The organism is Brucella anthropi ATCC 49188, assembly GCF_000017405.1.
Taxonomy (GTDB): Bacteria; Pseudomonadota; Alphaproteobacteria; order Rhizobiales; family Rhizobiaceae; genus Brucella; species Brucella anthropi.
The window spans coordinates 512,792-971,883 of sequence record NC_009667.1 but is presented as its reverse complement, the minus strand read 5'-3'; the positions used below and the strand labels follow the sequence as shown (position 1 = coordinate 971,883).

Sequence of the window (459,092 nt, the reverse complement as noted above, 5' to 3'; positions counted from 1 at the left end):
GCCTGACCCTTCTGGATATTGTTGAGCGGGATGTAACGGTTCTGGGTTTCCTGATCGTAGAGAACCGTGTGACGCTGCGAGAAGGTGCCGCGTTCGACGTCCTGACCGGACAGGCGGATCGGGCTGCCTTCAGCAACCAGCGAGCCGAATGCCAGCGATTCAGCCGTCGCCCAATCGATCCCTTCGCCCGTTTCCATCATCTTGGCACGGTTGTCGAGGAAGCGCTGGATCGTGCGATGGACGTGGAAGTCCTTCGGTACTTCAACCAGCTTCTTGCCGATTTCCTTGAGCGTCTTCATCGGTACGGCGGTCTTGCCGCGACGCTGTTCGTCGGCATTGTCGGCGGTGCGCAGGCCAGCCCAAGCGCCGTCCAGCCAGTCGGCCTTGTTTGGCTTGTAGCTCTGTCCGGCGTCGAATTCGGTTTCCAGATTTTCGCGCCACTGCGCTTTCATCTGGTCGATTTCTTCCTGCTTGATCAGGCCTTCAGCAATCAGCTTGTCGCTGTAGAGCTGAACCGTGGTCTTGTGTGCACGGATCGCCTTGTACATCAACGGCTGGGTGAAGGACGGCTCGTCGCCTTCGTTGTGACCGAAGCGGCGATAGCAGAACATGTCGATGACCACCGGCTTGTGGAAGGTCATGCGGAATTCGGTCGCAACCTTGGCAGCGAACACCACGGCTTCCGGATCGTCGCCATTGACGTGGAAGATCGGCGCTTCGATCATCTTCGCAACATCCGACGGATAAGGCGACGAACGCGAGAAGGCCGGATTGGTGGTGAAACCGATCTGGTTGTTGATGATGAAATGCAGCGTACCGGCGACGCGGTGCCCCTTCAGGCCCGAAAGGCCAAGGCACTCGGCCACAACACCCTGACCGGCAAAGGCAGCATCGCCATGCAGGAGCAGCGGCAAAACCTTGGCGCGCGTTGCAAGCGGAACCATGTCGTCACGGGTGCGACCAGCCAGCAGGTCCTGCTTGGCACGGGCCTTGCCCATCACGACGGGGTTGACGATTTCGAGGTGCGACGGGTTGGCGGTCAGCGACAGGTGGACCTTGTTGCCGTCGAATTCACGGTCCGACGAAGCGCCCAGATGGTACTTCACGTCGCCCGAGCCTTCCACGTCGTCCGGCGCATAGGAGCCGCCCTTGAATTCGTGGAAGATAGCGCGATGCGGCTTGCCCATGACCTGGCTAAGCACGTTCAGACGGCCACGATGGGCCATGCCGAAGATGATTTCCTTGACACCCATGGCGCCGCCGCGCTTGACGATCTGCTCAAGGGCCGGGATCAGCGATTCACCACCATCGAGGCCGAAACGCTTGGTGCCCTTGTATTTGACGTCGATGAACTGCTCGAAGCCTTCCGCTTCGATCAGCTTCGACAGGATGGCCTTCTTGCCTTCCGGCGTGAAAGCAACCTTTTTATCCGGACCTTCGATGCGTTCCTGAATCCAGGCTTTTTCAGCCGGATCGGAGATATGCATGAATTCGACGCCGATCGTGCCACAGTAGGTACGCTTCAGAATGTCGAGCATTTCCGGCACGGTCGCATATTCGAGGCCGAGCACGTTGTCGATAAAGATCTTGCGGTTGTAGTCGGCAGGCGTGAAACCGTAGTTTTCCGGCTCCAGCTCATTATAGTCGTTCGGCTTTTCGGAGAGACCGAGCGGATCGAGATTGGCGTGCAGATGGCCACGCATGCGGTAGGCGCGGATCATCATGATGGCGCGAACGCTGTCGCGTGCAGCCTGCGTGATCTCTTCGCTGGTAAGAGCCGCGCCGGTAGCACCCTTCGCTTCGCCCTTTGCAGCCTTACCTTTCAGCTTGTCGGTGACGTGCTTTTCAACTTCAGCCCAGTTGCCATCGAGCGCGGAAATCAGTTCGCCATTGGCTGCAATCGGCCAGTTCTTCCTGGTCCAGGACGCGCCTTCAGCGTTTTTCTTCACATCGTCGGCATTGTCGCCCAGCTTCGCGAAGAAATCGCGCCACTGCGGATCGACCGAATTCGGATCGTCCTCATACTTGGCGTACAGCTCCTCAATATAGTCGGCATTGCCGCCATAGAGGAATGAGGTAAGGGCGAAAACGTCGTTGGCTTGTTCTTGCCTTGCCATAGCCTATCCGGAGCAGCGCTCCGTCTCCTTGTCAGTGGCTCATCTTGCGCGGGCCGGAAGTTCGAAACTTCATCCCTCACGCCGCCGGGGAGGAACCGCTACAGACCCCGGCATGACTAAACTCTACGCGTCGGAACGGATATCCGTCCCTCTAATCCGGATCACATGACCCGTTGTATGCTAAACCCGGCAGCGGCTTTCGCCGCCGCCGGGATATTCAGACCGATACGCGATCTCAGCCCTTGAGGACTTCGACCAGCGTCTTGCCGAGCTGCGCCGGCGACGGCGACACGCGAATGCCGGCCGATTCCATGGCAGCAATCTTGTCTTCCGCGCCGCCCTTGCCGCCGGAGATCACGGCGCCAGCATGGCCCATGGTGCGTCCGGCAGGAGCCGTACGGCCAGCGATGAAGCCGACCATCGGCTTCTTGCGACCGCGCTTGGCTTCGTCCTTGAGGAACTGAGCCGCATCTTCTTCAGCCGAACCGCCGATTTCACCGATCATGACGATCGACTTGGTTTCGTCGTCGGCCAGGAACATTTCCAGCACGTCGATGAACTCGGTGCCCTTGACCGGATCGCCGCCGATACCGACAGCGGTGGTCTGGCCGAGGCCTTCGTTCGAGGTCTGGAACACTGCTTCATAGGTAAGCGTGCCGGAGCGGGAAACAACACCCACCGAACCCTTCTTGAAGATATTGCCCGGCATGATGCCGATCTTGCATTCTTCAGGGGTCAGGATGCCCGGGCAGTTCGGTCCGAGCAGTCGCGACTTCGAGCGTTCCAGACGCTCCTTGACGCGAACCATGTCCATGACCGGAATGCCTTCGGTGATGCAGACGATGAACGGGATTTCAGCTTCGATGGCTTCGATGATGGCATCGGCAGCACCTGCTGGCGGAACGTAGATCACCGATGCGTCTGCACCTGTGCGTTCCTTGGCTTCGGCAACGGTTGCGAAGATCGGAAGCTTTTCGCCCTTCTGGCCTTCCCAGGTTTCGCCACCCTTCTTCGGATGGATACCGCCGACCATCTGCGTGCCGTAGTAGGCAAGCGCCTGTTCGGTGTGGAAGGTGCCGGTCTTGCCGGTCAGGCCCTGTACGAGAACCTTGGTGTCCTTGTTGACGAGAATGGACATGCCTTAATTCCCCTTCACTGCAGCGACGATCTTCTGCGCCGCATCGTCGAGATCGTCGGCCGAAATGACGTTCAGGCCGCTCTCGTTGATGATCTTCTTGCCGAGTTCGACATTGGTGCCTTCGAGACGGACAACCAGAGGAACCTTGAGGCCGACTTCCTTGACCGCGGCGATCACGCCTTCGGCAATGACGTCGCACTTCATGATGCCACCGAAGATGTTGACCAGAATGCCCTGGACAGCCGGATCAGCGGTGATGATCTTGAACGCAGCCGTCACCTTCTCCTTGGAAGCGCCGCCACCAACGTCGAGGAAGTTGGCAGGTTCTGCACCGTAGAGCTTGATGATGTCCATCGTCGCCATGGCAAGGCCTGCGCCGTTGACCATGCAGCCGATATTGCCGTCGAGAGCGACGTAAGCGAGATCGTACTTGGAAGCTTCGATCTCTTTTTCGTCTTCTTCCGACAGATCGCGCAGTTCCTGAATGTCAGGATGACGGAACAGCGCATTGCCGTCGAACGATACCTTGGCGTCGAGAACGCGCACGCGGCCATCGGTCATGACGATCAGCGGGTTGATCTCGAGAAGGCTCATGTCCTTTTCGGTGAACGCCTTGTAGAGGATCGGGAACAGCTTGACGCCGTCTTCACGAGCCTGACCTTCAAGCTTCAGCGCGTCGGCGAGCTTGCTGGCGTCTTCGTCCGTTACGCCCTTGGCCGGATCGATGGCGACAGTCACGATCTTTTCAGGGGTTTCTTCGGCAACGGCTTCGATGTCCATGCCGCCTTCGGTCGAAACGACAAAAGCCGGACGACCAACGGTGCGGTCGATCAGGATCGAGAGATAAAGCTCGCGATCGATGTCGGCGCCGTCTTCGATGTAAAGACGGTTGACCTGCTTGCCGGCAGGGCCGGTCTGCTTGGTGACAAGCGTGTTGCCGAGCATTTCCTTCGCATTGGCAACCACTTCCTCAACCGACTTGGCGAGGCGCACGCCGCCCTTTGCATCGGCTGGCAGTTCCTTGAACTTGCCCTTGCCGCGTCCACCAGCATGGATCTGGCTCTTGACGACATAAAGCGGTCCGGGAAGCGTCTTTGCCCATTCTTCCGCCTGTTCGACGGAATAGACAGCCACACCATTGGCGATCGGTGCGCCGTAGGTGTGAAGCAGGCGCTTGGCCTGGTATTCGTGAATATTCATCTGGTTGTCCTCTACGGATTCCCGACCGATTCAGCGAGCCGGTACGGCCCGAATCTTCGACCGATAATTGACAGCCGGAAAAGGCCGGAGCCGCACAAATGCGACAACCCGGCCTTGTCTGGAATTTTACTTCAGCGACGGAGCGATGCCGATGCAGGCTTCGCAAAGACCGGCGACCGAAGCCACCGACTTGTCGAATTCAGCCTTTTCGTTCTTGTCGAGATCAATTTCAATGATGCGCTCGACGCCATTGGCACCGATCACGGTCGGCACGCCGACATACATGTCCTTGACGCCGTACTGGCCCGTAAGCTGGGCAGCAACCGGCAGGACGCGCTTCTTGTCCTTGAGGTAGGATTCAGCCATCTGGATGGCCGATGCAGCCGGAGCGTAGAAAGCCGAGCCGGTCTTGAGCAGGCCGACGATTTCCGCGCCGCCGTCACGGGTGCGCTGGATGATCTTGTCGAGCTTGTCCTGGCTGGTCCAGCCCATCTTGACGAGATCAGGGAGCGGGATACCGGCAACGGTCGAGTAACGGGCCAGCGGAACCATGCTGTCGCCGTGGCCGCCCAGCACGAATGCCGTGACGTCTTCAACCGAAACGTTGAACTCTTCCGAGAGGAAATAACGGAAGCGGGCGCTGTCGAGAACGCCAGCCATGCCGACAACCTTGTGCGCCGGAAGACCGGAGAACTTCTGCAGCGCCCAGACCATGGCGTCCAGCGGGTTGGTGATGCAGATGACGAAAGCTTCAGGGGCGTATTTCTTGATACCTGCGCCAACCTGTTCCATCACCTTGAGGTTGATGCCCAGAAGGTCGTCGCGGCTCATGCCCGGCTTGCGCGGCACGCCTGCGGTCACGATGACAACGTCTGCGCCTTCAATTGCTGCGTAGTCGTTGGCGCCGGTGTATTTCGCATCAAAACCGTCAACCGGAGAAGATTCGGCGATATCCAGTCCCTTACCCTGCGGGATGCCTTCCGCAATGTCGAAAAGGACGACGTCGCCGAGTTCCTTCAGACCAGCCAGATGGGCGAGCGTGCCGCCGATCATGCCGGAGCCGATGAGGGCAATCTTGTTGCGTGCCATGATTGTTTCTTTCCTCACTTTTGATCCAGAGACGCATCAAGCCATCCGGAATCCTCGCCGGAAACGCTCAAGCGTTGGAACTGCGAGATAGGACTCTTTGGCGATAAACTCAACTCATTATTTTGCGACTAATGTTTTCAATCGGTTAGAATTAATGGTTCTTACGTAAACGTAAGATAATTTGTCAATATCAAGGCAAAACCACCCTCTCCTACCGCCGCGAACCATCCCCGGCGAAGCGGTGAAGGAGCGACTGGCAAGCTGCCAATTCCAACAACGTTGTGCACCTGTTCAAAACCGGCCCCGATTTAAAACTGATGCCGTATCAGAAGTCCGGCACGAACGCGCCACCGCCTTCCGCATGAATTGCGTGAGCAACATAGCCCACCGGGCTTATAAGTCCAGTCTGTGGCAGTCTGATGATGGGGCAGTCTGATGATGATAGCGGGAAGGGTCGACTTCAACCGGCCTTGCCGGGTGGCTCCGCCAGATAGTCCGCGCTCTGCATCTCGAAAAGACGGGAAGCGGTACGATCGAACTCGAAGGCCTCCGTGCCCTTGCTGGCGAGATAAAGCTTTTCCGGTTGGGCTTCAGCCGAAATGAACACCCGCGCGTGGTGATCGTAGAGTACGTCGACCAGCAGAATGAAGCGCTTGGCCTCGTTGCGGCGTGAATAGTCCAACACCGGAACATCATCGATGAACAAGGTCGGATAGTGCTTCACGATGGCGATATAGTCCGAGGCACCAAGCGGCTTCGAACAGAGCGCATCGAAAGTGAAGCGCGCCGCACCATGCACGGCACGGGCGACCTCGATGTCGCGCCCCTTGATGCGGATGACATCCGGCTTTTCATGCGCACCGTCCTTTTGCGCCACCCAGGCCGCCTCCATGCGCTTGGTCGTCTCAGAACCCAGCGGTGACAGATAGACCGGCTGGCGGTCGAGCTTTTCGAGGCGGTAATCGGTGCGCGAATCGAGATTGATCACATCGACATGCTGCTTGAGAATATCGATGAAGGGCAGGAAAAGCTGCCGGTTCAGTCCGTCGCGATAAAGATTGTCCGGCGCAACGTTGGACGTCGCCACCAACACCACTCCACGCGCGAACAAGGCACTGAACAGGCGCGACAGGATCATCGCATCGGCAATATCCGTCACGGTGAACTCGTCGAAACACAGCACCCACGCCTGTTGGCTCAAGGCATCGGCGACCGGCGGGATCGGATCGTCCTGCTTGGTCTCGCCACGCTTCAACGCCTGACGATGCGCATAGATGCGCTCGTGCACATCGGCCATAAAATCATTGAAATGCGCGCGACGTTTACGCTCGACGGGCAAAAGCGAAAAGAACATGTCCATCAGCATGGTCTTGCCACGCCCGACCTCGCCGTGCACGTAAAGCCCCTTGATGACGCTCGTTGCCTCCTTGCGCTTGCCGAACAGCCAGCCGAGCGCGCTCGACTTGCGTGACAGGCGTTTGGTGCAGATTTCCTCGATCAGCCGGTCATAACGGACGGTGAGTTCGAGTTGAGCAGGATCGGCTTCCACATCACCCGCCACGACCATCGCATCGTAATGTTCGCGGACGGAGGGGAAGGCTTTCAGATTACCGTCGAAAGACATGATTGCTTCCGTTCAACCTTTCAATTGCAAAAACGGCGGACCATCTCGCGATGATCCGCCTGTCTTTAAGCGAAAGAATGTCTTAGCGCGAAAGCGACACGGCCTGCCCGCCTGAAGTCTGTCCGTCGAAGCGGCTCTGTCCCGAAGAATAGAGCGACGCGACGGTGCCGCCATTCGCATCATAGAGAACGAGCTGCTTGCCGTTGACGGCCCAGGAAGCGAGATTGCCGAGTTCGCCCGGGCAACGCAGCGGACCAGCGCGATAGCCCTGACCATACTTGGTCTGCGGCGTCGCGATCTTGCAGCTCTGGCCGCCAAGCGATGCGTTCCAGACACCGGCGACGGAGCCTGGCGTCAGATCGGGCGCGGATGCCGGCGGCAGGCTTGCAACCTGTGTGCCGGGTTGTGCATTCGGGTCCGTGGTCGGAGCTGTCGGGAACTGCGAAGCATTAGGAGAATTAAGGTTGCCCTTCTGCACCGAGCCTGCTGGAGCCGCATTCACGGGCGGCGGTGGCGGTGGTGGCGAAACCGTATCAAGATTGCCGAACCGGGAGCTCTGGCACCCGGCCAGAACAATGCCAGCCGCCGCGAGGCTGAGCAGACTTGCTTTCGAAATTCCCATCTGGTTCTCCATTTCCGCATTTCTCATCAGGGGTGGGGATGCCCCGGACTTCCTACCGAAGCCCTGCAATGTGACAATATTGGACCGATAAAATGGCTATATGGTTAAAAAAGCAACACCGGCACCTGTCATTTTTGCCCCCCAAACCCTTCAAGAATGCTTGAAACCGCTTAATAATCTTGAAACTGGGACAGGAAGGCCACAGTTTCTCCGATATTGGCGCCTGTCCTGCACGAACATCCGAGCCGCAACTTTTCGCAATCTGTCGCGGGTACTGGCAATTTGCGGGCTTTTCCGCCATATAGACGCTAATTGTCCCATAGGCTTTATCGACCAAAGCCACAGGAAAACGGAACCACGATAGTTATGGCCACCAAGGCAGCCTTCGCCAAGATGAACGGGCTCGGCAATCAGATCATCGTTGCCGACATGCGCGGTCGCGCGGACCGGATAACGCCTGAAGCCGCGATCCGTCTTGCAGGCGACAGCGAAACCGCCTTCGATCAGATCATGGCGATCCACGATCCGCGCACGGCGGGAACCGACAACTATATTGCGATCATCAATTGCGACGGCACGGAAGCGCAGGCTTGCGGCAACGGCACACGCTGCGTCGTTCAGGCGCTGGCCGCCGAGACCGGTCGGCAGGCCTTCACTTTTGAGACCCGCGCCGGAATACTGACGGCGACCGAACACGAAGACGGACTGATTTCAGTCGATATGGGCAAGCCGCGCTTCGATTGGCAGGACATTCCGCTTGCCGAGGAATTTCGCGATACGCGCATGATCGAACTGCAGGTCGGCCCCATCGACGCGCCGGTTCTGCATTCGCCGTCGGTTGCATCCATGGGCAACCCGCACGCAATCTTCTGGGTCGACCGTGATGTCTGGTCCTATGAGCTGGAAAAATTCGGACCTCTTCTGGAACATCATCCGATCTTTCCGGAGCGCGCCAATATCTCCATAGCCCATGTCACCTCGCCCGAGACAATTGATCTGCGCACGTGGGAGCGCGGTGCAGGTCTGACCCGCGCCTGTGGTTCCGCCGCCTGCGCCGCCGCCGTATCGGCAGTGCGCACGCGCCGCACCGGGCGCACAGTCACCGTCAATGTTCCCGGTGGCCCGCTCAGGATCGAATGGCGCGACGACGATCATGTCATGATGACCGGCCCCGCCGAATGGGAATTTTCAGGCACTTTCGATCCTGCAACCGGCGAATGGAGCCGCGACGCCCAGAATGACAAGCCAACTGACAGGGGTGCAGCCTGATGTCGGTGGAAGTCGTAACATTCGGATGCCGTCTCAACACCTATGAATCAGAGGTGATGAAACGCGAAGCCGATGCCGCCGGACTTGGCGAATTGAAGGATGGCGCGATCATCTTCAACACATGCGCCGTGACGGCGGAAGCCGTGCGACAGGCGCGTCAGGCGATCCGCAAGGCCCGCCGTGAAAACCCGGAAGCGCGCATCATCGTCACCGGCTGCGCCGCACAGACCGAAGCGGACAATTTTGCCGCCATGGACGAAGTCGACCTCATTCTTGGCAATGAGGAAAAACTGAAATCCAATTCCTACCGGATGCTGCCGGATTTTGGCGTCAACCAGTTCGAAAAGGTACGCGTCAACGACATTATGGAAGTGCGCGAAACCGCAAGCCATATGGTTGATGCCATCGAAGGTCGCGCGCGCGCTTTCGTGCAGGTGCAGAATGGCTGCGATCATCGCTGCACCTTCTGTATCATTCCCTATGGTCGCGGTAATTCCCGCTCCGTTCCGATGGGCGCGGTGGTGGATCAGGTCAAGCGCCTTGTCGGCAACGGTTATGCCGAAGTGGTGCTGACCGGCGTGGACATGACCTCCTACGGTCCCGATCTTCCGGGAAGCCTGCGTCTCGGCAAGCTGGTGAAGACTGTTCTCAACCAGGTGCCGGATTTGCAGCGCCTGCGTCTTTCCTCCATCGATTCCATCGAGGCCGATGACGATCTGATGGATGCGATTGCCAATGAAAAGCGCCTGATGCCGCATTTGCACCTGTCGCTGCAGGCGGGCGACGACATGATCCTGAAGCGCATGAAGCGCCGCCACTTACGCGACGATTCGATCCGCTTCTGCGAAACGGTGCGTTCTCTGCGTCCAGACATCGTCTTCGGCGCGGACATCATCGCCGGTTTCCCCACCGAAACCGAAGACATGTTCCGGAATTCGCTGAAGATCGTCGAGGAATGCGGACTGTCCCACCTGCACGTCTTCCCCTACAGCGCACGCGAAGGCACCCCCGCCGCCCGTATGCCGCAGGTGCGGCGCGAAATCGTCAAGGAACGTGCAGCACGCCTGCGCGCGGAAGGCGACCGCGCTTATGAAAAACACCTCGGCGCGCTGAATGGCACCTTGCAGCGCCTTCTCGTCGAGAAGGAAGGTATTGCGCGCACCGAAGGCTTTACACTGGCATCGGTGGACGGCGGTGCACCGGGCGAAATCATCGAACGTATCGTGACAGGCCATGACGGTGAAAAACTCCTCACCCGTCAGGCAGAGCCGCAAGCGGCTTAAAGCTTAAGGGCACCAGATTTCATGGCAATGGGTTTCATCAAGAAAATGTTCTCCTTCGGCAAGAAGGAGGTCGAAGAAAAGCCGATCGAACAACCGGCTCCCGATGCCGTGGAAACGGCTTTAGAAACGCAACTTCCTGAAACCGTCGAAGCGCCCAAAGAAATCGAAACAGCCGTCGTTGAAGTGGTCGTTTCCGAACCGGAAGTGCCAGTGATCGCCAGCGAGCCTGAGCCGATTGAAGAGCCTGCGTCTGAAACGGTTGAGGAAGAAAAGACTGAACCGGAGCATCCGGTTGCCGAGATCGAAATCCCGATTGAACAGCCTCCGGTGATGGAACCAATCGCGGTCGAAGCACCTGCGCCAGAGCCGGCTATTGAACCCGTTGTCGAGCCTGTTGTCGAGCCCGAGGCGGAACCCGCTGTCGAACTCGAACAGCCCGAAGTTGCAAAAGCTCCTGATGCACCTGTAGTAGAGGAAGCGGTCGAACCAACACCTCAGCCGGAGCCGGTGAAGCCCAAGAAGGTGAAAGTCGCCAAGGCCGTCGAGGAACATAAGGAAGAAGCGCCGGTTGAGGCAGCGCCTCAGCCAAAGCTGTCCTGGTTCGAGCGGCTGCGTCGCGGCCTGCTCCGTTCATCGAATTCATTGAGCGAATCCATTGGCGGCATTTTCACCAAGCGCAAGCTCGATGACGACACGCTGCAGGATCTCGAAGACGTACTGATCCAGGCAGATCTCGGGCTTGAGACCGCCATGCGCGTGACCGATGCGCTTGCGTCAGGTCGCTACGGCAAGGACGTGACGGGCGAGGAAGTGCGCACCATCATGGGCGCGGAGATCGAAAAGGTTCTAGGCCCGGTGGCAAAGCCGCTGGAGCTTGACCTGTCGCACAAGCCGCATGTGATCCTCGTGGTCGGCGTCAACGGCACCGGCAAGACCACCACCATCGGCAAGCTTGCCGCAAAGCTTACCGCGGGCGGCCTCAAGGTCATGCTGGCGGCAGGCGATACATTCCGCGCCGCAGCCATCGAGCAGTTGCATATCTGGGGCGAACGCACCGGTTCGCCGGTCGTCTCCTCCAAGCTTGGCGCCGATGCGGCCGGGCTTGCCTATGACGCATGGGAAAAGGCCAAGGAAGCGGGCAGCGACGTCCTCATCATCGATACGGCAGGACGGTTGCAGAACAAGGCCGAACTGATGGACGAGCTTGCAAAGATCGTGCGTGTGCTGGGCAAGCATGATCCGGAAGCACCGCATACCGTCTTGCAGACACTCGATGCCACCACCGGCCAGAATGCCCTTAATCAGGTCGAAATCTTCAAGAATATTGCCGGTGTCAACGGTCTGGTCATGACCAAGCTTGACGGCACGGCACGGGGCGGCATTCTTGTCGCCATCTCGGCCAAGCATAAATTGCCGATCTATTTCATCGGCGTCGGCGAAGGTGTCGACGATCTGGAACCCTTTGCGGCCAAGGATTTTGCCCGCGCCATCGCAGGAGTTGCCTGATGGAGCATCCCGTTTTCGAACGCGATCCGTCACAAAAAAGCGAAGCCGAACGCCGGGAAGTCCCGCCGCTGCTCAAGCTGGCGCTTGAGCTGGGACCGCTTCTTGTCTTCTTCTTTGCCAATGCGCGCGGCGAAATGCTGATCGAGCGTTTTCCGGTACTGGCGTCCATTGGCGCACCGATCTTTCTGGCAACAGCGCTATTCATGGGCGCAACCGTAATCGCGCTCGCCATTTCATGGACAATGACGCGCACCCTGCCCATCATGCCGCTTGTCTCCGGCATCGTCGTATTGGTGTTCGGGGCGCTGACGCTCTGGCTGCATAACGACACCTTCATCAAGATGAAGCCCACCATCGTCAACACGCTGTTCGGCGCAATCCTGCTCGGCGGCCTCTTCTTCGGCAAGTCCCTGCTCGGCTATGTGTTTGATTCGGCCTTCCGTCTCGACGCCGAAGGCTGGCGAAAGCTGACGCTGCGCTGGGGTCTGTTCTTCATTTTCCTCGCCGTGGTCAACGAAGTTGTCTGGCGGAATTTCTCAACCGATGCCTGGGTATCGTTCAAGGTGTGGGGCATTATGCCCATCACCATTGTCTTCACGCTTTTACAAATGCCGCTTATCCAGAAGCATTCACTGACGGAAGACAACAAGACCGCATCCTAATAAAAGGAAGGACGCCATGAACAGCATCGCACCACGGCTTGAAATCGAACAGTTCATCTGCCGCAGCGACAATTATGGCGTCCTTATCCACGATCCCCAAAGTGCACTGACAGCATCCATCGATGCACCCGATGCAGCGGCAATAGAAGCGGCGCTGAAGCGACGCGGCTGGACGCTCGATTTCATCTTCACCACGCACCACCATCTCGACCACGTCGAGGGCAACGAAGCGTTGAAAGCGAAATACGGGGTCAGCATCATCGGCCCCAAGGCCGAAGAAACAAAGATTCCCGGTATCGACCGGACCGTTAAGGACGGAGACGAATTCACCTTCGGTCTCTTCCGGGTGAAAGTCATCGCGACACCCGGTCATACGGCGGGCGAAGTGTCCTATTATCTTCCCGATGCGAAAGCCGTCTTCACGGGCGATACGCTGTTCGCACTGGGCTGCGGACGGCTTTTCGAGGGAACGCCGCTCACCATGTTCCAGTCATTGCAGAAGCTGGTTGCGCTTCCCGGCGACACGGCGGTTTATTGCGGCCATGAATATACCGAAAGCAATGCCCGCTTTGCGCTCACCATCGACCCGGCCAATTCCGCACTCAAGGAACGCGCCGCCGAGATCGCACGGCTTCGTGCCGCCGATCGCATGACATTGCCGTCAAGCATCGCGCTGGAAATGGCGACAAATCCCTTCCTGCGCTGGCATGATGCCGGCATTCGCAGCCGCCTCGGCCTGCAGGATGCACCCGACGAAGCCGTGTTTGCCGAAATCCGCAAGCGCAAGGATATGTTCTGACATATGCTATTGCTATTTGAGAGCGCGAATCGTTCCACAGTTCGAGGATAGAAGAATGACGGTGTTTTCCCGTTTCAAGATTGCAGGCTGCGCCGTTTTCCTCGGCCTTTTCCCCATTGGCCTTTCTCTTGTCGCCCTGCCCGTTTCCACCGGCGTCGCGTTTGCCGACGATCTGCTTGATGTCGCGCCGAAACAGACGCCTGCCGAAATCAACAATTTCAAGCTGAGCGAAGATTTCCTGTCGCGCATGGAAAAAGTGCAGGAACAGCTGGGCGGTATGGAACTTTCAGCGACGGAAGAGGAAGGACAGGATGCCACGCCTTCCTTCGACAAGATGGTGAAGAGCGTCGAATCCCGCCCGCAGGTCGTGGAAGTGCTCAAGGCCCAGAACATCACGCCGTCCGATTATATTCTCGGCTATTTCGCCCTGATGAGCAGCCTTGCAGCAGCTGATGCCGAAAGCGAGCCGCAGCTGGTGGACGAGTTGAAGGACATTAATCCTGAACACCTTGCTTTCGGCAAGCAATATAGTGAACGCATCCGCGTCCTGATCGGCGAGTAACACGGCTCCAAGGAAGAGACACGAACCGGCGGTTTCGCCGGTTCTTTTGTTTTATCGCACCGGTTGCCTCAGAAGCCGTAGCGCATTGATTGTCACAAGAACGGTGGCACCGGTATCGGCCAGAATTGCGGGCCAGAGGCCTGTAATACCCAGCACGGTGGTCACCAGAAAGACAGCCTTCAATCCGAGCGCTATGGTAATATTCTGATGGATATTGCGCATGGTTCGCTTGGAAAGGTCGACCATCGCTGCCACATCGCCAACCCGGCCATGCAGAACCGCAGCGTCTGCCGTTTCCAGCGCCACATCCGTGCCGCCACCCATGGCGATGCCGACATCGGCTGCAGCAAGGGCTGGCGCATCGTTGATGCCGTCACCAACCTTGGCGACGATCAGACCTTCTTTACGCAACTCGCCGACAATACGCTGCTTGTCTTCCGGCAGAAGCTCGGCCCGCACTTCGATCCCGAGATCGCGTCCGATTGCTTCCGCCGTGCGGCGATTGTCACCGGTCAGCATGACGGTGCGAATATTGGCCGCTTTCAATTCCTGCAAACCGGCAATGGCATCAGCGCGCGGTTCATCACGCATGGCGATTGCACCGGCAATCTTGCCATTGGCGACAAGGACAGAAACGGTCTTGCCTTCGTCGTTGCAGGCAGCAATGCGGCTCGCCAGTGCATCCGGAATGGCCGCAATATCATTGGCGGCGCGGCGCGACCCCAGAAACAGGTCCATTTCGCCAACCGCCCCAGACACACCCTTGCCGCCATGGGCCTTGCCCTGCGTGATGACAGACAGCTTCAGGCTGCGCTGTTCTGCAGCACCGACAATCGCCAGCGCCAGCGGATGGCTTGAGCCCGCATCCAGAGACGCGGCAAGACGCAGCACTTCATCCTCGGACAAGTCGCCTGCAAGAACATCTGTCACCTTCGGCTTGCCCTCGGTCAGCGTGCCGGTCTTGTCGAAACAGGCCGCCGTGATCTTGCCGATGGTTTCCAGCACAGCGCCCCCCTTCATGAGAAGGCCGCGCCGGGCACCTGACGACAGAGCCGCCGCAATTGCAGCAGGCGTGGAAATGACCAGCGCACAGGGGCAACCGATCAGAAGGATCGCAAGGCCCTTGTAAACCCATTCATTCCAGTCACCACCCGCAACAAGCGGCGGCAGAATGGCGACGAGCGCCGCCACAACCACAACGCCCGGCGTGTAATAGGTCGAGAAACGATTGATGAAACGTTCGGTCGGCGCCTTGGCTTCCTGCGCTTCCTCGACCAGCCGCACAACCCGGGCGATGGTATTGTCCTGCGCGGCAGCCGTGACCCGGACCCGCAACACACCATCACCATTGATCGTGCCAGCAAAAACCGTGTCGCCTTCGGCCTTCCCGACCGGGGTGCTTTCACCAGTAACCGGCGCTTCATCGACAGCGCTCTCGCCCGTCAGGATTTCACCATCCGCAGGCATACGGTCGCCGGGGCGCACGGAAATCACATCGCCGACCGCCAGACTGTCGGCGGCAACTTCCGTGGTCGCACCATTTCTCTCAAGGAAGGCAGTCTTCGGCACCAGCGCAGTCAGGGATTGAATGCTGGCACGCGCCTTACCTGCAGCAACGCCTTCCAAAAGCTCACCGACCAGAAACAGAAAAACGACGGCTGCTGCTTCCTCGGTTGCGCCGATAAACATTGCGCCGATGGCGGCAATCGTCATCAGCATCTCGATGGAGAATGGCGTGCCGTTGATGGCCGCCATATAGGCACGCTTGGCAATCGGCACGAGACCGATCAGCATCGCAGCCGTGAAGGCCCAAAGCGCGATGGACGGATAAAGATGTCCGACAATATAGGCCGCGACCAGCCCGCCGCCACAGGCCAGCATCATCTGACCCTTTTTCGAACGCCACCACGGCTGTGGCTTTGTCGGCCCGGTCGCCTTTGGTGCAGAACCGGCACCGGGGACAACGGTTTTGGCAAGGGCAGTCTTGTAGCCCAGCGCCGTCACTTTGCCGGCGATTTCGTCGCTCTTCGCCGTTCCATCATGATTGACGGTCATTGCGCCATTGGTCACGGAAACGGACACATCCGTCACGCCGGACAGGCGCCGTACGGCAGTATCGATCTTGGCCGCACAGGATGCGCAATCCATGCCATCGACCTGAAAGCGGAAACTGTTGGACGTTACGGCAATAACCTTGTCGTGGGCTTCATGATTGTGTTCATGGGCGTGATCGTGATGATCATGATGGCCGCCGCACGCGCTGTGGTCGTGGTCGTGGTCGTGGTCGTGGTCGTGGTCGTGGTGAGAATGATCGTGCGAATGCTCATGCTTCGCCAGAGCTTTTTCCTTGACGGTTTTTTCGGGAGCCATCGGCTCCACACCATAGCCGAGGCTGCGCACCTTGCTTGCGATCTTGTCGAGATCGCCTGTTCCATCATGGCTGACGGTCATCGTGCCTGCCGTGACAGAGACGGACACATCCTCGATACCGCGCACGCGCCGCACGGCAGTATCGATCTTGGCTGCGCAGGATGCGCAATCCATACCGTCGATGCGAAAGCGAATCTGGTTCAATGTTTCACTCATGATCTGCTCTTTTCAGCACTGCTCTTGAATTGTGTTGAGCAAGGTCTACATCCTCTAGTGACTAGAGGAGCAAGCGGAAAATGATCATGAATGTATCGATCGGAGAAGCATCGAAAGCGAGCGGCGTCAAAGTGCCGACGATTCGTTATTACGAGCAGATCGGCCTGCTACCCTCACCGCCGCGCACTGATGGCAATCGCCGCCTCTATGACCGGCAGGATGTCCAGCGGCTGCTTTTCATTCGCCACGCACGCGATCTGGGTTTCGAGGTGGATGCGATCCGCACGCTTCTTGATCTTCAGGATAATCCCGACCAATCATGTTCGGCGGCCGACGCCATTGCACGCGCACGCTTGAGCGATGTCGAACACCGCATCGCAAAACTGCTGTCGCTTAAAACCGAATTGCAGCGCATGCTGGAATGCACTGCACATGGCCGCATCGACCAGTGCCGCGTGATCGAAATCCTCGGCAACCATGAGGAATGCGTGCACCCGAAGCATTAACTGGGACCGGCTGCCGGTCAGTTCACCTTGGAAAAACGGGTGGCTTCGATCTTGAGCGTGCCGATCTGCGTGCCGATTCGCGCCACGACGGGCGCATAGATGCCCGAATTGCCAAGCGATGCGAAGGAAATCGTGATCCGGCTGCGATTGCTCAGATAATCGATAGCCTTCTTGCCCTTCTGATATCCGGAAATCGGAACGAACTTTGCCGAGCAGACGACCGATTCGCCGGTAAAGCCGTCGGTCGTGAACGATTCGGTGCCATTGAAGGAAAGCTTGATCTCCGCGCGGGTCTGACCGTCGAAAACGCTCAGCGACCGGTCACAGACCGCCCGACCGTTCTTTGCAGGTATCATGAGCGCGCTCAGCGGATCGCTCACATTGAGAAGGTCCTGCGGTGATGTTTCCACCCACGGGTCGCGCTTTTTCACCGGAGGCTGGTTTTCCGCCGCGACGACATTGCCATTGGCGAAGCGGATCGTCGTGCTCTTGTTCTTGCGGCCATGCTTATAGGCGAGATCGAAGCTCTTCGGCACGACCTTGCCCCCAACGGCGCTCCCGGTAACGTGCACGGTGCCGTCCGTATCGTCGAACACACGCGCCAGACCGGAAGTCAGAAAACGGCCATTGAGATTGTAATTGGCGCCATTGACCGTGGTTTCTATGGCAGACCGCGCAATCGAAAGTCCGAAAATGGAAATATCGTATTCGGTCCGATAAAGATCGTTGGCCCTGGCCGGCCCGCTAGCAATCGTTAATCCCGCAAGGATCAGGCCCGCAAAGGTCAACACACCATAATGCGCCAGCCGCTGCCAGACGGGCTTCAACTCATGCGACGGTTCGATCATGCGCGCATTCCTTTCGCTAAAGCACGTCGTGGAAGAGAGAGACCGTTTTCCATAAAGACATGCGTAAAGACAAAAACTCAAAGCAAATTCGCTTTATCCTATCTTGCGACTTGTTTTTCGCCTGGTCGTCTCCTGATGGTTTTCAACCACATTGAAACGCCCAAAAGTTGCGTGGGATTCTTCGATACAGTATCTGTGTAAGCCAAGCAAAACTGGCGAAGTTATGATCGCAAGCTTTCGCGAAGACCGTGCGAAAGCCGGAAAACCGCGTCTTTGCGCGATGGATACGGAATCTCACTTGACTGCAACGGCTGCTGTCACTATAGAAACGCGACTTTCCCAATAGGCCGCCTGTCCGAGATCGCGCGCCAGCAGCATCAAACTGCGTTGATTGCTTGAATTCGGACATTCGGGTCGGGGCCTGAAGAACGTAATTGAAGGTGAGACCAAAATGTCCCGCGCTTGTGAATTGACCGGCAAGTCGGTCCAGTACGGCAACAATGTCAGCCACGCGAACAACAAGACGCGTCGCCGCTTTCTGCCGAACCTCTGCAATGTTACGCTGATGTCCGAAACGCTCGGCCAGAGCTATCGCCTGCGCGTTTCCGCCAACGCTCTGCGTTCGGTTGAACATCGCGGCGGTCTCGATGCGTTCCTCGTCAAGTCTGACGACAAGGAACTTTCGCAGCGCGCTCGCCTGCTGAAGCGTCAGATCGCAAAGAAGCAGGCTGAAGCAGCAGTCGCTGCCTAAGCTTCCGGCCAAAAATTTCGACAAAAAAGGCCGGCTTTTGTCGGCCTTTTTTGCTGGTTCCATCACCCAGGATAAAAAAATGTCAATCGAGACACCTTCTTATTCCCGGCTTATGCCTGCGATACTGGCCATGTGCGTGGCGGTTGCCGCGTCGAACATACTTGTCCAGTATCCATTCCAGCATTTCGGCCTCGGTGAAGTGCTGACCTACGGCGCCTTCACCTACCCCATCGCCTTTCTGGTCAATGACCTGACGAATCGCCGCTTCGGCCCCGCTGCTGCGCGCAAGGTCGTCTATGCCGGTTTCGTGCTTGGCGTCATCATGTCGGTCTGGCTCGCCACGCCGCGTATCGCGATTGCCTCCGGCTCCGCCTTCCTTCTCGCACAGCTGATGGACATCACAGTCTTCGACCGCCTGCGTCGCAAGACCTGGTGGAAGGCTCCCTTTGCTGCCGCCATGTTCGGTTCGGTGCTCGATACAATCCTGTTCTTCTCGATTGCCTTCGCAGCCGGTTTCGCCTGGATCGACAGGCTGACCGGAATGCCCGATTCGTCGCTTGCCGAACCTGCATCCTTCCTCGGCCTTGGCGTGCCGCTCTGGGCCTCGCTTGCTTTCGGCGACTTCTTCGTGAAGGTCATTATGGGAACGCTGATGCTGATCCCCTATGGCGCAATCCTCGCCGTCTTTGCCCCGACGCTTTACGCGCCAAACCGGACAAACGCTGGCTGATATTCTCGAGGATTCACGATCCGTTGAACGCAACGAAAACCGGTTTTCCTCAATAAATATCCCCTGTATGAACCGCTTTCCGACAGACCGCAGCTTTTTCCTGCGGTCTTTCTTTATCGGAACGGATTTCTATATTACGTATAGAAAGCAAAAGACGCCTGAAATTATTCAGGCGTCGGCTTTCCTGTTTCGGTTGACTATATTTATATTTAGGTAAGGATTGATTAGATGTCCTTGAATAAGGAAAAACTTCCACTCGTCATTATTACCGGCGCAAGCTCGGGCATTGGCCTTGCCACTGCAAAAATGTTTGCCCATCGCGGTCATCCATTGCTGCTTCTGGCGCGCCGACTGGACGCGATGGAAAAGCTCAACCTGCCAGACACGCTCTGCAAATCCGTCGACGTCACTGACCGGAAGGCGCTTGTGGCAGCCGTCCAGGAAGCCGAAGCCATGTTCGGTCCTGCCGATGCTATCATCAATAATGCCGGTGTGATGTTGCTGGGTGAAGTGAGCAAGCAGAACCCGGATGAATGGGACCGGATGCTGGAGGTCAATGTCAAAGGCCTTCTCAACGGCATTCATGCTGTCTCCGCTGGCATGGCTGCGCGCAAGCACGGCACAATCATCAACATCAGCTCGGTGGCTGGCCGCAAGACCTTCGCCAATCATGTCGCCTATGTTGGCACGAAGTTCGCCGTGCACGGCATGTCGGAAAACCTGCGCGAAGAACTTTCGCCACATAATGTCCGTGTCGTGACGATCGCGCCAGGCGCCGTGGAAACGGAACTTCTGAGCCATACCAGCGACGCCGGTATCAAGGCCGGTTACGAAGCATGGAAGAAAGAAATGGGCGCGCCTGTGCTTTCAGCCGACGATGTGGCCCGCGCCATTCTCTATGCCTATGAACAGCCCCAGGGCGTGTGCATACGCGAAATCGTTCTGGCTGCAACCAAACAGCAGGCATGAAAAAGGGCGCTTCAAGCGCCCTTTTCTATCCCTGATTTTTATCGTCCGCCAGCGCGGCGCTGTCCCCTGCCCGAGGCTGCAGCACCCTGCTCTTCGAACAGCGAGGCGAGCTGCTCCGTCATCGCGCCTGCCAGTTCTTCCGCATCAACGATGGTGACAGCACGCTGATAATAGCGCGTGACATCATGGCCGATACCGATTGCAATCAACTCCACCGGAGAGCGTGTTTCGATCTCTTCAATCACGGCGCGCAGATGGCGTTCGAGATAGTTGCCCGGATTGACGGAAAGTGTCGAATCGTCGACGGGAGCGCCGTCCGAGATCATCATCAGGATCTTGCGTTGCTCGGGACGCGCCAGCAGCCGCTGATGCGCCCAGATCAGCGCCTCACCGTCGATATTTTCCTTCAGCAGGCCTTCGCGCATCATCAGGCCGAGATTGCGCCGTGCCCGCCGCCAGGGCGCATCGGCGCTCTTGTAGACGATATGGCGCAGATCATTGAGGCGACCCGGATTGGCAGGCTTGCCGCGTCCAAGCCACGCTTCGCGTGACTGGCCACCCTTCCACGCCTTGGTGGTGAAACCGAGAATCTCCACCTTCACGCCGCAACGCTCCAGCGTGCGGGCAAGAATGTCCGCGCAGGTCGCGGCGACCGTGATCGGACGGCCGCGCATGGAGCCGGAATTGTCCAGAACCAGCGTCACGACCGTATCGCGAAAATCCGTATCGCGCTCCTGCTTGTAGGAAAGCGGCTGCGTCGGATCAATGACGATGCGCACCAGACGAGCCGAATCGAGATAGCCCTCTTCCAGATCGAAATCCCAGGAGCGATTCTGCTGCGCCATCAGACGGCGCTGCAAGCGGTTGGCCAGACGCCCCACCACGCCCTGCAGATTGGCAAGCTGCTTGTCGAGGAAGCTGCGAAGGCGGTCTAGTTCCGCCTCGTCGCAAAGATCAACCGCTTCAACCTCTTCATCGAACTCTCGCGTGAAGACCTTGTAGTCGACATGTTCGGCAAAATTGGCGAAAGGCTGGTTCGGACGGCGTGTATCGCCCGGCGTTTCCGCGTCGATATCGTCGCTGTCGTCCATGTCGTCGGCAGAAGCATCGGCGGCATCCATTTCGCCCTGCTCGCCTTCATCGCTCGAACTGTCGGATTCTTCGCTTTCAGCGGAATCGGAACCTTCCTGGCTCTCGTCGCCACCTTCCTCGTTCTCGTCGGAATCCGGCGTCTGCTCGTCGTTCTGCTCTTCTTCGTCGCTCGGTTCTTCCTGCGACAGCTCCTCCGCCATATCCATGGAGGCGAGCATGTCACGCACCGTGCGCGCAAAGGCCTGCTGGTCTTCGAGATTGTCGCCAAGCCGCGCAATGTCGGCTGCGGCCTTCTGCTCGATCCACTCGCGCCACAGCTCGAGCACCTGTCCGGCTTCGGCAGGGGCGGACCGTCCGGTCAGCTTTTCACGCAGCAGAAGCGATACGGCTTCCTCAAGCGGCGCGTCTTCCTTGGCGGTAACTGCAGAGAAATTGGCTTTCGAATATTTGTCCGCAAGCATGGTGGTGAGATTATCCGCCATGCCTGCCATGGCGCGGGCGCCGATGGCTTCCACACGCGCCTGCTCGACAGCGTCGTAGATCGCGCGCGCCTGCTTTCCTTCCGGGGCAAGGGCCGCGTGAATGCGCGGATTGTGACGTGCCTGACGCAGCGCCATGGAATCGCCGAGGCCACGGGTGACGGCGATATCGTGCGCAGTCGGGCGCTTCGGCAGATCGGGAAGACGGGCGCGATTGGCGCTTAATGCCGGGCGGTCGTTGGTGAACGCCACTTCCAGCTCATGCTCACCGGAAATGGCACGGACACAAGCCGTTAGAGCGCGCTTGAACGGTTCGGAATCCACCGGCCCCGGTTTACGCTCGCGCGAATTATCGCCTATTCCTGACTTCTGGCCCGACATATGCCTATCCTGACTTCGCTTTCAAGCAAGGGCGAAGCTCATCGCCCCCGCATCAGACAGTGCGCTGCCGCCGGACACGCTCAGGCGGCAGGCTTCTTCCGCATCAAGCGAGAACGATATTCGCTGCCGATTCGGGCAGCTCAACGCCGAAAGCGCGCTGATAGAACTCGGCCACAATCGGGCGTTCCAGTTCGTCGCACTTGTTGAGGAAGGTCAGGCGGAAGGCAAAGCCGACATCGTTGAAGATCGCGGCGTTTTCGGACCATGTGATGACCGTACGCGGGCTCATGACGGTCGAGAGATCGCCATTGATGAAGGCCTGACGGGTCATGTCGGCCACGCGCACCATCTTGTTCACAATCTCGCGGCCTTCGGCATTCTGGTAATGCTTGGCCTTGGCGAGAACGATGTTCACTTCATTGTCGTGCGGCAGATAGTTCAGCGTCGTCACAATGGACCAGCGGTCCATCTGCGCCTGGTTGATCTGCTGGGTGCCGTGATAGAGGCCGGTCGTGTCACCGAGGCCAACGGTGTTGGCAGTGGCGAACAGACGGAAAGCCGGATGCGGATGGATAACGCGGCTCTGGTCGAGCAGGGTCAGACGGCCCGAAGTTTCCAGAATGCGCTGGATCACGAACATCACGTCCGGACGACCCGCATCATATTCGTCGAAAACGAGAGCCACATTGTGCTGATAGGCCCAGGGCAGGATGCCGTCCTTGAATTCGGTGACCTGCATGCCGTCTTTCACGACGATGGCATCCTTGCCGACGAGATCGATACGGCTGACATGGCTGTCGAGGTTGACGCGCACGCAAGGCCAGTTGAGGCGGGCTGCGACCTGTTCGATATGGGTCGACTTGCCGGTGCCGTGATAACCGGAAACCATCACGCGGCGGTTATAGGCAAAGCCTGCAAGGATCGCGAGCGTCGTCTGACGGTCGAAAAGATAATCCGGATCAAGCTCCGGCACATAGGAATCGCCTGCCGCATAGGCTGGCACCGTCATGTCGGAATCGATCCCGAACACTTCGCGCACCGAAACCGTTGTATCCGGCAAATTGGCTATATCCCGCTCAACCTTGTTCATCATGCCTCCAGAGCGGCAGGCAGCGACCGGCCGCGAATTAATACCGGCAAGCTACCGACCGGCAACTTTCACCCGTGGGCATGTTTTTCCGGCGAGCCGGACGGTATGCCCCTTCCGTAATTCGTTGCGGGCATCCGTGCTTGCGTCCACGCAATCGCGCGGCAGAAGAATGTCCGTCGGAGCTGTCGGCGACAGCCCCATAGTCGGCCTTTCAGACCCAAACAGGCTTTAGCAAAAACCTGCCTGCTTGAGCAATTGATAAGCCTGAATAACATCGCGAAATCTTTCTTCCGATCCGCGATCACCACCATTCGCATCGGGATGGTGCTGTTTTACCAGCTCTTTATAGCGCGCCTTGATCTTATCGCCAGTCGAATTTGGTTCAAGACCGAGTGTCGCCAGCGCCTTTATCTCAAGCGTACGCGGCTTGCGCTGCGCTTTCTGGCCCGGCGCATGTCCCTTGGCTTCCTTGAAAAGGTTGAAGGGATCGCGGATGCGGTTGTGATAGGAAGCCGAACCGGAACGTACCTTCGCCATGTCGGGCGACGTGCGCGGCTTGGCGGTGGAGTTCGCCGTCGTCGACCATGTCGGGCGATGACCCGTGATCGCATCCTTCTGGAATTTCGCGATGTCGCCGTCGGAAAGACCAGAGAAGTAATTGAAATTCTTGTTATATTCCCGCACGTGATCAACACAGAAGCGGAAATATTCACCTTCGCGCATGCGTCCGACAGGCGCGCGATGCGTGCCTGGCTTGTCGCACCCGTCCCACTGGCAGCAAGGCCCCGAAGCCTTGGCTTCCGCGGTCTTCTTGGGCTTGATGCGGATACTGTCGAAAAATTTTGAGTTCGTTGTCATCGAATCGAATTATGCGGATTATGAGTTGCTGAACAAGAATTGACATTTCGTCCAGTCTGGCTTTTGGCCATTTCAACTGGGCGAAATTTTGAAGCAGGTTGCTTTCCTGTGCGGATTTGCCCCACCTTTTGCTGCCGAAGCAACGTTATATGAGGCACAGCGTCTATATGGGGAGAAGTGGTCCAAATGTCCATTCACAATAGCAAACAAAGCGCGATGGAAGCGAAACTGACCACGGCTTTCGCTCCCGAACGGCTTGAAGTCATTAATGAAAGCCATCTCCACGCCGGGCATCATCACGAGGAGCGCGGACATCATGAAGTCTATGACGGCACCGGCGAAACACACTTTCGCATCCGTATCGTTGCCCAAGCTTTTGCCGGAATGAGTCGCATTCAGCGCCACCGCGCCATTAATGAACTTTTGAAGGAAGAACTGGATAGCGGCGTCCATGCACTTGCACTGGAGCCTTCCGCTCCTGGCGAAGCAACGCGGCGCTGAGCAGCTTCACGACTACCCATCACTTGGCATCCGGGCTCGACATGCCGTCCCAGACGGGAACGTCTCTTCCCCTGATCAGATCCGGCGTAAACCCTGGTCTATATTACAAAGGCGCCCGAAAGGGCGCCTTTGTAATATAGACCAGGTAGTTCGAACTTTGCGGAGAAAAGAAATTCCAGAATAGTATCTAGTGCAAGTACCAATAGACCAAGGCTGTATTTCTCTAATTGTAAAACAGGTCGTAGGCGATTTTCTCCGTAGTTTTCGTATCCAAACATAAGTCATATATAATGGATGCCACCGGATTATTAGTAGCCTTATTGTTGCGAAAAACTATTGTATAGAAGCGTATATTTTCAATAATTTCAAATGAATTTTTTTCTATTACCAGTAGTTGTATCCGCCATATATTAGACTAGAATAATATTATACTATAATATCGTTTTATTATTACTTATATTTAATACTGAAACGCGCACAAGAAACCGGAAAAAACAACGCCAGCCCGGCCAGATTTTCCGGCCGAAAACTGGCTTTAGTCTGGGATTAAAATATTCAGAAACAAAGTGTTAGGTGGAAACTGCTCCCGCGATAGCTTTCAGCGCGGCAGCGCCGCAACTATGGGCGCAGGCTTTCCATCGGCATCAAGCGGCACGATGCGCAGCCGTGTCAGGCGATTCTTTTCCTTCTTCAGGACGGAAAAGCGCTTCCCGTAAAAGGTGAAAGCCTGTTTCACTTCGGGAATGGTCTGGGTCTCATGAATGACCAGACCGGCAATCGTTGTCGCTTCCTCATCCGGCAAAGACCAGTCAAGCGCGCGGTTGATATCGCGAATCGGCAGCGATCCGTCGACAATCACCGAACCATCCGGCTGCAGGCGAACACCCTGGATTTCGATATCGTGTTCGTCGGCAATATCGCCGACGATTTCTTCCAGAATATCCTCAAGCGTCACCAGCCCCTGCACGTCACCATACTCGTCGACGACGATGGCAATATGCGCCTTCCGGCGGAGAAACGCGTCGAGCTGGTCCTGCAACGTGGTCGTGTCGGGCACGAACCACGGCTTGCGCGCAACCTTCATGATGTCGATGCGCTTGAAATCATTGTCGACGTCGTAAAGCGCGCGCAGCAGGTCCTTGGTGTGGATAATGCCGACAATATTATCGATATCGTCGCGCCAGAGCGGCATACGTGTATGCGGGCTGGCCAGAATATCGCGCACGATCTCATCCGCCGGAGCATCGGCATTGACGGTGCCCATCGAGGTCCGGTGCACCATGACGTCGCTGACTTCCAGCTCCTTGAGGTCGAGCAGGCCGCCCAGCTGGTCACGATCTTCCTTGATGAGCGACTTGTCGCGATGCAGCACCTCGACCGCACCGCGCAATTCCTCCTGCGGGCTCAACATGGACCGACCGGCGGCAAGATTGATGCCACAGAGCTTCAGGATCGCGCGCACAATGCGGTTCACCGCACTGGAAATCGGGCCGAGGATCAGGACGACCAGCGACACGCCGCGTGCAACGGCAAGCGAAAACCGGTCTGGACCGGAAATCGCCCAGGATTTCGGCAGCACTTCCGCGAAAATGACCAGAATGACCGTCATTGCCAGCGTGGCATAAGCAACGCCCGCATCGCCGAACAGGTTCAAAAAGATGCTGGTAGCAATGGAGGACGCCAGAATATTGGCGAGGTTGTTGCCGATCAGAAGCGCACCGATCAGCCGGTCGCGACGACTGATGAGGCGCTGGACCAGCCCTGCGCGCTCGTCGCCATTATGTTCGAGCGTGTGCATCCGGGCTCGAGACGCCGCCGTCAGCGCCGTTTCGGACCCGGAAAAGAATGCTGAGAGAATGACGCAGAGCAGGATGATGCCGCACATAACCCAGAGCTCGAAAGCCATCCGCCTTATCCTCTTATAGCAGGGCGCTAAGATGCTGACGCATCACGCCCTGAAGTTGCTCAATCGCCGCACGGGCTTAACCAAGTCTTGATGAGCCAAACTCACCGAGACTTGGTATTATTTCGTTTCCAGACGTTCTTTCAAAAATCCCAGCACGGCGGCTGGCGGCACGTCCTTGGCAATAAAGGACTGGCCGATGCCGCGCGTCAGGATGAAGGTGAGCGCACCACGCGCCACTTTCTTGTCCTGCGCAATATAATCCATCAGCTTTTCCGCCGGTGGCAACCCGCCCGGAACATCCGACAGCCTGTATGGCAGGCCGACCGCCTTCAGATGCGCTTCGACACGCTCCGCATCCTCGATGCCGCACAGGTTCATCTTGACCGAAAAGCGATGGGCCAGCGCCATGCCGATAGCCACACCTTCACCATGCACAAGACGGGTCGAATCGTAGCCCGTTGCCGTTTCCAGCGCGTGACCGAAAGTATGGCCGAGATTGAGAAGCGCCCGGTCACCGGTTTCGCGCTCGTCGCGCGCAACAACGGCTGCCTTGCAACGGCAGGATTCAGCGATGGCTTGCGTCCGTGCCGCGCCGCCGGAGAAGACCTCCTGCCAGTTCTGTTCCAGCCATTCGAAAAAATCCGGGCGGTCGATCAGGCCGTATTTCGCAACTTCGGCATAACCGGCCCGGAATTCACGCGGGCTCAGCGTATCGAGAACCTCCGTATCGGCCAGAACCAGCTGCGGCTGATAAAAGACACCGACGAGATTTTTGCCATGTGCCGTGTTGACCCCGGTCTTGCCACCGACCGAGGAATCCACCTGCGACAGGAGCGAGGTCGGCATCTGCACGAAATTCATACCACGCCGCACGATACCGGCGACGAAGCCCGAAAGATCGCCAACCACACCGCCGCCAAATGCCACGACCGCGTCGCCACGCTCCAGACGCGCCGCCAGTACGGCATTGGTGACGGTTTCCAGCGTGCCGAAGGATTTTGACTTTTCACCCGGTGCAACAATCACCGGCGTCACATCGACACCGGCCTTGGCGAAGCTTGCTGTCAGGCGCTCCAGATGAGCCTTGGCAACATTTTCGTCCGTCACCACCGCCACGCGCACGCCTTTCAGACGCTTCGCCAACTCCTCGCCTGCACGATCCACCAGCCCCTTGCCGATCAGAATATCGTAGGAGCGGTTGCCAAGCGACACGGGAACAGTCGTAACATCCTGGGCGATGGAAGGCGCGTTCATGCGTAGTCTCCAATACATGCGGCGAAGACATCGGTGGCTTGTTCTACCGGACCGATTATGCCTCTAATCTTTCGAGATGATCCGCCAGAACATCGAGCAGTTCGGCAGCGATCACTTCCTTCTTGTCATCCCGCGTCATCAGCTGAAGGTCGGCCAACGCATAGACGGGATAACGTTCATTCATCAGCCGCAGCATGACGCCGCGCGGATCGCTGTTTTTCAGCAGCGGGCGGTTCTGGCGGCGCGATACGCGCTCCATCAGAATATCGATTTCCGCATTGAGCCAGACGGAAACACCTGCACGACCGATTGCCGCGCGTGTTTCGGCATTCATATAGGCCCCGCCGCCGGTGGCCAGAACCATCGGTCCGTCTTCGAGCAGGCGCATGATGACGCGACGTTCGAGATCGCGGAACTCGACCTCGCCATATGCTTCAAACAATTCAGGAATGGTCATGCGGGAAACCGCTTCGATCTCCGTATCGGCATCGCGAAACGGCAGGCCGAGCAAGGCTGCAGCCTTGCGTCCGACGGTGGATTTGCCTGCACCCATCAGCCCCACGAGCACCACGACTTTCGAACCGAGAAGATCGCGGATCAGCTCCGCTTTCTCATGTAGATTGTTTTGTTTTGTCGTGCTGCTCATTGACCTCGTCCATTTGCTCCGGTTCCACATGAAAAACAGGGCGGCGTCAATTGCTTTGATTGGTTTTCAGGGCGTGCATGGCCGCAAGCAAGGCTTTTTTGCATGATTGGGCTCTTGTCTCCTCTTTCATTCCTCCTCCTTGCTTTCGTCCCAATGCCACAGCATAAAAGATGAATGCCTACGCTAACGCGCCTCGTCCTCTTTCTCGCCCTTGTCGCCGCCGTCGTTTATGGCGCGATGTATGCACTTGCCAATTTCGTTGAGCCGGACACACGCGAGATCACCGTCGAAATACCGGCTTCGAAGCTGAAACCGGTCACGATTGCGCCTCCGTCAGCTCCCGCAGCCGAGCCTGCCCCTGCGGAGACCGCCGATACGGCGCCCCAATCGCCGCAGACACCGCAGGAATGACAATGCGCGCATCACTGGCGATCGAGAACTTTCTGGAAATGATGAGCGCCGAACGCGGCGCGGCGGAAAACACGCTTGAATCCTACCGGCGCGATCTTGAGGCGGTGGCAGAGGCGCTGTCGGCCCGAGGCGTCAATCTTGCCGAAGCGGGAGCCGACCATATTCGCAGCGCCATCGATGCCATGGCAACGGAAGGTTTTGCCGCAACATCGCAAGCCCGACGTCTGTCGGCGCTACGCCAGTTCTTCCGCTTTCTCTATTCGGAAGGTTATCGGCAGGACGATCCAACCGGCACGGTCGATGCGCCGAAAAAGCAGAAGCCTTTGCCGAAAATCATGAGCGTTGAGAACGTCACAAAACTACTCGACCGCGCAGCACTTGAAACCAGCGAAGAAGCGGAACCGGCAGAGCGCTTCAAGGCGCTGCGTCTTCACGCTCTCATTGAAACACTTTATGCCACCGGCATGCGCGTTTCCGAACTTGTCGGCCTGCCGGTCGGCGTTGCGCGCATCGACCACCGCTTCCTGCTGGTTTGCGGCAAAGGCTCCAAAGAACGTATGGTTCCGCTTTCGCCCAAGGCACGTGAGGCGCTGCAGCGCTTTCTCGCCTTGCGGGATTCCCTGCCTGGCAGCGACGACAATCCGTGGCTGTTTCCGGCTTTTTCGGAAAGCGGCCACCTGGCGCGTCAGGTTTTTGCCCGCGAATTGAAGGGGCTTGCCGCACGGGCAGGATTATCGGCGGCAGCCGTTTCACCGCACGTGCTCCGCCATGCTTTTGCCAGCCATCTGCTGCAGAACGGTGCCGATCTGCGTACCGTGCAGCAATTGCTCGGCCACGCCGACATTTCAACGACGCAAATCTATACGCATGTGCTGGAGGAAAGACTGCATAAGCTTGTCAGCGAGCATCATCCGCTTGCCGATTAGCCTCTGTCCGGTTATGAGAAAGTCGAAAATTTGCAAGATGAGCCAGTAGTGAATATGTAAAGCGCCGTAAAACAGCCTTTTTCAGGCTCGCAATAGCGCTAATCCCTTTGGAAAACGCACGAACAGTCAGGCCCGATGTACAACTATCTCGATTTTGAAAAACCCGTCGCCGACCTCGAAGGCCAGATTCTGGAGCTGAAGAAGCTCGCACAGGAACAAGGCAGCGTCGAGATGAGCGACGAGATTCGTCGCCTCGAGAAGCGTTCGGCCGATGCGCTGAAGGACATCTATCGCAAGCTGACCCCGTGGCAGAAGACGCAGATCGCCCGCCATCCGGACCGTCCGCATTGCCTGGAATATATTGACCGGCTGTTCACCGAATTCACTCCGCTCGCCGGTGACCGCAAGTTTGCCAATGACGAAGCTCTCCAGACTGGTTTTGGCCGCTTCAACGGTCAGGCCGTTGCGATCATCGGGCAGGAAAAAGGTTCCGACACCAAGACGCGCCTGAAGCACAATTTCGGCTCGGCCCGTCCGGAAGGCTATCGCAAGGCCGTCCGCATCATGGAAATGGCGGACCGTTTCCAGCTGCCGCTCATCACTTTTGTCGACACGGCAGGCGCCTATCCGGGTGTCAGCGCCGAAGAACGCGGCCAGGCTGAAGCCATTGCGCGCTCGACTGCAGAATGCCTCCGGCTGCGCGTCCCGGTCATCTCGATCATCATCGGTGAAGGCGGTTCGGGTGGCGCAATCGCCATCGCCGTTGCAAACCGCGTCTATATGCTTGAGCATTCAATCTATTCGGTCATTTCGCCAGAGGGCGCGGCCTCGATCCTCTGGCACGATTCCACCCGCGCCAAGGATGCCGCCTCAAGCATGCGTATCACCGCACAGGACCTGTTTGACCTGAAGGTCATTGACGGTGTCATTCCTGAACCTATGGGTGGCGCGCATCGCGGCAAGGAAGCCGTCATCGATGCGGCTGGCGATATCATCACAGCATCGCTGCGCTCGATGAAGGATATCGACGGCGAAACGCTGAAGCAGGAACGCCGCCAGAAATTCCTCGAAATCGGCCGCAACATCTGATTTTCACCGCGAATTGGAGCGCATCCCGAAAAGTGTAATACGGTTTTCGGGGGTAAGATGCGCGGTTCAGAACAAAAAGAAGACCCGTCCGGGAGGCCTCGCGCCTCCCGGATTTGCATCATGCTGCAAATTCGGCCATATTGCCGACGCGCTGGATTTCAAAGCATGTCGCGGAAAAGTGGAAACCGGTTTTCCGGAACCGACATGCTCCAGAAAATAAACAGCTAAAGCGCATCGCAAAGATATGATAGAACGCGACGCGCTTTAGCTATCTGAGCAAGGATTTATAAACGATACCGTAAGGTTTCGGTTTTAAAATTCGACGTTCAGGAAATTGGCTTTTGCTCATAAAGTCTCTGGCGTAGCTCTAACAGACTCGATGCGACATGAAGATCAGAACCGCAATTCTAGGCTCCGTAATGGCAACCGCGCTCCTCGCCGGCTGTCAGGGTTCGTCCGTATCCGATCTAAGCCTCCGGGCCGAGAAGCCGCTTCCCGAGAAAGTCGTTGCCAAGATGAAGGCGAAGGGCATGACCCGCACCTCGCCAATCATGGTACGCATTTTCAAGGAAGAAGGCACACTCGAGGTCTGGAAGCAGAAGAACAACGGCAAGTACGACCAGATCGCGTCCTACGACATCTGCAAATGGTCGGGCAAGCTCGGGCCGAAATATATCGAGGGTGACCGTCAGGCGCCGGAAGGTTTCTACAACGTCCGCCCCGCCCAGATGAATCCGAATTCGAGCTATTATCTCTCGTTCAACATCGGCTTCCCCAACGCCTATGACCGCGCCAATGGCCGCACGGGCCAGCACCTGATGGTGCATGGCGCATGCTCGTCGTCGGGTTGCTACTCGATGACCGACGAACAGGTTGCCGAGATTTACGCCTTCGGTCGCGACGCCTTCAAGGGCGGCCAGCGCGATTTCCAGATTCAGGCGTTTCCGTTCCGTATGACAGCTGCCAACATGGCGCGATACAAGAGCGACCCGAATTATTCCTTCTGGAAGATGCTGAAGCAGGGCTACGACTCTTTCGAGGTCACCAAGGTGCCGCCGAAGGTCGATGTCTGCGAAAAGCGCTATGTGTTCAACGTCGCGACACCGGACGGCCAGCCTCTGTCCGCAACGGACGCCTGCCCGCCATCGGCTGGCGGCGAGGCCATGTCCTATGCGTCTTACGAAAAGACCTACCAGTCGGCATTCAGCGCCAGCCAGAAGGCACCGGCACCGTCTATTCAGGGCATCGCCGAAGCCAAGCTCGTCTCCGCCTGGAGCGCTGCGCGTGCACGCGGCGAAAAGGTAACACGGGAACCGCCGTCACTCACCGCTTCTTCCGCTGAAAAGGCGGGCGCACCGGACATTCGCCCGGCAACGCCAGCCGCACAGCCGACAGCCATTGCTGCAACGCCGCAACCGGCTGCTGTTCCGGCTCAGCCGACGACACAGACCGCAGCTGTGCCCGCACCACAGCCAAACCCGGCTGCAGCGCAGGCTGCTCAGTCCGTTTCACCCCAAGTCTCACCGATGACGACGGCCAGCACGGTGGCGCAGAATGTCGAACAGCCGGCAGCTGTCGCAGCCCCCGAACCGAAGAAGCCATGGTGGAAGATCATCGGGAACTGATGGCCTTGCAGGATGACATTCCTGTCTACGACCTGAGGGGGCTTAAATGCCCCCTTCCGGTTTTGAAAACCCGCAATCGTCTGGAAAAAATGCCGAGCGAAGCGCTTCTCTGGGTGGAAGCGACCGATCCGCTGTCCGGCATCGACATCCCGCATTTCTGCACGCAGGAAGGCCACGCCCTGGTCGCACAGGAGCACCAAGGGACGTTGCATCGCTTCCTTATTCGAAAGAAATAAGTATCAGTTCCGGGGCGAAAAACCCGGAATAGCCAGCGGATTTTCCATCAGCGCGGCACGGTCTGGCCTATCGAGCGCAGGACGCCCCAAAAACGCATCAAAAAGCTCGCGAACATAGGTTTCCGGCAGATCCTTCACGATCATCACCAGAAGCGTTTCGCGTTTATCCTGCGGCCATTGCGGCAGGCGCGCTGGCGGATGGAATATCTTCTGCACCCCATGAATCACGACAGGGCGATCCGGGTCTTCGGCAATCTGCACGATGCCCTTCACACGCAGAAGCTTCTCGCCATGCGTCGAGCGCAAAAGATCAAGGAACATGTCGAAGGTCGATAGCGGGATCGGCGCATCGTGACGAAGCGAAAAGGACCGGATCGCATCGTCATGGTGATGATGGTCGTGATCGCAATCCGGCCCGCATACATGGTCATGCCCATGATGAGAATGCCCGTGATGGGAGTGGTCATGATAACCGGCCTCATAGGCTTCCGCCTTGAGCCAGCGCTGCACGTCCGCCGATTTCGTTTCCGGATTATAGAGACCGCATTCAAAAAGCGCCGCATAACCCGTGCGCTGTTCACCAGCTTCCAGAATGTCTGCGCCGGGATTGAGCGCATGAAGACGCGCCTTCAATGCCGCCAGTCCTGACTGCGCTTCCGGCAGATCGGTTTTGGTCAGCACGATGCGGTCGGCCATTGCCGCCTGCTTGACGGCTTCCTCGTGATTGTCGAGCGTCGCCATGCCGTTGACGGCATCCACGGTCGCCAGAACACCGTCCAGCCTGAAAGCCTGCATGAGCACCGGATGCCCCATGATCGAATGCAGCACCGGCGCCGGATCGGCGAGCCCGGTGGTTTCGATGATGACGCGCTTCAGCGCCTTGATGCGCCCGGTCTGGAGCCGGTCGATCAGGTCGGCCAGCGTATCCACCAGCTCGCCGCGCACCGTGCAGCACAGGCAGCCGTCGGAAAGCTCGATCACGCCCTCGCTCGCCTGCTCAACCAGCAGATGATCAATGCTGATCTCGCCGAACTCGTTGATGATGACCGCCGTATCGCTCAGCGCCGGATCTTTCAGAAGCCGGTTGAGAAGCGTCGTCTTGCCTGAACCAAGAAAACCGGTCAGCACGGAAACGGGAATGGGATTCGGCATATCAGTTGATCGCGGTGGTATTGGCACCGGCGGAACGCTGCGGACGCGGCATTGGCACCGGAATCTGCGAAATGTCGAGCTGGCTCGGGCGGGTCGTCGGACCCGGTTCGGAAACCAGACCGACGCGAACCGGAACCGGATCGCGATCCATCGCATGGATATAAGGCGAATTGATTTTCAGCTTACCCTCGACATCGCGACCGTCCCAGCGATCGGCCATGGCCTGCTGGCTGCAGATAGCCTTGCGCATATCGACGGCCTGATTGAGATTTCCGCCGGCTGCGGGGCGCAAGGTCGCCAATGTAGCGCCACCGCTCGCATTTGCCCTGAAAGCGTCAGTCATCAGCTGTGCTGCCTGAACCGCGCGCGCTTCCTGCCGGTCCGCACCGAGAACAATTGCCAGCACGGTCCGACCGTTGCGCGTGGCCGAACTTGCAAGATTGAAGCCGGATGCACAGACGAAGCCGGTCTTCATCCCGTCCGCCCCGTCATAGCGGCCAAGCAGGATGTTGTAATTGGCCTGAACTTTCTTGCCCGCGCCCGGATCGATCGCCTCGGTCGCAAAATAATGCGCATATTGCGGAAATTCGCGGCGCAGCTGCACGGCCAGAACCGCGAGGTCGCGAGCCGTTGTGTAGTTATTGGGATTATGCAAGCCGTTCGGATTGGCGAAATGCGAGCCGACCATACCGATACGCTGCGCTTCCGCATTCATGCGCTGCACGAAACCGGATTCCGTTCCGCCCACGGCCTCGGCAACGGCCACCGCAACATCATTGGCCGACTTAACCAGCATGATCTTCAACGCCGTATCGAGCGTCATGACCGATCCCGGCTTGTAGCCCATCTTGCTCGGCGGTTCCTTGGCGGCGTTGACCGTCATGCGCACCGGCGAATCCAGCGTCATCTGGCCCGACTGAAGCGCACGGAATGCCACATAGGCCGTCATCATCTTGGTCAGGGAAGCGGGATACCAGCGCTGAAAAGCTTCCTGCTGCTGGTAGACCTTGCCTGTTGCCACATCCACTGCGATCGAGGGATTAGCGGCGGCGGACGCCAGTGCGGTCGCGGACAAGCCAACAGCTGCAAACCAGATTTTCAATGATTTCGACATCATTCCGTAGTTCCAATCGAAATAGCCTGCAACTTCTGCGGGTTCGAATTGCTCTATAATGGGAGATTAACGCTTTCTTTATCTATGCCATGTGGCGATGAAAAGGCAAACAGGGATTGCCCGCTTTCACCGAAACGTCATATCCTGTTTCCTTCAAATCACGCCCAATCCGGGGAGCCATCAGAAAATGCCAGTGTTGAATCGTGCCGTTGAAACGCAAGCGGAAATTGCCGCATGGCGCCGAAAACTGCACCAGAATCCTGAACTTCTCTATGACGTGCACGAAACTGCACAATTTGTCGAAGACAAGCTGAAATCCTTCGGTTGCGATCTTGTGGAAACAGGCGTCGGACGCACAGGCGTGGTTGGCATCATCAAGGGTCGCCATGGCGATGGCCCGGCAATTGGCCTGCGCGCCGACATGGATGCCCTGCCCATCACCGAAACGAGCGGTGTCGAATGGGTCTCGCAAAATCCCGGCAAGGCGCATTCCTGCGGCCATGACGGACACACCTCAATGCTGCTGGGCGCAGCGCAATATCTCGCAGAGACCCGCAATTTCCGCGGCTCGGTCGCGCTTCTGTTCCAGCCTGCCGAAGAAGGCGGCGCCGGTGGCCTCGCCATGGTCGAGGACGGCGTGATGGACCGTTTCAACATTTCGGAAGTCTACGGCATCCACAATATGCCGGGCCTGCCGGTCGGACAGTTCGCGATGCGAAAAGGCCCGATCATGGCAGCGACGGATGAATTCGATCTCTTCATCACAGGTCGCGGCGGCCACGCAGCGCAGCCGCATCGCACCATTGATCCGATTCTGGCAGGTTCCCAGCTGATGATCGCCCTTCAGGGCATTGTTTCGCGCAATGTCGATCCGCTTGATTCACTTGTGATCTCGGTGACGAAGTTCATTGCGGGCGAGGCTTATAATGTGATCCCGGAAAAGGCGACGCTGTCGGGCACGGTCCGCACGCTCAAGAAGGAAACCCGCGCCTTTGCCGAACGCCGTATCCGTGAAGCTGCCGCCGGTATCGCAGCCGCCACCGGTGCGGAAATCACCGTGCGCTACAAGAACAATTATCCGGTCACCTACAACCACGATGCGCAGACGGAGTTTGCCGCCCGCGTCGCCAGCGCTGTGGCGGGCGAAGGCAAAGTGGATGAGAGTGTCGAGCCGATGATGGCGGCGGAAGATTTTTCCTACATGCTGGAAGCGCGTCCCGGCGCCTATATCTTCCTCGGCAATGGCGATACGCCCGGCCTTCACCATCCGGCCTATGACTTCAATGACGATGCCATTCCCTATGGCGTCAGCTATTTTGTAGCGGTAGCGGAAACGGCGCTTGCCGCCTGATAGCTGAATAAATCCGCCTGCCCCGCTTTTTGCGGGGTTGGCGACCAGCATGAAAAACAGTATGTGTCTGAAAGCATTCGCAATGCTGGAATCACCGGCGAATGCTCATCGGTTGGTCCCGTAGCTCAGTAGGATAGAGCGACAGATTCCTAATCTGTAGGTCACAGGTTCGATTCCTGTCGGGATCACCAACAAAATCAATAAGTTGGCGATTATCATAGAGAATTTTATGTTGCGTTTTGTTGCAGTTTATTGCTGTTGATTATCAACGACTTACCAAGACAAACCGCTAGTCCATGCAACATGAACGTGACACCGCGGACAACTTGGCATTACACGTCATCAAATTCATCGAACGGATTTGGAAAAATCCTTCGCGCAGCAAAAAAGCCCACGGTTCTTACACCCGGAAATCGCTGATTGAGTGTAACGTCCCGATTGCTGCCGCCTTTTGAACCAAGGCCTCGTGGCATAAGACACGTGTTTAACGACGTCGTTAGCGACGTGTCTTATGCGAGGATTGGATGCGAGTTGAGGTTCTTGGCGCGGAACGGCGTCGTCGCTGGGGCGATCAGAAGAAACTGGATATCGTCATGTCGATTGGGATCGGCGGTGCGACGGTCACGGATGTGGCTCAGCGGTACGATGTGACCCGTCAGCAGATTTACACATGGCGACGGGAACTGAAGAAGAAGGGTCTTCTGCTCTCTTCGCGGGAAGCCGTATTTCTTCCTGTTGATATGGGTAGTGAGCAGATCCCTTCTGGGGTTAGCGATGACGCTGATGCTTCGTCCTCAATGATTGAATTGCACTTGCGCTGCGGTCGCAGCCTTCGTTTCACGAGCACGCTGGAGGATACGGTGCTGGCACGGCTCATCCGGACGGTGGAACAGGCATGATTGGACCGGGCACTGGCGTTCGGGTTTACCTTGCCTGCGGCGTGACAGATATGAGGAAAGGTATTGAGGGCCTTTCGATGTTGGCGCAGGATGTCTTGCGCCAGAAGCCGACAGGTGGAGCTGTCTTCGCCTTTCGCGGGCGGCGTGGTGATCGGGTGAAGCTGTTGTATTTTGATGGCCAGGGATTTTGCCTTTACTATAAAATCCTGCAGAAAGGGCGTTTCCCCTGGCCTTCAGCGGCCGATGGGACGGCTCGACTGACAGCAGCGCAGCTGGCGATGCTATGGGAAGGAATAGATTGGAGACGTCCGGACTGGGGTGCTCCGCCCGCCCGCGTCGGTTGATTTTATCTTACTGAAACTACTTGTTTTTATGGCGTTCTGTCCTGACTTATGCTAGTCAGGATCATGTCGAATGCGAGCTCAATTTTTCCTGATGATCCAGCCTTTCTGAAGGCAATAATCACCGCCTTGCAGGCGGAGAATGCGAAGATGTCGGCGGCGTTGAAAGCACACGATCACCTGATCCAGGGTCTGAGGCTACGCATTGCGCGATTGAAGAAACAGGTCTTCGGCAAGTCTTCTGAAAAAATCGAGCGGGAAATTGCGCAACTGGAACTGGCGCTGGAGGATCTGTTGATTGCCAGCGCCGAGCATGAGGCCGGGCCCGTCGAAGAGCTTGAAAACGATACGGCTTGCGGTCCGGAGGAGACTTTAAAGCCCAAGTCATCACGTCGGCGTCCACGTGTGTCGGAAAATGCTGTTCGCGAACGTCGTGAACTGGATCCCGGTCATTGCTGTCCTGCGTGCGGAGGCGAGTTGCGTTTTGTTGGAGAGGATGTCAGCGAAATCCTCGACATGATCGCAGCGACGATGAAGGTCATCGAGATCGCCAGGCCAAAGAAGTCATGCCGTTGCTGTGAGAAGATGGTGCAGGTTCCTGCTCCCAGCCGCCCGATACCGGGCAGTATGGCTGGTGCCGGGCTTCTGGCCTATATTCTGGTCTCCAAATTCGATGATCATCTGCCGCTCTATCGCCTCAACGAGATATTCGCGCGGATGGGGGCCGATATACCTGACAGCACACTGGTGGATTGGTGCGGTCGTGCCATGCAGGTGCTCCGTCCGCTGATCGAGCGCATTGAGATTGAGATCATGAAAAGCGATCTCCTCCATGCTGACGATACGCCGATCCGGGTGCTGGATCGCTCATTGCGCGACAAGGGATTGGGCAAAGGTGTGAAGAAGGGCAGGATCTGGACATATGTCCGCGATCAGCGTCCATGGGCAGGTAGTGCGCCACCAGGTGCGGTTTATTACTTCGCGCCCGACTGGAAGGAAGAGCACGTTCATCGCCATCTCGAAAAGGCGAGTGGCATTCTTCAGGCCGATGGCTACAAAGGCTATACGAAGCTATATGAGCCGGGATCGGACGGAAAGCGTCGGTTCTGGGAAGCTTCATGCTGGGCGCATTGGCGGCGTGACTTTCATGACATCTGGACCGCGAACAAATCCGGGATTGCGCGCGAGGCTCTCGATCGGATCGGTGCGCTGTATGATATCGAACGGGATATTGTAGGCCGGCCCGCCGATGTACGGCTCGCCACGCGTCAAAAGCACAGCAAGCCAAAGATCGATGAACTGCACGCATGGGCAGAAAAGCAGTTGCTTCGCATTCCGGGAAAAAGCGAACTTGCGAAAGCTTTGCGCTATGGGCTGAGCAGATGGCCGTCACTCTGCCTGTTCCTGGAGGACGGACGCGTGGCCATGGACAACAACGCTGCGGAACGAGCCCTCAGACCGATAGGAGTAGGACGCCGGAATTGGTTGTTCGCAGGCGCTGACACCGGCGCGGAAACCTTGGCACGCGCCATGACGATCATTGAAACAGCGAAGATGAACGGCATCAACCCGCAAGCTTATCTGGCCGATGTGCTCGACCGCATTCACGACCACAAGATCAATCGGCTCGATGAGTTGCTCCCGTGGAATTGGAAGCCCCTCGCAGCTGAACATGCAAAGGCAGCCTGATGACCACGGTCAGATTTGTTTACACGCTCGACTATGTCGCCGAAATGCTCGAAGAGGATGTCGATCTTCTTCAGGCGATCATCTACAATGATGACAACTTGACCTATGGCAATATCATCAGTGTCGTGACCGGAGACGACCAGTCTACAAGCGCCCTGACGGACGACGGCATTGATGAGCTAAGACAGATGCTGGCTGACGCCCGTAAATCAGTCCAAAATGGCAAGAATTCCTCGAATGCTTTGTCGATGACGAAGAGATCGTCGCCCGCCTCAAGACATATTCACCACGGTAACAATCGGGCGGTTACGATTGAGTATCGAACACATCGCGCGATAATGGGCCCCGGCAGTCAACATATCGTCAAAAATGGCAATCTTTTTCGGGGTCGGTGAAGCCAGTTTCTCATTAATTTCGTAATTGTTAAGCAAGTCCTCGACGGTGTGACGTAGTCCTTCGTGTGCCGCTGTTAAGGATGAAGTTTGGATCACCAGTTCCCTAACGTCCAAGTCAGTTGCAATCCCCTTACACACACGCGTGATGCGATTATCGTAATCCGGGTGGCTCTCCGTCTTAGATGGAGGCACCGGAACTAGGGTTGCTTCTGCTAGCCAATCTAAATTGATGGATCGGCGAAAATGGATCGCGCATTCGTCAACTGCGCGGCTCTTATAACGAAGTTCAGCCGCACTGCTTCGGCTAGGTTTCTTCTTTAAATTGGAAATGAGGCTATTTGCTTTACCATAGCTATAACCTTTACCAGAAGTGTACTCTAATAGAAAATAACACTCATCGTCAGCGACCAAGTATGAATGATCGCCGATATTGCTATCATCAATTCTGGTGAGCTTGATATTATTGGCCAAGGTTATTCCAAATGTCGTCGATATTTCTAACTCGAATTGCGCCCTGCTTTTCGTAATACGCAGGCCACGTGATATCCGAACGCTCAAAGCAAGAGTTCAAAATAAATAGCTTTCGACCTTGATGTATGGCCGCACGAGCTTGAGTTAACGTTCCGGATGTCTCTCCTGCCTCTACGATAATTGTCGCCTCAGTCAACGCACTCATTGTAACGTTCCGTTCGGGAAAGAATAAGCGATTTTGAGGAACGGCCTGACGTGCGTAACGAAGAACAGGCACCTGCGATATTAAGAGATAGTCCTTAGCAATTTTTTCTTGGAGCGCCTTGTTCTCCTTGGGATAGAAATCTCCCAATGGGGTGCCAATCACTGCGATTGTCCGCCCGCCAATTGCTATCGCTGCTTCGTGGGCTTCACGGTCAATACCAGCAGCCAGACCGGAAACAACTGTGTATCCGTCGCTTCCCGTACCGCTCCGTCCTGCGACTAATCCCTGCGCTAGCTGACGAGCCCGCTTCTTTCCGTCATCAGACGCTTTACGACTTCCAACTATGGCAACTGACGGTGTTTCCGTTAGTTCCCATGTCCCCTGAAAGTACAACATTTCGACGGGGTGACGGGCATCGCGTAATTTTTGAGGATAATCTCCTGCGTGGTGTATACGTACACCGAAGTGATGAACGCCTTTTTGCTTAAGACGCTTGAACACTTCATCCGCGCATTGTTCGGCGATCTTTGGTGAAACAAAATCCGAAGGCATTGCTGTCGGGTCCGCGGCAAAACGCGTCGCAATTGATCTAAAGCTAGCACTCTGTTCAAGCCACATGGCCTCGTACGCTCCAAGCTCATGCTTAGGCGATATCGGTGATAAGGCGGGGCCGTCGTGCTGACGTAGCAAGGACATACTCATAGCTTCGCTCCTGCCTCCTATAATTATTAGTTTAGATTTCTCCGCAAGTTTCAAAACAAGCGATTGACACTTTTTTTGTGAAGCATGAAACTCAGAAAATAGCAAATAAGGCAAAGGGCTCAAATCCCGTGCAACTTCGCCAATTCCCTTGCCCTTGTTAGAAGTTTGTCAATCGCCGGATGGCCGAAGTTCGCCCACACCAGTTGCCGACGGCAAGCGTCGATATCTCCGAGATCAGCACGGTTCTCTAAAAGTACGTCAGCCATTTGGCGGGCGATGAAAGCATGAATGCTGTCACGAGTGTGCTGCGACGGAAGTTGATGAACTATCATGGTATTCCTTTTTGGGTATAGTAACTATTTTTATAGGTTTTTTCACCATAAACAATGAATTTAATTGCGGTCAATACGTTTTTGGGTATCGTACCCAAAAAAATATGGATGATACAAAATGGCTATTACGGGAAACCAGATAAGAGCGGCACGCTCACTACTCGGCTTGGAACAGGTGGCGTTGGCCGAAAAAGCTGGCGTTAGCACCAATACTATACGCAATATGGAAGCGGCTGGAACTGATCGAGTTCGCGTAAGAACCGATACTTTGGACGCAGTGACTGACGCACTAAAGGCAAATGGTGCGGTTTTTATCGATGACGGCGAAACCTCAATCGGCGGCCCGGGCGTTCGATTGCAGGCACGCTGATTAAGATCGGCTCTTGTCGCCTTTGGTGACGGAATGCCACCGCGCGGTGACTTTGGTGTCGTCGTCTTTTCGGCTTGCCCTCTTGGCTGGCAATGGGGCGTCCGCCTTAAGCGGCGGCAGCCCCTTTAGCCACCGCTCGTGATCTTCGATGGCGTCGGCTTTTGCGATCGCGCTGACCAGCTTCAAAAATCGTGGATCAAGAGGAGCTTTTTCTGTCATGATGGGCCTCATGAGATGACTTCGCGCAACAACGGCAGCCCGGTCAGACTATCATGAAAATGCATGTCCAGTTCATCACAACACCGCAGGGAGAGGAAATGGCAGTGCTCGCCAAGGCCGATTATGACAAGCTGCTTGAAGCTTTCGAGGATCGCGAAGATATTGCCGCCGCCCGCACCTTCCGCGAAAAGTTGGCTGCCGGTGATGAAGAATTGATCTCGGCCGAGTTCGTCAATCGCATGATTGACGGCGAGAACAAAATCAAGGTCTGGCGTGATTATCGTGGCATGAGCGCGAAGGCGCTCGCCGATGCTGCCGGTATCAGCGCTGCCTACTTGTCGCAGATTGAAAAGGGCTTGCGTGAAGGCTCTCTCGACGCGATGAAGAAGATTGCAGAAGCGCTCAAGGTTACAATTGACGAATTGGCCTGAAATAGCCGGTTAAAAGTCGTCCCAAGGGTTCGTTGAAACCTGAATTTCGCGATACGGCAGTTCATCAAACGCCAAATCGATTTCCCATCGATCCCAAATCACTCGGCTATCTATCATCTTGGGCGCTGGCATGCGCCCATCTTTCACCATTTCATCGAATTTTGATGTTCCCACGCCAAGGTAAAAAGCTGCATTTGTGCGTGAGAGGCCTCGCGGCACAAAACTAGGTGTCTTCATCTCAAACTCCGTAAATGCCACCTGATGAAATTTGGCAACAGCGTGAAAGCATAAAAAGTTAACGGATTGCCGTTTACGTCAGAGCGTATAAGGGTATGTTAACCACACTGTGGTGTGTTGGCGGAAAAGGAATACCTCTCATGAGCACCATCTACACTATCGGTTACGAAGGCACAGATATCGACAGGTTTGTGCGCACGCTTCAGATCATCGGTGTACAGGTGCTTGCGGACGTCAGAGCGTTGCCGCTCTCACGGAAGAAAGGCTTCTCGAAAAACGCACTCAAGGATCGACTTACCGAAGCCGGTATCGAGTATCATTCGTATCAGGCGTTAGGTGACCCGAAGCCGGGCAGAGATGCTGCCCGGGCTGGTCGATTTGACGAATTCCGCAAAATATATACAGCCCATATCGAAACAGAGGCAGCCAAAGAGAAGGTGCAGGAACTGTCCCTGACAGCATCCAAAAAAGTTACCTGCATGCTATGCTTTGAACGCGATCCAAAGACATGCCATCGCACCATCATCGCCGAAAAGCTCGTTAAATACGGTGTCTCGTCTTTTGATCTTTATGGCGATGACCCAAAAAAATACGAGCGCAATCTCGTCCACCTTCCTTCATCGCGACTGGAAGCCGCCGAATAAACTAAGCGAATAAGTCTGGCGTTTTCGGAATGGGCTGTTTCTTCGGTGGATAGATAAGGCTGATTATCAACCACGTGTCCGGGAAACGATGGATAGTTCCCATCAAGAACATTATTTCCTTATTAGGCAATTCTGTTTCGAGCTTGTTCCGAAATGGCTTTTCCCAATTATCGCCATAGTCGTTTATGCAACGCCAAAATAACGCGCCAGCTTCCCAATCAACAATTTTGTGAGTGTATTCACGTTCTTCACCATCGACTTCACAAATGTATGTATAATAAAAATCAAAAGGAAGTTTTCGTAAAAGCTTTATGTCTTTCGGTTCATCATCAAATAAACCTGCCTGCTTTTGATAGCCAAGAAGCTTGTCCAACTCTTCTTTCGTCCAATCTGGGTCTTTTACCTTACGGATATCCAGTGACTTGATTTTGGTTGGCTTTAAAAGCGCTAATGTGTCGCCGTTAAGCTTGCGGTTATTCTCCAAAGTTTCGAAATCTGAGAAACTTATACCGTCCTTGATCGCCTCTCGTCGAGCCTCCCAATTATTGTCATAGGAAAGTGGGTTGCCGATGCATTCGATTGCATCGATTACCACAGAGTGACTTTCCGGACGATGGTCCTTGCGTGCTTTCACATAATGCACATTCACCCATTGCCATTTTTTGAACTGTTGTTGCGGATTGATTAGGCGAAACGGGATTGGATAAAGCCTGATGAACTTCCCATTTGGCCTAATTCCGGCGACACAGGACGTCTCCGAGTGCTTTCCACTCGGAGAAGGATACGTCTTGCACAGTATCAGGATTTTTTCCTTGTTCCCCGCCATGCCAGCCTCCCACAACTTGCGACAATGAACCAGTTCAACCCTTCATTGCGTGGCGTCGCAATACCGCTTTTGACAATATTCACCAGTTTTATGAAGACGAAACGGACAGCCGGACATTTTGCATGTCCGGCTGTCCGGCGATATGTCCGGTTGCAGGTGGCCAGGCGAAACAGTTGTTGTCAATTCTCTAGGTCTCTGCCTATGTTCTTACCGCATTTGAGGGGCAAAAAGTGACAGGAAGCGACTGGTTAGATTTGGTCAAAATTGTTGTAGGCGCAGGCATCGGCACAGCCGTTGTGCAGTGGCTCGCCTCAATTGCAGCAGACGAAAGGTCGAAGAAGAGCAAGGCTGACTTTTTAGCCTTGCAGCTTGCGATCAACCTCGAAGCGTTCGCGCGTCAATGCATTGAGCTTGATCGCGAAAACGAATTCGCAGAGCACCATCCCGATCAGCAGTTCCCGGATTGGAGCGCCACATTACCCAGTATCAGTCAGACGCCCGATGATATCGACGGCTGGCGCTCGCTGGATCAGAACATGGTAGGTCGTTACTACAACCTATGGGCTGATCGTGACGCAGAGCAGAAATCTCTTTCCGATGCCCTTTACCACGTAGAGGACGATCTAGTGGAATATGTCGCCTTGTCAGTGGAGAAGCTCGGATCACGTGCGCTGAAACTCGCTACCGAAATCCGCACTCGTCACGGCCTCCTCTTGAGCCAGCCTGACATTGGGGAAATGGAAGAACGATTTGTACGGCGGGCAAAGTGGGCGCAGGAACAGCTAGACGCAGAACGTCAGCGAAACGCACGCCTTGCTGCGTCTCTGCTGCCGAAAGATGAGCCTCAAGAGCAATAGCATCGAATACAATTGCCTTTTCAATCCCGCATGTACGGCCGCTTTTCGGCGAATAGCACGGCCGAGAATGAAAAGCTCTCTGTAGCTTCGCCGACAAATTCCAGTGGCGGCCGTCGGCCCATGACTGGCTTCTCGACATAGTCACCGCCGCTATCGCTATCGGTGCCAGTTGGGTTGAGCGGCCAAATCTCAAATGACAGAGCGCCGAGAAGGAAAAGCATTATTCAACTCCTATATCAGCGTGCAGCCCGGAGATTGACGAAGTATCAAGACGCGGTGAAATGACCGGGCTAAGGGTCGTTGCCATCTTCTGTTTGATGCGTGCCATGAACGCGTCAATTTGCTGCTCTGCGGCCGAGAGTTCGGTCGACAGTGCGGCGTTGTATCCATCCATCGTTTGTTTAGCGGCCGCCGCAGCTTCGGCAGGCTGTGCCTGGGGTATTGCTGCGTTGATTTGCTGATCGAGCATTGATCGCTCGGTCTGCAAATTGTCTCGCTCGATGTTTGGCATGTCGCGCATGGCCGGGTGGGTGTTTTTCTCGATCTGCGCAAGTCGGGCATCAATCTCCGCTTGGCGTGCCTGCCATTCAGAAATGTCATGCGCCCGGCCTTCCTCGGGAGTTGCCTCCGGCCCGACCCGCTGACTTCTGCCGACCTTTGACGGATTGATGCCGGTTTTGCTTTCGATCCACGCGTCAATGCCGCTCGTAAGACCCCATAAGTTGCCTTCGGGGTCGACGGCGTCGAGCACTTCCTTGATCGTCCAAGCCGTGCCGATGATGCCGGCACCCTTGGCAGCTTTGCCAAGAAGCGAGCTTCCCTTCGATGCAGCGCCAGCCCCCGCCGCCGCGCCTGCGGCGGCCGCTCCTGCTCCGGTAGCGCCAGCGGCCCCGGAGATACCCATCGTAGCACCGGCAACACCAAGCGCGCCCCGTCCGACGGCAGCAACAGATTTCAAAAGCCCAAGGAGCGACAGGAAAAACGAAAGAACTCCACCACCAACAAGAACAATCGGTCCGAGGACGCCAGCAATCATGAGTGCATAAGTTCCGAATTCGAGGAGCTTCGGGTTCGATTGCGCTAACGATTTCAAGCCGTCAGCGCCAAGCTTGAATGCTTCGGACGCTGTTTTCAGGACGCCGCTTTCCGCGATCGAGACAAAAAGATTTTCGACCGAAGCTTCGAATTCCGCCCAATCTCCGACGATGCCTTTCATCATCGTTTTTGCCATGCGGTCGGTTGCGCCCTTTGCATTCTTCTCGACGTCGGACAGAGCCTTATCAAGGTCGCCAGCGAGAAGTGTAATCAGACGCGAACCCTGTCGGGCGTCGAAGATGCGAGCAATGTCGCCGAGGTCGGCACCCTTTTCGCGCAAGGCACGAATGAAGCCGAAGAAGTCCACTTCCGAACCAGCTGCCGTGAGCACGTCCGTAATAGTTTCGGCGAGTTTCGACTTGTCGACGGCCGAGCCGTCGCCGCCGATGACTTCGGCAAGTTTGGCCGATAGCTTGCTCAAGGACTGGTTGAGGCTCGGGTCGTTGAGAACCTGCTCAATCTGTTTGGTGAACGAGCTTGCATCAATGCCGTCGATTGCAAGCGAGGAAACAACGTCTTGCGCGCTGATCTGTCGGCCGCCCTTAACGAACTTATCAATATCCACGTTGAGGCGGCTTAGAGCTTGCATCATTGGCTTAGTCGGCCGGACCATGCGGACGAGCGCGGATCGCATTGCGACGCCCGCCTCGCTCGCGCGGATGCCGTTCCGTGCCATGACCATCGAAGCGGCCGCAACTTGTTCGATCGACATTCCCGCAGCGGCGGCCATCGGGCCGACGTACTTGAACGTTTCGCCCATCATTCGGACGTCAGTGTTCGAGTTGGACGCGGAGTAGGCAAGGGCGTCATTGACGCGGGTCAGGCTGTCCGACGCTTGCTCGACTGTCTTCATCGGCAAGCGCATCGCGGTCAGGATGTTCGTTGCGATATCGGAGCTTTCCTTGATCGCAATGTCGCCAGCCAGCGCAAGATTGAGCATTCCCTTCATGGAACCCATGATCTGGTCATACTTGAACCCGGCTCGGCCGAGTTCGTAAGCGCCCTTCATGATTTCGGAATTCGTGGCCGGGAAAAGCTCGTTGAGTTCCTTTGCGTAGTTCTGGATCGTCTTGCGCTGTTCATCCGTGAGGTCGGTCACGGCTTGCAGAGCGTTCGACGTCTTTTCAAAGTCATAAACGGCGCGTGCGCCAAAGAAGGTCAGGAAACCAGCGGGCATTGAAAGCCCGGTAGTCATGCTGTGAAGGTTGCGCTTGAGGATTTGAGTTTGCTTGCCGACGTCGGAAACCATCGTGCTAACCGCCCCGCCAATGGCGAGGCGGCGAGCGTTCGTACTGTCAACGGCGTTGCCGATACCCCGAATTGAGTTCGCCGCCGCGCGGGCGGGACCGGCAACGGCGTCAATCAGCCGAACCGTGAGAACGGAAGTCAGATTTGTCATTTTAGCGCCCTCATCGCCACCAATCGGGCGGCGTTTCGTTGTTGCGGGTCAGGCCTTGAGCGACCAAAGACAGAGCTTTGTCGCGTTTTCGATATGCTGTTGCGCGCGACCAGCCACGCGCTTTCAGTTCGGCGTCAAATTTCAGTTTGGTGATGCGGCAACGGAGCCAAAGGGCCAGAACCCGTCCTGCCCCACACTCTCCGAGTAGGTATGTTCCTTGCCAATCGAGAGCGCGTTCAAACAGCGAAACCGCACGTGGTCCATAAGAAGGACGGCGATGCGTCACTTGGTTCGCTTGGATGCTGGACCACCCCTCGGAAAGCCGATCAGCCAGTTCCATAGCAAGTTCCGGCATGACGGATCGCAGGCGGGCCGGGCCTACGCGACCGCCGTGCGTTGCAAGCCAACGAGCCATTTCGACGAGGACTTCCCCGACAAGTTTCGGGGTCCATAGATTGCTGTTCTGAGTGGCATAACTCATTAAAAATCCTAAATTCTGGATACAATTAATGCAAACACCAACTAGGTTTTTCGAAATCCGAAAAACACTCGAATATGGGGCTGCGGCGGCACCGCATGCCTTGGGGGTAGGGTACGGTCCCTTGAGGGGTGGGGGTGCCTCGCCCCGCAGGCGGTCACCCACGCGCACCGTGACCCCGTCGATACCGATTTGACGTCCGCGCAAGAATGCGCTTCTACGGTCAACTATGACGTTTCTGATTGAGCGGGGATCGCGCATGATCACGATCCCCGCTAGTGTGTTCGGGCCGGAGCAAGGGCATGAATGAACCCCATTGGCCCGCACACTGGAGCGGAAGTAGCGGAATGGCTGGTACCACCCCCGCCCTGTCGACGTTATGTTGGTGAAGCAAGCCAACACGATGCCTAAACTCAAGCTTCAATTTCAAGAAACGCGCGCGGATCAACGTCGTGACGACGTGGGATCGTCTGTCCGTTGGCTTCGGCTGACACGATGTAAGCTTCTTCCAAACGCTCTAGGTCAAGCCGCTCGGCCGCAATTGTGCGGAACTCGGCCTCCCGGGCATCGTCGGACAGGCCATCGCCGATCCCTAGATCGTCGATCATTGTTGCAACTATTGATTTCAACTCATCGCGCAGAAGCCAGGTGAAGAAGTGAGCGCCAGCATCGCCGAACAATGCGACGCTTGAACCGTTGGGTACAACGTTGATGCGAAGATTGTCGGCGAGGCGTAAAGGTGCTCCACCACGCGAGCGAGTGTTGATCGAAAGCCGTCCCTTCTCTGCTACAGCATCGATTTCCGCGAAAGCCTGCTCTTTCAATGCATTTACCGGGACGTTCGCCAACTCGACGGCCGATAGCCGCTTATCGAGAGACGCCAATTCTGATCGAATTTTTGTGACGGCAACTACCGGATTGCCTTTCAGTCGAGAGGGATCAACGGCAACCAAATCGAGATTTTCATCCAATGGAGTGCGGTTGAGCCAGCCCTCGACTGTTTCGAGAAAAGCGAACTCGTCTTGCCGCTTGGCGGCTCTCGCCCGGGCATCTGATGCAATACGCAAGGCTCGACGAGCACGCTCTACGGGAGCATCGATACGGGCAAGCCGCTCCTCTTTGCTTTCTCGTGAAGTCTGTGACTGGCCCTCAAAAGAGAGGGTCGATCCCTGAAATTGCTCTTGCGCGCGACGGGCAAAGCCTTCCTGACGCTGAAACTCGAGCCTTGCTTCCTGTTCGCGGTCCGAAGCCGCTGTATATCCGACGTAGGCCGCGCGTTTCTCGGAACGAAATCGCTCAAGTTTGTCCAGCGAGGCGGCAGGTAACACATTCTCTGCGCTCCCCGTTAGTCTGCCGCTCGTCAACTGATTTCCAGTCCTAGCATTTGCCTCGGCGTGTACCTTGTCCCAAAGCTGTTGCGTCTGATCTTTGATACCAAACATGTCAATCCCAATCTCTGATGCTCGTCGGAGTATGGCGGGATTGGCGGGAAAATTCGTCTGACAAGGTATGACACAGAAGCAAAAAAGCAGGCCGAAGCCTGCTTTTACTGACCGAATAGCCGCCTTCGATTGATCCATCGTCGACCAAACACGGTGATTGAAATATCACGCTGTCTGACCCATCGCGCTATCGTTCTTTCATCCACGCGGGCCAAACTAGCAGCCTGACCAGTAGTCACCCATTCACCGTCGGCAAGGTCTACGGTGGTAGGGTCTGGCGGCCATGCTGGGTCCGTCCGGTCAAACAATTCCATAAGGAACCTCCTGCCGTCTAACCGCGCTCGGCATTCATTGCAGCAATAGTTTTTTGCCAAAGGGATTTCGCCCTCCGCTCCGGCGTGGTGCCCAAAAAGCGCGGTTGTTTGTATTAGCTTTCATGCGGTTTTCCTTTCTTGGCGCATGTAGCGGCCATGGATGGCGTGAAAAACGCGCTGACGATTAATCTCTGCGCGAAGGGCATTCGCAAACGCTTGACGCTCGCGGTCGATGATTTTTTCGGAAATGCCGGAAACTGTTTGGATAGAAACGACGGCGGATGAAAACCTATCGATGGCTCCCGCCTGCTCGGCTGATGAAAGGGACAAATACTCGACCGCAAAAATGAAAACCTCTACGCACAGGCGATCGGCGGGAAACATCAAGACTTCAGCGGATCGTCCGGGAGTTTCCAAATTGAATTCAAGCTGCATCGCGCTTCTCCCACTCGAATTGCCGCATGGTTTTCTTTGGCAAATCTGCTTCCATTCGGAGAAGCCCCTGAACGAGAACGCCTTCTGAATTCACTGGGATCAGAGCTAGAGACGCGTCACGGTCCAATCGCACACGAATGAAGGTGGCGTGAGTGTCACGCTTAATTCCCACGTCCACAATCACACATCGCCCGACGCCTTTGATAGATAAACGCTGTCCCGAGCTAAATCCTTGCCGAGCGCCCGACGCGTCATCAGACGCTCGGGAGGGCGCAATATCGTCAAGCTTCGTTACATCAATCAGGTTGGATATATTAGATATTTGGGGAGACCCTCTGAGGGTCTCCCCCTCTATATCTCTATTACTCTTGTCATCGCCCGTTAGATCGCCGCTTTGATTTCGTTCGACTTTTTTCCGTTTAACCGAAGAGTTTTTTCGCGCTTGTACTGAAATTTTTGTGCGATGGGCGATTTCATCCTCAATATATCGAGACCAGATTTTATCCCCGTATTGAACGAGAATACCTGACGTTAAGAACAACTCTATCGCTCGATCGAAAGCAGGTTTCGACGTTCCACACACTCTTGCAAGTCGAGCCGCATCATTGAGCGTAGGCTCGCCGTGCTTGTGAAAGTGAACCAAGAGCTTCATAAGAATGCCAATTTCATTCGCCTTGAGACCAGCAGTCATTCGATCAAACGCGACATAGTCGAAACGAAACCATGGAGACGGTAAGTACGTTTCCCTTGTCATTGTACCCCCCTCCCGCATTTCGAGCGACTGGCGACGGCGAGATCACGCGCCGACGCCGATTGCCAATTGTGCCGGGACATTAGGCAGCCTCTCCAAGAAAAAAGGCTTTGAGTTTACCGCGTTCAACCACCCATCGACCGCCTATTCTCTGGCCTGGGATTTCGCCTTTTTCTAACAGTGCGAATGTTTGGCGCTGTGTGCGCCTGATCTCCAGTGCGATATTTTTCGCGCCCCATATTAGATCGAGCTCATTAGCATTTATACGCTCACCCATCTATCTCTCCTCAGGTAATAAGGGTAACATATGGGTAACATAATGAGGATTATTGCTCAAAGCGGAAATCGCGGATAATTGTCAGTAGAATGATACCCATTGCTGTAGTGAGAAAATATGCCACGCGATAAAGAAGGTTCGATCCGCAAAGTTTTCATGCTTCCTGCCGATCTCGTTGACCGCATTACGACCTTTCAGCGTGAAATGGGGTTGCCCTCAGAGGTCGAAGCCGTTCGCCGCCTCTTGGAAGATGCATTGAGGCATCGCGATGGGTGGTGGGAGATCACTGAGAGGTTTCGACAGAAGCTTGCTGAAGTTCGGACGCTTGCCGACGCTACACGCGAAGTACTCGTCGGCCACCCCTCTATATCTTCAATCTTGCTCGATCGACGGAAACTCACATTTTCGATGATGACGGGTGAAACAATAGAGGCGCATCCAAACGGAAAGATCGAAGTGCGTGACCCGAGTGGCAAAACGCTCGTTGAAGCAATGTCCTTCAAGTTTGATAACGAAGGACATATCCAAAATTTGGAGATGCCGTTTTAGCCATGTCGATCCGCAAGCGAGAATGGACCACGCCAAAGGGCGAACTGAAAACAGCATGGGTTGTCGATTACAAGGACACCCGGGGTAAGCGCCGTCTAAAAACATTCGCCCGGAAGAAGGAAGCTGACGCCTTTGCCGCCACTGCCGCGGTTGAAGTGCGCGAAGGCGTGCACGTAGCAGACAGCGCCAGCGCGACCGTCAAACAAGCCGGCGAACTCTGGATCAAGCGTGGCGAGCAGAACGGGCTTGAGCGCGGTACGATTGTCCAGTACCGGCAGCATCTAGATTTGCATATCACGCCGTTTCTCGGCGACACGCTGCTCTCCCGGTTGAACGTTCCGACCGTCCGGGCTTTCGAGGACAAATTGATCGACGAAGGCCGATCCGTTTCCATGGTGCGCAAGGTACTCGTGAGCCTTGGTTCACTCCTATCCGACGCACAGGAGCGCGGGCTTGTGATACGGAATGCAGTACGTGAGAAAAGCCGCGTTCGTCAAAAAGGCAAGGAAAGACGACTGGAAAGACGCCAGAAGGGGAAACTCAAGCTTGGGGTAGACATTCCGCTCCCGGCGGAGATCAAGGCCATTGTAGGCGCTCTGCAAGGCAAATGGCGGCCTGTCATCCTGACCGCGATCCTCACCGGCCTGCGGGCGTCCGAACTGCGCGGCCTGCGGTGGGCTGATATCGACTTCGACAAGCGCGAAATCCGCGTCCACCAGCGCGCCGATAGGTTCAACGCGATCGGCAGGCCGAAGTCGGAAGCCGGGGAACGTTCCGTGCCAATACCGCCCTTGGTCGCGAATACGCTCAAGGAATGGCGTCTGTCCTGCCCGCGTCCGAAACTCAAGGACGAGGCCGGGAACGGCATACGCGAGGAAATACGGCCCGAACAGCTTGCATTCCCGAACGGTCAGGGCAAGGTCGAGAGCTTGTCGAACATCATGCACCGCGGGTTCCTGCCTGTGCAAGTCGAAGCTGGTATATCGGTCGCTACCGGCGAGAAGGACAAAGACGGCAAGCCGATCATGGCAGCAAAGTATACCGGCTTTCACTCCCTGCGCCATTTCTACGCCTCTTGGTGCATCAATCGCCGTGAGGATGGCGGCTTAGGATTGCCGCCAAAGATGGTTCAGGAACGCCTCGGCCATTCGTCCATTATGCTGACGATGGACACTTACGGTCACTTATTCCCACGCAACGATGATGCCGTCGAACTCGCATCAGCAGAAGCCGCGCTTCTGAGCTAAACGCAACACAGATGCGACATGAAAAATCAACTTACTGAATTTGTTGATGTTAAATCATATTCCTAATCTGTAGGTCACAGGTTCGATTCCTGTCGGGATCACCATTCAATTTCCTTAGTTCGTTGAAAAGCTTTAGTGCTAGAGATCAGATACAAGTCCCTGATTTTGGTGTCTTCCGGCTTACCCCAATCCGTCGCGTTTCCTACGGTCTCTGGTCTCGCTACAGCGTATTCTACATCGTCGTCAGGCCAGCCTGCTTAATCCACAACTCTCGATAAAGCTCACAGGATTGAATAAGATCTTCGTGTGGTCCCATTGCCACGACAGCACCATTGTCTAGAACGATGATTTTATCAAAGTCTCTGACGGTAGAAAGGCGATGCGCAACTGCGATAACAGTTGTATCTGCGTCAAGCGACGCAATTGCATTCTTAATCAAGCTTTCACTATTGGTATCGAGAGCGGAGGTGGCTTCGTCAAGAATAAGAACGGGCCGATTTTGTAGGAAGGCGCGTGCGAGTAAAATGCGTTGTTGTTGACCACCCGAAAGTCTCGCTCCCCTCTCTCCAACGACTACGTCAAAGCCCTTCCCGTCCGGGGCTAGCTCTTCAATAAACGAAGATGCATCTGCTAACTCGGCTGCACGCTTTATCGCTGCATTGTTGGAGATTTCCGCGCCAAACGCGATGTTTTCTTTTATCGACCGATGAAACAGCGCGTCGCTTTGCGCAACGACTGAAAAGACGCCTCGTAGCTCGGAAATCTTCACAGAGCGAATATCCTGCCCATCAAGCGCAATCTGTCCTGCATCAACATCGTATAGTCTCAGCACTAGATCGATAAGCGTAGATTTACCTGCTCCAGAGGGCCCAACGATACCAACCTTCTGCCCAGCCTCTATCTCAAACGAGATATTCCTCAAAGTTTGTTTTATTCCATAAGAGAAACTGACGTTATGCAATGAAATGTGTGGTGGATTGGACACCCGTAGGCGCTCACTGCCGTCTTTAACGATTGGTTTTGCCGTAACAGTCGAACGCGCATCTCTGATAGTGCCAAATGTCTGAGTTAGTCCTTCCCACACCCCTACAAACCAACCAGCATCCGCAGCCATGCCCCCGGCTAAGGTAATTCCTGCAACAAACTCACCAGGCGATATCAATCCCTGTGCTAATCCGTATAAGCCCAATGCGAGAATACTGGAAACCAGACCTGTGTTCAGCACACGAATGAACAGCCCGGCAATCGTTGTTAAACGGTTAATATCGAGGTTTGTTTTGTGTTGCTTATCAATTCTTGAAAGAACAAAACTGTTCTCTGTATCATAAGCAAATAAGGTCTTTATCGCACGAATATTTGAAAAATATTCTGTAATAGCGCCGTTTACGATGCTGGACGTCTCGGAAATTTTTTCAGCTTGAGCATTGAACTTTGGCACAAGATAGATCGCTAACAATCCATTTAGTAAAATCCAAATCAACACTGGAACGACAAATAGAGGAGCAAGATAGGAAATAAGAACGGCAGAACCTGCGAAACGCACAAAGCCGAGTGGGAAACGACCAGCTAGAATTTCTATACCCGATTGCACTGCATTCGAGAGTTGCCCTATACGCCCGGAAATCTGGCCGGCGTGGTGCGAATGGAAATATTCCATACCATGTTGAGAAGCAGCCTTGTGCGACTGCCAAAGGGCAGATGATTTTGTCTGTGATCGAAGCGCCTGCATTCGAAGCATGTAATTGACGAGCCAGAGTGCAGGATCAGCTACCGCATAAGCGACAATCAACGAGCCAAAAAAGGTGATCGTTGCAGAAGTTAAATTGAGCTCGGGCGAATGCGCGACCATATCAACGATATACGCCACAGCCCACATTCTAAGCAGGTCAATCGCCGTAAGGGCAGCACCAGACAGCGCAGATGCCACAATCAGCCACCGAAACGGTTTTATGAGAACAAAGAAAAGTGCGAGCGCAGTACGCGACTGATGCGCCCGCAGACCGTGATGGTGAAAATCAACTAACTGTTCAAAATACTTAAAAACTCTTTGAAGCAAAATCAGTCCTCAACTATCTGACCAACAACTTTACCAGCAATGGAAGCGCTTCGCAGATATGTTCGGGTAACGGGATATTCTTCCATAGGGTTTTCAAAAATATCGCGAGCATGAAACCCGTTCGCATTATTGAGAAGGATAAGCCTCCGGCTTTCCTGCGGAATTGAATAACGGATCGGATTGGTCGAAATAGCTGTCTTGATTTCAGCGGTGACGTCTTCTGCTTGATCGACGCTAGTACCAGCCCGACCTTCAAAAGTACCATTCATAAAAGTTGTAATTGAACCGTCTAGAGCGCGGGTAAAAATTGCCGCCCTTGCGCGCCTATCTACAACCTTAACATCAGATTGGCCGTTATCATAAACAGCGGGAGTGAGACTGAAACAGTATTCCTGCGACAATCCTACCTTTTCGATGATATGAGAAAAACTCGAAATTGTGCTCGTCGGAACCCAATAAAAGTTGCCTCTATCGTGGTAGTTGATAAACACATTAAAAATGGAAATGTGGTCTGGAACTGACAGTTTGCCATCGACAATCGACCCATCAGAATGAAAATCCAGAACATCAGTAGGAGAGAGGCCGCGTATACCTACGCGATCTAGCTTCTTACTATTATCTTTTGACGCAGTAAAAATTGAAAACGGCGTTTTGTTCTCACGATCGGGTAAGCTCGGCATAATTGCTTGTGTAAGTGAGACTGCAATCAAGGAACCTACGATTGCATCAACGGTGGCATCTTCAGACACTTGCGGTACGTCAATAGCAACGATCCCGACCAATGGATGATCAAGCTGATGCCGGATTTCGGGAATTAGATCGGCAAACAAGAGGGAAGCTTGTTCGGTCAACCTGCCCATTACCAATTTGTCTCGCGTATGGGCTAGCGAGAGGGGAGCGTCATCGATCCGTAAATTTTTGCAGGCAAAATCGCGGGCATACTCGACACTTATCGAAAAAATTGGGGCCTGAGATTGAACGGCATTCATCAACATATCCTCTCCCATTAAAAACGAAAGGGGCGATAATAATCGCCCCTGTAAATAAATTTTTATACAGGCTTGTTGCCCGAACCATTTTTATCATTATACCCTAGAGTGGAGTGGCTATCCGTGCACTCTGGTCGCGTTAGCGTGATAGAAAGCCCCTTCGTCAGAGCTTCTATTGATACTTTATCTTTAAGGTCAATGTGCATTGTATTACTCCCATATTGTTTACCTTCCAATGAAGGCCAGTAAACCGTAACCAACACAAAGGATATGAAAAGCGCAATTCATTGGCAGTATTAATTGAGTATTAAGTAATTTTTCGAGATAAAATGCTAGCATTTCTGCCCATCAATAAAGCAGATGGTAGATATGATTGAGGAACGTCCAGTTGGTGCGAAAATTACAGAATACTGGCAATCCGTTACCCTTCATAAGGCCAGTTGGCCTGTGAAAACAGGCCACCATCGACCCAGATCGTCTGACCCGAAACAAATCGTGCTGCATCGGATGCCAGAAACAGCACTGGACCGGAAATGTCCTCCGCTGTTCCCACCCTGCGCAGCGGCGTGATGCGTGCCCAGGTGCCGGCATAGTCGGGCTGTTCTTCTGCTGTGCGTTCATTGAGGATCGCGCCGGGGGCCACGCAATTCACCCGGATGCCGTGCGGCCCGAGCTCCACCGCCGAAGCCTTGGTGAACTGCTCTATGCCGCCCTTCGATGCCGTGTAGGAAACCAGTTTCGGAAAGGCGAGCTTGTTGCAGCCTGATCCGATATTGACGATGGCGCCGCCCTTGTCGGCCTCCACCATGCGCTTCGCGGCAGCCTGCGTATTGAGGAAGCAGCCTTTCAGATTGGTGCGGATGACATCGTCCCAACCATCCTCGGAAAGTTCCAGCAAGGGTGCCCAGGTCTGGATGCCTGCATTGTTTACCAGCACATCGGGCGCATCACCGAACCAGTCGCAGACCTCATCGAAGAAGGCTTCGACCTCGACACGTCTTCCAACATCGCAGCCAAGTCCCAGCGCCTGACCGCCCGCCTCTTCGATGGCTTCGACGAGCGATTGTGCAGCTTCGTCATCGTGCTTGTAGCTGAAGGCCACCGTGTAGCCCGCATCGGCAAAAGCACAAACGAGATGCCTTCCGATGCCGGTGCTTCCGCCCGTGACGACTGCAAATTCACCCATGCCAAATCCCTCCCGGAAGTATTCCCGGTCACGAATTTAATAGGTTTTCAGCGATGGTAAACCGGCAAAAAACAAAATAGCTTCCGTATAAATGCGAGGAGAGAAAATGAACCCTGACATCAAGGAAGCCAATGGCGCGTGCCACTGCGGGACCGTGCGTTTTCGCGTCAAACTATCCAATGGCCTGCACACAGCACGGCGCTGCACCTGCTCCTATTGCCGGATGCGCGGGGCCGTCGCCGTTTCCGCAGAACTCAATGGGGTTGAAATACTGGAAGGCGAAGATGCGCTCACGCTTTACACGTTCAATACCGGTGCGGCTAAGCACTATTTCTGCTCGAAATGCGGGATTTACACCTTCCACCAGCGCCGATCCAATCCGCAGCAATTCGGTGTGAATACCGCCTGTCTCGAAGGCGTCTCGCCTTTCGACTTCAAGGTCATTCCGGTCAATGACGGCGTGAACCACCCATCCGACAATCCGAACCGAAAGGGCTCGGATGTCGTGGGCTATTTGCGTTTTGAACCGGTCGTTGACGGGGACTAAATCCGCGCGCGCCGCTTGTGCTCGTTCTTCTCCCATGAAAACAGAACTGGCGGCAGCGGATCAAGGCCACGAATAATATCCGCACCCTTTTCGCCGATCATGATGGTCGGCGCATTGGTGTTGCAGGATGGAACGCGTGGCATGATCGAGCTGTCGCAAACCCGCAAGCCTTCGAGCCCCCGCACTTTCAGATCAAGATCGACAACGGCCATCGCATCCGTCCCCATCCTGCAGGTGCCGACCGGATGATGATCGGTCTTGGCATTGGCACAGGCATAATCGAACAGATCGTCGTCACTGACGACCTTCGGTCCCGGCAGACGCTCGGCCATGACATAGGGCTTCAACGCATCCTGTTGCATGATTTCGCGCGCGATCTTCAGACCTTCGAGCGACATCTTGCGATCATGCGGGTCACTCCAGTAATTGGGGTCGATCAGCGGTGCCGCAGCCGGGTCACTGGAAGCGAGCCGCACGGTTCCGCGCGAACGTGGATGCAGATAGGCGGAATTGAGTGTCACGCCTGCATTTTTAAGCCTCTCCACACCTGCCTCGATGCCCGAACCAAGCCCCAGATGAAACTGAATATCGGGCGAACGCGCATCCGGGTCCGCATACCAGAAACCGCCGGTTTCAAAGAGGCTCGACGCCACCGGACCGGAGCGCAGCAGAATATATTGCAGCCCCGCGCCCAGTGTTCGGTGCAGCTTTGCCACGCCATCATAGGTGTGATCGCCTGTGCATTCGGCAATGACAAAGAGATCAAGATGATCCTGCAAGTTTTCGCCCACACCCGGCAGATCATGTTTCACATTGACGCCGAGTTTTTTGAGATGATCGGCAGGGCCGATGCCCGATTGCAGCAGGAGTTTCGGCGAGCCTATCGCGCCGGACGAGACAATCACCTCGCGGTTGGCGCGCAAGACCTCACCGCTCATCAGCGTGACCCCGGTTACGCGGGTCTTTTCCAGCTCGATACTGCGTACCGGCGCATTCATGCGGATCGTCAGGTTCTTGCGATCTTTGATCGGCGCGAGATAGGCAAGCGATGCGGAGGAACGGCGGCGATTGCGCTGGGTGAGCTGATAAAAGCCGACGCCCGCCTGTTCGCGACCGTTGAAATCCGGATTATACGGAATGCCCAGTTCCTGCCCGGCACGGATATAGGCATCGCAGATTGGAAGCGGCGCGGATGGCATCGAAACGCCAAGCGGCCCGCCATAGGAATGAAAATCATCGTTGAATCGCTGGTTGTCTTCGGCGCGTTTGAAATAGGGCAGCACATGGCGATAATCCCAGCCGGTGCAACCGTCTTCGCCAGCCCAGAGATCATAATCGGCCGCATTGCCGCGCGTATAAATCTGCGCATTGATGCTGGAGCCTCCGCCGATGACTTTCGCCTGCGTGTATCGAAGCACACGGTTTTTCAGGTGCTTCTGTGGGACGGTTTCCCAGCCCCAACTCGCCACGCCCTTGGTCATCTTGGCAAAGCCGGCAGGCATGTGAAACAGCGGATTCCAGTCGCTTCCACCGGCCTCCAGCAACAGCACTTTTACCGATGCATCTTCGCTCAGACGATTGGCGAGAACACAACCGGCAGGCCCGCCACCCACGATGATATAATCGTATTCCATCACGCTGTTCCTAAAGCTTTGCAATCGACAGGCCACCGTCAGCATTGATCGCCGAGCCCGTCGCAAAAATGAAATCGCCACCGGCAAGCCCGGCCACAATCGCGCCGACATCACCCGCCTCGCCCCAGCGTTTCATCGGCACCAGACCGGCTTCGATCAGCCCGTCATAACGCTCGGCAACTTTGGCTGTCATATCGGTGCGGATGATGCCGGGGCGCACCTCGAACACGCCGATCCGCGCTTCGGCCAGCCGCAGCGCAAGCCCCTGCACGAAGGCAGTCAATCCGGCTTTGCTGATGCAGTAATCAAGCCGCTCCGGCGAAGTCATCACGGAGGAAACCGAACTGATCGTCACGATGCTGCGTGGGAAACGCACTTCGGTTGCGGCCAGCATGACCTTCACCACGGCCTGGGTGAAAAACACCGTGCCGCGCAGATTCACATCCATGATCGTGTCGAAGTTTTCGGGCTTCAGCCCGAGGAAATCGCCGCGCTCAACCGAGCCCATGCCCGCATTGTTGACCAGACAATCGATGCCGCCAAATTCCTTCAGCACCGCGGAGACGGTTGCCTCATGCATTCCAACGGCAGCCAGATCGCTTTCAAAGAAAGCCACTCTTCCACCAAGATCGCGCAATTCATCGATGACGGCCTCATCACGCTCACGGTCGGTAATCGCCAGATCGAACCCCTTGGCAGCGAGCGTGCGGGCAATGCCAAGCCCGATCCCGCGCCGCCCGCCGGTTACCACTGCAACAGGTCTTTGACGGTTCATGCCAGCACCTCCCGGTTAAGACTGTCGGCCACGCGCAAAGCCTGCGCGGCGATGGTCAGCGCCGGATTGACCGCCGCCGATGTCGGCAGGAACGACGCATCGACCACATAGAGATTTGGATGGTCATAAGCGCGGCAATAAGGATCAAGCGGCGCGGTCGCCGGGTCGTTACCGATGCGCACCGTGCCGCATTGATGCGATGGCGTGCGCCGGTCGAAAGCCCGCGACAGCACCACCGGAAAACCTGCCTGCCTGAGCGCGGATTTGAGCTTATCGACCAGCATCAGATGCGCCTTCCAGTTGGAACGCACCCAATGCAGAATGATGCGGTCGCCATCAACTGTCACGCGGCTTTCAGGCGATGGCAGGTCTTCGCTCATCGCGTAAAAATCGATCGTATGACGCGCAACGCGAGTCAGCAGCCATTCCGGCACGCGGGGCATATTGGCTTTCAGGATTTCACCCGACACACGGCCAAGCAGTTGCACATTGCCGAGCGGCGGTCCGCCTGCTCCATCCGACAGATAGTAATCATTGAAACCGAAGGTCTTCTGGTGGATGGAATCGTTGCGATAGCGCGGGTCGAAAGCGATCACCGCGCTGGAATTGTGGTTCATGAAATTGCGGCCCACCTGATCGGAACGATTGGCAAGGCCTGAGCGCAGCAGAAGCGCAGCCGACTGCACCGCACCGGCTGAGAGAATAACGAGCTTTGGGCGCAGAATCAGCGTCTCGCCACTCTTCACATAATGAACCGCTGTGATGGTTTTGCCATCCGGTCCGGTTTCCAGCTTCGTTACCCGCGCCGAGGCTTCCAGCCGGACATTCGGATGTTTGAGCGCAAGTGCTAACGGACAGGATTCCGCATCCATCTTGCCGTCATCGCTATTGGGAAATGCATCCCATGGTGTCTTTGCCTTGGCCAACCAGCGATCAATATCAACCCCAAGCGGCAGGGAAGCCGGGTGAAGCCCCGCTTTCTTCAACCGCGCACGCACATCGGCCATTGGTCGTTCGTCACGGATCGCCGGATAGGGATAGGACTTTGAATGTTCCGGTTCGGTCGGATCATCGCCCAGTTCGCCCCGCACCTGAAACAGCTGTTCGGCACGGCTATACCACGGCTCAAGCTCGTCATAGGCAAATGGCCATGCCGGAGATACGCCTTCCAGATGCGCCATCTCGGCAAAATCCTCGCGGCGATAGCGGATCAGCACCGCGCCAAAGAACTTGGAATTGCCACCGACATTGTAATAATTGCCGGGATTAAACGGCGTACCGTTGGTCTCATACCAGAACTCTTTCGGGCGAAAAAATCCACGCTGGAAAATGGCACGCGGGTCGCGGTTTTCCGGCCTGTCCGGCAAGCGCTCTCCTGCCTCAAGAATAAGAATGTCCGCACCTGATGCGGCAAGACCAGCGGCTATGCTCGCGCCGCCGATACCCGATCCGATGATGACGATATCCGGCTGTCCTCCCAAAGCCGTCACTCCTTACTTGCCTTGTGGCATCCACCAGCCGGTGCGCGCACCGATATGCATGTTGAGCGTCTTGGTTTCGGTATAGTCCTCCACCGCATGACGGCCCAGCTCGCGGCCCAGACCCGACTGACGATAACCGCCGAAAGGCAGTTCCGGCGTGCCATCCATGAAGGTGTTCATCCAGACAGTACCTGCCCGCACCTTGCGTCCGATGGTCATGCAGGTATCGAAATCGCGGCTCCACACGCCAGCCGACAAGCCATAATCAACCGCATTGGCAATCGAAATTGCCTCATCCACCGTATTAAAAGACAGCACCGACAGAACCGGCCCGAACACTTCTTCACGCGCCACGGCCATATCGGCCTTCACGCCCGCAATGATGGTCGGCCCCATATATTGGCCAAGGCCGAGATCCAGCACATCGCCACCGTGGGCAATTGCAGCACCCGCCTTTTTGGCCTGATCGACATAGGTGCCAACCTTTGTCAAATGCTGCGGCGTGATGATCGCGCCAACCTGCGTACTGACATCGAGCGGATCACCAACGATGACTTTCTTCGACAGATCAGCCACGCGCCCGACAATCTCATCGACAATCGAGCGATGCACAATGAGCCGCGAACCGGCATTGCAGCACTCGCCTGCATTGAACCATGCGCCAAAAACGGCAGCATCGATAAAGGCATCCATATCGGCATCAGGAAACAGGATTTGCGGGTTCTTGCCGCCAAGCTCCAGCGATACTTTTTTCAGCGTTTGTGCCGCGTTGGCCATGGTCAGCTTGCCCACGCCGGTTGAACCGGTGAACGAAACCATATCAACATCCGGATGCGTGCTCATATGCTGACCGACATCAGCGCCCGTTCCGGTGATGATGTTGACAACACCGTCCGGGACGCCTGCTTCGGCCAGAATTTCGCCGAGTAACAATGTCGATCCGGATGTGAGTTCCGAAGGTTTTACGACTGCCGTGCAGCCCGCTGCCAAAGCAAATGGCAGCTTCTGACCCACGATCAGGAACGGGAAATTCCACGGCGTGATGATGGAAACGACACCAATTGCCTCGCGCAGCACGACACCAAGGGTGCCATCACCCAGCGTATTATAGCTTTCACCATGCAGATCACGTGCGAGCGCTGCCGCATAGCGCCAGATATCGACCGACCCTGCTATCTCGCCACGCACCTGAGAAATTGGTTTGCCGGCTTCAATCGCATCGAGATAGGCCAGCTCTTCCGCCCGCGCTTCAATCAGATCGGCGGCTTTCAGCAAAATCAGCGAACGCTGCGATGCGGTTTTAGACGACCAGCGCCCATCGTCAAAAGCCTTGCGCGCAGCCGCAACAGCGCGTTCCACATCGGCCTTGTTGCCGGCCGGATAGCGGCTCACCGTCACTCCATGGCCGGGCGCCACACGTTCAATCGTTTGGCCACTTTCACTGCCCACCCATTTTCCATCGATCAGCATGGAGAATTCGCGGACTTCCAGCCCGGTCAACGGCTGCGGTTTTACGACTACGCTCATCACCATTTTCCTTCAAAATTTGCTTCGCGCTTTTCGGTAAACGAGCGCACGCCTTCTTTCAGATCATCGGTCTTGGCGACAAGGATGGACCCCAGCGTCTCGACTGCCGTGCCACTATCCTCGCCATTGGCGACCGACAGCATCAGTTTGGAAATTTCCAGCGCAGCCGGTCCGCGCTTGGCCACCCGCGCCGCATAGTCCTGCGCCGCCTGCAAGGCTGCACCCGTCTCCACCACAGCATCCACCAGCCCATGCGACAGCGCTTCGTCCGCTGTGAACATTTCACCGCCCAGCACCATGCGGCGCACGATCTGCGCACCAAAACGGCGCACAAGACGCTGTGTGCCCGACCAGCCGGGGATCATGCCGAGCGAGGTTTCCGGCAGGCCGATTTTTGCCTGTCGTTCGACAATGCGAATATCGGCGGCGCCTGCTAGTTCCAGCCCGCCGCCCAAAGCATGACCGTTCATCGCGGCGATCAAGGGTACACGCAAAGTCGCCAGACGTTCGAATACACGATGCCCATAGCGCACCCAGGCATGGCCGAATTCCTGCGGTTCCATGCCGCCCCATGCCTTGATGTCACCACCGGCGGAAAAGGCTTTGCCCTCACCGGTCAGGATCGCTACCCGCACGCTGCTGTCCGCTTCCACCTGGTCACAGGCGGCAGACAATTCCTGCAAAAGCTCGATATCAAACGCATTGAGCTTTTCGGGCCGCTTGATCGTCATGACGGCGATGTGGTTCTCGATCGAGATTTCTATCCGTTGGGCCATTTAAGCCTCCAGCTTTCGAGCAGGCTTTTGCGGCAGCGTGAGGCCAATCGGCTCGTCGCGGAACAAGGCTTCATCCATGATTTTAAGCTGATCCGAAACGATCAGCGGAAACTCAGCCTGATCAAGAATATGCGTCTGCAAATCCACACCCGGCGCAATCTCGGTCAGCACAATGCCTTCTGGCGTGAGCTTCAGAACCGCACGTTCGGTGACATAGGTAATGTCCTGTCCCTGTTCGACACCGCGCGGACCGGAGAAGGTGACATGCTCAACCTCATTCACCAGCTTTTTGAGCTTGCCTTCCTTCTCGATCACCAGCTTACCGTCAGCGACCGACAATTTCGCCCCTGCATTGAACATGCCGGAGAAGACAATCTTTTTGGCTCGTGCAGTAATATCGACAAACCCACCTGCTCCCGCCGTCACATGCGGACGGAATGACAGCTTCGACACATTGACTGAGCCGTCGCGTCCGATCTCAAGGAAGGACAAGAGCGAGGCGTCGAAGCCAGCGCCCTGAAAATAGGTGAATTGATAGGGTGACGGCATATAGGCATCAGCATTCGATACACAGCCAAAGGCAAAATCGAGAAGCGGCACGCCGCCAACAGCACCCTGCTCGATCACCCATGTCACCGCGCCATGCAGGCCCTCTTCCAGCAGAATGCGCGGCACATTGGCGGAAATGCCGAAGCCAAGATTGACCGCACTTCCCGCTTGCAACTCCTGTGCGACACGCCGCGCAATCGCTTTCTGAATATTGAATTCGGCCAAGCGGAATGTATCAAGCGGACGGAAAATCTCGCCGGAAATTGCCGGATCATAAAGCGTCTGTGTGGTCTGCTTCTGATCGGGATCAACCACGATATAATCCACCAGCACGCCCGGCACGCGCACATCATGCGGTTTCAGCGTGCCTTCCTTGGCAATGCGTTTGACCTGCGCAATGACGATACCGCCATTGTTGCGCGCAGCCAGCGCCTGATCCAGCCCACCAAGATAAGCACCCTCATGCTCATAGGTGAGATTGCCGCGTTCATCGGCCGTGGTGGCGCGGATGATCGTCACATGCGGCACGATATTGGGGAAATAGAGCCAGTCTTCACCTTCAAAACTGACCTGTTTGACGACGGGCTCTTCGCGCGCCTTATCGTTCATTGCCGATCCCTGACGCTTGGGATCAACGAAGGTATCAAGCCCCACCTTGGTCAGCACGCCCGGACGCTTGGCAGCCGCCTCGCGATGCATGTCGAACAGAATGCCGGACGGGATATTATAGGCCGGAATCTCGTTATTGGTGATCATCTGCCAGATCAGCGGCGGCTCGGCACTCGACGGCCCTGACGGATAGGAACCGCCGATGATCTTTTTCAGAAGCCCTTTTTTGGCGATGTAATCGACACCCTTGATGCCACTCATATCGCCCGCAGCAATCGGGTGCAGTGTGGTGATATTTTGGGGATGACCGGTTTCATCAAACCGTTCACCAATCGCTTTCAGCATCATATCCGGGCAGCCAAGACCGCTCGATGAAGAGACCGAAACGACAGCGTTGTCGGGAATAAGGGCAGCTGCTTCCGCAAAGGAAATATGTTTGCTCATAATTCTCAAAGTCCTGAATGAACGGCGGTAGCCTTGCCGGTCTTTGCGGCCTCAAGCACAGCAAGCCCGGTCGCCAGCGACCAGATGCCGTCCTCCAATGTTGCCGATGGCTGGCCCTTGCCAGCGATGGCATTATGGAAAGCCTGCAAGGCAGTTTCGTAGAGATTTTTCTGATCGAGCGGCAATTCGTGTTCGCCATCCTTGTCACGCAGAATGACGGTCCCGACCGGCTTTTGCGTCATGACATTGCGTGCAATAAGCGAGCCTTCGCTGCCATGTACCTCGAAGCCGGTTTCCGCATATTTGGTGGTGAAAGCATCGTGGAACTGAGCGATGACGCCGGAGGAGAAGCGCAAAACGCCCATCACGCCATCTTCCAGTCCTTCGCCGCTGAGGCCCCCTTGCTGGCTGAAAGCCAAGGCCTCGACTGGGTTTTCACCCAGCACAAAGCGCAATGTATCGGCATCATGCACGGTAATATCGAGGATCACACCGCCGCCCGCGTCAGGGCGTTCAATGCGCCAGCCGTGCAAATGCGGCGGCAGATAAACCGCATGAAAAACCCGCGCGCCCAGCACCTTGCCGATCTTGCCCTTGGCAATTGCATCGTGCATGGCGCGATGGCTTGCAGCATTGCGCAAATGATGGTTGGTGCCAGCCACAACGCCCGCTTCACGCACGGCTTTCAGCATCTGATGCGCGTCGCCAATCGTCAGAGCCAGCGGCTTTTCACAGAGAATATGTTTGTGAGCTTTTGCGGCGGCAATCGCCTGATCGCGATGCAATTCATTGGTGGTGGAGATATAGACTGCGTCGATTTCCGGATCGGACAACAGCGCTTCAAGGCTTGTCACGGAACGGGCAATGCCGTTTTCGCGGGCATAGGTTTCGCCACGCTCAGCATTGGTGCTGTAAACGGAAACGACTTCGCCACCGGTGGCGCGAATGGCTCCGATCACCCATTCTTTTGCAATGGTGCTTGCGCCTATAAGGCCCCACTTTGCCATGCGAATTTCTCCTCATTTTTGAACGGCGCACCACAACTTGCACGCACCGCAAGACGCACCGACAAGCGCTGCGCCTCCGCCTCCACCCGTTCCGAATTGATCTGTTTCAGCAAGAGCTGCGCCGCACGTTCTCCCAAACCTTGCGGATCGACAGATACCGTCGTCAGCGCCGGAACAGCGGTCTTGGCTTCGATCACATCGTCAAAACCAACCACGCCAAAATCCCGGCCCGGCTCCAGATTTGCAGCGCGCAAACCATCGCAGACACCAAAAGCCACGGCATCGTTGAAGCACACCGCAGCGGTCGGTTTCATGCCATGCCGCAGCATCTGTTCCAGCGCTTCCACACCGCCCGCACGTGAAGGTGCTGCGGTAAAGACCAGCGCATCATCAAACAGGATATCCGCCTGCTCAAGTCCCGCACGATAGCCCGCAACTCTTTCAGCAAAAACAGCGGTATCCGCATAACCGCCCATGAAAGCGATAACGCTGTGCCCCAGAGACACCAAATGCTCGACCGCCTTTGCCACGCCGCCGCGATTGTCCGAAACGATGGAAGAAACGCCCGATCCCGGTACATCGCGCACCATCTGTACAACCGGCAGGCCGCTTTTTGCCAGTGGTTTCAGATCATTAGCCTCTGTTCCACGCGCTGGCGAAACGATCAGCCCGGCAATGCCATGTTCACGCATCGAGGCAATCACTTCGCGCTGACGATCAATGCTTTCCGCCGTGTTGGCGAGAAACTGCACATAACCCGCCGACTGCATGACACGATCAACACCAACTGCCAGCTCGGCAAAGAAGCTGTTGGTCAGGTCATTGACCACAAGGCCGATGATTTTCGATTTCGCCTGACGGAGATTGGCAGCCGAACGGTTATAAACATAACCGAGTTTCTCGATTACCTCCTGCACCTTGGCCCGGGTTTCGGCATGAACAAGCGGACTACCACGCAGCACCAGCGAGACAGTCGATTTCGACACGCCTGCCTCGCGCGCAATATCGATAACGGTGACGCTGTTCTTGCTCATACCCTGCTCCGATTTCGATTGCTGATTTAATTGGAACGTTCCAATACTGTCAAGAGCGGAGGCGGAAGCAGCTATTTTCCTTCGCTTCGCCACAATTGAAAGCCGGTTTCTGGACGCATTTTCTGCGAAAGCGTGTACTTTTTGCCTAAAATCACGCAAATCACATTTCTGCCTTAATTTTTGGCCGGATTGTCATTTGGAACGTTCTAAACTAACAATCAGATATTCAGGCGGAGGAACGATAAGGGTATGAGCAACCATCAAGTGACATTGCCGGATAGCAAGGGAAGCCTGCATTCCTACACGCTGACCGGGACACCAACCTCACGTCCAGCAAACCCGCCGCAGTTCAATCGCATTGCCTATGCAGCAGCGCATGTGGTTTCCGATCCGCTGAAAGATGCCCGTCCATGGAACGACCCGGCGATCGACTGGGACACGACAATGGCTTTCCGGCATCATCTGTGGAGCCTCGGTTTCAAGATCGCGGAAGCGATGGATACGTCACAGCGCGGCATGGGACTGAACTGGGCAGGTGCGCAGGAACTGATCCGCCGTTCGCTGGCAGACAGCAAGACCGTAGCGGGTGCTGATCTCGCGAGCGGTGCAGGCACTGACCACCTTGATCCCGCCGATGCAAAAAACCTCGATGATGTGATCAAGGCCTATGAGACACAGGCTGGGTTCATCGAAAAGCATGGCGGGCGTTTCATCCTGATGGCAAGCCGTGCCCTGGCGCGCATCGCCAGATCACCCGACGATTATGCCAAGGTCTATGGCCGAATTCTCGGTCAAGCCCGCGACAAGGTCGTGCTGCACTGGCTGGGCGATATGTTCGACCCGCAGCTTAAAGGCTATTGGGGTTCGGAAAATTTCGACGATGCGCTTGATACGGTAATCGACATCATTGGAGCCCATCGCGACAAGGTGGAAGGCATCAAAATCTCGCTGCTGGAGGAGCGCTACGAGATCGCACTGCGCGACCGCCTGCCGGAAGGCGTGCTCTGTTTCACGGGCGATGATTTCAACTATGCGCCGCTGATCGAAGGCGACGGAAACAAGCACAGTCATGCGCTACTCGGCATTTTCGATGCCGTTGCACCACAGGCATCCAGCGCGCTTTCAGCACTCGCCGCAGGCGACAATGCCCGCTTCCGCGCCATCATTGAGCCAACAGTGCCGCTATCACGGAAAATCTTTGAAGCACCGACACAATATTACAAGGCTGGCGTCGTGTTCCTGGCCTGGCTGAACGGTCACCAGAACCATTTCACCATGCCAGCCGGAATGCAGTCAGCGCGCGGCATCTTGCATTACGCCGACATATTCCGTCTCGCCGATCAGGCCAATGTGCTCGACCAGCCAGACCTCGCCATCAGCCGCATGAAACAGCTTCTGGCGATTTACGGCGTGGAATGAAAACAGGCGACGGTCTATTTCTGCGCATGTCTCCCGAAACCGGTTTCCACTTTCAGGAGACATGCCTGCACCGCCTGTCTTTAAGAGTACTCAGCGCCAGCCAAGTGCTGGCGCAACATGCTTGAGGATCGACTCAATTACATGCGCGTTGTAGTCGACACCAAGCTGGTTCGGCACCGTGAGAAGCAGCGTATCGGCTTCAGCAATCGCCTCATCCTTTTCGAGTTGCTTGATGAGCTTATCCGGTTCAGCCGCATAAGACCGACCAAAGACCGCCCGCAGATCTTCCTCGATATAGCCGATGGAATCCTGCTCGTTGCTTCCGCCACCAAAATAGGCCCGGTCGCGATCATCAACCAGCGCGAAGATGCTGCGGCTCACCGAAACACGCGGCGTGCGCGTATGTCCGGCTTCCTTCCAGGCTTCACGATAGGCGCGGATCTGCTTGGCCTGCTGAATATGCAACGGCTCGCCTGACTCGTCCTTCTTCAGGGTCGAGCTTTGCAAATTCATGCCAAGCTTTGCCGCCCAGATCGCTGTCGCATCCGAGGCGGCACCCCACCAGATGCGATCCCGAAGACCTTCCGAATGCGGCTCAATGCGCAGCAGACCGGGAGGATTCGGAAACATCGGGCGCGGATTTGGCTGGGCGAAGCCCTGCCCCTTCAGCGCTTCGAAGAACACCTCGCCATGCTGGCGCCCCATATCGGCATCGGTCTTGCCCTCTTCCGGCGCATAACCGAAATAACGCCAGCCATCGATCACCTGTTCCGGCGAGCCGCGGCTAATGCCGAGCTGCAGACGGCCTTTGGAGATCAGGTCCGCAGCACTTGCATCTTCAACCATATAGAACGGGTTTTCATACCGCATGTCGATGACGGCCGTGCCGATCTCGATCTTGCTCGTCTTGGCGCCAACTGCTGCAAGCAGCGGAAAAGGCGAGGCAAGCTGGCGCGCAAAATGATGCACACGGAAATAGGCGCCGTCCGCGCCCAGTTCCTCGGCGGCAACAGCAAGGTCAATCGATTGCAGAAGCGCATCGCTTGCGGAACGGGTTCCCGATTGCGGCGATGGCGACCAATGACCGAAGGAAAGAAAGCCGATTTTCTTCATGATGATGTTCCCTGATTGCGGGCAAAAGATAATTGTTATCGCCAAATATGGCGGCGCGCCGCCAGATTGAAAGGGTGCTGAACACAGTGTTCAGCATTTGAACCCCGTCAGAATTCGAGCCGCTTTTTGTTGCGGGCATATCGTGTTCAATCCGGACAGGTTGCCGGACAGGCTGCCTGACAGATTACCCCACACGTTGACAGTCTATCCGGACCCGATTAAGCCTCAAATCTGGCGGATAAACCTTCAATCTGAGGTTATTGGAGAAAAGGTGTTTGCCGATAAGCAACGCACCAAAACAGGGGAGATTTTCATGCGTTCTATGCTTCTGGCCTTGCTGGCCGCAACGGCCATTGCCACCTCGGCACAGGCAAAAGACGTAACCGTCGCCGTAACCGCCATCGTTGAACATCCGGCCCTCGACGCCGCGCGCGACGGCGTGAAGGATGCGCTGGCCGAAGCGGGCTACAAGGAAGGCGAAAATCTCAAATTCGTCTATCAATCCGCACAGGGCAACCCGGCAACTGCAGCGCAGATCGCCCGCCAGTTCGTCGGCGAAGGCCCGGATGTGATCGTTCCGATCTCCACGCCATCGGCACAGGCTGTCGTTTCGGCAACCCGCGATATTCCGGTCGTGTTCACCGCTGTTTCCGATCCGCTCGGCGCGCAGCTCGTCAAGGACATGACAAAGCCGGGCGGCAACGTGACCGGTCTTTCCGACATGTCGCCGGTGGCAGAGCATATCAAGCTCATCAAGGAAGTGATGCCGAACATCAAGAAGCTCGGTTATCTCTACAATTCCGGTGAAACCAATTCCGTGTCGCTTCTGGCCGCACTGAAGGAAGCAGCTTCCGCCGAAGGCATCGAAATCGTTGAATCGGCTGCCACCAAGTCGGCTGAAGTTCAGGGTGCAGCGCGCGCCCTCGTCGGCCGTGCGGACGCCATGTATGTTCCGACCGACAACACCATCGTTTCGGCTCTGGAAAGCGCCGTCGGCGTTGCTGAAGAAAGCAAGCTGCCGCTCTTCACTGCAGACACGGATTCGGTCAAGCGCGGTGCACTCGCTGCCCTCGGCTTCAACTATTACGATGTCGGCAAGCAGACCGGTGCCGTCGTGGTGAAGATTCTCAAGGGTGAAAAGCCAGGCGATATCGCTGTCGATATCGCCAAGGGAACCGATCTCGTCATCAATCTCGGCGCTGCCAAGAAGATGGGCGTCGAATTCCCGCAGGCTGTTATCGACCGCGCGACCAGCAAGATCGACTGATAAAACTCGAAACCAAGATAAAGAAAGGCGAAGCCTCAAAAGGCTTCGCCTTTTTGCTAGTGGATTGAATTTGACGTTTGATACCCGTCCGATACAAATCTCGTCTCAAACGTCAAATTCGAAAAATCCACTAGATTCATAAAGTTATTAGTGGTCTTTTTGCTTCCGACATTTGCCCAGCGCTCATATCCAAGGGATGCAAATGTCGGAATCAGACCACTAGAGCGCATCCCGAAAAGTGGGAACCGGTTTTCGGATAAGATGCACGTTAAAAATAGATGGAACATCTCCAACGGCAGAAATCAGGCGGGAATGCCCTATGTTGCAATTGCCCCACAAAGTGGCGCATTTCGGGGCTCGCCCGGCGATATTGCTTGCACACTGGAACTTGTGGGTTGTATCCCGCCTGAGATATAAAGCCGCAAAAATGCGGTTTCGCATAAACAACCGGGGAATGGTCTGGTACAGCTCGACAGCTGGCGGACGAACTCAAAACAAAACCGGTCGTGACTGAAGCTGGCCGAGCGGAACAGTCGGAATCCCGATTTCCGTAAAGCGACGATTGACGATGCGTTGATGTGCAAGTCTTTCGTTTTGGTCACGGCGAGAAACAAGGAATGACATTGTGAGTCAGATCGCCTTCTGGGGTGCGGTCGAATTGGGCCTCGTCTTCGCATTTGTAGCCATCGGCGTCTATCTGGCGTTCCGCGTCCTCGATTTCCCCGATCTGACGGTTGACGGTTCGTTTCCGCTGGGCGCTGCCGTAACCGGTGTACTAATCCTGGCGGGCATGAATGCCTGGCTGGCGGCAGCCATCGCCATGGTTGCGGGTGCTGCTGCCGGGCTTGTAACCGCGACGCTGAACGTGCGTTTCAAGATTCTCAATCTTCTCGCATCTATCCTGACCATGATCGCGCTGTTCTCCGTCAATCTGCGCGTCATGGGGCGTCCCAACATCGCGCTCATCAATCAGGACACCATGCTGACACCGTTCTTCGGTCACGGCATTCCCGAATATTATGTACGTCCGCTGTTCCTTTTCGTGCTGGTCGCCATTGCGGTATTTGTCGTCTGGCGCTTTCTGGAAAGCGATATGGGTCTTGCCATGCGCGCAACCGGCGCCAATCCGAGAATGGCGCGTGCACAGGGCGTTCGTACCGACAGGCAGATCTATCTTGGCATGGCGCTGTCGAACGCACTGGTGGCGCTCGGTGGCTCGCTCTTCGCGCAGACAAACGGCTTTGCCGATGTGACCTCGGGCGTCGGCACCATCGTGGTCGGCCTTGCAGCGGTCATCATCGGTGAAACGCTGTTGCGCAGCCGTTTCATTCTGGTGATCCTGATTGGCTGTGTGCTCGGCTCGATCATCTATCGTATCGCCATCCAGTTTGCGCTTTCGAATGGTGACATTCTTGGCCTGCAGGCATCCGATCTCAACATTGCCACCGCCCTTCTCGTTACCTTCGCCCTGATATTGCCGCGCCTGCGTCGCGGAGGAGCATCGGCATGATCGAACTTTCCAATCTCGATGTCGTGTTCGGTCGCGGCACTCCGCTCGAAAAGCAGGTCTTGAACAAGATCAACCTGACCATGGACCAGGGTTCCTTCGTCACGGTCATCGGGTCGAACGGCGCAGGCAAATCCACGATGCTGGGCGTTCTTGCAGGCGATGTGATCCCCACTGCTGGCAAAGTGGTCATCAGTGGCAAGGATGTGACCCGCAAGCCCACTGCCGAGCGGGCCGGTCTTGTCGCCCGCGTGTTCCAGGATCCGCTGGCAGGCAGCTGCGGTACACTGTCAATCGAGGAAAACCTCGCTCTGGCTGCTTCGCGCGGCAAGACGCGCGGCCTCACCCACGCGCTCAATTCCAAGCGTCGCGCATGGTTTCGCGAGCGTGTGGCGAGCCTCAATCTGGGGCTGGAAAACCGTATGCAGGACCGCATGGAGCTTCTCTCCGGCGGCCAGCGTCAGGCCCTGTCACTGATCATGGCGACGCTTTCCGGTTCGGAAGTACTGCTGCTCGATGAGCATACAGCAGCGCTTGATCCCGGCATGGCCGAGTTCGTGATGGAACTGACCCGGACGCTGATTGCCGAGAATAAGCTGACCGCGCTGATGGTCACCCATTCCATGCGGCAGGCGCTCGATTATGGCGACCGCACGATCATGCTGCATGGCGGCAAGATCCTGCTCGACGTGACCGGCGACAAGCGCAAGACGCTGGGTGTGGAAGACCTCATCGAAATGTTCCGCAAGGTGCGCGGCCAGACGCTCGATGACGATGCGCTGCTGATCGAATAGGAACCTCGTGTTGACGGCGCGCAGCGCAGTATTGCAACCGATACTCCGCTGCGCATCGCCGACTTCCCTTTTACATTGGGGGCCGGTGCAAAGATGCCTCGCTGCCAGCCATTATATGAATGGACTCGACGCCGGAAAGCATAAGGCTGGCGGCGGCTTCGGACTTGAAGCCGGACATGGAGCAGATGGGCTATTTGATACGACAGAGCTTATTGTCTATCTCACCTTGGTGATGGTCATGACGCCGGTCGTAAAACCGTTTCTCTGTACACCATTTTGAAAACTGTGATTAAATTGACTGCTATTGCCGACGTAAACGGGTTTTCCGTTAACGGAAAACGTCTTTCTGCTATCCAAGAGAGTTAACATGAATGCGTTAGCGTCAGGCATATCAATAGCAATAGTCCCTCTGGAGCTTGCACCAAAATCCAGAATTGCTTCTGGATACGGAGCTGCTTCATTCTGGGTCTGAAGAGCATCTCCTCCACTTGTATGAGCCAGAATATTTAACTGCGGCGAACCATCGGCAAGAGAAATCCGCCATTCCCTCTCGGGTGAGTTGCTTGCATAAATCCTATTCGTAGAGAGATTGAATTCCGATGTGTCATACAGTTTCGTTAGGCCAGTGTAAGGCGTTACGTGTTCTTCGAAGAAATTTAGTCTGACATTGTCATAGACAGAAAACTCTCCCCCCCAGAAAATATTGAGCCCTGAGAAAGTCAGCTGTGAAGCATCATACATTTCAACCCGCACACTACCATACTCACCGCGCGATCTCGTCTCCATTTGAATACCAGGGTGTTCCAAAACCATCGAACCTTCACGCTGTAGAGTTAAGCTAAAAGGACGATCACTTCCCAGGTTTAATGCGCCACTCGTGCGCTGGGTTAACGCAAAATGGCCGGACAAAATGCCAAACTCTGTGACTGTGTCGATGAAAGCATCAGGATCACTTTCGGAGGCAGGCCAGTAAACGTCAGAGTCGGCACTCAGAGTTAATGATTTTCCTTCAGCATCCATGACAAATCCAGCGCCGACATTTTTACTGAAATCATTATCTATTTCTTGATAATCTCCACACGATTGGTCATAAACTTGGGTTTCAAATGGGCTCCACTTGGTATATATTTTCATTATTTCTCCTTCTTTGAAGGAGAATTCATAATTCTTGCTGTTTTACATTAGCCATCAGATAAAACTGTTCAGCTTGGAATAGGTTACCCAGACCGGAATATAGTATTCTTACTCTGTCCTAGGCTTCGATAACCATGCAGCACCAAGTCATCCGGCTTATGAGGCGGATGAAAACTATTGCTCAAGTTGATCATGGTTTCGAGCTGCTAAGCGTAGCAGCTCGCAATTGGGATGTGGCAAACCCGCAATCGAGGCCGATCTCGGCCTATATTAATTGCAACAGAACTTCGAAACAGACTTTAACGCCGAGCGTTTCGAAGTGACTCGACGCTGATTGCCAGCAGACATTGGCGGATGATGGGGATAGCGAGCGCCGCATTTTGGCGGCTTTCGAGAATGGCACGCTGCAAGCGCTCCATAACGCGCGCAAGGCTTTCGCCGGTCCAGCGGCTTACTGAATTCTCGACCAGTTTCTTACGGTTGAAGAAGATTGGCGGACGAGCCGCAGCCACAACGACGGACGCGCTTTTACGCTCGGTATCGGCAATGTGGCGCAAGGTCTGTACCTGCTGAAACTGGCGCATCGCCGTGTTGAGCAGGAGAAACGGCGCGGTGCCGGATTTCACGACACGGTCGAAGGAGACTTCGAAACGCGGAAGATCGCCAGCCAAAACCGCATCGATCACCTCGTCGGTGGAAAGACCGGCAACATCGCCGACTGCTTCACGCACATCGTCTATATCGATCCGCTCCTTGCCGCGCGCATAGAGGCAGAGCTTTTCGAGTTCACCCCGCGTGGCAAGACGATCGCCGCCCAGGCTTGCCCGCAGCAGCTGCCGCCCGTCGAGCGTGATCTGCATCTTCCATTCCGCCAGAACATCGTCAATGACACCATCGATACCGCGGCTGTCGTCGGAATAGCAGGGCAAGGCCATACCTGCCGAAGCGTTCTCGACAGCGCTACGCAGACCTGCGCCCTTCTTGAGATCACCGGCTTCAACCAGCACGAACGTCTCAAGCGGCGGTTCAGTCGCAAGAAGCTTGATCGCTTCCGCCAGCTTCTTCTGGCCTGCGGCATTCTTGATCCAGATCAGGCGCTGGCCACCGAACATAGAGATGGTGCGAGCTTCATCGGCGAGTTTGGCCGGGTCGGCCTCGATCTCATCCGCTTCCATGCGAATGACGGCGAACGGGTCGTCCAGCGGCAGTTTGCTTGCTTCGGCAAAACGGCGCGCACGCTCGCTCACCAGCCCCTTGTCGGGGCCGTAAAGCAGCACGACCGGAAACGAATTCGTCGGCCTTGCCAGAAAACTATCGACTTCGTTTGCTTTCTTCTGCGCCATTGCCACTCACTAGCGCAATTCGCTTCCAAACGAAACAGTCACCGGTCGAAGTGACGAGCGGCTGCGAAACAAAATAGTTCATAAAGTTACGAGTTATGCTGTGGGAGCGCTGTTTGACTGTGGCCTCTAACTTGAAGCGATGACGGATCATAATTGCCTTTTGACGCGGCGGTGAATATCTATCCATGTATTTGTTGGAACGAATAGCGGTGGGCTTTGCAGCCTGACCAAGCCAGTTCTCCGCATCGCGTTACAATATAGGTGTTGTGTTGGTTTGGCTGCTGTAAATGAAAAAGCTCGCCGCAATGAAATGCAACGAGCCTTTATGTTCAAATATTCGTATAATAGATCAGCTCTGAAGCCGGCGGCAAATCTCGTCGAGTTGCTCAAGAGAACTATATCGAATCTTGACCTCACCGCCGCGATCACGATGATTGATCTCAACCTTCATGCCAGTAACATCAGAAAGCAGCTTTTCGAGTGCTTTGGTGTCGGCATCTTTCTCAACAGGTCCTGCTTTACCGGGCTTGGCTTCCGCACCACCGCGTGCTTCCGCCTGCGCAAGCGCTTCCACCTGGCGTACCGACAGACCATCTTTGACAATCCGCTCAGCCAGTGCGGTCGGGTTTTCCATCGTGATGAGACTTCGAGCATGACCTGCCGAAAGCGCACCATCGACAATGAAATCCTGCACGGGTTGCGGTAGTTTCAACAGACGCAACGTGTTGGCGACATGGCTCCGGCTTTTGCCGATGACCTGTGCCAGATCATTCTGCGTATAGTCATGATTATCGATAAGCTGTTGATATCCCAAAGCTTCTTCGACCGCATTCAGGTCGGCGCGCTGCACGTTTTCGATGATCGCGATCTCAAGTGCGACACGATCGTCAACGTCACGAACAATAACCGGGATCGTATCGACACCGGCCCGCTGCGAAGCACGCCAGCGACGCTCACCGGCAATCAGTTCGAACCGGTCCGGCTGCCCTGGCGCCGGTCGCACGACGATCGGCTGCACCACGCCATGTTCCTTGATCGACTGCGCCAGATCCTCCAAGTCACCTTCTGAGAACATGCGACGCGGATTGCGCGGATTGCGCGTGACGAATTCAATCGGAACATTCCGTTCGATGGGAACAGGTGCCTTACGCTCTTCGGCAGGGCGATCAATTTCACCGATCAGCGCCGCTAATCCGCGGCCAAGGCGCTTTTTTGAAGGATCATCATTCATCGTTCGGCTTATTCCTGAATTGTTTCGTCGTCGAATCGATTGGTTTAAGCGGCCTGCAATTGTCGCTCGCGCTGGATAACTTCCGATGCGAGTTGCAAATAAGCCTGACTGCCGGCGCATTTCAAATCGTAGAGAATTGCCGGTTTACCGTGTGATGGTGCTTCCGAGACGCGCACATTACGCGGAATGACAGTACGATAGACCTTCTCACCCATGAAAGCGCGAACATCATCCACCACTTGCGCAGCGAGATTGTTGCGGCTGTCGAACATGGTCAGCACAATACCCTGGATCGAAAGCTCGGCATTGATCGACGACCGCACCTGATCGACCGTCTGCAAAAGCTGGCTCAAGCCTTCCAGAGCAAAGAACTCGCATTGCAGCGGCACCAGAACGGAATCGGCCGCAGCCATGGCGTTCAACGTCAGAAGATTGAGCGACGGTGGGCAATCGACAAGCACATAGGAGAACCGCTCCGACACGGAGGAATCGAACCGCAGAGCATCACGCAAGCGCCGTGTACGATCGGCCGACTGCGCAATCTCCATTTCAATGCCAAGAAGATCCAGCGTCGATGGTACGATATGCAGATTGGGAACATCGGTTGGCATTGCAGCATCAGGAACCGACGATTCCTGCGTCAGCACGTCATAGGAAGACAAAGGCCGGTTGCGGCGATCAATACCCAAACCGGTGCTGGCGTTGCCCTGCGGATCGAGATCGACAATCAGTACCGTCTCGCCGATAGCCGCCAATGCCGTAGCCAGATTGATGGCGGTGGTAGTTTTACCCACGCCGCCTTTCTGGTTTGCAATGGTTATGATTCTGGACATTTTGTTCATCACCGTCGCCTTGCTGCTGCCCGCCCCTTCGAAATTTCCAGCCATCAAGCGACTTTGCGCCGAAGATTGGTGATTTCGAGTATGACCGAAGCCTGATCGATAGCACTTTGATGTTGTACCAGATCGAAACTCCAACCGACACGGCTTTCGTCTATCTCACGCTGATAATCCCGACCTTTTTGGAAGAGAGCTTTGGCACCATTGGTCAGCCACAGCTCCGTCAGACCGAAAAGATCGTTCAGCGACGCCAATGCGCGTGCCGTAACCACTTGTGGTGTTTCAATTTTCTCCCACATCGCTTCAATGCGGGTGGAATGGACCCGCGCCGGTACGTGCAAATGTCCCGCTGCAGTGCGCAGGAACGCCGCCTTTTTCCCTGCGCTCTCAATCAGATCGATAGCGCCTCCTGGTTGCTCAGCGAGGAAACAGGCCGTCACAATGCCCGGAAATCCGCCGCCAGAACCAATATCCAACCAGTGCTTGGCGTCACTCGCCAAGGGAAATAGCTGTGCGCTATCCAGAATATGACGGGTCCACAACTCGTTCAGAGTAGAGGGGGACGCAAGATTGATCGCCTTCGACCATTTGCGGAACAAGTCTTCAAAGGCGATCAGGCGGTTCGCTGTTTCACGTGAAACAGCGGGAACGATTGCTTTCAGACTTTCAAAGCGAGTATCGGCGCTCATGCAGCGCCCTGCCCTTCAGACAATTCCGATGCAGCCCGCTGGCGATATCCGAACTTCTTGATCTGTGCGATAAGGAGCGCCAGTGCCGCCGGTGTCATCCCGTCAACGCGCTGCGCCTCGGCAATTGTTTCCGGCCTGCGTTGCTTGAGCTTATGCTTCAACTCATTGGAAAGACCGGATATTCCATCAATGTCCAACCCTGCTGGAATGAGCAGTTGCTCCTCGCGCTCCATCACTGCAATGTCGCTCTTCTGCCGATCCATATAGACGGCATACTGGGCCTCGATCTCCAGCGCTTCCCGCGTTGCCGGATCAACAGCTCCGAGTTCAGGCCAGATCGATTTCAACCGATCCAGATCAATCTCCGGGTAGGACAGAAGATCATAGGCCGAACGGCGCACGCCATCCTGATTGAGACGCAGATCGTAACGGCTAGCCAGATTGGGCGTAATGGTCAGTGACTGTGTCAGTGACCGCGCTTCATCCAACGCCGTTTCCCGCGCTTCAAATCGTTCCTTACGTGCGTGCCCCAATATACCGAGCTTGTCCGCTAGTGGCGTCAGGCGCTGATCGGCATTATCCGCGCGAAGCGACAGACGAAATTCTGCACGTGATGTAAACATGCGATAAGGTTCGCTGACCCCGCGTGACGTCAGATCATCAACCATGACGCCTATATAGGCTTCCGTGCGCTGGATAATGACAGGATCGCCACCAGAAGCTCGACGCGCGGCATTGATGCCCGCGAGCAAGCCTTGTGCACCCGCTTCTTCATAGCCAGTCGTGCCGTTGATCTGCCCCGCCAGAAACAGACCGGTAACTTTCCGGGTTTCAAGGCTGCGCTTCAACTCACGCGGATCGATGAAATCATATTCAATCGCATATCCGGGCTGCAACATAGCGGCCGTTTCAAGCCCCGGTATGGTCTTCAATATGTCGAGCTGCACATCCTCCGGAAGCGATGTCGAAATGCCGTTTGGATAAACGGTATCGTCGTCCAGCCCTTCCGGCTCGAGGAATATCTGGTGGCCGTCACGGTCGCCGAACTTGACAATCTTATCTTCCACCGAGGGGCAGTAACGGGGACCGATGCCCTCGATCGAACCAGAATACATAGCCGAACGATGCAGATTGGCCCGAATGACAGCGTGGGTTTCCGGCGTTGTGCGGGTAATGCCACAATCAATCTGCGGTATGGTGATCCGATCCGTCATGAGAGAGAACGGCACCGGCTCCTCATCGGCGGACTGCATGTCAAGGCTCTGCCAATCAATGGTGCGTCCATCCAGTCGTGGCGGCGTGCCTGTCTTGAGACGCCCAAGCGCAAAGCCGAACGAGGTCAGGCGTTCGGAAAGACCAAGCGCTGGCTTTTCGCCCATGCGGCCAGCAGGAATCTTCTTTTCCCCAATATGGATCAACCCATTCAGGAACGTGCCGGTCGTCAGCACCACAGCGCCACATGACAGGGTCCGCCCATCGGACAAAACAACCCCGGTGATGCGTCCGTGTTCTTCCCGAAGGTCGTGCGCGCCGCCTTCGACAACAAATAGATTGTCCTGGGCCGCGATCATCTTCTGCATGGCAAGCCGATAAAGCTTGCGGTCAGCCTGAGTTCGAGGTCCGCGAACAGCAGGCCCTTTTCGGCGGTTCAGTAGACGAAACTGGATACCGGCTTCATCGGCGACACGCCCCATCAAGCCATCGAGTGCATCGATCTCACGTACAAGATGCCCTTTTCCCAGCCCACCAATGGCAGGGTTGCAGGACATAACGCCAATAGTATCAAAGCGATGTGTTACAAGCGCAGTTCTGGCGCCGGCGCGCGCAGCTGCAGAAGCAGCCTCGCATCCCGCGTGGCCGCCGCCGATCACAATGACATCAAAGACTGTGGCTTCGGTCGAACTCATTTGGTTCATCCTGACGCAACTCGAATCCGTTTCTGAAAGATGTCTCTTTGACACGAATAGGCTTGAAACGGAAGATCAAATTGGTCGTCGACTTGATCAAATCTCGGCGACGAGCCGACTCACGGATGGAGGAGTGAGTCAATCACCTTGGCGAGATTCCACAGATGTTTCACGTGAAACAATTTTCAGGATCAATCGGCCCGTGTTTCACGTGAATCATTTTCCGATGCAGAACTGAGAGAAAATAACGTCCAAAATTTCTTCCACATCGACATCACCAGTAATACGTCCGAGATACTGGGATGCAAGGCGCATGTTCTCTGCGCGGAGTTCAAGCGGAAGGTTTGTACCGTTTATCGCCCTATCGATCTCGGTGACAGTAGATCGCAGAAGGTTGATATGTCTCTGCCGCGTGGGCACGGCATCCTCTATCTGGCCTATCTGCTCTTCCGCGAAATTCTGAAGATTCGTAAGTAGTTGGTCCAGTCCTTCGCCAGTTTTTGTTGAAATGCGGTAGGTCCAGCAATCGGCAGATTCAGCATTCAGATCAGCTTTTGTGCCGATTTTCCATAAAGCTTCTGGTATTTCGTCGGAAGCGACAGCTATGGGATCGTTCATATCTTCAAGCAGCAGAACCAAATCGGCATCGGCCATACGCGCGCGGGCGCGTTCAATTCCGATTTTTTCGACGGAACTATCGGTCTCCCGCAAACCTGCCGTGTCTGTCACGTAAACCGGGATGCCGCCCAGATCGAGTTTGACCTCCAGAAGATCGCGGGTCGTTCCCGCCTCTTCCGAAATGATCGCTACTTCGCGCCCGGCCAGAAAGTTCAGCAAGCTGGATTTACCGGCATTCGGTGCACCAACAATCACGACATGCAGTCCGTCGCGCAACATCGAAGCGCGCTTGCCGCTCGCTATATGGTTCTCGATCTCACTCTTTAACAGTGCCAGTGACTGCCAGACCTGCTCCGATACGGAACCAGGAACATCGCTTTCATCGGCAAAGTCGAGTTCCGCTTCTATAAAGGCGCGTGCACGCAACAGACGCTGACGCCATTCCGTGTAAAGCTCACGCTGCGTACCAGAAGCGACTTGCAATGCGAGCCGCCTCTGTCCCTCGGTTTCCGCGGCGATCAGATCCGCAAGGCCTTCGGCGATCGTCAAGTCCATCTTGCCATTAGAAAAAGCACGTCGCGTAAACTCTCCAGCTTCCGCTATACGGCAACCATGCAGCTCTCCCATTTCCGACAAGAGCTTCTCAACGACTGCTTTGCCGCCATGCAAATGAAATTCAGCGCAATCTTCGCCGGTAAAACTGTTCGGTCCAGGGAAAAAAAGCGCCAGTCCACGGTCGATTGGATCACCATTTCGGCTACGGAATAGCTTGTAGGCTGCATATCGTGGTGTCGGTATGGAGCCGACTATCGTTTCGAGTACGAATCGAACTTTGGGGCCGGAAATGCGTACCACAGCAACGCCGGATGGCAGACGCCCGCTCGACAAAGCAAAAATCGTATCTTGAAGGGAAGCGATCTCGCTCATTTCATTTCCTGACCTATAATCAATAAGGACGAAAGCAACCAAACGGATGCTGATGGAATGGCATATTCATTCGTGCAGTGAAAGAAAAGCCCTATGACAGAGTTAGACCGCAATCGCCTTGCTGGCAGTAACCGCCTTGCCGAAGAACCGAGTGCCTATCTGCGCCAGCACGCCGATAATCCTGTTCACTGGCAGCCGTGGGGTAAAGAGGCGTTGGATGCTGCGAAGGAGCTCGACCGGCCCATTCTGCTTTCGGTTGGCTATGCGGCCTGCCACTGGTGTCACGTCATGGCGCATGAGTCCTTTGAAAATCCCGATGTGGCGGAAGTGATGAATGCCTTGTTTGTCAATGTGAAAGTGGACCGTGAGGAACGGCCCGACATAGACCAGATATATATGGCAGCGCTTGGAGCGATGGGGCAACAGGGCGGCTGGCCGCTCACCATGTTTCTGAGGCCAGATGGCAAGCCCTTCTGGGGAGGAACCTACTTTCCCCCGCACAAGCGCCACAACATGCCCGGCTTTGTCGATATGCTGCATGCGGTTAATAACCTTTGGAATAAGGATAAAGAAAAAATTAACCATAATGCGCAGGCTGTGTTCGATCATCTCGAAGGCAGGCTGGCAGCGCAGATCGCGCCGGTGGTGAACGAAGTCGAACGATTTGACGAGATTGCGACACGCATCAACAGCCTGATTGATCCGGTCCGGGGCGGAATAGAAGGAGCACCTAAATTCCCCAACGCGCCTTTCATGGACAATCTGTGGCTCTCTTGGCTCTACGGGCGTAATGAGACGCATCGGGACAATTTCCTCCTGTCTCTCAAGGTGATGCTGCAGGGCGGGATTTACGACCATCTGGGTGGCGGACTTTGCCGTTACTCCACCGATGCCAATTGGCTGGTCCCGCATTTTGAAAAAATGCTCTACGACAATGCTCAATTCATTCGACACGCCAACTACGCTTTCGCCGAAACCGGAAATGATTTGTTTCGCTTACGAATCGAAGAAACTATCGATTGGTTGATCCGTGAAATGCGTTTGCCCGACGGAAGTTTTGCATCCAGCCTCGATGCCGACAGCGAAGGGGAAGAAGGACGGTTTTACGTCTGGAGCGAGCAGGAAATCGATCAGGCGCTTGGCAACGATAGCGAAGCCTTCAAGGACTATTACGGCGTCACAGCGGGTGGAAACTGGGAAGGCCAGAACATTCTGAACCGCCTTGATGCCGTCGATGGTGATGCAATCCTGCCGCCATTGATCGAAACATCGCGGCAAAAACTGCTGGCACGTCGTGAATTGCGGGTACGGCCCGGATGCGATGAAAAAGCACTGACCGACTGGAACGGACTTGCTATCCGGGCATTGGCCGAAGCAGGTCGGAGTTTTGGAAGACAGGACTGGATCGACCTCGCGGTTGATGCCTATCGCTCCATAGCGAGCAGTTTTCGTGATGGCCGCATCGCACATTGCCGCATGGAAAACTCTCTTCTCTACCCTGCCCTTTCGACCGATTATGCATCGATGATCAACGCAGCTATAGCCCTCTATGAGGCAACGGGCGAATGGGTTTATATCGATGACGCATTGAAACTCAAAAAGGCGCTCGATGACAGCCATCGCGATGGTGCCGGTAATTATCGCCTGTCGGCGCTGGACGCTGATGACGTCATCCTGCACACTTATGGCGATTATGATGAAGCAATACCGAGCGCGACCAGCCAGATCATCGAAGCACTGACACGACTGTTTCTGGCGACGGGCAATATCGATCTCTATCAAAGCAATGAGAAGCTGATCGAACAGGCGCTTGGCCGAGCCTTCGCACAGCAATATGGGCAAATTGGAATATTGAATGCGGCCCGTTTTGCAGCTGAACCACTTTCTCTTGTCGTGGCCACAGACGATAACGCCGGAGAACTTGTTTCGACAGCGAATCGAAATCCAGACCCAAGACGCTTAGACAAGTTCGTGTGGTTCGAGATTGGCAAGACAGTAGAGCTACCGACCGGGGGAACTGCAGAGCCTGAGCATCCATCAGCCTGGTTCTGCAAGGGACATGTTTGTCTACCACCTGTCCAGAACGCCGATGCTTTGCGACTGCTCCTCGGCAAGGCATCCTGAAATAAGAAGCGCCGCAACGGTTTCCCGCGCGGCGCTTCTCAAACGGTTTGAACCGAGTAATTTTTACGTATTCATCGAATCGAAGAATTCGGAATTGCTCTTGGTCTGCTTGAGCTTATCGATAAGGAATTCGATCGCATCGGTCGTGCCCATCGGCGCGAGGATACGGCGCAGAACGAAAATCTTCTGCAGATCGGCGCGCGGTACGAGCAGGTCTTCCTTGCGGGTGCCGGACTTGAGAATGTCCATGGCCGGGAAGATGCGCTTGTCGGCAACCTTGCGGTCAAGCACGATTTCCGAGTTACCGGTGCCCTTGAATTCTTCAAAGATCACTTCGTCCATACGGCTGCCCGTATCGATCAGCGCGGTTGCGATGATGGTCAGCGAACCGCCTTCTTCGATATTGCGCGCGGCACCGAAGAAGCGCTTCGGGCGCTGCAATGCATTGGCGTCCACACCACCGGTCAGAACCTTGCCGGAAGACGGCACAACCGTGTTGTAAGCGCGACCAAGACGGGTGATCGAGTCGAGCAGGATCACAACATCGCGACCATGTTCAACAAGGCGCTTGGCCTTTTCGATGACCATTTCAGCCACCTGAACGTGACGCGCTGCCGGTTCATCGAAGGTCGAGGAAATCACTTCGCCCTTCACCGAGCGCTGCATGTCGGTCACTTCTTCCGGACGTTCGTCGATCAGAAGAACGATCAGATAGCATTCCGGATGATTTGCGGTGATCGAATGGGCGATGTTCTGGAGAAGAACAGTCTTACCGGTACGCGGCGGAGCGACGATCAGGCCGCGCTGGCCCTTGCCGAGCGGTGCCACCAGATCAATGACACGCGGCGAAAGATCCTTGGAAGTTGGAACTTCCAGTTCCATCTTGAAGCGCTCATTCGGGTAGAGCGGCGTCAGATTGTCGAAATGAACCTTGTGCCGGATCTTTTCCGGATCTTCGAAATTGATCGAATTAACCTTGAGCAGCGCGAAATAACGTTCGCCTTCCTTGGGACCGCGGATCGGACCTTCGACCGTATCACCGGTCTTGAGAGAAAAACGACGCAGCTGCGAGGGTGAAATATAAATATCGTCTGGGCCCGGCAGGTAGTTGGCATCAGCAGAGCGCAGGAAGCCAAATCCATCCTGCAGCACCTCAACGACGCCCTCGCCGATAATTTCGACGTCCTGGGCCGCCAGCTTCTTGAGGATCGCGAACATCAGTTCCTGCTTGCGCATGGCGCTCGCGTTTTCGACCTCAAGTGTTTCGGCAAAAGCCAGCAGCTCCACCGGTGTCTTGTTCTTTAGTTCTTGTAGTTTCATTTCCTGCATGGATGAGGAACTCTTTTTAAAATGTAAGGAGAAAATGCAGTTGTTCGGAAAGGTGGCCACCTGAACGTCGTGACCGGCATCGAAGGCCTGCTGTCTTGAAGGGAAGAGGCTTCCTACATACTGACTTGCAGCATGCAGAGCAAGCCTCATGTAGGGATAGCGCGAAATTTCTGCAACAGAAAAATGGCAGAAACCCGGCGAGCGGGTTTCTTTCTCGAGACTGTATTCCGATTAAAACGGCTTAACGATCACCAGTATGACGATCAGAATCATCAGAATCGTCGGCACTTCATTGATGATTCGCCAGTGTTTGGCCGAGCGCATATTGCGGTCTTCAGCAAAAAGTCGGGTCGACTTGGCGAGGTAGCCGTGCAGGCCGGACATCAGCACGACCAGCAGCAGTTTTGCATGCAGCCAGCCACCCTGGAAACCGAAGATTTCCCAAGCCATCCAGAGACCGGCAATCCAGGTCACGATCATGGCCGGATTGATGATGAAGCGCAGCAACCGTTTCTCCATCACCTTGAAGGTCTCCGATGTTTCGGAACCAGGCTTTGCAGCGCAGTGATAGACGAAGAGGCGCGGCAGATAGAGCATCCCCGCCATCCATGCGATGACGGCAATCACATGCAGCGACTTGATCCAGAGATAGGCGTCGGCTGGATTCACGTGAAACAATGCCCAGACGCCAAGCGCGACCACAACCAGCGAAACAACAGTGCGAATGGCGACTGCCGAGCCGCGATTTTCCGGAGCTGTCTGGCTCATGATTTTCCTCCGCGAATACGGTCGATCATGCGCTGAACATTTTCAATCGGCGCCTGCGGTGTGATTCCGTGACCGAGATTGAAGATCAGCGGACCCTGGCCGAGGCGTTCGAGAATGGTGTCCACGCCTTCATCCAGCGCATTGCCGCCTGCTACAACGCGCAGCGGATCGAGATTGCCCTGTATCGCGCCTTCTTCCTGAAGGGCGGCAGCAAAGGAAAAGGGAACAGACCAGTCAAGACCGAGCGCATCCACACCGGTCTTTTCACGATAGCCTGCATAAAGCATTCCTGCCCCTTTCGGGAAGCCGATGATGCGCGCCTCCGGATAAACCGCCCTCACCTTCTGGACGATCCGGGCAACGGGCCGGATGCAGAAACGCTCAAAGCAGTCCTCATCCAAAACGCCCGACCATGAATCGAAAATCTGAACCGCATCAGCACCGGCATCCAGCTGCTCGATAAGATATTCGGCAGAAACATCGGCAAGATCGTTCAGGAGCTTTTCAAAAGCTTCGGGGAAGCGATAGGCGAAAAGACGGGCGGGTGCCTGATCCGGCGTGCCGTGACCGGCAATCATATAGGTCGCAACGGTCCAGGGAGCGCCACAGAAGCCCAGCAGCGTGGTTTCGTCGGGCAACTGCTCGCGCAGCAGCCGAACCGTCTCGTAGACCGGCTCCAGCCTTTTGGCGACACCTTCCGTCTCAAGCCAGAAAATCTCGTCCGCATCAATCGGTGTCATCAAAGGTCCCTTGCCTTCTTCAAAGCGAAGGTCACGTCCAAGGGCGTGGGGAATGACAAGAATATCTGAAAAGAGAATGGCTGCATCAAAGCCAAACCGGCGGATCGGCTGAAGGGTCACTTCGACAGCAAGATCGGGCGAATAGCAGAGATCGAGAAAGCTCCCCGCCTTTTTCCGCGTCTCGCGATATTCGGGAAGATAGCGTCCGGCCTGGCGCATCATCCAGATGGGAGGTGGAAAGACCGTTTCACCGTCAATCACTCTCAAGACTTTGCGCTTCATCTGATTTTTATCCGCCCTGTTGGTTACCTGATCCGGTTTGGTCTGAAGTTATCCAGTCCGGCTCTCATAAAGAAAGGATGATTCAGGAATCTTTTGATTCTTAGAGTCTGTTGGAATCGGGGATTAAGGTCTGTCCCTGTTTTCCCCACAGTTCCGAATTTGCCATGTCATCCTGTGCAATCATTCACCGATAGTCTGACCAAATACAATGAAAACTCAATTCCCTCTTTTAATATAAAGGGTTACCAATTGACGCAGTTCATGAGGATTTGTGGAAAAGCTGGGAATTACGATGGGATTTCGCGTTTTCATGAGTCTTGTCCACACATGTTGATGACCACTCGCCACATGTTCGCCCGCTGTGGATGACTTGCCAAGTTTCCCACGGCCTGCCATGGCTTGTGGAAGACGTTCGGCCTTTACGCACAGCCGTCAACAGGAGGGCAACAAAACTGTGACCAGACCGCTTTCCTACTTTCATCTTCATCTTATTTCTGATGCGACGGGAGAGACTCTCCTCGCGGCGGGCCGTGCGGCAGCGGCGCAATATGCCAATGCGCGTGCCATCGAGCACATCTATCCGCTGATCCGTACCGAAAAGCAGCTGCGCAAGGTTCTTGAGGGCATCGATGCGGAACCCGGCATCGTTCTCTATACGATTGTCGACCAGAAGCTGGCGGCGATCATCGATGATTCCTGCGCGGAAATGGGCGTGCCGAGCGTTTCCGTGCTGGAGCCGGTGCTGAACACGTTTCAATCCTACCTCGGTGCGCCCGCGCATCGCCGCGCCAGCGCACAGCATGTTCTCAATGCCGATTATTTCCGGCGCATCGACGCGCTCAATTTCACGATGGAGCATGATGACGGGCAATTGCCTTATGACATTGAGGAAGCCGACGTCATTCTTGTCGGCATTTCACGCACATCCAAGACACCGACAAGCATCTATCTCGCCAATCGTGGCATCAAGGCCACCAATGTTCCGATTGTGCTGGGGATTCCCTTGCCCGAAGTCCTTTTCACGGCGAAGCGTCCATTGATCGTGGGACTGGTCGCGACGGCTGAACGGATTTCGCAAATCCGCCAGAACCGGCCACTCGGCAATGTGCCGTCGCTGGATACGGGTCTTTATACGGATCGCGTATCGATCTCGGAAGAGCTGGCCTATGCGCGTAATATATGCAACCGAAACGGCTGGCCAATCATTGATGTATCGCGCCGGTCGATCGAGGAAACCGCAGCTGCCATTCTGGCGCTGCTCCGCGCGCATAACGAAAAGGGATAAACAAGGATCCTGTCATGACGGACAAACTCGTTCTTGCCTCTAAAAGCCCCTTCCGTTCGGCGTTGCTGAAGAATGCCGGCATAGAGTTTTCAACAGCAAGCGCGGATATCGACGAGCGCGCGGTCGAAGCCCCACTTTATAAAACGGGCGCTACGCCGGAAGAAGTCGCACAGGTTCTGGCCGAGGCGAAGGCGCTCGACGTAAGCGAGAAGAACCCCGGCGCGGTGGTGATCGGCTGCGATCAGACATTGTCGCTCGGTGACGAGATTTTCCACAAGCCCGCCGATATGGAAGCGGCGCGCCGCCAGCTTCTGAAATTTTCCGGAAAGACCCATCAGCTCAACAGTGCGGTTGTGCTTGTGAAGGACGGCAAAACCCTGTGGCGCCACGTTTCGATTGCCCGCATGACCATGCGCGATCTGGATCCCGGTTTTGTCGGGCGTTATCTCGGTCGTGTGGGGGACGTCGCGCTTTCGAGCGTCGGCGCCTATCAGGTCGAAGGACCGGGCATCCAGCTTTTCGATAAGATCGAAGGCGATTATTTCACGATTGTCGGTCTGCCGCTGCTGCCGCTGCTGGCTGAACTGCGGAAGGAAAAACTGATCGATGGCTAAGAAGGCGTTTGTCACCGGCTTTCCGATAAGACATTCGCGGTCGCCGCTGATCCATGGTTTCTGGCTTGATGAACTTGGGATCGACGGTTCTTATGAGGCGATAGAAGTGAAGCCGGAAGATTTCAGCTTCTTTGCTTCGTCGCTTGCCGAAAACGGTTTTGCCGGTGGCAATGTCACCATTCCCCACAAGGAAGCAGCCTATGCTGCGGTGGAAAGTCTGGATGAGGCCGCGAAGGCTATCGGCGCGGTCAACACGCTTTGGCTTGAAAATGGCAGGCTCCATGGCGGCAATACTGATGCCTATGGTTTTGCCGCCAATCTCGATGCATCGGCTTCCGGCTGGGATAATGCCGACAGTGCCCTTGTTCTGGGCGCTGGTGGCGCAAGCCGGGCAATCGTCCACGCGCTGTTGTCGCGCGGCTTTAAGAAAGTCGCCATCGTCAATCGCACGGTGAGTCGGGCGCAAGATCTCGCAACCCATTTCGGACCGCGTGTCTCGGCGTATGGCTGGGATGCGGCGCAAAAACTGGTCTCCGACGCCGGATTGATCGTCAACACGACATCGCTTGGCATGAGCGGTCATGACGAGCAGGAGGTATTCCCGCTCGATCTTGGCAAAGCGTCGCGAAAGGCGGTTGCCACCGATATTGTTTATGTACCGCTCAAGACGCCCTTTCTGAAAAAGGCCGAAGAAGCAGGTCTGGTGACAGTGGACGGTCTTGGCATGTTGCTGCATCAGGCCGTTCCAGGTTTCGAGCGCTGGTTCGGCAAAAGGCCGCTAGTGACGAAAGCGCTGCGTGAGCATATTCTGGCGGATATGGCAAAGGCTGGCGCTCTGGTATCTGGATCAAAAAGCGTCAAGCCGCAGTGAAAATGGTGATTTTCGAGAACCGGAGCAGAGTGTACTTAAGTACATGAGCACCGGAAGCGCAGAAAAACGCCATTTGCAGCAAGGCATGGCGACTTTTGGAACAGATACTATGATCGTGCTCGGATTAACTGGCTCCATCGGAATGGGGAAAACAACGGCGGCGAACATGTTCGCCGAAGCCGGTGTGCCGATCTATAGCGCCGACGACACCGTGCACCAGCTCTATTCCGGTCGCGCGGCCCCGCTGATCGAGGCTGCGTTTCCGGGCACTGTGGAAAACGGTGCGGTCAATCGGGAAAAACTTTCCGCTGCCGTCATCGGAAAGCCCGAAGCCCTGAAGAAACTGGAAGCCATCGTTCATCCGCTTGTGCGTGAGGAAGAAGAAGCCTTTCGCCGCACTGCCGAGCAAGCTGGCGCCGCTCTGGCACTGATCGATATTCCGCTGCTTTTTGAAACCGGCGGCGACAAACGTGTGGACAAGATCGTGGTTGTCTCAGCCCCTGCCGAGATACAGCGCATTCGCGTGCTTGCGCGACCGGGCATGACGGAAGAAAAACTCGATGCCATTCTCGCCCGTCAGACGCCGGATGCCGAGAAGCGTGCAAGAGCCGATTTCATTATCGATACGAGCGGGAGTTTCGACAATCTGCGCCGTCAGATTACCGAAATTGTTGCGGAATTGAGTGGAAAGCCGGCGGTCGCGACAGAATAATCGCGGGCGCTGTGTTACAGCTGTTCGAGATATTTTCCGAGAGGTTCTTCAATGCGTGAAATCGTTTTCGATACGGAAACCACCGGTCTGGAAAGGCTCGAGGACCGTGTGATCGAAATCGGCGGCGTGGAACTGATCAACAAGTTTCCCACAGGCCGCACTTTCCATAAATACATCAACCCGCAGGGGCGTCAGGTTCATCCCGAAGCGCTCGCGGTCCACGGCATCAGCAATGAACAATTGCTGGACAAGCCGACATTCGCGGAAGTTCTGGACGAGTTTCTCGAATTTTTCGACGGGGCCAAGCTGGTGGCACACAATGCCATGTTCGACCTTGGCTTCATCAATGCTGAACTGGCAAGGCTCGGACAGGCTGAAATCCAGTCGGAGCGCATCATCGATACATTGGCGCTTGCCCGCCGCAAGCATCCGATGGGTCCGAACTCACTCGACGCCTTGTGCAAGCGCTACGGCATCGAGAATGGACACCGTACCCTGCACGGGGCATTGCTCGATTCCGAGATTTTGGCCGAAGTCTATATCGAACTGATCGGCGGCAAGCAGACAGCGCTTGGGCTCAGCATGGGCGGTGCTGTCAGCGGCAACAATGCCGGAGAGAGCGGCGCTGCCATAGTTCTTGCCGCGCGCCCGAGACCGCTGGCCCCCCGCATTTCGGATGCCGAGCGCGCCGCTCACGCAGCCCTTGTGGACAAGTTGGGCGATAAGGCCATCTGGAAGAAATACTGAACACGTCTTGGACGTGGATATGAAAAAGCCCCGGATGATCCGGGGCTTTTCTGCGATCATTGTTTGAAACGATCAGCTCTTTACAGCGGACTTGGCCTGTTCTTCGGCCATCCGCTGCTGGAACATCTGCGCGAAATCGATCGGGTCGATCATCAGCGGCGGGTAGCCACCGTTGCGCGTTGCGTCGGCAATGATCTGGCGCGCGAACGGGAACAGAAGACGCGGGCATTCGATGAACAGAAGCGGAAGCATGTGCTCCTGCGGGATGCCCTGAATGCGGAACACGCCGCCATAGACGAGCTCGGTGTTGAAAAGGACGTCCTTGCCGTCAACAGCCTTGGCTTCCAGCGTCAGCACAACGTCGAAATCCGTTTCGGAAAGCGGATTGGCGTTTACGTTCACGTTGATGTTGATGGACGGTGCCTTCTCGCGCGGACGCAGCGACAGCGGCGCGCCCGGGCTTTCGAAGGACAGGTCCTTCACATACTGCGCCAGAATGTTGAGGGACGGCTCGGCCGTCGCGCCATTGCCGTTCTTTACTTCGCCCGCGGCCTTATCGCTCATTATCGGTATGCCTTCTATCGGTGATTAAAATTTTTGCGCTTCCAGCGCAGTCTACGCAGACTGCCCCGAAAGGTCGGAATGTTTGGCTAGCATGTGCGCGGGCATGAGGCAAGAAAGGCTTTTTAGGTTAGTATTTGCGTATTCATTGATCTTTACGGTCGTCTTTCCAAGGCGAGTTTTCATTCGGCCTGGTGGTATAATCCTCTGGATCGAGATCGATGACATGGTCCTGACGTGGATTTGAACCGGGACGCTGTTGCCCGTAGCCGTCCGAATAGCGCGCGGATGTCGCAACGACCATGCGGCCGCGCATGAATTTTTCCCACATGAAATCACGGATGAACGGAATGAACAGCAGAATGCCGATGGTGCTGCTGACAAAGCCGGGCACGATCAGCAGGATCGCTGCCAGAACCAGCATGGCGCCATGCACCATTTCGCGATCCGGCACGCGTCCGGCAGCCGTTTCGGTACGGATACGCTGCAAAAGCCCGATGCCCTGCACGCGCAGCAGAAAGAAACCCAGCATTGCGCTCAGAATAACGAGGCCCAAAGTCGCGAAAACGCCGATCTTGCTGCCGATAATGACGAAACCGGCAATTTCGATGAAAGGCATCGCCAGCATGACGAGAGGGGCGAGAGAGGAGGACACGTAAGTTACGACCTTTGTTGTTTGGTTTCAGCGTTTCAATTTAACCTGAATTGTAACTTTTTCAGGTTCGGAACGAAATTGAAACTGTCTGTCATGCAATATCAAATAGGTATGCATGATCGGGATTTGAATGATGACGTAAGCCGATCTATATGTATGAGATACAAACTAGGGATAAGGAAAGGCGAAATGCCTGATCCTTCAATCAGCGGCAGGCGGCATGGAATTTTTTGATTTTGGCACGATATTCTTCTTCATCGCAGCGGTGATCATCTTTCTCCAGCTGAGGAATGTTCTTGGCCGTCGTACCGGAAGTGAAAAACCGCCCTTCGATCCTTACACATCAGCCCGCAGTGCCGATGCTGCACCGGCAAGCGGTGAGACGGATAATGTCGTCTCTCTGCCACGTCGTCCGGGCGAAAAAGATTTCACCGCCATCGACAAGGCCGCTCCGGTCGGCACGCCGGTCAATGATGGCATGCGCGCGATTTACGCTGCCGATCCTTCGTTCGATCCGGCCGGTTTCGTGGAAGGCGTGAAGATCGCCTATGAAATGATTGTGATGTCCTTTGCCGATGGCGATCGCAAGGTTCTGAAAAATCTGCTTTCCAAGGATGTCTTCGAGGGCTTTGTTTCAGCTATCGACGACCGCGAAACCCGTGGCGAAAGCGTGCGTTCGTCCTTTGTCGGGATCGACAAGGCGGAAATCGCCGGTGCTGAGATGAAGGGGTCGGAAGCGCACGTAACGGTCAATATCGTCAGCCAGATGATTTCATCCACCTTTGACAAGGACGGCAAGCTGATCGACGGCGATCCGGAAAACGTGCTCGAGATCAAGGATCTCTGGACCTTTGCCCGTGATACACGATCACGTGATCCGAACTGGAAGCTTGTCGCGACCGAAGCGGAAGATTAAGAGAAAACGTGTGAATCGGGCCGCTGATCCACCTCGGCGGCCTTTTTGTTTGTGCATAGCTAGACGGATGCGGCGATGAACGACTTGGCGAGAATTTTGCGCCCGGTGGCTTTTTCCGATTGTCCGGGCTGGAACCGGGACGATCAGTCCGCGGCATTCGCTGCGTTTCGCCGTTCTGCCGACTATGCGGCCCACCAGACTTACAAAAGCGGCAGTCTCGGCATCTGTTTCGAAGTGCTGGAGCCGATCTTTGCAGCTGCACGCAGCCTCGACAATCCGGGTGTCGAAGAAGCGCGCGCTTTCTTCGAACAGAATTTCATCCCCTGCCGGATCGTTCCCGATCAGGGCAAAGGCTTTGTGACAGCATTCTATGAACCGGAGATCGAAGCCTCCCTTGAGGCCGACACCCGGTTCAAGGTGCCCTTCCTGCGCGAGCCCGATGACCTCGTGAAAGTGACAGATGAAAGCCGTCCAATCGTACTTGATCCGTCCTTTGCCTTTGCGCGCCGGACGGAAAACGGCCTTGCCGAATATGACGACCGCCAGACAATCGAGCAGGGAAGTCTTTCCGGGCGTGGGTTGGAAATCGCTTTTGTCGCCGACCGAGTCGATGCCTTTTTCGCGCATGTGCAAGGTGCAGCACGCCTGAAACTGCGCGATGGCGGGTTGCTGCGCATTACATATGCAGCCAAATCCGGCCATCCGTTTACAGGCATCGGCCGCATTCTGGTTGCCAATGGCGAAATTCCGGCTTCAGAAATTTCCATGCAGTCGATCCGACGCTGGCTGGCCGAGCATCCGGATAAGGCTGACGATCTTATCTGGCAAAACCGATCCTACATTTTCTTCCGGGAAGCTTCTGTGGACGACCCGGATGCCGGACCTATTGCGGCTGCAAAAGTCCCGCTGACCGCCGGGCGTTCGCTTGCTGTCGATAAATTGCTTCACACATTCGGGACGCCGATCCATGTCAGCGCACCCAATGTCGCGGTCTTTGACGGCGAACCCTTTGCACGCCTGATGATCGCGCAGGATACGGGAACGGCCATTGTCGGCCCTGCCCGCGGCGATCTGTTCGCGGGCTCTGGCGACACGGCAGGCGAGATCGCAGGTGGTGTAAAGGACGATGCTGACTTTTATGCGCTGGTGCCGCGCAGGCTTCTGGAGGCTTGAACGGGATGGCGCGTGACACCGACAAGCCGGAAAACGATTATCTGCGGCCCGAAGACCGCATCCTGTGGGAAACGGTCGCGAAGACCGCAAAGCCGCTGATAAAGCCAAAGGCGAGTGAGGACGAACTTCCCGATTTCAAATCCCTGATGGCGGAAGAAGAAAAGCGCCCTGCCAAGGCGAAGGTTCAGCCTGCGGTGGAAGCGAGCAAACCGAAGAAGGGCTTGTCGGCGCTCAGCGAAATGCAGATTCAATCACTCGACAAGCCGACGCATCGAAAGATCGCCAAAGGTCGTGTCGATATTGAAGCCCGCATCGATCTGCACGGTCTCACGCAGGGAGAGGCGCACGGCCTGCTCTACGGATTTCTGGTCAGCGCACATGCACGTGGCCTGCGTCACGTCATGGTTATTACCGGCAAAGGCCGTTCATTCGGCAGCGAAGGGATTTTGCGACAGGCGGTGCCGCACTGGTTTTCCACACCGCTGTTCCGGCTTCTGGTGAGTGCCTATGAGGATGCGGCGCGTCATCATGGCGGGCATGGCGCCCTCTATGTAAGGCTTCGCCGCCAGACGCAAACCATGGCACAGCAAACCGTATTGCCCGGGGGGAGCAGACCGCGATGACGCCATTTGGAATACGCTTGCGCGAGTTGCGGGAAGAACGCGGTGTGACGCAGAAGGATATGGCGGCAGCGCTTCGCGTTTCACCGGCCTATCTGTCAGCGCTGGAACATGGCCGGCGCGGCCAGCCGACCTGGGACCTGCTTCAGCGCATCATCACCTATTTCAATATCATCTGGGACGAAGCGGAAGAGTTGCAGAACCTCGCCGCCGTGTCGCATCCGCGCGTGGTGATCGATACGTCGGGCCTGTCGCCGCAGGCAACAGAACTCGCCAATCTTCTGGCGCGCAATATCCGCATCATCGACCGCGAGACGATCAGGCATCTGAGCGAGGAAATAGAGGCGGCGCGAAAGCGCCGCCGCGGTATCAAGCCTGTTCAAGTTGATTAAAGCGCATCCCGAAAAGTGTGAAACGCCTACGCAGGGAAATCAGTCCAGTGGACTGATTTCTGATCCCGTTTCAAACGTCAAATTCGAAAAATCCACTAGAAAAGCGCTTTCAGCTCATCAAGCTTCGAATTGACCAGCCATCCATAGTAGTTTTCCTGCGGTAGCAAAGGTTCCTGACCGTCCGCCTTTCGCTTGGCGTTTTCGTTGGCAAGCGCTCGTGCGCGTGCTTCGGCGCCGCCCGTATTATAGAGCGTGGCGGTCAGGCCGGGATTCTTCGAAATGTCGAAGTCGGCGATCTGGCGGTAGGAGTTGATCGACTGTTTCAGCGTCGCCGCAATGTAGGGCAGCGTCAGATCGGGGTCCATGATCGTCTTGTAGACGACATTGCCGTCTTCTGCGTTGAGCTTGGGCAGACCGGAAACACGGTTCACCATGTCGGACATCTGCAATGCCGTCAGCGGATTGATCTGACCGAGGCCGAATGTCTGCCCGGCATAGAAGGGCTGGAAGAAGACCGCGCTGAAACGATTGTTGGGATAGGCGTTGCCGCCGACAGATTTGCCGCGGAAGTTCTTATTCCAGACATTCTCGCGGCAGGACCATAGCGAATAGCTGTCCTTATGTTTCAGGCAGTCGGCAAATTCCGGCCGCTTGATGAACTGGCCGATGCTTTCGCCATTGTAGCCGAAGCTCACGCCCTGGTTCACATAGGACATGGCCTTGACGTAATAGGTCTGCAGCCGGTCATAGACGTCGACATTATAGGTATGCTCGCCGACGATGGCGCCGACAATATGAATAGGATCGATGCCATAGGCGGCTGCCGTCGAGCGGATCTTGGAACGCAGCGAGGCATCCTTTTTCAGGAGATTGTAGATCTTCTGATACTTCTTCTCGTACGTGGTGCTCAGCTCACGCGTGCGCTTGGCGGATGCGCCAGGAATTGGCGGCTGTTCTGCACTGCGATTGCCCGGAGGCACGACCGTCGCTGCATAGGCGCTCTGGCTGGCAAGGCTGAGGGCCAGGACAAATCCAACAAAAATGCGTCGCGGCTTTGCGCCCATTATTCTGATCATTGTGTGGAAACGGTCCTGATATGATGAATATTCGGTAAAAGTTGCGGGGAAAATAAAAAACCCCCCGATGCAAGTCGAGGGGTTTTTGCAGTATTTGCGAAAGTGAACTCGCGCCGTGGCTTTATGGCCACTTTTACAAGATGAAGCGCGACAGATCGGTGTTCTTGGCAAGGCTGCCGATCTTGTCCTTTACATAGGCCGCGTCGATGACGAAAGTTGCGCCTGTCTTGTCGGGCGCGGTGTATGAAATTTCATCGAGAACACGTTCCATCACCGTCTGCAACCGGCGCGCACCGATGTTTTCAACCGTCGCATTGAGATCGACAGCGATATCGGCCAGAGCGTCGATGGCGTCATCGGTGATCTCCAGCTTCACCTCTTCCGTTTCCATCAGTGCGATATACTGCTTGATCAGACTTGCCTCGGTCTCCGTCAGGATGCGGCGGAAATCTTCGCGTGTCAGCGCATTAAGCTCGACACGGATCGGCAGACGGCCCTGCAGTTCCGGCAGAAGATCGGACGGCTTGGATACGTGAAACGCACCGGATGCGATGAACAGCACGTGGTCGGTCTTCACCGGCCCGTATTTGGTCGCAACGGTCGTGCCTTCGACCAGCGGCAGCAGATCGCGCTGCACGCCTTCGCGCGACACACCGGCACCCATACCGCCTTCCCGCGATGCGATCTTGTCGATCTCGTCGATGAACACAATGCCTTCGTCTTCGGTGACGCGAAGCGCTTCCTGAACGATCTGGTCCTGATCCAGAAGCTTGTCGGATTCATCGTTGATCAGGATCGGATAGGAATCCTTCACCGTGGTCTTGCGCGTCTTGGTGCGCCCGCCCATGGCCTTGCCCAGCATGTCGGACAGGTTCATGACACCAATATTGGCGCCCGGCATGCCCGGAATTTCAAAGCTTGGGCCGGAACCGGTGTCGGCGACCTCGATTTCTATTTCCTTGTCGTCCATTTCGCCATTGCGCAGCTTCTTGCGGAAGCTGTCACGCGTGGCGGGGCTGGCGGTCTTGCCGACCAGCGCATCCAGCACGCGTTCTTCCGCATTGAGATGCGCCTTGGCCTTCACATCGTCGCGACGCTTTTCACGGACGAGCGTGATGGCAACTTCGACGAGATCGCGGACGATCTGCTCGACGTCACGGCCGACATAGCCGACTTCGGTGAACTTGGTCGCTTCCACCTTGACGAAAGGCGCACCGGCCAGCTTTGCGAGGCGGCGGGAAATTTCCGTCTTGCCGACGCCGGTCGGTCCGATCATCAGGATGTTTTTCGGCATCACCTCTTCGCGCATCTGGCCTTCGAGCTGCTGGCGGCGCCAGCGATTGCGAAGGGCGATAGCGACCGCGCGCTTGGCGTCGTTCTGGCCGATGATGAAGCGGTCGAGTTCGGAGACGATTTCACGGGGAGAGAAATTACTCATAATTATAACCCACTTTGCCACTGCTTGATGAACTCGAACGGATGCAGCAGCATGATCACGTTGAGCGTAAGATTGTCGCGAATGACGATCAGCGCCAGAACTTCAAAGAACAGCGCGATGGCGACGGTTATTTTCGTTGGCAGTTTGGCTGCGATCAGAAAGCCGATCAGGGCGGCAACCGTGTCGGCAACCGAATTCACGATGCTGTCGCCGAAATAGTCCACCGAGGACGTATTGGCGCGATAGCGTTCGATGATGAAGTTCGAATTCTCGACCAGTTCCCATACGGCTTCGATGCCGACCGCAGCTGCAAGTCTCAAGCCGAGCGGGGCTTTGGGTGCGATGACCGTGAACAGCCAGTAGAACAGAAAGCCATGGATGATATGCGACAGCGTATACCAGTCGGATATATGCTGCGAATTTTCGGTCATCAGCGAACCCGACCATAATTTTATGGTCCCGCATTCGCACATGGCGATCCGCCCGTCGAAGTAAAGCCAGGAGGCTTGCACTGCGAGTATGGCGAGAACGATCAGGGCGCCCAGGCCCCAGCGTTGCGCACTCGGTTTTGAGGCCTGCGCGAGCGAACTCATTCTGCGTCCAGGCTTTCCACGATGATATTGTGGTTGGTGTAGATGCAGATATCGGCGGCGATATCCATCGCCTTGCGGGCGATTTCTTCGGCTGACTTGTCCGTATCGACCAGCGCGCGGGCAGCGGCCAGCGCATAATTGCCGCCCGAACCGATGGCCATCACGCCATGTTCGGGTTCAAGCACATCGCCGGTACCGGTCAGCGCCAGCGTCACCTTGCTGTCGGCAACCAGCATCATGGCTTCCAGCTTGCGCAGATAGCGGTCGGTGCGCCAATCCTTGGCGAGTTCGACCGAAGCACGCATGAGCTGGTCGGGATATTGTTCCAGCTTCGCTTCGAGGCGTTCCAGAAGGGTGAAGGCGTCGGCGGTGGCTCCGGCGAAACCGGCAATCACATTGCCCTTGCCGATGCGGCGAACCTTTCGCGCATTGCCCTTCATGACGGTATTGCCGAGCGAAACCTGTCCGTCGCCCGCGATAACGACCTTGTTACCCTTGCGAACGGTGACGATGGTCGTGCCGTAAATTGTCGTGGGATGATGTTCGATCATGGATGCTCCTTTGGCGGCACATGCAATCCCGGAAGGCAATTGCAGGTGCCCCTTCATCTATTGGAGAAACAGGCTCCGTCAGCCATTGGCGGATGAATCGTGCTTCGATGAGAATATTTAAGAACGTACGGACGAATTGCAAATGCCGAATTGCAGCTTGCCAAACCGGCAAAAGGAATTGGCAAACTGGGCAAGCTGTTCTAGAACGCCTCCAAGCTATTGAATGAGGAAAGCTTATGACTGCAGAAAGCACCCGCAAGGCAAGCATCGAGCGCTCGACCAAGGAAACGAGCATTGCCGTTTCCGTCGATCTGGACGGCGTTGGCAAGTTCGACATCACCACCGGTGTCGGCTTCTTCGATCACATGCTGGAGCAGCTTTCCCGACATTCGCTCATCGATATGCGCGTCATGGCCAAGGGCGACCTGCATATCGACGATCACCACACGGTCGAGGACACCGGCATTGCGCTCGGTCAGGCCATTGCCAAAGCATTGGGCGAGCGCCGCGGTATCGTGCGCTATGCCTCGATGGACCTGGCCATGGACGATACGCTGACCGGCGCTGCCGTCGATGTATCCGGGCGCGCCTTTCTGGTCTGGAACGTCAATTTCACGACATCCAAGATCGGCACGTTCGATACCGAGCTGGTGCGCGAATTCTTCCAGGCTTTCGCGATGAATGCAGGCATCACGCTCCACATCAACAATCATTATGGTGCCAACAACCACCATATTGCGGAATCGATCTTCAAGGCGGTGGCCAGGGTTCTGCGCACGGCGCTCGAAACCGATCCGCGCCAGAAGGATGCAATTCCCTCCACCAAGGGTTCGTTAAAGGGATAGGTCCCGAACGGAAGGACAGGTCATGGCGCAATATGTCGTTCTGGAACCGAGCGATAGTAAAGCAATTTCAGGAAAAGTGGACACCGGTTTTCCGTCCGAAATTGCGACTGAAAAAAGCGCTGAAAAGGCCGTCTTCGTGCGCGACGGATTCCATGTACTGGCGCTGGTCTTGCCCTTCGTCTGGCTTCTGATCCAGCGTCTGTGGTTCGAAGCTTTTGCTGTTCTGGGCATCACAATCCTGCTCGGACTTGCCGGAGCTTACTTCGGCATCGCCGATGCGGTTCCGCTTCTGACCCTGCTGGTATCGCTGTTTGTGGCGCTGGAAGGCGTCAACTGGAAGATCGCCAAGCTCAGGCGTCAGGGTTTTGTCGAAAAAGCGGTCATTGATGCCTCCGATCTGGAAGAAGCAGAGATCCGCTATTTCTACAGCCTCGAAGATGCGGCCCGGCCAGCAACCTCTCTTGCGGACAAGCCTGCTCCGGAATGGGCACAGCAGCCCCCTCGTCCCACCTATTCCTCATTTGGCTCGACGATCGGGTTTGTCGGCCATCGCGGAGAAAACTGAAAATGCGTGTTGCAATCATCGATTACGGCTCCGGCAATCTGCGCTCGGCCACCAAGGCTTTTGAGCGCGCGGCGCATGAGAGCGGTATCGCGGCAGAAATAGAACTGACGGCGGATGCCGATCGCGTGGCGACGGCTGACCGTATCGTGCTTCCGGGCGTCGGTGCCTATGCCGATTGCCGTCGCGGCCTCCATGCCGTTCCGGGCATGGTGGAAGCACTGGAAGATGTGGTTCTGAAGAAGGCGCACCCCTTCCTTGGCATTTGCGTCGGCATGCAGCTCATGTCGGAGCGCGGCCTTGAAAAGGAAGTGACCAAGGGTCTTGGCTGGATTGCGGGCGATGTGCGTGAAATGACACCGTCCGATCCTTCGCTGAAAATTCCGCAGATCGGCTGGAACAGGATTCACGTGAAACATTCTCACCCGGTCTTCGAAGGTATCGAGACCGGCGAGAACGGCTTGCACGCCTATTTCGTGCATTCCTATATGTTCGATGCGAAGAACAAGGCTGACGTGCTGGCCGTTACTGAATATGGCGGCGATGTCACTGCAACGGTTGGCCGCGACAATATGGTGGGAACCCAGTTCCATCCTGAAAAGAGCCAGCTGCTCGGCCTTTCGCTCATTGCCAATTTCCTGAAATGGAAGCCCTGACATTATGATCCTTTTTCCCGCCATCGATTTGAAAGACGGTCAATGCGTGCGCCTGAAGCTCGGCGACATGGATCAGGCCACCGTCTATAATGAAGACCCGGCTGCACAGGCCAAAGCCTTTGAGGATCAGGGCTTTGAATGGCTGCATGTGGTTGATCTCAACGGTGCCTTTGCTGGCGAAAGCGTCAACGGCAAGGCTGTGGAAGCGATCCTCAAAGCCACGAAAAATCCGGTGCAGCTCGGGGGCGGTATCCGCACGCTCCAGCATATCGAGAACTGGCTTTCCAAGGGATTGCGCCGCGTCATTCTTGGTACGGTCGCCGTGCGCGATCCGGCATTGGTGATAGAGGCCTGCAAGGCATTTCCGGGTCAGGTTGCTGTCGGCATCGATGCCAAGGGCGGCTATGTCGCAGTTGAAGGCTGGGCAGAAGCGTCTGAACTGGGCGTGATCGAACTCGCGAAAAAGTTTGAAGGCGCAGGCGTTGCCGCCATCATCTATACCGACATCGACCGCGACGGCGTTCTGGCTGGCATCAACTGGGATTCGACGCTCGGCCTGGCAGATAGCGTTTCCATCCCGGTGATCGCATCGGGCGGCCTCGCCTCGATGGATGACATCAAACGTCTTGCCGCTCCTGATGCCCGCAAGCTGGAAGGCGCGATTTCCGGTCGCGCGCTTTACGATGGCCGCATCGATCCGGCAGAAGCATTATCCCTGTTGAGGGCCGCAGCATGACTTTGAAAGCGAGAGTGATACCGTGCCTCGATGTGAAGGACGGACGCGTCGTCAAGGGCGTGAACTTTGTCGATCTGATCGATGCGGGTGATCCGGTGGAAGCTGCCCGCGCCTATGATGCGGCGGGCGCAGACGAACTGTGCTTCCTCGACATCACGGCGTCTTCGGACAATCGCGAGACAATTTTCGATGTTATCGCCCGTACAGCGGAACAGTGCTTCATGCCGCTGACCGTTGGTGGTGGCGTGCGTCAGGTTTCTGACATTCGCAAGCTGCTTCTGGCCGGTGCCGACAAGGTCTCGATCAATACGGCTGCGGTGAAGAACCCGGAATTTGTCGCCGAAGCTGCTGACAAATTCGGTGACCAGTGCATCGTGGTTGCCATCGACGCCAAGAAGGTTTCGGGCGAAGGCGAAGCCGACCGCTGGGAAATCTTCACCCATGGCGGTCGCCAGACAACCGGCATCGACGCGGTGGAGTTTGCGCAGAAGGTGGTGAGCCTCGGCGCTGGTGAAATCCTGCTGACCTCGATGGATCGCGACGGAACCAAGGCCGGTTACGATGTGGCACTGACGCGAGCCGTGGCTGACAGCGTGCGCGTTCCGGTAATAGCTTCGGGTGGTGTCGGCAATCTGGATCACATGGTTGCGGGCATTCGTGACGGTCACGCGACGGCAGTTCTCGCAGCATCCATCTTCCACTTCGGCACCTATACGATTGGCGAGGCCAAGCGCTATATGGCCGAGGCTGGCATCCCGATGCGGCTCGATCCGGTCCGTTAAAGAGTAAGATTTAAGGAAGTCCGATGACTGAGTTCACACTTTCCGACCTTGAACGCATCGTCGCGGAGCGTGCCGGCATGACGGACGGCTCGTCTTATACTGCAAGCCTTGTTGCCAAGGGACAGACACGGGCCGCGAAAAAGCTCGGTGAAGAAGCCGTGGAAACGGTCATTGCCGCCGTTGAGGGCAACCGCGCGGACGTGGTCACCGAAAGCGCTGATTTACTTTATCATCTGCTGGTGGTTCTCAAGATTGCGGATGTGCCGCTCAATGAGGTTCTTGCAGAATTGCAGCGTCGCACGGCGCAGACTGGCCTTGAGGAAAAGGCCGGTCGTCCGAAAGCATAAATGCAAAGCGAATTGAAAGCTGCTAGTGCAGAATTGGCGTTGAGGGAGAGCAGCGACAATATGTGGGAAAAAGTGGACCAGCTAACGCCGTCGCGTTACTCGCCTTACCGTTTCTTTTCGGCTGAGGAATGGGCGGGATTTCGCGCCGACACGCCGCTCACTTTGACGTATGACGAGGTCAAGCGACTGCGCTCGCTGGGCGACCCCATCGATCTCGACGAGGTACGGCGCATCTATCTGTCGCTGTCGCGATTGCTGTCGGCGCATGTGGAGGCAAGCCAGCTTCTGTTCGAGCAGCGCAAGCAGTTCCTCAACATGGAAGAGTCGTTCAAGACGCCGTTCATCATCGGCATTGCCGGTTCGGTTGCGGTTGGGAAATCCACGACTGCGCGTATCCTGAAAGAGCTTCTGGCACGCTGGCCATCGAGCCCGAAGGTCGATCTCGTGACGACCGACGGTTTTCTCTACCCCAATGCGGTCCTGCGCGAGCAGAACATGATGGAGCGCAAGGGTTTTCCCGAAAGCTACGATGTCGGTGCGGTCTTGCGCTTTCTGTCAGCGATCAAGGCAGGCATGAGCCAGGTGCGTGCGCCGCTCTATTCGCATCTGAGCTACGACGTCTTGCCGGGCGAATATCAGATCGTCGACAAGCCGGATATTCTGATCTTTGAAGGCATCAATGTGCTGCAGGTGCGCGATCTGCCGGAAGACGGCAAGATGGTGCCCTTCGTCTCCGATTTCTTCGACTTCTCGATCTATATCGATGCGGAATCGCAGCTGATCCACAAATGGTATATCGACCGCTTCATGCGGCTGCGGGAGACTGCTTTCGTCAATCCGGAATCCTTCTTCCATCGCTATTCGCAGCTTTCGGAAGATGCGGCGCGTTCGATTGGCGAAGGACTGTGGAACAATATCAACCTGAAGAATCTCAAGGATAATATCCTGCCGACGCGCCCGCGCGCCGATCTGATCTTGCGCAAGGGCAGCGATCACCTGATCGAGGAAGTTGCGCTGAGAAAAATCTAGAGCATTTCCAGCAAAAGTGCGAAGCGGTTTTGCGTAGGATAATGCGACGAAACAAGTACTTAGATATGAAAAAGGGCCGGTTATCCGGCCCTTTTTGTCTTTTGGTGATTGCAGTAGGTCAGGCCGTGCAGTCGCGCATGAAGCGCTGCAGATAATCATCGAAAACAGCTGGTGTCTCGCGGAAGGGCGCATGCCCTGCCCCGTCGATGACATGGGTTTTACCTTCCCAGAGATTGCCGAAACGGACTTTCGAGACGAAATCAAGTTCAACAAACGGCTCGTCGCGACCGTTGACGACTGCAATCGGGAGCCTTGCTTCGGCAACAATATCGCGCTGGTTGCCGCCGGTTCCGGCTGCAAATTTTTCGAACATGATGCGCCGCGCGCGCCCATCCGTGCGGGCGACAATCTCAAGCAACTGGTCTTCGAACGGTTCGCCGCAGGTACTACGCGCATAGGATTCGACATTGCGGTCGGAAAAGACTTCTTGCCCGGCAAGTGCCATATCCGGACCGCTCTTGAATCCTTGCCCAACTTCCTCACGCGCTACAGGCGGCGTGCCGGTAATCATCAGGCCGCGCATGCCGGGAAAGCGTGAAATCATCTCGATGCCGATATGGCCGCCAAGCGACCAGCCGAAAACGACTGTATCCGAAATGCCGAGCTTCGCCAGCACTTCCGTCATCGCGTCGGCATAGCCTTCCATGGAATAGCTGCGATCCGGATCAAGGGCGTCGCCGGACTGGCCATGCCCCGGCAAATCTGGCGCGATCACCCGCCAGTTTCTACCGATTTCGCCCTCAAGCTGGGGCGCAAAGATGGCGCCTGCGCTGGAGTTGCCATGGATCATCAGCAAGGGCGTTCCGTTACCCCTGCTTTCACGGATGGCAATGCGACCGTGGCTGGTCTCGATTTCATGGGATTTCATGGTCTCGCGTTTCCCTGTGTGGAGTCTTTTGGGATCAGTCGTAAGAAACCTTGCCGCGGCCCTTCTTGATGTCGGATCGTCCGGACTTGGCCTTGAGGCGGCGTTCGACGGAGCCTTTTGTGGGCCTGGTCTTCTTGCGTGGCGGCGGTGGTGGTTCGGCAGCTTTGGCAATAAGCGCGATCAGCCGTTCGCGCGCGTCCTCGCGGTTGCGCTCCTGGGTGCGGAAACGATTGGCCTCGATCAGAATATCGCCGTCCTTGGTACCTTTCTGTCCGGCAAGCTTGAAGAGCCGTGACAGGATATCTTCCGGCAGGCCTGCTCTCACGGCATGAAAGCGCAGCTGTACGGCAGTCGAAACCTTGTTGACGTTCTGACCGCCCGGCCCGGAGGCACGAATGAAGCTCTCCTCCAGATCGTCTTCACGGATCGTCAGGCGATTGGTAATGCGGATGATGTTCCGGTTCTCTTCCATGACGAGGAGATATACCGCTTTGTATCCCTTATACAAAAGAAAAACCCGGCCTTTCAGCCGGGCTCTCCCTCCTCCTCAGGATGGTAAAAGCATGTCTCCAAAAAGTGGGAACCGGTTTTTGGATAAAGACATGCGTAGAAAAAGCTATTCCGCAGCGATACGGATCGCTGGCGCTGCGTCCTTTACCTCGTGATCGACATGGCTTTCGAATTTTTCGAAATTCGTGACGAACATGTCGACAAGCTTCTTGGCCTGCGCGTCATAGGCAGCCTTGTCGGCCCAGGTCGAGCGCGGATCGAGAATGGACGTGTCCACACCCGGTACGTCGACCGGAACCGCGAAGCCGAAATTCGGATCGATGCGGAATTCGGCATCGTTCAGCGAACCGTCAAGCGCGGCGGCGAGCAGAGCGCGGGTTGCCTTGATCGGCATACGCTTGCCAACGCCGTAAGCACCACCCGTCCAGCCGGTATTGACCAGCCAGCAATCGACCTTGTGCTCGGCGATCAGCTTGCGCAGCAGGTTACCGTATTCCGACGGATGGCGCGGCATGAACGGTGCGCCGAAGCAGGTCGAGAAGGTCGCTTCCGGTTCGGTCACGCCCTTTTCGGTACCGGCGACCTTGGCCGTGTAGCCGGACAGGAAGTGGTACATGGCCTGTGCTGGCGTCAGCTTGGCAATCGGAGGCATTACGCCGAAGGCATCGGCAGTGAGCATGATGATGTTCTTCGGCTGGCCGCCCTTGCCCGACTTCGATGCATTCGGGATGAAATCGAGCGGATAGGCGCAGCGGGTGTTTTCCGTCAGCGAGCCGTCGTCGAAATCCGGCTGGCGGTTCTCATCGAGAACGACATTTTCCAGCACCGTGCCGAAACGCTGCGTCGTCGCGTAGATTTCCGGCTCCGCTTCGGCGGACAGACGAATGGTCTTGGCATAGCAGCCGCCTTCGAAGTTGAAGATGCCATGCTCGCCCCAGCCATGCTCGTCGTCGCCGATCAGCGTACGGGTCGGATCTGCCGAAAGCGTGGTCTTGCCGGTGCCGGACAGGCCGAAGAAGACGGCGGTGTCGCCGTTCGGGCCTTCATTGGCCGAGCAGTGCATCGGCATCACACCCTTCGCAGGCAGGATGTAGTTGAGTGCGGTGAAAACCGACTTCTTCATTTCACCGGCATAGGAGGTGCCGCCGATCAGCACGATCTTGCGGGTCAGGTCGACCGCGATCACGGTTTCGGTGCGCACGCCATAGCGTTCCGGATCCGCCTTGAAGGTTGGCAGGTCGATAATCGTCATTTCCGGCACGTAGGAAGCAAGCGCTTCCTGTTCCGGACGGATCAGAAGATTGCGAATGAACAGCGAATGCCAGGCATATTCGGTGATGACGCGGGCATTGATCTTGTTGTCGGCATCAGCGCCGCCGATCAGGTCCTGAACGAAAAGCTCCTTGCCCTTCGCATGGTCGATGAAATCGGCATAGAGCAGCTCGAAGGCCTCGCGGCTCATCGGCTTGTTGTTGTCCCACCAGACATGATCTTCCGTGTCGGCATCGCGCACGACGAACTTGTCTTTCGGCGAACGGCCCGTGTGTTGTCCGGTGCGTGCGACAAGCGCACCCTGCGCCGACAGTTCGGCTTCGCCCCGGCGAACGGTTTCCTCATAAAGCCGGGCGGCCCCAAGGTTGTAAAAGACTGCGGAGATTTCCTTCAGTCCTGAAGTGGCAATGGAAGCGGCCGTGTTGTGAATGCCGGTCTCTCTCATGATGTCTCCGCCATATGGTTTGACAATTGATCGGTCTCTTTCGCGCCTACCAGATTGATCGCGAAACTGAGGATGGCAGTCAGAAACAGATTAATCGTGGCAATTCAAATATTTAATCGATTTAAAATTTTTGAAATTTTTTTAAATCGTTTAATCTATGCGTTATGAGCTGTGAGTTTCGGGGAATGAAGGTCGGGCTGGCATTAACCAAAGCGCGATTCGGAGAGCGTCGTTTCGCGGCTTCTTCCGGTGCTGCCACATTTTGTACCTAATTTGTACTGCACAAGCAGGCACATTATACTAGTATCGATGTGTAATAAGGCGCTCGATCTATAACCCGCCAGTCTCTGGCGGCTGAAAGACGTCACCAGCCGGATATTCCGGTTGGCTTAGTTGAAGGAGAAAGGTTCGCATGAAGGAAGCCTCGGCAACGCAGACAATTGCGCTGGTCGACGACGACCGCAACATCCTGACCTCCGTGTCCATCGCGCTGGAATCGGAAGGCTATCGGGTCGAAACCTACACCGATGGCGCGTCCGCGCTGGACGGTCTGATGGCGCGTCCGCCCAATCTTGCGATCTTCGATATCAAGATGCCGCGCATGGACGGTATGGAGCTTCTGCGCCGTCTGCGCCAGAAATCCGACCTCCCCGTCATCTTCCTCACGTCCAAGGACGACGAGATCGACGAGCTTTTCGGCCTCAAAATGGGCGCGGATGATTTCATCACCAAGCCGTTCTCCCAGCGCCTTCTGGTCGAGCGCGTCAAGGCGGTGCTTCGCCGGGTTGCCGCACGCGACGGCACGGCCAAGCCGACCGGGCAGCAGGCCAAATCGCTTGAGCGCGGCCAGCTGGTCATGGATCAGGAGCGTCACACCTGCACCTGGAAGGGCGAGCCGGTAACGCTGACGGTCACTGAGTTCCTGATTCTTCATTCGTTGGCACAGCGTCCGGGCGTCGTGAAAAGCCGTGACGCCCTCATGGATGCGGCCTATGATGAGCAGGTCTATGTGGATGACCGTACCATCGACAGCCATATCAAGCGCCTGCGCAAGAAGTTCAAGGCGGTTGACGACGATTTCGAAATGATCGAAACGCTCTATGGCGTCGGCTATCGCTTCCGCGAGGCTTGATAGATAATTACATATCGCCAGTCCGTGAGGTCTGGCGGTAGTTTAATGAGAGCAGACAGAGCGACATGGTCGCAGAAACCGGGAACGACGGCCTTATCGGCCAGAAATCGGATTTGCGCGAACGCAGGGCCCGGCGGCAGCGCTCGGTGTTCTGGCGTCGCTTCTTTGCGCCTCTGCGCAAGTTTCTTGGCCAATATCTGTTCTCGAGTCTGACGCGCCGTATCCTGTTTCTCAATCTGGCGGCGCTGGCGGTTCTTGTTTCCGGCATTCTCTACATGAATCAGTTCCGTGAGGGGCTGATTGATGCAAAGATTGAAAGCCTGCTGACGCAAGGCAAGATCATTGCAGGCGCCATCTCGGCTTCGGCGACCATCGATACCAATTCTTTGATGATCGACCCGGAAAAGCTTCTGGAGCTTCAGGCCGGGCAAAGCCTGACGCCATCACCGGATTCGCCCGACAATTGGGAATTTCCGATCAATCCGGAAAAAGTTTCTCCCTTGCTGCGCCGGTTGATTTCGCCGACGAGCACGCGGGCGCGCATCTATGATCGCTACGCCAATATGTTGCTCGATTCGCGCGCACTCTATTCTCCAAGCTTCCCTTCGGCGGGGCCTGTACTTCGCTACGACCTGCCGCCGATCGAGGAAGAGACACCGACCATCTGGGAACGGGCCGGGACGTGGATTTCGCATCTGTTCTATGGTGGAGGCCTGCCGGTCTATCAGGAACAGCCGGGCGGTAACGGCCTTGCCTATCCGGAAATCGTCAAGGCGCTGGCCGGTTCGCCGCAAACAGCGCAGCGACGCAATGAAAAGGGCGAGCTGGTCGTTTCGGTTGCCGTCCCGATCCAGCGCTCGCGTGCAATATTGGGTGTACTCCTGCTCTCCACTGAAGGCGACGATATCGACAAGATCGTGCAGGGTGAGCGCATGGCGGTTTTCCGCGTGTTCGGCGTCGTTTCTCTGGTCATGGTCATTCTGTCGCTTTTCCTCGCATCGACGATTGCAAGCCCGCTGCGCAAGCTTTCTGCTGCGGCAGACCGCGTTCGCCATGGTGTGAAGAGCCGTGTGGAAATTCCCGATTTCTCCGAACGTCAGGATGAGGTCGGCCATCTTTCCACGTCGATCCGCGAAATGACCGATTCGCTCTATACCCGTATCGAAGCCATCGAAAGCTTTGCCGCCGATGTCAGCCACGAGTTGAAGAACCCCCTCACCTCGCTGCGCAGCGCTGTCGAAACCCTGCCGCTCGCCAAGACCGAAGAATCGCGCAAGCGGCTTCTCGATATCATCCAGCACGACGTTCGCCGCCTCGACCGCCTGATTACCGATATTTCCGACGCTTCGCGTCTCGATGCGGAACTTGCGCGCGAACATATCGACCGCGTCGACATGAAGACGCTTCTGACCAATCTCGTAACGGCAGCGCGCGAAGTGCGCCGCAACAAGGTCGGAACGGAAATCGTCTTCGATACCGGCAAACTGCCTGCCGGAAAGAAGGGTTTCTATGTTGCCGGTCACGATCTGCGTCTCGGTCAGGTGGTGAGCAATCTGATTGAAAATGCCCGTTCTTTCGTGCCGGACGATACAGGCCGCATCGTCGTGTCGCTGAGTGGCGAAGGCAGTCGCTTGCGCGTGCTTGTCGAGGATAATGGTCCAGGCATTCCGATCGAGAATATCGAGCGCATTTTCGAGCGATTCTATACGGACCGTCCGGCCTCGGAGGCTTTCGGCCAGAATTCCGGCCTCGGCCTTTCGATCAGCCGCCAGATCATAGAAGCGCATGGCGGCACGCTGACTGCAGAGAATATTGTCGATCCGGCAAGGCCCGACCAGTTCAAGGGTGCGCGCTTCATTGTCGACCTGCCTGCAAGCCCATGACGCCTGAAGAGGAAAAAAGCGGGCTTCATGCGACCACGCTTCAGGTTCAAGGCCGTGGTGTCATGATCATGGGGCGTTCCGGCGCGGGCAAGACCGAACTCGCGCTGACACTTGTGGAAAGAGCCCTCCTTCGTGGAGAGGTTGCTTCACTGGTCGCTGACGACCGCACATTGCTTCATGTGGAAAGCAGCAGGCTGATCGCCAGCGTTCCAGCCGCCCTTGCTGGTGGCGTGGAGATTCGCGGCGCGGGGCTTTTCAAGGTCGCTTTTGCGGAGGCCGTTCCGCTTTATCTCGTCGTCCGGCTTGTGGATCGTGACGAGGCCGAACGCTATCCAAGTGGTGAAATGTGGGAATTCGAGGGCATCTCACTGCCCCGACTTCTTTTGCCGGCTTTGTCGTCGAATGGCGATTCCAACGCGCTTTCGCGGGCCATCGAAGCCACCTTGTTCTATGAAAAATGGCCCTCCTCCGAGGGCTGAAACAGGCTTCGTTACGAATCGGCTAATATTTCACAGCGCTGCGGCATTTTGCTTTTTTAGTGGCAGCGTGGAAATTTTTCACTTGCTATCAAGATTTGCGCTGCCAAGATGCACAACTCGCCGGCGCTTTTCCGGCGTGGTTTCAGTGCCATCTGACACTCTGGCGGGGTGATGCGGCGGGCACGCGACGGGAGCTTTTATAGTATGATCGGACTCGTGCTTGTCACGCACGGAAGGTTGGCCGAAGAGTTTTTGCATGCTGTTGAGCATGTAGTCGGGCCGCAAGACAATTTCGAGACCGTTTGCATCGGTGCCGAAGACGATATGGAACAGCGTCGGCGGGATATCGTTGATGCGGTGGAACGCGCCGATAATGGCAGCGGGGTCATCATCCTGACCGATATGTTCGGTGGTACACCGTCCAATCTCGCCATTTCCGTCATGAAGGAAGGCAAGGTCGAAGTCATCGCAGGTGTCAATCTGCCGATGCTTATCAAGCTGTCGAGCGTCCGCATCGGGGGCGACATCAAGACAGCCCTGCGTGAGGCGCAGGATGCGGGGCGCAAATATATCAATGTTGCGAGCCAGGTCCTGACAGGAAAGTAATTCATGCACTCCAGCGTGCCCGTTACCGGTGAATACGAACCCGAAACTGCAGTTTCCCGATCCTTCGAGATCGTCAACAAGCGCGGACTTCATGCCCGCGCTTCGGCCAAGTTCGTGCAGTTGGTCGATGGTTACAATGCGCATGTCCGCGTGAGCAAGGACGGCATGACCGTTGGCGGCACGTCGATCATGGGGCTGATGATGCTCGCCGCGTCACCCGGCTGCTGCATCGACGTTAGTGCCTCCGGTGAACAGGCCGATGCCGTGTTGGAAGCCTTGCAGACACTCATCGCCGACAAGTTCGGCGAAGAATGCTGAAGAACAAGACTGTGGCCGCCGTGGGAGATCTCAACGATCCGGTGGCCGTTTTTGATGCAGGGATCGGCAGCTATGCTCTGGTTGAACTGATCAGGCGCAGCCAGCCGCAGCGCGACATCATCTATTTTGCTGATCGGGCCAGTTTCCCCTATGGCGCCAAAAGCCGCGATCAGCTGCTTTCCATCATGCGCAGCACGATCCAATACCTCACAAGCCTTGGCGCTCAAACAATTGTCCTTGCTTCCAATGCGCCCTCGGTCATGGTCCTCGACACATTGAAAAGCGAGTTCGCTGTACCGGTTTACGGCGTAGCGCCGCCGGTACGCACTGCCCTTGCGGCAAGCCACAGCGGCAAGGTTGCCGTTATGGGTGTGCGTTCGATGATCGAGAGCGAAGAACTTGCAGATTTTGTCCGAACACAGGCCGATAACCCAGGCGATGTCGCTCTGATCAATGCGTCTGCGATGGTGGAGCTGGTGGAAAATGGCGCTTTTCTTCGGCAACCGGACGAGACCGCGCAAAAGGTCGCCGCATTCTGCGATGACATTGCTGCCAGCTACCCTCTCATCGACACGCTGACACTTTCCAGCACCCATCTGCCATGGCTCAGACCGTTTTTCGAAACGGCCCGTCCCGGCTGGCAGTTTCTTGATCCGGCGGATGACGTGATCGCTGCACTCCCGCAACCCGAAGGCGGCTCTGGTCGCACAGTTGCCCTTGTCACGAAAAGCGAAACCTATCCCGTCGCCGAGTTTCGCCACATGCTCGAAATATTGCAGGTCGACCTTCCTTTGACGGTCATTGACCCCGTGTTCGACAAACCTGTCTGATATGCACGTATAAAGATTTCTTTATATTGCGTTGTGCTTCTGGCGGCGATCTGCTAGTCAAGGCGGCAGCCGGAGCGCTTTCCCGTGTGGAAAGCCGCCCCATATTGGAATGCAATCCCGGCCGCTGATTACATCTTTATCGAGCTGGAACTGCCTTTATTGGAGCACGCGATGACCGCAAGCCAAGATTTTGTCGTCAAGGATCTTAGCCTGGCCGATTGGGGCCGCAAGGAACTCGATATCGCAGAAACCGAAATGCCGGGCCTGATGGCTGCCCGCGAGGAATTCGGCAAGTCGCAGCCGCTGAAGGGCGCGCGCATTTCTGGATCGTTGCATATGACGATCCAGACCGCCGTTCTGATCGAAACGCTGCAGGCGCTGGGCGCTGAGGTCCGCTGGGCCTCCTGCAACATTTTCTCGACGCAGGATCATGCGGCTGCCGCGATTGCCGCCACCGGCACGCCGGTTTTCGCCATCAAGGGTGAAACGCTTGAAGAATACTGGACCTATACGGACCAGATCTTCCAGTGGCCGGACGGCGAACCGTCCAATATGATCCTCGACGATGGCGGCGACGCCACCATGTATATCCTCATCGGCGCGCGCGCCGAAGCAGGCGAGGACGTTCTGTCGAATCCCGGTTCGGAAGAAGAGGAAGTGCTTTTCGCGCAGATCAAGAAGCGTATGGCTGCAACGCCGGGCTTCTTCACGCGCCAGCGCGACGCCATCAAGGGCGTGACGGAAGAAACCACCACCGGCGTCAACCGTCTTTACCAGCTGCAGAAGAAGGGCCTCCTGCCCTTCCCGGCCATCAACGTCAATGACAGCGTCACCAAGTCGAAATTCGACAACAAGTACGGCTGCAAGGAATCGCTCGTCGACGGCATTCGTCGCGGCACCGATGTCATGATGGCTGGCAAGGTTGCCGTCGTGTGCGGTTATGGCGATGTCGGCAAAGGCTCCGCCCAGTCGCTCGCTGGCGCAGGCGCACGCGTGAAGGTTACCGAAGTCGATCCGATCTGCGCACTTCAGGCTGCAATGGATGGTTTCGAAGTCGTAACCCTCGACGATGCCGCTTCCACAGCCGATATCATCGTGACCACGACCGGCAACAAGGACGTGATCACCATCGACCATATGCGCAAGTTCAAGGACATGGCGATCGTCGGTAATATCGGTCACTTCGACAATGAAATTCAGGTGGCGGCACTCCGCAACCTGAAATGGACCAACGTGAAGCCGCAGGTCGATCTGATCGAATTCCCGGACGGCAAGCGCATCATCCTGCTTTCCGAAGGTCGTCTGCTCAATCTGGGCAATGCAACCGGCCATCCGAGCTTCGTCATGTCGGCTTCGTTCACCAATCAGGTTCTGGGCCAGATCGAGCTCTTTACCCGCACCGACGCTTACAAGAATGAAGTCTATGTGCTGCCGAAACATCTCGACGAGAAGGTCGCGCGCCTGCATCTCGACAAGCTCGGCGCCAAGCTGACTGTGCTTTCCGAGGAACAGGCTGCCTATATCGGCGTCACTCCACAGGGCCCGTTCAAGTCGGAACACTACAGGTATTAACCATACGTTAAGCATTGCACTACATGTTGAGACCGGGCGGTTGACAAACTGCCCGGTCTTTCTTTTTGCGTGCAAGATGCTTCACGTGGATTCGCCGGAAGGGTATTGTGTAGGCGAATCAAGGTGTTTGAGCGGGTGTTTGCGTTGTGCGTTTTTTGCCGGTTGTGGCGGGAAGCGACAGGACGATTCATCCCCTAAATGCCACGCATCGGCTTGAAAATCGAAATCGATTTTTGGAAAGCACGATGCGTAGATTTAACAGATAGAGCGTCCTTTGTGCGCCCACAAAGGCGCACGGCGCTCTAAAACGGGCTGACCTTCGTGCACTGTGGCGGCGTGCGTATGGTCGGGCTTTGATGTGTATTGAAGTGTTTTAATACGGCCGGTCTGCCTTCGTGGCGGTTTTCATGGCCGGGTGGCGGAGAAAAGGACAACATGCCAGATTTCGGCGCAACGGGGATTTTGCGGAATGTTTCCGCAATCATTACTGGCAGGCAATGGCTTCCTGCCGCCCATGTTGCAAAGCCGTTCGCATGGCTTGCTCCGAAAAAAGCCCTGATGAAGGCTTCTGTTTCTCTTTCGACGCTTTTCGCAGCAGTGCCCGCTTTCGCACAGGGCGCGGAATCGGCGCGTATCGCCCTGCCCTTCGGCGGCGGCAGTATCGGCGCTTTCGAGGTTATCCAGTTTTCCATGTTCCTAGGCGTGATGGGCGCAGCGCTACTTTCTGCGGGCTGGCTGATCCGCGAACGGTCGCGCGTTGCCGCAGAAAACAAGGAACTGCGTTCCAAATTCGCCGACCTCAATCTGGTCGCCCAGCGCAATGAAGCCCTGCTTAACCTCAAGGATCAGCGCATCGTGGTCTGGGATGGCCATAGCACGCGCGCTGAAGTCGTCGGACTGTTGCCAGACGATAGTGCGGCCCCGCAGGATCGCTCCACCTTTCTGGCATTTGGCCGCTGGTTGCGCCCGCAATCGGTCGTGGCGCTTGAGCGCGCCATTGGAATGCTACGCGAACAGGCACGGTCTTTCGATCTCACAGTTGAAACTGTCAACGGCACTCTGCTCGACGTGCGCGGACGCACATCGGGGGGCTTTGCTGTTGCCCGGTTCCTCAGCCTGCAGGGCGTGCAGGCGGAACGCGCGGCACTGCAGGCGCAGAACCGTGAATTTTCCGAGCGTATCGAGCTTTTCCGGCGTCTTCTCGACCGGATCGACCAGCCGGTATGGACCCGCGACGCTGGTGGTCGCGTCGAATGGGTCAACGCCGCCTATGCGCAGGCAGTCGATATGGCGGATGGGAGCCAGGTCATTTCAGAAGGGCGCGAGCTTTTCGGCGCGCAGGCACGCCAGCGACTGGAGCGTGATCGCTTTGCCGAGCCTGTCCTGCAGGAACAGCTGACGGCTGTGGTGCATGGTGATCGCCGTTTGTTCAACGTGACGGATGTGAGTGCTGAAACGGGTTCTGTCGGCCTCGGTTTCGACCAGACCGAAGTACAGGCGGTGCGGGAAGAACTGAACCGCACCATGAAGAGCCATGCCGAAACGCTCGACCAGCTTTCGACCGCTGTGGCGATTTTCGATCCCGAGATGAAGCTGCAATTCTTCAATCAGGCTTTTGCCAAACTCTGGTCGCTCGATACGGCATGGCTGGAATCGCAGCCGAGCAACACATTGATCCTCGACCGCCTGCGTTCGGAAGGCAAACTTCCAGAGCAGCCGGAATGGCGCAAATGGAAGGATTCGGTGCTTTCTGCCTATCGCGCAGTCGAGCCGCAGGAACATATGTGGCATCTGCCGGATACGCGGACGATGCGCGTCGTCGCCAATCCGCATCCGCAAGGCGGTGTGACCTGGTTCTTCGAGAACATGACCGAGAAGTTCGAGCTCGAAGGCCGTTACAACACGCTCATCAAGGTGCAGGGTGAAACGCTCGACCATCTGGCGGAAGCCGTGGCGGTGTTCGGCTCTGATGGCCGCATCCGGCTTTCCAACCCGTCCTTCGCCGATCTTTGGGCGCTGCCGATGCCGCTCATTGTCGAAGGCACGCATATTTCGTCGATTGCCAGGATTTGCGGTGAGCGCGGCGGCAACGGATTGTGGGATGATTTCGTCTCCACCGTCACTGGCTTTCTCGATACGCGTGACGGGCGCATGGGACAGGTGGAGCTGGACGACGGCACCATTCTTTCCTTTGCCGTGGTGCCACTGCCGAAGGGCCAGACCATGCTGACCTTCATCGACGTCACCGACACCGTGCGCGTCGAACGGGCGCTGAAGGAAAAGAACGAGGCGCTGGAACTGGCCGACCAGATCAAGAACGATTTCGTCCAGCACGTTTCCTACGAACTGCGTTCGCCACTCACAAACATCATCGGCTTTACCGAGCTGTTGCAGACACCGGCTTTCGGGTCGCTCAACGAGCGCCAGATCGAATATCTCGACCATATCAGCACGTCGTCATCGGTCTTGCTGACCATCGTCAATGATATTCTTGATCTCGCAACGGTCGATGCAGGCATCATGGAATTGGAGGTCGGTGAGGTTTCCGTCGTGGAAGCGATTTCCGCTGCCGCCTCCCGTGTCGGCGAGCGTATGCGCGACCACGATATCGGGCTCGACATCGACATTGCCGACGACGTGGATGTATTCAAGGCCGATGCAAACCGCGTCCGTCAGGTACTTTTCAACCTCCTGTCCAACGCCACCAACTATGCGCCGGAAGGCTCCAGCATCCAGCTGCAGGTGGCGCGCGAGGGGTCGGAAGTGGTCTTTGCCGTCCACGATGACGGTCCCGGCATGCCCGGAGAAGTGCTCGACACGGTTTTCAAACGCTTCCAGTCCTATCCGAATGGCGGTCGCCGTCGTGGTGCCGGCCTCGGACTTGCCATCGTCAAGAGCTTTGTCGAGCTGCATGGCGGGTCGGTCGATATCGATACGGGTTCCGGTCGTGGAACAACGGTCATTTGCCGTTTTCCGTCGGAAACACGTAGCTTCCGCGTCGCTGCCGAATAAGGTAAAGGGTGCCCATGAGCGCCTCACAATCCAGTATCAGCTATTTCTTGCCCGACGAAGCTGCAACACAGCGTTTCGGCGAGGATTTCGCCCTCGCCCTGCAGAAGGGCGATCTTGTCACGCTTTCCGGCGATCTGGGGGCGGGAAAATCCTCGCTTGCCCGCGCTATCATCCGGGCAATTGCTGATGATGAAGGGCTGAACGTCCCAAGCCCGACTTTCACGCTGGTGCAAAGCTACGAGGCCCTGCGCATTGCTGTTGCCCATGCCGATCTTTACCGTATTTCACACGGTGAAGAACTGGATGAGCTGGGACTGCCGGAGTTTCTTGAGGATGGCGTGGTTCTGGCCGAATGGCCGGAGCAGGGCGAGGGTTTCCTGTCTGAACCGTCTTTTGCCGTCACGCTGAGCCACGAAGGGGCAGGGCGACGTATTAGCGTGTCGGGACCAGTGGCCGCGATCCAGCGGCTGGAACGCAGCCATGCGATACGCGCATTTCTGGACCTCCATGGCCGTGCCGATGCAACGCGCCGCTATTTGCAGGGCGATGCGTCACCACGCAAATACGAGACGATCCGCACGGCTGCCCACGGCGTCGAGATTTTGATGAATGCGCCGCAGATGCCCTATGATCCGCCGCTGCGTGACGGAAAAACCTATCGGCAGATTGCGCATCTTGCGGAAAACATCCTTGCCTTTGCTGCCATTAATGGGCTTCTGGCAGGGCAGGACTTCCGTGTACCGCAAATGCGTGCCGCCAATCTCGATGCCGGGTTCCTTATTCTTGAGAACCTCGGAACCGAGGGCGTGCGGGCATCGTCCGGTGAACCTGTCGCCGAACGCTATGAGGCCGCCGGACGCTTTCTGGCGCATCTGCATGGTGTTTCCTGGCCAGGCCATGCACCTGTGGCGGGGCATCCCGACCACATCATCGCCGGTTTCGACCGTGATGCGATGATGATCGAGGTCAGCCTCATCGGCCAGTGGTACGCGCCGCGCATGATGGGAAGGCAACTTACAGACGCAGAAAAGCAAGCTTACGAAGCCGCATGGGACCACGTGATCGCCGACATTGCCGATGTTGAGAAGAGCCTGCTCTTGCGCGACTATCATTCGCCCAACCTGTTCTGGTTTCCAGAAGCGGAAGGCAAGGACAAGATCGGTGTCATCGATTTTCAGGATGCGATGATTGGACCGGCAGCCTATGACGTGGCTTCGCTGGCCCTCGATGCGCGTGTGACGATTTCGCCGGAGCTGGAACAGGCTGTGGTCGCAGCCTATTGCGATGAGCGTTGTGCGCTCGGACATGCGTTCGACGAAGCTTTGTTCCGCAAGGCCTATGCGGCCATGGGCGCACAGCGTAACGCCAAGCTGCTCGGTCTTTTCGTGCGGCTCGATGAGCGTGATGGTAAGCCGGATTATCTAAAACATCTGCCACGCATTCATGACTATCTCGGCCGTGTGCTGAAGCATTCGGTCATGGCGCCAGTGGCGGCGTGGTTTGAGGAATTGGGATTGATGCAGCAGGAAGAGGCCGCGCAATGAAAATGCCTGAAATGGTCCCGAAGACGGCTATGGTTCTTGCCGCCGGACTTGGCAAGCGCATGCGTCCCATCACCGAAACCATTCCTAAACCGCTGGTCAAGGTGGCGGGCAAGCCCTTGATCGACTGGGGGCTCGATGCGGCGGCGCAGGCAGGTATCGGCACGGCAATCGTCAATGTGCACTATTTAGCCGGCCAACTGGAAGCGCATCTTCGTGACCGCAACGATCTTGAGATCGTGATTTCGGACGAACGCGAAATGCTGCTCGATTCCGCTGGCGGCATCGTGAAGGCGCTGCCGATACTCGGAACAGAACCGTTTGTCATATTGAATGCCGACACATTCTGGGTAGGCGACGAGAAAGCTCCTAATCTGTTGGCGCTCGCTGACGCTTGGGATGCCGACCGAATGGATATTCTCCTGATGACGGCACGTCTCGATCAGGAAACGGGTTATGAAGGCAAGGGTGATTTCGTTGCCGACGAAAACGGGCATCTGCGCCGCGCACGGGACATCTCCGGCGAGCCGGTGATCTATGCGGGAGCAGGGATCATCCATCCTCGTATCTTCGCTGGCGCGGAGCCCGGTGTGTCCTCACTCAACCGCTATTTCGACGAAGCGATTGCAGCCGGTCGCCTTTATGGTATGCCAATGACCGGACATTGGCTGACCGTCGGAACGCCGGACGCGATCGGCGAGGCGGAGGCAGCGCTTACCGCATTTGCATGAGGAGGTAGAACGCATGAGCGCAAGACGGCCCAGAGATGGGAAACAGCGCCTGTTTTCAATTCCTCCCGGCACGCCGTTTCTGCCTGCTTTTGCAAAAGCGCTTCTGGAAGGACGGCTGGTCGAAGGTTTTCCCGGCAATCCGTCCGATCCGCTGGCATTGGCCAATGCAACCATCTATGTGCCGACACGCCGTGCGGCGCGCGCGTTGAGATCGATACTCGTCGATAGGAATTCGACAAAAAGCGCTATTTTGCCGACGATAAAGCCGCTCGGCGATGTGGATGAAGATGCAGCTTTCTTCAATGCAGGCTCGTCGGGCGTCTTCGATATCAATCCACCGATCGGTACAGCGGAGCGGCTTCTGCTTCTAGCGCGATTGATCCGTCCTTGGCGGGAATCGCTGCCTTCGCATGTGCGCGCCCTTTTCGGTGTTGACGACGTTTCCGTTCCGGCAACGACTGCCGATGCGATCTGGCTCGCCCGCGATCTGGCAGGGCTGATGGATCAGGTCGAAACTGATGGGGCTAAATGGAGCGAGCTTGCTGGAATTGCTCCGGAAGACCTTGCCGACTGGTGGCAGGTTACGCTCGGTTTTCTCAACATCGTCACCAATCTGTGGCCGGATATTCTGGCGGAACGCCGGCTTTCGAATCCCGCTGCGCATCGCAACGATCTCATCTGGAGCGAAGTGAAGCGGCTGCGCGCCCATCCGCCAGCCGGGCCGGTTATCGTTGCCGGTTCCACCGGTTCCATACCGGCGACGGCGGAACTGATTTCCGCCATTGCGGACTTGCCGAATGGCGCGGTGGTGCTGCCGGGGCTGGATCGCGATCTGGATGATGCAGCTTGGCAGATGCTGGCATCGGCAACCGATAATCCTTCGACCTTCGGTCATCCCCAGTTCGGTTTGCGCAAGCTTCTCGATGCAATGCAGACATTGCGTGCGGATGTGGAACATCTGGACGATATGCCTGCCTCCAAGCGTCTGCGCGAACGGGTGGTCAGTGAAGCGCTTCGTCCGGCGGAAACGACCGATGCGTGGGGACAGCTTGCACGCGATCCCGATATGCAGCCGACTGCGTTGCGGCAGGCGGCGCAGACTATTGACCTGATTGAAACCGCGAATGAGCGGGAAGAGGCGCTTACTGTGGCTCTCGTCTTGCGCGACGCGATCAATGATGAAGGTAAAACAGCCGCGCTTGTTACGGCAGACCGCAATCTGGCGCGGCGCGTGGTGGGTGAACTTGCCCGTTTCGGCATTGATGCCGACGATTCCGGCGGACGGCATCTGCGTGATGTCGAGACCACGACATTGCTACGGCTGCTGGTGGAGACCGTCTTCAACCCGGGCGACCCGGTTGCGTTGCTGGCGCTGGTCAAGCATCCGCTGCTGCGGCTGGAAGCTCCCCGCATCGAGCGACGCCTTGCTGCCGAAACCCTGGAACTCATCGCCTTTCGCGGTGGCACGGGCCGCGCATCCGTGCTCGATCTTCCTGCATTTTTCGACCGGCGGTTGGAGGAAAGTGCCGGCCAGCCATGGCAACCGGCATGGCACGACACGGTCACACCGGACATGATCGCCGCTGCCCGAAATCTTTGCGAAAGCCTATCGAACGCGATGGCACCATTGGTACCTTTCGTTATCGCTGGACGCAGGACCGAGATCGGTGAAATCGCGCGTGCTACGGTCGAAGCATTGGAAAATCTCGCTCGGAATGAAAAGGCCAGCATCGCTCCTTTCTATTCCGGTGAACGTGGCGAACAGCTTGCCACCTTTTTGCGTGGTCTGGTTTCGAGCGAAGCTGGGCTCGACTTTGAAGCGTCGGAATGGCCAGCCGTACTGGATGCCCTGATGGCGGGCGAGACGGTCAAGCCGCATCCGGGCGGTCATCCGCGCCTCTTCATCTGGGGTGCGCTTGAAGCACGCCTGCAAACCATGGATACGGTGGTGATCGGCGGCCTCAACGAGGGAAGCTGGCCTGCACGCACCCGCAACGACCCATTCATGTCACGTCCCATGAAGTCGATGATCGCGCTCGATCCGCCCGAACGCCGCACCGGCCTTGCCGCCCACGATTTCCAGATGGCGCTTGGCATGGATCATGTCGTGCTGACGCGCTCGCAGCGTTCCGACAATGCGCCGACGGTGCCATCGCGCTGGCTGCAGCGGCTTGAAACTGTGCTGGGCGCGGATGTGACCGCCGAAATGCGCAAGCGCGGGGTTCGTTTCATCCAGTGGTCACGCGAAATCGATCAGGCGCCCGACGTGCCTTTCGTGAAAAGGCCACAGCCTGCGCCGCCGGTCCTTGCGCGCCCGAAGCATTTTTCGGTGACGGAAATCGAAACGTTGCGCCGCGATCCCTATGCGATCTTCGCCAAGAAGATATTGAAGCTGCGGCCGCTGGAGCCGTTGATCCGCGACCCGGCTGCAGCCGAACGCGGCACTTTGTTCCACGATATTCTGGGCCATTTTACGCAGGAGGCAATCGATCCGCTGGCTCCCGACGCTGCAGAGCGGTTGATGGAGTTGGGGCGCGTCCTCTTTGCCGATATGGATTTGCCGACGGAAATAGAGGCCGTTTGGTGGCCGCGCTTCACCGCGCTCATTCCGCAGTTTCTAGCTTGGGAACGCGAGCGCGCCTACAATGTCCAGACCCGCTTTGCGGAGATTTCATCCGATAAACGCGAGGTCGAAGGGCTTGGCATTACGCTTTCCGGTCGTGCTGACCGCATCGATCTGATGCGTGACGGGACAGCGGAAATCATCGATTACAAGACCGGATCGACACCATCGCCCAAACAGGCGCATGTGCTGCTATCGCCGCAGCTGGCGCTGGAAGCCGCACTTCTGGTGCGCGGCGCGTTTCGGGAACTTGGCTCGGTCCGTGCATCCGATCTGACCTATGTGCGTCTCAAGGCGGGCGGCGAGGTGAAGCCGGAATCGATCCTCAAGATCGGACGACCGCCATCGGAAAAAACTGCACCGGCTCTTGGCGAGGAATCCTGGCAGCGGCTGGCGCAATTGCTCGTCGAATATCAAAAACCGGAAAAAGGCTACCTGTCGCGCGCATTGCCGTTTCGCGAGACGGACCTGACGGGTGATTACGATCATCTGGCGCGAGTACTGGAATGGTCTGCCGGGGGCGATGCTGGCGGGGAGGGCGGTGAATGAAAAAGGCACCCATTATCCCCGAAGAAACGCTACGGGCACAGAGCAACGCGGCAAATCCGGCGGCTTCTGTCTGGGTGTCCGCCAATGCGGGTTCCGGCAAGACCCATGTTCTGACCGAACGTGTTATCCGCCTGCTGCTGGAGGGTACTGATCCTTCCAAGATTCTCTGCCTTACCTACACCAAGGCGGCTGCGGCGGTGATGCAGAACCGCGTGTTCATGCGGCTTTCAGAATGGGCTGTCCTGCCTGACGAAGAACTCGCCGAACGTCTGAAGTCGCTTGAAGGCCGCAGACCGAACGATGCTCGTCTTGCAGCAGCGCGACGGCTGTTCGCCCGTGCGCTCGAAACACCGGGCGGGCTTAAAATCCAGACCATCCACGCTTTCTGCGAAGCGATCCTGCACCAGTTCCCGCTTGAGGCGAACATTGCCGGTCATTTCGAGATGATGGATGATTTGATGCAGGCAGCCCTTGTCGGCGAAGCACGGCGCCAACTGCTCGAAACCGCGCATGGCGGCGGCGATATTGATCTCGCAGCGGCCTTTGCTGATGTTCTGCAGGCATCGGGCGAGATGGGGCTTCAATCGCTTCTGGATGAGGCCGTAAGCAGGCGCAATGGCCTGCAGACCTATATCGCCGAACTGGGCGTAGCGGCGCATCGCAGCGAAGCTCTGCACCGGGCTTTCCGCTTCGATCCGCAAACCAGCGAAGACGATCTCATCGCCGATCTCTGGCCGATACCGGAATTTTCCGACGATGCGCTCGAGCTCATCATGTCGATCCAGAAGGGTGCGTCGCGCGCGCAGGATTTTGCGCTGCAGCTCCGGCGTTTCGAAAAGGTGACGAGCCAGCGTGACCGCGAGGCCGTGTTGCGCGCCGCGTTTCTGAAAACTACTGGCGAGCCGAAATCCGGTTCCTATGTCGGCTCGGCGGCGGTCAAGAAACTTCTGCCGGATTTCGAAGAGGATTTTGACGCGGCAGCCGCGCGTGTCGAACAGGGTCTTGATCGGCTGAAGGAATTGCGTCTGGTGCGGCTCAATCTGGCCGCGCTGACGCTGATCGACAATCTGCTGCAACGCTATCACGACCTGAAGCGTCAGCGCGGCCTGCTCGATTTCGAGGATCTCATTACCCGGACCGTGGCGCTGCTCGCCCGCAACGGGGCAGGGCAGTGGGTTCAGTACAAGCTCGATCGCGGCATTGACCATATTCTGGTCGACGAGGCGCAGGACACCAGCCCCGACCAGTGGCAGGTAATCCGCATGCTGTCGGAAGAGTTTTTCTCCGGCGTCGGCCAACGCAATATCAGCCGCACGCTTTTTGCCGTTGGTGACGAAAAACAGTCGATCTATTCGTTCCAGGGTGCCGTGCCGGAGGATTTCGCGGCGCAGGGGAGGTCGGTCAGTCTTCGTGCGGAAGATGCCGAGCTGAAGTTCGAGCGCGTCAGCCTCAATTTCTCGTTCCGATCCGCACCCGATGTCTTGCAGGCGGTGGACGAGGTTTTTGCGAGACCCGAGGCCAATCGAGGCCTTGCAGGCGCAACGGTACATGAAGCTATTCGTTCCGATGCGCCGGGCGAGGTGGAAATCTGGGATATGCTGACGCCAGAAGTGGTGGAAGAGCCGGACGACTGGCGCGAGCCGGTCGATCATCTGGCAGCACCTGCCGTCCGGCTGGCGGATCAGATCGCGGCCACTATTCGTCACTGGCTGGATCGCGGCGAACCTATTCCGGGCCAGAACCGGCGGATCATGCCGCGTGACATCATGGTTCTGGTACGAAAGCGCGACCAGTTCATGCCTGCTTTGTCGCGGGCGCTGAAAAACCTGTCCGTTCCGGTAGCAGGTGCAGACCGCTTGCGGCTCACCAGCCATATTGCCATTCAGGACCTGATGGCACTCGGTCGTTTCGTGCTTCAGCCTTCGGACGATCTTTCGCTGGCATCGGTATTGAAAAGCCCGTTATTCGGCTGGGATGACGACCGGCTGTTCGAGCTTGCCCATCCGCGCGGTTCAGGCCTCACATTGTTCGAGCGGCTTTATCAGGTCTCGCGCGGCGATGCTGCACTGGCCGAGGTGCACAAGACCTTGAGCCGCTGGCGCAATATGGCCGACACGATGCCGGTGTTCGAGTTCTATGCACGGATATTGAGCGCGGACGGTGCGCGGCGAAAACTTCTGGCGAGGTTGGGGCCGGAGGCGGGCGATATCATCGACGAATTCCAGAATTATGCGCTTTCAGCCGAGCGTGCCGGTCTGCCCGGCCTGCAAGCCTACCTTGAAACACTGGAAGCGGCATCGCCGGAAATCAAGCGTGAACTTGATCAGGGGCGCAATGAAGTGCGCATCATGACTGTCCATGCCGCCAAGGGGCTGGAAGGGGCAGTGGTGTTTCTCGTTGATCCGGGAAGTGCGGTCTGGACTGGCAGTCGTGCGCCAAAGCTCATTCCTTTTGACTTTTCGAATGATAGTCCGTCGGTGAAAGGCTATCTCTGGCAACCGAATGCCGGATACCAGACCGGCTTCACGACCGCTCAGATCGAGAAGCTGAAAACGCGGGCGGAGGAAGAATATCGCCGCCTGCTCTATGTCGGCATGACGCGCGCCGAAGACCGGCTCATCATCTGCGGCTATCGCGGCACGCGTGAAAGCGGCGAAACATGGCATCGCCTTGTCGAGGATGCGTTGGCCACCAAGGCCGAGACATTCGTGCACCCCGTGCTGAAAGTCGCCGCAAGGCGCTATCGCAACACACCGCGCGGAATGGTCGATATTGCTGAGCAGGATAGAACCGAAGATCATGCGCTGCCATCATTTCCAGATGAATATAGAGAGCCGATAAAGCCGGAAATCGGACTGCCGCGACCGCTGGCGCCGTCCGGCGCTTCTGCGCTGATCGAAGCGGATGAAGAACCGCCGCTCGATTCGTTTTCGCCCGTTCTGGGACCGGGCAATGGGACGCCAGCCTTTGCGTTGCGACGCGGCACGGCGATCCATATGCTGCTGCAATATCTGCCGGATGTCCCACAGGATGGGCGTGAAACGCTGGCACGCGACTATCTTGGGCGGATTGCTGCCGACTGGCCGGAAACGGAGCGCCAGATTGCCTGGCAAAGCGTCAGGACCATTCTGGACGATCCCACCTATGCACCGGTCTTTGCGGAAGGCTCGCGCGGGGAAGTTGCCATCATGGGCACGATCGAGCTTGGCGGGCGCGATCATGCCGTGTCCGGTCAGATCGACCGCATCAGTGTTGGCGAGGATCGTGTCCTGATCATCGACTACAAGACCAATCGACCGCCACCGAAAACCATCGAGGCGGTTCCTTTCGCCTATCGGGCGCAGCTTGCGCTTTATCGCGAGTTGCTGGCCCCGCTCTATCCGGGGCGGATTGTCGAAACGGCGCTTCTGTTCACCGAAGGTCCGTTTTTGATGCCGCTGCCGGATGTGGTTCTGGACGAAGCGCTGCAGTCTCTGAAAGACTCTCAAGGAAAGGTGACGAACCAGAACTTGACGGATGGCAGCAGACGCGCCACATGATATAGCGAATGAAGAGCGGATCGTGTTGTGAGTCTGAAAAGATGTCTGCCGTTCTTGGTGAGAAAAGAGGATAGCCCTATGGCAACCGTTAAGGTCGATAACAGCAATTTTCAGTCGGACGTTCTTCAGTCGAGCGAGCCTGTCGTGGTGGATTTCTGGGCGGAATGGTGCGGTCCCTGCAAGATGATCGCGCCGGCTCTGGACGAAATCGCGACCGAAATGGCCGGTCAGGTCAAGATCGCCAAGGTTAATATCGATGAGAATCCAGAACTGGCAGCCCAGTTCGGCGTGCGTTCGATCCCGACGCTTCTGATGTTCAAGGACGGCGAACTCGCCGCCAATATGGTCGGCGCTGCTCCGAAGAGCCGTCTCGCCGACTGGATCAAGGCTTCTGCTGCATAAAGAACAGCATCATAAAAATGCAAAACCCGGCCTTCGAGCCGGGTTTTTGTTTGGAGCATTTCCAGCAAAAGTGTGAAGCGGTTTTTGCGCAGGATAATGCGACGAAATAAATACTTGGAGCGGTTCCAGCGACTCTGTTTTTACTGGAACCGCTCTAAAGCATGTCGCTGTTAACCGGATTCGGGATTCCCGTTTGGCTTGATCTGTGATTCACTTGTCTCATGGAAGGAGATGCACCATGGGCAAGCCGCATCCAATTGAGTTGCGTGAGCGTGTCGTTGCGTTTGTGAATGAGGGCAATAGTCACCGGGAAGCCGCTCGGCATTTCCGTGTTTCGCCTCGGTTCGTCAACAACATGATGATCCTGCATCGGTCATCCGGCTGTCTGGCCGCCGCCAGGCAGGGCCACCCGCCTGGAAGTGTGAAGCTTTTGGCTCATGGTGATTGGGTCCGCGAGCAGATGTCCGCCCGTGGCGAAACGACTTTGGACGAACTGTGCGTTGCGCTCGCGGAGCGCGGTATTGAAGTCCACCGCGCCACGGTCGGGCGATTTCTACACCGACTTGGGCTGAGCAATAAAAAAAAGCCTCAAGGCAAGCGAGCAGCGTAGACCAGAGATCGCCAAGGCGCGTGATCTTTGGATCAATCGCCGAAAGCGGTTCTTCAACAAGGCCTTGTCGCGTCTCATCTTTATCGATGAGACTTCCACAAATACGCGCCTGACAAAACGCACCGGATGGTCTACCAAAGGCAGGCGCTTTGCCGCCTATGCGCCCTTCGGAAAATGGAAGACACAGACCTTCATTGCCGGACTGCGCTGCCATGGCCTGACCGCGCCGTGGATCGTCGATGCACCGATGAACAGCCGCATCTTCGAAACCTGGATCGAGACACAGCTTGTGCCGACACTGTCAGCCGGTGATATAGTCATCCTCGACAATGTCGGCTTCCACAAAAGCCAGAAGGCTGAGCAACTGGTCAAGGCAAAGGGCGCTTGGTTTCTCTTCCTGCCGCCCTATTCGCCGGACCTGAACCCAATCGAAATGGCTTTCTCAAAACTCAAAGCACTTCTGAGAAAGCGAGCAGCACGCAGCTTCGACGCCATCTCAAAAGCACTTGGCGATATCATCAGTCTCTTCTCCATCAATGAATGCCAGAACTTCTTTAAGGCTGCTGGGTATGAGGCCGAATAAATGCGACACGCTTTAGAATTTGCCGTTAGGCGGGTGGTGTGCCGTTCTCTCTCAAAACTTCACCCGCAAGGTAAAGCGAACCGCCAATCAGGATACGCGGTGGCGCTTCATCCGGGGGCCACGTACCACGCAGAAGTTTCAATGCGTTGGCAACCGAATGCACAGGCTCTGCCGACAGGTTGGCTTTCTGGGCCGCGACCGCCAGCTCATCATTGGGGATACCCGCATCGCTGGACGGAACAGGCACGGTGAAAACATGCCGTGCCATACCGGCAAAGGCTTCGAAATAGCCGACCGGGTCCTTGGTGTTGATCATGCCGGTGATGAGGAACAGCGGGCGTTCATTGCGTTCTTCCAGATCGCCGAGTGCCTCCGCGATGACTGCGCCGGCACCCGGGTTATGACCGCCATCGAGCCAGATTTCGGAGGCTGCCGGGGCCATATCCACGAGCGCGCCATGGGTCAGGCGCTGCATGCGTGCTGGCCAGTCCACCACCATCAACGCTTTTTCGACGGCTTTGTCGGTCAGGCTGAAACCAGCCATCTGCACCGCCTCGATTGCCGCTGCGGCATTGGAAATCTGGTGACGTCCGGGCAGGCGCGGCAATGGCAGGTCGATCAGACCGTCCTCGTTCTGGAACACCATGCGACCATGCTCCTCGAAAGCGAGGAAATCCTGCCCGTAAACCGAAACCGGACAGCCAAGCCGGTCGGCAGTCGAGACGAGAACTTCCCGCGCTGCATCGAAAGGCTGGAAACCGACAACAACCGGGCAATCCTTCTTGATGATACCGGCTTTCTCGGCGGCAATCAGCTCCACGCGGTCGCCAAGATAGGCCTGATGGTCGATGGAAACCGGCATGATGAGCGAGACGGCAGGCTCGGCAATGACATTGGTGGCGTCGAAACGTCCACCAAGGCCGACTTCCATAACGACGACATCCGCCGGATGCTCGGAAAAGAGTACGAAAGCCACAGCCGTCAGAATTTCGAAAACGGTGATGTGCTGGCCGCCATTGGCTGCCGCAACGCGCTCTATGGCGTCGGCCAGAACATCGTCGCTGACCAGCCTGCCGCCGCCGGGCGCCGCCAGACGGTAGCGCTCATGCCAGTGGACGAGGTGCGGCGAAGTATGGACGTGAACGTCGAAGCCGCCCGCTTCCAGAAGCGCGCGGCAGAAAGCCGTCGCCGATCCCTTGCCGTTGGTTCCGGCAATATGGATGACCGGCGGCAATTTCAGATGCGGATTGCCGAGCTTTTCCAGAAGACCGCGGATGCGGTCTAATGAAAGATCGAAGCCTTTTGGATGCAACTGCATAAGCCGCTCGATTGCGGCGGCGGCTTTTTCTGTCACGATCAGGCTGCCTTGTCGGTTGCTTCCGTCTTTTCGTGTTCCGGCGCGTCGCTATTGCCCGGCTGCCTGGTCATGATCTTGAGAAGGCGCGCAATCGTGTCCTTCAGCTCGAGACGCGAGACGACCATGTCGACCATACCATGTTCCATGAGATAGTCGGCGCTCTGGAAGCCTTCCGGCAGCTTTTCACGGATCGTCTGTTCGATGACGCGCGGGCCGGCAAAGCCGATCAGTGCGCCGGGTTCGGCAATGTGGATATCGCCCAGCATGGCGTAGGAAGCCGTCACGCCGCCCGTAGTCGGATTGGTCAGAACGACGATATAGGGCAGGCCAGCTTCTTTCAGCATTTCCACAGCAACCGTGGTGCGCGGGAGCTGCATGAGCGACAGGATGCCCTCCTGCATGCGTGCACCACCCGAGGCGGCGAACAGAACCAGCGGACGCTTCAGCTCGATGGCCTTTTCAAAGCCTTGAATGATCGCTTCGCCGGCACCCATGCCGAGCGAACCGCCCATGAAGCCGAAATCCTGAACGGTGGCGACAATCGGCAGGCCGTCAATGGTGCCGAGGCCGTTGACGATAGCGTCATCCATGCCCGTGCGGGTGCGATAATCCTTGAGACGATCGATATATTTCTTCTCGTCGCGGAATTTCAGCGGATCGACCGGCACTTTGGGAGCTTCAAGCGTGGTGTATTCGCCATTGTCGAAGAAGAAACGCAGACGATCCTTCGCCTTGATGCGCATGTGATGACCCGAGGACGGGATCACAAACTGGTTGCTCTCAAGGTCTTTGTGAAACACCATTTCACCGGTCGACGGATCTTTGATCCAGAGGTTTTCCGGCATTTCACGACGGCCGAGCATCGAATTGATCTTCGGACGGACGTAGTTGGTGATCCAGTTCATGACGTTTGCTTCCGTTTCTTGTTCTTCGGCAAAGAGCTTCAGCCGCTTAGCACTTTTAAGATGTGCACTAAATGGACGATTTATTGGGCGGCTTCAAGGCGTGTGGCACGCACACTCTCCGCAAGGGCGTGGACAAGTCTGGTTGCAGCGGCGACAGGATCGCCCTTCGCCTTGCCGTTTTCGTCCAGTTCACCGGCAATCGCGTTGACAATCGCCGTGCCGACGACGACGCCATCGGCATGGGTGGCGATGGCTGCTGCCTGCTCCGGTGTCTTGACGCCGAAACCGACACAGATCGGCAGATCGGTGCTCTTCTTGATGTGACGCACAGCTTCACCGACCTTTGCCGTATCGGCAATGGCCGAACCGGTGATGCCGTTCATCGAGACGTAATAGACGAAGCCCGATGAATTATGCAGCACCTTCGGCAAGCGCTTGTCGTCCGTGGTTGGCGTGGTGAGGCGGATAAAATTGATACCCGCCTTCATGGCCGGAATGCAAAGCTCAGCATCCATTTCAGACGGAAGATCGACGACGATCAGCCCGTCCACGCCGGAAGCCTTGGCATCGGCCAGAAAGCGTTCCACGCCGTAAATATAGATCGGGTTGTAATAGCCCATCATGACGATCGGGGTCGTGTTGTCTTCCTTGCGGAATTCTGCTGCCATGTGCAACGTCTTGGCAAGCGTCTGACCGGCGTTGAGGGCGCGCAGGCCAGCGGCCTGAATGGCGGGTCCGTCTGCCATCGGATCGGAGAAGGGCATACCGAGTTCGATCACGTCGGCACCAGCCTTTGGCAAGGCCTTCATCACCTTGAGCGAGGTTTCCAGATCGGGATCGCCACCCATGAAATAGGTAACGAGCGCCGGACGGCCCTCGGCCTTCAGTTCAGCGAATTTGGTGTCGATGCGAGTAGTCATACCGTGCCCCGTGGCAAAGTGCGTGCCAGATAGTCGGCAACGGGCTTGCCCGCCATTGCCGTTTCCATCCATGCACGCCGTTCAAAGTCTATAATTCCGAGTTCCCACACGCAGGCCATCAGCAGCGGCTGTGCGGGCATGAAGTCCACCTCGTCGCCGAGTTCCGACTGCCAGAGGATTTCCGTAGCGATGCCGCCCTCAAGCCACCAGTGCAGCAGCAGCCAGAGGCCCTCCTCGCCCTGATGAAGAACGGCGAAACCGACGCCCAGATGCGGCAATGCGGTGAGCTTTTCAGCGGCAGTTTCAATCTGTCTGCGGGCGAGGCCGACAGCAGCCTCCGCGACAGGATTGGTTGGATCGGCTTCAATGATGTTGAGCTTGATCGTCGCCGGACCGCACGTCGTCAGGCCGTCGAACCATGCGGCACGCGGCTTGTAGGCGGAGATTTCGGCGACGTTATTACCCATGTCAGATGTCCATGCCGAGAAGCTTGCCGACCGTGTGGACATCCTTGTCGCCACGACCGGACAGATTGACGATCATGACCTGATCCTTGCCCATGGTCGGTGCCATTTTCACAGCCTGCGCGATGGCATGTGCGGATTCGAGGGCAGGGATGATGCCTTCGGTGCGGGTGCAAAGCTGAAATGCATCCAGCGCCTCATCATCGAGGATTGGCACATAATCGACGCGCCCGCTGTCTTTCAGCCATGAATGTTCAGGCCCGACGCCCGGATAGTCGAGACCGGCAGAAACGGAATGACCTTCGAGAATCTGACCGTCATCGTTCTGGAGGAGGTAGGTGCGGTTGCCATGCAGAACGCCGGGACGACCTGCGCTCATTGAAGCGCAATGTTCTTCACCGTCGAGACCGCGTCCGCCCGCTTCGACACCGACGATCTTCACCGAGGCGTCGTCAAGGAACGGATGGAACAGACCGATGGCATTGGAACCGCCGCCGACCGCTGCCACGATCACATCCGGCAGGCGTCCTTCCTGTTCCAGAATCTGTTGGCGCGCTTCGTTGCCGATCACCGACTGGAAGTCGCGCACCAGTTCCGGATAGGGATGCGGACCGGCAGCCGTACCGATCAGGTAATAGGTGTCTTCGACATTTGTCACCCAGTCACGCAGGGCTTCGTTCATCGCGTCCTTGAGCGTGCCGTTGCCTGCAGAAACCGGGATCACTTCGGCACCAAGCAGCTTCATGCGGAACACATTCGGCTTCTGACGTTCGACGTCGGTTGCGCCCATATAGACCACGCAGGGCAGGCCGAAACGCGCGGCAACGGTGGCCGAAGCCACACCATGCTGTCCGGCGCCGGTTTCAGCGATGATACGGGTCTTGCCCATGCGTTTGGCAAGCAGAATCTGGCCGAGGCAATTGTTGATCTTGTGACTGCCGGTGTGATTGAGGTCTTCACGCTTGAAGTAGATTTTCGCACCGCCCAAATGTTTGGTCAGGCCTTCGGCATAATAGAGCTTGGAAGGACGACCGGCATAATAGGTTGAAAGCGCGTTCAGCTCAGCTTTGAATTCAGGATCGTTCTTCGCCGTTTCATAGGCTTCCTGCAATTCAAGGATCAGCGGCATCAGCGTTTCGGCGACGAAGCGTCCGCCGAAAATACCGAACATGCCCTCTTCATCGGGGCCTGTCTTATAGGAATTGGGTGCAACCGGCTTGTTCAACGCTTCCGCTCCGTCAGTTCAGGCTGTCTACAGGGCATCGGCGCGCATCGGCGACAGCCCGGAAAAAATTCTCGATGAGACGCACATCCTTTTCGCCGGGCGCGCGCTCGACGCCGGACGATATATCGATGCCCGGCGCCTGGGTCTTGTGCAGCGCTTCGGCGATATTGTCCGCACTCAATCCACCGGAAAGCATGTAATCGATATCCGCGTCAAGCGCCGCCAGAAGTTCCCAGTCGAATGACACGCCATTGCCGCCGGGCAGCTCAGAGCCCCTTGGCGGTTTGGCATCGAACAGGAAACGGTCGGCTATGCCTTTATAGGCTGCAATCGCGGCAAGGTCGCTGGCTTCGCGCACCGAAAAAGCCTTCATGACCGGCAGGCCATAACGCGCCTTGATGAAGGCCACGCGTTCCGGCGTCTCATGCCCGTGAAGCTGCAGAATATCTGGCTTCACGGTTTTCACGATATCATCCAGCGTTTCATCGTCCGCATCGACTGTAACGGCAACGACAAGCGCACGTCCCTTGACCGCATCGCGCAGGCCTGCCGCTGCCTGCGGGGTTATATGGCGCGGGCTTTTTGGAAAGAAGATGAAACCGATATGCGTCGCACCGCCGTCGAGAGCGGCGGCAACAGCATCGGGGGTTTTAAGCCCGCATATCTTGATATCGAGAACCATGGTTTTCCGTCGCATAAATCCGGGGTCTACTCAAGTTATTCCGTCCATTGTCGACCTATTCGGAGACCGGATGGCCGTCAAAACCCTGTGCGATCAGAAAATCATACGCCTCCATGACCTCAAGGGGAACAGCCTGCGCGATCTGATAGCCCCTGGCGGGATATTCCAGAATGCGTTGAAGATCGCCGGTCATCTCGCTGATAAGCATTTCGACCGGATGATCTGCCGTTGGCTGGTCCTCGAAGGATACGAGCGGCGCGGTGATGCTTGCGCGTGCCTCCGGCCATTGCCGGGCCGCGGTCGCCAGAACGCGGCGTTGGGTCTGCGGCTTGGTCACAAGGATGGCGCTGATTGCACCGGGTGCAAGCCGTTCGCGACTGAACCTTATATTTTCGCCGATATTGGTGGCATTGGGTTCGATGGTGATCGCTTCTTCAGGCACGCCGCGCCTGATTGCGATTTCAGCAAAAGCTTCTGCTTCACTTGCCTTGTAGAGCCTGTCCGTCCAGTGACCACTTTTGCCGGTGAATACCAGCCACGTCGCCATGCCGGCCAGAAAGAGATCGGCTGCCCTCTCGGCAACGCGTGGATCGTAGCTGCCAAGCCCGATAATGACATCGGCGGTTTCCAGCGAATCATAGATGCAGTGATAATCCCACAGCACCTTGGCGGCGGTCAGTATGGATGCGGTCATGTGAAGTCGATAGCCTGTAATGCGCTGCCATTGCGCTTCAGCCAAGCCTTGCAGCGCTCCGTATCGGGGCAAAGCTCATGGCAGAGTTTCCAGAATTTCGGCCCATGGTTCATCTCGATGAGATGGGCCACCTCATGGGCAACGAGATAATTGATCACCGGGGCAGGGGCCATGCCGATGCGCCAGGAGAAAGAAAGGATGCCGTCCGAGGTACACGACCCCCAGCGGCTCTTCGTATCCTTGAAGCGCACTGCCTTGGCCTTGCGGCCGACAGCTGCGGTGTGACGGACGACAAGCGCCTCGATCTCGCGCTTCACTTCGCGCTTGATGTGATCGGCAACGCGGCGTGGCAGATGTGCCGGGTCGCCATGGACGAGCAGAATATTGCCTTCGAGAAGCTGTGTGGTGCCGCGCCCGGGCTGATGCACGATCTTGTGTGGCACGCCACGCAAGGGGATTTTGATACCGGCGCGCACGCCTGGCTGGTCGGGTAGTTTTGCAATGCGGCTTTCGATCCAGCCTTCATGGCGGTTGAGGAAGCTCAGCACCTCGCGCTCGGGAAGGCCGGGCGGAACCGTAATACGCAGTCCCCTGCCGCCTGCTTCGATACGCAGGGTCAGTCGTTTGGCACGCGGATTCTCGAAAACACGTAAAGGAAGTTCGCGTCCGGCGACCGCATGGATACGTTCGCTGCGAACGGTTGTCGTTCCAGCGGATGCCCCTTTACCGCTGATTTGCCGAAGAAAGGATAAGCCCATCGCTTAAGAATAAGCGATTCGCTTAAAAAGCCAGAAAAAATTGCTGTTTTGACCGAAACGGCGCAGCCAAACCGCGCCGTTTCGAGAGATTTCAGGGTGTTATACCTTATCAAAGATCGGTGATGTCGTCCTTGCCGCCTTTCGCGCGCGGGGCAGGCGTCTTCTTCGAGGCCGCACGGCGTTCAGCCATGAAGCGGTCGAATTCTTCCTTGTCGCGAGCGCGGCGAAGTTCTGCAGCATAGGCCTCGAATTCGGCGCGTGCTTCTTCAAGCTTGCGGCGTTCTTCGGCCAGTCGTTCCAGCTCGGCGCGGCGCCAGTCGTCAAAAGCCTCGTTGCCGGTGGTGCTACCGAAGTTGAAGCTTTCGCCCTTGCGGCAGTTGCGAAACGATCCGAACATGGAATCGGTCTTCTCGTTCACGCCGCGCTTGAATCCTTCGAGGCGGTCGCCCCAGAGGATATAGGCCAGCATGGCAAGGCCAAGCGGCCAGAACAGGATAAAGCCGAGCACCATCAGCGCAATCGTGGCTGGCGTCCATGCCGGGCGGATCAATGCAGTATTGGTCATGGTCTGCTCCGTCGAAAAGCGCATGCCATTCAACCGTTCGACATCGTCCGGCAACATGCGCAAAACCAAGGCCTGCCAGCCCGCCCTGTGCGGGCATTTTGTTCTGGCGGCTTGACTTCGACGTGGTGAAAAGATTGCGGCTTTTCAAGAATGCAACTTGCGGATTCAGGCCACGCTTCTGCTAACCAATGTGATTAATTCGAAATTTTTTTGCGAAAATGTTCGAGAAAAGTGACGGCAAGCCCGGCGATCAGTGCCCAGAAGGCAGAGCCAACGCCGAAAAATGCCATGCCGGAGGCCGTCACGGCAAAGGTTATGGTCGCCGCAAGACGCTCATGTTCATCCTTCAGCGCCAATGACATGGCGTTGATGAACGGGCCTGTCAGGGCAAGCCCGGCAACAAGTGCGATGAGCGTTACCGGCAATACGGCAAAGATCGCGACCAATGACGCCCCGAAGAGGGCAAACACCACATAGATCGCCGCATAGACCGGACCGGTAAGCCAGCGTTTCGTGTGATTGGGATGTGCATCGGGATTGGTGCAGAGTGCCGCCGAAATCGCGGCAAGATTGGTGGTAGAGGCGCCGAAAGGAGCCGTCAGCAGTGAAAACAGGCCGGTTACGCGCAGGCAGGCGCTGGTTGGCGGCTCATAGCCTGAAGCACGCAGTACGGCGAAACCCGGCAGGTTCTGCGAGGCCATGGTCACCAGATAAAGCGGGATCGCGATGCCGATCATCGCACCCATGTGGAACTCTGGCCATATGAGGGTCAGCGTGGAGATTTCAGGCGCGGGCAGGGCTGGTGAGCGCCCCGTGAGCAATGCGAAGATCATCCCGATCACCAGAACGGCAATGACGGCGAGCGACGGGTTGAACAGGCGGATAATAAAGAACAGCGCCACCAGCGGCAGGACGAAAACCGGATCGCCAGGCACAGTCTTGGCGGCGGCAATGACGAAACTCAGCAGCACACCTGCAAGCATACCTGATGCGACGGATGCGGGAATGCGGGAAACAAGCACCGACAATTGGCGGATCAGTCCGGTGGCGACCAGTGCGAGTGCCGTCACGATGAATGCGCCAACCGCTTCCGGCATGGTGAAACCGGCACTGGCGCCGATCAGCGCCAGCCCCGGTGTAGACCAGGCCGCGATGATCGGCATCTTGTAGCGAATGCTGAGCCAGGCGGATGAGGCGGCAATCGCAAGGCAAATCGCCGTCACCCAGCTTGCAGTTTCGGCCTGTGTGGCGCCCAGCACCTGCGCTGCGGCAATGATGAGTGCCAGTGTGCCGCCGAAACCGACAATGGCCGCAACCGCTGAGGAAGCGAAAACCGAAAACCGCATGATTTCGCTCCGTTATGATTTTTCGCCGATGCGTTCCGCCAGACCGGATACGGTGCGGATCAGAAGATCGAGATCCTGCGGTCGCGACAGGCGATGATCCCCGTCGCGCACCAGTGTCAGGGTCACGTCATCGACGGGCAGGTGTTCCACCAGCGTCAGCGCATGCTTGTAGGGAACATCGGGGTCCTGCATGCCTTGCAGGATATGAACCGGACAGCCGGTCTCGATAATACCCTTGAGAACCAGGTTCTTCCGTCCGTCCTCGATCAGCGCACGGGTATAGACATAAGGATTGGGCGAATATTCGGAGGGTTCTTCAAAATAGCCCTTTTCCTGAAGGTCGTTTTTCTGCGCGTCGGAAAGTGTTGGCTCCACAAGTACAGCCGTAAAATCCGGAGCAGGTGCGATCAGGACGATCCCGGCAGGCGGGTTCCCTTCCTTCTTGAGCTCCTGCGCCATGCGCAGCGCGATCCAGCCACCCATTGATGAGCCAACCAGAATCTGCGGTCCTTTGGCAAATTTGCGATAAACGGCGAGGCTTTCGTTCAGCCAGCGCGAGATGGTGCCTTGATTGAAATCGCCGCCGGATTCGCCGTGGCCGGAATAATCGAGCCTGAGTGAGCTGTGCCCGGTCTCAGCCGCCCATTCATCGAGGACGACCGCCTTGGTGCCCAGCATGTCGGAACGATAGCCGCCGAGCCAGACCACACCGGGAGATTTGCTTCCGGCTCTGTAACGCAGGGCGATTTTCGCTCCGTCCACGTCGATGAATTCCGGCCCCGCAACGCTCATGACAAATCTCCTCATTTTCCGGGAGTGTTTTTGCATGTTCGCAAAAGAGAGAAAACCCGCATGTGGGGCGAGGCCCTTGAAATGACGGCAAATGTGACCGATATGCCGCTTGTCCGCCGCGAAATGACAACAAAAAGAACGTTTATCACGCGGGGGTGATTTTTCCTGTCAAAGATGCTATTGACTTCGCCGCCCGCTTGACGACATTTCCGCGATCAACTGCGGTTTGATTGGGGATATGCCGTCTGGCAGCGAGTATCCGACCGCATGAGACGTAACAATTCAGGAGATAACGACCATTCGCCGACCCTTCAGAGCGACGCCGGTTCAGAAAGACGGACCGCGCTCCAACCGTGATATCCGGGTTCCCCGGGTTCAGCTTATCGATGCCGAAGGCCAGAACCACGGTGATGTTTCCATTCAGGAAGCTATCGCCATGGCTGAAGAAGCAGGTCTCGATCTCGTCGAGATCGTGCCGAACGCAGAGCCTCCGGTTTGCAAGATCGTCGACCTCGGCAAGCTGAAGTATCAGAATCAGAAAAAGGCCGCCGAAGCGCGCAAGAAGCAGAAAACGGTTGAAATCAAGGAAATCAAGATGCGACCGAACATCGACACCCATGACTATGAGGTGAAGATGAAGGCTGCTCTGCGTTTCTTTGAGGAAGGCGACAAGGTCAAGGTTACCTTGCGTTTCCGTGGACGTGAAATGGCGCACCAGGAACTTGGCATGAAGCTTTTGCAGCGCGTCAAGGAAGACACTGTCGAAATCGCCAAGGTTGAGTCCGAGCCGAAGCTTGAAGGCCGTCAGATGATGATGGTTCTCGCTCCGCGCTGAGCATTTCGAAATGCCTTGGAAAAGCCGCCTTCGGGCGGCTTTTCTTTTGGCCAGACAAATTGGATCATGGAATCGCAATGAAGACTTTGGGCGAATTGGGTAAATATCAGCAGCGTCGGCGTCTTGCGATCGGCGCCGTCGTGGTGCTTCTGGTCGTGGCGCTGCTTTTTGTCAGCTCGCAATCGACCGGCCATTTTCATGAATATATCGAGGCGTTCGGCCTCAGTCTGATCGTCGCGGCCATCATCGGACGCATGTGGTGCACGCTCTATATCGGCGGGCGCAAGAGCGCGGAAATCGTGCAGAGCGGACCGTATTCGGTCACGCGCAATCCACTTTACGTCTTCAGCAGCATCGGCGCGATGGGTATCGGCGCGCAGACCGGCAGCATCATCATTGCGATCGCCTTCGGCGTGCTTTGCTATCTCGCTTTCTCGGTTGTCATCCGGACGGAAGAGAAATTTCTCAAGCAGAATTTCGGCAAGCCTTATGAAGCCTATTGTGCGAGCGTTCCGCGTTTCTTTCCGAAGTTTTCGCTGTTTCGTGACGACAAGGAACTGATCGTCCGGCCTGACCGGATTTATCGCACTTTTCAGGACGGCCTGGTGTTCTTCGTGGCCTATCCGTTTTTCGAGTTCGTGGAATATCTGCAGGACATTCACGTCCTGCCAGTACTTCTGCGGCTTTATTGACGTTCCGGTTGCGATTCAACCCGATTTGGGCCAATTCGGGCATTGCGTTTTGCGGTCTTTGAGCCTATAAGGCCGCGTTCGAACCGCCCGGCAGGGCATGCCGTGGCGGTTTCGTATGCTTTTCGGGCTTGGTCAGTCCGGAAGTAAAACTAGGTTCCCATCCGCATCAGGCATGACCGGACGCCACGCAAGAGGCGTCGAGTGTCGAAGGCACGAGGGGGATCGCAAAGAAGGAGTAGCAAAATGCCCAAGATGAAGACCAAATCGGCCGCCAAGAAGCGGTTCAAGATCACCGGCACCGGCAAAATCAAAGCCGCAGCTGCTGGTAAGCGTCATGGCATGATCAAGCGTTCGAACAAGTTCATTCGCGATGCACGCGGCACCATGGTTCTCGCCGATGCCGATGCAAAGATCGTGAAGCAGTTCCTGCCGAACGGCCTCTAAGATTAGTCTGAGAAGGAGATCATAACATGGCACGCGTAAAACGCGGCGTTACCGCCCACGCAAAGCACAAGAAGGTTCTGGATCAGGCTGCTGGTTTCCGTGGCCGTCGCAAGAACACCATCCGCACCGCCAAGGCTGCAGTTGACCGTTCGAAGCAGTATGCTTACCGCGACCGCAAGAACCGCAAGCGCTCGTTCCGCGCTCTCTGGATCCAGCGCATCAACGCTGCTGTCCGCGAGCAGGGCCTGACCTATGGCCGTTTCATCGACGGTCTTGCCAAGGCTGGCATCGAGATCGACCGCAAGGTTCTGTCCGACATCGCAATCCACGAACCGGATGCATTTGGTGCGCTGGTTGCATCGGCAAAGAAGGCTCTCGAGTACCTCAAGAACACCGAGACGCCGAACGCTTTTGAAGGCGCTGTCCGCTAAGCCAGCCGCCTTTCCCAAGCAGTATCGATAATTTGGGGACCCGCGCTGGCTCGGCTGGCGCGGGTTTTCTCGTTTTAAGGATTCAAAGCGGGCATGAAGGATGAACCGGGCAAGTTGAGACTGGATCTGGATGCGGATGATCTCCGCAGCCTGCTGGTTCTGCTTGTCCAGAGCCGGGGCAAGCGTATTTCCAGCGCCGTCATCGGTGGTCATCGTGTCTGGATCAAGCGCTACGATGCAGAAAGGCGCCCATTTCCGAAGCGTCTGCACAGCCTCATTTCGCCGCTTCTTCCCTATCCGTTCCTGCGCAGCCCGAAGGATGTTGGAGAAGCAGGCATGGCCGACCGCGAAGAGCGCAAGATGAGCGCTTTTCTGCAGGCAGGCTTTCAGGTTCCCAGGATCGTCTACCACCAAGGGGCGGTGATGGTTCTGAGCGATGTCGCGCCGATTATCCAGGACCAGCTTGACCATTTACGTCGCAATGATCCGCAGGGCCATGATGCACTTCTGGTGCATTGCGCCCGCGCGTTGGGTGAGGCCCATGCTGCCGGGCTCTGCCATGGGCGTCCGCACCCGCGCGATTTCTTCGAGAAAAACGGCGTTGCCGGTTTTCTGGATTTCGAGGAGGAACCGGAAACGGTCATGCCGCTTGCTGCTGCACAGGCGCGCGACGTGTGGCTCCTGTTCTTCCAGATCACGGCGCAGGCGCGTCTTGCCGGGACACCGCAGCAGACATTCGCAGCCTATCGTGCGGTCGCGCCCGCTGACGTGATTCCGGAATTGAAGAAAATTGTCGGCTTCTTCCGATTTACCATCGCGCCGCTGAGGCTGTTCCGCCGCATTTTTCTCGGCGGCGATGGAAGACGGCTCTTGCAGGCGATGGAATTTTTTGACGCCAATCTTGATGCGTCTCACCAATCAGGCCAAAGAGAGTAACGACAACGCTTCTTTGGCTGCAAAGCGAAATATGTGGAGCGCTGCAGGCGCAACAGGTAACTCAAAACAAGAGGCGTGGAGCGCTGCAAGCGCGACAGGGAGCTCAAAACAAGAGGCGTGGAGTGCCGCAGGCACGACAGGGATTTAAACAATGAGTGATCTAGAACAACTTGAACGGCAGATTCTCGAAGACATCGCGGCGGCGGCTGACGAGCCTGCCATTGAAGCCGTGCGTGTCGCCGCTCTTGGCAAGAAGGGCTCAGTTTCGGAAAAGCTGAAGACACTGGGCAGCATGACGCCGGAAGAGCGTCAGGCGCAGGGGCCGGCGATCAACGGCTTGAAGAACCGGGTTACCGAAGCGCTGACCGAGCGCAAGACGGAACTGCGCAAGCAAGCGATTGCCGCTCGCCTTGAGCGCGAAAAGGTCGATGTGACGCTGCCGGTGCGTGAAAGCGCTGCATCGCGCGGTCGCATTCATCCGATTTCACAGGTCATCGATGAGATCACCGCAATCTTCGCCGATATGGGTTTCTCGATTGCCGAAGGTCCGGATATCGAAACCGATTATTACAATTTCACGGCTCTGAACTTCCCCGAAGGCCATCCGGCGCGCGAAATGCACGACACCTTCTTCTTCAATGCAGACGAGAAGGGCGAGCGCAAGTTGCTGCGCACGCATACCTCGCCGGTGCAGGTGCACACGATGGAGAAGTTCGCGGCCATCCGTGACAAGGAAGACCGTGACGAGCCGATCCGCATCGTCATTCCGGGCAAGACCTATCGCATGGATTCCGACGCCACCCATTCGCCGATGTTCCATCAGGTCGAAGGTCTGGTTGTCGATAAGTCGGCCAATGTCGCCAACATGAAGTGGGTGCTGGAAGAGTTCTGCAAATCCTTCTTTGAAGTGCCTTCGGTCAAGATGCGTATGCGTCCGAGCTTCTTCCCGTTCACTGAGCCATCGGTCGAGGTTGATATTCAGTGCGACCGTTCCGGTCCGCATGTGAAGTTCGGCGAGGGCAATGACTGGCTTGAAATTCTGGGCTGCGGCATGGTGCATCCGAATGTGCTGCGCGCTTCCGGCTACGACCCAGACGTCTATCAGGGCTTTGCATGGGGCATGGGCATCGATCGCATCGCCATGCTGAAATACGGCATGCCTGATCTGCGCGCTTTCTTCGACGCCGATGTGCGCTGGATCGAACATTACGGTTTCCGTCCGCTCGACATTCCGACGCTTTTCGGCGGACTGAGCGCTTAAGGACAGGAAGGGACAAGACAAATGAAATTCACGCTTTCCTGGCTCAAGGATCACCTTGAAACCGATGCGACGCTGGAACAGATCGTCGAGAAGCTGACCGATATTGGTCTGGAAGTGGAATCGGTCGACGACCGCGCTGCTTTCAAGGCCTTCAAGATCGCCAAGGTCGTAAGCGCTGTTCAGCATCCGGATGCCGACAAGCTGCGCGTACTTTCCGTCGATACGGGTGACGGCAAGCCGGTCCAGGTCGTTTGCGGCGCGCCAAACGCCCGCGCTGGTCTGGTCGGTGTATTGGGCCGTCCGGGTGACTATGTTCCGGGCCTCGATGTCACGCTTTCCGTTGGCAAGATTCGCGGTGTCGAAAGTTTCGGCATGATGTGTTCCGAGCGCGAGCTGGAGCTTTCCGACGAGCACAATGGCATCATCGACCTGCCGGAAGATGCTCCGGTCGGCACCAGCTTTGCAACCTATGCCGGACTGGACGATGCGGTGATCGAGATTGGCCTGACGCCGAACCGTGCCGATTGCACCGGCATTCATGGCATTGCACGTGATCTTGCTGCTGCTGGTCTAGGCACGGTCAAGAACACTTTGCCGGAAGCGGTGAAGGGCGAAGGCGAAACGCCGGTCAAGGTCATTCTGGATCAGGATGACGAGAACCCGTTCTGCACTGGTTTCGCACTGCGCATGGTCAAGGGCGTGAAAAATGGCCCAAGCCCCAAATGGATGCAGCAGCGTCTGAAGGCCATCGGCTTGCGCCCGATCAATGCGCTGGTCGACATCACCAATTATGTGACCTTCGATCAGGGCCGTCCGCTGCACGTCTTCGACGCTGCCAAGGTCAAGGGCAATCTGACGGTGCGTCTGGCAAAGGATGGCGAAACCATTCTCGGTCTCGATCAGCGTGAATATAAGTTCAAGCCGGGCATGTATGTGATTGCCGATGAGAACGGTCCCGAATCGATCGCCGGTATCATGGGCGGCGAGCATTCCGGTTGCGATGAAAACACCACCGATGTGTTGATCGAATCGGCTCTCTGGGACCCGCGCATGATTGCGCGCACGGGCCGCGAACTCGGCATCGTTACCGATGCGCGCTATCGTTTCGAGCGTGGCGTCGATCCGGAAATGATGGTTCCGGGTGCAGAACTGGCAACCAAGTTGGTGCTGGAACTCTGTGGCGGCGAGCCGACAGTTCTCGACGTGGTTGGATATAGCAAGCCTACGCCGCGCGTGATCGATTTCCCGGTATCGGAAGTCAAGCGCCTGACGGGCATCGAGGTTTCCTACGACGCATCCTTCGATATCCTGAAGCGTCTTGGCTTCAGCGTTGAAGGCGACGGCAAGGTTATCAAGGCCACTGTTCCGACGTGGCGTGGCGACGTGGAAGGCAAGGCCGACCTCGTTGAAGAAGTCATGCGCATTCATGGCATCAACCAGATCGACCCGCAGCCGCTGCCGGGGCTTGGCACGGTCAATGGCCGTATCCTGACCACCTTGCAGATCAGAACCCGCCATGCCCGCCGCATGCTCGCTTCGCGCGGCATGATGGAAGCCGTGACCTATTCCTTCATTTCCGACGCGCAAGCCAAAGCTTTTGGTGGTGGCAAGCCGGAACTGAAGCTGGCGAACCCGATTGCCGCCGATATGTCGGACATGCGTCCTTCGCTCCTGCCGGGCCTGCTGGTCGCAGCACAGCGCAATGCGGATCGCGGTTTCGGCGATACGGCACTGTTCGAGGTTTCGGGCATTTATGAAGGCGATACGCCAGACAAGCAGCGTCGCGTGGCGGGTGGCGTGCGCCGCGGTACGGCCAAGGTTGATGGCTCGGGTCGTTTCTGGGCTGGTAATGCAGCTCCCGTCGGCGTCTTCGATGCCAAGGCTGATGCATTGGCAGCACTTGAAGCTGCTGGCGCTCCGGTTGACCGCATCCAGATCGAAGCCGGTGGTCCTGAATGGTTCCATCCGGGCCGTTCGGGAACGCTGAAACTCGGACCGAAGGTCGTTCTTGGCACCTTCGGTGAGTTCCATCCAGACACGCTGGAAGCGCTCGATGTTTCGGGCGCACTCTGCGGCTTCGAGGTCTACATCGATGCGATACCTGAGCCGAAGGCGAAATCCACACGCACCAAGCCGGCTTTGAACCTCTCGCAGTTCCAGAGCCTCAAGCGTGATTTTGCGTTTGTGGTGGATGCAGATGTGGAAGCTGGAAATGTCGTGAAGGCGGTTTCGTCGGCGGACAAGAAGCTGATTGCCGGTGTTCAGGTCTTCGATATCTTCACAGGCGCATCGCTGGGTGAAGGCAAGAAGTCGATCGCGGTTGAAGTGCTGCTGCAGCCGCAGGACCGCACATTGACGGATGAAGATCTGGAAGCACTATCGAAGCATGTCGTGGCCAGTGTGGCCAAGCAGACCGGCGGCGTGCTGCGCGGATAAGCATGAAATAAAAAGCCCGCCAGATGGCGGGCTTTTTCATAGCGCTATTCAGCGGCCTGTCTCGTCCTTGCTGGCAGAGCCATCATCGCCATATCGATGATCTTTTGTACCGCGGCGCGCGAATTGCCATCGCGGGCTTCAAAAGAAATGCTCTGTTGGATCATGTGATAGAATTCGGTCATCTGTGCGGTATCGGCATTGGAGGGTAGATCACCTGCCCCTACCGCCTGCTGCAAGCGCTTGGAAAGCCGCTCATGATTTGCGTGTCGGATAGCCTGGAGAAATTCCTTCACAGGCACATTTTCCGGTTTGCACTGGATCGAGCTTACACTGATCATACAGCCGCCCGCCGGGCAGGCGAAAGCGCTGTCTGCGCTCAGTTCCAGCCAGCGGCGCATGCCCTCCTGAATGGTGGTCGCGTTTTCCAGTGCGTCGAAAGGAGCGGCGCCGATGGTACGGCGATAATAGTCGACGGCTTCACGAAACGCCTGCTCCTTATTGCCGAAGGCGGCATAGAAACTTGGCGGCGTAATGCCGATGGCGGTCGTGAAGTCGTTGATCTGGGCGCACTCATAGCCTTTGGCCCAGAAAACCTTCATCACCTTGTCCAGCGCTGCGTCGCGGTCGAAGCTGCGCGGGCGTCCGCGTGGAACCATTTTTCTCCCTTTCTGTAATCATCCTTATATAATTCTCTTGACCCTTTCGGGCAAGGCGATATTAATTATGTAGTCTACACTATATAATTAGGATTCGTCCCATGAACGATACGTGCGAATCCGCCCTTGCGGCGGAAGAGGTTTCTGCGTCTTCGCAAAAGGCGCGAGCGATCCCGCTGGTTGTCTATTGCCTCAGCTTAGGCGTGTTCGCGCTCACGACTTCCGAACTCATGATCTCGGGCATGCTGCCTTCACTTCAGGTGGCGTTCGACCGTTCCATCGCCGATATCGGCAATCTCATTTCGCTTTATGCGCTTGGCATGATGATCGGCGGACCGCTGGTCACGATCCTGTTTCTGGCGTTGAAGATCGAGAACAAGCGGGGACTTCTGATTCTGCTTGTATTTTATGCGGCGGCGCAAAGCGTGGCCGCGTCCACAAGCAGCTTCCAAATTCTGCTGATCGCCCGTGTTTTGACCGGTATGGCGGCGGCAACGAGCTTCGGGCTGATGCTTGCCATTACGGCACAGCTCGTCGGACCGGAACTGCGCGGGCGAGCTTCATCGCTGGTCTTTGCCGGCCTCATGCTCTGCACCGTCTTCGGCGTGCCGATAGCGACGGCGATCACCAATGCGTTCGGCTGGCGGGCGAGCTTCTGGGCCATTGTGGTCCTGATTCTGGTATGCGCGCTTGTCATCGCAATCAAGATTGAGTCGTCGCCCGATACGCCGCAGGCCGATCTGCGCTCTGAACTGAAGGAAATGCGCAAGCCGAAACTCTGGGCCGCCTATGCCACGAGCGCGCTCGTCATTGGTTCGTCTTTCGCGGTCTACAGCTATCTGTCACCGATCACGGTGGAGCTTGCCGGCTTCTCCGCAATGCAGGTGCCATTTTTGCTTGCCGTCTATGGCGGCGCCAATATCGTCGGCAACTATGTCACCGGTCGCTTTGCCGACCGTCACACGATTCCGACTATCGCCATCGGTCTTGTGTTGATGCTGTCGGCCATGCTGATTTTCGCGCTTTTCGCCGAGCTGAAACTGGCTACGATCCTTGCCATCGTGATGATCGGCCTGACGGGCATAGCACTTAATCCTGCCTTTATCGCGAGGGTGATGCGGATCGCGCATCCGGGCGCGCTGGTGAACGCCATGCATGCATCGGTCATCAATATCGGTCTCGGGCTTGGGCCGTGGGTTGGTGGACAGGCAATGGAGGCAGGCTATGGCCTGCATGCACCTCTATGGGTCGGCTTTGCCATGACACTGGCCGGGCTTCTGACGCTTGCACCGCCAGCTCTGCGCAGGATGTAAAAAAGGGAGCCCGACGGGCTCCCCTTTTATTTGGAGCATTTATCAAAGACCGGTCAAAGCAAGCTGCTGTTCGTTGTAACGCTTGCCTGCGATCAGGTCGGGTGCGGATACCTCATCCAGACGCTGCAAATCCTGTGGTGTCAGTGTGATGTCCACGGCTTTCACATTGTCTTCCAGATGATGGATCTTGCGGACACCGGGGATCGGCACGATGAAATCGCCCCGGCTCAGTACCCATGCCAGCGCCAGCTGTGCGGGCGTGACCTGCTTTTCCTGTGCGATCTCGACGATACGATCCACCTGCCGATTGTTGGCTTCCAGATTGCCCGGCTGGAAACGCGGCAGGGTCTTGCGGAAGTCGTCTTCGGCGAGATCGGACTGTGAACGCAACGTGCCGGTCAGCATACCGCGCCCAAGCGGGCTATAGGGTACGAAACCGATACCAAGTTCACGGCAGACTGGCAGCACATTGTCTTCCGGATCGCGTGCCCATAGCGAATACTCGCTTTGCAACGCGGCGATGGGATGGACCGCATGCGCGCGGCGCAAGGTGGTGCTACCTGCTTCCGAAAGACCGATGGCGCGTATCTTTCCCTCATCGATCAGGTCTTTCAAAGTGCCAACCACATCTTCGATCGGTACGGATGGATCGACGCGGTGCTGGTAGAACAGATCGATCACATCGATGCCAAGCCGCTTCAGGGAGGCCTCGGCTACGTCGCGAATATGTTCAGGACGGCTATCGACACCCTTCATCTGGCCGTCTTCGATCTTGAAGCCGAACTTCGTTGCAATCGTCACCCGTTCACGGAATGGCTTGAGCGCCTTGCCGACGAGTTTCTCATTCTCGAACGGGCCATAGACCTCCGCAGTATCGAAAAATGTCACGCCAACGTCGACGGCGCGGTGCAGCGTGCGGATTGCATCCTGTTCGTCCTGCCCCCCATAGGCGTGTGTCATTCCCATGCAGCCGAAACCAAGGGCGGAAACGCTCAATTGCTGGCCGAGTTTGCGCTGTTGCATCGTAGTTCCTTTCGAATGGCTGATTGAAAGTACTGAAAATTGTGCGGGAGGATCGGGAGGAGATTCTGGGTGGACGCGCCTTCAAGCTGCCTGCGCCCAAGCCCGGGACCATGTTGCGAACCATAAAACAGGGTGATCAGTTCGATAATACCGATTTATTTTCACGGCTTGTTCTGTAATTTGTAACAATGAATCGAAGTCAACTGTCACAGCTTGCCGTTCTAGCCGCCGTTGCCGCGCATGGAAGTTTCCGTGGCGCTGCGCGGGAACTGGCGATTGCGCCCTCGGCCGTCAGCCATGCGGTGGCAACACTGGAGGACAGTCTGGGCGTGCGTCTTCTTGCACGCACAACACGCAGCGTCGCCCCGACGGAGGCCGGGCGGCAATTGCTGGAGAGGCTGGCACCGGCGCTTGAGGAGATCAATGCGGCTTTGGGTGCCGCCGTCGATTCGCGGGATCGACCGTCCGGGGTGCTGCGCATCACAGCGCCCTATGTGGCGGCGCAACTTGTCATCGCTCCGCGTCTGGGCGAATTCGCCAGAGCTTATCCCGACATTACACTCGATCTGCGGGTGGAAAATGGCTTCACCGATATCGTAGCGGCTGGCTTCGACGCAGGCGTGCGTCTCGGTGAGAGCCTCGAAGCGGATATGATTGCAACGCGGTTGACCGGCAATGTGCGTGCGGCAATCGTCGCGGCACCGAATTATTTCGATAACCGTTCAGCTCCCGTCGAACCGCGCGATCTTTTGCAGCACGCATGTATCCGCCATCGTTTTCCGAGCGGGCGAACCTATCGCTGGGAGTTCGAAAAAGCGGGCGAAGTGCAGGAAATAGCCATTGAGGGACCTCTGATTGTCAATGACGATAGGGTTATTCTGGAAGCAGCCCTGAACGGTACGGGGCTTGCTTATCTGTTCGAAGCCTATGTTCACGATGCATTGGCGAATGGACGTCTTGTCCGGGTCCTGGAAGACTGGTGCCAGCCTTTCGCCGGGCTTTATCTCTATTATCCAAGCCGCCGCCAGATGCGCCCGGCCTTGCGCGCATTCATCGACTTTTATCGCCATGGGTCGGGGAGCGGTCAATGAAGGCAACGTCGAACCATTTGCGTCATGCCGGTCTGCCACTCGCACGGCAGCGGGATATCTTTTCACAGATGATTCTGGAAAGCCCGCTGCTGACGGATGCGCTGCATCGGCTGCATGAACTCGGCGGGGAATCATCCAAATTCTGGCTCGTCTCCGGTGCCCTCTACAACACCATCTGGAATCGACTGACTAGGCGACAGGCTCTGCATGGGATCAAGGATCTCGATATTATCTATTTCGACGGCAGCGATCTTTCCTGGGAAGCAGAGGATGCGGTTATCACCCGCGGGGCTGACGTCTTCCGCGGCTTTCCGCTTCCGGTGCAGATTCGCAATCAGGCGCGGGTGCATCTGTGGTTCGAAAAGCGCTTTGGACAGCCCTATGCATCGCTTCGCTCTGCGACCGAATCGATAGAACGCTATTCGACGATTGCCCATTGTGTGGGTGCGCGGCTGGCAAAAGAGGGCGAGGCGACGGAGGATGGGCTGCTCATCCACGCTCCATTCGGCTTTGATGATATTTTTTCATTTCGCATTCGGCCCAATCGTGCCATCGATAACCGCGAAACGCATGAGATCAAGGCAACCCGCGCGCTGAAATTCTGGCCGGAACTGAGAGTTCAGGACTGGGACACGCCGGAATGAGCCCGGTTCTTGCTTTGAATGAAAGAGGGAACAGCATGTTTCGTTGGGGTATCCTTTCAACTGCCAAGATTGGCGTCACGCAGGTAATTCCAGCGCTTTGCGCGTCCGAAAATGGCGTTGTTCATGCCATTGCAAGCCGCGACCTGTCGCGGGCACGCGCCGTCGCCGACCGTTTCGGTGCACCGCTGGCATTCGGTTCCTATGAAGAACTTTTGGCCAGCGACGCTATCGACGGCGTCTATATACCGCTGCCGACCTCGCAGCACATCGAATGGAGTCTCAAGGCGGCTGAAGCAGGCAAGCATGTCCTTTGCGAAAAGCCGATTGCACTCAAGGCCGACGATATCGACCAGCTTATTGCCGCGCGTGACAAGCACAAGGTTACGATGGCTGAAGCCTTCATGGTCTATTACCATCCGCAGTGGATCAAGCTGCAGGAACTTCTGGCCGAAGGCGCTATCGGCAGGCTCCGCCATGTGCAGGGCGCTTTTTCCTATTTCAATGTCGATCCGGGCAATATGCGTAACCAGCCGGAACTGGGCGGCGGCGCCCTGCCGGATATTGGCGTCTATCCGACTGTGGTAACCCGTATGGTTACCGGTCAGGAACCGGTGTCGGTTCAGGCGTCGGTCGAATATGATCCGGCCTTCGGCACCGACCGTTATGCCAATGTTTCGGCGCGTTTCGACGGTTTTGACCTGACCTTCTATGTCGCCACGCAACTTGGCGCTCGACAGACGATGGTCTTCCACGGCGACAAGGGCTTCATCGAAGTCTATGCGCCGTTCAATACCGGCAAATATGGTCATGGCAGCATCGCGCTTTTCGATGCCGGTCACACGAAGGCGACGGAATGGTCGTTCGGTGACGCCAATCATTATCAGCTTCAGGCCGAGAGTTTTGTGCGTGCTGCGCGTGGCGATAAGGATGCGCGGCTTTTCTCGCTTGAAAACTCGAAGGCGAACCAGAAATTCATCGATGCGATCTACCGAGCGGCAAAAGACGGCAAATCGGCTATGGTATGATGGTCGGCGCGCACTATGTAGTGCAGCGGCGACCCCTATTTTGTACGTCGATAGGTCCCTGTCAGTATTTCCGGGTGCGGAATCTGCCTCAGCTTGGCTGTTGTGACTTGCAGTAAAAAACCGCGTTTCTTATATACGCCTCGCACAGGGCATTGATGTGCGTCTGGAAACCGGTCCGGTATCTGGACAAGCATCGTGAAAAGCGCATTGTGAAACCGATAGGAACCGCCCATGGAACGCTCGGTAGAGGTCTTGGCGGTTTGCTGAATGGAGAGAAATATGGCTAAAGTAATTGGTATCGATCTGGGAACGACCAACTCCTGCGTATCCGTCATGGACGGCAAAAACGCGAAGGTCATCGAAAATGCCGAAGGTGCGCGTACAACCCCTTCGATCGTTGCATTCACGGATAGTGACGAACGTCTTATCGGCCAGCCTGCCAAGCGTCAGGCCGTCACCAATCCGGAAGGTACCATTTTTGCGGTCAAGCGCCTGATCGGCCGCCGCTTTGACGACCCGATGGTTACCAAGGACAAGGACCTTGTCCCATACCAGATCGTCAAGGGCGACAATGGCGATGCCTGGGTTGAAGTCCACGGCAAGAAATATTCCCCGTCGCAGGTTTCTGCGATGATCCTTCAGAAGATGAAGGAAACTGCTGAGTCTTATCTCGGCGAAACGGTTACGCAGGCGGTTATCACCGTCCCGGCCTACTTCAACGACGCTCAGCGCCAGGCAACCAAGGATGCCGGCAAGATCGCTGGTCTTGAAGTGCTGCGTATCATCAACGAGCCGACGGCTGCTGCGCTCGCTTACGGTCTGGACAAGAACGAAGGCAAGACCATTGCTGTTTATGACCTTGGCGGCGGTACCTTCGACGTGTCGATCCTCGAGATCGGTGACGGCGTCTTTGAAGTGAAGTCGACCAATGGCGACACCTTCCTCGGCGGTGAAGACTTTGACATGCGTCTGGTCGAATACCTCGTGGCCGAGTTCAAGAAGGAAAGCGGCATCGACCTCAAGAACGACAAGCTCGCTCTGCAGCGCCTCAAGGAAGCTGCCGAAAAAGCCAAGATCGAACTGTCGTCCGCGCAGCAGACCGAAGTCAATCTGCCGTTCATCACGGCCGACCAGACCGGTCCGAAGCATCTTGCCATCAAGCTGTCGCGCGCCAAGTTCGAAAGCCTGGTCGACGATCTCGTTCAGCGCACCATCGAGCCTTGCAAGGCAGCGCTGAAGGATGCCGGTCTGAAGGCTGGCGAAATCGACGAAGTGATTCTGGTCGGCGGCATGACCCGCATGCCGAAGATTCAGGAAGTCGTGAAGGCCTTCTTCGGCAAGGAGCCGCACAAGGGCGTTAATCCTGATGAAGTCGTCGCCATGGGCGCGGCAATTCAGGCAGGCGTTCTGCAGGGCGACGTCAAGGACGTTCTGCTGCTCGACGTGACCCCGCTTTCGCTGGGTATCGAAACGCTGGGCGGTGTGTTCACCCGTCTGATCGAACGCAACACCACGATCCCGACCAAGAAGTCGCAGACCTTCTCCACCGCCGAAGACAACCAGTCGGCCGTGACGATCCGCGTCTTCCAGGGCGAGCGTGAAATGGCTGCCGACAACAAGATGCTCGGCCAGTTCGACCTCGTCGGCATTCCGCCCGCACCGCGTGGCGTGCCGCAGATCGAAGTGACCTTCGACATCGACGCCAACGGTATCGTCAACGTGACGGCCAAGGACAAGGGCACGGGCAAGGAGCATCAGATCCGCATTCAGGCATCCGGTGGTCTGAGTGATGCCGACATCGAAAAGATGGTCAAGGACGCCGAGGCGAATGCCGAAGCGGACAAGAAGCGCCGCGATGCCGTGGAAGCCAAGAACCAGGGCGAAAGCCTCGTTCATTCGACCGAAAAGTCGCTGAGCGAATATGGTGACAAGGTTTCGGCTGATGACAAGAAGGCCATTGAGGATGCTCTCGCAAGCCTCAAGACTTCGCTTGAAGGCGACGATGCCGAGGACATCAAGGCGAAGACGCAGACGCTCGCCGAAGCTTCCATGAAGCTTGGTCAGGCCATGTATGAGGCCGCTCAGGCTGCTGAAACCGGTTCTGCCGGCGGTAGCGAAGAAGCTGCTTCGAACGACGATGTTGTCGACGCCGATTACGAAGAAATCGACGACGACAAGAAGAAGTCGTAATTTCAGGCTCTATACGCTCAAGCCCGGGGCTCTGCCCCGGGCTTTTGCCAATTTTCGAGATGTTCATATTCGCAGGTTTTGTATAAGCCTGCATATTGGCTGGTATCGGTAGAAAGTACCGATGGAAATATCAGGCAGATCAGCCTCTATTTGAAAAATCGCGCTGGCCTGCATACATCTTGAAAAGCATGAGACGGTTTCGGGCAAAGTGGTGTTGACGCTGAAACCCGGAGTGCTGCTCTGACGCATTGAGTCGGAAGGCGCTTCGATAGATGAACAATTGGAAACGCTGGCCCCTGACAAGTGTTGAACGCTTTGGGGCGTGTCGCACGAATCTGGGGACCGGTTTCGGGATACGATGTCCGTGAAAGCAAAAGGCGCGTTCCTGCCGCCGGGATAACGAACTGATGAAGATCGACTACTACGAAGCTCTGGGTGTTGAAAGAACGGCAGACGATAAGGTGCTGAAAACCGCCTTTCGCAAGCTCGCGATGGAGTACCATCCGGATCGCAATCCGAACAATCCGGAAGCTGAACGCAAGTTCAAGGAAATCGGCGAAGCTTACGAAACGCTGAAGGATCCGCAGAAGCGTGCCGCTTATGACCGGTTCGGCCACGCAGCCTTTGAAAATGGTGGCATGGGCGGCGGTTTCGGCAACGGTTTTGGTGGCTCTGGCGGTTTTGCCGATATCTTCGAAGACATTTTTGGCGAGATGATGGGTGGCGGTCGTCGTCGCTCCAATGGCGGACGCGAACGCGGCGCCGATCTTCGCTACAATATGGAAGTGACGCTGGAGGAAGCCTATGCGGGCAAGACCGCGCAGATTCGCGTTCCGACATCCATCACCTGCGACGAATGCTCCGGCTCCGGCGCAAAGGCCGGCTCCCAGCCGACCACCTGTACCATGTGTTCCGGTTCGGGCCGCGTTCGCGCTGCCCAGGGCTTCTTCTCGGTGGAGCGCACCTGCCCGACCTGTAACGGTCGCGGACAGATAATCAAGGATCCTTGCGGCAAGTGCCATGGCCAGGGTCGCGTCACGCAGGAACGTTCGCTGTCGGTCAATATTCCGGCAGGTATCGAGGATGGCACCCGTATCCGCCTGTCCGGTGAAGGCGAAGCTGGCATGCGCGGTGGCCCTTCAGGTGATCTCTACATTTTCCTTTCGGTCAAACCGCACGAGTTCTTCCAGCGTGACGGCTCCGACCTCTATTGCAAGGTGCCGATCTCGATGACGACGGCAGCCCTTGGTGGTCAGTTCGAAGTCTCGACGCTGGATGGCACGCAGACGCGGGTCAAGGTTCCGGACGGCACACAGAACGGCAAGCAGTTCCGCCTCAAGGGCAAGGGCATGCCGGTTCTGCGTCAGGCCGCCGTTGGCGATCTTTATATACAGATCGACATTGAGACGCCGCAGAACCTGTCCAAACGCCAGCGTGAACTGCTGGAAGAGTTCGAAAAACTTTCCTCGCAAGAGAACAGCCCGAAATCAGCGGGGTTCTTCTCAAGGATGAAAGAATTCTTTGAAGGTATCGGTGAATAATAAAGGGAGCTTTTTGGCTCCCTTTTTTGTTCTTTTCCTTATTCACGCCTTGCTTAGGGAATTCAAAGCGGCATAAACTTGTCCAATAACGACAATGGGAGCAGCAAGAATGGCAGGACAGCTCGGCAGGAAACTGGCCGCTAAGTTCGATGAGGAGATCCGTTTTTTCAAGGGATGGATAGACGGGCCGAAAGCGGTCGGCGCTATTTTGCCGACGAGTTCCATTACCGCGCGCCGTATGGCGAGCGTCATCGATACCGGTTCCGGCCTTCCGGTTCTGGAACTCGGACCGGGCACGGGCGTGATTACCAAGGCGATCTTGAAACAGGGCGTGAAACCTGCCGACCTCTATTCCATCGAATATTCGCAGGACTTCGTGGATCACTTGAATACGATCTTTCCGGAGGTCAACATCATTCAGGGCGATGCCTTCGATCTCGATAGCGCGTTGGGTGAGAAGAAAGACCAGAAATTCGACTGCATCATCTCTGCTGTGCCGATGCTCAATTTCCCGATGGACAAGCGCATCCAGCTCGTGGAAAGCCTGCTTTCGCGCATTCCACACGGACGGCCTCTGATGCAGATCACCTATGGTCCCTTGCCACCGGTTCCAGCCGGTCGCGGCAATTATACCGTTCAGCACTATGATTTTGTGGTGCGCAATGTGCCACCGGCGCAGCTTTGGGTTTATCGCAGCCCTTTGGTCTAGTGGTCTGATTCCGACATTTGCGTCCCTCTGATACAAGCGCCGAGCAAATGTCGGAATCGCAAAGACCACTAGTAACTTTATGTATCTAGTGGATTTTTCGAATTTGACGTTTGAAACAGCATCTCATTCAGTCGGGATTCAAACGTCAAATTCAATCCACTAGTTTCGCACGAGGCTTTTCATGACTGCACGTATTCTCGTCTTCGCGGGTTCAGTTCGCATCGGCGCTTTTTCCGGCCATATGGCAGATGCCGCCGAGAAAGAATTACGGGCGCAAGGTGCGCAGGTCACGCGCATCACGCTTGCCGACTATCCGCTGCCGATCATGGATCAGAATCTGGAAAACGAGCATGGCGTTCCCGAGAACGCCATGCGGCTCGGTCGCCTGTTTGCGGAACAGGACGGTCTGATGATCTGCTCGCCGGAATATAATGCATCGATCCCGCCGCTTCTGAAAAACACCATCGATTGGGTCAGTCGCATTTCAAGGGACGGAGACAGGCCGTTCAGGCCTTATGCCGGTCTGACTGTCGGCCTCTGTTCCAGCTCCGACGGTATGTTTGCCGGTATGCGTGGACTCTACCACCTGCGCGCCGTTCTGATGAATGTCGGCGTACAGATTGTCACCGAGCAATGCTCGGTCGGTCATGCATCGGTGGCGTTCAATGACGATGGTACGCTGAAAGAAGAACGCAGCGCGAGAATGCTCTCCGCTGTCTGCCGCAGCCTCATCGCACGGGTGGAAGAAGCGAAAAGCTGATTCCGTCTCTTTCGTAACGGGTCCTGTTGTGCGAAGAGAATAAAAATCACCACGGAGACTCTCATGACGACGACAGATTTGCGCGATCAAGCGCCCGGGGAAGCATCGGGGCGCTTGATCGTGGGCCTCGACGTGCCGACCATCGCCGATGCTGAGAAGGCGGTCGAAGAGCTGGGCGACACTGTTTCCTTCTACAAGATCGGGTATCAGCTGGTTTTTGCGGGTGGTCTCGATTTCGCAAAAAGCCTTGTGGCGGCGAAGAAGAAAGTCTTCCTCGACATGAAGCTGCTTGATATCGACAACACCATCGCGAAGGGTGTTGAGAATGTCGCGAAGATGGGTGTTTCCATGCTCACGCTGCATGCCTATCCGAAAGCGATGCGGGCAGCGGTGGAAGCCGCCAAGGGATCGGACCTCTGCCTCTTGGGCGTGACGGTTTTAACCTCAATGGACAATGCCGATCTGCGGGAAGCAGGTTATTCTGACGATGCCGAAACGCTGGTGCTGAAACGCGCCGTTCAGGCGCGTGAGGCTGGTATGGGCGGCATTGTTGCTTCCGCGGTCGAAGCGGCAGCCATCCGTCAGGCGGTCGGCCCGGATATGGCCATCGTCACGCCGGGCATTCGTCTCGCCGGTTCGGAAAAAGGTGACCAGAAACGGGTCATGACCCCTGCAGATGCCTTGAAGGCCGGAGCCAGCCATCTGGTCGTTGCCCGTCCGATTGTCGGCGCGGTTGATCGCAAAGCGGCGGCCCTTGCCATTCTCGATGAAATGCGTTCCGTTGCCTAGAGCATTTCCAGCGAAAGTGCGAAGCGGTTTTGCGCGGGATAATGCGGTGGAAAAGATTACGAGCTAGTGGAGGAAGCAGCATGACTAAAGCCTACTGGATTGCCCGTGTGGATGTCCGTGATTCCGAGCGATACAAGGATTATGTTTCAACGGCGAAACCGGCATTTGAACGTTATGGTGCAAATTTCATCGCTCGTGGCGGCACGGCTGATGCAGTTGAGGGACAAGGTCGCGCCCGCAACGTGATCATCGAATTCGAAACCATGCAGCACGCGCTCGATTGCTATAATTCGCCGGAATATCAGGCGGCGAAGGCGATCCGCCAGACGGTTGCGGATGGTGAAATCGTCATCGTCGAAGGCGTTTAGAGTTCCGATCAGATAGGATCTGATCGGAACTCTAACCTATTATATTTTAAGCATAATCTTATCGATCCTCGTTTCACTTCGGTCGGATTATGCTCTAAAATCAAAGGGCCCGCAGGGGCTCTTTTTTATTTGCTGTTTAGAGCCGGACTGGCGGATCGTGCCGTCCGGCAAGCGTCAGATCGAGCAGCAGAACCTTTCCGGCATGGGGATCGGAACGGCGAGCCTCTTCATCGAGGCCTTCATTGGCGCTGGTTACGATCATCACCGTCGCATCCGGTCCGACAAAAGCAGGGCATGATGGTTGGCGGACCGGCAGTGAAATCGAGCGGATCAGGCGGCCTTGCGGTGAATAGGCATTGAGCGAACTGCCGCCCCAACAGGCATTCCACAGCGTGCCTTCCGCATCAACGACCGAGCCATCGACGCCGCCTTCTTCGGCCCGGTGGTGGAAGACGCTTTTGTCGGATATCGGTAATCCTGTCTCAGGGTCTGTATCGACCCGCCAGATGATGTTGCGATCCGTGTCGGCGAAATAGGCGATCTTTCCATCGGAAGAAAAGCAGATTGAGTTGGTGATCGTGATACCGGAGAAAAGCTTTTTCACCTGGCCTTCGCGATACCACCAGATCGAGCCTGCATCGGTCTCGGCTTTTTTGCCCATCGTGCCGATCCAGAACGATCCTGATGGATGCACACGCGCATCGTTGGAACGGGTGACGTCATTCTCGGCTTCAAGTGGATGATGAAGAGTCAATCGCCCATTGGCGCGCTCGCGAATGAACAGCCCATGCTCACTGACGATCAGCTGCCGGTCACGGTCGATAACGGCGAGGGCGCTGGCCTTCATGCCGAGCGCATGGACGTGAATTTCGCCGCTGTCCCAGTTCTTCTCGATCAGTTTCTGGCCGAGAATATCGAACCACCAGACATTTCCGCTCAGTGGATCATAGCCGGGGCCTTCGCCTAGTTCTGCTACATGGTCGGCAAACAGGGTAGTTTTTACGACGGTCACTTTTTCCTCCCGAGACGCCCGAAGCGATTGCATCCAACATAATCAACGGATGAAAGCTGATCCAGTTCAACTTCAAGCATTGTAAGTGCACAACAGACACCCGAGAACGGATTGAGAGAAAGGACTATGTTGCCCAGTCATTCCGTTTTAGATTTCCCGCAACTTCGAATCGCGAGGAAATCATGGCTCTCAAAGTCGCGGTCCAGATGGACCATATCAGCACGGTGAACATTGCGGGCGATACCACATTCGCCCTTTCGCTCGAGGCGCAGAAGCGCGGTCATGAGCTTTACCATTATACGCCAGACCGGCTTTCGATGCGCGATGGCGTCGTTTCTGCCCGCTTGGAAAAGATGGAAGTGCGCGACGTCAAGGGCGATCACTATACGCTGGGTGAGCCGATCCGCCGCGACCTGTCGGAAATGGATGTGGTGCTTCTGCGTCAGGACCCGCCCTTCGACATGAACTATATTACCACCACCCATCTTCTGGAGCGGATTCACCCGAAAACACTGGTTGTCAACGATCCGGCATGGGTGCGCAACAGTCCCGAAAAAATCTTTGTGACAGAGTTTCCCGACCTGATGCCGGAAACGCTCATCACCAAGGACCCGCAGGAAGTCATGGATTTCCGTCGCGAGTTCGGCGACATCATTTTGAAGCCGCTTTATGGTAATGGTGGTGCGGGCGTCTTCCATCTGGCCGATGGTGACCGCAACCTGACCTCGCTTCTGGAAATGTTCGGTCAGCTCTTCAAGGAGCCGTTCATTGCACAACGTTATCTGAAGGACGTACGCGCCGGCGACAAGCGCATCATCCTGATTGATGGTGAACCTGTCGGCGCAATCAATCGCGTGCCGTCGGAAACCGATGCCCGTTCCAACATGCATGTCGGCGGGCGTGCGGAACAGAGCAAGCTAACGCCACGTGAACGCGAGATTTGCGAGCGCATTGGCCCGTCACTGAAAGAACGTGGTTTCATTCTGGTCGGCATTGATGTGATCGGCGACTACATGACCGAAATCAACGTTACCTCTCCAACTGGTATCCGCGAAATCCAGCGTTTCGACGGGACTAATATCGCGGCCCTGTTCTGGGATGCGGTAGAAGCCAAGCGTTAATTTGTTCTCTTAACGTTCTTGAGTTTACCGCTCGCTCGTGCTTAACTCTCTAAGTTGTATTTGAGTCTTTACTCACTTAAGAGATGTGGTGCGTGGCGAGCGGGGGCACATGGTCGCGCGGGTTGGAACAGTTGCTTTTCAAGGCATAGAGGCTGTGCCTGTCGACGTGCAGGTGATGGTCGCGCCGGGCAAGATGGGCATGTCCATTGTCGGCTTGCCGGACAAAGCCGTGGCAGAAAGCCGGGAGCGTGTGCAAGCGGCGTTGCACGCCTCGGGCCTTTCCATGCCGACCAAACGGGTGACGGTTAATCTGGCACCTGCCGACCTGCCGAAAGAAGGGTCGCATTATGACTTGCCCATTGCTGTCGGGCTTATGGCGGCAATCGGTGCCATTCCGGCGGATGCAATACAGTCCTATCTCGTTCTGGGTGAATTGTCGCTCGACGGTTCGATAACACCGGTGGCAGGCGTCCTGCCTGCTGCAATCGGTGCGAACCGGGATGAGAAAGGACTTATCTGCCCTTATGCTTGCGGGCCAGAGGCAGCGTGGGCGGGTGCCGATATCGATATTCTGGCTCCGCGCAGTCTCATCGCCCTTGCCAACCATTTTCGCGGCACGCAGGTTCTGACCCGACCGGAACCATCCATGCGGCTTTCCGGTGAAACGGAACTCGATCTTGCTGATATCAAGGGGCAGGAGACTGCCAAGCGAGCGCTTGAAATCGCCGCTGCGGGCAATCACAATTTGCTTCTCGTCGGACCGCCGGGATCAGGCAAGTCCATGCTTGCCCAACGATTGCCATCCATCTTGCCTCGTCTTTCTCCTCGCGAATTGCTGGATGTATCGATGATTGCCTCGATCGCGGGAGAGCTTTCCGGTGGAAAATTATCGGATCGTCGCCCTTTTCGTGCGCCGCATCATTCGGCGTCAATGGCGGCAATGGTCGGCGGTGGACTGCGTGCGCGTCCGGGCGAGGTATCGCTTGCGCATAACGGCGTGTTGTTTCTGGACGAGTTTCCGGAATTCTCGCCACAGGTGCTGGATTCTCTGCGCCAGCCACTCGAAACCGGCGAATGTCTCATTGCACGCGTCAATCATCGCACCAGCTATCCGGCGCGCTTTCAACTGATCGCCGCCATGAATCCCTGCCGTTGCGGTATGGCGGGCGAACCCGGTCATGTCTGCGCGCGGGGCCCACGTTGTCAGGCCGATTATCAGGCGCGTATTTCAGGCCCGCTCCTCGACCGTATAGACTTGCGGGTGGATATGCCTGCGGTCTCTGCTTTCGATCTCATCAAACCATCTCGGTCGGAAACGAGCGAGACGGTCGCACAACGCGTCTCCCGTGCTCGTGCGATTCAGACCCAGCGTTATTCAGCGCTCGGTCTGGAACCGTCCCTGACCAATGCCTATTGCTCGGCCAAACTGATCGAACAGGTTGCTGAGCCGGATGCGGCAGGCCTCAAGCTTTTGCGTGACGCAAGCGAGCAGATGCGTTTTTCTGCCCGCGCTTATCATCGCATTCTGAAGGTCGCCCGGACGCTGGCCGATCTGAACGGGAGCGACAAAGTCGGTCGCATTCATTTGGCCAGCGCCATATCCTATCGCATGGGTGCGGAAAGGCTGGTTTCCGCAGCCTGAACATCTTCTACGACGTCACGTTTTCAAGCGTCGTCATCCGATCACGCGATTGCACGCGAATCTCGCCATTGTTGAGAAAGAGGCATGTATCGAACAATGTGAGATCAAGCGGGTTGGGAAGCCGAACATCCTCGATCCCTGGGCACGGCTTTGCCGCTGGATCAAAGGAACGGTCGATTTGCGATATACACAGAATGGTGAGCCTTCGCTTTGAAGCAAATGACCTGAGCGCCGCAATCTGGGTCGACAGGTCGGGTTTTTCCCGCTTCTGATCGAGAATCTGCAGATAATCGACGATCACGACGGTTCCAGCCGAAGCAGCGTCGAGTTTGGCGATCATATAATCCGCGCAGATGGCATCCGAGCAATCGAAACGGAATAGATGCCGGAAGTTATCGCGATCGACGCCGAGTGCCTTGAAGCGTCCGGCGATATCCGTCTCAGTGTATTCAAGCGAAAAGAAAAGGCCGTAATTGCCATCTCGCATGGCCTCAATCATTATATCAAGACTCAACAGGGTTTTCCCATGGCCCGGTCTGGCGCCAATCAGCACCATGCTGCCGGACTTGAGATAGCCATAGATTTCGCGAGCAGAAACGGGAGCGGATGTGTTGTCAACGAGCAGGCTCCAGCTTCTGTAACCCTCCTGCGCGGCAACGCGATCAAGCGCTTCATGAAGTGGAATATCAGCATCATTTGCCAAACGCCTGGCAAGCCGCTTCAGGTGATAGATAGGGGACGATAACCGCATCGATAAACCTCCTGTGACGAGCTGTCATTGCAGTCCCTCCTTGTGCATGTGCCCGAACAGTTGGTTCGATGATTTCATCTTCCTGCATGAAAAATGCTTTCCCGAACGGAGGGGGGAGGCTTGGAAGCAGCCAGAATCGGAGAATAACGCAAATGGTCAGTCTGCGGAACTGCTATGTAGCTTAGACAGTACGACGAGGAAATTTCAGCGTGGCGCTATCGGCTTCCAGTGATGGAGGACGGACCGGTCTTCGCAAGAATAACACCAGTAATGGCCCTGAAAGGGCTGATCATACTGGCGGCTGATTGGACGTCCGGCCAGAAAGCAGAGCAGCAGCGTACCGGCACCACCGTGGCCGACGATAGCGATATCGTCAGAATTTCCAAGCCGCTTTACCGCTTCAAAACCTTCCACGATGCGTTGTTGCACATCGATGGCCCGCTCCCAGCCGTGAATACTTGCTTCGGGTGCGGAAAAGAACTGGTCGGCTACAGTCTCGTGTTGTTCGGCGGGCAGGAAGCCAGTGGCGCTTCGGTCGATCTCGTTAAAGCGGCTGTCGGTCAACGGACTGACTCTTAAAATATCCGCCAGAATTTCAGCAGCTTCAATTGCCTTTGCTTCCGTGCTGGACCAGATTGATGTGATCGATTGCAGTTCCGGCTGGCTGGCAAAGGAGCGCATCCGTTCAATTCCGCGCTCCGACAGGTTCCACGACGGAACAGGCTTTGCGGGATCGATCACGACTTCCGGATGCGAGATAAAGTAGATTTTCGTCATGCGCGCCCCAAATAGCCGTATCATTGTAAACAACAGGGCGCATTTCGCGCCCTGTTGCCAACCCATTGAGTTCATATTCCGAACGTTACAAGGCCATTCTCATCGATGGCCCAGGCTGGGTTCCATGCAATTTCCCAGGCGTGATCGTCAGGATCGGCGACATAGCCGCGAAAACCACCATGGCTCGGCGCGTCAGCCGAACGCACCAGCTTGCCACCAGCCCCAACCAACCGGTCCATCAGTGGCGCGACATCCGTTTCCAGTTCCACATTATGTGCAAGAGAAAATGCGCCGGGCTGCTGGAGGCCTTTGCGGTTCATATCGGTTTCGAGCGAAGCTTTCAGGAAGGTTCCGAGAACGAAACCGTTCATCTGATAGAAGATGATTTCTTCATTCTCGAAAACAGGCACCCAGCCGAAGCCCTGCGTGTAAAAACGACGTGAGCACTCGAGGTCGGCGATACCAATTGTAATGACGGAGATCTGCTGTTTCATAACCAAGACCTTTTGTTCTCCAATGCACCATTGCATCGGAGTGTAAGGTCAAGGGACTCAACGCATTTGCCGAAATGAAAACAATTGCGAAGGCCAGGACCCGCTTTACAACGGGGATCGGGCTAACCGCACCGACCTCTCCTTTTTAGACCCGGAATGAATAGCACATTCCGGGACGTTTTCAAAAACATATGGGGAAGGTTTTGTGTCAGCGTACCGAACCGACGAGGAGATTGTCCGGGCCTTCGATGGTGACCCAGCGACCGGTATCGTTGGCTGCCTGACGCTTCAGATAAGTATAATCGGTCTCGTTCCAGCGCATAACTTCATCGGTCAGATTGTCGAGAACGAAATCACCGCGATCCGTGCGAACGGTGAGGACTGCATGACCTTCGCCGTCCGGCTTGCGAACGACAGTGATCAGAAGATCCGTGATCGGAATGCCGGCCTTCTGCAATTCACGCTGCTTCAGCAGGACGTAATCTTCGCAGTCACCAACGGTCGTCGGGTAAGCCCAGTATTCCTCGACGCCATAGATTTCCATGTCGGTCATCGGCTTGATACGTTCATTGACCGAAAGATTGATCTCGACGATGCGCTGCCAGTTAGAATGGTTGAGCTGCAGTGCGCGGGTGTCGCGACTGGTGATGCCGCATTCCTTGGCTTCGCGCTTGCAGAATTCATAATGTCCAATCGGCTGCGAGGTCAGCTTGCCGGTCTGCATGAAGTCGCCGGAGGCGGCTTGTGCACCAAAGCTTGTCATCAGCAGCGAAACTGCAAAACCGGCGACTGCCATAATCTTTGTGGTCGAGCGAACAACGCAAAACATACTCAACGCCCTTTGGCTCTCGCCAGTTACTCATTTGTTAACGAAACGTTAATGTCTGAAATACTCTGGAGTCAATTCAGTTCATCTTGGGGTCGCCGGACTTCTTAATTAATGGTTAACGCGGGTGGCGCCAAAAATTGCAATTATTGATTGAATTTAGCGGCTGAGCGGAACCGATCAGGCGGTAAAAATCACTCATAATTTTGCCACGGTCCGGGCGCTTGTCTTTTGCCTCGAATAAGCCAATGTTGGTGCCGACCGGATCGTAACGATCCCTTTGCAAAGGCCAAAAGATGACAGGCGCAACGACGCGCAAGGCCACGGCAGACGACATAGATGCGCTCCTGCGCATCGAGGAGCGCTGTTTCGAGGCAGACCGGATTTCTCGCCGTTCATTTCGCGCCCTCATCGCACGACCAACCGCAGAAACCATTGTTGCAACAATGGATGGCGCGGTCATCGGCTATGCGATGATTCTTTTCCGTCATGGCACCGCGCTTGCGCGACTTTACTCGATAGCCGTCGACCCGGAGGCCAAGGTCAAGGGCGTCGGCTCTCTTCTGTTGCAGGCGGCGGAAACGGCAGCTTACGACCACGACCGTCCGTTGCTGCGGCTGGAAGTGCGCGAGGATAATGAACGCGCCATCGCGCTTTACAAGCGGCATGGCTACCGCCCCATTGGACGCTATCTCGATTACTACGCTGACCATTCGGATGCGCTGCGTTTCGAAAAGACGGTTCGCGGTGATGTTTCGCCCATCACAGCCTTTCCCTATTACGAGCAGACGACTGATTTTACCTGCGGAGCGGCCTGCCTGATGATGGTGCTTGCCCGGCACAATCGGGAGACGCAGCTCGACCCCGTGCTGGAAGTCCGCCTTTGGCGCGATGCGACGACGATCTATATGATGTCGGGGCCGGGCGGTTGCGAACCTTTCGGGCTTGCCGTCGCCGCGCATGAGCGTGGTCTGAAAGCATCGATCATCGTTTCCATCGAGGACATGCTTTTCCTGCAATCGGTGCGTTCGGAAGAAAAGCGCAAGGTGATGCAACTGGCGCAGACCGATTTCCGCCAGCGTACAGAAGCCTATGCAATTCCGGTGGATTATCGCGGTTTCACGCTGCACGACATTCTGGCTGCCTTGCGCCGTGGGGCGGCAGTGATCGTGCTGATCAGCGGTTATCATATGTTCGGCAAGAAAGTGCCGCACTGGGTGCTCGCCCATGGCGAAGATGGGCGGCATATTCTCATTCATGACCCCTGGGTGGAGGAAGAACTCGGCGAAACCATTGCCGATGCTGCAAATGTCCCTGTTCCCTTCCACATTTTCGACCGCATCGCACGGTTCGGCAGTGATGGGCTCAGGGCGGCCGTTATTCTGGAAAAAAGGACGGATTGATGACGATCTGCGTCATTCTGGTAGGGCGCCTCTCGGATATCGACAATGGGGCGACGCCGCACAAGGTCATGACCACGCGTGACTATCTCGCGCATCCCGCTCTCTTCAACGGGCAGCTGCGCCCGCGCATCATCAACCTGTCGCGCTCCTACGCCTATCAAAGCCGTGGCTATTACGCTTCGCTTCTGGCTGAAGCGCGGGGGCATCGCATCATCCCCTCTGTGGAAACGATGATCGATCTGTCGGAACGGCGACTTTATGAAAACGCTATTCCCGAACTCGAAGACATGCTGAACAAGGCGCTCGGCAAGCATCCGGAAAGGGCGCCCGAAACAATCCACGTGCATTTCGGTCTTGCCGATAATCCCGAATTTGAACGGTTCGGACGGCTGCTCTTCGACTGGTTTCGCGCGCCGTCGCTGGAAGTCACGGTCAAGCCGGGTGAATGGGCGCGAATCCAGAAGATCGGCTTTGCGAATATCACCAAGTTTACCAAAGCACAGAAGGAACGCTTCGAGGACGCGCTTGATCGCTATACCCAGCGTGAGTGGCGCGCCGCGCGCCCAAAGGTGCCAGCGCGCTATTCCTTCGCAACGCTGTGCGATCCGAAGGAAGCTATGCCGCCCTCGACCGTTTCAACGCTGAAGCATTGGGCAAGAATCGCAGCCCGGCTCGGGGTGGAAGTGGAACCGATCGGCAAGCGCGATCTGCCGCGGCTTGCCAACTATGACGCACTGTTCATCCGTGAGACGACATCGATCTCCAATCACACCTACCGTTTCGCCCGGCGGGCGCAACAGGAAAACATGCCAGTCATCGACGATCCGATTTCCATGATCCGCTGCACCAACAAGGTTTATCTGCACGAACTGATGCAGGCGAACGACGTGGCGGTTCCGCCGACGGTGATGATTGCGGGTGAGGAGGATCTGGAGCGCGCCGCCGATATGCTCGGCTTTCCGATGGTCATCAAGATACCGGATTCGTCATTTTCGCGCGGCGTGAAGAAGGTGAAGGATTTTGCCGAACTGAAAGCGCTCGCCACTTTATGGCTGGAGGACAGTGACCTCCTGCTGGCGCAGAAATACATGCCGACGAAGTTCGACTGGCGTGTTGGCGTTCTCGACGGAAAGCCGCTTTTCATCTGCCAGTACATGATGGCCAAGAACCATTGGCAGATCGTCAAGCACGATACGGGCGGCAAGCCTCTGGAAGGCGGGTTTCGTTCCTATGCGCTGGGCGATGCGCCGCCATCGGTTCTGGAAACCGGACTACGCGCGGCACGCTGCATCGGCGACGGACTCTATGGCGTCGATCTGAAGGAAACGGACGATGGCGTGGTGGTGATCGAGGTCAACGACAATCCCAATCTTGAACACGGGATCGAGGATGCCGCCGAAAAGGACGAGGTCTGGATCAAGCTGACCCGCTGGTTCACCGACCGGCTGGACCGGAAATAGGCATGTCACCCAAAAGTGGGAACCGGTTTTGGGGCAAGGAAATGCCGAAAACAATTCGATGGAGCATTTCTAACGATCGAACTTAGATCGGAAATGCTCCATATCCAGCAGTCGGACGAAATGTCGCCGAAATCAAAGCGGCGTAAAGCAGACCTTGGTGTGTCCCGCGCCGATGAAGCCAAGGCGGCCCGCGGCACCCTTCGACAGGTCGAGGACGCGTCCCTTGATGAACGGGCCGCGATCGTTGATGCGCACGACGAGTGACTTGCCGTTTCTCTGATTGGTAACCTTGACCTTGCTGCCAAGCGGCAGGGTGCGGTGTGCTGCGGTCAGGCCGGCCGGGTTCATACGTTCACCCGAAGCCGTACGGGAAGTGAGGGCGTACCAGGAGGCACCGCCGCATTGCTGTGCTGAAGCCTCGATTGCGGTGGTCGCGAGAAGACCGGTTGCCGCAACGGCGAGCATAGCCATACGGGTCTTGAAAGTCATGCCAGATCCACTAGTTGTTAACGGGGTGTCCCACAGTTGTCGCTGAGAAAGACAGTCGCGAACTGGAATCTAAATGTGGCGCTGACGTGGTTCGAATGAGAACATTATGCGATAATTGAATCTATATCGCATCGGGAAAATCATCCTATACTAAACGTTGTTTATTTAATCAGATAAACATAACTAAGGAATATTAGGAAAGATTCTGTTTGGTTGCTGTAATACCGTTTACGATTCGTTAGGAATCTGCGGCAGCCTTCGCTGCACCTTGTTTTCGCGCATTGATTGCAAGAAGAACTGCTTACCCGGACGGAGGTTCGGTGCGATTGCGTTGCAATTTTTATTTGTAGAACAAGTTTTCATCCTGAGTGGCGAAGTTAAGGAAATAAGGCATTTCGGGGGCAAAACTGCAATTTATGACTGTGTTTCACAATTCCTTATCGGTCTCAAAAAGTTATCCACAGGGGCTGAAAGGCAGTGGGATGACATTTCTTTGACCGCTGTGAACCTGCACGAAAGCGCCAGAATCCTGTTATAAGCGTCCAGATCAGACGATGGAACGCCATGCAGGACCACCCGGAAAAAGACAGGATCGAGACCGCTTCGCCAGCAATTTCGGCGGGTAAGCGGATACTCTATCTTTGCCTCGGCTTCCTTATGCTGGCACTTGGTATCATTGGTGCTTTCCTGCCGGTCATGCCGACAACGATCTTCATCATTTTTGCCGCGTGGTTCTTTGCACGATCATCGCCGAAGCTTGAGGCTCGCCTGCTTGCCGATCAGCGTTTTGGTCCTCTGGTCATAAAATGGCGTGAGCGTGGAGCCATTCCGCCACGTGCAAAGCTCTATGCCTGTCTTGGTATGACGGTCGGTTATGGCCTGTTCTGGTGGGGCGTGAAACCCGGCTGGCTGCTGGCAACATCGGTAACTGTTTTCATGCTCGGCTCGGCTGTTTACGTGCTTTCGCGTCCGAGCGAATAATGGCTTCAACCACACCAGCGATCGCGATAAGAGTGGCCGAAACCACCATGGGAGCCGCCAATGTCCTTGCCTGCCGTCAATCCGCTGATTAATCGCCTTTCCGCGCCGCCCATTCCAGCGGTACAGGCCTGGGCGCGGGATTATGACGGGTCGCGTGGTGCTCTGATTGATTTGTCGCAAGCTGTTCCCGGCTATCCTCCGCATCCAGACATGCTGCACTTTCTCGGCGAGGCAGCCGGATCGGTCGCCTCTGCCGGTTACGGTCCGATTGAGGGCGAAAAGGTTCTGCGCGAAGCCTATGCTGCGCATGTCGGACAGCTCTATCGCGCGCAGATCGACGCCTCCAACGTCCATATTACATCCGGCTGCAATCAGGCCTTTATCGCTGCCATCATGTGTGTGGCGCAAAGTGGCGATAGGGTGCTGACCACCGATCCGTTCTATTTCAACCATCGTTCATCGCTGGAAATGCTCGGCATCGCTTCAGGTTCGGTGCCCTGCCACGCCCAGAATGGTTTCATCCCAAGCGCGGAAGATGTCCGGGCTGTGCTTCGTCCGGGTATTGCGGCGCTGGCGCTTGTTTCCCCGAACAACCCAACCGGGGCGATTTATCCGGCGGGACTGTTATCGGAAATCTATGCTCTCTGCCGTGACAATGGAACATGGCTCATTCTGGACGAGACCTATCGCGATTTTATGGCCGATGCCAATGAACCGCCGCATCGGCTTTTTGACGAGGCGGACTGGTCGTCGCATCTGATCCAGCTTTACAGCTTCTCAAAATCGTTCTGCATTCCGGGGCACCGGCTTGGTGCGATTGTCGCGGACAAGGCGATGGTCGAGAGCGTTGCAAAAGTCATGGACAATCTGCAGATATGCGCAAGCCGCGCGCCACAGATCGCGGTCGCACGCGCCATCGAGCCGTTGACCGGCTGGCGTGACGATAATCGCGGCGAGATTGCAAGGCGTGCCTCTGCATTGCGGTCGGTCATGGCCAATATCGAAGGCTGGCATGTGGAAGCAATTGGCGCCTATTTCGCTTTTGTGCGTCATCCTTATCCGGATGCCTCATCGGTCGAGGTGGCCGAGCGCCTTGCGAAGTCACTCGGCATCATCACCTTGCCGGGCCGGTTCTTCGGTGAAGGACAGGAAGCGTTTCTGCGCTTTGCCTTCGCCAATGTCGATGTTTCGGGGATTGAAGATCTCGGTGCGCGTTTGCCGCATTTTTAAAGCCCGAAATATTTGCCGGTTCAAGGCACGGCAAAACCCCACAAAATCACTGGCAAGCGGCTCTGATACAAACCTGTAACAATAGTGTCATATGAATGTAATATAGAGCGCGTAGAGGGCTAACGACGCCACATCGTCATATGTCTTTTACAACAGGAGCCGCAGCTCATGAACAAGATGATTTCCTCGACCGCAGCGCTTGCCATCGCTGCCGTTATGTCGGTTTCCGCCGCTCAGGCGCGCGATCAGATTCAGGTTGCCGGTTCCTCGACCGTTCTGCCTTATGCGAAGATCGTCGCCGAGACCTTCGGTGAAACCTTCCCGAACTTCAAGACGCCGGTTGTTGAATCGGGCGGCTCGGGCGCAGGCATCAAGGAATTCTGCAAAGGCGTCGGTGAAAACACCATCGATATCGCCAATGCATCGCGCGCCATGAAGGACTCGGAACTGAAGTCGTGCATCGACGCTGGCGTCAAGGATGTTCAGGAAGTGCGCTTCGGCTATGACGGCATCGTCTTCGCGACCGACGCCAAGGGTCCGGATTGGAAGCTGAAGCCGGAAGATGTCTACAAGGCTCTCGCAGCCAAGCTCGTCGTCGACGGCAAGCTGGTCGACAATCCGAACACCAAGTGGAATCAGGTCAACCCGAACCTTCCGGACTGGGACATTGCTGCCTATATCCCAGGCGAAAAGCACGGCACCCGCGAAGTGTTTGAAGAAAAGGTTCTCGCCGACGGCTGCAAGCACTCCGGCGCTCTGGACGAAATCAAGAAGACCGGTCTTGACGACAAGGCTGCCGCTTCCGCCTGTATCGCAGTGCGCAAGGACGGCAAAGCTGTCGACATCGACGGCGATTATGCCGAAACGCTCGCCCGCATCGACTCCAACAAGACCGGCGTTGGTGTATTCGGCCTCTACTTCTTCGAAAACAACGCTGACAAGCTGAAGGTTGCGACCGTCAACGACATCACCCCTTCGGCTGAAACCGTCGCTTCGGGCGAATATCCGGTGTCGCGTCCGCTGTTCTTCTACGTGAAGAAGGCTCACCTCGGCGTTATCCCGGGTCTGAAGGAATATGTTGAGTTCTTCCTGAATGACCAGATGATCGGTCCTGACGGCCCGCTCGCCGAATATGGTCTGGTTCCGGCTCCGGACGCAGAACGTGAAGCACAGCGCGCCGCCTTCACCGAAGGCAAGACGCTGGCTGCGAAGTAAGTTTTAATCTGTGGAACGCGGGGATGACGAATCTCCGCGTTCTTCTCCTTTCGCGCCTTTGCACTATGACAGGCGCATCCGCGTGGAACGGTATGGGTGGAAGCTGCACCTCAAAACCGTCCGCATTCATCAGGGCAACCGGGGAAATTGAATGTCCTTCTTTCTGGTTCTCGTCAGTATCGTTGCAATCGGGCTGATCGGATTCTTCATAGGCCGCCAGCGTGCCGTTGCACTGGACAAGGCGCAGTCTGCTTCCGCAAAAGCCTCGCCGACCGAGAAAATGCATTCCCGCCCGCATTATCATGGCTGGTGGGTTTTCCTCGTTTCTGCATTGCCTGCGATTCTGTTTCTCGCTGTATGGGCCGTTGGAACGTCGGTCTATCTCGATCACAGCGCGACCGCCCGTCTGCCGGATGCTATCGAGGACGGCTCCTTCACCAATCGCAGCCTACAGCTTGGCATGGTGCGTGGTCTGGCCAACGGGCTTGACCGGCTGACGCCTGCCGAACTGGAAAGCTTCCCGGCAAACTATCAGGATGCTCGCGCCGTTCTTGCATCCAAGGGCGTGGCGCTCGCGACTGAAGGCCAGGATTACATGGTGCCTATCGCGCTTTACCTGAAAAAGGCAACGGCGCTGACACACACCATCGGTTCGGCTGTTTCCTTGGTGATCGCCATCGCAGGTCTGATCTTCGGCCTTTCCACGATCAGCCGCCGCATGCGTGCACGCAATAATGTCGAGCGTATCGTTCTCTGGGGGCTGATCGCCGCATCCGGTATCGCCATTCTGACGACCGTCGGCATCATCTGCTCGATGTTGTTCCAGACGATCAGTTTCTTCCAGTCAGTCTCGCCGTGGGAGTTCTTCTTCGGCACTGTATGGGACCCGCGCTTTGCCGCCGCTGGCTCGGGTGGTGAGACAGGCCAGTTCGGTCTCATTCCGCTTCTGGCTGGTACACTTTACATCGCCCTTGTGGCCATGCTGTTCGCTGTTCCAGTCGGCTTGTTTTCGGCCATCTACATGGCAGAATATGCGTCGCCCCGAGTGCGCACGATCGTCAAGCCGGTCCTTGAGCTTCTGGCCGGTATTCCCAGCATCGTTTACGGTTTCTTCGCCCTTGTGACAGTCGGGCCCTTCCTGCGCGATCTCTCGATTGCCATTGCAGGCGGTCAGGGCTTCATCATGGCGCAGAGCGTTCTGACCGCTGGTCTCGTCATGGGCGTGATGCTGATCCCCTTCGTGTCCTCGCTCTCCGATGACATCATCACAGCCGTGCCGCGGACATTGCGCGACGGTTCGCTTGGTCTTGGTGCAACCCGCTCCGAAACCGTCAAACGTGTTGTCCTTCCTGCCGCTTTGCCCGGAATTGTCGGCGCGCTTCTGATGACCGCATCCCGCGCCATCGGCGAAACCATGATCGTGGTTCTTGCCGCCGGTGTTGCGGCACGCATCAACATCAATCCTTTCGAGGCGATGACCACCATCACGGTGAAAATCGTCAACCAGCTCACCGGCGACCTTGAGTTCAACTCGCCGCAAACGCTGGTGGCCTTTGCACTCGGCATCACGCTTTTCGTCCTGACGCTGATCATGAACATCTTTGCGCTGCATATCGTGCGCAAGTACCGGGAGCAGTACGAATAATGACCGATACGACCTTCAACGCCAGCGACGCCACGGCACAGCCGACGCGCCGCGATATCGGACTGAAACGCCGCTACGCTGCCGAACGTCGCTTCCGCTATTACGGTATTGCTGCGATCGCCATCGGCGTGTTCTTTCTGTGCGCGCTTCTCTTCTCGGTGTTTTCCAAGGGCTATACAGCCTTCTGGCAGACGACGCTTTATCTGCCGGTCAAGCTTGAAGAAAAGGTGATTGACCCGGGCAACAAGCGCGCGACCGATCCGAATGTGCTGATCACGGCCAATTATCCGCTGCTGGTGCGCAATGCATTGGCCGAAAAACTGGGTGTTGCTGCGACAGACCGTCCGGCAATGCGTGATCTGGGCCGCTTCTATTCCGACGGCGTGCGCATTCAGCTGCGCAAGATGGTGATGGACAATCCATCGCTCATCGGCACGACGCAGACCGTTCCTGTTCTGGCCGGCGCCGACATCGATTCTGCCTTCAAAGGTCAGATTGACCTTTCCGTGCCGGAGACGAGCCGTAAGGTTTCTGACCGTCAGGTGGGCTGGATGAAGATGCTTTCGGAAGAAGGCGTCATGAAGGAGGCCTTCAATACAGGTCTCTTCACCTTCGGTGCCTCCAGCCGTCCGGAAACCTCCGGTCTCGGCGTCGCGCTTGTCGGTTCGCTCTACATGATGCTGATCGTTCTCGGTCTGTCGCTGCCTATCGGCGTCGCCGCTTCAATCTATCTGGAAGAGTTCGCCAAGAAGAACCGTTTCACCGACATGATCGAGGTGAACATCAACAACCTGGCAGCGGTTCCGTCCATCGTGTTCGGTCTGCTCGGGCTTGCTGTCTTCATCAATTTCTTCGGCCTGCCGCGTTCGGCGTCACTGGTCGGTGGTCTGGTGCTGACGCTGATGACGCTTCCCACCATCATCATCGCGACCCGCGCCGCCCTTCGCGCGGTGCCGCCGTCGATCCGCGCTGCGGCCCTCGGTCTTGGTGCATCGAAAACACAGATGGTGTTCCACCACGTCCTGCCGCTTGCCGCACCCGGCATCCTGACGGGAACGATCATCGGCCTTGCCCATGCGCTTGGTGAAACCGCACCGCTTCTTCTCATCGGCATGGTGGCTTTCGTCGCCGACGTGCCGTCCACGCCAATGGATCCAGCGACGGCATTGCCTGTACAAATCTACATGTGGGCGAATGAAGCAGAACGCGCCTTTGTGGAACGCACGTCAGGCGCTATCATCGTCCTGCTTCTGTTCCTTGCCGTGATGAATATTGCAGCAATCATTCTGCGCCGCCGCTTCGAGCGCCGCTGGTAAACGGGAGTCGAAAGCTATGAACCTGATGACTGAACGATCTCTCGAGAAAGCCGTAGGAGAAAAGATGAACGCCAACGCCAATTCCATAAAGATGCGCGGCGACAAGGTTTGCGTATTTTATGGCGAGAAGCAGGCGCTGTTTGACGTCGATCTGGAAATCCAGGAAAAGATGGTCACGGCGCTGATCGGCCCTTCGGGTTGCGGCAAGTCTACCTTCCTGCGTTCGCTTAACCGCATGAACGATACGATCGAAGGCTGTAAGGTCGGTGGCAAGATCACGCTCGACAATGAAGACATCTACGATCCGAAGATCGATGTCGTCGAACTGCGCGCCCGCGTCGGCATGGTGTTCCAGAAGCCGAATCCGTTTCCGAAGTCGATTTATGAAAATGTCGCCTACGGCCCACGCATTCACGGTCTCGCCCGCACCAAGGCCGATCTTGAAGAAATCGTCGTGACGAGCTTGCAGAAGGCGAGCTTGTTCGAGGAAGTGAAGGATCGTCTGCACGATGCGGGCACCGGTCTTTCGGGCGGCCAGCAGCAACGTCTTTGCATCGCACGCGCGATTGCGGTGAGCCCGGAAGTCATTCTCATGGACGAACCGTGCTCGGCGCTCGACCCGATTGCGACCGCGAAGGTGGAAGAGCTGATCGACGAACTGCGCCAGAACTATACGATCGTGATCGTCACGCACTCCATGCAGCAGGCCGCGCGTGTTTCGCAGCGCACCGCCATGTTCCACCTCGGCAATCTGGTCGAAGTGGGTGACACGGAAACCATGTTCACCGCGCCGACCGAAAAGCGCACGCAGGACTACATTACCGGACGCTTCGGCTGATCCGGAACTGCGCTTCAACAGATAGACAGTGCGGCTTCCCCGCAATTTATATTACGAGGTCTACTATGCCGTCTCAGCATACCGTTCGCTCCTACGACGAGGAATTGAAGTTTCTCTCCCATAAGATCGCCGAAATGGGCGGACATGCGGAACGTATGGTCGAGCAGTCGGTCGCCGCTATCGTCAATGCGGACAATGCGCTCGCACAGCGCGTCATCTCCGACGATCTCATTCTCGATGCCAGCGAGCGCGAGATTGACGACAAGGCTGTGATGATTATCGCCAAGCGTCAGCCCATGGCTGTGGACCTGCGCGAGATCATTGGCTCGATCCGCATTTCTGCCGATCTGGAACGCGTGGGCGATCTGGGCAAGAACATTGCCAAGCGCGTTGCCGCCGTTTCGGAATCACGCCAGCCGGTAAAGCTTTATCGCGGGCTCGAAACACTCGCCGAGCTGGCGCTGACCCAGCTCAAGGATGTTCTCGACGCCTATGCGTCGCGCTCGGTGCAGCAGATCAATGTCGTTCGCGACCGCGACGACGAGATTGATGCCATGTACACGTCACTGTTCCGCGAGCTGCTGACCTACATGATGGAAGACCCGCGCAATATTTCCGCCTGCACGCATCTTCTGTTCTGCGCAAAGAATATCGAGCGTATCGGCGATCACGCGACCAATATTGCGGAGACCGTCTACTACATCGTGACCGGCCTGCAAATGCCGGCCGAACGACCCAAGGAAGACCTGAGCCACGGTATTGTCGTGGATGAGGCGCGTAAACCCTGAACTGCAGCCGACCGGACCACGGTCTGGCGGTTGAGAATGAGTGAATAGCGCGGCGGCACGCGGTCGATTGGGGGGATTGTATCCACCGCCCGCCGAATTTGGATAGGGAAATACTGGATGTCACAGGCACCCAAAATCGCTGTGGTAGAAGACGAAGAGGCGCTGAGCGTTCTTCTTCGCTATAATCTTGAGGCAGAGGGCTACCAGGTCGATACAATGCTGCGCGGCGACGAAGCCGAGATCGCCTTGCGCGAGAACGTACCGGATCTGCTCATTCTGGACTGGATGTTGCCGGGCGTATCGGGCATTGAGCTTTGCCGTCGCTTGCGCCAATGGCCGGAAACCGAACGCCTGCCCATCATCATGCTGACGGCACGTGGCGAGGAAAGCGAACGTGTTCGCGGCCTGAGCGTCGGTGCGGACGACTATGTCGTGAAGCCATTTTCGACGCCGGAACTGCTGGCGCGCGTCAAGGCGATGTTGCGCCGGTCGAATCCGAGCATTCTTTCGCACGTGCTGAAAGTGGGCGACCTGGTTCTCGACCGCCAACAGCATCGTGTCTATCGCAAGGAAAAGGAAGTTCGTCTCGGACCAACGGAATTCCGCCTGCTCGAATATTTCATGATGTCGCCCGGTCGTGTCTTCTCACGTAGCCAGCTTCTGGATGGCGTTTGGGGACCGGACATCTATGTCGACGACCGCACGGTGGACGTCCATGTCGGACGGCTGCGCAAGGCGATCAATGTCGGTCGTGCGCTCGATCCGATCCGCACCGTTCGGGGTGCGGGTTATTCTTTCGGGTGACCGCTGCGGTCATCTCGGCGTCAGGAACTGAACTTGTCCGACCCACCACGGTATCCGTGGCGGGTCGTTTTTTGTTTAAGACCCAGCTTTGCAAGGTGCGGATCGTGCTCGCCCGATTCGCATTGCAACAACCCGAAACGGGTCTCAAAAGTATGATCTCACGCGATGTTACAAATCTGTTGTCAAAGTTGACAAAGAGCAATGGAACCGGCCTGGAAGCAGAAATTCTGCAGAAGATTTGAAACACCACGAATGTGTATGCAAAAAAAGTACAAGCAAAAGCGAATTAAGGCAGCGATATGGCGTGTATTGCGAGACTTTGAATCTCGTTAAATCAATATCTTACCTGAATCGCTAATTCTCGTTAAGGAATTATTAATATATTTAAAGGGCTTGTAGGCACATTCGCAATCTCGATTCGGAATTGTTTTAGGACTTTTCAGCGGTCTCCAGCATTGTTGGGATTTGACCCGCCGCCTTTTTTTGGCCTAAAAATTCCAAAACCTTGAATTCGATTGAGCGACTGTAGGACGTGTGATTTTGATCTTCGTCCTCTTTGACTTGCACCGCAGTCAGACGTTCGCGCACATCGTTCCAGATGTGTTCGCCTGAATGGATGACTGGATCAGTTAAGGGTCCTAACATGAGACTGAGCCATTGACGCGCGCCGCGAAGTGGAAATTGCCCGCTCTTATCGGGCTGGTGATTGCGCCTTTCGTGGTGACCGGTTGCACGACAACCGGAACCTCGGGAAAAGCCAATTCGGAAAAGACGGCGGCAAGCCACGTCAAATCCGTCAATGGCGTGAAGACCTACACCTACACCGCACGGGACAAGAATTGCCTTGAACGTGCGATGTTCTTCGAATCCAATCGTTCGAGTTCCGACGGTCTTCTGGCTGTTGGTACGGTCGTCATGAACCGTCTCGCGTCGGGACGTTATCCGGATACGATTTGCGGTGTCGTCGGTCAGAAGAACCAGTTTGCGCCCGGTGTGCTTACCCGCCAGATGAATTCCAAGGCGCTGCCTGATGTTCAGGCCGCTGCCGACGCGGTTCTGAAGGGTGAGCGTCATCCGAAGCTCAAGAACGCCATGTTCTTCCACACGGCGGGTCTGAAGTTCCCTTACAACAATATGCATTACGTGCTCGTAGCCGGTGGAAATTCCTTCTACGAGAAGCGCAATCGCGACGGTTCGCTGCAAAATCCGGTTCCGCAGGAGCCATACAATCTGGCTATGGCCTATTCGCCGCAATCGCCTTCCGTTCCGCAGGATCCGTCTTATGACGTGACCCTGCCGCAGACCGGTCCAGTTCCGGGAACGGAACCGACCGTTCAGGTGGCACTCGCGGAAGCGGCAAAGGCTCAAAGTGTGGAACAGAGCACTGGTGCTGGTCCGCAGGCCCGTGGCGAACGACTGGCACGCCATCGCGGTGTGGCTGCACCTCAGCAGGAACAGCATATGCAGGTGGCTTCCTACCAGCCGCAATTCGATACGACAGCCCCGCAGCCGACATCGCTTGGCTATGCTCCGGCAAGCCAGAAGCAGGCTGACGCCATTGGCGCGCTTCTTCTGTCCCAGGACCGTCCAGAAGCACCGCTATAAGAGGCGATTTTACAATCAGATAATCTGCAACGCCGGTCTGGTTCTACCTTACCGGCGTTTTGATTTTTCTGGCTGATTGTCGTCGCTTTTCGGCGAAAGTTTCAGCGATAGATCGGGCGATAGATCACCATCGGAGTGTCGTAGAAATCGACCTGATTCTGCCAGGCACGCCGGTCAGCTCTGCGATCGAGGTCCAGTCGCATGAGACAGTTGGCGAAAGCGTCAGTTTTGGCCTTGAAGCCATAGCTGCGGCAGGTCTGTTCGTCGGCCGCACGACGTTGTTCAGGTGTCATGGTCACGCAGCCCGCCAGAAGGCCGATAACGCCCAGCAAAATAAGCATTTTCTTATTCATTACTGTCTGCTTTCTCCTGCAACTGACTGCAGAATTACTATACTGCAAAGGCAGGAAAAAAGGTGGTGAAATTATGCCGTCTGATAAACTGTCGGTGATTCCATATCCAAAAAGGTCTTCCACCCATGGCTCATGAACAGCTGAACCCAGTCATCGATCCGGTGAAACTCGAACGTCTCGCGGAAGTCGCCGTTCGCGTTGGTCTGCAATTGCGCGAGGGGCAGGATCTCGTCATTACCGCACCGGTCGTGGCCTTGCCGCTGGTTCGCCTTATCGCCAAGCATGCTTACAAGGCTGGAGCCGGACTGGTAACGCCATTCTTCGCGGATGACGAATTGGCGCTTGCGCGTTACGAGAACGCATCCGACGCGAGTTTCGATCGTGCGGCAAGCTGGCTCTATCAGGGAATGGCGAAGGCCTATTCGAATGGCGCTGCCCGTTTGGCCATTGCAGCTGATAATCCGATGCTCCTCTCCAGCCAGGACCCGGCCAAGGTTTCACGCGCCAACCGGGCCAACTCGAAAGCTTATCAGCCGGCTCTCGAAAAGATTGCCGGTTTCGATATCAACTGGAACATTGTCTCCTATCCCAATCCGGCATGGGCGAAGCTTATGTTTCCGAACGAACCGGCGGACATCGCGACCCGCAAGCTGGCCGATGCGATCTTCGCGGCTTCGCGCGTCGATGTCGACGATCCGGTCGGCGCATGGGCGGCACACAATGCAGCGCTTCGCACCCGCACCCGCTTCCTGAACGGCAAGGCTTATAGCGCCCTGCATTTCAAAGGTCCGAACACCGATCTGACGGTCGGACTTGCCGACGGTCATGAATGGCACGGCGGCGCGTCTACGGCGAAGAATGGGATTACCTGCAATCCGAACATTCCGACGGAAGAAGTGTTCACCACACCTCATGCACTACGGGTCGAGGGCTATGTGACGAGCACCAAGCCTCTGTCGCATCAGGGCACATTGATCGAGGATATCGCGGTTCGTTTTGAAGGTGGACGAATTGTCGAGGCGAAGGCAAGCCGCGGTGAAGAAGTGCTCAACAAGGTGCTGGATACGGATGAAGGTGCCCGTCATCTGGGTGAGGTGGCACTGGTGCCGCATTCCTCGCCGATCTCGCAGAGCGGGCTTTTGTTCTACAACACGTTGTTCGATGAAAATGCCGCAAGCCACATCGCGCTTGGCCAGTGCTATTCCAAGTGCTTTATCGACGGCGCAAAACTGACACCGGAACAGATTAAGGCGCAGGGTGGCAATTCGAGTCTCATCCATATCGACTGGATGATTGGCTCCGGCCAGATCGACGTCGATGGCATCAATGCGGATGGAACCCGAGAGCCAGTGATGCGCAGCGGCGAATGGGCCAACTGATTATCGCGAATAGAAAAGGCCGGGAATTCCCGGCCTTTTCATTGCATCTGTGAGGTCAGTTCTTTTCCTGAACGTGGGCCTCAAGGAACCACAATGCCTTGTCGAGACCACGGGAAGCGGCGGTAAAAATATCCGCCGTATCGTCGTCACCTGCATCATCTGCATCCTTGATCGACTTGCGCACAAGATTGGCAACGTCGCCATAACGCTCGATCAGTGCAAGCAGATGATCGTGAACGGCATAGATGTCGGTTGGATAAGGCTTGAGCTTGCTTTCCTTGGCCACGACCTGCGTGGTGCCATAGGCCGTTCCGCCGATCTGCACGGCACGCTCCGCAATCGTGTCGACATGTTCATCGAGATCGGCGCGGAAGCCATCGAGCATTTCATGAACGGCGATGAACTGCGGTCCCTTGAGGTTCCAGTGTGCCTGCTTGGTGATGAGGGCAAGATCGATTGTCGCGGCTAGATTTTCGTTGAGCAGCGCGATCATTGTCGTCTTCGTATTGGAAGGAAGATCGTTGCGGGTTGCATGCATCGACTTCTTGGACATTTTATCCTCATATCCTGTTGTTCGATCCGGCTTGGAGCGGCTGGGAGATGTCGCTTATGGTCACGGGTGGGTGTTCCAAACGCAAATGAACCCGCCAGATCATTGTAAGGCTCGATTGCTGAATGGGCCTTGTCGCCGTCAGGACAAAGCAAAAACGTTGCCGCACCCGGTTTTCAAACGTATATCGCCAAGTTTTGTTCCGCGAGAAGGGCTAAAAAACGAAACTGATCCAGCCTTTGGACAAGACTTGGCTTGTCGCGAGGTAAAATCTGATTTACCCGGTTGCGCATGAAGATACTTGCGCTTGATACTGCCGCTTCGTGGTGTTCCGTTGCCGTCTACAATGCCGACGGCGATGTCGTGCTTGCCGATGTGAGCGAAAACATCGGCAAGGGACATGCGGAAGTATTGATGGACTATATCGAACGTGCTGTGACTGAGGCGAAACTGTCGCTCCGCGATATGGATCGGGTAGCGGTCAATATCGGACCGGGATCGTTTACCGGCGTTCGTATCGGTGTCTCGGCAGCACGTGGCTTTGCATTGGCGCTCGACGTTCCTGCCATCGGCATAACGGCGTTCGAAGCGTTGGCTGCGGAAACACAGATACTGTCCCCGGAAAAGCCAATTCTGGTTCTCCTCGACGCGCATCGTGGCGAGATTTATGCGCAATCATTCGATGCAAAAGGGTTGCCGGGCGCGAAGCCGCTGGTTCTGTCGCGAGAGGAAGCGGAGGCTCTTGCTGTTTCTCAAGCGGAAAATACTGTTCTTGCAGGTTCTGCAGCCGCTGCGATCAATGACGTGCTTGGTGGCCGTTTCGAGTTGGGCCCGATAGAGCCAACCGCGAAAATCGGCATCTATGCGCGTCTGGCAAGCTTGCGCCAGCCGGGCGATGCGCCGAAGCCGCTTTACATGCGTGGGCCTGATGCGAAGCCGCAGGTCGGGTTTGCACTGCCGCGCAAGGCTACCGGAGAATAGCCGATGATGGGCTTGCCGTTTGGGCGTTTCGGTCGCAGACAAATCTCGGTGGAGCCGCTTGGCGCACAGGATAGTCATGCGATTCAGCGTATTCATGCAGTCGCTTTCCATCACGGCTGGAGTTCCGACGATTTCAGATCGCTGATCGCACAGGATACGGTTTTCGGTTTTGTTGCCCGTGCGAAAGGCAAACCGAACGATGCCTGTGGTTTCGTGCTGGCTCGTCTGGTGGCAGGTGAGGCGGAAATCCTGACGATCGCCGTCGCGCGTGATGTGCAACGCCAGGGCGTCGGGCGCGCGCTGATGGATGCCGTGTTGCGCCATCTCTATCAGGAGCGCGCTGAAACGCTTTTTCTGGAGGTGGATGAGGCGAATATTGCCGCCCAGACGCTTTATCGCCGTCTCGGCTTCCAAAAGGTTGGCGACAGACCTGCTTATTATGAAACCGCCAATGGGCGTTCGGCTGCACTGATATTGCGTCGCGACCTGAGTCGTACTCCGGCAGGGCTACGATGATCGGAGCAATCCGCATCTTTCTCGTCGTCGCGGCAATGGTCGCATTGAGCCTGTCGCTTATTCCAGTTCAGTATCTGTTGCTTAAGCTGAAGAACAACTGGAAGCGGCGTCTGCCGACCTTTTTCCATCGTATTGCTGCACGCCTGTTCGGTTTTCGCATCAAGACCGTCGGCCAGATGCACGAGGGCCGACCTTTGTTACTCGTCGCCAACCATACTTCGTGGAGCGATATTATTGTTCTGTCGACGGTCGGTCAGGTCTCCTTCATCGCCAAGTCGGAAGTCAGGAAGTGGCCTGTTTTCGGTATGTTCGCCGTTTTGCAGCGCACTGTTTTCGTGGAGCGGGAACGGCGGGGCAAAACGGGTGAACAGACATCCGAAATCGCAAGGCGTCTGGTAACCGACGACGCTATGGTGCTGTTTGCGGAAGGCACGACCTCGGATGGTAATCGCGTCCTGCCGTTCAAGACAGCGCTTTTTGGTGCCGCGCATGCCGCGATCAAGGAAGCCAATGTACCCGAAGTCGTGGTTCAGCCGGTTGCCATTGCCTATACGGGCGTGCATGGCATGGCCATGGGCCGTTATTTCCGCCCGATCGCATCATGGCCGGGCGACGTCGAGCTGATGCCGCACCTGAAAGGTATCTTGCATGAAGGCGCTATCGACGTTGAAGTGCGTTTTGGCGAGCCGGTCGTCGTAACGGCCAAGACAGACCGCAAGGCGCTGGCTCGCACAATGGAAAACCGTGTGCGCTCGCTCTTGCAAAGTGCGTTGCTGGGGCGCGAGATTCCCGAAGAGTGACAACTGCTCCATCGGGCGTTCAGCCAGTTGTTCAGCCAGTTGTTCAGAATGTCACCTTTCAAAATGGTCACAAAAGCTGTAGATAGCCGCGCATGAGCGACAATATTACCGATCTCGAGCCCACGGCAGAGCGCCCCAATGTGCGTAAGGTTTTCGTAAAAACCTATGGCTGCCAGATGAACGTCTACGATAGCCAGCGCATGGCCGACAGCCTTGCAGCGGAAGGTTATGTTGCGACCGATACGCCGGACGATGCCGATCTGGTTCTGCTCAATACGTGCCACATTCGCGAAAAAGCGTCGGAAAAGCTCTATTCCGCGCTTGGCCGTCTGCGCAAGATGAAGGATGCGCGTGAAGCGAATGGCAAGGAACTGACCATCGGTGTTGCGGGCTGCGTGGCGCAGGCCGAAGGGCAGGAAATCCTGCGCCGGGCGCCGAATGTCGATCTCGTCATCGGTCCGCAGACCTATCATCGCCTGCCCAATGCGCTTGCGCGGGTCCGCAGCGGCGAAAAGGTTGTTGAGACCGAATACGCTCTCGAAGATAAATTCGAACACCTGCCGTCTCCCAAGCGCGAGGAAACCCGCAAGCGCGGTGTTTCTGCCTTCCTCACTGTGCAGGAAGGCTGCGACAAGTTCTGTACCTTCTGCGTGGTTCCCTATACACGCGGCTCGGAAGTTTCGCGCAGCGTGAAGCAGATCGTGGCAGAGGCCGAGCGCCTTGCCGACAGCGGCGTGCGTGAACTCACCCTGCTTGGCCAGAACGTCAATGCCTGGCACGGCGCTGGTGATGATGGTCGCGAATGGGGCTTGGGCGAACTCCTGTTTCGCCTGGCGCGCATTCCGGGCATTGCCCGGCTTCGTTATACGACCAGCCATCCGCGCGACATGGACGACAGCCTGATTGCCGCCCACCGTGATCTGCGCCAGCTGATGCCCTATCTGCATCTGCCGGTACAATCCGGTTCTGACCGCATTCTCAAGGCGATGAACCGCCGTCACAAGGCGGATGAATATGTGCGTCTGATCGAACGCATCCGCGAAGTGAGGCCGGATCTGGCCCTGTCGGGCGATTTTATCGTCGGCTTCCCCGGTGAAACCGATCAGGACTTCGAAGACACGATGCGGCTGGTGCGCGACGTCAATTACGCGCAGGCCTATTCGTTCAAATATTCGCCTCGCCCCGGCACGCCGGGTGCCGACCTCGACGATCATGTCGAGGAAGCGGTCAAGGATGAGCGCCTTCAGCGCCTTCAGGCTCTCCTGTCCGAACAGCAATATGCATTTCAGGATTCCATGATCGGTCGCGAGATGGATGTGCTGCTTGAAAAGCCGGGTCGTGTCGCAGGCCAGATGGTGGGCCGTTCGCCATGGCTCCTGCCTGTCATCATCGATGACAGCAATGACCGGGTCGGCGACATCATTCATGTGAAAATCACATCCACAGGGACCAATAGCCTTATTGCGCAAAAACTGGCCTGAAGGCATGATGATGTCGAGGCAGAAAATTTCGGCGTATTGAGTCGCTTGCCGGTAATCCTGTCGAGACTTCGATTGCAATGCGTGAACGGTTTGCGTTCACGCATAATCTGGTCTGAAAAGTCGCAACTTTTCAGGATTGTGCTTTAAGGAGATACGGTTGAGCGCTACGGAAAAGCTGAAGTCTGCCAAGCCAACCAATCAAACGCAAAAAAGCCCGACGACCGGGGCCTCGGATATGGCCCACATCGTGCTCACCTTCGACAATAACCGTCTTGCCATCGCGCTTTACGGTCAGTTCGATGAAAATCTGGCCCGTATCGAACAGAAGCTTGGCGTGGATGTCCGCTCCAAGGGAAACCAGCTTTCGATCCGGGGGGAGCCGACCGCAACCGAGCAGGCGCGGCGTGCACTCGATCATCTTTATGAAACGCTGCAGAAAGGTCATGAGCTGACGACGTCGGATGTCGACGGCGCCTTGCGCATGGCAATCGCTGCGGACGACCAGCTGACGCTGCCGACTATGGAAAACAAGGGCAAGCTCTCTGCTGCCCAGATTTCCACGCGCAAAAAGACCATCTTTGCCCGCACGCCGACGCAGGATGCCTATATGCGTGCGCTCGACCGGTCGGAGCTGGTGTTCGGCGTCGGCCCCGCAGGTACCGGCAAGACCTATCTTGCCGTCGCCCATGCGGCGATGCTGCTGGAACGCGGCCTGGTGGAGCGCATCATCCTGTCGCGTCCGGCTGTCGAGGCCGGCGAACGACTGGGCTTCCTGCCGGGTGACATGAAGGAAAAGGTCGATCCCTATTTGCGCCCGCTTTACGATGCGCTTTACGACATGATGCCTGCCGAAAAGGTTGAGCGTGCCATTACGGCGGGTGTGATCGAAATCGCGCCGCTTGCCTTCATGCGCGGGCGCACGCTGGCACATTCCGCGGTCATTCTCGATGAAGCACAGAACACGACGTCCATGCAGATGAAGATGTTCCTGACCCGCTTGGGCGAGGGGTCGCGCATGATGGTCAATGGTGATCCGAGTCAGATCGATCTTCCGCCGGGCCAGAAATCAGGTCTCGTTGAAGCGCTTCGCGTGCTGGACGATGTCGAGGGCGTCATCAAGGTGCGCTTTACGGAGAAAGACGTTGTTCGTCATCCGCTGGTGGCGGCAATCGTCGGAGCTTACGACCGCGACGGCAAACAGCACGCGCGTTCGGAATGATCTTGCAATTGCCTATTGGAATCACGATTTAAGAAAAGCTGTCTGCCTTTTCGAGTGTGTCCCCAAAAGTGGGAACCGCTCTTGGCAGACAGCTTTCTTGTAACTGAAAGGATGATGCGGCTAGCCAGCACGGAGAGCCGCCGCAGAACGTGTCAAATAACGCGATCCATATCGATATCATGGTTGAAGCTGGCAACTGGCCGGATGAAACCGCCCTTGAAGGGCTCGTCAGAAAGTCGGTCGAGGCCGCCTGGGCCAATCTTGGCCTGAAAAGCGCGGCAAGCGAGCTGAGTGTTGTCTTCACCGACGATGCCTCGATCCAGACCCTGAATGCAGAATGGCGCGGCAAGGACAAGCCGACCAATGTGCTGTCGTTTCCTGCGTTTCCGGTCAAGGCCGGGGCGCAGCCGGGCCCGATGCTGGGCGACATCATCATCGCGCGCGAAACTGTCGAGCGTGAGGCCCGTGAAGAGGGCAAGCCGCTCGAAAACCATCTCGCTCACCTCGTCGTGCATGGCTTTTTGCACCTTTTGGGTTACGATCACGAAACCGATGCGGAAGCGGAGGTTATGGAGGGGCGCGAGCGTGAAATCCTTCATGCTCTTGCCATCCCCGACCCTTATGCTGTATCCGAATAAGACCTTAACAACGATTGACCATGGCTGATCAAACATCGCACCCCCCGTCCGCTGGCGAAAATCGCAGCGAGACTCAAGACGCCGAAGGGCAAAGTACGCAGCGGCCCGTAGTGGCCGAGAAGCGTTCCCTCTTGTCTAATATTTTCCCGTTCATGCGCTCGCGCCAATCATCTTCTCTGCGCGAAGATCTGGCCGATGCCCTTTCCAGCACGGCAAGCGAACAGGATTCAGCATTCTCGCCTGAAGAAAAGGCGATGCTGCATAACATCCTTCGCCTGCGCGAGATTCGCGTCGAAGACGTGATGATTCCGCGCGCCGATGTCGAGGCAGTGGAAATTTCCACACCGCTCTGGGAAGTGCTGGAGCTTTTCGAAAAATCCGGCCATTCGCGTATGCCGGTCTATGCCGAGACGCTGGACGATCCGCGCGGCATGATCCATATCCGTGATGTTCTCAATTACATTACCAAGCAGGCCCGCCAGAAGACCACGCGCCGTAGCAGCGCGCGCAGCAAGGCGACGGCCGAAGACAAGGCCGCCAAATTCGACATGGGCCGGATCGATCTCACCAAGACGATCGGTGAACTCAATCTCATGCGCAAGGTTCTGTTTGTGCCGCCATCCATGATGGCAAGCGGATTGATGGCGCGCATGCAGGCGACCCATATCCAGATGGCGCTGGTCATTGATGAATATGGCGGTACCGACGGTCTGGTTTCACTGGAAGACATTGTCGAAATGGTTGTCGGTGATATCGAAGACGAGCATGACGACGAAGAAATCATGATCGCCGAAGAAGCCGATGGCGTGTTCGTTGTCGATGCGCGCGCCGATCTGGAAGAGCTGGCCGCGAAAATCGGCCCATCCTTCGAAGTCGGCGAACATGGCGAGGATGTCGACACGGTCGGCGGCCTCATCTTCTCGGTCCTGGGGCGTATTCCGGTTCGCGGTGAAGTGGTGCAGGCTATTCCGGGCTATGAATTCCATGTGCTGGAAGTCGATCCTCGCCGGGTGAAGAAAGTGCGTATTGTGCCGCTTTCCGCAGCTGATCGCCGTCGCCAGCAGCGTGCTGTCGTATCCGCCAAGCCGGGTGACCAGCCTATAGAGGCTGAAGCCACAACCGACGCTCCTAAAGAGGCCTGATGATCGAAAGGCTGGCGGGGAAAATCATTCTTTCGAGCGGCTGGCGTCGAGCGTTGGCCGCTTTCCTGAGCGGTGCCTTCGCCACGCTGACCCAGCCGCCCTTCGATGGTTTTGTGGCGGGTTTCGTTTCTTTCCCCATTTTGGTCTGGTTGATTGACGGGGCCATTGCGAAAGCGAATGCCGGGCCGGTTCGCCGTCTGTTGCCAGCGGCCATGGTTGGCTGGTGGTTTGGGTTTGGCTATTTCGTTTCCGGACTGTGGTGGATTGGAACGGCGCTGCTGGTTGATGCAGACCAGTTTGCCTGGGCCTTGCCGCTGGCGGTTCTAGGCCTCCCTGCATTTCTGGCTCTATTCTATGCGTTTGCAGCCATGGTTGCGCGCATCTTCTGGTCGGACGGCTTGGGGCGTATCTTCGCGCTAGCGTTTGGCTTTGCGCTGGCGGAATGGCTGCGTCTTTTCCTGTTCACCGGTTTTCCGTGGAATGCGATCGGCTATGCCATCATGCCGACGCCGCTGCTGATGCAATCGGTTGCCGTGCTCGGTCTGATCGGGATGAGCGCATTGGCCGTCTTTGTCTTTGCCGCACCGGCTCTGCTGATTGGTGGGCGGTTTGCCAAGACGGGCATTGTTCTCGCCCTGTTGGTGGTAGCAGTGCATGTCGGGTTCGGTGCCTGGACGCTTTCAAAAGCGCCGGCGATCGGTGAAGAAAAAGGAGCGCTCGCGGTTCGCATCGTACAACCGTCCATCGCCCAGACCATGAAGTGGGATAATGCGGAGCGCCGGTCTATCTTCGACAAGCTGGTGTCGCTGACGGGCGAAGCGCCAGCGGAAGGCAAGCCGAAACCCGATGTGGTCATTTGGCCGGAAACGGCTGTTCCCTATATTCTCACCTCGACGCCCGAGGCTCTGTCCCGCATCGGCGAGGTTCTGAAGGACGGGCAGATGCTGCTCACCGGTGCCGTTCGTGAAGAGAAGGCATCAGGGGGCGGCGAGCCGCGCTATTATAATTCAATTTATACGATTGATGATCGTGGTGTGATTGTCGATGCCGCCGACAAGGTGCACCTCGTCCCCTTTGGCGAATACCTGCCTTATGAGAGTTTTTTGCGCAGGCTTGGACTTCAGGAAGTGGTGGAGATGCCGGGCGGATTTACCGCCGGTGCGTCGCGTCGGGCGCTGAACGTCAAAGACGGTCAGACCTTTCTGCCGCTGATCTGTTACGAGGCCATTTTTCCGGATGAGCTTGGATATACGGGCCAAAGAGCCAGCGCCATCATCAATGTGACAAACGACGCATGGTATGGCGATACGCCGGGTCCGTACCAGCATTTTCGCCAGGCACAGGTTCGCGCGGTGGAGCAAGGGCTCCCCCTCATCCGTGCAGCCAACAATGGTCTTTCAGCTGTCGTTGATGCTTATGGTCGAATCACCGACGGCCTTGCGCATGACGCTGTCGGGGTCGTTGACGCTTACCTACCGTCATCTCGTGCACCATTTTGGGGCACGCCACATGGCTCACGACAATCTCTGGTAGCGCTGTTAACCTTACTCGTGTTGAGCATGGCTTTCCGACTGCCAATCGGCAGGCGTTTTCATTGACAGACTAATATTGTTACGATGTTATGGCGCGGCGGCGACGGTTTTTGCGGAAAATCGTCAGACTACCTCCCAAAACTTATTGTTATCGCTGTTCAGATGAACAGAGCATGAATGGAAGCTCGCAGCTGCGAGGAGTGACAGTTGTATGATTGAGAATAAAAAGAAGCCCAACCCAATTGACGTGCATGTCGGCAGCCGCATCCGTCTTCGCCGTAACATGCTGGGCCTCAGTCAGGAAAAACTTGGCGAAAGCCTTGGAATTACGTTTCAGCAGATCCAGAAATACGAGAAAGGCACCAACCGCGTCGGTGCAAGCCGCCTTCAGGCGATCTCGGCAATTCTCAATGTCCCGGTTTCCTTCTTTTTTGAAGACGCACCAGGTTCCTCGAACCAGGCCGGTTTTGCGGAAGACAATGAAGCAACCTATGTGGTCGATTTCCTGAATTCCAACGAAGGTGTTCAGCTGACCCGCGCCTTCACGAAAATTTCAGATCCGAAAGTGCGCCGCAAGATCATCGATCTCGTGAAGTCGCTCGCTGCGGACGCTGACTGATTTCATATCTCGAAAAGTGCAGCAGACGCGGGACATAGACATGTCCCGCCGGTTTTTGCGATTTACAGTGCCTGAACAGGCAGAAAATGCCATCCGGAATGAATTTTCCCGCTGATGCGCTGTCGCAACAAGAATATGCATTGACGGTTTAATCCCAACTTCGCTAACACATTACCGTGCCCGGAACGCTGAAAGCCTGTTCCGGGCGCTACTGTGTTTCCATGGCGGAGATATTCTCCGTTGGATTTTCAAGAGGGGTTACCCGTGTCGCGCAGTTCTTATCTCTTCACCAGCGAATCTGTGTCCGAAGGACATCCGGACAAGGTTTGCGACCGCATCTCCGATGAAATCGTGGACATGATCTATAAGGAAGCGCGTCGCACCGGCGTTGATCCCTGGTCTGTCCGTGTTGCCTGCGAAACGCTTGCCACCACCAATCGGGTGGTCATTGCCGGCGAAGTGCGCGTGCCGGATACGTTCCTGAAGAAGAATAAGGACGGCACTGTCGCCCATGATGCTGCAGGACATCCGCTGATTAATCCTTCGCGTTTCCGGTCGGCAGCCCGCAAGGCGATCCGGGAAATCGGTTACGAGCAGAACGGTTTCAACTGGAAGACGGTGAAGATCGACGTGCTTCTGCATCCGCAGTCCGCCGATATCGCGCAGGGCGTGGACAACGCCGCCGATCGTCAGGGCGAAGAAGGTGCAGGCGATCAGGGCATCATGTTCGGTTATGCTTGCCGCGAAACCCCGGACCTCATGCCGGCCCCGATCTATTATTCGCACAAGATTCTCGAAAAGCTCTCCGAAGCCCGTCACAAGGGTGAAGGCGATGCAGGCAAACTCGGCCCCGACGCCAAGAGCCAGGTCACCGTGCGTTACGAGAACGGCAAGGCCGCTGAGGTCACGCAGATCGTTCTATCCACACAGCATATGGATGCGAGCTGGGATTCGAAAAAGGTTCGGTCAGTTGTCGAGCCTTATATCCGTGATGCACTCGGCGAGCTTCCGATCGCAGCCACTTGCAACTGGTACATCAATCCGACCGGCAAGTTCGTCATCGGCGGACCGGACGGCGATGCTGGTCTGACTGGCCGCAAGATCATCGTGGATACCTATGGCGGCGCCGCTCCGCATGGCGGCGGCGCATTTTCGGGCAAGGACACGACCAAGGTGGATCGCTCCGCCGCCTATGCCGCGCGCTATCTCGCCAAGAATGTCGTTGCTGCAGGTCTTGCCGACCGCTGCACGATCCAGCTTTCCTATGCCATTGGTGTGGCACAGCCGCTTTCGGTTTATGTCGATCTGCATGGCACCGGCAAGGTGGCCGAATCTGCGGTCGAAGAAGCGCTTCGCGAGGTCATGGACCTGTCGCCGACCGGCATCCGCAAGCATCTCGACCTCAACAAGCCGATCTATGCCAAGACCTCGTCTTACGGTCATTTCGGCCGCAAACCGGGCCGTGACGGTTCTTTCTCCTGGGAGAAGACGGACCTGACCAAGGCTCTGAAGGCCGCGGTGGCGTAACTTTCCTGGCGGAAAGTTGCATCGCAAGCCGCTTGGCGTTATGTGTCCCGACGATTTTCGAGGAGCGCGGTCTTGGATCGCGCTCTTCTGTTATTGGAGCGCATCCCGAAAAGTGTGAAACGGTTTTCGGGCTAGATGCGCGTCAAAACAAATAAATAGAACACCGATATGATGCCGACGGATAAAATATGACCGAAGAATCTCATCCTCTGCGCGGTGCCGGAAATTTCTTCGGCCGTCGCCACGGCAAGCCTTTGCGAAGCCACCAGAAGAACCTGTTCGAAGATCTTCTGCCCCGCCTCAAGATCAACGTCGAAAACCCGGCGCCACAGGATCTGCGCACGCTCTTTGAAGCGAAGGTCGATGCAGTGCGTCTGGAAATCGGTTTTGGCGGCGGTGAGCACCTGCACCATGAGACAGGCCGTTATCCGCAAACGGGTTTCATTGGCGTCGAGCCTTTCATCAACGGCATGGCCAAGATGCTGGCGGCATTGGATGGCGAACCGCGATCGAATCTGCGTCTCTACGACGAGGATGCAACAGCGGTTTTGGACTGGCTACCGGATGCTTCCTTGTCGGGTATCGATCTCTTCTATCCCGATCCATGGCACAAGCGTCGCCACTGGAAGCGCCGTTTCGTCAGCGATGCCAATCTCGACCGCTTCGCCCGTGTCCTGAAACCCGGCGCAAAATTCAGGTTTGCTTCCGACATTGAACATTATGTCAACTGGACGCTCCAGCATTGTCGCCGTCATCCTGCATTCGACTGGCAGGCAGAAGGCCCGTCCGACTGGAACCACGCCTATGAAGGCTGGCCTGGCACGCGCTATGAGGCAAAGGCTTTTCGCGAAGGACGCCGTGCAGCCTATCTGACCTTCATCCGTCGTTGAAGCTACCAGCAGCGAACGGAATGAATCGAACAGCAGAAGCGGTCTTGAAAAAATCCGCTTCCGCTGGTATATAAGTCTCAAATTCTTGGTCGTTTGAACAAGAGTGGGTCCACCCGGTCCCGCTCTTTTTTGTTACTTACGGCTAACTTGAAGGGGCTTTCCGGCCTTTTGAAAGGTTTTTAGGTTGACGGAACAGGTTCAGGCAAACGAAGCAGAAACGCTCGCAGCAGGCGCGGATGAACGCATCATTCGCGAGACGGGTATTGATGCGAAAGTGGCTTCCATCATCGAGCCCGTCATCAATACGCTGGGCTTTCGGTTGGTACGCGTGCGCCTTTCGGGGCTCAATGGCCAGACCTTGCAGATCATGGCCGAACGTCCCGATGGCACGATGACGGTCGATGACTGCGAACTGGTCAGCCGTACGGTTGCCCCGGTTCTCGACGTGGAAGATCCCATCAGTGGAAAATACCATCTGGAGATTTCGTCTCCCGGTATCGACCGCCCGTTGGTTCGCAAGTCGGACTTTGCCGATTGGGCCGGTCACATCGCAAAGGTGGAAACCTCCGTCGTGCACGAAGGCCGCAAGAAATTCCGCGGCCGCATCGTCCTGGGGGATGCGGAATCGGTCGTGATCGAAAGCGACCAGATTTCCTACGGCAGCGAACCTGTCGTGCGCATTCCATTCGATCTGATTTCTGATGCACGCCTCGTGCTGACCGATGACCTGATCCGCGATGCGTTGCGCAAGGACAAGGCTCTGCGCGAAGGCCGCATTCCCGGTGACGACCTCGGTAGCGAAGAAGCGGGCGAGCAGTCCGATGAAACCGCATCGGGCGAAGCTGAAGATAAAGAATAAGTTTCTGGCGTCCGGCATCTAGAGGAGCCGGGTGCGACACCAAGGAGAGTCCAATGGCAGTCAGTGCTAACAGGCTGGAGCTTCTGCAGATCGCCGATGCGGTCGCACGCGAGAAGTCGATCGACCGCGAGATCGTTCTTGCGGCCATGGCCGATGCGATCCAGAAGGCGGCGCGTTCGCGTTACGGCCAGGAAAGCAACATCCGCGCGGACATCAATGCGAAGTCCGGCGAGATCAAGCTGCAGCGCCTGCTCGAAGTCGTCGAGCATGTCGAGGATTACGCGACGCAGATTTCGCTCTTCACCGCGCGCGATCGCAACCCGGACGCACAGGTCGGCGACTTCATCGCCGATCAGCTGCCGCCGATGGATTTCGGCCGTATTGCTGCCCAGTCGGCAAAGCAGGTCATCGTGCAGAAAGTGCGCGAAGCCGAGCGTGACCGCCAGTATGACGAATACAAGGATCGCGTTGGTGAGATCGTCAACGGCACCGTCAAGCGCGTCGAATATGGCAATGTGATTGTCGATCTCGGTCGTGGCGAAGCCATCGTGCGCCGCGATGAGCTGATCCCGCGTGAAGCTTTCCGTTATGGTGACCGCATCCGCGCCTATGTCTACGATGTGCGTCGCGAACAGCGCGGCCCGCAGATTTTCCTGTCGCGTACCCATCCGTCCTTCATGGCGAAGCTCTTCACCATGGAAGTGCCGGAAATCTATGACGGCATCATCGAAATCAAGTCGGTTGCCCGCGATCCGGGTTCCCGCGCCAAGATTGCCGTCGTGTCGCGTGATGCGTCCATCGATCCGGTCGGCGCCTGCGTCGGTATGCGTGGCTCCCGCGTTCAGGCCGTTGTGGGCGAACTGCAGGGTGAAAAGATCGACATCATTCCGTGGTCGCCAGACGCTGCTTCCTTCATCGTCAACGCGCTTCAGCCAGCGGAAGTTGCCAAGGTTGTTCTCGATGAAGATGCTGAACGTATTGAAGTTGTCGTTCCGAATGACCAACTATCACTTGCAATCGGTCGTCGCGGTCAGAACGTGCGCCTTGCTTCCCAGCTCACCGGCTGGGACATTGACATCCTGACGGAAGACGAAGAATCCGAACGTCGCCAGAAGGAATTCACCGAGCGTTCGACGCTCTTCATGGATGCCCTCAACGTTGACGAGATGGTTGGTCAGGTTCTGGCCTCTGAAGGTTTCGCATCTGTTGAAGAACTGGCCTATGTCGAGCCGGGCGAAATCGCCTCCATCGATGGTTTCGATGAGGATACGGCTGGCGAAATCCAGGAACGTGCCCGCGAATATCTGGATCGCATCGAGAGCGAACAGGATGATCGCCGCAAGGAACTGGGCGTCGAAGACGAACTGCGCGAACTGCCGGGTATCACCACGGCAATGCTCGTGGCTGTCGGTGAAGACGGCGTCAAGACGATGGAAGACTTTGCCGGCTATGCCGTCGATGATCTGGTCGGCTGGCGTGAACGCAAGGACGGTGAAACCGTCGCTCATAGCGGTATCTTCTCTTCCTTCGATGTTTCGCGCGTCGATGCGGAACAGATGGTCCTGACTGCGCGTTTGAAGGCAGGATGGATCACGGAAGAAGAACTGGCATCGGCACAGGAAGAAGAAGCCGAAGTCGGTGAAGAGGAAGCTGCTTCCTAAGAAGCGGCCGGAATAAAAAGAGCCGCATGGCTTCTTACGTCTGGTGTAATTCAGGCGTAAGCTATGCGGCTCTTGCAATTCATCCCTGAAAAATGGTCGTCATTCATTCGAATTGATTGGCCAGTTCAGGTTTCGGACATGTTCCGGGTTGTGGTGGGGCTTATGCTCTGGTACAGCGCCCGCGTTACGTCCGACGTGCGGGCAGACCGCAATATGGCAAGACTGGAGTTCGCGTGGAGCAGGATATGAATGACAGAACCTGTATCGTCACGCGCGAAAGCGGTTCTGCCGATGATCTGATCCGTTTCGTGGCCGGTCCCGACGGTTCCGTGGTGCCGGACTTGAAAAGAACTCTGCCGGGCAGGGGGTGCTGGGTCAAGGCCGAGCGCCGTCTGGTGGATGAAGCGGTCAAGCGCAAGCTTTTTGCGCGGGCGCTGAAGGAAGGTGTAACGCCGCAGGCGGATCTTGGCGCGCTGGTGGACCAGTTGCTGACGAAATCTGCCCTTGGCAGCCTCGCCCTGGCTCGCAAGGCCGGGGCTGTGGTATCTGGCTCGACCAAGGTGGATCAGGCGATCCGCACCGGGACAGCCGCCATGGTGTTGCACGCAAAGGAAGCCGCCGCCGACGGCGTACGCAAGCTCGATCAGGCTCGCCGTGCCGTGGTGCATCTGGAGGGTCCGGAAATCCCTTCTTTCACTCTTTTTACGGGGGAAGAAATGGATTTGGCATTTGGGGGCGGAAATGTGATACATGCAGCCGTACTTGAAGGAAAGGCGGCGGCCGGGTTCGTAAAGCGGGCGCTTATGTTGCATCGCTATCGCGGTGAAAGCGCATCGGACCTGGATTAGAGCGCAACTCTGGAGGGGCCTGGCAGACCCCGGATCGGATTGCGCGTTGAGGCGGATGACTGGAGTTTTATCCAACATGACCCGGTCACGTTGGATAAAGCTCGAGTAGAGCGGCCGGAGCCGCGAAGGAAACGGAAACGTAATGAGCGATAAAACGAACGACGACAAGACGCTGAGCGTTAATACGAAGAAGACGCTGACCATGAAGCGGCCGGGCGTCGAGCAGAGCACCGTGCGCCAGAATTTCAGCCACGGCCGCACGAAGGCTGTCGTCGTTGAAACGAAAAAGCGCAAATTCTCGCGGCCTGACGAGAAGCCGGAAGTCGAGGCAGCGGCGCCGAAGCCAGCAGCTCCGGCACCTGCTGCTCCCGCGCCTGCGGCATCTACTCCTGCACCGGCACAAGCCGCGCAGCCTGCACAAGCCGCGCCGGTAGTGCGCGCGCCAGCACCAGCCACCCCGGCACCGAAGCCAGCAGCTCCTGCTGCTCCGGTAACGAAGCCGCATGTCGCACAGCAGCGCCCGGCACAACAGCGTCCCGGCGGCCAACAGGCACAGCGTCCGCGCCCGTCCGACCGCTCCGGCATGGTGTTGAACACGCTGTCGCGCTCCGAAATGGATGCACGTCGCCGCGCGCTCGAAGAAGCGCAGGTCCGTGAAGTTGAAGAACGCGCACGCGCTGTCGAGGAAGCCAAGCGTCGCGCCGAGGAAGATGCCCGCCGCGCCAAGGAACGTGAAGAATCTGCCCGTCGTCAGGCGGAAGAGGAAGCTCGCCTCAAGGCCGAGGCCGATGCCCGCCGTAAGGCCGAGGAAGAGGCTGCCAAGCGTATGCCGCAGCCGGAAGCCCGTACCGAGCGTCGCGACGATGCGCGCCCGGCACCGCAGGGCAATCGCCCGCAGCAGGCCGGTCGTCCTCAGGGCAATCGTCCGCCGCAAGGTGGCCGTCCGCAGCAGGGTGGTCCGCGCCCGGCTGCGCCAAGCCTTGCCGACGCTGCCCCGATCCCGGGCAAGCCGCTTCCGCAGAGCCAGCTTCGCAAGACTGTTGCATCTGATGATGACGACCGTCGTGGCGGTGGCCTGACTGCTGCCCGTCGCGGTGCTCCGGCCAAGCCGGAAGTTCGCGCGCCGAAAGTAGTCAAGACCGAAGATGATCGCCGTCGTGGCAAGCTGACCATCTCCAGCAATCTTGAGGATGAAGGTCGTTCGCGTTCGCTTTCGGCGATGCGTCGTCGTCAGGAAAAGTTCAAGCGTTCGCAGATGCAGGAAACACGCGAAAAGATTTCGCGTGAAGTGACCATTCCTGAAACCATTACGCTTCAGGAACTTGCACAGCGCATGACCGAACGTTCGGTCGATATCATCAAGTACCTGATGAAGCAGGGCCAGATGATGAAGCCGGGCGACGTGATTGATGCCGATATGGCGCAGCTCATTGCTGAAGAATTCGGCCATACCGTCAAGCGCGTTGCGGAATCGGACGTTGAAGAAGGCATCTTCGGTGTTGCCGACAACGAGGCTGCGCTGGTTTCCCGTCCTCCAGTCGTGACCATTATGGGTCACGTCGATCACGGCAAGACCTCGCTGCTTGATGCGATCCGTCACGCCAATGTTGTTTCGGGCGAAGCCGGTGGCATCACCCAGCATATCGGTGCTTATCAGGTCGAGCAGAACGGCCAGAAGATCACCTTCATCGATACGCCGGGCCACGCTGCCTTTACTGCAATGCGTGCCCGTGGTGCGCAGGCGACCGACATTGCCATCCTCGTGGTGGCTGCCGATGACAGCGTGATGCCGCAGACGATTGAATCGATCAATCATGCCAAGGCGGCAGGTGTTCCGATCATCGTGGCGATCAACAAGATCGACAAGCCGGCTGCCGATCCGCAGAAGGTTCGCACTGCTCTGTTGCAGCATGACGTCTTTGTGGAATCGATGGGCGGTGAAGTTCTCGACGTCGAAGTGTCGGCCAAGAACAAGCTCAACCTCGACAAACTGCTTGAAGCAATTCTGTTGCAGGCTGAAATTCTTGATCTCAAGGCTGATCCATCGCGTACGGCTGAAGGCGTTGTCGTCGAAGCCCAGCTCGATCGTGGCCGTGGTTCGGTTGCAACCGTTCTGGTTCAGACGGGTACGCTGCATCCGGGTGACATCCTCGTCGCCGGTAGCGAATGGGGCCGCGTGCGCGCACTGGTCAACGACCGTGGCGAGCATGTGAAGGAAGCCGGTCCTGCGATGCCAGTGGAAGTCCTCGGCCTTCAGGGCACGCCGCAGGCCGGTGACCGCTTTGCCGTGGTTGCCAACGAAGCCAAGGCACGCGAAATTGCCGAGTACCGTCAGCGTCTGGCACGCGACAAGGCTGTAGCCCGCCAGTCCGGCGCGCGCGGCTCGCTTGAGCAGATGATGAACCAGCTCCAGGTGTCGGGCACGAAGGAATTCCCACTCGTCATCAAGGGCGACGTGCAGGGTTCTATCGAAGCCATCACCAATGCACTGGACAAGCTCGGCACCGACGAAGTGCGTGCACGTATCGTGCATTCGGGCGCCGGTGGTATCACGGAAAGCGACGTGTCGCTGGCCGAAGCCTCCAACGCTGCGATCATCGGCTTCAACGTCCGCGCCAACAAGCAGGCACGTGACGCAGCCGATCAGCAGGGCATCGAAATCCGCTACTACAACATCATCTATGATTTGATTGATGACGTTAAGGCAGCGATGTCGGGTCTCCTGTCGCCGGAACGCCGCGAAACCTTCCTCGGCAATGCCGAGATTCTCGAAGTCTTCAACATCACCAAGGTCGGCAAGGTTGCCGGTTGCCGTGTCACCGAAGGCAAGGTCGAGCGTGGTGCAGGCGTCCGCCTCATCCGCGACAACGTGGTTATCCACGAAGGCAAGCTCAAGACGCTCAAGCGCTTCAAGGACGAAGTGTCGGAAGTTCCGGCCGGTCAGGAATGCGGTATGGCGTTCGAGAACTACGACGACATTCGCGCAGGCGACGTTATCGAAGCCTTCCGCGTCGAACACGTTTCGCGCACGCTTTAAGTACTATCCCGCCGGGCTGCCGAGAGGTGGCCCGGCTTTTCATTATCCGGTCCAGAGGGTCTGACTCCCAGCTGGATTGTGGTAAGTTGCGTATTATTACGCCTGCCAATTTGTAGTCATGTTGTCGGACAGTCCTTCGCGGCTGGATGCCGATTGGCGGCTGTTTATCGAGGATATAGCCATGGCACGTTCTCCAGATCCAAAAGGCTCAGGTGGCCTTTCCCAGCGCCAGCTTCGCGTGGGCGAGCAGGTGCGTCACGCATTGGCGCAGGTGCTTCAGCGCGGCGAAATTCGCGACGATCTTATCGCCCATACCGTGATTTCCGTCTCGGAAGTGCGTATGTCGCCCGATCTCAAGATTGCGACCTGTTTCATCACTCCGCTTGGTAACGCCGACACGCAAGCGGTTATCAAGGCGCTGGCTGCAAACGCAAAGTTCATTCGTGGTCGCATGGCGCCAAGCCTCAGCCAGATGAAATACATGCCGGAATTCCGCTTCCGGGCCGATACGAGCTTTGACAATTTTTCCAAGATCGATGCGCTGCTCCGCTCGCCGGAAGTCGCCCGCGATCTTGGGCATGACGATGAAGAAGACCGGGAGGCAGACAAGGCTTCCCGCAATGGAGACGAATAAAGCATGGCAAGACGGGGCAAGAAAAAAGGTCGTCCGATATCCGGCTGGGTTATTTTCGATAAGCCGAAAGGGATGGGATCGACCGAGGCGGTCTCGAAGATCAAGTGGCTGTTCAACGCCGAAAAAGCCGGTCATGCCGGTACACTTGATCCGCTTGCTTCCGGCATGTTGCCCATAGCGTTGGGTGAGGCCACCAAAACCGTGCCTTATGTCATGGATGGAACCAAGATCTACCGTTTCACGGTAAGCTGGGGCGAGGAACGCTCAACGGACGATCTGGAAGGTGTTGCCACCAAGACCTCGGATAATCGCCCGTCGCGCGCCGATGTCGAGGCATTGCTGCCGAACTACACCGGTGTCATTTCGCAGGTTCCACCGCAGTTTTCCGCCATCAAGATCGATGGCGAGCGCGCTTACGATCTTGCCCGCGAAGGCGAGACGGTCGAGATACCTTCCCGTGAAGTCGAGATTGACCGTCTGGAGATTGTTGGTATTCCGGATGCTGATCGCACCGAGTTCGAGGTCGAATGCTCCAAGGGCACCTATGTGCGCTCTCTCGCACGCGATATGGGCCGGGATCTCGGTTGCTACGGACACATTTCAGAGCTGCGCCGCATCGAAGTTGCGCCGTTCACGGAAGAAGACGCTGTAACACTGGCAGAACTTGAACAGGCTTGGCCGCCGCTTCCGCCCAAGGATGAGGATGGCAATGTCGTAGAGCCCACTCCGCGTCGCGACTTTTCGGCGATTGATGCATTGGTCATCGATACGGGAGCTGCTCTCGACTGTCTGCCGCAGGTGCCGCTTACCGACGATCAGGCGCAACGCGTGCGTCTTGGCAATCCGGTGATCCTGCGCGGACGTGATGCGCCTCTGGAAGCAGACGAAGCGTGTGTCACGACACGCGGAAAACTGCTCGCCATCGGTTACATCGAGCACGGACAGTTCAAACCGAAGCGCGTTTTCACAACGGGCTGACGTTTCGTCAGACGATCGCGATAAGGCGGCAAATTGAATTGAGACTGGCGTTCCCGCCAATTTTGCACTATATGCCCCTTCATCGATCATGCGTAAAAGCATGTCAGATCGTGTAAATGGCCCGCGCTGGACGACATCCCGGCCCGGGCGTCTGGTTTTCCTCTCATCTAGAAAGGGTGTTACGATGTCGATTACTGCTGAGCGCAAGCAAGCACTTATCAAGGAATACGCCACCAAGGAAGGCGACACCGGTTCTCCTGAAGTACAGGTTGCCGTTCTTTCCGAGCGTATCGCCAACCTCACCGAACACTTCAAGGGCCACAAGAATGACAATCATTCGCGTCGCGGCCTCCTGAAGCTGGTTTCGCAGCGTCGTCGCCTTCTTGACTACGTCAAGGGCATCGACCAGACACGTTACCAGGCGCTGATCGGCCGTCTCGGCCTGCGCCGCTAACGGTAAAATCGGGCGACGTATCCAAACGTCGCCCATTTGATTTATTCGGCATTTTGTCATGCGGATAGCCGCTTACAGATAAAATGCGACACTTGAGCATGTCTCCCAAAAGTGGGAACCGGTTTTGGGACGAAGACATGCGTAAAACCAAACAGATAGAGCGGAAGCGCGAACATATGTGAGCGCATCCGCTCTATCGGGCGATTGCCCGCTGGCATGAAACGACGCACCGGGTGCATTCCGTCATGCCGATGAAGAGCCAAAAGGCTCATGACCTGGACCAGTCATGGGGCAGGATTGCAGGCAGTTCGTGTCAGAGGATATTCGGGAGCGAATGTTCTGACACATAACGAACTTCCCGTTGTCTTGCCCGTGGCCCGTCCGCCAACCGAGGCGATGCCTTCAGGCGCTTTTGCGCGGCATCACCACATGAGGACAAGATATGTTCAATACCCATAAAGTAGAAATCGAATGGGGCGGTCGTCCGCTTACGCTCGAAACCGGCAAGATCGCACGTCAGGCTGACGGTGCAGTTCTCGCAACCTATGGCGAAACCGTTGTTTTGGCGACTGTCGTTTCTGCCAAGGAGCCGAAGCCGGGCCAGGATTTCTTCCCGCTCACCGTCAACTATCAGGAAAAGACCTATGCCGCTGGCAAGATCCCTGGCGGCTACTTCAAGCGTGAAGGTCGTCCGAGCGAAAACGAAACGCTCGTCTCGCGCCTGATCGACCGTCCGATCCGCCCGCTCTTCGTTGAAGGTTACAAGAACGACACGCAGGTTGTCCTGACTGTTGTTCAGCACGACCTCGAAAACAACCCCGACGTTCTGTCGATGGTTGCAGCTTCCGCAGCGCTGACCATTTCCGGCGTTCCTTTCATGGGGCCGATCGGTGGTGCGCGCGTTGGTTATATCAACGGCGAATACGTCCTGAACCCGAATATCGACGAAATGCCGGAATCGAAGCTCGATCTGGTTGTTGCCGGTACCGCCGATGCTGTGCTGATGGTTGAATCGGAAGCGCAGGAGCTTTCTGAAGAAGTCATGCTGGGTGCCGTTGTTTTCGGCCAGAAGGGCTTCCAGCCGGTCATCGACGCGATCATCAAGCTTGCTGAAGTTGCTGCCAAGGAACCGCGCGACTTCCAGCCGGAAGATCTTTCGGACCTCGAAGCCAAGATGCTGGCCGTTGTCGAAAACGACCTGCGCGATGCATACAAGATCACCGAAAAGCAGGCTCGTTACGTTGCTGTCGACGCTGCAAAGGCCAAGGCGAAGGCTCACTTCTTCCCGGAAGGCGTGGAAGAGCCGGAATTCTCGGCTGAAAAATTTGCGACCGTCTTCAAGCATCTGCAGGCCAAGATCGTTCGCTGGAACATTCTCGACACCGGCAGCCGCATTGATGGCCGTGATCTGAAGACCGTTCGTGCAATCGTTTCGGAAGTTGGCCTTCTGCCGCGCACCCACGGTTCGGCGCTGTTCACCCGCGGCGAAACACAGGCGATCGTTGTTGCCACGCTGGGCACCGGCGAAGACGAGCAGATGATCGATGCCCTGACCGGCACGTACAAAGAATCCTTCATGCTGCATTACAACTTCCCGCCATATTCGGTCGGTGAAACCGGTCGTATGGGTTCGCCGGGCCGTCGTGAAGTTGGTCATGGCAAGCTCGCATGGCGCGCTATCCATCCGATGTTGCCTGCTGCCGACCAGTTCCCGTACACGATCCGTTCGGTTTCCGAGATCACCGAATCCAACGGTTCTTCCTCGATGGCGACCGTTTGCGGCACCTCGCTTGCTCTGATGGACGCAGGCGTTCCGCTTGCACGTCCGGTTGCCGGTATCGCCATGGGCCTGATCAAGGAAGGCGAACGCTTCGCCGTTCTCTCCGACATCCTTGGCGATGAAGATCACCTCGGCGACATGGACTTCAAGGTTGCCGGTACTGACAACGGCATCACCGCACTTCAGATGGACATCAAGATCGACGGTATCACCGAAGAGATCATGAAGGTCGCTCTGGAGCAGGCCAAGGGCGGTCGCGTTCACATCCTCGGCGAAATGGCGAAGGCTCTGTCCACGTCGCGTGAAGAACTCGGCGAATTCGCTCCGCGCATCGAAGTGATGAACATCCCGACCGACAAGATCCGTGATGTTATCGGTTCTGGCGGCAAGGTTATCCGCGAAATCGTGGAAAAGACAGGCGCCAAGATCAACATCGAAGACGACGGTACGGTCAAGATCGCTTCGTCGAACGGTAAGGAAATCGAAGCCGCCAAGAAGTGGATTCACTCGATTGTTGCCGAACCGGAAGTTGGCGAAATCTACGAAGGTACGGTCGTGAAGACTGCTGACTTCGGCGCTTTCGTAAACTTCTTTGGTCCACGAGACGGTCTGGTTCACATTTCGCAGCTCGCTTCCGACCGCGTTGCCAAGACCACTGACGTGGTCAAGGAAGGCCAGAAGGTCTGGGTCAAGCTCATGGGCTTTGACGAACGTGGCAAGGTTCGCCTGTCGATGAAGGTTGTCGATCAGGAAACCGGCAAGGAAGTTGTTGCTGAAAAGAAGGCAGAAGCCGACGCTGAATAAGCGTTTCTGCTACTGTAAATCAATCGAAAGCGCGCTCTTGTGGCGCGCTTTTTTGTTGCATGGGAATCAATTCAAGACCATGGATGAGTCATGATTACACCGGCACAACAGACACTCTTTCTCCCCTTCGATCAGGACATTCTGGATATGCCCGAAGAGGGGCAATCCTTTCTTGCGTGTGGTCTTTCTGCGGATCGGCGTCTTGAGGACGAATTGAAACAGGCGCTGACCTTCCTGCAGCCCTGGCGCCCCGATTGGCTGGTGCTGGAAAAGGAGGGCTTCAAGACAGTTCCCAGATTGGGTGAGGAGAAGCGTTTTTCCGGCGGGCTACTGTTGCTCGGAAAACATCGCGGGCGCAATGAGGCGTGGTTTGCGGAGCTTCTGGCGCGTGTTGAGCCGGGTGGATGGATTGCCGTGTCAGGCGACAAGAAGCTCGGCATTGACAGTTTTCGAAAATGGGCCAGCAATATCGCCGAGATCAGCGACCGCATGTCGAAGAACCATGCCGTGGTGTTCTGGCTCAGACGACCAGTCGACCTCACCGATGAATTCATCGCGGCTCTGAAGCCGCTTGCGACCGATATTGACGATGTGTTCCGCACAGAACCCGGCATGTTCTCGCACGGTGTTATCGATAAGGGTTCGGCGCTGCTCGTGCCGCATATGGAAAAGATTTTTTTTGGTAACGTCGCCGATCTTGGCGCCGGTTGGGGCTATCTTGCGGCGCAATGCTTGAAGTTTGCAGATCGCATCAAGTCTATCGATCTCTATGAAGCCGATTATGAGGCGCTGGAAGCGGCGCGCGGCAATCTGGAGCGGCTTGGTGCATCAGTGCCGATCAGCTTCAACTGGTTCGATGTGACGAGTGAAAAGATGGCAGGCATCTACGACACCGTGATTATGAACCCACCGTTCCATGAGGGGCGGGTGACGGATGTTTCGCTTGGTCAGGCGTTCATTGCCGCTGCCGCGTCACGCCTGAAGCCGGGCGGGCGTCTGCTTATGGTCGCAAACCGGCAATTGCCTTATGAGACGACGCTCAAAGGACTGTTCAAGAATGTGACTCTTCTCGAAGAGGCGAACGGTTTCAAAATCTTCGATGCGAAGAAATAAATAAAAAGGCCGCCCAGAAGGCGGCCTTTTTACAAGATGGCTTGGCTTATTCACCGCGCTCCGCGTCAGAGCTTTTCAGCTCTTCAAGCGTCGGCATGGAGACGATGTTGTAGCCGGAATCCACATAATGGACTTCACCGGTGACACCGCTCGAGAGATCAGACAGAAGATAAACTGCCGATTTGCCGACATCATCGATGTCGACGGTACGGCGCAGCGGCGAGTTACGGCGCTGATAGCTGAAGATTGCGCGGGCGTCGCCAATACCGGCACCGGCAAGCGTACGCACCGGACCGGCCGAAATGGCGTTGACGCGGATGCCCTGCGGACCGTAATCGGCAGCAAGATAACGCACCATGGCTTCAAGCGCGGCTTTGGCAACGCCCATGACGTTATAGTTCGGGATGGTGCGCGTGGAACCGCCATAGGTCAGCGTCAGGATCGAGCCGCCGTCCTTCATGAGTTTTTCAGCGCGCTGTGCCATTTCCGTGAAGGAGTAGGCGGAAATCACCATTGTGCGGCTGAAATTTTCGCGCGTGGTGACGTCTGCGTAGCGACCCTTCAGTTCGGTCTTGTCGGAGAAGCCGATGGCGTGAACGATGAAATCGAGCTTGCCCCACTTCTTTTCGACTTCGGCAAAGACCGCATCGACCGACTCGATATCTTCAACATCGCAAGGCAGTACGAAATCAGAGCCGACCTGTTCGGCCAGCGGCTTTACGCGCTTGCCGAGTGCATCACCTTGATAGGTGAAGGCCAGTTCAGCGCCCTGTGCTGCGAGTTGCTTTGAAATTCCCCAAGCGAGTGAGTGATTATTCGCGACCCCCATGATGAGGCCGCGTTTGCCTTTCATCAAACCTTCCATATTTTCCCTCTCCCTCAGCCCTGGTAACGCTGGAAAACCAGCGTCGCATTGGTGCCGCCAAATCCGAAGGAGTTGGAGAGCACGGTATTGAGCTGAGCGTTGTCAATGCGCTTGCGAACGATAGGCATGTCCGCGAAGGCAGGGTCCAGTTCTTCGATATGTGCGCTTTCGCAAATGAAATTGTTGTGCATCATCAAAAGCGAGTAGATCGCTTCCTGCACACCGGTTGCACCGAGCGAGTGGCCGGTCAGCGACTTGGTCGCAGCAATCGGCGGGCAGGCGTCGCCTGAGCCGAAGACCTGACGGATCGCATCGATTTCCGGGGCGTCGCCAGCTGGCGTCGAGGTGGCGTGTGGATTGATATAGTCGATTTTGCCCTTGACGGTCGAAAGGGCCATCTTCATGCAGCGGATTGCGCCTTCGCCGGATGGGGCGACCATGTCGTAACCGTCAGACGTCGCGCCATAGCCGACGATTTCGCCGTAAATCTTGGCGCCGCGGGCCAGTGCGGTTTCGAGGTCTTCCAGCACCAGCACGCCAGCACCGCCAGCAATGACGAAGCCGTCGCGGTTCTTGTCATAGGCACGCGATGCAGTGGATGGCGTGTCGTTATACTTGCTCGACATGGCGCCCATGGCGTCGAACAGGACCGAAAGCGTCCAGTCGAGGTCTTCGCAGCCGCCTGCGAACATGCGGTCCTGCTTGCCATACTGGATCATTTCGAACGCATTGCCGATGCAATGGTTGGAAGTCGCGCAGGCCGAAGAAATCGAATAGTTGATGCCCTTGATCTTGAAGAAGGTCGCAAGCGTCGCGGAAGCCGTCGAGCTCATGGCTTTTGGCACGGCAAACGGGCCGACGCGCTTTGGGCCTTTTTCGCGGGTGATGTCGGCAGAATCGACAATGGTGCGGGTCGAAGGACCGCCGGAACCCATGATGATGCCGGTGCGGTCGTTGGAGACTTCCTCTTCGGAAAGCCCCGCATCCGCAATGGCCTGATCCATCGCAATATGGTTCCAGGCCGTGCCACGGCCATGGAAGCGCATCGCGCGACGATCGACCAGTGCTTCGACGTCGATATTCGGAGCGCCGTGCACCTGACAACGGAAGCCGAGCTCGGCATATTCCTCAGCGCGGGAGATGCCGGACTTTGCTTCACGCAGCGAAGCCGTGACCTCTTCGGTGTTGTTACCAATCGAGGATACGATCCCCATACCCGTTACGACCACACGCCGCATCGCGTTCTCCTTTACACCTGATCCGTGAGCGACGTGTCCATCATGCGGACTGCCGCCTGTTCGCGGTTACATAGGTGCGATCTTCGCATGTTTTGAGCGCGGCCGCATGAAAACTGTTCACTTTTTGCAGTCGCGCTCGTGGATGATGGTGATTGAGGCGCCTTACTGGCCCTCGCTGTCCTTCGACAGGCCGACGCGCAGGTCAGACGCCCGGTAGATGGTTTCGCCATCGGCTTTCAGCCAGCCGTCAGCCGTGCCGAGCACGAGGCGGCCACGCATGACGCGCTTGAAATCGATGCCATATTCGAGAAGCTTGGTATGCGGACGCACCATGCCCTTGAACTTCACTTCACCGGTGGAGAGAGCCATACCGCGACCCGGCTCGCCGAGCCAGCCGAGGAAGAAACCGGTCAGCTGCCACATGCCATCAAGACCGAGGCAGCCCGGCATGATCGGATTGCCCATGAAATGACACGGGAAATACCAGTCATCGGGGCGCACATCATACTCGGCGCGGATATAGCCCTTGTCGAACTCACCACCGGTTTCGGAAATATCGGTGATGCGATGGACCATCAGCATCGGAGGCAGGGGAAGCTGAGCATTGCCGGGGCCGAACATCTCGCCGCGTGCGCAGGCCAGGAGTTCTTCATACCCATAGCTTGATTTCTGTTCTGCCATTACGCCTCCCTTGAGGTTCATTCTGTATCGACCGGCAATCCGGCCCGGTTGTAGGTTTCACCGGAACATCCCTACCACAGACTGTTTCCGGCAGTAAAATCATGCATTGAGTTATTTGGGGGTTTATCCGAAAAACCGGCCAATTCCCAAGCCTATTGATACTTATTTCGCAACGGCATATATCAATGTCAGTATGCAATGGGCAACAGCCCGTTTGACGATTGATGATTTTGCAACAAGCTTGTGACGGAACCAACGGTGAATATGCAGTCTTCACATACCCACTCGACGGTCTCGATGGAAGAGCAGCTCCGCCGCGCGGGCCTGCGTCCGACGCGGCAGCGCGTTGCGCTTGCGAGCCTGATCTTCGCCCAGGGCGATCGCCATCTGTCTGCAGAAGACCTGCACGAAGAGGCCGTGATGGCCGACGTGCCGGTGTCTCTGGCGACGGTTTACAACACGCTGCACCAGTTCACGGAAGCCGGTATGCTGCGTATCATCGCGGTTGAGGGCTCGAAGACTTATTTCGATACGAATATCTCGGATCACCAGCATTTCTTCCTCGAAGGCGAAAATGTCGTGTTCGATATTCCACACGGCGAAAGAGGTCAGCCTACGGTTGCCAACATGCCGGATGCGCCGCATGGCATGGAAATCGTGAACGTGGATATTATCGTTCGCCTGCGCCGCAAGAGCCAGTAACGAGTGCTCCTTTTAGTTGGACATGAAAAGAAAGCGGCCATGGCCGCTTTTTTGTTGCCTATTGGACCGTATGGGGCTGAAAAGGGATAAAGTTCTGCACCCCCGGCTGAATCGCCTCCCAAGCTTCAGCCGTACACATTCCAAGGAGATATCATGCGTAAGCTACTTGTCGCCGCGACCATTCTCGCCGTGTTCACCGCTGGCAGCGCCTTTGCAAAGACCGTCCGGATCGGAGTGACGCCGGGGCCGCACGCTCAGATCATGGAGAAGGTGAAGGAAGTCGCCGAGAAGAACGGTCTTGAAATCGATATTCAGGAATTCTCGGATTATGTCATCCCGAACATGGCGCTAGCGGATGGCGCACTGGAAGCCAACTCCTTCCAGCATAAGCCCTATCTCGATAATCAGGTTGCCGATCGTGGCTTCGACATTGTGAGCGTTGCCGAGACGGTCAACTTTCCGATGGGGCTGTATTCAAAGAAGCTGAAGAATATTTCGGAGTTGGCCGACGGCGCGACAATTGCGATCCCCAATGATCCGACCAATGGTGGTCGCGCTTTGCTGGTTCTTGCTGAAAACGGCATCATAAAAATCGACCCGGCCAAGGGGCTGAAGGTCAGTGCCCTCGATATCGTTGAAAACCCGAAGAACCTCAAATTCGTTGAACTCGATGCGGCACAGCTTCCGCGTTCGATGGAAGACGTCGATGCGGCCGTCATCAACACCAACTATGCCATGGAAGCTGGCTTGAACCCGGCAACCGATCCGCTGGTGCGGGAAGGCGAGAAAGCGCCTTACATCAATATTCTCGTCGTTCGCACCGCCGATAAGGATGCCGACTGGGTGAAAACCCTGATCTCATCCTACCACAGCGATGAAGTGAAGGAATTCATCGCCACGACGTTCAAGGGATCGGTGGCGCCTGCCTGGTGATATTCCGAGGTGGAGGCGGGGCGATTTTTCGCCCCGCTCGCTTATCAGCCCTTCAGTTCCATCCGGATGTTGCGAAAGGGAAGGCCTTCATCGTCTTCCGATCGCTGACTGGTTATCTTGAAGCCGAGACGGCTGTAGAAACGACATGCCCGCTCATTGTCGACATAAACTTCAAGCGATAACTCGCCTTTCAATGCCAATGCATGGCGGATCAGAATTCGCCCTGTTCCGCAGCCTTGCACGTCAGGATCGACAAACAGCCCGCCGATAAAGCTATCCAGCAAGCCGATAAAGCCAATCGGCCTGTCATTGATCGTGGCAACCCATGTTTCTGCCTTCTCGAGATAGACATCTTCGATGAGTTTGCGCTGGTCTTGAAGCCGATCTCCTCCGAGAAAGGAATGGGCCTCCAAGGAGGCGCGATACCAGATGGACGACAGGGATGGCTTGTCCGACGCCTGATAGGCGCGGATTATCACATCATGATTTTTCATGGTCTTCCAGAGTTTTGAATATGCACAAGAGTTCCGCCTTACGGGCGGGTTCAAATCCGTTAAAACGGTCGCGATGAACGTCTGCGCATAAAACTCCTTTGAAACTCAATTCAGAGCGCACTTCGATCTGATTGAATGAGATCGACGCTCTGATCGCAATATCGGTTCGTGTCTGGCGAAGTCAAGCTTGCCCGGTTCTCTTATCCCACTCCGTGAGAGCGAAGTCAGTCGAAGACTTCGCCCGGATAAACACCCCACAGGTCCGATTGCTTGATCCAGCCGCGTACGCCGCCCATGTCCACCCGACACCATTGACCAGTGCATTCGCGTACGGTGCCGACTACACCCGGTTCGATTTCGGCAGCAAGTCCCGATGTGTCGGCGGCATCGCGGCGCATATTGATCATCGAACCCTGATTATTCTTGAGCCAGGGAGCTGTGATGGCAGTTCGCTTTCCGGAAAGCAGCGACTGGTAGACCCAGCCTTCCGTGCCGTCCGCATCGCGGATACGGCGCCAGTTGTCATATTCCTGGATGATCTCGACCGGCAGTCCCGCCTTCATGAAAAGCCATGAAACCGCATAGTCGCGCCCCGGTCCGATGCGCAGATTGACGCGTGCGGGTTTAAGGCTGACGAAACGTGGCACGGGAAGTCCGCTTGCGCCGACAGTTGTGCCCGCGGGCTCTGCGGCCCGTGCGGCATGCCTGTGTGAAGCGCCAAGCGGCGCCAGTATGAAAAAAAATGCCAGAAAGCCTAGCGTGGCTATCCAAAAGCGTTGCGAAAGTACTCTGTACAAACTGCGACCTCTCGCCGTCCTGTCACGACAGAACGGTAGTAGCTTCAGCAGTTTACGGGGGCTGCGAGGCGACGTTGCCGTCCTGTTTTCAGATCGCACATCTGTCTGTGTGGAACAGATCGAAAGCAATCTAATTGTTTGATTTTAAATGTATCTTTTCAGAAAATCGATGTGGACTTTCCAAGAGACACCTGAAGTTTCCGGTTTTTCTTTGTCTTTGCCGCTTCGCCTTGATAGAGATGTTCAGCCGAAGCAATATCCCATATTGCACCGCCTTGGTTAAGGAGGTCTCAACATGAAGCTTCGGTTAACGCATTTTCGGGAAAAGTGGGGGTCGGTTTTCCGCTGGAAATGTGCAGGAAATTTCTTGGAGCGTGCCCTGCCAGTTGGTTACAATACGGGCTGTTCCCGGGGCTTTGCTCAACGATGGGGTGGAGATGTCGAACAAGAAGAAACCGCTGGTCGTTCTTACGAGAAAACTGCCGGACCCAGTGGAAACCCGAATGCGGGAACTGTTTGATGCGCGTCTGAATATAGACGACCACCGCATGAATCAGCCGGAAATCATCGCTGCGATGAAAGAAGCCGACGTTCTGGTGCCTTGCATCACGGATGTGATTGATGCGGCTGCAATCGAACAGGCTGGTCCCAACCTCAAGCTCATCGCAAATTTCGGCAATGGCGTGGACAATATCGACGTCGCAGCCGCTGCAAAGCGCGGTATCACGGTCACCAATACACCGAATGTTCTCACCGAAGACACTGCCGACATGACCTTGGCGCTGCTCCTGTCGGTGCCAAGACGCCTGGTTGAAGGTGCCAATGTGCTGGGCGAGCGCCACGGACAATGGCCAGGCTGGTCTCCGACCTGGATGCTCGGACGGCGCATCTGGGGCAAGCGCCTCGGGATTGTCGGCATGGGACGCATCGGCACGGCTGTCGCCCGCCGCGCCAAGGCTTTCGGGCTTTCCATTCACTATCACAACCGCAAGCGCGTCAATCCTGAAGTCGAGGAAGAACTGGAAGCGACCTATTGGGATAGCCTCGACCAGATGCTGGCCCGGATGGATATCATCTCGGTCAACTGCCCTTCGACGCCTGCCACATTCCATCTGCTGTCCGCACGCCGCATCGCGCTGATGCAGCCGACTGCCTATATGGTCAACACAGCACGCGGCCAGATCATTGACGAGAATGCCCTGATCGAGCTGATCGAACAAGGCAAGCTTGCCGGGGCGGGGCTGGATGTTTTCGAGAACGAGCCGGCGGTCAATCCGCGACTGCTGGCGCTTGCCGAAAAGGGCAAGGTCGTCCTGTTGCCGCATATGGGATCGGCCACTATGGAAGGCCGCATCGATATGGGCGACAAAGTCATCATCAATATCAAGGCTTTTGTCGACGGGCACCGCCCGCCCGATCGCGTATTGCCGAACCGGGTTTAATTTTTCCGGCTCGCGGTCTTCGTTTCTTCGGCGTTTTTGCCGTCAATGAAACGAAGCACCGTATGCGCATAGAGACGCGGATTTTCGACCGGGACGCCGTGCCCGGCATCGGGCAGAATGATCAATTCAGCACCCGGTATCTGGCTGGCGATGAACTCCGTATGTTCGCGTGTGATGGCCGTGTCGCGGTCTCCGATCACAATCGCCGTGCGCACGCTGATGCCGGACAAGTCCTCGTCCGTAAAGTTCGGCTCGTTCGCCCACAGCGCGTGGATTTCCTTGTCGATGCTCTCATAGTGGCGCAGTTCCGGTATCGGTTTTCCTTCGGCGCGGGCCTCGGCATAACCGGTGTTGCCGTCAGGCGTGACGTTTGCCGCCTGCGCAAACAGGCTTGTCAGCCGTTCAGGATAGCGCATGGCGATGTCGAGGCCGATAATGCCGCCATCGCTCCAGCCGACGAGATCGACCTTGTCGATGTGGAGAAAGTCGAGCAGCGCCACATAGTCGTCGGCCATCAGTCCATAGGTGATCGGATCATCGGTGCGGGTGGAGCGTCCCTGTCCGCGACTGTCGGCAACGATTACGGTGTGGTCGCGCGCAAGGATCGGAAGCTGTGCATCCCATACATGCTGGTCGGACAGGCCGCCGGGAATAAGCAGGATTGGCGAGCCTTCGCCGACGATCCGGTAATACATTTCTATGCCGTTGACTTCGGCAAAGGCGGCAGGCGACGCGGGAATGGTCATGCGTGCAATTCTCTCAGGTGAAACGGGGGATGGAAAAGACAAAACAAAGCCGATCAGCAAAGCGGCTATCGTCAATGTGGTCTTTCCCTTCATGGATCCCCGGTCTCATTTTCAGGGTCTGCGGATAAGCGTCGGCAGATTGTAGAGATAGGCAATGCGCTTGATGGCGTCCTGCAGCGGTTCCAGCGTGACGGTCATCGTATGACCGCTCGCATGGATCAGCATGTCAGGCGAGGCACAGATGGCGACGTGGCCCTTCCAGAAGACCAGATCGCCGCGCTTCAAATTCGAATAGGTCGCATCGGGTTCGATGATTTCGCCGAGCGTATCCTGCTGCATGTCGGAATCGCGCAGAACCTTGCGGCCTGTCACCCACATGCACAATTGCACAAGGCCGGAGCAGTCGATGCCGAAGCCCGATGTGCCGCCCCACAGATAAGGCGTATGAAGAAGGGTTTCGGCGACCGCCACATAGTCGGCTGCATGTTCACCGACTAGCGCAAGGTGGCTTGCGATCAGCGCCTCGCCGCTTTCCAGCAGCGCATATTTCGTACCGCGCGTTTCGGCTGCGCCGACGATGCGCACGCGCGAGCCGAGCGACAGCGCCTTGGTGTGCGGGAAACGCAGATCAGAGCCGGGATAGACGAAAGTACGCGGCACAATGACCAGATGTGTTTCGGCGCCAGCAGTCTGCTCCAGCGTGGCAGAGGAGACATAACCCGTATAGCCGTCGCGTTCTGCCTGGACCCACGACCAGCCGTCCATTTCCTCGAAGACACGAACGGGATCGCCGAAAATCATCTGTGTCTGCGGACCGCTATCCATACGCGGTTCGGCGCGCAGATCGACAACGGATGCGGAAACCTGCATCGGCGTTCCGGCGGTAAAACGCGCCGCTTCCACCTGACCGGTCAGCCGTTGATCGGCGAGGTCGGGGCGATAGGCGTTGAGGCGGCGGTCAAGCATGGTCAAAGTGGTAACTCCCTGGCTTTGGCGATCACCAGATCGCCCAGTCTTTCAACATACAGTGCACCGGCGACCGTCCTCTTTACTAGCACGTTTCGCCGGTCTTTTTCATCACGATGCCGGGAGACGAGCTCAAGCGCGCCCATCGTGTCGAGCGCGCGGGTAATCACCGGCTTGGTGACGTTCAGTTTTGCTGCGAGTCCCCGCACGGTATGCGGCGGGGGCTCCAGATAAATGGTCAGGAGAATGGCTGCCTGTCGCGTGGTGAGATCGGGCATCTCATCACGCACCTGTTCCAGCGACAGGGTTCTCAGCAATGTCAGCGCCTGCAAAGGTTTCAGCTCAATTGGCATCCGGCTCCACCAAAAAGGGGATTGTTTCGGAACCGTTTTATTCAATCTGCTTTCGATGTTTCAGGCAAGTGGATTCAGCGCGTCGGGTAACGCTCCTTCAAAAACTGGTAAAGAGCGCGAATGGCTTGCGCTTCACCGCCGACCGGGGAAGCGGGTTTTTCAACCGGTACCCAGCCGAAAATGTCGAAATGCGCCCAGCTTTGAGCCTTTTCGACGAATTTGCTGAGGAAGAGCGCTGCCGTAACCGATCCTGCAAAGCCGTCGGTGGTTACATTGTTGATGTCGGCGATCCGTGAGGACAGTTTCTGCGCATAGGGCTTCCAGAGCGGCATGCGCCATAGCGGGTCTGCCGTAGCATCAGCACTTTGCGCAATCGAAGCGGCAAGTCCGTCATCATGCGTGTAGAATGGCGGCAGATCGGGGCCCAGCGCGACACGCGCAGCCCCTGTCAGCGTCGCCATGTCGATCAGAAGTGCAGGTTCTTCTTCATCGGCAAGCGCAAGCGCGTCGGCAAGAACCAACCGGCCTTCCGCATCGGTATTGCCGATTTCGACGGTCAGGCCCTTGCGGCTTTGCAACACGTCACCCGGACGGAAGGCATTACCGGCAATCGAATTCTCCACCGCCGGGATCAATACACGCAGCCGCACCGGCAGTTGCGCGTCCATGATCATGGAGGCGAGGCCCAGCACATTGGCGGCTCCGCCCATGTCCTTCTTCATCAGCAACATGCCGCTTGCCGGTTTGATGTCGAGGCCGCCGGTATCGAAGCAGACGCCCTTGCCAACCAGCGTGATTTTCGGGTCGCTTGCCTTGCCCCAGCTAAGATCGATCAGGCGTGGCGCAATAGCGCCAGCACGACCGACCGCATGGATCATCGGAAAATTCTTCTCCAGAAGCGCATCGCCTTCGGTAACGGCAATATCGGCTTTGTACTTGGACGCCAGTTCACGGGCCGCATTTTCGAGAGCATCTGGTCCCATATCGTTGGTCGGCGTGTTGATGAGATCGCGCACCAGCATAACCGCCGCGGCGATGCGGCGGATTTCCGCTTCGTCCACGCCATCGGGCAGAGCGAGGCGGATCGCCTTGCCATTGGCCTTGCGATAACGCGTAAAACTATAAGCGCCCATCAGGAAGCCGAGAACGGCAAGGGCCGCCTCATCGACCGCGCCTTCGATATGCCAGTCTCCTTCCGGAAGGCTGCGCGCCAGCTTTCCGGCCAGAAGCTGCGACTGGCTGCCCTTTTCCTCGCTGCCTGTTCCGAAAAGCGCACCTGACACCGATCCGCCTGCGCCGGGGAGGATGAGCACTCGTCCGGCTTCGCCGTCAAACCCGTTGGCCCTAGCCCATGCAATTGCATCGGCGGGAAGACCGGCGGTTTCCAGTCCGCCTGTCGGCGTAAACCAGATCGGACGGCTTTGTTCGGATTTTTGGGAAAGAAGTTCGACAGACATGATGCTCTTTCTGACCAGTAAGCGATGTCCGGCAAAAGCACTGGCATTTTGTCGGAAGTTCATAAAACAAACAGATACCGCGCCTCCCGAAAAGTGTGAAACGGTTTTCGGATAAGATGCGCGCTAAAACAAACAGATAGCGTGATTATTGCCGCGCGGAAACAGAAACCGCAATCGCTATATTAACCAATCGTTAGGGTTAACAGATTATTGATTTAGCAGAAATTGGGCTTGAGGGTGAAAACCAGAGACTAAAGCATGTTGGATGCGCGACGCGCTTTAGCAGGAGAGGCGGGATGCTGAACATCGTTCGAAAAGACGTTATCGCAACACGTCTTGGTTTCGCCTGTATTCTTTCAGCATTGGTTATTTCCGGCTGCACATCCGTCGACCGGACCACGACCGGTTCGGTCCGCCGCGCGGCGACTGTCGCCACTTTCGATCACATGAACGACGCGCAGCTTGCTGCGATGGCCGGGCGGCTCGGCGCGCAATACGAGCGCAATCCGAAGGACCGTCAGACGGCGCTCAACTATGCCAATGTGCTGGCGCGCCTTGGCCGCAACGATCAGGCGCTGGCCGTCATGCGGGCACTCGCCATTGTCTATCCGAAAGATCAGGCTGTTCTTTCGGCTTATGGCAAGGCGCTTGCGGGTGCAGGCCAGTTTGAAGGCGCACTTGATGCCGTTCGCCGCGCACAGAACCCGGCCTATCCCGACTGGAAACTGGTTTCCGCAGAAGGCGCCATTCTCGACCAGATGGGCAGGAAGGAAGAAGCGCGCGCGACTTATCAGAAGGCGCTGCAGCTTCAGCCGAATGAACCGTCGATCATCTCCAATATGGGGATGTCCTATCTTCTGGCAGGCGATGCACGAACTGCCGAAACCTATTTCAAGCAGGCCGCTGCCGCTCCGGGCGCCGACAGCCGCGTGCGTCAGAACCTCGCGCTGTCAGTCGGTTTGCAAGGCCGCTTTCAGGAGGCGGAAGCGATTGCCGCGCGCGAGATTTCTCCGCAACAGGCTAAGGCCAATACGGATTATCTTCGTTCCATGCTGGCCCAGCAGAACTCCTGGAACATGCTCAAGGACAAGCCGAAGGGCTGAGGCCTCTCTTAGTTTTCGTCATGTCTGAATGAACGGTTGTCAGTTACCGCCAAACAATCCGCCCTGCGCCGAAATCTGGATGAAGGCCGGGCCGAGGATGACGATAAAGAGTACCGGCAGGAAGAAAACGATCATCGGCACGGTCAGCTTTGGCGGCAGGGCCGCAGCCTTCTTTTCGGCGTCCAGCAGACGTAAATCGCGGCTTTCCTGAGAAAGCGTGCGAAGCGCCTGCGACACCGGGGTGCCGTAACGCTCGGCTTGAATCAGTGCCTGCGTCACGGACTTCACCGGATCCAGCCCCGTGCGATTGGCGAGGTTTTCATAGGCCTGACGGCGCTCCGGCAGGAAGGAAAGCTCAGCATTGGTCAGCATCAGTTCTTCGGCAAGCTCGACGGATTGAATACCGATTTCATCGGCCACCCGGCGAAAGGCAGCTTCCGTGGACATGCCCGATTCGACGCAGATGAGCATCAGGTCGAGCGCGTCCGGCCATGCGCGACGGATGGATTGCTTGCGCTTGGTTGCCCTGTTGGAGACGTAAAGGTTCGGCGCATAGAAACCGGCATAGCCAGCGAAAATGCAGACGAGCAAACGAACGAAGAAGGTTTGATCGGCAAGCACACCGAGCATAAAAATGTAGATGGCGGCAATCAACATGGCGCCGAAAGGCAGCACAAAGCGCAGAAACAGAAAGATGTTGAGAGGGTTTTGCCCCCGGAAGCCTGCTTGTCTGAGCGAAGCGATCGTCTTTTCGTCGGCAAGCGCGCGCTTGAGATCAAGCCTTTCGACGAATTCGCGGATGCCCTGTTTCTGCTGATGCCGCAGGCTGTTGCGGCGGTCGCTTTCTGCTGCAAGACGGGCGCGCTCCCGTGAGCGAATGGCTTCGCGCTCGGTGGCGACCGATTTCATGCGTGATTTGAGCGCGCTGCCGCTCAGAACCGGCATGAGGATCGTTACTACAGTTGCAAAAACCGCAACCGTGATCAAAGCGCCGATGAGAAACTGCGGGTCGGTCAATTTTTGTGTGAGGAGAGAAAACATGTCCGGTGCCTCACATATCGAAATTGATCATATTTTTCATGATGAAGATGCCGGTCAGCATCAAAACGGCTGCAATGCCCAGGAGCATATGGCCGGTGGATGACGTGAAAAGCAGCGTCATATATTGCGGGCTCGTCAGATAGACGAGAACCATAACGATGAAAGGCAGCGCGCCGATGATCGCAGCCGAAGCCTTGGCTTCCATGGAAAGCGCATCGACCTTGGCCTTCATCTTCTTCCGGTCGCGCAGAACCTTTGAAAGATTATTGAGCGCTTCGGAAAGATTACCGCCTGCCTGCGCCTGTATCTGGATGACGATGGCGAAGAAGTTGGTTTCCGGGCAGGGCATGGAATCGGGCATCTTGCCGACCGCTTCAGGGATAGAAAGGCCGATCTGCTGTGCCTCGACCACCTTCTTGAACTCGCTCTTGACCGGTTCAACTGCCTCACTCGCAATAAGTCTCAGACCGTCATTAAGCGGCAGTCCCGCCCGGGTTGCGCGCACAATGACATCAAGCGCGTTGGGAAATTCTTCAAGGAATTTCTTCAGCCGACGTTTGCGCTTCTGCAGCACGAACCAGCGCGGCAAACCGAAAAAACCGGCAATTGCGATACCTGGCAGGAAAAGCAGCGGCGCGCCGAAAATCAGTGCAATGAATGTTGCGAGAAACGCTGCCACGCCGGAATAGATGTAGAATTTCTGCAACGTGAGGCTCAGCCCCGCCTGTGCCAGAAGAATGCGCAGGGGTGGATATTTCTGGTTCTTCTCGCGCTGCTTCTGCCGCGCTTCCAGATCCTTGATATTATCCTGCAACTGCTTGCGGCGCTTTTGGATGTCGGCGTTTCTGTCGCGTTCGCTACGCGTTATCGCCCGTTCTGAACCGCTGTTGCGCACGGTTTCAAAGCGCCGTGCCGCGTGGTCCTTCTTGCCGAGCTTTTCATAAAAGAGCGCATAGAACAAAGCCGCGCAGGCGACAACGGCGAGCACGATGAACATCACAATGCTGGCACCGGGCCCTGTCATGTGTTTGCCCTTTCCATGCTGTCGAGCACAGAAGCAAGGCGGTTATCCTCATTATAATAGCGGGCGCGTTCCCAGAAGGCAGGTCGCCCGATGCCGGTCGAACTATGGTTGCCAAGAATACGGCCAGAGGCATCTTCTCCCTTGATATCGTAGAGAACGAGATCCTGAGTGGTGATGACGTCGCCTTCCAGCCCCACCACTTCGGTGATGTGGGTAATGCGGCGTGTGCCGTCGCGCAGACGTGCGGCCTGGATGATGATATCGACAGAACCGACGATGATCTCGCGCACGGTCTTTTGTGGCAGCACATAGCCGCCCATGGCGATCATGGCTTCCATACGGTTGAGGCATTCACGCGGACTGTTGGCATGGATCGTGCCCATCGAACCGTCGTGGCCGGTGTTCATGGCCTGCAAAAGATCGAACACTTCGGATCCGCGCACTTCACCGACAATAATGCGTTCGGGACGCATACGCAGACAGTTCTTAACCAGATCGCGCATGGTGACTTCGCCTTCGCCTTCCAGATTGGGCGGGCGGGTTTCCAGACGCACCACGTGCGGCTGCTGCAATTGCAGTTCAGCCGAATCTTCGCAGGTGATGATGCGTTCATGCGTGTCGATATAGCGTGTCAGGCAGTTCAGAAGCGTGGTTTTGCCCGAACCGGTGCCGCCGGAAATAATGACATTGCAGCGCACCCGGCTGATGATCTGCAGCAGTTCCGCCCCGGCATTCGATATGGCGCCGAATCGCACCAGCTGGTCGAGTGTCAGCTTGTCCTTGCGGAACTTGCGGATGGTCAGGGTGGGGCCGTCGAGCGACAGTGGTGGCGCGATGACGTTGACGCGCGAGCCGTCGGGCAGGCGCGCATCGCAGATCGGGCTCGATTCGTCGACCCGGCGTCCGACCTGGCTCACGATACGCTGGCAGATGTTCAGAAGCTGCTGGTTATCGCGGAAACGAATGCCGGTTTCCTGCAGCAGACCGTCCACTTCGATATAGGTGCGGCGCGAACCGTTGACCATGATATCGGCGATGTCGTCGCGAGAAAGAAGCGGCTCCAGCGGGCCGTAGCCCAGAACATCGTTGCAGATATCATCGAGCAGTTCTTCCTGCTCGGCAATCGACATGACGAAGTTCTTGATGGCGATGATGTCGTTGACGATGTCGCGGATTTCCTCACGCGCGGCATCCGGCGCCATGCGGGAAAGCTGCGACAGGTCGATTGTGTCGATGAGTGCCGAGAAGACCTGCGATTTGGTGTCGTAATAGCTTTCGGTCTTCTCGCGCCCTTGCGTACCCGTCTGGGTATGGGATTTCGCCGGAGTGCTTGGTACTGCTGCCTGCATGCGGGACGGTTGCACGACGGGCTGGGTCGGAGCAGGCATCGCAGCGGAACTGGCAGGTTTCGGCATAGCCGGTCGCGTTCCGCTTTCCGGCTTGTTTCCCGTATCGTTGCCTCTTCTGCCGAACATGATTTCCTGCCGTTACTTGGTCTTGCGTGCAAATTTGCCGAGAAGGCTCGAAATGCTGCTCTTCTTGCGCGGCTGCACATCGGCCCTGCCAGTCACGACATGCGCAATATGGCTGATGGCTTCGGCAATCGGACTTTCCGGATTGGTTTCTGCGATCATCCGGCCGTTGTTGGCTGCATTGCCGAAAAGCTGCGGATCGAAGTCTATAGTCGCGACAGGGTCGATGCCGAGCGGCTCGGCAAAATCTGCGAGCGCAATTTCCGGCCGTTTGGGAATGCCCATCTGGTTGAGGACGAGATGCGGTTTCACATCGTTCGGTCGCAGTTGCGCCAGCGTGTCGAGAAGGTTCTTCGTGTTGCGCAGATTGGCGAGATCGGGCGTTGCAACGATCACGACCTCATCGGCGCGCATCAATGTGGTCCGCGTCCATCCGCTCCAGCCATGTGCCACATCCAGCACAATCAGCGGAGAATTGCGTTGGGCAACATCGATCATTTCGGCAAAGGCGTCTTCGCCGAAATCGAATGTCCGCTCCAGGCTCGAAGGTGCAGCGAGGATTGAAAGGTGATCGTCATATTGAACCAGCAACCGGTCGAGATAGACCTCATCGATCCGCTCAGGCGAGAAAACGGCATCGGCGATGCCGAGCGTCGGGTCCTGATCGAAATTGATGTTTGCTGTGCCAAAGGGCAGGTCCATGTCTGCCAGCACGACATCGTGCCGAAACAAGTCGGAGATCGACCAGGCGACATTGTGGGCGATTGTCGAAGCACCAACGCCACCTTTCGCACCGATAAAGGCGATGGAACGCCCCAGCGGTTCTGCACCGGGATCGAGAAAAATCGAGGAAACGATGGCCAGAATGTCTGCGAGCGAGACAGGCGCCACGATATATTCTGAAACGCCGCGCCGCAGCAATTCGCGATAAAGCCAGACCTCGTTGGAATGACCAATCACCATAACTTTTGAACCGGAATCGCATACCTCCGACAATTGCTGCAGTTCTTCAAGCAGCACATTGGGTTCGGACGCCGATTCGACAATGATCAGATTCGGCGTGGAGGCGGTCTGATAAAACTCGGTAGCCGCTGCAATACCGCCCATCATGACTTTCAGATGGGTTTTGGCCATGCGCCGGTCGCCGCCGGCGCGCTCTATTGGAATGGCGACGCTTTCGTTCACGCAGAACGCCTGGATCGAAATGCGTGGAATGGGGCGCACATTTTCGAGCATGATCGGCGCGCGGCCCGTCTCGAGGCCTTGTTCTTCTTCCGCTGGTTCGAAAGCGAAGTTGCTCATGGCGCCCTCTTAATACTCGGCTTGCTTGCTGCGGGGTTCTTGCCAGTTGTCCGTCTGTGCCGGCGACATTTTCACGTAGCCCTGATCGCCGTTGAGACGTTCGGTCGTGCGGTCCGAATCGATTGGCGACATGACGCGTGGTCCCAGAAGATCGGCCGGATTGGCGACCTGAGCGGCAAGATTGTTCTGCGAGGCACAGCCAAAATTGGCGTAATGCTTGTTTTCAGGCGTGCTGGCGAGATCGTCCGGCCAGCGACCGCACGGCGTTGTGCCCGCGGTCATCGCATAATAGCTGATCCTGATGGGCGCTGCCGCTTCCGGGTTTTCAACGGGATAGTTTTCGATGGCGATATTGTTTGCCTTGATGCCGCCGCGCCGGAGCATAGCCGACACTTCGGTGCTTAACCGATAGGCCGCCGCCTGATTGGAGGTGCCCGAAGGCACCAGCACATAGAGCATGCCTGAGCCACCACGCCGGTAATTGGCAATTGCGCCCTGAACGATGCCACGCTGCATCGGGCTCAGCTTCTGGTCGGCTTGTGCAACCGGAATATCGGTGACCTGCTCCCGCTCCGCAATCGTGATCGGATGATTGGTACGATAATCATCCGGCAAAGCGCCAACGGTTACGTGCTGGCGGTTCGCACAACCTGCGAGAAGAGCCAGTGACAGAGCGACAAGCGCTGGTCGGGTGGAAATCCTGCAAAAGCCTCTGACTGAATATGTCATGATCTGTCCCCGCTCACTTGTAGATATAACCGACGACGCCGTTGTAGCGACCGGGCGGCAGTTTGGTTTCCATCGTGCCGTAAACGCGATTGACCTTGCCAAGGATGTATCCCGCGCCATCGCTGGCCGGATTGAGATTGTCGTCGGGTCGCGCAAGCTGCTGGCGGGCAACGGGGCGTGCCAGATAAGGTGTGACGATCACCACCAGTTCGGATTCGTTGCGGATGAAATCCTTGCTGCGGAACAGCGCGCCGAGGACCGGAATCTTGGTAAGGCCTGGAAAGCCGGAAACCGACTGGCGCACTTCATCGCGGATCAACCCACCGATCATCATGGAACCGCCGGACGGAAGTTCGACCGTGGTATCGGCGACACGCTTGCGCAGCGATAGAACACTTGCGCCAACGCCATCCATCTTGTTGGTGGTGCCTGCGCCTTCTGTCGTCGGCTCAGAGACGGAGGTTCTGATTTTCAGGCTGATGCGTCCCGGCCCCAGCACGGTCGGCATGAATTCGAGACCAATGCCGTAGTTGATCTTGGCCAGTTCATTGGTGCGCTTTCCGTCATCATCATATTTGACGCTGTTGATGACATTATATTCGCCGCCGACATTGAAGGCCGCTTTTTCGCCGGAGATTGCGGTCAGGGTCGGCTCGGCGAGCGTCTTCATGACGCCTGCCGATTCCATTGCCCGCAGATAGGCGGAAAAATTGCTTGTCGCGAGGCCGAATCCGGTATCGGACAGGTTGTTGCCAATGGCTCCGGCAATACTCTCGGAAATTCCCCCATAGGAAATGCCGTTCGAAACACCGCTGCCTGCCATATTGACGCCAAGCTGCTTCATGACCGAGCGGCTGACTTCCGCGACGGTGACCTTCAATGTCACCTGATCCTCGCCGACGATAGTCAGCATATTGACGATGGCGCTCGCGCGGCGGTTCCGGTCGGGATTGTTGATAGCAACACCGCCGCCATCCGTTGGCGCGGACGCAGTCGTGGTGAACTGACCGGTTGTTGCTTCGCCACCGGAAACGAAAAGGCCTGCAAGCTTTGCGGCCTGTGCCGAATCCTGTGGGGTCTGCACCGTTCCGGTCAGCACCACATTATCGTTGATCAGTTCGACGCGAATATCGGAACCGGGAATAAGGCGCTTCAGCTGGGATGAAATCCCGCTCACATCGCGCTCGATTTCGACATCGATGGATGCGACCTGTTCGCCATTGGGACCGAAAACGAAAATATTGGTCTGTCCGACCTGCTTGCCGAAAAGATAGATGCGTCGCGACGTACGCGTCACCGCATCGGCGATTGTCGGGTTGGAGACGAGAACGTCATAAGCATCCTGCGGAAGATCGAGCACGACCGACTTGTTGAGGCCAAGCTTGATCGTCTGCGAACGCTGCTGGCTGCCGACCTTGACGACGCCGGCCGCCGCCATGGCGGACATATCGGTGAGCGGTAGTGAGAAGGCGGCAAGCGCGCTGGTTAAAAGTGCGACTTTTGCGGAATATGGGCGCACGCGTTTTGTCTTTCTCATGAGCGCGGTCCTATTTCTGTAACGCTGCCGGACTTGATGACCTTGACCGTTCCGCTGCGGGTCGGCGAGGAAACCAGATAGTCGGCCTGCTTGATATCCTTGTCCTCGACATCCTGTGTCGAGCGAAGTGCCAGCGTCAGGCGGTCCGCCATCTGCTGGGCGACGGTGATGATTTCGGCCTGTTCCGGCGTGACTTCGAGCGTCGCGGTCTGGCCGACCATGACCTTGCGGCCCTGCTCGTCTTCCTGAATGGCCTGATCGATGGCCAGAACACGCACATTCTGCAACACGGTTTCCGTGGTGAATGGTGTCAGCGATTTATCGCCATTGTCCGGCTTGCGGCGGGTCATGATGACATCGACGAAATCATTGGGAAGAATGAAGCCGCCTGCCGAGCTTTCGGCATTGATCTGTGTCGCGACGGCGCGCATGCCGGGCGGCAGGATCGACGACATGAAGCTCTGTCCCGGACCGATGAGCTTGGTCTTGCGGATCGGTTCGCCCGTGAAGAACTGCAGGCGCACGGTTGCGCCACTCAACTGATTGATGGCGTCGGGTTCGCTTGCGCGGGTGATATAGCCGTCGCTGACAGCTTCGGCAGGCCAGGGCTGCCAGCGCATCTGCGATGTAAGCTCTGCGCCGACACCGAGATTTTCGGTGGCAACCAGCACGTCTTCCAGCTTCATCTGCGGCGTTTCAGGCGCGACGACAACGGGAGCAGGCGGCGGTGCGGCGAGGTTCATGGCAATATAGCCAGCGCCACCTGCCGCAAGAACGGCCACTCCTAAAATGAGCAGTCGAGCTGATTTCATGATGTGCCCCGCGCAAATCCCCACGTCTTGATGACGTGTTCCAAAATTGCACTGGGAATCGTGTAATTATGGTTAATATAATCTTATTCGAATAAAGAAAGATTGGGAGTACACGCGAACGTTGCGCATAAATGCGCTTAAAATGCCCCTGCCATATAGGTTTTCATCGTTTCCCCGACTGGCGACAGTGGAAATGTCCAGAGACCGGCAGCGCCAAGTGCAATGCCGTAGGGAATGCCCACATCCTTGCGGGCGAGCGTTCCCAAGAAGGCATAGCGATCCGCCAGAAGCGGACGGGGGATCATCCTGTAGAGGATGATCGTGAGTGTCAGCACGCCGCCCAGGATCGAAACCATCACAATATAATCCATGAGGCTGGCATTGGGACCGAACCACAAGGCCGTCGCCGCAATGAGCTTGGCGTCACCACCACCCATGGCGCGCAGGCAAAAGAGCGAAAAGGTGATGATGAGTACGATACCGCCGACAGCCAGATGCCAGCCATAGTCTGCGAGGGAAATTCCGCAGAACGGTGCGAGCAGGACAAAGCCCAGGGTCAGTCCGATGGAAACGCGGTTGCGGATGGTCATCGAGGTCAAGTCGGTGATCATGGCCGTCACCATTGCCAGAGCAAAGATTGCCGTCATGGCTGCTGCTGTCATTGCCGATCCCCCCGCGTCGCCTGTCATCCCATCATTTGGTCACCGTTTGCACGGAGTTGCGCTTTGATGATTAGCGGTTCGTCGCCTGTTCGAACTGTATGGCCGTGTCATTGAATTTTTCGCCGACATTACCGGCCACGAGCGCGACACCGCTGATGATCATTATGGAAACGAGTGTGCCGATCAGCGCATATTCGATTGCTGTCGAACCGGCCCTGTTCTTCATGAAGCGCGTCATCAATGTCGGCATCACATGCTCCTCGCTGTTCCGATCGCGCTGGTTTTTGGAAACGCGCTCTAGTTTCGGATGAGCTGAAGCATAAGAGAGAGGAATTGTGGCCCTCTTAACAATCAGGGTTAATGAAGTGTAACGGCGCTTTCCGGATCACTGCAATCGCACGATTGGTTAATCTTTGGCGAATTGTGAACGCGGTCTGCACGGAAGGGTAGCGACTTAATTCTTCCTTCACCAATCCCCTTCATTCTTTGCTCATTATATTGATGGGGTTCCATTCGCTGAGCCCACTATATCTGCGGGGGAATGTCGCGTGACGCGTCGATTGTTTGCTTTGGGTGGCTTCGGCATGGTGTCCGCCATGGGCCTTGCGTTCATGACGGTCTTTGCGGCCATACCGGCGTCTGCGGAAGACTACATTGCTCTTGAAACAAGCCAGGCGCGCATCTTGCGGCTCGCGCGGCCAGCCGACAGTGTCGTGATCGGAAATCCGTCGATTGCCGATGCCGTCGTTCAGGATGCACAGACTATTGTTCTGACTGGCAAGGATTTTGGCGTCACCAATATTGTCGTCATGGACAAGCAGGGCGAACCGATCCTCGACCGTGAGCTGGTGGTTTCCCGCAATGCACGCGGCACGACGCGAATTTACCGGCAGGCCGAAGTGCAAACGCTTTCCTGTACGCCTTACTGCGAAAAAGCCTCAACGAAGAACGGCTTCGACGACAAGTAACGCTATTCAGTCGTGAGTCCCTGTTCCGTTAATACTCTTTCAGGTTGTCCTGTTGTAACGATACTCCCAATGGAATTCATGTGAAGTTGGGTGGGGTTATGACTTTCCGGATTTTGGCGCTTGGCCTTGCAGGGGTGAGCGCGAACTTACGCCGTTTTGCCCGTGCACAACATGGTGTGGCGGCGGTGGAGTTCGCGTTGCTCATCGTTCCGTTCCTGATCATCATCTTTGCGACGATCGAAATCGGTATGAGTTTTGTGGCGCGTCAGGTCATATCCAATGCGACAGAGACTGTTGCACGCCGATTGCAGACGGGGCAGATCAGAGGGGCTCAAATCAGCGAAGGAACCCTGCGCACCGAACTCTGTCAGCAGATGCAGTTTATGGTCGCGCAAGGCTGTCCCAATCTTTCGCTCAATCTGGGAACCTACGAAGGCTTCGACAAGGTTCCGATTGACCAGATTCTCGACGGTGAGGGCAAGCTCACGCGGACAGGTATTATCGGGACCAGTGGAACCTCGACGATCAATCAGCTCAACGTGGTTTATGCGTGGCCCGTGCTGACAAACATCCTTTATCTGATCGAAAATCCACATGCTGCAGGGGGCACCATGCCGCTCTTTGCGACCCTCACCTGGCAGAACGAACCCTTCCCGAACTAAAACAACTGATGTGCGTTCCGAAAATCGCCTCGCACTTTTCGGAATGCATTCTGGAGCGATCGATTGCCATGCGTACTTGTCTTCGAAAATTCCTGAATGATAGACGCGGATTGGGTGCGGTTGAATTCGCACTGATCGCGCCCGTCCTGCTTCTGATTTATCTGGGCTCTGTTGATCTGGCTGACGGGGTCGACACGAACAAGAAAGTGTCGCGCTCGGCGAGCAGCCTCGCTGATCTGGTTGCCCGCCAATTGTCGGTCACGAAGAATGATCTGAACGATATGTTCAACATCAGTCGCGCGTCACTGCTGCCCTATGGTCGGAGCACACCGAAGATAAGGATCACCGCAATCAGGATTGACGGAACGGCGAGGGCCAGCAACCTGACACCGGAGGTCGATTGGTCCTATGCCAACATTGCGGATTTTGCCGCCAAGAAGGGGGATGTCGGCGATATTCCGTCAAGCCTTCTGGATGAAGGATCGTATTTCATCAAAGTCGACGTCGAACTCGACTACAGGCCGCTCAATGCATGGATTTCCACGAGCATTCCGATGAGCGAAACCTATTATCTGGCGCCCCGCTATACGAACACGCTTCCCTGTACCAATTGCTGAACATCTTGGCATTGCGGACAAAACTGAACATATAAGGGCAAAGCCAATGCATGGCTCTTGTTCAGGATCAGTTTTCTATGCCCGAATTGCCAGAAGTCGAAACGGTTCGCCGTGGTCTGCAGCCCGTCATGGAGGGCGCGACCGTCAGCCAAGTCGAACAACGACGCCCGGACTTGCGCTTTCCCTTTCCCGACCACTTTGTCGAACGGCTTTCCGGTCGGCGCATTTCGGCGCTTGGACGTCGCGCGAAATATCTGACGATCCATCTCGATGACGGCCTATCCGTCATCAGCCATCTTGGCATGTCGGGTTCGTTTCGCATCGAGACTGATGATGACGGCGGCACGCCCGGCGAATTCCATCATGAGCGCTCCAAGCTGAGTGCGCATGACCATGTCGTGTTTCATCTTCTGCGGGCCGATGGCGCTCCGGCCCGTATCGTCTACAACGATCCGCGTCGCTTCGGCTTCATGCTTTTTGCGGAAGAAGGCACGCTCGATAGTCACCCGCTGCTGGCAAGCCTCGGCATAGAGCCGACAGGCAATCTGCTCTCGGGCACCATTCTGGCCGAACTCTTCAAGGGGCGTCGGACGCCGCTCAAGGCGGCGCTGCTCGATCAGCGGCTGATAGCTGGTCTTGGTAATATCTATGTTTGCGAGGCGCTCTGGCGTAGCCACCTGTCGCCCATGCAGACAGCCGGGTCTGTTGCGCAGAATCCCGCAATCATGGAGCAATTGGCTGCCGATATCCGCACAGTGATCGCGGAAGCCATTGCCGCAGGCGGTTCAACCCTCAAGGACTATATTCAGGCAGATGGCGCGCTTGGCTATTTCCAACACTCCTTCTCCGTCTATGGGCGCGAGGGCGAGCCATGCAAAAACCCTGCCTGCAACGGCATTGTGGAACGGGCGGTACAGTCGGGACGTTCAACTTTTTTCTGTGCCTCCTGCCAGCAATGAGGCCTTGAAAAAGAAGTGACGCCGGTCCACTTTGCCCGCCAACCAGCGAGAGCGCATCCCGAAAAGTGTGAAACGGTTTTCGGACAAGATGCGCGGTTCAAACCGAAAAGATAGAGCATTTCCCGTGATTCAGGAAAAACAGGAAACGCTTGATCTGCCCGAAGGAGGAGTTCAATCCATGGCCTATGAAACGATCATCGTCGAGACACGTGGCGGCGTTGGCCTCATCCGCCTCAACCGCCCGCAGGCGCTCAATGCCTTGAACCGCAAGGTTCTCGACGAATTGACGGAAGCTCTCGGCGCTTTCGATACGGACGGCAAGATCGGCGCTATCGTCCTCACCGGTTCCGAAAAGGCCTTCGCTGCCGGTGCCGACATCAAGGAAATGCAGCCGATCGATTTCGTGGATGCCTATCTTCAGGACATGTTTGCTGACTGGCAGAAAGTGGATCGGGTCCGCAAGCCGATCATCGCGGCGGTTTCGGGCTATGCGCTGGGCGGCGGCTGCGAACTCGCCATGATGTGCGATTTCATCATCGCGGGCAGCAACGCAAAATTCGGCCAGCCGGAAATCACGCTCGGCGTCATGCCCGGCATGGGCGGCTCGCAGCGTCTCACGCGCTATGTCGGCAAGTCCAAGGCGATGGATATGTGCCTCACCGGGCGCATGATGGATGCGGCGGAAGCAGAACGCAGCGGTCTCGTCTCGCGCGTCGTTGCGCCGGAAGAGCTTCTTGACGAAGCGCTGAAGGCGGCAGAACGCATTGCATCCTTCTCACGTCCGTCTGTGCTGATGGTCAAGGAAGCGGTCAATCGTACCTACGAAATGACGCTGAGCGAAGGACTCCGCTTCGAGCGGCGCCAGTTCCATTCGCTGTTTGCGACGGAAGACCAGAAGGAAGGCATGGCAGCCTTCATCGACAAGCGTACGCCGTCGTTCAAGAATCGCTAAAGCTTGTCTCCCTAAAGTGGGAACCGGTTTCGGGATAAAGACATGCTTGAAAAGACAAATAGATAGAGCAGTTTCAATGACTCGGTTTTAGTCGGAACCGCCCCAATTGATCGGCTGGTGGTCGAGTGACTGCCCTGACAAGAGCATCATGGAAGCCTTCCGGTCGCTTTCGGCAGGCTTTCAGGCCGGGTTTGCGGCTTTTTGATCGAGCTTTGGGGCAGAATCCACGTTGACGCCGCGCCAAAGCTGATCTATAAGCCCGCCACGGATCGGCGGCCCCCAGGGATCTTCAAGGGATTTTCTCGGCTGCCCTAGAGGTTTTGTGCCCGGCGGTTTTTGCCCCTGGCTAGCTGACAGAAACATCAGGTGGCGCATGGCGGCTTTTGCCCACGGACTTCCCACCATTTTCCACGGTGCAAAAATACTTTTATCGATGGCGAGATGAAGGGATGCTGCGCACGATCAACAACGCGCTCGTGATGACAGCACGCGCGTTGACCGGAAAGCAGCCCAGCCCTACCGCTGGCGTGATCGATAGCCAGTCAGTAAAAACCACGGAAAGTGGCGGAATACGGGGCTTTGACGCGGGAAAAAAGATCAACGGTCGCAAGCGTCATATTGTGGTTGATACCCTCGGCTTGATGGTTGGTCTGGTGATCCATTCTGCGGGTATTCAAGACAGAGATGGTGCACCTGATGTCTTGAAAACCATCCTCAAACGCTGGCCGTGGTTACGGCATATCTTTGCTGATGGTGGATACGCAGGACCCAAGCTCAAAGGCAGGCTGGAAAAGGTCGGAAAGTTTACGCTGGAAATCGTCAAACGATCCGATCACGCTGCGGGCTTCAAACTCTTACCACGCCGATGGGTGGTCGAGAGGACCTTTGCATGGTTGGGACGTTGCCGCAGACTGGCTAAAGATTTCGAGAAAACCATCGTGTCTGCTGAAGCATGGGTCTACATCGCAAACATCCGCCTGCTTACCCGGCGCGTCGCAAGAGCCTGATATCGTTACGTTCATTATGATTCAGGCTCTAAACTGTTGATAAATTTTTTGGATCGATGTACACCCGTGGCTAATCTTGGTGTACAGTAATTAGCTATAAATCCGTGTTCTTTAGGCGATTACACGTTAATTGGGTGTTATATCTAACCATCTTACTTTCTTAGACTTAGAGCGCATGCATACCAATCATAGTAGGAATTTGCGGATGAAGCCTGGCACTGTGGGTCATTTCCTGAGTTCATTTTTTAATGGTAAAAGGGTATTCACAGAACGGTTGTTTATAAAAGCAAAGCATGTGTAATTGCGTTGTTACTTTAGTGTAGCAGTGAGGCAAAAGCCTGAAAGTTCGTTGGTTGTTCTCGCTGGCAATCAGATTGCCGAATGGTTAAATTACAATACGGAATGAGCCTTGCCATTTAAATTACAACTCCGAACTTACTTCAAGTAATGGAAATATCATGCGTCTGAAAGATGTGCGTGTACGGTTTTACCCAGTCAACAAAATGCAGTATGAAGGGCGATTAACAGACAATCAGCGCCCCAAAATCTTCTTTATTTTTGTTGTTCTTTTTTATATATTTTACCAGTTGCTTATGCAACCAAGCTGGGTATTGGGGGGTGGGATGTGGGCTGAAATGGCCACTAACTATTACCCCAATGCAAATGCTTCATCATTTGTGCAGAAGTTACTCTCAACAGATGCTGGTTATATTCCTGCTCCGCAAAGATTAATTGCTTTGGTCGGTAATCAACTTAATTTGCCTGCTGCGACGATTCCGTATTTTTACACTTGGTCTTCAATTTTTTTTACTGGAATATTAGTTGGAGTTTTTTGTTTACCTCAGTTTCGTAAGCTTGTAAGGAGCGATTATCTGCGCTTTTTTACTTCAATTGCGGTATTGCTAGTTGCTGATTTTGAGACAAGAACATTTATTAATTTTACTTATTTTGGTGCTTTTTTTGTGGCAATTATTACCGCGCTTGCTTTGGTTGAAGATTCGGAGGAAATTCCGTGGTGGGCTGGAATTACTCCAATTCTCATGGTTTCCAAGCCTGCGGTTCTTGCCGCCATGCCAGCAATGATCTTGGTGGCATTCGTTAGTCGACCTAGGTTTCGTTTGATTGTTTTGTTAGCGGTCGTTTTGTGCTTGGGGCAGTTCTTGCAAATGTTTATTAGCTCGACGGCTGGAACGATGCCGTTTCGTAATGGTGATATTACATTTGTTTCTAAACTGCTCACTGTTGTTAAATATTTTTTTGGATTTTTTGGGGGGTATATTACCGGCCCTTACTTACAGTTTCAGCAATTTTACTTGATAATATGTGGTATACTTATTTTTTTCGTGTGTTTTTTCTTGTTTCAATTTAAAAGAAGCAGTTCTAATGCGTTAATCGTAGTTGGCATTTCGATTTTGTTTTTTAATGTACTTCTTAATACCTTTGCATTGAGTGATTCATGGAATCTGGATATGGCAAGACTCCACGGTATTCCTGTTCATAGGCACATAATCGTAGGTTTTTTTGGGTGTGTCCTCGTTATGTGTGGCGTGGTTTGTTCTGTAACAAATAATAATTCATTTAAATCGCGGTCGCGATTTATAGATGGATTTGGCGCTTTTTTATTTGTCCTTTGGTTTTTAGGCGTGGGCTGGCTTGCATTTGCTGGGAAAGTAAGCAGAGAGCCCGGTTCGCCTACTATAAATAATTCTCAGTGGCAAATTTTGGCTGAAGCTATCGATTCTGGCCAATCCCCTCTTTGTGTGCCAATCGATCCATGGTGGAAAGTTGCAAATTGGATGTATCACAGAAATTGCGGCTTGCTTGAGCCCCCTCCAGCTTGGGAAGATGGCCGTGTTCGGATTAATGATAACTTCACGCATCAAATAGATATCCCAGCTTCGTTGATTGATAAAACATTGGTTTCGGCTGCAATTTTAGTTAAACCTCTCGGATCGGGCAAATCCTTTGTTGAGGTTCAAATGCGTATAAAACTAAAAGATGGTAATATTAGGTATTTATCAGGTTCGAGGGATTTCTATGCCTCTGGTGGACTTTTGATGTTAGTTGGGGGAGAGCCTATCCCTATAAATGATATTTCGGCCATTACTCTCATATTTAATGTTCCTGTAGAGGTTGCATTGACTCCTGAGGAGCCTGCAGGTGTTCCTGGTGTTGCATGGATGGGGCATTAATCCGCTGCATGTAAATCTAAGAGCGCTGGCCCTGTGAGGGAGAGTTAGGGTTCACCTCACAAATTCGCGAAGCATCTCATGACTATTCGGTCGTAACGGCCCGGTTGTTACCGTGGAGAATATGTCTTGACGCGCTCGACGATCTCTTCGTCATCGACAAAGCATTCGAGGAATTCTTGCCATTTTTCGACTGATTTACGGGCGTCAGCCAGCATCTGTCTTAGCTCATCAATGCCGTCGTCCGTCAGGGCGCTTGTAGACTGGTCGTCTCCGGTCACGACACTGATGATATTGCCATAGGTCAAGTTGTCATCATTGTAGATAATCGCCTGAAGAAGATCGACATCCTCTTCGAGCATTTCGGCGACATAGTCGAGCGTGTAAACAAATCTGACCGTGGTCATCAGGCTGCCTTTGCATGTTCAGCTGCGAGGGGCTTCCAATTCCACGGGAGCAACTCATCGAGCCGATTGATCTTGTGGTCGTGAATGCGGTCGAGCACATCGGCCAGATAAGCTTGCGGGTTGATGCCGTTCATCTTCGCTGTTTCAATGATCGTCATGGCGCGTGCCAAGGTTTCCGCGCCGGTGTCAGCGCCTGCGAACAACCAATTCCGGCGTCCTACTCCTATCGGTCTGAGGGCTCGTTCCGCAGCGTTGTTGTCCATGGCCACGCGTCCGTCCTCCAGGAACAGGCAGAGTGACGGCCATCTGCTCAGCCCATAGCGCAAAGCTTTCGCAAGTTCGCTTTTTCCCGGAATGCGAAGCAACTGCTTTTCTGCCCATGCGTGCAGTTCATCGATCTTTGGCTTGCTGTGCTTTTGACGCGTGGCGAGCCGTACATCGGCGGGTCGTCCTGCAATATCCCGTTCGATATCATACAGCGCACCGATCCGATCGAGAGCCTCGCGCGCAATTCCGGATTTGTTGGCGGTCCAGATGTCATGAAAGTCACGCCGCCAATGTGCCCAGCAGGAAGCCTCGCGGAAGCGGCGGTTTCCACCCGCATCAGGTTCGTATAGTTTTGCGTAGCCTTTATAACCATCGGCCTGGAGGATGCCGCTCGCTTCTCGCAGATGATGGTGGACGTGCTCTTCCTTCCAGTCGGGCGCGAAGTAATAAACCGCACCCGGCGGTGCGCCACCTGCCCATGGACGTTGATCGCGGACATATGTCCAGATCCTGCCCTTCTTCACACCTTTGCCCAGTCCTTTGTCGCGTAACGACCGATCCAGGACCCGGATCGGCGTATCGTCAGCATGGAGGAGATCGCTTTTCATGATCTCAATCTCAATGCGCTCGATCAGCGGACGGAGCACCTGCATGGCACGACCGCACCAATCCACCAGTGTGCTGTCAGGTATATCGGCACCCATCCGCGCGAATATCTCGTTGAGGCGATAGAGCGGCAGATGATCATCGAATTTGGAGACCAGAATATAGGCCAGAAGCCCGGCACCAGCCATACTGCCCGGTATCGGGCGGCTGGGAGCAGGAACCTGCACCATCTTCTCACAGCAACGGCACGACTTCTTTGGTCGGCCGATCTCGATGACCTTCATCGTTGCTGCGACCATGTCGAGGATTTCGCTGACATCCTCTCCGACAAGGCGCAATTCTCCGCCGCAGGCAGGACAACAATGACCGGGATCCAGTTCACGGCGTTCGCGAACGGCATTTTCCGACACACGCGGACGTCGACGCAGTGGCCGGGACTGTGAAGTCTCCTCCGGACCACAAGCCGTATCGTTTTCAAGCTCTTCGACGGGCGCGGTCTCGTGCTCGGCACTGGCAATCAACAGATCCTCCAGCGCCAGTTCCAGTTGCGCAATTTCCCGCTCGATCTTTTCAGAAGAATTGCCGAAGATCTGTTTCTTCAGCCGGGCAATGCGTAGCCTCAAACCCTGGATCAGGTGGTCGTGCGCTTTCAACGCCGCCGACATCTTCGCATTCTCCGCCTGTAAGGCGGTGATCATCGCCTTCAGAAAGGCTGGATCATCAGGAAGAATTGAGCTCGCATTCGACATGATCCTGACTAGCATAAGTCAGGACAGAATGCCATAAAAACAAGTAGTTTCAGTAAGATAAAATCAACCGACACGTGCTGGCGGAGCACCCCAGTCCGGACGTCTCCAATCTATTCCTTCCCATAGCATCGCCAGCTGCGCTGCTGTCAGTCGAGCCGTCCCATCGGCCGCTGAAGGCCAGGGGAAACGGCCTTTCTGCAGAATTCTATAGTAAAGACAAAATCCCTGGCCATCAAAATACAGGAGCTTTACCCGATCACCACGCCGCCCACGAAAGGCGAAGACAGCTCCACCTGTCGGCTTTTGGCGCAAGACATCCTGTGCCAACATCGAAAGGCCCTCAATACCTTTCCTCATGTCTGTGACGCCGCAGGCAAGGTAAACGCGAACGCCGGTGCCCGGTCCAATCATGCCTGTTCCACCGCCCGGATGAGCCGCGTCAGCACTGCACCTTCCACTTGGCTGCCAAAACAAAGTCGACGACCGCAGCGCAATTGCAATTCGATCATCGAGGGTGCAACATTGACGGAGCTATTCGGCTCAGAGCCAAGCGGAGCGGCAGTCATGTCAACGGGAAGAAACAAGGGCTCCGGCGAGGGAGGCAGAAGCCCCTTCCTCTTCAACTCGCTACGCCACATATAAATCTGCTGCCGCGATACATCGTGACGGAGCGCAACTTCTGTGACTGTCGCGCCATCAACCTCAACCGAACTGACTATCGCAAGCTTCTCTTCGGCTCGCCACCGACGGCGGCGTTCGTGGCCCAGTATCTCCATCCGCATCGTCTACCTCAATCTCAAGACACGTCATTAACGACGTCGCTAAAGACGTGTCTTACGTCACGAGGCCTTGTTTCAACAGGCGGTAGCAATCGGGCCGTTACCGGCTTTGAGCGAGACGATAGCTGTCGCCGTTCATCTCGAGGATGTTGACGTGGTGGGTGATGCGATCGAGCAGAGCGCCCGTCAGACGCTCGGATCCCAGAGTTTCCGTCCATTCGTCAAATGGAAGATTGCTGGTGATCAGGGTGGCCCCGCGCTCGTAGCGTTGAGAGATCAGCTCGAACAGCAATTCCGCGCCGGTCTTCGACAGCGGCACGAAGCCCAGCTCATCGATGATCAGCAGTTTGTAGGATGCCATCTGCTTCTGGAACCGGAGAAGACGGCGTTCGTCGCGCGCCTCCATCATCTCGCTGACGAGGGCCGCCGCCGTGGTGAAGCCGACGGAAAGCCCCTTCTGGCAGGCGGCCAGGCCGAGGCCGAGTGCAACGTGCGTCTTGCCCGTGCCGCTGGGACCGAGAGCGATGACATTCTCGCGGCGCTCGATCCATTCGCATCGGGCCAATTCCAGCACCTGCATCTTGTTAAGCTTCGGAATGGCGGAGAAGTCGAAGCTGTCGAGGCTTTTGACGACGGGGAGTTTAGCCGCTTTGATGCGGCGTTCGACCTTGCGGCGATCGCGTTCGATCATCTCTCGCTCGGCAAGCCGGAAGAGGTAGCCGACGTGATCGATGCGTATTTCAGAATTCGCGGACAGCGATTTCATTAAATCGCGGACACTTGTTTCGCTAATTCGCGGACAGTTCAGCCGCAGCGTTTTTCAGGTCTGTTGTTAATCAGCCTTCTGTTCTTTCGTCGTGCATATTGGGTATGGTGTCAATTCCGGATTTGGCTTTGCGCATACTATCTCCTTCCAAATTGATGCGATGAGCATTGTGCACGACGCGGTCCAATATTGCGTCGGCGACCGTGGCGTCTGCGATGAGGTCATGCCAGGCATTCACGGGGACCTGAGCCGTGATGAGCGTTGACCTGCGCTGGTATCGTTCTTCGATAATCTCGAAGAGATGGAAGCGCTGCTGTTCGCTGAGGACATGAGTGGCGAAGTCATCAAGGATCAGCAGTTGCACTTTCATCAGTCGGTTCATGAGCCTTGGATAGCGGCCATCCAACTTTGCCATGGCGAGATCCTCGAAGAGACGAGGCGCGCGGACATAGAGAACCGAATGGTCATGTCGTGCGGCCTGACGGCCCAGAGCACAGGCCAGCCATGACTTGCCCGTACCGGTTTTCCCGCACACGATCAAATTCTCATGGTTCTTAAGCCATTGCCCTTGCGCCAGCGCCATTGTCGCACGGCGGTCGAGGTTTCTGGCCGCGCGGAAATCAATGTCTTCGACACAGGCTTCCGGGAAGCGTAGCTTTGCGGCCGCCAGACGTGTCGTCAGCCGCTTGTCGGCGCGTACGGCGATCTCCCTGTCGAGCATAAGGCCCAACCACTCTTCTTTGTTCATCGCCCGGGCGTCTGGCTGTTCAGACAGTTCCCGCCAGGCCATTGCCATGCCCGACAGACCAAGCGTGTACATGTTTTCAAGCGTTGGATTGGTCAGCATTGTCATTCCTTCTTTCTTGGGGGGTGCCGATACTGATAGACTACGTTTAGTGCTGTCAGCTCGATCGATAGGCCTGAAGCCCCTGGGGCGCGAAGCTTCCCACATTGCGTAGCGCTTCAGGGCTTCAGGCAGGGCGCCAGCATTATTGCCAGCGATTTCAATGGTAATAGCCACGACCGCGAATGTTGGAATGAGTGGGCAGTGGCTTTCTGACTTCCTCGGCCGGGCTTGCCCGGTCGAGACCCGCCTGCAGAATGGAACGGACGGAGGTGTAGGTCAGCGCATTGATGACAAGCGCCCGCTCGCAGGCGGCGTCGAGGCGATCATGCTCGTAGCGCCGGGCAAGGGAAAGAATGCCGAGCGCCGCACGGTATCCCTGTTCGGGATGTGGTTTGTCGCGGATGACCCGTTCAACGAAGATACCTGTGTTGACGCTGATCTTGCTGGCATCCCGGATCAGGCTTGCCGCATTCATCCCGGCATGCCGCTGATGGGATTTGGGCATATGCTCCTTCACCGTGACGTGCCCGTTGCGCTCGGAACGACGGCGATGAGATGCGACCCGCTTGTGGTTAAAGAATATTTCGACCACTTGATGTGTGAGGCGCACGGTAACCTTTTTGCCGATCAGTTGGTGCGGTACCGAATAGAAGGTTTTGGCTACATCAATATGGTAATCGGGGTGAACCTTCGCCGATTTCCACTCCGCATATTCGAAGTCTGTCGCGGGCAGTGGAGCAAGAGCAGTGCGCTCAAGCTCCTCGAACAATTCGCGCCGGGATTTGCCGTAATGGCGCATGGGGCGGTTGTTGATATCTTCCAGAAGCTTGCCAATGGCGGCATTCAGGTCCTCCAGTGAGAAGAAAGTCTGATTGCGAAGCCGTGCCAGAATCCAGCGCTCGGTGATTAAAACCGATCCCTCGATTTTTGCCTTATCCCGGGCCCGTCTCACCCGTGTCGGTAATACGGTCGTGCCATAATGTTCGCTAAACGCTTCGAAGGTCGCGGTGATCGTTGGCTCGAACCATAGGGCAACTGCGACACCGGATTTGAGGTTATCGCAGACAATGGCCTTCGTCACACCGCCAAAATAGATCAGCGCCCGCTTTTGCCCTTCGATCCAGTCTGGAAGTTTCTGGCTCTCGCTGGCATAGGAGAAGGCCAGATTGGACGCGGGAAGAACCGCGACAAAGATCTGTGCCTGACGGATCTCTCCGGTTTTCGGATTGATGAGCGGCACCGTCTGGCCCGCATAATCCGTCTGCATGGTGGCTCCGACCTCATGCCGATTGCGATAGGTCGGGGACAGCCTCTGCTCAAAAGCTGCAAAATTCGTGCAGAACCACGTGTATCCATAACCATCAGGATGCGCCGTGCGATACTCCTGCCACAGAAGGGTCAGCGTCACGCCCTTACGCTTCAGTTCCCGCGAAACATACGCAAAATCCGGTTCCTGCGTATCCTGGGCTGGCCGGCCGGCCTGTTTGAACAACAGTCTCTCAAGCTGGATGTCATCATCATAGGCAGCAGGTATCGGCCACATGCAAATACCTGCCTGCCGAGCCCGGTGCAGATAGGTTGAAACCGCAGTCTTCCCAATGCGAAGTCGCTCTGAAACCTCGCGAACCGACAGCCCCTGTTCGAAGGTCAGTCGTAATATTGAACGAATATCTCTCATCGTAATACGCTTTGCTTGCTTCCGTCTTGGCATCGTTCCTCCTGGTGAAAACAGGAAGAAAATCATGCGCAATCGGCACCTGCAAAAACGCGCGCGAACTGTCCGCATATTACTGAAAAAGGTGTCCGTGAATTAGTGAAACCCGCAGTGATCGACGCCCTCGGTGGCGCAGAGCCGGGCCAGCTTCTGGTACTCGCGCTGGAAGGTCGGCAGCTTGAGGGTCTTGAGGTAGTGGGACAGCAGGATCTCGGGGGCTTCGGCGCTCATGCGGCTTCCCCCGCATCAGACGACAGAAGCCGCATATATGCCTTTGCCGAGGTCTTCTCGACCGTCGCCCCCGGCAGGTAGGGATAGATCGCCAGGTCCAGTCGTGGCGGCCGGTGCTCGACCCGGCACAGGATCAGATGCTTAACAGCGTCGAAGCCGATCGCGCCGAGCTGGATCGCCTGCTTCACGGCCGCATGTAGGTCGGCAAGGTCGAAGCTCTCCAGCAGGCGCAGGACCTGCACGTACTCACGCCGGCCATGTTTTGCCATGCGGCCTTCCATCAGCCGGCGCAGCGTCGCGAACTCCTCCGGCAGATCCCAGCCCTGCAACGGAGCTGCCTGATCCAGGGAATTGATCTTCTGCTCGATAAGCGGCAGGTAGTGAACGGGATCGAAGACGACATCTTCCCGCTCCCAGCACCGCGGATGACGGGCAATGATCTCGCCACGGCAGCCGATCACCACCTTGTCGACATATCCCCGAACCCAGACATCTTGATGGCCGTAGGCGACCGGCACGGAATGGTCGTTGGTCTTGTAGCGGACGAGCGACTGGGCCGTCACAACAGCGCTGGCCTGGTCGCAGGCATCGAACGGCGACGCCGGCAAAGGACGCATGGCGGCAAGATCGTGCTGCAGCCGTTCGCCAATGGTCTCGCTCTCGCCGCGCAGCTTATCGCGCTGGCGTTTGCGGCACTGCTCCTCCAGAAAAGCGTTGAAGGCGTCCCATGTCGGAAACTGCGGGATCGGCACCATAAAATTACGTCGGGCATAGCCGACGAGACCCTCGACATTCCCCTTGTCGTTGCCTTTGCCGGGACGGCCGTAGCGATCCCGGATCAGGTAGTGGGACAGGAAGCCGCTGAACAACGTCGCCCGCTTGCGTGTGCCGTCGGGCAGGATCTTGGCCACCAGGCAACGGTCGTTGTCATAGACGATCGACTGCGGCACGGCCCCGAAGAACGCAAAGGCGTGGATATGACCATCCACCCAGGCCTCGGCCACCGCCGCCGGATAGGCCCGCACGTAGCAGCCGCCGCTATGCGGTAGATCGAGGACGAAGAAGCGGGCCTTCTGCTCGACGCCGCCGATCACCACAGTCGCCTCGCCGAAATCGGCCTGCGCATGGCCGGGCGGATGCGACAGCGGCACAAACACCTCCTGGCGGCGCTGGTCTCGCTCCCGTATATAATCCTTGATGATCGTGTAGCCGCCGGTGAACCCGCATTCGTCACGCAGCCGGTCGAACACCCGCTTGGCCGTGTGGCGCTGCTTGCGAGGCATCTTCAGGTCTTCATCGAGCCACTGCTCGATCGTCGAAACAAACGCGTCCAGCTTCGGACGTCGGATCGGTGAACGCCGCTGATAGCCGGGCGGTGTCGAATAGGCCACCATCTTGGCCACGCTGTCGCGCGATATGTTGAAATGCTTGGCTGCCTCACGCCGGCTCATCCCTTCCGAAACAGCCAGCCGCACCTTCAGATATAGTTCCACGGTGTAGATCCCCTGTCCCTCCTGCGATCATTGCAGAAAGGAAATAGGTGGCCGGATTTTACTCCGCCCGCGGCTGGACTATTCCGCCGCTACCGTGGCCGACTTTTGCACCGCCGCTCTCAGTCCCGGTCGTTCATAATCCATTTGTTCTGATAAAATTCGTGATTTCCGGGGACATAGATAATAGGCTTCTCGTAGCGCCTGATCAGGAATTCCAGCGTTATGTGTAGATCTGGCGCTGCGTTGAGATCGCCGGCAATCATGATCACATCGCAATCCGGTGCTTCTTCCCGTGTTGGATAAGCAACATCCTGCAGTTCATTATGCACGTCAGACCAGATCCAGAGTTTCATGCCATTCTCCCCTTATTCCTATCCGTATTATCGAAGCCGTTTTCGTGTCAGGCTTTTCCAAGACAGGCATCCGCGTCTCTGGCAGGCGTGCAGAGACGTCGATACCGGCTGCATGTCGGTTGATATTGTGCTGTCTGATCAGCTTCATTCTGCCTCATTGGCCTATGTCTTTTTGGCCAAGCCGATAAAAGAGACTGAAGGTGCGGGCATAATTTCTGTCGAGATCGAGTAACCAGAGCTCGGACGTGATGCCATTGGGCACGATGTAACCAAGATGAGGATGTTCGAATAATACGCCCTCCAGGCACGTTGCCCGCCGTGCGCTCAGCTTCCAGTTGGTGATCGCTGGCGAAATTGTCAGTATCCGCTCATCCGGATAATCACCCTGGAATATCCGCTCGAGATCATCGACCAGAGCTTTCAGCATCCTGATTTCGAGTTCGAGCTGTTCGCGATTGTATTTTCCGTTTTCGATTATGACTGTCATGACGTGTTCCTGATGTATGAAAAAATGAGGGATCGTTCGGGCGCGCAACAACGCGCCCGGAGATTGGCGTTTCCTGATTTCCACGCATTTGATTGTTATTGAGAGCAAAAGCTGAGCTGTTCAGCGTAACAAAGACATCCACCCTGATATCTGGACAGAAGATACTCCGCTACCTCAGCTATTTTGCTTTAACCTTCGTTCTCATTGGTTGGCCGTTAGCTTAGTATTGAGATGCCGGATACCCCAGTTGGTCTGCATCGCGACAAACTCCACATTGCTGCATAACGGATAAGCCCGTGAGACGCAGTTCATATGCTTCGCACGAAGCATTGGCTGATTGGCTCACGTCGACTCAACGCCATTATCCGGCGTCAAAATCTGAATCTTCGGCGTGGACATCTTGTCCAGCGCTTCGACCGCAATCTTCGCGATCTCTTCATCGATCAGACGCGCTTGCTCAGCTTCCGTTTCCGCGAAAGTATCACCAAGCCAAATGATGAGCTCTTCACGAAGCGCTTCTTGCACGCCGAGCACTTTTTCTGCGACACCCGGTGCGTCGATCAGTCGGTCAAGATCAGCCAGCGCCCATATCCCATCCTGGCGTTGGCTTTCGCTGAGCAGTGGGTCGATCAGCGCGAATTCACACTGTTCGATATCTATGCCATAATATTGCTGTGCCAAACGAGGCCAGACCAATGGCATATTCGATGCTTCAATACGCCATTGATCCAGAGCCCTTTTATGCGCGCTAATGCCATAAATCAGACTGAACACCCGGAGGCGTCTGCGCTCTTGTTCATAGAACATCAATTCAAATGTGTAAGGGCCTGCCGGGAGTTCCAAGACGCTCCGATCTATATCGTTTTCGACTGCGAGAGATTTCGATGCAACAGACTCGATGACGTTATTAAAAGTATCGCGGGTCAGCGGCATAGAACGAGAGGAGCGGAAATCTCTTTGAACTTTCACAGCCGATTTTGCTACAGCTTCTTCCATCAGCCCGATGATCTTTTCTCCTTTGTTCCAAAGCGCCCAGCGACAGATCTGCTCTGACAAAGCTCGCTTCTGGCTACTTCTGTCATGAGCACGGTCGATCAGATGAAAACATAAAGACAGGTGTAGCGCCGCGTTTAATTCACGTGTGTAGCTTCGGTGCGGGATTTTGTGTTCGATCAAGTCGATGTAGCCGATCACGGTTTCTGCAAACATGATTTCTCCATCTCCAAAGCGACTATCGGCTGCCGGAGCTAAATGGTGTGAAGGGTTGGTCGCGCTTGCCATTGCAAGCGACGTCGGTTTCCGGAGACAGCAAAGACCGTGACGTTGCGCGCGAACGCACACGACCAGAGTATCAAAATAGGAAATTGGGAGTTCGGGCTTTAAAGAGCGCCGAACGCGTCAGAAGCGGAAATTATTTCCGCTGCGGAGCCGCAAGGCTGATAAGATTATCAAGCCGCAGATCTTTTAATCCGGGACGAATGTCGATAATAACCAGCATAGCTTGGCTCCTGTTGTTGGCAGGCTAAGTCAGTCTCCATTCTGGTGTTACCAGCACCCGGATGGAGGCGCCTGATCAATCAGGCAAGGTGACTATTGCAGGATCTGAATTTGGCTGCAAGGATCCAGAACAAAAAAAGATCCCAATCGAGAATTTTTATCTAAGTCCCGGATATCACCGGCTTTTTTCGATTTCGCGCTTGCGGCTTCAAAAGCCAGTAGCCGTAAGGCTTCTGTATCGGTCAACGACAGATCTGGACGATTAGAAACAAGGTAAAAGTTATCCACAGGCGGGACCTCAGCCCCCATTTTAACAGCAGGCCAGAGCGCTCATTGAGCGAAGCGTCCCTGCCCGATATCTCGCCGGGAACAAAGCATAGATAAAAAAACTTCGATGCTGAATACGTTTCGGCCTTACTTTCAAACGACGTTTGCCGCTGAATCGGGCAAATTGCCTCGGGTAACTCTCTTCTCGAATTCTGAATCGGATTACTGCAAATTATTTCGATTTGAAACGCGTTGCCGATAAATCGAAATGACGTGCCCGCACATTGCGCACCCCAACCGGACTGCCATTTCATACTCGAGATTTCCGATTCATCTGCAAACGGCGTTTTACGAAGTAATGGGGGGAGAACAGACAAAAGGGACAAACGCCGTTTGCGAAACGATCCAGTTGAAATCAGGCAGCCACAGTTTTGGAAGCCATATTCATTGTTCCGGGTCGTCGGCATCTCCATGAGGCATCAGATGCACTTTGCGTCGGAAATCCCAGCCCCTTTAATTTATCTGTCAATCAGATCATCAATGACATCCAATGAGGCGTCTTTATCGAAGCCCTGATCTGCCAGCCCATCAAGCAGCAGATCAATCAGCTTCTCCATCCCGTCTTGGTTGCCAGACTTCATCGCTTTGGCAATCATGAAATGCAGGAACACCCGAGCAACATCATCTCGTGTCGGTTTACGCTCTGCTCTCATGCGATCCCGATATTCTTTCTGCCGCTCGCGCTGTTTGCGCAAGCGTTCTGCCTGCTGCTTGCTCGATGCCATTTCACCCCCAGTTGCCCGCTAACAATTAAATTATGAGCCCGAAACCTGTCGGCGCAAAGTGCTTTTCGTCAACCCTGCCTGCCCGCAAACGGCGTTTGCGCCTGAAACGGAAATCTCGAATTCAGCAACGTTCGCCCGGAACTTTGCAACGCTCTTCCTAGGTTTTGAATCGGATTACTGCAAATTATTGCGATTTGAAATGCGTTGCTGGCAAATCGAAATGACATGCCGACACGTTGCTATGCCCTACCCGCAACTTCAAATGAAGTGCCAGGAAATTACTGCAATCCATATCAAGTGCTCGGGTCGCCGATGCAAACGTCGTTTGCACTATTCTATATATTCCCCGAACCTATTTCCGAAACACGGGTCTGCTGCGCTTTCCGTTCCGTTCGATGGATGCCTCCCACGTTGATAATAGATACAGCGCGACACCTAACGACGTCGCGCTGTTTTCTCGATTACGGATTGCGACGCCGGGACGACTACTCTTTTTCTTTTCTAAACCAGGGCGCTGGTTCTTTCGCCTCGACGTACGGCAGTAAACATAAGAACTGTGGTTGCAGATGGCCCGTAATGACCGGATACACGTCAATTGTTTTTTTCATCACCGTCAAGCTGGCAATGTTCGTATAACGTGTCTCTCCCTCCGTTCGGCCCAGATGCCCGGTAATGTCTTCCATGATCGACATTTCTATCCCCTTCTGTTTCAGCGTGTTGCTGAACCCATGGCGCAGGGCATGGATTGCACGACCCCAAAGCTGATCACCAAGCCCCGTTTCCGCTTTCAGCAAAGGGACAAAGCTCTTGTAGAAACGATCACCGGTGTCGTTTTTGCGTCTTGGAGCGACCAATTCAGGAAATAAACATCTGTGTCCGAGTTCATTCAAACGCTTTGCGTAGTCGATAAAACCCAGTCGGATAAGCTCATCTGGTACGGGGAGATCGCGGACTGATTGGAGGTTCTTCAATCCTCGGAGCTCATTTTTCCGAATTTTGATGGACCACATACCTTCATCCTTTGCGTAAACCACATCATCAACCATGAGGCCCGTAAATTCGGCGCGTCTTGCGCCCAGATATGCGTAAAGCATTGGAACATAATAAAGGGACGAATGATATACGGTCTGCCCGAACTCCCGCATTTCCTGCGGCATCGGCCCGGCACAACCGGTGAACACCGGAAGCTGGAAGATCGGTTCAACCTGCTCAGGGCCGGGTTTAGCAGTCAGCGCCCGAACGGATGCGAGGCTGCGTTTCTTCGGCTTGATCCCTTTAAACGTAAATGCCCGCAACATGAAACCTGACGCGACAAGATGGTTCAGGAATTGTTCGAGGTTACCAAGATGACGCCTGATTGTTCCACTCGACAAGCCGACCTTGGGTGCTGGCAAATTAAGCTTTTGTGCGCGGATTACTTCCCGTTCTGTCGCCTCACGTAATTGCATTGTCGTCATTGCCACGTAACGCGAACTACTTCCCCATCTGGCAAGGATGTTATTGAAATGCTGGCGCAACGCCGCCAAGTGGGTCTGGTTAATGCCGCTGCTCTTGAGAACATTGTGCTCGTCCAGAATACCGCAGAAAATGCGAACAACTGTCTTGACGTCCTTTGCCGTGTCTTCGTTCCAGTTCTCACGGTTGTTGGCGATCAGAAGGTCGCACTGCTTCATGAATTGCTTCACTGGCAAGTCCTGCCCAGTAAGCCCCAACACGTCAGATGCTGATACAGGAACAGGATTTTCCACAACTGGCTGTGGCTGTGGCTGTGGCTGTGGCTGTGGCTGTGGCTGTGGCTGTGGCTGTGGCTGTGGCTGTGGCTGTGGCTGTGGCTGTGGCTGTGGAATGATATCCGGCACAGGTTCCACATTTACAACCGAAACAATTGGTGCTGGCCGGGCAGGGTCTGGTTCAGCCTGCTCGTCAGGATAATCGATGAGATAACGATCCTCGGTGCTAAGCAGCACATCAGCACGCGCTTTAAAATATTCGGCTTTCGCTTTTTCGAAATTCAAGATCGAGTAAGCGAGGCCGTTCTCCTGCATAAGTGCTCTCAGTTCGCCAGCGAAGCGTGATGTTTCTGCGTCTTCTCGCTCTCCGCGATATGTTGTAACGATGCCTTGATACAGGCTCTTTGGCATCTTCGCCTGCTCAAGAAAGCGCCAACCCTGACAACCTCTCTCTTCGAACAGGACACGGCGGGTACCGAATTTTTCCAGAAGCCTGTAAGCCCACCCGACTTCCAGATCTGCCGTCAGATTACCGATCTGATGGAAACCTGTCGGAGTGCGCTGGCCTGCAAATTGCAGGTTCTCCATATGATCATTCATCCGCGCGATTTCGGACTGAAACAATCGTTCGAGGGCTTCTTTCGACATCAATGCACTTCGCGGGTTTTCAGCAATTTCATAAAGCAGAAGATTGAGCTTGCGGGCCATGTGGCCTGCTTGCCGATGATCAGATTGTTTGAGGCTGAAAGCAAGGTGACGCGAACCAATATTGCGTTTCAGATTTACCGGAAGGCGCGCGCGCCAGTAAAAAATATTTCCGCGCCGTTGAAGATTCTGAACCTGATGTCTGATTGCCATGATGGACTCGCCGTTTGGAGCCACGAGACGAACCGACCAGGGCGAATCGGCATGTGTCATAGCTCTGTGTCACAGTTTTGTGCACAGTCGGCGAAATGGAAAAAAGCTTGAGGATTCCCAGCCAGGAAACATTAAGTAAAATCAATAAGTCGTTGATTTTACTCGTAATTCATGGCTGGGGCGCCTGGATTCGAACCAGGGAATGGCGGTACCAAAAACCGCTGCCTTACCGCTTGGCTACGCCCCAACAAATCAAACCGAAGCAATTGGTTGCGCGGCCTTATAGCCGCTTCGAAACCCGAGCGCAATCGCCTTATCGCGAAATCCCGCATAAGCTGACAGGCCCTGTGAAGAACGTTTTCAACCGCATATCGTCGCCACTTGTTCCCTAAAGCGAAACCGCCGATTTGCGTCCAGCTTCAAAGCTGCTACTTCCTAAAGGACAGATGTATTCTCGGTATTCACTATGCTGTTTTTGTTGATTTCGTTTTTCGTCAGCGCTGCCTTGTGCAGCGTCGGTCTATATCTGCTGAACCGGCTCTTGCCCGAGCGCTTTCTCGCGGCTCATATGAGTTCTCGTTCCAACCACACGACGGTAGCACGGCAGATTGGCGGGCTGGCGCTTGTTCCCGCCATCATCGCGACGCTGCTGATCTTTGCGCCGGACCTGGAAATCAATGCCCAACTGGCGCTTTGCCTTTCCGGGGCTTCGCTCTTGCTTTGGATCGTCGGCGGACTGGATGACCGTTATGAGCTTTCGGAAGTCATCCGATTGGGATCGCAGTTCATTGCTGCCGGACTGGTTGTCTACGGTCTGGGACCGGGTTTCCGGTTAATGCCGGACCTCCTGCCCTACTGGCTGGAGACAGTTCTCATTGTCTTTGCACTGGTGGTCGCGATCAATGTGACCAACTTCATGGACGGCCTTGATCTCATGACCGCAGCCGGGATAGGGATTCCGTTAGCTGGAATCGGCATTCTCGCTGCTATTGGTCTTGCCGGACTGGAAAGCGGTGGTATCGGCATCATCGCAGCAGGTGGAGTATTAGGTTTTGCCCTGTTCAACCGTCCACCGGCAACCATTTTTCTGGGCGATTCAGGAACCCTCCCGCTTGGCCTGATCGCCGGCACAGCGCTGATCCTGCTCGCACGGGAAACGCATATCACCGTGGCGCTGATCCTGCCGCTCTATTATATTCTCGATGCAGGCACGACCATCGTGATGCGGTTAAGTCAGGGTGAGAACATCCTGAAAGCACATTCCAAACACGCCTATCAGACAGCGAAGCGCTCCGGCTGGAGCGTACTCACGGTGATCGGCCATGTAGCGCTTTTGAATGTGATTCTTATCACCTGCTCCGTTGCGTTGCTTGCTCTGGACCACACAATCACACAAATCGCTTTCCTGCTCGTGGCAATCGTCGCGACGCTGGTATTGCTGCTGGATTTTCGCGGGCGCTTCAGGAAGTTATAACGCCGAACAGAACCTTGCGGACCGCATCGAGATCGCCGCTTTCCATCGCGATACGAAGTGCAGTGAGGCCGGCCGGAACATCCACCTCAGCCTTCTTACCCCGAGGAGCGCGCATTATCTTGGGATGGCGCGTCGGTTTCGCCTGCGCAGGATCGTAGAAGAGCTCTTCATACATCTTCTCGCCTTCGCGAATCCCCGTCGTCTCAATGGTAATATCGCCGTGCGGGTTTTCGTCGTTTCGAATGGTCAGCCCTGCCAGCAGGATCATGTTCTCTGCCAGGTCGCGGATTTTCACCGGCTCGCCCATCTCCAGAAGAACCGTGTCGCCGGACGCGGCAATGCCGCCAGACTGTACAATAAGCTCGGCGGCTTCCTTGATCGACATGAAGTAGCGGGTCATGTCCTCATGCGTCAGCGTAATCGGACCTCCATTGGCGATCTGTTCGCGGAAGAGCGGGACGACCGAACCGTTCGACCCCAGCACATTGCCAAAGCGGACGGAATAGAAAGCTTTCTTCTTTCCAGATTGCTCTGCCAGCAAACCGCAATAATAGACGACCAACTCGGCCCAACGCTTGGTTGCACCCATCACATTCGTCGGTCGCACTGCCTTATCGGACGAGATGAGGACCATTCGCTCAACATCAGTGTTGAGAGCGGCCTGTGCGACTTCCAGCGTGCCGAACACATTGTTGAATATACCAACCAGCGGGTTTTTCTCGACAAGGGGCACATGCTTATAGGCCGCACAATGATAGACCGTATCGACATTATTGTCGCGAATGGCATTCTCGACGCAGTCCCGGTTGCTGACGGTCCCAAGGATCGGCACGATCTCGCAACTTGCTAGCTGTCTGAGCTGCCTTTCAATATTGTAAAGTGCAAATTCACTCGACTCGAACAAAACGATGCAGGCAGGGTTCCACTGGGCGATGGTACGGCAGAGCTGGCTGCCGATAGAGCCGCCAGCCCCCGTCACCATGATGCGTCGACCCTCGACCACCTCTCGCAACAAAGCAGCATCCGGCGGCACAGGCGAACGTCCGAGCAGATCGTCAATCTCCACATTGCGTAACGAGCTGACCAGGTATTTCCCGGCCGTCAGATCGGCGATTGGCGGAAGAATACGTGTACTGACAGGAAGCCGCCCTAGAAGCCGCGCAAAATCCTGGCGCTGTTTTTGTTCCAGCGCCGGTTCCGATACCACCACCTGCTTGATACCGTAGTTTTCGATCAAAGCGGGAATGTCTTCCACGCCATAGACCCGCAGCCCGATTATATCCATGCCATTAAGCTGGCCATCAGGATCGACGAAGCCGACAACCAACGTGTCGCTATGGCTGCGGAGCGCCGTCGCGAGCTGGCGGGCGGGTTCTCCCACGCCGATAATCAAGGCAGAACTCGTATATCGTTTGTCCGTCTCGGAGCTACGCAAAAGCCACTTCGCACCGAAACGGCTGGCCGATATGAACACTGTGCTCAAAAGCCAGTAGAGTAACGGTACCGAACGCGGCAGACCGGTACTACCGTAAAGTTCCATCAGGAAAACGAGCGCAACCCAGAAAAGCGCGGCGATGGCGGTAGCCTGGAAAATCGGCCAGATCGCGCGTTCAGCCAGATAACGGATGATGGCGCGGTAAAGTCCAAACCGGATGAATACCGGAATTGCCAGAACGGGCGCGATGAAAATCAGGAACGTCTGCCCTTCGTTCGGTACAAAAACGAAGCCAAGACGGATGACAAACGCCAGATAAGCACTCAGCAACAGCAGAACACAGTCGCTCAGCATCAGAATGATCTGTTTGCTGGCGCGGGGCAAAAGCGCCAGTCTCTGCCATGGATATTTCAAACTCATACGCGTGTTATCCCGCTCTCCTACGGAGAGAAATACCGGAACGATTCCAGCGCCATAAGGCTATTCTTACTACTAATGGGGACTAAAGCTTAGTCAATCCCTTCGCCGCTTGCTGCACGCCGTGGCTGCGAAGCATTCTTATTTCCCGGAACCGTTAACATGAGTCCTCCGGCAGGACTATATCAATTGCCGTTTCAGAGGCTTAACAAACATCTTTTGGCTAAATTACGGCCAGTAGACTGTATCCTGATAACAGTGTGGGCCAATCCGCCGCACTCTATCTGCCTGTTTTACGCATACCTTATCCCGAAACCGGTTCCTGCTTTCGGGAAACATGCTTTAAGCAACGACAGTGCCGCTGCGAATGCTGCGCCAGTTGGCGCCATCAGAATAGACCAATTCAGGATCCGATGGAGCATCAGTGACGTAGACCACGCCCCCGCGCCATGGATCGCGGGAAGGGCAGCATCGAGACGGATGGGGCCATCGAAATGAAGCCGGGTCTGTGGCCAGATTGAGGCTACTGCAACATTGCCGGTCGCGTGATCGATCTTTATCGCCTCACGCCATTGCCCGGTATCGCTGCTTACCTTGACGCTGAAATCATTGCTGCCGTTCAACCCCATCTCCGCAAAGCCGGTCCAGTTGGTCTGATACAGAAGGCTTGCCCTATCGGTGACCGCCTGCTTGTTTACCTTTAGTGATAGCCTGCACCAGCATTATTGAACAGGCTCGCATCCGACGAAATAGCAAGCCGGTTAACCGCATCGGCAGTGACATGAACACCGAACATAGATAGGGAGAGGTTTTCCGGGACTCACGAAACGCCCGTCCAGAGTATGCCGTCGAAAACCAGCAGCTGCGCTTCGTCCTCGACACAGACCTGCCAGCCGATAGCAGGTCACGAACAACCATCCGCAATCAATGAAAGATGCTATGCGCCGCCTTTTCCTGCCCATGCCCCTGCAGCAGCCGCAATGCCTCATTATGAGTGACATGTTTCTGCGCCTGAGTGGGCAGAATATAGGGCATTTTCAGATTTGGGTTGGGTCCATGAACAGCTCCTCGCAATGGATAATGCGAGGATTCTAGTTCATTTGCCCGAAAAGGGGATAAGTCCGGATCAGCTTCCACGATACGTTGAATAGGACCACGGGCTGACAAGCAACGGCACATGGTAGTTTCCATCGACATCGGCGATTGCGAAGCGGATCGGAATAAGATCGAGAAACGGCGGATTGGCTTGTTCCGCACCGCGCCCCTCAAAATATTCGGCAACATGGAACTGCAACTCGTAAGTGCCAGTGCGTAATTCATCGCCGGAAAGCAAAGGAGCATCCGTACGTCCGTCGAGATTGGTCACCGTGCGCTTGATCAGTTCGGGAGCGCCGTTTACGCCAATACGATAAAGTTCGACGCGCATCGCCGCCGCTGGACTGCCATGGGCAGTGTCGAGAACGTGCGTGGAAAGTTTACCCATAATACCCCTCGATAAAGCTCAGGCAGGTTTTGTTGTTTCAATACGGTATGTGGTGTCAGAGAAGAAAAATTCCTCCAGATTGTCTTCCTTGCCTGCCCTGTCGACAATCAGAAAATCGGATTTCTGTTCAAGTGCCAAGAGCGGGTGGTGCCACACATTGCGCAGATAATTGACGCCCTGATTACCGTGCGCAAGGAAAACACGCAGACGTGCAGGCTTGCCACCATCGTCTTCCGCGACCACCACAAGAAACGGCCTGCCATTCAACGGAATGAATGCCTGTGAACCGAATGGATGACGTTCCATCATGACGATGTCGATTGGCGCCTCGAACGACTGCCCCCGGAAAATATTGACGAGAACCCTTGCTTCGGTGCCAGCGGCTTCGACGCGCGCTAGATCGTGGTATCGCTCGGTCGTGCCATTGTTGATCAGGCGAAGTTCGGCCCCTTCAGTCTCGATGACATCGCCAAACGGCGCAAAAGCTTCTTTTGTCAGCGGTTCAATCACCAGAGTTTCGACGTGCAAATCATCCTCCCCGTAAAAGCAGATTTCTTATAGTGACAAAGCTTGGTGATGTGGCTTCTGTCAATTGCGAAGCAGTTTCAACCGAAACAAGAAAAAGCCGGGCCAAAGACCCGGCTTTCAACATGTAAAACTGATAAAAATTCAACGCTTCAGGAGCGACGTCACTGCAGGCACGCCACATGCAGCGAGTGCGAGCTTCACGAGATCGCCGACGATAAAGGCGCCGAAGCCGAAGGCAATGGCCTTTTCCAGACCGAAGAGATAGGCCATCCAGCCTGCGCCCATCAGCAGAATAACGGCTTCTGCAAGCAACATTGCACCGCCGAGAGCGAGTGGGTTGCGCGCCAGTCCCTTGTCAGCAGCGCGCCCGACGATCCAGGCCGCAGCAAGATAGGAAAGCAGATATCCGCCCGTCGGGCCAACCATATAGGCAAGGCCGATGCCCTTCTCCGGCGTCCCGGTGAAGACTGGCATACCAAGCGCGCCTTCAAGCAGATAAAGAGCAACTGTCGCCACGGCGAGCCGCGAACCGTACAGAGCTGAAATTGCAAAGAGAGCGAAGGTCTGCATGGTCACGTTGACATAGACCAGATCGACTTTGATCTTGGCGGAAATGGTAAGAACAGCCGTTCCGATCAGCGCAAGCCCGACAAACCAGAAAGCACGAGCCAGTTGTCTGGTGGGCAGATATTCTGCGGCGAGTGAGGCCGTGGCGACGCGAGACTTTGCTCTATGAGGCATATCCAACTCCACTTTTAACGCGCTGACAGACACCGGAATGCGAAATTCTCCGGAATCTGCCCGCTGACGCGATTGTCAGCGCGCGTGACTGTTCACGTTTGCAACCCGACTATATAAGGCCTATGCCGTTTCATCAATCAAACCAAAGAAGAATGGAAGCCGCTTCAATGGCGCTTGTTTTCGACAGCAGTTTCACGCCCCAGTATGGGAAACCGGTTGAACTGAGTAAAGGCATTTTGCGCCTCACCGTCAACAATCCGAGCGCTTTCACCTTTCACGGCACCAACAGCTATATTATCGGCACGGATACGCTGGCGATCATCGATCCCGGCCCGGAAGATGAGGCACATTATAACGCCTTGATCGCTGCCGTAGCCGGTCGCCCGGTCAGCCATATCTTCGTCAGCCACACCCACCGCGACCATTCACCTTTGGCGCAGCGCCTGAAGGAAAAACTTGGTGCCCGCACCGTTGCCGAGGGACCGCATCGCCCTGCCCGCCCGTATTATGCGGGCGAAACAAACATGCTCGAGGCAAGCGCCGATACGGAGTTCGTTCCGGATATAGCGCTGGCCGACGGAAGCATGATCGAAGGCGATGGCTGGGCTTTGGAAGGGATTCACACTCCCGGACATGCCGCCAACCACATGGCGTTCGGCTTGAAGGGAACGGGCGTTCTTTTTTCCGCCGACCATGTCATGACATGGGCGACATCCATCGTCGCACCGCCCGACGGATCGATGAATGACTATATGGTCTCGCTGGAAAAGCTACTGGCACGCGATGACAAGGTCTATCTGCCGGGGCATGGCGGCGCTGTCACCAAGCCTGCCGCCTTCGTTCGCGGCCTGCGCGCCCATCGCAAGATGCGCGAGCGTGCCATTTTAGAACGCGTTCTGCAGGGGGACCGGACAATAGGCGATATGGTGAAAGTGATCTATCGCGACACCGATCCGCGATTGCATGGTGCGGCTGCGCTGTCCGTGCTGGCGCATCTGGAAGATCTTGTCGGACGCGGGGAGGTCACGACCGATGGCCATCCGTCGCTCGACAGTATCTATCTTCCCGGCTGATTATTCCACGTCAGCGGGAGCCTTGTTGACCTCGCCTTCCAGCGCTCCCAGAAAATCGGTTATGAAACCGGCATTCTGCCCCATATCGCGTTTGCCATAGCGTGACAGCGAACGCACATCGACATAGGTGGTTTCGCCTTCGTCAAGCAGCCGGATAACGATATCGCTTCTCAGGCCCAGAATGAAACTGTGCGCCGTCACTGCAAATCGCGTGGTGTTCTGTTCCGGCGAAGAAGCATTACGCGCGATCTCCTGCCATCCGAAAGTCCTGAGAACCGTCTCGACCCCTTGCGCAACGCGGTCGGGTGCGGCTTCATAGCGGCGTCCAACCACATCAGGATAGGCGGTCAACTGTGTCAGCGCATCGCCACTCACGGCCACTGTCAGCGGGTTCATCCATTGAAGACGTGGCGGCATGTTGGACGGGAATTGCGGCGGCGTCTCGAAATCGGTGGAGATGTCGTAAAGCGGCGGAGAGAGATACCACAGTGACGTTACCAGCCCGACTGGAAGCAACACCGCAAAAGCGAATATGCCGCCCCAGAAGGAGCGCGCGCCGCCCTTGTCGCCATTGATCCAGAGATTGCGAAAACCTTTAGCCGAGCAGAGAAGGGCCAGAGCGGCAAGACCGGTGCTCAATCCGGCAAGCAGCACTAGGTCAGGTGTCTCCAGTGTCCAGAAGCGATGCAGAAGAAATGCCATCGCAAGCAGCACGAGCGCAAAAACACCAAACCGAAGCGCCCACACTGCAGAGCGCGACTGACGCCGCTGGTAGCGAAGTTTTCTCATGCAGTCTCCGAGAGCATTTCCAGCTTATACTGAATCATTGGAGCAGCTCTGTCTCTCTGTTTTCACGCAGTATGAATAGCAGAGAGATTTTCGCTCGGCAAAACTTCGACGTAGTAATTCAAATGTCCCACCTGGCTTGAACATGGCGGGGCACTTTTCTTGGCAATATCATTTAGAGCGGTTTCGGTCAAAACGGGGTTGCTGGCACCGCTCTAAATATTTTTTCGTCGCATTGTTCTACGCAAAACCGCTTCGCACTTTTGCTGGAAATGCTCTAATAACGTGCATCTTTCGGCTTCTTCATGTTGGGCCAGTCCTTCACCTTGCCGGCGAAATCGGGGCGCGGCATATGGGTGAAATATTCCGACACATCGATGGCTTCCTGATCTGTCAGAACACTGCCCTGCCCGATGGGCAGATTGTAGTTCTGTGCGGGCGGCATCGCATATTTGACGAATTGTGCCGCCTTGTAGGTCCGTGCCATCCCGGCGCCGATATTGAAGCTTTCATCGCCCCAGAGCGGCGGGACGATATAGTCACCGGCCTGATCCTTCATGCCCTCACCGCCCGCACCATGACAGGTCGAACATTGTGCGGCGTAGATTCTGGCACCATTTTCTGGATCGGGAGCAAGGCTTTCGTCGATGGGACCGGCATTGCGGATCGCCACTTTCGTACCCTTCTTCACGTCCTGTCCTAGCCAGTCAATATAGGCGATCATCGCCCTCATGTCGGCTCCATCAGGCGGCAGCGGCTTGCCGTTCATCGAACGCTGGAAGCAGCCATTGATGCGCATCACCAGATCGACTTCCTTGCCTGCGCGGGGCATGACGGCGGGATAGAAATTGCTGGTATTGATATAGGAAGCGACATTATCCATCTTGCCCTGCCCCATGTGGCAGGAGTTGCAATTCAGACCGTTGCCGACATTGTCGGGCAGAAGCCGCGCGGTTTCGTTGAGCAACCGCTTGCCATGCATGATTTCAGGCGCGTTCGGTTGCTTGAGAATGTCACGGTCCGGCGGGATGACATAGGTTCCGACCTGATTTTTATCCTTGTCCAGAACCGCATAGGCTTTGGGAGCCGGGGCATCCAGCGAAGGCCGCAGGTGATTGAAGAGGAATGCGCCGCCCGTTACTGCCACGGCAAAACTGGCACCAAGAACGACAATCGTACTGGTTTTCATTGCTTGTTCTCCGGAACGTAATGGACGGGCTTGTGAGCGATTTCACGCCGCATACGCGCGATATTCTGCTCCGTTATGGCAGCGCCGTGGTTGCCCCAGCCGTTGCGAATGAAGTTCAGGATTTCGGCGACCTGCCAGTTTGGAAGATTGGCAAAGCCCGGCATGGTGAAAGCCATCTTGTCCGCTGGCGTGTCAGGCGTCCTGCCCCCGGTCAGAGTGACCTGAATGAGCGAGCTTGGATCATCGGCAAAGACAATCGAATTGCCAGCAAGCGCCGGATAGATGCGCGGTGCACCCTTGCCGCCCATACGATGGCAGACCGAACATTGCTCGACATAGGACAGAGCGCCCGGTGCACTGAAATCTCCCACCTTGAGGGCCGCCGTCGTCACATCTTCCTTCTGTTGCCATTCACGTTCGCATCCTTCGCTTGGTGGCAGCGACTTCAAATAACGGGCAATTGCGCGCAAATCATCTTCCGCAAGATATTGGGTCGAATGCTGCACGACATCGGCCATCGAGCCGAACGCCGCTGTGCGATCGGTACGCCCGGTCTTGAGGAAGGTGACGATCTCGTCTTCGGCCCAGCTCGAAAGGCCTGTATCCTGATCGCGCAGGTTTTTCGCATACCAGCCTTCCAGAACCGAACCGGACAGGAACTTGCCTTTCGGATCGTTCTTCACCGCTTTTTCTTCATAGGCGAGACCACGTGGCGTATGGCACGCGCCGCAATGACCGAGCCCCTCGACCAGATAAGCGCCGCGTGCGATCACCGGATCGGTGTCGGCTGCAATCTCAAACGAACGCGAATTTCGAAAGAAAAGCTGCCAGTAGGCGAGTGGCCAGCGCATGTTGGTTGGCCACGGCAAAGTGCTGGGCTGGTTATCCTGTTGTACCGGCTCCACCTTCGACATGAAGAACGCATAAAGCGCCTTCATGTCCTCGTCATTCACGACCGTATAGGAAACAAAGGGCATTGCCGGATAAAGATGGACATTATCCTGACGCACCCCCTGCCGTACGGCGCGCTCGAAGTCGGCATAGCTGTAGCCACCGATACCGGTTTTGCTGTCTGGCGTGATGTTCGTGGAATAAATCGTGCCAAGCGGCGTCTGCATGCCAAGCCCGCCCGCAAACGCCTTGCCTCCCGGAGCCGTATGGCACGCAGCGCAGTCTCCCGCATGGGCGACATACTCGCCTTTTTCGATCAAAGCCTTGTCGGTGACATCGACGGCGGCTTCGTGTTTCGCCGTCAGCCAATGGGGTGTTGAAAGCGCAAAGAGCCAAGCTGCGGCTAGCGCACCCGCGCCGCCGACCGCCGCTTTCCAGATCAGTTGCATGTGCCCTCCGACACCAATTCCCTTGTGATGAGGAGAACGTCGAAGATTCGGGATGAAAGAGCATTGACCGCGATCAAAACCTGTCGGGGGAATATTTAGCGATCTACAAAAGCAATAACTAATGCACGTTTGGCGTGCTTGATAGATTAGGCAAATCGCATTAGGGGCAGCACCCTCCAGGGGCGCAATTCAATCTGATTACGGCAGATTGGCGCTCCAATTGTTTGTTCAGCACGCATCTGATCCGAAAACCGTTTTGCACTTTTCGGGATGCGTTCTTAGCCTGCAAAGATCACCAGCTTTAAGAATAAGTGAGAAAAAGCTAGGTAAATCAAATAAAAAGGCATTGCAGCAACCGCTAACAGAAGGCATGATTGCGTATGTGGGGGCTTATATTGCAATCGTCGGAGAGGACGGAATGGATCGTGCCCTTCAAAATGGCAACCAGTCATCGGACGGCACAACCGCCGAGGATGCGATGACGCTCGAAGCCGTCGAACTGGAGTTTGCGCTTGGAGCCATCGACGTCCTTATCGAAGGTTTTGATTCCGCGCTCGCCAAGGCCGCAGAACGTGTGGGCGGCGAAGTTCTGTTCAATATGCCTGCTCTCGACACCAGCGAAGCACAACGCATAGGAGCAATTGCCATTGCGGGGCAACCGGAAGATCAGGTTATCTTCGTCACATTGCGCAACGACGGCACGACGTTGTCCGTTGAACCGCCCACGGGCGAAAATGCCGTTTTTGAAAGCCTTGGCCGCAACTACGCCGCCGTCATGAAAAGTCTTTCCCCGAAGTAGAAAGTCAACGGCGCCTGAACGGGGTTATTTCGGCGCTACAGGCTTTGGAACGCCCGCATGAAGATTGTGCGGAGCAACCGGGTTGAGTGTCATCATCGTCTCGACATCCTTGAGTCGCACGAATTTCATCCCCTTCGCTTTCAAGGCCAGAACGCCTTTGGCCACCCCTTCACCCGCCGACCGCGTTGGTTGGTTGATATGCGAGATGATGACGTCGCCGTCACGCGCAGCAGCGATGCGGCGCTCAACCGTCGGCGCCAGCAACGAGGCGCCCTGATCGCCATTCAGCGAATAGCCACCGATCTTGTAGCCCATGCTTGTTGCCAGCTTGATGGCATCGGTCGAATAACGGGCAGTCGCATCGCGATACCAGACAGGCTTCGACACTCCGGCATCAGTAATCGCCGTCGCGCCGGCATCGATTTCCAGATAAACCGCCTCAAGTGATCCTGCTGTCTTGATGCCATACATTTTCGGCTCGTTGGTAATGGCCGGAACATGCATTGCGCCATGGTTCTCGATATCGAACAGATCGGAATTGGCCTTCAAAACCGCCATGGCGGCCGGGTTCTGCTTTATCCATCGCCCCGTCACGAAGATCGTCGCTGGAATACGGTTCTGCACCAGCATGTCCAGAATGCGATGATCGGTCTTGCCCATACAGGCATCAAGCGTCAGTGCCACCTGGGGCGATGCAGCACCACCCCGCGCGATATGCAATTGCGGCTCAACGATCTTGATCGTGTCGTGCGCAGCCTTATTCTCCGCGCGCTCCTGCGGCGAGATATCGTATGCGCTGGCAATGCCAGTCGTGGCGAGAATGACGGCTCCTGCCGAAGCAATAAAACGAAGCATGACAATATCTTCTGAAAATGGCTCAACCACCGGAGATTATTCCGGCAGCTAAGCCAAATTGTGGCGTGCTGTCAAACCTTGCGTATGGCCGACTGCGCAGCGGCAAGACGGGCAATCGGCACACGGAACGGCGAACAGGAAACATAGTCGAGACCTGTCTTTTCGCAGAAGGCGATCGACGCCGGATCACCACCATGCTCGCCGCAGATGCCGAGCTTCAGTTTTTCGCGGGTCTTTCGTCCGCGTTCAGCGGCAATTTCCACCAGTTCACCAACGCCTTCGAGATCGAGCGAAACGAACGGGTCCTGTTCGATCACGCCACGCTGCTGATAGGAGGTCAGGAACGAGGACGCATCGTCGCGTGAAATGCCGAATGTCGTTTGGGTCAAATCGTTGGTGCCAAACGAGAAGAACTCAGCCGTTTCGGCGATTTCGGCAGCGCGCAAAGCCGCACGCGGCAGTTCGATCATCGTGCCGACCATATAGTCGATTTTGACGCCCGCCTCTGCCATGACTTCCTTGGCAACTGCATCGATGCGCGCCTTGACGAAATCGAGTTCGGCTTTCAGACCAACCAGAGGCACCATCACTTCCGGCACCACGTGCTCGCCGGTTTTCTTACCTGCTTCAACGGCAGCTTCAAAAATCGCCCGCGCCTGCATTTCCGCAATTTCCGGATAGGATACAGCCAGACGGCAGCCGCGATGGCCCAGCATCGGGTTGAATTCATGCAGGGCATCCGCGCGTTCGCGCAGCTTTGTCGCATCGACACCCATCGACCGGGCAACCTCTGCGACTTCCTCGTCCGTATGCGGCAGGAACTCGTGCAATGGCGGATCAAGCAGACGGATCGTAACCGGGAGCCCCTTCATGATCTCGAAAAGTTCGACGAAATCCGAACGCTGCATCGGCAAAAGCTTTGCGAGAGCCGTGCGGCGGCCTTCTTCATTGTCGGAAAGGATCATTTCGCGCATGGCGACAATGCGGCTTCCATCGAAGAACATGTGTTCAGTCCGGCAGAGGCCTATGCCTTCCGCACCAAACGAACGCGCCGTGCGGGCATCCGCCGGGGTTTCTGCATTGGCGCGAACCTTCATCCGGCGGGTCCGGTCAGCCCATTCCATTAGCCTGCCGAAATCGCCGGAAAGCTCGGGCTGTAGCATGGCTACCGCGCCTTTCAGGACCTGCCCGGTGCCACCATCAACGGTGACGACATCGCCCTTCTTGAAAGTCTGGCCTGCTGCTAGCATGACGCCATTGCGATAGTCAACGCGAAGCGACCCCGCACCGGAAACGCATGGCTTGCCCATGCCGCGTGCGACGACAGCTGCGTGACTGGTCATGCCGCCGCGCGTCGTCAGAATGCCTTCTGCCGCGTGCATGCCGTGAATATCTTCCGGGCTGGTCTCGATGCGAACGAGAATGACCTTGCGGCCCTCCGACTTTGCCTGTTCGGCTTCTTCCGAAGAGAAGACGATTTCGCCCGTTGCAGCGCCCGGCGACGCTGGGAGGCCCTGACCAATGATCTGACGCTCCGCACGCGGGTCAATGGTCGGGTGCAGAAGCTGGTCAAGCGCGGCCGGATCGACGCGCAGTACCGCTTCTTCCTCGGAAATGAGGCCTTCGCCTGCCATTTCGACGGCCATCTTCAACGCTGCCTTTGCAGTGCGCTTGCCTGAACGGGTCTGGAGCATCCACAATTTGCCACGTTCGATGGTGAATTCGAGGTCCTGCATGTCGCGATAATGCTGTTCCAGCCGGTCAGCGACCTTGAGGAATTCAGCGAATGCTTCCGGCATTACCTTTTCAAGCGACGGTTTGTCGGAACCGGCCGCAATGCGCGCTTCTTCCGTGATGTTCTGCGGCGTGCGAATACCGGCAACGACGTCTTCACCCTGCGCATTGACGAGGAACTCACCATAAAGTCTCTTCTCGCCTGTCGAAGGATTGCGTGTGAAGGCAACGCCAGTCGCAGAGGTTTCACCCATATTGCCGAACACCATCGCCTGCACATTAACCGCCGTGCCCCAGGCCGCCGGGATATTGTGCAAACGACGATAGGTGATGGCGCGCGCATTCATCCAGCTTGAGAAAACGGCGCCTATAGCGCCCCAGAGCTGTTCGCGTGGGTCTTGCGGGAAAGGCTGGCCGAGTTCTTCCTCGACCTTAGCCTTGTAAGAGGCGATGACCCCCTTCCAGTCTTCGGCCGTCAGCGCCGTATCGACCTCAATGCCGAGATCGGCCTTCTTGTCTTCGAGAATTTCTTCAAAGAAGCCATGATCAACACCCAGCACGACATCCGAATACATCTGGATGAAGCGACGGTAGCTGTCATAGGCAAAACGCTCGTCACCCGCTTCGCGGGCGATAGCCTGCACCGTCTCGTCATTGAGGCCGAGATTGAGCACCGTATCCATCATGCCCGGCATGGAAGCACGGGCACCGGAACGCACCGACACCAGAAGCGGCTTTTCGGCATCGCCAAAATTACGCTCCGTCACTTTTGCGATATGGGCCAGAGCCGCCTGAACCTGATCGTTCAGTTCAGTCGGATAGGTACGCTCATGATCGTAATAATAGGTGCAGACTTCGGTCGTGATGGTAAAGCCTGGAGGTACCGGAAGACCAAGGCTGCTCATTTCAGCCAGGTTCGCTCCCTTACCACCGAGAAGATTGCGGTCGCTTGCCGCGCCTTCTGCCTTGCCGTCGCCGAACGTGTACACCCACTTCGCCATCATGGCCTCCTTACTGCAGGATAGGTTCATGAAAGGCTTGCAACAATTACAAGCACTCCTGGAACCAGCTCCTCGTTGCTTATGCGATCGGTAAGGCTGCTGCCAACCAAAAAAGCCCAACCGCGACAATAGAATCGATTAAACGCGAAATCAGCGCGGTAAAGGTTCAAATTGGGACGACGAGAAAGCAGAAAAATCATTATTGCGCCACCAATTGTGCTCAATCGTTCGCACAGCCGGAGAAGTAAATTTCAGCAGCGCGGAACGTTCCATCGGTGCGTTTACATTGCACAACAACGTCAACCGAAATCTCCAACATACGTCGGATGTCAGCGCGTTCGAGTGCGCTTCCCCCTTCCGATTCCTTGACTAGTAAAGTCAGTTGCTCGAAGGCAAGTCTGGCAGAATCTGCATGAACTGTTGTGATGGATCCTGGATGGCCCGAGTTGATATTGCGAATATAATAAAACGCGCTTCCGTCTCTCAGTTCCTGCAGCAATATACGATCGGGACGCATTCGCAGGCACGATTCGAGCAATTCCTTCGGACCTGCATTTGATAGTCCCTGCGAACCCTTCGAATAAAACAGACGCACCTGATTTGGTTGGGAAATTATAAGTTCCGGGCTGTCTTCAATCGAAATGACACGCTCGTGTTGTGGAATATGCTTGATAAGAGCTTTTGAAAGAGTGGTTTTTGCAGATCCCGTCGCGCCAGAGATAATAATATTTTTCCGCGCGATAACAGCTTGACGAAGAAACTCCTTGAATTGCCCTTTTTTGTAGAGTTCTTGTAAACGTTCTTGCTCTTTTGAAAGGGTACGGAAGCTTGTTTGCGTCTGAGAGAAAAAGCCATTGGCGTCCAGATCATCAAGCGTAAAATCAAGCGATGATGGCTTCCGAATTGTGATGCTGACCGTTCCCTTCGTGGTGGCCGGTGGAATGACAATTTGAATTCGCTCGCCATTTGGAAGTGTTGCCGAAAGTATCGGTCGCGTTTCATTGATGGTTTGATGGGAAAAGCTTGCCACCGCCCGGGAAAGGCGCATGAGTTTTTCAAAGGAAAGCCCAGAAAGATCGTGTATCTGCCAACCACCCGGCCCTTCCGTCAGCACCTGACCCGGATGATTGACAATGATCTCATATAACGAGCAATCATTCAGGAAGACCGCGAGAGGCTTTAGAAGTTCAAGAACGACGGCGCTGTCCTGGGCTTCAGCCATTTGTCTACCTATTTTGTCACAAGCGTCGATGGCGGGTGGAAATCACCCAAAGCTGCCCGATCGAGAATGCGATTTCTAGGTTCGGTTACACGGAGCTGGTAAACGCCTGCAAAATCGAGATCGCGAGCGACAAAGATGGAGACCAATTCCCCCTGATGCTTGTGGAGTGTCGGGGCAATATTAATTGATTGCTCTACTGCAATGGCAGCAGCCTGTTTGCCGGCATCCGCGGTATTTTGTGCATCAAAATTGCCGTCTTGCAGACGACTGCTCGCGTAACTTGTCGCATCGCCGACGACGGAAAGGAGAAGCGCACTACCAAAGCGCTCCCACCAATGCGTATCGACCTGCCCACCAACGCCAGCGCGGCCAAGCGCATCTGTTGCTGGCGAGGCAAGCGTGACGACCACACCTTGCGGCGTTTTCGCCCTGTTCCAAAGCACAAACAGACGTTTTTGCCCCCGTTGGAGACCGCCACGATATTCCCCGACAAGCTGGGTTCCCTTTTCCATCAGCACCACGCGGCCGTTATCGGATAAAACATCGCGGTTGATCACGCAGCTTGCAAAGCCCGGCTGATCAGAGGCAAGTGCAGTTTCGAGCACACAAGGGATCGAACTACCCATGGCGATGATGAAATCGCGATTTCCGAGCATACCGGCGCGCGATCCCTCAAGTCGGGTCGGTCGCAGAAGGTTTTCGAACCGCTGTTCGTCGGCATTCTGCTGGTTCTGGCCAATAAAATTGCCATCAATTGGCACAAAATTCCCATCTGGCACCGCATTACTGCCGTTCCCGCCTTCGCCTCGCAAGGCCGAATTTTTCTGTCCCCCGCTATAGGCCATAACGGGCGCACGACGGGCGGCATCAAGCAATTCGTCCACTTGGGGCATGGGGTCTTCAAGGACCGGTGTTGGCAGTTTTACCACCGGCTTTTCTTCAACCGGCTCTGTCTTTTCTCTTGCCGCCTCAAAGGGTGTCGTTTGGCGGATCACGACGCGCTCGGTCTCGATATTGCTGTCCTTTGTTTTGTTTCCAGATGTCGACCACAGAGCAAAGCCAATAAACAACACAATGGCGAGTGCAACAGCACCGCGCTTGAGAACAGGATTATTGTCGACGCGTGTAGCTGTAACCGTTTCGGCGCGCTCGCCTGGGATCTGATGTTCCTCAGTCTCGGCCATATTAATCACTTCTTCCCCTGTCCCGCCAGATCCGGTTTCACGATGCGTTCAACGGACGGAGACGTCGTGTTTGTGGCAGGGTTGATGCCAATCCGGTCATAGGCTTCATTGAATACGCACAGCACATCTTTGCCTCGTCGCAGAATGAATTTGCGGCTTAACGTATGGACCATGACCAGATTGCCATCGACAGTTTTGGGTACGAGGCTCTCCGACCCGTCAGAATTTTCCATATAGATTGCAGGCATTTCCTGATTGCCCGCAAAGGAAAATGTCGTGATTTTACCGTTGTCGTAGACGCTTTGCGGCTCCAGTGCCTCTGCCCCTTGTGCAGAGTAGCGCCAGTTGCGCGGACCATATGCCTCGTGAAGCGACAGCACATTGTCAGCATCCTTGGCTTGGGCTGCGCGCGCCTGGACCGCAGCTTGCTGGCGGCGCAGTTCGGCTTGGTCGTGTGGATATCTGAATTTCACATAAAAATAAGTATTCTCTCCGACTTCTACCGAGCCCTCCCGCACCTTAAGTTCCATCTGGTAACTGCGCGTAGACCCGTCCCGACGTGTCGTTACAACAGAGATATTGGTAATCGGTTGGTTTTCTCGTGGTTTTAAAAACAAGATATTACCGGCTGGTGCGACTTCCCAGGCAACGCTGTTGCCAAGCGCCACATGTGCAATTTCCTCATCCCGAGCAAACTCGACTTGAACCGAGGAGCGCAAGGACCCGATGATCCTTGTGATATTGTAAGGCTGATAACTGACAAAACGGACCCGACTGTCCTGCGATGCTGTTGTCGGTATCTCCAGCGCGAGGACACTGGACACAGATGACGCCAGAAAAAATGTGACGATGATTGGAAAACGCATCAATCGATTGCCTCCGGATCTGCCCGATATTCGCTAACAGCGAAACCAAGCGGATTCACCAGTCGGTCTGTCGATGACATGGGAGCGTTGGCGTAGGAATAGGTGAGGGTCGCAACAAAATGTGTTGTCCGGACTTCTTCACCGCGGGTTACGCTACGCATGTAGCGTACCGACACCACGTTTTGATTGATGAGCGCGATGGAGACGATGTTAATCCGCACCGTGGCAGAACGGCCATAGACATTTTGTGGTGATTGCGGATTGCTGCCACGATAAGTAGCTGCGAACCGCGCCTGTTCGGCTTGCGTAGAGAGAAGCGCAATTGTTCGAAAATTCTCCTGGGCTTCGCTCCAGACATAGCCTTCGCGTCCACGAACATATTTTGCCGCAAAATATTTGGTCACGGCTTCGTCGTAAGTGCCAGCGGTCGCCGACAGCGCTGAAACGACATCCACGATCCCGGTAGAATTGTCGACACGAACCACGAAAGGTTCGACAGTTTTCAGCGGCGCTAAGCTCGCAACGGCGAGGATTGATATGCCGGCAACAATACCGGCAGCAATTGCGATCGACCACGCCACGCGATTTGATCGCTCGACCTGAATCATGCGGTCTTGATCAAAGCGACGCGCTTTCTCGAAATAGCTTTTGAGATTATCTGTCGTGACCATCAATCCTCGCAATCGCCAAAAGAAGCATCAATATCCAAATGATCAAAAGCCCTGGATGGTTTGCGCTCATCAACAAAGCGCGGGATGGATTCCGCTTTGGACTTCGGCATTGCACTCGATCTTTCCCATTGCCACATTGCGCGGTTCAGTGGTCTTCGCGCATTTCCATCGCATTTCGGCAAGGGATTTGTCAGCGACGCACAACTGACAAGTGCGAGCGCGATCCCGAGAAACAAGGTCGGTTTGATTACTGACAAATACCTGTTTTTCATCGCCGCAGACGAGGTCATAAGCAGGTCTCCTTCGCTCACAATGCTCTTCTCATCATGCGTGTGCCGCGAGCCACAAACCCCGCGCTCCGCGACGTTGCCTTGGCAAGCAATCCTTCATGCGCATCGCGTGAAGCTGTGTAGCCATAAGCCAGAGACGCTCCGCCGGAAGCTAGAGCCGAAGCGATGCCTGGAAGCTGATAAAAGACATAAAGAGCGGCAATGCCGATGGCACAAAGCGCGATGGGACGCATCAAGACGTCGGAATAGCCCTCGATTGCTGTAAAAGTTGTGTCGAGGCATGTAATCAGCAGCGCTCCAACAGCGACGACAAGAACCTGAAGAATGACAAAATTTGCCACTTGTCCGATCCAGGCCTCTGTGAAGCGTCGCGTCGACTGGAACATGGCAAATGCAATGAAGATTGGGCCGATCGCCAGCACGATGGCTAGTGCCAATCGCGCATAAAGTGAAACGACATAGCCTATTCCCGCGACAAGAAAGCTCACGCCAATTACCAATAATCCGCCAACACCAGTTACAATATCGATGGGCCAGGAGGATCGTGACCAGATGTCGGTCGCTGAGTTCTGTCCTTTATCCAGCAGACTATCGAAGGTCGATGCGCTCGGCGCCGCACCGGAATTTAAAGCTTGCGAAATCTCGCGCGGCAGCTGTTCGAAAAAAATATTGGTGACATAGGTCTGGTATTCGCTGGCGTTCTTGACCAGCGTCATGATGATCGCAAGCTTGATCGCGCGAAAAGCAAAATCCAGGATGGGTTCATGCACCGACCCCCGCAAGATAAGATAACCAAACAGGATAACGTAAAGGGTCACGGCAACAGTAAGCGGGCCGGAAACCCATTCGGCAATGTTCGACGTCCCATCGGATATGAACATCTCCAACGGCCGCTTGAATTGTCCATCAATAAACTCGAACACGTGATACACGGTGCTAGCCTCCAAGCGCCTTGCGCATATTCTGGAAACGCAACTTGCTATTGGCCGCTTCGGCATTCATGCAGTTAACCGTATTGCGCAACTCACCTGGATTATTGCGACACTTGTCGAGAATGCGTGACAGCATTCCGTGATCGGTCAACAATTCTTCGACCGTATAGGTCGCTTCAGCTTTCTCTGTGCATGCAGACAGAAGGACGGACGCTGTCAGGATCAGGACATTTTTCATTTCAGCGCCCCCTTCATTGCATCCATGCGACGGCGCCAATCTTCTGCCTTGCGCTGATCATCAACCTGCGTTTGCGCCTGCTGAACCATGCGCAAGCCTTCCATGCGCAGCACATCGGTTTGCACAAAGGCTTGCTCGGCCAGAAGCCTTGCTTGCAAATCGGCAATTTCCTTGGCTTCACTTGCCGTGGAAATTTTCTGACGTAGTTCATCAATTCCTTCGATGCGTTTTGTTGCTGTGTCGTAAATTTTCTGGCCGATCCCCATCTGGCCGGCATTTTTGTTCTGCACACGGGACAGTTCTTTTGCGTAAAAATCGTCAGCGGAAGTTTTGTAGGTCGTATTTTTGTCGAGGAATTTTGTTGCAGCATCGTTCAACGCCCCACTGCCATTGCCTTCAAATAATCCTTCTACGGCAGCAAATTCCGGCGGAAGGGCTTTTCGGATCGCTGGATCATTGAGAACCTTTGCGACATCCGCCATATCTGTCAGCTTGTTGAAAGAGGTATAAAGCTCTTCGGCCTTCTCAATCTGCTGATGAAGAGCATCGAGCTGCGATTTCAACTGCGCGATACTTTCCATATGTTTGGCGATCGCTGTTTGATCAATGACAGGGATGCCCTGCCCCATCGCAGCTCCTGTCGACAAGGTCAGCACTGCAGCCATGATTGCGCAAGAACATCTATAAGAAGCCATCAACTTGCACTCCTTCTCTTCTGGAAAACTGGAAGCCAGTCCGCAGGATCGTTTCCGATTTCAGCGCGGATCGTATCGACAAGCTCGACATTTCCGGTACGGCCGGAAAGAACAGCCAGTTCATCATCAAGGCCGTTCAGGTCGAGCTCTGCAACGACGCTGTTGTGACCCTGTTTCAACAAGAATTGCCGGCTTTCGACTGATAATTCGCGCGCAATCAGTTCGTATTCACGTTCGGTAAGCTTGAACCCATCGACATAGTCAGCGTGATTACCGCGCGAATTCGGGAGGAAAATCTGCGTGGGACATTGCTCGATGATCGTATGAGCAATTGGAGAGACAATCGCATCCCGCGGGCTTTGTGTTGCAAACAGCATCAGACCATTTTGCTTGCGGATGGTTTTGAGCTTGTTTTGCGCCAGATCGCGAAAGCCATCGTCCTGCAGCGCTTTCCAGAATTCATCGATGACGATGAGTATGCGCCTCCCGTCAATCAGCTGTTCGACACGATGAAACAGATAGGCCATTAGGGGCGTGCGGATTTCTTCATGGTCGAGAAACTCCGTCATGTCGTAGCCGACGAACTTCCCACCTCTTCCTGCCCTCATCGGGGCAAATTCGTTGAGGCCAATATCGTCATCGTCATTGTCGAACACCCAGCCAAGCGGCCCTTCGCGTTCCCAACGGCGAAGCCTGGCAGCGATCCCTTCAGGATCGGTATTGTTCAAGAATGTGCGTAGTGCACCAATCGTTCTGCGCTCTCTAGGCAGATCTGATAGGCCATCGATCGCAGCAGCGATGTCACGCAGTTCGGTTACGGTCAAATCTCGAACGTTGGAGCGAACAAGTTTGCCAACCCATAAAGCAAGGAACACTTTGTTTTCAGGTGTAAGCTCGAGCGCCTTTAAAGGAGCACATCCGGTCGCAATACCATTTTTAAGCGGAAGATATGTTCCGCCGGCGGCTCGCACATAAAGGTCGGCTCCACGATCCTTGTCGAAGAACACAACGTGAGGATCGTGTTTTTCGAGTTGAGAAAGCATGAAGTTGACGATGACTGTCTTGCCGGTTCCCGACGGCCCGCACATGAAGGTATTGCCGAGATCGCCGTAATGAAAATTGAAATAGAACGGTGACCCGGAAGCCGTCTTCAATAGCGCGACAGCTGGTCCCCATTCGTTATTGTCCTTCTGACCGATCGGATACGAATGATAGGGTGAAAGCGCTGCAAAATTACGCGATGTAATCGCCCCGGACCGTGCACGGTAGCGGAAATTCCCAGGAAGCTGTGCCCACCAGGCGGCTTCCAATCCAAGATCTTCGCGTGCAACGACGGCCCCACCGCTCGTAAGACTTGCCCGCGCCTTGGCGAGGTTATCGGCGAGATCTTTGACGGAGGAAGCAAAGACGGCAAGCGAAAGATGATGCCCGCCCAGAACAAATCGATTTGATTCAAGGTCGTCCATCGCTCGGTCGAGGTCACCAATCTGGGATGCTGCTTTGTCACCACTGCTAAGCATCTGATTTTGCTTACGACCCAGGATCGAGCGAGCGTCTGATTTGGAGGTGAATGCAAAGGATTGCGTCAGGATAAATTCAAATGGACTAGAGAGCACTCCATCGAGCATGCCTGTTCTGGTGCGAGCTGGATATTCTTTGAAACTCAGTATACCGGCATAGCGGTTTTCGGCCTCGTGCCGGATCTCGACAGTTTCTCGCCCGATGATAACGCGGTCAGAGTAAATAGCGGAAGAAACTGGTCCTTCCGTCAACGGAACGGGCTCGCGCCTACCACCAACCAGTTGGTGCAAAACTTCGCTCAGTTGTGAATATACAAGCCCGCCTCGCTCGTAAAGCGAAAGCACGCGCGGCTGAAACCGCTCCAGGCCTGCAGTTACATCAATCACCTTGTCCTGAAGATCTTTAAATGCCTCCTCATCAAGTTCGACATTTTGCGCTCGTCTTAGCTTTGAAAAAAATCGCGTGGTTTTATCTGCACCGTAACGGGCCGGAGACCAGAGCAGCGTGAGATAAAGGTCGTTGCAAAAGAGGTTTTCGCCAGCCATCTTGAGGCGATATTTTTCGTTAAGGGCGTTCGAAAACGCTGCCGAAAATTCTCCGTCCGGATAACTGTCGTTCCGCCGCCTGATAACATGCGTCCATAAGGCAAGCCGCTCATCGGCGATGTTGCGATAAAGGGTGTTGAGGTCACGGTGTAATCCATTCAAATCGAGCACATCTGCCGTTTCGAATGACACTCCTTCCAGTGCGATCATCACCATCAGCGTTCCGGCGTTAAGAGCAATCGTCGTCTCATCGACATGACGGACGTAAGGAATGTAGATTTCCGGTCGAAGTTCTCGGACCTTTAGCTTCATGATGTCAGGCAAGGTTGAGATCCCTTTCATCATATCGACGTATCAGGCAAAGCGGAGATAGCGTTGCCCCACCCCAATATCCGCTATTGCGAGATCGACCACGCGTATCCACCCATGCGAGCACAATGCGAAACATGTTATGGTCGTGTCTGATGAGAGCTCGAAAAACGAAATGGAAAACGATGCCGACAAGAGCATAGGAAATCGAGCCAGCAAGGAGATAGAATATCGTCGTTGCCATGACGTTGATGCCCATGGCCTCCATCGTCACGCCCGCAACCATAGCGGGTCGGGTGCAGGCAAGAAACAACGTGTCTTCCTCCAAGATTGGCTCAACACTTGTCATCGCTCAGCTTCCGACGATGGTGCCAACGAGCTCGGATGAGCCAGCAATGATGCCAATCCCGATGATCCAGTACCCTGCCCGACGCAAATCCATGTAACCAAACATCCAGGCGATGGCGATCACGATTACCGCAATTGTCGCCAGCAGTCTGAATATGTTGCCGGTTAGAAGATCAACGATGTTTTGGAGAATGGTCTCGATGCCAGCGGCTTGTGCTAATGCAGGCTCGCTCACTATCGGCACAATGGCAGCAGCCATAACACAAGAGGCGACAATTGGACGGAGGCGGCAATAGAAATTCATTCGCTTTGCTCCTTTGGGTTGTTCTGAAACACGAGAACCGACAAATTGCGTGGACTCCTGAAGACATCCCACGAGGATAGAGATGGGACGGAAGCTGCTTCCTCCGGGGCGTTATTGGCCGCACTCTGCCCGCTTTTGCTTGTCACAGCGCCAACAGATGTTTCATGCACCCCGCCCCGTTGCTCCACGGCATTTTCGATGACGAGCTTGGCCATGGTTGGCCGCAGTTGTTTGATTTTCTGGAAGACCTGTTCGTCGTATCGGACTATTTCACCGATCAAGGCGTCACCACGCCCATACCAGGATCTCAGCATCCGTTTTTCAGCCCTTATCGGGTCGAAATTTTCCTCGACTGCATGGCGATAATAGCCATCGAGAAGATGAGCAGTTGTTTTGAGATTCAAACAGGGATCGAATGCGTCAGCGATCGATAGATTTGATTTTCTCAAGTCCTCAAGGCTGATACCGCCCAGACCAAGCTGAATGTCCTGCTGCTCGGCGACAAGTGAAGTTGCAACCTCGATCGCTTCGGCTTTGGTCGCCGGTTGCTGCTTGAGCGGCAAACCGCTGTTAATGCGAATATTAAAAGGGGCAAAACCACTTTCCAGGCTGACGACACCGGCAAGCGTTTCGGGCGAAACAAAAGCTGCGCAAGTTTGAGCGAGAACGAGAAACGAAACAGGCATGGCTTAGTACCACACTCTGTGTTTACCCAAGCGGTCGATGGTCACATCGATATAACTCGGTTTTTCGCGAACGAATGGCCGGGTGGTTACATATGCCAAGCATTGATTGCGGCTATTGTTTCGCTGCATTCGCGGCGAGATGACCGTCTTTTCAGTGGAGGCGATGCTTCTTTCGTTCCGGCAAAAGGCGCCATCCACAGCCTGAAGAGATGTTGAGATACATGTCGCCGCACGTCCGCCTGCACTTTGTCCGGCAAATAGACGATATCCGGATTGACAATAATACGGCTCATAGCGCGGCCGCGAGCTTTTGAAACCAATACCATTGCAAGTGGGAAATGAATGGCCTCTGGCCAGCCAACTCCAAAGTTTCTGGATAGGCGGTCGACATTCGGAATATTGCATTGGGCCGCCAGGATTGGATAAACACAGGATAACTTGGCATCCCCAGCTTTCGGCGCGAGCGTCGGGAGCTTGAATGAGGTATAGTGAACCGCAACCCATAACCCCTATCGCAAGTTTTAAGAGAAAGCTTCTCATGCTCATAACTCCGTTATCGACCGTCTTTCGACGTTATGATGAAGTAAGGTCACCAGCACTCATACTAATCAAATAATGCATAGTTAAAAGAATGGCAAGCTTTTTAAGTGATCGATGGCAAAGTCAGGCATTGGCGGTCTTCGCGGTTCGTGAAATTCTCGAAAAACCGCTCGCGGATGAATCACCTCAATCCCGCATCAAACAGATTGGAATGGTAAACATTCTCTACATGATGCATCAGGCTCACGAGCCTTTAACCCTTGCAAATGTTATGGTTTTTACAGGAATGACCCGTGGCGGCGTCATTGAAACGATGGAATCCCTTGTGCAACGCGGCATTCTGACCGAAACAATGGGCAAGAATTCCATGGGTAGAGGCACAGCACGACAGTTCGAGTTTGCGCCTGAGGTTTTTGCGCAAATTCGTTCTGTTGGTTAGGCTCCCTCATTTTTACTGATAAAATTAATATAGAAAAAACGGTACGGAAGTCGAACTGACCAGCATTCACGACAGCTTCCATTTACACAACTGCTGAATATTTTGGTCGGTTCGGTGAGTTTAACGACGGTTGATTTGTGATCACCACTGACACGCACTTTTGTTTAATATTATCGACACCTAGCTTCAAAATTGAAGTCAGCCTGCACATAACGGAATTTCATTCTCTTCTAAATATTTTTTCTTGACGGAAACCAGTATATACTATTTTCTTTAATTAACGATAATATATAACAATAGATAATTGATCGAATTCCATAAAACTCAACAACGCCATTGGCCGAAATGAAAATAGAAATTCCATTTTTCTCATACTTCATTACGGCCTTTCCATTTGAAAACACAAATGAAGTCGAGTGTCGTTCAGTCGATACCGAGAGACAAAATGGTTTAATCTTGTCTGTTATTACCCTCGACACACCAACAGCATCTACCGAACGAATGAAACCCTCAATACTCAATTCGTGCATTGCAAACCCTTTCCATATTCTGGATCGCGCTTCAAAGCCGACTATAATCCGAGTTCTGCTGCCTTCTTTTTCGCCTTCATTCCGAATTCGCGCACTACCTTAACGGTATTTATATCGAAGTCGCGCTCGAGGTAGGCGTGAAACGCCACAAAACTTCTGAAACCTTCTTCATCTTCAAGAGGCACCAAGATCCCAGTCACCAAACGGAATCGCTTTAGAAAATTAAGAAAGCTCTGGCTTCGAATATCCCTGTAGCGGTCGTAGGTGCTATCCCAGACGAAAGCGCGATTACCACCAATTAATTGTGCAAGCAGGACATCACTCTCAATCCAGTTCAGACGCTTATATTCACGCATGACATCCAACGGAATGGTACAGTATGTTGGGTCGAGCAACAGCGATTCCTTAGTTGATTTGTGGCAGGAAAGAATGACAGCATCAAAACCTAAGACGGCACAACTCTTGTCAATCGCCCCAAAAAATTGTTCAGGAGACTGCGCATTCGCAATCGACTCGCTGAGCCTATGAAAACGGGCGGCATTAAAAAGCGGTGCGCGCGATCCACCGTTCGTATTGGCTCCGTGTTTTGTCGCTAATGGAAATGGCCCACTGCCCTGTGGCGCAAACCCATGCGACTTGTTGAATACCGATATTTCGGAGTGACGAATTGCTTCAACAACCGCATGCGTTTTATTCGTCGCACCTAGCTTGATACGTGAATTTCGCAGATGAGTTACGACTGTGGTTTCCGCAACCCCCAGAATAATAGAGATTTCCCATCGTGTTTTTCCCTCCGCGGTCCAATACAACACAATTCTCTCCTGTGAGGTCAGCAGCTTCCGATTGGATTTCTTGAATACCCCATCTTTTTGCAACTGTTTTACCTCTAACTGTCGAGCGAAACAGAAGCCCGTGACCTAGAGATCATTGAATATTCTCTCATATCTTCCAGGAAAAAGACTGCAGAAATCCTTTTGAACTACAAATCCACTGCCAGCTAAATTCGTTCAAAGAAATATCGCTCTAAGCTACGGTGCCGCAAGACCGACCACATGCGTTTGATTATTATAGTAGGTGGCTTTGATCGTGAAAATTTGGATTGCTAGATTGCATGAGACTCACAGCTATCTTTGCGAGAAATTTGCGGCTTTGTCGTCAAGAATCTGGCCTTACTCAAGAACGCTTGGCCGAGTTCGCTGGCCTTGATCGAAACTTCATTGGCAAACTCGAACGAGAAGAATGCTCTCCCACCTTGGAGACCATTGAGGCATTGTCTCTTGCCCTGCAAATTAATGCGGAACGCCTCATTGAGCGCCCCTTCCTAACGCCACAAAAATAAAGGTGATTGGGCCGCTATTTCCTTATTTATCAACCTTCTGCTGTCGGCGGAGTAGATCGTTCGGCTCGACCGCAAGGGCATCGGCCAGCATCGCGAGCGTTAAAATGGTCGGATTGCGCTTCCCCGCTTCCAGCCCACTAATATAGGCACGTGTCTTCGCCGCACGGAAGCTCAATTCTTCCTGCGACAGGCGGCGTTCTCGCCGAATTCTCTGAACATTGAGACCAACAACCGAGCGTATGTCCATCTGACGACGGTTGCAGTGGCGTACACTATATGACGACACACTATAATGAACATTCCGCTTGACACGCAGTCGACGTAAGGACTTTAATGTACATTATATGGAACAATGTTCTTATAATTGGAACAAAATATGAGTAGCAATCTCTCGCTTGAAAAAGGCCTTCTGATCCTCAATTTGCTCAAAGACGCACGTGAACCCTTAGGTGTGCGGGAAATTGCACGACGGCTCGAATTGACACCCTCAGTTGCCCAAAGGCTGCTGAATACATTGGCCGCGCAAGGTCACGTGGAACAAGAAAACAATCGCCGCTACCAAATTGGTTACGCTGTGCTTGGGCTTGCGCAGCATGTTTTTCAACGCAGCAGACTTCTGAAACTTGCGGAAATAGAACTCAAACAGCTGGCGGCTGGCGGATGTTTCAACGGCTTCCTTGGCGTTAGACGCGGATCTGCTGGCGTTTATGTACTCGCCGTACAATCCGACAGTCCTGTCGTCATTCGCGCCCATCCTGGTGAGTCGATGGCGCTTCACTCAACCGCTCTCGGCAAGGCTTTGCTATTCGGTATGAGCGATAGGTTGATTGCAGATCTGCTTGGCCATGAACCGCTCCGGCGCCTTACAGAACGAACAGTCGTGGAAGTAGACAAATTGGTTGAGCAACTACGTCTTGGACGCTCGCTCGGGTACGCCACGGCCATGTCGGAGAATCTAGAGGGAGTCATTTCGGTTGGAGCTCCAATTTATGACGCGGCGGGCTCGGTAGCAGCCGCAATAAGTATCGCATTTCCGCGTGCGGTCTACCCAAAGGTCAAGATCAGCGACGTAGCGGATAAGATAGTTACGGCTGCGGATCGTATCTCGAAAGGATTGGGTTTTGAAGAAACGTAAATTTTGAGGAGGAAAGGATAGCCAATGTTACTACACGAAGAACGTCTTCAAACAGCAATGATCAAACATGATCTAGCGGCAATAGTGGCTACGTCACCAGAAAATGTCCTTTACACAAGTGGTTTCTGGTGTCTGCCACAATGGATCAGGCGCGGACCGCAGGCCTTCGTGTTACGTCAAGCGAAAACGGACATTCAATCCTCGGTTGTCATCACTGGAACTTCCACACTCGATCTCCTCGCCGATCAAAACGTTGATACGAAAGTCCGTAGATTCGGCTCCTTCACTGTCGATACTGCCTCTTCAACGGAACTCGACGCGGTAAGTTTTAGACAGAAAGAACTCTTCAATCTGCCTGACGACAGCAATGCAATTGATGCCCTTATAACAGAAATCCGCTTACAAAGGCTGTTGAAGGCCCGCATTGGCCTTGATGAAAGCGGATTATTGCCTGGCGATATGGAGAAGCTGCGTAGCGAGCTCCCCGACGTCAACTGGATTAACGCCGCTGCGCTGTTCCGATGGGTTCGGGCGGTCAAGACTTCTGAAGAGATTGAAAGACTCACGACCGTCGGCGCGATTACCGAGAGATCCATTGCTTCTGCGCTTAAAGTTGCGACCGTCGGCGCGACAGAACATGATCTCGCCAGAGTATTTCACGGCCAGACGGTCGAGGAAGATGGCTTTCCGGTTTTGGGTTGTATCGGTTTTGGCGAGCGTAGCGCATTGATGAATGTCCAGCCTTCAGATCGTGCACTCAAGGCTGGCGATATGATCCGTTTCGATGTCGGCGGCCACTTCAGGCACTATCGTGCGGATATTGCGCGAAATGTCAGCTTTGGAGAGCCATCGCAGGAAGTTCGGACCAAGTACAATGCGCTGAACAGAGGCGTTCAGCGAGGCATTGAGCAAATCCGCCCAGGCGTTTCCGTATCGAAGATCTTTGAAATCGTTGTCGATACGGTACGCGCAGAGGGCATCCCTCATTACCAACGCAGTCATGTTGGCCATGGCATCGGTCTGGATGGATATGATCTTCCGCTTCTTGCCGCAGGCAGCTCCGATATCCTTGAGGAGGGAATGGTTCTCTGTATCGAGACGCCGTATTACGAACTGGGACATATTGGCCTTCAGGTCGAGGATATGCTTGTCGTCCGTTCGGGCGGCGCGGAATTGCTGACCAACAATGGCGACAGCCTGATGGTGCTGTGATGATGAACAGGATCGCAGCATATTCCTGCTATCGATGCGGTAACGAATTTCCGATCGACATGCCGATCGATTCACGCGGTTGCCCGTCATGTCTGGAAATCGCTCCTTCAAATCTGAAAGTGCTTTATCGTGCTCCCACTCCTGCAACCTCGACCGTTAAGGGAATAGCCCGGCTGCCTTCGCTCTGGCGTTATGCTGAAAGGCTCCCTTTTGATGAGAGCTCCGCTGTCTCTCTGGGCGAAGGTCTGACACCACTCCTTCGATCGGAACGGATCGGTGCAGTGATCGGCGTGCCAAATCTTTTCATCAAGAACGAGGGCTACAATCCAACTTGGTCACATAAGGATCGGTTCTCAACCGTCGCGGTAACGGCCGCGGTAGAGGCAGGTGCATCAGTCGTCGCAACGAGTTCAAGCGGAAACGCTGGTGCATCGCTCGCCGCTTATGCAGCGCGCGCGGGACTTGAGTGCATCGTTGCGACCATTGCGGGTTCTGCGGGGCCCATGCTCTCGCAAATCCAGAAATATGGCGCCAAAATCGTACCCTTCGAAAACAAGCAGGAGCGCTGGCCGTTTCTCGCCAAGGGTGTCGAACGCTATGGTTGGTTTGCAACGTCGCCTTACAGACATCCAGTTGTCGGCAGCCATCCGATCGGCATCGAGGGGTACAAAACCCTCGCCTACGAAATAATCGAACAGTTCAATGGGAAAGTGCCGGACTGGTGCGCGTTTCCGGTCTGCTATGGCGACGCGATCGCGGGCGCCTGGCTCGGATTTCACGAGTTGATGGTAGACGGATTGATCGCCCGGATGCCGCGCCTGCTTGCGGCGGAAGCGCATGGCTCTCTCGCCACAGCGCTTGAGACTCGAAGCGACCAGATACCCGACATGGCCGCTTCGTTCAATGCGCTCGCCGTTTCGGTTGGAGCGACAAGAAGCACATACCAGGCCCTCAAGGCGCTACGCGCTTCCAACGGCACCGCCATTCCCGTCGCCAATGACGGTCTGGTCGCCTTTCAAGAGCGAATTGCCGCGAGCGAAGGCGTATTTTTGGAGCTTTCTTCCGTGATGCCGCTCGCTGCTATCGCGACAGCACGACGTCGAAACATAATCCGCGGAGATGAAAGCGCTGTCGCGGTTGTCACGGCTTCTGGTCTGAAGGACATCGACAAATCCATTTCGGAAAAGCCTCTCCCGCGCTTCAGCAATATCGAAGACGCCCTCAGGCATTGCGACATCTAGCAAAGAAATACCGATACGTCCGCAATTCCACTAATCAAATTGAAGGGGAAGGAAAATGAGACGACGCGAATTTCTGGCTGCAACAGCCTTCTTTATCGGAGCCGGCCATCGTTTGGCATGGTCGGCTACCAAACCTTATCCCGCGGACAATCCGATGCTGACCGTCGGCTTCGCAGCCGGTGGCGCGGGCGATATCGCATCTCGTGTCGTGACCAGTTATGTGAAGCGGGAGCGCGGTCTCGTTGCGACACCGGACTTTCGGCCCGGCGCAGGCGGAACAATCGCAACCGACCAGGTGCGAAGAGCATCGCCGGATGGCTCCGTCCTGTCGTTATATTCAGTCAGCCCGGTATTGGTCGCACCCCACCTGCAGAAAGTTCCGTACGACGCGACAAAGGACTTCACCTATATTGCGAGCTATGCTGGGATTTCCGTTCCCTGTTTTGTGCGAAAAGACAGTCCGCATCAGACCTGGGATCAATTGCTGGATTTTTGCCGTAACAACCCATCGAAGTTGAAGTGGGCCACCGCCGCACCGCGGGGACTTGCCCATATCGCGACAGACGCCGCGTTCCGCAAGGAGAAAGCGAAAGCGACATTCGTTCCCTTTCGCGGAGGCGCCGATGCTGTAACCGCACTCCTTGGCGGGCACATCGATATGGTTGTGTCGTCAGATTTCGGACCGCATCTGGCGGCGGGATCTGTACGTTTGCTGGCTGAAACCAGTCCGAACCCGCAAGCGAGCCCGAAAGGCATCGTCAGTTTTGCAGAGCGGGGTTATCCAATCGCCATTCCCGCTTCATACGGTCTGTTCGGGCCCGCCGGGATGCCTTCCGACATCGTCTCCTGGTGGGAAGAGGCAATCGGCGAAATGGTGTCTAGCCCGATGTATGCGGACTTTCTAAAACTCATCAATGGCTATCCTCTGTTTCAGAAGAGTGAAGAATTCACGAGCATGGTCAAGGAGGCATATACCAGGATCGGAAGTCAGATTGAAACGATGGAGGAGCATTTATGAACCCGGCTCGTTTCGTTCCCTACGCACTTTCTGGAATCGGGCTTGGAGCCGCAGCAAGTGGACTTCGCATGCACCTTTGGGAGAGTGGCGAACCTGCGGCAGGTCTGTTTCCCTTCCTGGCCGCCCTGCTGTTGATTGTCACGAGCCTGCTTTGCACGACCCAGGGCGTCGTGCCCGACGAAGACCCAATCGAGATTCCACGCGTCATCGCCTATTGCGTGGCACTCGCTCTCTTCTGCGTCTTGCTCGAAGTCCTCGGGTTTGTCGCCGCGGCGTTCCTGTTCCTCTCAGGAGTCCTGTTGTTCATCGAGCGCATGAAATGGCAGATTGCCGGTTTGCTCTCGGCCGCTGTCGCCGTGGCAACCTGGGTCCTGTTTGAAATTCTTCTCTCGGTCCCCCTACCGCACGGCATTTGGAGGCTATAAATGATCGATTCCCTTTCCCAACTCATGATGGGCCTCGGCATTGCTCTAGAACCAACCAATATCGCGGTAGCGCTTCTTGGCGCCGTCCTAGGGACCGCGGTTGGCGTCCTACCTGGTCTAGGGCCTTCCGCGACGGTTAGCTTATTGTTGCCCATTACCATGGTACTGGATCAAACAAGCGCTATTATCCTGCTCGCCGGCATCTACTATGGATCGCAATATGGTGGTTCGATAACCTCCGTCCTGATGCGGGTCCCCGGAGAAGCCTCAAGCGTGATGACGTGCTTCGACGGCTATCCCATGGCCAAACAGGGCCGAGCCGGCGCCGCTCTCGGCATCAGCGCATTTGGAAGCTTTATCGCAGGCATTTCCGCGACTCTCGCGATTGCGATTATTGGGCCTGCCTTTACCAAGGTTGCACTTGCTTTCGGGCCGGTCGAGAAGTCATCGATCGTCCTGTTGGGCCTTGTGCTAGCGGCAAGCGTTGGCGAGGGGCCGCGTATCCGCGCGTGGACGATGGTGGCGCTCGGTCTGCTTCTCTCAACCGTTGGCGTCGATCTGATTTCCGGAGCGGAACGTTTCACTTTTGAAGTCAGTTACCTGCGTGATGGCTTCAACATCGCCATACTGGCCATGGGCCTGTTTGGCATGAGCGAGGTCCTGATGCTGATCCAACAGAAAGAAGCGCACGAAGCCACGAGAATGCCTTCTTATCGGTTGCGCGACCTTCTGCCGAATCGGAAAGACTGGAAAGCCTCGGGCGGACCGATTGCGCGTGGTACGGTTCTCGGCTTTTTCCTGGGGCTTTTGCCGGGCGGCGGTGCGCTCGTCGCCGGCTTTGCGAGTTACCTCATGGAGAAGAAACTCTCCCGCTCACCTGAGCGGTTCGGCAAAGGGGCGATCGAAGGTGTCGCGGGACCCGAAAGTGCTAACAACGCTGCGGCACAGGCGAGCTTTATTCCCATGCTTTGCCTCGGTATCCCAGCAAATGCGGTGATCGGCATCATCATGGGAGCGCTTCTGATGCAAAATGTCGTTCCAGGACCCCAGATTATCTCGGAACATCCGCAACTCTTCTGGGGGATCGTCGCCAGCATGTTAATCGGCAACGCAATGCTCGTCGTTCTCAACGTTCCTATGATCCGCGTTTTTGTCCTTTTGCTGAAGGTTCCTCAGGCCGTTCTGGCACCGCTGATCGTTCTGTTCTGTGTCATAGGCGCGTTTAGCCTGAACAACAGCATGTTCGACGTCGGCGTCGTGATTGGATGCGGATTTGTAGCCTACGGGTTGCGTAAGGCCGGTTTCGACATGGCCCCTCTCCTGCTGGCCTTTCTGCTCGGCTCCCTACTTGAGGAAAATCTGCGTCAGAGCCTTATTCTCGGCGAAGGTAGCCCTATGATTTTCACCGAAAGCCCGATCAGCATCTGCCTGATCCTGTTCACGCTGGCCATTCTGATCATTCCAATGATCAAGAACATTGGCGTCTGGTTCGTCCGCCGGCCCTCGTGAAAAAAGGAGCTACGACGTCAAACCGTCGCGCCGCCATCGATCTCCGAACGCTTGATCACTTTAACAGCATATTGACGCGGCCCGAATTCTGCGAGCCAATCATATGCGACTACAACGCGAGAGGCCCAATCAATATGCAGCATGAACATCTCAAGACGATCGAACAACGGCTTTTATGGCTGTCACACTGGATGATTCATCATGCCAACCACATCCGTCCAAAGGAGGACGGGATCAAGGTTGGCGGGCATCAGGCGTCGTCCGCTTCTCTGGTATCAATTATGACGGCGCTTTATTTCTCCGCACTGCGCCCGCAGGACCGCGTTGCCGTCAAACCCCACGCCTCACCTGTTTTTCATGCAATCCAGTATCTGATGGGCAACCAGACGCGAGAGAAAATGGAAAACTTTCGGGGGTTCCATGGGGCACAAAGCTATCCCAGCCGCACCAAAGACATCGATGACGTTGATTTCTCGACTGGCTCTGTCGGCCTCGGTGTCGCGATCACGTCCTTTGCTTCCATGATTCAGGACTACATTACATCGAAGAACTGGAGCAAAGACTTATGCCTTAGCCGGATGATCGCATTGGTCGGAGATGCCGAACTCGATGAAGGCAATGTCTATGAATGCCTGCAGGAGGGTTGGAAACACGGCTTGCGCAACACTTGGTGGATCATCGACTACAACCGGCAATCACTCGACGGCATCGTTCAGGAAGGCTTGTTTCGACGGATCGAAGACATTTTCAACGCTTTCGGCTGGGACGTTATCAGGATCAAATATGGCGCATTGCAACGCGCGGCCTTCGAGGAACCCGGTGGGGAGCGGCTCCGAGAATGGATCGACAATTGCCCAAATCAGCTTTATTCGGCGCTGACCTTCATGGGCGGAGCCGTCTGGCGCAGGCGTCTCATGGACGATCTCGGCGATCAGGGCGATGTCACCGCTCTGATCGAAAAGCGCAACGACGTCGAACTCGCCGAACTTATGGAAAATCTCGGCGGCAATTGCGTGAGCACCATGGCCGGGACATTTGCCGAGATCGATCATGACCGACCGGTGTGCTTTCTAGCATATACTATCAAAGGATGGGGCACCCCGATCGCCGGACATAAGGACAATCACGGCGGCCTTATGACAAAGGCCCAGATGGCTGAATGGCAAACGCATATGGGCGTTCCTGAAGGGCAGGAATGGGATCGATGGGCAACGGTCGAGGATCCGCAGCAGTTGCAGACGCTTCTAGACACAGTGCCATTTTTTGCCAATGGTCGGCGACGTTACCACGACGCTCCCATTGTGGTACCAGCGATCCCGACAAGCGCCGAGCGAGAAATCTCGACACAGATGGCTTTTGGCAAAATCCTGGACGAATTGTCGAAAACAGACTCGGAACTAGCCGCGCGAATTGTAACGATGTCACCCGATGTTACAGGAACGACCAACCTTGGGCCATGGGTCAACCGGCGCAAACTGTTTGCCCGCGAAAAGCGCCCTGATACTTTCATCGATCATAAAATACCTTCAACCGCAAAATGGGAATTCACCCCGGCTGGCCAGCATATTGAACTCGGCATTGCGGAAATGAATCTCTTCCTGCTGTTGGGCGCGGCAGGCCTTTCACACTCTCTTTTCGGCAAGCGCCTTCTACCGATCGGAACTGTCTACGACCCATTCGTAGGGCGCGGCTTGGATGCCTTGAATTACGCCTGCTATCAGGATGCACGATTCATCATCGTGGGAACGCCTTCCGGTGTGACATTGGCGCCTGAAGGTGGCGCGCACCAATCGATTGGATCTCCACTCATCGGGATGTCGCAGGATGGGCTTGCTGCTTTCGAGCCAGCTTTCGCCGACGAACTTGCTGTTATTATGAACTGGGCATTCGACTATATGCAGCGCGACGGAAGCGGCGATCCCGATGAACGGACCTGGCTTAGAGACGAAACCGGTGGGTCGGTCTATCTGCGCCTTTCAACCAATCCGATCGAGCAGCCGACCAAGCGGATCGATGATCGATTCCGACAAGGCGCGATTGACGGTGCCTATTGGCTGCGTGAACCTGGACCGAATTGCGACGTGGTCATCGCCTACCAGGGTGTGATCGCGCCCGAGGCTATCAAGGCTGCTGGCATCATCGGTGAAGGGCGGCGCGATATCGGCGTGTTGGCAGTTACATCTGCCGACCGGCTTCATGCGGGCTGGACCGCCGCACAACGCGCGCGTGCCCGGGGTCTCACGCAAGCTGAGTGCCACGTCGAAAAACTGATGAACGATGTCCCCCCACACTGCAAATTCGTTACCGTTATCGATGGGCATCCCGCGACCCTGTCCTGGCTCGGTTCGGTTACCGGTCATAAGACGATTCCGCTCGGGGTCGAGCATTTCGGTCAGACAGGAACGATTGGCGACCTTTACAGCCATTTTGGTATCGACGCGCGTGGGATCGTCGATAAGGTGAATGGCCTCACCCATGGTAAACCCTTACTGGGTGCGGTTGCCTGAGACGACCTGCTATTGCGATGTATGACTTGACCGAAGCGCCAAACTTCTACTGCTTAAGGCGCTTCACGGCTAATTCACTTCAAAATAAAAACTACTGGTCAGAATTCGAGACCGTATCCATTCGTACGCAGCGTAACGAAATCGTTTACTCATGTTCAAGTTGCGGCTCGGTGATAACTTCCACAATCCTGCGAGACCGAATGAAGCCGCCCAAATCTCCATTCATTCCATTGAAAAGTTCTACGAGTGCCCTTTGGTTTATTGGACATGTACGCAGTTCAATGATCTTCATATCGGGCAACAGTTGGTCTCTATCATCGTCTCTAATCAACGACGCGCGGAAGGTTACCAGATCCTCTCGCGCTTCTGCCTGCGAACTGTAGAACTGTCCCGCGGATTGATTAGGATCATCACCGTAAGTGTACGTATAAAGGGCGAAGCTATATTCGATTTCATGTTCGATATTAGCCATTGTCACGATTTCCAATTGAAGCATTTGCGGTACGCCCCCGCTCAATGCTCATTGACCCCTTGGTGATCGGGGAGTTGCAAACCGTGTTAGGCGGCCCTGTGGCCTTTAGCCGGAGGCCTGTTGCATACGCCACAGGCTCCCCGACCAGAAGGTCAAGGAGTGTGATGTTGTAACGGCCAACACCAACCGCTAACAGAGGTTTGCACGCCCCAAGGCAGCGCGTCACTGCCTTATGTTCACTCTAATATAACTGCCATCAGTTGTCTCTATTTTTTTGCCAACTACATCGCTCATCGACGAGCATCAATCGCGTCCAATCAATAGAATGAGCACCAACAGTGTTCATCACAAATGCACAATGCCGCGCCGCGAGAGGCTTATTAAATTGGACACAAGCCGAACTGGCGCGACGCCTCTCGATTAGTGTCGTTTCCGTTCGCGCCGTATGCGGCGTTCACGCCCCATTGATTTTTCAATTGCAGCGATCTGAGGCCGATCCTCGGCGGTCAAATGAGCTCACCGAAGAGTACCTGACGAGCTCATTGTGAGGCCTTGATGCGGGCGGCATAGGCCCATGGCATCAGGGCATCGATGTCCTTGGCGAGGTGGCCGTTTGCGAGGCGGGTGAAGAGATCGCACAGATAGGCTTAGGGCTCAACGCCGTTCATTTTACAAGTGCCGATCAGGCTGGCAAACCGGGCCCAATTGCGGCCCCCTTCATCGTGCCCCGCAAAGAGCGCGTTGCGGCGGTTCATGGCGGGTCGGCGGATCGCGTTTTCCACCAGGTTGGAATCGATATCGACGTGGCCGTCGTCCAGGAACAGCCGGAAGCCGTCCTGCCGCGTCAGCATATAGGCCAGGGCTTTTCCGAGGTCAGACTTGCGTGAGACGCGCTTGGCTTGCGCTGCCAGCCAGGTGAAGAACTCGTCCACCAGCGGGAGGGACAGGTCCTGTCGAACTGCCCGGCGATATTCGGGATCTGAGCCCCGGATACTGTCTTCGATCTTGTAGAGCGCGGCAATCTGCACCAGCGCCTCGTCGACGATGGGCGATCCACTCTTTGGCGTGGCCTTGATCAGCTTTCTGCGCCCGTGCGCCCAACAGAAAGCCAGCTTCAAGGGATCGCCACCCACCCGGTCCGACGTAGCGAGGTGAGAGTAACCACCGTAGGCATCCACCTGGATTGTCCCGTTAAACCCGTCGAGGATTTCAGCGGCATATTCTCCTTTACGCCCAGGTCGATAATGGAACACCACGCCCGACGGCGCGGAGCCATTCCAACCGCGATCGTCACGCAACACGGCCCATAGATAGCCGGTCTTCGTCTTGCCCCGCCCCGGATCCAACACCGGAACCGTGGTCTCATCGACATAGAGCCGCGTGCTTTCCCACAGCAGCCGTTTGGCCATGTGGTCGACCACCGGTGCGATTTCGCTGCCCGTGCGCCCCATCCAATCGGCCAGGACCGTGCGGTCTATCGGCACCCCGTGTCGCGCCATGACCTCGGCCTGCCGGTTGAGCGGCATATGTTCGGAATGCTTGGAGACGACAATCTCAGCCAGAAGGGCTTCCGTCGGCCAGCTCCCTTCCAGCAGATGCGCTGGCGCTCTGGCCTGGATGACGCCCGTTCGACCCTTGGGGCATGCGTATTTCGGGCGGATCGTGACGATCACCTCGTAGCGCGCCGGAATCCGGTCGAGCCGTTCCGTCCGATCCTCGCCGATCCGGACCATGTTGCCGCAACCGCAGGGACAAACGATGCTCTCGGGCTCGATCACTCTCTCGACCCGCGGCAGGTGTTCGGGCAGCGCCCGGGCCTTACGCTCCTTGCGAGGAGCGACTTTTTCCGGATCGGATGCGCTGGCTTCGATCTTTTTCTCGACGGCGGCAATCCGCGCCTGTGTTTCGGCGATTGCCGTTTCAAGGTCTTCCAGCGCCAGTTCCATCTGCGCCGGATCGAGCTTTTCCGATTTCGGCCCGAACTTCGTGCGCCGATAGTCGTGAACCTGACCTTCAAGCTTCTCGACCAGTTCCTTCAGCTCGGCGATGAAGGCGTCCTTTTCGGCAACCACAGCCTGCTCGTGCTGACGTGCAGCACGCTCGACCGACAGTTCGAACTGCATCGCCGCAAACGCCTTCACCACCTCTGGCGGAAGGTCCGGAAACAGGCTGAGATCAAGGGGCGACGACATGCGGTCTTATAGCAAGACAGCACAAAAAATCCAAATAAAACAATGCAAAGGCAGCGGGATATTCACCCTGCCGCCGACGGCGCGCTCACCCGTTGCGCTATGACTCGCCGCCAGTCGAGCCCCTCGAATAACGCTTCGTATTGCCCCCTGGAAAGACGCATCGTCCCATCCTGCACCTTGGGCCAGGCAAAGCTTCCATGTTCAAGAATTTTGTAGGTCAGCACCATTCCGGTGCCATCCCACACCAGGATTTTGAGACGATCACCGCGCTTCGACCGGAAGATCACCGTAACCCCGGAATGCGGGTCGAGCTTCAACTCGGTCTGCACCATCAGAGCCAGCGCCTGATGCCCGCAGCGGAAGTCCACCGGCCGCGTTGCAATCAGGATCGGCAGTCGTTGGCCCGCGACGATCATGCCGTCCCTCGCATGGCGCGCACCAGAGCGGCCACACGTTCAACCGGCACATCGCCGGGAACCCGCATCACAAGGTCCGGGCCGATCGTGAGCGTCAAGACTGACGAAACCGCCTCCCGCAGTTTCGGCGGCGCCAAAACATTCACCGCCTCGCTCGGCTCTGCCGCAATCGCCAAAGGCACAAACGCAGGCTCGGCATCGCCGCTCTCCGACAGGCCCGGCATAGACTCAAAAGGCAGCGTCAGAATGCCCTCGCGCACTTGCCGGCGCCACGGTAATCCCCCCGTTTTTAACGGGGCTCGTCAGTAGAATTCACGCGGCCATTTTCAGTTTCTGTGCGGGCGTTACGCCGCCGATGCCCATATTGGGACGTTCGTTGTTGTAGGTCCATAGCCACTGCGTGGCAAATTCCTGCGCCTCCTCAATGCTTTCGATGATATATTGGTCGAGCCATTCATTCCGAACGGTGCGATTGTAGCGCTCAACATACGCATTCTGTTGTGGCTTGCCGGGTTGGATATGGCTCAAGGCGATGCCTTGGTTGGCAGCCCATTCCATCAGTTTGCCACTGACGTATTCCGGCCCATTATCAACACGAATTGCGAATGGTTTGCCGCGCCATTCGATGATCTGGTTGAGGCTGCGGATGACGCGTTCGGCAGGCAGCGAGAAGTCTACCTCAATGCCCAGACCTTCGCGGTTGAAGTCGTCCAGGACGTTCAGCAGCCGGAATTGCCTTCCATCCTCCAGCCGGTCGGCCATGAAATCCATGGACCAGACCATGTTCGGCGCATCTGGCACGGTCAGAGCATCGGGCTTGTCCCGCTTCAACCGCTTGCGCGGCTTGATCCTGAGGTTCAATTCAAGCTCACGATAGATGCGGTAAACGCGTTTATGGTTCCAGTGATGCCCCCGGACATTGCGCAGATAAAGGAAACACAGACCGAAGCCCCAGGTCTTCTTTGCCCGCGTCAGTCCGATCAGGAGATCGGCAATCTGCCCGTTCTCGTCGTTCAGCCTGGCGCTGTAACGATAGCATGTCTCGCTGACCTCGAAGGTGCGGCAGGCAAGCGCAACGCTCACCCCTCGCAACGCCACTGCTTTCCCGGCCATCTCCCGGCGTTGAGATGGCCGTGTCACTTTTTTCCAAGAGCCTCTTTAAGCAGTTCCGCCTGCATGCTCATCTCCGCATACATCTTCTTCAGGCGACGGTTTTCGTCTTCCAGAGCCTTCATCTGACTGATCATCGAGGCATCCATGCCACCGTATTTGGATCGCCATTTGTAGAATGACGCAGTGCTCATTCCATGTTCCCGGCATAACTCGGGTACAGGAACGCCGCCTTCCGCCTGGCGAAGGATGGCAAGGATTTGTGGTTCGCTGAATCTGCTCGTCTTCATTAAAATCTCCTCGATCATATAGCCCGAGAAAATTCTACTTTTGAAGCCCGTTATTTGGTGGGGGGATTACCCCACAAGGAAAGCTGGTGCGGAACAACGTCATGACGGCGCGCGACATCAACAACACGAACACCAGGCTCAAGGCTTTCCGCCACGATCCGCGCCTTCACATCATCTGGCCAACGCCGGTTTCCGCGGCGCGGCTCGACAACTTCGTAGCGCCCAACAAATCCATCATCTGCCATGCAAATCTCCAGATAGTCCTGGAAACCTTCTTGCACGCCCGGCCAGCCTCAAAATACAGCCAATCCAATGGGGCGGAGACGGCGCTTACTTCGCGCCTTTGAAAAGGGAGGAAGTTTCAGCTATGCATTTTTCGTCGCGCCCAGTTCATATAAGTCCAGGCTTCCTCGCCCTCTGACTTAACTTCCGTAATCTGCGTAGGCTCTAGTTTTATAACCGTCGGCCATCCCGGCAGGTTTTTCAGCCATTTATCGGCATAGACTGTCGGCTGGTAGCGATAGCCCTCATCAGCCATGATGGCGACAATTTTCTTATTGGGAGTTTTTTTTGCGTACCAACTTCCCACAAGAGCAGCAGCACCGCTGGTAGGACCAACATAGAGGGCACATTTACGATACAATCGGCGAGTTTCAGCAAAGGCTTGTAGAGCACCCACCCAATGAACATCATCAACCAAACAGTGATCAAGGTTCTCCGGCACGATACTGTTTCCAAGCCCCCTCAATAAGCGCGGGCCAGCTTTCTGCCCAAACAAAACGCTATTGTTCGTGTCAACCGCTATCGCACGCAATTGAGGATAAACTCGACGAAGATATCGTGTTGCGCCACAGAGCGATCCCCCAGATCCAACACAGCCGACCAGACAATCAACTTGCCCCAGACGATCCACAATGACTTCCGCCAGACGCGAATAGGCTGCAGGATTATCAGGATTGTCGTATTGTTTCGGCCAGAACGTATCCGGCTTGTCTTCAAGCACACGGTGTAGTTCTGAAAGACGACCCTCCTGGTTGCCTGTTCCCCCCGGGTCCTCAACCAGCCTCACTGCAGTGCCGAGTTGTTCCAATCGGGTTTTAAAACCACGATCCATAAGGCTTGTAGAGCTGACAATTGTAAGATGATAACCACGAACTGCGGACAACATAGCCAATGCGAGCGCAAAGGTTCCCGAGCTTGTCTCCACGATATCTCCGCCAGCCTTTATTAGCTTGTTTTCTTCTGCGCGATCCAAGATGTAGTGGGCCGGTAACAGCTTCATCAAGCGAAACTGGGCCGCATAGAAATTCGGGCTCAGCTCGATTATTTGAGGCGTCTCGTAACCGTGAAGAAAAGACGTTAAGTTCATAACGCCACCCGGAGCGGCTGCACATCGACGTTCACCGCGAACTGATGAATGCTCATAAATCCCTGCTCTGCAGCTTTTTTAAACGCGGCAGCGACCTTTTCCGTTACGTTCGGATCGCTGGCATCGAGCAAGAGCCCCATTAGATTACCACTATGAGCGACTTGCACACCAAGAGCGTCGCAATAGGCCGCTATTTGGAGAAGCTCCTCGAAATGTCGCTTTGGAAGATAACGTTGATTTATTCGAGCACTTGCTGTTGCGACGTGGCCGAGTAGAACGACATTCTGTTCAAGAATTGCCTTCCTAGCAAGGCCGCGCAAGACGCGAAAACTTTCAATTTCAGATCTATCATAGTGAGCTGGCACATATGTAAGTGTGTCGACGGGCTTATCATTCGGCGATATGAACCCCACGACGATCAGAGATGGAAACTCACCGGGAAGGTATTCTATCACGCGGCCTTCCCTGTGGGCGAAAAGTACAGCCTGTTCGCCGAATACGATAGAGTCGCTGGCTGTTTCGGCTGCAACCGCAAGGCGGCATATAACTGTTCTGCGCAGTTCCACGCCCATAGCAGCAGCAACTGCTCGAATCGTCGCAACAACATCTGCAGTTGATGATCCAAACCCTAGACTGACCGGAACATTCGTTTCAATCGTAAGGCACCCACCGCATTTTTTCTGCCCCAATAACTCGAATGTCAGCCGTGCCGCACGAGCAGCTTTATTCATGCCTGTGGGGCGAGTGCAGAGCTCGCCACCATCTTCGGGCCAAAAAGTTATAACGGATTCGAACGCTGAACATGGTAATGTGATCAACCCCCTATGGAGATGTCCAGCTTCATCAGGGAAAACTCCCTGCAATATCTCGCCATGATGAGCTATCGCGCGCCCGGTTCCAACAGTTGTCAATCGGGAAGCTCCAAGCAAAGGAGAAAAAATCCTATCGTAAGCGAATGATTGCGAAGAATGCATTGAATTTCCTCCGACATCTTATGAATTGAATATTATGCGGAGCAGATTTTTTGATGTCTTTCCTCTTTTTGAAGGAGTAAGTTTAACTTGACAGGCAGAAGCTGGTCTATGTCGTCCAGTGTAGTCACGAATATCCCATAGCCGTCAGACGGCTTTTTCAGGATCTCCCGGAATTTGTCGGGCGGCACTCATTCACGCACTCGTTGTTTAAAGAAACACATCAGCTTGAATGTTGGATGAGCCAGATGCTACCGAAAAAAGTTAGTGATACCGACAATCTGCAACATCGTTAGTGACCGCCCGAGCAACATCCAGCCGAGGGGTACCGCCCTCAGAGGACCGATGAAAAGAAGTGCAGAAACAACCGGAAATGCTAGGCACCCAATCTCGCGAAGCCAGAGAACGTAGTCAGATTTCAGCCGACCAGACCGCGCCAGATGAACCTCATGAGATTGAAATGCGTCGGAGCGGGTATGGAGCCACCAACAACTACGACAATTGGAAGCAGCAGAACACCACCGCAGTCAACTGCCACGCCGTAAAGGTGAGCGGCAACACAGATGGGTAGCCATTTGCGTGCCCAAGCACTCCTTGCCATACACGTAACACCAGTCAGATCGGCTTCCATGCCGATGGCGTCAACCACAGCGCTTGGTGTCAATACTGAGTGCACCGAGAATGAAAGAGCACAACCGGATCGGCACTGGCAAATTGAGAGGCCGCCGAGTTTACGTATCTTGTCTTTTTATCCCACACGTTAGCACACGGCCCCTAAACTCCGTGTCTTTCTCGATTTTTCCATTGAGCGCTTCGCTCGTGAAAAGATGCCCAAGACCTGAAGTCGCCTGGCTCTTTCTTTCACAGGGACTATAATACCGTCTGTTGTACGAAATGTTGCACGCCGCGATAGGTTGGACCAATAGCCACCTTTATGAATTCCAAATGCGCGATTTCGGCTTTGGTTTGCCGGACGAACAATGGGGATTGGTCCGCTAGAAACTCGCAGTTTCTCGTTGCTGTCGACAGCTCAGGACACCCGCGCGAAATCGTTCAAGTATCTTGGTAGCTTTGGAGACGGCTGGGAATACAGCGTCTAGACGAGCGCATGTCCCCTGCAGTCAGAGCGAAAGGCCGTTGCTCATCGAAGCGAATAAACTTCCCGCCCGATGACGTCGTTGGTCTGTGGGACGGTAACGAATTATGCGATGCACTTGCAAATCAGGCGCATAAACGACATACCAAACCCTTGAATGGTGCGGTTGCGCCCATCATGATCAAGCCGCCGTCAACTTCTCATAGCTTAGCAAAACCATTGAGGATCCAGTTGCAAATGGGGCTGAAGAATACGCTGCAAATCCTGAATGTCGGTTTGAATACGATGGCAAAATACCGACGTTCACCGCGTAAAGAGCTGGCGAAACAGTTCTTCTGAACGGCGCAGACCTTCATCCGTCAAGATCAATGACTTCGACTTGTTTACCGGATCACAGATCAGGCCTTTGTCATGCAACCGATCCGTCGTTGACCAGTCAAACCCCTTCCAGGCGCAACGCTCGTTGTGGAGCGTCAGCCACAACAGGGCCAGAACCACGTCATCGATTTTGTCCTCATCTATCTCCATTCGTCAACAATACCACGCACAAGCGACATAGTCCTGCAGTTTTGAGCGCATGCGTCCGTTACAAACATATGACTGAAGGGACTATCGCAGGTTTTATCCATTCTTGTTCCATCTCATTTAAGTCGAGTTTATCGGTCGATGCTCTGTACCTGCTTGATGCTGCGCTGTCGGCGCTGCACAATTACCTTATCGCGCGCCTGCTTGCGAACGGTTTGCTGAAGAATTTTTAACCTGAACCGCATTGCCTCAAAATCTGGACGCTGTGCTGACGAGACATGGTTGATGACCGTTTTCTCCCCACGCAAAATCGCATCACGTCCGAATCTAAGGTCAAGCGCCCGGCTAACCCGTTCAAACTCTTGATAGATGACGGCATCAAGCGAGTTGGCGGCAACATTGGGTTTGGCGCCCGTCGTCTTCGTGGCATCTATAAGCTTACGCAATGCATTTTCGGCAGCTGACGACATGCCCGGAATGGCGATTGCCATGCGTCGACGTTCCTCGGTGATTGATTTGATCTGGTTTTCAAGCGCCGTCCTATAAGACGAACCAAGTGACCGGATCTGACTTTCCGCATCACTCACGGCCTTAAGGGCGTTTCGTCGCTCGCGACCGATTGCCAACAGTCTATCCATGATACGATCAGATCCGCGAATTGCACCATAGGCTGAGGGTTCATTTGCGATGGCTCTAGCAATCCGCTCGCCAGGAAAACCCTTCAAGATAAGAACCTCGATCTGGTCGACAGCGCTAGCCGGGTCACGCCAGATGTGTTTGGCTATTTCAACCAAGGCTGCTCGATCATGACGATAGTGTGCAACGTCGCGCGCCCTCGCCCGAGCCTCATCTTCAACTGGTATTCGGAACTCCGTCACAGCAGCAAGCATGGGCAACAAGGCTCTCGTTTTCTTCCCCGGCTCCACGCTGGCGGCGGCAACCACCTGCGAACGGTCTTGCCGTTCAGCAAGTTTCTGTTCGTCGCAAAATCGGCGTATGGCTCCAAACAGTGTGGTCAGTTTATCGCGTTTACCGGAATCAAAATCCTCCGGCATGCGTTCAATCATGTTGCGTTCGCCGACGGCATCAACATTTTTAGTAAAAGCAGTCCGGCCGAAGCGAGCCGTCAGCGCCTCATTGACTGCCTTTACCTCCTGAACCAGCAAACGATCTTCGACGGCATAAGCAAAAGCAATCTTGTAGGCATCCGGTCCACCGTGTTCTCGCACGTTTTCAATCTCGGTGAGGCGGGCCATTGCCGGCTTCGAGAGTGCCGGGATAGATAAGGCCATATATGAACGACGTTTTTCTTCGCGATTTTTGAAGTGCTCAGCCTGACGTCGGAATTCTGTCGCATGGGCTCGCACCAAGGGAGCGAGTAGCGACAGCGCGTTGAGTACAGCCTTGCGGTCATTTCGGGTAATATGATCGTCGATCAGGCGACCCGATCCACGCAGATGGCCAAGATGCTGCAGATTATCGGCAAGCCGACGCGGCTCGACGCTGACATCCGATGCAAGTCCATTCAATGTGACCAAAGCGCTATCGGGATCACAATAGATCTTTTCCAAAAACGACCGGAGGACTACCTCCCGCTTCTTCCAGCGATCCGAACTGAGTTGAGCAAGCCTGGCATCTTCCTCTATGCTACGGACAAATCGGGTTGTCGGTGGAATAAGATAGACCCGCTCGATGGGGTTGTCAGCCGCACGCTTTTCACATCGCTCTTCATTATAGGAGACATTTTTCTCTTGCTCGATCGTAAAGCCAAGCGCGACATTTGCTCGCTCCCAAAGTTTTGCCACCTGCTCACGCTTTTCCACAATCCATGACCATTGGCGCGCCACCTTATCTTCTATGTCTGCAGCCATCCCGGAAATTGTGTTGATACCGCGCCTGCGGGCAAAGTCGCGAACATGCGCCTGATAGTCGGCCTCGTTCTCGAAATCGAGCGTTGTGGTTTTTGCGCCTGAACGGCCAAGACGTTCAACCAACTGCCCAAAGAGTTCCGGGCGATGGCTTTCGCGCTCAATGCGCTCAAGACGCATGGCTGCGGTTTCGATCTGCTTTGCCGTCCAGACGTTTCGCTCCACCTGCCTTTCCTCGTAAGTTTTCTTTCCCGTTTCCGTGTTGAGGACCGGAATTGTGACCTTGACGATTTCAACACCGTCTTTTTTCAAAAGAACAGTATCGCCTTCCGATACGCCTGCGTCGGACAACGCCTTGGGCAAGCTGACGCCCCACAGCCGATGCACAATTCCGTCATCAGTCTTCACGTCGGCATAAGGGCTTTCGTCAACATCATCGTCCTGCGGCCGGAACTTTGCCATGCCGGTCTCAACCAATTCCCCAGTAACGCCGGCCGCATGGTCAATACGCGATTTCCCACCCCATTCCGGTTTGGGCTCAAAATCCTCACGTGCTGCATAAAGATCTGTCCGATCCCGATGTCGCGTCATCGCCACATAGGTCAGATGCTGATCCATCATGCCGGTGGCAAGCACGAAGGTCCGCTCGACAGTCGTTCCTTGAGCTTTATGGATGGTTGCAGCATAGCCATAATCAATATTTCGATAGCTATCCTCGCTTATAATAACGTCGCGGCCGTTATCGAGACGGACGGAAAGCAGCGGATCATCATGTCTGCCGCCGGTGGAAACGACAGTACCAAGCAAACCATTCTTGACATATTGTGGGCCAAGCCCGGTTGCCCGCTTTTCAACAAACCTGGAATTTTCGAGGAAGATGATCCGGTCACCAACAGCAAATTCCCGCATACCACGTTCAGTTCGGAATTCCCGCGGCACCGTCAACGCACTTTCCTTCTTCATTTCTTCACGAAGAGCTGCGTTGAGGCGCCTTACATCCTTGTTGGTATGGGCAAGCACGAGCAATTTGTCACAATATGAAAATGCACTTTCCTCTCCCTTTGATTGCTGGAGAAACGAGCGGCGTGCATCTGCCCAATCTGAAACCAGACGGCCGATAATCTCGTCGTGGGTTCGCGCTTCGACAAGGTGTCCATGCTTTACATATGCATCAAGACCTTTTTCGACTTCACCGCGTGCAAACAGATGTGAGGCGTCGCGTGCCCATCCTTCGCGCTGGCGACGAACACCAGCAAGTTCTGCAGAACCTATCCGCTCAGCAATAGCGCGGAACGCTGCCCCGGCCTGAATTGGTTGAAGCTGCATCGCGTCACCGACAAGGACGACTTTTGCTCCGGCATCCTTTGCTGCCTCCAACACACGGGCCATCTGCTGCGACGGCACCATTCCTGCCTCTTCTATGACAAGAACATCGCCGCGTTTCAGCAAATCGCGTTCGTTCGCCCAGGCAAGTTCCCATGCGGCAAGAGTTCGCGATTTGATACCCGAACTTTCCTCCAATCCCTCGGCTGCCTTGCCAGCAAGTGCCGCACCCAAAACGCGATGATGTCCGCTTTCCCACGCAATACGTGCAGCGGAAAGAAGCGTCGATTTGCCCGCTCCGGCAAGACCAACAATGGTGGCAATAGCGCTGTCACCGGTGACATGATGGACAGCGTCAATCTGCTCCTGCTCAAGTCTGAAAGGCTTCTCAGGATCAGCCGTTTCGATGGCCCCCACCGCCGACGCCCTTTGTTTGTCAGTGATCCTGAAGCCGGTTCGCTTGGACAGAACCTCCGCCGAGCCAACCATGTCAAATTCTGTGCGCAAGATCTCTTGCGACGTAAAGACAGCCGGTTGCGCCACCTTACCAGTTTGCCGGTCAACTTGCTGAGGCCTTAACAACACCAGATTATTGGACACCATCACCCGTGTGCGAATACTGACAAAATCGGCTGGATCATCAACATAACGATGTAACGCTCTGGCGATGTCGCGTTCGTTGAAAGTGGAACGTTCGCGCTCAAGCTGCTTTAAAAGAAGTTCAGGCTCTAAAAGAAGCCGATCTGCCATTTCCTGGCGGCGAACAAGATCGGCCGGCGCGAAATACATCTCCATATTCTTGCGCGCCAAAGCAGCCTTCTCCGGTCCAAGATGCTTTTGCGCGATCCCATCGAGCCCCTGTTCGGCATAAGAGCGTCCGTCAAGACGAATGTCATGGCCAGCAAGCGCCAAATGCCGATTGGTCGTTTCTGCCCAGGCAATCTTCCACTCCTTCATCGTCTCCTTGTCACCGGCCCAGCGTGAGTAAACGATAGCACCGTTCGGACGATCGGGCTTGATCACCCGCAACGGCTTGCCGTCGGGTCCAGATACCGCCACCATCTTGCTGCCAAACCCTTGTTCCGTCAGCGGTCTCAACGTCATCATCAGATGGATATGCGGATTGCTGTCCCTGTCGTGATAGACCCAGTCGGCAACCATGCCCTTTGCGGTCAGATTTTCCCTGATAAATTCGCGGACGAGCGCAATGTTTTCTGCACGTGTCAGTTCCTCCGGCAGCGCAATAACAAGTTCACGGGCAAGCTGTGCGTCGACCCGCTTCTCAAAAGCGTCGACCGCATTCCACAAAACCTCGCTTGCCGCGGCGACCGTCTTTCCTTCAATGGCTGTCGTCAGCCAGTTAGGGATTTCATCGGGAAGCGCCAGTTCCTCATGCTTGAGTTCATCAGCCCCGCCACGATAGCTAAATGAAGTTCCCGACTGCTCGTCCATCATCCGTGCACGATGGCGATAGGCAGCAGCCGAGACAATACTGCGCCCCGCTCCTCTGCTGATCACCTGCGCTCTGACGAACATGATCGCCATGACACTCCTCCAGACCTCCAAAGAATGTCGTATCTCGGCACACGAGCTTTGATCGACATCGATTTTTTAGACAGTTAAAAAAGCCCTTACCGCACAAATAGTTGCATACTTGCGCTTTATAACATATTTAACTATCTTGTTATATACAGTTTAATAAACAAGGGGCAAAGCGGTGAAATGGGAAGGAACCCGATAGATGGCAGGCAAAAATTCTATTCTTGATATCGACACACAAATCGAGAAGCTGCACGAACGTAGAAAAGAACTACTGGTAAAGTCCGCCGAGCGCTTTGCGCGTGCAGCCACAAAATCCGGTTTGGCGGAAATGGACATCGCCGATACGGAGATCGATCAAATCATTAGTGAAATTACGACACGATTTCGCGAAAGGAAAAAAGGGAACAGCGGTGGCGCATCCGCTGCGTCGCATAGAAAGACAAATGGTGGGACTGGAGCGTCGACGGAGGTTCCTCGTGTCAGTTAAACGCAAGAAAGACCTTCGCAAAAAATACCTACTCGGCGAAATTGTCGTTCGTGCCGGTCTGTCGACGGCAGACCGGGCATTCCTACTAGGTGGCTTGCTGGAACTGGCACGACTTTTACCGGATACGGCTGAGTTTCAGCGCTTGCGCAATCGCGGTGAAATGGCTTTCCGCGCAAAAGCATCAGATCCTCATTGGCAAGAAGAGCCGGATGCTGCGCAATGACGACTGGCGCAAAACCGCATCCAAGCCAATTGCTCGTCCTGGTGCCAATCGCTGTTTCCAGTTTAGCATTCTATATTGCCAACTGGCGTTGGCCGGAATTGGCCGCTGGCTTATCAGGGAAACCGCAATACTGGGTTTTGCGAGCGTCTCCTGTACCAGCCCTTATATGCGGCCCACTTGCCGGGCTCCTGACTGTCTGGATGTTGCCATTGCATCAGCGGAAACCAATCGCGCTGGCAAGTCTTGCCTGCTTCCTGCTGATAACTGGCTTCTACGCATTGCGCGAAATTACCCGTCTTTCCCCCTTCGTGGAAAGCCGGGCATTGAGTTGGGACCAGGCGCTGTCATACCTTGATATGATCGCGGTCGTCAGCGCTGTCATTGGCTTTATTGCCGCGGCTGTATCAGCACGCATTTCCAGTGTCGTGCCTGCACAGATAAAGCGGGCCCGGCGCGCAAGCTTCGGCGATGCAGACTGGCTGCCAATGCGGGCGCTAGCACGACTATTCCCGGAAGATGGCGAAATCGTCGTTGGCGAACGTTATCGCGTCGACAAGGAGCTCGTTCATAAACTACCATTCGATCCAAATGACCCAGCCACATGGGGACGCGGCGGCAAGGCACCGCTTCTTACCTACAAGCAGGATTTCGATTCAACGCATATGCTCTTCTTTGCCGGATCAGGCGGCTACAAGACGACGAGTAACGTCGTGCCGACAGCGCTGCGCTATATCGGCCCGATCATCTGCCTTGATCCCTCAACCGAAGTCGCCCCGATGGTCATCGAACATCGCCGCAACAAACTTCAGCGCGACGTGATGGTGCTTGATCCAACCAATCCGATCATGGGCTTCAACGTCCTTGACGGTATTGAGACCTCCACGAAGAAAGAGGAGGACATTGTTGGAATAGCCCATATGCTTTTGTCGGAAAGCGTTCGCTTCGAAAGCTCTACCGGTTCGTTTTTCCAGAACCAGGCGCACAATCTCCTGACCGGGCTCCTTGCCCATGTGATGTTGTCGCCGGAGTTTTCCGGACGGCGTAATCTACGTAGCCTGCGCCAGATCGTTTCGGAACCTGAAACGTCTGTGCTTGCCATGCTCCGTGACGTTCAGGAACATTCTGGGTCCACCTTCATTCGCGAAACGCTCGGCGTTTTCGTCAATATGACCGAACAGACCTTCTCCGGCGTCTATTCCACCGCCTCAAAAGATACCCAGTGGCTGTCACTGGACAATTACGCGGCGCTTGTCTGCGGTGACAGTTTCAAATCCGCCGAAATCGCGACCGGCAAGAAGGACGTATTTCTGAATATCCCCGCATCGATCCTGCGTTCCTATCCGGGGATCGGGCGAGTGATCATCGGCTCCCTGATCAATGCAATGATCGAGGCCGATGGTGCATTTGGGCGCCGTGCCCTCTTCATGCTCGATGAGGTCGATCTGCTTGGCTACATGCGCGTGTTGGAAGAAGCACGCGATCGCGGACGCAAATACGGCATCAGCATGATGTTGATGTACCAGTCCGTTGGCCAGCTTGAACGACATTTCGGCAAAGACGGTGCCCTCTCATGGATCGATGGATGCGCCTTCGCAAGCTACGCCGCGATCAAGGCGCTCGACACCGCTCGAAACGTCTCGGCGCAATGTGGTGAAATGACGGTGGAAGTGAAAAGCAGTTCACGCAATATCGGCTGGGATGCAAAAAACAGCGCTTCGCGGAAATCTGAGAACCTGAATTTACAGCGCCGCCCCCTGATCATGCCGCACGAAATTACTCAGTCGATGCGCAAAGACGAGCAGATCATCATTGTACAGGGACACAGTCCAATCCGCTGTGGGCGCGCCATCTATTTCCGGCGAAAGGAAATGGACGAGGCTGCGGAAGTCAACCGGTTCGTCAAACGATAAAGGCCGCAAAACTGCGTTTCATTTAAAGTTTCCTCCCGTCCGGTTAAAGCGGCGAATCGCAACGATACAAAAGCGTGATCTTCATCTCTGCTCGGGGGCCACGCTCCCCTGTCATGACCTTTCGTGGCGAACTAAGCGATAGGTGCCATGGCCATCTGGCAAACTGAACGGCAAATCTCAAACAAACCTGAACGAGATTGGTTTTTAGCTCCGCCTCTTCTTCAGGCTGGATCGCGGTGCTCAATGGTCGGACCAACCTTTCAACAATCGCCCCAACGATACACATTGAGATGATGCGAGCATCTTGTGAAACAAATATAACCTGATGACCAACTTTTCTTCCATGGAATCTGGCCCAAGCCGAATACATGTTTATTCAACCGCGAGCACCGCAACATTTCTTGAATTTCTTGCCCGATCCACATCGACAAGGATCATTGCGTCCGACTTTTCAATATCGCTCTCAGTTCAGAGGTTAATTCACCACGTTCGGTTGCCGACATACTCCAGTAATCAGCGATGGCAACCATCACGTCAGGCAGCGCATAGATCGCATCCTCTTCGATCCGCAAAAATCGTCAAATCCCAGATCTGCCCCATCAGTAAATGTGTCTATGTCAGTCAGCATCACGACCGGAGCCAGAAGCACACCAGCTTCAGATCCCATCATCTTTTCCCATCGGCACGACCGCAAGGCAATCGCACGCATAAAGCCTTTCACCCAACCGTCAGCTATAAACTCATCGGTTTCTGCAATGTGCATTAATATGGGTTCAGCAAGCCCCTCCGCTAGCTGACTGACAATCTCATTATAGAGATTGATGATGGCTTGGGTGGCGGCAGATTTCTCCTCATCATCGACGAATTCAGGATCCTCGCCCCAGACCTCTGATAGCCATTCGCCTATCGGAATCTCGTCGTGGCCAACAGCTATTCTCGTCAAGAAGCCATCAAGATTAGTTAATTGCATGCACTCTAAAGGGGCATCCGCCGATTCGAACTAGCCTTCCAGCACTTCCAAGCTCATTGTTTTTACAGCAGACCGGAACTTACTCGTGTCACTATTCATCATCTCGTTCCTATTGCCATTGCTTTCGCGTCTTGGCTGGAGATCACGACAAACAGTTGCCTCAACGAGCCTTTGTCAATCGCGAACTGGATCTCTTCCTCTGCCAATCAGCTCTCACATTCAAGACGAGCACTCTCCAAATCAGGCAAGAAGCCGTTAATCATGCTGGCGAAAACCTGTTCAGTCCGCTATTCAGATTTCAGCTATGCATTAATCGAATGGCTTTTATTTCATGGCATCCAAAACGACGCTCAATGCAAAAAGTCTCGAAGCACTCGGCGTAGAGAAACTGGCTGAACTGCTGATCGAAATTAGTACCGGAAATGCCAACCACAAGCGACGTCTTCGAATGGAACTTGCTGGTAACTCTAGCGGGGAAGAATTGGCCAGGGAGGTTCGCAAACGTCTCAGCAGTATCGCTCGCGCCAAGAGTTGGATCGACTGGCAGAAAGTCAAGACGGTCAAATCCGATCTGGAAACCCAGCGTAAAACAATCGTCGAAAAAATAGCACCGACGAATCCCGATGAGGCTTTCGAACTCATATGGCAGTTTTTGTTGTTGGGAGATTCTATTTACGAACGCACACATGACGGTAGCGGATTGCTCACCGAAAGCTTTCATCAGGCAATTGATGACGCAGGACGGATAGCTGGACAGGTCAAGATTTCCACGGAGAGCCTTGTCGGGCGAATTTATGCAGCACTCCAAAATAACAATGGCTACAGTCAGTTCGACAGACTGATCCCATCCATGGTACCGGCCCTTGGCGAAGAAGGGCTGCGGCAATTGCAGCAGCTATTCGAAGGCGGAACGAAGACACGCGACACGAAACGAACCAACGAAAGCAGACAACTGACAGGGCTGAGCTCAAACGAGCCTGTTTATCGTGACGATGTCTATGCGAGTAGCGCATTCTTCACAGCAAAAGTGTCCTTGCAGCAAATCGCTGACGCGTTAGGTGACGTGGATCTGTATATCGCTCAGCATGCCGAGCACACGCATATTGTCCCCACAGTAGCGACAGAGATCGGCAGGAGGCTGGTTTCGGCAGGGCGAGCCGAGGAAGCTTTGAGAATCCTTGACAAGGCACTAATCGGTGAGCGGTATCAAGTTCCCTACGATTGGCAGGCGACACGAGCCGACGCTCTTGAAATGCTCGGTCGTGGTGAAGAAGCACAACAGTTTCGCTGGCAATGCTTTGAACAGTCTCTCGATGACGAGATGCTGAAGGAATTTGTGCGCCGATTACCGGATTTTGACGATGTGGAGGCTGAGGAAAAGGCATTTGCATACGCTCAGACCCATCCCGATGTCCAGCAGGCATTAATACTCTTTTTGAACTATCCTTCTCCTGCCGAAGCAGCCAAATTGGTAATGCACCGAGCCGCCGGACTAGATGGTGATCGTTACGAATTGCTCTCTCCTGCAGCAGAAGTGCTAAGCGCAAAATATCCACTGGCAGCGACCCTCCTTCTGCGTGCCATGATCGACTTTACACTCAATTATGCTCGCTCCAGTCGTTACAAGCACGCCGCGCGACATCTCATGGAATGTGCGTCTCTGGCACATCAGATAGAAGAGTTCGCAGAGTTCAAAACGCATGATGACTACGTTGCGGATCTGAAAAAGGTGCATGGTCGAAAGCATGGCTTTTGGAGCCTGATGCGGTAGTTATCTTTCCCCTTGATGTCCAAAAATCGCTCGCATTTGGCGATTTCCAAGCTGGATTGATGGTTTCCGCTGATTGGAGAAAAGCGGCCAGCGATGAGGAGAGCTATTTATCGCTAAAGATGATAAGCGTCTCACAGCACAGTTTGGAAGGTAGCTGATCTGGCTACTCGCCTTAAACACCTAATGCATCAAGCGCAATCTGCCGAGCACGGCGCGCGGTTTCCTCGTCGCAAATGAGTACATTGCCGGTGCCGGAGAGCAGCGCGGCAGCAAGCGCTTCTGCCTTGTTAAGCCCGCCCGACGCGAACACCACAGTCGGCACGCTTTTTAGGGTCTCGAATGACGGCGCTATGGCGCTCCGGTTGATCGGATGGTCGATGGGCTTACCATTCCGGTCAATAAACTGCGCGACGATATCGCCGCAGGCACCAGCTGCAATCAGTTCATCCAACGAAACGTCACTCGGCAATCCGTAGCGGATTAGCAGCGAACGCATCGTCAAGTCGCCAATACTGACAAGGATGATGTCGTTCTTCCTGATCCGCTCAAAAGCGCTTTCGAACACGTCCTGACTGACAATGGCGTCGCGAGATTGGGGGCTGCCAGCGTAAATCGGCGCGGCGAGATAAGCGCATTGCGCATTGAGCTGTCGCGCCAGATCACTCGCAATATCGAAGGTGTTGATCTCGATGCCGTGCGTGAGACCGCCGAGGACGGAATTAACGGAAACATCGGGCCGTTTCAGCTTAGGCATGTGACGCACCATCTCGCGCAATGTCGCGCCCCACCCCACGCCGATCCCCGATATGTCGGTGGTGTTCAGCTGGTCTACGAGATAATCGGCGGTCGCCTGTCCCACCAGCACCGGCACCAGATCAGGATTGTCGGGCGTCGGCACGATACTGGCGTGGCGCAACGAAAAATCGGCGACGAGCTGTCGCTCCAATTCTACGCATGACACCAGTCGCGAGTTCAACGTGATCGTCACCAGCCCCGACCGGCGCGCCTCGGCGATAATCTTGTTGATGCGCAGGCGATTGGTGGAGAAGGCCTGCGCGATTTCTCCCTGTGTGCGACCTTCCATGAAATATTGCCAGACAACGCGCATCTGCATCTGTTCTTCAGAGAGCGCAGTTGGACCGTTCAACAAAGGCTTTCCGTTCATCCTCAGAACCTCATTTGCCAACCGGGCCTCGCCAGGCGGACCCTCTGCCTGTCTGCTTTGGTGTAGCAGCGCTTGTCCTGCACGGAAAGATAGCGACCGTTAGAATGTACGGGACAAATCGCTGATTCCACGGTTTCAATATCGAGTATATTTACATCTGTAATTAAACGTTGACAACTGTTTCAACCTATCTAGACTGAATGTCGTCAGAGTTGAAGCACTACCGGGAGGAAAGAGCGATGCGGCCGGAAATCAAAAGGGCAAAACGACATCGACCTATCCCGTACGATATGCGGCCTTGCTTTCCTGCCTTCCATCCAATGCCCTTCATGCAGGGATGATTGCCATGACCGACACAACATCAGCAGGCTTGGATGCTCTTGAAAATATTGCTCTCATTATTTTTGACTGTGACGGGGTGCTAATCGACAGCGAGCCCATCGCCAGCCGGACACTTGCCGAAATGCTGCGCAATGCCGGCATGTCCATCACGGATGAGGAGGCGCATGTCAGGTTCACCGGCCATTCAGAACCGGCTATCCGCAGGATCTGTGCGGAAGAATTAGGCATGGTCGACGTCGATGTCCATTTCTCCGCCTGGCACACGCGCCTTTATGAGGAATTTGGGCGTTCGCTCACATCGATGCCCGGCATTGATGCGGTGGTCAAAAGCGTGAAGCGGCCCAAATGCGTTGCCTCGAACAGTTCCATCGAGCGCCTCAAAAGCAGTCTGGGCAAGCTTGATTTGTGGCAACATTTCCATCCCGCAGTGTTCAGCGCCCAGATGGTGGCAAGACCCAAGCCTGCCCCGGATCTTCTTTTGCATTGCGCTGAACAATTCCACGTCAAGCCGGAGCATTGCGTGATGATCGACGACAGTTCGCACGGCGTCGTCGCCGCCAATGCAGCAGACATGACTGCGATCGGATTTGTCGATCCAGCAGATCCGCGTCCCGATCGGGCTTCGCTTCTCAAGGCCAGCGGCGCTGCTTTCGTGGTCAACGGAGCCGCAGAGTTACCGGCTGCGATAACCGCTGCCAATATCCTCATCGGTGAACATGACAGACCGACCGATCACAGCGTTACATTTGCAAAGCCACACCAACAGTTGTAAATTTTTTTCGATGCGGTGAATTGATCTGATCAGTTTGCAATCAGGGGAATGAAAGAATGGTCCGCGTCATACAGATTTCAGACACGCATCTTGGACGCCACAAGGCGCATTTCGTGGAAAACTGGCGGCCTTTGAAAAACTGGCTTGCCAGTGAAAATCCCAAACTCATCATCCATTCCGGCGATATCAGCGTGGACGGCGCGGATGTTGAGGACGATTTTGCCTTCTGCCGCGAAGTGATGGTCGACCTGCCCGCCCCGATGCTGGTTGTTCCGGGAAACCACGATGTCGGCGAACCGCAAAGCGCACATCAGCCGGCCAACGAACATCGTCTGGAACGCTGGAACCGACAGTATGGCGCAGATTTCTGGGCAAAGGATGTGGGAAACTGGCGCCTTCTCGGGTTTGATTCCATGATCTTAAGTTCCGGTCTTGCGGCGGAAGAAGCGCAGTTTCACTGGCTGGAACGACAAATGGAGAGCGCGGACGGCCGCCGCATCGCATGGTTTACCCACCAACCTTTGTTTATCAATGGCTGGGAGGATATCGACAACGGCTATTGGTCGGTAAAGCGGGAACCGCGCACCCGGCTGCAGCGCCTCACGCAGCGTTTCGGTGTCGATCTTATCGCCAGTGGTCATCTTCATCTCTCACACGATTTCATTCTCGACGGCGTCCAGTTCGTCTGGTGTCCGTCAGCCGCCTTCGCGGTTGGTCCACACATGCAGCCGCCTTTGGGCGGCGAAAAACAGCTTGGCGCCGTACGCTACGATTTCTCGGAAACAGGTTTCAGCTTTACGCGTGTACATCTGCCGGAACTGAAGATGATGTGGATCGATGACGTTGTGCACGAGGTTTACCCCCCACGATAGTTTGGGCGGGCGACGAATGCTGGAGGAGAGCTTTTGTCCCAAGTTGATATCCAAAACATCAGCAAATCGTTCGGAAGCCTCAAGGTGCTGGACGACATTAATATTTCGATCCGCGACGGGGAATTTCTTACCCTCGTTGGGCCTTCGGGCTGCGGCAAGTCGACACTCGTGCGCATCATAGCCGGCCTGGAAAGCCAGTCGGCAGGTACGATCAGCGTGGACGGCGCATCGGTGAACCACCTGCGCCCGCATGAGCGCAAGCTGTCGATGGTGTTCCAGAGCTACGCGCTTTATCCGCATATGACGGCTTTCGACAACATCGCTGTTCCCCTCACAGTAGAAAAACTCAGCCTGTTGGAGCGCATTCCGCTGATCAAACATCTCTCGCCGCGCCGCAAAAGGCTCACACAAGAGATTGCAAAACAGGTCGAAGCCGTGGCCGGCCAGTTGAAGATCGAGGCGCTGCTTGGCCGCAAACCTGCGCAGCTTTCTGGCGGGCAGCGCCAGCGCGTGGCGCTCGGCCGGGCGATGGTCCGCCAGCCGCGTGCCTTCTTGATGGACGAACCGCTATCCAATCTGGATGCGAAACTGCGCGTCCACATGCGCACAGAACTGACTGAACTGCACAAGCGCATGGGCGCGACTTTCATCTATGTCACACACGACCAGATCGAAGCCATGACCATGTCGGACCGTGTCGCAATGATGGACGGCGGCAAGGTGCAGCAGCTCGGGACGCCGACGGAACTTTATGAGCACCCGGCCAATCTGGAAGTGGCCCGCTTCATTGGCAGCCCAACAATCAATACCATGCCCGCATCGATTGGACCGGCCGGCCGTGTGGAAATACACGGTCGGCCGCTTGGCATCGCCGTCAACCTGCCGCAAGGCGAGAGCGTGACCATCGGCATCAGGCCGGAGGCGCTCGACCTGCGTTCGCCCGAGCAGGCAGCTGCAGGCCAACCGATCATCGACGCACGCCTGCGCCGCACGGAAAATCTCGGCGCCGAATTTCTCCATCACCTCGACCTGACCGGCACGGACGCCACTGGCTTCATCATGCGCACAACATCACCACACGAAGACATCCACGAAGGCGACGCCGTGCGACTGACCTTCGACCCCACGCTTTGCCATATTTTCGGCCCCGACGGACGGCGGGCCGGAAAAACGCATGTGCTCTTGTCAGACGACGATTCCGGGAGGGCACAACATGGCTCAACGCGTTGAACCGGCCCTTGGACAAAGGCTTGGCCGGCGAGAATTCGTCGAGAAGCTGACAGGGCTTGGCCTGGCGGCACCCGCATTCATGCTGCTCTTGCTGCTCCATATCGTGCCGCTGATTGTCTTGGTGGTGCTCAGCCTCACCGATTATCAGCTTGGCGACCTGACGCTGTCATTTACCGGCCTCAAGAATTTTTCCAATGCCTTGCACGACGAGACCTTCCGTCGATCGCTCTTCAACACGTTCATCTACGTGGCCTTCGTGGTTCCCGGATCAGTGGGGCTCGGCCTCCTGTTCGCCCTCCTCATCCATGGCCGAACGCGTAGCCGCGCAATCTATGAGGTCATCTTCTTCCTGCCGGTCACGGCAACACTTATTGCCATGGCATCAGTATGGAAGTTCCTGCTTCATCCAAGCCTTGGCCCAATCAATGCGATTATTGTTGCCCTGGGCTTCCAGCCCGTCAATTTCCTCAGCGACCCCGCCTATGCGCTGCCGACGCTGGCGGTCATTGGAATCTGGCAACTGGTCGGCTTCAACATGGTGCTGTTTTTGGCCGGTCTCTCGGCGATCCCCAAAGACCTATATGAAGCCGCTGATATTGATGGCGCGGCTGGCGTGATCGATCGTTTTCTGACCGTGACCTGGCCGATGCTTGGGCCGACGACCATGTTCGTCCTCATCACCACATCCATCACCGCCTTCAAGGTCTTTGACACGGTAGTCGCGATCACGCGAGGGGGCCCACAAGATTCCACCAATGTGATCCTTTATGCGATCTATCTGGAAGGCTTCCAGTATTTCTCGACCGCCTATGCCGCAGCTCTGACTCTGGTGTTTTTGGCATTCATCCTGATCTTTTCGGGCATCCAGACCTTTTTCATAGACAGGAGGGTGCACTATTGACACCGATACCGGACATGAAAGCACAAGCCGCAAGCCCGCCTGCCCGCAGCCTCTCGGGGCTGAAACGGGGGCTTGGCTTCATCGCGGTCCACACCATCTTGATCGTGGGCGCAATCTTTATCGTCATGCCCTTCGTCTGGATGCTGGTTACATCAATCAAACCACCAAATGAGATATTCAGCGCTCAGTTGCGGTTATGGCCAACGCAGTTCTATGGCGTGGAAAATTACAGCTTCGCGCTTGAAAGCGCTCCGTTGCTGCGCTTTGCACTGAACGGCGTCATTGTGTGCAGCGGTATCCTTCTGGTCCAGTTGATTGTCGCAATCCCGTGTGCCTACGCACTGGCCAAGCTGAAATTTACCGGCCGCAACCTTTTCTTCGTTCTGATCCTGCTAGCACTGGCGATCCCCATCCAGGTGCCAGCGCTTCCCCTTTATATCGCTCTGGCCTGGGCTGGCCAGCTCAACAGCTATTTCTCGATGATGCTGCCGTTTTTCCTGTCGGCCTTCGCCATATTCCTGTTCCGGCAGTTTTTCAGGAGCTTTCCCGACGATATCATCAATGCCGCACGACTTGATGGCATGGGCGAGCTTGAAATCATCTGGCGCATCGTCACGCCGAGCGCCATGCCGGCAATCGCCGCTTTCGCGGTATTCTCGATCGTCGCGCATTGGAACGACCTTTACTGGCCGCTCATCGTCATTTCCGACAATCAGCTCGCTCCGCCACCGCTTGGCATGCTGCTCTTCGCAGACGCGGAAACTGGCTCGAATTATGGAGCCCTGACGGCGGCCGCCACCATGCTTACAGCCCCGCTCGTGATCTGCTTCCTGATTGCGCGCAAGCGTTTCATCCAGGGCATCACCATGACCGGTGTCAAATAAGAAGCCTCAATAAATAAACGTCTTAATCCAGGGAGGAACATATGAAACATATAGCAAAATTCATCGCCGCCGGAACCCTGACGCTTTGTATGGCGGGAACGGCACCCGCCTCCGAGGTGACACTGGACGTGCTCTACGCACAATCCGGCTTCGCGAAGTTCCATGATCCAATTTCGCAAGCCTTCATGAAGGAACACCCGGATATCAAGATAAAATTCCGGGCTCCTGCCAAGGACTACGACGAAGGCCATCTCCTGATGCAGCGGCTGGCCGTCACCAATCAGCTTCCAGACATCTACTTTCCCGGCTATCATCTTATGCCCGAGCTTGCGCGCACTTTGTCCAAGCGCAATCAGATCGTGGACCTCAAGCCGTTTCTGGATGCCGAACCACAAAACTGGATAACGGAGAATTATTCACAGTCCATGCTCGATATCGGCGTTGTAGATGGTACCAAATACGGTATGGCCTTCAACGCGTCGCTCCCAATTCTTTACGTCAATGAAAGCGCCGTCGAGAAAGCAGGTTTGGACCCCAAGGAGGTACCGGCGACCTGGGACGATCTTCTGGCGCGCGCCAAGAAAATCCATGACGCAGACCCGAAGATGGCGGGTATCGGTTATACAATCTACGATTGGCCCGACGATTGGCTCTGGCAGACCATTTTGCGGCAGAAAGGAACGCAGCTCGTCGAGCCTGAAACGGGAAATGCCGGTTTCGACAATGAAAAGGGTCTGGCAGCCCTCAAAATTCTCCGTCGTATCGTGACTGAGGGCGGCGAGAATTTGTTGGAATTTGAACAGGCGCGCCAGCAATTCGCAGCCGGACAAACAGCCTATTTCATCGATACACCCGCCCGCCTTGCACAGATTATCGGTCTTGTAGGAGACCGCTTCAAACTGAACACGATAAGAGTACCGGTTGACGATAAGGAAAATGGCGGCCTCCCGACGGGCGGCGCGGCGGGCATCATTCTTTCACAAGATGAGGCAGTGCAAAAGGCGGCCTGGGAATATCTGAAATTCGCCACCGGTCCGAAAGGACAGAGTATCGTGGTAGAAACGACAGGATATCTGCCGACGAACAAACTGGCTGACGGCGCTGATTATCTTGCTCCTTTTTACGAAAAGGAACCGCGCTTCAAAACAGTGGCATCCCAAATCGAGCTGGCGCGCCCGTGGGAGGGCTATCCGACCGGATCGTCGGTGCGCATCTGGCGCGCGGAACGCGACATCATTGCCAAGGTTATGCGGGGCGATCTTACCCCCGAAGACGGCCTGCCTATGCTCGTGAAGACGGTCGATGAAATGACGAAGTAAGTCCGTCATCACTAACAGCTAACCCGGTTAATTCATAGCGGAATGGATATGGCGCGCATCGTGCAAATTGCCGTGTGCCGAAGTGAGCGTTTTTCACAGGGGGACATTCGCCGGTTTTAACCGGTCGTTGTGTCATCTGGGTTTGGAAGTTGCGACGAACGGGTTGAGGTTTCGGGGCGTTTACGCCCTTTTTTTAAGTTGCCAGCTTTGGAATGCGTTCAAGCACGAGGCGCAGGATATTCTGGCTTGGGCAAGAGGTCGGCAGATGGAGACGGATCTGGGTCTTCATTTCGATCACTCGCGCTGCGATCTTGATCAGGCGCAGCCGCAATGTGTCGAACTGAGCGACGGCGAAGCGTGAGCGTTTCGGCATCGCAGCGCGCAGGCCCCACATCAGCCAATAGGCCCCAGCATGCAGGAAGAGGCGGAACTGGTTGGCGGTGGCTCTGGTGCAAGACGTGCGGTCAGCCGCCAGATGCGTCTTCCACGACTTGATATGGTTCTCGGCCATGCCACGTCGGCAGTAGACGCCCTCATAAAGCGTTTTCGGTCTGTTGCCTGTGAGGTTGGTCACGATGAAGCGGGTATCTGTCCCCTGGGCACCAGCTTCCATACGCGCGATGATGCGTTCCACCCGGCTCCAGCTCGCCGCCCCATCGAAGAATTCCGTGAACCTGCGCACCTTGCCCGCCTTTGCCGAGGTCTCGAAGCGCTTGCGCAGTGTCGTGGTCGGCGCCACGCCAAGGATGAAGTCAACGTCATTGGCGCGACACCAGTCAATGACGAGTGGGCTGGTGTAATGGCTGTCGGCCCGGATCAGAATACAGGTATTGGGCCAGTTGTTTCGGATCATCCGTACAAGGCGGCGCAGGTGGGCGCGGATTTCAGCGCCGCCTGGTCGCTTGGCCGGGCGTAGCACTGCGGCGACGAACCGGCCGTCACCATCGAAGACGACAATCGGCTGAAAACCGTATTCGTCATGATGGGCATTGAACAGGCGAAGCTGCTGGCAACCGTGAACAGCATCAAAAGTATCATCAATATCAAGCACGATCCGCTTCGGTACCTGCCGGAAGGAGGCGCAGTAAAGGTCGATCATGGCCTGGCCCATGGCGAGGAGTTCACGAACGTCCGGAAGGTTCTCCAGCCGACACATCGTTGATTGAGAGGCCAGCGACCGGCCTGAGGGCAAACTATTGTGCGCCATCTTGAAGACCGGATCGCTGCGAAGCCGGTTGGCATCATTGCCATCCTCATAACCTGCTGCAATCATCTGTATGCGGAAGCTGATCATCGTCGAAAGACCATGTACAATCTGATCTGAACGGCGCGGATCCTTGATGCAGCCTGCCAGGCGCTCGGCAATACGATAGCGCTTCTCGACTTCATTCAAAGCCAGAAGGCCACCATCCGATGACAGCATTCCGCCGTCAAACCGGGCAACAACATTCTTGCCATCAATGGGTGACAAACCGCTCAGCGGCACCGTATGATCGTTCATGGCGGATGTAGTCTCCCGGAAACTGCACGGATCGGCTTCGACAACCATTTCTTACGCTGTTTCAAAAGGTTAGGCTACATCCGTCAACTCGACATGAATTATTCAGGCTAATTTTGCCCTGTAGCCCCTAGCAGCGTATAGATTGTATCGCCAGCCTGCCATCGGTCATATAACCGTTGGCAGGCAAATTCCGAAACGGCGCAGGAACACCCATGACAAACGAAACGTTGATCCCTAGCCGGCGCGCTTTTGCATTGAAATGTGGTGAGCGATACATCCCGAGGCCTTGCTGCGGCCGTTTCGCGCAAACCATGATCCGTCACGCCGGGCGACTGGCAACTTGCGGTTCGGTCAATCCGCGTTCTACGAAATCGGTGTAGATGCGCTTGACCACTTCGAGTTCCTCTGGTGGTCCCGGTTTAAGAATGACGCGATCGGTCTGGATGTTCTTGTGTTCGCGTGGGCGAAGTTAACTCTTTGGATTGCCAGCATCATCGATCAGGAAACTGCGCAATCCGAAACCCGAGGGATCACCTTGACGGAACCCTTTCTTGATGAAGGTCGTCTGGCCCATATGCACTCTCGTCGAGAGCACGCAACTATGTTCCCGGGCGAAGCTTGACGAAATCAGACGGTGAAAGGCAATCTTGAGGGTTTTCATTCCATCCACGTCACCAAGCAATAGCGGTTGGCGTTCCGATGAGGTGGAAGTAAGGGTGAAGCGTCCGGCCTTTATCTGGACGATCACAGCTATCGTTGAAGTGACGAAAATGCCGATGACCGTACGTAAGCCCGCGACAGTTGGTGAAATTCTGGTGGAAGAGTTCATGCAGCCTTGGGAATTGACACAATCGGCGTTGTCCGGGGCGATGGGGGTTCCGCGCAAGTATGTGAACGAGCTTTGCAACGACCGCCGTACGGTGACGGCTCCGACCGCGTTCATTCTGGCGCGTGTGTTCGACAATAGCCCTGACTTCTGGGTGAACGTGCAGCGCCGGACGGATTTGTGGGAAGCGATGCATTCGCCGCGCGAGCGTGAGCGGATCGAACGGGCCAAGCTGCTCGCTTCCGCAGCATGAAGGCTAAGCGCTAGCCTTGGCAGGGGCCGCGTGATAGCGCGGATTGAATGTCAGTCAGCGCAAAGTCATCACCGACATAGAGAAGGGGAGCGGAATGCCGTTTTGCCAAGGCATAGGCAAAACAATCACCGAAGTTCAAACCGGCTCTCGTTCCAAATCCCTTGCCGTATTCCACCCGCGCCTTCATCGCAGCTCGTGCAAGCCTGTCATCTATGGACGCAACCAAGATGCCGAAATCAGCAAGGAATGCATCCAGATCGGCAATCGCAGCATGCCGATCTCCCTCCCTGATCCTGCCCGCAAGAACTGTACCGGCCTCGACGTAATTCACCGCCGATATCAGACGCGCCGTATCAGACTGGAGAGCATCCATGCACTCCGGCGCTTCCACCTCATCGAAGAGGATCGCTATGATCGCTGATGCGTCGACAATCATCATTGATGATAGCCTGGCTCTTCTGAGGTATCGCCGACGGCTTCGTCCCATTCCTGTTTCGTAACCGGACGGCGGTCATAACGACTGGCACGCTCACGAACGAAAGCTTTCATACGCGCAACGTAATCGCGCTGCGCCTCGCGCTCGGCACGAAGCCGGTCCAGTCGCTCTCGCATGGCCTGAGTGATAGCGTCAGTCATGGTCTCGCCGGTAAGACGGGATAGTTCCCGCGCCAACCGGTCTGCTTCATCGGTCTTGATGCTCAAGGCCATGGTAATCTCCTCATATAGACACACTTTCTAGATATCATTTCTATATTGTATCTTCAACGGAGAAACGGAATGTGGACGTTATTCATCGTCCTGATTATCGAGCCCGATTTCCAACTCTTATCCCTTTGATTGTCATTTGCAGCCCGCAGGGACTTTTCGAAATCCTCGCGCGCCATCTGCCTGCCGATCAGCTGGGCACTGGATAATACCACTGCGCCAAGCCGTTGGGCGGCATCGGCCTTGTCATCAGCATCCGGCTTGTCGCCAGCGTGATTGCCGTTGGCTGATCTGCATTCGTTCGCTTGCCTTTTCTGGCCTATCTCCAAGACCGACGGTGGCACAGGCTCTCCCGGCTGCACGGTTCACTGTGCCAATCATTTCCAATACCCAAGGGCCTCCAGGTGGCATAGCTCGACCGCCCATGGCGGCCTTTGTCACGAGGCTTCAGCCCGACCGGTTGCCCGGCAAGCCGCTTGTTAACTACCAGACCTATAGACAATTATCTGGGGGGATCCTTCCTCCACTGGTGATACGCGCCTTCGAGGCGCCCTGAACGGCGACAGTTATCGTCTCGCGCAAAGCCGAGCCAGTAAGGCCGGCTGAAACCCTCGCAAAATCGCCGACGCCGCCAGCGGCCTACTTTTACACCGCCCTTTGGCCTGATTTTATTCCGCCGTTGACACGGGTGTGCATACGAAATCAATGGTGATAGATTCCGGTATGAACGACACCGTCCACACCGCACCATGCACGATGCATGCCCGGGCTATTGAAGGGCAGGCAGATATTGCCCTTTGCGTCCACGGCCACAAGCCCGCCTGAACCGCCGATTTCACCAAGTTCGGTCACGACGTCGCCTGCTGCTTTGTGCAAGTCCTGCCCTGCCCAGCGCATACGCGCATCTATCTCGTGTCCAACCGCCCGGCGAATAAAATATTCGCCATGTCCAGTTGCCGAAATGGCCGCAGTGGCATCGTCCGCCCAGGTTCCGGCGCCAATAACGGGACTATCACCGACGCGACCGGGCGTCTTGGCGGTCATGCCACCTGTAGAAGTTGCTGCAGCGAGATGACCGAAGCGATCGAGCGCGACCGCCCCGACGGTTCCGTGCTTGCGAGCAGGATCGCCGTCATCGGGAAGCCCCTTCTTGCGACGGTCCATTTCGACCTTGAGGGCATGGAGCCGATGTTCCGTACCGAACCATTCCGGGCTTTGCATTTCAAGACCGGCATTTTCACAGAAACGCCTGGCGCCATCACCGGCCAGAAATACATGCTCGGTCGTTTCCATCACCGCGCGTGCAGCAAGTATGGGGTGACGCGGGCCGCAAATTCCTGAAATCGAACCGCATTCACGCGTCATTCCATTCATGATGGCCGCATCCATTTCGTGGGTGCTGTCGGTGGTATAGACCGCGCCACGTCCCGCGTTGAACAACGGGTCGTCTTCCAATGCCATGACCGAAGCCGTTACAGCATCGAGCGATGTGCCACCCTCGCGCAGAATATTTAGCCCCGCCTCGAGACAGGCGCGTAAGGCAGCATGATAGGCCGCTTCGCGCTCCGGCGTCATAATAGATTTCAGTATCGTTCCCGCACCACCATGTAGCGCGATAACCGGCATCGTTTCAGACATTCTAACCTCAATGTGGAAGGAGTTCTGCTTTATCCAATCGCGTCAGCGCAACGCGAAACTCATGGCGGAAAGTGCCGTCATCCAGCCGACCACCTCTGCCATTGTCACACAATCAAAACCCACCGTGACGGCATCAACCCGTCTGGCTGGGGGGAGTATTGCCATTTGATCGGCGAGTGCCGCATTGCTCATCAAGAATTCTGTCTTGTATGGCCCATTCAGCCGGAAGGCTTTTTTACTACCAGCTTCTCGGACTGCACGTATCGCCCCTTCCCTTAGCATAGCGCGCGCCCGCTGAACGGATATCTGTCGCGCAGCCCGGTGACCGAAAGATTGTTTGACAACGATAAATTCAGCATCCGGGAAAAATCCAATATTCTCGTCCCTCGTGCAATCATCGCCGGAAACCAGACCAACTGGAACGCCAAGCTCTCCAGCATAAGCACCGTAAATACCCGGTTCCCCGTAAGGCAAGTTGTTGATGCGGACTTCCCGGAATGCAAAACCGTTTGTGGTGTGAGCAAGCACCCCACCCTTGCCGGCCATGGAATGATGCCCGACCATAAGGAACAGATCGAACTCAGCCGTCAAACCGCAGGCCATGTTCATCGGTTTAGGCTTGCCCAGAAGCAGATCGGCTGCCGGATGCAGCAGAGATGGCAGGATATTTGTCATCGGCCCGTGAGAGTCGTTGACAAGGATTTCGGTCGCGCCCGCTTCTACCAACCCCTCGATTACGGCGTTTACTTCCTCGGTCATGAGAATGCGCGCCTTCTCATATTCCGCATGACCAGCCTGCCCTTGCGCTGGAGCAACTACACCTGCAACTCCCTCAATATCGGCGGAGATATAGATTCGCATAACAACCGCTCCTCAGTCGGATCGTAGCTTCGGATCGAGCGCGTCGCGCAAGCCATCGCCAAAAAGATTGAAGCCCAGCACGGTGACAAAAATTGCGATGCCGGGGAATAACGTCAAATGGTCAGCTACGCCCATATAGGTCCGGCCATCAGCCAGCATGGCGCCCCATTCGGGACTTGGCGGTTGTGCGCCGAGACCGATGAAGGACAAGGCAGCGGCTGTCAGAATGGAGGTGCCTATACGCATCGAAAAATAGACGATGACGTTTGGCAAGGTGCCGGGCAAGATATGACGAAGCATGATAACGCGATCAGCCACGCCGATGGCCCGCGATGCATCGACATAGACGGTTCGCTTCAACTGCAACGTCGTACCGCGCGCAAGTCGGGCAAAAACCGGAATAGAGAAGATTGCGACTGCGTAGATCACATTGGTAATACCAGGTCCGAGCACAGCAATTACAGCTATAGCAAGCAGAATGCCTGGGAAAGCAAGCAGCAGATCGCAGAATCGCATGATAATCGAATCCACCCAACCGCCGTAAAACCCGGAAACGATACCCAGAGTGACACCAAAAAGAGCACCCAGCGTCACCGAAAGAAAGCCAACGGCAAGCGAAATGCGCGCACCCCAGATAATACGGCTGAATATGTCCCGTCCGTAGGCATCCGTTCCTGCCCAATGCCCGGCACTGGGTCCTTGCAGAACAGCATTATAGTCGGGTGTACTCGGATCGTAGGGCGCGAGCACGGGAGCCAGAATTGCCGCCAGTACCAAAGCAATGATGAAGACGAGCGCCACGAGGGCCACCTTCTGCTTTTTGAACCGCCGCCAGAATTCAGCTAATGGTCTGCGCATTTTCTGGGAGGGTTCCACCAAAACGGTTGTCGTGCTCATTTGTAGCGGATCTCCGGGTTTGCAAAGGCATAAAGAACGTCAACCAGCAAATTGATGAAGATGAACTGTAGCGAAAACAGCAGGATCAATGCCTGTATGACGGGATAATCGCGATAGGAAACGGAATCGACCAGCAGTCTTCCTACACCTGGCCAAGAGAAAACGCTTTCGACCACAATCGATCCACCGAGCAGAAAGCCGAATTGCAGACCGACCATTGTAATAATTGGGATCAAAGCGTTGCGCAGCGCATGTTTCCATATGACCCTGCGCTCCGGCACGCCTTTGGCACGTGCTGTGCGAACATAATCCTCCCGCGCAATTTCGATAAACGCTGAGCGGGTAAAGCGCGCCATCACGGCTGCAACTCCTACCCCGAGGGTGAATGAAGGCATCACGTAATGCTGCCACGTACCGTACCCGCCGGTCGGAAACCAGCCAAGTTTCACCGAAAAGATATTGATCAGCAACAGGCCCAGCCAGAATGGCGGAAATGAAATGCCGGATACTGCAACGATCATTCCGGCATAATCAGGCCATTTGCCCCGTTTTACTGCGGAAATCACGCCAATGAGCAAACCGAGAAGCGATGACCAGAGCATTGCAAATACGGTGAGCCAGACGGTAGGCATCAGGCGTTCGCCAATCTCCTCGGTGACCGAACGACGCGTTTTCAGCGAAACACCGAAGTCGCCCTGAGCTGCGCGCGCTATATAGCGCGTGAATTGCTCCGGCAACGGTCTATCCAGCCCAAGCGACGAACGAACTGCGGCAACATCCTGCGGGCTGGCGTCAGGCCCTGCCACGAGGCGGGCGGGATCGCCTGGCAGCATATGCACAAAGGCGAAAACGCAAACCATCACCAGCACGATGACAGGTAGGGTGGCAACAAGCCGTTTGATGAGATAGGAAAACATAAATTCCCTTTCGGAAAGGTAGCGCCGGCCCCCAAAGGCCAGCGCTCTTTTCACGAGCTGTTAGTCAGCAAATGCTGCTTCTTCGAGCAGGAAACCACGATCGGGAAGCATATAGACGCCGGAAAGCGACTTGGTCTTGGCCGATAGGTTCTGGTTCACACCGAGGAATATCCAGGGCGCGCCTTCCCAGGCGGCCTTTTGTGCGTCCGCGTAGAATTCTGCCCGCCTGGCCGGATCAGCCGTGCTGATTGCACCTTCGATGGCAGCATCGACCTTTGCGTCCTTGAAGTAAGCAACGTTGAACATTGCTGGCGGAAAGCTCTGGCCATAAAGCAGCGGACGAATACCCCAATCGGCATCACCTGTCGAAGCAGACCAGCCGCCATAATACATCTGTACGGCAGCATCCTCCGGCTTCTCGATGGACCAGATTTTCTGCGCAGCAACGCCAGTCTCAAGCGGCATTACGTTCACCTTCACATTGATCTGTGCCAGTTGCTGCTGGATGAACTGAACCGCACGTATGGATTCCGTATTGGAGTTCGCCCAGATTTCCGTTTCGAAACCATTCTCCAGGCCTGCTTCCGTCATCAATTCTTTGGCCTTGTCGAGATTGTACTCGTAATTACCAACCGGAACATGGAAAGCAAGGTTCTTGGGAATGATCGAATCTGCCGGCTCGCAAAGATCGTTATAGACGATCTTGCAATAGGCTTTCTTGTCTACGGCGTAATTGAGCGCGTGCCGGACGCGAACGTCATCGAAAGGCTTTTTCAGATTATTGAGAGAAACGTACCACTCGACGATAGAAGGATCTTTGTCGACCTCGACATTCGGGTTCTTTTCGGCGACCTGCATCAGTTCAGGAGGGAAGGAAGGGATAAACTGGGCTTCACCCGTCTGGAGCATTGCAAAGCGCGCGCCCGATTCCGGCACTGAACGAACCGTAACGCCATCGATCTTGGGAAGCCCCTCTTTCCAGTAGTTGTCATTTTTCACGACTTCAAGCGTATCTGCCGACCAGTTTTTGAACTTGAACGGGCCGGTTCCGACCGGATTGCGTCCGATCTCCTTGCCATATTTTTCAAGCGCGGCCGGTGAAATGATCATAGCACCTGGATGAGCAAGCGAAGCGATCATCGCGCCAAACGGTTCCTTGAGGATCAATTTGACTGTAGCATCGTCAACAATCTGCACTTCCTTGACCATTGAGACCAGGCTGCGGCGCGAAAGCTTGTTGTCTGGGTTGGCAAGACGTTCGATATTGACCTTGACTGCTTCGGCATTGAAATCCGAGCCGTCGTGGAACTTGATACCTTTGCGAATCTTGATGGTAAATTCGGTCGCTTCGCCATTGGCTTCATAGCTTTCAGCCAGCAGAGGAATGAGTTTCATATCCTTGTCGAAGCCAAAAAGACCCTGATAGATAAGACGAAGCGAGGTCTGCGACAGCGTGTCATTGATGTTCGTTGGATCAAGACCTGTCAGGTTATTTGGTACCGCAACGGTAAGGGATTTCGCCCAGGCCGTCGCGCCCGGGAGCATCATCACGGCGGCCAACGCCGACGAAAACAGCAAGTTCTTCAGTTTCATTGTCAACTCCTTCCTAAGATCAATGAAAATCGCCGATGGGATGGCGTGCTACGAAATGGCCAGGCTCCACCTCGATAAGAGAGCTGACGAGCGGCATGTCGTCCGGTGAACGCACCGGGCTTGGGATTTCCCCCTCGATAAGCGGGCGACTGCGCTCACGTCGCTGGGGATCGGCAATTGGAACCGCAGAGAGAAGCCGTCGCGTATAGAGATGTTGTGGATTCTCGAAAATCTGGCGCCGCGGACCAATTTCAACGATCTGCCCGAGATACATCACCGCCACACGATGGGATATCCGCTCAACAACCGCCATGTCGTGACTGATGAATATGTAGGAAAGTCCGCGTTTTTCCTGCAGTTCCATCATCAGATTAATGACCTGAGCCTGAATGGAGACATCAAGCGCGGCAACCGCCTCGTCGGTAATGAGAATATCGGGGTCTCCCGCAAGAGCACGCGCTATACAGATGCGCTGACGTTGCCCGCCCGAGAACTGATGTGGATAACGATGTGCATGTTCTGGCCGCAGACCTACATCCCGAAGCAATTCCACTACACGCTCGTGAATTTCCGCCCCTTTTGCGAGTCCGTGGGTGATTAACGGTTCCGCAATTGAAAAGCCTACAGTCAGGCGCGGATCGAGGGATGCGAACGGGTCCTGAAAGACGTATTGGATCTTGCGGCGAATGGATTGCTTTTCCGCTCTTCCAAGTTTGAAAATATCCTTGCCATTGTAGAGGACCGCTCCAGAAGTGGCTTCCTGAAGCATCATAATTGTGCGTCCGGTCGTTGACTTGCCACAACCCGATTCACCGACCAGCGCCAGTGTTTCACCCTGGTGCAAACTGAAACTGACCTGTTCCACAGCATGCACGCGACCAGTGAGTTTCGAGAAGAGCCCATTCCTGATATCGAACCGTGTCACCAGATCACGCACCTGCAATACCGGGTCAGGTGATTTGATCGTGTCTTGCGGAGGATACTCGGCAAAACTGTCCGAGCCGCTGTCATCTGCTTTCAATAGAGGAAAACGACGCGGAAGGTTTTCACCGTTAAGGGCTCCAAGACGTGGCACTGCGGCAAGCAACGCGCGGGTATAAGAGTGTTGCGGTGCAGCAAAAATGGTTTCTACTGTGCCTTCTTCCACTTTCTCGCCGCTACGCATAACAAGTACCTTGTCTGCGACTTCCGCCACAACGCCCATATCGTGAGTGATGAAGAGTACGGCCATGCCCATCTCTTCCTGCAGCAAGCGGATGAGACGCAGAATCTGCGCCTGAATGGTGACGTCCAGAGCCGTGGTAGGCTCATCGGCGATCAGCAGGCGCGGCCGGCAAGAAAGAGCCATGGCAATCATGACACGCTGACGCATGCCACCCGACAACTGGTGCGGATGACGGTCAAGTATGCGCCTGGCATCGGGAATACGGACCTTTTCCAACATGCGCAGTGCTTCAGCCCGTGCTTCAGCAGAAGAACATTTCTGATGCAAACGCACCGCTTCGGCAATCTGCTCGCCAACAGTGAAAACCGGGTTGAGAGAGGTCATCGGCTCCTGGAAAATCATCGCGATATCGTTGCCGCGAATACCTTCCATCTCATCAAGCGCGAATCTGGTAAGGTCGTGTGTAACTCCATCGCGGTTGGTAAATTCGATAGCGCCTTCCGTAATCTTGCCGCCACCGAATTCCACAAGGCGCATGATCGCAAGAGAGGTGACAGATTTACCGGATCCGGATTCGCCCACAACTGCCAGCGTTTCACCCGGTCGGATCTCGAACGACAAATTCCTGACCGCACGAAACGTGCCATCATCGCCCTTGAAATCAACACTGACATTTTCAACGCGTACGATCGGTGCTTCTACCGGCTTATTCGGTTTCACTGACATCCGTGGTCCTCGATTTGGACTGCGGCAGATCTTCATCCTCCGCATAAAGATAGGGCATGAGAGAGCGCGTTACGGAGACGGCATCCGAGACGCTCTGATGATGTGCCGTCAGCACGGCAATAATCGCTTCGAAGGCAGCGAGTGCCCCAATCGTCGAACTGTGCAAAACGGGGTGGCTCGCAGGCACAAAAATCTGTTCATGACTGTGTGGGCACAGCGGCGAGGCAGGGCCATCGGTTACGGCAATGCAATAGGCTCCCCTGCCCCTCGCGAGTTTCAGAAAATCAACGGTTGCCTGTGAATAGCGTGGCAAGGCCATCGCTATCACAAGATCTCCAGGCCCCAGCCGAAGCACTTTCTGGGCAACACGTTCAAGCCCGCCTGCCCCGTTCAGCATGATCTGCGACTGGGTAGAAAGGATCGATTTATCAGCGAGATATTGCAGCATGTTCGCACTGACGCCAAAACCGAGAAAGGCAACACGCGGCGCGTGCATCATCTGGGCGGCAACGCCCTCCCATGCGGTATTCCCGGCTTCACTCATAACCTGCCGCAGGCTTTCCGCCGCACTCTGGAAGGAGTCCTCCGCAATTTTTCCGGGCGGGATGTGACGGGCGCGGTCGACATTTTCCACGGGGCGCAGCAATGACTGATAGCCTTGCACCGCGAGCCCTCTGAAATCTGTAAAGCTCCCCAATCCGAGCGCCCGCACAAAACGGGTAATCGTTGCCGACGAGGTAGAGGTTGCCTGTGCAAGCTCCTCAATACCCATTGTCGCGACCGCGAATGGATTGGCGAGCACAAAATCTGCGATCTTCTGCTGGTTTGAGGTCAGACTACCCCGGCACGACCCGATCAAAGTTGACAGATTCACGTGGTTCCCGTTTGTTTTTATCTTTATGAAAATATTGTTATCAGAAATATTTCAATTTGAAAATCTTTTTCACATCAGTTCACAACAGTTGCAGAGCAGCGCTTTGATTGGAGGCGCGGTTGGAAGATTTTGCATCAGGTTTTGGCAAGCCGTCACATTTACCCGTGGCCATTCTCCGGCAGGCCGCCGAAACACGCCCTCACCACATGGACCGTGACCGACGACTGGCCCGATCCCGTTCCGGTCACGGAAACCGAGATCGAGGTGTTCGAGCGATGGTTCGGCGACCTGTTCGATGAAATGTTCGGCCCCGACGCTGGATCGCCCGATTCGGGAGCCAAAATCGAGCTTGAAAACGGTACTAAAAAATGATACTGGATACTCCATGAAAAAGCGTCACAGAGCCACGCTGGAACTGATCTTCGCCCGCCCAGTCAACGGTTCGATCCGCTGGGCGGACATAGAGGCGCTGTTTGTAGTTCTCGGGGCGGAAGTCAGCGAGCGGGAAGGTTCGCGCGTCGGCGTGTTCCTGTTCGACGAAGTGCGCGTCTTTCATCGCCCGCATCCGTCACCGGATACGGACAAAGGTGCGGTTGCCAGCATCCGTAAATGGCTGGACGAACACGGAGTAAAGCCATGAACAATGTCGTTGAAATCAATGGTGAGAAGGCAGTCATCGCTTTCGATCCCGAGATTCAGATGCTGCGCGGCGAGTTTGTCGGCCTGAATGGTGGGGCCGACTTCTATGCCGAGAGCGTCCACGATCTGATTGAGGAAGGCCGCAAGTCGCTGGCCGTGTATCTCGAAATGTGCCGGGAGAAGGGCATCGAGCCGCGTCGGAAGTTCTCTGGCAAGTTCAATGTCCGCCTCACGCCTGACGACCATGCCGCCGCAGTCATTGCCGCAGCAGCATCGGGCAAGAGCCTGAATGAATGGATCGTCGGGACGATCCGGGAGGCCGCTGAATAGCGGCCCCGTTCGGTTCGACCGGATTGAAAGGAGATGGCATGAATGCTTTGTGAGCGGCGCAAGCGCCCGATGATTTCTATATTGTTGGGAGAGGCGGATAGGTTCCAGGCTGGATGTCAATTTAGGGCGCTTGACCCTGTATAAGGAGATTAGTGAGGAAGCTCATCGCGGTGGAGAGCACGCCGGAGCGTTCGTTATCGGATTTATTGAGCAGTTCGCGGGCGGCGCTGGCAATGACGGGATGCGGGCCTTTCTCGCCGACGTACGGGGTGGTCATCATGGCGGATAGCGCCGACTCGATCGGCCGGCGCGGATCGGAGAGGAAGGCGGCAACGCCGGCGAGCGTCTTGTCCTTTTCGGCATAGAGGACGTGCAGGATCGCGCCGACCAGCAGCGAGTGGTATGTCTTCTCCCAGTGATTCCCGCTTCTCCAGCGAGCCTTCGGGATCCACCAGCACATCGGCAACGTTCTGCACATCCCTGGCTTCCCATTCGCCTTTCCGCACCTCGAGCAGTGGATTATAGGCCGCCGACTTCGTATTGGTCGGGTCGAAGAGCAGCACGCGACCGAAGCGGGAGCGCAGGCTTCCGCTGATTGTCGGACGAATAGCGGGCATAGAGGGCGGCACGGGTCATGAATCGGTTCCCCTTCACTCGGCAATGCACTGCGTCTGCATGGCTCGTCGCGGCTGGCGCTGCCTGTCAGCGCAGGCCCGCCTTCCTGCCTCACAAGCCCTCGCCGGGACGGAGCCGGCCGGTCAAGGCTGACGCGGAACGCGCCACCGCGGTAAGCGGCTCGGCCTTGAGGGGCGGCTTCGTTCCGGCCCCCTCAAGCAAGCAAAAAAGGCTTTCACCGTAGATGCCTGCCAGCACATCATTGCATCACATCTTGTCTTCCGGCACGGGCATAACATCCGGCGCTTTGTCCAGAAAGCCTGTCAGAGCACCGCGTTTCGTCGTACCCGCACGTGCCTTGAGGAATTCGCTGGCCGTCTCCACGGCCCCGATCTTCTGTGCGACGGCGGAAATGATCCACTGATTGAGCGACACACCATCCTCCTGCGCCAGACGCGCGGCGGTCTCCTTCAAGGATTGCGGAAGTTGCAGCGGATATTTATAGCGTCGGGTCTGCGTCATGTGTTCAGTCTCCTGACGATCTCTCCCGGTGTTATCACGGTCATACCCAGTCCAAGTGCCGGACGGAAATCCTTGACATTGTGCGTCACGATGGCCTCCGCCTGCCCGTTCAATGCAGCTTCCAGCACCATTTCGTCCGCGACATCCGACAGCATGGGCCGCGTGCGAAACGAAATATCGACGCCTTCGGCAATGGTGGCGAGCGCACGCATCACCGCAGCGACGTCCTCAAGACCATACCCTGTTGCCTGCCGGATTTCCTCCCGGCTCAGCTGGTTTCGATCACACAGGAAATGGGTGATGACCCCATGCATGTCATGATGCGACAGATCATGGCACTGTTTGACGAATACCAGTCCAAGGAAAACGCCAAGTGAAGGCGGTCGCGAATTGTGCGGCGGATGTAGTTTTTATCGGCACGGACTCCCCTTTTAAGCCGTCATGGGGAGCGGGTCGGTTCCCTCGCTCAAGATGGCGAGATATCGCCGGTAACTGAACACGCGCCCCCGTTTGCGCCCGGTGATTTCCTCAACGATGCCAAACCGTTCCAGATCGGCGAGTGCCGCATTCACGGTCGGAGCCGAAAGCCCTGTTTGTTGGACGAGCTGGTTGGCCGTCAGGAACGGGTTCTGCTGGAACAAATCGTGGATACGCAGTGCGGAGCCTGCCCGGTCGCTCTCTGTCGTAATCCGCTCGCGGTCTTCCTTGAACAGATCAACAATACGGGTAGCGGCCTCGAACGCCTGATTGGCCGTTTCCGCAACTCCGGTAAGGAAGAAATCGAGCCAGGCTTCCCACGCCCCGTGCTCGCGCACCTCTTGAAGAAGGCGGTAATAGTCGGCGCGATGCGTTTTCAGGTACAGGCTCAAATAGAGGAGTGGCTTGCGCAGCACACCGTTGACGCAGAGATACAACGTCACCAGCAAGCGGCCGATCCTGCCATTGCCATCAAGGAACGGGTGGATGGTCTCAAATTGGACATGCAGCAGTCCGGCCTTTATGAGAGCGGGTAGACGGGAGCCGTCCTCGTGCATGAAGCGCTCAAGCGCATCGAGGCAATCGTCCATCTCGGTCGGCGGCGGCGGTACGAACAGCGCGTTGGCGGGACGTGAGCCGCCGATCCAGTTCTGAGACCGTCGAAACTCGCCGGGATTTTTCGTCCCGCCGCGTCCGCTTTGTAGCAAGCGTTCGTGCATCTCGCGGATCAGACGCAGTGACAGCGGTAGCTCCTCCAGCCGTTCCAGCCCATACATCATCGCATCGACGTAGTTCGAGACTTCGCGGATGTCGTCAATCGGCTGGCCGACCTGCGCCTCGGTCTCGAAGCGGAGCAGGTCCGAAAGAGTCGATTGTGTGCCTTCGATCTGGGATGAAAGGACGGCCTCCTTCCTTACATACATGTAGAGGAACAGCTCCTGACGCGGGAGCAACATCGTGATCCCGTCCAGACGACCCAACGCGCGTTCGGCCAGGCCTAGCCGCTCCAGAAGGGCCAGCACGTCGATCGGCGGTTCGGGCGGCAGTGAAGGCGGCACGAAGGCACGCACGATTTCGCCCGCAACAGGGGTCTTGACGAAGCGGCCTAGCCGAAGGTTAGAATCTGATTCGGACATGCCCAATTATGCGGGCGCAGTGTTATTTAAGCAATTGGCCCTTAGCTTAAATAAGCATTAAGTTAAGGTAAGCGCTCTTAAATAACGATCGATACTATCATGGGCGCGCACACGCAAAAGGTTCGTAACAATATTCTGTTGAATTTCATCTCAAATTGAACCAGTTTTCCGTTTGACCATGTCCCAGTCAGTTGAATTCATGCTCTTGAAAACACAATGGTATCTGTCTCGCAATTGGATCAGAGCGAAATGGAAAACTGGTTCAAACTCAATTGAAACTCAACACTTGCATTTAGAATTCTTCTTGTCGGCCAAGGTCTTCCCTACCAAGGCAGATCGCTTGATGGCAATCGGCGAATTCAACGGTCAGATCATTATCGTCGTCGTCTTCAAGCCGATTGGTTCGGAAGCCCTCTCCGTTATCTCCATGCGTCCAGCAAGCCAAAAGGAAAGGAAGCTATGATGGGTATCAAATTTTCCTCTAAGCGCCCTCTCACTCAGGAAGAAGAGGCAGCAATCCAGAAGATGATCGCAAGTGATCCTGATGCGCCAGAAGCCACCGATGAACAACTTGCCAAGGCAAAACCCTTCAAAGAAGCCCTCCCGGAAATGGCCGCCAAGATGGAGAAGGCCATTCGGGGCCGACCGCGTATCGACGATCCCAAGACACCGGTTACGATCCGGCTCGATCAGGATGTGGTTCAACGCTTCAAGGCTACTGGCAAAGGTTGGCAGAGCCGCATGAATGAGGCTCTGCGCAAGGCTGTTGGCCTATAAGTGAATACACTATCCACGACGAGCTATCATTCTTGAGAAGCATTGAGCTCAAGCCTCGTGGGGTCAAGCAAAGCCTCTTGAACCACAGTCACCGTCCCCGGGGCATGAGATATTCAATTTTGGCCATGGTACAGGTCTCCTCAAACTTCGTGCCGCATCGAGCGTGGATGCGCGCAGACGATTGCCGCCCCGCGGGTAACAACTACCTCTCATGCGGCTGTCCATTCCTCTGCGCGACCTCCTCGCACATCGGATCACGTACTGCATCGGCGAACTCTGGCAAACGGGCTTTCGAACTTTCTTCCGACAGACGACCCGCAAGTGCATCTATCAGGAGACCGACGTCCAGGTTCAGGTCCGATGTTCGATCCCACCCTCTGCGTCCTGCTCAAAGATAACCTTGTTCTGGTTTGACTGAGTCTGAGCCCATTTCGATATGTCGTCAGCGGTTCGCTTTCGCTCATCTTCTCGCCACACACCTATAGGCGTCGCGCACCGCCATTTCTCCATCGCTCATCACCACGTCTCTTGAAACGAAGCAGCATGGAGTGGTTTGAAGTCGGCCCCTGCAGGTCGGCTTCGGGAGGCCCACTCCCAACTTCAACACAGTTGCGCCGGCACACACAAACGCCAGCTCAAGGCACACGGAAATAAGGACTGTCGAGGTAACGGGCGCAGACGGCCTCATCCGACAGGTTGAAGGTGTGCTTGAGGATTGCAGGTCCTGCCATCAGCCGCGTCAGGGTGGCAGGCCACCACCATCCTTGTAAACTTCCCCGAAGTGCTTTTCCAGAAACGCCCAGTCAATCGTCTGCGCCATCCAGACCAATCTTACAATTTTTGTCTCGATGGTATTCTTCAGATCAGCTCAGCGACGACGCCGTTCCGCGCCGCACGGATATCGCCCTTGCGCGCGAGCCGTTTCCCGATATTCAAGCTCAGATTGCCGATCTGATGATGTCTCCGGCCCGTGCCGTCGCGACCGATCAACGTTTCCGTCAGCAATGGCAGCCTGGCGGATATTAGTGGCGCTAGGACATTACACCATCCAGTGATTTACGCGGCCGAAATTGTCGCCCATGCTGTTAGCTCTGAAGATTTTATGATCGTCATCCCGCTTCGCGCAGCCGTTCCGCCGTCTGCAAGTCCACAGAAACAAGCTGACTCACGCCCTGCTCACCCATCGTCACGCCGAAGAGACGGTTCATGCGCGCCATAGTGATCGGATTATGCGTGATGACCACGAAGCGCGTTTCGGTCGAAGCCGCCATTTCATCCATCAGATTGCAGTAACGCTCCACATTATGGTCATCCAGCGGTGCGTCCACTTCATCGAGTACGCAGATCGGTGCCGGATTGGTGAGGAACACAGCAAAGATGAGCGCCATGGCCGTCAGTGCCTGCTCGCCGCCGGAAAGCAGTGTCATGGTCTGCGGCTTCTTGCCAGGCGGGCGGGCCAGAATTTCCAAGCCGGCTTCCAGCGGATCGTCGCTTTCGATCAATTGCAGTTCAGCCGTGCCGCCGCCAAACAGATGCGTGAACAGACGCTGGAACTGCACATTCACCACGTCGAACGCAGCCAGCAGGCGTTCGCGTCCCTCACGGTTGAGGCTCTGGATTGCCTGGCGCAGTTTCTTTATCGCCTCAATCACGTCCTCACGCTCGGAGACGATGATGCCCAGACGTCCGGACAGTTCTTCTTGTTCCTCATCGGCGCGCAGATTAACCGCCCCGAGCCGCTCGCGATCGATCTTCAACCGCTCCAACTGGCGTTCTAGTTGGTCAGGATCAGGCAAAGCTTCGTCCGGCCCTAAACCTGTCTGGCGGATAGCTTCATGCGGTGGGCAGTTCAAAGCTTCGGCAATACGGGCTTCGGCGTCCTTGCGCCGCTCTTCCGCCGCCGCAAGACGTTCTTCGGCACGCGCACGCTGTTCGCGACTTGCTGCCAATTGCTGGATAGCAAGGGCCGCCGTCTTGTCGAGTTCCGCCTGTGCAGCCTCAGCCTCGGCCAGAATATCGCCAGCCTGTTTTCGAAGGGCATCGGCCTGCGAAAGTTCGTTCAACAGTGCCCGGCGGCGACCCTCGATTTCGTCAGGCGCTTCGGCAAGCACCTCGGCCTCATCTGCCGTTTCCGCACGGCGATCATTCAAAGCAGCTATATGACGGTCCGCATTTTCGGCGCGGGTTTTCCAATTGCGGCGCTCCAACGCAATCATTTCCAGCCGCCGTTTGCGGGCATCGGCCTCGCGCCGCAGCCCTTCGTAAGCAGCGCGCGCTTCGGCCAGAGCAGTGCGGTCCGACATGACTTCGCTGCTCAATGCGGCAAGGCGTTCGCCAATCGCATCGATATCCGGCATTGCGTCAAGCCGGTCTTCGGCTTCCGTGACACGGATCTGCGCTTCTTCGAGATTTTCTTTCAGATGTGCCTTGCTGTCTTCCAGACCGGCACGGCGTGTTGCCAACTGGCCTGCTGCACGCTCAGCAGCCGCCAGAGCCTCACGCGCTTCATCAAGCTTGCGCTGCTTAGCACGCCATTGATCACGCGCGACGCGCTCCTGTTCGACCGCCTCGCGGACGCCGACTTCGGTTCGCTGCACATCCTGCTCAGCCTGCTCGGCACGTTTGCGCGCGGCAATCGCCTCCTGTTCGAGCTCCGCCAGCCGGTTTTTTTGTGCCAGTCGCTGGGCTGCCGGGGTCGGCGCATCGGCGCTCGCTGTATAACCATCCCAGCGCCAGAGCGCACCAGTCTTGCTGACGAGCCGCTGGCCGGGCCGCAACATGGTTTGCAGGCGCTTGCCTTCACTTTCCGAGACAACGCCGACCTGTGCCAGCCTACGGCGCAATTGCTGCGGCCCTTCTACCAGCCGATCCAAAGGTGTCACGCCGTCGGGCAGAGCGGGATCGGCATTGGCTGCGGGATTGTAAGCCCAGTAGACCGGTGCGTTTTCATCGCTGGCCGCATCAAGATCTTCGCCGAGTGCCGCACCAAGTGCTACTTCATAGCCTTTCTCGACACGCAGTTCTTCCACCACCGGCGGAAATTGTCCCGTTTCGCTGGCATTCAAAATGCGGGCCAGCGTCTGCGCTTCCGTTTCGATACGGTTCAGCTCCGTGCGCGCTTCGCTCAAAGGCTGGCGGCTGGCGGCCTCGGCTTCGCGCGCACTTGCAACAAGCTCCTCCGCGGTGGCAACCATTTCCTCGGCGAATGCCAGCGCTTCCATACAACTGTCGACCACGATGCGCTTTTCCGCAGGATCGAACAGGCCACCGATCTGTTCCGCGACAGCAGCGATGTCGCGCTCGATCGCTTCCATCTGGACAGAAAGACGGTCACGACGATCACGTGTTTCCTTCAATGCCCGCTCGATCTGCACACGCTCTGCGGCAGCTTCGGCACGTTCAGCCGTAACGCGGGACAAAGCGTTCTCGCTGTCCTGCAAGCGAACTTCCGCTTCCTCAAACAGTGCATGCAGTTCCTGATCGCGCTCGCCGGATTCTTCGGCGGCAGCGATCAGTTCCTGTTCTTCGTCATCGAGACGCGCCAGAATATCGGCGTTCTCACGCATCATTTCTTCTTCGCGCGCGACGTCGGCGGAAAGCTGCTCAAGACGCTTTATCAACTCTGCCCGGCGGGCACGAAGACGTTCGCCTTCCTCATCAAGCTGCGTTCTGGCAATGGAAAGACGCTGCAATGCAGCCGCAGCTTTCGCTTCAGCTTCACGCAGTTCGGGCAGTTTGTGTGCGCCGACCGCCTGTACTTTCGCCGCGTTCATCTGGGCTTGCGCCATGTCACCGACAGCCGAGGTTGCCTGCGCCAGGGCGCTTTGCGCCTCGCCTTCCTGCATCTTTGCCTGCGACCAGCGCAAATGCAGAAGTGCGGCTTCCGCCCGGCGAATATCTGCGGAAAGTGCCTTGAACCGGTTCGCCTGACGCGCCTGACGTTTCAGACTTTCAATCTGACTTCCCAACTCGCCAACCACATCGTCCAGACGCTCGAGATTGGTTTCAGCAGCACGCAAGCGCAGCTCGGCCTCATGACGGCGCGTATGCAGGCCCGAAATGCCAGCCGCTTCTTCCAGAAGCGCACGACGGGCTTGAGGCTTTGCCTGAATAAGCTCACCAATACGCCCCTGCCCGACCATCGACGGTGAACGTGCGCCGGTGGACTGGTCCGCAAAGAGAAGTTGCACGTCCTTGGCGCGCGCTTCCTTGCCATTGATGCGATAGACCGATCCCGACTCCCGTTCAATGCGGCGAGAGACCTGCAATTCGTCCGCATCATTGTAAGCTGCAGGCGCGGTGCGGTCAGAATTGTCGAGAAAAAGCGTGACTTCCGCAGTATTGCGCGCGGGCCGCGTGGCCGAGCCGGAAAAGATCACATCGTCCATGCCGGAGGCGCGCATGTTCTTGTATGAGTTTTCACCCATCACCCAGCGCAGCGCTTCGACCAGATTGGATTTGCCGCAGCCATTCGGGCCGACAACGCCCGTCAGCCCGCCTTCGATGACGAACTCCATGGGCTCGACGAAAGATTTGAAACCGACAAGGCGCAGCCTGGAGAAGCGCATCAGAATGCCCCTCCTGCAGCGAGAGCGGTGCCTGTTAAAACCGGGTGGTGGAACCGCTCCAGCTCATTGTTTGTACGCATTATCCCACGCAAAACCGCTTCGCACTTTTGCTGGAAATGCTCTATCTCAAAAACGCAAAAAGCGGACGCAAAAGAGCGCCCGCTTTTCGATCTGAAAACCGGATCAGAGAAGCTTGTCGATGATTGCCGACATTTCGTCAACCGAAAGCGCTCCAGCGTATTTTTGTCCGTTAATGAAGAAAGTCGGCGTTGCACTCACACCAAAATCCTTCGACCCACGCTCCATCGTCGCTCTCACATCATCGAGAACTTGCTGGTTCGTCAAGCAAGCCTTGAAGGACTCCTGTGTAAAACCGGCAAGTTTTGCAATTTGCAGGAGAGCTGCTTCACCATCTTCGGCGGTCGCCCACTGCTGCTGCTGCTTGAAGAAAACGTCGACCATGGGGAAGTAACGGTCTTCCGGTGCGCAGCGCGCCAGCATGAAAGCGGCAGTCGCGCGCGGATCGAACGGGAACTCACGAAAGATGAGCCGTGCCTTGCCCGTATCGATATATTTTTCCTTGATTTTCGGGAATGTGTTGATCGTAAAATCTGCGCAATGCGGGCAGGTCAGCGATGCATATTCAACGATGGTGACCGGCGCGTCAGCCTTGCCATAGACCATATCCTTGAGCTTGCCGGGTTCGGCAATCTTGGCCGCATCAACGGTGCCTTCAGGATCGCGCTGCTGCGCATTCGCACCACCGGCAAACGCCAGCCCGGCAGCCGCTGCTCCGGCGAGAGAAATAACGTGTCTGCGATTAAACGCTGCAGGCATCCGAATCATCCAGTCCTGTTTCAATAGTTGACTTCGACATACAATCTAAAGCGGCAGATCGCACTTCGCTAGACCCGCAGCGTTCACATGAAAGTCAGCACCTTGTGTTTTTTGTCTTCATATTTGCGACAATCAATTGGAGTACCTAGTTCAAACTGCTGAAAGCTTGCATCAATTTTATGGCAGCAAGCCGAATTCAGCTGTCCTTACCGTCTTTTCGACCGATCGTCCGCTTCTCTGCGAGAATGTTCTTGCCAAGACGCGCCAGTGCTGCGCGAAGCGCGTCATCTTCAATACCGTCCGTGGCCTTGTCGATGCGGCGTTCTTCCGCTGGACCAAGCGGCGCCAGCCTCTTTATCCGACGCTTGGCTGGAATGACCGGCGGCTTCTGTTCGATGCGAATGCGCCCGACTGCCGAGAAGCCGAGAAAGCCATTGATACGGCTGATGATTTCCCCTGTTTCATGCTGAACTTGCAGGGCTGCGAAGCCTTCACAGGCGATAATCAGCGTTGCTGGTGAAAACGGATCATCCTCATGCAGACGACGGGGCCAGATAATGCGCAGCGGACGCGACGTTGCACCGATGGCAGGCCCGACAATATCTTCCCACGACTGAAGCAAAGCGAGATTGATACCGGCACGCTTTTGCAGCATCGGGTCCACCAGACCCGAAGCCATGTCTGCTAGCGGCCTGAAGCCGCGTCTGGATGCTGGTTCGCTCATCGCGCTCCATTATAGCCGCGAAACCACTCGACAAACAAAGGAATCCCCTGATCGAGTGTCGTTTTCGGGCTAAAGCCAAGATCGCCAGCAGCAAGCGTGATGTCGGCGTAAGTACGCGGCACGTCGGCAGCTGGCATGGGTTCGAGCTTACGGATTGCTTCCTTGCCCGTCGCTTTCTCGATTGCAGCAATGAAATCGTTCAGCATTACGGGCCGGTTGTTGCCGAGATTATAAACAGGTGCGGTATCTTCCGGTTTGTCGAGTATGCGCCGTGCCGCACCGACTACACCGCTGACGATATCGTCCACGAAGGTGAAGTCCCGCTGCATCTCACCATTATTGAACACCCGGATCGGCTCACCCTTGAGGATCGCGGACGTGAACAGCCATGGCGCCATGTCAGGCCGCCCGTAGGGACCGTAGACGGTAAAGAAACGCAAGCCCGCAGAGTGGAGCTTGTGCACGTGACGGTAGGAGTAGGCCAGCAATTCGCCCGAACGCTTTGTCGCGGCATAGATCGAGACGGGATGATCGACAGGATCGCTTTCGGAGAAAGGCACCTTTTCATTCGCGCCATAGACCGACGATGAACTGGCATAGACGACAGGCGGTCGCTTATCCAGTCTGAGCGCTGTTTCGAAGACCGTGACCTGTCCCTGCACATTAGCGGAGATATAGACGGTGGGGTTCTCAATGGAGTATCGCACACCCGCCTGCGCTGCCAGATGCACGATGATATCTGCATCCCGATCAGCACCGATTGCCGCATTGAACGCTTCCGCATCGGAAATATCCGCCTTTGCAAACCTGAAGCCTTCCCTCATATGAAGTTTGGAGAGCCGGGTTTCTTTCAGGGCAACCGGATAATAGTCATTCACATTGTCTATGCCGATGACCTGCCAGCCTTCATCCAGCAGTCGTTGCGCCGTGTGGAACCCGATAAATCCGGCTGCGCCCGTTACAATGGCTTTCATGCGGCTGATTTCTTTCCAAAAATATACGAGATGAGACCTGCGCGGCGCGCAGCCATCATTCGTCGCGATGCAGCCGCATTCAGTGCTGCGAGGAAGAACATGGTCGAGGCGATGGTCACCTCGTGCAAAAGCGGATTGTGCAGCATGCCGTAGCTGCCACAGATAACAGCGAAATAAATTAATGCTCGCCGCATCGCCCAACTATCGGCGGTCCGCCACAGATAGACGAAGATCGAGATAAATGCGCCGGCCATGAAGATAAGACCAACAATGCCATCGTTCAGCAGTTCATCGAGAATCGTGTTGTGCACGTGACGGAAGCCGTTCAGCATCGTAGCCTTATCGCCAGCCTCAGCCTTTACGAAATCCATCTTCGAATAGGAGCCAACACCTGTAAACGGATGGGTCGCAATAACACGAGACGCACTTTTCCACATGACTTCGCGGATATCGGCTGAGATCTTGTCTTCCCAGTCAGCGGCACGCCCGGTATCGTAATATTCGACCATTCCAGAAAAACGCTTGGAAATGATGCTTCCGACAGGGCCGACAACGACCAGAGCCGCTGTTGCGGCAAACAGTATTGCGTAAGCCGCGCCCTGTTGCCTGATGCTGAAACGCTTCAGGAAGATGAGGATTTCCACAGCGACAAATATCGGCAACACCACAATGACTGCACGTGTTTCAGAGGTCAAAACAGCGGCGAACCCGAGAACCAGCCAATGCGGACCATTCGGCAAGTAGCGTGATGTGTTGCGCAGCGGGATCGCAGCAGAGATCGCCGCTACCCCAGCAACGAATGCGAAAACGGCCTGATTGCCGCCAATGCCAATGCGTCCACCGTCGACGATAGAAAGGCAGACCGCGATAATGACGGCAAGCAGCGTTCCAACGCGTGCGCCAAGGACATAGGCTCGCAGTGGATCACGGATAAGCACCATTCCGGAACCGGCAAAAGCGAAAATGGTGATCAGCAGAGTATAGCCGATCTGCCGGTTATCGTGGAAAGGCTCGCCGCGAAACAGGATCAAGCCTAACGACCAGACAGCATATAAGACGATGAAAAGATAGAATTTTTTTGCGAACATACGTGTCGTCGCATGACGTCCGCAGGCGAGATAAATACCAATGCATGAAAAGACGAAAAGTATCAGCGGTCCAAAACCGATGCGAATGGGCATCGCGGCCGACGCTATCCCGAGCACCCAGGAATCTATCCGGCGCCGCAGGAGAAAAGACTTTTTAAAATAACTCAATCTCTGCCCTCTCTTAAGCCCTTCTTATCAAGAGCGTAGGCGATTCGTCGGACATAGTCAGTTGCTCGAAACAGAAGGGTAGTTATCCTTTTGTATACGGGTAAACGCTTCTTGGCGTAGGCAGAACGCCCCTGAGCGATCGTAGAAATCGCAATATCCGAAAACTCAACGACCGGCTTGTCGGTCGTAAAAACCTGATACGCACCAGCCCACCCGCGTTCCAATGCAACATCATAAGGCAGTCGCATGGGCCGGAGCGCTTTCAGCATTTTCGACGCACCTTCCCTGGTTACGACATATGCTGCTGAACTGCCCAGCGGACCATGCAGACAGCGACCTATGGAGAACTGATCACCGGCTTTTTGAAATGGGCGGAAGGCAGCCGTCCTGTGATTCACGAGCTTAACCGCATCCCAACCCGTCACCTTTGTCAAATACGTCAGGAACGGTTGAAAAGCAGGAGTGAAAATTACGTCATCTTCCACAATGACCGCAAAAGATTCAGGTGCTGCGGCTATTATCTCCAGCACTTGGATATGGCTGAAATAACAACCAATTTCTGCGGGCAGTACAGTTTTACCATGCCAACGACGAAAGCCTGCATCATCGAAATCCGTCAGTTCTTCCGGGGACAGAAGTTTTCCCTCAACAGCTTCCACGCGCCTCAGATCGATCGAAAGCGCATCCGCATTGGACTTCAGCCTGTCCCAGCGATCCCGTGACCGCGCAAGATTGATGACATAGACAGGTACAGAATGGTCCACTTATTCTCTTTCCAACCGAGCACATCAGAAGGCCCACGGTGAGACTTCTATGCGCTAGGATCTATTATGCACAGCGTTGTTTCTATCAATTCTAAAAATAAGGCATTAATCAGAATGCTGCCCAACTGTTAACCGATGTCCTTCTCATGCTGAATTCTACCAATTCCAATCAATCCACAAAGCTCCTGCGCTGGTATGACCGGCACCATCGCGTTCTGCCGTGGCGCGTGAGCCCGTCCGAACAGGCCTCCGGCGTCAAACCCGATCCCTATCGCGTCTGGCTCTCCGAGATTATGCTTCAGCAGACGACGGTGGAGGCGGTCAAGTCCTACTTCGTGAAATTCGTAGAACGCTGGCCCACCGTTCAAGCCATGGCAAAGGCGAGTGAGGACGATATCCTGCGTGCATGGGCCGGGCTCGGTTATTATTCGCGTGCACGTAACTTGAAAAAATGTGCCAACGCCGTGGCCCTACAGCACGATGGCAAGTTTCCAGACAATGCCATTGCACTGAAGGAACTGCCGGGCATCGGCGATTACACTTCGGCGGCGATCGCCGCAATCGCGTTTGGCGAGGCGGCTGCCGTCGTCGACGGCAATGTGGAGCGTGTAATTTCGCGGCTCTACACAATTGACACGCCCCTGCCCGCTGCAAAAGCTGAAATCCGCGCACTCATGGGTCAAATGACGCCTATCGACAGACCGGGAGACTTTGCTCAGGCCATGATGGATCTGGGTGCAACCATATGCACGCCACGACGGCCAGCCTGTGCGATCTGCCCGTTCAACAATGATTGCTCGGCTCTCAAATCGCGCGATCCGGAGGAGTTTCCGGTGAAGGCCCCCAAGGCAGAAAAGCCAATTCGTACCGGGGCGGCATTCATCGCCATTGCGGGGGATGGTTCAATTCTCCTGCGCAAGCGGAAAGGTGAAGGCCTGCTTGCCGGAATGACCGAAGTTCCGGGTAGCCACTGGACGGCGCGTATCGACGGAGATGCAACAATCGCCGCAGCACCGTTCCCAGCACATTGGAACGCTTCCGGTTCAATCACGCATGTTTTTACACATTTCGAACTGAGATTGACGGTCTATCGTTCCGAGAATGTCAGCAAGAGTGCGTCTGCGGATGGATGGTGGTCCCGACCAGACGAGCTTTCCGATGAGGCGCTACCCACCGTCATGAAAAAGGCGATCATCGCCGCCATACCAGAAGCATTCAAACGAGGGAGGAGAAACCATTGAGCAGTCCCGTCAAGCATGTAGTCTTCGATATTGGCCGAGTTCTGATCCACTATGATCCTGAACTTGCTTATCTCGACGTCATTCCCGATGCTTCGGAACGGCGGTGGTTTCTGGAAAACATCTGCACCAGCGCATGGAATATCGAGCAGGATCGCGGCAGAAGCTGGCAGGAAGCAGAAGCACTCCTGATCGATACATATCCCGAGAAACGCGATCATATTCGTGCGTTCCGGCAAAACTGGAACCGCATGGTTCCCCATGCGTACGAGGACAGCGTCGAAATTCTGCGCGGCCTGATAGGCCATGGCAATGACGTCACCATGCTGACGAATTTCGCTTCAGACACTTTCCGCGAAGCACAGGTTCGCTTTCCCTTTCTAACCGAAAGTCGGGGCGTCACCGTATCGGGCGACATCCATATGCTGAAACCCGACCGCGAAATCTACGATCATCATGTTGCATCGTTCGACCTTGATCCCGCGGCAACGCTTTTCATCGATGACACGATGCACAATGTGGATGGCGCCAGACAGGCTGGCTGGCAGGCCGTGCATTTTACAGATGCGGACAAGCTGAGCTCCGATTTGAAAGCCCTGAGCCTCACCTTCTAGAGCCTGTCTCCCGAAAATGGGACCGGTTTCGGGATAAAGACACGTGTAAAAACAAACGAATAGAACACTTCCAATAATTCAATCAAAACAGGAAATGCTCCAGATCTAAAATAGCGAAGGCGCCCGAAGCCAATGCTTCGAGCGCCTCACTATCAGACTATGCTGGAGGCCGTCCGATAACTAATCGTTTGCGCATCTTATCCGAAAACCGCTTCGCACTTTTCAGGATGCGCTTTAAGCGCCTGCAACTGCCATCTGGTCGCGAATGACCTTGCGCAAGGCATCAATTGGCTTCAACGCGCCGTTTTCCTCGTAGTGCCAGAAAGTCCATCCATTGCAGGCATCAAAGCCCTGAACCTTTGCACCGATACGATGGATCGAACCCGCTTCACCGTTGGCAGCCAGCGTACCATCCGCGCGAACAATGGCAGCAAAACGGCGACGTTCATCACAAAGCACCGTGCCGGGACGAAGAAGCCCCGCTTCGAGGACGCTGGTGAACGCGACACGCGGTTCGGCCCGTTTGCCCGTCATCACCGTCAGTTCGGCTTTGCCGAGCGGTTCAACAGCGTCGATACGGGCCGTCGCTGCATCGATATAGCTCTGTTCGCGCTCGATACCGACGAAGTGGCGTCCGAGGCGCTTGGCAACCGCACCCGTCGTTCCAGAACCGAAGAACGGATCAAGAATGACGTCACCCGGCTTGCTGGAGGCCATCATGATGCGAGCAAGTAATGCTTCCGGCTTCTGGGTTGGATGAACCTTGTCGCCATTTTCGTCTTTCAGGCGTTCAGAACCCGTGCAGATAGGGAACAGCCAGTCCGAGCGCATCTGTACGTCGTCATTGGCGGCCTTCATCGCTTCATAATTGAAGGTATAGCCTTTGCCCTTCTGATCACGCGAAGCCCAGATCAGCGTTTCATGAGCATTCTGGAAACGACGACCGCGGAAATTCGGCATCGGGTTCGTCTTGCGCCAGATGACATCATTCAGGAGCCAGAAGCCGAGATCCTGCAATTGCGAACCGACCCGGAAAATATTGTGGTAGGAGCCGATGACCCAGATGGTGCCATTCGGCTTCAGGACACGACGGCAGGCCATAAGCCATGCACGCGTGAAGGCATCATAGGCCTGAAAGCTCTCGAACTGATCCCAGTGATCGTCAACTGCGCTGACCATCGACTGGTCAGGGCGATGCAAATCGCCGCCAAGCTGGAGATTATAGGGAGGATCGGCAAAAATGACGTCCACGGAATGATCCGGCAGGCGTTCCAGAGCCGCGACGCAATCACCTTTGATGATGGAGTCAAGCCAGGCGGTACGCGGAGCCTCAATGGGCAACTCATGTGCAAGACGTACAAGAGACATGGGATACTCGATTACCTGTGGACGCAAAAAACTTGTCCTTATGGTTACCGGGTAGGGTAAATATGCAGTTAACGCCAAGTGATTGAAATCGTAAATCTTTTCTTAAACGAGGTGGAAAGTCCGCAGTTCCGGGCTTTTCATGGTCAATTGACCCTCGACATTTTGCCACCTGTCATCTTAACGCCGCGATCGCTATGCAATTGTAACTTTAACTTCTTGCCCTTGATAAGGCTTGGTTATCCCTTTTTGCCTATAATCGGCAGTCAACTTCTGAATTTGCGTGGCGGACATGCGCGCCGCCCCGCTTGTCCGGTGTATTTTATGATGAATATCGCTGAACTGCGGCATAACCGGTATTTGCGGGTTCTCTTTGTACCCTTTCGCATGCGTGCACTGGTTCGCGGCAGCGAAATAGGCCTCGTTATCGCCGGCACTGTCATCGGCATCATTTCAGGGCTGATGGTTGCCGCGATTGGCAGCATTTCCCAATGGATGCATCAGGCAATCTTCGCTCTTGAACCCGGCGAAAAACTGAGCTCGGCGGCATCATTGCAACCCAGCGCTTATATCGCGCCGCTCGCGGGCGGCATCTTGATGGGGATCGTGATCTGGGTTCTCGCGCGCTGGCGCAAGCGGCCCATCGTCGACCCTATCGAAGCAAATGCACTTCATGGCGGACGCCTGTCGCTGACGGACAGCTTCATCCTCGTCGGACAGAACCTGATTTCGAACGGTTTCGGCGCATCGGTCGGGCTTGAAGCCGCTTATACGCAGCTTGCGAGCGGTTTCGCATCCCGTATCGGTCGGGCACTCAAGCTTCGTCGTGCAGATTTGCGAACACTGGTCGGCTGCGGCGCTGCGGCAGCTATTGCCAGCGCCTTCAATGCTCCGCTGACTGGGGCATTCTATGCATTCGAACTCATCATCGGCGTCTATTCGATTGCCACGCTGGCGCCTGTCGTCGTGGCGGCGATCGTCGGTGCGCTGGTGACGCAGGCAATTGGCGGAGCGCCCTTTGTCATCGATATCGGTCAGATCAACGACATCACCCCGCGCGACTACGTGCCAGCGCTCGTTCTCGGCTTCTTTTCGGCAGGTATTGCCATCCTCATCATGCGCGGGGTTACCTTTGTTGAGAAGGTCGCTCGACGCAGCGTGGTGCCGAATGTTATGGCGCCAGCAATCGGTGGGGCCGTCGTCGGCATGATCGCTTTCATTTCGCCTCAGGTTCTGGCCTCAGGACATGGGGCGCTGCATCTCGATCTCAATGCAAATATCACTATTCCGGCGCTCCTGCTCCTGATCCTCAGCAAGTCGCTTGCCTCTGCCGTCTCCATTGGCGCAGGTTTTCGCGGCGGTCTGTTCTTCGCATCGCTATTTCTCGGCGCGCTGACGGGCAAGCTGTTTGCCGCCGTGGCCGGAGCGGTGCTGCCTGCCGGCCTGGCACTTGCACCTGAGGTCTATGCCGTTATCGGCATGAGCTCTCTTGCCGTGGCGGTTGTCGGCGGCCCGATGACCATGACCTTTCTTGCGCTGGAAATGACCGGTGACTTTCCTATCGCGATGCTCGTTCTTGGAGCCGTCGTCTCGTCCTCGCTGATGGTGCGGAAGACCTTCGGTTACTCCTTCGCAACGTGGCGCTTTCACCTGCGCGGCGAGGCTATCCGGTCCGCGCACGACATTGGCTGGATACGCAATCTGACCGTAAACCGGATGATGCGTCACGATGTGCGAACCGTGCTGATCGATACCGATATAGAAACCTTCCGGCACGATTTCCCTCTTGGCTCGACCCAGCGCGTCATCGCGGTCGATGCCGATGGACGCTATGTCGGCATGATCCCGGTTCCAGAGGTCTATGCCGACAGCTTCGACACATCCGACGGCGAACACAGCATCAGCGAGCTTCTCAAATATCAGGACGAGTTCCTGCTGCCCCAGATGAACGCCAAGGAAGCCGTCGCCCGTTTCGACCGGGCAGAAAGCGAAGCTCTGGCCGTGGTAAACAACGCACAGGAGCGTAAGGTGCTCGGTCTTCTCAGTGAAGCGCACACCCTGCGTCGCTACAGCGAGGAGCTGGACCGACGGCGGCGTGAAGTTTCCGGTGAGGTCTGAACCCGAACCAGCCGCGATTTGACGACTTCGCCATAAAGGTGTAGCTCAATCGCGGTGTTTCCGGCTGCTGCCGGTGCCCACTCCTCCCAATAAAAGGCTATGATCATGGCGGCACCGTCCCTCATTATTTTCGATTGCGATGGCGTTTTGGTGGATTCCGAAATTATCGCAGCGGAAGTCGAATCCACGCTTCTAACCGAAGCCGGTTATCAGATCGCCGCAGATGAAATGGCTGAACGTTTTGCCGGTCTGACGTGGCAGGATATTCTCCTCACCGTGGAGCGCGAAGCAGGGATTCCGCTTTCGGCATCGCTTCTCGACAAATCCGAAAAGATTCTGGACGAGAAGCTCAAGAACGAAGTTCAGGCGGTTGAGGACATCGTGGAAGTTGTATCGGCGCTGAAGCTGCCGAAGTGCATCTGTTCCAATTCGACCAGCCATCGATTGGAAAGCATGCTGAAGCGTGTCGGTCTTTATGAATTGTTCGCGCCCAATATCTTCTCAGCGAAGGAAGTCGGCACCAAAAAGACCAAGCCTGCTCCAGACGTGTTCCTTTATGCAGCCAAGCAATTCGGCGTCGATCCGAAAGATGTCATCGTGATTGAAGATTCCGCGCATGGCATTCAGGGCGCTCGCGCCGCTGGAATGCGTGTGATCGGCTTTACGGGCGGTGCTCACACCTATCCCGGCCATGCCGACAAGCTGACCGATGCCGGTGCGGAAACCGTCATCCATCGCCACAAAGATTTGCCGAGCGTTATCGAAGCCCTGTCCATCTGGACTGATGCCTGAACGAGATAATCCGACGCCTGGCTTTTGTCAGGCGGCGGATTGCTTGTTGCGCCCCTTGGGCGGAGCATTGAGAATGGCCAGAAGCTCTTCGGCTTCGCTCTCAGAGAGGCCGATCAGCATACGGGTTCCCATGATGACGGGCTCGCCAGTAGACGTATCGAAGATCGCCCAGGTGTCCGTCGGTTCAAGAATGCGTTCATATTTCTGTTTCATGAGACCACACTAGCGCAAACCTGTTGCCATTCATTTCACGCAGGCAGTCGCATTTAATTCGAATTTTATCGATCTGCATTTATTCACAAGCATTGGCGCAATCAAACTTTTCAGCGACGGTTTTGCTGCACTTCTGTCTTGTTTTCCGCAAACGGATCGCTACCGGCGCCATACATCTTCGTGCTTGCGGCTGAACCACTCGTTCATCTGACGGCAGATAGTCGTTTAATCTAAAAAAGAACATTAATTTCAATATGATCAACACATAATAATATTATCAATCGAAACTGTTGCAACGTTGATTAAATTTGCATAGTCTGCGTCTGCAACAGTTTGTTGTAAATTATGTCGGTTATGTTGATATGATTGATTTTATAGAACTAAATAATGATCAGAGGCGTGAAAAGGTTAACTCCGATCAACGCTATGAAGCCTTTCAGCAAGCATCTGCAACGGTCAAAAGCTTCCGTGGTTCATTAGTTTGGCATAGTGTTGGCGGAACCGAACATTTGATGCGCAGCTATTATAATTCTGCCGGAGTCAGACGTCAAAAGGTGGAAGGTCGCCGCTCACCAGAAACTGAGGCGATAAAAGTCAAATGGGATGCAGCTCGTCAAGCCGCGCAAGAGGTCTTGAGCGCGCGCAAATCTCAAATGGAACGCCAGACAGCTGTTAATCGCGCACTACGGCTTGGCCGCGTACCTCATCTTACGGCTCGGATTATTCGAGCCGTCGACAATGCTGGTTTGCTTGGTGCCGGGATTCGGATCGTTGGTACTAATGCGATATTTGCTTACGAAGCAATCGCCGGTGTGTTTGTGGATCCAGGCATCACTGCCACTGACGATATCGATCTGCTCATGGATGCGCGTCGTTCTCTCAAAATGGTCGTAGATGACGACATAAAGAATAACTCACTCCTCGGCCTCCTGAAGAAAGTCGATAAATCTTTTGAACGTACACGTTCCAGCTATCGCGCCGCAAACCGAGAGGGATATTTGGTTGACTTAATCAAACCTCCAGCCAAACCCATTTGGAGGGAAAGCCGTGAAAGCATTGGTAACGGTGAAGATGAACTTGTTGCTGCTGCGATCGAAGGGCTTGATTGGCTCGAAAATTCGCCACCCTTCGAGGCAATTGCGATTGATGAAAAGGGCGAGCCTTTGCGTATAGTCGCTCCGGACCCACGTATTTTTGCCGCTCATAAATTCTGGATCTCCCAAAGGGGAGATCGTGAACCAGTTAAGCGTCAACGTGATCGTGCGCAGGCAGAAACCGTTGCCCAATTGACGACCACTTACTTTAAACATCTTCCATATGAGGCGTCCGAGCTACGTGCACTGCCACGAAACGTTTTTGAAAATGCAGCACCCTTGTTCATCGATACTTAACCGCAAAATTATTCGAAGCCAGGATCAAGAAAATCATACCTGTTATATTGATATCGTAAAAGGTTGCGTTTCTAACAGTCTCTAATGACCATGGCATTCAACGTGCCAAGCATGCACTCTGTAAGTTTTTGTCGGCCCACTGAGCAAAACTTCAAGCCGAATACTATTAAATGGAAAAACCAAAATTAAATAATGCGCGGAAATATCTTTCCGCGCATTATAACTAAAAGAACGATTTCATGATCATGCGCCTGACGGCAATTCATTATTTCGTGTTGTAAGGACCTTCATCGAACCCTACGAAAATCTGGATATTGTTCTTGTCCGCCATCGGCACGGTGATCGTCTTGTCATTGAAGACGAACTGTGTAGCGGTATCTCCATTGGCTATCGTAACCGCCTGCTTGTGCAGCTTGGAATAGATAACCTGATCGCCCTGGCGGACGGCAACACGGATTGGCATGGTGATGGTGCCGCTCTTGTATTTTGGTCCAGGTACGACCTTGCCGGCAGCAGCGACGTCAATCGTCATGGTCCCTGCGCCATGCTGACAGGCGCGGGTCGTATCTGTCAGGGCGGCTTGATAGATCACACGCGCGGGATCCTTGTCACCGCCCTTCTCATACGTATTGAAGAAGGCTGTGCCGTCACGCAGCGAAACCGAAGGGCAGAAAGCGCGCAGCTCGGATTCCTTGATGCGCTGGTCGCCGGTAGCGGCGGGAGTGGTCAAGGAAGAACCTGAGCCTCCGTCGGCAGCCTTGTCGGTGCCACTGGTTGTGCAGCCTGCGAGGGCTGCGAGCAAAACCGTTGCAAAGACTGGAAACAACGATGAACGATTCTGTGGTGCTGTTTGCATAAACCGGGCTTCCCTGCACTGATCGACCTGTCTTCTACATCACGCATGTGTGTAGCGCGATGACGTTTTCCCGTTTTTTGCTCCGGAGAGCAACCCCATACGCGTCAACATGCTTTAAAACCTTGCGGCTTTTTTAGGGAGGCTCTATTGCATTACCCGGCTCAAAACCGCGCCGATCTGAAATGAAGGCCCAAGAAATGAAATATGTAAGCACGCGTGGGGAAGCGCCGGTCCTGGGGTTCAGCGATGCATTGCTCGCCGGTCTAGCCCGGGATGGCGGTCTCTATCTGCCACAGGATTATCCTCAGTTTTCACCAGAACAGATCCGCGACCTGCGCGGAAAATCCTATGTGGATATCGCGCTGGCCGTGCTCACTCCATTTGTCGATGGCGAAATTCCGCATTCGGATTTCCGCCGTATGGTGCATGAAGCTTACGGTACTTTCCGTCACGATGCGGTCTGCCCACTGGTTCAAACCGGCGCTAATGAATTCGTGCTTGAGCTTTTCCACGGCCCGACGCTTGCCTTCAAGGACGTCGCCATGCAGCTTCTCGCTCGCATGATGGACTATGTGCTGGCACAACGCGGCGAACGCGCAACTATCGTCGGCGCCACATCGGGCGACACGGGTGGTGCAGCCATTGAAGCCTTCGGCGGTCGCGACAATACCGACATCTTTATCCTGTTCCCGAACGGTCGCGTATCGCCGGTGCAGCAGCGTCAGATGACATCGTCCGGCTTCTCCAACGTTCATGCCCTTTCCATCGAAGGCAATTTCGACGACTGCCAGAACCTTGTGAAAGGCATGTTCAACGACCTACAGTTTCGCGATGCGCTGTCGCTTTCGGGTGTAAACTCGATCAACTGGGCGCGCATCATGCCGCAGGTCGTCTATTACTTTACGGCGGCGCTGAGCCTCGGCGCGCCGGATCGCGCGGTATCTTTCACCGTACCAACGGGCAATTTCGGCGATATTTTCGCGGGCTACGTCGCCAAGCGCATGGGTCTCCCCATCGACCAGCTGATTATCGCCACCAACGATAACGACATTCTCTCACGCACGCTGGAAACCGGCGCGTATGAAATGCGCGGCGTTGCACAGACGACATCGCCGTCGATGGATATCCAGATTTCCTCGAACTTCGAGCGCCTCCTGTTCGAAGCACATGGACGCGATGCAGCAGCACTGCGCGGCCTGATGGACAGCCTGAAACAGTCGGGCGGCTTCTCGATCTCCGAAAAGCCGCTCTCGGCGATCCGCAGCGAATTTTCTGCGGGCCGCTCGACGGTCGATGAGACCGCGGAAACGATCAAATCCGTGCTTGAGGCGGACGGCTATCTGCTTGATCCGCATTCGGCAATTGGCCTGAAGGTCGCTCGCGAAAATGTGTCCAATACAGCGCCGATGGTTGTTCTAGCAACCGCACATCCGGCCAAATTCCCTGATGCTGTAAAGGCTGCAAGCGGTGTCGAACCGCAGCTTCCGGCATGGCTTTCAGACTTGATGGAACGAAAAGAAAGCTTCACAGTTCTTCACAACGACCTGAAAATCGTGGAAGAATACGTTCGCCGCCATTCGAGAGCTTAAAAAGACCGGCTCCGAGACGAGAACCAGAGCGGGAATGCAGGGAGCAGTTTGCTTATGGGTGTTGAAGTAACGCGTCTTTCCAATGGATTGACGATAGCCACCGATACAATGTCCCACGTGGAAAGCGTGGCGCTTGGAATCTGGGTCAAGGCCGGTGCGCGAAACGAAGCTGCCGACAGGCATGGCATTGCTCATCTTCTTGAGCATATGGCATTCAAGGGAACCGAAAACCGCACTGCCTGGCAAATAGCATCGGATATTGAAAATGTCGGCGGCGAGATCAATGCCGCCACCAGCGTCGAAACCACATCCTATTATGCGCGTGTTCTGCGCAATGACGTGCCGCTGGCTATCGACATTCTCTCCGATATCCTGACCGCGTCCAAGTTCGACGAAGCTGAGCTGGAACGCGAGAAACAGGTCATCATGCAGGAGATCGGCGCGGCACACGACACGCCCGACGATATTGTTTTCGACCGTTTCACGGAAACAGCCTACCGCCATCAACCGATCGGACGCGCCATTCTCGGCGAACCTGAGACAGTGATGTCTTTTACCTCCGCCGATCTGCGCCAGTATATGGACGAGCAGTATAGCGCCGACCGCATGGTCGTGACGGCTGCGGGCGGTGTCGATCACGATGCATTCGTGAAGGAAGTCGAAAAACGCCTCGGCGGTTTCCGCGCCCACAATACAGCGCCGACCCTTGACCTTGCTCACTATGTTGGCGGTGATTTCCGTGAAAATCGCGAACTCATGGATGCACAGGTTCTGATCGGCTTCGAAGGCCGTGCCTACCATGTGCGCGATTTCTATGCCTCGCAGCTTCTCTCCATGGTCCTCGGCGGCGGCATGTCCTCACGCCTCTTCCAGGAAGTGCGCGAGAAACGCGGCCTCTGCTATTCGGTCTATGCCTTCCATTGGGGCTTCTCGGATACCGGTTTGTTCGGCATCCACGCTGCAACGGGTCGCGATGAGCTGGTCGAACTGGTTCCCGTCCTCATCGATGAACTGCATAAGGCAGCTGACTCCATCAGCCTCGAAGAAGTGGACCGCGCCCGCGCACAGTATCGTGCAAGCCTTCTCATGTCACAGGAGAGCGCTGCAAGCCGTGCAGGACAGGTCGCGCGCCAGTTCCTGCTCTATGGTCGCCCTGTCGAGAACAGCGAGCTGATGGATCGTCTTTCGCTGATTACGCCAGAACGGTTGACCGATCTGGCAGGACGCCTGTTCCTCGACAGCAAGCCCACCATCGCCGGTGTCGGCCCGGTTGGGCGACTGATGAGCTTCGACGGGCTATCGGATGCACTTTCGACCAGCGCGCATGCGAGGAAGATCGCTGTATAATTGAGGCAATAGGGCATTAGGGGAGTAGGGGAGTAGGTCAGTATGTTTAGCTCGGCGAATACGTCCACCCTTCCCTATTGCCTTACTGACTTACTGCCATATTGCCTTATCCCGTCATGATCGGCCTGCCCTTCCGTAGAAGCAATCCGACCGTCTTGCGTGGCCAGCGCATTTATCTGCGTGAGCCGATGATGAGCGATTTTGCGAGTTGGGCCAGTCTGCGGGAACAGAGCCGCGCCTTTCTTGCCCCGTGGGAGCCAACATGGCCCGACGACGACCTCACCAAGAGCGCCTTCCGCCATCGGATGCGCCGTTTTCAGGACGAAATATCGGCTGGAACCGGCTATCCATTTTTCGTGTTCCGCAATAGCGACAACAAGCTCGTCGGCGGCATTACGCTCGGCAATATCCGGCGTGGCGTCGGCCAGAACGGCATGATCGGCTACTGGAGCGGCGAACCTTACGCCGGCAAGGGTTATATGACCGAGGCCCTATCGCTGGTTATCCCCTTCGCATTCGACCAACTCCGGTTGCACCGGATTGAAGCAGCCTGTATCCCTCATAACGAGCGTTCGATACGGCTTCTCGAAAAAGCCGGATTTGAGAGAGAAGGACTGCTGCGTTCCTATCTCAAGATAAACGGCTTCTGGCAGGATCACCTGCTTTTTGCCCTTATAGAAAGCGACAAACGTATGACGGATAGCCGCATGATCAATGGCAAGGTTGGACGCTCGTGACGGGTTTTGCGGATAAGTGGTTTGTTGCTGGTGCGCGATTTCTCGCGCTCATGGTTTTTCTGACCGTTTCGGTCGTCCAGGCATCGGCCATTGAACCGATCAAGATTTCCAAGGAAGATACTGCCCTCGACCTGTCTCGCGCTGTCGAACTTCTGCGCAACAAGGGCGAGAGCGTGCAGGTATCGACTGCACCGGGTCCTGACGGCATTGTGCGCCGTATCGAAGTGCAGGCCGATCAGAACAGCAAGGCATCCGGCGACTGGGCCGCTTTCTCGATTGCAAACCCCACCGACGAGCAGATTGACCGCCTGATTGTGGCTCCGCATTTCCGTCTTGTCGGCTCCGGCGTCATTTGGCCCGATCTTGGCTCCCCGCGTATTGCATCGATCACACCAAGCGAGGGCTTTGCCCTCGACCGCCAGCCAAGCGCCGATGCAGACGTTTTCCGCATTACGCTCAATCCGGGCAGCGTTGTCACCTTCGTGGCCGAACTGTCTTCGCACAACCTGCCCCAGCTCTATCTCTGGGAGCCGGAAGCCTACAAGGATGCGGTCAATTCCTACACGCTTTATCGCGGTATTCTGCTTGGCATTTCCGGCCTGCTGGCGCTGTTTCTGACCATCCTTTTCGTCGTCAAGGGCACTTCGCTGTTCCCTGCAACCGCCGCGCTTGCATGGGCGGTTCTGGCCTATATCTGCGTCGATTTCGGCTTCTGGAACAAGCTGATGGAGATAACGCCGGGCAATGAGCAAATCTGGCGCGCGGGCACCGAGGTGGCACTTGCCGCCTCGCTTGTGATTTTCCTGTTCACCTATCTCAATCTCAACCGCTGGCACGATCATTTCAGCTACGGCGCGGTAACATGGGTTCTGGGTCTGCTGGCACTTGCAGGGGTTGCCGTCTTCGATCCGCCCGTGGCTTCCGGTATTGCGCGTATTTCGCTGGCACTTACCGTTGTGTCCGGTGTCGCTATTATCGGCTATCTGGCGGTCAAAGGGTATGATCGCGCCGTCATGCTGATACCAGCCTGGCTTCTTACCCTCATATGGCTTCTAGGTGCCTGGATGACGGTTTCCGGCAGGCTCGATAATGATATCGTGCAACCTGCCCTTGGTGGTGGTCTTGTCCTGATCGTTCTTCTGATCGGCTTTACAGTCATGCAGCATGCCTTCGCTGGCGGAGCGCTGCAACAGGGCCTTCTGTCCGACATGGAGCGACAGGCTCTCGCCGTCATCGGTGCGGGGGATATCGTATGGGATTGGGACGTACCGCGCGACCGCGTGGTGACGACGCCCGACATCGCCAATTATCTTGGCAATACGGCCAACAGCCTGCAAGGCCCGGTGCGCAACTGGCTTCCCGCCATGCACGCCGATGACCGCGACCGCTTCCGCTCGACGCTTGATGCCATTTTGGAAAACCGGCGTGGACGTATCGGTCAGATTTTCCGGCTCCGTGCCAATGATGGCCACTATCACTGGTATGCGCTTCGTGCACGCCCCGTCATTGGTTCAGATGGCGAAGTGGTGCGTTGTGTCGGCACGCTGGTCAATGTAACGGAACAGAAAAAGGCCGAAGAACGCCTGTTGCACGATGCGGTGCACGACAATCTGACCGGCCTTCCAAACCGCGAACTGTTCCTCGACCGTCTCAGCAATGTCATGAACATGGCGCGTGGTGAAAGCAATCTGCATCCGACGGTATTCATCATCGACATAGACCGCTTCAAACAGGTCAACGACAGCCTTGGTATGTCAGCGGGCGATACGATCCTCCTGACGATTTCGCGCCGTCTGGCGCGCCTCATGAAGCCGCAGGATACACTCTCGCGCCTGTCTTCCGACCAGTTCGGGCTGCTGCTCGCCTCTGAAAGCGATCCGGGACGCATCGCCTCCTTTGCCGAGGCTCTGCGTCAGGCCGTCCGTGCACCAATTGCCTATGCAAAGCGCGAAATTGTTCTGACAGCGTCCGTCGGCCTGATTACCTGGACGAAGACAGCAACAACCGCCGAAGACTTCGTGAAAGACGCCGAACTTGCCATGTATCAGGCAAAGCGCTTCGGCGGTGACCGCATCGAGCCATTCCGTCCTGCCTTCAGGGCTATCGGCAGCGACAAGCTCCAGCTTGAATCCGATCTGCGACGCGCGCTGGAACGTGACGAGATCAGCCTTGTCTATCAGCCCATCGTCAAGCTCGACGAGGGCACGATTGCCGGTTTCGAAGCGCTCATGCGCTGGGAACACCCACGGCGCGGCGCCATTTCGCCCTCGGAATTCATTCCGATTGCCGAGAATTCCGGCCTTATCATCCAGCTTGGCCTGTTTGCGATGCAACGGGCTGCAGAAGATCTGTTCGCATGGCAGGAACAATTCCCGAAGCTCGACCTTTTCGTTTCGGTCAATCTGTCATCTACACAGCTCATCCGTCAGGACCTCATCAACGATGTCCGCTCGGTGCTTTCGCGCATTCATCTCAATCCGGGCAGCCTCAAGCTTGAACTGACTGAATCCGTCCTCATGGAAAATCCGGAACAGTCCACGCACGTTCTGGCCCGCCTTAAAGCGATGGGCATCGGCTTGTCGCTTGACGATTTCGGAACCGGCTATTCCTCACTGGCATATCTCACGCGCTTCCCGTTCGACATCATCAAGATCGACCGGTCGTTCGTGAAGGGCGACCAGCCGCAGAAAGCCACCCTGCTGCGTTCAATTGTGAGCATGGCGCATGATCTTGGTCTTGCTGTCGTGACCGAAGGTGTGGAGAGCGAAAGCGATGCGCTTCAGCTTCGTCAGATGGGTTGCGAATATGTGCAGAGCTTCATGTTCGGCCAGCCGACGAGCCGCGACGAAGCAACCCGCATGATCCGTGAACAGCTCAACGCTGCAGCGGCCTGATTAGGGCAGTAGGAAAATATGGCCGTTTCGGCCGTACGCAATTTAAACATATTGCCTTACTGCCCTATTGCCTTAATCCTGCTCTCAAGCATGCCCTGCATCGGAAACAAGCCGGGACATATCGATGCCCATATGGAGCATCAGGCGCGAATATTTGCCCTCTATATCGCTGTCGAACAGCATGTCGAGCGGCGCGTCGCAGGTTAGCCAGCCATTCTCGGCAAGTTCCACCTCGATCTGGCCCGGCGCCCAGCCGGAATAGCCTAGCGCCATCAGCGCGCGTGACGGCCCCCTGCCCCCGTAAATGGCGCGCAGAATATCGACCGTTGCTGTGAGGCAGACTTCCTCCGAAACCGGCATTGTGGAATCAACCATGTAATCATCGGAATGCAACACGAAGCCACGCGTACGGTCCACAGGCCCGCCATTGCGTACCATCATATGCTGCGCGCGATCCGGCAGAATAATCAGTTCATCCTCATCGATGACCCCGATCTGACGCAGGAGGTCTGGAAATTCGACCGGCTGAAGCTGATTGATGATGAAGCCCATCGCGCCTTCATCGGAATGCGCACAAATATAGACCACCGACCGGGCAAAACGCTCGTCGCTCATTCCGGGCATGGCAAGCAGGAACTGCCCGTTCAGAAAACCCTGCTCCTTGTTTGGCGCCTTGAGAATGGTCATGAATATGAAGGTAGCAAGACTACGCAAAATAACAATGGTCATTTATTTCCCGCCTCGGATTCGACGTGAAAACTCGTTCGGATAACCAACTAGGCGGCGTGGACGAATTGGTTGACGAATTGATCGCAGCTTGATTCAAGACTGCTTTTTGGAGGCAGTCATGAGCCGAGGCGATCTGAGCGAATCCGAATGGCGTGTTCTGAAGGATTTATTGCCGATTGAAGCAGTCAATCGGGGACGCGGTCGTCGTCCGGAGCAAAATCGTGCGATCATCAACGGCATACTTTGGAGACTTCGCTGCGGGACGCCTTGGCGGGATGTCCCACCCAAATACGGCAATTGGAATACGATCTATCGGCGGTTTCGGCGTTGGAGCGAAGCCGGGGTCTGGGAGGCTGTTTCGATCACGCTCGCTGAGATCATGGCTGACAGCGGCCACTACAGCATCGATAGCACCACAGTTCGGGCCCATATTTCGGCAGCGGGCGGAAAGGGGGGATTCATCGACGCGCTCTTGGCCGCTCGCGGGGCGGGTTCACCAGTAAACTTCACTGTCTGGCTGATGCCAGAGGAAGACCGCTTGCCTTCCATCTGACGGTTGGCGAAGCCGCAGATTGCAAGGCTTACGACACTCTGATCAGCTTACCCGAGCAAGCGCCACAGGCGCTTCTTGCTGACAAGGGATATGATGCGGATGCCATTCGTGATGATCTTGCCAGCCGCAATATCAAGCCCGTCATTCCTGGCAGAGCAAACCGCCGCGTGAAGATTGAATATGATCGCACGCTGTATAAACAGCGCAACCTAATCGAACGGATGTTTGGCAGACTGAAAATCAACCGCGCCATTGCTACTCGATACGACCAACTCGCCGAGAGCTTCATCAGCATGGTTCATATTGCTACCGCAAGATACTGGCTCAAATTCGTCCACGCCGCCTAGGCTTCCTCCGCACAAGCAACCGATGGACGTCGCAGCTCGACAATATTGGACTTGAAGCGACCATCTTTTCATTCCATCTTTTGCCCATGAACATCCGAACTCTTGCACTAGCACCGTTTCTGTTGGCCTCGCTGGTACTTCCGGCATTGGCCTCGACCTCTGACTGGACCGAGACGCCCGGCGGGCGTGTTCGCGTCATCATTGAAGACAACAGCCCGAACAACGCGACCAGCAACGAACGGCGCGGTGCCTTGCAAGTTGAGTTGCAGCCAGGCTGGAAAACCTATTGGCGTAATCCCGGCGATGCGGGAGTTCCGCCGCAGATCAACATCGAAGGTGAGGCGAAAGCACAGATCGATTTTCCTGCACCCGTCCGGTTTGGCGGAGAAGATGAAGGCGGGATTGGATATAAACAGCCCGTTTCACTGCCGATAGTCTTTCACCTCACAGCCGCCGACACGCGGCTGAAAGGCCATGTTTTCCTTGGTGTCTGTGAAAAAATATGCATTCCGGTGCAGGCTACGTTCGATTTCCCACTCAATGGAGACGGACAACAGGATTCGCCACAAGCGATAGCGGCCCGCACGATCATTGAGACTGCGTTCGACCGGCTACCGACGGCGGCAACCTCAACGTTCGGCATAAGCGATGTGAAGCGGGATGGAGACCAAGCCGTCTTCGACCTTGCTGTTCCCGACCCCGCCGCCCCTGTGGAGTTGTTTGTCGCCAGCGACAAGATCAGGATTTCCGATGCCGTCGCAATTGAAAGTAGTCAGCCCGGCCACCGTTTCACTGCAAAGGTGCACGGGGAGGCAGATAATGCCGTCGTTGACTATACCATCGTGCAGGGCGGGAAAGCCGTTTCCGGTCAAGTGACGCTGGATTAGTTTTTCCTGCTTCTATCCTTGTTTTAAAATTGTCCAGCGACCTGTTATCGGTTTAACTGTGCCGCCCGCGCTTCGCGGTGCGATTAGAGTTTGACAGTAGGCAGCGGAGCAGACGGCCCCCTGCCCCGAGGAGAAATTAGATGACGATCAAAGTTGGCGACAAGTTGCCTGCAGCGACTTTCAAGGTGAAGACCGCAGACGGCGTCAAGGAAATGACGACCGACGAAGTCTTCAAGGGCAAGAAAGTCGTTCTCTTTGCCGTTCCAGGCGCCTTTACGCCGACCTGCAGCCTCAATCACCTGCCGGGCTATCTCGATAATCGCGATGCGATCCTTGCCAAGGGTGTCGACCAGATCGCGGTTGTTGCGGTGAATGATGCTTTTGTCATGGGCGCTTGGGCACAGAGCACGGGCGGCGAAGGCAAGATCCTCTATCTGGCCGATGGTTCGGCAGTGTTCACAAAAGCGGCAGGCCTTGAGCTCGACGCAACGGCTGGCGGCCTTGGCATTCGTTCCAAGCGTTATTCGGCAATCGTGGAAGACGGTGTGGTCACGACGCTCAACATCGAAGAGCAGGCCGGACAAGCGGTTACATCGGCTGCGTCGGGCATTCTCGAACAGCTTTGATCTAGAGCATTTCCAACGATTTCATTAGCGCGCGTTTCGATCTGACTGGATCAGATCGGCGCTCTAACAAAAAAGGGCGGCAATGCCGCCCTTTTTCATGCAAGTTTATTGCACTTTCAGTGACTTACGCCCACCATACTTGAATGGCTCCATGCCCTCCCGGGCAAGTTCGTCGGCGCGTTCATTTTCCGGATGTCCGGCATGGCCCTTGACCCAATGCCAGTTGACCTTGTGCGGCTTGCGCGCTTCATCAAGCGCCTGCCAAAGCTCAGCATTCTTGACCGGCTTTTTGGCTGCAGTCTTCCAGCCATTGCGTTTCCAGCCTTCGATCCAGCCGGAAATGCCGTCACGCACATAGACCGAATCCGTATAAAGATCGACTTCGCACGGTTCTTTGAGTGCCGAAAGCGCCGAAATAGCCGCCATCAACTCCATGCGGTTGTTGGTCGTGTCGGCTTCGCCGCCCTTCAGTTCCTTGACATTATCATTCCAGCGCAGGATTGCGCCCCAGCCGCCGGGGCCGGGATTGCCCGAGCAGGCACCGTCCGTATAAGCCTCAATCCGCTTCACGCAGCTGCTCCCTGCTGCTCAAGACCATATTCGGCAGCAGTTTCGATCTGGCGATGGAAGCGGATCTTGCGCACATACTCCATCGGGTCTTTCTTGACCACGAAACTGCCTTCGGGAACATTCAGCCAGTCATAAAGCCGGGTGAGCATGAAGCGGATGGCGGCCCCACGCGCCAGAACCGGCAGTGCATCGGCTTCCGCCGCGGAAAGCGGACGAACCGAAGTATAGCCGCGCAGCAGTGCTGCACCTTTGGTGCGATTGTAGGAGAAGTCTTTCTCAAAGCACCATGCGTTCAGGCAGACGGCAACGTCGTAGGCCAGAGTGTCCGTGCAAGCGAAATAGAAATCGATGAAGCCCGAAAGCCTGTCACCAAGGAAGAAGACATTATCCGGAAAAAGATCAGCATGGATCACGCCCTGCGGCAGGTCGGCAGGCCAGTTCTTTTCCAGAAAAGCAAGATCAGCTTCCGCCTCGCGGACGAGGCCCGGTTCCACCGTATCCGCGCGCCCACGCGACAGGTTCCACAACGGGCGCCAGTCGGCAAGCGTCAGGCCATTACGACGGCGCAACGAAAAATCGGCGCCTGCCAGATGCATATGTGCCAGCCCTTCGCCGACCGCTTCGCAATGCTCCACCGTCGGGCGACGCATCCACATGCCTTCAAGGAAAGTGACGATTGCAGCAGGCCGTCCGGCAAGCTCGCCAATTGTCGTGCCATCACGACGAACCACAGGCTGCGGGCACTCGAGCCCACGGCTAGCCAGATGCTGCATCAGGCCGAGAAAGAACGGCAGATCTTCGCGATTGGTGCGCTTTTCGTAAAGCGTCAGGATAAACGAACCAGAAGTCGTATGCAGAAGATAGTTGGAGTTCTCCACTCCCTCCGCGATACCTTTGTAAGATGTCAGTGTGCCGATATCGTACTGCTGCAGGAAAGCGCCAAGTTCGATTTCATTGATATCCGTATAGACGGCCATGCCGCTTATTTCCCTTGTATGATCTTGGGCATCAATTTCGGAATACCGACCACCCGGTGTTCCCCGTTGACGAATGCCATATCCTGCACCGTCAGTTCCACATCGCGAATCTCGCGATTCACAAGGAAATTCTCGGTTTCGACCGTAGTTTCGGCCAGTTCAATCTTCACGTTGAAGCGTGCCTTGAAGGCATCGATGATTTCATCGACGATGATTTCAGGCGCGGAAGCACCTGCCGATAACCCCACAACCGATATATCACCGATGCGGTCCCACTCGATATCAGCCGCGCGTTGAACCAGCATCGACATCCGTGCGCCCGCCTTCTCCGCCACTTCAACCAGTCGCTTGGAGTTGGAGGAATTGGGCGCACCGACGATCAGAAAAAGATCGCATCCGGGAGCGGCGGAACGCACTGCATCCTGCCGGTTGGTCGTGGCATAGCAGATCGATTCCGCAGCAGGCGCGGAAAGGTTTGGAAAGCGTGCTTGTAATTCTTCGATAATGCCTGCTGTGTCGTCCACCGAAAGCGTCGTCTGCGTCACGAAGCCGAGATTGTTCTCATCATCGAAATGGCAGCTGCGCGCATCCTCAACCGTTTCGATCAATGTCACCGCACCGTCCGGCAATTGCCCCATCGTGCCAATCACTTCCGGATGACCGGAATGGCCTATCAGAATGACATGGCGACCGAGGCGCTGATGACGCATGGCCTGCTTATGAACCTTGGAAACCAGCGGACAGGTTGCATCGAGATAGAACAGGTTCTTGGCTTCCGCATCGGCAGGCACCGATTTCGGCACACCGTGGGCGGAGAATACTACCGGCTGATCGCGGTGCTCCGCAGGTATTTCGTGCAGTTCCTCGACAAAGATCGCGCCACGCGACTGCAGACCCTCAACTACATATCGGTTGTGCACGATCTCATGACGAACATAAACCGGCGCGCCATATTTCTTCAGCGCCAGCACAACAATCTGGATCGCCCGGTCCACTCCGGCACAAAAGCCGCGCGGCCCGCAAAGACGAATTTCCAGTGATGGTCGCTGATCGGTCATGAAGCGTGCTCGCAAGGTTCGGCGTGGCTTGAAACTTTAAGCGCATAACGCGTTTAAGTTTTTGTTTCACACATGTCTTTGTCCCCAAAACTGGTGCGCTCTTTTGGGAAACATGCACTCGTCTGGGAGTTGGGCTGCAACGAGGCCGTTGTCAACCCCTCACCCCTCTTCGTTTTTATTCTCGCTGTCTCGGACGGAAAACCGGTCTCCACTTTTCCTAAGACAGCGATAGCGCCACAACCACGTCCCGACAACCCCTATCAGGGCCAGAGCGAGGCCGTACCATGTCATTGCATACTGCAAATGGTTGTTGGGAAAATCGATAATCGTCACGCCACCGATAGGCAGACCACCTGGATTGGGTTTGTTATCTGCATCGACGAAGAACGGCACGACCTCATCCAGATTTGGCAGATCGGCGCTTTCGGCCATCGCCGTCCAGTCTTTCCAATAGAAAATATTCTTGGCGATATCGTTGTCTGGAAGGAAAAACCCGGGCTTTGCCGGCAAGGGGTCGCGTGCCAGACCGGTCACACTCACCAGGCCATCGACCTGTCCTTCAACACGTGTTGAAGGATCTTTTTTTTCGTAGGGAACGAAGCCGCGATTAACCAGCACGAAACGCCCATCTTCAAGCATCAATGGCGTATAGACATTATATCCGGCGGCTCCTTCATAGGTGGCCAGAAAATGCCGCTCTCCCTGATGCATGAAAGTGCCCGAGACCGTCACCGGGCGATATTCGACCGATCCCTCCTGCTTGTAGATTTTTTCCATTTCGGAAAGCGGCAAAGGCGCTTCATGAACGCGCTGTTCGGTCGATGCGATCAGCGCTTCCTTCCATTGCAGACGCTCCACCTGCCAGGTGCCAAGCGCCAGCAAAATGACGAGCGCTATGGCGGATGCGATCACCACACCCCACGGAAAGCGATGCGACTGCTGTGCTGTCGTCATTTACTGTCATCCTGTCGGCTGTCTATCCGCCCCGGCGCTGCCTTGTTGCGATATTGCATATTGATAAGGATGCCTTTGGCCCATCGCATGGCGACGAGGCTGAGGATAATGGCGAGCGGCACCCAGAGAATGAAATGTACCCAGAGCGGCGGCCCCACATTCACTTCCATCCAGAGCGCTAGACCAACGACGATGAAGCCGATAATCAAAATGACAAACGCCGCCGGACCATCGCCGGAATCAGCAAACGCGTAATCCAGTCCGCAAGCCGAGCAGCGTGGAGCGACTTTCAGGAAGCCGTCGAACAGCTTCCCCTCGCCGCAACGCGGGCAGTGTCCGGCAATGCCACTCTTTATGGGATCGACCGGCGGATAAATGTTCTGATCCGGCATTACGCTTCCCTTCTCAATATCTTTTCACAAACAAAAGGCGGCCATGTTGCCAGGGCCGCCTCGGAATTTTTACCCGCTAATGATCAGCCGGCGTGCATCGGTGCGCCCCATCCACCCCATACATAGATGGCGAAGAAAAGGAACAGCCAGACCACGTCAACGAAGTGCCAATACCAGGCAGCGGCTTCGAAACCGAAATGCTGCTTTGGCGTGAAGTCACCGCCGATTGCGCGGAAGAGGCAGACCAGAAGGAAGATCGTGCCGACGATAACGTGGAAACCATGGAAACCGGTCGCCATGAAGAAGGTCGCGCCGTAGATCGAATCCTTGAACGCAAACGGTGCGTGGATGTATTCGTATGCCTGCACAAAGGAGAACAGAACACCCAGCGCCACGGTGATTGCGAGACCGGTGATCATGCCCTTGCGGTCATTGTGCAGCAGCGCGTGGTGCGCCCAGGTCAGCGTCGTGCCCGACAGAAGCAGGATTACGGTGTTGTAGAGCGGCAGGTGCAGCGGATCGAGAACCTCGATGCCCTTCGGAGGCCAGACGCCACCTGTGAACGTGGCGCGCGCTACCTGATGCACTTCATTCGGGAAGAGGCTTGCATCGAAGAACGCCCAGAACCACGCCACGAAGAACATAACTTCCGAGGCGATGAACATGATCATGCCGTAGCGCAGATGCAGCGACACGACGCGGGTATGGTGGCCCTCATGCCCTTCCTTGATCGTATCAGCCCACCAGCCATACATGCAGTAAAGCACGATCGCGAGGCCGATGAAGAATATCCACGGCGTCACAATGTTGAGGCCGAAGAACGGCAGCTCACCGGCATTGATGTAACGCATCCAGGCAATACCGCCGACGGCAAGCACGAATGCACCCACCGAGCTCAGGAACGGCCAAGGACTGGGCGCGATAATATGATAGTCGTGATTTTTCTGATGAACGTCGGCCATGTCTCTCCCCGTAAATCCCCTTAGGGGCTCCTCTCTCGTACCTTCCTGCTTAAACCCCTAACGCGGTGCCAAGCAAGTCTGTCTGTAACAAGCGGTATTTCTTGTCAGAATAAAACCGCTTCATTGTTTTGTCTTTGCGGCATTATGCGCCGCTAGAACATTTCGTGATTCCCTGGATCATTGGAAATGCTCAATCTTCTTGTTTTATGCGCATTATCCTACGCAAAACCGCTCCGCACTTTTGCTGGAAATGCTCGATCTTTTGTTTTTACGCATGTCTCCTGAAACCGGTTCCCACTTTTGGGAGACATGCGCTAGGCATCAGCTTCCGTTGGTTGGCGTCTCGGCCTTGACATTTGCGACCGGCTTCGGCTTTTCAATCGGAAAGAATGTATAGGACAGTGTGATCGTCTTGACGTCCTTCAGATCGGGATCGTTGACGATCTCCGGATCAACAAAGAACACCACCGGCATTTCCATGTCTTCGCCCGGCTGCAGGGTCGTATCTGTAAAACAGAAGCATTCAACCTTGTTGAAGTAAGCTCCTGCCCGACCTGGCGCGACGTTGAAGCTCGCGCGACCATAGGTCGGCTGATCGAACAGGTTACGCGCTTCATACTTGATCATCGTCGTTTCGCCGATGCGAACCGTGACCTCGCGCTGTACGGGCTTGAAATCCCATGCCAGTCCATTGGCCGTATTCGCGTCGAAACGCACCTTGATGGTCTTGTCGAGGATAGTATCCGAATATTGCTCCACCCGCTGCGTCGTGCCGCCATAGCCCGTCACCTGACAGAAAATGCGGTAGAGCGGAACGGAAGCATAGGCTGCACCGATCATGCAGACAAAGAAAGACAGGCACGCAAAAGCAATCGTCGCATTGGAGCGCTGTTGCTTCTTCAGCTTTTGATCCTTTTCCTGCTGATCCGCCATTTTCTCCTCCCAGATTAAGTTTAAAGCGTATCGCGTATTATCTACTTCATACGACAGGCTTTAAACCGTTGTATGTATGCAGTCTTTATCCCAAAATCGGCTCCCGTGTTTGGGAGACAAGCTAGATCGGCCGCACCAAAACGTTCACACCCAGTTTCGCAATTGTGCCGATGTAAACAAGCAGCACGAACAGCGCCAGAGCGATTGCCAATCCCCAAGAGCGATTGCGCTGGGCTCGCTTCTGCTGTTCCGTCGGAACAATCAGCTCCAGCTCGTTGTCCGTCGGCTTCTGTACGGTTTTATCCATTAGAACCCTCCAAAGGCGATCAACGCCTTCATTACCAGTGCCTCGACAAGCAGCACCGCAAACAATCCCGACAGGTATAGCAGCGAGAAACGGAACAACTTGCGGGCGGCGGCCAGCATTTCAGGCTGTGATCCGGCAACCCACATGCGCCATGCATAGTAAACGAAGGCCAGTCCAAGCAGCGTGGAAATCGCGCCATAGACCGGACCCGCAAAGCCAAGCACCCACGGCAGAACGCCAACCGGCGCCATGATGATCGAGTAGAAGAGTGCCTGACGCCGGGTCGAAAGCTCGCCCTTGACGTTCGGCATCATCGGAATACGCGCCGCTTCATAATCATTGGCTGAAAAAAGCGACAACGCCCAGAAATGCGGAGGGGTCCACAGGAAGATAATCATGAACAGAACGACGCTGTCCCAGGTGATTTCGCCTGTTGCAGCCGCCCAGCCAATCATCGGAGGGAATGCACCTGCCGCACCGCCGATGACGATGTTCTGTGGCGTCGAGCGCTTCAGCCACATCGTATAAACGACGGCATAAAAGAAAATCGTAAAGGCAAGCAGTGCGGCCGACAGCCAGTTGACCATCAGGCCAAGCGTGACGACTGAAAAGGCTGAAAGTGTCAGGCCGAAGGCCAGAACTTGATTGGGCGCAATAATGCCAGCTGGAATAGGCCGGTTGCGCGTGCGCTTCATCACTGCGTCAATATCAGCATCATACCACATGTTCAGCGCACCAGACGCGCCAGCGCCGACCGCTACGCACAAGATGCTGATGGCAGCGAGCACAGGATTCATATGTCCCGGTGCGACCACGAGACCGACCAGCCCGGTGAAGACCACAAGGGACATCACCCGGGGCTTCAAAAGAACAAGGTAATCCCGCGCAGTCGCTTCGGAGAGAGCGAGCGCGTCGTCGGTACCTGCGTTTTTTTCCACCAGAGACATTTTGACTTTAAAAACCTCAAATTCACCGGTCCGAACACCGCGCCCCTACAGCACGGATCGGCACAATCACAACAATGTCCTCCCGGAAACCGTTCTGTTCCCGCCGGAAATGCCGTGCTTGATGGCCGACTTTTTCGTCTACCGGCGACGGGCGGAACAGAATGCCGCCCGCCCATAGCACATTTTGTAAAGAAGGGCGAAGTCTTTTCCGGACTCCGCCCATCGCACGATTACTTGATGCGCGGCAGCTGTTCCCACTGGTGGAACGGCGGTGGCGACGAGAGCTGCCATTCCAGCGTGGTTGCGCCTTCACCCCATGGGTTTGCACCGGCTTCACGCTTCTTCGCAAATGCCTCGAAGACATTGTAGAGGAAGATCAGGACTGCGAAGCCCGAAATATAGGAGCCGTAGGACGACACCATGTTCCAGCCTGCATAGGCATCCGGATAGTCGATGTAACGGCGCGGCATGCCAGCAAGACCGAGGAAGTGCTGCGGGAAGAAGACCAGGTTCACGCCAACGAAGGTGACCCAGAAATGCAGCTTCGCCGTAAACTCATTGTACATGTAGCCGCTCATCTTCGGGAACCAGTAGTACCAGCCCGCGAAGATCGCAAACACCGCACCCAGCGACAGAACGTAGTGGAAGTGCGCCACAACGTAGTAGGTGTCGTGCAGTGCGCGGTCGAGACCGGCATTGGCGAGCTGAACACCCGTCACACCACCGACCGTGAACAGGAAGATAAAGCCGATTGCCCACAGCATCGGTGCGCGGAACGTGATCGAACCGCCCCACATCGTCGCGATCCACGAGAAGATCTTGATACCCGTCGGAACAGCGATGACCATCGTGGCGAACACGAAGTAACGCTGCGTGTCGAGTGACAGGCCAACCGTATACATGTGGTGAGCCCAGACGACGAAGCCCACGACACCGATTGCCACCATGGCGTAAGCCATGCCGAGGTAACCGAAGATCGGCTTGCGCGAGAAGGTCGACACGATGTGGCTGACAATGCCGAAGCCCGGCAGGATCAGAATGTACACTTCCGGATGCCCGAAGAACCAGAACAGATGCTGGTAAAGGATCGGATCACCACCACCATCCGGCGTAAAGAAGGTCGTTCCGAAATTGCGATCGGTCAGCAGCATGGTGATGCCACCTGCCAGAACCGGCAGCGAAAGCAGCAGCAGGAATGCCGTCACCAGAACAGCCCAGGCGAAGAGCGGCATCTTGTGCAGCGTCATGCCCGGAGCGCGCATGTTCAGGATCGTGGTGATGAAATTGATCGCGCCGAGAATCGACGAAGCACCGGAAATGTGCAGCGCCAGAATGGCGAAATCGATTGCCGGACCAGGCTGGCCGGTCGTCGATAGCGGCGGATACAGTGTCCAGCCGCCACCGGGGCCCCAACCACCGGGTGCCGAAGGCATGAACAGCGAGATCATCAGCAGCAACAGCGCAGGCGGCAGAAGCCAGAACGAGATGTTGTTCATGCGCGGGAAAGCCATGTCCGGCGCGCCGATCATCAGCGGCACCATCCAGTTGGCAAAACCACCGATCAGCGCGGGCATGACCATGAAGAAGATCATGACCAGAGCATGCGCGGAGGTGAACACATTGAACATCTGCTTGCCGGCATCAAGCGCGGCATCGCCCTCAACACCGTAAACCATGGACGCCAAGCCATGGAAAATCTGGATGCCCGGTTCCTGGAGTTCAGCGCGCATCGCGATCGACAGGGCGCCGCCGATAATACCGGCGATGATTGCAAAAATCAGGTACAGGGTACCGATGTCTTTATGATTGGTCGAGTATACCCAACGAACCCAGCCGTGCGGCTTGTGGTCGTCGTGAGCACCATGCTCGTGAGCTGCTGTGCCAGCCATGGAATTCGCTCCCGTTTTTCAACAGTCTTGGCGTTCGGGATCAGAGACCCGCCGCAGCCACTTTATCGTTTGCGCCACCTTCAACAGCGGCCTGAAGCGCCTTGTTCGCGCCGTTCAGATCCGATCCCGCAGCGGCGATCCAGGTCTGATATTGCTCTTTCGAGACAACGCGCACGGCGATCGGCATGAAGCCATGATCCTTGCCGCAAAGCTCAGAGCACTGACCGTAGTAGAGGCCTTCCTTGTCCGCTTTGAACCAGGCTTCGTTGATACGACCCGGAACAGCGTCCATCTTCACGCCGAAAGCCGGAATGGTCCACGAATGGATCACATCGGCAGCAGTGACGAGAAGACGAACCGTTTCGCCGACCGGAACCACGACTTCATTGTCGACGGCCAGAAGACGCGGATAACGCGCGCGGTCTTCCTTGCCGGCAGCGGCGCGATCGCCATCCTTCAGAAGAAGGGCATCAAAGCTGACCGGATTATCGACCTGATATTCGTAACCCCAATACCACTGATAACCTGTCGCCTTGACCGTCAGCGTCGGATCTTCCGGCGAATACTGCGCCGTCAGAAGCTGGAAAGACGGAACCGCCAAAAACAGAAGAATGATCACAGGCCCGATGGTCCAGACCACTTCAATAGCGGTATTGTGGCTGGTTTTGGATGGCTCCGGGTTCGCGCTCGCACGAAAGCGAAACACCACCCAAAGCAACAAGAACAGAACCAGCAAGGTAATTGGAATGATAAACCAGAGCGTATAGCGCTCAAACCAATGAATCTGTTCGGCAATTCCAGTCGCTGCGTCCTGAAATCTCCATTCCCAGGGACGGGGCTGGTCCGCAAAAGCGGCACCAGTCGTCCACAGCACTGCAAGAGCGCCGCCGAAGGCGCTCTTCGTTGTGGCAACAATCTTATCCACCAGAACTCTCTCCCTTTTCGCCCTTTCGAGCTGGACGCCGGACGCTAAAGACGGCCGCATCCCCCGTCGGCGTTCAAACCACACCTTAGCGCACACCGCAAGGAAGGCGAATATGTTCCTGTGCGGCATTTTTGCGCGCAGTCCATGTGGGAAAGAGCGAATGTCCGAGTTTAATCAATGCGCCGGAGCTGCTCGTTTTCACCGTGAAAACTTGGGAAAACCGTACGAAACCCATAATGAAGCCATGATTTGACAAGACGTTTCCTTTAACGTGCCGCGTGACAATCGACGCAACAGACGGTATCACCGTTGCTATGATGGCCAGGACTGATAATCGCCAATCACGGCGCTTTTCATGGCCAATGCAGCGCGTTAACGTCCCGGTGATTCGATCTGGAGATTTCATGACTTTTCGCATGCTTGCCCGCCGCACGATCAGCCAGCGCCTCGCAACTCTTGCAACAGGCGTCAGCTTGACGCTTGCCGTTGCAACGCTTCCTTCGGTTGCTCAGGAAACACCGGCGCAGTTACAAACCCCACAAGAGGCCCCTGCTGCCCAGTCGCAGGCGGCTCCGAGCAGCCCGCAGCAGAGCGGCAAGCTCAAGTCGCAGCATGGCGCATGGTCCGTTCTGTGTGATACGCCTGCGGGCGCCAAGACTGAGCAATGCGCGCTGATCCAGAATGTGGTCGCCGCAAAGCGCCCTGAACTGGGTCTTTCGGTCGTCGTTCTCAAGACAGCAGACAACAAGGCGCGCATCCTTCGCGTTCTGGCGCCGCTAGGCGTTCTGTTGCCCAACGGTCTTGGCCTCAATGTCGACGGCAAGGATATCGGTCGCGCCTATTTCGTCCGCTGCTTCGAAGACGGCTGCTACGCCGAAGTGATCCTAGAGGATGAACTTCTCAAGACATTGCGTTCCGGCAAGGCTGCGACCTTCATCGTCTTCCAGACGCCGGAAGAAGGCGTGGGCATTCCTGTCGATCTCAAGGGGTTCGGTGAAGGCTTCGACGCGTTGCCTTGATCACAACTGAGATGACCGGTTGTTCTCAACCGATTTAAGGCTTACATCCTGCAGCAAACACATGCTGCAGGATTTATTTTATGAAAAGCCTGATCGACAGTTTCGACGCCAGCCGCGACGATATCGAGCGTCTTGTCGCCCAAAGCCTGAAGGGCAGCGACGACGGAGAGCTCTTCGTGGAATATCGCGAGGCGGAGGCGCTTGTTTTCGACAATGGTCGTCTCAAGACCGGCTCCTTCAATCAGGATCAGGGATTCGGCCTGCGCTCGGTCGCAGGCGAAGCAATCGGCTATGCCCACGCGGGCGATCTTTCGCTTGCCGCCTTGAAGCGCGCTTCCGATGCGGTTTCTGCAACCCTTAAGGGCTACGGCGGAAACTATTCGGCGGCACCTGCCGGCACCAACCGTCACCTTTACACGGATGAAAACCCCATCGGTTCGCCGACATTCGATTCCAAGGTGCAGCTTTTGCAGCAAATAGACGCCTATCTGCGTGCCAAGGACCCGAAAGTACGTCAGGTTTCCGTTTCGCTCGCAGGCTCGTGGCAGCAGGTCGAAATTCTGCGCGCCGACGGTCATTTCGTACGCGATATACGACCCATGGTGCGCCTGAGCGTTGCGGTAGTGGCAGGCGATGGCGACCGTCAGGAATCAGGTTCGCATACGGTTGGCGGACGCAAGGGCTTTGGCGAGTTCATCACCGCTGAAAGCTGGCAGCATGCCGCCGATGAGGCATTGCGTCAGGCCCTCGTCAATCTGGAAGCTATCCCTGCCCCGGCAGGCACATTCGACATCGTTCTGGCCAATGGCTGGCCGGGTGTGATGCTGCATGAAGCCGTCGGGCACGGGTTGGAAGGCGACTTCAATCGAAAAAAGACCTCTGCCTTTGCCGGTCTGCTTGGACAGCAGGTTGCCTCCAAGGGTGTCACGGTCGTCGATGACGGCACGATTGCCGAGCGCCGGGGTTCGCTGACCATTGATGACGAAGGCACCCCGACCAATCGCACCGTGCTGATCGAAGACGGCAAACTCGTCAATTATATGCAGGATCGCCAGAACGCCCGCCTGATGGGCATGGAAGCTACCGGCAATGGACGCCGCGAATCCTATGCTCACGCACCTATGCCGCGCATGACGAACACCTACATGCTTTCCGGCGACAAGACGCCGGAAGAGATCATCGCCTCCATGAAAAAGGGCATCTATGCCGTTTCCTTTGGCGGTGGTCAGGTCGATATCACCTCCGGCAAGTTCGTGTTCGGCTGTACGGAAGCCTACATGATCGAGGACGGCAAGGTCGGCGCGCCGATCAAGGGAGCGATGCTGATTGGCAATGGTCCGGATGCGATGCAGCGGATTTCGATGATCGGCAACGATATGAAGCTTGATACGGGTAGCGGCAATTGCGGCAAGGGTGGTCAGTGGGTACCTGTCGGCGTCGGCCAGCCGCATCTGCGCATGGATCAGGTAACAGTGGGAGGCACGGCTGTATAAGAGCCCTGCCGTCTTCCGCGCTTTCGCTCAGATGCCTGCTTTTTAGTGTCATCTAACTTGCAGATATCACCGGTAAAGTGCAGGCTATCAGGGTAACAGCCTGCATAGCGATATTCGATGTCAGGCCGGTCTGGAGAGAGGAATGCCTGAATCGCCTTACGACTGGACGGGCAAGCGAACGGAAAAACGTGACCGGCAAAAGCGTATGCTGGTCGTGACAGCCATCACGATGGGCGCACTCATTCTTGTCCTCGGCATGGTGGACGGCCTGCTGATCCTGCTAGGCTGATATGCTGCCGATTTACGAAATCGATTGTGCCGGGATAGAAAACCCTGACGATCTTTGGCGACGGTATCTTTCCGCTGTTCCAGCCCAAGACCCGGAATCCTTCGGTTACACACTCGACTCATTCTGGGACGCTGTGCAATGGCAAGGTCCAGGCTGGCCCGGTGAATGCGAACTCGTTTTCAGGAACTCCGAAGCTCTGGGCAAATTGAAAACACGCGGCGGCAAGCCGTTTCTAAAGCGTGTCGCATTTATTCGGCCTCATACCCAGCAGCCTTAAAGAAGTTCTGGCATTCATTGATGGAGAAGAGACTGATGATATCGCCAAGTGCTTTTGAGATGGCGTCGAAGCTGCGTGCTGCTCGCTTTCTCAGAAGTGCCTTGAGTTTTGAGAAAGCCATTTCGATTGGGTTCAGGTCCGGCGAATAGGGCGGCAGGAAGAGAAACCAAGCGCCCTTTGCCTTGACCAGTTGCTCAGCCTTCTGGCTTTTGTGGAAGCCGACATTGTCGAGGATGACTATATCACCGGCTGACAGTGTCGGCACAAGCTGTGTCTCGATCCAGGTTTCGAAGATGCGGCTGTTCATCGGTGCATCGACGATCCATGGCGCGGTCAGGCCATGGCAGCGCAGTCCGGCAATGAAGGTTTGTGTCTTCCATTTTCCGAAGGGCGCATAGGCGGCAAAGCGCCTGCCTTTGGCAGACCATCCGGTGCGTTTTGTCAGGCGCGTATTCGTGGAAGTCTCATCGATAAAGATGAGACGCGACAAGGCCTTGTTGAAGAACCGCTTTCGGCGATTGATCCAAAGATCACGCGCCTTGGCGATCTCTGGTCTACGCTGCTCGCTTGCCTTGAGGCTTTTTTTTATTGCTCAGCCCAAGTCGGTGTAGAAATCGCCCGACCGTGGCGCGGTGGACTTCAATACCGCGCTCCGCGAGCGCAACGCACAGTTCGTCCAAAGTCGTTTCGCCACGGGCGGACATCTGCTCGCGGACCCAATCACCATGAGCCAAAAGCTTCACACTTCCAGGCGGGTGGCCCTGCCTGGCGGCGGCCAGACAGCCGGATGACCGATGCAGGATCATCATGTTGTTGACGAACCGAGGCGAAACACGGAAATGCCGAGCGGCTTCCCGGTGACTATTGCCCTCATTCACAAACGCAACGACACGCTCACGCAACTCAATCGGATGCGGCTTGCCCATGGTGCATCTCCTTCCATGAGACAAGTGAATCACAGATCAAGCCAAACGGGAATCCCGAATCCGGTTAACAGCGACATGCTTTAGAAGCGTTCAAACGCCTCGTGAGCGAAACAGATAGAATCCAGATTAAACTGGAGTTTTGACAATGACTTACGATGAAATCTTGAAAGAAGAAGATCTTCAATTCCCTTGGCGCTTAAAACCCTTGCTCAAATGCAGAGATAACCAAGACTACGGAAGTCAATCATGGAGTTACTATGCTTACTCTTATGATAGAGCATTTGAAATAATGGCTCGCCATACACTTGAATATCCCATTAATAATCAAAGCCTTACTATCCCACTTTTCTATTTAGCGAGACATAGTATGGAGTTAGCGCTCGAAGAAGCATTGCGCGAAATTGCTCATATTGGAGTTGATGACGCGCGAACAGACGGGCATGATCTCCTAAAGCTATATGATGACCTTCAAAAAATACTCAAAGATAACGGCGTCAACGACGATGGGCGGTGGAGCAATCATTGTCGGCGAATTCTCACTCACATACACAGCGCCGATCCCAAAGGAGAACACTTCCGTTATCCCGCGGCGCTAAACGGCAACGTCTTTCCAGAAGTGACAGTGAACATCGAAGGGCTTATTCGCGCGCATTATCACGTGACATTACTTGCCGACTGCGTAGTAACTATGCTTCAGGAAAATCGCAATTACGAACTACCCTATTAAATAATTAAGTACCCGGATTTTCTTCCAGCAAACCGGTCACGAAATCGAACAGACCCGGGCGGCGGTCACGGCGAAGACGTTCAGCTTCAATGATCGACTTGATGGCCGCAAAGGAGCGATCAAGATCTTCATTGATGACGATATAATCGTACTTCACCCATTTCTGGATTTCAAAACGCGCATTCTGCAAACGGGTCTCGATGACATCCGCCGTATCTTCCGCGCGACGGTTCAGGCGCTGCTGCAATTCGCGCATGGTGGGCGGAAGAATAAAGATCGACACCACATCGGCTGGCATCTTTGCTTGCAACTGGTCTGCACCCTGCCAGTCAATGTCAAACAGCATATCCTGACCGTCAGCCAGCGCGATCTCAGCCGTTTCGCGCAGCGTGCCATAGAAATTGCCATGGACCTCGGCCCATTCGATCAGCTCATCATTGTCACGAAGGCGTTCAAACTCGCGGATCGTCTTGAAATGGTAGTGAACCCCTTCGATCTCGCTCGGGCGGCGCTGGCGCGTCGTCACACTGATCGACAGCGAGAGGTTCATCTTCTTGTCTTCCAGCAACAGCCGGGCAATGGTGGACTTACCGGCTCCGGATGGCGACGAGATCACCACCATCAAGCCTCTACGTGCGACGCCATTTTCAACCGAAGAGATGGCCATGATACCTGTTACTCCAGATTTTGTACTTGTTCGCGAAACTGGTCCACGACTGCCTTCAGTTCCAGACCGATGGCTGTGATCGACGCTGCATTCGATTTGGAACACAGTGTATTAGCTTCACGATTAAATTCCTGTGAAAGAAAATCGAGCTTGCGCCCGACGGGGCCACCATCCGCCAGAAGCTTGCGGGCGGATGCCACATGGGTCTCCAACCGGTCAAGCTCTTCCTGAATATCGGCCTTGGTCGCCAGAAACGCCGCTTCCTGATAGAGCCGCGTCTCATCAAGCTCGCGTGCGGAATCCATCAGCAGCGCCACCTGTCCAGCGAGACGGGCCTTGATCGCGTCTGTGCTCCGCGACGGGTCGCGGCGGGCATTCACGGTCAGGCGCTCGATACTGTCAACATGCGCGGACAGAATAGTGAAAAGAGCCTTGCCCTCCTGCTTGCGGGCATCGGCGATTGCTTTCAGCGTTTCCTCAAAACCTGAGACGACGGCAGCTTCCAGTCCGCCGCGCTCGTCTTCGTCATCAGCCATCTGTGCCTGATCGATGATACCGCGCAACGAAAGAATGCCGTCTACGCTGGCGGGGGCCAGTCCGTGCGTTGCCTGCAAATCCGCACCGAGCTTCAGGATCTCGGCGAGCATGGCCTGATTGATGCTGAAACCAGCCTGTGCCTCGCTGCGCTCCACACTGAGGCTTGCCTGAAAATTGCCACGCGAAAAATGACGCGCCAGCATGGAGCGTACAGGATGTTCGGCGGCTTCAAGGCCTTGCGGCAGACGCAGCCGAAGGTCGAGCCCCTTACCATTGACGGAACGCACTTCCCAGATGATGCGCGCTTCTCCGCCTTCCATGGCATGTTGCACGGCATGGCGTGCAAAACCGGTCATGCTTTGGAGCGCCATGCGTTCCATCCCCTCAACTCACGCCCGCGACAGTGCGGACTTACTCTAAAAACCAATCCGAAGCCGGTGGCGAACACCGGCTTCGGTTACACATTCTCAAACTCACCAAAGCCGTAGCGAAAAGCTACTGCCCCGCGCTTTGGTTTGTATTGCTGCCGCTATTGTTCTGTTGCTCGATATTCTTTTGCTGCTCCACGGAGCGCCATTTACGGACGTTGGCGTTGTGTTCCTGCAGCGTCTTCGAGAACACATGGCCACCCGTGCCATCGGCAACGAAATAGAGGTCTTCCGTATCCAGCGGATTGGCGACAGCTTCCAGCGCAGCCTTGCCCGGATTGGCAATCGGCGTCGGCGGAAGACCGTTGATCACATAGGTATTGTAAGGTGTCGGCTTTTCGATGTCCGACTTGAAGATCGGCCGATCAGAAGGTTTGCCAGCTCCGCCGAACAGGCCATAAATAATGGTCGGATCGGACTGGATGCGCATGCCCTTCTTCAAGCGATTGACGAAGACCGACGCCACATGCGGGCGTTCCGACGCGATACCGGTTTCCTTTTCAACGATGGAAGCCAGCGTCACAAATTCGTTCTTGTCCTTGATCGGCAGGTCGGAACCACGCTTTGCCCAGGCGTCGTCCACGAGCTTCTTCTGGGAGGCGACCATACGATCGATGATTTCCGAACGCGTCGTGCCACGCGTGAAATTCAGCGTATCGGTGAAGAGCGAACCTTCCGGCGGCATGTCCTTCGGCATGTCACCAACCAGTGTCGGATCAGCCGAGATACGATCGAAAATCTGCTTGACCGTCAGACCTTCTGGAATGGTCAGCGGATACATGATGGATTTGCCGCTGATGAGGATATTCATCACATCGCGCATCGAAGCGCCCGCCGGGATGGCGTATTCGCCCGCCTTCAGATCATTTTCATGACCGAGCGTCCGCATCCCATAGCGGAAAATACGCGCGTCACTGACGATTTCACGATTTTCCAGGCTGTTGGAAACTTCGGCGATACCAGCGCCGCGCTTGACGAGAAACGTCGTTTCGGCAGTAAGCGGACCTTGTCCGTCAAACTGCATCTTGCCGAAATAGAACAAGGCCGACGCGCCGAGCAGAACAAGCACGACCAGCGACAGCATGAAATTCATGAAAACCACGATCTGGCTGCGGGCATGGCGCGAACGCTTGCTCGGCGGCGGCGTTCCCGGCTCGGGACGCAGAGCTTCAGACGCGGATTTCGGCACGAACGGCTTTGAAGTCGCGTTCGTTTCCTGCGTCACGCCCTTGGGCAGTTCGTCTGCAGGGGGTGTTCCGGATGGCGCCTCTGAATTCACTCAATCACCTCGGTCCAGAGTATTTCGTTAGTTTGAACCAAACCACGAGAAAGGCTCTGTCTATCTATTTTGGCGAACCTCCCGACACATTGTGCCGAATGCCCGCCCAGAACGGCTTTTTGCACTTATTTTCGTCAGAGTGGCTGAAACTCTTCGGAGTCGTAACCACACTAACCGCTGTTCGCGATTTTAAACATCGCATCCGGTTTTATTTTGGCAAAAACGCGGAGAAATCCCCGCGTTTTTTTTAAATTCGATATTCTATTTTCAGCGATACCGATCAGGAGTATCGGCGCAGGACCAGCGAAGCGTTGGTTCCGCCAAATCCGAAGGAGTTCGACAGAGCCACATCGATCTTGCGTTCACGCGCCTTGTGCGGAACCAGATCGATCTTCGTCGAGACAGCCGGATTATCGAGATTGAGCGTCGCCGGCGCAATATTGTCGCGGATGGCAAGCGTCGAGAAAATCGCTTCGGCTGCACCGGCAGCACCAAGCAGATGGCCGATAGCCGACTTGGTCGAGGACATCGAAATCTTCGATGCAGCATCGCCAACCACGCGCTCTACAGCGCCGAGTTCGATGGTGTCAGCCATGGTCGACGTGCCATGGGCGTTGATGTAGTCGATCTGGTCCGGCGTGATTTCAGCGCGCTTCAGGGCAGCGACCATGCAACGTTCGGCACCCTCGCCGCTCTCGGTCGGAGCAGTAATGTGGTAAGCATCGCCCGAAAGACCGTAGCCGATAACTTCCGCATAGATTTTCGCGCCACGCGCCAGTGCGTGTTCCAGCTCTTCGAGAACCACAACGCCCGCACCTTCGCCCATCACGAAACCGTCACGGTCTTCGTCATAAGGACGGGAAGCTGCGGTCGGATCGTCGTTACGCTTGGTGGACAGCGCCTTGCAAGCGGCAAAGCCTGCCAGCGAAATGCGACTGACCGGCGATTCCGTTCCACCGGCAACCATGACATCCGCATCGCCGAAAGCGATCAGACGGGCAGCGTCGCCGATAGCATGTGTGCCGGTTGCGCAAGCCGTTACAACCGAATGGTTTGGACCGCGCAGCCCGTGCTTGATGGAAACATGGCCGGAAGCCAGATTGATCAGGCGACCAGGAATAAAGAACGGAGAAATGCGGCGTGGGCCCTTGTCGCGCAGCGTGTAGCCGGCCTCGACAATACCTTCGATACCGCCGATGCCGGAACCGATAAGAACACCGGTACGGACCTGATCTTCGTCGCTTTCAGGATGCCAGTCGGCATCGTCCAGCGCCTGATCGGCAGCGCCGACAGCATAAACGATGAAAGGATCAACCTTGCGCTGTTCCTTGGGCTCCATATGGAGGTCGGCGTTGAAGGTGCCATTGGTGCCATCGCCAACCGGAATGCGGCAGGCTATCTGGCAGGCCAGATCGTCAACTTCAAATTCCGTGATGCGGCGAGCACCGCTTTCACCGGCAATAAGACGCTTCCAGGTCTCTTCGACACCGCTGGCAAGCGGCGACACCAGACCAAGACCGGTGATGACGACACGCCTCATATCCACCCCTTAAAACTTTGTTATGTCACGAACACCGCCCCGCAGGCTTTAACCGGCAGAACATATGTCCGGGCCTGACTGGAAGGGATGGTGCTCCAATTGTTGAAACCGGAGCCTGCCATGACGAACACGATCTTCGATCAGCGTTCCGGCAGATTCACAAACAGGCCGCTGAACGGCCTTTGTGCATGTGCGTCCCGATCGTGAAGACGAAAGAAACGACTTAAAATAAGCAGGGCCGGGATTCGCGAGAACCCCAGCCCAATGCCCAAGTTCAGATTAGGCGGAAGCCTTGTCGATGAACTTCACAGCGTCGCCGACCGTAAGGATCGTTTCGGCAGCGTCGTCAGGAATTTCAACGCCGAATTCTTCTTCGAAAGCCATGACCAGCTCGACCGTGTCGAGGCTGTCTGCGCCGAGGTCATCGATGAAGCTTGCGCCTTCCGTGACCTTGTCGGCATCTACGCCCAGATGTTCAACAACGATTTTCTTGACGCGCTCTGCGGTATCGCTCATGTCGGAACCTCGACCTGTGTGTTTGTTGCTCTGCCTTGGTTAGCGGCATGCAGGATTGTAATCAAGTTATAAGATGTCTGCCAAGTTTCGAGCGAAGCCGCCCGGACAGTCATCCTGTGGATATTCCTTTCGGAACAGGATCGCGGCACTTCTACTCAGAATGCCGCAATTCTCGATGGGCGCATTACCATGCTTCTTGAGCAAGGCAAAGCGCCTTTTCCTTCTTCAGCCCCCGTATTAAGGCATTTTATACCATAATAGGGAGAAGAAGGAGGGTTAGATCATGGCCATGCCGCCATTGATGTGCAGGGTCTGGCCCGTCACATAGGCAGCCTGGTCGCTTGCCAGATAGACAACCGCCGCTGCAATATCACCACCAACGCCCATGCGCTTCATGGGGATATTGCTCATAATCGCTTCCTTCTGCTTTTCGTTCAGCTTGTCGGTCATGGCCGATTCGATGAAGCCCGGAGCGATGCAGTTAACCGTTACATTGCGGCTGGCGATTTCCTGCGCCAATGACTTGGAGAAACCAATGAGGCCCGCCTTCGACGCGCAATAGTTTGCCTGACCCGGATTGCCGGTCACGCCAACAATCGACGTGATGTTAATGATACGACCCTTGCGGCGACGCATCATCGGATGGGTCAGCTCACGCGTCAGATTGAATACCGACGTCAGGTTGACGTTGAGAACCGCATCCCAGTCTTCGTCGCTCATGCGCACGAACAGACCGTCGCGGGTAATGCCGGCATTGTTGACGAGAATGTCGACGCCGCCCATTTCCTCTTCTGCCTTCTGACCGAGAGCCTTCACAGCTTCACGATCAGAAAGATTAGCCGGGAAGATGAAGGTGCGATCACCAAGTTCAGCGGCAAGCTCTTTCAGCTTTTCTTCGCGTGTGCCGTGCAGGCCGACGATTGCGCCCTGCGCATGAAGAGCGCGGGCAATCGCTTCGCCAAGACCGCCGGTTGCGCCGGTTACCAGAGCCTTGCGGCCAGTCAGATCAAACATGCGAAATCCCTTTTAGCTTCTCAACTTCCATCGCATAATCTTATCCGAAAAGTCTGCAACTTTTCGGGATCAAGCGCCGAGAACAGCAAGCGCTGCTTCGATCTCTTCAGCCGAACCAACGGCGGCGCCAGTCACATCCTTCGAGATGCGGCGCGCCAGACCAGTCAGAACCTTGCCTGAACCTACTTCATAAAGCGTGGTGACGCCATTGGCCGCAAACCATTCGACCGTTTCGCGCCAGCGCACCTGACCTGTAACCTGCTCAACCAGCAGATCCGCAATCTCGTTGGCGTCGGTAACCGGCGCTGCGCGCACATTAGCGATGAGCGGCACAATCGGATTGTGCTTTTCAACCGAAGCAAGCGCTTCACGCATTGCCTCACCAGCAGGGCCCATCAAGGTCGAATGGAAGGGAGCGGATACGGGCAGCATGATGGCCCGCTTGGCACCCTTTTCGGATGCAAGCCTGGCAGCCAGTTCGACCGCAGCCTTTGAACCGGAAATAACGAGCTGTCCACCACCATTATCATTGGCGATCTGAACCGAGCCGGATGCCTTGGCTTCAGTGCAGACAGCTTCTACGTCGCCATGCTCAAGGCCGATGATCGCAGCCATCGCGCCTTCGCCAGCGGGAACAGCCTTCTGCATCGCATTGCCGCGAATGCGCAGGAGACGCGCCGTATCGGCAAGCGAGAATGTTCTGGCTGCGCAAAGTGCTGAATATTCACCAAGCGAATGTCCGGCAACGTAGGAAACCCTGTCTTTCAACGAAAAACCGCGCGCTTCCATAACACGCAACACAGCCATCGAGACGGCCATCAGCGCAGGCTGGGCATTGGCGGTCAGCGTCAGCACGTCTTCCGGCCCTTCGAACATGGTAGCGGAAAGCTTTTCGCCCAGTGCCGCGTCGACTTCATCGAAAACGGCGCGCGCTTCAGCGAACTGTTCGGCCAGAGCCTTGCCCATACCCACAGCCTGGCTGCCTTGTCCGGGGAAAGTAAATGCTACCGCCATTGATGCCTCGTTCTGGTTTTAAGCATATGATAACGTCGAAACCGATATCCGTTTTCGCCAACATGCCCTGCAATTAAATGCACAATTTGGCGGGATGTGCCTCAGTGAGGGCAGCAAAGTCAAGTATTTCCCGGTTTTTGTGCGGTTTGCGCCTTGCAAAGCCGGGGAAAAACACGTAATAGCCGCCCGTTCATTGCTCGGCACCAGCTGGGGGCTGAACGGAGGGCCGGTTGTTTGTGCAGTTAAATTCACGAACATCCGTAGAAGTCACAAGCGCTTCTGCCTCCCGTGTCTCCGCTCTCGATCGTCTCAGTGAGCGTCCTTTCTTCACCGGTTTTCCGGCAAAAGAGAAGTCGCAGAGGCTTAGCCGTTGGTGTCGGCATGTTGTAACAGAAGAAAGGCAAAGCCAATGGCTCTTTATGAACATGTGCTTCTTGCCCGCCAGGACATTTCCCAGCAGCAGGTCGACGCTCTCGTCGAACAGTACAAGGGTGTCCTCGAAGCTAATGGCGGCAAGGTCGGTAAGGTCGAAAGCTGGGGTCTGCGTCCCCTCACCTACCGTATCAAGAAGAATCGCAAGGCGTATTACACGCTCGTAAACATTGACGCTCCGGCTGCAGCCGTTGCCGAAATGGAACGCCAGATGCGCATCAACGAAGACGTTCTTCGTTTCCTCACCGTTCGCGTTGAAGAACACGAAGAAGGCCAGTCGGCCATGCTCACCCGCCGTGACGACCGTCGCGAACGCGATGGTGATGATCGTCCGCGTCGTCGTGAAGGCGGTTTCGACCGTGGTGATCGCGGTGACCGTGGTGATCGCGGCCCACGTCGCCCACGCGACAACGAAGCTGGTGAAGGAGCATAATCATGGTTGATATCAATCAGATCCCGACCCGTCGTCCTTTCCATCGCCGTCGCAAGACGTGCCCATTCTCCGGCGCAAACGCACCGAAGATCGACTACAAGGACATCAAGCTTCTGCAGCGTTACATTTCCGAACGCGGCAAAATCGTTCCTTCCCGTATTACCGCTGTCAGCCAGAAGAAGCAGCGTGAACTCGCCAAGGCGATCAAGCGCGCTCGTTTCCTCGGCCTGCTGCCTTACGTTGTGAAGTAAGAACAAGATTCTGGGAGGCGTTCTCGCAGAGATTGCCTCCCAACCCCTTCCTTCATTGCGATGGGCGCAATGAAGCGTAATAAAAACCCAAGTTGGGGCAGCGGCCTCTAACTGCGCGAACCGGCAAGACCGGAGCAGGACAGCGAAACTGATGAAATTCAATGGAACCATTATCGGTATCGGCATATTGGCGGGGCTTGCCTCGGCCTTGATGTCGTCCGGCGTCATCGCCCAGGGTGGTGCGATGGCTGCTATGGCCATGGTTCTCTACTTCCTGACACCACTTCCCATCTTCGTTGTTGCCCTTGGCTGGGGTTCGAGCGCCGGTATCGTTGCCGCCGCCACAGCTACGGTTGCCGTCGGCGTTGTCGCCGTCCCGCTTGCAGCACTTCTGATGGCATTGACCAGCTTCATTCCCGCAGCAACCGGCGCCTATCTGTCCGGACTCGCGCGGCCAGCCGAAGAACTCGGCGGACCGCAGGATGTTCTGGTCTGGTATCCGCTTTCAGACATTGTGTTTCGGCTTGCCATGATGGTGGCGCTCAGCTTCATCGTCATCGGTGCGATCCTGGGCTTTGGCCCGGACATGGCGCGCGAACTCGCAAATACGCTTATCGACCGGGTTGCCGAAGCCGATCCGCAGTTCACGGCCAGCGATGACATTCGCAGCAATGTAACGTCGCTTCTGATGGTCGCCTTGCCTGCAATCCAGCCGGCAACCTGCCTCGCAATTCTCGTTGGCAATCTTTATCTGGCACAGCGCCTGATCTCCATGTCGGGTCGCCTGCGCCGTCCGCGTGATGACTGGCCCGCAACACTGCGTATGCCGCGCCCGGCCTTGCTCGTCTTCGCGGTCGCTCTTGCGGTTGCATTTGTTCCCGGCGGCGCCGGATTGATCGCAACCGTCGTTGCAGGCGCGCTTAGCGCTGGTTTCATGATGTCAGGTCTTGCCATCATGCATTTCCGCACACGCGGCAAGGTGTGGCGCCCGGTAGCGCTGTGGCTCGCTTACTTTGCGATCATACTCTTCGCATTCCTGCTTTTCATCTTCATGGTTCTCGGACTTTTCGACACTTCGCGCGGCGCGCCGGTCTCGAAAATGCCGGGCGCTGACAGTCAGTAACCGAATCAGAAACTCGAAAGGAAACTCCAATGGAAGTCATTCTTCTGGAACGCATTGGCCGCCTCGGCCAGATGGGCGAAACCGTCAAGGTCAAGGACGGCTATGCTCGTAACTTCCTGCTCCCGCAGGGCAAGGCTCTTCGTGCCAACGAAGCCAACAAGAAGAAGTTCGAAGGCCAGCGCGCTCAGCTCGAAGCCCAGAACCTGGAGCGCAAGAACGAAGCTCAGGCCGTCGCTGAAAAGCTCAATGGCGAAAGCTTCATCGTTGTGCGTTCGGCTGGTGAAACCGGCCAGCTCTACGGCTCCGTTTCGACCCGTGACATCGCCGACATCATCTCAGCCAATGGCTTCACCCTGCACCGCAACCAGGTTGAACTGAACCATCCGATCAAGGCGATCGGCCTGCACGAAGTCTCGATTTCGCTGCATCCGGAAGTTCAGGTTCAGGTTACGGTCAACATCGCACGTTCGACCGAAGAAGCCGAACGTCAGGCAAAGGGTGAAGACCTGACCTCGATCGAAGCCATCTACGGCATCGAAGAGCAGCCTCTGTCGGAAGAAGTTTTCGACGAAGAGGACGAAGCTGAAGATCAGGCTTAATTTAGCCACCTATTATCTATGGGAATGCAAAGCCAGACAGTCCGCATTCCCATCGTGGTAAACTTTATATGATCGTGCTCGGCGGCCTCCGCCGGGCATTTTCTCTTTTCAGATCGGCAAAACTCCTTATTCTACATATTAGTATTGGATTGGAGAGGTGCTGACGGAAACGTCCGCGTTGCTTGGGCATTACTCCCGAGGCCGATTGACCGAGGGGATATTGCCTGAAAATCTGATGACAGAGCGGCTCTGATACTTTTGCACCGCCGCCTGCCATGCAAACGCATGGACGTACGCCTGCTTCGATCCCCAAGAGGAGATGGGGCCGATGTATGGAATGATGCGTACTGTTATTTCGCATATGATTAAAACCGGCGACCTAACGGTCACCGATTCTAGTGGTGCGCTTACCCGGTACGGCGACAGGACTGGCGAACCAGTTCATATACACTTCAAGACAAAGCACGCCGAGCGGGCCGTAGCCCTCGATCCGGAGTTGAAACTCGCCGAGTGTTTCATGGATGGCGAGATCGATTTTCTAAACGGCAACATCTACACGCTGCTTCAGGTTGTGTTCGAGAATACCGGACCGACTGCGGCGACCGAACCGTGGATGAAAGCTCTGGCGAAGCTGCGTATTTTTTTCCGCCGCTTCCAGCAGATGAACACGATTTCGCGGTCTTCAAACAATATCAAAAGTCATTATGATCTTTCCGGTGAACTCTACGACCTGTTTCTCGATCCGGACAAGCAGTATTCCTGCGCCTATTTCGATCCACCAAACGCTACACTCGCCGAGGCGCAGCTTGCCAAAAAGCGCCATATCGCGGCGAAATTATTGGTGAAGGAGGGCGACAAGGTGCTCGACATTGGCTGCGGCTGGGGTGGTATGGGGCTCTATTTGGCTCGTTATCTCAAGGCCAATGTCACCGGCGTAACCTTATCCGAAGAGCAGCATGCCATTGCTAATCAGCGAGCGCAGGATGAAGGACTGGCTGACCGTGCGAAGTTCGAATTGACCGACTATCGCAACATCGACGACAAGTTTGACCGGCTGGTATCGGTTGGCATGTTCGAGCATGTTGGTGTCGGGCATTTCGCCGAGTATTTCCAGCACGTCGCTCGCCTGATGAAGCAGGATGGCGTTTTCCTTCTGCATGCCATCGGACGTGCCGATGGGCCGGGAGCGACCAATCCGTTCATCCGCAAATATATCTTTCCGGGCGGGTATATTCCGGCACTTTCTGAGGTTCTACCGCATATCGAAAAGGCCGGGCTCTATGTCACCGACATAGAAATCCTGCGGCTTCATTATGCGGAAACGCTCAAGGCTTGGCGGGAAGCGTTCATGGCCAATCGCGACAAGGCCAAGGCGCTTTATGACGAGCGTTTCTGCCGCATGTGGGAGTTTTATCTGGCTGCGTCTGAAAGCGCTTTCCGCTGGCAGAACATGATGGTGTTCCACATTCAGATCGCCCACAAACAGGAATCCGTTCCGCTAACCCGCAACTATATTGAGGCCGAGGAAAAGCGTCTCAAGCGCCTCGACAGCGCGCCCAAAGGCGCCAACAGCGAGGGGCGGGCCGTCAAGAAAAGCATGAACGCCTGAGGTGAAGCCGATCTGCTATAAATAAGGCGGGCCGTTCCGTTGGAGCAGCCCGCTTTCTCTGATCTTATTCCGGCTTTGGCACGCCTGCTTCCCATTTGTCCCAGTGGGTGACGATGTCGCTCACGACCGGAGCGCCGACGAGGTAGATGTTTTCGACCGTTTCCGCAAACCCCCCTGCCGTTTCGCCCGGCGCTGGATCCAGATGCTGCAGCGTGGTTTCTTTCGGATTTCCCTGATCGAAGTTTACCGAACCACGCAGGCTGAGGATGCGGTCTGTACCGTGCTGCCGCTTGATAACGAGCGCAAGCGCTGCGGCTTCCATCTCGGTGGCGAGATAGTCGTCGGCACCATAGAGCTTGGCTATATACTGAGCCTCTTTCGACAATCCGGGACCATGGAAAAATGTATCTCCGGTCATATGCGTGCCCGTCTTCAATGCCGGTTTCGCCTGCGCAGCCTTGTCGGGATAACGCATGCGATACGCCTGGGCCTCCGGCGAATCGCGAAGCTCCGCATTGGAGCCCAAACGCATTGCCGCTGCGACCAAATCAGGATCAAGCTTGAAAACACGATACTCTTCATATCCCTTTCGTGGGATGAAGACCGGTTCGCCCGGCTTGCCTTCTTCCGGTGCCCAGCGATGGCCCAAATCGTAATCGACGAGCCACGTCGCCCAGCTGACATCACCTATCGTTCCGCGTGAAGGTGGCGTGCCTGCCACACCGGACAGGATGTAATAAGTTTTAGAGAAGTCGAAGGCTGGGTCGAGCATGATTGCCTGCATGCTGGCCGAGGAGTTCACCTTACCCATGCCGAGAACTGAGCCGCATACACCGTCAACGTTGCAATAAACGGGTTTCAGCGCCCCTTTGACTTCGATGGGCCTCGCATCCTTCCAGTAATGCTCGTACCACCGTTGAAACTCACCGGCCCGGTCGCCACTGTTCTGACCGATCTCGAACATGGCGGCGATAAACACTTTGACCTTGATCGGTTCCGAGGCTGCCAACGAAGCCGTTGACGAAGAAAAGAGAGCCAATGCTGTCAGAAGCCAGGCTGCAATGGTGCGGTGTCGCATGAATATTCCTCGTGAATGTAAGCCGGGCTTTGCTTTGAATGCCCGCACAGATCAGGGAGCTTTGGGTTGGGAGAAGATTAATATTGCCGATTGCTCCCCGCAATCTCCGTCAATAGGAAGTGCATAAAGGCAACGCCTGAACTGTGGATCAGTGTGAATCATGGTATAGGTTTTCTCTTCCAGCAGGAATCATCCGAAGCTGCGTTGCGTTTGGCATCGCTTGAGGGCTAGCTGGGTGCATCAGGGACAGGATTAAGAATCATGGCGGAAGCGGCGGTACGCAAACTCGACGATGCGCGGGATCAGAAAGACGCGCTTTATCGGGAAGCACCCCATAATATTGAAGCGGAACAGGCGCTGCTGGGCGCGATCCTGATCAATAACGATGCCTTTTACCGGGTATCGGACTTCCTCAAGCCAACCCATTTCTTCGAGCCGCTGCATCGTCGCATCTATGAGATCACGACTGACCTCATTCGCGTCGGCAAGATGGCCAATCCCGTAACGATGAAGACCTTCCTGCCTACCGAAGGCAAGGTGGGTGATCTCACGATCTTCCAATATGTGACTCGCCTCGCAACCGAAGCCGTCACCATTATCAATGCCGAAGATTACGGCCGCGCGATTTACGATCTGGCGACGCGTCGCGCGCTGATTGGCATTGGCGAGGACATGGTGAACGTTGCCTATGATGCGCCTGTCGACATGGCACCGCAGGAGCAGATTGAAGACGCCGAACGCCGCTTGTTCGAGCTTGCCGAAACAGGGCGTTATGATGGCGGTTTCCTGCCCTTCAAGGATGCAGTGACCACAGCAGTTGACATGGCCAACGCCGCCTTTATGCGTGATGGCCATCTTTCGGGTGTTTCCACCGGAATCCATACGCTCGATGGCAAGATGGGCGGTCTACAGCCTTCCGACTTGATCATCCTTGCAGGCCGTCCGGGTATGGGCAAGACCTCGCTTGCCACCAACATCGCATTCAACATCGCCAACGCCTACGAAGGCGAACAGCAGGCCGATGGTAGCGTAAAAGCCATAAATGGTGGCGTCGTCGGCTTCTTCTCGCTCGAAATGTCGGCGGAACAGCTTGCAACCCGTATCATTTCCGAGCAGACGGAAGTCTCCTCTTCAAAAATCCGTCGTGGTGACATCACCGAAACCGATTTCGAGAAGCTTGTCGCCTGCTCGCAGGTGATGCAGAAAATCCCGCTCTATATCGACCAGACCGGTGGTATCTCGATTGCGCAGCTTGCAGCACGTGCACGCCGCCTGAAGCGCCAGCGCGGTCTCGACGTTCTGGTGATCGACTACGTGCAGCTGATGACCGGTTCGTCGAAAGCTTCGGCACAGAACCGCGTGCAGGAAATCACCGAAATCACTACCGGCCTCAAGGCGCTCGGCAAGGAACTGAACGTTCCCATTATCGCGCTCTCACAGCTCTCCCGTCAGGTGGAAAGCCGCGATGACAAGCGACCACAGCTCTCCGATCTTCGTGAATCGGGCTCTATCGAGCAGGACGCCGACGTGGTGCTTTTCGTGTTCCGCGAGGAATATTACGTCAAGAACCTCGAACCGCGTGACGAATTCGATCCGAAATATGAAGAATGGAAGCAGCACTTTGAAAAAGTGCGCGGCACTGCTGACGTCATCATCGCCAAGCAGCGTCACGGGCCTACCGGCACCGTCAAGCTCGCCTTCCAGTCTGAATTCACGCGATTTGCAGATCTGGCCGAAGGTTCCTATCTCCCGGAACAGTATGAATAAGAAGATCACGATCAAGACGGAGCGCGTCTGATGGCCAAGGCGCGCGTTCAATTCATCTGCCAGAATTGCGGCGCGGTTCATTCGCGCTGGGCGGGCAAGTGCGATTCCTGCGGCGAGTGGAACACGCTTGTCGAGGAAGGCACCAATAGCGGCATCGGGTCTGGGCCCGGCGCCATGTTGTCCAAGCGCAAAGGTCGCGCCGTCGCCCTCACCTCCCTGTCTGGCGATATTGAAGATGCGCCGCGGATCATTTCCGGTATCAGCGAGCTTGACCGGGTTACCGGCGGCGGATTCGTGCGCGGTTCAGCCCTTCTGATCGGCGGTGATCCCGGCATCGGCAAATCCACGCTTTTGACGCAGGCTGCAGCCGCCCTTTCCAATCGTGGCCATCGCATTGTCTATGTTTCGGGCGAAGAAGCCGTCGCGCAGATACGTCTACGCGCGCAGCGTCTCGGCGTGGCATCGTCAGCGGTTGAGCTCGCCGCAGAGACCAATGTCGAAGACATCATTGCCACCATTTCTGATACCAAGCGACCCGATCTCGTCATCATAGATTCGATCCAGACGCTCTGGACCGATATGGCGGATTCTGCTCCCGGCACGGTCACGCAGGTGCGCTCGTCGGCACAAGCCATGATCCGCTATGCCAAGCAGACTGGTTCCGCAGTCGTACTGGTGGGACATGTTACCAAAGACGGCCAGATTGCAGGCCCTCGTGTGGTCGAACATATGGTCGATGGTGTCCTCTATTTCGAAGGTGAAGGCGGACATCACTATCGCATCCTGCGCACGGTGAAGAACCGTTTTGGCCCGACCGACGAGATCGGTGTCTTCGAGATGTCCGATGGTGGGCTGCGTGAGGTTTCCAACCCGTCCGAGCTTTTCCTCGGCGAGCGTAACGCCAAGGCTCCAGGTGCAGCTGTCTTTGCCGGCATGGAAGGCACGCGCCCGGTGCTGGTGGAGATACAGGCGCTTGTCGCCCCCTCCTCGCTCGGCACCCCGCGTCGTGCGGTCGTCGGCTGGGATGGCGGACGACTTGCCATGATCCTCGCCGTGCTCGAATCGCATTGCGGCGTTCGTTTCGGCCAGCATGATGTCTACCTGAATGTCGCGGGCGGTTATCGTATCAGCGAGCCTGCCGCCGATATAGCTGTGGCTGCTGCACTGGTTTCATCCATGGCCGGTATTGCCCTTCCGCCAGATTGTGTTTATTTCGGCGAAATCAGCCTTTCCGGTGCTGTTCGTGCGGTAACGCATGCAGTACAGAGGCTCAAGGAAGCCGAGAAGCTCGGTTTCCGGCAGGCAGAAGTGCCCGGCGGCAGCGGCGAACTTTGGAAAGATCGCAACTTCCGGCTTATGGAAACTTCGGCTCTGCCCGACCTTGTTGCGCGCATCGCGGCTTCAGGCTCCGGAAAGAAGCAATAAATCTGGAGTTTTATGACTGGAAGAATCTGTCAACCTTCCGGTGATAAGCTCCAGCATCTTTGACTGCCCTGCGTATTAAAGTGATTGCGCATAATAACTGAGGACAGGCAGAATGCCGATAACCATGCTTGATGGAATTCTACTCGGGATAACGCTGGTTTCAGCCGTTTTGGCGATGGTGCGCGGTTTTTCCCGCGAGGTGCTGTCGCTGGTATCGTGGGCGGCAGCGGCCGCTGCGGCCTACCTTTTCTACCAGCCGGTTCTGCCTTTCGTGCAGCCCTATATTAACAACGAAACCATCGCGAAGATTGCCGCCGCTGGCGCCGTCTTCCTCGTCGTGCTGATCGTCGTTTCGCTGATCACCATGAAGATCGCCGATTTCATCATCGACAGCCGTATCGGCGCGCTTGACCGCACGCTCGGCTTCCTGTTCGGCGGCGTGCGCGGTGTGCTTCTCGTTGTCGTTGCCATGCTGTTCTTCAACTGGCTCGTCCCGACGAACCAGCCAGCCTGGGTGACGAACGCGAAATCGAAGCCAATGCTCGATTCGTTCGGCCAGCAGCTGATCGACCTTCTGCCGGCTAATCCCGACCAGATGATCGACAAGTTCAAGCCACAGCATAATGTTCCGGCCTCTGGCGAGCAGGAAGAAGCGCCTGTTCCGGACGATACACCTGCACAGCAATAAGCTGTTCCAAGAAATCGAGAAGCCGCCAGCCCTGCTGGCGGCTTTTTCAATTCTGGAGGCAAAAGCCGACAGATGTGAAATAGCCAAAATGACGCTTACACATTGTCATTTCGGTTCCGCGATCATATTTCAGGCGGGAATTTGCGAGATTATTCGCCGGCATCGTGCGATACTAATGTTCATGAGACTATATCGACGCAGCGGTGAACTCTTCGCTTTTAACAAAAAGCTATCTTGTGATAGAGAGGCGCTTGAAGTCTTTACGCATGTCGTTATCGGAAAACCGGTCTCCACTTTTCCGCGACATGCTTTAGTTGCCTCTGCAATCGAAAGGCCTTGCGGCAATGACCAGCCATTCTTCTGAAAATGCCTCCTTTATGCTGGACGATGACACCCTGCATGAAGAGTGCGGCGTATTTGGCATACTTGGCCATGAAGACGCAGCCGCGCTGACCGCATTGGGCCTGCATGCCCTCCAGCATCGCGGGCAGGAAGCCGCCGGTATCGTTTCCTATCACAATCGCCGTTTTCATTCCGAACGCCATATGGGCCTCGTCGGCGATCATTTCACCGATGCAGCAACGCTGAACCGCCTGCCCGGTGACCGCGCCATCGGTCATGTGCGCTATTCCACCACCGGCGAGACGATCCTGCGCAATGTGCAGCCATTGTTCGCGGAACTGGAAGTCGGCGGCATTGCCATTGCCCATAACGGCAATTTCACCAACGGCATAACGCTGCGCAAACAACTGATTGCTTCCGGCGCAATCTTCCAGGCGACGTCCGATACCGAAGTCGTGCTGCACATGATCGCCCGTTCGCGCCATGCATCCTCGTCCGACCGTTTCGTCGATGCCATTCGTCAGGTCGAAGGCGGTTACGCCATGCTGGCGCTGACCCGCACCAAGCTGATTGCCGCGCGTGACGTAATCGGCATCCGCCCGCTTGTCATGGGTGAGCTCGACGGCAAGCCTATCTTCTGCTCAGAGACCTGTGCCCTCGACATTATCGGCGCGAAGTATGTTCGCGACGTCGAAAATGGCGAAGTGATCATCTGCGAGATCCAGAAAGACGGCTCCATCACCATCGAATCCATCAAGGCTGAAAACCCACAGCCGGAACGGCTCTGCCTGTTCGAGTATGTCTATTTCGCCCGCCCCGACTCCGTCGTCGGCGGTCGCAGCGTCTATGTCGCGCGCAAGAATATGGGCATGGAGCTTGCCAAGGAAGCCGGTATCGAAGCTGATGTTGTCGTGCCGGTGCCTGATGGCGGCACGCCTGCCGCTCTCGGCTTCGCGCAGGCAAGCGGCATTCCGTTCGAATATGGCATCATCCGCAATCATTATGTGGGCCGCACCTTTATCGAGCCGACGCAGCAAATTCGTGCACTGGGCGTCAAGCTGAAGCATTCAGCCAATCGCGCCATGATCGAAGGCAAGCGCGTGGTGCTGGTGGATGATTCCATTGTGCGCGGCACCACATCGGTCAAGATCGTTCAGATGATCCGCGATGCGGGCGCAAAGGAAGTGCATATCCGCGTGGCAAGTCCAATGATTTACCATCCGGATTTCTACGGTATCGACACCCCCCATGCCGATAAGCTGCTGGCCAACCAGCACAAAGACCTGGAATCCATGTGCCGCTATATCGGCGCGGATTCTCTGGCATTTCTTTCCATCGACGGGCTCTACAAGGCCGTTGGCGGGAAGCCACGTAATCCGAAAGCACCGGCTTTCACCGATCACTATTTCACGGGCGAATATCCGACCCGCCTCCTCGATCAGGAAGGCGAGAGCAATGTGCACACGCTGTCGCTGCTCGCAAGCAACGGCTGATCGCCCAATTCTTCACGCAGGCGGCCCAAAAGGCCGCCTGTTTCATGTTTTTGCATCATATGGGGACTAGATGAGCATCGACCTTACGGGCCGCATCGCACTGGTGACAGGCGCATCGCGCGGTATTGGTTATTTTCTTTCGCTTGAACTGGCAAAACGCGGCGCACATGTAATCGCAGTCGCTCGCACCGTCGGCGGGCTTGAAGAGCTGGACGACGATATCCGTAAACTGGGTGGCAATGCGACGCTGGTGCCTCTCGATATTACCGATATGGAAGCGATCGACCGCCTCGGCGGTTCCATTCATGAGCGCTGGGGCAAGCTCGATATCATGGTTGCCAATGCGGGTGTCCTCGGCACGATCTCACCGATTGGCCATGTCGAGGCCAAGACGTTCGAGAAGCTCATGAACGTCAATGTTACCAGCGTCTGGCGCCTCATTCGGTCCACTGATCCACTTCTGCGCGCTTCCGATGCCGGACGTGCCATTCTGCTCTCTTCCGGTGTGGCGCATACCTGCCGCGCGTTCTGGGGGCCGTATGCTGCCTCGAAAGCTGCTGTCGAAGTCATGGCGCGCAGCTGGGCAGAAGAAACGAAGCAGATGAAGCTCAAGATCAACTCGGTCAATCCGGGCGCCACCCGCACGGCAATGCGCGCGCAAGCCATGCCGGGCGAAGATCCGGAAACCCTGCCAACGCCGCAGTCGGTCGCTGAAAAGATCGTCAAGCTCGCCGATCCGAACCTTGAAGTCAGCGGCAAGCTTTTTGATGTGCGACAGGATCGCTTCCTCGACTATCATCTGCCGAGCTGATTTCGGTCCTCCGGCCTTGCCTATATGCAAGGCCGGTTCTATGTATTTACTTATTAATGTTTCCCGCCTGGCCATCTGTTGGCTCTTTTTTCAGCGGGCATTTCTCCCCCTCTCAGACCCCTTTGTCACGTGCTGCCAAATTTGGTGCGCGTTCCCTTTGCTATTGGAGAACTTATGATCAAAGATCACCAGCGTTTCATTATTATCAGCGGCGGGCCCGGATCAGGCAAAAGCACACTGATCGATGCACTCGAAAGGCAGGGCTTTCCCCGCACTGTGGAGGCTGGACGTGCCATCATTCAGGATCAGGTCGCCATCGGCGGAAATGCGCTGCCCTGGAGTGATCGCGCGCTTTTTGCGGAGCTTATGCTTTCATGGGAAATGCGCTCGCACACGATGGCGGAACAACAGCGTGGGACGGTCCTCTTCGACCGCGGTGTTCCTGACGTAATCGGCTATCTGATGTTGTGTAACCTGCCCGTTCCGCAGCATATGGAAGAAGCCGCACGGCAGTTTCAGTACAACAGAACAGTGTTTCTTGCTCCGCCATGGGCGGAAATCTTTGGTCAGGATGCCGAGCGGAAGCAGGATTTCGAGGAAGCCGCACGCACATTCGAGGCGATGGATAAAACCTACAAACGGCTTGGATATGAAATCGCGCTCCTGCCAAAATCATCGGTCGAGGAGCGCGTTGGTTTCATCAAACAGGCATTGCCATCAGTTTTCCTCTGACGGTGTATCCTCTTCGGTTCCGGCTTCTTCCTCCGCTTTTCGGTCAGCAGCTTCGCGCTTGTTCCAGGCAGCCAGACTGAACGGAAGAAACACGAGATAGGCGAGCGCCGTGAGGCTCAATGTCTGCCAGGTAAAGCTCATCAGGAACGCGACGTAAACCACCACGAACAGGATGAGCGGCATGACGATATCGCGCCGGACAAGGCTTCCGGCGGACTTACCGTTATAGACCGGCAGGCGGCTTACAAGCAGAAACGCGATTGCGACGGTATAGATCGCCACACCGAAAGCGAGCGCCCGCGTTGGTGTCAGACCAAGAAAGCCGAGGTAGACCGGCAACAGGACAAGCATGGCGCCTGCCGGTGCAGGCACACCGATGAAATAGTTGCTCTGCCATGCCGGACGGTTCGGGTCTTCGAGCATGACATTGAAACGCGCAAGCCGCAGGCAGCAGGCGATGGCATAAAGAAGTGCAGCAATCCAGCCGAACGAGCGCGCCTGATCGAGCATGAAGGCATAGAGCACCAGAGCGGGCGCGACACCGAAATTGACGATATCGGCGAGCGAATCCATCTGCGCGCCGAACTTCGATGATCCCTTCATCATGCGAGCAACGCGCCCATCAATGCCATCGAGAAAGGCTGCGACGAGCACCATCACGACGGCAAGCTCGAAGCGGTTCTCGAAAGCCAGACGGATGCCGGTAAGACCAGCACAGATGGCGAGAACTGTTATGACATTGGGAATGACGATACGCAGCGGTATCTGCGACAGCTTTGGGCCGCGCGATAAATCCACGCGGCCATTGGGCTCAAAAGGCGGAAAAGGCGTTTCCATCGGCTCAGCCGATCCGCACCACGGGCTCGCCGCGCACGCTGCCATAATCGGCGAGCACGGTTTCGCCTGCGACTGCCGTCTGGCCAACTGCAACACGAACGGTCGCATCGGCAGGAAGATACACATCGACGCGCGATCCGAAACGGATCAGGCCGAACCGCTCGCCCACGGACAAATCATCATCCTCGTTCGACCAGCAAACGATGCGCCGCGCGACCAGACCGGCAATCTGGACAACACCGATCTTGCCATGCGGGCTTTCGATAAGGACGCTGTTGCGTTCATTTTCCGTGCTGGCCTTGTCCAGTTCCGCGTTGAGGAACTTGCCCGGACGATGCACGACCTTCTCGATCTTGCCACGCACCGGAGACCGGTTGATGTGAACCGAGAACACATTCATGAAAACCGACACGCGCATGCGTGGTTCAGCGCCAAGATCCAGCTCGGCTGGTGGCACAGCCGGACCGACGAAGGAAACCTTGCCGTCAGCGGGGCTGATGACCAGATCGTCGTCCATCGGCGTCACGCGCTCCGGATCACGATAGAAGTAGATGCACCAGACGGTCAGCACCATGCCGATCCAGAACAACGGGTCCCAAAGCCAGCCCAGAATTAGCGAAACCACGAAAAAGCCCGCGATAAACGGATAGCCTTCCCGATGGATCGGCACGAAAGTATTGCGGATGGTGTCAGTAAGGCTCATCGCTCTTCCTTTGAGTTTGGCCGTTATTTACCTCATCCTGTTCAGAATCGAAATCCATTTCGCAAATTATTCACGGCTGTTAGGGCACGTGATCGCGCCCTAATATAACTAGCTGCCGATAAACTGCCTATTCCGCCGCCGGAACACCACGTGTGACGATACCCAATTCGTCGCTTTCGCGAACCTGACGCAGACGCTCTTCCGCCTCATCCGCCTCGCGCTGACGAGCCCACATGGACGCGTAAAGCCCCTTATGCTTGAGAAGCATGCGGTGAGTGCCGCGCTCGGCAATCAGACCGTCCTTCAGAACGATGATCTCATCCGCACTGATGACGGTCGACAGACGGTGCGCGATGACAAGCGTGGTACGCCCACGGCTAACGATGTCGAGTGCAGACTGGATTTCCTGCTCGGTCGCGGTATCGAGCGCGGAGGTCGCCTCATCGAGTATCAGGATTGGAGGCGCTTTCAGGATCGTGCGGGCAATCGCGACACGCTGTTTCTCACCGCCCGAAAGCTTGAGGCCGCGTTCGCCAACCATGGCCTGATAGCCTTCCGGCAGATGCTTGATGAAGCCGGAAATCTGCGCCAGCTCAGCCGCCTTTTCCACTTCTTCGGTCGTGGCATCAGGACGGCCATAACGAATGTTGTAAGCGATCGTATCGTTGAACAGCACAGTGTCCTGCGGCACCATGCCGATGACCTTGCGCAGGCTTTCCTGCGTGACGTCGCGAACGTCCTGCCCGTCGATGGAAACCGATCCCGACTGGACATCATAGAAGCGAAACAGCAGTCGCGAGATCGTGGATTTACCCGCACCCGACGGTCCGACTATCGCTACCGTCTTTCCTGCCGGAACTTCAAAACTGATGCCCTTGAGGATCGGGCGGTTCGCATCATAGGCAAAATGCACATCATCGAAACGGATTGCGCCGTGATCGATTTTCAATGCTGGTGCATTGGGCTTGTCGACGACTTCCTGCTTCACATCGAGGAGATCGAACATCTGCTCGATATCGGTCAAACCCTGACGGATTTCGCGATAGATGAAACCGATGAAATTGAGCGGGATGGATAGCTGCATCAGCATGGCATTGATGAAAACGAAATCGCCGATGGATTGCGTTCCGGCCCGGACTTCCAACGCCGACATGACCATGACCACCGCCATGCCGACACCAAAGATAACGGCCTGACCGAAGTTCAGCCAGCCAAGCGACGTCCAGGTCTGGGTTGCAGCCTTTTCATAGCGAGCCATCGAAGCATCGAAGCGCTTTGCTTCCATGTTCTCGTTGCCGAAATATTTGACCGTTTCGAAGTTGAGCAGCGAGTCGATTGCCTTGGTGTTGGCATCCGTATCGGAATCGTTCATTTCGCGGCGAATATTGATGCGCCAGTCGCTCGCCTTGATCGTAAACCAGGTATAGAGCCAGACCGTCGCCGCGACCACGAGCAGATAGGAAATGCCGTAAGCGAAAGCGAAAATCACCGCCGTCAGTGCAAATTCGAGAATGGTGGGCAGGGTGTTGAGGATCGTGAAACGAACAATCGTTTCGATGCCCTTGGTGCCGCGCTCGATAACCCGCGAAAGCCCGCCCGTACGCCGTTCTAGATGGAACCTGAGCGACAGCTGGTGCATGTGCACGAAGGTTCGGTAGGCCAGCTGGCGCACCGCATATTGCCCGACGCTTGCAAACAATGCATCGCGAAGCTGGTTGAGGCCGGCCTGTACGATCTTGGCGCCGTTATAAGCCAGCACAAGCATCACTGCGCCGACCAGAAACATCGGGATATAATCCGGCGGGTTCAATTGACCGGTCAAGGCATTCGTCACCCATTTGAAGAAATAGGGCACGAGGATGAGCACGATCTTGGAAATCACCAGATAGAACGTGGCCCAGACGACGCGCATACGCAGATCGGGCCTGTCGGACGGCCACATATAGGGCCAGAGATTTCGCAGTGTCTTGAACGTTTCGCCGGAGTCGGCGGAAACCGTTTTGGGGGAACTCATGGTGCGTTCTTTCAAGTCGGTGGGCTCAAGCGATTTCGTACGAGATGAAACTCCGTCATCGCTCTATCTATTTGTATTGACGCAACGCTTCCGAAAGCCACTTCGAGCTTTTCGAGATGCGCTCTATCTCTTTGTTTTCAAGCATGTCTTTATCCCGAAACCGGTTCACACTTTCGGGAGACATGCTCTAGCCGCAGCATCTGCTCTTGAAGGAAGCAAAATGCGTGCGGACAGCGTTTAGTTGCTGCCAGTTGACGCTGTAACGCGAGGACTGGCGCTCAGGCCGATAGTCGATAAGACCAGCCTGCACGAGGACCTTGAGGTGTTGGGAAACCGTCGATTGCGCAAGGTCGAGCTTGCCGACAATATCCTTGCAGCAGCAGGCGTCCTCCATCATCAACTGGCGGATAATGCGAATGCGGACAGGATGGCCCAGCGCGGCGCAAATGCGCGCTGCCGCTTCATCGTCAATGCCGAGCTGCGCCAGATCGGCGACAGTTTCGGTCGAGCTTTTGTCCAGAACTATCTTCATCGTATATCGACGATATACGATTATGCTCAGAAGTTCAAGATTTGGAGACGTTCATTCCAGAAAAGACCGCCAAAGCGGAAACACACTATCGTGACTGACGTTTATTGCTGAAGCGCACCTCCCTGCGTTGGGAGCCGCGCTTCAGTTCCATGAACTCTCCGTCAGTTAGCGCGATCTTCCAACTGGCGCTTGGCTTCGCCATCGCCCAAGGGTTCCTTTGGCATGTTCAATACCTGACCCGGCCAGATGAGATCTGGATTGCGGATCTGGTCGCGGTTGGCGAGATAGATCGTCGTATATCGCGTACCCTTGCCATAGGCGCGCTTGGAAATCGTCCAGAGATTATCCCCACGCCGAATGATGACGGAGCCATCGACTTTCTGCAGTGGAGTTGCCGACGAAGCGGCCTTATCACCAATCGCTTCCGATGCAGCCGCCGTCTGACCGTCCGTGTCGGAAGCAACAGCCGAGATATTCTCGCCAGCTTCGCGACGGAACGGGACGCGGGCTGTGGCCAGAACCTGATTGGCATTGTCGAGCAGGTCGGCGCGAATGATGTAATCACCAACGCTGAGCGGTTGTTTGCTCTGCACGAGGAAACGGCCATCAGGCGAAATGAGGCTTGCGCCAAGCAATGTATCATTGGCGTGGACGATCACGCGATTGCCGCCCTTGGCTTTACCCGCCACGAAAACAGCCTGACCTTCAATCTCCACAGCCTCGATTGCAATCGGCAAATCCTGTGCAGGTTTGGCTTCCGGCTTGTCTGCCTTGGTCGCAGCTGCAGGGTTAGCTTCCGCATTGTCCTGTGGCTTCTCTGCCGTTTCTGGCTTGGTAATCAGGCGGCTCGCCTGCCCCGGCTCCTCAACCAGCGCCAGCACCTGCCCCGATTTGGTTTCAGGCACCGACACGATGGCGGTCTGCGCGGAAGTAGCGACATTGTTGTCAGCACCAGTTGAACGCAAGACCAGCTGATGATCACCTGCCTTCAAAGGATTATCCAGAACAATGGCAAAATCCCCACTGGCTCCGGCCTTGGCTTTGCCCACAACGGTGGCACCTGCGACAACCTCGACATCAGCGTTGGGAAGGGACTTGCCTGCGATCACGACCGAACCGTCAGGCTCGACACGAAGGAGGTCGAAAACCGGCGTTTTGCTGGCCTGCTCTGCGGGAGCGGCATCAGCCTGCTTGGCTGGCTCTTCGGATTGCACGCCTTGCGGCTTCGCATCGTTTGCCGCAACATCGCCCGCAGGCTTGGCGGCGTCTGGCGTCTTCGTCTCGGATGGCGTTGCTTCTGGCTGCGCTGGCGCATTGCTCGAAGCTGGTGCAGTGGCATTAGGTTGCGGGGCTTCAACGCGGGATCGTGTTGCATTCCAATAGAGGCCGAGCCCGGCGACGATTGCGACGAGCCCGATACCGAGCAATCCTAAACTGTTCTTTTGCATTTCGTTTCGAAATCCACGCCAGAGACTATAATAGCGGGTTTATAGCTTTTGGCTTCCCCCTACAAGGAATCTGCACCGAAACAGCAAAAGGTACGAGGCTTTTTATTAGCTAGGTTACTGTTCTACACAGTTTGTCGGCTTTGATTGGTCCGGATCGTCCATAAGGTTATAGAGATCGGCCGTTTCGCCCTTGGTCCACCAGATATAGACGCCACCGGCATATTTGGCTCCAGACCCTGAAATGACGTTGGAAGCGACAATAGTCTCGTCTTCAAGCTCCAGTTCAGCAAGCGAAATATCACCAGCATTGTAGTAGGTTACCGAGACATTCTTCTCGCCACATTTATACAGAACGGAGTTGGTCGTTACTTCGGTATCGTCCGGCAGTTTGATGTTGATCTCGCCAGCCGATGCGGATGATGCGGCAAAGGTGAGCCCGAGAAACACAACCCAGTTCTTCATATCCAATCCACTTCTCAATCTGGAGTACATACGGATTGAGATATAACAATCACTGTGAATGTCCACCCGGAACCTGACGTAAACGGCTCACTGACGGCAATCTTCACTGCAAAATGAAATCGCAGACGCTTGACGCTGAAAGGTCAAAAGCGCACAAGAAAATCATGTCTGAGATTCGATCCATCTGTGTTTATTGCGGCTCGTCTACGGGCCTGAATCCCATCTATCGCGAAGCGGGCGTCACGCTCGGCCGGTCCATCGCCGAACATGGTCTGCGCCTTGTTTATGGCGGCGGCACGCGCGGCATCATGGGCGCGGTTGCGCAAGGCGTGATGGAGGCCGGCGGCGAAGTCACCGGCATCATTCCGACCTTCCTGCTCGACAAGGAAGCGAGCCTTGAAAAGGCCGAACAGCTCACCGAACTTATCGTCGTGGGTGACATGCATGAGCGCAAACACCTCATGTTCCAGAAGTCGGATGCGTTCGTCACCCTTCCCGGCGGCATCGGCACGGTTGAGGAAATCGTGGAAATGATGACCTGGGCGCAGCTCGGCAAGCATCGCAAGCCGATGGTGTTCGCTAACATCAACAATTTCTGGCAGCCAATGCTTTCGCTTCTTGAGCACATGACGACCGAAGGCTTCCTGCACACCGCACATCAGGTAAAGCCGCTGGTCATCAACAAGGCGGAGGACATCGTTCCCGCCATTATCGCTGCCAACGGCAAGGCGCATGAAGGCGACCAGAAGATCATCGAAAAGATGTGATTGCGGCTTTCGCCCAAAACACAAAACCGAGTAACAAGGGCGGAGTGATCCGCCCTTAATTTTATCCGGGAGGGGTTGATGAAGACGATCGGGCTTATAGGCGGGATGAGCTGGGAAAGCTCGCAGGAATATTATCGCATCATCAATCAGGAAATCCGCGCACGGCTCGGCGGCACGCACTCCGCCAAGAGCCTGATGTGGTCGATGGATTTTGGTGAAATCGAGCAGCTTCAGCATCAAGGCAAATGGGAAGAGCTGACCAGACTTATGATCGAGGCCGCGCAGAACCTTGAAAAGGGTGGCGCGGATTTCATCCTGATCTGCACCAACACCATGCATAAAATGGCCGCTGACGTTGAAAACGCCACATCGATCCCCCTTGTGCATATTGCTGACCCGACGGCGGAGAAGATCAAGGCCGCAGGCTTGTCCAAAGTCGGGCTCCTAGGCACCGCCTTCACGATGGAGCAGGATTTCTACAAAGGCCGCCTCGTAGCCAAACATGGGCTTGAGGTTCTGACGCCCGACGATGCCGACCGCAAAACCGTGCATGACATCATCTATCAGGAACTGGTCGTCGGCGAAATACGCGATGCGTCACGCGAAAAATACCGCGCCGTCATCAATCGTCTGGTTGAGCGCGGGGCTAGAGCCATCATTCTCGGCTGCACCGAAATCATGTTGCTCATCGGTCAGCAGGATAGCCCCGTGCCGGTATTCGATACGACGCGCCTACATGCAGAAGCGGCGGTGGATTGGGCGTTGATTTAAACGCTCACTTCTTCACCAGTGTCGCCACGGCCTCAACATGTGGCGACCAGAGGAACTGGTCAATCGGCGTGACGCGCGTGACGCGATAGCCGCCCTTCACCAGAATGGCCAGATCGCGGGCGAGCGTCACCGGATTGCACGAAACCGCGACAACCTTCTCCACCTTGGATTTTGCCAGTTCAAGCGCCTGTTCTTCCGCACCTGCGCGCGGAGGATCGAAAACCACGGCGTTATAAGGCAGCAACTCCTTCGGCATCAGCGGACGGCGGAACAGGTCGCGACGTTCAACTGAAACGGGCTTCAATCCCTGCACATGGCGCACGCCACGGTCGAGAGCTGCGAGAGCCAGCGCGTCGTTTTCAACGGCATGAACTGCACTTTTTTCTGCAATCCGCAGCGCAAATGTGCCGACACCGCAGAAGAGATCTGCAACGCGTTTTGCTTTGCCAAGATGCGAAAGGACGAGCGAAACCATTGCTTCCTCGGCATCGGCAGTTGCCTGCAAGAAGCAACCCGGCGGAACCGGAACCGGAACCTTGCCGAAATGGATGAGCGGCTTCTTCGGCTCCACGATGATCTCGCCTTCATGCGAAAGGCGCGCAAAGCCCTTTTTCATGACAAGCGCGGTCAGCGCGCGCCGTTGCTCATCGCTCAGCTTACCGCAACCGCTTGCCGCAAGATCGAGGCCGGATTCCGTCTGCGTCGCTGCCAGCTTGAACGGTTTGGAGCCGGGTGCAATCAAGGCCCCGACTTCACGCAGATCGTCAAGCCGCGCAATGATTTCCGGAACGGTTACCGCGCATTCGACGATATCGATGATTTCATGGCTGAGGTGACGGTTGAAGCCGAGCAACACGCCCTTCTCCGTCTTGCGCGCCGCAAAAACAGCACGGCGACGTGTGCGCGGCTGGCAAGCCACCAGAGGCGCAACCTCCGTGTCGATCCCCCTGCCCTTCAGCGCGGAGACAACCAGTTCTCGCTTCCACAGGCGATAGGGTTCATCCTGCCAATGCTGCAGCGCGCAGCCGCCGCAATCCTCGAAATGCTGGCAGGCAGGCGCCTGCCGTTCAGGCGATGTTTCGAGAAGCGCCATAACCGTCGCGCGGTTCTTGTCGCGCGCAACATTGGCCACTTCGCCCGGCAGTGTGAAAGGCACATAAATCTGGCCATCAGGAAGGTTGGCGACGCCATCGCCGCCCGCACCAATCGAGCGGATTGTTATTTGCCCCATTGCCTGCGTTGTCATTGGTCCTTCTTTCCTGCCAGGAGATATTCACGATTGCCATCGCCGCCTTCGATGGGCGACGGGCAGAGGCCGAGCGCGCGCCAGCCGGGCAGCGTCTCAAGCCATGATTTCAGTTCTTCTGCTATGCGTTCGCCATCTTTCGGATCGCGCAAAATGCCGCCCTTGCCGATAGCCTCGCGGCCCGCTTCAAATTGCGGCTTTACGAGAAGCGCGCAGATAGCACCTTTTTGCGCAAAGGCCAATGCCGGAGGCAAGGCGAGTTTCAGCGAAATAAAACTCACGTCCGAAACCACGCAATCGATTTCGCGTCCATCGAGATGGGAAAGTTCCAGCGCACGAGCATTGAGCCCTTCCTTGTTGGTGACGCGTGGATCGGCGCGCAGGGTCTCGTGCAACTGGTCGTGGCCGACATCGATGGCAAGAACATGACTTGCGCCGCGCTCCAGCAAAACTTGCGTGAAACCGCCTGTCGATGCGCCTATGTCGAGCGCGGTGCGCCCCTTCACATCAAGCTCGAAATGGTCAAGCGCCGCGATAAGCTTCAAGGCAGCGCGAGAAACATAAGCACTCGCCGGATCATCCACGGCGATCTTTGCGGTGCGCAAAACCGTCTGGCCCGGCTTGGTGACGGGCTTGCCGTCCACCTTGACCGTGCCGCGCTGGATTGCATCACGCGCCCGCGAACGCGTTGCAAACAGTCCAAGCTCCACCAGCAGTTGATCGAGCCGCAGGTTCTTGTCGCTCGTTTCTCCGCTCATCGGTCAGGCGCTAAACGGCGCTGCAACGGCCTCGCGGCCAAGAGCTGCAAACACCGCATGCACGATGCCTGTCCGGTCAAGGCCGGCCTCGGCATACATCGCATCCGGCTTGCCGTGGTCCTGATAAGTATCCGGCAAGGTCAAAGCCCGCACCTTGAGGCCACGATCAAGAAGGCCGTCAGTCGCAAGGAATTGCAGCACGTGGGAAGCAAAGCCACCGACAGCGCCCTCTTCCACCATAACCAGCACTTCATGCTCGCGTGCCAGACGACGGATCAGATCGTGGTCGAGTGGCTTGGCAAAGCGCGCATCGGCAACTGTGGTGGAAAGACCGGCAGCACCCAGTTCATCGGCGGCGGCAAGACATTCCTGCAAGCGCGTTCCGAAGGACAGCAGAGCAACCTTCGTGCCCTCGCGCACGATGCGGCCCTTGCCGATTTCGAGCAGTTGTCCACGCTCTGGCAGGTCAACACCTACACCGTCGCCACGCGGATAGCGGAAAGAGATCGGGCCTTCATCATATTCGGCAGCCGTGCGCACCATATGGCGCAGTTCGGCTTCATCCGATGCAGCCATCACTACAAAACCGGGAAGAGCTGCGAGAAAGCCCGTATCGAAGGAGCCTGCATGGGTCGGGCCATCGGCACCAACCAGTCCGGCGCGATCAATGGGGAAGCGCACCGGCAGATTCTGGATCGACACGTCATGCACGACCTGGTCGTAACCACGCTGCAGGAAGGTGGAATAGATCGCGCAGAAGGGCTTATAGCCCTCGCTGGCCAGACCGGCGGCGAAGGTTACCGCATGTTGCTCGGCAATACCGACATCGAATGTGCGCTGAGGAAACACTTCGCCAAAAAGATCAAGCCCGGTGCCCGATGGCATGGCGGCGGTGATTGCCACTATTCTGTCGTCGTGACGGGCTTCTTCGATCAGGCTCGTGCCGAAAATCTTGGTGTAGCTCGGTGCATTTGCAGGCGGCTTCGACTGCTTGCCGGTGATGACGTCGAACTTGTTGACGCCGTGATATTTATCGGCGGCAGCTTCTGCAGGCGCATAGCCCTTGCCCTTCTGTGTCACCACATGAATGAGCACCGGGCCTTCCTGCGTATCGCGTACGTTTTTCAGGATCGGCAGCAGATGATCCAGATTATGGCCGTCGATAGGACCGACATAGTAAAAACCAAGTTCCTCGAACAGGGTGCCGCCTGTAAAGAAGGCACGCGCATATTCTTCTGATTTGCGGGCCTTGTCCTGCAAAAACTTCGGCAGTTTCTTGGCGACCTGCTTGGCGGCCTCGCGAACGCTGCGATAGGTCTTGCCGGAGACAAGACGCGCCAGATAGGCGCTCATCGCACCGGTCGGCGGCGCAATCGACATATCATTATCGTTGAGGATGACAATGAGGCGCGCGTCGAGCGCACCAGCATTATTCATCGCCTCATAGGCCATGCCTGCCGACATGGAGCCATCGCCAATGACGGCAATAACATTGCGCTTTTCGCCCGAAAGATCGGATGCGACCGCCATGCCGAGGCCAGCGGAAATCGATGTCGATGAATGTGCAGCACCGAAAGGATCATATTCACTTTCAGTACGCTTGGTGAAACCCGAAAGACCGCCGGTCTGGCGCAATGTGCGGATACGGTCGCGGCGCCCGGTCAAAATCTTGTGCGGATAAGCCTGATGACCAACGTCCCAGATGATACGGTCGTGCGGTGTGTCGAAGACATGGTGCAATGCCACTGTCAGCTCCACCACTCCCAGTCCCGCTCCCAGATGCCCGCCGGTGGTTGAAACCACGTCGATCAGCTCTGCACGCAATTCCTGCGCGAGCTGCGGCAGATCAGATTCCGGCAATGCGCGCAGGGCTTCCGGGATCGGCGCCTTGTCAAGCAATGGGGTCGTGGGTCGGGACATTAAAACAACCTGTTTCTGGTTCGGTTTTGTTGTCGGTATAGCAGCAACGCGACAGGATCAAGCAGGGCGGAACATCGTGTCCTACAGCGGGAGGCAATCCACATTATTCAGGCAGAGGTATGAAATCCTTCTCGTCACCGGGCACGATGTCGAAACGCCCGCTGCGCCATTCTTCCTTGGCCTGCTCTATCCTCTCTCGCGATGAGGATACGAAGTTCCACCATACATAGCGCTTCGAGCCGAGAGTTGCACCGCCAAAAAGCATAATATGAGCACCTTCCGGCCCGGCCTGCACGACAATATCGTCGCCAGGGCGGAATGCCAGCAAACGGTCCGGCGGGAAGACCTCACCGCCAATGCCGACATTGCCCTGCAGCGTATAGATGGCGCGTTCTTCGGCCACGGGCGGAATCGGAAAGCGCCCGTTCGGTTCTATACGAATATCCGCATAAAGCGTATCGGCGTGCTGGATCACTGGAGACTTCAGCCCCAGCATGGAGCCCATGATCAGCCGACCGGAGAAATCGCGATCCTCCATCACCGGCAGTTCTGGCGCATTGGTGTGAAAAAATTCCGGGCTGATTTCTTCCAGCGCATCGGGCAGCGCGAGCCAGGTCTGAATGCCGGAAATAGACAGTGGCCCGTTGCGCTCCTCTTCTGGCGATCGTTCGGAATGCACGATGCCACGACCGGCGGTCATGAGGTTCGCGTCACCGGGACGAATAACCATTTCGGTGCCGAGACTGTCTCTGTGGCGGATATGTCCGTCAAACAGATAGGTCACGGTCGAAAGTCCGATATGCGGGTGCGGGCGCACATCCAGCGCATCACCATCCCTCAGAACGGCGGGTCCCATGCGATCAAAGAAAATGAACGGCCCGACCAGACGGCGGCGCACGGTCGGCAAGGCTCGCCGCACTTCCAGTCCACCGATGTCGCTTGTGCGTGGAATGACCAGCGTTTCAATGCTGTCTACCGACGTCTTGTCGCCAAGAACCGGATCAGGACACGGAAAGAAACTCATGCAACGCAACTCCAGCTATTGCTCTACAACGCTTATATAAGCGGCGCCGTCATTTTATCGAATGTAGCCCCAAAACAAAACCGCACCGACAAGCGGTGCGGTTCGATCAGGATGCAAATTCTGTCAGCGTCCCTGCAACAGCTTGGAAAGCGAGCTGGCGTCAGGTACCTGTCCGTTTGTCGTCAGCTTGTCCACCAATCCCGGCAGAACCTGCGACAGCTGATCCAGAAGTTCCTGCTGGTCGATACCGGCGTGCTGAGCAATTTCGCTCAGTGTTTTCTGGCCGATTGCGTCGCCAAGCTGGCCCGGCTCGATTGAATGATTGGTTCCCTGGCCGACCCAGGAATCCACCTTTTCACCGAGGCCAGCCTGTTTCAACTGATCAAGGAGGCCGCCAAGACCGCCGCCCAGTGAACCCGGAGCCGAGGGAGCTGCTGAGGCATTTCCGGCAGCCGCACCGCCAAGCAGACCACCAAGCCCGCCAAGGATACCGCCAAGCAGGCCGCCGCCTGCTTGCGACTGATCCGGTACTGGTACGGGCTGCGCCTGAGTGGCCTCCGTCTCTTCGCTATTACCCTTCAGCATCTTGCCGATCAGCAGGGCGCCGAGCGCAATCAGAACCGGTTTCGCGAGGCTTCCGCCGGGAATGGGCGAATTGCCTGAGTTGTCGTCATAACTTCCCATCACACGATACTCCCTGTTATCCGATGCCAACTGTGCATTCGGTAAGTTAAAGTTAAATGGGTTTCCCGATTTGACAAGCATTATACCTTGCAAATTTTATAGCAGTGTGAAAATTTCCTAAGTGCGTGATGCAAAAGTGTATTTACGCATCGGGAGATATTAGATGTCTGTTATAAGCTGGATAATACTAGGCTTGATTGCCGGCTTCATCGGCAGCAAGATCGTTAATAAAAGTGGCCAGGGCCTGTTCCTGGATATTGCTCTCGGCATTGTCGGCGCCATTGTCGGCGGTGTGATCTCGTCTCAGCTTTTTGGACGTGGCGTCACTGGCGCATTCGATCCGATCAGCCTTGTTATCGCGATCATCGGCTCAATAATCGTGTTGTGGGTATACCACGCAATTACCGGCAAGCGTTCCATCGGCTGATGTGATAGTTACAGATTTCAGGCTCCGGCTCGTCCGGAGCCTTTTTAGTTCTGTCGGCCGAAAGACCTGCCAATCCATGAGCTTTCTGGAACCATATATTGCAGCCTATGGCGCGCTCGCGCTTTTCGTAATCGTATATTTCGAATCTTTCGGTGCACCATTGCCCGGTGAGAGCGCCCTTATAGCAAGCTCGCTGCTTGCCTTGCATGGAACGCTCAATATCGAAGCCGTACTGATTGCCGTATTCATCGGCGCCGTACTTGGCGATTGCACCGGATACCTGATCGGCCGTTTCGGTGGCCGCCGCCTGATCCTGCGATACGGGCACCTCGTCAAGCTGACGCCTGAACGGCTGGAACAGTTCGAGAAACTTTTCGACAGCAAGGGAATTTACGTGGTCGCGACGGCTCGTTTCGTCGTGCTCCTGCGACAGCTCAACGGCATCGTTGCGGGTTCGATGAAAATGAACCCGCTGCATTTTCTGGCGGCCAATATCGTCGCAGCTGCAGGATGGACACTGGTCTGGGGCCTAGGTCCCTACATGCTGAGCGGGATTCTCGCGCCTTATGTCACCCAGCTCAAAACGCTGTTCTGAGCAGAATTATTGGACCAGTTTATTCCGGATCGAGCGGTTCGGTTCCGACCGGCTGGCCGTCGCGGCCAATGCGAATCTTCTCCACCTTGTCCTCGGCAGACTTCAGAAGCGTATCGCAATGCTTTTTCAGAGCCTCGCCACGCTCATAGATGCGAATGGACTCTTCCAGCGGCACGTCGCCCCGCTCCAGATCGTCGACGATCTTCTCAAGCTGCTTCAACGCATCCTCGAAGCTCATTACTGCAATGTCGGCGTTGGACGGTTCGGTTACCATGATTCATCCTTTCAACAGCCGCGTAATATGCGTAGACGCGGACTGCGACAAGCCCTCTAGATCATATCCACCTTCAAGCACACTCACTAGCCGGTGATCGCAGAACCTTTCTGCCCGCTCCATGAGTTTGCCCGTCGCCCAGTCAAAATCCGCTTCGTCAAGATTGAGCTCGGCCAGCGGATCGCGAAAATGAGCATCGAAGCCCGCCGAAATAAGGATCAAATCTGGCCGGAAATTGTCCAAAGCGGGCAATACACGACTATTAAATGCCTCGCGGAATTCGCGGCTTCCCGTATCGGGGGAAAGCGGTGCATTGAAGATGTTGCCGACGCCGGTTTCGTCCTTCGACCCCGTTCCGGGATACAAGGGAAACTGATGCGTCGAACAGAACAGGACGCTTGGATCGTCCCTGAAAATATCCTGCGTTCCGTTGCCGTGATGGACATCCCAATCGACGATAGCGACACGTTCCGCGCCATGACGCTGCTGTGCATGACGGGCGGCAATCGCAATATTGTTGAAAAGGCAAAAGCCCATCGCAGTGGAACGCTCAGCATGATGTCCCGGCGGGCGGGCTGCAACGAACACGTTGTTTGCAGCACCGGAAAAGACATCATCGACCGCCGCTGTCGCCGCACCAATCGCCGTCAGCGCTGCATCCAGACTTTTCGGGCTGACATAGGTGTCGCCGTCAAGCTTCACCACGGGCGCTGGCGCTGCCTCGTCCGAAGCAGGCTCCGGTATTTCGGCGCGTATGGCTTCCAGATGCTTTTCCGGATGGGCAAGCAACACTGACGCCTCGTCGCCGCGCGGCGCTTCCACCCGGTCGAGCCGATAGAAATCCGGCCCCTCCAATTCGCTCATCAAGGCACGGATACGATCCGGGCGCTCGGGATGGCCGGGCGGGGTCAGATGTTCGAGATAGATCGGATGCCAGTAAAGCCGTGTCGTCATCGATTCACTATAGCATCTCACCGGCACATGACCATGACGGCCATGCGCCAGCTTTGTCTGAAGGAGACTAGATGATTTCCGTACGGGCGATGTGGATGCCGAAACCTTCAAGGCCAACATAGTGACGCTCACGCGATGCCAAAAGCACAATCGACGTGATTCCGAGATCCTTCAATATCTGCGCACCAAGGCCGATCTGACGCCATTCCTCCTCGCGGGCAACCGCTTCGGCATGGCTTTCATGCTCGCTCTGGATCGCGTCACGGGCGCGGGTGTCGTGGTGATCGGAACGCACGCCAACAGAACCTTCGCGCAGATAGACCAGTACGCCGCGACCTTCCTTGCCCATCTTTTCCATGATGGCATCGAGATTGCTGCCACCTTTGCCAAAGACATCGTTCAGCACATCTTCGCGATGCAGGCGGACCGGCACTTCCTCGCCGTCACGAATATCGCCGAACACGACGGCTACGTGCTGCATGGGTTCCCATGGCAGTTCGTAGGTGTAGGCATGGGCCGCACCTGCACAGGTCTTGACCGGTGCATCACCAACGCGCTTGACCAGCGTTTCCTTGCGCTGGCGATAGGCGATGAGGTCGGCGACCGTAACCCGATGCAGCGTGTGCTTTTCAGCAAAGGCCTTCACGTCCGGACCACGCATGACGGAACCGTCATCATTGACCAGTTCGCAGATAACGCCGATGGGCGGCAGGTTTGCGAGCTTGCAGAGGTCGACAGCGGCTTCCGTATGGCCGGAGCGCATCAAGACGCCGCCTTCGCGGGCAACCAGCGGAAAAATATGGCCGGGACGCACAAAATCCGAAGCACCGGCATTCGGGTTCGCCAGATTGCGCACGGTCAGCGTGCGGTCTTCTGCCGAAATGCCGGTCGTCGTGCCATGGCGGTAATCGACCGTCACAGTGAACGCTGTTGTGTGAGCGGATTCGTTTTCGGCAACCATCGGCGCGAGGTTGAGACGCTTGGCTTCGTCGCGAGTCATCGGCGTACAGACGATGCCGGACGTATGGCGGACGATGAAGGCCATCTTTTCCGGCGTGCAATGCACGGCGGCAACAATCAGGTCGCCTTCGTTCTCGCGCCCGTCATCATCCATGACCACAACGATTTCGCCGCGTTCGAAAGCGCGAAGCGCATCCACGACCTGTTTCTGGTTATAGCTCATTTCGACCTCTATGTGTCAGGCAACCAACGGGCCCTATCGTCGGTCAGATATGGCCAATATGGCCGAATTCAATCACATGCGGCCAGTCTGGCCCCAAGTTAGTCAGACGCGGCCAGTCTGGCCGCGGTGACGCAGATAATGATCTGCAATCGCACAGGCCACCATCGCCTCGCCGATCGGTACGGCACGAATACCCACACACGGATCGTGACGACCCTTGGTCATCACATCCACTTCCTTGCCGTCCTTGTCGATGGAGCGGCGCGGGGTCAGGATCGACGAGGTCGGCTTGACGGCGAAACGCGCCACAACCGGCGCACCAGTCGCAATGCCACCGAGAATCCCGCCAGCATGATTGGACAGGAACAGCGGCTTGCCGTCATTGCCAATGCGCATTTCGTCGGCGTTCTCTTCGCCGGTAAGACGGGCAGCCTCGAAACCGTTGCCGATTTCCACACCCTTCACGGCGTTGATCGACATCAGCAGGCTGGCAATATCCTGATCGAGCTTGCCGTAGATCGGCGCCCCGATACCAGCAGGCACACCTTCAGCGATAATCTCGATGACTGCGCCGACCGACGATCCGCTCTTGCGAATGCCATCAAGATAGTCTGCGAACAACTCGACCGAACCGGCATCCGGCGAGAAGAAAGGGTTGTTGTCCACTTCCGACCAGTTCCAGCGACGGCGGTCGATACCGTGCACGCCCATGGCCACCAGCGCGCCCTTGACCTCAAGCCCCGGCACGACCTTGCGCGCTATGGCGCCTGCTGCCACACGAGCTGCCGTTTCGCGCGCCGACGAACGTCCGCCGCCGCGATAGTCGCGAATGCCGTATTTGACGTCATAGGTATAATCGGCATGACCGGGACGATACTGACGGGCAATCTCGCCATAATCCTTCGAGCGCTGATCGGTGTTCTCGATCATCATCGAGATCGGTGTGCCAGTCGTCGTCATGGTCACGCCGTCGTCGCCCAGAAGAACACCGGAAAGCACGCGAACCTGATCCGGTTCGCGGCGCTGCGTCGTATATTTGGACTGGCCGGGCTTGCGCTTGTCGAGATAGGCCTGAATTTCGGCTTCCGTGAACGTAATGCCGGGCGGGCAGCCGTCAACAACGCAACCGAGCGCCAGACCGTGGCTTTCGCCCCAGGTGGTTACGCGGAACAGATGACCGAAACTATTGTGAGACATGCGCGACGCCTGAATAAATTGTCCTTGTCCGGAGCGGGTCAAGGAGAGAGCAGCTACTTTACGGCCCGGTTTTATTGAGCTTTTTGACGCCGGTCAAATCAAGCTCCTTGAGGACGTAAAATTTCCTTCTGAAGTTCGATATCCGGCATTTTTTTTGACACATTCCGCACGCTACACTGTGGGATATCCGGCGCAACGCGCTGAAAATCGCAATCACGACAATCGTGTCGAATCGGTCAGGCGACAACCCAACCCGAGGCACAACCAAAGGAACGGAAAGTCATGCATTATCTGGTCGGATTAATTCTCATCGTGGCGTCGCTTTTCTCGACGGTAGCGATGGCAGACGATGCCGAAGGCAAGATCACCGGTATCAACAAGGACAGCGAAACCATAACACTCGATGACGGCCAGACATACAAGCTGCCCGGTGAGTTCGATTACAGCGCGATCAACAAGGGCATGAAGGTCCTTATCATTTATGACATGGTCGACAGCACGCGCTTCATCACCGACATTCAGGAAGCGCCGTAAGCACGCCCCCAGAAAGAGAATGAGCGGCTCATAAGTCGCTCTTTTCATGTGGGCTGAAACCAGCCACTTCTGACAACACGCGCCCAATCGGCGCGACCGTTGTTCTCCGCCATCCGGACCATCCGCGCCGTATCGTAGGGAATATTGCGCAGGGTTATCTGCCAGCCAGACCCGGTCTGTTCGATGACAGCGTAGGATGCATTGGGATTGCCGGTCTGGACGACGTGCGGAACCGGATGATCGTCGTCGTAACCGGGGCAACCCACGCTTCCCGGATTGACCAGCATTCGCCCATCTCCCAGGCGAACGATCCTCGGCGTGTGCGTATGCCCGCAAAAGATCAGCGATGCAGCTATATCTTCAGCTTCGGCCTCGATCTCATCTCGGGTTCGCAGAACGACTTCGCCGTTCGCGGTCACTTTCTCCATCCAGTAGGTGGTATCGCTTGACGGTGTCCCGTGGCAGATGAATATCCGTCCATCGACCAGAGACTGCGATGCCGGCATTCCAAGCAGCCATTCGATGTGTCGGTCATCAAGCTGCTGGCGCGCGACCCGATCCGACGGCGCCATATCTGCGAGCGGCTTTTCGACAAGCCAGCGATCATGATTGCCACGAATGCAGATCATTTCTCGCGCCATCAGCATATCTGCTGTCTCACGCGCGGCCAAAGGACCACTTAGATGATCGCCGAGATTGATAATCGTCTGGATTTGCAAAGCATCGATATCGGCCAGCACTGCAGCCAAGGCGTCATTGTTACCGTGAATATCCGATATGACCGCGAAACGTTCGAAGGGCATAAAACGCCTCCACCGCTGGCAAAATTATGTTTACGGTCACTATAGACTGATTTGCGGGATCAAACCCACTCCAGCTTGCCGTTTGCAAACTTCAGAATCTTGTCCTGCGGGATGGAGAGATTGGCAGCGGCGTGGCCGTCCATGTCCCCGTAGAGGTAAAACAGCGTGCGGATGCAGCCACCATGCGTCACGCAGATAGTCGGCCATTCCACGGCTTCCACCCAGCGCCCGATGCGGCGCGACAGGCCCATGTAGCTCTCGGCGGTTGTGCCCGGCGGCACGAAATTCCACTTGTCGCGGGCGCGCGCTTCCAGAAGGTCTTCACGCTCCCTGGCAATGTCTTCCATCATGAAGCCCTGCCAGTCGCCGAAATTGACTTCCATCAGTTGTGGATCGGTGCGGTATTCATACGGATCAAGACCCATGCGCAAACGGATACGTTCCATCGTCTCGCGCGTGCGTCGCAGCGGGCTTGCAACGAAGTCGAAGCCTGCACCCTCGCCAATCAGCGATCTCAGCATATCGCCGTTGCGGTCGGCCTGGCTGCGCCCATTATCGTTGATATCGATATCAAGCTGCCCCTGAATACGCTGCGAAACATTCCAGTCTGTCTCGCCGTGACGCGAAAAGTAGATGATCTCCCGAGCCACAGCCCTACCCCTATCTGCCGCCAATGAATAATCTGGATAACTTCCCCGCAGCGGGAAAGACAAAGAAAAATCCCGAAAAGCCGGTTAGCCTTTCGGGATTTTGTATTCGCTGCTTCAGTCTTTCACGACCGAAATATCCGGAGCGTCAACCGCTTTCATGCCGATGACATGATAGCCGCTATCCGCGTGATGAACTTCGCCAGTCACCGAACGGGACAGGTCGGAAAGGAAATAGAGGCCGACATCGCCCACTTCCTCGATGGTGACGGTACGGCGCAGCGGCGCGTTGTACTCGTTCCACTTGAGGATATAGCGGAAGTCACCGATGCCCGAAGCGGCAAGCGTCTTGATCGGGCCAGCCGAGATTGCATTGACGCGGATGTTCTGGGGGCCGAGATCGACGGCCAGATACTTCACGCTTGCTTCGAGAGCAGCCTTGGCAACACCCATGACGTTATAGTTCGGCATGACCTTTTCGGCGCCGTAATAGGTCAGCGTCAGGATAGATCCGCCGTCCGCCATCAGCTTTTCCGCGCGACGCGAAATAGCCGTCAGCGAATAGACCGAGATCAGCATCGTGTTGGTGAAGTTGGCTTCCGACGTATCGACATAACGACCCGTCAGCTCATCCTTGTCGGAAAAGCCGATGGCATGCACCACGAAATCGAGCTTGCCCCACTTCTTTTCAAGCGTCTCGAAAACAGCATCCATGCTGGCAGCATCAGCCACATCGCAATGTCCTGCCACGAATGCGCCGAGCTCTTCAGCCAGCGGTTCGACACGCTTCTTCAATGCATCGCCCTGATAGGTGAATGCGAGCTCTGCGCCTGCATCACGAGCGGCCTTGGCAATACCCCATGCGATGGAGCGGTTGTTGGCGACGCCCAGAATCAATCCACGCTTGCCCTGCAACAAACCTGACTGTGCGGTCATTAGGGGTCCTCATTGAAAACAATTAACTTGTTGCCCTATCGCACAGGCTCGGCTCTCCTTCAAGCAATTGCAGTGAAAAAGCCGGGCATTGTCACTTTACTGCCGCAAAGAGACAACACCCGGCTTTAAACGATTGAAGTCGAGTTTTGGTTAAGCCTGTGCAACGATTGAGCATTTTCAGGGCGTGATGCGCTAGCGTCTCAGCGTCCTGGTATCAGGCGACTCTGCGCTTTTGCAGGAATTCTTCCAGTTCCTTGTCGCCGCCTTCCGGCAGCATGATCCGCACATGAACGTAGAGATCGCCGCGCCCATCAGCTTTCAACGGGAGGCCTTTTTCTTTCAGGCGCAGCACGCGATCGGAACTCGACCAGGCCGGAATTTTGACTGCGATACGCCCATCCAGCGTTTCGACTTCCTGCTTGCCGCCCAGAACCGCATCGGCAAGCTCGACCGGCATATCTACATGGACATCACGTCCTTCGAGGCGAAACCGCGGATGTGCCTTGAAGTGTATCGTGACCAGCGCATCGCCTGCCGTTCCGCCCATCAACGGCTCGCCCTGCCCTTTCAGGCGAATGGTCTGACCGTCTTCAACGAATCTCGGCAACTTGATCTTCAGGTGCTTGCCATTCGGGAAGATCGCCTCGACCTTCTCCGCACCGGCCGCCTGCTCCAGCGTAATATTAATAGACGCGGAAAGGTCAGCTCCCTTGGCCGGGCCGCGCTGACGCGCACCACCACCAGCACGGGCGCCTCCACCGAAAGCGCCGCCGAAAAGGTCGTTCAGAATATCATCCGCGCCGCCGAAACCGCCGCCTTGCTGAAAGCCGCCGGGACCAGAACGGAATTCAAAGTGACTGTTGCCGTCGCCACCTTGCCGGAAACCGCCAAACGGGTCGCCATGAGCGCCGCCGAAGCCCTGTCCGCCGGTGAAACCCTGAAAGGCAGGCTTGCCTTCGGCATCTATCTCGCCCCGGTCAAACTGACCACGCTTGTCCTTGTCGCCCACAATTTCATAGGCCTGGTTCAGTTCTGCAAAGCGCTCCTGCGCTTTCGGATCATCCTTGTTCTGATCCGGATGGTGCTTTTTGGCCAGTTTGCGAAAAGCCGATTTTATTTCCTCGGGCTTCGCCGTTTTGGCGACGCCCAGCACGCTATAGGGATCGCGCATATAGTTCCTCTTTCAGGAAAATAACTATGAGATGAGTAAGACTCGTTGCCCATAATATGCGCATATGGCCGGAAAAGTTCCAGTCAGGCCGGGCTTTTCTTTTCAAATGGGCGCGAACGAAGTCACCGTCCATTGACCACCACGCTGCATGCAGGTTTCGCCGCGATAGATGGAAACACCGTCAAAAGCTTCACGCGAGGTTTCGAATTCGCGGCAAAGCTGGTTGTTCTTGCTGTTCTCGGCAATGGTGGTGATCGTGCCCTGGCTGCCCGTATCGGGATTGGCCCACGGTACGGGCTTCTTGCCCCATTCCGTGAAATTGAGCGCTGAAACAACGTTCCTGATCGCGGATTGGTCGGAAAGCTTGCCAGTATCGGTCTCAACCGGCTGCGGCTGTTTCACCGATCCGGTGATCGTGGAAGAATCGGGAACGGCCTTTTCAATGCTCACGCCACCCATGGCGCAACCGGCAAGCGAGAGAATGCATATGCCAATCACGGCCTTGCGCAGCGCATTTGCGCGGCAGCTCAGGCTCCAGAGATTGTCCTTGTGGCGAAGCGTCTCGACAGCCAACGCTATTCCCTTATTTTTACACGCTAAAGATGCAGGGATTATGAGTGAACTTGAGTTAACAAGCAGTGTGCCGGAAAGGTAAACAAATCGGAATCGGAGCACAACGCCCAACTCCGCACTTTATTCAGCCATCAAACGATGTGCCCGGCTTTCTGCATCCGGTTCGAGAAAGGTCAATCAACCGGCAGCTCGTTGCCCGTCCGAAAATGAAGAGCACGGCGCGTTCACCGTCGCCGTGCGTGTTGCGTAGCCGTTCCGGCCAGCCTGCTTTACCTTGTAAAGCGCAAGATCGGCCCGGGCAAAAACGTCAAGGTCACTCGTTTCGTTGTCGCGTTCCTCACTGGCAATGCCGATACTGACAGTCATGGCGAGTTTCTGTCCATTGAAGGCAAGCGGGGCATCGTTGATCGCCCTGACGATGTCGCGTGCGATTTCCGTCGCTTCCTGCTCGTCCATCTTTGTCAGCAGAATGGAAAACTCATCACCGCCGAGACGTGCCAGCACACCGCGCCGATTAAGGACGTCGACCGCCACATCGGCAAAATGCACGAGCGCCTGATCGCCCAGCGCATGACCATAGGTGTCGTTCCATTGTTTGAAATTATCGATGTCGATCAGCATGACGCTATAGGCTGTACCGTCCTCGCTGAACGCCAACTCCGCCCTTGCGAGTCTTTTCATGAAATGACGGCGGTTCGGAAGCCCGGTCAGCTCGTCCGTTTCTGCTACCTTGGCCATATCGCCATGCAAGCGGTTCATCGCCATGACGATAAAGCCGAAATTCCAGATCATGCCACTATAGATCACACAGACAAGCGCATAGCTTTCGATGGTAAAATAGAGCGACTGATCGAACTCACCCACCCATGCGGCGATGTTCAGCGAGGTCTCAATGGCGTGCCCAATGATACCGAGCAAAAAGGCCATGATAGCAATCTGACCGCCGAGACCAATGCCCTTCTGCCGGGCCAGATAGAAAACCGTCATCCCCATGGGCACTGACTGTCCCACGGCATAAGCAATGTTGCGCCCCTGCCAGCTCGAATGAAATGCCGCCATCACGGCGAAACTTGCGAGCGATATTCCCATCGCCAGCCGCCAGCCGCCTTTGTGGCCATAGAAATAACGCGCACCAACCCAGGCAAGGCAGAAGCCGTAAATGATGATGGTATTACCGGTGACCGCAGGCCAGAACGCACCCTCATTACCCTGCAGCGAAAGCACGAAGCCTCCGACCAACAGAAGCGTCGTCGAAAGAAGCCAGATTCTGGCAGGCCGGAATTTGCGATAAGAGAAGGCGATAGCGGTCCAGATGATGCAGACCGTCAGCGAATTTAAGAGAATTACAATATAAAGCGTCAAAAAGTCGAGTTTTGGCATAGCCCCCACCTTGACCGGCGCCCTACAAGAAGTTGCCCGCTAAGTAAAGCCATGTCGAACCCTGCGACGACACATCCCGGCAAGACCATGGACAAAATGCCGGTTATGGAAGAAGCTCCCTCCCGACCCGCCCCATTGGGGTTTCTTTGGCGGGGATTCCCTTGCAGGATGATCCGCAAATTCCGACAGGCTTTTGAAATATCCAAAATGACAAACGCAAGCGACGACTTCACCGAATCCTCCCAGCCGTTCAAACTTTTTGCAGACTGGCTGACCGACGCCAAAGCAAGCGAACCGAACGATCCGAATGCGGTCGCGCTGGCAACAGTCGATCCCGACGGCCTGCCCAATGTGCGCATGGTGCTGTTGAAGGATTTCGACGAACAGGGATTCGTCTTCTACACCAATTATGAAAGCACCAAGGGCAAGGAAATCCTGTCAGCGGAAAAGGCTGCGATGTGCTTCCATTGGAAGACGCTGCGCCGTCAGGTGCGCGTGCGCGGCGCGGTGGAGAAAGTCAGCGATGCCGAGGCCGATGCCTATTACGCTTCACGCCCGCGCGGCAGCCGCATCGGCGCCTGGGCATCCAAGCAGTCACGCCCGCTGGAAAGCCGTTTCGCGCTGGAAAAGGCCGTTGCGGAATACACCGCAAAATATGCCATCGGCGACATTCCACGCCCGTCCTACTGGTCGGGTTTCCGTATTCGTCCGGTCTCGATTGAATTCTGGCATGACAGGGCCTTCCGCCTGCATGACCGCGTTCTGTTCACACGTCCCGCACCTGAGGGCGACTGGAACAAGGAACGGCTTTATCCATGATCCCATAATAAGAAGGCCACCGGACACGGTGGCCTTCTTATTTATACCAGCGGCTTGACCGCCACCCAGAGACTTCCGAGAACGAGCCCGAGGAAAATCAGCCAGCCAACAATATTGTTGGATTTGAACAGTTTCAGGCACTGGTCGGGATTGTCGATATCGAGCACGATGATCTGGCGATAGAGATGCACGCCTGCTGCGAGCAATCCGGCCAGTGCTGGCATCGGCACCTGCGCCACGGCGAAAGCCGCCGCGAAGAAACCAATAGCGCCGCCATAAAGGATCATCAGCGCCGTCTTGGTGTGCTTGCCGAACAGGCGCGCCGTGGAGCGCACGCCCACCAGCGCATCGTCTTCCTTATCCTGATGCGCATAGATCGTGTCATAGCCGATCGTCCACAGGATCGCGCCGATATAGAGAAGCACCGGCGCAAGGCTGAGCGAACCTTCCACCGCAGCCCAGCCCATGAGTGCGCCCCATGAGAAAGCAAGACCAAGCACGAATTGCGGCCAGTTGGTAATGCGCTTCATGAAAGGATAAGCGGCGACGATCAGAAGCGAGAAAATGCCCAGTCCAATCGTAAACCAGTTGAACTGCAGCACCACCACAAGACCAACCAGCGCCTGCAGAACCAGAAAAATCTTGGCCTGACCACGTGTCACCTGCCCCGACGGCAGTGGCCTTGAACGTGTGCGATCCACCTTGTCGTCAATATCCTGATCGACAAGATCGTTATAGGTGCAGCCGGAGCCACGCATGGCAATGGCGCCGATCAGGAACAGAACGAGATGCCAGATCGAAGGCATGACGGCCCAGGCGCCATCGCCCGGCTTGGCGCCCGCACCTGCCACCAACGCTGCCGACCACCAGCATGGCCAGAGCAGGAGCTGCCATCCGATGGGACGATCCCAGCGGGCGAGCTGCGCATAGGGCCAGAGCCAGTGCGGCAGCAGCTTATAGACCCAATGGCCCGATGGAGCATCCTTTACACGCCCTTGCGCATTGCGTGACTGAATCGATCCGTGTAGTTCGGGCTGTGACATGGCGAAATCCTTGATATATGCAGCCATCACTATAACCCCGACGAAGACGGAGCAAGCAATGAGAGTTCTTTTAATCGGTTCTGGCGGTCGTGAACATGCTCTGGCCTGGAAACTGTCCGCTTCTCCGTCACTGACAAAACTCTATTGCGCTCCCGGCAATCCGGGCATTGCGACGATCGCGGAACTCGTCGACATCGGTGTCGATGACCATCAGGCTCTGATTGCTTTCGCCAAGGACAAGAAGATCGATCTCGTGGTGGTCGGGCCTGAAGCACCACTGGTGGCTGGCCTTTCCGATGAAATGCGTGCCGAGGGTATCCGTGTGTTCGGCCCCTCCAAGGCTGCGGCACAGCTTGAAGGGTCGAAGGGTTTCACCAAGGATCTCTGCGCGCGCTTCGATATTCCGACAGGCGCTTATGGCCGCTTCAACAATGCGCCCAAGGCCAAGGCCTATATCCGCCAGCAGGGTGCGCCCATCGTCGTCAAGGCCGACGGGCTCGCCGCAGGCAAGGGCGTGATCGTTGCGATGACGCTCGATGAAGCGCTCGACGCCGTGGATGCCTGTTTCGAGGGCGCATTCGGTTCCGCCGGTGCCGAAGTGGTGGTTGAGGAATTTCTGGACGGCGAAGAAGCAAGCTTCTTCTGCATATGCGATGGCAAGACCGCCTTGCCGCTCGGCTCGGCGCAAGATCACAAGCGTGTCGGCGACGGCGACACCGGCCCGAATACAGGCGGCATGGGTGCCTATGCTCCAGCTCCGGTCATGACGCCGGAAATCGTCGAACGCACCATGCGCGAACTGATCGAACCGACCATGCGCGGCATGGCGGAAATCGGCGCGCCCTTCTCCGGCATTTTGTTCCTCGGCCTGATGATCGGCAAGGACGGCCCGAAGCTCATCGAATACAACACCCGTTTCGGTGACCCGGAATGCCAGGTGCTTATGATGCGCCTCAACAGCGACCTGCTCGCGCTCATCAATGCTGCCGTGGACGGCAAACTTGATGAAGTCTCGCTCGACTGGAAAAACCAGCCTGCGCTGACGGTTGTGATGGCTGCGGAGGGCTATCCGTCCAATGTGAAGAAGGGCAGCGTCATCCGCGATCTCGACAAGCTCGAAGGCATTGATGGCGTCAAACTCTTCCACGCGGGAACGGCGGAGAAGGACGGCAGCATCGTTGCCAGTGGGGGCCGCGTGCTCAACATCACTGCCATTGCCGACACGGTCGCCGAAGCACAGGCACGCGCCTATGAAGCCGTAAAGCTCATCGACTGGCCGGAAGGCTTCTATCGCTCCGATATCGGCTGGCGCGCTGTCGAGCGGGAAACCCAAGCCGACAAGAAATAGCCTCGACAGCATTATCTGTAACCGCCGAGTTTCGGCCTCACAGGCGGACAATGCCTAGTGGATTGCATTTGACGTTTGATATCCGTCCGATATTAATCCCGTTTCAAACGTCAAATTCGAAAAATCCACGAGATTGTTCACCTCCGTACAAATGGCTGTGAAGCCGCAGCACAATATTGACGTTTACGTAATAAGCCGATAGCTCTTGTATTGAACAGCCAAAATGGCTCCTGCCGGATTGCATGAAGCACCGGCGCAGGGCGGGCTTCCGAGGAGAAGTCCGCGAAACATACTCGGAGGAAAGATGTATCGCGCGCCGGTTTCTGAAATTTCCCATACGCTGATGAAGGTTGCAGGGCTGGAGAAAGCCCTCGACGACAACCGCTTCCCCGATTTTTCCGCCGATCTTGCCGCTGCCATTCTGGAAGAAGCCGGCAAGTTTGCCTCAGAGCGCGTCGAGCCGCTGCGCATCACCGGCGACAAGCATGGCGCGACCGTCAAGGACGGCGTTGTCACCACCGCGCCGGGCTGGAAAGAGCTATATCGCGACTGGATCGAAGGCGGCTGGAACTCGCTGACCGGCACGCCGGAATATGGCGGTCAGGGCCTGCCCACGATGATGTCGGTGGCAGTGAGCGAAATGTGGAACTCCGGGACGCTTGCCTTCGCCATCGCGCCGACACTGACCATGGGCGCAGTCGAAGCGGTCGAAAAGCACGCCTCCAAGGAGTTGAAGGACATCTATCTCGAAAAGCTCATCAGCGGCGAGTGGATGGGCACGATGAATCTGACTGAACCGCACGCCGGTTCCGATCTTGGTGTAATGCGTACCCGTGCGGAACGTGCCGGTGACGGCAGCTACCGCATCTTCGGCCAGAAGATTTTCATCACCTATGGCGAGCATGACCTGACCGACAATATCGTGCATCTGGTGCTGGCGCGCCTGCCCGATGCCCCGGCCGGGACGAAGGGCATTTCGCTTTTCCTCGTACCCAAATTCCTCGTCAACGATGATGGCTCGCTTGGCCGCAGGAACGATCTGTTCTGCTCCGGCCTTGAGCACAAGATGGGCATCCATGCCTCGCCAACCTGCACCATGATCTATGGTGATGGTTTCGTGAAGGGTGAAGAACAGGGCGCGGTTGGCTACCTGATCGGCGAGGAAAATCGTGGGCTGGCCTGCATGTTCACCATGATGAACAATGCGCGTCTTCTGGTCGGCATTCAGGGTGTCGGCGTTGCCGAGGCCGCTTATCAACAGGCCCTTGCCTATGCCAAGGAGCGCAAGCAGGGCCGCGCCATCGGTGCTGATCCTAAGCAAGGCATGAGCCCGATTATCGAGCATCCCGATGTACAGCGCATGTTGCTGACCATGAAGGCGCTAACGCAGGTTGCCCGTTCGATCACCTATTCCTGCGCACATGCCATCGACATGAGCCATGCAACGGAGGGCGCAGACCAGCAGTTCTGGTCGGATCGCGCCGGTCTGCTGACGCCGCTCGCCAAGAGCTTTGCGACCGATGCAGGCGTGGATGTTGCTTCGCTGGGCATCCAGATTCACGGCGGCATGGGCTTCATCGAAGAGACAGGTGCTGCGCAATTGCTGCGTGATGCCCGGATTACCCCGATCTACGAAGGCACCAACGGCATTCAGGCCATCGACCTCGTGGCGCGCAAGCTGCCGCTTGGGCATGGCGAGCATATCAAGGGCTTCCTTGCAGAATTGCAGGACGACGCCGACAAGGCCGCCGCATCCAATCGTCCGGAACTCGGCGAAACCGGCGCTCGCCTTTCCAAGGCCATCAATGAGGCCCGCGAAGCCACGGACTGGCTGCAAAAGGCAGTTGCCGAAGGGCAGCTTGAGGCAGCACTTGCCGGAGCCTCGCCTTATCAGCGGCTTTTGTCGCTCGTTTCCGGCGGCGCCTATCTCGCGCGTGCGGCGCTCGCGGATGACGATAGCGGCCGCGCAGTGCTGAGCCGCTTCTTTGCGGAAAATATGCTTGCCGAAGTATCGTCCCTGAAAGACACCGTCATCACCGGCGCTGCCAGCCTAGCCGCCGCCAAATCCGCGCTGGAGGCATAGGCATGAGCGAACACATCCTGATTGAGCGCAAAGGCGCGATCCAAATCATCCGTCTTAACCGGGCCGACAAGAAAAACGCCATTACCCGCGCCATGTATGCCACCATGGCAAAGGCGCTCAAGGACGGCGATGCCGATGACGCGGTGCGTGTGCATGTGTTTCTCGGGGTTCCAGGTGCATTCTCATCCGGCAACGACATGCAGGATTTCATGGCGGCTGCGATGGGCGGCGATCTCGGCAACGACATTCTGGATTTTCTGGGTGCTCTTTCCAGCGCAAAAAAGCCGATCGTTTCCGGTGTCGATGGCCTTGCCATCGGCATCGGCACGACCATCCACCTGCATTGCGACCTGACATTTGCAACGTCGCGGGCCTTGTTCCGCACGCCTTTCGTCGATCTTGGCCTTGTGCCGGAAGCAGCTTCCAGTCTGCTGGCACCACCGCTGATGGGACACCAAAAGGCATTTGCCCTGCTGGCGCTCGGTCATGGATTTACCGCGGAAGCCGCACAGGAAGCCGGGATCGTCTATCAGATCGTTGCCGAAGATGCGCTGGAAACGGAAGTGATGAAGGCCGCAGAAGAAATCGCTGTCAAGCCTCCGCAGGCCATGCAGATCGCCCGTGCGCTGATGCGCATGCCAGCTGAAAAAGTTTCCGAACGTATTGCACGTGAGGCCAAACATTTTGCTGAACGGCTTACCTCGGATGAAGCCCGCGAGGCCGTCATGGCATTTCTCAGCCGAAAAAAATAAACCCGAACGTTGTGAACGTTCGGGGGCTTTTTGGAGGTCAGCCAAGGTTTTTTTGAAGGGGTCGCCTTATCTCAGGCGACCCTTTACCCTTTCTAGAGCGCATCTCGTCCGAAAACCGCTTCACACTTTTCGGGATGCGTTCCAATTCAATTTCGAGCAATGATTTCCTTGCCGGAGATCACCAGACGGACGCCAAGCGTACCGGTCTTGCGGCGAGCGAGAAAACGCGGACGGCGACGGCGCGGCTCCTGCCCCTGACGGCGAGCCTGCGGCTGGCTGGTGCGGACCGCACCGGTGCTTTCATAAAGCGGGCGGGCGACGCCGTCTTCCTCGACCAGCATCATCGGCAGATTGAAGCTTGCCGCCCAGGCGCGCCAGTCGGCGGCAACGTCAGTCAGATCATGTGCGACAAGCAAGGGAACGGAGAGTTGCGGGTCTTCATGCATCAGCTCCAGCGTCACCGTGATTTCGCCGAACTCGTCTTCCACCGCACGGGCGGCAACGCCGACAAATGCGTTGGCCGGGAGAGCGATCGACATCGGCAGGCCGCTTGAAGGCAGAACCTGCCGGATCACTGCACCGCGCTCGTTGATGGTGAAGGTAACGTCGCTGCTCCCGTCATGGGTCGCATAGCTCACAACCTGCGGAAAGTGAAACGGATCGAGCCGCAATTCCCGTCCTGCCCAGTCGGGCTTCAGTCCCTTGCTCATCATTTTCGACGCCTCTGTCTCTCTGTTTTTTATTTTTGAGAGCCGGTTATTCCGACTTCCCTTTGTCGAGCTTTTTGCTCTTCGTTGAGATGGAGAATAGGCGCGGTTTATTACCGACGGGCTTAATGAGTTAAGTTAACTTTTTCCTGCCTTTTCCTTTGGTTAGCAGATTGCAACCAGGTGTAAGAATTCGGAAATTCTTCTGAAGAAGTGTTTACTAAAACAAACGGGCGGTTAATACCGCCCGCCTTACTCGATTAAATAGTGATACTTTATAGAACCTTGCCGGGGTTCATAATGCCCGCCGGATCGAAAGCTGACTTGATGCGGCGCATCAGGTCAAGCGCGACATCCTGCTTGAAGAAAGCCAGTTCTTCGCGCTTGAGCTGACCAATGCCGTGTTCTGCCGAAATCGAACCCGTATAGCTCGCGACGATCGTGTGGATACGGTGGTTCAGCTCGTGCCAACGCGCAAGAAAGGCTTCCTTGTCAGCGCCTACCGGCTGCGAAACGTTGTAATGCAGGTTGCCGTCGCCGATATGGCCGAAGCAAACGATGCGCGCACCGGGAATCATTTCCAGCGTCGCGGCATTGGCTTCGTGGATGAAGGCGGGGATGGATGCGACCGGCACAGATATATCGTGCTTGATCGAGCCACCTTCCGGCTTCTGCGCCCAGGACATTTCCTCGCGCATTTTCCAGAAGGACTGCGCCTGCGCAACGCTTTCGCCGATGGCCGCATCCTGAATAATATCGTTCTCGAAGGCTTCGGTCAGGATCGTTTCCAGCGTCGTGCGCGCATCTTCTTCTGAGCGGGTAGAAGAAATATCGATCAGTACATACCAGTCATGCGGGCTTTCGAGCGGATCGCGCACGCCATCGACATGGCGCACCGTAAACTCAACCCCCACGCGCGGCATCAATTCGAAGCCGGTCAGCGACGGGCCTGCATGTTCCGTTGCAAGCTGGAACAGGCGCAGCACGTCTTCCGGATTGCGCAGTCCTGCATAAGCCACGCCCTTGCCCTTCGGCTGCGGGAAGATGTTCAGCACCGCAGCCGTGATGACACCAAGCGTGCCTTCCGAACCGATGAAAAGGTCTTTCAGGTCGTAACCAGTATTGTCCTTCTTCACATAGCGAAGATCGTTGAGAATCTCGCCGGTCGGCAGCACAACCTCAAGGCCGAGGCAAAGCTCGCGCATGTTGCCATAGGCAAGCACTGCCGTGCCGCCAGCGTTGGAACCAAGATTGCCACCGATCTGGCATGAACCTTCGGCACCCAGCGACAGCGGAAACAGGCGACCGGCTTTTTCAGCAGCTTCCTGAAGGTTCTTCAGGATGACACCGGCTTCAAGCGTTACCAGATTGCCGACCGTATCGAGGTTACGGATACGGTTCATACGACCGAGCGACAGAGTGATGGCTGCGCCGCTTTCATCGGGCTGCTGGCCACCAACGAGGCCCGTATTGCCACCCTGCGGCACCACCGGCGTTTTCGTCTCGCTGGCAAGTTTCATGATCGCCGCGACTTCTTCCGTCGAACCCGGACGAAGGACGAGAGGTGTGCGACCGTGATAGAGATCGCGCTGCTCGACGAGATAAGCGGCGAGATCTTCCGGCGCGGTGAGCGCATTCTTTTCGCCCACGATGGCGGAGAAACGTTCGATCAGAGCGGTGTCCAGCATAGTCTGCCTCTTACATAGGAGGATGTTAACGCGGGGCCGCCGCGCGTTTCAAACGGTCGTTGATGGCCTCGCCGAGGCCTTCAAAGGGGATAGGCTCGACGGCAATGGTGGTGGCACCTGTCGCGTCCAGCCTGCGCATGAAATCGAACAGATTGGCCGCGGCTTCGCGCAAATTGCCATCAGCGCTCAAGTTCATGATCACCTTTGCCGTATCGGCCCCGGCCACGCGCTGCGGGCCAAAGGCAAGCAGGGCTTCGCCCGGCTGCACCGAGCCGACACCGAGCCGCATCGCAGCATCAGGCGCATAATGCGAGGCCATCATGCCCGGCGCCTGAATTGCCGATGTGTGGTCGGCGCGCACGAGCTTCTCACCAATCACGGCTTCGATTTCTTCCGCAGCCAGTCCGCCCGGCCGGAGCAGATGCACTTTATTACCGTCAACCTTGACGATGGTGGATTCAACCCCAACGCCGCAGGGACCGGCATCGAGGATCAGATCAAGCTTGTTGCCGAGGTCGTCGGCAACGGCACGAGCGCTTGTTGGGCTGATACGGCCTGACGTGTTGGCGCTTGGCGCTGCAACCGGACTGTCGAGCCCCTCGATGATATCGCGCACGCGGCCAAGCGGCATGCGGATGGCGAGGGTCGAAAGTCCGGCGGTCACAAGCGGATGGATCGGGCGATCCGTATCCTGCCTGTCCTTCAGCGGCAGCACGATGGTCAGCGGGCCGGGCCAGAACATCTCGGCAAGCTTGCGCGAAAGAGCGTCGAAAGTGACATAGCGCTCGGCCATCGCAATACCGCTCACATGCGCGATCAGCGGATTGAACTGAGGCCGCCCTTTGGCCGCGAAAATACCCGCCACACCCTCGCCGTTCGCAGCGTCGGCGGCAAGGCCATAAACGGTTTCGGTCGGAATGGCGACGAGACCGCCGCGCCGCAGCACTTCCACCGCGCGCTGGACTGCCTCATCATCGAATTTGACTATATCGGACACTGGTTTTCCGCCTCTCGAGCGTCCCAAGTTGGAGCGCATCCCGAAAAATGCGAAACGGTTTTCGGATAAGATGCGCATCAAAACAGACAGTTAGAGCGCCGGTCTGACACTATCAGATCGAAATGCGCTCCAAGCCCGTTCTGCCTACACAAGCTCTGGCCCCGGTGCAAGTGATGTGCAAGCAAGCTCGGACTCTATCCGGGCACAATCACGGCAAGACGATCATGATTGCGCATGAAAAATTGCGTTTTGTTAGGTTTTTCAGGGTATGGTGATATTATTCATGCGTGAGGTGAATAATGTTATCGCGATTTATCGCTATTTCGCTGACGGCCATCGGACTGCCCGCGATTGCTTCCGCAAACGGAGGTGAGCGCGCGGCATTGACCTATCAGGTCGGCTCCATCGATTATATCGGCTATGACAAGATCGGTGCCAACGGCCTGCCGGTTTGCGGCACCTGTGCGCAAAAGCAGGCAGCCGAACTGGACGCACAGAAGGAAATCGAGGCCCGCCGCAAGCGCGCCCGTGCCTATATGGCGCGCATGCAGGGCCAGCCCGTTCCGGACGATCTGCTTGAGCCAGCCGCCGCACCAGCAGAAGACTTTGACCCCACAAAGCCGGTGCGCGTCGTTGGCGATCCCTGGGCCGGGGCATCCGACGAAATCGATCTCAGTTCGCTCGAACTCAGACCCAGCCTGAAATAAACAAAAATGGCGCCCGAAAGCGCCATATTTTTTATCGTACTGCCAATAGTCAGCCCGCGATTTTCGAGAAATCCGCCACTTTTCCGGTAGCTGCACGAATCTGGTCGAGCAAGGCCAGACGATTAGCGCGGACATTCTCGTCCTCGTCGTTCACCAGCACCTTTTCGAAGAACGTATCGACCGGACCACGCAGCTTGGCGAGCGCCAGCATCGCACCGTTGAAATCTTCACGGGCAATGGCAGCCTCGGCATCTTGCGAAGCCAGAGTGACGGCTTCGAACAGCGCCTTTTCTTCCGCTTCGTGGAGAAGAGACGCGCTTACGCTGTCTGCAACCTTCGTACCCTTCTTCTCTTCGGCAGCGAGAATGTTGGCGGCGCGCTTGGTGCCAGCCAGAAGGTTCTTGCCGTCTTCTTCGTTGATGAAGACGATCAGCGCTTCCAGTCGACGCGCGACCAGCAGCAGATTGTCGGCTTCCGGCGACAACACGGCATCAATGGCGTCGTAGCGTGCACCTTCTTCTTTCAGATGCACCTTGAAACGGTCATGGAGGAACGACAAGAGATCAGCCAGCACCGGCTCGGACGATGCTTCCGCCTCGGCGCGAACCTGCTTTTCATAGCTGGCCAATGCGTTGTCAACGTCCTGTTCGCCGTCGATATCACCGGAGTTTTCCCCAGCAAGCTTGGTTTCAAACTCGCGCAACTTGCGCTGGACCTGACCTTCTTTCAGCGCGGCAAAGGCCGAGCGGAAGAGCGGCAGCAGCGGGAACTTCCATTCCTGCGACAGCAGGAGACGGATCACACCCAATGCCGCACGACGCAGAGCAAACGGGTCCTTCGAGCCGGTCGGCTTTTCATCGATCGCCCAGAATCCGACCAACGTGTCGAGCTTGTCGGCAAGCGCGACGGCAACCGAAACCGGGTTCTTCGGCACAACATCGGACGGGCCTTGCGGCTTGTAGTGTTCTTCAATCGCAGCAGCGACGGCTTCATCTTCGCCCTGAAGCAACGCATATTTGCGACCCATTGCGCCCTGAAGTTCAGGGAATTCGCCGACAACTTCCGTGGTGAGGTCAGCCTTTGCCAGAACTGCCGCACGCGCTGCAAGTTTCGGATCGGCACCCACCAGCGGCGCAATCTGCGCAGCCAGTTCGCGAATGCGTTCAACGCGTGCGCCTTGCGTGCCAAGCTTGGCATGGAAGGTCACATTCAATGCATCCAGACGCGCCATGCGCTGATCGAGCGGCTTCTTCAGATCAAGACCGAACTTTTCCGCCGAAGCGACGAGCTTGTCGAGGTCGGGCAGATCATGCTGATCTGTGTGCCAGAAATAGAGTGCATCCGACAGGCGTGCGCGCACGACCTTGCCGTTACCGTAAGCGATTTCCGTGCCGCCATCGCGGGCAGCGATGTTCGACACCAGAATGAACTTGTTGGAAAGCGCTTCGGCTTCGCCCTGCTTGCGAGTGACGAAGCACTTCTGGTTGGCGCGGATGGTGAGGCGGATGACTTCCGGCGGAATGGCCAGGAATTCTTCCTCGAATTCGCCCATCAGCACGACCGGCCATTCGACCAGACCGGACACTTCTTCCAGAAGCCCATCGTCTTCGACCAGCTCAAGACCGGAAGCGAAGGCGAGATTATGCGCGTCCTGCGAAATGATTTCCTTGCGGCGCTCGGCGTCGAGAACCACGAAAGCCTTTTCGAGTTTTTCGACATAATCCTCGAAGCGACGTACCTTGATTGGCTGACCGTCGCTCAGGAAACGATGGCCATAGGTGACATTACCCGACTTGATGCCATCGACATCGAAATCGATGACCACGGTTTCCTCGGTTTCGGGACCGAAGGTGCAGAGGATCGACTGCAGCGGACGCACCCAACGAAGCGAACCCGGCCTGGCCGAAGCCGCACCCCAGCGCATGGATTTCGGCCATGGGAAATTGCGGATCGTCTGCGGCACCAGTTCGGCGACGATCTCTTCCGCTGCGCGGCCCGGCTTCGTCAGATGGGCGACATAGAAATCACCCTTCTTCGGATCGGAGTGGACATGGGCTTGGGCGACATCCGTCAGACCGGCCTTGCGCAGAAAACCCTGAATGGCCTGTTCCGGTGCTGTGACCGACGGGCCCTTAATGTCTTCGTGCACGTCCTTGGAACGCACGGTGAGGCCGCGAATATCGAGCGTCAGACGACGTGGCGTCCAATAAGGGGTCGCAGCTTCATAGGTAAGACCGGCTTCCACCAGACCATCGGTAATCATCTTCTTCAGATCACCAGCAGCCTTGCGTTGCATGCGGGCGGGGATTTCTTCGGAAAAGAGTTCGAGCAACAAATCAGGCATGTTCTTTACTCGCCCTCACGCTTGAAATTGAAACCACCGGCATCCGTCAAAAGGAATGCCTCGCCGCACTGACGCGCAAGATTGCGCACGCGCAGAATATAGCTCTGACGCTCGGTAACCGAGATCACGCCGCGCGCATCCATCAGATTGAACACGTGGGATGCCTTGATGCACTGGTCATAGGCCGGGAAGACACTCTTATGCATTTGATGATTGGCGTTCGGACCAGGCGCACCAGCCTTCAGAATGGCCTCGCACTCGCGCTCGGCATCGATGAAATGCTGACGCAAAGCCTCGGTATTGGCCATTTCAAAGTTGTAGCGAGAATACTCCTGCTCAGCCTGCAGGAACACCTCGCCATAGGTGACCTTTTCATCACCTTCGAGACCGTTGAAGTTGAGGTCGTAAACATTGTCCACACCCTGCACATACATGGCGAGGCGTTCGAGACCATAGGTCAGCTCACCGGAAACCGGCGAGCATTCGATGCCGCAGACCTGCTGGAAATAGGTGAACTGCGACACTTCCATGCCGTCGCACCAGCATTCCCAGCCGAGACCCCATGCGCCGAGCGTCGGGCTTTCCCAGTCATCTTCCACGAAGCGCACGTCATGCAGCGTCGGATCGAGACCGATGGCGCGCAGCGAACCGAGATAGAGATCCTGAAGGTTCGGTGGCGATGGCTTGATGATCACCTGATACTGGTAATAGTGCTGGAGACGGTTCGGGTTTTCACCGTAACGGCCATCCTTCGGACGACGCGATGGCTGCACATAGGCAGCCTTCCACGGCTTCGGCCCCAGCGAACGCAGCGTCGTTGCCGGGTGGAACGTACCCGCACCCACTTCCATGTCATAGGGCTGCAAGATAGCGCAACCGTGCTCCGCCCAATAGTTATGGAGCGTCAGGATCAGACCCTGAAAGGAACGGGTGGGATGCATATGTGCTGGCAACGTACTGGACACGGGGTCGGGCCTTGTAATTGAAATGATGGCCCGGTCTAATTTGTCCGTAACGCAGGGTCAAGCACAGGCTGCCAGTTTCGGTGTCACACCATCTTGAAACCGGCAGCCTGAAGCTCTTAGTCAGTAGCCGGTTTTTCTGGAGCCTTGTCGGACGGTGCGGCAGGCGCAGGCGATTGTTCAGGAGCTTCCGGCTTCTGCTCGACAGGCTTTTTCTCGTCGGGCTTTGCAGCATCGGCAGAAGATTGCCCCGGGATATCCGGCAAACCCTTCTTCAGCTTCGCCTCGATCTTCACCAGATCTTCCGGCTCGGGCTTGCCTGCAATGGCATGGTTCCACTGGAATGTCGCTTCCAGAAGACGCCCGACACGCCAGTAGGCATCGCCCATATGGTCGTTGATCGTCGGGTCTTCCGGACGAAGCTTGACCGCCTTTTCCAGTTCGACCACCGCCTCGTCATACCGGCCCAGCATGTAATAGGCCCAGCCCAGCGAGTCGACGATATAGCCGTCCTGCGGACGCAGCTCGACCGCCTTCTTGATCATGCCCAGCGCTTCATCGAGATTTTCACCCCGGTCGACCCAGGAATAACCAAGATAGTTCAGCACCTGTGGCTGATCGGGATAAAGCTCCAGCGCCTTGCGGAAATTGGGCTCCGCCTTGTCCCATTGCTTCAGGCGTTCATAGGCGATGCCGCGCTGGTAGAAGACCGGCCAGTCCTTGCGTTCCGGCGTCTTGATCTGTTCCACCGCAGCATCATAAATCTTCGCCGCATCGGCGAAATTCTTGTCCTGTGCATAGACACCACCGAGCGCCAGATAAGTGCGCATGTCGGTCTTGTCACGGTCGAGCAGAACTCTCAGCTGCTTGACGGCGTCGGCAGACTGGTCGTTTTCCGCCAGATTGAGTGCACGCTGCATTTCCGCATCACGACGATAAGGCGACTTCTCCGGCACGCGACCATAGTAGTCGATGGCCTTTTCCGGCTGGCGCAACTTGGCGGAAATATCGCCCAGCTGATAAAGCGTTGCGTCATTGTCCGGACGCAGCGGCAACGACATCTGCAGATAAAGCTTTGCAAAGGCTTCCGCGCCGCTGCGGTTGATCGCAGTGCCAAGAGTATAGAGCGCTTCGGCAGTCCCTTCCTGAGCGGTTTTGATCAGGCGGCCATATTTCTCGCCAGCCTCGATCTTTTCACGCATTTCGGTGATCGTCATGCGACCGTTCAAAAGCTCGGCTGCATCATTCAACGTCTTGATAGCACCTTCCTTGTCACCCTGACGAAGCTTGAAGGAGGCATAGGCCATCACGATGCGTTCGTAAGTGTCAGGGGCAGCGCTCCCGCCGGGCCGATCGTCGATGGCCTGCTGGTAGAAATCACGCGCTTCCTGCTTCTGGCCGGCGAGATCGGCTATCAGTGCGGAATTATAGGTGCGGAACAGACCATACCATTCCGGTCCCTGCATTTTCTGGATATCGGCGAGCGCCTGTTTGGGGTTGCCCTGCCCGACCTTCACCCACGCGCTCATGAAGCCGGTCGCAAGGCGATCCATATCGGATTGCAGCGACAGCATCAGAAGCTGCCCGACCTTGCGATATTGCTTGCGGTCAATGGCGTCGATGGCCAGCGCCACGCGCGAAAAACGCTCGATGTCCGGGACGTTCTTCAGTTCTTCCGCCAGAGGCAGCGCATCCTTGAAACGGCCCTCCGTCAGCAAAACCAGTAGCAGATCCTGCTTGATCTGCGCATTGCCCGGATCGAAGGCCATAGCCTGACGATAGAAATCGACGGCGGTCGCGAGATTATTGTCGGATTCGGCGGTACGTCCGGCAAGATAGGCCCCGGCAAACGAACCGGCGCGGACAGGAGGCGGTGCAGGATCATTTGTCGCCTTGGCCAAAGCGCCGCTTGTCGGGATCGCGATTCCCGCCAGAAGCGAGAGCAGCAAACCATAAAGCGGGCGGTATTTCGATCCTTGCCGCATAAAGCCCTATCCTCTTCTCAAATCCCTGTGACAGATACCGGCAAGCAAACCCTCAAGTGGCTCAAAAGCCGGGGCACGCTGTCTCTTTGCCGGAAAAGGCACCCCAAGCATGGCCTTTTTGGGATGGCGGGGCAAGAAAAGCATCCGTGATGGGACGCTTTTCCTGAGTATTCTTCACCCGCAAGAAATGCTGGCGGTAGCTTGCAGCTGTTGCCTGTCAGTTCACGCGGCTGATGCAGAAATCAATGACTTCGATCAGCGCGTCCTTTTGAGGCGTCGCTTTCAGAGGTGCCAGAGCATCTCGGGCAATTTCGCCGAAATGCCGCGCGCGCTGCACCGTGTCGGCAATCGCGCCGTGCTTCGTCATCAGGCCGATGGCCTTTTCAAGCGAGGCGTCATCGCTCGCACCGTCTTCGATTGCGTGTTTCCAGAAAGCGCGCTCATCGTCGGTGCCGCGGCGATAGCTCAGAATCACCGGGAGCGTGATCTTGCCTTCGCGGAAATCGTCACCGGTATTCTTGCCGAGATCGGCTGCCGAGCCGCCATAATCGAGCGCGTCATCGACCAGCTGAAAGGCAAGACCGAGATTGAGGCCATAATCGCGCAGCGCCGCACGATCCGAACGCTGTGCGCCGGCGATGATCGGGCCGACTTCACCGGCAGCCGAGAACAGCGCCGCAGTCTTGGCCTTGATGACCGCCAGATATTCGTCTTCGGTGGTTTCCATGTTCTTGGCAGCGGCAAGCTGCATTACTTCGCCTTCGGCGATCACCGAAGCCGAGGTCGCCAGAACGTCGAGCGCGTCGAGCGAACCGACATCAACCATCATCTTGAAGGCCTGCCCCAGAAGGAAATCGCCAACGAGAACGCTGGCCTGGTTGCCCCAGATCATGCGCGCCGTGCTTTTTCCGCGCCGCAGATCGCTTTCATCAACCACATCGTCGTGCAGAAGCGTCGCAGTGTGCATGAATTCCACAGCAGTCGCGAGACGCACATGACCGTCGCCTTCGTAGCCGAACATGCGAGCTGCCGCGAGCGTCATCATGGGACGCAGGCGCTTGCCGCCTGAGGAAATCAGATGATTGGCGACTTCCGGTATCATTTCAACATCGGACCCGGCCCGGGAAAGGATCATCTCGTTCACCCGCGCCATATCGGCCTTTGTCAGATCGACAAGCGGTTGAACCGATCCTTCCTGTTTCTTTTTACCGTCCAGATTTAGAACCACACCCAATGCCATTTCTCCTAGCTGCCCGGCCACATTATTGAAACGGACCGGATTGCTCAAGACGCAACTGCCCCCAAAGCGCCCTCAAAGCGATACTATTCCAGCGCCTGTTCACCATTGAAGGAAGCTGTTGTCAATGCGGTGCATTCGCTACAAACTGTTCAAATGATCGAACTTATCCGTACGAATGATTCCGTTCTGCTGTCCTTTGCCGAGGCCTTGATGAAAGAGGCCGGGATCGCCTATTTCATTGCCGACACGAATATGAGCATCATCGAAGGCTCTTTGGGCGTATTGCCGCGCCGCCTTCTGGTCAGCGAAGAGCAGCTTGAAGAAGCAAGGCAGATTCTGATCGATGCCGAGATTGAACACGAACTGCGCGATCGATGACTTCGGAAGCAAGTTTTGAAACTGAAGATGAGGCTGGAGAAACGCTCGATGTGTTTCATCGTGGGGCGTTTCACCTCATCCAGCCCGCATTGAAAGGCCATCGTTCCGGTGTGGATGCGATGATTCTGGCAAGCTCCGTTCCAAACGGCTTTGCCGGGCGCGTTGCCGATCTTGGCAGCGGTGCGGGCGCTGCAGGGCTTGCTGTTGCGTCGCGCTGCCCTGACGCCAATATCACCCTCGTCGAACGTTCCGCTTTCATGGCGGGCTTTGCCCGCAGAAGTGTTGCGCATCCGCTGAACGCCGCTCTTGCAGGCCGTATCAGTGTGATCGAAGCCGACGTCGGCCTGAGAGGCAAGGCGCGCATCGCCGCAGGGCTTGTCGACAACAGTTTCGACTTCGTCATCATGAATCCGCCCTTCAACGAAGCGCGCGATCGCAGCACACCCGATCCGCTGAAGGCGGAAGCGCATGTCATGCCCGAAGGTATGTTCGAGCAATGGGTGCGCACTGCGGCGGCCATTGTGAAGCCTGGCGGAGGCATTGCCATTATTGCCCGACCCGGTTCGATTTCTTCCATCCTCGAAGCACTGTCGGGACGATTTGGCGGGCTGAGAATCATTCCCGTTCAGCCCCGCCCCGAAGCGGCGGCGATCCGTATTGTCGTGACAGGCACACGCGGGAGCCGCGCCGGTCTTTCGCTGATGCCGGCGCTTGTTCTCCACGGCAGCGACGGCCACGGCTTCACCCCACGCGCCAACGGCATCAATAACGGGCTCGACGCTCTGATCTAGAAACGCGGCTGTGCCAGCACGACCAGATTGCGGTCCGGGTCGTGCAATCTCAGAATCGTCGTATAGTCAGCTATCTCGACATTTCCGGGGCGAATCCCATCGAATGAAAGACGCGCATGTTCGGCTCGTACGTCGTGGACGATGAGTGTCAGTGTGCCGTGCCCTGCTTCCGCCGGGTTCTGGTAAAGCTGGAAGCCCGCACTCAACCCGTGATGCCATTCAGCCAGTCCCTGCATCGGTCGCGCATCGGGATTGCGATCGAAGATCGTGGCAAACCATTCCGTGCTGCGTTCGAGGTCGGAGCAATTGAGCTGGGCGAAAATAGCAGTGAGCACCATCGTGGTGTCCTCCCGGATCGGATAACACGGTAGCATTCCGGAAGTTCCGATAGTCCAGACCTGCCGATTTCGGTCCGAGCGGGTGATTTTGGTTGAAACCCTATATTCGAGCCAATATTCCTAAAACCGCAATTTTCGTTCTGCGGCTCCCCGCCGCCCTTTTCCGAAAAAGCGCAAACAGCAAAACGACAAGAACAGGCAACGGGAACCAATGAACCATAGCCCAAACCAAAGCCGCCCCGTATCCATCATGCGGCGCTTTCTGGATAGCGAATCTGCAGGGGGTGTAAGCCTCATGGTGGCGGCAGCGCTTGCGCTGATCGTGGCGAATTCTCCGTTCTCGCAGGCCTATTTCGATATACTGCACACTCATATCGGTCCGCTGAGTCTGACGGACTGGATCAACGATGCCTTGATGGCGGTGTTCTTCCTGCTTGTGGGGCTGGAGATCAAACGCGAATTTCTCGACGGTCAACTGGCAAGCTGGCCAAACCGAATGCTGCCCGGTATCGCCGCTGCGGGCGGCGTCATCCTGCCAGCCATCATCTTCACCGCTTTCAACTGGCACGACCCTGCCAAGGTACGCGGCTGGGCTGTGCCATCTGCCACCGACATCGCCTTCGCGCTCGGCGTTCTGTCGCTTCTGGGTTCACGGGTTCCTTCCAGCCTCAAGGTGTTTCTGGCGACACTTGCTATCCTGGACGATCTCGCAGCCGTCGTCATCATCGCCATTTTCTATACGGCTGAAATCTCCATGCCATATCTTGGCGGAGCTTTCGCCGCCGCTATCGTTCTGTTCGTCATGAACCGGATGGGCGTGATGAAGCTCCTGCCCTACCTGATCGGCGGAGCAGCGCTCTGGTTCTTCGTGTTGAATTCCGGTGTTCATGCAACGGTTGCAGGCGTGGTGACAGCACTTATGATTCCGCTGAAGGCCGCGCCCGGCAGGCCTGACGACATGACCTCGCCGCTGCATGTGCTGGAACACGCGCTGGCCAAGCCTGTTGCCTTCATCATCGTGCCGATTTTCGGCTTCGCCAATGCGGGCATATCGTTTGCCGGTCTCGATGCCTCGGTGATGCGGGATACACTCACGCTTGGCATTATGCTTGGCCTCTTCATCGGCAAACAGCTCGGCGTTTTCGGAGCCGCCTGGCTTGCGATCAAGACAGGTCTCGCACAAAAGCCGCTCGGGGCCACGTGGATCCAGCTTTACGGCGTGGCGGTCCTGTGCGGGATCGGCTTTACAATGAGCATCTTCATCGGCCTCCTCTCCTTCCCGTCCGATCTCATGCAGGCGGAAACGAAGATCGGTGTTCTGGCCGGTTCGGGCCTGTCGGCCATTTGCGGCTATATCCTGCTGCGGCTGGTCACAAAGCCGAAAAACACCTGACAGAAACGACATCACCGCCCGGAAAACAAAATTTCCGGGCGGTTTTCTTTGTGTTTCCCAAATGGCTTCCTACATTCCGGCTGAGAGCCTGAATGATTTCAGTTAGCAGGAGTTTGCCTTGCCCGGTTTATTGACGCGCCTTGTTCCACGCCGCTTCCGCCCGGTTTCCATCGAGATACCTGTCGTGCGGCTGCATGGCGCCATCATGTCCGGTGGATCTGCATTCCGTCCGATGCTTTCACTGGCGTCGACCGCAGCAGTCCTTGAAAAGGCGTTCACCGACAAGGAGACGCCCGCCGTCGCCATTTCGCTCAACTCGCCCGGCGGATCACCGGTTCAGTCCCGACTGATCTACCGGCGTATCCGCGACCTTGCCGCCGAACACCAGAAGAAGGTTTTTATCTTCGTCGAAGATGTTGCCGCCTCGGGTGGCTACATGATCGCGCTGGCTGGTGACGAAATCATCGCCGATCCGTCATCCATCGTGGGTTCTATCGGCGTGGTGTCGGCCTCGTTCGGCTTCCCCGAACTTCTGAAAAAGATCGGTGTGGAGCGCCGCGTCTATACGGCAGGCTCCAACAAGGTGACGCTCGACCCGTTCCAGCCGGAGAAGAAGACCGACATCGAGCGGCTGAAATCACTGCAGCTCGAAATCCACGAGACCTTCATCGACATGGTGAAGGAACGGCGCGGTACGAAACTTGCAGAAGACAAGGACCTGTTTACCGGGCTGTTCTGGACCGGCATCAAGGGGCATGAGCTTGGCCTGATTGACGGGCTTGGCGATATGCGCAGCTTCCTGCGCAAAACCTACGGCGACAAGGTTAAGCTCAAGCTCGTGGAACAGAAACGCGGCCTTCTGGGGCGCAAGATGCCCGGCATTGATATGGCACTCGGTAATCTTGAACCGGCTTCCATTGCCGCGCATCTCGGCGACGGGCTGCTTTCAGTAGCCGAAGAAAAGGCACTTTGGGGCCGTTATGGCCTGTAAAAACAAAGCGAAGTCGAAAATCAGCGTCGATTTTCGAACCAAAGCTTTGAATTCCCTCGTTTCACCATGATATGGTGTCAGAAAGCGGGGTGGGCCGCTTCCCGCCCCTTCATGAACACTCGGCATTTCGGCGTTGCGATCCGGCGATCCGAAATGCGACCCTTAAGGACTTGAGGCCATGCCCCAGCTCATCTTTCTGCTGCTGATCATCGCCGCCGCCTGGTACGGCTATCGCTCGTTCAAGCGTGAAGCCTCGCGCGTGTCCCAGCGTGTGCGTCAGGCAGAAAAGGAAGCGCAGAACCGGGCTCAAGGCACGTTGGTGCAGGACCCTAAAACCGGCGAATATTACGTCAAGAAGGACTGACCTGTCTTGTAAGAGAGGTTGCCAACGAAGTGGTGCGGTTGCTCGCCGCAGCCGGATGCCATGTTTTCTCAAGAGCGGTTCCAATTTTAACAATATCGTCGGAGCCGCTCCAACTATTTGTTTCATAGCATTTGCCTCACGCAAAACCGTTTCACACTTTTGCTGGAAATGCGCTATTCCCGGTCCGTAGCCAGAAATGACCCTTTTTCCGACAACCGAAACGCCCGCGAATGCCGGGTCCGCACATGCGGTGACGCGTCTGGCACCGGCCAAGATCAATCTCGCACTGCATGTTACAGGGCGTCGTGACGATGGCTATCATCTGCTCGATATGCTGGTGGTCTTTGCGCGCTATGGCGACATCATCCGTATCGAGCACGCTGAAAAGGATAGCTTCACGGTCAGCGGCCCTTTCGCAAAAGGCATACCGCTCGATGGTGGCAATCTGGTTCTCAAGGCACGCGAGGCCTTGCGTGATCATACGCAAAGGGCATTGCCGCCCGTCGCCGTTCATTTGGAAAAGAACCTTCCGATTGCGTCGGGTATAGGCGGCGGATCGAGCGATGCCGCAGCAACGCTGCTCGCGCTCGATGAATTGTGGGGGCTCGATCTCGGTTTAGAGCAACTCGCCGCGATGGGGCTTACCCTTGGCGCCGATCTGCCCATGTGCCTGCATGGCGCATCCAAGGGCACACCGCTTGCCGCGCGCGGCATCGGTGAAGACCTGAGCCCGGTTGTCGGATTTCCAGCCCTGCCGATGCTCCTCGTCAATGATGGAACCGCTGTTGCAACGCCGGATGTCTTTCGCGCACTCGACAAACGCGACCATCCAGCGCTGAACCTTGGCTCCCATGCAGATATCGCCCCCCTTTGCGCCTATCTGCAGACAACCCGCAACGATCTTCTGCCTCCGGCCCTAAAACTTGCCCCCCAGATCGGTGACAAACTTGACCTGCTTCGCGCAAGCGGATCGCTTTACGCACAGATGTCAGGCTCAGGTGCAACCTGTTATGCGATCTACGAAGATATGGCCGCCACAGAGCGGGCAGCAGCACTTCTCTTGGCCGAACGACCCGACTGGTTCGTCGTCGCAACCCAAACGGCTCCCTCCCAAAAGTAGTTTCTGAACGGCCTCCCAACCGAAAGTCTGAAAAATCGCCCTATTGTTCACTCTCATTGGACAATATATTGGGACAGACTGTTCGCTCTTTTTGAACAAAATGCCTTTTACAACAGTTTCGTGAATACTGATATATAATATAACTTATTGATTATATTTAGTTATTTCTCATAAATTATCAACATTCCATAAAATTGGCTGCACGAATGTGTGATTAAGAAAACATTTTCGTGACTGGAACTTTTACCCACTGTCACCCATTTCAGCTGCATCGGAACGACGAACAAAACGCCGCTCGACTTTCCAAGGAGATAGGAAAATGAAAAAGATTGTTCTTGCTGCCGCTGCCCTCGCTCTTAGCGCCGGTGCTGCCTTTGCTGAAAACCCACGCGTTGGCGAACCTGCCGATCTCTATGCAAACGACCGCACCCCGGTTGCTTCCCAGAAGGTCGACTACACCGCTCCCGCTTCGATCAGCCAGTCCTCATTCCAGGACGGTTCGGCTCATCGCTTCGGTGACGCATCGCCTTCGAGCTACCAGAACTAAGTTTTCCGAAAACTTAGGCGCAGGGCGTCGTCAAAAGCCTCCCAGCGGATGACGCCCCGATGAATTCCCAAGCTGGATATTCCTCCCAATCATTCAGCTTCCCCAGTTATCTCCCCGATGGATGGCATGGTGCCACCCGGGAGCCCCGGAAAGGCTTCTATGCCATCCGAAGGGGCGATTTTAAGGATTACGAAAATGAAAAAGTTTGCTCTTGCTGCTGTTGCCGTTGCCCTTAGCGCCGGTGCCGCTTTCGCTGAAAACCCGCATGTCGGCGAACCTGCCGATCTCTATGAAAACGACCGTACGCCGGTTGCAACGCAGAGCCAGAAGCTCGACTACACGGCTCCTGCCTCGATCAAGGCTCCGGTCTATCAGGACGGTTCGGCTCATCGCTTTGGCGATGCTTCGCCTTCCTCTTACCAGAACTAATCCGGCCAGAACTAATCCGGTCAGAACTAATCCGGTCAGCATGTCTGATGAAAAAGGCGAAGCTTCCAGCTTCGCCTTTTTGTTTTGTTCAGTCTTCGTCGGGCGGCAGAATGGGGTGTTTGAGACGGACCGGCCGCAAGTGCTGTGGAAGCAGATCAAACGCCACGCCGTCGAGCAACAGCGGCTTCAAAAGATCCAACCGAACCAGAAGCCCGGCATCGAGCGTCGCCTTGTGGCCGAAGATTTTACGGACCGTGCCCAAGCCGCTATCTTCCGGCAGTGAAAAGCGCGCGGTACCCCCATCACTATCCATGTGGCGGCGGAGGACTTCCTCCCATCCTTCCTGCGGAATAGCGCCCGGTTTCAGCAACAGTACCCACGGCGTGCGGATTTCTGCGAGCGCCGCCTCAATATCCATTTCGGCATAAAAGCTACAGCCGGCACCGAGCGCGACGAGAGCGGTTTCGTCCGATGACCCCCGGTCGATGACCGTAACACGGCGCAGCAACCCCTCCACAACAGCCGGCACCAAAGCCGAAAGCGTGTGGGCCAGCGCTCTTTCTGAATTCAGGGTTTCGATGACGACGGACAACATGCGCGCTTCATATATCAAGAACGCGTGAACGGAAAGCTGCTGCACATATGTTCTTGCTTTGTTCTAAATCTTGCGATAGGAATAGATTCATCAGAACAGAGTCGCATGGCAGCACGGCACGCGCAACAGAACAGTTATCAGCCCTGAAGGGGTATCCTGTTCCCGGTTTGCTTTCGTCGTGGCTGCACAACGCCAGATGTTTCCATTCAGGGAGACGAAAATGGAAGTGATCCAGCAGGCAGATATCATCAAGCAGGCCGACATGGCTGCCTTCGGTAGTGGACGCGCGGATCACGCCAATGCGATGATCGGTGAGGCAGGCCTGCGCATCGACCATGCTCGCAGGCGCGGACGCGGCGCGGGCATCAACCCGACCGGACGCTTCGAGCCGACGACGCGGCATGATTTCGATGACGGCTGGACCACGCTTGAGGAACTGCCGCCGTTCAAGACCGACGTGCAGATCGAAAAGCCGCGCACGATCATCACCCGCAATGATTCACCCGACATCAATTTCGACCGCTCGATCAATCCCTATCGCGGTTGCGAGCACGGTTGCATCTATTGCTTTGCCCGTCCGACCCATAGTTACATGGGGCTTTCTGCCGGTCTCGATTTCGAATCCCGCCTGTTCGCGAAGCCGGATGCAGCGCGCCTTCTGGAGCGCGAGCTCGCCAAGCCCAATTATCAGCCGAGGACCATCGCCATCGGCACCAATACAGATCCCTATCAGCCGGTCGAGAAGAAATGGCGCATCATGCGCGAAATTCTCGAAGTGCTGGAGGCTGCCAATCATCCGGTCGGCATCGTGACGAAATCCGCCCTGGTGGTGCGTGACATCGATATTCTAAGCCGCATGGCCGAGAAGGGGCTGGCCAAGGTCGCCTTGTCAGTCACGACGCTCGATGCTCATCTGTCTCGCACGATGGAGCCGCGCGCCTCGACGCCGACACTGCGGCTTCAGGCCATCCGTAAGCTTGCCGATGCGGGTATTCCAGCGTCCGTCATGATGGGGCCGGTCATTCCGGGTATCAACGATCACGAGATCGAGCGCATTCTGGATGCAGCCTATGCGCAGGGCGCGCGCGAGGCGGGTTATGTTCTGCTGCGCCTGCCGCTCGAAGTAGCCCCTTTGTTCAAGGACTGGCTGTTGCGCAATTACCCGGATCGCTATCGTCATGTCATGTCGCTGGTGCGCTCCATGCGCGACGGCAAGGATTACGATGCCGAATGGGGCAAGCGCATGCGCGGCACAGGTCCCTATGCATGGCAGATCGGACGTCGTTTCGAGATCACCGCACGCAAGCTCGGTTTCAATGCGCGCCGCCTTCAGTTGCGCACCGATCTGTTCGAACCGGTCGAAAAGGGAGGCAAACAGCTTTCACTGTTTTAGGCGAGGCACACAAAGGGGCTCCAAAAGGCGAACTTCACCTTGGGCTGGTGCCGCTTTTCAAACTGCATATCCTATCAGTCGTCAGTTCAATTCCCGTCTGATCTCTTTTCGGACGGAGGGGCTACCTGCTTTCACGCCACCATCCTCGAGCAGGGCCCTTGCGGAGAATCGGAAGCAATGCGAGCATCGCCGCCAAATGAAACGCTCGGCTTCTGATTCTCCGCTTCTCTTTGATATCCCACTCGCGCCTGACTTTTCTGAAGAGAAAAGATTGCTTGCGCGCGGACTGAAACACATCGTCGGCATAGATGAAGCGGGACGTGGACCTTTGGCCGGTCCTGTCGTGGCTGCTGCCGTGGTGCTCGATATCGACAACCTTCCAAACGGTCTGGACGATTCCAAGCGTCTCACGGCTGTAAAGCGCGAAGCGCTCTACGAAACCATTCTGGAAAAAGCCATCACCGTTTCGGTGGCAAGCCTCAGCGCGCGCAGCATCGATGCAAGCGATATCAGGAAAGCCGCGCTTGAAGCCATGCGTCGCGCTTCTGTCGGCCTGACCTTGCAGCCATGCCATGCGCTGATTGACGGACGCGATGTTCCGCCCGGACTTCCCTGCCCTGGCTCGGCTCTGGTCAAAGGCGATCAGCGTTCCGTCTCCATCGCCGCTGCGTCTATCGTCGCCAAGGTAACGCGCGACCGTATGATGATCCGTGCCGGAGCGGCGCATCCACCTTACGGACTGGAAATCCATGCGGGCTACGCGACTGTGAAACATCGTGCCGCCATCGAAACGACTGGCCCCGTTCCCGGTATCCACCGCTATACTTTCGCGCCCATCAAAGGCCGTTACAGCGTTTAAACAGTTGCAAGCTTGGCCGCGAAGCCGAAAAGCAGCGCTGCAAAGCCCCAGCGTTGGACTGACTGTATGGCAGGATAACGTTTGAACAGGCTTCCGAGCGACGAACCTGTGAAGGCGTAGATTGTGTCGAACGACAATCCCACGATCGTCATCACAGTCCCCAGCAACGCGAACTGGAGCGTAATGCTGCCATTTTCGGGATGAACGAACTGCGGCAGCAGGACCGAACAGAAAAGCAACGCTTTCGGGTTGAGCAGATTGGTGAGGAGACCCTTGCGAGCCGAAGCCAGATAGGACCGGCGTTCGCGCACGCCGCCAGCTGCATCCACTGTCGGCAAGGGGTGGCGCAGAATGCCGATGGCAATCCAGACCAAATAGCAGGCACCGATGATCCGGACGAACTGAAACGCGACAGGAAAAGCATGAAGAAGTGCAGCCAGACCAAGTGCGGCAAGGGCGACGTGACAAGCGCGCGCGATTGCAAGCCCTGCTGCCGCTGCAAGCGCATGTGTCCTGCCCTGTGCCGCACCAGTCTGGAGGAGCAGAAGCATATCCGGTCCCGGAATAAGAAATGCAGCAGCTAGTGCACCTGCATATAACCACATCTCGCTCATCGATATCGTCCACCAGAGCATTTCCAGCAAAAGCGCGAAGCAGTTTTGCGTAGGCTAATGCGAAAAAAGAGAGTGCCGGCCGGTCCGCTATGCGAAGCAGCTGCATGGTCGAAACTATGCGGAGATGGATGCGCATGTCCTTGCGATTTGTGGCGCAATGTTACGGCTTTGTGGTACATTCTGCCAACATAACAACTATGATTGTCGGATTATGCCAACACTGAAACTGGACGCTATCGACCGCAAAATACTGACCGCACTCCAGGACGATGCGCGGCTCTCCAATGTGCAATTGGCGGAGAAAATTGGTCTGTCGCCCTCTCCGTGCCTGCGGCGCGTCAAGATGCTCGAAAAGGCAGGCGTCATTCAAGGCTATCATGCAGCGCTGGATCGAAACGCGGTCGGGCTTGGATTGACTGTTTTCGTGGGCATCCGGGTAGAGCGCCATCACGAGGAAACCGCGACGGCGTTTCGCACCTCCGTGCAGAATCTGCCGGAGGTCTTTTCATGCCATCTCGTGTCGGGAGAATCCGACTTTCTGCTGCAGGTGGTGGTGCCTGATCTCGCAGCCTATGAGCGCTTTCTAACCGGCACGCTGCTGCGACTTCCCGGCGTGATCGACATTCGGAGCAACTTCGCCATCCAGACGGTCAAGTCACAGGGAGAGCTGCCGCTCGCCCATCTCACGGGCCTCAAGGACTGACCTCACCTCGCACCATCGAAGCACCATCATGCCGGATATTGTCAATGCAGTTCTTGTCGGCTCTCAGGGCGTTCTTCTGGGTCGTCGCAGTCCGGATCGCCGCGCCTATCCAAACCGTTGGAGCTTTCCGGGCGGTCATGTTGAAGCAGGAGAGAGTTTTGAACGCGCACTCCAACGGGAAATCCAAGAGGAGCTCGGACTAACGCTTCACTCGTTTTCGTTCCTCACCACTATAGAGATCGCAAGTCCGGCAGCGTCATTCCACCTCTTTACCGTCACCGCCTGGGGCGGCCGCCCTGCCATTCGCGACCAGGAACATACGGAACTGCGGTGATTCATGCCAGAGGAAGCCTGCGCACTGGATGACCTTGCTTTGGAGGAATATCGACCGTTGTTTCATAAATTGAGTGGCATGGCAGCCAGCCGCTGATCGGACTGGATCGAAATCGATTTCTCAACCCGGAAAACAAAAACGCCGCCCTTTCGAGGCGGCGTTTTCTAGAAAACTGTATAAGCCGGGATTAGTTCAGGTTCGACTTGACCTGCGACAGAGCATCCTTGAACAGGTTGCCTGCGACCTTCGTGTCGACCTTGTCGGCAACGATCTTGCCAGCTGCAGCAACTGCCAAATCGACCGCCGAAGCGCGAACTGCGTTGATGGCATCGACTTCAGCCGTTGCGATCTTCTGTTCGGCAAGCTTGTTGCGGCGCGCAACATATTCTTCCGTCGCGCGCTTGGCGTCTTCGAGAAGTGCCTTGGCTTCACGCTCGGCGGAAGCAACGATGTCGCCTGCTTCCTTTTCGGCTTCCTTGCGCTTGCGATGATATTCGGCCAGCAGCTGCTGGGCCTCTTCACGAAGCGTGCGGGCTTCTTCCAGTTCGTTCTTGATGCGGTCAGCGCGCTCATCGAGCGAACGACCGACCATACCCGGAACCTTCAGGTAAGCCAGGATTGCCAGAAAGATAATGAGGCCAATCAGTGCCCAAAATGTAGCGTCCATTGTCCTCTCCTCAGGCGTTCGAAGCCTTGACGGCTGCTGTTACCGAAGCCTTGTCGGCCTTGGTGCCCAGAAGCTGTTCGACGATCTCTGCCGTGGTTTCCTCGGCAATGTTGCCGACGTCGTTCATGGCCTTCGCCTTGATCGCGGCGATACGTTCTTCAGCTTCCTTGAGCTTGCGTTCAAGTGCTGCTTCGGCCGTAGCGCGTTCTGCGTCGGCTTCGCCCTTGCCCTTTTCACGAGCAGCTTCGGCGATCGAAGCAGCCTTGGTGCGGGCCTGGGTCAGTTCCTGCTCGTAAGCAGCAATAGCATTGTCGGCATCCTGCTTGAGGCGGGCTGCCTGCTCGAGATCCTGAGCGATACGGTCGCGACGGGTTTCGATCACGCCGCCGATGCGCGGCAGAACCACGCGCGACATGAACAGATAGAAAAGCCCGAAGGTGATCGCGAGCCAAAGGATCTGCGATGCGTAATGGGTGGAATCAAACGGCGGGAATACGCCGCTGCCGTGTCCGGCATCGTTGGCGACCCCGGTTTCGGTGTGCACAGCATCGGCTGCGCCGTGCTCGCCAGCAGCAGGTGCCGGTTGCGATTCGGTGGCGGTTTGGGCAAACGCCGTGGACACGAACATCCAGATTTCCCCTTTAATCCAGCACGATCTGATCCAGATGGAGAGGGATCATGCCTTACTCAGACGTCATATGCAAAGGCCAGCCGCGCTGCATTTCAAGATACAGATCGCGGCCAGCCAGTTCCTTGCAACCGTTGATTAGACGGCGAAGAGGAGCAGAAGCGCGATGAGCAGCGAGAAGATGCCCAGAGCTTCCGTAACGGCGAAACCGAACACCAGACGGCCGAACTGGCTGTCAGCAGCGGACGGGTTGCGCAGAGCGCCGGAGAGGTATTGGCCAAAGATATTGCCGAGGCCGAGAGCCGTACCGGCCATACCGAAACAGGCGAGACCGGCGCCGATGTACTTTGCTGCTTCCGCTTCCATGTTAAGCTCCTTCTGGATTGAATATAAGCGCGGATTTCAGTTCTGGCGGTCGCCCGCCGGCTTGAACTCAGTGTCCCGGATGTACTGCGTCGTTGATGTACATGCAGGTGAGAACGGTAAACACGTAGGCCTGCAGGAAGGCTACGAGGAATTCGAGTGCGGTGATCGCCACCGTCATGATCAGCGGCAGGACAGCGCCGCCGATGCCGATGGGCCCAAGTGCGGCCAGCGAGACGACGAAGCCCGCAAAAACCTTGAGCGTGATATGGCCAGCAAGCATGTTCGCAAAGAGACGAACCGAGAGGCTGATCGGACGCGACAGGAACGAGATGATTTCGATGGCGACAACCAGCGGCACGATGATGCCGGGAACACCGCTCGGCACGAACAGCTTGAGGAAGCCGAGACCGTGCTTAAAGAAACCGTAGACAATGACCGTACCGATGACCAGAACCGCAAGCGCGAAGGTCACGATGATCTGGCTCGTAACCGTATAGAAATACGGGAAGAGACCGAGGAAATTTGCGACCAGAACGAACATGAAGAGCGAGAAGACGAAGGGGAAGAACTTCATGCCCTTCGACCCTGCTGAATCCCGCAGGCTGGTGGCCACAAATTCGTAAGCCATTTCCGACACCGACTGAAGACGGGTCGGGATCAGGCCGCGGCCCGAAGACGTCAGATAAAGGAAGCCCGAAGCGACCACGACGGTTGCGACCATGAAGGCCGAAACGTTCGTGAACGAAAGGTCCACACCGCCTACATCGATGGGAATCCACCGGGAAACCTGAAACTGATGGATCGGATCGTTCGCCACCTTAACCTCGTCTGTCTTCCCTGCCCGAAGGCAATTTGGCCTGCCCGAAGGCGATTTGGTCTGCCCGAAGGCGATTTGGTCTGCCCGAAGGCGTTTCAGTCTCGGACCAGAAGGCCCACTTGTTCACTTACACTTGAACGAACTTTACCGTGAAGCCCGTCAAGTCCTATTTCTTGTCGTTCTTTTCCGCGCTAGATTTAATGTTAGCCTGTTCGGCAACATATCCAGCGGAACGAAGCACGTTGAGGACGCCCGCACCGAAGCCCAGAAGGAGAAATACGATCAATCCCCAGGGCGACGTGCCAGCGACACGATCGATGAACCAGCCAATCAGCGCACCGACCAGAACCCCTGCGATAAACTCGCTGGAAATCTTCATGGCCTGCGCGACCGAGCTTGCAGTCGCCGATCGCTCATCCTCGGAAGCCGGCTGCTTGAGCACACCCTTCTTGGCCAGTTCGGCCTCCAGGCGGTTCAAACGCTGATCCAGCTCCCCGGAACCGGGTTCGTTCTTCGCATTCTTGATCGCACCGGATGGCTTTCCGGGTTCAGTCCCGCGCGCCATTGGCAGCTCCTTTTTTCAAGAAATACGAGGATTTCAATCCCATTTCCAAGTTGCGCGCAACATATTGACACGCCGCCCGCTAGTCAAGGCGGTGCAGGCATTGCTCCAAAAGGTTTTTTATCAAGCAATCTCAATTACTTAGATATTAGTGCGACTCATTTTCCGACCAAAGGATCAGATTGGCCACATTATTGGCTAAAAAAACGGAATCGATTTCGGATGGTCATGCCGCATTCAAGGCAGGAGGAAAGTCGGCCTTATGCGCCTGTTCGACCTTTTAGTCCGCTAACAAAAACGTGACTTGAAATCGGCCGATCCCTTTATTGCCGCGAGAAGGAGCAATCAGCTCCATCCGCCGCCATAGGTGCGATAGAAGATGTGGAGACCGATCTTGGCGACCTTCTTCATGGTCGGGGCCCAGAACGGACGAACATAGGTCGCATGATAATGGGTGGCGGAGCCAACTTCCGGCAGCCATATCTGACCGGCAGAGACGGTCTTTGCCACCTGCTGCGCCATGCGCCATTGCGGCATTTCGGTTACGCGGTGCTTCTGGCCGTCGCAGGCGAAGGAAAACTGGCAGGCATTGAGCCAGTCGCGATTCTGGTAGACCACACCGCAGATCGATCCCGGATAGGCCGGGTTGCGCACGCGGTTGAGGACGACCTGGGCGACGGCAACCTGCCCCTTCACCGTTTCGCCGCGCGCTTCATAATAGACAGCCTCGGCAAGGCACTTCTGTTCGCCCTTGCTGAAAGCGGAAGGCGGCAGTGGCGTAGCCGCCCATTCGTGGTCCTTCTCACCGATCGGTGGCACGAAGCGGCCTTCGTCCGGCTGGGGCTTCAAAATGCTTTCAAAGGGCGATGTCTTGCCATAGTCCGGCGTCGCAGGCGCATAACCAAGGGCCAGCGCATCCGGCTGGTCATTGGTAATGAGCTTGGCGAGCTGGGTCGGCATTTCGGAGCGCGGCTTCGGCGGTTTGACCGCATGGAACGCCATGGTGATGGCGACTTCCTTGCCCTCCAATTTGTTAGAGAAGGCCATTTTCGCGTCCGTCTTTTCCGGCGGACGCGTGATCATGCTGATCTTGTCGAACATGCTGCCGGCAGTGAAGGCCTTGGCGGGCGCCTTAGGCTTCACCGAGACGAGGCGGCCCGTCTTGTCGGAGCGATTGATGCGGTTTTCGTCCGGGTTCGGATCGTCCGGGCCGAGCTTGGCCGTCTTTTTACCCCCGGACAGCGCAACACGACCGATGCCCGGCACTTCGATACCGTTGGTTGCGATGCTGCCCGTTACCGTCGTTGCATCCACGAACGGCATTTCGGCCTGATGTACGGAGCCGACCGGTGCCTTGGCAACAAAGGCAGTCCAGCGATGCGATCCCAGATCGGCCGACGGCACCAGGCTCGCCATATCCTGAAAGGCAATCGCATTGGAATTGAAAAGATAAGTCATGGCCGCCAGAACCAGCGGCACCAGACGGTGCGGTTTATGAACTGTCTGGCGTGGCTTTGCCCTTACGGCGTAATAGCGCCCCTCTTCCGGGCAATAGCCCGTGACAGGGTAATGCCACACCGGCTCGGCAACGGCCTTCCTTCGACCAAACAGCGCTCGTAAAGATACAAGACGCACCGCACACTCCACTCACACTGACTAAACTGATGCGGTGATAACGAAGTATTAACCTTGCCCACTGGGTGCAGGACACGCTTGCAGCTCTGGCGAATACAGTCATTATCAGCAGCGCGTTAACCATGAACGAATATGGTTAATGCGGGGTTTAAGCAGTTTCAGCTTTGCGAAAACCGAATTGCTGTAGTGAGGAGGTGCATCATGGACAAGGTTACGGGTGGATGCCTGTGCGGCAATGTCCGCTTTGAAGCAACGGGACAACCATATCGGGTCGGTATCTGTCACTGCCTCGACTGTCGCAAGCACCATGGAGCCCTGTTTCACGCTTCAGCGATATTTCCCGAAGCTGCGGTTACGGTCGAGGGAGAGACCCGTGACTATGCGGGACGATTTTTCTGTCCGCGTTGCGGGTCGCCTGTTTTCGGGCGCAGCGCGGATGAAGTCGAAATCAATCTCGGTTCACTCGACGCACCGGACCAGTTCAAGCCGACCTATGAACTCTGGACCATTCGCCGCGAATCCTGGCTGCCGCCATTCCCGGACATGAAGGGTTATGAGCGCGACCGCGATGGGTCGAGCCGCTTCGAGGATTAGAGTGCACCCCGAAGAATGTGAAACGCCTGGCTGCACAGGGAAATCAGTCCAGTGGATTGATTTCTGATCCTGCTTCGACCAGACCAAGATGCGTGGAAAAACAAATACAATATAGCACTCCCGACACTTCCATTTTATTTAAAGTGGAAATGCTCCTGGCGTCATCTTTTCTTTAATGACAAACGTTCTATTTGTGATGAAGATAGTATCGTCAAAGTTTCGGGGAGGAAATTTATGCAGGTTTTGAAAATCGGGGTTATCGGGGTGGCGTTCAGTGCTTTTGCAATCATTGCCACAGCGCAAGCCGACGACTGCCAGAACGCCAGTTCGCAGTCCGCACTCAATGAATGCTATGGCAAAGCCTACAAGAAATCGGATGCCGAGCTGAACAAGATCTTCAAGACCTTGCAGCGCCGCGCCGACGATGCGGACCTGAAGAAAAAGCTGGTTCAGTCGCAACGGACATGGATCGCCTTTCGCGACGCCGAATGCGACATGCAGACAGTTGGTGGCGGCAGTATTTCCGGCATGGCCTATTCGATCTGCCTGTCCGACCTGACGGCGGAGCGCGTCAGCGACCTCAAGAAATATCTCAAATGCGAGGAAGGCGACAGCAACTGCCCCTTCCCCACCGCCAGCAACTGATCAGTTCCGGCTCTCATAGGCGGCATCGAAGAATGCCTTTTCCAGTTCGACTGCTCGCCGGAAGAACTGCTGGCATTGTTCTGCCGCTGCCGGGCCGACCCTATCGAGTTCCGAGCGCAGGAAACCGACAAATTCCACGAAGTATGGATTGTCATGCAGCACGATCCATTCGGCGAAAATAAAATCGTCAGGCAGAGGCTTTGGCGCTTTTTCAGCCCAGTCGAGATAAAGCCATTCGGCAACGGTCAGCACCGACAGGCAGACCGCATAGGAGCCTGAACGCGCAGCTTCCAGCATCAGTTCCTTGAATGCAGCGGTTGGCGTCGCATCAGGTGTATCGAAACGCTCGGCGTCAGCGACTGCGAGTTTCGCAAAGGAGCGTTCGAAATAGGAGTTCTCATCGCTGCTGATCATGCCGATGAAACGGCCCAATGTCAGCTTGGCTTCCATCCTGTCGCAATTGACCAGCGTTCCACCCAGCAGTGACAGAAAGCAGTCGATAAAGCGATGATCCTGTACCAGATAGCGCGTCATGACATCAGGTGCGACCGTGCCCGTATAGATTTCACCGACGAGGCGATGGCCGACGGCTTGCGACCAGAATGGTTCGGCGTCCTGACGAAGATTGTCGGTAAAACGACCGGCTTTGACATCACTTGGCATGGAAAGACCGACTCCTTGCTATTTTCACGGCCGGACCTTATCGGCGCCATCCGGCATCGGCAATGAGCATGTCAAAATCCCCTATGCATCGCCCGCAGATTGGTTATGCTGCTGAAATGAAGTGGACATTTTTCTGAGGGGAACGATGAACACGTACTTTTCGCCTGCCCGTGCGGCACTTCTGCTTGCTGTTGCGATAGCTCTTCCGGCAGGAAGCGCATTCGCCAAATCCGCTTGCGATGGTGTGACGACAACGCTCACCAAACAGCAGAAAACAGACTACAGGTCTTTCATCGCGCAAAGTCTCGGCAAGAAAGTCAAACCGGCTTCCGTCAGCATCGAGAGCTTCATGCAATATGGCAACTGGTCCGTCGTCTATGCGGATGTTCCGGTGGCCGATCCCGGCTATTTCTTTTTCGACCTTTCCAGTAAACCGCCGAAACTGAAAGACATCTGGGGCGGGATGGCTGAAAGAAACGAGATACCCGATCTTGTCAAATGGGCGGAAAAGCTGGGCGCCAACAAGGAAATTGCCGCCTGCTTTGCCGATACGGCAACCGCTTCGTAAGTTCGAGAAACCTACACTCAACTTTCACTGACCCAATTGACGCCAGTGCCCGTAAGATGATTGACGGAGCAACGCAAACTTGCCACCTACTCATCACGCAATTTTTGAATCCAAGGTATAATTATAATGCAGTTTACCAAGGCATTTATAGCTGGCTTTGCCGGTGTCATCAGCAGCCTCCTTACATGCAATACCGCCACAGCAGAACTCATGAATCTGCGCGTGAGTAGCACATCCATGATGCCCGTCTTTGGGCCAGGCGATGTCGTCGCTGCAACCAGCTATAGACCACAGGAAAAGATCGAGCGCGGCGATCTCGTCGTCTATACTGTTGACTACGTTTCGAAGGAATTGTCGGGCGATGTACCGATCAAAGCTGAATTCCTCGGGCGAGTGATCGGGCTGCCCGGTGAAACGGTCAAAATCGAGAACGGCATACCGCTTATCAACGGAAAAGCACTCGCAACAACGAAGATCACATCAACAATTGATGATGGATGCCCTGAAGAAACCGTGTCGAACTCTTATTATCAGTGCCGTTTCGTGCGTGAGACAATACCGGAAGGTAAGAGCTATGTTCTTCTGAATACGGTCGATCATGGCTTTATTGACAACGTCAAGGAGAAGGCACTCGCTCGCGGCCAATATTATATCATGGGAGACAATCGCGATAACGCCAACGATAGCCGAGGAAAGTATGTTGGCCTCGTATCGAAAGACCGGATCAAGGGCAAGATTCGTATGGTGTCTGCATCAGTCCGCAAGCCAGACCGGGAGTGGCGATTGGAAGGTTTTCCAGGCCTGAAGTGAACCATCCTCCAACCACACTTAATCGTGCTTCACTGACCAGCGTTCGATATCCGCGCTCTGCCCGATCAATGCGAGGCCGTTGGCGATGGAATCGAACTGGTTCGAGCTCGTCACCACGGCGTCGGGAAAGCGGTTTTCAAACACCGTGCGGATGACCGGCACGAAAGATGTGCCGCCGGTCAGGAAAACACGGTCGATAGACGAGGTTTCCAGCTCCGCTTTATCCACCGCCTGCTGCACCGACTGTTCAATCTGGCGCACATCGTCAGCGATCCAGTTTTCGAAATCGTTGCGCGTGATGTCGGAGCGGATTTCGAAATCGTCGGCTTTAAAGTGCAGTTCCGACATGCGCTGCGATGAAAGCCTTACCTTCAGGTCTGAAACGGCGCGGTATATCTCGTAACCGTAATCGTTCTCGATCAGGTTGATGAAATGTTCGAGCGGTTTCGGATCAACCGCTTGCCGGGCCAGTTCGTCCAGATCGCGAATGGTCGCTGGAGAGTTCATCAGGAACAGCGTGTTCCAGCGCGCAAAATTTGCATAATAATGGTTCGGTATGGTCAGCCTTTTGCCGAAGGACTGGTATTCCGTACCCTTTCCAAGCAGCGGCGAAACGGCATTGTCGATGATGCGATAGTCGAATGTATCGCCTGCAATGCCCAGACCTGTCTGGCTGAGCGGCGTAAAGCTGAGGCCATTCTTGCCCACTTCGAAGCGCACGATGGAAAAGTCGCTCGTACCGCCGCCGAAGTCGGCCACCAGAACGGTGGATGCTGCATTCAGTTCCTGCGCATAGAAATAAGCCGCGGCAACCGGCTCATAGACGTAGTGAATATCGGTAAAGCCGAACGCCCGGAACGCCTTCTCATAGCGCTGCATGGCCAGCGCTTCATCCGGCGAAGCGCCCGCAAAGATCACCGGCCTGCCGATAACCACGCGATTGCCCTTTGGTGGCAGGCGGTCGCCCAGCCGCGCGGCGACCGTTTCGAGGAAGGTCGCCAGAATATCCTCGAACTTGAACCGCTTGCCGAAAACCGGCGTATCGGTGAAGGATTTCGATGCCGCGAATGTCTTGAACGATTGCAGCATACGCGTGGAATGCGGCGCGTTGACGAACGCGTCCATCGCCCAAGGTCCGCTTTCAACGGTGCGCTCGCCGGTTTCGCGATCTTGCCAGAAGCAAAGGATCGAGCGGTAGCCGGTAATATCCACGCCATCCTTCGGCACGCTCAGGACGACCGTGGTTCCATCGGGTGCAGCCACGGACAGAACGGTGTTCGTCGTGCCGAAGTCGATGCCCAATGTCACGCCGTCAAAACGGCTCTGGTCAGCCTTCGTCATCACTACACCTTCTTTGGAGAAAACCGGAGAGCGGGCGAATTAGCAGCCGCGCAAGCCAAGCTCAACCTGAAATTACCAAATTAAATGCCGGTTATGATCACGATCGCGATCATCGCGGTCCAGATGAGAAAAAATTCCGGTCGCGCAAATGTTAATGCGTGTTTCCAAAGTTTACATGACCTCCTTCTTCTGCCTGTTAGGTTTCACCGCCGCATCTGGAGTGGTTCGTCTTTCACTCATATCCCCTGAACTGCTCCGCTTATTTGTTTTCACCGCCTTCGCAATGCCCGGATGTTTTCGATCCGGCTTCGCTATGCTCAAGGTTACCCAACAAATGAAAGCGATACTCATGGCGTTTCTCTCACGTACGGTTCTTGCCACTGTCCTCCTTTCGACCAGTGCGCTTCCCCACGCTGCAAATGCTCAGGAGACAGCCAATCAGCCGATAGCAAGTGGCTATCACAGCAGCGGTCAGGCCACCGCAGAGGTGAGCGGCGTCGTGGCAGATGGCGACAAGCTGACCGTCAAGGTCCGTTTCATCAATGCCAAGGAAGGCGGAAGCGTTTCGACAACGCTTTATACCGCGCTGTCGGACAAGGATTACGAGAATGACTATTATCTTCTCGCAGGCGACAAGAAATATCTTCTGCTGAAAGATTCCGAAGGCAAACCGCTGGCTCCGGCATCGGTTTCTCTTTTCGGCAATGGCCATGTTGTGGGCGTCTGGCATGGCGTCTTTCCCGCGCCACCGAAGGGCCAGAAGGTGACGCTCTATATCAAGGGGGTCGAGCCGCTCGGGCCTTTCGCTGTTCCCGCCGAATAGGGGCTGGCCATGACCAATCAGATCAAAGGTTGCATCGCTCTCGGCCTCGCCCTGCTTTGCCTGCCATCCGTCGCGACCGCGCAGAATACAAGCGCAGACAACAGCGCTTATATCCGTGATCTTGTGCCCGAAATCCGCGATCTGGTTTCGGCATCGGGCAGCACCGATGGCAAGGCGCGTGGCCTGTCCGGTGCGGCACAGGAAATTGTCGAGAAGAGCGGCAATATCACCATGCGGGAAACCGAGGACAGCATCGTCCTTTCCGTGACGAGCGATGTTCTGTTCGATTTCGACAGCGCCAAACTGACCGGCAAGGCCAAGGCGACGCTGACCGATATTGCCAAAATATTGGAAAGCATGCCGGATTCCGCAGTCCGTGTGGTGGGCTATACGGATTCCAAAGGGGCCGACAGCTACAACGATAAACTGTCGAAAAGCCGCGCCGATGCGGTCACCAAATTTCTCGTCAATAATGGCGTTCAATCGGCACGACTGAAACCGGAAGGGCGTGGCGAAAGCGAACCTGTCGCACCCAATGAAATCAAGGGCAAGGACAATCCCGACGGACGGGCACAGAACCGGCGTGTCGAATTTGTGCTGCCGAAAACCTAAGGGCAGGATCTATACCAAACGCAACTTCCGGCATGATGCCGGAAGTCGGCAATCTCTGCCTTCAGATATATTAGTAATAGCTTATTTTCATGCAGGACTGACGCCCTAATTCTCGATTGCCGGACTTGGCATCAACGTCAATTAGGAAACCGTCTCATGAGCACAAAACCAACTATCGTACTTGCGCATGGTTTCTGGGGAGGGGCAGCCCATTGGAGCAAGGCCATCCTCGCACTTTCCCGAATGGGACATGACAAGATAAGAGCCGTGGAGATGCCTCTGACGTCGCTTGCCGACGATGCCGAGCGTTTGAGCAAGATGACCGTACAGCAGGAGGGTCCGGTACTTCTGGTCGGGCATTCCTATGGTGGTGCGGTCATCACACAGGCAGGTGATCTGCCGAATGTGGTGGGGCTGGTTTACATTGCTGCCTTTGCACCAGATGCAGGCGAAAGCCCCGGCGGCATCAGTCAGGAACATCCACCTGCGGCATTCCCCAATCTGGCTCCTGACAGCGATGGATATCTCTGGATCAAATACGATAAGTTTCACGAAAGCTTCTGCCAGGATTTGAGCGCCGACGAAGCTCTGGTCATGGCAATCACGCAGAAGGCGCCCATCGCAAATACATTTGGTGACACGATCACAGCACCGGCATGGAAGAAGAAGCCAACCTGGTATCAGATATCGAGCCAGGACCACATGATCGCGCCGGAAAACCAGAAGCGAATGGCCGAACGCATGAACCCGCGCAAGACCATCACACTGGATGCAAGTCATGCCTCGCTTGCATCAAGACCCGACGAGGTCGCCGGATTGATCGCCGAGGCCGCAAACAGCGTCTCGTGAGAATCGAAAAGCAAAAAGCCCGGATCGCTCCGGGCTTTTTGTGTGTCAGCTTATTTCTTTTTCTTCGCGCGGCCTGCGAACGGATTGTCCGAGGTGCGCAATGAAAGCCTTATCGGCACACCCGGCATATCGAAAGTCTCACGCAGGCCGTTGATGAGATAGCGCACATAGGATTGCGGCATCGCATCGGGACGCGAGCAGGACACGACGAAGCCCGGCGGACGGGTTTTCACCTGCGTCATATATTTTACCTTCAGGCGGCGGCCAGAAACTGCCGGTGGCGGCTGGTGCGCGATGACGCCAGCCAGCCAGCGGTTGAGACGTCCGGTCGAAACGCGGCGGTTCCAGATTTCGTGGGTCTTGACGACATTCTCCATGAGCTTGTCGATACCCTGTCCACGCTCGCCGGAAATCGGCACGGCGCGAAGCCCGCGCACCTGCGGCAGCAGGCGAGCCGTCTTCTCGTAAAGATCGGCCAGAACCATCTGGCGGTCCTCGATCAGATCCCATTTGTTGAACGCGATGATCGGCGCACGGCCTTCACGGATGATGAGATCGGCAATTTGCAGATCCTGTTTTTCAAACGGGATCGTCGCATCGAGAACGATGATAACGACTTCCGCAAAACGGATCGCACGCAGGCCGTCAGCAACCGAAAGCTTTTCGAGCTTTTCCTGCACGCGCGACTTGCGGCGCAGACCGGCGGTATCGAACAGCTTGATCTTGCGGCCACGCCATTCCCAGTCGACCGAGATCGAGTCACGGGTGATGCCTGCTTCCGGTCCGGTCAGCAGGCGGTCTTCACCGAGCATCGTATTGATGAGCGTCGACTTGCCAGCGTTGGGTCGGCCGACAATGGCGATCCGCAGCGGCTTGGTCGCATCATAGGCCGGGATTTCTTCTTCATCCGGGTCTTCGATGTCATCGCCGATCAGTTCACCGACAGCCTTCGGCGTGAAAACCTCGTCTGCGGTTTCCTCTTCCTTCTCGTCGGCGAAGACACGCTCTTCGCCCAGAAGCTCGACAATGGCATCACGCAGGTCTGGCATGCCCTGACCGTGTTCGGCAGAGATCGGGCACGGTTCGCCAAGGCCAAGCTGGAAAGCGTCATACATGCCGGATTGCGCGCCGCGCGCTTCCGCCTTGTTGGCGACCAGCACGACCGGCTTGCCGGAACGGCGCACCACTTCGGCAAAGGTGCTGTCGGTCGGCGTCAGGCCGTTCTTGGCGTCGACGACAAACAGGATCACGTCGGCTTCCTGGATGGCAGCCTCGGTCTGGGCGCGCATGCGCGCTTCCAGGCTGTCATTGGCAGCTTCTTCAAGACCTGCCGTATCGATGACCTGAAACTTCAGATCGTAGAGCTTGGCATCGTGGATGCGCCGGTCGCGCGTGACGCCCGGCAGGTCATCGACCAGCGCCAGCTTGCGGCCGACGAGGCGATTGAACAGCGTGGACTTGCCGACATTGGGACGCCCGACGATGGCGACTGTGAAACCCATGGGAGAAGATAACTCCAGAAACCAGAGCGGTTCCGCTTTCAACCGAAACGTGGAACCGCTCTATTTATTTATCTTGACGCGCATCTTGTCCGAAAACCGCTTCGCACTTTTCGGGATGCGCTTTGATTTTCCCGCGCATCTTATCCGAAAACCGTTTCACACTTTTCGGGATGCGCTTGTTTTATTATGTGCTTTGCGCGTCAGGCACGTTGACACCCGCACTGCGCATCAGATCGAGCATCGTATTGGCGCGTTGGCGGATATTGGCCGGAGCAAGACTGTCATTGGCAATTTGCTGGAACAGTTTGACCGCATCATCGAACCGTTCAGCCTTCCAGGCAGCCAGACCCAACGCTTCCCGTGCGCTTGAACGCATAGGATTGCCGTCTGCGGAAAGCGTCTCGACGTGCTTGGCGACGTCGTCGTAGGAACCGCTGTCGACCAGCAGATAACCGGCACGCAGGCGCGCGACATCGCGAAGCGGTGCAGGCACGGCGTTATCGGCAGCAACCTCATCGAACGCCTTCACGGCACCCGCTGCATCGCCCTTGTCAGCGATAACCGATGCAGCGCGAAGACGCGCCAGTACCGGATAGGAGCCGTAGCCGGTCTTTTCCAGATCGTCGAGCGCAGTCAGCGCTTCGTCGTTTTTGCCTTCCGAGGCGAGGTCCAGTGCGGCGAGGAACTTGTCACCGGAAGCGGAAGCCTTGCTGTCGACCCAGTGCTGATAGCCGACCCAACCAGCTGTTCCCAGAACAATGGCCACAGCGCCGCCGATCAACAGCGGACCGAAATTCCGCCAGATCTGCTTTGCCCGTTCCGAACGGATTTCCTCGTTTACCTCGCGAATGAAACTGTCGTCTGCCATGGACCTGCCACTAAAGCCAAATTGATGTTCGTATTTGTTCGTTCTGGCGCTTTTAGTCGCATTTCGCGCGATATGTAAGACCCGTCAGCGAAATAAGCCGAAACACGTGTCACAAAGTGCATTTCGGTCCGACAATAGCCTTATTCAAGAACTAGCAACGGAATTTCTGGAACTATTCCTCTTCCCCCCTCGTTTCGTGGTCCATGCGCATCCTGTCCCCCCGCCCTGTTCTTTTGTCCGCCCTGGTTCTGGCTACCTGTGCCGCACAGGCGGAACCGGTATCCACAAAGCCGCAATATGTGCTGATTTCCTTCGATGGCGCACATGACAATGCACTATGGACCCGCTCGCGCGAGCTGGCGAAGAAAAACAACGCCCATTTCACCTATTTCCTTTCCTGCGTCTTCCTGATGACCAAACAGGACCGGCGCGATTACAAGCCGCCCCATAAGCGGGCCGGTTCGTCCAATGTCGGCTTTGCGCTCAGCCGCGACGAAGTTGTCGCCCGCCTTGGCAATATCTGGCAGGCCCATCTGGAAGGCAACGAGATCGCCAGCCATGGCTGCGGTCATTTTGACGGCACCGACTGGTCAACCGCCGACTGGGACAAGGAAATCAAGGAGTTCCGCCGCATTACCGCTGACGCCTACAAGAATAATGGCATCAGTGGCGAGCCGGAAGGCTGGCGTGATCTTGCGCTGAAGGGCATCGACGGGTTTCGCGCGCCCTATCTCGCCGCATCGAAGCCGGTGCAGGATGCGCTCAAGGCAAACGGTTTTCGCTATCAGGCATCGTCCATCACGCGCGGCCCTGAAGAGCCGACCCTTGCCGGTCAGTTTGCTTCATTTGGATTGCCGCTTGTTCCGGAAGGCCCGTCGCAGCGCCCTATCGTGGCAATGGACTATAATCTTTATGTCCGTCACTCGAAGGGCAAGGAAGCGCCGCAGCAATCGGCGGCTTTCGAGGAACGAGCCTACAAGGCTTTCCGCACGGCATTCGACAAGCAATATACCGGCGAGCGCATTCCGCTCCAGCTCGGCTTCCATTTCGTGCTGATGAATGATGGCGCCTATTGGCGCGCCATGGAGCGGCTCGTGACGGAAGTCTGCACCAAGCCCGACGTCAAATGCACAACCTACAGCGATTATCTGGACAGTCTCGACAAGGATGCCGTCCATGCAAGCCAGAACAGGTCGTAATCGTCCCCTTAAGCTGAAGGCGTTGCATCAAGATTTGCCTGATCGAGCCACGGCAGCGGCTCGTCGCGGATAACCGCCTCGAAAGCTCTCAGACGCTTGTAGATCGACAGCAATTCGATGATCGTCGTCCATGAGTTGACGAGATACTGGAACGATCCCTGCACCTGCGAAAAGACATTCGTGATCTGGTTCATGAGGCCAAGCGTCAGCTTGCCAGCCACAATCGACGGAACAAGGATCAGCGTCGGGAAAATATTATCGGCCTGAATATAGAAAATGCGGGCGACGTTGAAATAGACATAGTGGAAATAGAGCCGGAAATAATTGTGCCGGACATTGCGGAACAACTCGCCCAGCGTGACCGGCTGGGCGCGATCCGCATGGTCTTCACCATAGACCAGTTCCTTGCGGTAGGCCGCTTCGACGCGCTGATTATTGAACTCCAGCCCCGGCAGCTTGATACCAACCAGCGCCAGAAAACCGGTGCCGAAAGCAGCCCAGAAAATCGCTGCCACGACCAACGCATGCGGCACCATGCCAACCACCGGCAGCTCACTGACCTTTTCCGAAAAACTGAACAGGACCGGCAGAAAGGCAATCAGCGTCATCACCGATTTGACGAGGCTGACACCAAGCTGTTCCAGCGTCGTGGAAAAGCGCATCGTGTCTTCCTGCACGCGCTGTGCCGCACCTTCGATGGAACGCAGTTTCGGCCAATGACTGACGTAGTATTCATTCATCGCCGAACGCCAGCGGAAGATATAGTGGCTGACGAAAAACAGGCTCAGAACACCGACAGTCACACCGATAAAGGCTATTTCGGCAAATGTGACCATGCCCCAGTAAAAGTCGGAGGCGCTGACGGCTCCGGGCGATGTGAGTGCCTTTTGAACCAGATCGTAGAACGGCCCATACCAGGCATTGACCGCAACGCTGACCTGCACGCCGAAATAGGTAGTGAACAGGATCAGTGCCGATCCAAGTATGGACCAGCGTTGCCACGGGTGCGGTGAAAACCAAGCCCAGAAAAGATAGAAGGCGAATGTCGCCACCGCGAAATATATATAGAACCAGAGAAACGGCGCCGACCAGAACAGGCTCGCACCGATAATCGGCGCTGCGTCTTGCGCCAGGGGTGGCAGGCCGAATATGGCACCCAACCTTTCCCCTCCTTCATACCAGCCAAGCACTGCAAGCAGGCTCCAGACGAGCGCGGACCAGAAGAACAATTTCGGGCGGGGAAAGAACGACACAAACACTGAATTTCAGTCCAACTTCGTGAGGAATTTTCCGCATATGAAGCCGGTTCTCGCGCCTTTACCAGTTAAATTCCTGTAAGGTTTCAGCCCGATGTTCTGGCGGCGCGTCCTGCCATGATGCCAAGCACCGCGACGACCACCAGCGAGAGCGCTGCGGCCAGACTTGCCGAAGTAAACGAACCGGAACGCTGCGCCATGAAGCCAGCCACCAGCGGGCCGATGATCTGGCCAATGCTGAAGCAGACCGTCATCCGCGCCAAAGCGCGTTTTGGCGAAGCCGGTGCGAGTGTACGGGCGATCTGCAATCCGAACGCCGTCAATGCCATGAAAGTGATGCCCAGAAGCGCGCCGCCCACCAGAGGCCCGAGCGGTGGAGCCAGAACCACGCTCGCGGCAACGCCGACAGCCTCCAGAATGGCCGTCAGGGCAAATGCATTGAAAAGGCCGAATTTCCTGGCAGCCGGTGCCCACAGCCAGATCGAGGGCGCAGCCGTCAGGCCGGTCACCACCCACACAGCCGCTTCCATCAGCGGGCCGCCATCGGTCGCGCGCACGATTGCAATCAGGAACGTTGCCGTGATCACGTAGCCAAAGCCGAAAATGCCATAGGCCAGCGCCAGTGCGTTGAAGGCGAAGCTCTTGGGGAGCGGCGGTTCACGCGTGCCACTGTTTCCGCCAACCGGCCCTTCCCTGACGAAAGCGCCAACCAGAACAACCATGACGATGGTCAGAACCGCAGCGCCGATCCAGTCGGCACGCCAGTCAAGCCCGGCAAAACGGATCAGCGCCACAAGAACGGCAGAGAGTGCGATACCACTGCCTACACCGCCGAAATGCAGGGCTCCAAGCCCCGCTCTTTCCGCCGCCGTGACATGGCTCAGCACGATTGCCGTGCAGAGGATCATCGTCACCGCACTGATGAAACCCGCCGCAAAGCGGATGATGGAGAACAGCCAGACACCGTCAAAAAACGCCATGGCAGCGCACAGCAATCCGCTGATGATCAGGCCCGCAATCACGCTTTTCCGCTCGATGCCCGCGGACCATCCATAACCGGCAACGACTGCCCCCAGCAGATAGCCGATATAATTGGCCGATGCGATAAAGCCTGCATCGGCGGCAGTGAAGCCGATATCAGCCATCATTCCCGGCAGGATCGGCGTATAGATGAAACGCCCGATCCCCATGGCTGCGGCCATAGCCAGAAAGCCGCCGAAAGCATAGCGGACGGCAGTGCGATGTTGTGGGGATGCGGGCTTGGTCATTTCCAGGGAGGTCTCGGTCATTGGCGGGAAAATAAACCTCAATCATCCAAGGACAATTGAATTTTTCTGATCGGACCGATCACGACTATTGAGCCTCCATACGCGCTCGCCCTCCTTGAAGCTTGCCCCCGGTTGTTTGGGTTTGTGCCCCTGTGGGACCACCCTACAATCGATGCATGATACTCGTTAGGGAGGATCGGGATGAATAGATCGGGCATATCCGCCTGCCTGTTGGCAGTTGTAGCAGTTGCGTCAGCGGGGGGCGTTCAGGCGAAAGAACTGACAACGATGAACGAAGTTCGTGACGCATTGAATGCCTGCTGGTCTCCACTCTCGGATAGCAAAAACTCTTCCGTTACCCTGCGCTTCAGCTTCAAACGGGACGGAAACCTGAAAGGACCGCCATGTGCCAGCGCAATCAATGTTCAAGGTGATGACAAGACAAGAAAAGCATTTGTAATAGCTGCCATCGAAGCAGTCGAAAGATGCACCCCGTTGAAGCTCGCTCCCTCTCTTGCACACAGTATCAGCGGGAGCGTCTTCACCATGCGGTTTCATTCGTCTGATTAATCAAGACATCTGCTTTCAAATATGGCCTTGCGAATCACATAAGTGTGTGCTTATGTGATTGCATGAATGAGAATGATATATTCCACGATATATTCAGGGCACTTGCCGACCCGACCCGCCGGATGATTTTCGAGAAGCTGGCATCGGGTAGCATGAATGCCAGCGCGCTGCGGCAGGGTATGGAGATCAGTCAGCCAGCCATGTCGCAGCATCTGGCTGTGTTACGCAGCGCGGGGCTGGTGCGTGAGGAACGCGAGGGACGCTTCGTCAATTACGAAGTCGATCCGAACGGGCTGACGCTCATCGCCAACTGGCTTGCAAAGTATCGCGCCTACTGGCCGGAACGTATCGACGCTCTCAAAACCTTGCTGAAGGATATGGACCAATGACCGACCGGCAGGAAGAACCACGCGAGAAAGGCATTGAGCTTGAATATGAGCTGGATGCTGCGCCGCAGAAAGTGTGGCGCGCGATCAGCATTCCGGAGTTTCGCGAAAACTGGCTTCCATCCGAGGCGTTGGCCGATCCGGAGCCAGCATCCTGCAAGCCCGGTGAGGAGATCAGTTACCGGATGCGGGAAAGCGAACCGCCCTTTCTGGAAAGTATGGTCACGTTCCGCATTGTGCCAGGCGTTTCCGGCGGCACCTTTCTGCGCGTCATCCATGAACTGAACGACACGCGCCTGAAGCGCACTGCGGCAGTTGCCGCCAACAGCAACCGGGCGCCGATGATGCGCGCCGCTTGACCGCCTGACGCTCTGAAACTCTAAAAAAAGAGGAGTTCGCCGATGCGCGAAACGATGCAACTCGTCCCTATGGTCGTGGAACAGTCGAGCCGTGGCGAAAGATCATTCGATATCTATTCGCGTCTGCTGCGCGAAAGGATCATCTTTCTCAATGGCGAAGTGAATGACACCGTATCCGCGCTTATCTGCGCACAATTGCTGTTTCTGGAAGCGGAAAATTCCAAACAGCCGATCAATCTCTATATCAACTCGCCGGGCGGCGTTGTGACCAGCGGCCTCGCGATCTATGACACAATGCGCTATGTCCGTGCGCCAGTGCACACGCTTTGCATGGGGACGGCCCGCTCGATGGGCTCTTTCCTGTTGATGGCAGGGGAACCCGGTCATCGCGCGGCCCTTCCCAACGCAAACCTGCTTGTCCACCAGCCCTCCGGTGGCTTTCAGGGGCAGGCATCGGATATCTTCATCCATGCCGAAGAAGCGCAACGAACCAAGCGGCTGATGACGCGTCTTTATGCCGAACATTGCGGTCGCACCTATGAAGAGGTGGAACGCGCCCTTGACCGCGATAATTTCATGACTGCGGAAGCCGGTCTCGAATGGGGGTTGATCGACCGCATACTGGAACGGCGTGAAGTTTCAGCGGCGTGACGCTTTTGAAGCGCTGCTGCATCTATGCCGCTGTTGGTTTTTCTTCGGTCGTTCGTCTGGTGACGGGAACGCTGTCCGGAATATCGGAATGAAGGAAATGCAGAAGCGTATCTTGCATCGATGACAGTCGGTGTGCGCTATCTCGCCAGCCGAACGGAATGTCTTTTGGCATGGGCGGAATCCGGCTTGGCTCCTGCCCTTCCTCCAGCTCGCAATTGGCGATGACAACCTGCAAGGCCTCCGTCAGCCAGGGCGGCGGTGGAGCCTCCTTCTTTCGCAGCGCATTGCCCAGCGCTTCACCGAACAGCAGCGCCGATGCGTAAAGGCGGATGCCACGCCGGTCGTACCGACCCGCCATTTCCGTAACCTCGCGCGCCACCAGCCGACCACGCAGCGACCAGCGCGCATTGCTGCGCGCCAGCGCAATACCGTCGCCGAGGGCGATCACTGCCCGGTGCGCGGATGTGAACTGGTTGATTGCACTTTGGGCGCGCACGAGGTCCTGTTTTTCGAGCGCCACTGCCGATTGCTTGAGTCCGTTGGCAAGACGGTCAAGCAGGCCGCGGACGGCCTTGTCGATCAGCAGCACGGGGCTTGGCGTCATCAATATCTGGCTGAACAGCAAGCCGACACCGGCACCGACCAGAACATCGACCAGCCGCGTTATTCCGGCGACCTGCGGTCCCATGGCGAGAACCAGAATCGCAGAGACGCCCGACTGGATGGCAATTGCCGGAGCCATGCCGAAAGAGGTCGCCAGAACCATGGCAACGAATGTCACTATGCTTGTGTGGAAAACCGGAACCGTTTCAGGCAGTAGCAGAGAAAGCTCGCCGACCAAGACGCCTGTCGTGACGCCGACCATCACCCCTATCGCCTGCTTGCCATGGTTGGGCAGGTTCGGCGCCAGGCAAATCACCGCCGTTACCATGGCAAAGACTGGTTTCGGCTGCCCCAGCGCCAACTGGCAGATCAGCCATGCGACACCGCCTGCAAAGGACGCGATCAGGGAGTCACGCCAACTTACCGACCATTGCTGAACGACCTTATTCGCGCGCTGCCGCATAGATCTCTCCATCTGCTTATCGGCAGCTATCTATGGCAGCGCTCCTCTGCCTCAAGACTTGAAGAAACTTTCGTATAGTTCCGGCTTGAAACCGACCGTCAGCTTTCCGTCCTTGTCTAGAACCGGACGTTTGACCATGGATGGCTGTGCCAGCATCAGCGCCCGCGCCTTGGCGGCATCGACGTTTTGGCGTTCTTCCTCGGGCAGTTTGCGAAACGTCGTTCCGGCCCGGTTGAGCAATTGTTCCCACGGAACGCTTTTCAGAAAGTGGTCGAGCGTTTCGCCGTCGAGCCCTTCCTTCTTGTAATCGTGAAATGCGTAGTCGATGCCATGGTCTTCAAGCCAGGTGCGCGCCTTCTTCATGGTGTCGCAGTTCTTGATACCGTAGATGGTCACGCTCATATCCGACTCCTTTGATCGTTTAGAGCGTGATGTTTTCAAGTTGAACCATTATCCCACTCTAAACTTTTGTTTGAGCATGATTTTATCCGAAAACCGGTTCCCACTTTTTGGAATCATGCTCTAGCCGCGATCAAAGGCTATCGAAACACCGGTTTCAACCTTTAAAGCGTGTTGCATCTTACTATATTCAGGGAACACGCTTTAAGCTTTTGTTTTCACGCATGTCTTTATCCCAAAACCGGTTCCCACTTTTGGGAGACATGCTTTATCTGGAATCGTGAAAGATTATGCCCAGCGTATGCCGCTGGCCGGAGCGGATGCGGCTGACACCGTGCCGCATCTTGACGCGATAATCGCCGCGTGTGCCCTGCATCGGACGGTCATTGACCGCGAAAACCACGCCGTCGCCCTGCCGGAGCGGCACGACTTCCGCACGGCTCTGCATCCGGGGGCGCTGTTCGGTCAGCACGAATTCCCCGCCCGTAAAATCCTTCTCCGGTTCGGAAAGCAAAATCGCAACCTGCAACGGAAATGCGATATCACCGTAAATATCCTGATGCAGGCAATTATAGTCGCCCTCTACATATTGCAGGATGAGCGGTGTCGGACGGGTCTGTCCTGCCGCGTGGCACCGGTCCAGAAATTCGTCATGGGTCGGAGGAAAACGGACATCCGATCCCAGTCTCTCACTCCATCGATTGGCGATGGGTGCAAGCTGCGGATAGAGCGTCTGGCGCAGATTCCAAATTAAGGCAGGAATGGGATTTGCGTAATATTTGTATTCTCCGCGCCCAAAACCGTGTTTTCG

At 56.0% G+C, this 459,092-nt stretch carries 452 protein-coding genes, 2 tRNA genes and 12 pseudogenes (2 of these 466 running past the window's edge); 218 read left to right on the top strand and 248 right to left on the bottom strand.

Annotated elements, in window-relative coordinates:
- From OANT_RS04830 to OANT_RS04805, 6 genes are all read right to left on the bottom strand, one after another.
- Positions 1-2,117, bottom strand: partial view of a 2-oxoglutarate dehydrogenase E1 component gene (locus OANT_RS04830; RefSeq protein WP_010657592.1) — the 5' portion only. The gene continues 889 nt to the left of window position 1, outside the view; only the first 2,117 of its 3,006 coding nucleotides appear in the window; its start codon is at positions 2,115-2,117; its stop codon lies off the left edge, out of view.
- 235 nt (positions 2,118-2,352) lie between these two features.
- The gene (sucD, locus tag OANT_RS04825; protein ID WP_010657593.1) at positions 2,353-3,255 is read right to left on the bottom strand and encodes a succinate--CoA ligase subunit alpha; all 903 of its coding nucleotides are present in this window, start codon (positions 3,253-3,255) and stop codon (positions 2,353-2,355) included.
- A 3-nt stretch (positions 3,256-3,258) separates the two neighbouring features.
- Entirely contained in the window at positions 3,259-4,455 is a 1,197-nt protein-coding gene (gene sucC, locus OANT_RS04820) for an ADP-forming succinate--CoA ligase subunit beta (RefSeq protein WP_010657594.1), read from the bottom strand.
- A gap of 126 nt (positions 4,456-4,581) precedes the next feature.
- A complete protein-coding gene (gene mdh / locus OANT_RS04815; RefSeq protein WP_010657595.1) occupies positions 4,582-5,544 on the bottom strand; it encodes a malate dehydrogenase in 963 nt (320 codons plus the stop codon).
- 460 nt (positions 5,545-6,004) lie between these two features.
- Positions 6,005-7,168: a cell division protein ZapE gene (gene zapE, locus OANT_RS04810; protein WP_012091129.1), complete on the bottom strand. Its 1,164-nt coding sequence runs from the start codon at positions 7,166-7,168 to the stop codon at positions 6,005-6,007.
- Positions 7,169-7,250: 82 nt separating this feature from the next.
- Positions 7,251-7,790 carry a protease inhibitor Inh/omp19 family protein gene (locus OANT_RS04805; RefSeq protein ID WP_010657597.1) on the bottom strand — a complete coding sequence of 180 codons (540 nt, stop codon included), beginning with the start codon at positions 7,788-7,790 and terminating at the stop codon, positions 7,251-7,253.
- Between the two features lie 366 nt (positions 7,791-8,156).
- Here OANT_RS04805 and dapF point away from each other — a divergent pair, with 366 nt between their 5' ends.
- The 6 genes from dapF to OANT_RS04775 are packed head-to-tail and all read left to right on the top strand — an operon-like array spanning position 8,157 to position 13,871.
- Positions 8,157-9,059: a diaminopimelate epimerase gene (gene dapF / locus OANT_RS04800; protein ID WP_012091128.1), complete on the top strand. Its 903-nt coding sequence runs from the start codon at positions 8,157-8,159 to the stop codon at positions 9,057-9,059.
- A complete protein-coding gene (gene mtaB, locus OANT_RS04795) occupies positions 9,059-10,342 on the top strand; it encodes a tRNA (N(6)-L-threonylcarbamoyladenosine(37)-C(2))-methylthiotransferase MtaB (RefSeq protein WP_012091127.1) in 1,284 nt (427 codons plus the stop codon). Before dapF ends, mtaB begins: the two co-directional genes overlap by 1 nt.
- A gap of 21 nt (positions 10,343-10,363) precedes the next feature.
- Positions 10,364-11,848, top strand: coding sequence for a signal recognition particle-docking protein FtsY (gene ftsY / locus OANT_RS04790; RefSeq protein WP_012091126.1), 1,485 nt, complete (start codon positions 10,364-10,366; stop codon positions 11,846-11,848).
- The gene (locus tag OANT_RS04785; protein WP_012091125.1) at positions 11,848-12,510 is read left to right on the top strand and encodes a septation protein A; all 663 of its coding nucleotides are present in this window, start codon (positions 11,848-11,850) and stop codon (positions 12,508-12,510) included. The genes ftsY and OANT_RS04785 overlap by 1 nt, the downstream gene beginning before the upstream one ends.
- A 16-nt stretch (positions 12,511-12,526) precedes the next feature.
- A complete protein-coding gene (gloB, locus tag OANT_RS04780; RefSeq protein WP_012091124.1) occupies positions 12,527-13,309 on the top strand; it encodes a hydroxyacylglutathione hydrolase in 783 nt (260 codons plus the stop codon).
- Positions 13,310-13,364: 55 nt separating this feature from the next.
- Positions 13,365-13,871 carry a hypothetical protein gene (locus OANT_RS04775; protein WP_012091123.1) on the top strand — a complete coding sequence of 169 codons (507 nt, stop codon included), beginning with the start codon at positions 13,365-13,367 and terminating at the stop codon, positions 13,869-13,871.
- Between the two features lie 51 nt (positions 13,872-13,922).
- Here OANT_RS04775 and OANT_RS04770 read toward each other — a convergent pair whose 3' ends face one another.
- Positions 13,923-16,457 (bottom strand): heavy metal translocating P-type ATPase, encoded by a 2,535-nt coding sequence (locus OANT_RS04770; RefSeq protein WP_012091122.1) that lies wholly within the window; start codon positions 16,455-16,457, stop codon positions 13,923-13,925.
- A gap of 80 nt (positions 16,458-16,537) precedes the next feature.
- On the opposite strand from OANT_RS04770, the gene OANT_RS04765 reads away from it, so the two are divergent.
- The gene (locus OANT_RS04765) at positions 16,538-16,963 is read left to right on the top strand and encodes a MerR family transcriptional regulator (RefSeq protein WP_012091121.1); all 426 of its coding nucleotides are present in this window, start codon (positions 16,538-16,540) and stop codon (positions 16,961-16,963) included.
- Positions 16,964-16,980: 17 nt separating this feature from the next.
- On the opposite strand, the gene OANT_RS04760 is transcribed toward OANT_RS04765, so the two are convergent.
- Positions 16,981-17,811, bottom strand: coding sequence for a DUF3108 domain-containing protein (locus tag OANT_RS04760; RefSeq protein WP_012091120.1), 831 nt, complete (start codon positions 17,809-17,811; stop codon positions 16,981-16,983).
- A 451-nt stretch (positions 17,812-18,262) separates the two neighbouring features.
- Between OANT_RS04760 and rpmB the strand changes: the two genes are divergently transcribed.
- From rpmB to OANT_RS04745, 3 genes are all read left to right on the top strand, one after another.
- Positions 18,263-18,562: a 50S ribosomal protein L28 gene (gene rpmB, locus OANT_RS04755; RefSeq protein ID WP_010657607.1), complete on the top strand. Its 300-nt coding sequence runs from the start codon at positions 18,263-18,265 to the stop codon at positions 18,560-18,562.
- A 79-nt stretch (positions 18,563-18,641) separates the two neighbouring features.
- Positions 18,642-19,292 (top strand): queuosine precursor transporter, encoded by a 651-nt coding sequence (locus OANT_RS04750; protein WP_012091119.1) that lies wholly within the window; start codon positions 18,642-18,644, stop codon positions 19,290-19,292.
- Positions 19,293-19,520: 228 nt separating this feature from the next.
- Positions 19,521-20,261 (top strand): SDR family oxidoreductase, encoded by a 741-nt coding sequence (locus OANT_RS04745; RefSeq protein WP_012091118.1) that lies wholly within the window; start codon positions 19,521-19,523, stop codon positions 20,259-20,261.
- 38 nt (positions 20,262-20,299) lie between these two features.
- On the opposite strand, the gene cobT is transcribed toward OANT_RS04745, so the two are convergent.
- The 4 genes from cobT to OANT_RS27340 all read right to left on the bottom strand — a co-directional run bounded on the left by cobT (position 20,300) and on the right by OANT_RS27340 (position 24,355).
- Positions 20,300-22,213, bottom strand: coding sequence for a cobaltochelatase subunit CobT (cobT, locus tag OANT_RS04740; RefSeq protein WP_012091117.1), 1,914 nt, complete (start codon positions 22,211-22,213; stop codon positions 20,300-20,302).
- 103 nt (positions 22,214-22,316) lie between these two features.
- The gene (gene cobS / locus OANT_RS04735; protein WP_010657611.1) at positions 22,317-23,303 is read right to left on the bottom strand and encodes a cobaltochelatase subunit CobS; all 987 of its coding nucleotides are present in this window, start codon (positions 23,301-23,303) and stop codon (positions 22,317-22,319) included.
- A gap of 228 nt (positions 23,304-23,531) precedes the next feature.
- A complete protein-coding gene (locus tag OANT_RS04730) occupies positions 23,532-24,161 on the bottom strand; it encodes a J domain-containing protein (RefSeq protein ID WP_010657612.1) in 630 nt (209 codons plus the stop codon).
- The gene (locus OANT_RS27340) at positions 24,158-24,355 is read right to left on the bottom strand and encodes a hypothetical protein (protein ID WP_080514313.1); all 198 of its coding nucleotides are present in this window, start codon (positions 24,353-24,355) and stop codon (positions 24,158-24,160) included. The genes OANT_RS04730 and OANT_RS27340 overlap by 4 nt, the downstream gene beginning before the upstream one ends.
- On the opposite strand from OANT_RS27340, the gene OANT_RS04725 reads away from it, so the two are divergent.
- On the top strand, positions 24,348-24,662 hold the full coding sequence (locus OANT_RS04725) for a BolA family protein (protein ID WP_010657613.1): 315 nt from the start codon (positions 24,348-24,350) through the stop codon (positions 24,660-24,662). The genes OANT_RS27340 and OANT_RS04725 overlap by 8 nt on opposite strands.
- Before the next feature lie 598 nt (positions 24,663-25,260).
- Here the strand turns inward: OANT_RS04725 and OANT_RS04720 are convergent.
- The 3 genes from OANT_RS04720 to OANT_RS04710 form a co-directional block, all read right to left on the bottom strand.
- Complete coding sequence (locus OANT_RS04720) at positions 25,261-26,568, bottom strand: HlyC/CorC family transporter (RefSeq protein WP_010657614.1); 1,308 nt, start codon at positions 26,566-26,568, stop codon at positions 25,261-25,263.
- Positions 26,569-26,685: 117 nt separating this feature from the next.
- Positions 26,686-27,822, bottom strand: a complete 1,137-nt coding sequence (gene aroB / locus OANT_RS04715) for a 3-dehydroquinate synthase (protein WP_012091116.1) — start codon at positions 27,820-27,822, stop codon at positions 26,686-26,688.
- Positions 27,823-27,877: 55 nt separating this feature from the next.
- Positions 27,878-28,468, bottom strand: coding sequence for a shikimate kinase (locus OANT_RS04710; RefSeq protein ID WP_010657616.1), 591 nt, complete (start codon positions 28,466-28,468; stop codon positions 27,878-27,880).
- A gap of 174 nt (positions 28,469-28,642) precedes the next feature.
- On the opposite strand from OANT_RS04710, the gene OANT_RS04705 reads away from it, so the two are divergent.
- The 5 genes from OANT_RS04705 to OANT_RS04685 all read left to right on the top strand — a co-directional run bounded on the left by OANT_RS04705 (position 28,643) and on the right by OANT_RS04685 (position 32,755).
- On the top strand, positions 28,643-28,879 hold the full coding sequence (locus OANT_RS04705; protein WP_012091114.1) for a hypothetical protein: 237 nt from the start codon (positions 28,643-28,645) through the stop codon (positions 28,877-28,879).
- A gap of 2 nt (positions 28,880-28,881) precedes the next feature.
- A complete protein-coding gene (gene xerD / locus OANT_RS04700; protein ID WP_012091113.1) occupies positions 28,882-29,805 on the top strand; it encodes a site-specific tyrosine recombinase XerD in 924 nt (307 codons plus the stop codon).
- A gap of 135 nt (positions 29,806-29,940) precedes the next feature.
- On the top strand, positions 29,941-30,894 hold the full coding sequence (locus tag OANT_RS04695; RefSeq protein WP_010657619.1) for an acetyl-CoA carboxylase carboxyltransferase subunit alpha: 954 nt from the start codon (positions 29,941-29,943) through the stop codon (positions 30,892-30,894).
- A gap of 386 nt (positions 30,895-31,280) precedes the next feature.
- Complete coding sequence (locus OANT_RS04690; RefSeq protein WP_010657620.1) at positions 31,281-32,519, top strand: L,D-transpeptidase family protein; 1,239 nt, start codon at positions 31,281-31,283, stop codon at positions 32,517-32,519.
- Positions 32,498-32,755 (top strand): sulfurtransferase TusA family protein, encoded by a 258-nt coding sequence (locus OANT_RS04685; RefSeq protein ID WP_036596460.1) that lies wholly within the window; start codon positions 32,498-32,500, stop codon positions 32,753-32,755. The genes OANT_RS04690 and OANT_RS04685 overlap by 22 nt, the downstream gene beginning before the upstream one ends.
- Before the next feature lie 3 nt (positions 32,756-32,758).
- Here the strand turns inward: OANT_RS04685 and OANT_RS04680 are convergent, their stop codons facing one another.
- Together OANT_RS04680 and OANT_RS04675 are read right to left on the bottom strand one after the other, a co-directional pair.
- Entirely contained in the window at positions 32,759-33,907 is a 1,149-nt protein-coding gene (locus OANT_RS04680; protein ID WP_012091111.1) for a CobW family GTP-binding protein, read from the bottom strand.
- A 1-nt stretch (position 33,908) separates the two neighbouring features.
- Entirely contained in the window at positions 33,909-35,024 is a 1,116-nt protein-coding gene (locus tag OANT_RS04675) for a D-alanyl-D-alanine carboxypeptidase family protein (RefSeq protein ID WP_012091110.1), read from the bottom strand.
- Positions 35,025-35,208: 184 nt separating this feature from the next.
- Here OANT_RS04675 and OANT_RS04670 point away from each other — a divergent pair, with 184 nt between their 5' ends.
- From OANT_RS04670 to OANT_RS27095, 6 genes and pseudogenes are all read left to right on the top strand, one after another.
- Positions 35,209-36,372 carry a M20 aminoacylase family protein gene (locus tag OANT_RS04670; protein ID WP_012091109.1) on the top strand — a complete coding sequence of 388 codons (1,164 nt, stop codon included), beginning with the start codon at positions 35,209-35,211 and terminating at the stop codon, positions 36,370-36,372.
- A 114-nt stretch (positions 36,373-36,486) separates the two neighbouring features.
- A tRNA-Arg gene (locus OANT_RS04665) sits at positions 36,487-36,563 on the top strand.
- Between the two features lie 333 nt (positions 36,564-36,896).
- A complete protein-coding gene (gene tnpA / locus OANT_RS04660; RefSeq protein ID WP_011982989.1) occupies positions 36,897-37,271 on the top strand; it encodes an IS66-like element accessory protein TnpA in 375 nt (124 codons plus the stop codon).
- On the top strand, positions 37,268-37,615 hold the full coding sequence (gene tnpB / locus OANT_RS04655) for an IS66 family insertion sequence element accessory protein TnpB (RefSeq protein ID WP_011982990.1): 348 nt from the start codon (positions 37,268-37,270) through the stop codon (positions 37,613-37,615). The genes tnpA (OANT_RS04660) and tnpB (OANT_RS04655) overlap by 4 nt, the downstream gene beginning before the upstream one ends.
- A gap of 63 nt (positions 37,616-37,678) precedes the next feature.
- Entirely contained in the window at positions 37,679-39,301 is a 1,623-nt protein-coding gene (gene tnpC / locus OANT_RS04650; RefSeq protein WP_041545003.1) for an IS66 family transposase, read from the top strand.
- A pseudogene (locus OANT_RS27095) lies at positions 39,301-39,596 on the top strand (hypothetical protein). Before tnpC (OANT_RS04650) ends, OANT_RS27095 begins: the two are co-directional and overlap by 1 nt.
- Here OANT_RS27095 and OANT_RS26695 read toward each other — a convergent pair.
- Both OANT_RS26695 and OANT_RS04635 read right to left on the bottom strand, forming a co-directional pair.
- Positions 39,574-40,167 carry a hypothetical protein gene (locus OANT_RS26695; RefSeq protein WP_012091108.1) on the bottom strand — a complete coding sequence of 198 codons (594 nt, stop codon included), beginning with the start codon at positions 40,165-40,167 and terminating at the stop codon, positions 39,574-39,576. The pseudogene OANT_RS27095 and the gene OANT_RS26695 sit on opposite strands and share 23 nt — an antisense overlap.
- On the bottom strand, positions 40,157-41,074 hold the full coding sequence (locus tag OANT_RS04635) for a DNA-processing protein DprA (protein WP_040129075.1): 918 nt from the start codon (positions 41,072-41,074) through the stop codon (positions 40,157-40,159). Before OANT_RS04635 ends, OANT_RS26695 begins: the two co-directional genes overlap by 11 nt.
- A gap of 450 nt (positions 41,075-41,524) precedes the next feature.
- Between OANT_RS04635 and OANT_RS04625 the strand changes: the two genes are divergently transcribed.
- The gene (locus OANT_RS04625) at positions 41,525-41,776 is read left to right on the top strand and encodes a helix-turn-helix domain-containing protein (protein ID WP_012091106.1); all 252 of its coding nucleotides are present in this window, start codon (positions 41,525-41,527) and stop codon (positions 41,774-41,776) included.
- Here the strand turns inward: OANT_RS04625 and OANT_RS04620 are convergent, their stop codons facing one another.
- On the bottom strand, positions 41,777-41,995 hold the full coding sequence (locus OANT_RS04620) for a hypothetical protein (protein ID WP_040129073.1): 219 nt from the start codon (positions 41,993-41,995) through the stop codon (positions 41,777-41,779).
- Positions 41,996-42,054: 59 nt separating this feature from the next.
- Here OANT_RS04620 and OANT_RS04615 point away from each other — a divergent pair, with 59 nt between their 5' ends.
- Positions 42,055-42,426, top strand: coding sequence for a helix-turn-helix domain-containing protein (locus OANT_RS04615; RefSeq protein ID WP_040130042.1), 372 nt, complete (start codon positions 42,055-42,057; stop codon positions 42,424-42,426).
- 9 nt (positions 42,427-42,435) lie between these two features.
- Here the strand turns inward: OANT_RS04615 and OANT_RS04610 are convergent, their stop codons facing one another.
- Positions 42,436-42,663 carry a MerR family transcriptional regulator gene (locus OANT_RS04610; RefSeq protein ID WP_040129072.1) on the bottom strand — a complete coding sequence of 76 codons (228 nt, stop codon included), beginning with the start codon at positions 42,661-42,663 and terminating at the stop codon, positions 42,436-42,438.
- Positions 42,664-42,758: 95 nt separating this feature from the next.
- On the opposite strand from OANT_RS04610, the gene OANT_RS04605 reads away from it, so the two are divergent.
- The gene (locus OANT_RS04605; RefSeq protein ID WP_235823018.1) at positions 42,759-43,307 is read left to right on the top strand and encodes a DUF488 domain-containing protein; all 549 of its coding nucleotides are present in this window, start codon (positions 42,759-42,761) and stop codon (positions 43,305-43,307) included.
- Position 43,308: 1 nt separating this feature from the next.
- Here OANT_RS04605 and OANT_RS04600 read toward each other — a convergent pair whose 3' ends face one another.
- The gene (locus OANT_RS04600; protein WP_012091102.1) at positions 43,309-44,133 is read right to left on the bottom strand and encodes a DUF8757 domain-containing protein; all 825 of its coding nucleotides are present in this window, start codon (positions 44,131-44,133) and stop codon (positions 43,309-43,311) included.
- Between the two features lie 230 nt (positions 44,134-44,363).
- Here OANT_RS04600 and OANT_RS04595 point away from each other — a divergent pair, with 230 nt between their 5' ends.
- Positions 44,364-44,990, top strand: a complete 627-nt coding sequence (locus OANT_RS04595) for a hypothetical protein (protein WP_012091101.1) — start codon at positions 44,364-44,366, stop codon at positions 44,988-44,990.
- 20 nt (positions 44,991-45,010) lie between these two features.
- Here OANT_RS04595 and OANT_RS04590 read toward each other — a convergent pair whose 3' ends face one another.
- From OANT_RS04590 to OANT_RS04560, 7 genes are all read right to left on the bottom strand, one after another.
- Positions 45,011-45,211 (bottom strand): phage tail protein, encoded by a 201-nt coding sequence (locus tag OANT_RS04590; protein WP_049768391.1) that lies wholly within the window; start codon positions 45,209-45,211, stop codon positions 45,011-45,013.
- On the bottom strand, positions 45,211-47,484 hold the full coding sequence (locus OANT_RS04585; RefSeq protein WP_012091100.1) for a phage tail tape measure protein: 2,274 nt from the start codon (positions 47,482-47,484) through the stop codon (positions 45,211-45,213). The genes OANT_RS04590 and OANT_RS04585 overlap by 1 nt, the downstream gene beginning before the upstream one ends.
- A gap of 10 nt (positions 47,485-47,494) precedes the next feature.
- Positions 47,495-47,965 (bottom strand): hypothetical protein, encoded by a 471-nt coding sequence (locus tag OANT_RS26975; protein WP_197539946.1) that lies wholly within the window; start codon positions 47,963-47,965, stop codon positions 47,495-47,497.
- Between the two features lie 410 nt (positions 47,966-48,375).
- Entirely contained in the window at positions 48,376-49,404 is a 1,029-nt protein-coding gene (locus tag OANT_RS04575) for a hypothetical protein (RefSeq protein ID WP_012091098.1), read from the bottom strand.
- A 434-nt stretch (positions 49,405-49,838) separates the two neighbouring features.
- Positions 49,839-50,153: a hypothetical protein gene (locus OANT_RS04570; protein ID WP_012091097.1), complete on the bottom strand. Its 315-nt coding sequence runs from the start codon at positions 50,151-50,153 to the stop codon at positions 49,839-49,841.
- On the bottom strand, positions 50,143-50,907 hold the full coding sequence (locus OANT_RS04565; protein WP_040129070.1) for a YdaU family protein: 765 nt from the start codon (positions 50,905-50,907) through the stop codon (positions 50,143-50,145). Before OANT_RS04565 ends, OANT_RS04570 begins: the two co-directional genes overlap by 11 nt.
- A gap of 79 nt (positions 50,908-50,986) precedes the next feature.
- Positions 50,987-51,181 carry a hypothetical protein gene (locus tag OANT_RS04560; protein ID WP_040129069.1) on the bottom strand — a complete coding sequence of 65 codons (195 nt, stop codon included), beginning with the start codon at positions 51,179-51,181 and terminating at the stop codon, positions 50,987-50,989.
- A gap of 117 nt (positions 51,182-51,298) precedes the next feature.
- On the opposite strand from OANT_RS04560, the gene OANT_RS04555 reads away from it, so the two are divergent.
- Positions 51,299-51,730: a hypothetical protein gene (locus OANT_RS04555; protein WP_012091095.1), complete on the top strand. Its 432-nt coding sequence runs from the start codon at positions 51,299-51,301 to the stop codon at positions 51,728-51,730.
- 2 nt (positions 51,731-51,732) lie between these two features.
- Entirely contained in the window at positions 51,733-52,977 is a 1,245-nt protein-coding gene (locus OANT_RS04550) for a tyrosine-type recombinase/integrase (RefSeq protein WP_012091094.1), read from the top strand.
- 232 nt (positions 52,978-53,209) lie between these two features.
- Here the strand turns inward: OANT_RS04550 and OANT_RS04545 are convergent, their stop codons facing one another.
- From OANT_RS04545 to OANT_RS04535, 3 genes are all read right to left on the bottom strand, one after another.
- Entirely contained in the window at positions 53,210-55,033 is a 1,824-nt protein-coding gene (locus tag OANT_RS04545; RefSeq protein WP_012091093.1) for an ABC transporter ATP-binding protein, read from the bottom strand.
- Positions 55,034-55,035: 2 nt separating this feature from the next.
- On the bottom strand, positions 55,036-56,028 hold the full coding sequence (locus OANT_RS04540; protein WP_040129068.1) for a hypothetical protein: 993 nt from the start codon (positions 56,026-56,028) through the stop codon (positions 55,036-55,038).
- Positions 56,029-56,443: 415 nt separating this feature from the next.
- A complete protein-coding gene (locus OANT_RS04535) occupies positions 56,444-57,208 on the bottom strand; it encodes an SDR family NAD(P)-dependent oxidoreductase (RefSeq protein ID WP_012091091.1) in 765 nt (254 codons plus the stop codon).
- 106 nt (positions 57,209-57,314) lie between these two features.
- Between OANT_RS04535 and OANT_RS04530 the strand changes: the two genes are divergently transcribed.
- The gene (locus tag OANT_RS04530; protein WP_012091090.1) at positions 57,315-57,755 is read left to right on the top strand and encodes a GFA family protein; all 441 of its coding nucleotides are present in this window, start codon (positions 57,315-57,317) and stop codon (positions 57,753-57,755) included.
- Here the strand turns inward: OANT_RS04530 and OANT_RS04525 are convergent.
- Genes OANT_RS04525 through OANT_RS04490 form a run of 8 tightly spaced genes read right to left on the bottom strand, consistent with a single transcriptional unit; the run spans position 57,752 to position 67,591 of the window.
- Positions 57,752-59,389: a GMC family oxidoreductase gene (locus OANT_RS04525; protein ID WP_012091089.1), complete on the bottom strand. Its 1,638-nt coding sequence runs from the start codon at positions 59,387-59,389 to the stop codon at positions 57,752-57,754. The two genes, OANT_RS04530 and OANT_RS04525, sit on opposite strands and share 4 nt — an antisense overlap.
- Before the next feature lie 10 nt (positions 59,390-59,399).
- Positions 59,400-60,164, bottom strand: coding sequence for a 3-ketoacyl-ACP reductase (locus OANT_RS04520; protein WP_012091088.1), 765 nt, complete (start codon positions 60,162-60,164; stop codon positions 59,400-59,402).
- Positions 60,161-61,645 carry a GMC oxidoreductase gene (locus tag OANT_RS04515; protein ID WP_012091087.1) on the bottom strand — a complete coding sequence of 495 codons (1,485 nt, stop codon included), beginning with the start codon at positions 61,643-61,645 and terminating at the stop codon, positions 60,161-60,163. The genes OANT_RS04520 and OANT_RS04515 overlap by 4 nt, the downstream gene beginning before the upstream one ends.
- Before the next feature lie 12 nt (positions 61,646-61,657).
- Positions 61,658-63,178: an aldehyde dehydrogenase family protein gene (locus OANT_RS04510; protein ID WP_040129067.1), complete on the bottom strand. Its 1,521-nt coding sequence runs from the start codon at positions 63,176-63,178 to the stop codon at positions 61,658-61,660.
- The gene (locus tag OANT_RS04505) at positions 63,172-63,948 is read right to left on the bottom strand and encodes an enoyl-CoA hydratase/isomerase family protein (protein ID WP_012091085.1); all 777 of its coding nucleotides are present in this window, start codon (positions 63,946-63,948) and stop codon (positions 63,172-63,174) included. The genes OANT_RS04510 and OANT_RS04505 overlap by 7 nt, the downstream gene beginning before the upstream one ends.
- Entirely contained in the window at positions 63,949-65,550 is a 1,602-nt protein-coding gene (locus OANT_RS04500) for an acyl CoA:acetate/3-ketoacid CoA transferase (protein ID WP_012091084.1), read from the bottom strand. It abuts the gene before it with no gap.
- A 5-nt stretch (positions 65,551-65,555) separates the two neighbouring features.
- A complete protein-coding gene (locus OANT_RS04495; protein WP_012091083.1) occupies positions 65,556-66,557 on the bottom strand; it encodes a Gfo/Idh/MocA family protein in 1,002 nt (333 codons plus the stop codon).
- Complete coding sequence (locus OANT_RS04490; RefSeq protein WP_012091082.1) at positions 66,536-67,591, bottom strand: LacI family DNA-binding transcriptional regulator; 1,056 nt, start codon at positions 67,589-67,591, stop codon at positions 66,536-66,538. Before OANT_RS04490 ends, OANT_RS04495 begins: the two co-directional genes overlap by 22 nt.
- 249 nt (positions 67,592-67,840) lie before the next feature.
- Here OANT_RS04490 and OANT_RS04485 point away from each other — a divergent pair, with 249 nt between their 5' ends.
- Positions 67,841-69,010 carry a dihydrodipicolinate synthase family protein gene (locus OANT_RS04485; protein ID WP_012091081.1) on the top strand — a complete coding sequence of 390 codons (1,170 nt, stop codon included), beginning with the start codon at positions 67,841-67,843 and terminating at the stop codon, positions 69,008-69,010.
- Positions 69,011-69,100: 90 nt separating this feature from the next.
- Here the strand turns inward: OANT_RS04485 and OANT_RS04480 are convergent, their stop codons facing one another.
- Positions 69,101-70,123 (bottom strand): LLM class flavin-dependent oxidoreductase, encoded by a 1,023-nt coding sequence (locus tag OANT_RS04480; protein ID WP_012091080.1) that lies wholly within the window; start codon positions 70,121-70,123, stop codon positions 69,101-69,103.
- A 313-nt stretch (positions 70,124-70,436) separates the two neighbouring features.
- On the opposite strand from OANT_RS04480, the gene OANT_RS04475 reads away from it, so the two are divergent.
- The 3 genes from OANT_RS04475 to OANT_RS04465 all read left to right on the top strand — a co-directional run bounded on the left by OANT_RS04475 (position 70,437) and on the right by OANT_RS04465 (position 73,691).
- Complete coding sequence (locus OANT_RS04475; protein ID WP_010657637.1) at positions 70,437-71,390, top strand: ABC transporter substrate-binding protein; 954 nt, start codon at positions 70,437-70,439, stop codon at positions 71,388-71,390.
- 625 nt (positions 71,391-72,015) lie between these two features.
- Positions 72,016-72,900, top strand: a complete 885-nt coding sequence (locus OANT_RS04470; RefSeq protein ID WP_012091079.1) for an ABC transporter permease — start codon at positions 72,016-72,018, stop codon at positions 72,898-72,900.
- Complete coding sequence (locus OANT_RS04465; protein ID WP_012091078.1) at positions 72,897-73,691, top strand: ABC transporter ATP-binding protein; 795 nt, start codon at positions 72,897-72,899, stop codon at positions 73,689-73,691. Before OANT_RS04470 ends, OANT_RS04465 begins: the two co-directional genes overlap by 4 nt.
- Positions 73,692-73,907: 216 nt before the next feature.
- On the opposite strand, the gene OANT_RS04460 is transcribed toward OANT_RS04465, so the two are convergent.
- The 7 genes from OANT_RS04460 to mnmE form a co-directional block, all read right to left on the bottom strand.
- Positions 73,908-74,825 carry a hypothetical protein gene (locus OANT_RS04460; protein ID WP_012091077.1) on the bottom strand — a complete coding sequence of 306 codons (918 nt, stop codon included), beginning with the start codon at positions 74,823-74,825 and terminating at the stop codon, positions 73,908-73,910.
- A gap of 299 nt (positions 74,826-75,124) precedes the next feature.
- Positions 75,125-76,168 carry a DNA polymerase III subunit delta gene (gene holA / locus OANT_RS04455; RefSeq protein WP_012091076.1) on the bottom strand — a complete coding sequence of 348 codons (1,044 nt, stop codon included), beginning with the start codon at positions 76,166-76,168 and terminating at the stop codon, positions 75,125-75,127.
- A gap of 349 nt (positions 76,169-76,517) precedes the next feature.
- Positions 76,518-77,399: a ParB/RepB/Spo0J family partition protein gene (locus tag OANT_RS04450; RefSeq protein WP_010657644.1), complete on the bottom strand. Its 882-nt coding sequence runs from the start codon at positions 77,397-77,399 to the stop codon at positions 76,518-76,520.
- Between the two features lie 44 nt (positions 77,400-77,443).
- Entirely contained in the window at positions 77,444-78,241 is a 798-nt protein-coding gene (locus OANT_RS04445) for a ParA family protein (RefSeq protein ID WP_010657645.1), read from the bottom strand.
- A 44-nt stretch (positions 78,242-78,285) separates the two neighbouring features.
- Positions 78,286-78,927, bottom strand: a complete 642-nt coding sequence (gene rsmG, locus OANT_RS04440) for a 16S rRNA (guanine(527)-N(7))-methyltransferase RsmG (protein ID WP_012091074.1) — start codon at positions 78,925-78,927, stop codon at positions 78,286-78,288.
- On the bottom strand, positions 78,924-80,834 hold the full coding sequence (mnmG, locus tag OANT_RS04435) for a tRNA uridine-5-carboxymethylaminomethyl(34) synthesis enzyme MnmG (RefSeq protein WP_012091073.1): 1,911 nt from the start codon (positions 80,832-80,834) through the stop codon (positions 78,924-78,926). The genes rsmG and mnmG overlap by 4 nt, the downstream gene beginning before the upstream one ends.
- Positions 80,835-81,050: 216 nt before the next feature.
- Complete coding sequence (gene mnmE / locus OANT_RS04430; RefSeq protein ID WP_012091072.1) at positions 81,051-82,379, bottom strand: tRNA uridine-5-carboxymethylaminomethyl(34) synthesis GTPase MnmE; 1,329 nt, start codon at positions 82,377-82,379, stop codon at positions 81,051-81,053.
- 93 nt (positions 82,380-82,472) lie between these two features.
- On the opposite strand from mnmE, the gene OANT_RS04425 reads away from it, so the two are divergent.
- Positions 82,473-84,503, top strand: coding sequence for a thioredoxin domain-containing protein (locus tag OANT_RS04425; RefSeq protein ID WP_012091071.1), 2,031 nt, complete (start codon positions 82,473-82,475; stop codon positions 84,501-84,503).
- A 63-nt stretch (positions 84,504-84,566) separates the two neighbouring features.
- On the opposite strand, the gene rho is transcribed toward OANT_RS04425, so the two are convergent.
- The 3 genes from rho to hemE form a co-directional block, all read right to left on the bottom strand.
- A complete protein-coding gene (rho, locus tag OANT_RS04420) occupies positions 84,567-85,832 on the bottom strand; it encodes a transcription termination factor Rho (protein ID WP_012091070.1) in 1,266 nt (421 codons plus the stop codon).
- Between the two features lie 231 nt (positions 85,833-86,063).
- Positions 86,064-86,600, bottom strand: coding sequence for a protoporphyrinogen oxidase HemJ (hemJ, locus tag OANT_RS04415; RefSeq protein ID WP_010657651.1), 537 nt, complete (start codon positions 86,598-86,600; stop codon positions 86,064-86,066).
- Positions 86,597-87,622, bottom strand: a complete 1,026-nt coding sequence (hemE, locus tag OANT_RS04410; protein WP_010657652.1) for a uroporphyrinogen decarboxylase — start codon at positions 87,620-87,622, stop codon at positions 86,597-86,599. Before hemE ends, hemJ begins: the two co-directional genes overlap by 4 nt.
- 454 nt (positions 87,623-88,076) lie before the next feature.
- On the opposite strand from hemE, the gene OANT_RS04405 reads away from it, so the two are divergent.
- From OANT_RS04405 to dnaQ, 5 genes are all read left to right on the top strand, one after another.
- Entirely contained in the window at positions 88,077-88,907 is an 831-nt protein-coding gene (locus tag OANT_RS04405; RefSeq protein ID WP_012091069.1) for a pyruvate, water dikinase regulatory protein, read from the top strand.
- A gap of 14 nt (positions 88,908-88,921) precedes the next feature.
- The gene (locus OANT_RS04400) at positions 88,922-89,521 is read left to right on the top strand and encodes a Maf-like protein (RefSeq protein ID WP_012091068.1); all 600 of its coding nucleotides are present in this window, start codon (positions 88,922-88,924) and stop codon (positions 89,519-89,521) included.
- Positions 89,514-90,392 (top strand): shikimate dehydrogenase, encoded by an 879-nt coding sequence (locus OANT_RS04395; RefSeq protein WP_012091067.1) that lies wholly within the window; start codon positions 89,514-89,516, stop codon positions 90,390-90,392. The genes OANT_RS04400 and OANT_RS04395 overlap by 8 nt, the downstream gene beginning before the upstream one ends.
- Positions 90,393-90,501: 109 nt before the next feature.
- Positions 90,502-91,104: a dephospho-CoA kinase gene (gene coaE / locus OANT_RS04390; RefSeq protein ID WP_040130036.1), complete on the top strand. Its 603-nt coding sequence runs from the start codon at positions 90,502-90,504 to the stop codon at positions 91,102-91,104.
- 51 nt (positions 91,105-91,155) lie between these two features.
- Positions 91,156-91,851, top strand: coding sequence for a DNA polymerase III subunit epsilon (dnaQ, locus tag OANT_RS04385; protein ID WP_012091065.1), 696 nt, complete (start codon positions 91,156-91,158; stop codon positions 91,849-91,851).
- Positions 91,852-91,923: 72 nt separating this feature from the next.
- Here dnaQ and secB read toward each other — a convergent pair whose 3' ends face one another.
- Positions 91,924-92,415: a protein-export chaperone SecB gene (gene secB / locus OANT_RS04380; RefSeq protein WP_010657658.1), complete on the bottom strand. Its 492-nt coding sequence runs from the start codon at positions 92,413-92,415 to the stop codon at positions 91,924-91,926.
- A gap of 142 nt (positions 92,416-92,557) precedes the next feature.
- Positions 92,558-93,067 carry an FxsA family protein gene (locus OANT_RS04375; protein WP_010657659.1) on the bottom strand — a complete coding sequence of 170 codons (510 nt, stop codon included), beginning with the start codon at positions 93,065-93,067 and terminating at the stop codon, positions 92,558-92,560.
- 220 nt (positions 93,068-93,287) lie between these two features.
- Between OANT_RS04375 and OANT_RS04370 the strand changes: the two genes are divergently transcribed.
- The 4 genes from OANT_RS04370 (at position 93,288) to OANT_RS04355 (ending at position 96,168) form a co-directional block, all read left to right on the top strand.
- Positions 93,288-93,983 carry a Tim44/TimA family putative adaptor protein gene (locus OANT_RS04370; protein WP_010657660.1) on the top strand — a complete coding sequence of 232 codons (696 nt, stop codon included), beginning with the start codon at positions 93,288-93,290 and terminating at the stop codon, positions 93,981-93,983.
- Positions 93,984-94,058: 75 nt separating this feature from the next.
- The gene (gene mltA / locus OANT_RS04365; protein ID WP_012091064.1) at positions 94,059-95,156 is read left to right on the top strand and encodes a murein transglycosylase A; all 1,098 of its coding nucleotides are present in this window, start codon (positions 94,059-94,061) and stop codon (positions 95,154-95,156) included.
- A gap of 5 nt (positions 95,157-95,161) precedes the next feature.
- The gene (locus OANT_RS04360; protein WP_012091063.1) at positions 95,162-95,779 is read left to right on the top strand and encodes a Smr/MutS family protein; all 618 of its coding nucleotides are present in this window, start codon (positions 95,162-95,164) and stop codon (positions 95,777-95,779) included.
- The gene (locus OANT_RS04355; protein WP_010657663.1) at positions 95,776-96,168 is read left to right on the top strand and encodes a helix-turn-helix transcriptional regulator; all 393 of its coding nucleotides are present in this window, start codon (positions 95,776-95,778) and stop codon (positions 96,166-96,168) included. Before OANT_RS04360 ends, OANT_RS04355 begins: the two co-directional genes overlap by 4 nt.
- 95 nt (positions 96,169-96,263) lie before the next feature.
- Here OANT_RS04355 and OANT_RS04350 read toward each other — a convergent pair whose 3' ends face one another.
- The 4 genes from OANT_RS04350 to hslV form a co-directional block, all read right to left on the bottom strand.
- The gene (locus tag OANT_RS04350) at positions 96,264-97,244 is read right to left on the bottom strand and encodes a DUF1402 family protein (RefSeq protein WP_012091062.1); all 981 of its coding nucleotides are present in this window, start codon (positions 97,242-97,244) and stop codon (positions 96,264-96,266) included.
- Between the two features lie 133 nt (positions 97,245-97,377).
- On the bottom strand, positions 97,378-98,682 hold the full coding sequence (gene hslU, locus OANT_RS04345) for an ATP-dependent protease ATPase subunit HslU (RefSeq protein WP_010657665.1): 1,305 nt from the start codon (positions 98,680-98,682) through the stop codon (positions 97,378-97,380).
- Positions 98,683-98,684: 2 nt separating this feature from the next.
- Positions 98,685-99,275, bottom strand: a complete 591-nt coding sequence (locus OANT_RS04340) for a DUF2585 domain-containing protein (RefSeq protein ID WP_010657666.1) — start codon at positions 99,273-99,275, stop codon at positions 98,685-98,687.
- Positions 99,272-99,826, bottom strand: a complete 555-nt coding sequence (hslV, locus tag OANT_RS04335; protein WP_010657667.1) for an ATP-dependent protease subunit HslV — start codon at positions 99,824-99,826, stop codon at positions 99,272-99,274. Before hslV ends, OANT_RS04340 begins: the two co-directional genes overlap by 4 nt.
- Before the next feature lie 236 nt (positions 99,827-100,062).
- On the opposite strand from hslV, the gene hisB reads away from it, so the two are divergent.
- The 7 genes from hisB to coaA are packed head-to-tail and all read left to right on the top strand — an operon-like array spanning position 100,063 to position 104,783.
- Complete coding sequence (hisB, locus tag OANT_RS04330; RefSeq protein WP_012091061.1) at positions 100,063-100,671, top strand: imidazoleglycerol-phosphate dehydratase HisB; 609 nt, start codon at positions 100,063-100,065, stop codon at positions 100,669-100,671.
- Between the two features lie 22 nt (positions 100,672-100,693).
- A complete protein-coding gene (locus OANT_RS04325; protein WP_012091060.1) occupies positions 100,694-101,236 on the top strand; it encodes a DUF2628 domain-containing protein in 543 nt (180 codons plus the stop codon).
- Between the two features lie 2 nt (positions 101,237-101,238).
- Positions 101,239-101,889, top strand: a complete 651-nt coding sequence (gene hisH, locus OANT_RS04320) for an imidazole glycerol phosphate synthase subunit HisH (RefSeq protein WP_012091059.1) — start codon at positions 101,239-101,241, stop codon at positions 101,887-101,889.
- Between the two features lie 4 nt (positions 101,890-101,893).
- On the top strand, positions 101,894-102,625 hold the full coding sequence (gene hisA, locus OANT_RS04315; protein ID WP_012091058.1) for a 1-(5-phosphoribosyl)-5-[(5-phosphoribosylamino)methylideneamino]imidazole-4-carboxamide isomerase: 732 nt from the start codon (positions 101,894-101,896) through the stop codon (positions 102,623-102,625).
- Positions 102,622-103,407, top strand: a complete 786-nt coding sequence (hisF, locus tag OANT_RS04310) for an imidazole glycerol phosphate synthase subunit HisF (RefSeq protein WP_012091057.1) — start codon at positions 102,622-102,624, stop codon at positions 103,405-103,407. Before hisA ends, hisF begins: the two co-directional genes overlap by 4 nt.
- A gap of 23 nt (positions 103,408-103,430) precedes the next feature.
- Positions 103,431-103,754: a phosphoribosyl-ATP diphosphatase gene (locus OANT_RS04305; RefSeq protein ID WP_012091056.1), complete on the top strand. Its 324-nt coding sequence runs from the start codon at positions 103,431-103,433 to the stop codon at positions 103,752-103,754.
- A gap of 60 nt (positions 103,755-103,814) precedes the next feature.
- Positions 103,815-104,783 (top strand): type I pantothenate kinase, encoded by a 969-nt coding sequence (coaA, locus tag OANT_RS04300; protein ID WP_010657674.1) that lies wholly within the window; start codon positions 103,815-103,817, stop codon positions 104,781-104,783.
- A 118-nt stretch (positions 104,784-104,901) separates the two neighbouring features.
- On the opposite strand, the gene OANT_RS04295 is transcribed toward coaA, so the two are convergent.
- The 3 genes from OANT_RS04295 to OANT_RS04285 form a co-directional block, all read right to left on the bottom strand.
- Positions 104,902-105,711 carry an alpha/beta fold hydrolase gene (locus OANT_RS04295; RefSeq protein ID WP_012091055.1) on the bottom strand — a complete coding sequence of 270 codons (810 nt, stop codon included), beginning with the start codon at positions 105,709-105,711 and terminating at the stop codon, positions 104,902-104,904.
- Positions 105,712-105,745: 34 nt separating this feature from the next.
- Positions 105,746-106,183 carry an alternative ribosome rescue aminoacyl-tRNA hydrolase ArfB gene (gene arfB / locus OANT_RS04290; protein ID WP_010657676.1) on the bottom strand — a complete coding sequence of 146 codons (438 nt, stop codon included), beginning with the start codon at positions 106,181-106,183 and terminating at the stop codon, positions 105,746-105,748.
- Positions 106,184-106,327: 144 nt separating this feature from the next.
- Positions 106,328-107,938, bottom strand: a complete 1,611-nt coding sequence (locus OANT_RS04285) for a phosphoenolpyruvate carboxykinase (protein WP_012091053.1) — start codon at positions 107,936-107,938, stop codon at positions 106,328-106,330.
- Positions 107,939-108,350: 412 nt separating this feature from the next.
- Here OANT_RS04285 and OANT_RS04280 point away from each other — a divergent pair, with 412 nt between their 5' ends.
- From OANT_RS04280 to OANT_RS27085, 15 genes are all read left to right on the top strand, one after another.
- Entirely contained in the window at positions 108,351-109,070 is a 720-nt protein-coding gene (locus OANT_RS04280) for a response regulator transcription factor (RefSeq protein WP_006468074.1), read from the top strand.
- A 65-nt stretch (positions 109,071-109,135) separates the two neighbouring features.
- Positions 109,136-110,953 (top strand): sensor histidine kinase, encoded by a 1,818-nt coding sequence (locus OANT_RS04275; RefSeq protein WP_010657678.1) that lies wholly within the window; start codon positions 109,136-109,138, stop codon positions 110,951-110,953.
- Positions 110,950-111,432: an HPr kinase/phosphorylase gene (locus OANT_RS04270; protein ID WP_012091052.1), complete on the top strand. Its 483-nt coding sequence runs from the start codon at positions 110,950-110,952 to the stop codon at positions 111,430-111,432. Before OANT_RS04275 ends, OANT_RS04270 begins: the two co-directional genes overlap by 4 nt.
- A gap of 204 nt (positions 111,433-111,636) precedes the next feature.
- The gene (locus tag OANT_RS04265; RefSeq protein ID WP_006472522.1) at positions 111,637-112,038 is read left to right on the top strand and encodes a PTS sugar transporter subunit IIA; all 402 of its coding nucleotides are present in this window, start codon (positions 111,637-111,639) and stop codon (positions 112,036-112,038) included.
- Positions 112,039-112,041: 3 nt separating this feature from the next.
- Positions 112,042-112,356 (top strand): HPr family phosphocarrier protein, encoded by a 315-nt coding sequence (locus tag OANT_RS04260; RefSeq protein WP_010657680.1) that lies wholly within the window; start codon positions 112,042-112,044, stop codon positions 112,354-112,356.
- Positions 112,350-113,186: a glutamate racemase gene (locus tag OANT_RS04255; protein ID WP_012091051.1), complete on the top strand. Its 837-nt coding sequence runs from the start codon at positions 112,350-112,352 to the stop codon at positions 113,184-113,186. The genes OANT_RS04260 and OANT_RS04255 overlap by 7 nt, the downstream gene beginning before the upstream one ends.
- 171 nt (positions 113,187-113,357) lie before the next feature.
- Entirely contained in the window at positions 113,358-114,758 is a 1,401-nt protein-coding gene (gene ahcY, locus OANT_RS04250) for an adenosylhomocysteinase (protein WP_012091050.1), read from the top strand.
- A 558-nt stretch (positions 114,759-115,316) separates the two neighbouring features.
- A complete protein-coding gene (locus OANT_RS04245; RefSeq protein WP_231771495.1) occupies positions 115,317-117,770 on the top strand; it encodes a sensor histidine kinase in 2,454 nt (817 codons plus the stop codon).
- 14 nt (positions 117,771-117,784) lie between these two features.
- Positions 117,785-119,314 carry a bifunctional tRNA (adenosine(37)-N6)-threonylcarbamoyltransferase complex ATPase subunit type 1 TsaE/phosphotransferase gene (locus tag OANT_RS04240; RefSeq protein ID WP_012091048.1) on the top strand — a complete coding sequence of 510 codons (1,530 nt, stop codon included), beginning with the start codon at positions 117,785-117,787 and terminating at the stop codon, positions 119,312-119,314.
- The gene (locus tag OANT_RS04235; protein ID WP_012091047.1) at positions 119,311-120,042 is read left to right on the top strand and encodes a nucleotidyltransferase family protein; all 732 of its coding nucleotides are present in this window, start codon (positions 119,311-119,313) and stop codon (positions 120,040-120,042) included. Before OANT_RS04240 ends, OANT_RS04235 begins: the two co-directional genes overlap by 4 nt.
- Before the next feature lie 13 nt (positions 120,043-120,055).
- Positions 120,056-123,214: a double-strand break repair protein AddB gene (addB, locus tag OANT_RS04230; RefSeq protein ID WP_012091046.1), complete on the top strand. Its 3,159-nt coding sequence runs from the start codon at positions 120,056-120,058 to the stop codon at positions 123,212-123,214.
- The gene (addA, locus tag OANT_RS04225) at positions 123,211-126,753 is read left to right on the top strand and encodes a double-strand break repair helicase AddA (protein ID WP_012091045.1); all 3,543 of its coding nucleotides are present in this window, start codon (positions 123,211-123,213) and stop codon (positions 126,751-126,753) included. Before addB ends, addA begins: the two co-directional genes overlap by 4 nt.
- A gap of 78 nt (positions 126,754-126,831) precedes the next feature.
- Positions 126,832-127,155, top strand: a complete 324-nt coding sequence (trxA, locus tag OANT_RS04220; protein ID WP_006473274.1) for a thioredoxin — start codon at positions 126,832-126,834, stop codon at positions 127,153-127,155.
- A gap of 238 nt (positions 127,156-127,393) precedes the next feature.
- The gene (locus tag OANT_RS27090; RefSeq protein ID WP_011982874.1) at positions 127,394-127,765 is read left to right on the top strand and encodes a winged helix-turn-helix domain-containing protein; all 372 of its coding nucleotides are present in this window, start codon (positions 127,394-127,396) and stop codon (positions 127,763-127,765) included.
- A gap of 64 nt (positions 127,766-127,829) precedes the next feature.
- Positions 127,830-128,348 carry an IS630 family transposase gene (locus OANT_RS27085; protein WP_011982875.1) on the top strand — a complete coding sequence of 173 codons (519 nt, stop codon included), beginning with the start codon at positions 127,830-127,832 and terminating at the stop codon, positions 128,346-128,348.
- A gap of 25 nt (positions 128,349-128,373) precedes the next feature.
- Here OANT_RS27085 and OANT_RS04205 read toward each other — a convergent pair whose 3' ends face one another.
- The 11 genes from OANT_RS04205 to OANT_RS04155 all read right to left on the bottom strand — a co-directional run bounded on the left by OANT_RS04205 (position 128,374) and on the right by OANT_RS04155 (position 138,056).
- Positions 128,374-129,666, bottom strand: coding sequence for a bifunctional folylpolyglutamate synthase/dihydrofolate synthase (locus tag OANT_RS04205; RefSeq protein WP_012091043.1), 1,293 nt, complete (start codon positions 129,664-129,666; stop codon positions 128,374-128,376).
- Positions 129,667-129,704: 38 nt separating this feature from the next.
- Complete coding sequence (accD, locus tag OANT_RS04200) at positions 129,705-130,610, bottom strand: acetyl-CoA carboxylase, carboxyltransferase subunit beta (protein WP_012091042.1); 906 nt, start codon at positions 130,608-130,610, stop codon at positions 129,705-129,707.
- A gap of 80 nt (positions 130,611-130,690) precedes the next feature.
- Entirely contained in the window at positions 130,691-131,530 is an 840-nt protein-coding gene (trpA, locus tag OANT_RS04195) for a tryptophan synthase subunit alpha (protein WP_012091041.1), read from the bottom strand.
- Positions 131,527-131,997, bottom strand: coding sequence for a hypothetical protein (locus OANT_RS04190; protein WP_012091040.1), 471 nt, complete (start codon positions 131,995-131,997; stop codon positions 131,527-131,529). The genes trpA and OANT_RS04190 overlap by 4 nt, the downstream gene beginning before the upstream one ends.
- Position 131,998: 1 nt before the next feature.
- Entirely contained in the window at positions 131,999-133,219 is a 1,221-nt protein-coding gene (gene trpB / locus OANT_RS04185) for a tryptophan synthase subunit beta (protein WP_010657692.1), read from the bottom strand.
- Positions 133,220-133,232: 13 nt separating this feature from the next.
- Positions 133,233-133,901, bottom strand: coding sequence for a phosphoribosylanthranilate isomerase (locus OANT_RS04180; protein ID WP_040129063.1), 669 nt, complete (start codon positions 133,899-133,901; stop codon positions 133,233-133,235).
- 55 nt (positions 133,902-133,956) lie between these two features.
- Positions 133,957-134,595, bottom strand: a complete 639-nt coding sequence (locus OANT_RS04175; RefSeq protein WP_012091038.1) for a YdcF family protein — start codon at positions 134,593-134,595, stop codon at positions 133,957-133,959.
- Positions 134,592-135,353: a M48 family metallopeptidase gene (locus OANT_RS04170; protein WP_010657695.1), complete on the bottom strand. Its 762-nt coding sequence runs from the start codon at positions 135,351-135,353 to the stop codon at positions 134,592-134,594. Before OANT_RS04170 ends, OANT_RS04175 begins: the two co-directional genes overlap by 4 nt.
- Positions 135,354-135,462: 109 nt before the next feature.
- Positions 135,463-135,918: a DUF2852 domain-containing protein gene (locus OANT_RS04165; RefSeq protein WP_010657696.1), complete on the bottom strand. Its 456-nt coding sequence runs from the start codon at positions 135,916-135,918 to the stop codon at positions 135,463-135,465.
- Positions 135,919-136,112: 194 nt separating this feature from the next.
- The gene (locus tag OANT_RS04160) at positions 136,113-137,264 is read right to left on the bottom strand and encodes a benzoate/H(+) symporter BenE family transporter (protein WP_012091037.1); all 1,152 of its coding nucleotides are present in this window, start codon (positions 137,262-137,264) and stop codon (positions 136,113-136,115) included.
- A gap of 12 nt (positions 137,265-137,276) precedes the next feature.
- The gene (locus OANT_RS04155; RefSeq protein ID WP_012091036.1) at positions 137,277-138,056 is read right to left on the bottom strand and encodes an alpha/beta hydrolase; all 780 of its coding nucleotides are present in this window, start codon (positions 138,054-138,056) and stop codon (positions 137,277-137,279) included.
- Between the two features lie 298 nt (positions 138,057-138,354).
- Here OANT_RS04155 and infC point away from each other — a divergent pair, with 298 nt between their 5' ends.
- The 7 genes from infC to pheT all read left to right on the top strand — a co-directional run bounded on the left by infC (position 138,355) and on the right by pheT (position 145,091).
- Positions 138,355-138,891: a translation initiation factor IF-3 gene (gene infC / locus OANT_RS04150; RefSeq protein ID WP_012091035.1), complete on the top strand. Its 537-nt coding sequence runs from the start codon at positions 138,355-138,357 to the stop codon at positions 138,889-138,891.
- Between the two features lie 77 nt (positions 138,892-138,968).
- The gene (locus OANT_RS04145) at positions 138,969-139,583 is read left to right on the top strand and encodes a methyltransferase family protein (protein ID WP_010657701.1); all 615 of its coding nucleotides are present in this window, start codon (positions 138,969-138,971) and stop codon (positions 139,581-139,583) included.
- Positions 139,584-139,826: 243 nt separating this feature from the next.
- The gene (rpmI, locus tag OANT_RS04140; RefSeq protein ID WP_006473268.1) at positions 139,827-140,027 is read left to right on the top strand and encodes a 50S ribosomal protein L35; all 201 of its coding nucleotides are present in this window, start codon (positions 139,827-139,829) and stop codon (positions 140,025-140,027) included.
- Positions 140,028-140,053: 26 nt separating this feature from the next.
- Positions 140,054-140,458 (top strand): 50S ribosomal protein L20, encoded by a 405-nt coding sequence (gene rplT / locus OANT_RS04135; protein ID WP_006468099.1) that lies wholly within the window; start codon positions 140,054-140,056, stop codon positions 140,456-140,458.
- A 93-nt stretch (positions 140,459-140,551) separates the two neighbouring features.
- The gene (locus tag OANT_RS04130) at positions 140,552-141,394 is read left to right on the top strand and encodes a BUD32 family EKC/KEOPS complex subunit (RefSeq protein WP_012091034.1); all 843 of its coding nucleotides are present in this window, start codon (positions 140,552-140,554) and stop codon (positions 141,392-141,394) included.
- A gap of 151 nt (positions 141,395-141,545) precedes the next feature.
- Positions 141,546-142,655 carry a phenylalanine--tRNA ligase subunit alpha gene (gene pheS, locus OANT_RS04125; RefSeq protein WP_012091033.1) on the top strand — a complete coding sequence of 370 codons (1,110 nt, stop codon included), beginning with the start codon at positions 141,546-141,548 and terminating at the stop codon, positions 142,653-142,655.
- A 21-nt stretch (positions 142,656-142,676) separates the two neighbouring features.
- A complete protein-coding gene (gene pheT / locus OANT_RS04120; protein ID WP_012091032.1) occupies positions 142,677-145,091 on the top strand; it encodes a phenylalanine--tRNA ligase subunit beta in 2,415 nt (804 codons plus the stop codon).
- Between the two features lie 44 nt (positions 145,092-145,135).
- Here the strand turns inward: pheT and OANT_RS04115 are convergent, their stop codons facing one another.
- The gene (locus OANT_RS04115) at positions 145,136-145,747 is read right to left on the bottom strand and encodes a TetR/AcrR family transcriptional regulator (protein WP_012091031.1); all 612 of its coding nucleotides are present in this window, start codon (positions 145,745-145,747) and stop codon (positions 145,136-145,138) included.
- Between the two features lie 101 nt (positions 145,748-145,848).
- Between OANT_RS04115 and OANT_RS04110 the strand changes: the two genes are divergently transcribed.
- On the top strand, positions 145,849-147,060 hold the full coding sequence (locus tag OANT_RS04110; RefSeq protein WP_012091030.1) for an MFS transporter: 1,212 nt from the start codon (positions 145,849-145,851) through the stop codon (positions 147,058-147,060).
- Positions 147,061-147,102: 42 nt separating this feature from the next.
- On the opposite strand, the gene OANT_RS04105 is transcribed toward OANT_RS04110, so the two are convergent.
- Positions 147,103-148,083: an aldo/keto reductase gene (locus OANT_RS04105; RefSeq protein WP_012091029.1), complete on the bottom strand. Its 981-nt coding sequence runs from the start codon at positions 148,081-148,083 to the stop codon at positions 147,103-147,105.
- A 188-nt stretch (positions 148,084-148,271) separates the two neighbouring features.
- On the opposite strand from OANT_RS04105, the gene OANT_RS04100 reads away from it, so the two are divergent.
- The 9 genes from OANT_RS04100 to OANT_RS04060 all read left to right on the top strand — a co-directional run bounded on the left by OANT_RS04100 (position 148,272) and on the right by OANT_RS04060 (position 157,200).
- Entirely contained in the window at positions 148,272-149,174 is a 903-nt protein-coding gene (locus tag OANT_RS04100) for a LysR family transcriptional regulator (protein ID WP_012091028.1), read from the top strand.
- Positions 149,171-149,818 (top strand): nucleotidyltransferase family protein, encoded by a 648-nt coding sequence (locus tag OANT_RS04095; protein WP_012091027.1) that lies wholly within the window; start codon positions 149,171-149,173, stop codon positions 149,816-149,818. The genes OANT_RS04100 and OANT_RS04095 overlap by 4 nt, the downstream gene beginning before the upstream one ends.
- A 35-nt stretch (positions 149,819-149,853) precedes the next feature.
- Complete coding sequence (locus OANT_RS04090; RefSeq protein WP_040130034.1) at positions 149,854-150,843, top strand: Gfo/Idh/MocA family protein; 990 nt, start codon at positions 149,854-149,856, stop codon at positions 150,841-150,843.
- A 279-nt stretch (positions 150,844-151,122) separates the two neighbouring features.
- Complete coding sequence (gene dnaK, locus OANT_RS04085; RefSeq protein WP_010657711.1) at positions 151,123-153,033, top strand: molecular chaperone DnaK; 1,911 nt, start codon at positions 151,123-151,125, stop codon at positions 153,031-153,033.
- Between the two features lie 407 nt (positions 153,034-153,440).
- The gene (dnaJ, locus tag OANT_RS04080) at positions 153,441-154,574 is read left to right on the top strand and encodes a molecular chaperone DnaJ (protein ID WP_012091025.1); all 1,134 of its coding nucleotides are present in this window, start codon (positions 153,441-153,443) and stop codon (positions 154,572-154,574) included.
- Positions 154,575-154,683: 109 nt separating this feature from the next.
- The gene (gene pmtA / locus OANT_RS04075; RefSeq protein WP_010657713.1) at positions 154,684-155,283 is read left to right on the top strand and encodes a phospholipid N-methyltransferase PmtA; all 600 of its coding nucleotides are present in this window, start codon (positions 154,684-154,686) and stop codon (positions 155,281-155,283) included.
- Positions 155,284-155,464: 181 nt separating this feature from the next.
- On the top strand, positions 155,465-156,043 hold the full coding sequence (locus tag OANT_RS04070; protein WP_010657714.1) for an NADPH-dependent FMN reductase: 579 nt from the start codon (positions 155,465-155,467) through the stop codon (positions 156,041-156,043).
- 63 nt (positions 156,044-156,106) lie between these two features.
- Positions 156,107-156,832, top strand: a complete 726-nt coding sequence (gene pyrF, locus OANT_RS04065) for an orotidine-5'-phosphate decarboxylase (protein ID WP_012091024.1) — start codon at positions 156,107-156,109, stop codon at positions 156,830-156,832.
- A gap of 80 nt (positions 156,833-156,912) precedes the next feature.
- Positions 156,913-157,200, top strand: coding sequence for a DUF1330 domain-containing protein (locus OANT_RS04060; RefSeq protein ID WP_012091023.1), 288 nt, complete (start codon positions 156,913-156,915; stop codon positions 157,198-157,200).
- A 136-nt stretch (positions 157,201-157,336) separates the two neighbouring features.
- On the opposite strand, the gene OANT_RS04055 is transcribed toward OANT_RS04060, so the two are convergent.
- A complete protein-coding gene (locus OANT_RS04055) occupies positions 157,337-158,212 on the bottom strand; it encodes an SMP-30/gluconolactonase/LRE family protein (RefSeq protein WP_040129062.1) in 876 nt (291 codons plus the stop codon).
- 182 nt (positions 158,213-158,394) lie between these two features.
- Between OANT_RS04055 and gshB the strand changes: the two genes are divergently transcribed.
- Both gshB and OANT_RS04045 read left to right on the top strand, forming a co-directional pair.
- Positions 158,395-159,333: a glutathione synthase gene (gshB, locus tag OANT_RS04050; RefSeq protein ID WP_012091021.1), complete on the top strand. Its 939-nt coding sequence runs from the start codon at positions 158,395-158,397 to the stop codon at positions 159,331-159,333.
- A 109-nt stretch (positions 159,334-159,442) separates the two neighbouring features.
- Positions 159,443-160,975, top strand: a complete 1,533-nt coding sequence (locus OANT_RS04045) for a YifB family Mg chelatase-like AAA ATPase (protein WP_012091020.1) — start codon at positions 159,443-159,445, stop codon at positions 160,973-160,975.
- Positions 160,976-160,982: 7 nt separating this feature from the next.
- On the opposite strand, the gene OANT_RS04040 is transcribed toward OANT_RS04045, so the two are convergent.
- From OANT_RS04040 to OANT_RS04025, 4 genes are all read right to left on the bottom strand, one after another.
- Entirely contained in the window at positions 160,983-161,726 is a 744-nt protein-coding gene (locus tag OANT_RS04040) for a DNA helicase (protein ID WP_012091019.1), read from the bottom strand.
- Positions 161,727-161,930: 204 nt separating this feature from the next.
- Positions 161,931-162,503, bottom strand: coding sequence for a histidine phosphatase family protein (locus tag OANT_RS04035; protein WP_012091018.1), 573 nt, complete (start codon positions 162,501-162,503; stop codon positions 161,931-161,933).
- Between the two features lie 71 nt (positions 162,504-162,574).
- Positions 162,575-162,997 carry a VOC family protein gene (locus OANT_RS04030; protein ID WP_012091017.1) on the bottom strand — a complete coding sequence of 141 codons (423 nt, stop codon included), beginning with the start codon at positions 162,995-162,997 and terminating at the stop codon, positions 162,575-162,577.
- A gap of 208 nt (positions 162,998-163,205) precedes the next feature.
- On the bottom strand, positions 163,206-163,826 hold the full coding sequence (locus tag OANT_RS04025; protein ID WP_012091016.1) for a transglutaminase-like cysteine peptidase: 621 nt from the start codon (positions 163,824-163,826) through the stop codon (positions 163,206-163,208).
- 293 nt (positions 163,827-164,119) lie between these two features.
- On the opposite strand from OANT_RS04025, the gene OANT_RS04015 reads away from it, so the two are divergent.
- Positions 164,120-165,226, top strand: a complete 1,107-nt coding sequence (locus OANT_RS04015; protein WP_012091015.1) for a GNAT family N-acetyltransferase/peptidase C39 family protein — start codon at positions 164,120-164,122, stop codon at positions 165,224-165,226.
- The gene (locus OANT_RS04010) at positions 165,226-166,686 is read left to right on the top strand and encodes a RimK family alpha-L-glutamate ligase (protein ID WP_012091014.1); all 1,461 of its coding nucleotides are present in this window, start codon (positions 165,226-165,228) and stop codon (positions 166,684-166,686) included. The genes OANT_RS04015 and OANT_RS04010 overlap by 1 nt, the downstream gene beginning before the upstream one ends.
- Positions 166,687-166,818: 132 nt before the next feature.
- On the opposite strand, the gene OANT_RS04005 is transcribed toward OANT_RS04010, so the two are convergent.
- On the bottom strand, positions 166,819-167,175 hold the full coding sequence (locus OANT_RS04005; RefSeq protein ID WP_010657747.1) for a septal ring lytic transglycosylase RlpA family protein: 357 nt from the start codon (positions 167,173-167,175) through the stop codon (positions 166,819-166,821).
- A 564-nt stretch (positions 167,176-167,739) separates the two neighbouring features.
- Between OANT_RS04005 and OANT_RS03995 the strand changes: the two genes are divergently transcribed.
- The 9 genes from OANT_RS03995 (at position 167,740) to OANT_RS03945 (ending at position 177,597) form a co-directional block, all read left to right on the top strand.
- On the top strand, positions 167,740-168,156 hold the full coding sequence (locus OANT_RS03995; protein WP_012091012.1) for a YbaN family protein: 417 nt from the start codon (positions 167,740-167,742) through the stop codon (positions 168,154-168,156).
- 66 nt (positions 168,157-168,222) lie between these two features.
- Entirely contained in the window at positions 168,223-169,386 is a 1,164-nt protein-coding gene (locus tag OANT_RS03990) for an aminotransferase (RefSeq protein ID WP_040130031.1), read from the top strand.
- Between the two features lie 168 nt (positions 169,387-169,554).
- A complete protein-coding gene (locus OANT_RS03985) occupies positions 169,555-170,601 on the top strand; it encodes a PstS family phosphate ABC transporter substrate-binding protein (RefSeq protein ID WP_012091010.1) in 1,047 nt (348 codons plus the stop codon).
- Positions 170,602-170,752: 151 nt separating this feature from the next.
- Positions 170,753-172,246: a phosphate ABC transporter permease subunit PstC gene (gene pstC / locus OANT_RS03980; protein ID WP_010657752.1), complete on the top strand. Its 1,494-nt coding sequence runs from the start codon at positions 170,753-170,755 to the stop codon at positions 172,244-172,246.
- Positions 172,246-173,562: a phosphate ABC transporter permease PstA gene (gene pstA, locus OANT_RS03975; RefSeq protein WP_012091009.1), complete on the top strand. Its 1,317-nt coding sequence runs from the start codon at positions 172,246-172,248 to the stop codon at positions 173,560-173,562. The genes pstC and pstA overlap by 1 nt, the downstream gene beginning before the upstream one ends.
- Positions 173,563-173,626: 64 nt before the next feature.
- Positions 173,627-174,400 (top strand): phosphate ABC transporter ATP-binding protein PstB, encoded by a 774-nt coding sequence (gene pstB / locus OANT_RS03970; protein WP_010657754.1) that lies wholly within the window; start codon positions 173,627-173,629, stop codon positions 174,398-174,400.
- A gap of 65 nt (positions 174,401-174,465) precedes the next feature.
- Positions 174,466-175,188, top strand: a complete 723-nt coding sequence (gene phoU / locus OANT_RS03965; protein ID WP_010657755.1) for a phosphate signaling complex protein PhoU — start codon at positions 174,466-174,468, stop codon at positions 175,186-175,188.
- Between the two features lie 117 nt (positions 175,189-175,305).
- Positions 175,306-175,992, top strand: a complete 687-nt coding sequence (gene phoB, locus OANT_RS03960) for a phosphate regulon transcriptional regulator PhoB (protein WP_006468130.1) — start codon at positions 175,306-175,308, stop codon at positions 175,990-175,992.
- A 657-nt stretch (positions 175,993-176,649) separates the two neighbouring features.
- Positions 176,650-177,597, top strand: coding sequence for a cell wall hydrolase (locus OANT_RS03945; RefSeq protein WP_010657757.1), 948 nt, complete (start codon positions 176,650-176,652; stop codon positions 177,595-177,597).
- Positions 177,598-177,698: 101 nt separating this feature from the next.
- Here the strand turns inward: OANT_RS03945 and OANT_RS03940 are convergent, their stop codons facing one another.
- Complete coding sequence (locus OANT_RS03940; protein WP_040129057.1) at positions 177,699-177,950, bottom strand: hypothetical protein; 252 nt, start codon at positions 177,948-177,950, stop codon at positions 177,699-177,701.
- Positions 177,951-178,075: 125 nt separating this feature from the next.
- On the opposite strand from OANT_RS03940, the gene OANT_RS03935 reads away from it, so the two are divergent.
- Positions 178,076-179,329, top strand: coding sequence for an aminopeptidase (locus OANT_RS03935; RefSeq protein WP_012091006.1), 1,254 nt, complete (start codon positions 178,076-178,078; stop codon positions 179,327-179,329).
- Between the two features lie 55 nt (positions 179,330-179,384).
- Here the strand turns inward: OANT_RS03935 and dps are convergent, their stop codons facing one another.
- Positions 179,385-179,882 (bottom strand): DNA starvation/stationary phase protection protein Dps, encoded by a 498-nt coding sequence (gene dps / locus OANT_RS03930; protein WP_012091005.1) that lies wholly within the window; start codon positions 179,880-179,882, stop codon positions 179,385-179,387.
- A 288-nt stretch (positions 179,883-180,170) separates the two neighbouring features.
- On the opposite strand from dps, the gene tsaB reads away from it, so the two are divergent.
- The 20 genes from tsaB to OANT_RS03825 all read left to right on the top strand — a co-directional run bounded on the left by tsaB (position 180,171) and on the right by OANT_RS03825 (position 203,392).
- Positions 180,171-180,860: a tRNA (adenosine(37)-N6)-threonylcarbamoyltransferase complex dimerization subunit type 1 TsaB gene (tsaB, locus tag OANT_RS03925; RefSeq protein WP_012091004.1), complete on the top strand. Its 690-nt coding sequence runs from the start codon at positions 180,171-180,173 to the stop codon at positions 180,858-180,860.
- Positions 180,861-180,863: 3 nt separating this feature from the next.
- A complete protein-coding gene (gene rimI, locus OANT_RS03920; protein WP_012091003.1) occupies positions 180,864-181,376 on the top strand; it encodes a ribosomal protein S18-alanine N-acetyltransferase in 513 nt (170 codons plus the stop codon).
- Entirely contained in the window at positions 181,373-182,176 is an 804-nt protein-coding gene (gene olsA / locus OANT_RS03915) for a lyso-ornithine lipid O-acyltransferase (protein ID WP_012091002.1), read from the top strand. Before rimI ends, olsA begins: the two co-directional genes overlap by 4 nt.
- A gap of 92 nt (positions 182,177-182,268) precedes the next feature.
- Positions 182,269-183,657, top strand: coding sequence for a tRNA (N6-isopentenyl adenosine(37)-C2)-methylthiotransferase MiaB (gene miaB / locus OANT_RS03910; protein WP_012091001.1), 1,389 nt, complete (start codon positions 182,269-182,271; stop codon positions 183,655-183,657).
- 157 nt (positions 183,658-183,814) lie between these two features.
- On the top strand, positions 183,815-184,876 hold the full coding sequence (locus tag OANT_RS03905; RefSeq protein WP_012091000.1) for a PhoH family protein: 1,062 nt from the start codon (positions 183,815-183,817) through the stop codon (positions 184,874-184,876).
- 149 nt (positions 184,877-185,025) lie between these two features.
- Positions 185,026-185,514 carry an rRNA maturation RNase YbeY gene (gene ybeY / locus OANT_RS03900; RefSeq protein ID WP_012090999.1) on the top strand — a complete coding sequence of 163 codons (489 nt, stop codon included), beginning with the start codon at positions 185,026-185,028 and terminating at the stop codon, positions 185,512-185,514.
- 20 nt (positions 185,515-185,534) lie between these two features.
- On the top strand, positions 185,535-186,656 hold the full coding sequence (locus OANT_RS03895) for a hemolysin family protein (RefSeq protein WP_012090998.1): 1,122 nt from the start codon (positions 185,535-185,537) through the stop codon (positions 186,654-186,656).
- Positions 186,656-188,254, top strand: coding sequence for an apolipoprotein N-acyltransferase (gene lnt / locus OANT_RS03890; RefSeq protein WP_012090997.1), 1,599 nt, complete (start codon positions 186,656-186,658; stop codon positions 188,252-188,254). The genes OANT_RS03895 and lnt overlap by 1 nt, the downstream gene beginning before the upstream one ends.
- Positions 188,255-188,399: 145 nt before the next feature.
- Positions 188,400-188,807, top strand: coding sequence for a helix-turn-helix domain-containing protein (locus tag OANT_RS03885; RefSeq protein WP_010657769.1), 408 nt, complete (start codon positions 188,400-188,402; stop codon positions 188,805-188,807).
- A gap of 264 nt (positions 188,808-189,071) precedes the next feature.
- Positions 189,072-190,334 (top strand): methionine adenosyltransferase, encoded by a 1,263-nt coding sequence (gene metK, locus OANT_RS03880; RefSeq protein ID WP_012090996.1) that lies wholly within the window; start codon positions 189,072-189,074, stop codon positions 190,332-190,334.
- Positions 190,335-190,522: 188 nt separating this feature from the next.
- On the top strand, positions 190,523-191,224 hold the full coding sequence (gene trmB, locus OANT_RS03875; RefSeq protein WP_012090995.1) for a tRNA (guanine(46)-N(7))-methyltransferase TrmB: 702 nt from the start codon (positions 190,523-190,525) through the stop codon (positions 191,222-191,224).
- A 184-nt stretch (positions 191,225-191,408) separates the two neighbouring features.
- Positions 191,409-192,083 (top strand): ribosome maturation factor RimP, encoded by a 675-nt coding sequence (rimP, locus tag OANT_RS03870; protein WP_012090994.1) that lies wholly within the window; start codon positions 191,409-191,411, stop codon positions 192,081-192,083.
- Between the two features lie 53 nt (positions 192,084-192,136).
- A complete protein-coding gene (nusA, locus tag OANT_RS03865; protein ID WP_012090993.1) occupies positions 192,137-193,744 on the top strand; it encodes a transcription termination factor NusA in 1,608 nt (535 codons plus the stop codon).
- Positions 193,745-193,977: 233 nt separating this feature from the next.
- On the top strand, positions 193,978-194,592 hold the full coding sequence (locus tag OANT_RS03855; protein ID WP_255411958.1) for an RNA-binding protein: 615 nt from the start codon (positions 193,978-193,980) through the stop codon (positions 194,590-194,592).
- 142 nt (positions 194,593-194,734) lie between these two features.
- Positions 194,735-197,629: a translation initiation factor IF-2 gene (infB, locus tag OANT_RS03850; protein ID WP_012090991.1), complete on the top strand. Its 2,895-nt coding sequence runs from the start codon at positions 194,735-194,737 to the stop codon at positions 197,627-197,629.
- Positions 197,630-197,810: 181 nt separating this feature from the next.
- The gene (rbfA, locus tag OANT_RS03845; RefSeq protein WP_010657777.1) at positions 197,811-198,263 is read left to right on the top strand and encodes a 30S ribosome-binding factor RbfA; all 453 of its coding nucleotides are present in this window, start codon (positions 197,811-197,813) and stop codon (positions 198,261-198,263) included.
- Between the two features lie 3 nt (positions 198,264-198,266).
- On the top strand, positions 198,267-199,241 hold the full coding sequence (gene truB, locus OANT_RS03840) for a tRNA pseudouridine(55) synthase TruB (RefSeq protein ID WP_012090990.1): 975 nt from the start codon (positions 198,267-198,269) through the stop codon (positions 199,239-199,241).
- 184 nt (positions 199,242-199,425) lie between these two features.
- On the top strand, positions 199,426-199,695 hold the full coding sequence (rpsO, locus tag OANT_RS03835; protein ID WP_012090989.1) for a 30S ribosomal protein S15: 270 nt from the start codon (positions 199,426-199,428) through the stop codon (positions 199,693-199,695).
- A 442-nt stretch (positions 199,696-200,137) separates the two neighbouring features.
- Positions 200,138-202,279, top strand: coding sequence for a polyribonucleotide nucleotidyltransferase (pnp, locus tag OANT_RS03830; protein ID WP_012090988.1), 2,142 nt, complete (start codon positions 200,138-200,140; stop codon positions 202,277-202,279).
- A 90-nt stretch (positions 202,280-202,369) separates the two neighbouring features.
- Entirely contained in the window at positions 202,370-203,392 is a 1,023-nt protein-coding gene (locus tag OANT_RS03825) for a class I SAM-dependent methyltransferase (protein WP_012090987.1), read from the top strand.
- Between the two features lie 46 nt (positions 203,393-203,438).
- Here OANT_RS03825 and fabI (OANT_RS03820) read toward each other — a convergent pair whose 3' ends face one another.
- The 3 genes from fabI (OANT_RS03820) to fabA all read right to left on the bottom strand — a co-directional run bounded on the left by fabI (OANT_RS03820) (position 203,439) and on the right by fabA (position 206,176).
- A complete protein-coding gene (gene fabI, locus OANT_RS03820) occupies positions 203,439-204,257 on the bottom strand; it encodes an enoyl-ACP reductase FabI (protein ID WP_010657782.1) in 819 nt (272 codons plus the stop codon).
- Positions 204,258-204,271: 14 nt separating this feature from the next.
- On the bottom strand, positions 204,272-205,495 hold the full coding sequence (gene fabB, locus OANT_RS03815; RefSeq protein ID WP_012090986.1) for a beta-ketoacyl-ACP synthase I: 1,224 nt from the start codon (positions 205,493-205,495) through the stop codon (positions 204,272-204,274).
- A 162-nt stretch (positions 205,496-205,657) separates the two neighbouring features.
- Positions 205,658-206,176 carry a 3-hydroxyacyl-[acyl-carrier-protein] dehydratase FabA gene (gene fabA, locus OANT_RS03810; RefSeq protein ID WP_010657784.1) on the bottom strand — a complete coding sequence of 173 codons (519 nt, stop codon included), beginning with the start codon at positions 206,174-206,176 and terminating at the stop codon, positions 205,658-205,660.
- 264 nt (positions 206,177-206,440) lie between these two features.
- Between fabA and irrA the strand changes: the two genes are divergently transcribed.
- Together irrA and OANT_RS03800 are read left to right on the top strand one after the other, a co-directional pair.
- Entirely contained in the window at positions 206,441-206,878 is a 438-nt protein-coding gene (irrA, locus tag OANT_RS03805; RefSeq protein WP_012090985.1) for an iron response transcriptional regulator IrrA, read from the top strand.
- A gap of 153 nt (positions 206,879-207,031) precedes the next feature.
- Entirely contained in the window at positions 207,032-207,811 is a 780-nt protein-coding gene (locus OANT_RS03800; RefSeq protein ID WP_012090984.1) for a MetQ/NlpA family ABC transporter substrate-binding protein, read from the top strand.
- 44 nt (positions 207,812-207,855) lie between these two features.
- Here the strand turns inward: OANT_RS03800 and OANT_RS03795 are convergent, their stop codons facing one another.
- Together OANT_RS03795 and OANT_RS03790 are read right to left on the bottom strand one after the other, a co-directional pair.
- Positions 207,856-208,305, bottom strand: a complete 450-nt coding sequence (locus OANT_RS03795; protein ID WP_012090983.1) for a GNAT family N-acetyltransferase — start codon at positions 208,303-208,305, stop codon at positions 207,856-207,858.
- Positions 208,306-208,529: 224 nt separating this feature from the next.
- Entirely contained in the window at positions 208,530-209,102 is a 573-nt protein-coding gene (locus tag OANT_RS03790; RefSeq protein ID WP_012090982.1) for an SH3 domain-containing protein, read from the bottom strand.
- Positions 209,103-209,539: 437 nt separating this feature from the next.
- On the opposite strand from OANT_RS03790, the gene OANT_RS03785 reads away from it, so the two are divergent.
- On the top strand, positions 209,540-210,544 hold the full coding sequence (locus OANT_RS03785) for a 2-hydroxyacid dehydrogenase (RefSeq protein ID WP_010657789.1): 1,005 nt from the start codon (positions 209,540-209,542) through the stop codon (positions 210,542-210,544).
- Here the strand turns inward: OANT_RS03785 and OANT_RS03780 are convergent.
- The 4 genes from OANT_RS03780 to OANT_RS03765 all read right to left on the bottom strand — a co-directional run bounded on the left by OANT_RS03780 (position 210,541) and on the right by OANT_RS03765 (position 214,066).
- A complete protein-coding gene (locus tag OANT_RS03780) occupies positions 210,541-211,383 on the bottom strand; it encodes an alpha/beta fold hydrolase (protein ID WP_012090981.1) in 843 nt (280 codons plus the stop codon). The two genes, OANT_RS03785 and OANT_RS03780, sit on opposite strands and share 4 nt — an antisense overlap.
- A gap of 18 nt (positions 211,384-211,401) precedes the next feature.
- Positions 211,402-212,256 (bottom strand): C40 family peptidase, encoded by an 855-nt coding sequence (locus OANT_RS03775; RefSeq protein ID WP_172488808.1) that lies wholly within the window; start codon positions 212,254-212,256, stop codon positions 211,402-211,404.
- A gap of 2 nt (positions 212,257-212,258) precedes the next feature.
- Positions 212,259-212,609, bottom strand: coding sequence for a MarR family transcriptional regulator (locus tag OANT_RS03770; protein WP_010657792.1), 351 nt, complete (start codon positions 212,607-212,609; stop codon positions 212,259-212,261).
- A gap of 74 nt (positions 212,610-212,683) precedes the next feature.
- Positions 212,684-214,066 (bottom strand): leucyl aminopeptidase family protein, encoded by a 1,383-nt coding sequence (locus OANT_RS03765; protein WP_012090979.1) that lies wholly within the window; start codon positions 214,064-214,066, stop codon positions 212,684-212,686.
- A gap of 296 nt (positions 214,067-214,362) precedes the next feature.
- Here OANT_RS03765 and OANT_RS03760 point away from each other — a divergent pair, with 296 nt between their 5' ends.
- Positions 214,363-215,169 (top strand): tetratricopeptide repeat protein, encoded by an 807-nt coding sequence (locus OANT_RS03760; RefSeq protein ID WP_012090978.1) that lies wholly within the window; start codon positions 214,363-214,365, stop codon positions 215,167-215,169.
- Positions 215,170-215,208: 39 nt separating this feature from the next.
- Here OANT_RS03760 and OANT_RS03755 read toward each other — a convergent pair whose 3' ends face one another.
- From OANT_RS03755 to OANT_RS03715, 9 genes are all read right to left on the bottom strand, one after another.
- The gene (locus tag OANT_RS03755) at positions 215,209-216,210 is read right to left on the bottom strand and encodes a type II secretion system F family protein (RefSeq protein ID WP_012090977.1); all 1,002 of its coding nucleotides are present in this window, start codon (positions 216,208-216,210) and stop codon (positions 215,209-215,211) included.
- Positions 216,211-216,220: 10 nt separating this feature from the next.
- Positions 216,221-217,234 carry a type II secretion system F family protein gene (locus OANT_RS03750; RefSeq protein WP_012090976.1) on the bottom strand — a complete coding sequence of 338 codons (1,014 nt, stop codon included), beginning with the start codon at positions 217,232-217,234 and terminating at the stop codon, positions 216,221-216,223.
- On the bottom strand, positions 217,231-218,709 hold the full coding sequence (locus tag OANT_RS03745; RefSeq protein WP_010657797.1) for a TadA family conjugal transfer-associated ATPase: 1,479 nt from the start codon (positions 218,707-218,709) through the stop codon (positions 217,231-217,233). The genes OANT_RS03750 and OANT_RS03745 overlap by 4 nt, the downstream gene beginning before the upstream one ends.
- Before the next feature lie 12 nt (positions 218,710-218,721).
- Positions 218,722-220,008, bottom strand: coding sequence for a CpaE/TadZ family protein (locus tag OANT_RS03740; RefSeq protein ID WP_012090975.1), 1,287 nt, complete (start codon positions 220,006-220,008; stop codon positions 218,722-218,724).
- A gap of 9 nt (positions 220,009-220,017) precedes the next feature.
- The gene (locus OANT_RS03735; RefSeq protein WP_012090974.1) at positions 220,018-220,737 is read right to left on the bottom strand and encodes a CpaD family pilus assembly protein; all 720 of its coding nucleotides are present in this window, start codon (positions 220,735-220,737) and stop codon (positions 220,018-220,020) included.
- A 13-nt stretch (positions 220,738-220,750) separates the two neighbouring features.
- Positions 220,751-222,274 (bottom strand): type II and III secretion system protein family protein, encoded by a 1,524-nt coding sequence (locus OANT_RS03730; protein ID WP_012090973.1) that lies wholly within the window; start codon positions 222,272-222,274, stop codon positions 220,751-220,753.
- Positions 222,271-223,086 (bottom strand): Flp pilus assembly protein CpaB, encoded by an 816-nt coding sequence (gene cpaB / locus OANT_RS03725; protein WP_010657801.1) that lies wholly within the window; start codon positions 223,084-223,086, stop codon positions 222,271-222,273. The genes OANT_RS03730 and cpaB overlap by 4 nt, the downstream gene beginning before the upstream one ends.
- A 137-nt stretch (positions 223,087-223,223) precedes the next feature.
- Positions 223,224-223,748 carry an A24 family peptidase gene (locus tag OANT_RS03720; RefSeq protein WP_012090972.1) on the bottom strand — a complete coding sequence of 175 codons (525 nt, stop codon included), beginning with the start codon at positions 223,746-223,748 and terminating at the stop codon, positions 223,224-223,226.
- A gap of 70 nt (positions 223,749-223,818) precedes the next feature.
- The gene (locus OANT_RS03715) at positions 223,819-223,998 is read right to left on the bottom strand and encodes a Flp family type IVb pilin (RefSeq protein ID WP_010657803.1); all 180 of its coding nucleotides are present in this window, start codon (positions 223,996-223,998) and stop codon (positions 223,819-223,821) included.
- Positions 223,999-224,296: 298 nt separating this feature from the next.
- Here OANT_RS03715 and OANT_RS03710 point away from each other — a divergent pair, with 298 nt between their 5' ends.
- The 7 genes and pseudogenes from OANT_RS03710 to OANT_RS03675 all read left to right on the top strand — a co-directional run bounded on the left by OANT_RS03710 (position 224,297) and on the right by OANT_RS03675 (position 231,105).
- On the top strand, positions 224,297-224,716 hold the full coding sequence (locus OANT_RS03710) for a pilus assembly protein N-terminal domain-containing protein (RefSeq protein ID WP_012090970.1): 420 nt from the start codon (positions 224,297-224,299) through the stop codon (positions 224,714-224,716).
- Positions 224,717-224,814: 98 nt separating this feature from the next.
- Positions 224,815-225,378: a TadE/TadG family type IV pilus assembly protein gene (locus OANT_RS03705; RefSeq protein WP_012090969.1), complete on the top strand. Its 564-nt coding sequence runs from the start codon at positions 224,815-224,817 to the stop codon at positions 225,376-225,378.
- Positions 225,379-225,446: 68 nt separating this feature from the next.
- Positions 225,447-225,995 (top strand): TadE/TadG family type IV pilus assembly protein, encoded by a 549-nt coding sequence (locus tag OANT_RS03700; protein WP_012090968.1) that lies wholly within the window; start codon positions 225,447-225,449, stop codon positions 225,993-225,995.
- Between the two features lie 77 nt (positions 225,996-226,072).
- Positions 226,073-226,954, top strand: coding sequence for a bifunctional DNA-formamidopyrimidine glycosylase/DNA-(apurinic or apyrimidinic site) lyase (mutM, locus tag OANT_RS03695; RefSeq protein WP_040130028.1), 882 nt, complete (start codon positions 226,073-226,075; stop codon positions 226,952-226,954).
- Positions 226,955-227,132: 178 nt separating this feature from the next.
- Positions 227,133-227,906 (top strand): enoyl-CoA hydratase, encoded by a 774-nt coding sequence (locus OANT_RS03690; RefSeq protein ID WP_010657808.1) that lies wholly within the window; start codon positions 227,133-227,135, stop codon positions 227,904-227,906.
- Positions 227,907-228,265: 359 nt separating this feature from the next.
- A pseudogene (locus tag OANT_RS03680) lies at positions 228,266-228,913 on the top strand (IS5 family transposase); the annotation flags it as partial.
- A 458-nt stretch (positions 228,914-229,371) separates the two neighbouring features.
- Positions 229,372-231,105 (top strand): hypothetical protein, encoded by a 1,734-nt coding sequence (locus OANT_RS03675; protein WP_012090966.1) that lies wholly within the window; start codon positions 229,372-229,374, stop codon positions 231,103-231,105.
- Between the two features lie 107 nt (positions 231,106-231,212).
- On the opposite strand, the gene OANT_RS03670 is transcribed toward OANT_RS03675, so the two are convergent.
- The 15 genes and pseudogenes from OANT_RS03670 to OANT_RS03600 all read right to left on the bottom strand — a co-directional run bounded on the left by OANT_RS03670 (position 231,213) and on the right by OANT_RS03600 (position 245,185).
- Entirely contained in the window at positions 231,213-231,509 is a 297-nt protein-coding gene (locus OANT_RS03670; RefSeq protein ID WP_012090965.1) for a hypothetical protein, read from the bottom strand.
- Positions 231,509-233,131, bottom strand: a complete 1,623-nt coding sequence (tnpC, locus tag OANT_RS03665) for an IS66 family transposase (protein ID WP_041544980.1) — start codon at positions 233,129-233,131, stop codon at positions 231,509-231,511. Before tnpC (OANT_RS03665) ends, OANT_RS03670 begins: the two co-directional genes overlap by 1 nt.
- A gap of 63 nt (positions 233,132-233,194) precedes the next feature.
- Positions 233,195-233,542 (bottom strand): IS66 family insertion sequence element accessory protein TnpB, encoded by a 348-nt coding sequence (tnpB, locus tag OANT_RS03660; RefSeq protein ID WP_012090963.1) that lies wholly within the window; start codon positions 233,540-233,542, stop codon positions 233,195-233,197.
- A complete protein-coding gene (gene tnpA / locus OANT_RS03655; RefSeq protein WP_012090962.1) occupies positions 233,539-233,913 on the bottom strand; it encodes an IS66-like element accessory protein TnpA in 375 nt (124 codons plus the stop codon). Before tnpA (OANT_RS03655) ends, tnpB (OANT_RS03660) begins: the two co-directional genes overlap by 4 nt.
- Before the next feature lie 97 nt (positions 233,914-234,010).
- Positions 234,011-234,703: an IS21-like element helper ATPase IstB gene (gene istB, locus OANT_RS03650; protein ID WP_373366452.1), complete on the bottom strand. Its 693-nt coding sequence runs from the start codon at positions 234,701-234,703 to the stop codon at positions 234,011-234,013.
- A 43-nt stretch (positions 234,704-234,746) separates the two neighbouring features.
- Entirely contained in the window at positions 234,747-235,523 is a 777-nt protein-coding gene (gene istB, locus OANT_RS03645) for an IS21-like element helper ATPase IstB (RefSeq protein ID WP_012090960.1), read from the bottom strand.
- A 157-nt stretch (positions 235,524-235,680) separates the two neighbouring features.
- Positions 235,681-237,234 carry an IS21 family transposase gene (gene istA, locus OANT_RS03640; protein ID WP_080514310.1) on the bottom strand — a complete coding sequence of 518 codons (1,554 nt, stop codon included), beginning with the start codon at positions 237,232-237,234 and terminating at the stop codon, positions 235,681-235,683.
- A gap of 105 nt (positions 237,235-237,339) precedes the next feature.
- A pseudogene (locus OANT_RS27080) lies at positions 237,340-237,468 on the bottom strand (AAA family ATPase); the annotation flags it as partial.
- Positions 237,465-238,961: an IS21 family transposase gene (gene istA / locus OANT_RS03635; protein WP_012090958.1), complete on the bottom strand. Its 1,497-nt coding sequence runs from the start codon at positions 238,959-238,961 to the stop codon at positions 237,465-237,467. The gene istA (OANT_RS03635) and the pseudogene OANT_RS27080, both read right to left, overlap by 4 nt.
- A gap of 119 nt (positions 238,962-239,080) precedes the next feature.
- On the bottom strand, positions 239,081-239,314 hold the full coding sequence (locus OANT_RS03630; RefSeq protein WP_012090957.1) for a metallophosphoesterase: 234 nt from the start codon (positions 239,312-239,314) through the stop codon (positions 239,081-239,083).
- 154 nt (positions 239,315-239,468) lie between these two features.
- Positions 239,469-239,801: a hypothetical protein gene (locus OANT_RS03625; RefSeq protein WP_049768390.1), complete on the bottom strand. Its 333-nt coding sequence runs from the start codon at positions 239,799-239,801 to the stop codon at positions 239,469-239,471.
- A gap of 342 nt (positions 239,802-240,143) precedes the next feature.
- The gene (locus OANT_RS03620) at positions 240,144-241,010 is read right to left on the bottom strand and encodes a hypothetical protein (protein ID WP_012090955.1); all 867 of its coding nucleotides are present in this window, start codon (positions 241,008-241,010) and stop codon (positions 240,144-240,146) included.
- A 1,073-nt stretch (positions 241,011-242,083) separates the two neighbouring features.
- Positions 242,084-242,350 carry a hypothetical protein gene (locus OANT_RS03610; RefSeq protein WP_012090954.1) on the bottom strand — a complete coding sequence of 89 codons (267 nt, stop codon included), beginning with the start codon at positions 242,348-242,350 and terminating at the stop codon, positions 242,084-242,086.
- A gap of 485 nt (positions 242,351-242,835) precedes the next feature.
- Complete coding sequence (locus OANT_RS26840) at positions 242,836-244,938, bottom strand: DUF6538 domain-containing protein (protein WP_174893704.1); 2,103 nt, start codon at positions 244,936-244,938, stop codon at positions 242,836-242,838.
- A 172-nt stretch (positions 244,939-245,110) separates the two neighbouring features.
- Positions 245,111-245,185, bottom strand: a tRNA-Gln gene (locus tag OANT_RS03600).
- A 219-nt stretch (positions 245,186-245,404) separates the two neighbouring features.
- On the opposite strand from OANT_RS03600, the gene OANT_RS03595 reads away from it, so the two are divergent.
- Positions 245,405-246,412, top strand: a complete 1,008-nt coding sequence (locus OANT_RS03595; RefSeq protein ID WP_012090952.1) for an MraY family glycosyltransferase — start codon at positions 245,405-245,407, stop codon at positions 246,410-246,412.
- Here the strand turns inward: OANT_RS03595 and OANT_RS03590 are convergent.
- The 5 genes and pseudogenes from OANT_RS03590 to OANT_RS03570 form a co-directional block, all read right to left on the bottom strand.
- A complete protein-coding gene (locus OANT_RS03590; RefSeq protein ID WP_012090951.1) occupies positions 246,399-248,267 on the bottom strand; it encodes a polysaccharide biosynthesis protein in 1,869 nt (622 codons plus the stop codon). The two genes, OANT_RS03595 and OANT_RS03590, sit on opposite strands and share 14 nt — an antisense overlap.
- A 339-nt stretch (positions 248,268-248,606) precedes the next feature.
- Positions 248,607-249,299: pseudogene (locus OANT_RS03585) on the bottom strand (DUF2793 domain-containing protein).
- 91 nt (positions 249,300-249,390) lie between these two features.
- Positions 249,391-249,747, bottom strand: coding sequence for a hydroxyisourate hydrolase (uraH, locus tag OANT_RS03580; protein ID WP_012090950.1), 357 nt, complete (start codon positions 249,745-249,747; stop codon positions 249,391-249,393).
- Between the two features lie 18 nt (positions 249,748-249,765).
- Complete coding sequence (locus OANT_RS03575) at positions 249,766-250,275, bottom strand: ureidoglycolate lyase (protein WP_012090949.1); 510 nt, start codon at positions 250,273-250,275, stop codon at positions 249,766-249,768.
- Between the two features lie 141 nt (positions 250,276-250,416).
- A complete protein-coding gene (locus OANT_RS03570; RefSeq protein ID WP_012090948.1) occupies positions 250,417-251,016 on the bottom strand; it encodes a biotin transporter BioY in 600 nt (199 codons plus the stop codon).
- 167 nt (positions 251,017-251,183) lie between these two features.
- On the opposite strand from OANT_RS03570, the gene OANT_RS03565 reads away from it, so the two are divergent.
- Positions 251,184-252,089 carry an MBL fold metallo-hydrolase gene (locus tag OANT_RS03565; RefSeq protein ID WP_041544976.1) on the top strand — a complete coding sequence of 302 codons (906 nt, stop codon included), beginning with the start codon at positions 251,184-251,186 and terminating at the stop codon, positions 252,087-252,089.
- Here OANT_RS03565 and OANT_RS03560 read toward each other — a convergent pair whose 3' ends face one another.
- The 3 genes from OANT_RS03560 to OANT_RS03550 all read right to left on the bottom strand — a co-directional run bounded on the left by OANT_RS03560 (position 252,090) and on the right by OANT_RS03550 (position 255,404).
- Positions 252,090-252,878, bottom strand: a complete 789-nt coding sequence (locus OANT_RS03560; protein WP_012090946.1) for a DUF1499 domain-containing protein — start codon at positions 252,876-252,878, stop codon at positions 252,090-252,092.
- A gap of 274 nt (positions 252,879-253,152) precedes the next feature.
- Positions 253,153-254,064, bottom strand: coding sequence for a c-type cytochrome (locus OANT_RS03555; RefSeq protein ID WP_012090945.1), 912 nt, complete (start codon positions 254,062-254,064; stop codon positions 253,153-253,155).
- Positions 254,061-255,404: a c-type cytochrome gene (locus tag OANT_RS03550; protein WP_012090944.1), complete on the bottom strand. Its 1,344-nt coding sequence runs from the start codon at positions 255,402-255,404 to the stop codon at positions 254,061-254,063. Before OANT_RS03550 ends, OANT_RS03555 begins: the two co-directional genes overlap by 4 nt.
- 418 nt (positions 255,405-255,822) lie before the next feature.
- Here OANT_RS03550 and OANT_RS03545 point away from each other — a divergent pair, with 418 nt between their 5' ends.
- Positions 255,823-256,203: a hypothetical protein gene (locus tag OANT_RS03545; protein WP_012090943.1), complete on the top strand. Its 381-nt coding sequence runs from the start codon at positions 255,823-255,825 to the stop codon at positions 256,201-256,203.
- A 24-nt stretch (positions 256,204-256,227) separates the two neighbouring features.
- On the opposite strand, the gene OANT_RS03540 is transcribed toward OANT_RS03545, so the two are convergent.
- The 15 genes from OANT_RS03540 to OANT_RS27075 all read right to left on the bottom strand — a co-directional run bounded on the left by OANT_RS03540 (position 256,228) and on the right by OANT_RS27075 (position 270,144).
- A complete protein-coding gene (locus OANT_RS03540; RefSeq protein WP_012090942.1) occupies positions 256,228-257,058 on the bottom strand; it encodes a polysaccharide deacetylase family protein in 831 nt (276 codons plus the stop codon).
- Between the two features lie 71 nt (positions 257,059-257,129).
- Positions 257,130-259,793 carry a pyruvate, phosphate dikinase gene (ppdK, locus tag OANT_RS03535; RefSeq protein WP_012090941.1) on the bottom strand — a complete coding sequence of 888 codons (2,664 nt, stop codon included), beginning with the start codon at positions 259,791-259,793 and terminating at the stop codon, positions 257,130-257,132.
- A gap of 220 nt (positions 259,794-260,013) precedes the next feature.
- A complete protein-coding gene (gene virB11 / locus OANT_RS03530) occupies positions 260,014-261,015 on the bottom strand; it encodes a P-type DNA transfer ATPase VirB11 (RefSeq protein ID WP_012090940.1) in 1,002 nt (333 codons plus the stop codon).
- Positions 261,016-261,023: 8 nt separating this feature from the next.
- Positions 261,024-262,199, bottom strand: a complete 1,176-nt coding sequence (virB10, locus tag OANT_RS03525; protein ID WP_012090939.1) for a type IV secretion system protein VirB10 — start codon at positions 262,197-262,199, stop codon at positions 261,024-261,026.
- 5 nt (positions 262,200-262,204) lie between these two features.
- Positions 262,205-263,065 (bottom strand): P-type conjugative transfer protein VirB9, encoded by an 861-nt coding sequence (virB9, locus tag OANT_RS03520; RefSeq protein WP_012090938.1) that lies wholly within the window; start codon positions 263,063-263,065, stop codon positions 262,205-262,207.
- Positions 263,065-263,736 carry a VirB8 family type IV secretion system protein gene (locus OANT_RS03515; RefSeq protein ID WP_012090937.1) on the bottom strand — a complete coding sequence of 224 codons (672 nt, stop codon included), beginning with the start codon at positions 263,734-263,736 and terminating at the stop codon, positions 263,065-263,067. Before OANT_RS03515 ends, virB9 begins: the two co-directional genes overlap by 1 nt.
- The gene (locus OANT_RS25325; protein ID WP_080514335.1) at positions 263,736-264,008 is read right to left on the bottom strand and encodes a hypothetical protein; all 273 of its coding nucleotides are present in this window, start codon (positions 264,006-264,008) and stop codon (positions 263,736-263,738) included. The genes OANT_RS03515 and OANT_RS25325 overlap by 1 nt, the downstream gene beginning before the upstream one ends.
- Before the next feature lie 35 nt (positions 264,009-264,043).
- On the bottom strand, positions 264,044-264,958 hold the full coding sequence (locus OANT_RS03510) for a TrbL/VirB6 family protein (protein WP_012090935.1): 915 nt from the start codon (positions 264,956-264,958) through the stop codon (positions 264,044-264,046).
- Between the two features lie 4 nt (positions 264,959-264,962).
- A complete protein-coding gene (locus OANT_RS03505) occupies positions 264,963-265,196 on the bottom strand; it encodes an EexN family lipoprotein (protein WP_012090934.1) in 234 nt (77 codons plus the stop codon).
- Positions 265,193-265,891: a P-type DNA transfer protein VirB5 gene (virB5, locus tag OANT_RS03500; protein ID WP_012090933.1), complete on the bottom strand. Its 699-nt coding sequence runs from the start codon at positions 265,889-265,891 to the stop codon at positions 265,193-265,195. Before virB5 ends, OANT_RS03505 begins: the two co-directional genes overlap by 4 nt.
- Positions 265,891-268,299 carry a VirB4 family type IV secretion/conjugal transfer ATPase gene (locus OANT_RS03495; protein WP_172488797.1) on the bottom strand — a complete coding sequence of 803 codons (2,409 nt, stop codon included), beginning with the start codon at positions 268,297-268,299 and terminating at the stop codon, positions 265,891-265,893. The genes virB5 and OANT_RS03495 overlap by 1 nt, the downstream gene beginning before the upstream one ends.
- A complete protein-coding gene (locus OANT_RS03490) occupies positions 268,274-268,615 on the bottom strand; it encodes a VirB3 family type IV secretion system protein (RefSeq protein ID WP_012090931.1) in 342 nt (113 codons plus the stop codon). The genes OANT_RS03495 and OANT_RS03490 overlap by 26 nt, the downstream gene beginning before the upstream one ends.
- 3 nt (positions 268,616-268,618) lie before the next feature.
- Positions 268,619-268,918, bottom strand: a complete 300-nt coding sequence (locus tag OANT_RS03485; RefSeq protein ID WP_012090930.1) for a TrbC/VirB2 family protein — start codon at positions 268,916-268,918, stop codon at positions 268,619-268,621.
- Positions 268,915-269,604 carry a lysozyme family protein gene (locus OANT_RS03480; protein WP_012090929.1) on the bottom strand — a complete coding sequence of 230 codons (690 nt, stop codon included), beginning with the start codon at positions 269,602-269,604 and terminating at the stop codon, positions 268,915-268,917. The genes OANT_RS03485 and OANT_RS03480 overlap by 4 nt, the downstream gene beginning before the upstream one ends.
- A 3-nt stretch (positions 269,605-269,607) precedes the next feature.
- On the bottom strand, positions 269,608-270,144 hold the full coding sequence (locus OANT_RS27075) for a hypothetical protein (protein ID WP_012090928.1): 537 nt from the start codon (positions 270,142-270,144) through the stop codon (positions 269,608-269,610).
- A gap of 91 nt (positions 270,145-270,235) precedes the next feature.
- Here OANT_RS27075 and OANT_RS03470 point away from each other — a divergent pair, with 91 nt between their 5' ends.
- A complete protein-coding gene (locus OANT_RS03470) occupies positions 270,236-270,583 on the top strand; it encodes a hypothetical protein (protein ID WP_012090927.1) in 348 nt (115 codons plus the stop codon).
- Positions 270,584-271,154: 571 nt separating this feature from the next.
- Here OANT_RS03470 and OANT_RS27335 read toward each other — a convergent pair.
- A complete protein-coding gene (locus OANT_RS27335) occupies positions 271,155-271,988 on the bottom strand; it encodes a LuxR C-terminal-related transcriptional regulator (RefSeq protein WP_012090925.1) in 834 nt (277 codons plus the stop codon).
- Between the two features lie 236 nt (positions 271,989-272,224).
- Here OANT_RS27335 and OANT_RS03460 point away from each other — a divergent pair, with 236 nt between their 5' ends.
- Positions 272,225-272,452: a helix-turn-helix domain-containing protein gene (locus OANT_RS03460; RefSeq protein WP_012090924.1), complete on the top strand. Its 228-nt coding sequence runs from the start codon at positions 272,225-272,227 to the stop codon at positions 272,450-272,452.
- Positions 272,453-272,474: 22 nt separating this feature from the next.
- Here OANT_RS03460 and OANT_RS03455 read toward each other — a convergent pair whose 3' ends face one another.
- Entirely contained in the window at positions 272,475-272,699 is a 225-nt protein-coding gene (locus OANT_RS03455; RefSeq protein ID WP_040129697.1) for a helix-turn-helix domain-containing protein, read from the bottom strand.
- Between the two features lie 129 nt (positions 272,700-272,828).
- Here OANT_RS03455 and OANT_RS03450 point away from each other — a divergent pair, with 129 nt between their 5' ends.
- From OANT_RS03450 to OANT_RS03420, 7 genes are all read left to right on the top strand, one after another.
- Positions 272,829-273,587: an IclR family transcriptional regulator gene (locus OANT_RS03450; RefSeq protein WP_012090922.1), complete on the top strand. Its 759-nt coding sequence runs from the start codon at positions 272,829-272,831 to the stop codon at positions 273,585-273,587.
- A 24-nt stretch (positions 273,588-273,611) separates the two neighbouring features.
- Positions 273,612-274,799 carry a M24 family metallopeptidase gene (locus tag OANT_RS03445; RefSeq protein WP_012090921.1) on the top strand — a complete coding sequence of 396 codons (1,188 nt, stop codon included), beginning with the start codon at positions 273,612-273,614 and terminating at the stop codon, positions 274,797-274,799.
- Complete coding sequence (locus OANT_RS03440; protein WP_012090920.1) at positions 274,799-276,040, top strand: pyridoxal-phosphate dependent enzyme; 1,242 nt, start codon at positions 274,799-274,801, stop codon at positions 276,038-276,040. The genes OANT_RS03445 and OANT_RS03440 overlap by 1 nt, the downstream gene beginning before the upstream one ends.
- 55 nt (positions 276,041-276,095) lie before the next feature.
- Positions 276,096-277,058: a tripartite tricarboxylate transporter substrate binding protein gene (locus OANT_RS03435; protein WP_012090919.1), complete on the top strand. Its 963-nt coding sequence runs from the start codon at positions 276,096-276,098 to the stop codon at positions 277,056-277,058.
- The gene (locus OANT_RS03430; protein WP_012090918.1) at positions 277,055-277,483 is read left to right on the top strand and encodes a tripartite tricarboxylate transporter TctB family protein; all 429 of its coding nucleotides are present in this window, start codon (positions 277,055-277,057) and stop codon (positions 277,481-277,483) included. Before OANT_RS03435 ends, OANT_RS03430 begins: the two co-directional genes overlap by 4 nt.
- On the top strand, positions 277,484-278,992 hold the full coding sequence (locus tag OANT_RS03425; protein WP_012090917.1) for a tripartite tricarboxylate transporter permease: 1,509 nt from the start codon (positions 277,484-277,486) through the stop codon (positions 278,990-278,992).
- A gap of 134 nt (positions 278,993-279,126) precedes the next feature.
- Positions 279,127-281,499, top strand: coding sequence for a thiamine pyrophosphate-binding protein (locus OANT_RS03420; RefSeq protein ID WP_012090916.1), 2,373 nt, complete (start codon positions 279,127-279,129; stop codon positions 281,497-281,499).
- Positions 281,500-281,644: 145 nt separating this feature from the next.
- Here OANT_RS03420 and OANT_RS03415 read toward each other — a convergent pair whose 3' ends face one another.
- The 9 genes and pseudogenes from OANT_RS03415 to OANT_RS26280 all read right to left on the bottom strand — a co-directional run bounded on the left by OANT_RS03415 (position 281,645) and on the right by OANT_RS26280 (position 288,983).
- Complete coding sequence (locus tag OANT_RS03415) at positions 281,645-281,971, bottom strand: hypothetical protein (protein WP_040129701.1); 327 nt, start codon at positions 281,969-281,971, stop codon at positions 281,645-281,647.
- A gap of 539 nt (positions 281,972-282,510) precedes the next feature.
- Positions 282,511-284,163, bottom strand: a pseudogene (tnpC, locus tag OANT_RS03410) (IS66 family transposase).
- A 62-nt stretch (positions 284,164-284,225) separates the two neighbouring features.
- Positions 284,226-284,579: an IS66 family insertion sequence element accessory protein TnpB gene (gene tnpB / locus OANT_RS03405; RefSeq protein WP_012090913.1), complete on the bottom strand. Its 354-nt coding sequence runs from the start codon at positions 284,577-284,579 to the stop codon at positions 284,226-284,228.
- Positions 284,576-284,851, bottom strand: a pseudogene (locus tag OANT_RS03400) (IS66-like element accessory protein TnpA); the annotation flags it as partial. The gene tnpB (OANT_RS03405) and the pseudogene OANT_RS03400, both read right to left, overlap by 4 nt.
- Before the next feature lie 40 nt (positions 284,852-284,891).
- Positions 284,892-285,979 (bottom strand): IS3 family transposase gene (locus OANT_RS03395; protein WP_086000475.1). Its coding sequence is split into 2 segments (ribosomal slippage): positions 284,892-285,718 and positions 285,718-285,979, totalling 1,089 coding nucleotides; the frame shifts between segments, so codons are not numbered across the junction.
- Between the two features lie 71 nt (positions 285,980-286,050).
- Positions 286,051-286,224: pseudogene (locus tag OANT_RS25305) on the bottom strand (transposase); the annotation flags it as partial.
- Positions 286,225-286,340: 116 nt separating this feature from the next.
- Complete coding sequence (locus OANT_RS03380; RefSeq protein WP_012090911.1) at positions 286,341-287,348, bottom strand: PLP-dependent cysteine synthase family protein; 1,008 nt, start codon at positions 287,346-287,348, stop codon at positions 286,341-286,343.
- Entirely contained in the window at positions 287,345-288,322 is a 978-nt protein-coding gene (locus OANT_RS03375) for a GHMP family kinase ATP-binding protein (protein WP_012090910.1), read from the bottom strand. The genes OANT_RS03380 and OANT_RS03375 overlap by 4 nt, the downstream gene beginning before the upstream one ends.
- A 415-nt stretch (positions 288,323-288,737) precedes the next feature.
- Positions 288,738-288,983, bottom strand: coding sequence for a hypothetical protein (locus tag OANT_RS26280; protein ID WP_143851059.1), 246 nt, complete (start codon positions 288,981-288,983; stop codon positions 288,738-288,740).
- A 444-nt stretch (positions 288,984-289,427) separates the two neighbouring features.
- Between OANT_RS26280 and OANT_RS26275 the strand changes: the two genes are divergently transcribed.
- Complete coding sequence (locus OANT_RS26275) at positions 289,428-289,754, top strand: hypothetical protein (protein WP_143851060.1); 327 nt, start codon at positions 289,428-289,430, stop codon at positions 289,752-289,754.
- Here OANT_RS26275 and OANT_RS03365 read toward each other — a convergent pair.
- On the bottom strand, positions 289,719-289,943 hold the full coding sequence (locus OANT_RS03365) for a DUF6429 family protein (RefSeq protein ID WP_012090909.1): 225 nt from the start codon (positions 289,941-289,943) through the stop codon (positions 289,719-289,721). The genes OANT_RS26275 and OANT_RS03365 overlap by 36 nt on opposite strands.
- A gap of 128 nt (positions 289,944-290,071) precedes the next feature.
- Positions 290,072-294,676, bottom strand: a complete 4,605-nt coding sequence (gene traA, locus OANT_RS03360) for a Ti-type conjugative transfer relaxase TraA (RefSeq protein ID WP_012090908.1) — start codon at positions 294,674-294,676, stop codon at positions 290,072-290,074.
- Between the two features lie 196 nt (positions 294,677-294,872).
- On the opposite strand from traA, the gene OANT_RS03355 reads away from it, so the two are divergent.
- Genes OANT_RS03355 through traG form a run of 3 tightly spaced genes read left to right on the top strand, consistent with a single transcriptional unit; the run spans position 294,873 to position 297,293 of the window.
- Positions 294,873-295,160, top strand: coding sequence for a TraC family protein (locus tag OANT_RS03355; RefSeq protein ID WP_012090907.1), 288 nt, complete (start codon positions 294,873-294,875; stop codon positions 295,158-295,160).
- Entirely contained in the window at positions 295,150-295,383 is a 234-nt protein-coding gene (locus OANT_RS03350; RefSeq protein WP_012090906.1) for a conjugal transfer protein TraD, read from the top strand. Before OANT_RS03355 ends, OANT_RS03350 begins: the two co-directional genes overlap by 11 nt.
- A complete protein-coding gene (gene traG / locus OANT_RS03345; protein WP_012090905.1) occupies positions 295,380-297,293 on the top strand; it encodes a Ti-type conjugative transfer system protein TraG in 1,914 nt (637 codons plus the stop codon). Before OANT_RS03350 ends, traG begins: the two co-directional genes overlap by 4 nt.
- A 376-nt stretch (positions 297,294-297,669) precedes the next feature.
- Here the strand turns inward: traG and OANT_RS27395 are convergent.
- Both OANT_RS27395 and OANT_RS03340 read right to left on the bottom strand, forming a co-directional pair.
- Positions 297,670-297,735: pseudogene (locus OANT_RS27395) on the bottom strand (SEC-C metal-binding domain-containing protein); the annotation flags it as partial.
- Between the two features lie 87 nt (positions 297,736-297,822).
- A pseudogene (locus OANT_RS03340) lies at positions 297,823-298,278 on the bottom strand (UPF0149 family protein); the annotation flags it as partial.
- A 316-nt stretch (positions 298,279-298,594) separates the two neighbouring features.
- On the opposite strand from OANT_RS03340, the gene OANT_RS03335 reads away from it, so the two are divergent.
- Positions 298,595-300,034 carry a DUF6880 family protein gene (locus OANT_RS03335; RefSeq protein ID WP_012090902.1) on the top strand — a complete coding sequence of 480 codons (1,440 nt, stop codon included), beginning with the start codon at positions 298,595-298,597 and terminating at the stop codon, positions 300,032-300,034.
- Positions 300,035-300,206: 172 nt separating this feature from the next.
- Here OANT_RS03335 and OANT_RS03330 read toward each other — a convergent pair whose 3' ends face one another.
- The gene (locus OANT_RS03330) at positions 300,207-301,199 is read right to left on the bottom strand and encodes a sugar-binding transcriptional regulator (RefSeq protein WP_012090901.1); all 993 of its coding nucleotides are present in this window, start codon (positions 301,197-301,199) and stop codon (positions 300,207-300,209) included.
- Between the two features lie 346 nt (positions 301,200-301,545).
- On the opposite strand from OANT_RS03330, the gene OANT_RS03325 reads away from it, so the two are divergent.
- From OANT_RS03325 to OANT_RS03300, 6 genes are read left to right on the top strand one after another with little or no spacing between them, the layout of a single operon-like run.
- On the top strand, positions 301,546-302,313 hold the full coding sequence (locus OANT_RS03325; RefSeq protein ID WP_012090900.1) for an HAD family hydrolase: 768 nt from the start codon (positions 301,546-301,548) through the stop codon (positions 302,311-302,313).
- Between the two features lie 56 nt (positions 302,314-302,369).
- The gene (locus OANT_RS03320) at positions 302,370-303,185 is read left to right on the top strand and encodes a metallophosphoesterase family protein (RefSeq protein ID WP_012090899.1); all 816 of its coding nucleotides are present in this window, start codon (positions 302,370-302,372) and stop codon (positions 303,183-303,185) included.
- A 33-nt stretch (positions 303,186-303,218) separates the two neighbouring features.
- Positions 303,219-304,415, top strand: a complete 1,197-nt coding sequence (locus tag OANT_RS03315; RefSeq protein WP_012090898.1) for an ABC transporter ATP-binding protein — start codon at positions 303,219-303,221, stop codon at positions 304,413-304,415.
- Complete coding sequence (locus OANT_RS03310) at positions 304,399-305,316, top strand: carbohydrate ABC transporter permease (RefSeq protein ID WP_012090897.1); 918 nt, start codon at positions 304,399-304,401, stop codon at positions 305,314-305,316. The genes OANT_RS03315 and OANT_RS03310 overlap by 17 nt, the downstream gene beginning before the upstream one ends.
- Positions 305,313-306,200: a carbohydrate ABC transporter permease gene (locus OANT_RS03305; RefSeq protein WP_012090896.1), complete on the top strand. Its 888-nt coding sequence runs from the start codon at positions 305,313-305,315 to the stop codon at positions 306,198-306,200. Before OANT_RS03310 ends, OANT_RS03305 begins: the two co-directional genes overlap by 4 nt.
- A gap of 41 nt (positions 306,201-306,241) precedes the next feature.
- Positions 306,242-307,519 carry an ABC transporter substrate-binding protein gene (locus tag OANT_RS03300; RefSeq protein ID WP_012090895.1) on the top strand — a complete coding sequence of 426 codons (1,278 nt, stop codon included), beginning with the start codon at positions 306,242-306,244 and terminating at the stop codon, positions 307,517-307,519.
- Positions 307,520-307,712: 193 nt separating this feature from the next.
- On the opposite strand, the gene OANT_RS03295 is transcribed toward OANT_RS03300, so the two are convergent.
- The gene (locus tag OANT_RS03295; protein WP_012090894.1) at positions 307,713-309,020 is read right to left on the bottom strand and encodes an IS1380 family transposase; all 1,308 of its coding nucleotides are present in this window, start codon (positions 309,018-309,020) and stop codon (positions 307,713-307,715) included.
- Positions 309,021-309,360: 340 nt separating this feature from the next.
- On the opposite strand from OANT_RS03295, the gene OANT_RS03290 reads away from it, so the two are divergent.
- Together OANT_RS03290 and OANT_RS03285 are read left to right on the top strand one after the other, a co-directional pair.
- Positions 309,361-309,642, top strand: coding sequence for a hypothetical protein (locus OANT_RS03290; protein ID WP_041544966.1), 282 nt, complete (start codon positions 309,361-309,363; stop codon positions 309,640-309,642).
- Between the two features lie 148 nt (positions 309,643-309,790).
- The gene (locus OANT_RS03285) at positions 309,791-310,099 is read left to right on the top strand and encodes a HigA family addiction module antitoxin (RefSeq protein WP_012090893.1); all 309 of its coding nucleotides are present in this window, start codon (positions 309,791-309,793) and stop codon (positions 310,097-310,099) included.
- A gap of 10 nt (positions 310,100-310,109) precedes the next feature.
- On the opposite strand, the gene OANT_RS03280 is transcribed toward OANT_RS03285, so the two are convergent.
- The 10 genes from OANT_RS03280 to OANT_RS03235 all read right to left on the bottom strand — a co-directional run bounded on the left by OANT_RS03280 (position 310,110) and on the right by OANT_RS03235 (position 319,475).
- Positions 310,110-310,538, bottom strand: coding sequence for a type II toxin-antitoxin system VapC family toxin (locus OANT_RS03280; protein WP_012090892.1), 429 nt, complete (start codon positions 310,536-310,538; stop codon positions 310,110-310,112).
- Positions 310,535-310,807 (bottom strand): type II toxin-antitoxin system VapB family antitoxin, encoded by a 273-nt coding sequence (locus OANT_RS03275; protein WP_012090891.1) that lies wholly within the window; start codon positions 310,805-310,807, stop codon positions 310,535-310,537. The genes OANT_RS03280 and OANT_RS03275 overlap by 4 nt, the downstream gene beginning before the upstream one ends.
- 53 nt (positions 310,808-310,860) lie before the next feature.
- Entirely contained in the window at positions 310,861-311,148 is a 288-nt protein-coding gene (locus OANT_RS26690) for a hypothetical protein (protein WP_115179265.1), read from the bottom strand.
- A 358-nt stretch (positions 311,149-311,506) separates the two neighbouring features.
- The gene (locus OANT_RS03265; RefSeq protein WP_012090889.1) at positions 311,507-312,442 is read right to left on the bottom strand and encodes an isoaspartyl peptidase/L-asparaginase family protein; all 936 of its coding nucleotides are present in this window, start codon (positions 312,440-312,442) and stop codon (positions 311,507-311,509) included.
- Positions 312,443-312,484: 42 nt separating this feature from the next.
- On the bottom strand, positions 312,485-313,303 hold the full coding sequence (locus OANT_RS03260; RefSeq protein ID WP_012090888.1) for a M55 family metallopeptidase: 819 nt from the start codon (positions 313,301-313,303) through the stop codon (positions 312,485-312,487).
- Positions 313,304-313,315: 12 nt separating this feature from the next.
- Positions 313,316-314,200, bottom strand: coding sequence for an ABC transporter permease subunit (locus OANT_RS03255; protein ID WP_012090887.1), 885 nt, complete (start codon positions 314,198-314,200; stop codon positions 313,316-313,318).
- Positions 314,197-315,117: a glutathione ABC transporter permease GsiC gene (gsiC, locus tag OANT_RS03250; RefSeq protein WP_012090886.1), complete on the bottom strand. Its 921-nt coding sequence runs from the start codon at positions 315,115-315,117 to the stop codon at positions 314,197-314,199. The genes OANT_RS03255 and gsiC overlap by 4 nt, the downstream gene beginning before the upstream one ends.
- A 60-nt stretch (positions 315,118-315,177) precedes the next feature.
- Positions 315,178-316,710 carry a glutathione ABC transporter substrate-binding protein gene (locus OANT_RS03245; protein WP_012090885.1) on the bottom strand — a complete coding sequence of 511 codons (1,533 nt, stop codon included), beginning with the start codon at positions 316,708-316,710 and terminating at the stop codon, positions 315,178-315,180.
- A 19-nt stretch (positions 316,711-316,729) separates the two neighbouring features.
- Positions 316,730-318,601, bottom strand: coding sequence for a dipeptide ABC transporter ATP-binding protein (locus OANT_RS03240; RefSeq protein WP_012090884.1), 1,872 nt, complete (start codon positions 318,599-318,601; stop codon positions 316,730-316,732).
- Positions 318,582-319,475, bottom strand: a complete 894-nt coding sequence (locus tag OANT_RS03235; protein ID WP_012090883.1) for a MurR/RpiR family transcriptional regulator — start codon at positions 319,473-319,475, stop codon at positions 318,582-318,584. Before OANT_RS03235 ends, OANT_RS03240 begins: the two co-directional genes overlap by 20 nt.
- A 129-nt stretch (positions 319,476-319,604) precedes the next feature.
- Between OANT_RS03235 and OANT_RS03230 the strand changes: the two genes are divergently transcribed.
- The 3 genes from OANT_RS03230 to OANT_RS27060 are packed head-to-tail and all read left to right on the top strand — an operon-like array spanning position 319,605 to position 320,444.
- Positions 319,605-319,847 (top strand): hypothetical protein, encoded by a 243-nt coding sequence (locus OANT_RS03230; RefSeq protein ID WP_012090882.1) that lies wholly within the window; start codon positions 319,605-319,607, stop codon positions 319,845-319,847.
- Positions 319,848-319,860: 13 nt separating this feature from the next.
- A complete protein-coding gene (locus tag OANT_RS03225; RefSeq protein WP_041544962.1) occupies positions 319,861-320,115 on the top strand; it encodes a type II toxin-antitoxin system HicA family toxin in 255 nt (84 codons plus the stop codon).
- A complete protein-coding gene (locus OANT_RS27060) occupies positions 320,112-320,444 on the top strand; it encodes a type II toxin-antitoxin system HicB family antitoxin (protein WP_012090880.1) in 333 nt (110 codons plus the stop codon). The genes OANT_RS03225 and OANT_RS27060 overlap by 4 nt, the downstream gene beginning before the upstream one ends.
- A gap of 154 nt (positions 320,445-320,598) precedes the next feature.
- On the opposite strand, the pseudogene OANT_RS03215 reads toward OANT_RS27060, so the two are convergent.
- The 4 genes and pseudogenes from OANT_RS03215 to OANT_RS03200 form a co-directional block, all read right to left on the bottom strand.
- A pseudogene (locus OANT_RS03215) lies at positions 320,599-321,025 on the bottom strand (type IV secretory system conjugative DNA transfer family protein); the annotation flags it as partial.
- A 301-nt stretch (positions 321,026-321,326) separates the two neighbouring features.
- Positions 321,327-321,581, bottom strand: coding sequence for a toxin-antitoxin system HicB family antitoxin (locus tag OANT_RS03210; protein WP_012090879.1), 255 nt, complete (start codon positions 321,579-321,581; stop codon positions 321,327-321,329).
- On the bottom strand, positions 321,578-321,895 hold the full coding sequence (locus OANT_RS03205) for a PIN domain-containing protein (protein WP_012090878.1): 318 nt from the start codon (positions 321,893-321,895) through the stop codon (positions 321,578-321,580). Before OANT_RS03205 ends, OANT_RS03210 begins: the two co-directional genes overlap by 4 nt.
- A gap of 117 nt (positions 321,896-322,012) precedes the next feature.
- The gene (locus tag OANT_RS03200; RefSeq protein ID WP_012090877.1) at positions 322,013-323,194 is read right to left on the bottom strand and encodes a Fic family protein; all 1,182 of its coding nucleotides are present in this window, start codon (positions 323,192-323,194) and stop codon (positions 322,013-322,015) included.
- 178 nt (positions 323,195-323,372) lie between these two features.
- Between OANT_RS03200 and OANT_RS26685 the strand changes: the two genes are divergently transcribed.
- On the top strand, positions 323,373-323,657 hold the full coding sequence (locus tag OANT_RS26685) for a BrnT family toxin (protein ID WP_158304319.1): 285 nt from the start codon (positions 323,373-323,375) through the stop codon (positions 323,655-323,657).
- Complete coding sequence (locus OANT_RS03190; RefSeq protein WP_041545288.1) at positions 323,657-323,971, top strand: BrnA antitoxin family protein; 315 nt, start codon at positions 323,657-323,659, stop codon at positions 323,969-323,971. The genes OANT_RS26685 and OANT_RS03190 overlap by 1 nt, the downstream gene beginning before the upstream one ends.
- Before the next feature lie 644 nt (positions 323,972-324,615).
- On the opposite strand, the pseudogene OANT_RS27055 reads toward OANT_RS03190, so the two are convergent.
- The 8 genes and pseudogenes from OANT_RS27055 to OANT_RS03160 all read right to left on the bottom strand — a co-directional run.
- A pseudogene (locus OANT_RS27055) lies at positions 324,616-324,800 on the bottom strand (transposase); the annotation flags it as partial.
- 29 nt (positions 324,801-324,829) lie between these two features.
- Positions 324,830-324,976: a hypothetical protein gene (locus tag OANT_RS26680; protein WP_158304318.1), complete on the bottom strand. Its 147-nt coding sequence runs from the start codon at positions 324,974-324,976 to the stop codon at positions 324,830-324,832.
- A 104-nt stretch (positions 324,977-325,080) separates the two neighbouring features.
- On the bottom strand, positions 325,081-328,539 hold the full coding sequence (gene smc / locus OANT_RS03185) for a chromosome segregation protein SMC (protein ID WP_012090874.1): 3,459 nt from the start codon (positions 328,537-328,539) through the stop codon (positions 325,081-325,083).
- 183 nt (positions 328,540-328,722) lie between these two features.
- Positions 328,723-329,376, bottom strand: a complete 654-nt coding sequence (locus OANT_RS03180; RefSeq protein ID WP_010658427.1) for a DsbA family protein — start codon at positions 329,374-329,376, stop codon at positions 328,723-328,725.
- A 196-nt stretch (positions 329,377-329,572) separates the two neighbouring features.
- Positions 329,573-330,100 carry a DUF721 domain-containing protein gene (locus OANT_RS03175; protein ID WP_012090872.1) on the bottom strand — a complete coding sequence of 176 codons (528 nt, stop codon included), beginning with the start codon at positions 330,098-330,100 and terminating at the stop codon, positions 329,573-329,575.
- On the bottom strand, positions 330,097-331,074 hold the full coding sequence (locus OANT_RS03170) for an SDR family NAD(P)-dependent oxidoreductase (protein ID WP_012090871.1): 978 nt from the start codon (positions 331,072-331,074) through the stop codon (positions 330,097-330,099). The genes OANT_RS03175 and OANT_RS03170 overlap by 4 nt, the downstream gene beginning before the upstream one ends.
- Positions 331,071-332,162: an O-antigen ligase family protein gene (locus OANT_RS03165; protein WP_235819927.1), complete on the bottom strand. Its 1,092-nt coding sequence runs from the start codon at positions 332,160-332,162 to the stop codon at positions 331,071-331,073. Before OANT_RS03165 ends, OANT_RS03170 begins: the two co-directional genes overlap by 4 nt.
- A gap of 164 nt (positions 332,163-332,326) precedes the next feature.
- Positions 332,327-333,094 (bottom strand): glycosyltransferase family 25 protein, encoded by a 768-nt coding sequence (locus OANT_RS03160; RefSeq protein WP_012090869.1) that lies wholly within the window; start codon positions 333,092-333,094, stop codon positions 332,327-332,329.
- 146 nt (positions 333,095-333,240) lie between these two features.
- On the opposite strand from OANT_RS03160, the gene mutY reads away from it, so the two are divergent.
- A complete protein-coding gene (gene mutY, locus OANT_RS03155; RefSeq protein ID WP_012090868.1) occupies positions 333,241-334,335 on the top strand; it encodes an A/G-specific adenine glycosylase in 1,095 nt (364 codons plus the stop codon).
- Positions 334,332-334,946, top strand: a complete 615-nt coding sequence (locus OANT_RS03150; RefSeq protein WP_012090867.1) for an HAD family hydrolase — start codon at positions 334,332-334,334, stop codon at positions 334,944-334,946. The genes mutY and OANT_RS03150 overlap by 4 nt, the downstream gene beginning before the upstream one ends.
- 234 nt (positions 334,947-335,180) lie before the next feature.
- On the opposite strand, the gene OANT_RS03145 is transcribed toward OANT_RS03150, so the two are convergent.
- Positions 335,181-336,314, bottom strand: coding sequence for a site-specific DNA-methyltransferase (locus OANT_RS03145; RefSeq protein WP_012090866.1), 1,134 nt, complete (start codon positions 336,312-336,314; stop codon positions 335,181-335,183).
- Between the two features lie 324 nt (positions 336,315-336,638).
- On the opposite strand from OANT_RS03145, the gene OANT_RS03140 reads away from it, so the two are divergent.
- Positions 336,639-338,429: a chloride channel protein gene (locus tag OANT_RS03140; RefSeq protein ID WP_040130233.1), complete on the top strand. Its 1,791-nt coding sequence runs from the start codon at positions 336,639-336,641 to the stop codon at positions 338,427-338,429.
- A gap of 105 nt (positions 338,430-338,534) precedes the next feature.
- Positions 338,535-339,221 (top strand): HAD family hydrolase, encoded by a 687-nt coding sequence (locus OANT_RS27050; RefSeq protein ID WP_040130235.1) that lies wholly within the window; start codon positions 338,535-338,537, stop codon positions 339,219-339,221.
- Between the two features lie 27 nt (positions 339,222-339,248).
- Here OANT_RS27050 and OANT_RS03130 read toward each other — a convergent pair whose 3' ends face one another.
- Positions 339,249-339,434, bottom strand: a complete 186-nt coding sequence (locus OANT_RS03130; RefSeq protein ID WP_012090863.1) for a hypothetical protein — start codon at positions 339,432-339,434, stop codon at positions 339,249-339,251.
- 308 nt (positions 339,435-339,742) lie between these two features.
- Between OANT_RS03130 and OANT_RS03125 the strand changes: the two genes are divergently transcribed.
- Positions 339,743-340,825, top strand: coding sequence for a nucleotidyltransferase family protein (locus OANT_RS03125; protein WP_235822996.1), 1,083 nt, complete (start codon positions 339,743-339,745; stop codon positions 340,823-340,825).
- A 265-nt stretch (positions 340,826-341,090) separates the two neighbouring features.
- Here OANT_RS03125 and OANT_RS03120 read toward each other — a convergent pair whose 3' ends face one another.
- The gene (locus OANT_RS03120) at positions 341,091-341,681 is read right to left on the bottom strand and encodes a hypothetical protein (protein WP_012090861.1); all 591 of its coding nucleotides are present in this window, start codon (positions 341,679-341,681) and stop codon (positions 341,091-341,093) included.
- 197 nt (positions 341,682-341,878) lie between these two features.
- Between OANT_RS03120 and thrC the strand changes: the two genes are divergently transcribed.
- The 4 genes from thrC to pdeA all read left to right on the top strand — a co-directional run bounded on the left by thrC (position 341,879) and on the right by pdeA (position 348,248).
- On the top strand, positions 341,879-343,270 hold the full coding sequence (thrC, locus tag OANT_RS03115; protein WP_040129755.1) for a threonine synthase: 1,392 nt from the start codon (positions 341,879-341,881) through the stop codon (positions 343,268-343,270).
- Between the two features lie 54 nt (positions 343,271-343,324).
- Positions 343,325-344,617, top strand: a complete 1,293-nt coding sequence (locus OANT_RS03110; RefSeq protein ID WP_012090859.1) for a M16 family metallopeptidase — start codon at positions 343,325-343,327, stop codon at positions 344,615-344,617.
- A 116-nt stretch (positions 344,618-344,733) separates the two neighbouring features.
- Positions 344,734-345,354: a GNAT family N-acetyltransferase gene (locus tag OANT_RS03105; RefSeq protein WP_012090858.1), complete on the top strand. Its 621-nt coding sequence runs from the start codon at positions 344,734-344,736 to the stop codon at positions 345,352-345,354.
- Positions 345,355-345,404: 50 nt separating this feature from the next.
- The gene (pdeA, locus tag OANT_RS03100) at positions 345,405-348,248 is read left to right on the top strand and encodes a phosphodiesterase PdeA (protein ID WP_049768413.1); all 2,844 of its coding nucleotides are present in this window, start codon (positions 345,405-345,407) and stop codon (positions 348,246-348,248) included.
- An 84-nt stretch (positions 348,249-348,332) separates the two neighbouring features.
- Here pdeA and OANT_RS03095 read toward each other — a convergent pair whose 3' ends face one another.
- Positions 348,333-348,935: a YqgE/AlgH family protein gene (locus OANT_RS03095; RefSeq protein WP_029925498.1), complete on the bottom strand. Its 603-nt coding sequence runs from the start codon at positions 348,933-348,935 to the stop codon at positions 348,333-348,335.
- A gap of 160 nt (positions 348,936-349,095) precedes the next feature.
- Here OANT_RS03095 and OANT_RS27390 point away from each other — a divergent pair.
- The 3 genes and pseudogenes from OANT_RS27390 to OANT_RS03075 all read left to right on the top strand — a co-directional run bounded on the left by OANT_RS27390 (position 349,096) and on the right by OANT_RS03075 (position 351,390).
- Positions 349,096-349,877, top strand: a pseudogene (locus tag OANT_RS27390) (IS5 family transposase).
- A gap of 86 nt (positions 349,878-349,963) precedes the next feature.
- Complete coding sequence (locus tag OANT_RS03080) at positions 349,964-350,764, top strand: protein-disulfide reductase DsbD domain-containing protein (RefSeq protein WP_012090855.1); 801 nt, start codon at positions 349,964-349,966, stop codon at positions 350,762-350,764.
- Between the two features lie 140 nt (positions 350,765-350,904).
- On the top strand, positions 350,905-351,390 hold the full coding sequence (locus OANT_RS03075; protein ID WP_010658408.1) for a peroxiredoxin: 486 nt from the start codon (positions 350,905-350,907) through the stop codon (positions 351,388-351,390).
- 105 nt (positions 351,391-351,495) lie between these two features.
- Here the strand turns inward: OANT_RS03075 and rnhA are convergent, their stop codons facing one another.
- From rnhA to coxB, 11 genes are all read right to left on the bottom strand, one after another.
- Positions 351,496-351,960: a ribonuclease HI gene (gene rnhA / locus OANT_RS03070; protein WP_012090854.1), complete on the bottom strand. Its 465-nt coding sequence runs from the start codon at positions 351,958-351,960 to the stop codon at positions 351,496-351,498.
- Positions 351,957-352,937: a homoserine kinase gene (locus OANT_RS03065; protein WP_012090853.1), complete on the bottom strand. Its 981-nt coding sequence runs from the start codon at positions 352,935-352,937 to the stop codon at positions 351,957-351,959. The genes rnhA and OANT_RS03065 overlap by 4 nt, the downstream gene beginning before the upstream one ends.
- 5 nt (positions 352,938-352,942) lie before the next feature.
- Positions 352,943-353,995 (bottom strand): 4-hydroxy-3-methylbut-2-enyl diphosphate reductase, encoded by a 1,053-nt coding sequence (gene ispH, locus OANT_RS03060; protein ID WP_012090852.1) that lies wholly within the window; start codon positions 353,993-353,995, stop codon positions 352,943-352,945.
- A 159-nt stretch (positions 353,996-354,154) separates the two neighbouring features.
- On the bottom strand, positions 354,155-354,949 hold the full coding sequence (locus OANT_RS03055) for an SURF1 family protein (RefSeq protein WP_012090851.1): 795 nt from the start codon (positions 354,947-354,949) through the stop codon (positions 354,155-354,157).
- The gene (locus OANT_RS03050) at positions 354,946-355,341 is read right to left on the bottom strand and encodes a DUF983 domain-containing protein (RefSeq protein ID WP_010658403.1); all 396 of its coding nucleotides are present in this window, start codon (positions 355,339-355,341) and stop codon (positions 354,946-354,948) included. The genes OANT_RS03055 and OANT_RS03050 overlap by 4 nt, the downstream gene beginning before the upstream one ends.
- Before the next feature lie 83 nt (positions 355,342-355,424).
- Positions 355,425-356,303, bottom strand: a complete 879-nt coding sequence (locus OANT_RS03045; protein WP_012090850.1) for a cytochrome c oxidase subunit 3 — start codon at positions 356,301-356,303, stop codon at positions 355,425-355,427.
- A gap of 321 nt (positions 356,304-356,624) precedes the next feature.
- On the bottom strand, positions 356,625-357,236 hold the full coding sequence (locus tag OANT_RS03040; RefSeq protein WP_012090849.1) for a cytochrome c oxidase assembly protein: 612 nt from the start codon (positions 357,234-357,236) through the stop codon (positions 356,625-356,627).
- A 121-nt stretch (positions 357,237-357,357) separates the two neighbouring features.
- A complete protein-coding gene (locus tag OANT_RS03035) occupies positions 357,358-357,543 on the bottom strand; it encodes a cytochrome c oxidase system small membrane protein (protein ID WP_010658400.1) in 186 nt (61 codons plus the stop codon).
- Positions 357,543-358,490: a heme o synthase gene (locus tag OANT_RS03030; protein ID WP_012090848.1), complete on the bottom strand. Its 948-nt coding sequence runs from the start codon at positions 358,488-358,490 to the stop codon at positions 357,543-357,545. The genes OANT_RS03035 and OANT_RS03030 overlap by 1 nt, the downstream gene beginning before the upstream one ends.
- Positions 358,491-358,720: 230 nt before the next feature.
- Positions 358,721-360,379: a cytochrome c oxidase subunit I gene (ctaD, locus tag OANT_RS03025; protein WP_010658398.1), complete on the bottom strand. Its 1,659-nt coding sequence runs from the start codon at positions 360,377-360,379 to the stop codon at positions 358,721-358,723.
- 40 nt (positions 360,380-360,419) lie between these two features.
- Entirely contained in the window at positions 360,420-361,304 is an 885-nt protein-coding gene (coxB, locus tag OANT_RS03020; RefSeq protein ID WP_012090847.1) for a cytochrome c oxidase subunit II, read from the bottom strand.
- Positions 361,305-361,708: 404 nt separating this feature from the next.
- Here coxB and OANT_RS03015 point away from each other — a divergent pair, with 404 nt between their 5' ends.
- From OANT_RS03015 to OANT_RS26675, 3 genes are all read left to right on the top strand, one after another.
- Entirely contained in the window at positions 361,709-362,323 is a 615-nt protein-coding gene (locus OANT_RS03015) for an invasion associated locus B family protein (protein ID WP_012090846.1), read from the top strand.
- Positions 362,324-362,403: 80 nt separating this feature from the next.
- Entirely contained in the window at positions 362,404-363,816 is a 1,413-nt protein-coding gene (gene tldD / locus OANT_RS03010; protein ID WP_012090845.1) for a metalloprotease TldD, read from the top strand.
- Positions 363,817-363,958: 142 nt separating this feature from the next.
- Positions 363,959-364,105: a hypothetical protein gene (locus OANT_RS26675; protein WP_158304317.1), complete on the top strand. Its 147-nt coding sequence runs from the start codon at positions 363,959-363,961 to the stop codon at positions 364,103-364,105.
- 248 nt (positions 364,106-364,353) lie between these two features.
- Here OANT_RS26675 and OANT_RS27035 read toward each other — a convergent pair whose 3' ends face one another.
- Both OANT_RS27035 and OANT_RS27030 read right to left on the bottom strand, forming a co-directional pair.
- Positions 364,354-364,872: an IS630 family transposase gene (locus OANT_RS27035; RefSeq protein WP_040128162.1), complete on the bottom strand. Its 519-nt coding sequence runs from the start codon at positions 364,870-364,872 to the stop codon at positions 364,354-364,356.
- 64 nt (positions 364,873-364,936) lie between these two features.
- A complete protein-coding gene (locus OANT_RS27030) occupies positions 364,937-365,308 on the bottom strand; it encodes a winged helix-turn-helix domain-containing protein (RefSeq protein ID WP_011982874.1) in 372 nt (123 codons plus the stop codon).
- 145 nt (positions 365,309-365,453) lie between these two features.
- On the opposite strand from OANT_RS27030, the gene OANT_RS02995 reads away from it, so the two are divergent.
- Positions 365,454-366,035, top strand: a complete 582-nt coding sequence (locus OANT_RS02995) for a hypothetical protein (protein ID WP_041544953.1) — start codon at positions 365,454-365,456, stop codon at positions 366,033-366,035.
- A gap of 4 nt (positions 366,036-366,039) precedes the next feature.
- Here OANT_RS02995 and gmk read toward each other — a convergent pair whose 3' ends face one another.
- The 7 genes from gmk to fabD all read right to left on the bottom strand — a co-directional run bounded on the left by gmk (position 366,040) and on the right by fabD (position 373,030).
- Positions 366,040-366,702, bottom strand: a complete 663-nt coding sequence (gene gmk / locus OANT_RS02990) for a guanylate kinase (protein ID WP_012090842.1) — start codon at positions 366,700-366,702, stop codon at positions 366,040-366,042.
- A gap of 8 nt (positions 366,703-366,710) precedes the next feature.
- Positions 366,711-367,610, bottom strand: a complete 900-nt coding sequence (locus tag OANT_RS02985) for a YicC/YloC family endoribonuclease (RefSeq protein ID WP_012090841.1) — start codon at positions 367,608-367,610, stop codon at positions 366,711-366,713.
- Positions 367,611-367,734: 124 nt separating this feature from the next.
- Positions 367,735-368,946 carry an endolytic transglycosylase MltG gene (mltG, locus tag OANT_RS02980; RefSeq protein ID WP_012090840.1) on the bottom strand — a complete coding sequence of 404 codons (1,212 nt, stop codon included), beginning with the start codon at positions 368,944-368,946 and terminating at the stop codon, positions 367,735-367,737.
- Between the two features lie 280 nt (positions 368,947-369,226).
- Entirely contained in the window at positions 369,227-370,486 is a 1,260-nt protein-coding gene (gene fabF, locus OANT_RS02975) for a beta-ketoacyl-ACP synthase II (protein WP_010658390.1), read from the bottom strand.
- 279 nt (positions 370,487-370,765) lie between these two features.
- Complete coding sequence (locus OANT_RS02970) at positions 370,766-371,002, bottom strand: acyl carrier protein (protein ID WP_002963616.1); 237 nt, start codon at positions 371,000-371,002, stop codon at positions 370,766-370,768.
- 276 nt (positions 371,003-371,278) lie between these two features.
- Positions 371,279-372,016 carry a 3-oxoacyl-[acyl-carrier-protein] reductase gene (fabG, locus tag OANT_RS02965; RefSeq protein WP_012090839.1) on the bottom strand — a complete coding sequence of 246 codons (738 nt, stop codon included), beginning with the start codon at positions 372,014-372,016 and terminating at the stop codon, positions 371,279-371,281.
- A 69-nt stretch (positions 372,017-372,085) separates the two neighbouring features.
- Positions 372,086-373,030 carry an ACP S-malonyltransferase gene (gene fabD / locus OANT_RS02960; RefSeq protein ID WP_012090838.1) on the bottom strand — a complete coding sequence of 315 codons (945 nt, stop codon included), beginning with the start codon at positions 373,028-373,030 and terminating at the stop codon, positions 372,086-372,088.
- 409 nt (positions 373,031-373,439) lie between these two features.
- Here fabD and rpsF point away from each other — a divergent pair, with 409 nt between their 5' ends.
- The 5 genes from rpsF to OANT_RS02935 all read left to right on the top strand — a co-directional run bounded on the left by rpsF (position 373,440) and on the right by OANT_RS02935 (position 377,477).
- Positions 373,440-373,895: a 30S ribosomal protein S6 gene (gene rpsF, locus OANT_RS02955; RefSeq protein WP_010658387.1), complete on the top strand. Its 456-nt coding sequence runs from the start codon at positions 373,440-373,442 to the stop codon at positions 373,893-373,895.
- Positions 373,896-373,897: 2 nt separating this feature from the next.
- A complete protein-coding gene (rpsR, locus tag OANT_RS02950) occupies positions 373,898-374,146 on the top strand; it encodes a 30S ribosomal protein S18 (protein WP_006466219.1) in 249 nt (82 codons plus the stop codon).
- A gap of 151 nt (positions 374,147-374,297) precedes the next feature.
- Positions 374,298-375,269 carry a DUF2232 domain-containing protein gene (locus tag OANT_RS02945; RefSeq protein ID WP_012090837.1) on the top strand — a complete coding sequence of 324 codons (972 nt, stop codon included), beginning with the start codon at positions 374,298-374,300 and terminating at the stop codon, positions 375,267-375,269.
- A gap of 29 nt (positions 375,270-375,298) precedes the next feature.
- Entirely contained in the window at positions 375,299-375,868 is a 570-nt protein-coding gene (gene rplI, locus OANT_RS02940; RefSeq protein ID WP_012090836.1) for a 50S ribosomal protein L9, read from the top strand.
- Positions 375,869-376,196: 328 nt separating this feature from the next.
- Positions 376,197-377,477, top strand: coding sequence for a cyclopropane fatty acid synthase (locus OANT_RS02935; protein WP_012090835.1), 1,281 nt, complete (start codon positions 376,197-376,199; stop codon positions 377,475-377,477).
- A 64-nt stretch (positions 377,478-377,541) separates the two neighbouring features.
- Here OANT_RS02935 and OANT_RS02930 read toward each other — a convergent pair whose 3' ends face one another.
- The gene (locus OANT_RS02930; RefSeq protein ID WP_012090834.1) at positions 377,542-378,555 is read right to left on the bottom strand and encodes a purine-nucleoside phosphorylase; all 1,014 of its coding nucleotides are present in this window, start codon (positions 378,553-378,555) and stop codon (positions 377,542-377,544) included.
- A 261-nt stretch (positions 378,556-378,816) separates the two neighbouring features.
- On the opposite strand from OANT_RS02930, the gene OANT_RS02925 reads away from it, so the two are divergent.
- The 6 genes from OANT_RS02925 to OANT_RS02900 all read left to right on the top strand — a co-directional run bounded on the left by OANT_RS02925 (position 378,817) and on the right by OANT_RS02900 (position 385,813).
- A complete protein-coding gene (locus OANT_RS02925) occupies positions 378,817-380,322 on the top strand; it encodes a replicative DNA helicase (protein ID WP_012090833.1) in 1,506 nt (501 codons plus the stop codon).
- 30 nt (positions 380,323-380,352) lie between these two features.
- Positions 380,353-381,747: a DNA repair protein RadA gene (gene radA, locus OANT_RS02920; protein WP_012090832.1), complete on the top strand. Its 1,395-nt coding sequence runs from the start codon at positions 380,353-380,355 to the stop codon at positions 381,745-381,747.
- A 112-nt stretch (positions 381,748-381,859) separates the two neighbouring features.
- Positions 381,860-382,435 (top strand): CvpA family protein, encoded by a 576-nt coding sequence (locus tag OANT_RS02915; protein WP_012090831.1) that lies wholly within the window; start codon positions 381,860-381,862, stop codon positions 382,433-382,435.
- 344 nt (positions 382,436-382,779) lie between these two features.
- A complete protein-coding gene (gene purF, locus OANT_RS02910) occupies positions 382,780-384,270 on the top strand; it encodes an amidophosphoribosyltransferase (RefSeq protein ID WP_012090830.1) in 1,491 nt (496 codons plus the stop codon).
- Positions 384,271-384,340: 70 nt separating this feature from the next.
- On the top strand, positions 384,341-385,081 hold the full coding sequence (locus OANT_RS02905) for an SDR family NAD(P)-dependent oxidoreductase (RefSeq protein ID WP_012090829.1): 741 nt from the start codon (positions 384,341-384,343) through the stop codon (positions 385,079-385,081).
- A gap of 174 nt (positions 385,082-385,255) precedes the next feature.
- Positions 385,256-385,813 carry an AAA family ATPase gene (locus tag OANT_RS02900; protein ID WP_012090828.1) on the top strand — a complete coding sequence of 186 codons (558 nt, stop codon included), beginning with the start codon at positions 385,256-385,258 and terminating at the stop codon, positions 385,811-385,813.
- On the opposite strand, the gene pssA is transcribed toward OANT_RS02900, so the two are convergent.
- From pssA to OANT_RS02870, 6 genes are all read right to left on the bottom strand, one after another.
- On the bottom strand, positions 385,799-386,650 hold the full coding sequence (pssA, locus tag OANT_RS02895) for a CDP-diacylglycerol--serine O-phosphatidyltransferase (RefSeq protein ID WP_012090827.1): 852 nt from the start codon (positions 386,648-386,650) through the stop codon (positions 385,799-385,801). The genes OANT_RS02900 and pssA overlap by 15 nt on opposite strands.
- Before the next feature lie 4 nt (positions 386,651-386,654).
- Positions 386,655-387,353 (bottom strand): phosphatidylserine decarboxylase, encoded by a 699-nt coding sequence (locus OANT_RS02890; RefSeq protein WP_012090826.1) that lies wholly within the window; start codon positions 387,351-387,353, stop codon positions 386,655-386,657.
- A gap of 127 nt (positions 387,354-387,480) precedes the next feature.
- Entirely contained in the window at positions 387,481-389,367 is a 1,887-nt protein-coding gene (locus tag OANT_RS02885) for an ABCB family ABC transporter ATP-binding protein/permease (protein WP_012090825.1), read from the bottom strand.
- A 187-nt stretch (positions 389,368-389,554) separates the two neighbouring features.
- Positions 389,555-389,899: an ArsR/SmtB family transcription factor gene (locus OANT_RS02880; RefSeq protein WP_010658373.1), complete on the bottom strand. Its 345-nt coding sequence runs from the start codon at positions 389,897-389,899 to the stop codon at positions 389,555-389,557.
- A gap of 161 nt (positions 389,900-390,060) precedes the next feature.
- The gene (locus tag OANT_RS02875) at positions 390,061-391,347 is read right to left on the bottom strand and encodes an Ig-like domain-containing protein (RefSeq protein WP_012090824.1); all 1,287 of its coding nucleotides are present in this window, start codon (positions 391,345-391,347) and stop codon (positions 390,061-390,063) included.
- Positions 391,348-391,461: 114 nt separating this feature from the next.
- Positions 391,462-391,809, bottom strand: coding sequence for an MliC family protein (locus tag OANT_RS02870; RefSeq protein WP_029925558.1), 348 nt, complete (start codon positions 391,807-391,809; stop codon positions 391,462-391,464).
- A gap of 164 nt (positions 391,810-391,973) precedes the next feature.
- On the opposite strand from OANT_RS02870, the gene OANT_RS02865 reads away from it, so the two are divergent.
- Together OANT_RS02865 and OANT_RS02860 are read left to right on the top strand one after the other, a co-directional pair.
- The gene (locus OANT_RS02865) at positions 391,974-392,576 is read left to right on the top strand and encodes an LOG family protein (RefSeq protein ID WP_041545285.1); all 603 of its coding nucleotides are present in this window, start codon (positions 391,974-391,976) and stop codon (positions 392,574-392,576) included.
- A 78-nt stretch (positions 392,577-392,654) separates the two neighbouring features.
- Positions 392,655-393,347 carry an aspartate/glutamate racemase family protein gene (locus OANT_RS02860; RefSeq protein ID WP_012090821.1) on the top strand — a complete coding sequence of 231 codons (693 nt, stop codon included), beginning with the start codon at positions 392,655-392,657 and terminating at the stop codon, positions 393,345-393,347.
- A 4-nt stretch (positions 393,348-393,351) separates the two neighbouring features.
- Here the strand turns inward: OANT_RS02860 and OANT_RS02855 are convergent, their stop codons facing one another.
- From OANT_RS02855 to OANT_RS02835, 5 genes are all read right to left on the bottom strand, one after another.
- Positions 393,352-394,593, bottom strand: coding sequence for a class I SAM-dependent RNA methyltransferase (locus OANT_RS02855; RefSeq protein WP_012090820.1), 1,242 nt, complete (start codon positions 394,591-394,593; stop codon positions 393,352-393,354).
- Positions 394,590-395,351, bottom strand: coding sequence for a TlyA family RNA methyltransferase (locus tag OANT_RS02850; RefSeq protein ID WP_012090819.1), 762 nt, complete (start codon positions 395,349-395,351; stop codon positions 394,590-394,592). The genes OANT_RS02855 and OANT_RS02850 overlap by 4 nt, the downstream gene beginning before the upstream one ends.
- 3 nt (positions 395,352-395,354) lie before the next feature.
- A complete protein-coding gene (dxs, locus tag OANT_RS02845; protein WP_012090818.1) occupies positions 395,355-397,271 on the bottom strand; it encodes a 1-deoxy-D-xylulose-5-phosphate synthase in 1,917 nt (638 codons plus the stop codon).
- Positions 397,272-397,374: 103 nt separating this feature from the next.
- Positions 397,375-398,295, bottom strand: coding sequence for a pirin family protein (locus tag OANT_RS02840; RefSeq protein WP_012090817.1), 921 nt, complete (start codon positions 398,293-398,295; stop codon positions 397,375-397,377).
- Between the two features lie 123 nt (positions 398,296-398,418).
- Positions 398,419-398,979, bottom strand: a complete 561-nt coding sequence (locus OANT_RS02835) for a YidB family protein (RefSeq protein WP_012090816.1) — start codon at positions 398,977-398,979, stop codon at positions 398,419-398,421.
- Between the two features lie 163 nt (positions 398,980-399,142).
- Between OANT_RS02835 and OANT_RS02830 the strand changes: the two genes are divergently transcribed.
- A complete protein-coding gene (locus OANT_RS02830) occupies positions 399,143-399,406 on the top strand; it encodes a GlsB/YeaQ/YmgE family stress response membrane protein (protein ID WP_006466196.1) in 264 nt (87 codons plus the stop codon).
- Between the two features lie 76 nt (positions 399,407-399,482).
- Positions 399,483-400,001, top strand: a complete 519-nt coding sequence (locus tag OANT_RS02825; RefSeq protein WP_012090815.1) for a DedA family protein — start codon at positions 399,483-399,485, stop codon at positions 399,999-400,001.
- A 19-nt stretch (positions 400,002-400,020) separates the two neighbouring features.
- Here OANT_RS02825 and OANT_RS02820 read toward each other — a convergent pair whose 3' ends face one another.
- The 4 genes from OANT_RS02820 to aroC form a co-directional block, all read right to left on the bottom strand.
- A complete protein-coding gene (locus OANT_RS02820) occupies positions 400,021-400,275 on the bottom strand; it encodes an exodeoxyribonuclease VII small subunit (protein WP_002963588.1) in 255 nt (84 codons plus the stop codon).
- Positions 400,276-400,278: 3 nt separating this feature from the next.
- A complete protein-coding gene (locus tag OANT_RS02815; protein ID WP_012090814.1) occupies positions 400,279-401,229 on the bottom strand; it encodes a histone deacetylase family protein in 951 nt (316 codons plus the stop codon).
- Positions 401,230-401,296: 67 nt separating this feature from the next.
- The gene (gene ribB / locus OANT_RS02810; protein ID WP_012090813.1) at positions 401,297-402,412 is read right to left on the bottom strand and encodes a 3,4-dihydroxy-2-butanone-4-phosphate synthase; all 1,116 of its coding nucleotides are present in this window, start codon (positions 402,410-402,412) and stop codon (positions 401,297-401,299) included.
- Between the two features lie 102 nt (positions 402,413-402,514).
- A complete protein-coding gene (gene aroC / locus OANT_RS02805; protein WP_012090812.1) occupies positions 402,515-403,609 on the bottom strand; it encodes a chorismate synthase in 1,095 nt (364 codons plus the stop codon).
- A gap of 282 nt (positions 403,610-403,891) precedes the next feature.
- Here aroC and OANT_RS02800 point away from each other — a divergent pair, with 282 nt between their 5' ends.
- Complete coding sequence (locus OANT_RS02800; protein ID WP_010658359.1) at positions 403,892-404,143, top strand: DUF1344 domain-containing protein; 252 nt, start codon at positions 403,892-403,894, stop codon at positions 404,141-404,143.
- 44 nt (positions 404,144-404,187) lie between these two features.
- Here OANT_RS02800 and OANT_RS02795 read toward each other — a convergent pair whose 3' ends face one another.
- From OANT_RS02795 to OANT_RS02770, 6 genes are all read right to left on the bottom strand, one after another.
- Positions 404,188-404,946: a metallophosphoesterase family protein gene (locus OANT_RS02795; protein WP_012090811.1), complete on the bottom strand. Its 759-nt coding sequence runs from the start codon at positions 404,944-404,946 to the stop codon at positions 404,188-404,190.
- A 59-nt stretch (positions 404,947-405,005) separates the two neighbouring features.
- The gene (locus OANT_RS02790; protein ID WP_012090810.1) at positions 405,006-405,596 is read right to left on the bottom strand and encodes a histidine phosphatase family protein; all 591 of its coding nucleotides are present in this window, start codon (positions 405,594-405,596) and stop codon (positions 405,006-405,008) included.
- 114 nt (positions 405,597-405,710) lie between these two features.
- Positions 405,711-406,529: an enoyl-ACP reductase FabI gene (fabI, locus tag OANT_RS02785; RefSeq protein ID WP_010658356.1), complete on the bottom strand. Its 819-nt coding sequence runs from the start codon at positions 406,527-406,529 to the stop codon at positions 405,711-405,713.
- A 214-nt stretch (positions 406,530-406,743) separates the two neighbouring features.
- Positions 406,744-407,700 carry a DnaJ C-terminal domain-containing protein gene (locus OANT_RS02780; RefSeq protein WP_012090809.1) on the bottom strand — a complete coding sequence of 319 codons (957 nt, stop codon included), beginning with the start codon at positions 407,698-407,700 and terminating at the stop codon, positions 406,744-406,746.
- Positions 407,701-407,802: 102 nt separating this feature from the next.
- Positions 407,803-408,231: an RT0821/Lpp0805 family surface protein gene (locus OANT_RS02775; RefSeq protein WP_236020272.1), complete on the bottom strand. Its 429-nt coding sequence runs from the start codon at positions 408,229-408,231 to the stop codon at positions 407,803-407,805.
- A gap of 219 nt (positions 408,232-408,450) precedes the next feature.
- On the bottom strand, positions 408,451-409,653 hold the full coding sequence (locus OANT_RS02770; RefSeq protein WP_012090807.1) for a GGDEF domain-containing protein: 1,203 nt from the start codon (positions 409,651-409,653) through the stop codon (positions 408,451-408,453).
- 207 nt (positions 409,654-409,860) lie between these two features.
- Here OANT_RS02770 and pdxH point away from each other — a divergent pair, with 207 nt between their 5' ends.
- Positions 409,861-410,472, top strand: a complete 612-nt coding sequence (gene pdxH, locus OANT_RS02765; RefSeq protein WP_029375899.1) for a pyridoxamine 5'-phosphate oxidase — start codon at positions 409,861-409,863, stop codon at positions 410,470-410,472.
- 41 nt (positions 410,473-410,513) lie between these two features.
- Here the strand turns inward: pdxH and ubiA are convergent, their stop codons facing one another.
- Entirely contained in the window at positions 410,514-411,515 is a 1,002-nt protein-coding gene (gene ubiA, locus OANT_RS02760) for a 4-hydroxybenzoate octaprenyltransferase (RefSeq protein WP_010658351.1), read from the bottom strand.
- Positions 411,516-411,573: 58 nt separating this feature from the next.
- Between ubiA and purD the strand changes: the two genes are divergently transcribed.
- From purD to OANT_RS02745, 3 genes are all read left to right on the top strand, one after another.
- Positions 411,574-412,863: a phosphoribosylamine--glycine ligase gene (purD, locus tag OANT_RS02755; RefSeq protein ID WP_012090805.1), complete on the top strand. Its 1,290-nt coding sequence runs from the start codon at positions 411,574-411,576 to the stop codon at positions 412,861-412,863.
- Between the two features lie 304 nt (positions 412,864-413,167).
- Entirely contained in the window at positions 413,168-414,946 is a 1,779-nt protein-coding gene (locus OANT_RS02750) for an acyl-CoA dehydrogenase family protein (protein ID WP_012090804.1), read from the top strand.
- 2 nt (positions 414,947-414,948) lie between these two features.
- Positions 414,949-415,698 carry a crotonase/enoyl-CoA hydratase family protein gene (locus OANT_RS02745; RefSeq protein ID WP_012090803.1) on the top strand — a complete coding sequence of 250 codons (750 nt, stop codon included), beginning with the start codon at positions 414,949-414,951 and terminating at the stop codon, positions 415,696-415,698.
- A 146-nt stretch (positions 415,699-415,844) separates the two neighbouring features.
- Here the strand turns inward: OANT_RS02745 and OANT_RS02740 are convergent, their stop codons facing one another.
- The 3 genes from OANT_RS02740 to OANT_RS02730 all read right to left on the bottom strand — a co-directional run bounded on the left by OANT_RS02740 (position 415,845) and on the right by OANT_RS02730 (position 419,129).
- A complete protein-coding gene (locus OANT_RS02740) occupies positions 415,845-416,411 on the bottom strand; it encodes a DUF6101 family protein (protein ID WP_010658347.1) in 567 nt (188 codons plus the stop codon).
- Positions 416,412-416,680: 269 nt separating this feature from the next.
- Positions 416,681-418,093, bottom strand: a complete 1,413-nt coding sequence (locus tag OANT_RS02735; RefSeq protein WP_012090802.1) for an FAD-binding oxidoreductase — start codon at positions 418,091-418,093, stop codon at positions 416,681-416,683.
- Positions 418,094-418,118: 25 nt separating this feature from the next.
- On the bottom strand, positions 418,119-419,129 hold the full coding sequence (locus tag OANT_RS02730) for an L-threonylcarbamoyladenylate synthase (protein WP_210341993.1): 1,011 nt from the start codon (positions 419,127-419,129) through the stop codon (positions 418,119-418,121).
- A 260-nt stretch (positions 419,130-419,389) separates the two neighbouring features.
- On the opposite strand from OANT_RS02730, the gene OANT_RS02725 reads away from it, so the two are divergent.
- Positions 419,390-419,797: a hypothetical protein gene (locus OANT_RS02725; protein WP_012090800.1), complete on the top strand. Its 408-nt coding sequence runs from the start codon at positions 419,390-419,392 to the stop codon at positions 419,795-419,797.
- Between the two features lie 49 nt (positions 419,798-419,846).
- Here the strand turns inward: OANT_RS02725 and glyS are convergent, their stop codons facing one another.
- The 4 genes from glyS to OANT_RS02705 form a co-directional block, all read right to left on the bottom strand.
- On the bottom strand, positions 419,847-422,141 hold the full coding sequence (gene glyS / locus OANT_RS02720; RefSeq protein ID WP_012090799.1) for a glycine--tRNA ligase subunit beta: 2,295 nt from the start codon (positions 422,139-422,141) through the stop codon (positions 419,847-419,849).
- A gap of 5 nt (positions 422,142-422,146) precedes the next feature.
- Complete coding sequence (locus OANT_RS02715) at positions 422,147-423,082, bottom strand: glycine--tRNA ligase subunit alpha (protein ID WP_012090798.1); 936 nt, start codon at positions 423,080-423,082, stop codon at positions 422,147-422,149.
- Between the two features lie 140 nt (positions 423,083-423,222).
- Positions 423,223-425,088, bottom strand: coding sequence for a tetratricopeptide repeat protein (locus OANT_RS02710; protein WP_012090797.1), 1,866 nt, complete (start codon positions 425,086-425,088; stop codon positions 423,223-423,225).
- Between the two features lie 217 nt (positions 425,089-425,305).
- A complete protein-coding gene (locus tag OANT_RS02705) occupies positions 425,306-426,322 on the bottom strand; it encodes a polyprenyl synthetase family protein (protein ID WP_010658340.1) in 1,017 nt (338 codons plus the stop codon).
- A 159-nt stretch (positions 426,323-426,481) separates the two neighbouring features.
- Here OANT_RS02705 and OANT_RS02700 point away from each other — a divergent pair, with 159 nt between their 5' ends.
- A complete protein-coding gene (locus tag OANT_RS02700) occupies positions 426,482-426,706 on the top strand; it encodes a putative signal transducing protein (protein ID WP_010658339.1) in 225 nt (74 codons plus the stop codon).
- Positions 426,703-427,497 (top strand): tRNA1(Val) (adenine(37)-N6)-methyltransferase, encoded by a 795-nt coding sequence (locus OANT_RS02695; protein WP_012090795.1) that lies wholly within the window; start codon positions 426,703-426,705, stop codon positions 427,495-427,497. The genes OANT_RS02700 and OANT_RS02695 overlap by 4 nt, the downstream gene beginning before the upstream one ends.
- On the opposite strand, the gene OANT_RS02690 is transcribed toward OANT_RS02695, so the two are convergent.
- Entirely contained in the window at positions 427,494-427,835 is a 342-nt protein-coding gene (locus tag OANT_RS02690; protein WP_012090794.1) for a VOC family protein, read from the bottom strand. The genes OANT_RS02695 and OANT_RS02690 overlap by 4 nt on opposite strands.
- Before the next feature lie 211 nt (positions 427,836-428,046).
- Here OANT_RS02690 and nhaA point away from each other — a divergent pair, with 211 nt between their 5' ends.
- From nhaA to OANT_RS02660, 6 genes are all read left to right on the top strand, one after another.
- Positions 428,047-429,228: a Na+/H+ antiporter NhaA gene (gene nhaA / locus OANT_RS02685; protein ID WP_012090793.1), complete on the top strand. Its 1,182-nt coding sequence runs from the start codon at positions 428,047-428,049 to the stop codon at positions 429,226-429,228.
- A gap of 118 nt (positions 429,229-429,346) precedes the next feature.
- The gene (locus OANT_RS02680) at positions 429,347-430,219 is read left to right on the top strand and encodes a S49 family peptidase (RefSeq protein WP_012090792.1); all 873 of its coding nucleotides are present in this window, start codon (positions 429,347-429,349) and stop codon (positions 430,217-430,219) included.
- A 178-nt stretch (positions 430,220-430,397) separates the two neighbouring features.
- Positions 430,398-430,583, top strand: coding sequence for a membrane protein (locus OANT_RS02675; protein WP_010658334.1), 186 nt, complete (start codon positions 430,398-430,400; stop codon positions 430,581-430,583).
- Positions 430,584-430,779: 196 nt separating this feature from the next.
- A complete protein-coding gene (locus OANT_RS02670) occupies positions 430,780-431,703 on the top strand; it encodes a 4-(cytidine 5'-diphospho)-2-C-methyl-D-erythritol kinase (protein ID WP_040129823.1) in 924 nt (307 codons plus the stop codon).
- 319 nt (positions 431,704-432,022) lie between these two features.
- Positions 432,023-432,250 (top strand): hypothetical protein, encoded by a 228-nt coding sequence (locus OANT_RS02665; protein ID WP_012090790.1) that lies wholly within the window; start codon positions 432,023-432,025, stop codon positions 432,248-432,250.
- A gap of 195 nt (positions 432,251-432,445) precedes the next feature.
- On the top strand, positions 432,446-432,679 hold the full coding sequence (locus OANT_RS02660) for a hypothetical protein (RefSeq protein ID WP_012090789.1): 234 nt from the start codon (positions 432,446-432,448) through the stop codon (positions 432,677-432,679).
- A gap of 88 nt (positions 432,680-432,767) precedes the next feature.
- Here the strand turns inward: OANT_RS02660 and OANT_RS02655 are convergent, their stop codons facing one another.
- Positions 432,768-433,274 carry a glycosyl transferase gene (locus tag OANT_RS02655; protein ID WP_012090788.1) on the bottom strand — a complete coding sequence of 169 codons (507 nt, stop codon included), beginning with the start codon at positions 433,272-433,274 and terminating at the stop codon, positions 432,768-432,770.
- A 220-nt stretch (positions 433,275-433,494) separates the two neighbouring features.
- On the opposite strand from OANT_RS02655, the gene OANT_RS02650 reads away from it, so the two are divergent.
- Positions 433,495-434,667 (top strand): PA0069 family radical SAM protein, encoded by a 1,173-nt coding sequence (locus OANT_RS02650; protein ID WP_010658328.1) that lies wholly within the window; start codon positions 433,495-433,497, stop codon positions 434,665-434,667.
- 196 nt (positions 434,668-434,863) lie between these two features.
- Positions 434,864-435,526: a ribonuclease HII gene (gene rnhB / locus OANT_RS02645; RefSeq protein WP_012090787.1), complete on the top strand. Its 663-nt coding sequence runs from the start codon at positions 434,864-434,866 to the stop codon at positions 435,524-435,526.
- Here rnhB and OANT_RS02640 read toward each other — a convergent pair.
- Positions 435,523-436,140, bottom strand: coding sequence for a LysE family translocator (locus OANT_RS02640; protein ID WP_012090786.1), 618 nt, complete (start codon positions 436,138-436,140; stop codon positions 435,523-435,525). The genes rnhB and OANT_RS02640 overlap by 4 nt on opposite strands.
- A gap of 211 nt (positions 436,141-436,351) precedes the next feature.
- Between OANT_RS02640 and OANT_RS02635 the strand changes: the two genes are divergently transcribed.
- Complete coding sequence (locus tag OANT_RS02635) at positions 436,352-436,843, top strand: Lrp/AsnC family transcriptional regulator (protein ID WP_029925618.1); 492 nt, start codon at positions 436,352-436,354, stop codon at positions 436,841-436,843.
- Positions 436,844-436,871: 28 nt separating this feature from the next.
- Positions 436,872-437,177, top strand: coding sequence for an NUDIX domain-containing protein (locus tag OANT_RS25255; RefSeq protein ID WP_012090784.1), 306 nt, complete (start codon positions 436,872-436,874; stop codon positions 437,175-437,177).
- Positions 437,178-437,364: 187 nt separating this feature from the next.
- Here OANT_RS25255 and OANT_RS02630 read toward each other — a convergent pair whose 3' ends face one another.
- The 6 genes from OANT_RS02630 to OANT_RS02605 form a co-directional block, all read right to left on the bottom strand.
- On the bottom strand, positions 437,365-437,844 hold the full coding sequence (locus tag OANT_RS02630) for a F0F1 ATP synthase subunit B (protein ID WP_010658323.1): 480 nt from the start codon (positions 437,842-437,844) through the stop codon (positions 437,365-437,367).
- Positions 437,845-437,854: 10 nt separating this feature from the next.
- A complete protein-coding gene (locus tag OANT_RS02625; RefSeq protein ID WP_012090783.1) occupies positions 437,855-438,472 on the bottom strand; it encodes a F0F1 ATP synthase subunit B in 618 nt (205 codons plus the stop codon).
- A 138-nt stretch (positions 438,473-438,610) separates the two neighbouring features.
- Positions 438,611-438,838, bottom strand: a complete 228-nt coding sequence (locus tag OANT_RS02620; RefSeq protein WP_002963544.1) for a F0F1 ATP synthase subunit C — start codon at positions 438,836-438,838, stop codon at positions 438,611-438,613.
- A 67-nt stretch (positions 438,839-438,905) separates the two neighbouring features.
- Positions 438,906-439,655 carry a F0F1 ATP synthase subunit A gene (locus tag OANT_RS02615; protein ID WP_010658321.1) on the bottom strand — a complete coding sequence of 250 codons (750 nt, stop codon included), beginning with the start codon at positions 439,653-439,655 and terminating at the stop codon, positions 438,906-438,908.
- A gap of 166 nt (positions 439,656-439,821) precedes the next feature.
- Positions 439,822-440,220, bottom strand: a complete 399-nt coding sequence (locus tag OANT_RS02610; RefSeq protein ID WP_010658320.1) for an AtpZ/AtpI family protein — start codon at positions 440,218-440,220, stop codon at positions 439,822-439,824.
- A gap of 342 nt (positions 440,221-440,562) precedes the next feature.
- A complete protein-coding gene (locus tag OANT_RS02605) occupies positions 440,563-441,852 on the bottom strand; it encodes a cell wall hydrolase (protein WP_012090782.1) in 1,290 nt (429 codons plus the stop codon).
- A 201-nt stretch (positions 441,853-442,053) separates the two neighbouring features.
- Between OANT_RS02605 and OANT_RS02600 the strand changes: the two genes are divergently transcribed.
- Together OANT_RS02600 and OANT_RS02595 are read left to right on the top strand one after the other, a co-directional pair.
- On the top strand, positions 442,054-442,446 hold the full coding sequence (locus tag OANT_RS02600; RefSeq protein ID WP_012090781.1) for a GFA family protein: 393 nt from the start codon (positions 442,054-442,056) through the stop codon (positions 442,444-442,446).
- 234 nt (positions 442,447-442,680) lie between these two features.
- A complete protein-coding gene (locus OANT_RS02595; RefSeq protein ID WP_012090780.1) occupies positions 442,681-443,091 on the top strand; it encodes a lysozyme inhibitor LprI family protein in 411 nt (136 codons plus the stop codon).
- Here OANT_RS02595 and OANT_RS02590 read toward each other — a convergent pair whose 3' ends face one another.
- Positions 443,092-443,754 (bottom strand): TenA family protein, encoded by a 663-nt coding sequence (locus OANT_RS02590; RefSeq protein ID WP_012090779.1) that lies wholly within the window; start codon positions 443,752-443,754, stop codon positions 443,092-443,094.
- Between the two features lie 145 nt (positions 443,755-443,899).
- On the opposite strand from OANT_RS02590, the gene OANT_RS02585 reads away from it, so the two are divergent.
- Positions 443,900-444,322 carry a hypothetical protein gene (locus OANT_RS02585; RefSeq protein WP_012090778.1) on the top strand — a complete coding sequence of 141 codons (423 nt, stop codon included), beginning with the start codon at positions 443,900-443,902 and terminating at the stop codon, positions 444,320-444,322.
- Positions 444,323-444,448: 126 nt separating this feature from the next.
- Entirely contained in the window at positions 444,449-445,132 is a 684-nt protein-coding gene (gene lepB / locus OANT_RS02580) for a signal peptidase I (protein WP_012090777.1), read from the top strand.
- 18 nt (positions 445,133-445,150) lie between these two features.
- Here lepB and OANT_RS02575 read toward each other — a convergent pair whose 3' ends face one another.
- Positions 445,151-446,473 carry an Hsp70 family protein gene (locus OANT_RS02575; protein WP_012090776.1) on the bottom strand — a complete coding sequence of 441 codons (1,323 nt, stop codon included), beginning with the start codon at positions 446,471-446,473 and terminating at the stop codon, positions 445,151-445,153.
- A gap of 334 nt (positions 446,474-446,807) precedes the next feature.
- Here OANT_RS02575 and OANT_RS02565 point away from each other — a divergent pair, with 334 nt between their 5' ends.
- The 3 genes from OANT_RS02565 (at position 446,808) to OANT_RS02555 (ending at position 448,757) form a co-directional block, all read left to right on the top strand.
- The gene (locus OANT_RS02565; RefSeq protein ID WP_012090775.1) at positions 446,808-447,296 is read left to right on the top strand and encodes a hypothetical protein; all 489 of its coding nucleotides are present in this window, start codon (positions 446,808-446,810) and stop codon (positions 447,294-447,296) included.
- Between the two features lie 9 nt (positions 447,297-447,305).
- A complete protein-coding gene (locus OANT_RS02560; RefSeq protein ID WP_012090774.1) occupies positions 447,306-447,908 on the top strand; it encodes an OmpA family protein in 603 nt (200 codons plus the stop codon).
- A gap of 156 nt (positions 447,909-448,064) precedes the next feature.
- Positions 448,065-448,757, top strand: a complete 693-nt coding sequence (locus tag OANT_RS02555) for an alpha/beta hydrolase (protein ID WP_012090773.1) — start codon at positions 448,065-448,067, stop codon at positions 448,755-448,757.
- A 50-nt stretch (positions 448,758-448,807) separates the two neighbouring features.
- Here the strand turns inward: OANT_RS02555 and der are convergent, their stop codons facing one another.
- Positions 448,808-450,259 carry a ribosome biogenesis GTPase Der gene (gene der, locus OANT_RS02550; RefSeq protein WP_012090772.1) on the bottom strand — a complete coding sequence of 484 codons (1,452 nt, stop codon included), beginning with the start codon at positions 450,257-450,259 and terminating at the stop codon, positions 448,808-448,810.
- A 184-nt stretch (positions 450,260-450,443) separates the two neighbouring features.
- Positions 450,444-451,127, bottom strand: a complete 684-nt coding sequence (locus OANT_RS02545; RefSeq protein ID WP_012090771.1) for a tetratricopeptide repeat protein — start codon at positions 451,125-451,127, stop codon at positions 450,444-450,446.
- 203 nt (positions 451,128-451,330) lie between these two features.
- Between OANT_RS02545 and OANT_RS02540 the strand changes: the two genes are divergently transcribed.
- A complete protein-coding gene (locus OANT_RS02540; protein ID WP_012090770.1) occupies positions 451,331-452,326 on the top strand; it encodes a polysaccharide deacetylase family protein in 996 nt (331 codons plus the stop codon).
- Between the two features lie 8 nt (positions 452,327-452,334).
- On the opposite strand, the gene sbmA is transcribed toward OANT_RS02540, so the two are convergent.
- Together sbmA and OANT_RS02530 are read right to left on the bottom strand one after the other, a co-directional pair.
- A complete protein-coding gene (gene sbmA / locus OANT_RS02535) occupies positions 452,335-453,585 on the bottom strand; it encodes a peptide antibiotic transporter SbmA (RefSeq protein WP_012090769.1) in 1,251 nt (416 codons plus the stop codon).
- A gap of 83 nt (positions 453,586-453,668) precedes the next feature.
- A complete protein-coding gene (locus tag OANT_RS02530; RefSeq protein WP_041545281.1) occupies positions 453,669-454,850 on the bottom strand; it encodes a YbfB/YjiJ family MFS transporter in 1,182 nt (393 codons plus the stop codon).
- Positions 454,851-455,051: 201 nt separating this feature from the next.
- On the opposite strand from OANT_RS02530, the gene tolA reads away from it, so the two are divergent.
- The 4 genes from tolA (at position 455,052) to OANT_RS02510 (ending at position 456,816) form a co-directional block, all read left to right on the top strand.
- Positions 455,052-455,420 carry a cell envelope integrity protein TolA gene (gene tolA, locus OANT_RS02525; RefSeq protein WP_012090767.1) on the top strand — a complete coding sequence of 123 codons (369 nt, stop codon included), beginning with the start codon at positions 455,052-455,054 and terminating at the stop codon, positions 455,418-455,420.
- Between the two features lie 62 nt (positions 455,421-455,482).
- Complete coding sequence (locus OANT_RS02520; protein WP_012090766.1) at positions 455,483-455,809, top strand: ArsR/SmtB family transcription factor; 327 nt, start codon at positions 455,483-455,485, stop codon at positions 455,807-455,809.
- Positions 455,806-456,165, top strand: coding sequence for an SRPBCC family protein (locus tag OANT_RS02515; RefSeq protein ID WP_012090765.1), 360 nt, complete (start codon positions 455,806-455,808; stop codon positions 456,163-456,165). Before OANT_RS02520 ends, OANT_RS02515 begins: the two co-directional genes overlap by 4 nt.
- A 42-nt stretch (positions 456,166-456,207) precedes the next feature.
- Positions 456,208-456,816, top strand: a complete 609-nt coding sequence (locus tag OANT_RS02510) for an ATP-dependent Clp protease proteolytic subunit (protein WP_012090764.1) — start codon at positions 456,208-456,210, stop codon at positions 456,814-456,816.
- 22 nt (positions 456,817-456,838) lie between these two features.
- On the opposite strand, the gene OANT_RS02505 is transcribed toward OANT_RS02510, so the two are convergent.
- The 3 genes from OANT_RS02505 to OANT_RS02495 all read right to left on the bottom strand — a co-directional run.
- Complete coding sequence (locus tag OANT_RS02505) at positions 456,839-457,882, bottom strand: FUSC family protein (RefSeq protein WP_012090763.1); 1,044 nt, start codon at positions 457,880-457,882, stop codon at positions 456,839-456,841.
- A 51-nt stretch (positions 457,883-457,933) separates the two neighbouring features.
- Positions 457,934-458,284 (bottom strand): ArsC family reductase, encoded by a 351-nt coding sequence (locus tag OANT_RS02500; RefSeq protein ID WP_012090762.1) that lies wholly within the window; start codon positions 458,282-458,284, stop codon positions 457,934-457,936.
- Positions 458,285-458,549: 265 nt separating this feature from the next.
- Positions 458,550-459,092, bottom strand: partial view of a 2OG-Fe(II) oxygenase gene (locus tag OANT_RS02495; RefSeq protein WP_012090761.1) — the 3' portion only. 180 nt of this gene lie beyond the right edge of the window; only the last 543 of its 723 coding nucleotides appear in the window; its start codon lies off the right edge, out of view; it ends in the stop codon at positions 458,550-458,552.

Bases quoted from the DNA above. Each gene is read 5' to 3' on its own strand.
- sucD (WP_010657593.1), bottom strand. From the start codon at position 3,255: ATGTCCATTCTCGTCAACAAGGACACCAAGGTTCTCGTACAGGGCCTG.
- sucC (WP_010657594.1), bottom strand. From the start codon at position 4,455: ATGAATATTCACGAATACCAGGCCAAGCGCCTGCTTCACACCTACGGC.
- mdh (WP_010657595.1), bottom strand. From the start codon at position 5,544: ATGGCACGCAACAAGATTGCCCTCATCGGCTCCGGCATGATCGGCGGC.
- zapE (WP_012091129.1), bottom strand. From the start codon at position 7,168: ATGTCTTTCGACGGTAATCTGAAAGCCTTCCCCTCCGTCCGCGAACAT.
- OANT_RS04805 (WP_010657597.1), bottom strand. From the start codon at position 7,790: ATGGGAATTTCGAAAGCAAGTCTGCTCAGCCTCGCGGCGGCTGGCATT.
- dapF (WP_012091128.1), top strand. From the start codon at position 8,157: ATGGCCACCAAGGCAGCCTTCGCCAAGATGAACGGGCTCGGCAATCAG.
- mtaB (WP_012091127.1), top strand. From the start codon at position 9,059: ATGTCGGTGGAAGTCGTAACATTCGGATGCCGTCTCAACACCTATGAA.
- ftsY (WP_012091126.1), top strand. From the start codon at position 10,364: ATGGCAATGGGTTTCATCAAGAAAATGTTCTCCTTCGGCAAGAAGGAG.
- OANT_RS04785 (WP_012091125.1), top strand. From the start codon at position 11,848: ATGGAGCATCCCGTTTTCGAACGCGATCCGTCACAAAAAAGCGAAGCC.
- gloB (WP_012091124.1), top strand. From the start codon at position 12,527: ATGAACAGCATCGCACCACGGCTTGAAATCGAACAGTTCATCTGCCGC.
- OANT_RS04775 (WP_012091123.1), top strand. From the start codon at position 13,365: ATGACGGTGTTTTCCCGTTTCAAGATTGCAGGCTGCGCCGTTTTCCTC.
- OANT_RS04770 (WP_012091122.1), bottom strand. From the start codon at position 16,457: ATGAGTGAAACATTGAACCAGATTCGCTTTCGCATCGACGGTATGGAT.
- OANT_RS04765 (WP_012091121.1), top strand. From the start codon at position 16,538: ATGATCATGAATGTATCGATCGGAGAAGCATCGAAAGCGAGCGGCGTC.
- OANT_RS04760 (WP_012091120.1), bottom strand. From the start codon at position 17,811: ATGATCGAACCGTCGCATGAGTTGAAGCCCGTCTGGCAGCGGCTGGCG.
- rpmB (WP_010657607.1), top strand. From the start codon at position 18,263: ATGTCCCGCGCTTGTGAATTGACCGGCAAGTCGGTCCAGTACGGCAAC.
- OANT_RS04750 (WP_012091119.1), top strand. From the start codon at position 18,642: ATGTCAATCGAGACACCTTCTTATTCCCGGCTTATGCCTGCGATACTG.
- OANT_RS04745 (WP_012091118.1), top strand. From the start codon at position 19,521: ATGTCCTTGAATAAGGAAAAACTTCCACTCGTCATTATTACCGGCGCA.
- cobT (WP_012091117.1), bottom strand. From the start codon at position 22,213: ATGTCGGGCCAGAAGTCAGGAATAGGCGATAATTCGCGCGAGCGTAAA.
- cobS (WP_010657611.1), bottom strand. From the start codon at position 23,303: ATGAACAAGGTTGAGCGGGATATAGCCAATTTGCCGGATACAACGGTT.
- OANT_RS04730 (WP_010657612.1), bottom strand. From the start codon at position 24,161: ATGACAACGAACTCAAAATTTTTCGACAGTATCCGCATCAAGCCCAAG.
- OANT_RS04725 (WP_010657613.1), top strand. From the start codon at position 24,348: ATGTCCATTCACAATAGCAAACAAAGCGCGATGGAAGCGAAACTGACC.
- OANT_RS27340 (WP_080514313.1), bottom strand. From the start codon at position 24,355: ATGGACATTTGGACCACTTCTCCCCATATAGACGCTGTGCCTCATATA.
- OANT_RS04720 (WP_010657614.1), bottom strand. From the start codon at position 26,568: ATGGCTTTCGAGCTCTGGGTTATGTGCGGCATCATCCTGCTCTGCGTC.
- aroB (WP_012091116.1), bottom strand. From the start codon at position 27,822: ATGAACGCGCCTTCCATCGCCCAGGATGTTACGACTGTTCCCGTGTCG.
- OANT_RS04710 (WP_010657616.1), bottom strand. From the start codon at position 28,468: ATGAGCAGCACGACAAAACAAAACAATCTACATGAGAAAGCGGAGCTG.
- OANT_RS04705 (WP_012091114.1), top strand. From the start codon at position 28,643: ATGCCTACGCTAACGCGCCTCGTCCTCTTTCTCGCCCTTGTCGCCGCC.
- xerD (WP_012091113.1), top strand. From the start codon at position 28,882: ATGCGCGCATCACTGGCGATCGAGAACTTTCTGGAAATGATGAGCGCC.
- OANT_RS04695 (WP_010657619.1), top strand. From the start codon at position 29,941: ATGTACAACTATCTCGATTTTGAAAAACCCGTCGCCGACCTCGAAGGC.
- OANT_RS04690 (WP_010657620.1), top strand. From the start codon at position 31,281: ATGAAGATCAGAACCGCAATTCTAGGCTCCGTAATGGCAACCGCGCTC.
- OANT_RS04680 (WP_012091111.1), bottom strand. From the start codon at position 33,907: ATGCCGAATCCCATTCCCGTTTCCGTGCTGACCGGTTTTCTTGGTTCA.
- OANT_RS04675 (WP_012091110.1), bottom strand. From the start codon at position 35,024: ATGATGTCGAAATCATTGAAAATCTGGTTTGCAGCTGTTGGCTTGTCC.
- OANT_RS04670 (WP_012091109.1), top strand. From the start codon at position 35,209: ATGCCAGTGTTGAATCGTGCCGTTGAAACGCAAGCGGAAATTGCCGCA.
- tnpA (WP_011982989.1), top strand. From the start codon at position 36,897: ATGCGAGTTGAGGTTCTTGGCGCGGAACGGCGTCGTCGCTGGGGCGAT.
- tnpB (WP_011982990.1), top strand. From the start codon at position 37,268: ATGATTGGACCGGGCACTGGCGTTCGGGTTTACCTTGCCTGCGGCGTG.
- tnpC (WP_041545003.1), top strand. From the start codon at position 37,679: ATGTCGAATGCGAGCTCAATTTTTCCTGATGATCCAGCCTTTCTGAAG.
- OANT_RS04635 (WP_040129075.1), bottom strand. From the start codon at position 41,074: ATGAGTATGTCCTTGCTACGTCAGCACGACGGCCCCGCCTTATCACCG.
- OANT_RS04625 (WP_012091106.1), top strand. From the start codon at position 41,525: ATGGCTATTACGGGAAACCAGATAAGAGCGGCACGCTCACTACTCGGC.
- OANT_RS04620 (WP_040129073.1), bottom strand. From the start codon at position 41,995: ATGACAGAAAAAGCTCCTCTTGATCCACGATTTTTGAAGCTGGTCAGC.
- OANT_RS04615 (WP_040130042.1), top strand. From the start codon at position 42,055: ATGCATGTCCAGTTCATCACAACACCGCAGGGAGAGGAAATGGCAGTG.
- OANT_RS04610 (WP_040129072.1), bottom strand. From the start codon at position 42,663: ATGAAGACACCTAGTTTTGTGCCGCGAGGCCTCTCACGCACAAATGCA.
- OANT_RS04605 (WP_235823018.1), top strand. From the start codon at position 42,759: ATGTTAACCACACTGTGGTGTGTTGGCGGAAAAGGAATACCTCTCATG.
- OANT_RS04600 (WP_012091102.1), bottom strand. From the start codon at position 44,133: ATGGCGGGGAACAAGGAAAAAATCCTGATACTGTGCAAGACGTATCCT.
- OANT_RS04590 (WP_049768391.1), bottom strand. From the start codon at position 45,211: ATGCTTTTCCTTCTCGGCGCTCTGTCATTTGAGATTTGGCCGCTCAAC.
- OANT_RS04585 (WP_012091100.1), bottom strand. From the start codon at position 47,484: ATGACAAATCTGACTTCCGTTCTCACGGTTCGGCTGATTGACGCCGTT.
- OANT_RS26975 (WP_197539946.1), bottom strand. From the start codon at position 47,965: ATGAGTTATGCCACTCAGAACAGCAATCTATGGACCCCGAAACTTGTC.
- OANT_RS04575 (WP_012091098.1), bottom strand. From the start codon at position 49,404: ATGTTTGGTATCAAAGATCAGACGCAACAGCTTTGGGACAAGGTACAC.
- OANT_RS04570 (WP_012091097.1), bottom strand. From the start codon at position 50,153: ATGCAGCTTGAATTCAATTTGGAAACTCCCGGACGATCCGCTGAAGTC.
- OANT_RS04565 (WP_040129070.1), bottom strand. From the start codon at position 50,907: ATGACAAGGGAAACGTACTTACCGTCTCCATGGTTTCGTTTCGACTAT.
- OANT_RS04560 (WP_040129069.1), bottom strand. From the start codon at position 51,181: ATGGGTGAGCGTATAAATGCTAATGAGCTCGATCTAATATGGGGCGCG.
- OANT_RS04555 (WP_012091095.1), top strand. From the start codon at position 51,299: ATGCCACGCGATAAAGAAGGTTCGATCCGCAAAGTTTTCATGCTTCCT.
- OANT_RS04550 (WP_012091094.1), top strand. From the start codon at position 51,733: ATGTCGATCCGCAAGCGAGAATGGACCACGCCAAAGGGCGAACTGAAA.
- OANT_RS04540 (WP_040129068.1), bottom strand. From the start codon at position 56,028: ATGTTGATGAATGCCGTTCAATCTCAGGCCCCAATTTTTTCGATAAGT.
- OANT_RS04535 (WP_012091091.1), bottom strand. From the start codon at position 57,208: ATGGGTGAATTTGCAGTCGTCACGGGCGGAAGCACCGGCATCGGAAGG.
- OANT_RS04530 (WP_012091090.1), top strand. From the start codon at position 57,315: ATGAACCCTGACATCAAGGAAGCCAATGGCGCGTGCCACTGCGGGACC.
- OANT_RS04525 (WP_012091089.1), bottom strand. From the start codon at position 59,389: ATGGAATACGATTATATCATCGTGGGTGGCGGGCCTGCCGGTTGTGTT.
- OANT_RS04520 (WP_012091088.1), bottom strand. From the start codon at position 60,164: ATGAACCGTCAAAGACCTGTTGCAGTGGTAACCGGCGGGCGGCGCGGG.
- OANT_RS04510 (WP_040129067.1), bottom strand. From the start codon at position 63,178: ATGGTGATGAGCGTAGTCGTAAAACCGCAGCCGTTGACCGGGCTGGAA.
- OANT_RS04505 (WP_012091085.1), bottom strand. From the start codon at position 63,948: ATGGCCCAACGGATAGAAATCTCGATCGAGAACCACATCGCCGTCATG.
- OANT_RS04500 (WP_012091084.1), bottom strand. From the start codon at position 65,550: ATGAGCAAACATATTTCCTTTGCGGAAGCAGCTGCCCTTATTCCCGAC.
- OANT_RS04495 (WP_012091083.1), bottom strand. From the start codon at position 66,557: ATGGCAAAGTGGGGCCTTATAGGCGCAAGCACCATTGCAAAAGAATGG.
- OANT_RS04490 (WP_012091082.1), bottom strand. From the start codon at position 67,591: ATGAGCAAGAACAGCGTCACCGTTATCGATATTGCGCGCGAGGCAGGC.
- OANT_RS04485 (WP_012091081.1), top strand. From the start codon at position 67,841: ATGAGCAACCATCAAGTGACATTGCCGGATAGCAAGGGAAGCCTGCAT.
- OANT_RS04480 (WP_012091080.1), bottom strand. From the start codon at position 70,123: ATGAAGAAAATCGGCTTTCTTTCCTTCGGTCATTGGTCGCCATCGCCG.
- OANT_RS04475 (WP_010657637.1), top strand. From the start codon at position 70,437: ATGCGTTCTATGCTTCTGGCCTTGCTGGCCGCAACGGCCATTGCCACC.
- OANT_RS04465 (WP_012091078.1), top strand. From the start codon at position 72,897: ATGATCGAACTTTCCAATCTCGATGTCGTGTTCGGTCGCGGCACTCCG.
- OANT_RS04460 (WP_012091077.1), bottom strand. From the start codon at position 74,825: ATGAAAATATATACCAAGTGGAGCCCATTTGAAACCCAAGTTTATGAC.
- holA (WP_012091076.1), bottom strand. From the start codon at position 76,168: ATGGCGCAGAAGAAAGCAAACGAAGTCGATAGTTTTCTGGCAAGGCCG.
- OANT_RS04450 (WP_010657644.1), bottom strand. From the start codon at position 77,399: ATGAATGATGATCCTTCAAAAAAGCGCCTTGGCCGCGGATTAGCGGCG.
- OANT_RS04445 (WP_010657645.1), bottom strand. From the start codon at position 78,241: ATGAACAAAATGTCCAGAATCATAACCATTGCAAACCAGAAAGGCGGC.
- rsmG (WP_012091074.1), bottom strand. From the start codon at position 78,927: ATGAGCGCCGATACTCGCTTTGAAAGTCTGAAAGCAATCGTTCCCGCT.
- mnmG (WP_012091073.1), bottom strand. From the start codon at position 80,834: ATGAGTTCGACCGAAGCCACAGTCTTTGATGTCATTGTGATCGGCGGC.
- mnmE (WP_012091072.1), bottom strand. From the start codon at position 82,379: ATGAGCGAGATCGCTTCCCTTCAAGATACGATTTTTGCTTTGTCGAGC.
- OANT_RS04425 (WP_012091071.1), top strand. From the start codon at position 82,473: ATGACAGAGTTAGACCGCAATCGCCTTGCTGGCAGTAACCGCCTTGCC.
- rho (WP_012091070.1), bottom strand. From the start codon at position 85,832: ATGCAGGAAATGAAACTACAAGAACTAAAGAACAAGACACCGGTGGAG.
- hemJ (WP_010657651.1), bottom strand. From the start codon at position 86,600: ATGAGCCAGACAGCTCCGGAAAATCGCGGCTCGGCAGTCGCCATTCGC.
- hemE (WP_010657652.1), bottom strand. From the start codon at position 87,622: ATGAAGCGCAAAGTCTTGAGAGTGATTGACGGTGAAACGGTCTTTCCA.
- OANT_RS04400 (WP_012091068.1), top strand. From the start codon at position 88,922: ATGACGGACAAACTCGTTCTTGCCTCTAAAAGCCCCTTCCGTTCGGCG.
- OANT_RS04395 (WP_012091067.1), top strand. From the start codon at position 89,514: ATGGCTAAGAAGGCGTTTGTCACCGGCTTTCCGATAAGACATTCGCGG.
- coaE (WP_040130036.1), top strand. From the start codon at position 90,502: ATGATCGTGCTCGGATTAACTGGCTCCATCGGAATGGGGAAAACAACG.
- dnaQ (WP_012091065.1), top strand. From the start codon at position 91,156: ATGCGTGAAATCGTTTTCGATACGGAAACCACCGGTCTGGAAAGGCTC.
- secB (WP_010657658.1), bottom strand. From the start codon at position 92,415: ATGAGCGATAAGGCCGCGGGCGAAGTAAAGAACGGCAATGGCGCGACG.
- OANT_RS04370 (WP_010657660.1), top strand. From the start codon at position 93,288: ATGGAATTTTTTGATTTTGGCACGATATTCTTCTTCATCGCAGCGGTG.
- mltA (WP_012091064.1), top strand. From the start codon at position 94,059: ATGAACGACTTGGCGAGAATTTTGCGCCCGGTGGCTTTTTCCGATTGT.
- OANT_RS04360 (WP_012091063.1), top strand. From the start codon at position 95,162: ATGGCGCGTGACACCGACAAGCCGGAAAACGATTATCTGCGGCCCGAA.
- OANT_RS04355 (WP_010657663.1), top strand. From the start codon at position 95,776: ATGACGCCATTTGGAATACGCTTGCGCGAGTTGCGGGAAGAACGCGGT.
- OANT_RS04350 (WP_012091062.1), bottom strand. From the start codon at position 97,244: ATGATCAGAATAATGGGCGCAAAGCCGCGACGCATTTTTGTTGGATTT.
- hslU (WP_010657665.1), bottom strand. From the start codon at position 98,682: ATGAGTAATTTCTCTCCCCGTGAAATCGTCTCCGAACTCGACCGCTTC.
- OANT_RS04340 (WP_010657666.1), bottom strand. From the start codon at position 99,275: ATGAGTTCGCTCGCGCAGGCCTCAAAACCGAGTGCGCAACGCTGGGGC.
- hslV (WP_010657667.1), bottom strand. From the start codon at position 99,826: ATGATCGAACATCATCCCACGACAATTTACGGCACGACCATCGTCACC.
- hisB (WP_012091061.1), top strand. From the start codon at position 100,063: ATGACTGCAGAAAGCACCCGCAAGGCAAGCATCGAGCGCTCGACCAAG.
- OANT_RS04325 (WP_012091060.1), top strand. From the start codon at position 100,694: ATGGCGCAATATGTCGTTCTGGAACCGAGCGATAGTAAAGCAATTTCA.
- hisH (WP_012091059.1), top strand. From the start codon at position 101,239: ATGCGTGTTGCAATCATCGATTACGGCTCCGGCAATCTGCGCTCGGCC.
- hisA (WP_012091058.1), top strand. From the start codon at position 101,894: ATGATCCTTTTTCCCGCCATCGATTTGAAAGACGGTCAATGCGTGCGC.
- hisF (WP_012091057.1), top strand. From the start codon at position 102,622: ATGACTTTGAAAGCGAGAGTGATACCGTGCCTCGATGTGAAGGACGGA.
- OANT_RS04305 (WP_012091056.1), top strand. From the start codon at position 103,431: ATGACTGAGTTCACACTTTCCGACCTTGAACGCATCGTCGCGGAGCGT.
- coaA (WP_010657674.1), top strand. From the start codon at position 103,815: ATGTGGGAAAAAGTGGACCAGCTAACGCCGTCGCGTTACTCGCCTTAC.
- OANT_RS04295 (WP_012091055.1), bottom strand. From the start codon at position 105,711: ATGAAATCCCATGAAATCGAGACCAGCCACGGTCGCATTGCCATCCGT.
- arfB (WP_010657676.1), bottom strand. From the start codon at position 106,183: ATGGAAGAGAACCGGAACATCATCCGCATTACCAATCGCCTGACGATC.
- OANT_RS04285 (WP_012091053.1), bottom strand. From the start codon at position 107,938: ATGAGAGAGACCGGCATTCACAACACGGCCGCTTCCATTGCCACTTCA.
- OANT_RS04280 (WP_006468074.1), top strand. From the start codon at position 108,351: ATGAAGGAAGCCTCGGCAACGCAGACAATTGCGCTGGTCGACGACGAC.
- OANT_RS04275 (WP_010657678.1), top strand. From the start codon at position 109,136: ATGGTCGCAGAAACCGGGAACGACGGCCTTATCGGCCAGAAATCGGAT.
- OANT_RS04270 (WP_012091052.1), top strand. From the start codon at position 110,950: ATGACGCCTGAAGAGGAAAAAAGCGGGCTTCATGCGACCACGCTTCAG.
- OANT_RS04265 (WP_006472522.1), top strand. From the start codon at position 111,637: ATGATCGGACTCGTGCTTGTCACGCACGGAAGGTTGGCCGAAGAGTTT.
- OANT_RS04260 (WP_010657680.1), top strand. From the start codon at position 112,042: ATGCACTCCAGCGTGCCCGTTACCGGTGAATACGAACCCGAAACTGCA.
- OANT_RS04255 (WP_012091051.1), top strand. From the start codon at position 112,350: ATGCTGAAGAACAAGACTGTGGCCGCCGTGGGAGATCTCAACGATCCG.
- ahcY (WP_012091050.1), top strand. From the start codon at position 113,358: ATGACCGCAAGCCAAGATTTTGTCGTCAAGGATCTTAGCCTGGCCGAT.
- OANT_RS04245 (WP_231771495.1), top strand. From the start codon at position 115,317: ATGAAGGCTTCTGTTTCTCTTTCGACGCTTTTCGCAGCAGTGCCCGCT.
- OANT_RS04240 (WP_012091048.1), top strand. From the start codon at position 117,785: ATGAGCGCCTCACAATCCAGTATCAGCTATTTCTTGCCCGACGAAGCT.
- OANT_RS04235 (WP_012091047.1), top strand. From the start codon at position 119,311: ATGAAAATGCCTGAAATGGTCCCGAAGACGGCTATGGTTCTTGCCGCC.
- addB (WP_012091046.1), top strand. From the start codon at position 120,056: ATGAGCGCAAGACGGCCCAGAGATGGGAAACAGCGCCTGTTTTCAATT.
- addA (WP_012091045.1), top strand. From the start codon at position 123,211: ATGAAAAAGGCACCCATTATCCCCGAAGAAACGCTACGGGCACAGAGC.
- trxA (WP_006473274.1), top strand. From the start codon at position 126,832: ATGGCAACCGTTAAGGTCGATAACAGCAATTTTCAGTCGGACGTTCTT.
- OANT_RS27090 (WP_011982874.1), top strand. From the start codon at position 127,394: ATGGGCAAGCCGCATCCAATTGAGTTGCGTGAGCGTGTCGTTGCGTTT.
- OANT_RS04205 (WP_012091043.1), bottom strand. From the start codon at position 129,666: ATGCAGTTGCATCCAAAAGGCTTCGATCTTTCATTAGACCGCATCCGC.
- accD (WP_012091042.1), bottom strand. From the start codon at position 130,610: ATGAACTGGATCACCAACTACGTCCGTCCGAAGATCAATTCGATGCTC.
- trpA (WP_012091041.1), bottom strand. From the start codon at position 131,530: ATGACTACTCGCATCGACACCAAATTCGCTGAACTGAAGGCCGAGGGC.
- OANT_RS04190 (WP_012091040.1), bottom strand. From the start codon at position 131,997: ATGGGTAATAACGTCGCCGAAATCTCCGCCTACAAGCCGCGTGCCGCA.
- OANT_RS04180 (WP_040129063.1), bottom strand. From the start codon at position 133,901: ATGGTTCTCGATATCAAGATATGCGGGCTTAAAACCCCCGATGCTGTT.
- OANT_RS04175 (WP_012091038.1), bottom strand. From the start codon at position 134,595: ATGACCGCATCCATACTGACCGCCGCCAAGGTGCTGTGGGATTATCAC.
- OANT_RS04170 (WP_010657695.1), bottom strand. From the start codon at position 135,353: ATGGGCTTATCCTTTCTTCGGCAAATCAGCGGTAAAGGGGCATCCGCT.
- OANT_RS04165 (WP_010657696.1), bottom strand. From the start codon at position 135,918: ATGACCAATACTGCATTGATCCGCCCGGCATGGACGCCAGCCACGATT.
- OANT_RS04160 (WP_012091037.1), bottom strand. From the start codon at position 137,264: ATGCGGTTTTCGGTTTTCGCTTCCTCAGCGGTTGCGGCCATTGTCGGT.
- OANT_RS04155 (WP_012091036.1), bottom strand. From the start codon at position 138,056: ATGAGCGTTGCGGGGCCGGAATTCATCGACGTGGACGGAGCGAAAATC.
- OANT_RS04145 (WP_010657701.1), top strand. From the start codon at position 138,969: ATGAAGACTTTGGGCGAATTGGGTAAATATCAGCAGCGTCGGCGTCTT.
- rpmI (WP_006473268.1), top strand. From the start codon at position 139,827: ATGCCCAAGATGAAGACCAAATCGGCCGCCAAGAAGCGGTTCAAGATC.
- rplT (WP_006468099.1), top strand. From the start codon at position 140,054: ATGGCACGCGTAAAACGCGGCGTTACCGCCCACGCAAAGCACAAGAAG.
- OANT_RS04130 (WP_012091034.1), top strand. From the start codon at position 140,552: ATGAAGGATGAACCGGGCAAGTTGAGACTGGATCTGGATGCGGATGAT.
- pheS (WP_012091033.1), top strand. From the start codon at position 141,546: ATGAGTGATCTAGAACAACTTGAACGGCAGATTCTCGAAGACATCGCG.
- pheT (WP_012091032.1), top strand. From the start codon at position 142,677: ATGAAATTCACGCTTTCCTGGCTCAAGGATCACCTTGAAACCGATGCG.
- OANT_RS04115 (WP_012091031.1), bottom strand. From the start codon at position 145,747: ATGGTTCCACGCGGACGCCCGCGCAGCTTCGACCGCGACGCAGCGCTG.
- OANT_RS04110 (WP_012091030.1), top strand. From the start codon at position 145,849: ATGAACGATACGTGCGAATCCGCCCTTGCGGCGGAAGAGGTTTCTGCG.
- OANT_RS04105 (WP_012091029.1), bottom strand. From the start codon at position 148,083: ATGCAACAGCGCAAACTCGGCCAGCAATTGAGCGTTTCCGCCCTTGGT.
- OANT_RS04100 (WP_012091028.1), top strand. From the start codon at position 148,272: ATGAATCGAAGTCAACTGTCACAGCTTGCCGTTCTAGCCGCCGTTGCC.
- OANT_RS04095 (WP_012091027.1), top strand. From the start codon at position 149,171: ATGAAGGCAACGTCGAACCATTTGCGTCATGCCGGTCTGCCACTCGCA.
- OANT_RS04090 (WP_040130034.1), top strand. From the start codon at position 149,854: ATGTTTCGTTGGGGTATCCTTTCAACTGCCAAGATTGGCGTCACGCAG.
- dnaK (WP_010657711.1), top strand. From the start codon at position 151,123: ATGGCTAAAGTAATTGGTATCGATCTGGGAACGACCAACTCCTGCGTA.
- dnaJ (WP_012091025.1), top strand. From the start codon at position 153,441: ATGAAGATCGACTACTACGAAGCTCTGGGTGTTGAAAGAACGGCAGAC.
- pmtA (WP_010657713.1), top strand. From the start codon at position 154,684: ATGGCAGGACAGCTCGGCAGGAAACTGGCCGCTAAGTTCGATGAGGAG.
- OANT_RS04070 (WP_010657714.1), top strand. From the start codon at position 155,465: ATGACTGCACGTATTCTCGTCTTCGCGGGTTCAGTTCGCATCGGCGCT.
- pyrF (WP_012091024.1), top strand. From the start codon at position 156,107: ATGACGACGACAGATTTGCGCGATCAAGCGCCCGGGGAAGCATCGGGG.
- OANT_RS04060 (WP_012091023.1), top strand. From the start codon at position 156,913: ATGACTAAAGCCTACTGGATTGCCCGTGTGGATGTCCGTGATTCCGAG.
- gshB (WP_012091021.1), top strand. From the start codon at position 158,395: ATGGCTCTCAAAGTCGCGGTCCAGATGGACCATATCAGCACGGTGAAC.
- OANT_RS04045 (WP_012091020.1), top strand. From the start codon at position 159,443: ATGGTCGCGCGGGTTGGAACAGTTGCTTTTCAAGGCATAGAGGCTGTG.
- OANT_RS04040 (WP_012091019.1), bottom strand. From the start codon at position 161,726: ATGCGGTTATCGTCCCCTATCTATCACCTGAAGCGGCTTGCCAGGCGT.
- OANT_RS04035 (WP_012091018.1), bottom strand. From the start codon at position 162,503: ATGACGAAAATCTACTTTATCTCGCATCCGGAAGTCGTGATCGATCCC.
- OANT_RS04030 (WP_012091017.1), bottom strand. From the start codon at position 162,997: ATGAAACAGCAGATCTCCGTCATTACAATTGGTATCGCCGACCTCGAG.
- OANT_RS04025 (WP_012091016.1), bottom strand. From the start codon at position 163,826: ATGTTTTGCGTTGTTCGCTCGACCACAAAGATTATGGCAGTCGCCGGT.
- OANT_RS04015 (WP_012091015.1), top strand. From the start codon at position 164,120: ATGACAGGCGCAACGACGCGCAAGGCCACGGCAGACGACATAGATGCG.
- OANT_RS04010 (WP_012091014.1), top strand. From the start codon at position 165,226: ATGACGATCTGCGTCATTCTGGTAGGGCGCCTCTCGGATATCGACAAT.
- OANT_RS04005 (WP_010657747.1), bottom strand. From the start codon at position 167,175: ATGACTTTCAAGACCCGTATGGCTATGCTCGCCGTTGCGGCAACCGGT.
- OANT_RS03995 (WP_012091012.1), top strand. From the start codon at position 167,740: ATGCAGGACCACCCGGAAAAAGACAGGATCGAGACCGCTTCGCCAGCA.
- OANT_RS03985 (WP_012091010.1), top strand. From the start codon at position 169,555: ATGAACAAGATGATTTCCTCGACCGCAGCGCTTGCCATCGCTGCCGTT.
- pstC (WP_010657752.1), top strand. From the start codon at position 170,753: ATGTCCTTCTTTCTGGTTCTCGTCAGTATCGTTGCAATCGGGCTGATC.
- pstA (WP_012091009.1), top strand. From the start codon at position 172,246: ATGACCGATACGACCTTCAACGCCAGCGACGCCACGGCACAGCCGACG.
- pstB (WP_010657754.1), top strand. From the start codon at position 173,627: ATGAACGCCAACGCCAATTCCATAAAGATGCGCGGCGACAAGGTTTGC.
- phoU (WP_010657755.1), top strand. From the start codon at position 174,466: ATGCCGTCTCAGCATACCGTTCGCTCCTACGACGAGGAATTGAAGTTT.
- phoB (WP_006468130.1), top strand. From the start codon at position 175,306: ATGTCACAGGCACCCAAAATCGCTGTGGTAGAAGACGAAGAGGCGCTG.
- OANT_RS03940 (WP_040129057.1), bottom strand. From the start codon at position 177,950: ATGAATAAGAAAATGCTTATTTTGCTGGGCGTTATCGGCCTTCTGGCG.
- OANT_RS03935 (WP_012091006.1), top strand. From the start codon at position 178,076: ATGGCTCATGAACAGCTGAACCCAGTCATCGATCCGGTGAAACTCGAA.
- dps (WP_012091005.1), bottom strand. From the start codon at position 179,882: ATGTCCAAGAAGTCGATGCATGCAACCCGCAACGATCTTCCTTCCAAT.
- tsaB (WP_012091004.1), top strand. From the start codon at position 180,171: ATGAAGATACTTGCGCTTGATACTGCCGCTTCGTGGTGTTCCGTTGCC.
- rimI (WP_012091003.1), top strand. From the start codon at position 180,864: ATGATGGGCTTGCCGTTTGGGCGTTTCGGTCGCAGACAAATCTCGGTG.
- olsA (WP_012091002.1), top strand. From the start codon at position 181,373: ATGATCGGAGCAATCCGCATCTTTCTCGTCGTCGCGGCAATGGTCGCA.
- miaB (WP_012091001.1), top strand. From the start codon at position 182,269: ATGAGCGACAATATTACCGATCTCGAGCCCACGGCAGAGCGCCCCAAT.
- OANT_RS03895 (WP_012090998.1), top strand. From the start codon at position 185,535: ATGGCTGATCAAACATCGCACCCCCCGTCCGCTGGCGAAAATCGCAGC.
- lnt (WP_012090997.1), top strand. From the start codon at position 186,656: ATGATCGAAAGGCTGGCGGGGAAAATCATTCTTTCGAGCGGCTGGCGT.
- OANT_RS03885 (WP_010657769.1), top strand. From the start codon at position 188,400: ATGATTGAGAATAAAAAGAAGCCCAACCCAATTGACGTGCATGTCGGC.
- trmB (WP_012090995.1), top strand. From the start codon at position 190,523: ATGACCGAAGAATCTCATCCTCTGCGCGGTGCCGGAAATTTCTTCGGC.
- nusA (WP_012090993.1), top strand. From the start codon at position 192,137: ATGGCAGTCAGTGCTAACAGGCTGGAGCTTCTGCAGATCGCCGATGCG.
- infB (WP_012090991.1), top strand. From the start codon at position 194,735: ATGAGCGATAAAACGAACGACGACAAGACGCTGAGCGTTAATACGAAG.
- rbfA (WP_010657777.1), top strand. From the start codon at position 197,811: ATGGCACGTTCTCCAGATCCAAAAGGCTCAGGTGGCCTTTCCCAGCGC.
- truB (WP_012090990.1), top strand. From the start codon at position 198,267: ATGGCAAGACGGGGCAAGAAAAAAGGTCGTCCGATATCCGGCTGGGTT.
- rpsO (WP_012090989.1), top strand. From the start codon at position 199,426: ATGTCGATTACTGCTGAGCGCAAGCAAGCACTTATCAAGGAATACGCC.
- pnp (WP_012090988.1), top strand. From the start codon at position 200,138: ATGTTCAATACCCATAAAGTAGAAATCGAATGGGGCGGTCGTCCGCTT.
- OANT_RS03825 (WP_012090987.1), top strand. From the start codon at position 202,370: ATGATTACACCGGCACAACAGACACTCTTTCTCCCCTTCGATCAGGAC.
- fabI (WP_010657782.1), bottom strand. From the start codon at position 204,257: ATGGAAGGTTTGATGAAAGGCAAACGCGGCCTCATCATGGGGGTCGCG.
- fabB (WP_012090986.1), bottom strand. From the start codon at position 205,495: ATGCGGCGTGTGGTCGTAACGGGTATGGGGATCGTATCCTCGATTGGT.
- fabA (WP_010657784.1), bottom strand. From the start codon at position 206,176: ATGGCAGAACAGAAATCAAGCTATGGGTATGAAGAACTCCTGGCCTGC.
- irrA (WP_012090985.1), top strand. From the start codon at position 206,441: ATGCAGTCTTCACATACCCACTCGACGGTCTCGATGGAAGAGCAGCTC.
- OANT_RS03800 (WP_012090984.1), top strand. From the start codon at position 207,032: ATGCGTAAGCTACTTGTCGCCGCGACCATTCTCGCCGTGTTCACCGCT.
- OANT_RS03795 (WP_012090983.1), bottom strand. From the start codon at position 208,305: ATGAAAAATCATGATGTGATAATCCGCGCCTATCAGGCGTCGGACAAG.
- OANT_RS03785 (WP_010657789.1), top strand. From the start codon at position 209,540: ATGTCGAACAAGAAGAAACCGCTGGTCGTTCTTACGAGAAAACTGCCG.
- OANT_RS03780 (WP_012090981.1), bottom strand. From the start codon at position 211,383: ATGAAGGGAAAGACCACATTGACGATAGCCGCTTTGCTGATCGGCTTT.
- OANT_RS03775 (WP_172488808.1), bottom strand. From the start codon at position 212,256: ATGCTTGACCGCCGCCTCAACGCCTATCGCCCCGACCTCGCCGATCAA.
- OANT_RS03770 (WP_010657792.1), bottom strand. From the start codon at position 212,609: ATGCCAATTGAGCTGAAACCTTTGCAGGCGCTGACATTGCTGAGAACC.
- OANT_RS03765 (WP_012090979.1), bottom strand. From the start codon at position 214,066: ATGTCTGTCGAACTTCTTTCCCAAAAATCCGAACAAAGCCGTCCGATC.
- OANT_RS03760 (WP_012090978.1), top strand. From the start codon at position 214,363: ATGCTGAACATCGTTCGAAAAGACGTTATCGCAACACGTCTTGGTTTC.
- OANT_RS03755 (WP_012090977.1), bottom strand. From the start codon at position 216,210: ATGTTTTCTCTCCTCACACAAAAATTGACCGACCCGCAGTTTCTCATC.
- OANT_RS03750 (WP_012090976.1), bottom strand. From the start codon at position 217,234: ATGACAGGGCCCGGTGCCAGCATTGTGATGTTCATCGTGCTCGCCGTT.
- OANT_RS03745 (WP_010657797.1), bottom strand. From the start codon at position 218,709: ATGTTCGGCAGAAGAGGCAACGATACGGGAAACAAGCCGGAAAGCGGA.
- OANT_RS03740 (WP_012090975.1), bottom strand. From the start codon at position 220,008: ATGAGCAACTTCGCTTTCGAACCAGCGGAAGAAGAACAAGGCCTCGAG.
- OANT_RS03735 (WP_012090974.1), bottom strand. From the start codon at position 220,737: ATGACATATTCAGTCAGAGGCTTTTGCAGGATTTCCACCCGACCAGCG.
- OANT_RS03730 (WP_012090973.1), bottom strand. From the start codon at position 222,274: ATGAGAAAGACAAAACGCGTGCGCCCATATTCCGCAAAAGTCGCACTT.
- cpaB (WP_010657801.1), bottom strand. From the start codon at position 223,086: ATGAAATCAGCTCGACTGCTCATTTTAGGAGTGGCCGTTCTTGCGGCA.
- OANT_RS03720 (WP_012090972.1), bottom strand. From the start codon at position 223,748: ATGACAGCAGCAGCCATGACGGCAATCTTTGCTCTGGCAATGGTGACG.
- OANT_RS03715 (WP_010657803.1), bottom strand. From the start codon at position 223,998: ATGCCGACATTGATGACGCGCTTCATGAAGAACAGGGCCGGTTCGACA.
- OANT_RS03705 (WP_012090969.1), top strand. From the start codon at position 224,815: ATGACTTTCCGGATTTTGGCGCTTGGCCTTGCAGGGGTGAGCGCGAAC.
- OANT_RS03700 (WP_012090968.1), top strand. From the start codon at position 225,447: ATGCGTACTTGTCTTCGAAAATTCCTGAATGATAGACGCGGATTGGGT.
- mutM (WP_040130028.1), top strand. From the start codon at position 226,073: ATGCCCGAATTGCCAGAAGTCGAAACGGTTCGCCGTGGTCTGCAGCCC.
- OANT_RS03690 (WP_010657808.1), top strand. From the start codon at position 227,133: ATGGCCTATGAAACGATCATCGTCGAGACACGTGGCGGCGTTGGCCTC.
- OANT_RS03675 (WP_012090966.1), top strand. From the start codon at position 229,372: ATGCGTCTGAAAGATGTGCGTGTACGGTTTTACCCAGTCAACAAAATG.
- OANT_RS03670 (WP_012090965.1), bottom strand. From the start codon at position 231,509: ATGACCACGGTCAGATTTGTTTACACGCTCGACTATGTCGCCGAAATG.
- tnpC (WP_041544980.1), bottom strand. From the start codon at position 233,131: ATGTCGAATGCGAGCTCAATTCTTCCTGATGATCCAGCCTTTCTGAAG.
- tnpB (WP_012090963.1), bottom strand. From the start codon at position 233,542: ATGATTGGACCGGGCACCGGCGTTCGCGTTTACCTTGCCTGCGGCGTC.
- tnpA (WP_012090962.1), bottom strand. From the start codon at position 233,913: ATGCGGATGGAGATACTGGGCCACGAACGCCGCCGTCGGTGGCGAGCC.
- istB (WP_012090960.1), bottom strand. From the start codon at position 235,523: ATGCTGACCAATCCAACGCTTGAAAACATGTACACGCTTGGTCTGTCG.
- istA (WP_080514310.1), bottom strand. From the start codon at position 237,234: ATGCCAAGACGGAAGCAAGCAAAGCGTATTACGATGAGAGATATTCGT.
- OANT_RS03630 (WP_012090957.1), bottom strand. From the start codon at position 239,314: ATGAAACTCTGGATCTGGTCTGACGTGCATAATGAACTGCAGGATGTT.
- OANT_RS03625 (WP_049768390.1), bottom strand. From the start codon at position 239,801: ATGACAGTCATAATCGAAAACGGAAAATACAATCGCGAACAGCTCGAA.
- OANT_RS03620 (WP_012090955.1), bottom strand. From the start codon at position 241,010: ATGTTTGCAGAAACCGTGATCGGCTACATCGACTTGATCGAACACAAA.
- OANT_RS03610 (WP_012090954.1), bottom strand. From the start codon at position 242,350: ATGGCATCGAGCAAGCAGCAGGCAGAACGCTTGCGCAAACAGCGCGAG.
- OANT_RS26840 (WP_174893704.1), bottom strand. From the start codon at position 244,938: ATGGCAATCAGACATCAGGTTCAGAATCTTCAACGGCGCGGAAATATT.
- OANT_RS03595 (WP_012090952.1), top strand. From the start codon at position 245,405: ATGCTGTTTTTGTTGATTTCGTTTTTCGTCAGCGCTGCCTTGTGCAGC.
- OANT_RS03590 (WP_012090951.1), bottom strand. From the start codon at position 248,267: ATGAGTTTGAAATATCCATGGCAGAGACTGGCGCTTTTGCCCCGCGCC.
- uraH (WP_012090950.1), bottom strand. From the start codon at position 249,747: ATGGGTAAACTTTCCACGCACGTTCTCGACACTGCCCATGGCAGTCCA.
- OANT_RS03570 (WP_012090948.1), bottom strand. From the start codon at position 251,016: ATGCCTCATAGAGCAAAGTCTCGCGTCGCCACGGCCTCACTCGCCGCA.
- OANT_RS03565 (WP_041544976.1), top strand. From the start codon at position 251,184: ATGGCGCTTGTTTTCGACAGCAGTTTCACGCCCCAGTATGGGAAACCG.
- OANT_RS03560 (WP_012090946.1), bottom strand. From the start codon at position 252,878: ATGAGAAAACTTCGCTACCAGCGGCGTCAGTCGCGCTCTGCAGTGTGG.
- OANT_RS03555 (WP_012090945.1), bottom strand. From the start codon at position 254,064: ATGAAAACCAGTACGATTGTCGTTCTTGGTGCCAGTTTTGCCGTGGCA.
- OANT_RS03550 (WP_012090944.1), bottom strand. From the start codon at position 255,404: ATGCAACTGATCTGGAAAGCGGCGGTCGGCGGCGCGGGTGCGCTAGCC.
- OANT_RS03545 (WP_012090943.1), top strand. From the start codon at position 255,823: ATGGATCGTGCCCTTCAAAATGGCAACCAGTCATCGGACGGCACAACC.
- OANT_RS03540 (WP_012090942.1), bottom strand. From the start codon at position 257,058: ATGCTTCGTTTTATTGCTTCGGCAGGAGCCGTCATTCTCGCCACGACT.
- ppdK (WP_012090941.1), bottom strand. From the start codon at position 259,793: ATGGCGAAGTGGGTGTACACGTTCGGCGACGGCAAGGCAGAAGGCGCG.
- virB11 (WP_012090940.1), bottom strand. From the start codon at position 261,015: ATGGCTGAAGCCCAGGACAGCGCCGTCGTTCTTGAACTTCTAAAGCCT.
- virB10 (WP_012090939.1), bottom strand. From the start codon at position 262,199: ATGGCCGAGACTGAGGAACATCAGATCCCAGGCGAGCGCGCCGAAACG.
- virB9 (WP_012090938.1), bottom strand. From the start codon at position 263,065: ATGCGTTTTCCAATCATCGTCACATTTTTTCTGGCGTCATCTGTGTCC.
- OANT_RS03515 (WP_012090937.1), bottom strand. From the start codon at position 263,736: ATGGTCACGACAGATAATCTCAAAAGCTATTTCGAGAAAGCGCGTCGC.
- OANT_RS25325 (WP_080514335.1), bottom strand. From the start codon at position 264,008: ATGAAAAACAGGTATTTGTCAGTAATCAAACCGACCTTGTTTCTCGGG.
- OANT_RS03505 (WP_012090934.1), bottom strand. From the start codon at position 265,196: ATGAAAAATGTCCTGATCCTGACAGCGTCCGTCCTTCTGTCTGCATGC.
- virB5 (WP_012090933.1), bottom strand. From the start codon at position 265,891: ATGGCTTCTTATAGATGTTCTTGCGCAATCATGGCTGCAGTGCTGACC.
- OANT_RS03495 (WP_172488797.1), bottom strand. From the start codon at position 268,299: ATGAAAGGGATCTCAACCTTGCCTGACATCATGAAGCTAAAGGTCCGA.
- OANT_RS03490 (WP_012090931.1), bottom strand. From the start codon at position 268,615: ATGACAAGTGTTGAGCCAATCTTGGAGGAAGACACGTTGTTTCTTGCC.
- OANT_RS03485 (WP_012090930.1), bottom strand. From the start codon at position 268,918: ATGAATTTCTATTGCCGCCTCCGTCCAATTGTCGCCTCTTGTGTTATG.
- OANT_RS03480 (WP_012090929.1), bottom strand. From the start codon at position 269,604: ATGCCTGTTTCGTTTCTCGTTCTCGCTCAAACTTGCGCAGCTTTTGTT.
- OANT_RS27075 (WP_012090928.1), bottom strand. From the start codon at position 270,144: ATGAGAAGCTTTCTCTTAAAACTTGCGATAGGGGTTATGGGTTGCGGT.
- OANT_RS03470 (WP_012090927.1), top strand. From the start codon at position 270,236: ATGGCAAGCTTTTTAAGTGATCGATGGCAAAGTCAGGCATTGGCGGTC.
- OANT_RS03460 (WP_012090924.1), top strand. From the start codon at position 272,225: ATGAGACTCACAGCTATCTTTGCGAGAAATTTGCGGCTTTGTCGTCAA.
- OANT_RS03455 (WP_040129697.1), bottom strand. From the start codon at position 272,699: ATGGACATACGCTCGGTTGTTGGTCTCAATGTTCAGAGAATTCGGCGA.
- OANT_RS03450 (WP_012090922.1), top strand. From the start codon at position 272,829: ATGAGTAGCAATCTCTCGCTTGAAAAAGGCCTTCTGATCCTCAATTTG.
- OANT_RS03445 (WP_012090921.1), top strand. From the start codon at position 273,612: ATGTTACTACACGAAGAACGTCTTCAAACAGCAATGATCAAACATGAT.
- OANT_RS03440 (WP_012090920.1), top strand. From the start codon at position 274,799: ATGATGAACAGGATCGCAGCATATTCCTGCTATCGATGCGGTAACGAA.
- OANT_RS03435 (WP_012090919.1), top strand. From the start codon at position 276,096: ATGAGACGACGCGAATTTCTGGCTGCAACAGCCTTCTTTATCGGAGCC.
- OANT_RS03430 (WP_012090918.1), top strand. From the start codon at position 277,055: ATGAACCCGGCTCGTTTCGTTCCCTACGCACTTTCTGGAATCGGGCTT.
- OANT_RS03425 (WP_012090917.1), top strand. From the start codon at position 277,484: ATGATCGATTCCCTTTCCCAACTCATGATGGGCCTCGGCATTGCTCTA.
- OANT_RS03420 (WP_012090916.1), top strand. From the start codon at position 279,127: ATGCAGCATGAACATCTCAAGACGATCGAACAACGGCTTTTATGGCTG.
- OANT_RS03415 (WP_040129701.1), bottom strand. From the start codon at position 281,971: ATGGCTAATATCGAACATGAAATCGAATATAGCTTCGCCCTTTATACG.
- tnpB (WP_012090913.1), bottom strand. From the start codon at position 284,579: ATGATCGTCGCGGGCCAACGACTGCCGATCCTGATTGCAACGCGGCCG.
- OANT_RS03380 (WP_012090911.1), bottom strand. From the start codon at position 287,348: ATGAACTTAACGTCTTTTCTTCACGGTTACGAGACGCCTCAAATAATC.
- OANT_RS03375 (WP_012090910.1), bottom strand. From the start codon at position 288,322: ATGCATTCTTCGCAATCATTCGCTTACGATAGGATTTTTTCTCCTTTG.
- OANT_RS26275 (WP_143851060.1), top strand. From the start codon at position 289,428: ATGTCCCCTGCAGTCAGAGCGAAAGGCCGTTGCTCATCGAAGCGAATA.
- OANT_RS03365 (WP_012090909.1), bottom strand. From the start codon at position 289,943: ATGGAGATAGATGAGGACAAAATCGATGACGTGGTTCTGGCCCTGTTG.
- traA (WP_012090908.1), bottom strand. From the start codon at position 294,676: ATGGCGATCATGTTCGTCAGAGCGCAGGTGATCAGCAGAGGAGCGGGG.
- OANT_RS03355 (WP_012090907.1), top strand. From the start codon at position 294,873: ATGGCAGGCAAAAATTCTATTCTTGATATCGACACACAAATCGAGAAG.
- traG (WP_012090905.1), top strand. From the start codon at position 295,380: ATGACGACTGGCGCAAAACCGCATCCAAGCCAATTGCTCGTCCTGGTG.
- OANT_RS03335 (WP_012090902.1), top strand. From the start codon at position 298,595: ATGGCATCCAAAACGACGCTCAATGCAAAAAGTCTCGAAGCACTCGGC.
- OANT_RS03330 (WP_012090901.1), bottom strand. From the start codon at position 301,199: ATGAACGGAAAGCCTTTGTTGAACGGTCCAACTGCGCTCTCTGAAGAA.
- OANT_RS03325 (WP_012090900.1), top strand. From the start codon at position 301,546: ATGACCGACACAACATCAGCAGGCTTGGATGCTCTTGAAAATATTGCT.
- OANT_RS03320 (WP_012090899.1), top strand. From the start codon at position 302,370: ATGGTCCGCGTCATACAGATTTCAGACACGCATCTTGGACGCCACAAG.
- OANT_RS03310 (WP_012090897.1), top strand. From the start codon at position 304,399: ATGGCTCAACGCGTTGAACCGGCCCTTGGACAAAGGCTTGGCCGGCGA.
- OANT_RS03300 (WP_012090895.1), top strand. From the start codon at position 306,242: ATGAAACATATAGCAAAATTCATCGCCGCCGGAACCCTGACGCTTTGT.
- OANT_RS03295 (WP_012090894.1), bottom strand. From the start codon at position 309,020: ATGAACGATCATACGGTGCCGCTGAGCGGTTTGTCACCCATTGATGGC.
- OANT_RS03285 (WP_012090893.1), top strand. From the start codon at position 309,791: ATGCCGATGACCGTACGTAAGCCCGCGACAGTTGGTGAAATTCTGGTG.
- OANT_RS03280 (WP_012090892.1), bottom strand. From the start codon at position 310,538: ATGATGATTGTCGACGCATCAGCGATCATAGCGATCCTCTTCGATGAG.
- OANT_RS03275 (WP_012090891.1), bottom strand. From the start codon at position 310,807: ATGGCCTTGAGCATCAAGACCGATGAAGCAGACCGGTTGGCGCGGGAA.
- OANT_RS03265 (WP_012090889.1), bottom strand. From the start codon at position 312,442: ATGTCTGAAACGATGCCGGTTATCGCGCTACATGGTGGTGCGGGAACG.
- OANT_RS03260 (WP_012090888.1), bottom strand. From the start codon at position 313,303: ATGCGAATCTATATCTCCGCCGATATTGAGGGAGTTGCAGGTGTAGTT.
- OANT_RS03255 (WP_012090887.1), bottom strand. From the start codon at position 314,200: ATGAGCACGACAACCGTTTTGGTGGAACCCTCCCAGAAAATGCGCAGA.
- gsiC (WP_012090886.1), bottom strand. From the start codon at position 315,117: ATGTTTTCCTATCTCATCAAACGGCTTGTTGCCACCCTACCTGTCATC.
- OANT_RS03245 (WP_012090885.1), bottom strand. From the start codon at position 316,710: ATGAAACTGAAGAACTTGCTGTTTTCGTCGGCGTTGGCCGCCGTGATG.
- OANT_RS03240 (WP_012090884.1), bottom strand. From the start codon at position 318,601: ATGTCAGTGAAACCGAATAAGCCGGTAGAAGCACCGATCGTACGCGTT.
- OANT_RS03225 (WP_041544962.1), top strand. From the start codon at position 319,861: ATGAAAAAGCGTCACAGAGCCACGCTGGAACTGATCTTCGCCCGCCCA.
- OANT_RS27060 (WP_012090880.1), top strand. From the start codon at position 320,112: ATGAACAATGTCGTTGAAATCAATGGTGAGAAGGCAGTCATCGCTTTC.
- OANT_RS03210 (WP_012090879.1), bottom strand. From the start codon at position 321,581: ATGACGCAGACCCGACGCTATAAATATCCGCTGCAACTTCCGCAATCC.
- OANT_RS03205 (WP_012090878.1), bottom strand. From the start codon at position 321,895: ATGCATGGGGTCATCACCCATTTCCTGTGTGATCGAAACCAGCTGAGC.
- OANT_RS03200 (WP_012090877.1), bottom strand. From the start codon at position 323,194: ATGTCCGAATCAGATTCTAACCTTCGGCTAGGCCGCTTCGTCAAGACC.
- OANT_RS26685 (WP_158304319.1), top strand. From the start codon at position 323,373: ATGTCCCAGTCAGTTGAATTCATGCTCTTGAAAACACAATGGTATCTG.
- OANT_RS03190 (WP_041545288.1), top strand. From the start codon at position 323,657: ATGGGTATCAAATTTTCCTCTAAGCGCCCTCTCACTCAGGAAGAAGAG.
- smc (WP_012090874.1), bottom strand. From the start codon at position 328,539: ATGCGCTTCTCCAGGCTGCGCCTTGTCGGTTTCAAATCTTTCGTCGAG.
- OANT_RS03180 (WP_010658427.1), bottom strand. From the start codon at position 329,376: ATGCCTGCAGCGTTTAATCGCAGACACGTTATTTCTCTCGCCGGAGCA.
- OANT_RS03175 (WP_012090872.1), bottom strand. From the start codon at position 330,100: ATGAGCGAACCAGCATCCAGACGCGGCTTCAGGCCGCTAGCAGACATG.
- OANT_RS03170 (WP_012090871.1), bottom strand. From the start codon at position 331,074: ATGAAAGCCATTGTAACGGGCGCAGCCGGATTTATCGGGTTCCACACG.
- OANT_RS03165 (WP_235819927.1), bottom strand. From the start codon at position 332,162: ATGTTCGCAAAAAAATTCTATCTTTTCATCGTCTTATATGCTGTCTGG.
- mutY (WP_012090868.1), top strand. From the start codon at position 333,241: ATGCTGAATTCTACCAATTCCAATCAATCCACAAAGCTCCTGCGCTGG.
- OANT_RS03145 (WP_012090866.1), bottom strand. From the start codon at position 336,314: ATGTCTCTTGTACGTCTTGCACATGAGTTGCCCATTGAGGCTCCGCGT.
- OANT_RS03140 (WP_040130233.1), top strand. From the start codon at position 336,639: ATGAATATCGCTGAACTGCGGCATAACCGGTATTTGCGGGTTCTCTTT.
- OANT_RS27050 (WP_040130235.1), top strand. From the start codon at position 338,535: ATGGCGGCACCGTCCCTCATTATTTTCGATTGCGATGGCGTTTTGGTG.
- OANT_RS03130 (WP_012090863.1), bottom strand. From the start codon at position 339,434: ATGAAACAGAAATATGAACGCATTCTTGAACCGACGGACACCTGGGCG.
- OANT_RS03120 (WP_012090861.1), bottom strand. From the start codon at position 341,681: ATGCAAACAGCACCACAGAATCGTTCATCGTTGTTTCCAGTCTTTGCA.
- thrC (WP_040129755.1), top strand. From the start codon at position 341,879: ATGAAATATGTAAGCACGCGTGGGGAAGCGCCGGTCCTGGGGTTCAGC.
- OANT_RS03110 (WP_012090859.1), top strand. From the start codon at position 343,325: ATGGGTGTTGAAGTAACGCGTCTTTCCAATGGATTGACGATAGCCACC.
- OANT_RS03105 (WP_012090858.1), top strand. From the start codon at position 344,734: ATGATCGGCCTGCCCTTCCGTAGAAGCAATCCGACCGTCTTGCGTGGC.
- pdeA (WP_049768413.1), top strand. From the start codon at position 345,405: ATGGTTTTTCTGACCGTTTCGGTCGTCCAGGCATCGGCCATTGAACCG.
- OANT_RS03095 (WP_029925498.1), bottom strand. From the start codon at position 348,935: ATGACCATTCTCAAGGCGCCAAACAAGGAGCAGGGTTTTCTGAACGGG.
- OANT_RS03080 (WP_012090855.1), top strand. From the start codon at position 349,964: ATGAACATCCGAACTCTTGCACTAGCACCGTTTCTGTTGGCCTCGCTG.
- OANT_RS03075 (WP_010658408.1), top strand. From the start codon at position 350,905: ATGACGATCAAAGTTGGCGACAAGTTGCCTGCAGCGACTTTCAAGGTG.
- OANT_RS03065 (WP_012090853.1), bottom strand. From the start codon at position 352,937: ATGGCCGTCTATACGGATATCAATGAAATCGAACTTGGCGCTTTCCTG.
- ispH (WP_012090852.1), bottom strand. From the start codon at position 353,995: ATGACCGATCAGCGACCATCACTGGAAATTCGTCTTTGCGGGCCGCGC.
- OANT_RS03055 (WP_012090851.1), bottom strand. From the start codon at position 354,949: ATGACGACAGCACAGCAGTCGCATCGCTTTCCGTGGGGTGTGGTGATC.
- OANT_RS03050 (WP_010658403.1), bottom strand. From the start codon at position 355,341: ATGCCGGATCAGAACATTTATCCGCCGGTCGATCCCATAAAGAGTGGC.
- OANT_RS03045 (WP_012090850.1), bottom strand. From the start codon at position 356,303: ATGGCCGACGTTCATCAGAAAAATCACGACTATCATATTATCGCGCCC.
- OANT_RS03040 (WP_012090849.1), bottom strand. From the start codon at position 357,236: ATGGCGGATCAGCAGGAAAAGGATCAAAAGCTGAAGAAGCAACAGCGC.
- OANT_RS03035 (WP_010658400.1), bottom strand. From the start codon at position 357,543: ATGGATAAAACCGTACAGAAGCCGACGGACAACGAGCTGGAGCTGATT.
- OANT_RS03030 (WP_012090848.1), bottom strand. From the start codon at position 358,490: ATGTCTCTGGTGGAAAAAAACGCAGGTACCGACGACGCGCTCGCTCTC.
- ctaD (WP_010658398.1), bottom strand. From the start codon at position 360,379: ATGGCTGGCACAGCAGCTCACGAGCATGGTGCTCACGACGACCACAAG.
- OANT_RS03015 (WP_012090846.1), top strand. From the start codon at position 361,709: ATGACTTTTCGCATGCTTGCCCGCCGCACGATCAGCCAGCGCCTCGCA.
- tldD (WP_012090845.1), top strand. From the start codon at position 362,404: ATGAAAAGCCTGATCGACAGTTTCGACGCCAGCCGCGACGATATCGAG.
- OANT_RS26675 (WP_158304317.1), top strand. From the start codon at position 363,959: ATGCCTGAATCGCCTTACGACTGGACGGGCAAGCGAACGGAAAAACGT.
- OANT_RS27030 (WP_011982874.1), bottom strand. From the start codon at position 365,308: ATGGGCAAGCCGCATCCGATTGAGTTGCGTGAGCGTGTCGTTGCGTTT.
- OANT_RS02995 (WP_041544953.1), top strand. From the start codon at position 365,454: ATGACTTACGATGAAATCTTGAAAGAAGAAGATCTTCAATTCCCTTGG.
- gmk (WP_012090842.1), bottom strand. From the start codon at position 366,702: ATGGCCATCTCTTCGGTTGAAAATGGCGTCGCACGTAGAGGCTTGATG.
- OANT_RS02985 (WP_012090841.1), bottom strand. From the start codon at position 367,610: ATGGCGCTCCAAAGCATGACCGGTTTTGCACGCCATGCCGTGCAACAT.
- fabF (WP_010658390.1), bottom strand. From the start codon at position 370,486: ATGAGGCGTGTCGTCATCACCGGTCTTGGTCTGGTGTCGCCGCTTGCC.
- OANT_RS02970 (WP_002963616.1), bottom strand. From the start codon at position 371,002: ATGAGCGATACCGCAGAGCGCGTCAAGAAAATCGTTGTTGAACATCTG.
- fabG (WP_012090839.1), bottom strand. From the start codon at position 372,016: ATGTTTGATCTGACTGGCCGCAAGGCTCTGGTAACCGGCGCAACCGGC.
- fabD (WP_012090838.1), bottom strand. From the start codon at position 373,030: ATGGCGGTAGCATTTACTTTCCCCGGACAAGGCAGCCAGGCTGTGGGT.
- rpsF (WP_010658387.1), top strand. From the start codon at position 373,440: ATGGCTCTTTATGAACATGTGCTTCTTGCCCGCCAGGACATTTCCCAG.
- rpsR (WP_006466219.1), top strand. From the start codon at position 373,898: ATGGTTGATATCAATCAGATCCCGACCCGTCGTCCTTTCCATCGCCGT.
- OANT_RS02945 (WP_012090837.1), top strand. From the start codon at position 374,298: ATGAAATTCAATGGAACCATTATCGGTATCGGCATATTGGCGGGGCTT.
- rplI (WP_012090836.1), top strand. From the start codon at position 375,299: ATGGAAGTCATTCTTCTGGAACGCATTGGCCGCCTCGGCCAGATGGGC.
- OANT_RS02935 (WP_012090835.1), top strand. From the start codon at position 376,197: ATGTATGGAATGATGCGTACTGTTATTTCGCATATGATTAAAACCGGC.
- OANT_RS02930 (WP_012090834.1), bottom strand. From the start codon at position 378,555: ATGCGACACCGCACCATTGCAGCCTGGCTTCTGACAGCATTGGCTCTC.
- OANT_RS02925 (WP_012090833.1), top strand. From the start codon at position 378,817: ATGGCGGAAGCGGCGGTACGCAAACTCGACGATGCGCGGGATCAGAAA.
- radA (WP_012090832.1), top strand. From the start codon at position 380,353: ATGGCCAAGGCGCGCGTTCAATTCATCTGCCAGAATTGCGGCGCGGTT.
- OANT_RS02915 (WP_012090831.1), top strand. From the start codon at position 381,860: ATGCCGATAACCATGCTTGATGGAATTCTACTCGGGATAACGCTGGTT.
- purF (WP_012090830.1), top strand. From the start codon at position 382,780: ATGACCAGCCATTCTTCTGAAAATGCCTCCTTTATGCTGGACGATGAC.
- OANT_RS02905 (WP_012090829.1), top strand. From the start codon at position 384,341: ATGAGCATCGACCTTACGGGCCGCATCGCACTGGTGACAGGCGCATCG.
- OANT_RS02900 (WP_012090828.1), top strand. From the start codon at position 385,256: ATGATCAAAGATCACCAGCGTTTCATTATTATCAGCGGCGGGCCCGGA.
- pssA (WP_012090827.1), bottom strand. From the start codon at position 386,650: ATGGAAACGCCTTTTCCGCCTTTTGAGCCCAATGGCCGCGTGGATTTA.
- OANT_RS02890 (WP_012090826.1), bottom strand. From the start codon at position 387,353: ATGAGCCTTACTGACACCATCCGCAATACTTTCGTGCCGATCCATCGG.
- OANT_RS02885 (WP_012090825.1), bottom strand. From the start codon at position 389,367: ATGAGTTCCCCCAAAACGGTTTCCGCCGACTCCGGCGAAACGTTCAAG.
- OANT_RS02880 (WP_010658373.1), bottom strand. From the start codon at position 389,899: ATGAAGATAGTTCTGGACAAAAGCTCGACCGAAACTGTCGCCGATCTG.
- OANT_RS02875 (WP_012090824.1), bottom strand. From the start codon at position 391,347: ATGCAAAAGAACAGTTTAGGATTGCTCGGTATCGGGCTCGTCGCAATC.
- OANT_RS02870 (WP_029925558.1), bottom strand. From the start codon at position 391,809: ATGAAGAACTGGGTTGTGTTTCTCGGGCTCACCTTTGCCGCATCATCC.
- OANT_RS02865 (WP_041545285.1), top strand. From the start codon at position 391,974: ATGTCTGAGATTCGATCCATCTGTGTTTATTGCGGCTCGTCTACGGGC.
- OANT_RS02860 (WP_012090821.1), top strand. From the start codon at position 392,655: ATGAAGACGATCGGGCTTATAGGCGGGATGAGCTGGGAAAGCTCGCAG.
- OANT_RS02855 (WP_012090820.1), bottom strand. From the start codon at position 394,593: ATGACAACGCAGGCAATGGGGCAAATAACAATCCGCTCGATTGGTGCG.
- OANT_RS02850 (WP_012090819.1), bottom strand. From the start codon at position 395,351: ATGAGCGGAGAAACGAGCGACAAGAACCTGCGGCTCGATCAACTGCTG.
- dxs (WP_012090818.1), bottom strand. From the start codon at position 397,271: ATGTCCCGACCCACGACCCCATTGCTTGACAAGGCGCCGATCCCGGAA.
- OANT_RS02840 (WP_012090817.1), bottom strand. From the start codon at position 398,295: ATGAGTTTCTTTCCGTGTCCTGATCCGGTTCTTGGCGACAAGACGTCG.
- OANT_RS02835 (WP_012090816.1), bottom strand. From the start codon at position 398,979: ATGGGAAGTTATGACGACAACTCAGGCAATTCGCCCATTCCCGGCGGA.
- OANT_RS02830 (WP_006466196.1), top strand. From the start codon at position 399,143: ATGTCTGTTATAAGCTGGATAATACTAGGCTTGATTGCCGGCTTCATC.
- OANT_RS02825 (WP_012090815.1), top strand. From the start codon at position 399,483: ATGAGCTTTCTGGAACCATATATTGCAGCCTATGGCGCGCTCGCGCTT.
- OANT_RS02820 (WP_002963588.1), bottom strand. From the start codon at position 400,275: ATGGTAACCGAACCGTCCAACGCCGACATTGCAGTAATGAGCTTCGAG.
- OANT_RS02815 (WP_012090814.1), bottom strand. From the start codon at position 401,229: ATGACGACACGGCTTTACTGGCATCCGATCTATCTCGAACATCTGACC.
- ribB (WP_012090813.1), bottom strand. From the start codon at position 402,412: ATGAGCTATAACCAGAAACAGGTCGTGGATGCGCTTCGCGCTTTCGAA.
- aroC (WP_012090812.1), bottom strand. From the start codon at position 403,609: ATGTCTCACAATAGTTTCGGTCATCTGTTCCGCGTAACCACCTGGGGC.
- OANT_RS02800 (WP_010658359.1), top strand. From the start codon at position 403,892: ATGCATTATCTGGTCGGATTAATTCTCATCGTGGCGTCGCTTTTCTCG.
- OANT_RS02795 (WP_012090811.1), bottom strand. From the start codon at position 404,946: ATGCCCTTCGAACGTTTCGCGGTCATATCGGATATTCACGGTAACAAT.
- fabI (WP_010658356.1), bottom strand. From the start codon at position 406,529: ATGACCGCACAGTCAGGTTTGTTGCAGGGCAAGCGTGGATTGATTCTG.
- OANT_RS02780 (WP_012090809.1), bottom strand. From the start codon at position 407,700: ATGCGCGATCCCTATAGCGTGCTGGGCGTCGCCAAAACGGCGAAGCCC.
- OANT_RS02770 (WP_012090807.1), bottom strand. From the start codon at position 409,653: ATGCCAAAACTCGACTTTTTGACGCTTTATATTGTAATTCTCTTAAAT.
- pdxH (WP_029375899.1), top strand. From the start codon at position 409,861: ATGACAAACGCAAGCGACGACTTCACCGAATCCTCCCAGCCGTTCAAA.
- ubiA (WP_010658351.1), bottom strand. From the start codon at position 411,515: ATGTCACAGCCCGAACTACACGGATCGATTCAGTCACGCAATGCGCAA.
- purD (WP_012090805.1), top strand. From the start codon at position 411,574: ATGAGAGTTCTTTTAATCGGTTCTGGCGGTCGTGAACATGCTCTGGCC.
- OANT_RS02750 (WP_012090804.1), top strand. From the start codon at position 413,168: ATGTATCGCGCGCCGGTTTCTGAAATTTCCCATACGCTGATGAAGGTT.
- OANT_RS02745 (WP_012090803.1), top strand. From the start codon at position 414,949: ATGAGCGAACACATCCTGATTGAGCGCAAAGGCGCGATCCAAATCATC.
- OANT_RS02740 (WP_010658347.1), bottom strand. From the start codon at position 416,411: ATGATGAGCAAGGGACTGAAGCCCGACTGGGCAGGACGGGAATTGCGG.
- OANT_RS02735 (WP_012090802.1), bottom strand. From the start codon at position 418,093: ATGCTGGACACCGCTCTGATCGAACGTTTCTCCGCCATCGTGGGCGAA.
- OANT_RS02730 (WP_210341993.1), bottom strand. From the start codon at position 419,129: ATGCGCTCCAACTTGGGACGCTCGAGAGGCGGAAAACCAGTGTCCGAT.
- OANT_RS02725 (WP_012090800.1), top strand. From the start codon at position 419,390: ATGTTATCGCGATTTATCGCTATTTCGCTGACGGCCATCGGACTGCCC.
- glyS (WP_012090799.1), bottom strand. From the start codon at position 422,141: ATGCCTGATTTGTTGCTCGAACTCTTTTCCGAAGAAATCCCCGCCCGC.
- OANT_RS02715 (WP_012090798.1), bottom strand. From the start codon at position 423,082: ATGCATCCCACCCGTTCCTTTCAGGGTCTGATCCTGACGCTCCATAAC.
- OANT_RS02710 (WP_012090797.1), bottom strand. From the start codon at position 425,088: ATGCGGCAAGGATCGAAATACCGCCCGCTTTATGGTTTGCTGCTCTCG.
- OANT_RS02700 (WP_010658339.1), top strand. From the start codon at position 426,482: ATGATCGAACTTATCCGTACGAATGATTCCGTTCTGCTGTCCTTTGCC.
- OANT_RS02695 (WP_012090795.1), top strand. From the start codon at position 426,703: ATGACTTCGGAAGCAAGTTTTGAAACTGAAGATGAGGCTGGAGAAACG.
- OANT_RS02690 (WP_012090794.1), bottom strand. From the start codon at position 427,835: ATGGTGCTCACTGCTATTTTCGCCCAGCTCAATTGCTCCGACCTCGAA.
- nhaA (WP_012090793.1), top strand. From the start codon at position 428,047: ATGAACCATAGCCCAAACCAAAGCCGCCCCGTATCCATCATGCGGCGC.
- OANT_RS02675 (WP_010658334.1), top strand. From the start codon at position 430,398: ATGCCCCAGCTCATCTTTCTGCTGCTGATCATCGCCGCCGCCTGGTAC.
- OANT_RS02670 (WP_040129823.1), top strand. From the start codon at position 430,780: ATGACCCTTTTTCCGACAACCGAAACGCCCGCGAATGCCGGGTCCGCA.
- OANT_RS02665 (WP_012090790.1), top strand. From the start codon at position 432,023: ATGAAAAAGATTGTTCTTGCTGCCGCTGCCCTCGCTCTTAGCGCCGGT.
- OANT_RS02660 (WP_012090789.1), top strand. From the start codon at position 432,446: ATGAAAAAGTTTGCTCTTGCTGCTGTTGCCGTTGCCCTTAGCGCCGGT.
- OANT_RS02655 (WP_012090788.1), bottom strand. From the start codon at position 433,274: ATGTTGTCCGTCGTCATCGAAACCCTGAATTCAGAAAGAGCGCTGGCC.
- OANT_RS02650 (WP_010658328.1), top strand. From the start codon at position 433,495: ATGGAAGTGATCCAGCAGGCAGATATCATCAAGCAGGCCGACATGGCT.
- rnhB (WP_012090787.1), top strand. From the start codon at position 434,864: ATGAAACGCTCGGCTTCTGATTCTCCGCTTCTCTTTGATATCCCACTC.
- OANT_RS02640 (WP_012090786.1), bottom strand. From the start codon at position 436,140: ATGAGCGAGATGTGGTTATATGCAGGTGCACTAGCTGCTGCATTTCTT.
- OANT_RS02635 (WP_029925618.1), top strand. From the start codon at position 436,352: ATGCCAACACTGAAACTGGACGCTATCGACCGCAAAATACTGACCGCA.
- OANT_RS25255 (WP_012090784.1), top strand. From the start codon at position 436,872: ATGCCGGATATTGTCAATGCAGTTCTTGTCGGCTCTCAGGGCGTTCTT.
- OANT_RS02630 (WP_010658323.1), bottom strand. From the start codon at position 437,844: ATGGACGCTACATTTTGGGCACTGATTGGCCTCATTATCTTTCTGGCA.
- OANT_RS02625 (WP_012090783.1), bottom strand. From the start codon at position 438,472: ATGTTCGTGTCCACGGCGTTTGCCCAAACCGCCACCGAATCGCAACCG.
- OANT_RS02620 (WP_002963544.1), bottom strand. From the start codon at position 438,838: ATGGAAGCGGAAGCAGCAAAGTACATCGGCGCCGGTCTCGCCTGTTTC.
- OANT_RS02610 (WP_010658320.1), bottom strand. From the start codon at position 440,220: ATGGCGCGCGGGACTGAACCCGGAAAGCCATCCGGTGCGATCAAGAAT.
- OANT_RS02600 (WP_012090781.1), top strand. From the start codon at position 442,054: ATGGACAAGGTTACGGGTGGATGCCTGTGCGGCAATGTCCGCTTTGAA.
- OANT_RS02595 (WP_012090780.1), top strand. From the start codon at position 442,681: ATGCAGGTTTTGAAAATCGGGGTTATCGGGGTGGCGTTCAGTGCTTTT.
- OANT_RS02590 (WP_012090779.1), bottom strand. From the start codon at position 443,754: ATGCCAAGTGATGTCAAAGCCGGTCGTTTTACCGACAATCTTCGTCAG.
- OANT_RS02585 (WP_012090778.1), top strand. From the start codon at position 443,900: ATGAACACGTACTTTTCGCCTGCCCGTGCGGCACTTCTGCTTGCTGTT.
- lepB (WP_012090777.1), top strand. From the start codon at position 444,449: ATGCAGTTTACCAAGGCATTTATAGCTGGCTTTGCCGGTGTCATCAGC.
- OANT_RS02575 (WP_012090776.1), bottom strand. From the start codon at position 446,473: ATGACGAAGGCTGACCAGAGCCGTTTTGACGGCGTGACATTGGGCATC.
- OANT_RS02565 (WP_012090775.1), top strand. From the start codon at position 446,808: ATGAAAGCGATACTCATGGCGTTTCTCTCACGTACGGTTCTTGCCACT.
- OANT_RS02560 (WP_012090774.1), top strand. From the start codon at position 447,306: ATGACCAATCAGATCAAAGGTTGCATCGCTCTCGGCCTCGCCCTGCTT.
- OANT_RS02555 (WP_012090773.1), top strand. From the start codon at position 448,065: ATGAGCACAAAACCAACTATCGTACTTGCGCATGGTTTCTGGGGAGGG.
- der (WP_012090772.1), bottom strand. From the start codon at position 450,259: ATGGGTTTCACAGTCGCCATCGTCGGGCGTCCCAATGTCGGCAAGTCC.
- OANT_RS02545 (WP_012090771.1), bottom strand. From the start codon at position 451,127: ATGGCAGACGACAGTTTCATTCGCGAGGTAAACGAGGAAATCCGTTCG.
- OANT_RS02540 (WP_012090770.1), top strand. From the start codon at position 451,331: ATGCGCATCCTGTCCCCCCGCCCTGTTCTTTTGTCCGCCCTGGTTCTG.
- OANT_RS02530 (WP_041545281.1), bottom strand. From the start codon at position 454,850: ATGACCAAGCCCGCATCCCCACAACATCGCACTGCCGTCCGCTATGCT.
- tolA (WP_012090767.1), top strand. From the start codon at position 455,052: ATGAATAGATCGGGCATATCCGCCTGCCTGTTGGCAGTTGTAGCAGTT.
- OANT_RS02520 (WP_012090766.1), top strand. From the start codon at position 455,483: ATGAATGAGAATGATATATTCCACGATATATTCAGGGCACTTGCCGAC.
- OANT_RS02515 (WP_012090765.1), top strand. From the start codon at position 455,806: ATGACCGACCGGCAGGAAGAACCACGCGAGAAAGGCATTGAGCTTGAA.
- OANT_RS02510 (WP_012090764.1), top strand. From the start codon at position 456,208: ATGCGCGAAACGATGCAACTCGTCCCTATGGTCGTGGAACAGTCGAGC.
- OANT_RS02505 (WP_012090763.1), bottom strand. From the start codon at position 457,882: ATGCGGCAGCGCGCGAATAAGGTCGTTCAGCAATGGTCGGTAAGTTGG.
- OANT_RS02500 (WP_012090762.1), bottom strand. From the start codon at position 458,284: ATGAGCGTGACCATCTACGGTATCAAGAACTGCGACACCATGAAGAAG.